The sequence below is a fragment of the Streptomyces sp. NPDC079141 genome (genome assembly GCF_040686775.1).
In the GTDB taxonomy this organism is placed as follows: domain Bacteria; phylum Actinomycetota; class Actinomycetes; order Streptomycetales; family Streptomycetaceae; genus Streptomyces.
Genome location: NZ_JBFBLP010000001.1, coordinates 1 through 454,070, shown reverse-complemented (window position 1 = coordinate 454,070; position 454,070 = coordinate 1). Strand labels below are relative to the sequence as shown.

General features: G+C 71.0%; 402 protein-coding genes and 21 pseudogenes (1 of these 423 running past the window's edge). 205 read left to right on the top strand and 218 right to left on the bottom strand.

Going from position 1 to position 454,070, the window contains the following annotated elements; all coding sequences use genetic code 11:
- Together AB0Q90_RS02115 and sigJ are read right to left on the bottom strand one after the other, a co-directional pair.
- Positions 1-41: the start of a cytochrome bc complex cytochrome b subunit gene (locus AB0Q90_RS02115; protein ID WP_363164741.1), read on the bottom strand. It extends 1,417 nt beyond the left edge of the window; 41 of the gene's 1,458 nt are visible here — the first part of the coding sequence; the start codon lies at positions 39-41; its stop codon lies beyond the left edge, outside the window.
- A gap of 5 nt (positions 42-46) precedes the next feature.
- On the bottom strand, positions 47-985 hold the full coding sequence (gene sigJ / locus AB0Q90_RS02110) for an RNA polymerase sigma factor SigJ (protein WP_363164725.1): 939 nt from the start codon (positions 983-985) through the stop codon (positions 47-49).
- Between the two features lie 189 nt (positions 986-1,174).
- Between sigJ and AB0Q90_RS02105 the strand changes: the two genes are divergently transcribed.
- The 3 genes from AB0Q90_RS02105 (at position 1,175) to AB0Q90_RS02095 (ending at position 3,929) form a co-directional block, all read left to right on the top strand.
- Positions 1,175-1,420, top strand: coding sequence for a hypothetical protein (locus tag AB0Q90_RS02105; protein WP_186282340.1), 246 nt, complete (start codon positions 1,175-1,177; stop codon positions 1,418-1,420).
- 3 nt (positions 1,421-1,423) lie between these two features.
- Positions 1,424-1,801, top strand: coding sequence for a toxin Doc (locus AB0Q90_RS02100; protein ID WP_363164724.1), 378 nt, complete (start codon positions 1,424-1,426; stop codon positions 1,799-1,801).
- Between the two features lie 556 nt (positions 1,802-2,357).
- Positions 2,358-3,929: an RICIN domain-containing protein gene (locus AB0Q90_RS02095; protein WP_363164723.1), complete on the top strand. Its 1,572-nt coding sequence runs from the start codon at positions 2,358-2,360 to the stop codon at positions 3,927-3,929.
- Here AB0Q90_RS02095 and AB0Q90_RS02090 read toward each other — a convergent pair.
- From AB0Q90_RS02090 to AB0Q90_RS02070, 5 genes and pseudogenes are all read right to left on the bottom strand, one after another.
- A pseudogene (locus AB0Q90_RS02090) lies at positions 3,926-4,731 on the bottom strand (NAD(P)-dependent oxidoreductase). The gene AB0Q90_RS02095 and the pseudogene AB0Q90_RS02090 overlap by 4 nt on opposite strands.
- 149 nt (positions 4,732-4,880) lie before the next feature.
- Complete coding sequence (locus AB0Q90_RS02085) at positions 4,881-6,050, bottom strand: lactate 2-monooxygenase (protein ID WP_363164722.1); 1,170 nt, start codon at positions 6,048-6,050, stop codon at positions 4,881-4,883.
- Positions 6,051-6,123: 73 nt separating this feature from the next.
- On the bottom strand, positions 6,124-6,819 hold the full coding sequence (locus AB0Q90_RS02080; RefSeq protein WP_363164721.1) for an alpha/beta hydrolase: 696 nt from the start codon (positions 6,817-6,819) through the stop codon (positions 6,124-6,126).
- The gene (locus tag AB0Q90_RS02075; RefSeq protein ID WP_363164720.1) at positions 6,816-8,372 is read right to left on the bottom strand and encodes a cytosine permease; all 1,557 of its coding nucleotides are present in this window, start codon (positions 8,370-8,372) and stop codon (positions 6,816-6,818) included. The genes AB0Q90_RS02080 and AB0Q90_RS02075 overlap by 4 nt, the downstream gene beginning before the upstream one ends.
- 155 nt (positions 8,373-8,527) lie before the next feature.
- A complete protein-coding gene (locus tag AB0Q90_RS02070; protein ID WP_363164719.1) occupies positions 8,528-9,091 on the bottom strand; it encodes a hypothetical protein in 564 nt (187 codons plus the stop codon).
- 325 nt (positions 9,092-9,416) lie between these two features.
- Here AB0Q90_RS02070 and AB0Q90_RS02065 point away from each other — a divergent pair, with 325 nt between their 5' ends.
- Positions 9,417-9,839 carry a subtilase-type protease inhibitor gene (locus tag AB0Q90_RS02065; protein ID WP_363164718.1) on the top strand — a complete coding sequence of 141 codons (423 nt, stop codon included), beginning with the start codon at positions 9,417-9,419 and terminating at the stop codon, positions 9,837-9,839.
- Positions 9,840-10,032: 193 nt separating this feature from the next.
- Here the strand turns inward: AB0Q90_RS02065 and AB0Q90_RS02060 are convergent, their stop codons facing one another.
- Positions 10,033-10,980, bottom strand: a complete 948-nt coding sequence (locus tag AB0Q90_RS02060) for a methionyl-tRNA formyltransferase (protein ID WP_363164717.1) — start codon at positions 10,978-10,980, stop codon at positions 10,033-10,035.
- Positions 10,981-11,230: 250 nt separating this feature from the next.
- On the opposite strand from AB0Q90_RS02060, the gene AB0Q90_RS02055 reads away from it, so the two are divergent.
- From AB0Q90_RS02055 to AB0Q90_RS02020, 8 genes are all read left to right on the top strand, one after another.
- On the top strand, positions 11,231-12,586 hold the full coding sequence (locus tag AB0Q90_RS02055) for a lysine N(6)-hydroxylase/L-ornithine N(5)-oxygenase family protein (RefSeq protein WP_363164716.1): 1,356 nt from the start codon (positions 11,231-11,233) through the stop codon (positions 12,584-12,586).
- 31 nt (positions 12,587-12,617) lie between these two features.
- Positions 12,618-13,676: an iron ABC transporter permease gene (locus AB0Q90_RS02050; RefSeq protein ID WP_363164715.1), complete on the top strand. Its 1,059-nt coding sequence runs from the start codon at positions 12,618-12,620 to the stop codon at positions 13,674-13,676.
- Complete coding sequence (locus tag AB0Q90_RS02045; RefSeq protein WP_363164714.1) at positions 13,673-14,734, top strand: iron ABC transporter permease; 1,062 nt, start codon at positions 13,673-13,675, stop codon at positions 14,732-14,734. The genes AB0Q90_RS02050 and AB0Q90_RS02045 overlap by 4 nt, the downstream gene beginning before the upstream one ends.
- Before the next feature lie 41 nt (positions 14,735-14,775).
- Positions 14,776-15,648, top strand: a complete 873-nt coding sequence (locus tag AB0Q90_RS02040; RefSeq protein WP_363164713.1) for an ABC transporter ATP-binding protein — start codon at positions 14,776-14,778, stop codon at positions 15,646-15,648.
- Positions 15,649-15,733: 85 nt separating this feature from the next.
- Complete coding sequence (locus AB0Q90_RS02035) at positions 15,734-16,792, top strand: iron-siderophore ABC transporter substrate-binding protein (RefSeq protein ID WP_363164712.1); 1,059 nt, start codon at positions 15,734-15,736, stop codon at positions 16,790-16,792.
- Between the two features lie 2 nt (positions 16,793-16,794).
- Complete coding sequence (locus AB0Q90_RS02030) at positions 16,795-18,582, top strand: ABC transporter ATP-binding protein (RefSeq protein WP_363164711.1); 1,788 nt, start codon at positions 16,795-16,797, stop codon at positions 18,580-18,582.
- A 77-nt stretch (positions 18,583-18,659) separates the two neighbouring features.
- Entirely contained in the window at positions 18,660-29,540 is a 10,881-nt protein-coding gene (locus AB0Q90_RS02025; protein WP_363164710.1) for an amino acid adenylation domain-containing protein, read from the top strand.
- A complete protein-coding gene (locus AB0Q90_RS02020) occupies positions 29,527-31,230 on the top strand; it encodes an ABC transporter ATP-binding protein (RefSeq protein ID WP_363164709.1) in 1,704 nt (567 codons plus the stop codon). The genes AB0Q90_RS02025 and AB0Q90_RS02020 overlap by 14 nt, the downstream gene beginning before the upstream one ends.
- 1 nt (position 31,231) lies before the next feature.
- Here AB0Q90_RS02020 and AB0Q90_RS02015 read toward each other — a convergent pair whose 3' ends face one another.
- On the bottom strand, positions 31,232-32,332 hold the full coding sequence (locus AB0Q90_RS02015; RefSeq protein WP_363164708.1) for an alpha/beta fold hydrolase: 1,101 nt from the start codon (positions 32,330-32,332) through the stop codon (positions 31,232-31,234).
- Between the two features lie 94 nt (positions 32,333-32,426).
- Between AB0Q90_RS02015 and AB0Q90_RS02010 the strand changes: the two genes are divergently transcribed.
- The gene (locus AB0Q90_RS02010; RefSeq protein WP_363164707.1) at positions 32,427-32,639 is read left to right on the top strand and encodes an MbtH family protein; all 213 of its coding nucleotides are present in this window, start codon (positions 32,427-32,429) and stop codon (positions 32,637-32,639) included.
- Between the two features lie 76 nt (positions 32,640-32,715).
- Here the strand turns inward: AB0Q90_RS02010 and AB0Q90_RS02005 are convergent, their stop codons facing one another.
- Together AB0Q90_RS02005 and AB0Q90_RS02000 are read right to left on the bottom strand one after the other, a co-directional pair.
- Positions 32,716-33,714 (bottom strand): Ppx/GppA family phosphatase, encoded by a 999-nt coding sequence (locus AB0Q90_RS02005; RefSeq protein WP_363164706.1) that lies wholly within the window; start codon positions 33,712-33,714, stop codon positions 32,716-32,718.
- A gap of 91 nt (positions 33,715-33,805) precedes the next feature.
- Positions 33,806-35,308 (bottom strand): MFS transporter, encoded by a 1,503-nt coding sequence (locus AB0Q90_RS02000; protein ID WP_363164705.1) that lies wholly within the window; start codon positions 35,306-35,308, stop codon positions 33,806-33,808.
- A 191-nt stretch (positions 35,309-35,499) separates the two neighbouring features.
- On the opposite strand from AB0Q90_RS02000, the gene AB0Q90_RS01995 reads away from it, so the two are divergent.
- The 3 genes and pseudogenes from AB0Q90_RS01995 to AB0Q90_RS01985 form a co-directional block, all read left to right on the top strand.
- Positions 35,500-35,832 (top strand): hypothetical protein, encoded by a 333-nt coding sequence (locus AB0Q90_RS01995; RefSeq protein WP_363164704.1) that lies wholly within the window; start codon positions 35,500-35,502, stop codon positions 35,830-35,832.
- A 7-nt stretch (positions 35,833-35,839) separates the two neighbouring features.
- A pseudogene (locus AB0Q90_RS01990) lies at positions 35,840-36,418 on the top strand (caspase family protein); the annotation flags it as partial.
- Between the two features lie 903 nt (positions 36,419-37,321).
- Positions 37,322-38,014: pseudogene (locus AB0Q90_RS01985) on the top strand (protein phosphatase 2C domain-containing protein); the annotation flags it as partial.
- Positions 38,015-38,031: 17 nt separating this feature from the next.
- On the opposite strand, the gene AB0Q90_RS01980 reads toward AB0Q90_RS01985, so the two are convergent.
- The 5 genes from AB0Q90_RS01980 to AB0Q90_RS01960 all read right to left on the bottom strand — a co-directional run bounded on the left by AB0Q90_RS01980 (position 38,032) and on the right by AB0Q90_RS01960 (position 45,073).
- The gene (locus tag AB0Q90_RS01980; protein WP_363164703.1) at positions 38,032-40,845 is read right to left on the bottom strand and encodes an NHLP bacteriocin export ABC transporter permease/ATPase subunit; all 2,814 of its coding nucleotides are present in this window, start codon (positions 40,843-40,845) and stop codon (positions 38,032-38,034) included.
- Position 40,846: 1 nt separating this feature from the next.
- Positions 40,847-43,069, bottom strand: coding sequence for an NHLP family bacteriocin export ABC transporter peptidase/permease/ATPase subunit (locus AB0Q90_RS01975; RefSeq protein ID WP_363164702.1), 2,223 nt, complete (start codon positions 43,067-43,069; stop codon positions 40,847-40,849).
- Complete coding sequence (locus AB0Q90_RS01970; RefSeq protein WP_363164701.1) at positions 43,066-43,872, bottom strand: HlyD family efflux transporter periplasmic adaptor subunit; 807 nt, start codon at positions 43,870-43,872, stop codon at positions 43,066-43,068. The genes AB0Q90_RS01975 and AB0Q90_RS01970 overlap by 4 nt, the downstream gene beginning before the upstream one ends.
- 105 nt (positions 43,873-43,977) lie before the next feature.
- Positions 43,978-44,193, bottom strand: coding sequence for a type A2 lantipeptide (locus AB0Q90_RS01965; RefSeq protein WP_363164700.1), 216 nt, complete (start codon positions 44,191-44,193; stop codon positions 43,978-43,980).
- Positions 44,194-44,659: 466 nt separating this feature from the next.
- Positions 44,660-45,073 (bottom strand): PaaI family thioesterase, encoded by a 414-nt coding sequence (locus tag AB0Q90_RS01960; RefSeq protein ID WP_363164699.1) that lies wholly within the window; start codon positions 45,071-45,073, stop codon positions 44,660-44,662.
- Between the two features lie 186 nt (positions 45,074-45,259).
- Here AB0Q90_RS01960 and AB0Q90_RS01955 point away from each other — a divergent pair, with 186 nt between their 5' ends.
- Positions 45,260-46,543: a S1 family peptidase gene (locus AB0Q90_RS01955; RefSeq protein ID WP_363164698.1), complete on the top strand. Its 1,284-nt coding sequence runs from the start codon at positions 45,260-45,262 to the stop codon at positions 46,541-46,543.
- 300 nt (positions 46,544-46,843) lie between these two features.
- Here AB0Q90_RS01955 and AB0Q90_RS01950 read toward each other — a convergent pair whose 3' ends face one another.
- Together AB0Q90_RS01950 and AB0Q90_RS01945 are read right to left on the bottom strand one after the other, a co-directional pair.
- Entirely contained in the window at positions 46,844-47,254 is a 411-nt protein-coding gene (locus AB0Q90_RS01950; protein WP_363164697.1) for a VOC family protein, read from the bottom strand.
- Positions 47,255-47,424: 170 nt separating this feature from the next.
- Positions 47,425-49,644 (bottom strand): SpoIIE family protein phosphatase, encoded by a 2,220-nt coding sequence (locus AB0Q90_RS01945; RefSeq protein WP_363164696.1) that lies wholly within the window; start codon positions 49,642-49,644, stop codon positions 47,425-47,427.
- Between the two features lie 145 nt (positions 49,645-49,789).
- Between AB0Q90_RS01945 and AB0Q90_RS01940 the strand changes: the two genes are divergently transcribed.
- From AB0Q90_RS01940 to AB0Q90_RS01920, 5 genes are all read left to right on the top strand, one after another.
- A complete protein-coding gene (locus tag AB0Q90_RS01940; protein WP_363164695.1) occupies positions 49,790-52,216 on the top strand; it encodes a SpoIIE family protein phosphatase in 2,427 nt (808 codons plus the stop codon).
- A gap of 94 nt (positions 52,217-52,310) precedes the next feature.
- The gene (locus AB0Q90_RS01935) at positions 52,311-53,378 is read left to right on the top strand and encodes a glucose-1-phosphate thymidylyltransferase (protein WP_363164740.1); all 1,068 of its coding nucleotides are present in this window, start codon (positions 52,311-52,313) and stop codon (positions 53,376-53,378) included.
- Positions 53,375-54,355 (top strand): dTDP-glucose 4,6-dehydratase, encoded by a 981-nt coding sequence (gene rfbB / locus AB0Q90_RS01930; RefSeq protein ID WP_363164694.1) that lies wholly within the window; start codon positions 53,375-53,377, stop codon positions 54,353-54,355. The genes AB0Q90_RS01935 and rfbB overlap by 4 nt, the downstream gene beginning before the upstream one ends.
- Positions 54,352-55,230, top strand: a complete 879-nt coding sequence (gene rfbD / locus AB0Q90_RS01925; RefSeq protein WP_363164693.1) for a dTDP-4-dehydrorhamnose reductase — start codon at positions 54,352-54,354, stop codon at positions 55,228-55,230. Before rfbB ends, rfbD begins: the two co-directional genes overlap by 4 nt.
- Before the next feature lie 19 nt (positions 55,231-55,249).
- Entirely contained in the window at positions 55,250-56,065 is an 816-nt protein-coding gene (locus tag AB0Q90_RS01920; protein WP_363164692.1) for a class I SAM-dependent methyltransferase, read from the top strand.
- On the opposite strand, the gene rfbC is transcribed toward AB0Q90_RS01920, so the two are convergent.
- Together rfbC and AB0Q90_RS01910 are read right to left on the bottom strand one after the other, a co-directional pair.
- Positions 56,050-56,658 carry a dTDP-4-dehydrorhamnose 3,5-epimerase gene (gene rfbC / locus AB0Q90_RS01915; protein WP_363164691.1) on the bottom strand — a complete coding sequence of 203 codons (609 nt, stop codon included), beginning with the start codon at positions 56,656-56,658 and terminating at the stop codon, positions 56,050-56,052. The genes AB0Q90_RS01920 and rfbC overlap by 16 nt on opposite strands.
- Before the next feature lie 13 nt (positions 56,659-56,671).
- Positions 56,672-58,621: a glycosyltransferase gene (locus AB0Q90_RS01910; RefSeq protein ID WP_363164690.1), complete on the bottom strand. Its 1,950-nt coding sequence runs from the start codon at positions 58,619-58,621 to the stop codon at positions 56,672-56,674.
- A 126-nt stretch (positions 58,622-58,747) separates the two neighbouring features.
- Here AB0Q90_RS01910 and AB0Q90_RS01905 point away from each other — a divergent pair, with 126 nt between their 5' ends.
- The gene (locus tag AB0Q90_RS01905) at positions 58,748-59,254 is read left to right on the top strand and encodes a metallophosphoesterase (RefSeq protein ID WP_363164689.1); all 507 of its coding nucleotides are present in this window, start codon (positions 58,748-58,750) and stop codon (positions 59,252-59,254) included.
- Position 59,255: 1 nt separating this feature from the next.
- Here AB0Q90_RS01905 and AB0Q90_RS01900 read toward each other — a convergent pair whose 3' ends face one another.
- The 7 genes and pseudogenes from AB0Q90_RS01900 to AB0Q90_RS01870 form a co-directional block, all read right to left on the bottom strand.
- Positions 59,256-59,849, bottom strand: coding sequence for an SRPBCC family protein (locus tag AB0Q90_RS01900; RefSeq protein ID WP_363164688.1), 594 nt, complete (start codon positions 59,847-59,849; stop codon positions 59,256-59,258).
- Between the two features lie 11 nt (positions 59,850-59,860).
- Positions 59,861-60,964 (bottom strand): XdhC/CoxI family protein, encoded by a 1,104-nt coding sequence (locus AB0Q90_RS01895; protein WP_363164687.1) that lies wholly within the window; start codon positions 60,962-60,964, stop codon positions 59,861-59,863.
- Positions 60,957-62,069 carry a VWA domain-containing protein gene (locus tag AB0Q90_RS01890; RefSeq protein ID WP_363164686.1) on the bottom strand — a complete coding sequence of 371 codons (1,113 nt, stop codon included), beginning with the start codon at positions 62,067-62,069 and terminating at the stop codon, positions 60,957-60,959. Before AB0Q90_RS01890 ends, AB0Q90_RS01895 begins: the two co-directional genes overlap by 8 nt.
- Positions 62,066-62,923 carry a MoxR family ATPase gene (locus AB0Q90_RS01885; protein ID WP_363164685.1) on the bottom strand — a complete coding sequence of 286 codons (858 nt, stop codon included), beginning with the start codon at positions 62,921-62,923 and terminating at the stop codon, positions 62,066-62,068. Before AB0Q90_RS01885 ends, AB0Q90_RS01890 begins: the two co-directional genes overlap by 4 nt.
- Before the next feature lie 33 nt (positions 62,924-62,956).
- Positions 62,957-63,807 (bottom strand): annotated as a pseudogene (locus AB0Q90_RS01880) (xanthine dehydrogenase family protein subunit M).
- On the bottom strand, positions 63,804-66,155 hold the full coding sequence (locus tag AB0Q90_RS01875) for a xanthine dehydrogenase family protein molybdopterin-binding subunit (protein ID WP_363164684.1): 2,352 nt from the start codon (positions 66,153-66,155) through the stop codon (positions 63,804-63,806). Before AB0Q90_RS01875 ends, AB0Q90_RS01880 begins: the two are co-directional and overlap by 4 nt.
- On the bottom strand, positions 66,152-66,622 hold the full coding sequence (locus AB0Q90_RS01870; protein ID WP_363164683.1) for a (2Fe-2S)-binding protein: 471 nt from the start codon (positions 66,620-66,622) through the stop codon (positions 66,152-66,154). Before AB0Q90_RS01870 ends, AB0Q90_RS01875 begins: the two co-directional genes overlap by 4 nt.
- Before the next feature lie 229 nt (positions 66,623-66,851).
- Between AB0Q90_RS01870 and AB0Q90_RS01865 the strand changes: the two genes are divergently transcribed.
- The 4 genes from AB0Q90_RS01865 to AB0Q90_RS01850 all read left to right on the top strand — a co-directional run bounded on the left by AB0Q90_RS01865 (position 66,852) and on the right by AB0Q90_RS01850 (position 72,766).
- Entirely contained in the window at positions 66,852-68,822 is a 1,971-nt protein-coding gene (locus AB0Q90_RS01865; RefSeq protein WP_363164682.1) for a translation factor GTPase family protein, read from the top strand.
- A gap of 73 nt (positions 68,823-68,895) precedes the next feature.
- Positions 68,896-70,737, top strand: a complete 1,842-nt coding sequence (locus AB0Q90_RS01860) for a cellulase family glycosylhydrolase (protein WP_363164681.1) — start codon at positions 68,896-68,898, stop codon at positions 70,735-70,737.
- 59 nt (positions 70,738-70,796) lie between these two features.
- Complete coding sequence (locus tag AB0Q90_RS01855) at positions 70,797-71,576, top strand: MerR family transcriptional regulator (protein ID WP_363164680.1); 780 nt, start codon at positions 70,797-70,799, stop codon at positions 71,574-71,576.
- Entirely contained in the window at positions 71,573-72,766 is a 1,194-nt protein-coding gene (locus AB0Q90_RS01850; RefSeq protein ID WP_363164679.1) for a nucleotide disphospho-sugar-binding domain-containing protein, read from the top strand. The genes AB0Q90_RS01855 and AB0Q90_RS01850 overlap by 4 nt, the downstream gene beginning before the upstream one ends.
- On the opposite strand, the gene AB0Q90_RS01845 is transcribed toward AB0Q90_RS01850, so the two are convergent.
- The gene (locus AB0Q90_RS01845; protein WP_363164678.1) at positions 72,767-74,023 is read right to left on the bottom strand and encodes a YncE family protein; all 1,257 of its coding nucleotides are present in this window, start codon (positions 74,021-74,023) and stop codon (positions 72,767-72,769) included. It abuts the gene before it with no gap.
- A gap of 166 nt (positions 74,024-74,189) precedes the next feature.
- On the opposite strand from AB0Q90_RS01845, the gene AB0Q90_RS01840 reads away from it, so the two are divergent.
- From AB0Q90_RS01840 to AB0Q90_RS01830, 3 genes are all read left to right on the top strand, one after another.
- Positions 74,190-74,846 (top strand): TetR/AcrR family transcriptional regulator, encoded by a 657-nt coding sequence (locus AB0Q90_RS01840; RefSeq protein ID WP_363164677.1) that lies wholly within the window; start codon positions 74,190-74,192, stop codon positions 74,844-74,846.
- 92 nt (positions 74,847-74,938) lie between these two features.
- Positions 74,939-75,667: a hypothetical protein gene (locus AB0Q90_RS01835; RefSeq protein ID WP_363164676.1), complete on the top strand. Its 729-nt coding sequence runs from the start codon at positions 74,939-74,941 to the stop codon at positions 75,665-75,667.
- 47 nt (positions 75,668-75,714) lie between these two features.
- Positions 75,715-76,542 carry a tetratricopeptide repeat protein gene (locus AB0Q90_RS01830; protein ID WP_363164675.1) on the top strand — a complete coding sequence of 276 codons (828 nt, stop codon included), beginning with the start codon at positions 75,715-75,717 and terminating at the stop codon, positions 76,540-76,542.
- 4 nt (positions 76,543-76,546) lie between these two features.
- Here AB0Q90_RS01830 and lpdA read toward each other — a convergent pair whose 3' ends face one another.
- From lpdA to AB0Q90_RS01815, 3 genes are all read right to left on the bottom strand, one after another.
- Positions 76,547-77,959: a dihydrolipoyl dehydrogenase gene (gene lpdA / locus AB0Q90_RS01825; protein WP_363164674.1), complete on the bottom strand. Its 1,413-nt coding sequence runs from the start codon at positions 77,957-77,959 to the stop codon at positions 76,547-76,549.
- A gap of 151 nt (positions 77,960-78,110) precedes the next feature.
- Positions 78,111-79,316: a glycosyltransferase gene (locus AB0Q90_RS01820; RefSeq protein WP_363164739.1), complete on the bottom strand. Its 1,206-nt coding sequence runs from the start codon at positions 79,314-79,316 to the stop codon at positions 78,111-78,113.
- A gap of 98 nt (positions 79,317-79,414) precedes the next feature.
- The gene (locus AB0Q90_RS01815) at positions 79,415-80,263 is read right to left on the bottom strand and encodes a hypothetical protein (protein ID WP_363164673.1); all 849 of its coding nucleotides are present in this window, start codon (positions 80,261-80,263) and stop codon (positions 79,415-79,417) included.
- Between the two features lie 61 nt (positions 80,264-80,324).
- Between AB0Q90_RS01815 and AB0Q90_RS01810 the strand changes: the two genes are divergently transcribed.
- Entirely contained in the window at positions 80,325-80,864 is a 540-nt protein-coding gene (locus tag AB0Q90_RS01810) for a MarR family transcriptional regulator (RefSeq protein ID WP_363164672.1), read from the top strand.
- A 5-nt stretch (positions 80,865-80,869) separates the two neighbouring features.
- Here AB0Q90_RS01810 and AB0Q90_RS01805 read toward each other — a convergent pair whose 3' ends face one another.
- Positions 80,870-81,235, bottom strand: coding sequence for a nuclear transport factor 2 family protein (locus AB0Q90_RS01805; RefSeq protein WP_363164671.1), 366 nt, complete (start codon positions 81,233-81,235; stop codon positions 80,870-80,872).
- A gap of 170 nt (positions 81,236-81,405) precedes the next feature.
- Here AB0Q90_RS01805 and AB0Q90_RS01800 point away from each other — a divergent pair, with 170 nt between their 5' ends.
- On the top strand, positions 81,406-81,702 hold the full coding sequence (locus AB0Q90_RS01800; RefSeq protein ID WP_363164670.1) for a hypothetical protein: 297 nt from the start codon (positions 81,406-81,408) through the stop codon (positions 81,700-81,702).
- A 50-nt stretch (positions 81,703-81,752) separates the two neighbouring features.
- On the opposite strand, the gene AB0Q90_RS01795 is transcribed toward AB0Q90_RS01800, so the two are convergent.
- Entirely contained in the window at positions 81,753-83,513 is a 1,761-nt protein-coding gene (locus tag AB0Q90_RS01795; protein WP_363164669.1) for an ABC transporter ATP-binding protein, read from the bottom strand.
- Between the two features lie 82 nt (positions 83,514-83,595).
- Positions 83,596-84,024 (bottom strand): GNAT family N-acetyltransferase, encoded by a 429-nt coding sequence (locus tag AB0Q90_RS01790; protein ID WP_363164668.1) that lies wholly within the window; start codon positions 84,022-84,024, stop codon positions 83,596-83,598.
- A 180-nt stretch (positions 84,025-84,204) separates the two neighbouring features.
- Between AB0Q90_RS01790 and AB0Q90_RS01785 the strand changes: the two genes are divergently transcribed.
- From AB0Q90_RS01785 to AB0Q90_RS01775, 3 genes are all read left to right on the top strand, one after another.
- Complete coding sequence (locus AB0Q90_RS01785) at positions 84,205-85,290, top strand: S-(hydroxymethyl)mycothiol dehydrogenase (RefSeq protein WP_363164667.1); 1,086 nt, start codon at positions 84,205-84,207, stop codon at positions 85,288-85,290.
- Positions 85,290-85,919 carry an MBL fold metallo-hydrolase gene (locus AB0Q90_RS01780; protein WP_363164666.1) on the top strand — a complete coding sequence of 210 codons (630 nt, stop codon included), beginning with the start codon at positions 85,290-85,292 and terminating at the stop codon, positions 85,917-85,919. Before AB0Q90_RS01785 ends, AB0Q90_RS01780 begins: the two co-directional genes overlap by 1 nt.
- A gap of 95 nt (positions 85,920-86,014) precedes the next feature.
- Positions 86,015-86,929: an SDR family oxidoreductase gene (locus AB0Q90_RS01775; RefSeq protein ID WP_363164665.1), complete on the top strand. Its 915-nt coding sequence runs from the start codon at positions 86,015-86,017 to the stop codon at positions 86,927-86,929.
- Here the strand turns inward: AB0Q90_RS01775 and AB0Q90_RS01770 are convergent.
- The gene (locus AB0Q90_RS01770) at positions 86,920-87,468 is read right to left on the bottom strand and encodes a hypothetical protein (RefSeq protein WP_363164664.1); all 549 of its coding nucleotides are present in this window, start codon (positions 87,466-87,468) and stop codon (positions 86,920-86,922) included. The genes AB0Q90_RS01775 and AB0Q90_RS01770 overlap by 10 nt on opposite strands.
- A 50-nt stretch (positions 87,469-87,518) precedes the next feature.
- Between AB0Q90_RS01770 and AB0Q90_RS01765 the strand changes: the two genes are divergently transcribed.
- On the top strand, positions 87,519-88,316 hold the full coding sequence (locus tag AB0Q90_RS01765) for an SDR family NAD(P)-dependent oxidoreductase (protein WP_363164662.1): 798 nt from the start codon (positions 87,519-87,521) through the stop codon (positions 88,314-88,316).
- On the opposite strand, the gene AB0Q90_RS01760 is transcribed toward AB0Q90_RS01765, so the two are convergent.
- Positions 88,299-89,690, bottom strand: a complete 1,392-nt coding sequence (locus AB0Q90_RS01760) for a pyridoxal-dependent decarboxylase (RefSeq protein WP_363164661.1) — start codon at positions 89,688-89,690, stop codon at positions 88,299-88,301. The two genes, AB0Q90_RS01765 and AB0Q90_RS01760, sit on opposite strands and share 18 nt — an antisense overlap.
- Before the next feature lie 157 nt (positions 89,691-89,847).
- On the opposite strand from AB0Q90_RS01760, the gene AB0Q90_RS01755 reads away from it, so the two are divergent.
- The gene (locus tag AB0Q90_RS01755) at positions 89,848-90,546 is read left to right on the top strand and encodes a L,D-transpeptidase (RefSeq protein WP_363164660.1); all 699 of its coding nucleotides are present in this window, start codon (positions 89,848-89,850) and stop codon (positions 90,544-90,546) included.
- Positions 90,547-90,578: 32 nt separating this feature from the next.
- Here the strand turns inward: AB0Q90_RS01755 and AB0Q90_RS01750 are convergent, their stop codons facing one another.
- From AB0Q90_RS01750 to AB0Q90_RS01735, 4 genes are read right to left on the bottom strand one after another with little or no spacing between them, the layout of a single operon-like run.
- Positions 90,579-91,778 (bottom strand): Gfo/Idh/MocA family oxidoreductase, encoded by a 1,200-nt coding sequence (locus tag AB0Q90_RS01750; protein ID WP_363164659.1) that lies wholly within the window; start codon positions 91,776-91,778, stop codon positions 90,579-90,581.
- Positions 91,779-91,792: 14 nt separating this feature from the next.
- Entirely contained in the window at positions 91,793-93,136 is a 1,344-nt protein-coding gene (locus AB0Q90_RS01745; RefSeq protein WP_363164658.1) for a sugar ABC transporter substrate-binding protein, read from the bottom strand.
- Between the two features lie 10 nt (positions 93,137-93,146).
- Positions 93,147-94,067, bottom strand: a complete 921-nt coding sequence (locus AB0Q90_RS01740; protein ID WP_363164657.1) for a carbohydrate ABC transporter permease — start codon at positions 94,065-94,067, stop codon at positions 93,147-93,149.
- A gap of 18 nt (positions 94,068-94,085) precedes the next feature.
- Positions 94,086-95,051: a sugar ABC transporter permease gene (locus tag AB0Q90_RS01735; RefSeq protein ID WP_363164656.1), complete on the bottom strand. Its 966-nt coding sequence runs from the start codon at positions 95,049-95,051 to the stop codon at positions 94,086-94,088.
- A gap of 161 nt (positions 95,052-95,212) precedes the next feature.
- Between AB0Q90_RS01735 and AB0Q90_RS01730 the strand changes: the two genes are divergently transcribed.
- Together AB0Q90_RS01730 and AB0Q90_RS01725 are read left to right on the top strand one after the other, a co-directional pair.
- Positions 95,213-96,373: an ROK family transcriptional regulator gene (locus AB0Q90_RS01730; RefSeq protein ID WP_363164655.1), complete on the top strand. Its 1,161-nt coding sequence runs from the start codon at positions 95,213-95,215 to the stop codon at positions 96,371-96,373.
- A 111-nt stretch (positions 96,374-96,484) separates the two neighbouring features.
- The gene (locus AB0Q90_RS01725) at positions 96,485-96,670 is read left to right on the top strand and encodes a hypothetical protein (protein ID WP_363164654.1); all 186 of its coding nucleotides are present in this window, start codon (positions 96,485-96,487) and stop codon (positions 96,668-96,670) included.
- Between the two features lie 123 nt (positions 96,671-96,793).
- Here AB0Q90_RS01725 and AB0Q90_RS01720 read toward each other — a convergent pair whose 3' ends face one another.
- The 4 genes from AB0Q90_RS01720 to AB0Q90_RS01705 form a co-directional block, all read right to left on the bottom strand.
- On the bottom strand, positions 96,794-98,176 hold the full coding sequence (locus AB0Q90_RS01720; protein WP_363164653.1) for a S1 family peptidase: 1,383 nt from the start codon (positions 98,174-98,176) through the stop codon (positions 96,794-96,796).
- A gap of 108 nt (positions 98,177-98,284) precedes the next feature.
- The gene (locus tag AB0Q90_RS01715; protein ID WP_363164652.1) at positions 98,285-99,043 is read right to left on the bottom strand and encodes a DUF899 family protein; all 759 of its coding nucleotides are present in this window, start codon (positions 99,041-99,043) and stop codon (positions 98,285-98,287) included.
- A gap of 52 nt (positions 99,044-99,095) precedes the next feature.
- Positions 99,096-99,926 carry an SAM-dependent methyltransferase gene (locus AB0Q90_RS01710; protein ID WP_363164651.1) on the bottom strand — a complete coding sequence of 277 codons (831 nt, stop codon included), beginning with the start codon at positions 99,924-99,926 and terminating at the stop codon, positions 99,096-99,098.
- Positions 99,927-99,971: 45 nt separating this feature from the next.
- On the bottom strand, positions 99,972-100,973 hold the full coding sequence (locus AB0Q90_RS01705; protein WP_363164650.1) for a DUF3800 domain-containing protein: 1,002 nt from the start codon (positions 100,971-100,973) through the stop codon (positions 99,972-99,974).
- Positions 100,974-101,052: 79 nt separating this feature from the next.
- Between AB0Q90_RS01705 and AB0Q90_RS01700 the strand changes: the two genes are divergently transcribed.
- Positions 101,053-101,436, top strand: coding sequence for a PPOX class F420-dependent oxidoreductase (locus AB0Q90_RS01700; RefSeq protein WP_363164649.1), 384 nt, complete (start codon positions 101,053-101,055; stop codon positions 101,434-101,436).
- Between the two features lie 30 nt (positions 101,437-101,466).
- Here the strand turns inward: AB0Q90_RS01700 and AB0Q90_RS01695 are convergent, their stop codons facing one another.
- Together AB0Q90_RS01695 and AB0Q90_RS01690 are read right to left on the bottom strand one after the other, a co-directional pair.
- Entirely contained in the window at positions 101,467-101,898 is a 432-nt protein-coding gene (locus AB0Q90_RS01695; protein ID WP_363164738.1) for a zinc ribbon domain-containing protein, read from the bottom strand.
- Between the two features lie 136 nt (positions 101,899-102,034).
- The gene (locus AB0Q90_RS01690) at positions 102,035-102,778 is read right to left on the bottom strand and encodes a TetR family transcriptional regulator (protein WP_363164648.1); all 744 of its coding nucleotides are present in this window, start codon (positions 102,776-102,778) and stop codon (positions 102,035-102,037) included.
- Positions 102,779-102,888: 110 nt separating this feature from the next.
- Here AB0Q90_RS01690 and AB0Q90_RS01685 point away from each other — a divergent pair, with 110 nt between their 5' ends.
- Positions 102,889-103,515, top strand: a complete 627-nt coding sequence (locus AB0Q90_RS01685) for a DUF6629 family protein (RefSeq protein WP_363164647.1) — start codon at positions 102,889-102,891, stop codon at positions 103,513-103,515.
- Positions 103,516-103,572: 57 nt separating this feature from the next.
- On the opposite strand, the gene AB0Q90_RS01680 is transcribed toward AB0Q90_RS01685, so the two are convergent.
- A complete protein-coding gene (locus AB0Q90_RS01680) occupies positions 103,573-103,740 on the bottom strand; it encodes a hypothetical protein (RefSeq protein WP_363164742.1) in 168 nt (55 codons plus the stop codon).
- Between the two features lie 194 nt (positions 103,741-103,934).
- Here AB0Q90_RS01680 and AB0Q90_RS01675 point away from each other — a divergent pair, with 194 nt between their 5' ends.
- From AB0Q90_RS01675 to AB0Q90_RS01635, 9 genes are all read left to right on the top strand, one after another.
- Positions 103,935-104,540 carry a hemerythrin domain-containing protein gene (locus AB0Q90_RS01675; protein ID WP_363164646.1) on the top strand — a complete coding sequence of 202 codons (606 nt, stop codon included), beginning with the start codon at positions 103,935-103,937 and terminating at the stop codon, positions 104,538-104,540.
- A gap of 61 nt (positions 104,541-104,601) precedes the next feature.
- A complete protein-coding gene (locus AB0Q90_RS01670; protein ID WP_363164645.1) occupies positions 104,602-105,015 on the top strand; it encodes an SseB family protein in 414 nt (137 codons plus the stop codon).
- 103 nt (positions 105,016-105,118) lie between these two features.
- Positions 105,119-106,210: a substrate-binding domain-containing protein gene (locus AB0Q90_RS01665; RefSeq protein ID WP_363164644.1), complete on the top strand. Its 1,092-nt coding sequence runs from the start codon at positions 105,119-105,121 to the stop codon at positions 106,208-106,210.
- 124 nt (positions 106,211-106,334) lie between these two features.
- The gene (locus AB0Q90_RS01660) at positions 106,335-107,645 is read left to right on the top strand and encodes a sugar ABC transporter substrate-binding protein (RefSeq protein ID WP_363164643.1); all 1,311 of its coding nucleotides are present in this window, start codon (positions 106,335-106,337) and stop codon (positions 107,643-107,645) included.
- A gap of 225 nt (positions 107,646-107,870) precedes the next feature.
- On the top strand, positions 107,871-108,842 hold the full coding sequence (locus AB0Q90_RS01655) for a sugar ABC transporter permease (protein ID WP_363163038.1): 972 nt from the start codon (positions 107,871-107,873) through the stop codon (positions 108,840-108,842).
- Entirely contained in the window at positions 108,839-109,777 is a 939-nt protein-coding gene (locus tag AB0Q90_RS01650) for a carbohydrate ABC transporter permease (protein ID WP_363163037.1), read from the top strand. Before AB0Q90_RS01655 ends, AB0Q90_RS01650 begins: the two co-directional genes overlap by 4 nt.
- Before the next feature lie 175 nt (positions 109,778-109,952).
- On the top strand, positions 109,953-110,930 hold the full coding sequence (locus AB0Q90_RS01645; RefSeq protein ID WP_363163043.1) for a hydroxyacid dehydrogenase: 978 nt from the start codon (positions 109,953-109,955) through the stop codon (positions 110,928-110,930).
- A gap of 17 nt (positions 110,931-110,947) precedes the next feature.
- Positions 110,948-112,414 (top strand): HAD-IA family hydrolase, encoded by a 1,467-nt coding sequence (locus AB0Q90_RS01640; RefSeq protein WP_363163036.1) that lies wholly within the window; start codon positions 110,948-110,950, stop codon positions 112,412-112,414.
- Positions 112,415-112,491: 77 nt separating this feature from the next.
- The gene (locus tag AB0Q90_RS01635; RefSeq protein ID WP_363163035.1) at positions 112,492-113,319 is read left to right on the top strand and encodes a hypothetical protein; all 828 of its coding nucleotides are present in this window, start codon (positions 112,492-112,494) and stop codon (positions 113,317-113,319) included.
- Here AB0Q90_RS01635 and AB0Q90_RS01630 read toward each other — a convergent pair.
- Positions 113,306-115,747 (bottom strand): polysaccharide lyase 8 family protein, encoded by a 2,442-nt coding sequence (locus AB0Q90_RS01630; RefSeq protein ID WP_363163034.1) that lies wholly within the window; start codon positions 115,745-115,747, stop codon positions 113,306-113,308. The two genes, AB0Q90_RS01635 and AB0Q90_RS01630, sit on opposite strands and share 14 nt — an antisense overlap.
- A 178-nt stretch (positions 115,748-115,925) precedes the next feature.
- On the opposite strand from AB0Q90_RS01630, the gene AB0Q90_RS01625 reads away from it, so the two are divergent.
- Entirely contained in the window at positions 115,926-116,540 is a 615-nt protein-coding gene (locus AB0Q90_RS01625) for a peptidoglycan-binding domain-containing protein (RefSeq protein WP_363163042.1), read from the top strand.
- Positions 116,541-116,608: 68 nt separating this feature from the next.
- Positions 116,609-116,764 (top strand): hypothetical protein, encoded by a 156-nt coding sequence (locus AB0Q90_RS01620; RefSeq protein WP_363163033.1) that lies wholly within the window; start codon positions 116,609-116,611, stop codon positions 116,762-116,764.
- 170 nt (positions 116,765-116,934) lie between these two features.
- On the opposite strand, the gene AB0Q90_RS01615 is transcribed toward AB0Q90_RS01620, so the two are convergent.
- The 5 genes from AB0Q90_RS01615 to AB0Q90_RS01595 all read right to left on the bottom strand — a co-directional run bounded on the left by AB0Q90_RS01615 (position 116,935) and on the right by AB0Q90_RS01595 (position 123,620).
- A complete protein-coding gene (locus AB0Q90_RS01615; RefSeq protein ID WP_363163032.1) occupies positions 116,935-117,300 on the bottom strand; it encodes a hypothetical protein in 366 nt (121 codons plus the stop codon).
- 355 nt (positions 117,301-117,655) lie between these two features.
- Positions 117,656-118,576: a MurR/RpiR family transcriptional regulator gene (locus AB0Q90_RS01610; RefSeq protein WP_363163031.1), complete on the bottom strand. Its 921-nt coding sequence runs from the start codon at positions 118,574-118,576 to the stop codon at positions 117,656-117,658.
- A gap of 142 nt (positions 118,577-118,718) precedes the next feature.
- Complete coding sequence (locus tag AB0Q90_RS01605) at positions 118,719-120,398, bottom strand: phospholipid carrier-dependent glycosyltransferase (protein WP_363163030.1); 1,680 nt, start codon at positions 120,396-120,398, stop codon at positions 118,719-118,721.
- A 92-nt stretch (positions 120,399-120,490) separates the two neighbouring features.
- On the bottom strand, positions 120,491-122,440 hold the full coding sequence (locus tag AB0Q90_RS01600; RefSeq protein ID WP_363163029.1) for a phosphatase PAP2 family protein: 1,950 nt from the start codon (positions 122,438-122,440) through the stop codon (positions 120,491-120,493).
- Between the two features lie 271 nt (positions 122,441-122,711).
- The gene (locus AB0Q90_RS01595; protein WP_363163028.1) at positions 122,712-123,620 is read right to left on the bottom strand and encodes a BadF/BadG/BcrA/BcrD ATPase family protein; all 909 of its coding nucleotides are present in this window, start codon (positions 123,618-123,620) and stop codon (positions 122,712-122,714) included.
- A 376-nt stretch (positions 123,621-123,996) separates the two neighbouring features.
- On the opposite strand from AB0Q90_RS01595, the gene AB0Q90_RS01590 reads away from it, so the two are divergent.
- The 6 genes from AB0Q90_RS01590 (at position 123,997) to AB0Q90_RS01565 (ending at position 131,464) form a co-directional block, all read left to right on the top strand.
- Positions 123,997-125,118, top strand: coding sequence for an ROK family protein (locus AB0Q90_RS01590; RefSeq protein ID WP_363163027.1), 1,122 nt, complete (start codon positions 123,997-123,999; stop codon positions 125,116-125,118).
- Positions 125,119-125,385: 267 nt separating this feature from the next.
- Positions 125,386-126,717 carry an extracellular solute-binding protein gene (locus AB0Q90_RS01585; protein ID WP_363163026.1) on the top strand — a complete coding sequence of 444 codons (1,332 nt, stop codon included), beginning with the start codon at positions 125,386-125,388 and terminating at the stop codon, positions 126,715-126,717.
- Positions 126,718-126,767: 50 nt separating this feature from the next.
- On the top strand, positions 126,768-127,745 hold the full coding sequence (locus AB0Q90_RS01580) for a sugar ABC transporter permease (RefSeq protein WP_363163025.1): 978 nt from the start codon (positions 126,768-126,770) through the stop codon (positions 127,743-127,745).
- 26 nt (positions 127,746-127,771) lie between these two features.
- Positions 127,772-128,644, top strand: a complete 873-nt coding sequence (locus AB0Q90_RS01575; RefSeq protein WP_363163024.1) for a carbohydrate ABC transporter permease — start codon at positions 127,772-127,774, stop codon at positions 128,642-128,644.
- A gap of 5 nt (positions 128,645-128,649) precedes the next feature.
- Positions 128,650-130,476 (top strand): hypothetical protein, encoded by a 1,827-nt coding sequence (locus AB0Q90_RS01570; protein ID WP_363163023.1) that lies wholly within the window; start codon positions 128,650-128,652, stop codon positions 130,474-130,476.
- 22 nt (positions 130,477-130,498) lie between these two features.
- Positions 130,499-131,464, top strand: coding sequence for a nitronate monooxygenase (locus AB0Q90_RS01565; protein ID WP_363163022.1), 966 nt, complete (start codon positions 130,499-130,501; stop codon positions 131,462-131,464).
- Positions 131,465-131,647: 183 nt separating this feature from the next.
- Here AB0Q90_RS01565 and AB0Q90_RS01560 read toward each other — a convergent pair whose 3' ends face one another.
- Positions 131,648-132,295, bottom strand: coding sequence for a nucleoside/nucleotide kinase family protein (locus AB0Q90_RS01560; protein WP_363163021.1), 648 nt, complete (start codon positions 132,293-132,295; stop codon positions 131,648-131,650).
- Between the two features lie 78 nt (positions 132,296-132,373).
- On the opposite strand from AB0Q90_RS01560, the gene AB0Q90_RS01555 reads away from it, so the two are divergent.
- From AB0Q90_RS01555 to prcB, 4 genes are all read left to right on the top strand, one after another.
- A complete protein-coding gene (locus AB0Q90_RS01555; protein WP_363163020.1) occupies positions 132,374-132,769 on the top strand; it encodes an SgcJ/EcaC family oxidoreductase in 396 nt (131 codons plus the stop codon).
- A gap of 166 nt (positions 132,770-132,935) precedes the next feature.
- Positions 132,936-134,600, top strand: a complete 1,665-nt coding sequence (locus AB0Q90_RS01550; protein WP_363163019.1) for a hypothetical protein — start codon at positions 132,936-132,938, stop codon at positions 134,598-134,600.
- Positions 134,597-135,547, top strand: a complete 951-nt coding sequence (locus tag AB0Q90_RS01545; protein ID WP_363163018.1) for a lysylphosphatidylglycerol synthase domain-containing protein — start codon at positions 134,597-134,599, stop codon at positions 135,545-135,547. The genes AB0Q90_RS01550 and AB0Q90_RS01545 overlap by 4 nt, the downstream gene beginning before the upstream one ends.
- An 80-nt stretch (positions 135,548-135,627) precedes the next feature.
- A complete protein-coding gene (prcB, locus tag AB0Q90_RS01540; protein ID WP_363163017.1) occupies positions 135,628-136,482 on the top strand; it encodes a proteasome subunit beta in 855 nt (284 codons plus the stop codon).
- Between the two features lie 51 nt (positions 136,483-136,533).
- On the opposite strand, the gene AB0Q90_RS01535 is transcribed toward prcB, so the two are convergent.
- Positions 136,534-137,160: a hypothetical protein gene (locus AB0Q90_RS01535; protein ID WP_363163016.1), complete on the bottom strand. Its 627-nt coding sequence runs from the start codon at positions 137,158-137,160 to the stop codon at positions 136,534-136,536.
- 209 nt (positions 137,161-137,369) lie between these two features.
- Between AB0Q90_RS01535 and AB0Q90_RS01530 the strand changes: the two genes are divergently transcribed.
- Positions 137,370-138,107 carry a helix-turn-helix transcriptional regulator gene (locus AB0Q90_RS01530; protein WP_363163015.1) on the top strand — a complete coding sequence of 246 codons (738 nt, stop codon included), beginning with the start codon at positions 137,370-137,372 and terminating at the stop codon, positions 138,105-138,107.
- A 14-nt stretch (positions 138,108-138,121) separates the two neighbouring features.
- On the opposite strand, the gene AB0Q90_RS01525 is transcribed toward AB0Q90_RS01530, so the two are convergent.
- The 3 genes from AB0Q90_RS01525 to sthA all read right to left on the bottom strand — a co-directional run bounded on the left by AB0Q90_RS01525 (position 138,122) and on the right by sthA (position 142,283).
- A complete protein-coding gene (locus AB0Q90_RS01525) occupies positions 138,122-139,081 on the bottom strand; it encodes a hypothetical protein (RefSeq protein WP_363163014.1) in 960 nt (319 codons plus the stop codon).
- Between the two features lie 11 nt (positions 139,082-139,092).
- Positions 139,093-140,565 carry an APC family permease gene (locus tag AB0Q90_RS01520; protein ID WP_363163013.1) on the bottom strand — a complete coding sequence of 491 codons (1,473 nt, stop codon included), beginning with the start codon at positions 140,563-140,565 and terminating at the stop codon, positions 139,093-139,095.
- A gap of 314 nt (positions 140,566-140,879) precedes the next feature.
- Positions 140,880-142,283 carry a Si-specific NAD(P)(+) transhydrogenase gene (gene sthA, locus AB0Q90_RS01515; RefSeq protein WP_363163012.1) on the bottom strand — a complete coding sequence of 468 codons (1,404 nt, stop codon included), beginning with the start codon at positions 142,281-142,283 and terminating at the stop codon, positions 140,880-140,882.
- Positions 142,284-142,450: 167 nt separating this feature from the next.
- On the opposite strand from sthA, the gene AB0Q90_RS01510 reads away from it, so the two are divergent.
- The gene (locus AB0Q90_RS01510; protein ID WP_363163011.1) at positions 142,451-143,575 is read left to right on the top strand and encodes a sulfite oxidase; all 1,125 of its coding nucleotides are present in this window, start codon (positions 142,451-142,453) and stop codon (positions 143,573-143,575) included.
- Between the two features lie 92 nt (positions 143,576-143,667).
- Here AB0Q90_RS01510 and AB0Q90_RS01505 read toward each other — a convergent pair whose 3' ends face one another.
- Both AB0Q90_RS01505 and AB0Q90_RS01500 read right to left on the bottom strand, forming a co-directional pair.
- Positions 143,668-143,871 (bottom strand): hypothetical protein, encoded by a 204-nt coding sequence (locus AB0Q90_RS01505; RefSeq protein ID WP_363163010.1) that lies wholly within the window; start codon positions 143,869-143,871, stop codon positions 143,668-143,670.
- A gap of 148 nt (positions 143,872-144,019) precedes the next feature.
- On the bottom strand, positions 144,020-145,321 hold the full coding sequence (locus AB0Q90_RS01500; RefSeq protein WP_363163009.1) for an MFS transporter: 1,302 nt from the start codon (positions 145,319-145,321) through the stop codon (positions 144,020-144,022).
- A gap of 140 nt (positions 145,322-145,461) precedes the next feature.
- Between AB0Q90_RS01500 and AB0Q90_RS01495 the strand changes: the two genes are divergently transcribed.
- Positions 145,462-145,821, top strand: coding sequence for a metalloregulator ArsR/SmtB family transcription factor (locus AB0Q90_RS01495; RefSeq protein WP_363163008.1), 360 nt, complete (start codon positions 145,462-145,464; stop codon positions 145,819-145,821).
- 36 nt (positions 145,822-145,857) lie between these two features.
- Here AB0Q90_RS01495 and AB0Q90_RS01490 read toward each other — a convergent pair whose 3' ends face one another.
- From AB0Q90_RS01490 to AB0Q90_RS01480, 3 genes are all read right to left on the bottom strand, one after another.
- Positions 145,858-146,607 (bottom strand): DUF1775 domain-containing protein, encoded by a 750-nt coding sequence (locus AB0Q90_RS01490; protein WP_363163007.1) that lies wholly within the window; start codon positions 146,605-146,607, stop codon positions 145,858-145,860.
- Between the two features lie 55 nt (positions 146,608-146,662).
- Positions 146,663-147,343, bottom strand: a complete 681-nt coding sequence (locus tag AB0Q90_RS01485) for a hypothetical protein (protein WP_363163006.1) — start codon at positions 147,341-147,343, stop codon at positions 146,663-146,665.
- A gap of 97 nt (positions 147,344-147,440) precedes the next feature.
- Positions 147,441-148,646 (bottom strand): glycoside hydrolase family 64 protein, encoded by a 1,206-nt coding sequence (locus tag AB0Q90_RS01480; protein ID WP_363163005.1) that lies wholly within the window; start codon positions 148,644-148,646, stop codon positions 147,441-147,443.
- A 206-nt stretch (positions 148,647-148,852) separates the two neighbouring features.
- On the opposite strand from AB0Q90_RS01480, the gene AB0Q90_RS01475 reads away from it, so the two are divergent.
- Positions 148,853-149,617 (top strand): hypothetical protein, encoded by a 765-nt coding sequence (locus AB0Q90_RS01475; protein WP_363163004.1) that lies wholly within the window; start codon positions 148,853-148,855, stop codon positions 149,615-149,617.
- A 119-nt stretch (positions 149,618-149,736) separates the two neighbouring features.
- On the opposite strand, the gene AB0Q90_RS01470 is transcribed toward AB0Q90_RS01475, so the two are convergent.
- The gene (locus AB0Q90_RS01470; RefSeq protein ID WP_363163003.1) at positions 149,737-150,663 is read right to left on the bottom strand and encodes a GNAT family N-acetyltransferase; all 927 of its coding nucleotides are present in this window, start codon (positions 150,661-150,663) and stop codon (positions 149,737-149,739) included.
- A gap of 57 nt (positions 150,664-150,720) precedes the next feature.
- A complete protein-coding gene (locus AB0Q90_RS01465; protein WP_363163002.1) occupies positions 150,721-151,149 on the bottom strand; it encodes an OsmC family protein in 429 nt (142 codons plus the stop codon).
- Positions 151,150-151,366: 217 nt separating this feature from the next.
- Between AB0Q90_RS01465 and AB0Q90_RS01460 the strand changes: the two genes are divergently transcribed.
- Positions 151,367-152,266: a GNAT family N-acetyltransferase gene (locus AB0Q90_RS01460; protein WP_363163001.1), complete on the top strand. Its 900-nt coding sequence runs from the start codon at positions 151,367-151,369 to the stop codon at positions 152,264-152,266.
- Positions 152,267-152,333: 67 nt separating this feature from the next.
- On the opposite strand, the gene AB0Q90_RS01455 is transcribed toward AB0Q90_RS01460, so the two are convergent.
- Positions 152,334-152,813 carry a carboxymuconolactone decarboxylase family protein gene (locus AB0Q90_RS01455; RefSeq protein WP_363163000.1) on the bottom strand — a complete coding sequence of 160 codons (480 nt, stop codon included), beginning with the start codon at positions 152,811-152,813 and terminating at the stop codon, positions 152,334-152,336.
- Positions 152,814-153,003: 190 nt separating this feature from the next.
- Between AB0Q90_RS01455 and AB0Q90_RS01450 the strand changes: the two genes are divergently transcribed.
- Positions 153,004-153,945 carry an RNA polymerase sigma-70 factor gene (locus AB0Q90_RS01450; protein ID WP_363162999.1) on the top strand — a complete coding sequence of 314 codons (942 nt, stop codon included), beginning with the start codon at positions 153,004-153,006 and terminating at the stop codon, positions 153,943-153,945.
- A 12-nt stretch (positions 153,946-153,957) separates the two neighbouring features.
- Here AB0Q90_RS01450 and AB0Q90_RS01445 read toward each other — a convergent pair whose 3' ends face one another.
- A complete protein-coding gene (locus AB0Q90_RS01445; RefSeq protein WP_363162998.1) occupies positions 153,958-154,845 on the bottom strand; it encodes a Gfo/Idh/MocA family oxidoreductase in 888 nt (295 codons plus the stop codon).
- 298 nt (positions 154,846-155,143) lie between these two features.
- On the opposite strand from AB0Q90_RS01445, the gene AB0Q90_RS01440 reads away from it, so the two are divergent.
- The 3 genes and pseudogenes from AB0Q90_RS01440 to AB0Q90_RS01430 all read left to right on the top strand — a co-directional run bounded on the left by AB0Q90_RS01440 (position 155,144) and on the right by AB0Q90_RS01430 (position 159,862).
- Positions 155,144-156,058, top strand: coding sequence for an alpha/beta hydrolase (locus AB0Q90_RS01440; RefSeq protein ID WP_363162997.1), 915 nt, complete (start codon positions 155,144-155,146; stop codon positions 156,056-156,058).
- A gap of 251 nt (positions 156,059-156,309) precedes the next feature.
- Positions 156,310-158,373: pseudogene (locus tag AB0Q90_RS01435) on the top strand (LuxR C-terminal-related transcriptional regulator); the annotation flags it as partial.
- Positions 158,374-158,572: 199 nt separating this feature from the next.
- Positions 158,573-159,862 carry a helix-turn-helix domain-containing protein gene (locus AB0Q90_RS01430; RefSeq protein WP_363162995.1) on the top strand — a complete coding sequence of 430 codons (1,290 nt, stop codon included), beginning with the start codon at positions 158,573-158,575 and terminating at the stop codon, positions 159,860-159,862.
- Positions 159,863-159,889: 27 nt separating this feature from the next.
- Here the strand turns inward: AB0Q90_RS01430 and AB0Q90_RS01425 are convergent, their stop codons facing one another.
- The gene (locus AB0Q90_RS01425; RefSeq protein WP_363162994.1) at positions 159,890-160,687 is read right to left on the bottom strand and encodes a hypothetical protein; all 798 of its coding nucleotides are present in this window, start codon (positions 160,685-160,687) and stop codon (positions 159,890-159,892) included.
- A gap of 252 nt (positions 160,688-160,939) precedes the next feature.
- On the opposite strand from AB0Q90_RS01425, the gene AB0Q90_RS01420 reads away from it, so the two are divergent.
- The 7 genes from AB0Q90_RS01420 to AB0Q90_RS01390 all read left to right on the top strand — a co-directional run bounded on the left by AB0Q90_RS01420 (position 160,940) and on the right by AB0Q90_RS01390 (position 167,882).
- Positions 160,940-161,722 (top strand): ABC transporter ATP-binding protein, encoded by a 783-nt coding sequence (locus AB0Q90_RS01420; RefSeq protein ID WP_363162993.1) that lies wholly within the window; start codon positions 160,940-160,942, stop codon positions 161,720-161,722.
- Positions 161,719-162,519, top strand: coding sequence for an ABC transporter ATP-binding protein (locus tag AB0Q90_RS01415; protein WP_363162992.1), 801 nt, complete (start codon positions 161,719-161,721; stop codon positions 162,517-162,519). The genes AB0Q90_RS01420 and AB0Q90_RS01415 overlap by 4 nt, the downstream gene beginning before the upstream one ends.
- The gene (locus AB0Q90_RS01410) at positions 162,516-163,412 is read left to right on the top strand and encodes a branched-chain amino acid ABC transporter permease (RefSeq protein ID WP_363162991.1); all 897 of its coding nucleotides are present in this window, start codon (positions 162,516-162,518) and stop codon (positions 163,410-163,412) included. The genes AB0Q90_RS01415 and AB0Q90_RS01410 overlap by 4 nt, the downstream gene beginning before the upstream one ends.
- Complete coding sequence (locus AB0Q90_RS01405) at positions 163,405-164,535, top strand: branched-chain amino acid ABC transporter permease (RefSeq protein ID WP_363162990.1); 1,131 nt, start codon at positions 163,405-163,407, stop codon at positions 164,533-164,535. Before AB0Q90_RS01410 ends, AB0Q90_RS01405 begins: the two co-directional genes overlap by 8 nt.
- The gene (locus AB0Q90_RS01400; protein WP_363162989.1) at positions 164,532-165,803 is read left to right on the top strand and encodes an ABC transporter substrate-binding protein; all 1,272 of its coding nucleotides are present in this window, start codon (positions 164,532-164,534) and stop codon (positions 165,801-165,803) included. The genes AB0Q90_RS01405 and AB0Q90_RS01400 overlap by 4 nt, the downstream gene beginning before the upstream one ends.
- 183 nt (positions 165,804-165,986) lie before the next feature.
- Positions 165,987-166,847 (top strand): thermonuclease family protein, encoded by an 861-nt coding sequence (locus AB0Q90_RS01395; protein ID WP_363162988.1) that lies wholly within the window; start codon positions 165,987-165,989, stop codon positions 166,845-166,847.
- Between the two features lie 15 nt (positions 166,848-166,862).
- Positions 166,863-167,882, top strand: coding sequence for a hypothetical protein (locus AB0Q90_RS01390; protein WP_363162987.1), 1,020 nt, complete (start codon positions 166,863-166,865; stop codon positions 167,880-167,882).
- A gap of 3 nt (positions 167,883-167,885) precedes the next feature.
- On the opposite strand, the gene AB0Q90_RS01385 is transcribed toward AB0Q90_RS01390, so the two are convergent.
- The 3 genes from AB0Q90_RS01385 to AB0Q90_RS01375 are packed head-to-tail and all read right to left on the bottom strand — an operon-like array spanning position 167,886 to position 170,004.
- Positions 167,886-168,566: a hypothetical protein gene (locus AB0Q90_RS01385; RefSeq protein ID WP_363162986.1), complete on the bottom strand. Its 681-nt coding sequence runs from the start codon at positions 168,564-168,566 to the stop codon at positions 167,886-167,888.
- 22 nt (positions 168,567-168,588) lie between these two features.
- Entirely contained in the window at positions 168,589-169,278 is a 690-nt protein-coding gene (locus AB0Q90_RS01380) for a peptidoglycan DD-metalloendopeptidase family protein (protein ID WP_363162985.1), read from the bottom strand.
- A gap of 9 nt (positions 169,279-169,287) precedes the next feature.
- Entirely contained in the window at positions 169,288-170,004 is a 717-nt protein-coding gene (locus tag AB0Q90_RS01375; RefSeq protein ID WP_363162984.1) for a peptidoglycan-binding protein, read from the bottom strand.
- 306 nt (positions 170,005-170,310) lie between these two features.
- On the opposite strand from AB0Q90_RS01375, the gene AB0Q90_RS01370 reads away from it, so the two are divergent.
- Together AB0Q90_RS01370 and AB0Q90_RS01365 are read left to right on the top strand one after the other, a co-directional pair.
- Positions 170,311-171,075 (top strand): BTAD domain-containing putative transcriptional regulator, encoded by a 765-nt coding sequence (locus tag AB0Q90_RS01370; protein WP_363162983.1) that lies wholly within the window; start codon positions 170,311-170,313, stop codon positions 171,073-171,075.
- A 55-nt stretch (positions 171,076-171,130) separates the two neighbouring features.
- Positions 171,131-171,895: a peptidoglycan-binding protein gene (locus AB0Q90_RS01365; RefSeq protein WP_363162982.1), complete on the top strand. Its 765-nt coding sequence runs from the start codon at positions 171,131-171,133 to the stop codon at positions 171,893-171,895.
- 10 nt (positions 171,896-171,905) lie between these two features.
- On the opposite strand, the gene AB0Q90_RS01360 is transcribed toward AB0Q90_RS01365, so the two are convergent.
- Complete coding sequence (locus AB0Q90_RS01360) at positions 171,906-173,852, bottom strand: phospholipase D-like domain-containing protein (RefSeq protein WP_363162981.1); 1,947 nt, start codon at positions 173,850-173,852, stop codon at positions 171,906-171,908.
- Between the two features lie 61 nt (positions 173,853-173,913).
- Positions 173,914-175,122, bottom strand: coding sequence for a DUF2235 domain-containing protein (locus AB0Q90_RS01355; protein ID WP_363162980.1), 1,209 nt, complete (start codon positions 175,120-175,122; stop codon positions 173,914-173,916).
- A gap of 200 nt (positions 175,123-175,322) precedes the next feature.
- Here AB0Q90_RS01355 and AB0Q90_RS01350 point away from each other — a divergent pair, with 200 nt between their 5' ends.
- From AB0Q90_RS01350 to AB0Q90_RS01325, 6 genes are read left to right on the top strand one after another with little or no spacing between them, the layout of a single operon-like run.
- Positions 175,323-176,546 (top strand): hemopexin repeat-containing protein, encoded by a 1,224-nt coding sequence (locus AB0Q90_RS01350; RefSeq protein WP_363162979.1) that lies wholly within the window; start codon positions 175,323-175,325, stop codon positions 176,544-176,546.
- On the top strand, positions 176,546-176,899 hold the full coding sequence (locus AB0Q90_RS01345; protein ID WP_363162978.1) for a hypothetical protein: 354 nt from the start codon (positions 176,546-176,548) through the stop codon (positions 176,897-176,899). The genes AB0Q90_RS01350 and AB0Q90_RS01345 overlap by 1 nt, the downstream gene beginning before the upstream one ends.
- Positions 176,900-176,935: 36 nt before the next feature.
- Complete coding sequence (locus AB0Q90_RS01340) at positions 176,936-178,009, top strand: PQQ-binding-like beta-propeller repeat protein (RefSeq protein ID WP_363162977.1); 1,074 nt, start codon at positions 176,936-176,938, stop codon at positions 178,007-178,009.
- 6 nt (positions 178,010-178,015) lie between these two features.
- Positions 178,016-180,910: a DUF6603 domain-containing protein gene (locus tag AB0Q90_RS01335; protein ID WP_363162976.1), complete on the top strand. Its 2,895-nt coding sequence runs from the start codon at positions 178,016-178,018 to the stop codon at positions 180,908-180,910.
- A 49-nt stretch (positions 180,911-180,959) separates the two neighbouring features.
- Positions 180,960-183,503, top strand: coding sequence for a hypothetical protein (locus AB0Q90_RS01330; protein WP_363162975.1), 2,544 nt, complete (start codon positions 180,960-180,962; stop codon positions 183,501-183,503).
- Positions 183,504-183,534: 31 nt separating this feature from the next.
- Positions 183,535-189,516: a hypothetical protein gene (locus AB0Q90_RS01325; RefSeq protein WP_363162974.1), complete on the top strand. Its 5,982-nt coding sequence runs from the start codon at positions 183,535-183,537 to the stop codon at positions 189,514-189,516.
- A gap of 19 nt (positions 189,517-189,535) precedes the next feature.
- Here the strand turns inward: AB0Q90_RS01325 and AB0Q90_RS01320 are convergent, their stop codons facing one another.
- Positions 189,536-190,036 carry a hypothetical protein gene (locus AB0Q90_RS01320; protein ID WP_363162973.1) on the bottom strand — a complete coding sequence of 167 codons (501 nt, stop codon included), beginning with the start codon at positions 190,034-190,036 and terminating at the stop codon, positions 189,536-189,538.
- Positions 190,037-190,351: 315 nt separating this feature from the next.
- Here AB0Q90_RS01320 and AB0Q90_RS01315 point away from each other — a divergent pair, with 315 nt between their 5' ends.
- Positions 190,352-192,121 carry an ABC transporter ATP-binding protein gene (locus AB0Q90_RS01315; protein WP_363162972.1) on the top strand — a complete coding sequence of 590 codons (1,770 nt, stop codon included), beginning with the start codon at positions 190,352-190,354 and terminating at the stop codon, positions 192,119-192,121.
- Positions 192,122-192,142: 21 nt separating this feature from the next.
- On the opposite strand, the gene AB0Q90_RS01310 is transcribed toward AB0Q90_RS01315, so the two are convergent.
- Positions 192,143-192,505: a hypothetical protein gene (locus AB0Q90_RS01310; protein ID WP_363162971.1), complete on the bottom strand. Its 363-nt coding sequence runs from the start codon at positions 192,503-192,505 to the stop codon at positions 192,143-192,145.
- A gap of 73 nt (positions 192,506-192,578) precedes the next feature.
- Entirely contained in the window at positions 192,579-193,544 is a 966-nt protein-coding gene (locus AB0Q90_RS01305; RefSeq protein ID WP_363162970.1) for a helix-turn-helix domain-containing protein, read from the bottom strand.
- A gap of 198 nt (positions 193,545-193,742) precedes the next feature.
- Here AB0Q90_RS01305 and AB0Q90_RS01300 point away from each other — a divergent pair, with 198 nt between their 5' ends.
- Entirely contained in the window at positions 193,743-194,201 is a 459-nt protein-coding gene (locus AB0Q90_RS01300) for a DUF2269 family protein (RefSeq protein ID WP_363162969.1), read from the top strand.
- A 128-nt stretch (positions 194,202-194,329) separates the two neighbouring features.
- Positions 194,330-194,542, top strand: a complete 213-nt coding sequence (locus tag AB0Q90_RS01295; RefSeq protein ID WP_363162968.1) for a hypothetical protein — start codon at positions 194,330-194,332, stop codon at positions 194,540-194,542.
- Positions 194,543-194,562: 20 nt separating this feature from the next.
- On the opposite strand, the gene tgmB is transcribed toward AB0Q90_RS01295, so the two are convergent.
- From tgmB to AB0Q90_RS01280, 3 genes are all read right to left on the bottom strand, one after another.
- A complete protein-coding gene (gene tgmB, locus AB0Q90_RS01290) occupies positions 194,563-195,534 on the bottom strand; it encodes an ATP-grasp ribosomal peptide maturase (RefSeq protein ID WP_363162967.1) in 972 nt (323 codons plus the stop codon).
- Between the two features lie 16 nt (positions 195,535-195,550).
- Positions 195,551-195,742, bottom strand: a complete 192-nt coding sequence (tgmA, locus tag AB0Q90_RS01285; RefSeq protein WP_363162966.1) for a putative ATP-grasp-modified RiPP — start codon at positions 195,740-195,742, stop codon at positions 195,551-195,553.
- 191 nt (positions 195,743-195,933) lie between these two features.
- On the bottom strand, positions 195,934-196,257 hold the full coding sequence (locus tag AB0Q90_RS01280) for a YkvA family protein (RefSeq protein ID WP_363162965.1): 324 nt from the start codon (positions 196,255-196,257) through the stop codon (positions 195,934-195,936).
- A gap of 306 nt (positions 196,258-196,563) precedes the next feature.
- Between AB0Q90_RS01280 and AB0Q90_RS01275 the strand changes: the two genes are divergently transcribed.
- The gene (locus AB0Q90_RS01275) at positions 196,564-197,562 is read left to right on the top strand and encodes a hypothetical protein (RefSeq protein ID WP_363162964.1); all 999 of its coding nucleotides are present in this window, start codon (positions 196,564-196,566) and stop codon (positions 197,560-197,562) included.
- A 5-nt stretch (positions 197,563-197,567) separates the two neighbouring features.
- Here the strand turns inward: AB0Q90_RS01275 and AB0Q90_RS01270 are convergent, their stop codons facing one another.
- The 3 genes from AB0Q90_RS01270 to AB0Q90_RS01260 form a co-directional block, all read right to left on the bottom strand.
- On the bottom strand, positions 197,568-198,737 hold the full coding sequence (locus AB0Q90_RS01270; RefSeq protein ID WP_363162963.1) for a hypothetical protein: 1,170 nt from the start codon (positions 198,735-198,737) through the stop codon (positions 197,568-197,570).
- A gap of 221 nt (positions 198,738-198,958) precedes the next feature.
- Entirely contained in the window at positions 198,959-199,453 is a 495-nt protein-coding gene (locus tag AB0Q90_RS01265; protein ID WP_363162962.1) for a lamin tail domain-containing protein, read from the bottom strand.
- Between the two features lie 189 nt (positions 199,454-199,642).
- The gene (locus tag AB0Q90_RS01260) at positions 199,643-201,007 is read right to left on the bottom strand and encodes an FAD-dependent oxidoreductase (protein WP_363162961.1); all 1,365 of its coding nucleotides are present in this window, start codon (positions 201,005-201,007) and stop codon (positions 199,643-199,645) included.
- A gap of 207 nt (positions 201,008-201,214) precedes the next feature.
- Here AB0Q90_RS01260 and AB0Q90_RS01255 point away from each other — a divergent pair, with 207 nt between their 5' ends.
- Positions 201,215-201,799: a GNAT family N-acetyltransferase gene (locus AB0Q90_RS01255; protein ID WP_363162960.1), complete on the top strand. Its 585-nt coding sequence runs from the start codon at positions 201,215-201,217 to the stop codon at positions 201,797-201,799.
- A 3-nt stretch (positions 201,800-201,802) separates the two neighbouring features.
- Here AB0Q90_RS01255 and AB0Q90_RS01250 read toward each other — a convergent pair whose 3' ends face one another.
- Positions 201,803-204,589 carry a SpoIIE family protein phosphatase gene (locus AB0Q90_RS01250; RefSeq protein ID WP_363162959.1) on the bottom strand — a complete coding sequence of 929 codons (2,787 nt, stop codon included), beginning with the start codon at positions 204,587-204,589 and terminating at the stop codon, positions 201,803-201,805.
- 72 nt (positions 204,590-204,661) lie between these two features.
- Positions 204,662-207,193, bottom strand: coding sequence for a SpoIIE family protein phosphatase (locus AB0Q90_RS01245; RefSeq protein ID WP_363162958.1), 2,532 nt, complete (start codon positions 207,191-207,193; stop codon positions 204,662-204,664).
- Between the two features lie 171 nt (positions 207,194-207,364).
- Between AB0Q90_RS01245 and AB0Q90_RS01240 the strand changes: the two genes are divergently transcribed.
- The gene (locus tag AB0Q90_RS01240) at positions 207,365-208,300 is read left to right on the top strand and encodes a phosphotransferase (protein ID WP_363162957.1); all 936 of its coding nucleotides are present in this window, start codon (positions 207,365-207,367) and stop codon (positions 208,298-208,300) included.
- Between the two features lie 25 nt (positions 208,301-208,325).
- Here AB0Q90_RS01240 and AB0Q90_RS01235 read toward each other — a convergent pair whose 3' ends face one another.
- A complete protein-coding gene (locus AB0Q90_RS01235) occupies positions 208,326-211,559 on the bottom strand; it encodes an NACHT domain-containing protein (RefSeq protein ID WP_363162956.1) in 3,234 nt (1,077 codons plus the stop codon).
- Positions 211,560-211,561: 2 nt separating this feature from the next.
- Positions 211,562-211,897 (bottom strand): trypco2 family protein, encoded by a 336-nt coding sequence (locus AB0Q90_RS01230; protein WP_363162955.1) that lies wholly within the window; start codon positions 211,895-211,897, stop codon positions 211,562-211,564.
- Between the two features lie 263 nt (positions 211,898-212,160).
- Between AB0Q90_RS01230 and AB0Q90_RS01225 the strand changes: the two genes are divergently transcribed.
- The 3 genes from AB0Q90_RS01225 (at position 212,161) to AB0Q90_RS01215 (ending at position 218,227) form a co-directional block, all read left to right on the top strand.
- A complete protein-coding gene (locus AB0Q90_RS01225; RefSeq protein ID WP_363162954.1) occupies positions 212,161-214,137 on the top strand; it encodes a DUF1996 domain-containing protein in 1,977 nt (658 codons plus the stop codon).
- Positions 214,138-214,219: 82 nt separating this feature from the next.
- Positions 214,220-214,759 (top strand): DUF2269 domain-containing protein, encoded by a 540-nt coding sequence (locus AB0Q90_RS01220; RefSeq protein ID WP_363162953.1) that lies wholly within the window; start codon positions 214,220-214,222, stop codon positions 214,757-214,759.
- A 93-nt stretch (positions 214,760-214,852) separates the two neighbouring features.
- Positions 214,853-218,227, top strand: a complete 3,375-nt coding sequence (locus tag AB0Q90_RS01215; protein ID WP_363162952.1) for a pyruvate carboxylase — start codon at positions 214,853-214,855, stop codon at positions 218,225-218,227.
- Between the two features lie 50 nt (positions 218,228-218,277).
- Here AB0Q90_RS01215 and AB0Q90_RS01210 read toward each other — a convergent pair whose 3' ends face one another.
- Complete coding sequence (locus AB0Q90_RS01210; protein WP_365732562.1) at positions 218,278-218,574, bottom strand: antibiotic biosynthesis monooxygenase; 297 nt, start codon at positions 218,572-218,574, stop codon at positions 218,278-218,280.
- 13 nt (positions 218,575-218,587) lie between these two features.
- A complete protein-coding gene (locus AB0Q90_RS01205; RefSeq protein ID WP_363162950.1) occupies positions 218,588-219,223 on the bottom strand; it encodes a class I SAM-dependent methyltransferase in 636 nt (211 codons plus the stop codon).
- A 208-nt stretch (positions 219,224-219,431) separates the two neighbouring features.
- Between AB0Q90_RS01205 and AB0Q90_RS01200 the strand changes: the two genes are divergently transcribed.
- Positions 219,432-221,111 (top strand): hypothetical protein, encoded by a 1,680-nt coding sequence (locus tag AB0Q90_RS01200; protein ID WP_363162949.1) that lies wholly within the window; start codon positions 219,432-219,434, stop codon positions 221,109-221,111.
- Positions 221,112-221,189: 78 nt separating this feature from the next.
- On the opposite strand, the gene AB0Q90_RS01195 is transcribed toward AB0Q90_RS01200, so the two are convergent.
- From AB0Q90_RS01195 to AB0Q90_RS01145, 11 genes and pseudogenes are all read right to left on the bottom strand, one after another.
- Entirely contained in the window at positions 221,190-221,645 is a 456-nt protein-coding gene (locus AB0Q90_RS01195; RefSeq protein ID WP_363162948.1) for a hypothetical protein, read from the bottom strand.
- A gap of 57 nt (positions 221,646-221,702) precedes the next feature.
- Complete coding sequence (locus AB0Q90_RS01190) at positions 221,703-222,257, bottom strand: hypothetical protein (protein ID WP_363162947.1); 555 nt, start codon at positions 222,255-222,257, stop codon at positions 221,703-221,705.
- 34 nt (positions 222,258-222,291) lie between these two features.
- Entirely contained in the window at positions 222,292-222,723 is a 432-nt protein-coding gene (locus AB0Q90_RS01185; protein WP_363162946.1) for a hypothetical protein, read from the bottom strand.
- A 213-nt stretch (positions 222,724-222,936) separates the two neighbouring features.
- Positions 222,937-223,380, bottom strand: coding sequence for a hypothetical protein (locus AB0Q90_RS01180; protein ID WP_363162945.1), 444 nt, complete (start codon positions 223,378-223,380; stop codon positions 222,937-222,939).
- A gap of 80 nt (positions 223,381-223,460) precedes the next feature.
- Entirely contained in the window at positions 223,461-224,081 is a 621-nt protein-coding gene (locus AB0Q90_RS01175; RefSeq protein ID WP_363162944.1) for a DUF6461 domain-containing protein, read from the bottom strand.
- A gap of 89 nt (positions 224,082-224,170) precedes the next feature.
- Positions 224,171-224,944 (bottom strand): hypothetical protein, encoded by a 774-nt coding sequence (locus AB0Q90_RS01170; protein WP_363162943.1) that lies wholly within the window; start codon positions 224,942-224,944, stop codon positions 224,171-224,173.
- A 330-nt stretch (positions 224,945-225,274) separates the two neighbouring features.
- Positions 225,275-225,367 (bottom strand): annotated as a pseudogene (locus tag AB0Q90_RS01165) (SDR family NAD(P)-dependent oxidoreductase); the annotation flags it as partial.
- Positions 225,368-225,478: 111 nt separating this feature from the next.
- Positions 225,479-226,048 carry a TetR/AcrR family transcriptional regulator gene (locus AB0Q90_RS01160; RefSeq protein ID WP_363162942.1) on the bottom strand — a complete coding sequence of 190 codons (570 nt, stop codon included), beginning with the start codon at positions 226,046-226,048 and terminating at the stop codon, positions 225,479-225,481.
- A gap of 276 nt (positions 226,049-226,324) precedes the next feature.
- A complete protein-coding gene (locus tag AB0Q90_RS01155; protein WP_363162941.1) occupies positions 226,325-227,449 on the bottom strand; it encodes a 4Fe-4S binding protein in 1,125 nt (374 codons plus the stop codon).
- A 309-nt stretch (positions 227,450-227,758) separates the two neighbouring features.
- Positions 227,759-228,328 carry a TetR/AcrR family transcriptional regulator gene (locus tag AB0Q90_RS01150; RefSeq protein WP_363162940.1) on the bottom strand — a complete coding sequence of 190 codons (570 nt, stop codon included), beginning with the start codon at positions 228,326-228,328 and terminating at the stop codon, positions 227,759-227,761.
- 225 nt (positions 228,329-228,553) lie between these two features.
- Positions 228,554-230,053: an MFS transporter gene (locus AB0Q90_RS01145; RefSeq protein ID WP_363162939.1), complete on the bottom strand. Its 1,500-nt coding sequence runs from the start codon at positions 230,051-230,053 to the stop codon at positions 228,554-228,556.
- Between the two features lie 956 nt (positions 230,054-231,009).
- Between AB0Q90_RS01145 and AB0Q90_RS01140 the strand changes: the two genes are divergently transcribed.
- Positions 231,010-231,888 (top strand): alpha/beta hydrolase, encoded by an 879-nt coding sequence (locus AB0Q90_RS01140; RefSeq protein WP_363162938.1) that lies wholly within the window; start codon positions 231,010-231,012, stop codon positions 231,886-231,888.
- A gap of 103 nt (positions 231,889-231,991) precedes the next feature.
- Here the strand turns inward: AB0Q90_RS01140 and AB0Q90_RS01135 are convergent, their stop codons facing one another.
- The 6 genes from AB0Q90_RS01135 to AB0Q90_RS01110 all read right to left on the bottom strand — a co-directional run bounded on the left by AB0Q90_RS01135 (position 231,992) and on the right by AB0Q90_RS01110 (position 235,633).
- On the bottom strand, positions 231,992-232,168 hold the full coding sequence (locus AB0Q90_RS01135) for a hypothetical protein (protein WP_363162937.1): 177 nt from the start codon (positions 232,166-232,168) through the stop codon (positions 231,992-231,994).
- The gene (locus tag AB0Q90_RS01130) at positions 232,165-232,557 is read right to left on the bottom strand and encodes a hypothetical protein (RefSeq protein ID WP_363162936.1); all 393 of its coding nucleotides are present in this window, start codon (positions 232,555-232,557) and stop codon (positions 232,165-232,167) included. The genes AB0Q90_RS01135 and AB0Q90_RS01130 overlap by 4 nt, the downstream gene beginning before the upstream one ends.
- A 105-nt stretch (positions 232,558-232,662) precedes the next feature.
- Entirely contained in the window at positions 232,663-232,989 is a 327-nt protein-coding gene (locus AB0Q90_RS01125) for a GYD domain-containing protein (protein ID WP_363163041.1), read from the bottom strand.
- Positions 232,990-233,381: 392 nt separating this feature from the next.
- Entirely contained in the window at positions 233,382-234,620 is a 1,239-nt protein-coding gene (locus AB0Q90_RS01120; protein ID WP_363162935.1) for an IS110 family transposase, read from the bottom strand.
- 282 nt (positions 234,621-234,902) lie between these two features.
- Positions 234,903-235,187 carry a hypothetical protein gene (locus AB0Q90_RS01115; protein ID WP_363162934.1) on the bottom strand — a complete coding sequence of 95 codons (285 nt, stop codon included), beginning with the start codon at positions 235,185-235,187 and terminating at the stop codon, positions 234,903-234,905.
- Positions 235,188-235,360: 173 nt separating this feature from the next.
- Entirely contained in the window at positions 235,361-235,633 is a 273-nt protein-coding gene (locus tag AB0Q90_RS01110) for a cold shock domain-containing protein (RefSeq protein ID WP_363162933.1), read from the bottom strand.
- A gap of 192 nt (positions 235,634-235,825) precedes the next feature.
- Here AB0Q90_RS01110 and AB0Q90_RS01105 point away from each other — a divergent pair.
- Together AB0Q90_RS01105 and AB0Q90_RS01100 are read left to right on the top strand one after the other, a co-directional pair.
- Positions 235,826-236,207, top strand: a pseudogene (locus AB0Q90_RS01105) (sugar nucleotide-binding protein); the annotation flags it as partial.
- 661 nt (positions 236,208-236,868) lie between these two features.
- Positions 236,869-237,582, top strand: coding sequence for a hypothetical protein (locus tag AB0Q90_RS01100; protein ID WP_363162932.1), 714 nt, complete (start codon positions 236,869-236,871; stop codon positions 237,580-237,582).
- A gap of 11 nt (positions 237,583-237,593) precedes the next feature.
- Here the strand turns inward: AB0Q90_RS01100 and AB0Q90_RS01095 are convergent.
- The 5 genes from AB0Q90_RS01095 to AB0Q90_RS01075 form a co-directional block, all read right to left on the bottom strand.
- Positions 237,594-238,393 (bottom strand): IS5 family transposase gene (locus AB0Q90_RS01095; RefSeq protein ID WP_363163040.1). Its coding sequence is split into 2 segments (ribosomal slippage): positions 237,594-238,048 and positions 238,048-238,393, totalling 801 coding nucleotides; the frame shifts between segments, so codons are not numbered across the junction.
- A gap of 65 nt (positions 238,394-238,458) precedes the next feature.
- Positions 238,459-239,364: an alpha/beta fold hydrolase gene (locus AB0Q90_RS01090; protein ID WP_363162931.1), complete on the bottom strand. Its 906-nt coding sequence runs from the start codon at positions 239,362-239,364 to the stop codon at positions 238,459-238,461.
- A 183-nt stretch (positions 239,365-239,547) separates the two neighbouring features.
- Entirely contained in the window at positions 239,548-240,435 is an 888-nt protein-coding gene (locus AB0Q90_RS01085) for an AraC family transcriptional regulator (protein WP_363162930.1), read from the bottom strand.
- 237 nt (positions 240,436-240,672) lie between these two features.
- Positions 240,673-241,401 (bottom strand): maleylpyruvate isomerase family mycothiol-dependent enzyme, encoded by a 729-nt coding sequence (locus AB0Q90_RS01080; protein WP_363162929.1) that lies wholly within the window; start codon positions 241,399-241,401, stop codon positions 240,673-240,675.
- A gap of 39 nt (positions 241,402-241,440) precedes the next feature.
- The gene (locus AB0Q90_RS01075; RefSeq protein ID WP_363162928.1) at positions 241,441-242,847 is read right to left on the bottom strand and encodes a PLP-dependent aminotransferase family protein; all 1,407 of its coding nucleotides are present in this window, start codon (positions 242,845-242,847) and stop codon (positions 241,441-241,443) included.
- A gap of 55 nt (positions 242,848-242,902) precedes the next feature.
- Between AB0Q90_RS01075 and AB0Q90_RS01070 the strand changes: the two genes are divergently transcribed.
- From AB0Q90_RS01070 to AB0Q90_RS01055, 4 genes and pseudogenes are all read left to right on the top strand, one after another.
- Positions 242,903-244,081 carry an MFS transporter gene (locus AB0Q90_RS01070; RefSeq protein WP_363163039.1) on the top strand — a complete coding sequence of 393 codons (1,179 nt, stop codon included), beginning with the start codon at positions 242,903-242,905 and terminating at the stop codon, positions 244,079-244,081.
- Positions 244,078-244,965 (top strand): annotated as a pseudogene (locus AB0Q90_RS01065) (2-dehydropantoate 2-reductase). The gene AB0Q90_RS01070 and the pseudogene AB0Q90_RS01065 overlap by 4 nt, the downstream one beginning before the upstream one ends.
- A 593-nt stretch (positions 244,966-245,558) precedes the next feature.
- Positions 245,559-245,876, top strand: a complete 318-nt coding sequence (locus AB0Q90_RS01060; protein WP_363162927.1) for a hypothetical protein — start codon at positions 245,559-245,561, stop codon at positions 245,874-245,876.
- 122 nt (positions 245,877-245,998) lie between these two features.
- Positions 245,999-246,838, top strand: a complete 840-nt coding sequence (locus AB0Q90_RS01055) for a DUF2182 domain-containing protein (protein ID WP_363162926.1) — start codon at positions 245,999-246,001, stop codon at positions 246,836-246,838.
- Positions 246,839-246,872: 34 nt separating this feature from the next.
- Here AB0Q90_RS01055 and nrtS read toward each other — a convergent pair whose 3' ends face one another.
- Both nrtS and AB0Q90_RS01045 read right to left on the bottom strand, forming a co-directional pair.
- Positions 246,873-247,058: a nitrate/nitrite transporter NrtS gene (gene nrtS, locus AB0Q90_RS01050; RefSeq protein ID WP_363162925.1), complete on the bottom strand. Its 186-nt coding sequence runs from the start codon at positions 247,056-247,058 to the stop codon at positions 246,873-246,875.
- 77 nt (positions 247,059-247,135) lie between these two features.
- Positions 247,136-247,759: a DUF1326 domain-containing protein gene (locus tag AB0Q90_RS01045; RefSeq protein ID WP_363162924.1), complete on the bottom strand. Its 624-nt coding sequence runs from the start codon at positions 247,757-247,759 to the stop codon at positions 247,136-247,138.
- A gap of 158 nt (positions 247,760-247,917) precedes the next feature.
- Here AB0Q90_RS01045 and AB0Q90_RS01040 point away from each other — a divergent pair.
- Positions 247,918-248,569, top strand: a pseudogene (locus AB0Q90_RS01040) (IS256 family transposase); the annotation flags it as partial.
- Positions 248,570-248,819: 250 nt separating this feature from the next.
- Here AB0Q90_RS01040 and AB0Q90_RS01035 read toward each other — a convergent pair.
- Both AB0Q90_RS01035 and AB0Q90_RS01030 read right to left on the bottom strand, forming a co-directional pair.
- Positions 248,820-250,079, bottom strand: a complete 1,260-nt coding sequence (locus tag AB0Q90_RS01035) for an MFS transporter (protein ID WP_363162923.1) — start codon at positions 250,077-250,079, stop codon at positions 248,820-248,822.
- Positions 250,076-251,470 (bottom strand): MBL fold metallo-hydrolase, encoded by a 1,395-nt coding sequence (locus tag AB0Q90_RS01030; RefSeq protein ID WP_363162922.1) that lies wholly within the window; start codon positions 251,468-251,470, stop codon positions 250,076-250,078. Before AB0Q90_RS01030 ends, AB0Q90_RS01035 begins: the two co-directional genes overlap by 4 nt.
- 47 nt (positions 251,471-251,517) lie before the next feature.
- On the opposite strand from AB0Q90_RS01030, the gene AB0Q90_RS01025 reads away from it, so the two are divergent.
- Genes AB0Q90_RS01025 through AB0Q90_RS01015 form a run of 3 tightly spaced genes read left to right on the top strand, consistent with a single transcriptional unit; the run spans position 251,518 to position 254,631 of the window.
- Complete coding sequence (locus tag AB0Q90_RS01025; protein WP_363162921.1) at positions 251,518-252,195, top strand: metalloregulator ArsR/SmtB family transcription factor; 678 nt, start codon at positions 251,518-251,520, stop codon at positions 252,193-252,195.
- Entirely contained in the window at positions 252,192-253,340 is a 1,149-nt protein-coding gene (locus AB0Q90_RS01020) for a cysteine desulfurase family protein (RefSeq protein WP_363162920.1), read from the top strand. The genes AB0Q90_RS01025 and AB0Q90_RS01020 overlap by 4 nt, the downstream gene beginning before the upstream one ends.
- Positions 253,341-253,380: 40 nt before the next feature.
- On the top strand, positions 253,381-254,631 hold the full coding sequence (locus AB0Q90_RS01015; RefSeq protein WP_363162919.1) for an MFS transporter: 1,251 nt from the start codon (positions 253,381-253,383) through the stop codon (positions 254,629-254,631).
- On the opposite strand, the gene AB0Q90_RS01010 is transcribed toward AB0Q90_RS01015, so the two are convergent.
- Positions 254,632-255,075 (bottom strand): MarR family transcriptional regulator, encoded by a 444-nt coding sequence (locus AB0Q90_RS01010; protein WP_363162918.1) that lies wholly within the window; start codon positions 255,073-255,075, stop codon positions 254,632-254,634.
- A gap of 80 nt (positions 255,076-255,155) precedes the next feature.
- Between AB0Q90_RS01010 and AB0Q90_RS01005 the strand changes: the two genes are divergently transcribed.
- From AB0Q90_RS01005 to AB0Q90_RS00990, 4 genes are all read left to right on the top strand, one after another.
- Positions 255,156-255,818 carry a class I SAM-dependent methyltransferase gene (locus AB0Q90_RS01005; protein ID WP_363162917.1) on the top strand — a complete coding sequence of 221 codons (663 nt, stop codon included), beginning with the start codon at positions 255,156-255,158 and terminating at the stop codon, positions 255,816-255,818.
- Positions 255,815-256,228, top strand: coding sequence for a spore germination protein GerW family protein (locus tag AB0Q90_RS01000; protein WP_363162916.1), 414 nt, complete (start codon positions 255,815-255,817; stop codon positions 256,226-256,228). Before AB0Q90_RS01005 ends, AB0Q90_RS01000 begins: the two co-directional genes overlap by 4 nt.
- A 96-nt stretch (positions 256,229-256,324) precedes the next feature.
- Entirely contained in the window at positions 256,325-257,965 is a 1,641-nt protein-coding gene (gene pgm, locus AB0Q90_RS00995; protein ID WP_363162915.1) for a phosphoglucomutase (alpha-D-glucose-1,6-bisphosphate-dependent), read from the top strand.
- A gap of 99 nt (positions 257,966-258,064) precedes the next feature.
- Entirely contained in the window at positions 258,065-258,505 is a 441-nt protein-coding gene (locus AB0Q90_RS00990; protein ID WP_365732561.1) for a hypothetical protein, read from the top strand.
- A 67-nt stretch (positions 258,506-258,572) separates the two neighbouring features.
- Here the strand turns inward: AB0Q90_RS00990 and AB0Q90_RS00985 are convergent, their stop codons facing one another.
- Positions 258,573-258,887 carry a hypothetical protein gene (locus tag AB0Q90_RS00985; RefSeq protein ID WP_363162913.1) on the bottom strand — a complete coding sequence of 105 codons (315 nt, stop codon included), beginning with the start codon at positions 258,885-258,887 and terminating at the stop codon, positions 258,573-258,575.
- A gap of 106 nt (positions 258,888-258,993) precedes the next feature.
- Between AB0Q90_RS00985 and AB0Q90_RS00980 the strand changes: the two genes are divergently transcribed.
- The 3 genes and pseudogenes from AB0Q90_RS00980 to AB0Q90_RS00970 all read left to right on the top strand — a co-directional run.
- Positions 258,994-260,040 (top strand): helix-turn-helix transcriptional regulator, encoded by a 1,047-nt coding sequence (locus AB0Q90_RS00980; protein WP_363162912.1) that lies wholly within the window; start codon positions 258,994-258,996, stop codon positions 260,038-260,040.
- Positions 260,041-260,148: 108 nt separating this feature from the next.
- Positions 260,149-260,577, top strand: coding sequence for a hypothetical protein (locus AB0Q90_RS00975; protein WP_363162911.1), 429 nt, complete (start codon positions 260,149-260,151; stop codon positions 260,575-260,577).
- Between the two features lie 10 nt (positions 260,578-260,587).
- Positions 260,588-263,128 (top strand): annotated as a pseudogene (locus AB0Q90_RS00970) (protein kinase); the annotation flags it as partial.
- A gap of 128 nt (positions 263,129-263,256) precedes the next feature.
- Here AB0Q90_RS00970 and AB0Q90_RS00965 read toward each other — a convergent pair.
- Positions 263,257-264,036, bottom strand: coding sequence for an SDR family oxidoreductase (locus AB0Q90_RS00965; RefSeq protein WP_363162910.1), 780 nt, complete (start codon positions 264,034-264,036; stop codon positions 263,257-263,259).
- 151 nt (positions 264,037-264,187) lie between these two features.
- Between AB0Q90_RS00965 and AB0Q90_RS00960 the strand changes: the two genes are divergently transcribed.
- Positions 264,188-265,027 (top strand): alpha/beta hydrolase, encoded by an 840-nt coding sequence (locus tag AB0Q90_RS00960; protein WP_363162909.1) that lies wholly within the window; start codon positions 264,188-264,190, stop codon positions 265,025-265,027.
- 28 nt (positions 265,028-265,055) lie between these two features.
- Here the strand turns inward: AB0Q90_RS00960 and AB0Q90_RS00955 are convergent, their stop codons facing one another.
- The 3 genes from AB0Q90_RS00955 to AB0Q90_RS00945 all read right to left on the bottom strand — a co-directional run bounded on the left by AB0Q90_RS00955 (position 265,056) and on the right by AB0Q90_RS00945 (position 267,553).
- Positions 265,056-266,120 (bottom strand): cobalamin-independent methionine synthase II family protein, encoded by a 1,065-nt coding sequence (locus AB0Q90_RS00955; protein WP_363162908.1) that lies wholly within the window; start codon positions 266,118-266,120, stop codon positions 265,056-265,058.
- A gap of 242 nt (positions 266,121-266,362) precedes the next feature.
- Positions 266,363-267,058 carry a hypothetical protein gene (locus AB0Q90_RS00950; protein WP_363162907.1) on the bottom strand — a complete coding sequence of 232 codons (696 nt, stop codon included), beginning with the start codon at positions 267,056-267,058 and terminating at the stop codon, positions 266,363-266,365.
- Between the two features lie 120 nt (positions 267,059-267,178).
- On the bottom strand, positions 267,179-267,553 hold the full coding sequence (locus AB0Q90_RS00945) for a hypothetical protein (protein WP_363162906.1): 375 nt from the start codon (positions 267,551-267,553) through the stop codon (positions 267,179-267,181).
- A gap of 140 nt (positions 267,554-267,693) precedes the next feature.
- Here AB0Q90_RS00945 and AB0Q90_RS00940 point away from each other — a divergent pair, with 140 nt between their 5' ends.
- Both AB0Q90_RS00940 and AB0Q90_RS00935 read left to right on the top strand, forming a co-directional pair.
- Positions 267,694-268,131: a hypothetical protein gene (locus AB0Q90_RS00940; protein ID WP_363162905.1), complete on the top strand. Its 438-nt coding sequence runs from the start codon at positions 267,694-267,696 to the stop codon at positions 268,129-268,131.
- 309 nt (positions 268,132-268,440) lie between these two features.
- Entirely contained in the window at positions 268,441-268,896 is a 456-nt protein-coding gene (locus tag AB0Q90_RS00935) for a hypothetical protein (RefSeq protein ID WP_363162904.1), read from the top strand.
- A 23-nt stretch (positions 268,897-268,919) separates the two neighbouring features.
- Here AB0Q90_RS00935 and AB0Q90_RS00930 read toward each other — a convergent pair whose 3' ends face one another.
- Positions 268,920-269,549, bottom strand: a complete 630-nt coding sequence (locus AB0Q90_RS00930) for a hypothetical protein (RefSeq protein WP_363162903.1) — start codon at positions 269,547-269,549, stop codon at positions 268,920-268,922.
- Positions 269,550-269,805: 256 nt separating this feature from the next.
- Between AB0Q90_RS00930 and AB0Q90_RS00925 the strand changes: the two genes are divergently transcribed.
- Positions 269,806-270,693: a GNAT family N-acetyltransferase gene (locus AB0Q90_RS00925; RefSeq protein ID WP_363162902.1), complete on the top strand. Its 888-nt coding sequence runs from the start codon at positions 269,806-269,808 to the stop codon at positions 270,691-270,693.
- A 57-nt stretch (positions 270,694-270,750) separates the two neighbouring features.
- Here AB0Q90_RS00925 and AB0Q90_RS00920 read toward each other — a convergent pair whose 3' ends face one another.
- Both AB0Q90_RS00920 and AB0Q90_RS00915 read right to left on the bottom strand, forming a co-directional pair.
- The gene (locus AB0Q90_RS00920; protein ID WP_363162901.1) at positions 270,751-271,386 is read right to left on the bottom strand and encodes an NAD(P)-binding domain-containing protein; all 636 of its coding nucleotides are present in this window, start codon (positions 271,384-271,386) and stop codon (positions 270,751-270,753) included.
- A 152-nt stretch (positions 271,387-271,538) separates the two neighbouring features.
- Positions 271,539-271,823, bottom strand: a pseudogene (locus AB0Q90_RS00915) (nitrate reductase); the annotation flags it as partial.
- On the opposite strand from AB0Q90_RS00915, the pseudogene AB0Q90_RS00910 reads away from it, so the two are divergent.
- The 3 genes and pseudogenes from AB0Q90_RS00910 to AB0Q90_RS00900 all read left to right on the top strand — a co-directional run.
- Positions 271,822-271,989, top strand: a pseudogene (locus AB0Q90_RS00910) (amidohydrolase family protein); the annotation flags it as partial. The pseudogenes AB0Q90_RS00915 and AB0Q90_RS00910 sit on opposite strands and share 2 nt — an antisense overlap.
- A 436-nt stretch (positions 271,990-272,425) precedes the next feature.
- Positions 272,426-273,217 carry a hypothetical protein gene (locus AB0Q90_RS00905; RefSeq protein WP_363162900.1) on the top strand — a complete coding sequence of 264 codons (792 nt, stop codon included), beginning with the start codon at positions 272,426-272,428 and terminating at the stop codon, positions 273,215-273,217.
- Positions 273,218-273,358: 141 nt separating this feature from the next.
- Complete coding sequence (locus AB0Q90_RS00900; RefSeq protein ID WP_363162899.1) at positions 273,359-274,852, top strand: FG-GAP repeat protein; 1,494 nt, start codon at positions 273,359-273,361, stop codon at positions 274,850-274,852.
- Positions 274,853-274,954: 102 nt separating this feature from the next.
- Here AB0Q90_RS00900 and AB0Q90_RS00895 read toward each other — a convergent pair whose 3' ends face one another.
- Positions 274,955-275,461, bottom strand: a complete 507-nt coding sequence (locus AB0Q90_RS00895; RefSeq protein ID WP_363162898.1) for a hypothetical protein — start codon at positions 275,459-275,461, stop codon at positions 274,955-274,957.
- A gap of 136 nt (positions 275,462-275,597) precedes the next feature.
- Between AB0Q90_RS00895 and AB0Q90_RS00890 the strand changes: the two genes are divergently transcribed.
- A complete protein-coding gene (locus AB0Q90_RS00890; protein ID WP_363162897.1) occupies positions 275,598-276,350 on the top strand; it encodes a hypothetical protein in 753 nt (250 codons plus the stop codon).
- Between the two features lie 50 nt (positions 276,351-276,400).
- On the opposite strand, the gene AB0Q90_RS00885 is transcribed toward AB0Q90_RS00890, so the two are convergent.
- Positions 276,401-277,183, bottom strand: coding sequence for a sulfite exporter TauE/SafE family protein (locus AB0Q90_RS00885; protein ID WP_363162896.1), 783 nt, complete (start codon positions 277,181-277,183; stop codon positions 276,401-276,403).
- 125 nt (positions 277,184-277,308) lie between these two features.
- Between AB0Q90_RS00885 and AB0Q90_RS00880 the strand changes: the two genes are divergently transcribed.
- Together AB0Q90_RS00880 and AB0Q90_RS00875 are read left to right on the top strand one after the other, a co-directional pair.
- Positions 277,309-277,758 (top strand): MarR family transcriptional regulator, encoded by a 450-nt coding sequence (locus AB0Q90_RS00880; protein ID WP_363162895.1) that lies wholly within the window; start codon positions 277,309-277,311, stop codon positions 277,756-277,758.
- Complete coding sequence (locus AB0Q90_RS00875) at positions 277,745-278,275, top strand: aspartate carbamoyltransferase (protein ID WP_363162894.1); 531 nt, start codon at positions 277,745-277,747, stop codon at positions 278,273-278,275. The genes AB0Q90_RS00880 and AB0Q90_RS00875 overlap by 14 nt, the downstream gene beginning before the upstream one ends.
- A 41-nt stretch (positions 278,276-278,316) precedes the next feature.
- Here AB0Q90_RS00875 and AB0Q90_RS00870 read toward each other — a convergent pair whose 3' ends face one another.
- From AB0Q90_RS00870 to AB0Q90_RS00860, 3 genes are read right to left on the bottom strand one after another with little or no spacing between them, the layout of a single operon-like run.
- Positions 278,317-279,045, bottom strand: coding sequence for a DUF664 domain-containing protein (locus tag AB0Q90_RS00870; protein ID WP_363162893.1), 729 nt, complete (start codon positions 279,043-279,045; stop codon positions 278,317-278,319).
- A gap of 9 nt (positions 279,046-279,054) precedes the next feature.
- Complete coding sequence (locus tag AB0Q90_RS00865; protein WP_363162892.1) at positions 279,055-279,471, bottom strand: hypothetical protein; 417 nt, start codon at positions 279,469-279,471, stop codon at positions 279,055-279,057.
- The gene (locus tag AB0Q90_RS00860) at positions 279,464-280,177 is read right to left on the bottom strand and encodes a GIY-YIG nuclease family protein (RefSeq protein WP_363162891.1); all 714 of its coding nucleotides are present in this window, start codon (positions 280,175-280,177) and stop codon (positions 279,464-279,466) included. The genes AB0Q90_RS00865 and AB0Q90_RS00860 overlap by 8 nt, the downstream gene beginning before the upstream one ends.
- A 117-nt stretch (positions 280,178-280,294) precedes the next feature.
- Here AB0Q90_RS00860 and AB0Q90_RS00855 point away from each other — a divergent pair, with 117 nt between their 5' ends.
- Both AB0Q90_RS00855 and AB0Q90_RS00850 read left to right on the top strand, forming a co-directional pair.
- A complete protein-coding gene (locus AB0Q90_RS00855) occupies positions 280,295-281,665 on the top strand; it encodes a hypothetical protein (protein WP_363162890.1) in 1,371 nt (456 codons plus the stop codon).
- Positions 281,662-282,144, top strand: coding sequence for an HNH endonuclease (locus AB0Q90_RS00850; RefSeq protein WP_363162889.1), 483 nt, complete (start codon positions 281,662-281,664; stop codon positions 282,142-282,144). Before AB0Q90_RS00855 ends, AB0Q90_RS00850 begins: the two co-directional genes overlap by 4 nt.
- A gap of 3 nt (positions 282,145-282,147) precedes the next feature.
- Here the strand turns inward: AB0Q90_RS00850 and AB0Q90_RS00845 are convergent, their stop codons facing one another.
- Positions 282,148-282,891 (bottom strand): carbonic anhydrase, encoded by a 744-nt coding sequence (locus AB0Q90_RS00845; protein ID WP_363162888.1) that lies wholly within the window; start codon positions 282,889-282,891, stop codon positions 282,148-282,150.
- Positions 282,892-282,962: 71 nt separating this feature from the next.
- Positions 282,963-283,553, bottom strand: a complete 591-nt coding sequence (locus AB0Q90_RS00840) for a barstar family protein (RefSeq protein WP_363162887.1) — start codon at positions 283,551-283,553, stop codon at positions 282,963-282,965.
- Positions 283,554-283,601: 48 nt separating this feature from the next.
- Here AB0Q90_RS00840 and AB0Q90_RS00835 point away from each other — a divergent pair, with 48 nt between their 5' ends.
- Positions 283,602-284,249, top strand: coding sequence for a class I SAM-dependent methyltransferase (locus AB0Q90_RS00835; protein WP_363162886.1), 648 nt, complete (start codon positions 283,602-283,604; stop codon positions 284,247-284,249).
- 23 nt (positions 284,250-284,272) lie between these two features.
- Here the strand turns inward: AB0Q90_RS00835 and AB0Q90_RS00830 are convergent, their stop codons facing one another.
- Positions 284,273-284,692 (bottom strand): helix-turn-helix domain-containing protein, encoded by a 420-nt coding sequence (locus AB0Q90_RS00830; RefSeq protein WP_363162885.1) that lies wholly within the window; start codon positions 284,690-284,692, stop codon positions 284,273-284,275.
- Positions 284,693-284,773: 81 nt separating this feature from the next.
- Here AB0Q90_RS00830 and AB0Q90_RS00825 point away from each other — a divergent pair, with 81 nt between their 5' ends.
- From AB0Q90_RS00825 to AB0Q90_RS00805, 5 genes are all read left to right on the top strand, one after another.
- Positions 284,774-285,598, top strand: coding sequence for an NmrA family NAD(P)-binding protein (locus AB0Q90_RS00825; protein WP_363162884.1), 825 nt, complete (start codon positions 284,774-284,776; stop codon positions 285,596-285,598).
- A 19-nt stretch (positions 285,599-285,617) separates the two neighbouring features.
- On the top strand, positions 285,618-286,682 hold the full coding sequence (locus AB0Q90_RS00820; RefSeq protein ID WP_363162883.1) for a protein kinase family protein: 1,065 nt from the start codon (positions 285,618-285,620) through the stop codon (positions 286,680-286,682).
- 234 nt (positions 286,683-286,916) lie between these two features.
- Positions 286,917-287,237 (top strand): hypothetical protein, encoded by a 321-nt coding sequence (locus AB0Q90_RS00815; protein WP_363162882.1) that lies wholly within the window; start codon positions 286,917-286,919, stop codon positions 287,235-287,237.
- Between the two features lie 49 nt (positions 287,238-287,286).
- Complete coding sequence (locus tag AB0Q90_RS00810) at positions 287,287-287,652, top strand: MerR family transcriptional regulator (protein ID WP_363162881.1); 366 nt, start codon at positions 287,287-287,289, stop codon at positions 287,650-287,652.
- A gap of 47 nt (positions 287,653-287,699) precedes the next feature.
- Positions 287,700-288,716 carry an NADPH:quinone oxidoreductase family protein gene (locus AB0Q90_RS00805; protein WP_363162880.1) on the top strand — a complete coding sequence of 339 codons (1,017 nt, stop codon included), beginning with the start codon at positions 287,700-287,702 and terminating at the stop codon, positions 288,714-288,716.
- A 6-nt stretch (positions 288,717-288,722) separates the two neighbouring features.
- Here the strand turns inward: AB0Q90_RS00805 and AB0Q90_RS00800 are convergent, their stop codons facing one another.
- From AB0Q90_RS00800 to AB0Q90_RS00780, 5 genes are all read right to left on the bottom strand, one after another.
- Positions 288,723-289,286: a class I SAM-dependent methyltransferase gene (locus tag AB0Q90_RS00800; protein ID WP_363162879.1), complete on the bottom strand. Its 564-nt coding sequence runs from the start codon at positions 289,284-289,286 to the stop codon at positions 288,723-288,725.
- Positions 289,287-289,402: 116 nt separating this feature from the next.
- Positions 289,403-289,987, bottom strand: a complete 585-nt coding sequence (locus tag AB0Q90_RS00795; protein ID WP_363162878.1) for a S1 RNA-binding domain-containing protein — start codon at positions 289,985-289,987, stop codon at positions 289,403-289,405.
- Positions 289,988-290,158: 171 nt separating this feature from the next.
- Positions 290,159-291,523 (bottom strand): cytochrome P450, encoded by a 1,365-nt coding sequence (locus AB0Q90_RS00790; protein ID WP_363162877.1) that lies wholly within the window; start codon positions 291,521-291,523, stop codon positions 290,159-290,161.
- Positions 291,524-291,548: 25 nt separating this feature from the next.
- Positions 291,549-292,880, bottom strand: coding sequence for a cytochrome P450 (locus AB0Q90_RS00785; protein ID WP_363162876.1), 1,332 nt, complete (start codon positions 292,878-292,880; stop codon positions 291,549-291,551).
- Positions 292,877-293,911, bottom strand: coding sequence for a terpene synthase family protein (locus AB0Q90_RS00780; protein WP_363162875.1), 1,035 nt, complete (start codon positions 293,909-293,911; stop codon positions 292,877-292,879). The genes AB0Q90_RS00785 and AB0Q90_RS00780 overlap by 4 nt, the downstream gene beginning before the upstream one ends.
- Positions 293,912-294,214: 303 nt before the next feature.
- Between AB0Q90_RS00780 and AB0Q90_RS00775 the strand changes: the two genes are divergently transcribed.
- Both AB0Q90_RS00775 and AB0Q90_RS00770 read left to right on the top strand, forming a co-directional pair.
- The gene (locus AB0Q90_RS00775; protein ID WP_363162874.1) at positions 294,215-294,730 is read left to right on the top strand and encodes a hypothetical protein; all 516 of its coding nucleotides are present in this window, start codon (positions 294,215-294,217) and stop codon (positions 294,728-294,730) included.
- 290 nt (positions 294,731-295,020) lie between these two features.
- Positions 295,021-295,488 (top strand): MarR family transcriptional regulator, encoded by a 468-nt coding sequence (locus AB0Q90_RS00770; RefSeq protein ID WP_363162873.1) that lies wholly within the window; start codon positions 295,021-295,023, stop codon positions 295,486-295,488.
- Positions 295,489-295,558: 70 nt separating this feature from the next.
- Here AB0Q90_RS00770 and AB0Q90_RS00765 read toward each other — a convergent pair whose 3' ends face one another.
- Positions 295,559-296,065: a carboxymuconolactone decarboxylase family protein gene (locus AB0Q90_RS00765; protein ID WP_363162872.1), complete on the bottom strand. Its 507-nt coding sequence runs from the start codon at positions 296,063-296,065 to the stop codon at positions 295,559-295,561.
- 199 nt (positions 296,066-296,264) lie between these two features.
- Between AB0Q90_RS00765 and AB0Q90_RS00760 the strand changes: the two genes are divergently transcribed.
- Entirely contained in the window at positions 296,265-297,380 is a 1,116-nt protein-coding gene (locus AB0Q90_RS00760; protein ID WP_363162871.1) for an LLM class flavin-dependent oxidoreductase, read from the top strand.
- 41 nt (positions 297,381-297,421) lie between these two features.
- On the top strand, positions 297,422-297,853 hold the full coding sequence (locus AB0Q90_RS00755; RefSeq protein ID WP_363162870.1) for a tetratricopeptide repeat protein: 432 nt from the start codon (positions 297,422-297,424) through the stop codon (positions 297,851-297,853).
- A gap of 40 nt (positions 297,854-297,893) precedes the next feature.
- Here AB0Q90_RS00755 and AB0Q90_RS00750 read toward each other — a convergent pair whose 3' ends face one another.
- Positions 297,894-298,835: an HAD-IIB family hydrolase gene (locus tag AB0Q90_RS00750; RefSeq protein WP_363162869.1), complete on the bottom strand. Its 942-nt coding sequence runs from the start codon at positions 298,833-298,835 to the stop codon at positions 297,894-297,896.
- A 240-nt stretch (positions 298,836-299,075) separates the two neighbouring features.
- A complete protein-coding gene (locus AB0Q90_RS00745; RefSeq protein ID WP_363162868.1) occupies positions 299,076-299,582 on the bottom strand; it encodes an RICIN domain-containing protein in 507 nt (168 codons plus the stop codon).
- 266 nt (positions 299,583-299,848) lie between these two features.
- On the opposite strand from AB0Q90_RS00745, the gene AB0Q90_RS00740 reads away from it, so the two are divergent.
- Positions 299,849-300,298 carry an acyl-CoA thioesterase gene (locus AB0Q90_RS00740; RefSeq protein WP_363162867.1) on the top strand — a complete coding sequence of 150 codons (450 nt, stop codon included), beginning with the start codon at positions 299,849-299,851 and terminating at the stop codon, positions 300,296-300,298.
- Positions 300,299-300,388: 90 nt separating this feature from the next.
- Here AB0Q90_RS00740 and AB0Q90_RS00735 read toward each other — a convergent pair whose 3' ends face one another.
- The gene (locus tag AB0Q90_RS00735; protein WP_363162866.1) at positions 300,389-300,859 is read right to left on the bottom strand and encodes an SsgA family sporulation/cell division regulator; all 471 of its coding nucleotides are present in this window, start codon (positions 300,857-300,859) and stop codon (positions 300,389-300,391) included.
- A 302-nt stretch (positions 300,860-301,161) separates the two neighbouring features.
- On the opposite strand from AB0Q90_RS00735, the gene AB0Q90_RS00730 reads away from it, so the two are divergent.
- Positions 301,162-301,968, top strand: a complete 807-nt coding sequence (locus tag AB0Q90_RS00730) for an alpha/beta hydrolase (protein ID WP_363162865.1) — start codon at positions 301,162-301,164, stop codon at positions 301,966-301,968.
- Between the two features lie 5 nt (positions 301,969-301,973).
- Here AB0Q90_RS00730 and AB0Q90_RS00725 read toward each other — a convergent pair whose 3' ends face one another.
- Positions 301,974-304,739, bottom strand: a complete 2,766-nt coding sequence (locus AB0Q90_RS00725) for a LuxR family transcriptional regulator (protein WP_365732560.1) — start codon at positions 304,737-304,739, stop codon at positions 301,974-301,976.
- Between the two features lie 274 nt (positions 304,740-305,013).
- Here AB0Q90_RS00725 and AB0Q90_RS00720 point away from each other — a divergent pair, with 274 nt between their 5' ends.
- Positions 305,014-305,664 (top strand): HAD-IA family hydrolase, encoded by a 651-nt coding sequence (locus AB0Q90_RS00720; RefSeq protein ID WP_363163903.1) that lies wholly within the window; start codon positions 305,014-305,016, stop codon positions 305,662-305,664.
- 8 nt (positions 305,665-305,672) lie between these two features.
- Positions 305,673-306,590: a TIGR03619 family F420-dependent LLM class oxidoreductase gene (locus AB0Q90_RS00715; RefSeq protein WP_363163898.1), complete on the top strand. Its 918-nt coding sequence runs from the start codon at positions 305,673-305,675 to the stop codon at positions 306,588-306,590.
- 43 nt (positions 306,591-306,633) lie between these two features.
- Here AB0Q90_RS00715 and AB0Q90_RS00710 read toward each other — a convergent pair whose 3' ends face one another.
- Complete coding sequence (locus AB0Q90_RS00710) at positions 306,634-307,122, bottom strand: TetR/AcrR family transcriptional regulator (RefSeq protein ID WP_363163902.1); 489 nt, start codon at positions 307,120-307,122, stop codon at positions 306,634-306,636.
- 238 nt (positions 307,123-307,360) lie between these two features.
- Here AB0Q90_RS00710 and AB0Q90_RS00705 point away from each other — a divergent pair, with 238 nt between their 5' ends.
- From AB0Q90_RS00705 to AB0Q90_RS00690, 4 genes are all read left to right on the top strand, one after another.
- Positions 307,361-308,917 (top strand): MDR family MFS transporter, encoded by a 1,557-nt coding sequence (locus tag AB0Q90_RS00705; protein WP_363163897.1) that lies wholly within the window; start codon positions 307,361-307,363, stop codon positions 308,915-308,917.
- A 130-nt stretch (positions 308,918-309,047) separates the two neighbouring features.
- On the top strand, positions 309,048-310,439 hold the full coding sequence (locus tag AB0Q90_RS00700) for an FAD-binding oxidoreductase (RefSeq protein ID WP_363163896.1): 1,392 nt from the start codon (positions 309,048-309,050) through the stop codon (positions 310,437-310,439).
- Positions 310,440-310,758: 319 nt separating this feature from the next.
- A complete protein-coding gene (locus tag AB0Q90_RS00695) occupies positions 310,759-311,559 on the top strand; it encodes a GNAT family N-acetyltransferase (protein WP_363163895.1) in 801 nt (266 codons plus the stop codon).
- An 81-nt stretch (positions 311,560-311,640) separates the two neighbouring features.
- Positions 311,641-312,531: a Bax inhibitor-1/YccA family protein gene (locus AB0Q90_RS00690; protein ID WP_363163894.1), complete on the top strand. Its 891-nt coding sequence runs from the start codon at positions 311,641-311,643 to the stop codon at positions 312,529-312,531.
- Here AB0Q90_RS00690 and AB0Q90_RS00685 read toward each other — a convergent pair.
- From AB0Q90_RS00685 to AB0Q90_RS00675, 3 genes are all read right to left on the bottom strand, one after another.
- Positions 312,525-313,103 carry a helix-turn-helix domain-containing protein gene (locus AB0Q90_RS00685; RefSeq protein WP_363163893.1) on the bottom strand — a complete coding sequence of 193 codons (579 nt, stop codon included), beginning with the start codon at positions 313,101-313,103 and terminating at the stop codon, positions 312,525-312,527. The two genes, AB0Q90_RS00690 and AB0Q90_RS00685, sit on opposite strands and share 7 nt — an antisense overlap.
- Positions 313,104-313,308: 205 nt before the next feature.
- On the bottom strand, positions 313,309-314,115 hold the full coding sequence (locus AB0Q90_RS00680) for an alpha/beta fold hydrolase (RefSeq protein ID WP_363163892.1): 807 nt from the start codon (positions 314,113-314,115) through the stop codon (positions 313,309-313,311).
- Between the two features lie 95 nt (positions 314,116-314,210).
- Positions 314,211-315,071, bottom strand: a complete 861-nt coding sequence (locus AB0Q90_RS00675) for an alpha/beta hydrolase (RefSeq protein WP_363163891.1) — start codon at positions 315,069-315,071, stop codon at positions 314,211-314,213.
- Between the two features lie 185 nt (positions 315,072-315,256).
- On the opposite strand from AB0Q90_RS00675, the gene msrA reads away from it, so the two are divergent.
- Positions 315,257-315,772 carry a peptide-methionine (S)-S-oxide reductase MsrA gene (gene msrA / locus AB0Q90_RS00670; protein WP_363163890.1) on the top strand — a complete coding sequence of 172 codons (516 nt, stop codon included), beginning with the start codon at positions 315,257-315,259 and terminating at the stop codon, positions 315,770-315,772.
- A gap of 110 nt (positions 315,773-315,882) precedes the next feature.
- On the opposite strand, the gene AB0Q90_RS00665 is transcribed toward msrA, so the two are convergent.
- Entirely contained in the window at positions 315,883-316,950 is a 1,068-nt protein-coding gene (locus AB0Q90_RS00665; RefSeq protein WP_363163889.1) for an alpha/beta hydrolase, read from the bottom strand.
- 251 nt (positions 316,951-317,201) lie between these two features.
- Here AB0Q90_RS00665 and AB0Q90_RS00660 point away from each other — a divergent pair.
- Positions 317,202-317,609: pseudogene (locus AB0Q90_RS00660) on the top strand (aldehyde dehydrogenase family protein); the annotation flags it as partial.
- A 129-nt stretch (positions 317,610-317,738) separates the two neighbouring features.
- On the opposite strand, the gene AB0Q90_RS00655 reads toward AB0Q90_RS00660, so the two are convergent.
- From AB0Q90_RS00655 to AB0Q90_RS00640, 4 genes are all read right to left on the bottom strand, one after another.
- Entirely contained in the window at positions 317,739-318,557 is an 819-nt protein-coding gene (locus tag AB0Q90_RS00655; protein WP_363163888.1) for an SDR family NAD(P)-dependent oxidoreductase, read from the bottom strand.
- Between the two features lie 77 nt (positions 318,558-318,634).
- Entirely contained in the window at positions 318,635-319,492 is an 858-nt protein-coding gene (locus AB0Q90_RS00650) for an oxidoreductase (protein ID WP_363163887.1), read from the bottom strand.
- A gap of 86 nt (positions 319,493-319,578) precedes the next feature.
- Positions 319,579-320,412, bottom strand: a complete 834-nt coding sequence (locus AB0Q90_RS00645; RefSeq protein ID WP_363163886.1) for an oxidoreductase — start codon at positions 320,410-320,412, stop codon at positions 319,579-319,581.
- Positions 320,413-320,756: 344 nt separating this feature from the next.
- Positions 320,757-321,116, bottom strand: a complete 360-nt coding sequence (locus AB0Q90_RS00640) for a hypothetical protein (protein ID WP_363163885.1) — start codon at positions 321,114-321,116, stop codon at positions 320,757-320,759.
- A gap of 247 nt (positions 321,117-321,363) precedes the next feature.
- On the opposite strand from AB0Q90_RS00640, the gene AB0Q90_RS00635 reads away from it, so the two are divergent.
- From AB0Q90_RS00635 to AB0Q90_RS00605, 7 genes are all read left to right on the top strand, one after another.
- Positions 321,364-322,404, top strand: coding sequence for an alpha/beta hydrolase (locus tag AB0Q90_RS00635; protein ID WP_363163884.1), 1,041 nt, complete (start codon positions 321,364-321,366; stop codon positions 322,402-322,404).
- A 143-nt stretch (positions 322,405-322,547) separates the two neighbouring features.
- Entirely contained in the window at positions 322,548-322,742 is a 195-nt protein-coding gene (locus tag AB0Q90_RS00630) for a hypothetical protein (protein WP_363163883.1), read from the top strand.
- Positions 322,743-322,974: 232 nt separating this feature from the next.
- Entirely contained in the window at positions 322,975-323,403 is a 429-nt protein-coding gene (locus AB0Q90_RS00625; protein WP_363163882.1) for an organic hydroperoxide resistance protein, read from the top strand.
- A 110-nt stretch (positions 323,404-323,513) separates the two neighbouring features.
- On the top strand, positions 323,514-323,723 hold the full coding sequence (locus AB0Q90_RS00620) for a hypothetical protein (protein WP_363163881.1): 210 nt from the start codon (positions 323,514-323,516) through the stop codon (positions 323,721-323,723).
- Between the two features lie 59 nt (positions 323,724-323,782).
- Positions 323,783-324,229, top strand: a complete 447-nt coding sequence (locus tag AB0Q90_RS00615) for a VOC family protein (protein ID WP_363163880.1) — start codon at positions 323,783-323,785, stop codon at positions 324,227-324,229.
- A 5-nt stretch (positions 324,230-324,234) separates the two neighbouring features.
- Positions 324,235-325,674, top strand: a complete 1,440-nt coding sequence (locus AB0Q90_RS00610) for an NAD(P)/FAD-dependent oxidoreductase (protein WP_363163879.1) — start codon at positions 324,235-324,237, stop codon at positions 325,672-325,674.
- Entirely contained in the window at positions 325,671-326,276 is a 606-nt protein-coding gene (locus tag AB0Q90_RS00605) for a GPP34 family phosphoprotein (protein ID WP_363163878.1), read from the top strand. Before AB0Q90_RS00610 ends, AB0Q90_RS00605 begins: the two co-directional genes overlap by 4 nt.
- Positions 326,277-326,329: 53 nt before the next feature.
- Here the strand turns inward: AB0Q90_RS00605 and AB0Q90_RS00600 are convergent, their stop codons facing one another.
- The 3 genes from AB0Q90_RS00600 to AB0Q90_RS00590 form a co-directional block, all read right to left on the bottom strand.
- The gene (locus AB0Q90_RS00600) at positions 326,330-326,857 is read right to left on the bottom strand and encodes a hypothetical protein (RefSeq protein WP_363163877.1); all 528 of its coding nucleotides are present in this window, start codon (positions 326,855-326,857) and stop codon (positions 326,330-326,332) included.
- A 264-nt stretch (positions 326,858-327,121) separates the two neighbouring features.
- Positions 327,122-327,886 carry an MBL fold metallo-hydrolase gene (locus AB0Q90_RS00595; protein WP_363163876.1) on the bottom strand — a complete coding sequence of 255 codons (765 nt, stop codon included), beginning with the start codon at positions 327,884-327,886 and terminating at the stop codon, positions 327,122-327,124.
- Between the two features lie 218 nt (positions 327,887-328,104).
- Complete coding sequence (locus AB0Q90_RS00590; RefSeq protein ID WP_363163875.1) at positions 328,105-332,193, bottom strand: discoidin domain-containing protein; 4,089 nt, start codon at positions 332,191-332,193, stop codon at positions 328,105-328,107.
- A 331-nt stretch (positions 332,194-332,524) separates the two neighbouring features.
- On the opposite strand from AB0Q90_RS00590, the gene AB0Q90_RS00585 reads away from it, so the two are divergent.
- Together AB0Q90_RS00585 and AB0Q90_RS00580 are read left to right on the top strand one after the other, a co-directional pair.
- Positions 332,525-333,058 (top strand): sigma-70 family RNA polymerase sigma factor, encoded by a 534-nt coding sequence (locus AB0Q90_RS00585; RefSeq protein ID WP_363163874.1) that lies wholly within the window; start codon positions 332,525-332,527, stop codon positions 333,056-333,058.
- A 192-nt stretch (positions 333,059-333,250) separates the two neighbouring features.
- A complete protein-coding gene (locus tag AB0Q90_RS00580; RefSeq protein WP_363163873.1) occupies positions 333,251-333,844 on the top strand; it encodes a hypothetical protein in 594 nt (197 codons plus the stop codon).
- Between the two features lie 233 nt (positions 333,845-334,077).
- On the opposite strand, the gene AB0Q90_RS00575 is transcribed toward AB0Q90_RS00580, so the two are convergent.
- Positions 334,078-334,767, bottom strand: a complete 690-nt coding sequence (locus tag AB0Q90_RS00575) for an alpha/beta hydrolase (RefSeq protein ID WP_363163872.1) — start codon at positions 334,765-334,767, stop codon at positions 334,078-334,080.
- Between the two features lie 208 nt (positions 334,768-334,975).
- Between AB0Q90_RS00575 and AB0Q90_RS00570 the strand changes: the two genes are divergently transcribed.
- Positions 334,976-335,899 carry an AraC family transcriptional regulator gene (locus AB0Q90_RS00570; RefSeq protein ID WP_363163871.1) on the top strand — a complete coding sequence of 308 codons (924 nt, stop codon included), beginning with the start codon at positions 334,976-334,978 and terminating at the stop codon, positions 335,897-335,899.
- 4 nt (positions 335,900-335,903) lie between these two features.
- Here the strand turns inward: AB0Q90_RS00570 and AB0Q90_RS00565 are convergent, their stop codons facing one another.
- The 3 genes from AB0Q90_RS00565 to abc-f form a co-directional block, all read right to left on the bottom strand.
- The gene (locus AB0Q90_RS00565) at positions 335,904-336,461 is read right to left on the bottom strand and encodes a CGNR zinc finger domain-containing protein (protein WP_363163870.1); all 558 of its coding nucleotides are present in this window, start codon (positions 336,459-336,461) and stop codon (positions 335,904-335,906) included.
- 129 nt (positions 336,462-336,590) lie between these two features.
- Positions 336,591-338,249 (bottom strand): ABC-F family ATP-binding cassette domain-containing protein, encoded by a 1,659-nt coding sequence (locus AB0Q90_RS00560; protein ID WP_363163901.1) that lies wholly within the window; start codon positions 338,247-338,249, stop codon positions 336,591-336,593.
- 79 nt (positions 338,250-338,328) lie between these two features.
- Positions 338,329-339,963: a ribosomal protection-like ABC-F family protein gene (abc-f, locus tag AB0Q90_RS00555; RefSeq protein WP_363163869.1), complete on the bottom strand. Its 1,635-nt coding sequence runs from the start codon at positions 339,961-339,963 to the stop codon at positions 338,329-338,331.
- Between the two features lie 436 nt (positions 339,964-340,399).
- Between abc-f and AB0Q90_RS00550 the strand changes: the two genes are divergently transcribed.
- The 4 genes from AB0Q90_RS00550 to AB0Q90_RS00535 all read left to right on the top strand — a co-directional run bounded on the left by AB0Q90_RS00550 (position 340,400) and on the right by AB0Q90_RS00535 (position 344,381).
- Positions 340,400-341,122 (top strand): molybdopterin-dependent oxidoreductase, encoded by a 723-nt coding sequence (locus tag AB0Q90_RS00550; RefSeq protein WP_363163868.1) that lies wholly within the window; start codon positions 340,400-340,402, stop codon positions 341,120-341,122.
- Positions 341,070-341,750, top strand: coding sequence for a cytochrome b/b6 domain-containing protein (locus AB0Q90_RS00545; protein ID WP_363163867.1), 681 nt, complete (start codon positions 341,070-341,072; stop codon positions 341,748-341,750). The genes AB0Q90_RS00550 and AB0Q90_RS00545 overlap by 53 nt, the downstream gene beginning before the upstream one ends.
- A gap of 377 nt (positions 341,751-342,127) precedes the next feature.
- Positions 342,128-343,744, top strand: coding sequence for a DUF6351 family protein (locus AB0Q90_RS00540; RefSeq protein ID WP_363163866.1), 1,617 nt, complete (start codon positions 342,128-342,130; stop codon positions 343,742-343,744).
- Between the two features lie 46 nt (positions 343,745-343,790).
- The gene (locus AB0Q90_RS00535) at positions 343,791-344,381 is read left to right on the top strand and encodes a DUF308 domain-containing protein (RefSeq protein WP_363163865.1); all 591 of its coding nucleotides are present in this window, start codon (positions 343,791-343,793) and stop codon (positions 344,379-344,381) included.
- A 64-nt stretch (positions 344,382-344,445) separates the two neighbouring features.
- Here the strand turns inward: AB0Q90_RS00535 and AB0Q90_RS00530 are convergent, their stop codons facing one another.
- The 6 genes from AB0Q90_RS00530 to AB0Q90_RS00505 form a co-directional block, all read right to left on the bottom strand.
- The gene (locus AB0Q90_RS00530) at positions 344,446-345,678 is read right to left on the bottom strand and encodes a cytochrome P450 (RefSeq protein ID WP_363163864.1); all 1,233 of its coding nucleotides are present in this window, start codon (positions 345,676-345,678) and stop codon (positions 344,446-344,448) included.
- Positions 345,679-345,841: 163 nt separating this feature from the next.
- Entirely contained in the window at positions 345,842-346,696 is an 855-nt protein-coding gene (locus tag AB0Q90_RS00525) for a Bax inhibitor-1/YccA family protein (RefSeq protein WP_363163863.1), read from the bottom strand.
- A gap of 178 nt (positions 346,697-346,874) precedes the next feature.
- Positions 346,875-347,342: an SsgA family sporulation/cell division regulator gene (locus AB0Q90_RS00520; RefSeq protein WP_363163862.1), complete on the bottom strand. Its 468-nt coding sequence runs from the start codon at positions 347,340-347,342 to the stop codon at positions 346,875-346,877.
- Between the two features lie 255 nt (positions 347,343-347,597).
- On the bottom strand, positions 347,598-348,026 hold the full coding sequence (locus AB0Q90_RS00515) for a hypothetical protein (RefSeq protein ID WP_363163861.1): 429 nt from the start codon (positions 348,024-348,026) through the stop codon (positions 347,598-347,600).
- A gap of 77 nt (positions 348,027-348,103) precedes the next feature.
- On the bottom strand, positions 348,104-348,568 hold the full coding sequence (locus AB0Q90_RS00510; RefSeq protein WP_363163860.1) for an acyl-CoA thioesterase: 465 nt from the start codon (positions 348,566-348,568) through the stop codon (positions 348,104-348,106).
- Between the two features lie 47 nt (positions 348,569-348,615).
- Positions 348,616-349,770 (bottom strand): acyl-CoA dehydrogenase family protein, encoded by a 1,155-nt coding sequence (locus tag AB0Q90_RS00505; protein WP_363163859.1) that lies wholly within the window; start codon positions 349,768-349,770, stop codon positions 348,616-348,618.
- A 173-nt stretch (positions 349,771-349,943) separates the two neighbouring features.
- On the opposite strand from AB0Q90_RS00505, the gene AB0Q90_RS00500 reads away from it, so the two are divergent.
- Positions 349,944-351,668 carry a phospholipid carrier-dependent glycosyltransferase gene (locus AB0Q90_RS00500; protein ID WP_363163858.1) on the top strand — a complete coding sequence of 575 codons (1,725 nt, stop codon included), beginning with the start codon at positions 349,944-349,946 and terminating at the stop codon, positions 351,666-351,668.
- Positions 351,669-351,687: 19 nt separating this feature from the next.
- Here AB0Q90_RS00500 and AB0Q90_RS00495 read toward each other — a convergent pair whose 3' ends face one another.
- Together AB0Q90_RS00495 and AB0Q90_RS00490 are read right to left on the bottom strand one after the other, a co-directional pair.
- Entirely contained in the window at positions 351,688-354,480 is a 2,793-nt protein-coding gene (locus AB0Q90_RS00495; RefSeq protein ID WP_363163857.1) for an AAA family ATPase, read from the bottom strand.
- A 189-nt stretch (positions 354,481-354,669) separates the two neighbouring features.
- On the bottom strand, positions 354,670-355,668 hold the full coding sequence (locus tag AB0Q90_RS00490; protein ID WP_363163856.1) for an RICIN domain-containing protein: 999 nt from the start codon (positions 355,666-355,668) through the stop codon (positions 354,670-354,672).
- A 563-nt stretch (positions 355,669-356,231) separates the two neighbouring features.
- On the opposite strand from AB0Q90_RS00490, the gene AB0Q90_RS00485 reads away from it, so the two are divergent.
- Together AB0Q90_RS00485 and AB0Q90_RS00480 are read left to right on the top strand one after the other, a co-directional pair.
- Positions 356,232-356,693 (top strand): cupin domain-containing protein, encoded by a 462-nt coding sequence (locus AB0Q90_RS00485; protein ID WP_363163855.1) that lies wholly within the window; start codon positions 356,232-356,234, stop codon positions 356,691-356,693.
- Positions 356,694-356,875: 182 nt separating this feature from the next.
- Positions 356,876-357,241, top strand: a complete 366-nt coding sequence (locus AB0Q90_RS00480; RefSeq protein ID WP_363163854.1) for a response regulator — start codon at positions 356,876-356,878, stop codon at positions 357,239-357,241.
- A gap of 14 nt (positions 357,242-357,255) precedes the next feature.
- Here AB0Q90_RS00480 and AB0Q90_RS00475 read toward each other — a convergent pair whose 3' ends face one another.
- On the bottom strand, positions 357,256-357,915 hold the full coding sequence (locus AB0Q90_RS00475) for a response regulator transcription factor (protein WP_363163853.1): 660 nt from the start codon (positions 357,913-357,915) through the stop codon (positions 357,256-357,258).
- Between the two features lie 314 nt (positions 357,916-358,229).
- Between AB0Q90_RS00475 and AB0Q90_RS00470 the strand changes: the two genes are divergently transcribed.
- Positions 358,230-358,637, top strand: a complete 408-nt coding sequence (locus tag AB0Q90_RS00470; protein ID WP_363163852.1) for an SsgA family sporulation/cell division regulator — start codon at positions 358,230-358,232, stop codon at positions 358,635-358,637.
- 100 nt (positions 358,638-358,737) lie between these two features.
- Positions 358,738-359,040 (top strand): WhiB family transcriptional regulator, encoded by a 303-nt coding sequence (locus tag AB0Q90_RS00465; RefSeq protein ID WP_363163851.1) that lies wholly within the window; start codon positions 358,738-358,740, stop codon positions 359,038-359,040.
- A gap of 37 nt (positions 359,041-359,077) precedes the next feature.
- On the opposite strand, the gene AB0Q90_RS00460 is transcribed toward AB0Q90_RS00465, so the two are convergent.
- The 5 genes from AB0Q90_RS00460 to AB0Q90_RS00440 form a co-directional block, all read right to left on the bottom strand.
- Positions 359,078-360,475: a CHASE3 domain-containing protein gene (locus AB0Q90_RS00460; protein WP_363163850.1), complete on the bottom strand. Its 1,398-nt coding sequence runs from the start codon at positions 360,473-360,475 to the stop codon at positions 359,078-359,080.
- A 163-nt stretch (positions 360,476-360,638) separates the two neighbouring features.
- The gene (locus AB0Q90_RS00455; protein ID WP_363163849.1) at positions 360,639-361,835 is read right to left on the bottom strand and encodes an SGNH/GDSL hydrolase family protein; all 1,197 of its coding nucleotides are present in this window, start codon (positions 361,833-361,835) and stop codon (positions 360,639-360,641) included.
- Positions 361,832-364,189 (bottom strand): glycoside hydrolase N-terminal domain-containing protein, encoded by a 2,358-nt coding sequence (locus tag AB0Q90_RS00450; protein ID WP_363163848.1) that lies wholly within the window; start codon positions 364,187-364,189, stop codon positions 361,832-361,834. Before AB0Q90_RS00450 ends, AB0Q90_RS00455 begins: the two co-directional genes overlap by 4 nt.
- A gap of 56 nt (positions 364,190-364,245) precedes the next feature.
- Complete coding sequence (locus AB0Q90_RS00445; RefSeq protein ID WP_363163847.1) at positions 364,246-366,066, bottom strand: CBM35 domain-containing protein; 1,821 nt, start codon at positions 366,064-366,066, stop codon at positions 364,246-364,248.
- Between the two features lie 207 nt (positions 366,067-366,273).
- Positions 366,274-367,449, bottom strand: coding sequence for an ROK family transcriptional regulator (locus AB0Q90_RS00440; protein ID WP_363163846.1), 1,176 nt, complete (start codon positions 367,447-367,449; stop codon positions 366,274-366,276).
- Between the two features lie 192 nt (positions 367,450-367,641).
- Between AB0Q90_RS00440 and AB0Q90_RS00435 the strand changes: the two genes are divergently transcribed.
- Complete coding sequence (locus tag AB0Q90_RS00435; RefSeq protein WP_363163845.1) at positions 367,642-368,559, top strand: phosphotransferase; 918 nt, start codon at positions 367,642-367,644, stop codon at positions 368,557-368,559.
- Positions 368,560-368,580: 21 nt separating this feature from the next.
- Here the strand turns inward: AB0Q90_RS00435 and AB0Q90_RS00430 are convergent, their stop codons facing one another.
- A complete protein-coding gene (locus AB0Q90_RS00430) occupies positions 368,581-370,491 on the bottom strand; it encodes an SMI1/KNR4 family protein (RefSeq protein ID WP_363163844.1) in 1,911 nt (636 codons plus the stop codon).
- A 143-nt stretch (positions 370,492-370,634) separates the two neighbouring features.
- Here AB0Q90_RS00430 and AB0Q90_RS00425 point away from each other — a divergent pair, with 143 nt between their 5' ends.
- Complete coding sequence (locus tag AB0Q90_RS00425) at positions 370,635-371,306, top strand: HEAT repeat domain-containing protein (protein WP_363163843.1); 672 nt, start codon at positions 370,635-370,637, stop codon at positions 371,304-371,306.
- Positions 371,307-371,309: 3 nt separating this feature from the next.
- Entirely contained in the window at positions 371,310-372,314 is a 1,005-nt protein-coding gene (locus tag AB0Q90_RS00420; RefSeq protein WP_363163842.1) for a MerR family transcriptional regulator, read from the top strand.
- A 291-nt stretch (positions 372,315-372,605) separates the two neighbouring features.
- Here AB0Q90_RS00420 and AB0Q90_RS00415 read toward each other — a convergent pair whose 3' ends face one another.
- Complete coding sequence (locus tag AB0Q90_RS00415) at positions 372,606-373,268, bottom strand: response regulator transcription factor (protein ID WP_363163841.1); 663 nt, start codon at positions 373,266-373,268, stop codon at positions 372,606-372,608.
- A complete protein-coding gene (locus AB0Q90_RS00410) occupies positions 373,265-374,605 on the bottom strand; it encodes a histidine kinase (protein WP_363163840.1) in 1,341 nt (446 codons plus the stop codon). The genes AB0Q90_RS00415 and AB0Q90_RS00410 overlap by 4 nt, the downstream gene beginning before the upstream one ends.
- A 115-nt stretch (positions 374,606-374,720) precedes the next feature.
- Between AB0Q90_RS00410 and AB0Q90_RS00405 the strand changes: the two genes are divergently transcribed.
- The 3 genes and pseudogenes from AB0Q90_RS00405 (at position 374,721) to AB0Q90_RS00395 (ending at position 377,118) form a co-directional block, all read left to right on the top strand.
- On the top strand, positions 374,721-375,890 hold the full coding sequence (locus AB0Q90_RS00405) for a pectin acetylesterase-family hydrolase (protein ID WP_363163839.1): 1,170 nt from the start codon (positions 374,721-374,723) through the stop codon (positions 375,888-375,890).
- A gap of 144 nt (positions 375,891-376,034) precedes the next feature.
- A pseudogene (locus AB0Q90_RS00400) lies at positions 376,035-376,358 on the top strand (dihydrofolate reductase family protein); the annotation flags it as partial.
- 142 nt (positions 376,359-376,500) lie between these two features.
- Positions 376,501-377,118: a hypothetical protein gene (locus tag AB0Q90_RS00395; RefSeq protein ID WP_363163838.1), complete on the top strand. Its 618-nt coding sequence runs from the start codon at positions 376,501-376,503 to the stop codon at positions 377,116-377,118.
- A gap of 50 nt (positions 377,119-377,168) precedes the next feature.
- Here AB0Q90_RS00395 and AB0Q90_RS00390 read toward each other — a convergent pair whose 3' ends face one another.
- The 7 genes from AB0Q90_RS00390 to AB0Q90_RS00360 all read right to left on the bottom strand — a co-directional run bounded on the left by AB0Q90_RS00390 (position 377,169) and on the right by AB0Q90_RS00360 (position 382,824).
- Positions 377,169-378,026, bottom strand: a complete 858-nt coding sequence (locus AB0Q90_RS00390) for a calcium-binding protein (protein ID WP_363163837.1) — start codon at positions 378,024-378,026, stop codon at positions 377,169-377,171.
- 179 nt (positions 378,027-378,205) lie between these two features.
- Entirely contained in the window at positions 378,206-379,132 is a 927-nt protein-coding gene (locus tag AB0Q90_RS00385; protein ID WP_363163836.1) for a S1 family peptidase, read from the bottom strand.
- A gap of 250 nt (positions 379,133-379,382) precedes the next feature.
- Entirely contained in the window at positions 379,383-379,712 is a 330-nt protein-coding gene (locus tag AB0Q90_RS00380; RefSeq protein WP_363163835.1) for an antibiotic biosynthesis monooxygenase, read from the bottom strand.
- Between the two features lie 27 nt (positions 379,713-379,739).
- Complete coding sequence (locus AB0Q90_RS00375) at positions 379,740-380,042, bottom strand: hypothetical protein (RefSeq protein WP_363163834.1); 303 nt, start codon at positions 380,040-380,042, stop codon at positions 379,740-379,742.
- Positions 380,043-380,162: 120 nt separating this feature from the next.
- Positions 380,163-380,846: a hypothetical protein gene (locus tag AB0Q90_RS00370; RefSeq protein ID WP_363163833.1), complete on the bottom strand. Its 684-nt coding sequence runs from the start codon at positions 380,844-380,846 to the stop codon at positions 380,163-380,165.
- Between the two features lie 139 nt (positions 380,847-380,985).
- Positions 380,986-381,771, bottom strand: a complete 786-nt coding sequence (locus tag AB0Q90_RS00365; protein WP_363163832.1) for a hypothetical protein — start codon at positions 381,769-381,771, stop codon at positions 380,986-380,988.
- A gap of 66 nt (positions 381,772-381,837) precedes the next feature.
- A complete protein-coding gene (locus AB0Q90_RS00360) occupies positions 381,838-382,824 on the bottom strand; it encodes a helix-turn-helix domain-containing protein (RefSeq protein ID WP_363163831.1) in 987 nt (328 codons plus the stop codon).
- A 331-nt stretch (positions 382,825-383,155) separates the two neighbouring features.
- Between AB0Q90_RS00360 and AB0Q90_RS00355 the strand changes: the two genes are divergently transcribed.
- The 4 genes from AB0Q90_RS00355 (at position 383,156) to AB0Q90_RS00340 (ending at position 386,484) form a co-directional block, all read left to right on the top strand.
- Entirely contained in the window at positions 383,156-383,980 is an 825-nt protein-coding gene (locus AB0Q90_RS00355; protein WP_363163830.1) for an alpha/beta hydrolase, read from the top strand.
- 19 nt (positions 383,981-383,999) lie between these two features.
- Positions 384,000-384,812, top strand: coding sequence for an alpha/beta hydrolase (locus tag AB0Q90_RS00350; RefSeq protein WP_363163829.1), 813 nt, complete (start codon positions 384,000-384,002; stop codon positions 384,810-384,812).
- A 21-nt stretch (positions 384,813-384,833) separates the two neighbouring features.
- Positions 384,834-385,631, top strand: coding sequence for an alpha/beta hydrolase (locus AB0Q90_RS00345; protein WP_363163828.1), 798 nt, complete (start codon positions 384,834-384,836; stop codon positions 385,629-385,631).
- Between the two features lie 61 nt (positions 385,632-385,692).
- Positions 385,693-386,484, top strand: a complete 792-nt coding sequence (locus tag AB0Q90_RS00340; RefSeq protein WP_363163827.1) for an MBL fold metallo-hydrolase — start codon at positions 385,693-385,695, stop codon at positions 386,482-386,484.
- Between the two features lie 9 nt (positions 386,485-386,493).
- Here the strand turns inward: AB0Q90_RS00340 and AB0Q90_RS00335 are convergent, their stop codons facing one another.
- The 3 genes from AB0Q90_RS00335 to AB0Q90_RS00325 all read right to left on the bottom strand — a co-directional run bounded on the left by AB0Q90_RS00335 (position 386,494) and on the right by AB0Q90_RS00325 (position 388,848).
- Positions 386,494-386,922 carry a hypothetical protein gene (locus AB0Q90_RS00335; RefSeq protein ID WP_363163826.1) on the bottom strand — a complete coding sequence of 143 codons (429 nt, stop codon included), beginning with the start codon at positions 386,920-386,922 and terminating at the stop codon, positions 386,494-386,496.
- Between the two features lie 63 nt (positions 386,923-386,985).
- On the bottom strand, positions 386,986-387,771 hold the full coding sequence (locus tag AB0Q90_RS00330; protein WP_363163825.1) for a maleylpyruvate isomerase family mycothiol-dependent enzyme: 786 nt from the start codon (positions 387,769-387,771) through the stop codon (positions 386,986-386,988).
- 105 nt (positions 387,772-387,876) lie between these two features.
- On the bottom strand, positions 387,877-388,848 hold the full coding sequence (locus tag AB0Q90_RS00325) for a WYL domain-containing protein (protein ID WP_363163824.1): 972 nt from the start codon (positions 388,846-388,848) through the stop codon (positions 387,877-387,879).
- A gap of 137 nt (positions 388,849-388,985) precedes the next feature.
- Here AB0Q90_RS00325 and AB0Q90_RS00320 point away from each other — a divergent pair, with 137 nt between their 5' ends.
- Positions 388,986-389,381 (top strand): RidA family protein, encoded by a 396-nt coding sequence (locus AB0Q90_RS00320; protein ID WP_363163823.1) that lies wholly within the window; start codon positions 388,986-388,988, stop codon positions 389,379-389,381.
- 124 nt (positions 389,382-389,505) lie between these two features.
- The gene (locus AB0Q90_RS00315) at positions 389,506-390,060 is read left to right on the top strand and encodes a pyridoxamine 5'-phosphate oxidase family protein (RefSeq protein WP_363163822.1); all 555 of its coding nucleotides are present in this window, start codon (positions 389,506-389,508) and stop codon (positions 390,058-390,060) included.
- Positions 390,061-390,169: 109 nt separating this feature from the next.
- Here the strand turns inward: AB0Q90_RS00315 and AB0Q90_RS00310 are convergent, their stop codons facing one another.
- The gene (locus AB0Q90_RS00310; RefSeq protein WP_363163821.1) at positions 390,170-390,841 is read right to left on the bottom strand and encodes a DUF4232 domain-containing protein; all 672 of its coding nucleotides are present in this window, start codon (positions 390,839-390,841) and stop codon (positions 390,170-390,172) included.
- 176 nt (positions 390,842-391,017) lie between these two features.
- Here AB0Q90_RS00310 and AB0Q90_RS00305 point away from each other — a divergent pair, with 176 nt between their 5' ends.
- The 3 genes and pseudogenes from AB0Q90_RS00305 to AB0Q90_RS00295 form a co-directional block, all read left to right on the top strand.
- On the top strand, positions 391,018-391,680 hold the full coding sequence (locus AB0Q90_RS00305; protein WP_363163820.1) for a methyltransferase domain-containing protein: 663 nt from the start codon (positions 391,018-391,020) through the stop codon (positions 391,678-391,680).
- 108 nt (positions 391,681-391,788) lie between these two features.
- Positions 391,789-392,730 carry a tetratricopeptide repeat protein gene (locus tag AB0Q90_RS00300; protein WP_363163819.1) on the top strand — a complete coding sequence of 314 codons (942 nt, stop codon included), beginning with the start codon at positions 391,789-391,791 and terminating at the stop codon, positions 392,728-392,730.
- A gap of 43 nt (positions 392,731-392,773) precedes the next feature.
- A pseudogene (locus AB0Q90_RS00295) lies at positions 392,774-392,911 on the top strand (transposase); the annotation flags it as partial.
- 140 nt (positions 392,912-393,051) lie between these two features.
- Here the strand turns inward: AB0Q90_RS00295 and AB0Q90_RS00290 are convergent.
- On the bottom strand, positions 393,052-393,903 hold the full coding sequence (locus AB0Q90_RS00290; protein WP_363163818.1) for a LysR family transcriptional regulator: 852 nt from the start codon (positions 393,901-393,903) through the stop codon (positions 393,052-393,054).
- A gap of 95 nt (positions 393,904-393,998) precedes the next feature.
- Here AB0Q90_RS00290 and AB0Q90_RS00285 point away from each other — a divergent pair, with 95 nt between their 5' ends.
- On the top strand, positions 393,999-394,730 hold the full coding sequence (locus tag AB0Q90_RS00285; RefSeq protein WP_363163817.1) for an SDR family oxidoreductase: 732 nt from the start codon (positions 393,999-394,001) through the stop codon (positions 394,728-394,730).
- 392 nt (positions 394,731-395,122) lie between these two features.
- On the opposite strand, the gene AB0Q90_RS00280 is transcribed toward AB0Q90_RS00285, so the two are convergent.
- From AB0Q90_RS00280 to AB0Q90_RS00270, 3 genes are all read right to left on the bottom strand, one after another.
- The gene (locus AB0Q90_RS00280; RefSeq protein WP_363163816.1) at positions 395,123-395,605 is read right to left on the bottom strand and encodes a GNAT family N-acetyltransferase; all 483 of its coding nucleotides are present in this window, start codon (positions 395,603-395,605) and stop codon (positions 395,123-395,125) included.
- 79 nt (positions 395,606-395,684) lie between these two features.
- Positions 395,685-396,527 (bottom strand): NAD(P)H-binding protein, encoded by an 843-nt coding sequence (locus tag AB0Q90_RS00275; RefSeq protein WP_363163815.1) that lies wholly within the window; start codon positions 396,525-396,527, stop codon positions 395,685-395,687.
- Between the two features lie 69 nt (positions 396,528-396,596).
- A complete protein-coding gene (locus AB0Q90_RS00270) occupies positions 396,597-397,781 on the bottom strand; it encodes an epoxide hydrolase family protein (RefSeq protein WP_363163814.1) in 1,185 nt (394 codons plus the stop codon).
- Positions 397,782-397,844: 63 nt separating this feature from the next.
- On the opposite strand from AB0Q90_RS00270, the gene AB0Q90_RS00265 reads away from it, so the two are divergent.
- The 5 genes from AB0Q90_RS00265 (at position 397,845) to AB0Q90_RS00245 (ending at position 401,860) form a co-directional block, all read left to right on the top strand.
- On the top strand, positions 397,845-398,822 hold the full coding sequence (locus tag AB0Q90_RS00265; protein WP_363163813.1) for a YafY family protein: 978 nt from the start codon (positions 397,845-397,847) through the stop codon (positions 398,820-398,822).
- A 587-nt stretch (positions 398,823-399,409) separates the two neighbouring features.
- Positions 399,410-399,958 (top strand): DUF4262 domain-containing protein, encoded by a 549-nt coding sequence (locus tag AB0Q90_RS00260; RefSeq protein WP_363163812.1) that lies wholly within the window; start codon positions 399,410-399,412, stop codon positions 399,956-399,958.
- Positions 399,959-400,099: 141 nt separating this feature from the next.
- Entirely contained in the window at positions 400,100-400,516 is a 417-nt protein-coding gene (locus AB0Q90_RS00255; RefSeq protein WP_363163900.1) for a DUF6368 family protein, read from the top strand.
- A 146-nt stretch (positions 400,517-400,662) separates the two neighbouring features.
- Positions 400,663-400,827, top strand: a complete 165-nt coding sequence (locus tag AB0Q90_RS00250; protein WP_363163811.1) for a hypothetical protein — start codon at positions 400,663-400,665, stop codon at positions 400,825-400,827.
- A gap of 154 nt (positions 400,828-400,981) precedes the next feature.
- On the top strand, positions 400,982-401,860 hold the full coding sequence (locus AB0Q90_RS00245) for an NAD(P)H-binding protein (RefSeq protein WP_363163810.1): 879 nt from the start codon (positions 400,982-400,984) through the stop codon (positions 401,858-401,860).
- 300 nt (positions 401,861-402,160) lie between these two features.
- Here AB0Q90_RS00245 and AB0Q90_RS00240 read toward each other — a convergent pair whose 3' ends face one another.
- Positions 402,161-402,796: a DUF6461 domain-containing protein gene (locus AB0Q90_RS00240; protein WP_363163809.1), complete on the bottom strand. Its 636-nt coding sequence runs from the start codon at positions 402,794-402,796 to the stop codon at positions 402,161-402,163.
- Between the two features lie 155 nt (positions 402,797-402,951).
- On the opposite strand from AB0Q90_RS00240, the gene AB0Q90_RS00235 reads away from it, so the two are divergent.
- The gene (locus AB0Q90_RS00235; protein WP_363163808.1) at positions 402,952-403,956 is read left to right on the top strand and encodes an RNA-binding protein; all 1,005 of its coding nucleotides are present in this window, start codon (positions 402,952-402,954) and stop codon (positions 403,954-403,956) included.
- Positions 403,957-404,058: 102 nt separating this feature from the next.
- On the opposite strand, the gene AB0Q90_RS00230 is transcribed toward AB0Q90_RS00235, so the two are convergent.
- Positions 404,059-405,282 carry a glycosyltransferase gene (locus AB0Q90_RS00230; RefSeq protein ID WP_363163807.1) on the bottom strand — a complete coding sequence of 408 codons (1,224 nt, stop codon included), beginning with the start codon at positions 405,280-405,282 and terminating at the stop codon, positions 404,059-404,061.
- 247 nt (positions 405,283-405,529) lie between these two features.
- On the opposite strand from AB0Q90_RS00230, the gene AB0Q90_RS00225 reads away from it, so the two are divergent.
- From AB0Q90_RS00225 to AB0Q90_RS00215, 3 genes are all read left to right on the top strand, one after another.
- Entirely contained in the window at positions 405,530-406,729 is a 1,200-nt protein-coding gene (locus tag AB0Q90_RS00225; RefSeq protein ID WP_363163806.1) for an FAD-dependent oxidoreductase, read from the top strand.
- A gap of 18 nt (positions 406,730-406,747) precedes the next feature.
- Positions 406,748-407,701: a sigma-70 family RNA polymerase sigma factor gene (locus tag AB0Q90_RS00220; RefSeq protein WP_363163805.1), complete on the top strand. Its 954-nt coding sequence runs from the start codon at positions 406,748-406,750 to the stop codon at positions 407,699-407,701.
- Positions 407,702-407,816: 115 nt separating this feature from the next.
- Positions 407,817-408,722, top strand: coding sequence for an alpha/beta hydrolase (locus tag AB0Q90_RS00215; protein WP_363163804.1), 906 nt, complete (start codon positions 407,817-407,819; stop codon positions 408,720-408,722).
- 5 nt (positions 408,723-408,727) lie between these two features.
- On the opposite strand, the gene AB0Q90_RS00210 is transcribed toward AB0Q90_RS00215, so the two are convergent.
- The 7 genes and pseudogenes from AB0Q90_RS00210 to AB0Q90_RS00180 all read right to left on the bottom strand — a co-directional run bounded on the left by AB0Q90_RS00210 (position 408,728) and on the right by AB0Q90_RS00180 (position 413,857).
- Positions 408,728-409,180 carry a hypothetical protein gene (locus AB0Q90_RS00210; protein WP_363163803.1) on the bottom strand — a complete coding sequence of 151 codons (453 nt, stop codon included), beginning with the start codon at positions 409,178-409,180 and terminating at the stop codon, positions 408,728-408,730.
- Positions 409,177-409,722: a sigma-70 family RNA polymerase sigma factor gene (locus tag AB0Q90_RS00205; RefSeq protein ID WP_363163802.1), complete on the bottom strand. Its 546-nt coding sequence runs from the start codon at positions 409,720-409,722 to the stop codon at positions 409,177-409,179. The genes AB0Q90_RS00210 and AB0Q90_RS00205 overlap by 4 nt, the downstream gene beginning before the upstream one ends.
- A 71-nt stretch (positions 409,723-409,793) precedes the next feature.
- Positions 409,794-410,306, bottom strand: a pseudogene (locus AB0Q90_RS00200) (3-oxoacid CoA-transferase subunit B); the annotation flags it as partial.
- Positions 410,306-410,620: pseudogene (locus AB0Q90_RS00195) on the bottom strand (CoA-transferase); the annotation flags it as partial. The pseudogenes AB0Q90_RS00200 and AB0Q90_RS00195, both read right to left, overlap by 1 nt.
- Entirely contained in the window at positions 410,620-411,813 is a 1,194-nt protein-coding gene (gene fahA, locus AB0Q90_RS00190; protein ID WP_363163801.1) for a fumarylacetoacetase, read from the bottom strand. The gene fahA and the pseudogene AB0Q90_RS00195, both read right to left, overlap by 1 nt.
- A complete protein-coding gene (locus AB0Q90_RS00185) occupies positions 411,810-412,679 on the bottom strand; it encodes a hypothetical protein (RefSeq protein WP_363163800.1) in 870 nt (289 codons plus the stop codon). Before AB0Q90_RS00185 ends, fahA begins: the two co-directional genes overlap by 4 nt.
- Positions 412,676-413,857: a homogentisate 1,2-dioxygenase gene (locus tag AB0Q90_RS00180; RefSeq protein WP_363163799.1), complete on the bottom strand. Its 1,182-nt coding sequence runs from the start codon at positions 413,855-413,857 to the stop codon at positions 412,676-412,678. Before AB0Q90_RS00180 ends, AB0Q90_RS00185 begins: the two co-directional genes overlap by 4 nt.
- A 176-nt stretch (positions 413,858-414,033) precedes the next feature.
- Here AB0Q90_RS00180 and AB0Q90_RS00175 point away from each other — a divergent pair, with 176 nt between their 5' ends.
- Both AB0Q90_RS00175 and hppD read left to right on the top strand, forming a co-directional pair.
- A complete protein-coding gene (locus tag AB0Q90_RS00175) occupies positions 414,034-414,705 on the top strand; it encodes a helix-turn-helix domain-containing protein (protein ID WP_363163798.1) in 672 nt (223 codons plus the stop codon).
- A 188-nt stretch (positions 414,706-414,893) separates the two neighbouring features.
- Complete coding sequence (gene hppD / locus AB0Q90_RS00170; RefSeq protein WP_363163797.1) at positions 414,894-416,099, top strand: 4-hydroxyphenylpyruvate dioxygenase; 1,206 nt, start codon at positions 414,894-414,896, stop codon at positions 416,097-416,099.
- Positions 416,100-416,255: 156 nt separating this feature from the next.
- On the opposite strand, the gene AB0Q90_RS00165 is transcribed toward hppD, so the two are convergent.
- The 6 genes and pseudogenes from AB0Q90_RS00165 to AB0Q90_RS00140 form a co-directional block, all read right to left on the bottom strand.
- On the bottom strand, positions 416,256-419,021 hold the full coding sequence (locus AB0Q90_RS00165; protein WP_363163796.1) for a LuxR family transcriptional regulator: 2,766 nt from the start codon (positions 419,019-419,021) through the stop codon (positions 416,256-416,258).
- A 307-nt stretch (positions 419,022-419,328) separates the two neighbouring features.
- Positions 419,329-419,800, bottom strand: a pseudogene (locus tag AB0Q90_RS00160) (class I SAM-dependent methyltransferase).
- 505 nt (positions 419,801-420,305) lie between these two features.
- Positions 420,306-421,142, bottom strand: coding sequence for an alpha/beta hydrolase (locus AB0Q90_RS00155; RefSeq protein ID WP_363163795.1), 837 nt, complete (start codon positions 421,140-421,142; stop codon positions 420,306-420,308).
- Between the two features lie 169 nt (positions 421,143-421,311).
- Positions 421,312-421,482 (bottom strand): annotated as a pseudogene (locus tag AB0Q90_RS00150) (transposase); the annotation flags it as partial.
- Between the two features lie 350 nt (positions 421,483-421,832).
- Positions 421,833-422,816, bottom strand: a complete 984-nt coding sequence (locus AB0Q90_RS00145; protein ID WP_363163794.1) for a tyrosinase family protein — start codon at positions 422,814-422,816, stop codon at positions 421,833-421,835.
- Positions 422,817-423,302: 486 nt separating this feature from the next.
- The gene (locus AB0Q90_RS00140) at positions 423,303-424,523 is read right to left on the bottom strand and encodes a cytochrome P450 (RefSeq protein WP_363163793.1); all 1,221 of its coding nucleotides are present in this window, start codon (positions 424,521-424,523) and stop codon (positions 423,303-423,305) included.
- Positions 424,524-425,334: 811 nt separating this feature from the next.
- Between AB0Q90_RS00140 and AB0Q90_RS00135 the strand changes: the two genes are divergently transcribed.
- From AB0Q90_RS00135 to AB0Q90_RS00125, 3 genes and pseudogenes are all read left to right on the top strand, one after another.
- Positions 425,335-425,859 carry a hypothetical protein gene (locus AB0Q90_RS00135; protein WP_363163792.1) on the top strand — a complete coding sequence of 175 codons (525 nt, stop codon included), beginning with the start codon at positions 425,335-425,337 and terminating at the stop codon, positions 425,857-425,859.
- A 39-nt stretch (positions 425,860-425,898) separates the two neighbouring features.
- Positions 425,899-426,269 (top strand): annotated as a pseudogene (locus AB0Q90_RS00130) (transposase family protein); the annotation flags it as partial.
- A gap of 84 nt (positions 426,270-426,353) precedes the next feature.
- On the top strand, positions 426,354-426,584 hold the full coding sequence (locus tag AB0Q90_RS00125) for a hypothetical protein (protein ID WP_363163791.1): 231 nt from the start codon (positions 426,354-426,356) through the stop codon (positions 426,582-426,584).
- A 21-nt stretch (positions 426,585-426,605) separates the two neighbouring features.
- Here the strand turns inward: AB0Q90_RS00125 and AB0Q90_RS00120 are convergent.
- From AB0Q90_RS00120 to AB0Q90_RS00110, 3 genes and pseudogenes are all read right to left on the bottom strand, one after another.
- A pseudogene (locus AB0Q90_RS00120) lies at positions 426,606-427,846 on the bottom strand (IS110 family transposase).
- Between the two features lie 10 nt (positions 427,847-427,856).
- Positions 427,857-428,525 (bottom strand): PhzF family phenazine biosynthesis protein, encoded by a 669-nt coding sequence (locus AB0Q90_RS00115; RefSeq protein WP_363163790.1) that lies wholly within the window; start codon positions 428,523-428,525, stop codon positions 427,857-427,859.
- Between the two features lie 139 nt (positions 428,526-428,664).
- Positions 428,665-428,976: an EthD family reductase gene (locus tag AB0Q90_RS00110; RefSeq protein ID WP_363163789.1), complete on the bottom strand. Its 312-nt coding sequence runs from the start codon at positions 428,974-428,976 to the stop codon at positions 428,665-428,667.
- Between the two features lie 167 nt (positions 428,977-429,143).
- Between AB0Q90_RS00110 and AB0Q90_RS00105 the strand changes: the two genes are divergently transcribed.
- The 4 genes from AB0Q90_RS00105 (at position 429,144) to AB0Q90_RS00090 (ending at position 432,580) form a co-directional block, all read left to right on the top strand.
- Positions 429,144-430,046: a LysR family transcriptional regulator gene (locus AB0Q90_RS00105; RefSeq protein ID WP_363163788.1), complete on the top strand. Its 903-nt coding sequence runs from the start codon at positions 429,144-429,146 to the stop codon at positions 430,044-430,046.
- 986 nt (positions 430,047-431,032) lie between these two features.
- Entirely contained in the window at positions 431,033-431,395 is a 363-nt protein-coding gene (locus tag AB0Q90_RS00100) for a metalloregulator ArsR/SmtB family transcription factor (protein WP_363163787.1), read from the top strand.
- The gene (locus AB0Q90_RS00095) at positions 431,379-431,915 is read left to right on the top strand and encodes an SRPBCC family protein (protein ID WP_363163786.1); all 537 of its coding nucleotides are present in this window, start codon (positions 431,379-431,381) and stop codon (positions 431,913-431,915) included. The genes AB0Q90_RS00100 and AB0Q90_RS00095 overlap by 17 nt, the downstream gene beginning before the upstream one ends.
- On the top strand, positions 431,915-432,580 hold the full coding sequence (locus AB0Q90_RS00090; protein WP_363163785.1) for a dihydrofolate reductase family protein: 666 nt from the start codon (positions 431,915-431,917) through the stop codon (positions 432,578-432,580). Before AB0Q90_RS00095 ends, AB0Q90_RS00090 begins: the two co-directional genes overlap by 1 nt.
- A 347-nt stretch (positions 432,581-432,927) precedes the next feature.
- Here the strand turns inward: AB0Q90_RS00090 and AB0Q90_RS00085 are convergent, their stop codons facing one another.
- Positions 432,928-433,386: a carboxymuconolactone decarboxylase family protein gene (locus AB0Q90_RS00085; RefSeq protein ID WP_363163784.1), complete on the bottom strand. Its 459-nt coding sequence runs from the start codon at positions 433,384-433,386 to the stop codon at positions 432,928-432,930.
- An 86-nt stretch (positions 433,387-433,472) separates the two neighbouring features.
- Here AB0Q90_RS00085 and AB0Q90_RS00080 point away from each other — a divergent pair, with 86 nt between their 5' ends.
- Positions 433,473-434,348 carry a sigma-70 family RNA polymerase sigma factor gene (locus AB0Q90_RS00080; RefSeq protein ID WP_363163783.1) on the top strand — a complete coding sequence of 292 codons (876 nt, stop codon included), beginning with the start codon at positions 433,473-433,475 and terminating at the stop codon, positions 434,346-434,348.
- 492 nt (positions 434,349-434,840) lie between these two features.
- Here the strand turns inward: AB0Q90_RS00080 and AB0Q90_RS00075 are convergent, their stop codons facing one another.
- Entirely contained in the window at positions 434,841-435,842 is a 1,002-nt protein-coding gene (locus tag AB0Q90_RS00075; RefSeq protein WP_363163782.1) for a pyridoxal-phosphate dependent enzyme, read from the bottom strand.
- A gap of 152 nt (positions 435,843-435,994) precedes the next feature.
- Between AB0Q90_RS00075 and AB0Q90_RS00070 the strand changes: the two genes are divergently transcribed.
- Positions 435,995-436,618, top strand: coding sequence for a histidine phosphatase family protein (locus AB0Q90_RS00070; RefSeq protein ID WP_363163781.1), 624 nt, complete (start codon positions 435,995-435,997; stop codon positions 436,616-436,618).
- 327 nt (positions 436,619-436,945) lie between these two features.
- Positions 436,946-437,236: a hypothetical protein gene (locus AB0Q90_RS00065; RefSeq protein WP_363163780.1), complete on the top strand. Its 291-nt coding sequence runs from the start codon at positions 436,946-436,948 to the stop codon at positions 437,234-437,236.
- 214 nt (positions 437,237-437,450) lie between these two features.
- Here the strand turns inward: AB0Q90_RS00065 and AB0Q90_RS00060 are convergent, their stop codons facing one another.
- Both AB0Q90_RS00060 and AB0Q90_RS00055 read right to left on the bottom strand, forming a co-directional pair.
- Entirely contained in the window at positions 437,451-438,119 is a 669-nt protein-coding gene (locus tag AB0Q90_RS00060; RefSeq protein WP_363163779.1) for a response regulator transcription factor, read from the bottom strand.
- The gene (locus tag AB0Q90_RS00055) at positions 438,116-439,279 is read right to left on the bottom strand and encodes a histidine kinase (protein WP_363163778.1); all 1,164 of its coding nucleotides are present in this window, start codon (positions 439,277-439,279) and stop codon (positions 438,116-438,118) included. Before AB0Q90_RS00055 ends, AB0Q90_RS00060 begins: the two co-directional genes overlap by 4 nt.
- Before the next feature lie 229 nt (positions 439,280-439,508).
- Between AB0Q90_RS00055 and AB0Q90_RS00050 the strand changes: the two genes are divergently transcribed.
- On the top strand, positions 439,509-439,775 hold the full coding sequence (locus AB0Q90_RS00050) for a hypothetical protein (RefSeq protein ID WP_363163777.1): 267 nt from the start codon (positions 439,509-439,511) through the stop codon (positions 439,773-439,775).
- A gap of 2 nt (positions 439,776-439,777) precedes the next feature.
- Positions 439,778-440,542, top strand: a complete 765-nt coding sequence (locus AB0Q90_RS00045) for a polysaccharide deacetylase family protein (protein ID WP_363163776.1) — start codon at positions 439,778-439,780, stop codon at positions 440,540-440,542.
- A gap of 776 nt (positions 440,543-441,318) precedes the next feature.
- Here AB0Q90_RS00045 and AB0Q90_RS00040 read toward each other — a convergent pair.
- The 3 genes from AB0Q90_RS00040 to AB0Q90_RS00030 are packed head-to-tail and all read right to left on the bottom strand — an operon-like array spanning position 441,319 to position 446,685.
- Positions 441,319-444,051, bottom strand: coding sequence for a TerD family protein (locus AB0Q90_RS00040; protein WP_363163775.1), 2,733 nt, complete (start codon positions 444,049-444,051; stop codon positions 441,319-441,321).
- Entirely contained in the window at positions 444,041-446,113 is a 2,073-nt protein-coding gene (locus tag AB0Q90_RS00035; protein ID WP_363163774.1) for a DEAD/DEAH box helicase family protein, read from the bottom strand. Before AB0Q90_RS00035 ends, AB0Q90_RS00040 begins: the two co-directional genes overlap by 11 nt.
- Positions 446,110-446,685 carry a hypothetical protein gene (locus tag AB0Q90_RS00030; RefSeq protein WP_363163773.1) on the bottom strand — a complete coding sequence of 192 codons (576 nt, stop codon included), beginning with the start codon at positions 446,683-446,685 and terminating at the stop codon, positions 446,110-446,112. The genes AB0Q90_RS00035 and AB0Q90_RS00030 overlap by 4 nt, the downstream gene beginning before the upstream one ends.
- A 598-nt stretch (positions 446,686-447,283) precedes the next feature.
- Here AB0Q90_RS00030 and AB0Q90_RS00025 point away from each other — a divergent pair.
- Positions 447,284-448,396 carry a hypothetical protein gene (locus AB0Q90_RS00025; RefSeq protein WP_363163772.1) on the top strand — a complete coding sequence of 371 codons (1,113 nt, stop codon included), beginning with the start codon at positions 447,284-447,286 and terminating at the stop codon, positions 448,394-448,396.
- A 240-nt stretch (positions 448,397-448,636) separates the two neighbouring features.
- Here AB0Q90_RS00025 and AB0Q90_RS00020 read toward each other — a convergent pair whose 3' ends face one another.
- The 4 genes from AB0Q90_RS00020 to AB0Q90_RS00005 form a co-directional block, all read right to left on the bottom strand.
- On the bottom strand, positions 448,637-449,632 hold the full coding sequence (locus tag AB0Q90_RS00020) for an abortive infection family protein (RefSeq protein WP_363163771.1): 996 nt from the start codon (positions 449,630-449,632) through the stop codon (positions 448,637-448,639).
- Positions 449,633-449,752: 120 nt separating this feature from the next.
- Entirely contained in the window at positions 449,753-452,128 is a 2,376-nt protein-coding gene (locus AB0Q90_RS00015) for a hypothetical protein (RefSeq protein ID WP_363163770.1), read from the bottom strand.
- A gap of 180 nt (positions 452,129-452,308) precedes the next feature.
- Positions 452,309-453,436 carry an ATP-binding protein gene (locus AB0Q90_RS00010; RefSeq protein ID WP_363163769.1) on the bottom strand — a complete coding sequence of 376 codons (1,128 nt, stop codon included), beginning with the start codon at positions 453,434-453,436 and terminating at the stop codon, positions 452,309-452,311.
- A gap of 71 nt (positions 453,437-453,507) precedes the next feature.
- Entirely contained in the window at positions 453,508-454,035 is a 528-nt protein-coding gene (locus AB0Q90_RS00005) for a hypothetical protein (RefSeq protein ID WP_363163768.1), read from the bottom strand.
- Positions 454,036-454,070 lie beyond the last annotated feature (35 nt).

Below are 454,070 nucleotides of genomic sequence, written 5' to 3'. Positions count from 1 at the left end.
AACCAGTCGGCGAGGCGTTCGCCCTTTCCGGGCGGTGCCACGGTGGTCACTGCTCCTCCTTGGGGACGTGCGTGAGCTTGTCGGGATTGGTGACGATGTAGACGTCCTGGACGCGGTCGCCGTCCGGCGTGAGGTCCATGACCATCACCGCGTACGGCGAGTCGCCCTCGAACAGCACCGCCGCGTCGTCGCCGTTGACCCGGCGGTAGCCCAGCTGGAGGTCCTGCGGGCCGCGGCGGCCCGCGTACCCGGTGAGCAGCCGGACGGCCTTGTCCCGGCCGTGCACCGGACGCAGCCCGGCCGGCTTGCGGTTGCCGCCGCCGTCCGTCCACACCGTGACGTCCGGCGCGAGGATCTCCATCAGTTCCGCGATGTCGCCGCCGAGCGCCGCCTGCACGAACCGCTCCGTCGCCGCCCGTCGCACCCGCGGATGTGCCCGGTACCGGGGCCGGCGCGCGTGCACATGGGACCGCGCGCGCCGCGCCAACTGCCGTACGGCGGCCGGGGTGCGGTCGATGATGTCAGCGATCTCGGTGTGCGGGTAGCCGAACACCTCGTTGAGGACGAACACCGCCCGCTCCAGAGGGGTCAGCGACTCCAGGACCACCAGCATCGCCAGCGACACGGACTCGGCGCGCAGGGCCGGGTCGTCGGCGCCGTCCTCGTCGCCGGCGGCGACCAGTGGCTCGGGCAGCCACGGGCCCACGTAGGTCTCCCGGCGGCGGGTGATCGCGGCGCGCCGGTGCAGGGCGTGGTTGACCGCGATCCGTACGAGGTACGCCCGCGGGTTGGCGATCCCGTGGTCGGGGGCGCCGCCGGCCCGGGCGGTCCACGACAACCAGGTCTCCTGCAGGACGTCCTCGGTGTCGGCGACGCTGCCGAGCACGTTGTAGACGACGCCGAACAGCAGCTCGCGATGGCCGACGAAGTGATCGGTCGCCTCGTCGAGCAGGCCGTCGGATTCGGGAAGGGGTATTTCGGACATACAGGGGCCTCCGCAGCGGTGCGCTCACACCTGCGACGGCCTTCGGGGGTCCGTGTGTGACATCGGAGGAGTGGAATGTGACCCACGTCTCATGGCCGGGTTGCCCGGGGTCCCGGTCTCGGTACCGTCTCGTGCCCCGTTTGACCTGGTGATATTTACGGTCAAGTACCCGCGCGGTACCGTGAGGGCATGCCAGCTCTCAACGTGGAGTTCAGCGACCGCGAGCTAGAGGACCTGCGGCAGATCGCCAAGGAACGCGGTACGTCCATGAAGGCCCTCGTCCGCGAGGCGGCGGCGGCCGACATCGCCCGGCACCGGGCGCTCCAGGAGGGCGCCGACGCCTTCCGCCGGTTCTTCGCCTCCCACGCCGACGAATTCGCGGCCGCCTTCCCCGACGACGAACCACCCGCCAAGGGCGAGGGGCGGGCTGCCTGACCGATGGCACCCGTCATCCATATCGACGTGCCCTGGCTGCTCCAGCGACACGAAGAGGTCCTGCCGGACCAGCCCACGATCAACGACTTCTCCGCGCTGGTCGCGGCCGTCGCCCGGCACCGCGTGGACCCGCCGCGCCTCGGCGTGGACTCCGACCCCGCCTGGCGGGCCGCCGCGCTGCTGCACACCCTCGCCCTGCTCAAGCCGCTGCCCTCGGCCAACGCGCGCTTCGCCTGCGCCACGGCCGTGTCCTACATGTTCGTCAGCGGCGTCGGCATCGACCCGCCCTACGGCGCCCTCGTCGACCTCGCCCGCGATCTGATCGACGGCAAGACCGACGTCTTCGGCGCGGCGGACCGGCTGCGTTCCTGGCAGATATGAGCGGGCCGGGAGTCGGGTCCCGGCAGATGTGAGGGGTGCCGGCAGGCAGTTCCCGGCAGATTTGAGGGCCGTCGCCCCGGCCGCCTCCCTCGGGGCCGCCGACCGAGGGCGGGAGGATCGGGGTCGGCGGCCCGTTCGCGCAGGAGAGCCGCCGTCCTGCGCGGGGCCTTCCGAGGGGCCGCTTCCAGTGGACTACGCGGCGGTGTGCGCCGGGAGCGTGCGCGCCGCTCCGGCGTGGGTGCGCGATTCACACGGGGCGCAGGGAATGACGAAAGCCAGTGCGAGTGGGCCGAGTTGCCGTCGAATCTGACTTTCTTTCAAAGGTGCTGATGTTGCTCAAGTGCCTTGTTGGGCAAGAGTGTTTTGTGCGAGGGTGAAGTGCCCGTGCGGGGGGTAAAAGCCGGGTCGCATTCGTCCGTGGGGGAACCGGGCCGAATGGGGGTTGGCGAATTCACGCTCCCCGCGTCCGGCGCCCAAAAGGTACGCACCAGGCAGAACTCCTTTTCGGCGGCCGGGACTTCTGTGTGTCACCTTTGCGTGGGAAGGAATCCGCTCAGTGCCCACCCCCCACCCCCCTCGCCCTCCTTACCCGCCGCCCGGCGGGCTTCCCGGGGATTCCGACGAAGGCCTCGCCGTCCTGCTGCGCGGCCGGCCGGACGGCGAGGCCGCCCAGTCCGTCGCCCTGCTGATGGCGCGGCACTGGCAGCCCGCCCAGGAGTACGCGGCGATCTGCCTCGCCTCCCGGGCGGACATCGCCACCATGGTCACCGCCGCCGCCTTCCACCAGGTCCTCAGCCGGCTGACCCTCGGCGAACCGGCCGTCGCGCTGCGCCCCCGCCTCCTGATGGCCGTACGGGACACCGTCCGGGACTGGGCGGCCGAGGAACGAATATCCGCGGTTCTGCCGGATCTCGGGAAACCGGCAGGGGGTCGCGGTATGCGGGCCGCGAAGTCCATGACGGCGGAAAACCGCAAGCTGGCCGGGCGTTCATTCCATGCCCTTCCCGGACTCTCCCGGTGCCTGCTGTGGCACACCGAGGTCGAGGCGGAGCCGATTTCCGTCCCCGCCGGGCTGCTGGGCATGGACACCGACACCGCGTCGGCCGCACTCGAACAGGCGCGTGAAAAATTCCGCGAGGGGTGTGTACATGCCCATCGGGAACTCGCGCCGACCAAGGATTGCCGGTTCTACAACCGCCTTCTCGACGTCCCCATTCGGCGGGGCGGAGCACTCCTGCCGGACGTCGAACAGCATCTGGCCCAGTGCCGCTACTGCCGCGCCGCCGCCGAACAACTGAGCCATTTCGAGGGCGGGTTGGGAAGTCTGCTCGCCGAGTCCGTGCTCGGCTGGGGCGCCCGCCGCTACTACGAGTCCCGTCCGGGCCGCACCCAGCAGGGCACCCGCACCCGAACCCGCGGCTCCGCCCGGCACGGCCGCGGCCGCCGACGGCTCCTGCCGCCGCACCTCGGCAGGGTGCCGGGCGGGCCCCGGGCCCTGCTCACCGGCGTGGGCCTGACCTCCGCCGGGCTGCTCGCCACGTTGCTGGCCGCCGGCGTGTGGTCGGACGACGACGGCACCGCCCCGGCCGCCTCCGGCACCGCCGTCCAGCACCCGCCCACGGTCTCCACCGCACCGCCCGGCACCGCCCAACTCCCCGTCCCGCCCCGGCGGACCGGACTGCGCAACGCCGGCGCCGACCTGTGCCTGGCCGTCCGGGGCGAGCCGCGCCGGGGCGCCGGGACCGAGCTCGCGGCCTGCTCGGCGGCGGCCGCGCAGCAGTGGTCGTACGAGAAGGACGGGTTGCTGCGCAGTGCGGCGGAACCGGAGTTGTGCCTGGACTCGCATGTGGACGCCGGCGTCGTCGTCCTCGGCCGGTGCGCCGACGAGGACGACGAGCGCGCCGACGACGTCCGCTACGACCTCACCGTGCAGGGCGAGTTGCTGCCCCGCTGGGACGAGCAGCTCGCGCTGACGTCGACCAACGGCGAGCCGGGCGCTGACATCGTAGTCAAGGTCCGCGACGACTCCGACGCACAGCGCTGGCTGGCCGAACCGGGGAGCTCGGCGGGCCCGGGCTCGCCGACGGCCACGGGCGGCGCGGCCCGGGTCGCCGACGGCCGGCTCTAGGCGACCACGTCCCGCGGCGGCCGGCCCGACAGATAGCCCGTCACGTTCTCCACGGCGGCCAGCGCGATACGGACGAGGGTCTCGCGGGTGACACCGCCGGCGTGCGGGGACAGCACGACGTTCGGGGCCCGGAGCAGGCGCAGGGCCGGGGTGGGCGGTTCGGGGTCGAAGACGTCGAGGCCCGCCCGGCCAGGGCGCCCTTCTCCAGCGCGTCCGCGAGGGCGTCCTGGTCGATCAGGGCGCCCCGCGCGGTGTTGACCACGAATGCCGTCGGTTTGAGCAGCGCGAGCCGGCCGGCGTCCAGCAGGTGCCGGGTCTCGTCGGTGAGGGGCGCGTGCAGGGAGACGTAGTCGGCGGTGCGCAGCAGTTCGTCCAGGGGGACCTGCCGGGCGCCACCGAACTCCTGCGGCCGCCGGCCCGCATGGACGACGGTCATGTCGAACGCGGCGGCCCGGCGGGCGACCTGCTGTCCGATGCGGCCCAGGCCCACGATGCCGAGCGTCTTGCCGGACAGCTCGGTGAGCGAGCCCCGGAGCCGGGGGAGCGCCCAGTCCGCCTCCACCAGCGCGGTGTGGGCGGGGATCAGCTGCTTGGCGAGCGCCAGCATGAGGGCGAAGGTCTGCTCGGCCACGTTCTGTGCCTCGGCACCGCTGGAGCCGATGGTGCACACCGGCACACCGCGGGCCCGGGCGGCGCCCAGATCGACGTAGTCGAAGCCGTGGCTCGCGCACTGCACCAGTTCCAACTCCGGTGCGGCGGCGAGGTGTTCGCCGGTCACCGGGGCCAGTGCGGTGATGATCACATGCGCGGTGCGCAGCGCGGCCGGGTCCTCGTCCGCCGTCTCGACGACGGTGACGTGCGCCTTGTCGGGGAAGAGCGCGGCGAGTCCGGATCCGATGCCGCGGCCGCCCACATGGGGTGCGATGACGGCGAGGACGTTCTTCACGGCGGTCATACGGTGTCCTCGACGAGGTCGGCGGGACCGACGGTGGCGGGACGGGCGTGCCCGGTCAGGGCGAGAGTGAGGTCCAGCTCGGCGAGCAGACAGCGGATCACATGCTCGACGCCCGCCTGCCCGTCGAGCCCCAGCCCGTACACGTAGGGCCGCCCGACGAGCACGGCCCGGGCGCCGAGCGCGAGCGCCTTGAAGATGTCGTCGCCCGTGCGCACGCCGCTGTCGAACAGCACCGTCAGCCGGTCGCCGACCGCCTCCACGACGCGGGGCAGCGCGTCGGCCGCCGCGACCGAACCGGCCACCTGCCGGCCGCCGTGGTTGGAGACGACGACCCCGTCCATCCCGGCGTCGGCCGCCGCCCGCGCGTCGTCCGGGTGCAGAATGCCCTTCAGCACGATCGGCCCGTCCCAGTTCTCGCGCAGGAACCCCAGGTCCGGCCAGGTCTTGGCGGGGTCGGCGAACATGCCCACGAAGTGCATCACCGCGGCGTTGGGGTCCTCGTGCACCGGCTTGGCCAGACCGGCCCGGAAGGCCGGGTCGGAGAAGTAGTTGGCGGTGCCCACCCCGTGCAGGAACGGCAGATAGGCCTGGTCCAGGTCGCGCGGGCGCCAGGCCAGCAGCGGGGTGTCCAGGGTGACGACGAGCGCGGTGAACCCGGCCGCCTTCGCCCGGTTCAGGAAGCTGCGGGCCACCTCCAAGTCCTTGGGCCAGTACAGCTGGAACCAGCGCTCGGCGTCCCCCATGGCCCCCGCGACCTGCTCCATGGAGGTGCTGGACGCGGAGGACAGGACGAACGGCACGCCCTGCGCGGCGGCGGCCCGGGCGGCGGCCGACTCGGCGTCCGGATGCATGATCGACAGCACCCCGACCGGCGCCAGCGCCAGCGGCGCGGGCAGCGCCCGGCCCAACACCTCGACGGACAGGTCCCGTTCGTGCACGTCCCGCAGCATGCGCGGCACGATCCGGCGCCGCTTCAGGGCGTCCCGGTTGGCGAGGGCGGTGCTGCCGTCCCCCGCGCTGCCCGTCACGTACCCGACCGGGCCGGGGCCGAGCCGCTGCTCGGTGAGCGCCTCCAGCCGGGTCAGATCGGTGGGCAGCCGGGGGACGGCTCCCGTCATGCCGTTGAGATAGATCTCGTACTGGAAGTCCGCCCAGTGCTTCGCCATCGGTACGTCCGCCTCTCGTCGCTGAGAACGCGCTGCAGACAGACCATACCGACCAGTAGGGAGGGGATGTGGATCAGGCCCGGGTCACGGACTCGTGCAGGATCCGGGCCAGTTCGCGCGGCTGCGAGAACATCGGCCAGTGGCCGGTGTCCATGTTCACCAGCTCCCAGCGCTCGCTCTTGAGGAGTTCGGCCGCGGCGCCCCATGGCTCGTCGCCGTCCAGGAGGCACTTGATGTAGGTGCCGGGCAGTTCATCGAGCGGGCGGGCCATGACCGCCGGTTCGGTGAGGGTGGCGCCGGGGTGCGGGGTGGCGCCCTTCACCAGCCGGGCCACCTGGTCGTCCGTCAGCCCCTGGCCGGCGAACTCGGCCGGGTCCGGGCACGGCCAGAAGCCGTCGTGCGCGGCGATGGCCTCCCGCACCGGGTCGCTCGGCCAGCCCGACAGGAAGGACTGCCCGTCGACCGCCACGTTGGCGTCGACGAGGACCACCCGGCCGACCCGGTCACCGAGCCGCACGGAGGCCTGGCCGACCGGGACACCGGCGTAGCTGTGCCCGACGAGGACGACCTCCCGCAGACCGAGCCGCTCGACCTCGTCGACGACGTCCTGGACGTGCGTCTGCTGTCCGGCGGGTGTGCCCTTCCTCTCGGCGAGCCCCGACAGCGTCAGCGGATGCGCGTCGTGTCCGGCGGCGTGCAGCTCCGCCGCCACCTCGTCCCACGCCCACGCGCCGAGCCAGGACCCTGCCACCAGTACGAAATGAGTCATGCCCGCAAACTAGCCGAGGGGTCTGACAACGGCGCCCCGGCGCCCGGGCCGGTGATCGGCGCCACCGGCACGTCGATCGTGCGGGCCAGTCGGGCGCCCTCGGGGCCGTGGACCGCCCGCGGTTCGGGGAACAGCCGCAGCAGTGCCAGGAACAGCACGGCGGCCGTGGCCATGGACAGCGGCAGGCTGATGTCGACGCCGCTGGCCAGGTCGCCGAACGGACCGACGAACTGGCCCGGGATGTTGGTGAAGAGGACGCCGAGCAGCGCGGACACCCACCAGGCGGTCATGCCCCGCCAGTTCCAGCCGTGCGCGAACCAGTAACGGCCACCGCGCTGACGGCGGTTGAAGACCTGGAGCGCCTCCGGGTCGTACCAGCCGCGACGGGTCCAGAAGCCCAGCATCATCACGACCATCCAGGGCGTGGTGCAGGTGATGATCATCGTGGCGAAGGTGGAGATCGACTGCACCAGGTCCAGGCCGAACCGCCCGACGAAGATGAACGCGATCGACAACGTGCCGACGAGCACCGTCGCCTGTACCCGGGACAGCCGCGGGAAGACCGAGGAGAAGTCGAGCCCGGTGCCGTACAGCGCGGTGGTCCCCGTCGACATGCCGCCGATCAGCGCGATCAGGCACACCGGCAGGAAGAACCAGCCCGGCGAGATCGCCAGCAGCCCGCCCACGAAGTCAGGGGCGGCCGGATCGACGTACTCCGGCGCCTTGTTCGCGATGATGCTCGCGGTGGCCAGGCCGAAGACGAACGGCAGCAGCGTCGCGATCTGCGACAGGAACGCGGCCCCGACCACCTTGCGGCGCGGCGTGCTCGCCGGGATGTAGCGCGACCAGTCGCCGAGGAACGCGCCGAACGACACCGGGTTGGACAGCACGATCAGCGCCGCGCCGATGAAGGACGGCCAGAACAGGGACTGTGTCGCCGCGTCCGCGGAGTCCGTGAACACCCCCGCGTACGACGGGTCGAAGTCGCCGGCGAAGGCCACCGCGCCCAGCACGAACAGCACGCTCGCCGAGATCACGGCGACCTTGTTGACGAACAGCATGAAGCGGAAGCCGTACACGCACACCGCGAGGACCAGCACCGCGAACAACGCGTACGCCACCGAGTAGGACAGGTTGCCGCGCTGGAGCCCGAAGAGCCGGTGTGCGCCGCCGACCAGGGCGTCGCCGGAGCTCCACACCGAGATGGAGAAGAACGCGACGGCCGTCAGCAGGGAGAGGAAGGAGCCGACCACGCGGCCGTGCACGCCGAGGTGGGCGGAGGAGGAGACGGCGTTGTTGGTGCCGTTGACCGGTCCGAACACGGCCATCGGGCACAGGATCAGGGCGCCCGCCACGACCCCGAGGAGGGTGGCGGCGAGCCCCTGCCGGAAGGAGAGGCCGAACAGGATGGGGAAGGCGCCGAGGACGTAGGTGGAGAAGGTGTTGGCGCCGCCGAAGGCGAGCCGGAACAGGTCCAGTGGGGTGGCGGTGCGGTCGGCGTCGGGGATGCGGTCGACGCCGTGGGTCTCGACCTCGGTGAGGGAGGGGGACAAAGGGGGCTCCAGCGGGGGCGATGCGGTGGAGCGCGTGGTGGCGCCGTGGGGACGAACGGCCGGCGGTGCCGCAGGGGTGCGCGGCGGGGCGGGGAACCGTCCTTCAGGGGTGAGCCGACGCTACGGCGCGGGCAACACCCCTGCCAGAGGACGTTTCATCCATCTTCCGCTTCGTCGGTGGGCGAATCGGCCACCTCCTCCAGGTCCGGGCCCTGGGAGCGCACTCGTTGGACGTTCTCCAGGGACTCGCGCAGTTCGGTGAGCCAGTCGTCGGTGTGCCGCTGGACCAGGCGCACGCACCAGGCGAGGGCATCGCTGCGGCTGCGGGCGACGCCGCCGGCGATGAGGGTGTCGAGGACCTGCCGTTCGGGCTGGCGCAGCCGGGTCATCACGGGCGCGGCGACATGGGTGAACAGGGCGCGCTCGGCGCCGCACTCCACCCCCCAGGAGACCTTCCGGCGGAACCGGTGCTCGGCCTCGCGCGCGACGGCGATCCGGGTCTCCCGGGTGCGCTCCCGGAACTCCTGGATCCGCCCCTGCACGGCCGCGTCCCGCTCGGCGTCCGAGACGTCCTCGGCGAGCCGCGGGCCGGGGATGCGGCCGATCACGGTGATCTCCTCGCGGTCGACCGTCACCTCGGTCAGCTGCTCGAAGAGGTCGTCGGGCAGGCGGCCGGCGAACCAGCCGCGCAGTTTCTCTCGCTGCTCGTTCGTAATCATGTAATGACGATTACTCGGCACGACCATGAACACAAGGGGGTGGGGAGGAATCGGCCGAGGGCGGAATCGGAATGTTTCAGGCCGATTAAAGAGCGCGTGGAAACCGGCCACTTGGCTGCTCCGGGCGATCAAGATCCGCCCAGTTGAGGGGTTGGAACGTTCGAATTCCGTTACTTCGCGCCACTGATTCAACACGCAAGGTTACTGAAACCTGTGGGTCGGATGTGTGTTCCGGCGACGGAGTCGGCAGACTCGCGCTCGCTGGTTCCGGCCCGACCGGGCGTGGTTCCGGCACACCCCCGATCTGAGCGGAAGGATGCACACAATGCGGAACACCGCGCGCTGGGCAGCGACTCTCGGTCTGACGGCCACCGCCGTCTGCGGACCCCTTGCCGGGGCCGCCCCCGCCGCCCCCGCCTCGCTCTACGCCCCCTCGGCGCTCGTGCTCACCGTGGGGCACGGTGAGAGCGCGGCCCTCGCCCTCCCGGAGCGGGCCGTCACCCTCTCCTGCGCCCCGACGCCGACCGGCACGCACCCGGCGGCCGTCGAGGCCTGCGCCGAACTCCGCGGCACCGGAGGGGACTTCGACGCCCTGGAGGCCACCGAGGGCGTGCTGTGCACCCGGGAGTACGACCCCGTGGTCGTCACCGCCGAGGGCGTCTGGCAGGGCCAACGCCTCTCCTACGAGCGGACGTTCTCCAACGAGTGCATGCGGAACTCCCTCGGAGCGAGCGTCTTCGCGTTCTGAGGGGCCGGGATCGCACGGTTCCCGTGAGGACGTGCAGCGGCCCGTAGCTGGGGAGTGCGAGCCCTGACACGGGACCTGCGATCTCGCACCGAGGGCCGGCCGGGCGGAGTGGGGCCGCCCGGCCGGCACCTCGGATCACTGTCATGCGCGGCCGGTTTGTGCCGTCGATCGGCTGCGGCGCTGCCGCGACGTGTCAGGGTCGGCCGGTCAGGTAGCCGCCCATCGAGGTGAAGTACTCGGTCGCGGGCAGCTCCCGGCCGTCCTCGGTGCGGACGCGCGTGATGGCCAGGCCGTGGTTGCGGCCCGTGCGGGCGTCGGCTCCGGCGACGATCACCACGCCGTCGCCCTCGCGGTAGAAGATGCGGCCGGGCGTGCCGCCGTACCGTCCCTCGGAGACGAACGCGGCCAGCACCTCCAGCCGCCGGCCCTTGTGGAAGGTGAAAGTGCTGGGGTACGGCTCGGACTGGGCGCGGACCAGGCGTTCGAGGTCCTCGGCCGGCCAGGTCCAGTCGATGCGGCTGTCCTCGATGGCCCGCTTGTGGAAGAAGCTCGCCTGCGAGCGGTCCTGCCGGGTGAACTCCGTCTGCCCGGAGGCGATGAGGCCGAGCGCGCCGATGGTGACGGGGGCGATGAGGTCGACGGTCTTGTGGAAGAGGTCGGTGGCCGTGTCCGTCGGGCCGACCGGTACCGCCTCCTGCCGCACGATGTCGCCGGCGTCGAGTTCGTCGTTCATCATGTGCGCGGTGACACCGACTTCGGTCTCGCCGTTGATCAGCGCCCAGATCAGCGGGGAGAAGCCCGCGTACTTCGGCAGCAGCGAATCGTGCACGTTGAGCGTGCCGTGGCGCGGGAGGCCGAAGATGCGCGGCGGGATCCACGTCCGCCAGTTGTTGGCGACGATGATGTCCGGGTCGGCCTCCTTGAGGCGCTCGAACAGCTCCTCGTCGTCGGGGCGGTTGCGGATCAGCACCGGGACGCCGTGTGCCTCGGCGAGGTCGGCGACCGAGTCGCTCCAGATCTTCTCGTAGGCGTGCTCGCTCTTGGGGTGCGTCACCACCAGCACCACGTCGTGCTCGGAATCCAGGAGGGCTTGAAGGGTGCGGTGCCCCCAGGTCTGGTAGCCGAACATGACGACCCGCATGCGGTTCCTCCTCAGCGCAGGGACTGACCAGCGCCAGTCAGTAAAGCAAGGCTTACCTAAGTGCGCAACGGCGCTCACTGGGGCGCGTGTTGGGAGGCGGCGCGCCCCCTCGTGCCCGTTTTGCCTATCGACAGTCCCGCGGGATCAGCTTAGCCTTACCTAAGTTTTGGGCCGCTGCACTTTGGTGCGCCCTCCCGCGCTCGACAAGCGGCCGCCGCGCACGCCGGCCGCCCCGCACGATGGGAGTGACATGGCACAGGCTCTTCCCGGCGATGCACCACTGATCCACGATCTTCTGGGCGTCGGCTTCGGGCCGTCGAACGTGGCCATGGCGGTCGCGATCGGCGAGCACAACGCACGCGTCGGCGGGCAGGAATCGGTCGCCGCCCACTTCTTCGAACAGCAGCCCCGCTTCGGTTGGCACCGCGGCATGCTGATCGACGACGCGACCATGCAGGTCTCCTTCCTCAAGGACCTGGTGACGCTCCGGAACCCGGCCAGCGAGTACAGCTTCCTGTGCTACCTGCAGAGCAAGGGACGGCTGATCGACTTCATCAACCACAAGAACCTCTTCCCGCTGCGGGTGGAGTTCCACGACTACTTCGAGTGGGTCGCGGCCAAGGTCGACGACATGGTCTCCTACGGCCATGAGGTCGTCGGGGTCGCACCCGTGCTCCGCGACGGACGTGTGGACCACCTGGACGTGACGGTCCGTTCGGGGGAGGGGCTCGCCCTGCACCGCGCCCGCAACCTCGTCATCGGCACCGGTCTGCGACCCCTCATGCCGCAGGGCGTGGAGCGCGGCGACCGCGTCTGGCACAACTCCGAACTGTTAGCGAAGGTCGAGGGGTTGACCGGCACCTCGCCCTCCCGGTTCGTCGTCGTGGGCGCCGGGCAGAGCGCCGCCGAGAACGTCGCCTATCTGCACCGACGCTTCCCGCAGGCCGAGATCTGCGCCGTCTTCTCCCGCTACGGCTACAGCCCGGCCGACGACAGCAGCTTCGCCAACCGCATCTTCGACCCCGCTGCGGTCGACGAGTTCTTCACCGCGCCCGAGGACGTCAAGCGCAGACTGATGGACTACCACGGCAACACCAACTACTCCGTGGTGGACATCGACCTGATCGACGACCTGTACCGGCAGATGTACCAGGAGAAGGTCCTCGGTACCCAGCGGCTGCGCTTCCTCAACGTCTCCCGCGTCACCGGTGTCGAGCAGACGCCGGACAAGGTCCGTGCCACGGTGCACTCCCTCGTCACCGGCGAGGAGACCCAACTGGACGCCGACGTCGTGGTGTTCGCCACCGGCTACAGCCCGGCCGACCCCCTCGGGCTCCTCGGCGAGGTCGCCGACCGCTGTCTGCGCGACGACGAGGGCCGCGTCCGCGTCGAACGCGACTACCGCATCGCCACCGACCCCGAACTGCGCTGCGGTATCTATGTGCAGGGCGGCACCGAGCACACGCACGGCATCACCTCGTCGCTGCTGTCCAACACCGCGATCCGGGTCGGCGAGATCCTGGACTCGATCCTCGACCGGGACCGGAAGTCCGCCTACGACACGGCCCGCCCGGTCGCCGACGGCATCGGAAGCACTGCCCGCTAGCAGGTCTGGACGAGGGATAACGTACGTCGACATGGGCACGACCGCACTTGAACGCCCCGCGTCCAGGGGCACAACTGAGGCCCGTCGGCCGCGGGTTGTGGGTTTGGGCACGCTGGTGGTGATCCTGCTGACCGTGGGAGCCGTGTCGTTGGCCGTCGGTGCGCGCGCGTTGAGTCCCGCCGAGGTGTGGCACGGGCTGTTCGCGGCGCCGGAGTCCGACCAACGGCTCACCGAGATCAGGCTCATCGTGCAGACCGTACGAGTGCCCCGGACGGTGCTCGCGATCGTGGCGGGCATCGCCCTGGGCGTCGGCGGCGCGCTGATCCAGGGGTACACACGCAACCCGATCGCCGACACGGGCCTGCTGGGCGTGAACGCCGGCGCGTCGTTCGCCGTGGTGTCGGTGATCGCCGTGTTCGGGTTCTCCAACCCCTTCCAGTACGTCTGGTTCGCCTTCCTGGGCGCGGCGGTCGCCGGCGTCGTCGTGTTCGGCCTTTCGAGCATCGGGCGGGGCGCCGGCAATCCGCTGACGCTCGCCCTGGCCGGGCAGGGGATCACGGTGTTCCTCGCCGCGATGACCACGGCGGTCTCCCTGTCGGACCAGGCCGCGCTGAACGCACTGAGGTTCTGGAACGCGGGCTCCGTGGCCGGTGTCGGGTTCGACGTCATCTGGCCGGTGACCGCGTTCATCGCGGTCGGGCTGGTGCCGGCCCTGGCCACGCTGCCCGCCCTCAACCTGCTCAACCTGGGCGACGACGTGGCACGCGGACTGGGCGTGAACATCGCGCTGAGCCGGACCGTCGGCATCGTCGCCATCACCCTGCTGGCGGGCGCGGCGACCGCGGCCTGCGGCCCCATCGCGTTCCTCGGGCTCATGGTGGCCCACGTGGCCCGTTACCTGACCGGGCCGGACTACCGCTGGCTGGTGCCGTACGCGGGTCTGCTCGGAGCGGTCGTCCTCCTGGTCTGCGACATCGTGGGGCGTGTGGTGGTGCGGCCGAGCGAGCTGGACGCGGGTGTCGTCGTCGCCCTGCTCGGCGCCCCGTTCTTCGCGGGCCTGGTGTGGCGCGGAAAGTTCAGGAGCGCATGAACGGGACAGAGGTGAAGCCGTCGGTGGCGCCGGGCGTGCGGCTCGGCCAGATGTCGTTCGTGTGGCGGCCCTGGATGGTCCTGGTCGCGCTGGTGCTGGCGGCGGCGGCCTTCCTGGTGTTCTGCGTGTCGATCGCCGTCGGGGACTTCCCCATCGGCCTGCCCCAGGTGATCGCCACGATCCTCGGCCGGGGCGAGCAGGTCGACGAGTTCGTCATCATGGACCTGCGGATGCCACGGGCCCTGGCCGGGCTCGTCGTGGGCGTGGCGCTCGGGGTGTCCGGGGCGATCACGCAGTCCATCGCGCGAAATCCCCTGGCCAGTCCGGACGTTCTGGGCATCACCGGCGGTGCCAGTGCGGTCGCGGTGTTCCTGGTGACGGTGTCGGGCGGAGCCTCCGCGGCGATCACGGACTCCGTGGGCCTGTCCGCGGCGGCGCTCATGGGCGGCCTCGGTACGGGCCTGCTGGTGTACTTCCTGGCCTGGCGGCGCGGGATCGACGGACTGCGGCTCATCCTCATCGGCATCTCGGTGAGCGCGGTGATGGAGGCCATCACGACCTGGCTGCTGGTCACCGCCGACATCAGGGATGTGGCGCTGGCCCAGGCCTGGTTGGTGGGCTCCCTGGACGACCGGTCGTGGGGCGAGGTCCGGATCGCGCTGTGGGGCACGCTCGTTCTGCTCATCGTGGTGTCGTGCGCGGCGTTCCAGTTCAAGCCGATGCACTTCGGCGACGAGGTCGCCGCGGGCCTGGGCGTCCGCTACGCGGCGGTGCGGGCGGTGCTGCTCCTCTGCGCGGTCCTGCTGGCCGGCGTGGCGGTGAGCGCGGCGGGCCCGGTGCCCTTCGTGGCGCTGGTCGCGCCGCAGGTGGCGATGCGACTGGCGAGATGCCCGACGCCGCCGATGGTCGCCTCCGGCCTGGCGGGAGCGGTGCTGTTGATCGGCTCGGACCTGGTCGCGCGCACCGCACTGCCGATCACGCTTCCCGTCGGTGTGGTCACCGCCGCGATCGGCGGCCCCTTCCTCGTTTATCTGCTGGTGCGGGCGAACCTCAGATAGATGATGCAAAACTTAGGCAAGCCTAAACAAAGGGGGGCCGCGTGGTCGCTCAGAACATCACCGAGGCCGAGTCCGGGGTCGACTCCGCGGCCGGTGACGTCTCACGGCTGGCGGCCAGGGGCGTCACGGTCGGGTACGGCGGCCGGATGGTCATCGACGATCTCGACGTGGCGATACCGCCCGGGGTGATCACCACGATCATCGGCCCCAACGGCTGTGGGAAGTCGACCCTGTTGAGGACCCTGTCGCGGCTGCTGAAGCCGGCCAGGGGGACGGTCGTGCTGGACGGCGAGGACATCGGCAGACTCAGGACCCGGGACGTGGCGAAGAAGCTCGGCCTGCTGCCGCAGGCGCCGGTCGCTCCGGAGGGGCTGACGGTGGCCGACCTGGTCGCCAGGGGCCGCCATCCGCACCAGAGTTGGCTGCGCCAGTGGTCCTCGGACGACGCCGCCGTCGTAGAGCGCGCGCTGGCCATGACCGGGGTGTCCGAACTGGCCGACCGTGCCGTCGACTCGCTGTCCGGCGGGCAGCGCCAGCGCGTCTGGATCTCGATGACCCTGGCCCAGGGCACCGACCTGTTGCTGCTGGACGAGCCGACCACCTACCTGGACCTGGCGCACGCGATCGATGTGCTCGACCTGGTGGACGACCTGCACGAGTCGGGCTGCACCGTGGTGATGGTGCTGCACGACCTCAACCTGGCCACGCGCTACAGCGACAACCTCATTGTGATGAGGGAGGGTTCGATCCTGGCGCAGGGGCACCCGCGGGACGTCGTCACTGCCGAGCTGCTGCACGAGGCGTTCGGCCTGCGGGCCCATGTGATGGACGACCCGGTGGGGGACCGGCCGCTCGTCGTGCCGGTCGGTCGCACACACGTCCAGTCCAACTCCCAAGGAAACAAAGGGAGTTAGGCTAGGCTAACCTCATTTTTGTCGGTAAGGTTTGCCTGCCCTTAGAACGAGGCGCAATGGACAGTGCGAAAGCAAGGGATTGCGGATGCTCCTCCATAGAACGGCTCTTCTGAAGCCCTGGCGGCGGGTGGCGGCGGTCGTGTCCGCCGCGGCCCTCGGCGTCGGCCTCCTCGCGGGATGCGGTTCCGACTCGGACTCCGACTCCTCGGAACCGGCAAGCGACAACAAACCGGCCGCCGCCGGCGCGTTCCCGGTCACCGTGGAGCACGCGTTCGGATCCACGAAGATCGACGAGGCGCCCGAGCGGGTCGTCTCCGTCGGCTACACCGACGACCAGACCATCCTGGCGTTCGGCATCAAGCCGGTCGGCATGGTCGACCAGTACCCGAACCCGGCGGGCCAGAGTCCCGACATCAACACCCAGTGGCCCTGGGTGAAGGACAAGTGGGGCGACACCAAGCCCGAGGTCATCATGAAGAACGGTGACTCCGGCCCCAACTACGAGAAGATCGCCGCCCTGCGGCCGGACCTGATCATCGCGGTCTACTCCGAGATCGACCAGGCCGCCTACGACAAACTCTCCAGGATCGCCCCGACGGTGGGCCGCACCAAGACGGAGAAGGAGCCGTTCAGCGCGCCCTGGCAGGACAACGCACTGCACATCGCCACGGCACTCGGCAAGGCCGAGGAGGGCGAGAAGATGGTGGCCGACATCCAGGCCCAGCTCGACACGGCCAAGAAGGACCACCCCGAGTTCGCCGACCAGACCGCCGTCGCCCTGTCCTGGTACGAGGACTCGGTCGCGCCGTTCACCTCCACCGACGTACGCGGACGACTCGTGTCCGGCATCGGCTTCCAATACCAGACCGAGATCGACAAGGTCGCGGACGGCAGCTTCTACACCAAGCTGTCCCCCGAGCGCATCGACCTGGTCGACGTCGACCGCATCTTCGTGATCAACGACAAGGCGGACACGGAAGCGCTGAAGAAGTTCAAGCTGTTCGCCAACCTGGACGCCGTGAAGAACGGCAAGGTCTCCTACCTGCTGGACAGCGAGGGCCCGGCGGTCGGCGCCGCCATCTCCCAGGGCACGCTGCTGTCCATGCCGTACGCGGTCGACGAGCTCGTCAAGTCGGCCGGGTAGGTGTGAGCACGACCGACACGCACGTCGCCCCGGCGGCCCTGCGTACGGCAACCGGACGCGAGGCCACGCGATGGGTCGCGGCCCACTGCCGCGATGTGCCCTGGCTGACCTGGGCCACCGTGCTCACCACGGTGGCCGGGGCGGCGCTCCAGGTGCTCCCCGTGCTGCTGCTCGGCCGGGTGGTGGACGGGGTCGTCGAAAGCGAACCGCGCTCGATCCTCGTCACCATCGGGGTGCTGATGGTGGCCGCCGCTCTGCTCGGCGCGGCGGCCACCGCGGTCTCCACCTACCTGATCGGCCGGCTGGGCGCGGATCTGCTCGCCCGGCTGCGGGAGGGCGCCGTCCGGGCCGTCCTGGGCATGCCCAGCGCACGGATCGAACAGGTCGGCCGGGGAGACGTGCTCTCCCGGGTCGGTGACGACGTGGCCGTCATCTCCAAGGGCATCCGTACGGCCGTCCCCACCATCTTCGCCGCGGGCGTCCTGGTCGCCATCGCCACGGTCGGCATGTTCGGCCTCGACTGGCGGCTGGGCCTCGCGGGCGCCGGCGCACTGCCCGCGTACGCGCTGGCCCTGCGCTGGTACCTGCCGCGCTCCGCCCCGCTCTACCGCAAGCAGCGCGTGGCCCAGGCCGACCGCGCGCAGGCGCTGATCAGCGGTCTGAACGGGATCGACACGGTCCGGGCCTACCGCCTGGAGGGCGCCTTCCGCGAGAAGGTCACCGAGGAGTCGTGGCGGGTGCGCGACCTCGGGATCGAGGTGTTCCGGTTCTTCGGCCGGTTCGTGGGCCGGGAGAACCGCGCCGAGTTCATCGGGCTGGTCCTGATCATCGTGGTGGGCTACGCCCTGCTGGAGGCCGACGCCGCAAGCCTCGGCGAGGTGTCGGCGGCCCCGCTGCTGTTCCACCGGCTGTTCACCCCGCTCGGCCTGATCATGTTCACCTTCGACGAGGCGCAGAAGTCGGGCGCGAGCCTGACCCGGCTGGTCGGCGTGCTGGGGGAGCCCGCCGAGGAGCGGCTGGTGGGCGACGCGGCCGTCACACCGGTGGACGCCGCACCGCTGCCGGTGACGGTGCAGGGGCTGACCTTCACCTATCCCGGCACCGAGGAGCCGGTCCTGCGCGACGTCGACCTGAAGATTCCGGCAGGCGGTTCGCTTGCGCTGGTGGGGGCCACGGGCGCGGGCAAGACGACCCTGGCCGCACTGATCGCCGGCATCGGGACCCCCGACACCGGGTCGGTGCGCATCGGGCCGACCGACCTCGCCGGACTGGACGAGGCCGGGGCGCGGGCCCTGGTGAGCATCCTGACGCAGGAGACACACGTCTTCTCCGGTCCGCTCGCCGACGACCTGCGGCTCGCCGCGCCGGAGGCGACCGACGCCGAACTGAGGGACGCGCTTCGCACGGTCGGCGCCGACGGATGGGTGGACGCACTGCCCGAGGGCCTGAACACCCTGGTCGGCGAGGGTGGGGAGCGCCTCGATGTCACCAAGGTGGCCCAGATCGCCCTGGCCCGGCTGGTACTGGGCCGGGCACCGGTGGTGGTGCTCGACGAGTCGACCGCGGAGGCGGGCAGCGAGGGCGCCGCCGAGCTGGAGCGGGCCGTGCTCGCCGCGTGCGCGGGCCGGACCACGCTGTTCGTGGCGCACCGGCTGACCCAGGCGATGACGGCGGACCGGATCGCCGTACTGGACGCGGGGCGCGTCGTGGAACAGGGCACGCACGACGAGTTGGTGGCCCTGGGCGGCCGGTACGCACGACTGTGGCGGGCCTGGCGCGAGGGAAGTTAGGCAAGTTCCGAGTCGGTGAGGGTTGGTTGAGGCCAACCCTCGCTTCTGGAAGGGGCATTGGGTCTTCGATGACGGAGATGACGGAATCGCGCGCTCGTCTCGTACTCCTTTCTCCCGAGCGCCTGGCCGACGTGCGTCGGCGCACCGGGGACTACTCCGACAGGACCATCACCGAAGCCTGCGCCATCGGGCTGTCGTACTGGGCGACCGGCGGGAGCCCCGACGGCATCGGCCTCACCCCCGCCACACTCTTCGCCGACGTCCTCGGCTGGGTCGACAGCGGCGGGGCCGGGCCGGCCGGTTGGGAGGTCGGCGCGGACGGCCGCGGCATCACCGTCCCCGAAGACGTCGTACCCGCCGACGCGCAGCTCGCCCTCGACGACCTGGCCGACTTCCCGGACCGGCCCCTGGGCACCATCGGCCCCTCCGACACGGCGGCCAGGCTGCGGACGCTGGCCGAATGGAACGACACCGACGCCGACCGGATCCGCCCGACCGTGGTGGAGATGTTCCGCGAGCAGGCGCGCACCCGGCCGGACGCCATCGCCGTGGTCGACGCACACCGCTCGCTGACCTACCGTCAAGTCGCCGAATTCTCCAGCCAGTTGGCCCACCATCTGATCGAACGCGGACTCACCGCCGAGCAGGTCGTCGGCATCTCGCTCGGCCGCTCCGCCGACATGGTGATCGCACTGCTCGGCGTGCTCCAGGCGGGCTGCGCGTTCGTGCCCCTCGACCCGCAGTGGCCCGCCGCGCGCCGGGCCGTCGTCATCGAGGACGCCGGCGTCGTGGTGCAGCTCAACGACTCGGGCGAGCACGACCCGGGCGAACCCGAGGCGGTGGCCGTCGACCTCGGCGACTGGCGCCACGGCGCCCAGCCCACCGAGGGCACGGGGGTCACCGCCCCCGGAGCCGCCCTGGCCTACGTCATCTTCACCTCCGGCTCGACCGGCCGGCCCAAGGGCGCGATGATCCGGCACGAAGCGATCAGCGAACGCCTGCTGTGGCAGGTGAACGAGATCCTGGGCTTCGGCCACGACGACGCCTCCCTGTTCAAGGCGCCACTGTCCTTCGACATCTCCATCAACGAGATCTTCCTGCCGCTGGTCTCCGGCGCCCGGCTGGTGGTCCTGCGGCCCGGCGGCGAACGCGACCCGCACCACCTGCTGAGCGTCATCGCCGAACAGCGCGTCACCTTCACCTACCTGGTGTCGTCCATGCTGGACGTGCTCCTGGAGATCGCGGGCGACTCCGGGCGGCTGGACAGCCTGCGGCACGTGTGGTGCGGCGGCGAGGTGCTCACCCCGGAGCTGTACGAACGCTTCCGCCGCACGCTCGACATCCCCATGTACCACGGCTACGGCCCCGCCGAGACGACGATCGGTGTCTCCCACGTCATCTACCGGGGCGCGGCGGAACGCCTGTCGACGTCCATCGGCAGGGCCAACCCCAACACCCAGCTGTACGTACTGGACGACGAGCTGCGCCCGGTCCCGGTCGGCGTCGGCGGTGAACTGTACGTCGGCGGCTTCCTGTTGGGGCGCGGCTATGTCAACGCGCCCGGTCTGACGGCGTCCCGGTTCGTCGCCAACCCCTTCGCCGCGGACGGCTCCCGGCTGTACCGGACCGGTGACCTCGCACGGTTCACCCCGGACGGCACGCTGGACTTCCTCGGCCGGGCCGACAACCAGATCAAGATCCGCGGTATGCGGCTGGAGATCGAGGACGTCGAGGCCGGTCTCGCCGAACACCCCGGGGTACGGCACACCTGCGTCGTCGCGAAGAAGAACGCGGCGGGCGGCACCTACCTGGTGGGCTATGCGATCCCGGCCGCCGGGAGCGAGGACCTGCGGGCGGACGAGGTCAGGGCGTGGGCCACCCGGCACATGGTGGAGTACATGGTGCCCGCCCACATCGTGCTGCTGACGGAGTTCCCGCTCACCGCGAACGGCAAGGTCGACCGGCGCGCCCTGCCGGAACCCCGGGTCGCTACGGGCTCGCTCGTCCCGCCCACCACCGACAACGAGCGCGCGGTGTGCGCGGCCGTCGCGGCGCTGCTGCGGCTCGACGAGGTCGGCGTCGACCAGGACTTCTTCCAGCTCGGCGGGGACAGCATTCTGGCCATCTCGCTGCTCAGCGCCCTGCGCGAGGCAGGTCTGCACGTCACGGCACGGCAGATCTTCACGCACAGCACCGTGGGGGCGCTCGCGGCGGTGGCGGCCCGCGAGGAGACCGCCGCCGTCGACCACCGTGATGTGCCGACCGGATCCGTCGTGGGATCGCCCATCGTGCAGTGGCTCGGCGAGACCACGGACGCGATCGACGGCTTCGTGCAGTCGGTGGTGCTGAACACCCCGGCGGACCTGACCGCCGCCGCTCTCGATGCGATCCTCGCCGCCGTCCTCCGGCGGCACGACATGCTCCGCGCCAGGCTCGTACGAGGGGAGCACTGGAGCTTCGACATCCCGGAGGCGGACGGGGCCATCGCGAACTGGCAGGAGAGCGACCGGCCGCTCGACGAGTGCATCACGCTCGCCACCGAAGGGCTGGACCCGGAGGGCGGCGTGATGCTGCGCGCCGTCTGGCGACGCGCGGCACGGCAGTTGGTCCTGGTCGCCCACCACGTGGTGATCGACGGCGTGTCCTGGCGGATCCTGATGGACGACCTGGCCACGGCCTGGCGGCAGTACACCCCGGACGCGCCGATCGAACTGCCCCCGGCAGGCACGTCGTTCCGGCGCTGGACGCAGCTGCTGGAACGCGCCGCCTTCGACGCCGACAGCGCCTACTACTGGCGTCCGCTGCCGGGCACGGACCAACTCATCGGCAGGCGCCCGCTGTCCGACGCCGACACCGTCGCGGCGGAACGGATCCGGGCCGTCACGGTCGGCCCCGAGGTCACGGCCGCGCTGCTGGGCGAGATCCCCGCCAGGTTCCACGCGGGCGTCAACGACGTACTGCTGACCGCGCTCGCCGTCGCCCTCGCCCGCTGGCGCCGCCGGCTCGGCCAGGACCAGACGTTCGCCCACATCGAACTGGAGGGACACGGCCGCGAAGGACGGTTCGTGGCCGACTCCGCCGGCTTCGAGCCCGAACTGTCCCGCACCGTCGGCTGGTTCACCACCCTGTTCCCGGTGACCGTCGACCCCGGGGCGGCCCCCGATCCCACCGCAGCCGAGTACCTGACCGCCGCCCTCAAGGCGGTCAAGGAAGACCTCGCGCAGGTTCCGGACAACGGCGTCGCCTACGGCGCCCTGCGGTACCTGACCCACACCGAGTTCGACACCCCCGCACCACAGGTGCTCTTCAACTACCTCGGCCGCTTCGAGGCCGGAGCCTCGGGCGACTGGCAACTCGCTGGCACCACCGGGCAGTTGGGTGAGAAGCGCGACCCGGCCATGCGTCTGCCGCGCGCCCTGGAGTTCAACGCGATCGCCGAACCCGCCCCGGCCGGCGGGTACGAGCTGGTCACCCACATCTCCTGGCCCGAGGGGATGTTCACCGAAGCGGACATCACCACGCTCGGCGACTACTTCCGTACGGCCCTGGCCGGACTGGCCGCGCTCGACGGCGGCGGCCACTCACCCAGCGACTTCCCCCTGGTGCCGCTCACCCAGGCCGATGTCGACGCCCTGGACGGCCCGGCGCTCAAGGACATCCTGCCGCTCACCCCGCTCCAGGAGGGCCTGTACTTCCACTCCGTCTTCGACGACGACTCGGCCGGAGCCTACGTCGAGCAGCAACTGCTGACCCTGGACGGCGAGGTGGACGCCGACCGGCTCGCGACGGCGGCCACCCGCCTGCTCACCCTGTTCCCCAACCTGGCCGCGCGGTTCGTGGCCCTCGCCGACGGCCGGGTGGTCTCCGTACTGGACAGCGGCGTCCAGGCCCCCTTCACCACGCTGGACCGCCCCGGCATCACGGACGTCGAGCTCCGCGACCACGCCGAGCGGGACCGCCGCTCCGGCTTCGACCTGGCCACCGGCCCGCTCATGCGGTTCACCCTCATCCGCGCCGGCGCCGGCCGCAACGTCCTGGTGCAGACCGTGCACCACATCATCGCCGACGGCTGGTCCGTACCGCCGATGCTGCGCGCCCTGCTGGCCGAGTACCACGCGCCGGGAACCGTCTTCCCGCTCGGCGGCTTTTCCGACTACGTCCGTCGGCTCGCCGAGCACGACGACGGCGAGAGCGACCGGGTGTGGCGCGAACAGCTCGCCGAGCTGCCCGGCCCCTCCATGGTCGCCGAGGGACACACCCCGTCCGACCGGTTCGCCGACACCGCCCTGGACCCGGGCGACGACCTCGACGCGGCCGCCCGGTCGGCCGGCGTGCCGCTGAGCGTGGCCGTGCACAGCGCCTGGGCGGTGACGCTGGGCGGCATCCTGCACGGCAGGGACGTCGTGTTCGGCTCCACCGTGTCCGGACGCGACGCGGACGTCCCCGGCATCGAGAACATGGTGGGCCTTTTCATCAACACGATCCCCGTGCGCGCCCGCTGGACCGGCACCACCACGGCGCACGACCTGCTCGCCTCGGTGCGGGAACACCAGAGCGCGGTACTGCCGCACCAGCACGTCTCGCTGGCCGGGATCGGCCGCCTGGCCGGGGCCGGCTCCCTCTTCGACACCCTGGTGGTGTTCGACGTGGCCACCGACGTGGCCGCACTGCGCGGACCCGACGACACACTGGTCGTCACCGACATCGTGAATGAGGGCGCACCGCACTACCCGCTGACCCTGGTGGTCGAGCGCGCCCTCGACGGCCGCCCCCGCTTCAACCTGATCTACGACGGTGAGCTGCTGCGGGAGGCCGGCGCCCGCGAACTCCTGCACACCTTCACCCGCACCCTCACCGGGCTGCTCACCCGGCCGGACGCCCTCGTCGACGACCTGGCGGCCACGGGAGCCGGGCGACCCGAGCGGATCACCCCGACGACCCTGGGCGCCCTGTTCGACGCCGCGGCACACCGCGACCCGGCCGCCACCGCCGTCACACAGTGCGCCCTCGACGGCAGCACCCGCTCCCTGACCTACGGCGAACTCGCGGACGCCAAGAACACGTTGGCCTCGGCCCTGTGCACGGCCGGAGTCGGCCCCGGCCGCCGGGTCGCCGTGGCCGTCCCGCGCTCCCTGGAGCAGATCGTCGCCCTGGTCGCGATCGTCGGCGCGGGCGGCGCCTACGTACCGCTGGACCTGGCGTACCCGGACGAACGGCTGGAGTACATCCTCGCCGACGCCGCCCCGCACGTCGTCCTCGTGGACCGCGAGCAGCGGGACCGCTTCACGGACCTGCTGGCCCGTGCGGGCGTACCCGCCCGTGTGCTCGTCCAAGGGGACGAGCTGCCGACGGACACCAACAGGGCCGTGAGCCCGGCGAGTTGGCACGACCCCGCGTACGTGATCTACACCTCCGGATCGACCGGCAGGCCCAAGGGCGTCGTCGTCCCGCACTCCAGTGTCGTCACCCTGCTCGCCCACACGCAGCCCGCCATGAACTTCGGACCGCAGGACGTGTGGGTCCAGTTCCACTCCTACTCCTTCGACTTCGCCGTCTGGGAACTGTGGGGCGCGCTGGCGTACGGCGGTGAGCTACTCGTCCCGGAGTACGGGCTGACCCGCTCCCCGGTCGACTTCCACCGCCTGGTCCGCGAGCACGGAGTGACCGTGCTCAACCAGACGCCGTCGGCGTTCTACCAGTTCATCCAAGCCGACCGGCATGCGGACCAACCGGTGACCGCACTGCGCCGGATCATCTTCGGCGGCGAGGCGCTGGACCCCGGGCGGCTGCGCGGCTGGGTGGAGCGGCACGGCACCGGCACACCCGAGCTGGTCAACATGTACGGCATCACCGAGACGACCGTCCATGTCACCCACCGGGTGCTGACCGACGAGGACTTCGGCCCCGGCACCGACGTCAGCCCGATCGGCGGCCCGATCCCGGGCCTGGTCACCCATCTCCTCGACGAACGGCTCCGGCCGGTGCCGCCGGGCCGGGTGGGCGCCATCTACGTGGCCGGCGACCAGGTCTCGCTCGGCTACCTGGGCAGGCCCGGGCTCACCGCGTCCCGGTTCGTGGCGGACCCGTTCGCGGGTGACGGCTCCCGCATGTACCACACGGGCGATCTCGCCCGCCGTACGCTCGCGGGCGAGCTTGAGTTCGTCGGCCGCGCCGACGACCAGGTCCAACTCAAGGGATTCCGCATCGAGTTGGGCGAGGTGGAGGCCGCGATCAGGGAAGTCGACGGGGTGGTCGACGCGGCCGTCACCGTGGCGGACAGCGGCGACCATCTGATCGCCCACGTCGTGGGCCAGGTGCCCGCCGACCTCCCAGGGCTGCTGTCCGTGAAACTGCCCGCCCACATGGTGCCGGGCCGGGTGCTGCCGGTCGACGCGCTGCCGCTGACCGTCAACGGCAAGCTGGACCGCAGGGCCCTGACAGCGCGGGCCGAACAGGCCGACACCCCGGTGGCCGCGAGCGACTCCGTGCTCGCCGCCCTCGTCGACGTCTTCACCGACACCCTGCCCGGCTCCGCCGTGGACGCCGACACCGACTTCTTCCGCGCAGGAGGCGACAGCATCGTCGCCATCACCCTGGTCAACCGGGCCAGGGCGCACGGCCTGACCGTCGCGCCCAAGGACGTGTTCCTGTTCAGGACGCCGCGCGCCCTCGCCGAGCACCTGGGGACACGCGCACCACAGACCGCGTCACCCGCGCCCGCCCACCGCGAGGACGGCCCGCTGACGCCCACCCCGATCATCCTGCGCCAACGCGAACTGGGCGGCTCCCTCGCCCGGTTCGCCCAGGCAAGGACACTGGCGGTCCCCGAGGGCGCCTCCTTCACCGACGTCGAGCGCGCCGCGAACGCCGTCGTGGCCGCGCACCCGGTCCTGCGGCTGCGACTGCGCGTCGAGCACGGAGTGTGGGCCCTGCGCACCGACCCCGCCCGCGACATCACCGTCGTACGCACGCCCGGCACGGACGCGACCGCCGCCGCGAACGAGGCCGCCGGGCGGCTCGATCCCGAGGCCGGCGACGTCATCGCGTTCGCGTGGCTGGAGGCGAGCCGGACCCTGATGGTCACCGTCCACCACCTCGCCGTCGACTCCGTGTCCTGGCTGGTCCTCCTGGACGATCTGGCCGCCGCCCTGCGCGAGGTACCCCTGGCACCGCCGACCACGTCCTACGCCGAGTACGCCGAGGCGCTGGCGTCCCGCGCCACACACGTCGTCGACGACCTCGGGCACTGGATCACCACCCTCCAGGCGCCCGCCCTGCTGCCCGCGGTCGAGGGACTGCGCGAGACCACCGTCGTCCTCCCGGCCGACGTGAGCGACCGCCTGACGCGGACCGCCCCCGCCGTACTCGGCGTCGGCCTCACCGAGCTGCTGTGCGGCGCACTGCGCACCGCGCTCACCCATGTCCAGCCGTCGCCCACCGACCTCGCGATCGACCTGGAGCGGCACGGCCGGGTCCCGGCCCTCGAACACCACGACTACACCCGGACCGTCGGCTGGTTCACCTCCATCGCACCCGTACGGCTCACGGCACACACCGACCCCGTCGCCGCGGCGCGCGAGGTCGCCGAACGCCAGCCGGACGAGCGCGGGCACGTCTCCTACGGCCAACTGCGCCACCTCAACCCGCAGACCGCCCCGCTCCTCAAGGCCCGCCCGCAGGTGCTGTTCAACTACCTCGGCCGGGGCAGCGAGTCGCAGGCGCTGTACCTCACCGGCGGCGACCAGGGCAGCCCCTACGCCGTCGAGGTGAACGCCTGGCTCGAAGAGGGGAGCCTGCACGCGGCCTTCACCCTCGCCGAGGGAGTCCCGGACGAGATCACCACGCACTGGATGAGCGCCCTGGAACGGATCGCGGAAGCCGCCGCGACCGCCGAGCGCACGGCGCCGGTCACACCGCTCCAGCGAGGACTGTTCTTCCAGGCCCAGATGGCCGGCCCGGCCGGTCACTATGTCGCCCAGAGCTGGTTCACCTTCGATCGGCGCCTGGACACCGAAGCGCTGGCCGAGGCGATGGCGCAGGTGATCGCGCGGCACCCCGTCGTGGGCGCCGGCTTCACCACCGACGACGACGGCAACCCGGTCCAGGTTCTCAAGGCGGGCCGCCGCGTCCATGTCCGTACCGTCGAGCTGTCCACGGACGCCGAGGTGGACGCCCTGCGCGCCCGGGACCGCGACACCGGATTCGATCCCGGTGAGCCGCCGCTGATCCGGCTGACCGTGGTGCGGCTGCCCGACGACCGCGACGGCCTGCTGCTCAGCTACCACCTGCTGCTGTGGGACGGCTGGTCCCGCGAGATCGTGCTGCGGGACCTGTTCGAGGCCTACCGGGCCGCTCTGGCGGGCGAGTTGACCGACCCCGCTCCGGCCACGCCGAGCTTCGAGGACTACGCCCGGGCGCTCGCCGCCAAGGACCCCGCCGTGGCGGAGCGCTTCTGGGCGGAGCACCTGGCCGGGCTGCCGGGCCCGACGCTGCTCGCCGGACCGGCACCGGCGCTCTCGGACGCCCTGCCGAGCACGCTCGTCCACACGCTCACCCTCGACCAGTCGGAGCGGCTGCGCGACGCCGCCAAGGCGCACGGCGTCACCCTGAACTCGGTGCTGACCGGCGCGTTCGGCCTGCTGCTCGGCGCCCACACCGGGCGCAGCGACGCCGTGTTCGGGGTGACCGTCTCCGGCCGGGAGGGCGAAGGCCTCGACCAGGTCGTCGGCGTGCTGCTCAACACCGTTCCCCTGTGGACGCGGGCACGGCCGCACGACACCGTCCGCGCCTACCTGTCGGCCGTACAGGCGGCCCGGGTCGAGGCGATGGAACACGAGCACCTGGGGCTCGGCGAGATCCAGCGGGCCGGCGGGCACGAAACGCTCTTCGACAACCTGTTCGTGCTCCAGAACTTCCTGGACATGGACGCGTTCGCCGAGATGAACGCCCGGCACGGCATCACCTCGGTGCAGGCCGACGACTCCACCCACTACCCGTTCACCTGGGTCGTCACCCCCGGCGACCGGCTCACGGTCAAGCTGGAGTACCGCGACGACGACACCGAGCGCGCCCGTCGTCTCCTCGACGACTACCTGCGCGTCCTGGAGGACCTGGCCCGGTCGACCGGGCCGGTCGGCGCGCTGCCGGGACCGGGGACCCTGCCCGCGCGGGAGGTGCGGACGGATGTCGGCACCGACACGGTCGTCGACCGGTTCGACCGGGCGGCGGACCGGGACCCGGAGCGGGTCGCGCTCGTCGCCCACGGCTCGACCATGACCTTCGCCCAGCTGCGGGACCGCAGCCGTGCGGTGGCGGGTGTGCTCGCCGGGCGTGGCATCGGCCCCGAGCGGACCGTGGGTCTGGCGATCCCGCGCTCCCTCGACTCGATCGTGGCGCTGTTCGCCGTACTGCGCGTGGGCGCCGCGTATGTGCCGCTGGAGCTGGACCACCCGGACGAGCGGATCGCCGCGATCGTCGCGGACGCCGGCCCGGACGTGATCCTCACCGTGAGCGCGGTGTCGCCCCGGCTCACCGGCGAGCTGATCGAGCTGGACCGTCCGCTGCCCGCGGCCGAACCGTATCGGACGTTCGCGCCGGACGACCCGAACCGTCTGCGGCACCCCGCGTACACGATCTACACCTCCGGCTCGACCGGGAAGCCCAAGGGCGTGGTGACCGAGTACGCCGGGCTCACCAACATGCTGATCAACCATCAGCGCCGTATCTTCGAACCGGTGCTGGCCGAGCACGGGCACCGCGTCTTCCGGATCGCGCACACCGTGTCGTTCGCCTTCGACATGTCGTGGGAGGAACTGCTGTGGCTCGCCGACGGCCACGAAGTGCACATCTGCGACGAGGAGTTGCGGCGTGACGCGCCCCGGCTGGTCGAGTACTGCCTGGAGCACGGGATCGACGTCATCAACGTGACCCCGACCTATGCCCAACAGCTGGTCTCCGAAGGTCTGTTGGACAACCCTGCGCGGCGGCCGGCGCTCGTACTGCTGGGAGGTGAGGCCGTCACCCCGACGCTGTGGCAGCGGCTGGCGGAGACCGAGGGGACGGTCGGCTACAACCTGTACGGGCCGACCGAGTACACCATCAACACCCTCGGCGTCGGCACCTTCGAGTGCCAGGACCCGGTGGTGGGCGTGGCGATCGACAACACCGACGTGTACGTCCTCGACCCCTGGCTGCGGCCCCTGCCGGACGGGGTCCCGGGCGAGCTGTACGTGGCGGGCATCGGCATCGCGCGCGGCTACCTCGGGCAGCCCGGCCAGACCGCCCACCGCTTCGTCGCCTGCCCGTTCGGCGCACCCGGCGAGCGCATGTACCGCACCGGCGACCTGGTGGTCCGGCGGCCCGACGGGAACCTGATGTACCTGGGCCGCACCGACCAGCAGGTCAAGATCCGCGGACACCGGGTCGAACTCGGCGAGGTCGAGGCCGTGTTCGCGGCCCACCCCGCGGTGCGCTTCGTCGCCGCCGTCGCCCAGGCCGACCCGCAGGTCGACGGGGCGTACCGGCTGGCCGCCTACCTCGTGCTGGACGGCGCCGAACTGGCGGCGGTCGCCGCCGAAGTGGGCGCCGGGCTGCCGGACTTCCTGCGGCCGACGCACTACGCCCAGGTCGACAGCATCCCGCTGACGGTGAACGGGAAGGCTGACACGAAGGCGCTGCCCGAGGCCAAACCGCTCGGCGCGCTGACCACGGCGGGGGAGCGGGGCCCGGAGACCGCGACCGAGACCGTGGTGTGCGAGTTCTTCGCCGAGGCACTGGACCTGGACGACGACGAGGTGAGCGCGGTGAGCGACTTCGTGTCCCTGGGCGGACACTCCATGCTGGCCGTACGGCTGATCGGGCTGCTCCGCCGCGAGTACGGCCCGGTCGTCACGATCCGAGACCTGTTCACCCTGCGCACCCCGGAAGCGATTGCCCGCCACCTCGATGACAACTCCTGACTCGCAACAGCCCCGCACCGGGGCCGACATCCTCCGGACCGCACTGCGCCGCAACGTCGGCGCGATGATCTGGGGCACCGTCCTGATGGGCCTCTACCAGGCGGGGGAGACCGCGTTCCCCATCGCGCTCGGCCTGATCGTCGAGCACACGATGCAGGGCGAGCGCAGTCTCGGCGCGCTCGCCGCGTCGATCGCCGCGCTGGCCGTGATCATCACGACGGTGTCGCTGTCGTGGCGGTTCGGGATGCGCATCCTGCAGAAGGCCAACACGACCGAGGCACACCGCTGGCGGGTACGGGTCGCGGCCTGTGGGCTCCAGCCGGTGGCACGGGACGTCGACCTGAAGTCCGGCGAGGTGCTGACCATCGCCACCGAGGACGCCGACCAGACCGCCGACATCATCGAGGTGGTGCCGCTGCTGATCAGTTCGCTGGTCGCGGTGCTCGTCGCGGCGGTCGCGCTGGGCCTGGCGGACATCCGGCTGGGCCTGCTGGTGATCGTGGGAACCGTCGCGATCCTGTCGATCCTCAGCGTGCTGTCCAAGCGGATCGGCGCAAGCACCCGGGAGCAGCAGGCGAGAGTGGCGCGGGCGGGCGCGAAGGTCGCCGACCTGATCACCGGCCTGCGCCCGCTGCACGGCTTCGGCGGCAACCACCAGGCGTTCCTGTCCTACCGGAAGGTCAGCACGGAGGCGAAGCACCAGGCCGTCACCGTCGCCCGGGCGAACGGCGCCTACGCGGGCACCGCGCTCGCCCTCAACGCGACCCTGGCCGCCGCCGTGACCCTCATGGCGGGGTGGCTGGCGTTCGGCGGCGGGATCACCATCGGCGAGCTCGTCATGGCCGTGGGGCTGGCGCAGTTCATCATCGAACCGCTCAAGCTGTTCTCGGAGATGCCGAAGTACGTGATGATCGCCCGCGCGTCGGCCGAGCGGATGGCGCTGGTACTGGCCGCCCCGCCGCTGATGGTCCCGGGTGAGGAACGCCCGGCCCCCGGCCGGGACTTGGAGGTCGACTGCGTCCGCCACGGAACCCTGCGCAAACTGAAGTTCCAGGTCTTTGCGGGCGAGTTCGTGGCGATCGCCGCCTACCAGCCCCGCGCCGCTGCCGATCTGGCAGCGGTCCTGGCCGTCCACGTCCCGCCCGACGCCTACGAGGGCGCAGTGCGGGTCGGCGGGCAGGAGCTCGCGGAGCTGTCGGTCGAGGCGGTCCGTGAGCACCTGCTGGTGAACCCCTACGACGGGGAGATCTTCGCGGGCACCCTGCGCACGAACATCGACCCGTCGGGCACCAGCCGCACGGTTCCCGAGGCCGTCGAGGCGTCCATGCTGACCGATGTCGTCGCCCTCCACCGCGAAGGGCTCGACTACGGCGTCCGCGACCGCGGCGCGAACCTCTCCGGCGGGCAGCGCCAACGGCTCTCCCTGGCCCGCGCCCTGGCCGCCGACTCCGACGTCCTCGTCCTGCACGACCCGACCACGGCCGTCGACGCGGTCACCGAGCAGCTCATCGCCCGCAACATCGCACGGCTGCGCCGGGGCCGCACGACCGTCGTGATCACCAGCAGCCCGGCCCTCCTCGACGCCGCCGACCGGGTCCTCGTCCTGGACGAGGGGGTCGTCACGGCCGAGGACACCCACCGGAACCTGCTGGCCACGGACGAGGAGTACTACTCGGCGGTCGCGCGGTGACCTACTCGGCGAGCACCCAGGCGACATCGCGGAGCAGGGCGTGCCGCCAGCCCGCCCGGTCGTGACCGGAGGCCGACCGCGAGACCCGCACGGCCGCGCCGGCCTCCCGCGTCAGCGTCTCGGTCAGCTCACAGTGAGGCAGCATCCGCGTCTCGTGTTCCCCCACGTCGAACGCGACCCGCAGCCCCGACAGATCGGGCCGCTTGCGCAGCCGTTCCGCGAGCGCGCCGCCGACCGGCCCGCCCAGGGGATCCGGCGCGTCGAGGGCCTCGGGCGTCCACCAGAACGACCCCGACTGGCAGGCGACGCGGGACACCGACTCCGGGAACTCCAGCGCCGCGTACAGCGCGCTCAGCCCGCCGAGGCTCTGTCCGGCGACCACCAGCCGGCCCGGGTCGGCGGGGACGCCCGACTCCGCCACCAGCGGCAGCAGCTCGTCCCGGACCGCCTCCCACAGCTCGGGCCGGCAGGCGAACTCGGCCTCCCTGTCCCTGGTCGGAAGGAAGACAAGGGTGACGGGCGGCAGCTCACCAGCGGCGACGGCCGAGTCGAACGCGGTCATGGCCGGGTGCAGATACAGCCAGTCGTCCCCGTCGAGCAGCAGAACCACCGGCCCGCCGCCGCCCACCGGATGGACCCGCACGGTACGCCGCCCGCCGAGCCGGTCACCGGCCCAGCGGATCCGGGTGCGCGGGAGGGGGAGGACCTCGTCGGCGCCGACCGCGGGCCAGTGCGGTTGGGGCGGGGCGTCGGGCGTCGCGGCGACGGACCGGTCACCGCCCGCACCGGCCGGGTTGAACGGGTCGGCGTACGCCGCGTCGCCCACGAGGAACTGGTACGTCACCCGCAACCGCGCCGGCATGCGCACCTCGGCGTACCAGCAGTCCGTGTCGCCGCACCGGTGCAGGGGCACCGGCTCCGACCAGCTCTCGAAGCCGATGCGCGCCTCGGACCCGCGCCACAGGAACAGGGTCGTCCAACCGCCGTCCTCGGACGGTATCGACGCGGGTGTCCCCGCCGCCGCCCAGAACTCCTCGGTGCCGGGCCTGCCGGGCAGTCCGAACCCGACGAAGGCGTTCTCCGTACCGGCCGCGCGACGCATGAACGTCTCCTTGTGAGAGGCGAGGGGCGAAGGCTAAGCTCACCGTAATTAGGCGAGCCTAACCTAATGAAAGTCCTCCGGGGAGGTATTGACCATGAGCACCAACCCGTTCGACGACACCGAAGGCCGTTTCCTGGTCCTGGTGAACGACGAGGGCCAGCACTCGCTCTGGCCGTCCTTCGCCGAAGTGCCCGGCGGATGGACCATCGCCCTCGCCGAGAACTCCCGGGAGGCGTGCCTGGACTTCATCGAGTCCCACTGGACGGATCTGCGCCCCCGGTCCCTTGCGCAGTCCGCGGAGGCCTGACGCACGGGGTGATCCGCGCGCCGGGCCGATCCTCCGGAAGACCTGCGGCAGGGGGCCTCTTGGACAGCCCCTCTGCTCAACTCGTCGCGATGCGCAGCGGCACCGGATCGGGCGGCACGGGCTCCTCGTACCGATTGACCTCCGCCCACCAGGACGGGCCGTCCTCGATGAGCCGCAGCAGGACACCCTCACGGATCGCCCACGGGCAGACGGTGAGCGTCCGCAGACCGGTCAGCTTCATCGACGTGTGCCCGACCAACGCGCCGGCCAGACTCTGCGCGGCACGCGGCGCGGAAATGCCGGGCAGCCCTGAGCGCTCCGCGGCGGGCAGCGCGGCCAGCCGCGTGATCGCCTCGCGCAGATCGCGGCGGTGCAACTGCCGCTCCACGAAGGGGCCGTGCCGCCCGGGCGCCGTACCGCACAGCCGGCCCAGCTGCTGGAACGTCCGAGACGTGGCCACGGCCGTGCGCGGCCCCTCCCAGCGGATCCGCGCCGCGACATCCCGCAGCTGATGACGGACCTTGCGGCGCAACGCGCGCACCCGCTCCGGCGGCGGCGGATCGTCGCCGTCGAAGAACTCGTGGGTCAGCCGACCCGCGCCGAGCGGCAACGAGGCCGCGAAGTCCGGCAGTCGGCCACGGCCGAAGGCCACCTCCAGCGAGCCGCCGCCGATGTCCAGCAGCGCAAGCGGCCCCGACCGCCAGCCCATCCACCGCCGCGCCCCGAGGAACGTCAGCTCGGCCTCCACCTCGCCCGGCAGCGTGCACAGGTCCACCCCGGTCCGCGTCCGGACCGCACGCAGCACCTCCCGTCGGTTCGGGGCCGCGCGCACCACGGCCGTCGCGAAGGCCAGGGGCGCGGACGCACCCCAGCGGGCCGCGGTCCTGCTCGCCTCGGTGACCGCCCCGACCAGCCGGTCCACGGCCTCCTCCGGAATCGCGTCCCCCGGCCTGACCTGCTCGGACAGCCTCAGCCGCCACTTGGCGGTGTGCACGGGTAACGGCACCCCGTCCTGGGCGTCCGCCACCACGAGCCTGACCGTGTTCGAGCCCACATCCACCACGCTGATTCGCATGGGCTCGTGAGTACCCGTTCTCGGGCCACGACGACAAGAGGGCCGCCGTCCTCCCCGGACGGCGGCCCCTCGGACCTCGGGCGGTCCTACGTCACATGTGGACGACCGGCGCGGCGGAGTCGTCCTGTTCGGGCACCCCGCGACGGAACAGCGCGAAGGTGATCACGGCACCCGCGGCGAACAGACCCGCCGACCACCAGAACGCGGTGGTGTAGCTCTCGATCGTGGCCTGTGCCTGGACCAGCTTGTTGGTGGCGTCCTTTCCGGCGAGGTAGTCCGTCGCGGCGCTCGCCGCGAGCGTGCTGAGCAGCGCCGTACCGATCGAACCGCCCACCTGCTGCATGGCGTTGACGGTCGCGGAGGCCACACCGGCGTCCTCGGCCGCCACGCCGCCGGTGGCCAGCTGCATCGCGGGCGGCATGACCAGGCCGAGGCCCACACCGATGACGACCAGCTGCGGCAGCACCGAGGACACGTAGTCCGAGCCGATGCCGATCCCGGTCAGCCAGGCCATGCCCGCCGTGGAGACCGCGAAGCCCAGCGGGATCACGGCCTTCGGGCCGATCCGCGGCACCAGGACCGTCGTGCCCAGCTGAGCCGTCACCATCAGCGCACCGACCATCGGCAGGAACGCGACACCCGTCTTGGTCGGGCTGAAGCCGAGGACGAGCTGGAGGTAGTAGGTGAGGAACAGGAACACACCGAACATGCCCGCGCCGCTGATCAGCACGGCGAGGAAGGAGGCCGAGCGGTTGCGGTCCAGCAGGATCCGCAGCGGCAGCAGCGGGTGCGCGGCCCGGGTCTGCCACCAGGCGAACGCCGTCAGCAGTACACCGCCGGCGAGCAGGAAGCCCCAGGTCCGCGGGGAGCTCCAGTCGTGCGTCTCGGCGTTGGAGAACCCGTAGACCACGGCGAACAGACCGGCGGCGACCAGGATCGTGCCCGGCACGTCGAGCCTGGAGTTCGCGGCGTCGCGGTGGTTGCTCAGCAGCATCCAGCCGCCGATCAGGGCGAGCACGGCGATCGGCACGTTGACGAACAGCGTCCAGCGCCAGTCCAGGGCATCGGTCAGCACGCCGCCGAGCAGCAGGCCCACGGCACCGCCGGCGCCCGCGATGGCGCCGTACACGCTGAACGCCCTGGCCCGCTCCCGGGCGTCGGTGAACGTGGTGTTGAGCAGCGAGAGCGCGGCGGGCGCGAGGAGCGCGCCGAAGACGCCCTGCAGGGCGCGCGCGGTGACCAGCATCTCGAAGCTGGTGGCGGCGCCGCCGAGCGCGGAGGCGGCGGCGAAGCCGAGGACGCCTATGAGGAAGGCGGGCTTGCGGCCGAACAGGTCGGCCAGCCGTCCGCCGAGCAGCAGCAGGGACGCGAACGCCAGCGCGTAGGCGGTGACGATCCACTGCCGGTTGCCGTCGGAGAACCCGAGGTCGGCCTGGGCGGAGGGAAGGGCGATGTTCACGATGGTGGCGTCCAGCACCACCATCAGCTGTGCGACGGCGACGACCGCCAGGATCCACCACCGCCTCGGCGAGGCGGCAGGCGGCTCCTGGACGGCCCGCCCGGGCGCGCTGTCGATCAGGGTCTTCTCGGGCATGAGGAGCCACTCCAGGGGACGTCGTCCACGCCGGGCGTGAACGAAACGGTTTCGTACACATCGAGAGTAGAGGACGTTTAGCGAAACGGCAACGTTTCGCTGGCGGGGTGTGTGCCCCGGAACGGCTGCGCGGCCCGCGACGCTGTGCCACTGTGTGGGACAACGGGGTGCTCGAACGGGGGACGGGGGCCATGAACATCGCCATCACCAGCGCGGCCGACGAGGCAGAACTGCGATCGCTGTATCTGTGGCTGCGGGACGACTCCTACGTGCGGCGCAACGCCCACGTCGAGGTCCGGTCCGAACCGACCGCCCCCGACCGCATGGGCACCGCCCTCGACTGCGTCCAGCTCGTCCTCGACAGCGGTTTCCAGCTCGGGAACCTCGCCCTGGCCTGGGCCGCCTGGCGCGCCACCCGGCCCGCCCCGCCCGAGATCACCTTCGAGCGCGACGGTGTCAGGATCACCCTCTCCGGACAGGATCCCGAGACCGCCGCCCGACTGCTGGCGGAACTCGAACGGTAGCGGGGTCATGGACACCACGGCCGCGCCCGACAGATCCGCCGCCGTCCTGATCGGCGTGAGCGCGTACGACCACCTGGCACCCCTGCCGGGCGTCCGGGGCAACGTCATGGACCTCGCCGCCCAGCTGCGGGACCCGACCGTGTGGGGGCTGCCCGAGGAGCGCTGCCGCGTGGTCCTGGAGCCGGGCAACGCCACCGCCGCCTTCGCGCCCCTGCGGGAGACGGCCGACCGCAGCCTCGACACCCTGGTCGTCTACTACGCGGGCCACGGCCTGATCGACCCCAACCGGGGCGACCTCTGGCTCGGCCTGCCCGGATCCGTCGTCGGCCGGCCCGACACCTCCCTCCCGTACTACTGGCTGAGCCAGGAGCTGCTGGGGCTGCGCGTCGAACGCCGGATCGTCATCCTCGACTGCTGCTACAGCGGACGGGCCCTCGGCATGATGGGAGACGCCCAGTCCGCGGTCGCCAACGGCGCTGTGATCGAGGGTACTTACCTCATCGCGTCCGCCGAGGAGTCGGCCCAGGCGGTGGCCCCGCCGGGGGAGCGGCATACCGCCTTCACCGGGGAGTTGATCAGCCTGCTGGCCCGTGGCGTGTCGGACGGGCCCGAACTACTGCCCCTGGACACGGTGTTCCAGCATCTGGCCGACGCCTGCCGATCACGGTCCTTCCCACTGCCGCAGAAACGGGTGCGCAACTCCGCGGGCCAGCTGCCGATCTTCCGGAACAGGGCGTACACCCCGATGCCCACGGGGCGGCTGCTGGCGGGGCGGTACGAGCTGGGCCCGGTGATCGAGGCCGACGCCGCAACCGAGACGCACGAGGCCCGGGACCTGGAGCTCGACCGGCCGGTGCTGATCAAGATGATGCGCCCCGAGGCCGCGGCCGACGCGGGCCTCGCGGCCGGGTTCCGCCGACGGGCCAAGGCGCGAGCGGGGCTGCGGCACCCCTTCGTGGCCGGGCTCCACGACATCGGCACCGCACGCCGCAACCAGGTTCCGTGCCCCTACCTGGTCACCGAGTCCGTCGCGGGAGAGACGCTGGGCAGCTATGTGCGGCGGGGGCAGAACCATCCCGAGTGGGTCGTGGCCGTCGTCGCCGAACTGCTCGGCGTCCTCGAACACGCGCATGGCCGGGGCGTCTTCGGGTGGCGGCTCGATCCGGAGAGCGTCGTGTTCACCCCGGAGAACCACGTCAAGGTCGCCGACCTGGGAGACGCACCCGACGGCCACGACGACCTGCTGGAGGTGGGCAGGCTGTTGCGCACTCTCCTCGCGGGAGCCGTGCCGCCGACGTCGTACGAGGCCGATGCCGTGGTCGGCAAGGCGCTGGCCGCTGATCCCGCCGACCGGTACCGCAGCGCCGTTGACCTGTGGCGGGCGCTGTACGACCTGCGGGGACGGGCGACGCGGCCCGAACCGGCACCGGCACCGGCACCGCCACTCGTACCTCCCGCATATCCCGGGACGGCGTCGGGGAGCCTGTGGATGCGCTTCGCGGCCGGATCGCACACGGGCATGGTCCACGAGAAGAACGAGGACTCCGGCTACGCGGGGCCTCGGCTGCTGGCCGTGGCGGACGGTCTCGGGGCGGCACCGGCGGGCGAGGTCGCCAGCTCGGAGGTGATCTCGTGGATCGTCCGACTCGACGACGACACCGGCGATCCCTCCAACCTGCTCACTCCGCTGCATGGAGCCGTGCAGCAGGCCCAACGCGGGATAGCGGCGATCGCGGAGGAGGACCCGCAGCTGCGCGCCATGGCGACCACGCTCACGGCGCTGTTGTGGACGGGGCAGAAGCTCGGGCTCGTTCACATCGGTGACTCACGTGCCTACCTCCTCCGGTACGGAACGCTCACACAGATCACCCATGACCAGAGCAGGGTCCTGAACACGTTCAGGGAAGCCGATCCGGATCTGTCCGTGCGCGAAGCCCGGGCAGGTGACCGGTATCTGCTGTGCACGGACGGATTGACCGACGTGGTGTCGGACGAGTCGATCGCCGAGTGTCTGGCCAGTCACTTGCTTCCTCAGACGACGGTGCAGGAGCTGGTCAAGCTCGCTCTGCGCGGCGGCGGCCCGGGGAACATCTCGTGCATCGTCGCCGACCTCCTCTCATCGAGCGGGGACGACGGAGACCTCTCGGACACCCCCGTGATCGTCGGCGCCGTAGCCGAGCACGCTCACCAAACCGGCTTTCACGCCAACTGACGCCGCACCAACTCATGCAACCGCCCACCCACATCCGCCAACAACTGCCCCGGCGCCCCCTCCTGAGCCACCTTCCCGTCCTCCATCACGATCACCCGGTCCGCGTCCAGCACCGTCGACAACCGGTGCGCGATCACGATCCGCGTGGCGTTGAGCGCCTTCGTGCTCTCGATCACCGTCCGCTGTGTCTCGTTGTCCAGCGCACTCGTCGCCTCGTCGAAGAACAGGATCCGCGGCCGACGGATCAACGCCTGGGCGATCATCAGGCGTTGGCGCTGGCCGCCGGAGATCGCTCCGCTGCCCGAGACGATCGTGTGCAGGCCCATCGGCATCCGCTTGATGTCCTCGGCGAGCCCCGCCAGCTCGGCCGCCGCCATCGCCTCCTCCGGCGTGTACGGCTCGGTGCCGCAGATGACGTCCAGGATGGAGCCGGTGAACGGCTGCGCGTGCTGGAGCACCACACCGCACTGACGGCGTACGGCCGACTGGTCGAGGGCGGCCAGGTCCTGGCCGTCGTACAACACACTGCCCGACACCGGCTTGTCGAAGCCGATCAGCAGTCGCAGCAGCGTCGACTTGCCGCAGCCGCTCGGGCCCACGATCGCGACGAACTCGCCCGGGCGGACGGAGAAGGAGACGTCGTCCAGGACGAGGGGGCCGTCGTCGGCGTACCGGAAGGACAGGCGGCGGGCCTCGATCGCGCCGGTCAGCGGGCCCGGCCGGGTGCTCGCCGTGCGTACCTCAGGCGTCGCGTCCAGCACCGGCTTGATCTCCTCGAAGAGCGGCAGCGCGGCCACCATCGAGACGAACGCGCCGGTGATCTGGGTGACGGAGGTCAGCAGCATCGTCACCGAGGTGTTGAAGGTGAGGAACGCCGCCGCCGACATCGACCCGCGCGCCGGACCCGCCAGCAGCATGAACATCAGCAGGGTGCACAGCGGCAGGTACACCGCGCCCAGTACCGTGGTGAGGTTCTTGATACGGCCCACCCGCTGCTGGAGCTCACGGCTGCGGGCGAACCGCTCCGCCCAGGCCGCGTACGCGTAGTTCTCGGCCGCCGCCACCCGCAGCTTCGGCAGCCCGCGCAGGGTCTGGAACGCCTGGTTGTTCAGCTTGTTGCCGAGCACCACAAGGCGCCGCTGCCAGCGCACCTGCCACAGCCCGAGCCCCAGGAACACCGCGGCGATGACGACGAGCATGCCGATCGCCGCCAGCGCCATCGGGACGCTGTACCAGAGCAGTAGCCCCAGGTTCATCGCGCCGACCGTGACCGACTGGGCGAGGGTCGGGCCGACTCCGGCCAGCAGCCGGCGGATCGCGCTGATGCCCATCGCCGCGCTCGCCAGCTCGCCGGTGGAGCGTTCGGTGAAGAACTTCGTCGGCAGGCGCAACAGCCGGTCCCAGACGGCCGGTTGGAGGGTGGACTCGATCCGGCCCTCCAGGCGCAGGATGGTCAGGTTCTGCAGCAGCATGAAGGCCGCCGCCACGACGCTGCTGACCATCACCGCCAGACAGACCTGGACGATCAGCCCGGTCTGGGCCTTGGGCACGAACTGGCCGAGCACCTTGCCCGTGGCGATCGGCACCAGCGCGCCGATGGCGACCGTCACCAGACCGCTGAGCAGCAGGTTCGTCAGGTCGCCCGCGGTGCCGCGCATGCTGAACCGCAGCAGCCGGAGCGGGCTGAGCCGGCGTTCGGGCAGCGGCGGGTAGAACATCACCGCGCGCGGCTCGAACTCCTCCGCGTTGGCCTTCTCGACCGGCGTCTCCCGGCCGGTCGCCGGATGGACGGCGACATAGCCGCCGCGCCGCCACAACAGGGCCACCGGAGCCCCGGACAGGGCGCGGTGGCCCACCAGCGGGCCGACGTTCTCCCGCCACCAGCGGCCGTCGAGGCGGACGGCGCGGGTGCGGACGCGGGAGGCGAGGGCGATCCGCTCGACCGGATCCAGGCGGTCGCTCTCGGTGCCTGACTGCGCGGGCTCGGCCAGTGTGATCCCGGCCGCCCGGGCGACCAGCCGGCAGGCCGCGTAACTCGCGTCCGCGTCGGCCGCCGTGGTCCGCTGCGCCGACCGCTTGCCGATCGACGCCAGCAGTGTGCGGTCGGCCTCGGCGCGTACCGCCTCACCGGCCCTGATGCCCTCCGCCGTACGCGACTCGTGGGTGCGCTCCAGCTGCTCGATCCAGCGGTCCAGGGTGGTCAGCAGGCGGTACTGCTGGTCGACCATGCTCTGCCAGACCGCCGGGTCCATCAGCAGGTCGGCGGCGGCCTCCTGGCCGTAGAGCGAGCCGTACTGCACGCTGCCGGGCGGGACCTGCATCCAGAAGACGTCGTCGTCGGTGATCTCGGCCGCCGCGCCCGCCATCGGGGCCTGGAAGAGGATGGACAGGCTGCGGCCGACGCCGAGGGCGAGGGCGTACTCCAGCGGGCTCGTCGTCGGCGGCACGTACTGGGGGTTGCCGTACTCGTCGTAGGACCAGGTCTGGGTCTGCGCGGGCTGGTACAGCTCCCGCAGCCCGATGCGGTGCACCACGCAGTCCCGCAACGGGCGGGCCACCAGCGTGTGGTGCGGACCGGCCACCGGGCCGAGCAGCAGCGAGCCCGCCTCCAGACGGCCCAAGTGGTGCCAGTGGCCCTGCTGTTCGGCGTCCACCGCGAACAGGTCCACCGCGCCGGACGCGACCAGCCACAGCACCTGCGGCCCTTCGAGGTCGAGCCGGTTGAACCCGGCGCAGTCGATGCGCCCGCCCAGCTGACCGAGGGCGTCGAGGACCAGGTCCCCCTCGTGTACGGCAGTCATCTCACCGCTCCCTGACCAGCGTCGCGTACGCGCCGCCGCGCGCCACCAGCTCCTCGTGCCGGCCGCGCTCCACGATCGTGCCGTGCTCCAGTACGACGATCTCGTCGCTGTCGCGCACGGTGCTCAGCCGGTGTGCGATCACCACGCAGGCGCAGCCGCGTCTGCGCAGGTTGTCCATCACGACCTGCTCGGTCTCGGCGTCCAGCGCGCTCGTCACCTCGTCGAGGACGAGGATGCTGGGCCGGCGCACCAACGCCCGCGCGATCTCCAGACGTTGGCGCTGCCCGCCGGAGAAGTTCCGGCCGTCCTGCTCGACCCGGCTCTGGATGCCCCCGGGCCGGCGCACGACCACGTCGTACAGCGCCGCGTCCCGCAGCGCCTCCACCACCGCCTCGTCCGGGATCGACGGGTCCCACAGCGCCACGTTGTCGCGGACCGTGCCCTCGAAGAGGAACACCTCCTGGTCGACGAAGGAGACGGAGGCCGCCAGCGCGCCGCGCGGGATGTCCTCCAGGCGCCGGCCGTCGATCCGGATCACGCCCTCCCAGGGCGCGTACAGGCCGGAGATCATCCGGGACACGGTGGACTTGCCGCTGCCCGAGCCGCCGACGAGCGCGACCTGCTGTCCCGGGCCGACGGTGAGGTCGAAGCCGGTCAGCAGCGGCTTGTCCAGCGGGTTGTAGCCGAAGGAGATGTTCTGCAGCTCGACGTGCCCGTGCAGGCGGCGGGTGGAGTCGCCGCCGCCGGGACGGTCGTAGAGCGGGTCGGCCCGGAAGTTCTCCACGTCCTTCAGACGGGCCACGTCGGCCGCGAAGTCCTGGATGCGCCCGGCGACGCCGTTGAGGCGGGTCAGCGGGGCGGTGAAGCGGGCGACCAGCGCCTGGAAGGCGACCAGCAGGCCGACGGATATGTGGCCCTCGACCGCCCGCATGCCGCCGATCCACAGGATCAGGGCGCTGTTCAGCGTGGCCAGCGTCGGCGCGACCACGCCCAGCCAGGCGCTCGGCACACCCAGGCGCTGCTGCTCCTCCAGCGTGGTGGCGTGCTGCCCGGCCCACTTGCGGAAGTAGCCGTCCTCGCCGCCGGTCGCCTTCATCGTCTCGATCAACTGAAGGCCCGTGTAGGCGGTGTTGGTCAGCCGGGCGCTGTCCGCGCGCAGCTTCGCCGTCCGGGTGGCGCGCAGCCGGATCACGACCCGCATCGCCACGATGTTCAGCAGGGCGACCCCGATGCCGACGAAGGTCAGCTGCGGGTCGTAGGTGTACAGCAGCAGGGCGTAGAGGATGACGACCACCGCGTCCACGCCCGCCGCCGCCAGATCACGGGCCAGGGTCTCGGCCACGGCGTCGTTGGACTGCAGGCGCTGCACCAGGTCGGCCGGGCTGCGCTGGGAGAAGAACGTCACCGGCAGCCGCAGCAGATGGCGCAGGAAGCGGGCGCTGGACAGGGTCGAGGAGATGATCCGGCCGTGCAGCAGATTCGCCTGTTGCAGCCAGGTCAGGACGACCGTGAGCAGCACGGACGCTCCCATCGACGCGAACAGCACGCCGAGCAGCGAGGTCTGACCGCCGATCAGGAACATGTCGATGTAGGTCCGGCTGAGCGCGGGCACCGCCGCGCCGACCACCACCAGCAGCAGGCTCGCCAGCACCGCCGCCGGCATCGTGCCCGCGGTGCCGCGCAGCCGCGCCGGCATGGCGCCCAGGACGCCCGGCTTGCGGCCGCCCCTGCTGAAGCCGTCACCCGGCTCCATGACCAGCACGACGCCGGTGAAGCTGCCGTCGAAGTCCTCCATCGGCACGAAACGGCGGCCCTTGCCGGGGTCGTTGATGTACACCCCGCGGCGGCCGAAGCGGCGCCCCATGCCGTCGTAGACGACGTAGTGGTTGAACTCCCAGAACAGCACGGCCGGGGTCTTGACCTCGGCGAGGGCGGCCGTGTCCATCTGCATGCCCTTGGCCGTCAGGCCGTAACTGCGGGCGGCTTTGAGGAGGTTGCTGGCGCGGGAGCCGTCCCGGGAGACACCGCAGGCGATGCGCAGCTCCTCCAGCGGGACGTGCCTGCCGTAGTGGCCGAGGACCATCGCGAGGGAGGCGGCGCCGCACTCGACGGCCTCCATCTGGAGCACGGTGGGCGTGCGGACGGTCCTTGCCCTCCCCTTGGGCACGGGGCGCTTGGGCGGGGCGGCGCGGCGCCGGCCCCGGGTGTCCTGGGCGGCATTCACGGCAGCAGCCAATCGACGGGACGCTGATCGGCCAGCCGCACCGACGCGTCGGCCAGGGTCATGGAGGTGAGGGAGAAGGGCGGCCCGTCCGCGGACGACCAGGCGTAACCGCTCCTGGTACCGGACGACTTGTCCAGCTGCACGAGCACGGCCACCGGCCTGCCGTCCTTGGTGAACTGCTCGCCCAGCTGGCTGTCCCCGAGGAACGCGGAGATGGACTGCGCGGACTGGGCGCTGCGGTCCACCGACTTCACATGGCCGCGCAGCACGCCGTACTCCTGGGTGGGCACCGACTGGACGGTGAGGTCCACGGCGGCGTCGTCCGGGATGGCGGCCGCGTTCTCGGCGGGCACGTACACCGTCGCGTACAGCGGGTCCTTCGCGTGCGCGACCTTCTCCACGGCGGCGACGTTCGCACCGGTGGAGATGATCTGGCCGATGGTGGCGGCGAGCGCGGTGACACGGCCCGCGGCGACCGTGCGCACGACCGTGTCGCCCTCGGCCGTACGGACCTTCAGGACGGGGGAGCCCGCGGGCAGCCGCTCGCCCTGCTCGGCGAGGACGGCGGTGACCTGGCCGGCGACGGGGCTCTGGAGGACGTAACTGCCCTGCCCGTGCGTCAGGATGGCGGGCGCGCCGACCGTGGACGTCACCGAGCCGGTGACCGCCCACACGGAGGCCGCCGCCATGACGACGACGGTCACGGAGAGCGTGAGCCAGCCCTGGGGCCGGGCGAAGCGCACCGGAAGATCGAGCTCCTCGGGCGACTGGAGCTTGGCGAGGGCCTGTTGGCGGAACTGCAAGGAACTTCCCTCACCTGTGCGGGAGAGCTTTGAGGGCGTTTGTGGCATCCGAAGAGTCCCGGAGCCGGGATACGGCTCCGGGACTCGACGTCACAAGAGGTGCGATCAGAGACCGGCGACCAGGCCCGTGACCGGGGCGGTGTTGAGGCCGGTGGTGCCCTCGACGGTGCCGACGACCGTGTCGACCAGGCCGGAAACCGGGGCGATGCCGTCCACCAGGCCGGTGACGGTGCCGAGGGCGTTCACGGAAAGGCCGCCGGAGACGTTGTCGAGCTCGGCGTCGGAGATCTCGACGGTCTCAACCTGGGGGGTGGAGTTCATGATGGAACTTCCCTTCGTATGGATATTTCACAAGGGGGAGAGCGGCCCCCTCGTCGGTCCCCGCGGGGACTGATGGACGGCCGCGACCGCGGGCGCCCGGCGCCCGTCTCCGGGTGCCGTTGGCGGCTCCCGCGGTGCGATGGATCAAAGCACGCGGCGGGCGCGCGCTTCCAATCAACCAACCCCCTCACCAGGGAACTTGAGGCTCGAAGGCAGCCATCCGTGCAGGCGCGCGCACCGCTTGTCGGCGACTTCTTCACATGCGTCACCGCATCCGCTCGCGGCCGCGCTTGCCGACGTGAAGGCGAATCCGACACTCCGGCGCCAATGGTGTAACCGGGGGTAGCGGGTTGTGGGGAAGTGTGGTCGCCGGTGCCTTCGTTGAGCATTCAATGTGCAGATTCGCTGAAGCCCGGATTCCGTTCCGGGTGCACAACAGACCGTTGCCGACCGAATGCGGACCGTGTCAGCCCAGCAGCGCGTACACCGTGCTCGCGCGGGCGGCGAGCTCCCCGGACTCCTCGACGGTCATCGTGATGTCGGCGAACGCCATCCGGCGCCCCAGCTTGGTGACGACCGCGTCGATCAGGACATCCGAACCGACCACCGCACGCTGGAAGGACGTGGACTGCTGAACCGTCGTCATGGGCCCGTACGCCCCGCGCGCGACCGACACGGCGATCACCGTCGCCGTGTCCGCGGCGGCCATCAGGGCCTGGCCCGACAGCGCGCCGCCCTCCCGGGCCAGCCGGTCCGACCAGGGCAGACGCAGGACGGCACGGTGGTCGTCCAGCCGCTGGACCGCCAGGCCCAGTTCGAGGACCCAGGGGGCGAAGTTGTCGGCGAGGATCTTGTCGGCTTCTGCGGTGGTCATCGTCATACGGGGGATTGTTCCCGCAGCCGACGCCGGGACGCGGTGCTTGGCCGATTCGGCGTTTCGGCCGGGGCGCGCGCAACCGGAATTGAACGCCCCGCGCGACCCGTGCGTACCTCCTGCCATCCAGGCGCCCCAACCGCCGCCGGAGACACGGCGGCACGGACCCCGTCCCCCAGGAGGTCGAGAAGTTTGAGTCACAAGCGAATGCCGAAGCGCAAGGCCGCGATAGCGGTGGGCGGCGTCGCGGCGCTCGGAGCGGCCGCGATCCTGCTGCCGGGCGCCTACGCGTCCCAGGACGGCGCCTCGGACGACAGCGCGGCGCCCAAGACCCTGAAGGCGGCGGACGCCTCGGACCTGGCCTCGCAGCTCTCCGGACTGCTCGGCGACGCCTTCGCGGGCTCCTACTACGACGCCGACAGCCAGCAGCTCGTCGTCAACGTCGTGCCCGGCGACAACAACAACATCATCGTCCAGGCCAAGAAGGCGGGCGCGACCGTCCGCGAGGTCGACAACAGCCTCGCCGAACTCGACGCCGGCGCACAGACCCTGAAGTCCGAGGCGACCATCCCCGGCACCGCCTGGGCTGTCGACCCCCGGACGAACAAGATCCTGGTCACCGCGGACAGCTCCGTCACCGGCGCCAAGTGGGACCAGCTGGAGTCGACCGTCGAGAGCCTCGGTTCGAGCATGGCGACCATCAAGAAGTCCGAGGGCACCTTCAAGACCTTCCTCTCCGGCGGCGACGCCATCTTCGCGGGCGGCGCCCGCTGCTCGGCCGGGTTCAACGTCGTCGCGGGCGACGGCACGCCCGCCTTCCTGACGGCGGGTCACTGCGGGGTCGCGGCGGCCGCGTGGTCGGACGCCCAGGACGGTGCCCCCATCGCCACCGTGGACCAGGCCACCTTCCCCGGCGAGGGCGACTTCGCGCTCGTCAAGTACGACGACCCGGCCACCGAGGCGCCGAGCGAGGTCAACCTCGGCGACGGCCAGACCGTGCAGATCAGCCAGGCCGCCGAGGCCGAGGTAGGCCTCCAGGTCTTCCGGATGGGCAGCACCACCGGGTTGAGCGACGGTCAGGTCCTCGGCCTCGACGCCACCGTGAACTACCCCGAGGGCACCGTCACCGGCCTGATCCAGACCGACGTCTGCGCCGAGCCCGGCGACAGCGGCGGCTCACTGTTCACCCAGGACGGCCTCGCGATCGGCCTCACCTCCGGCGGCAGCGGCGACTGCACGGTGGGCGGCGAGACGTTCTTCCAGCCGGTCACCACGGCACTGGAGGCGGTCGGCGCGACCCTGGGCGCGGGCGACGCGGCGGGCGGCGACGCCGGCGAGGAGGCCGGAGCGGGCGAGGAAGCCGGTGCCGGTGAGGAAGCCGGCGGGGAAGAAGCCGGTGCGGGCGAGGAAGAGGCCGGCGGTGAGAACCCCGGCGCCGGTGTCGGCAACGGCTTCGGTCTGAACAAGAACGGCTGACGACCACCGACCCGGCCACCACCCTCGGCCGGGTCGGCGACCGACCCGGCTCCCCACGGCCGGGTCGGCCATGAAACCGGTCCGGGCGGCCGGCCCTCCGGCGGGAGGACCGACCACCCGGACCGCCGCATGCGGCCTGCGGATGGGGCTGGACCACCCCACGGACAGGGCTGGATCGGCCCCCGGGTCGGCCTGGTTCGGCCTGCGGACGGGGCTGGACCGCCCCACGGACGGGCCTGGATCAGCCTGGATCAACCCCCGGACCGACCTGGACCGGCCTCCGGCCTGCCCCGGCCCGCCCTACGGACGGACGTACGGCCGCGTCATGATCTCCATGTTGTGGCCGTCCGGATCGTCGAAGTACGCGCCGCGACCGCCGAACAAGTCGTTGATCCGCCCGGGTTCGGTGTGGCGGGGATCGGCGTAGTAGGTGACCCCGACCGCCTCCAGACGGGCGATCATGCCGTCGAACTGCTCGTCGGGCACGAGGAACGCGTAGTGCTGCGGCTGGATCGGCTCGTCACGCTGCTCGTAGTAGTCGAGCGTGACGCCGTTGCCGAGGTCGACGGGGAGGAACGGGCCGAAGGGGGCGCCGACCTTCAGCCCCAGGATCGCGGTGAGGAACTCGGCCGACAGCTGTCGGTCATGGGCGTGGACGACGGTGTGGTTCAACTGGACGGTCGTCACTGGGTACTGCTCTTCGTTGGGCATGGTGAGGTGTCTTCCCGTTCTGGGATCCGCTGGGACGGGCGCCGCACCGGGCGCCGGGCAGAAGGACGCGCAGGACGGGGCGGGGCTCTGGCCCGCCGCGCGCTCACGTCGAGGCCGGGAACCCGCTTCGTGCATGGCTCTTGGCCGACCCGGCAGTCACCTGACCGACCCTAACGACCGCCAGGGGGCCGGACAACTCCGTCTCCCCACTCCGGCAGCGCCCGCAACAGCAGCAACGCCACGTCGTCCGAGCGTCCCTGCGGCATCGCGCAGTGCTGCACCAGATGGTCGGCCAGCTCGTCCAGCGGCCGGTCCCCGGCCCGCGCGAGCTCGGCACCGAGGTCGGCGAGCGCGTCCTCGATGTCGACGTCCGGCGACTCGATCAGCCCGTCGGTGTACAGCACGAGCACGGAGCCGGGGGAGAGGTCGACCTGCGTCGTCGGATAGGGGGCAGTGTCGTCGATGCCGAGCAGCGGCCCGCCCGCCAGGTCGAGCACGCGCACCCGCCCGTCCGGCCGCCGCAGCAGCGGCGGCGGGTGGCCCGCCCGGGCCATCACGGCCCGCCCGCGCACGGGGTCGAGCCGCAGATACAGACAGCTGGCGAACAGGTCGGAACCCAGGTCGATGAGCAGCCGGTTGGTGCTGCGCATGACCTCCTCGGGGGCCTGCCCGACCGTGGTGTACGCACGAACGGCGGTACGGATCTGTCCCATCAGCCCGGCCGCGGTCACATTGTGGCCCTGGACGTCACCGATCACCGCCGCGGCCAGTCCCCGGGCGGGCACCAGGTCGTAGAAGTCCCCGCCGATCTCCATGCCCTGCGTGGCCGGCAGATACCTGGCGGCCGCCTCGATGCCGGGCAGCGTCGGCAGCGAGTGCGGCAGCAGCGCCTCCTGGAGGCCGTGCGCCAGATGGTGCTTGGCGTCGTAGAGCAGGGCGCGCTCCAGGGCCTGCGCGATCAGCCCGCCCAGGCTCGTCAGCACGGCCCGTTCGTCCGCCGGGAAGACATGCGGCTCGGCGTAGGCGAGCACCAGGGTGCCCACCGGGCGGCCGGAGGCGATCAGCGGCAGATAGGCCCAGGCGGCGAAGCCGTCCGGCGTGGCGTGCCGGGCCGGATAGAGGCGCTCCAGATCCAGCCGGTCCTCGAAGAACGCCGGGACACCCGTGCTCAGGGCATGCATACCGGGCGTCCGTTCCGTGAGCGGCAGCCCGTCGAACTGCTCCACGACGTGCGGATCCGGATAGCCGCGATGCCCCAGCACATGCAGCCGGCCGGCCCGGGAGCCGAGCACCACCAGGGCCTGGCCGCCCACGGCCGGCACGATCTCGTCCGCCACCAGCTGCACCACGTCCTGCACCCCGACCGCCTCGGTCAGCGCCCCCGCCAGGCCCAGCACCTGGGAGATGGTGACCAGCCGCGACGGGGTGTCGTCGGCCGGCCGGGGCGCCCGGTTCATCTCCGCCACGGCCCGCGCCCGGGTGATGCGGACGCTGAGCCCGGTGGTGCTCGGGTACAGGCGGAACGACAGCCAGTCGCCCGGCGGGCGCAAGGCCACGAACGACGTGCTCTGCTGGCTGAGCAGCGCCGCCCGGTAGCGGTCCTCGTAGACCGGGTCGTTCAGCCACGGCACCGATGCCCACAGCTGGGTGCCGAGCAGCCCGCTCACCGGGACGCCGATCAGCTCGGCCGCCGCCGCGTTGGCGAAGCTGATCCGCCCGTGCAGATCGAGCGAGCACAGCCCGTACGGCAGCCGGCCCACCATCCGCGCCGACTCCACCGTGCCGAGCGTTCCGGCCACCCCGACCGCCGAGGGAGCGGCGAGCAGATCGGGCTCGGGCAGCAGCGGGACGCTGTTCTCCAGGGCGCGCGCCAGCCGCACCGCGAGCCGGTCGCAGGCCGCGGTCAGATGCGTGCGCTCCCGGTCGGACAGCTCCGGCGGATGCGAGCCGGGCCAGGTCACGAAGACCGCGCCGTACGAGGTGTCCTCGTGCGCCACCGGCAGCGCCGCCAGCGCGAACGGATACGGGAGCACGACGGAGATCCGCGGGTACAGGCGGGCCATCTCCTCCTCGCCGCCGACCCACACAAGACGCCGTTCGCGCACCGCGTCGGACACCGGGATCGGGGCGCTGAGCCCCACCCGCTCCCACGGCGCGGCGAATGCCCGGGGCAGTCCGGCCATCACCGCCATCTCCAGCACCGGCTCCTGGGGTGCCAGCAGATAGACCGCGCCGGAGTGCGCATGGACCTCGTCCATCATCGAGGCCAGCGCCAGCGACAGCAGAGGGCGGCCGACCCGCGTCCGGGCGGTTGCCGGTGCCTGTGGGGACGGTCGGTCGTCGGACACGCCGACCACCTCCTCGCACGGCCGGGCGACGGGCCCAGGCATCAAATCTCCCCCCAGACGGCTCCTCGCGCACGGCGAGGCGGGTACGCCGGTCCGCGCGCCCCGGCCGCCGGCCCGCCCGAACGGCTGCTTTCCGGTCCGCACGGAATGGTCACAGGGGCTGCGCGGGTGTCTCATAAGCGCTGTAATGGCCAACGTGGTCAGTGAGGGCGCTGCGGGACGCAGATCGAGGAAGCTGCGTGCCGAAGACGCCCTCAAGGCGGTCCTGGCCGGACCCGATTCACCCGATCGGCTGCGCCGGGTCCTGGAACAGGTGCTCGTCTACGCGCACGCCACCCTCGCCGCCGTGTACACGCTCACCGAGGACGGCGAGCTGCTGTGCCTGGTCGAGTGGGCCGGAGCGCCCCCCACCCAGTACGCCGTGCACGACAACTACGCCGCCTCGGACGCCTCCCCGGTGGCCGAGGCGCACCGCACGGGGCGACCGGTGTGGCGCGGACCGGAGGAACTCGCCGAGCACGCCCATCTGGCCGTACTGCCCGCCAGGGGGCAGGACGGCGGCGGCTGTCTGCTGGCCGTGAGCGACCGCGTCGACGGCTTCGACACCGACGACCGTGCCTGCCTGGAACTGATCGCCGAGACCCTCGCCTGCCCCGCCCCGACGCACACCTTCGCCGGCGGCGAACTGCCGTCCAATGCCTTCAGCCTCGCCATGGACTCCGGCCGGATCGAGGTCGGCCCCGACATCCTGGACCTGTTCGGGCTCGCCCCGGCCCAGTTCGACGGCAGGGTCGAGACTCTGCTGGGCCTGACCGTGCCCGAGGACCTGCCCTCGCTGATGTCCGCCGTCGAGGCCGACGCCCTGGCCGTCGGCGACCGCGAGCTGGAGTTCCGGGTCCTGCAGGCCACCGGCCCGCCCAGGTGGCTGCGGCTGCGCGGACGCCTGCTGCCCGCCGGTGAGGGCCGCTCGGCGCGGCTGGTGGGGACCGTCGCCGACGCCTCCAAGCTGCGCTCGGACGTCACCGACGTGGCCCGTGTCCAGCGTCTGGCCGCCGCCCTCGCCACCGCCGGCACGGTCCGTGACGTCAGCCAGGCCGTGGTCACCGCCCTGCGCGCCCCGCTGCACGCCGACCGGATCGCCCTCGCCGAGCTGGAGAACGACCGGCTCGTCGTCACCGTCCTCGACCCGCCCGAACCGGAGTCCTGGCCCGAACTGTGGCGCCTTGAGTGGCGCAGCGAATGGCCCGACGCGCCGGTCCGCGCGATGCCCACCCTCGCCGCCGCCCTGCGCGAGGGCCGTTCCCGCATCTGGCCCGCAGGCACCCCGCTGGAACCCGCCCTCGCCGAGGTGGGCCCCGGCGGCCTGGCCGTCCTGCCGCTGCCCGCGGCGGGCCGCATGGCGGGCGCCTGCCTGATCGGCTGGGACGCCCCCCACCACTTCGGCCCCGACGAACGCGCCCTGCTCACCGCCTCCGCCGGTCTCGCCGGCCAGGCCCTGATGCGCGCCCGCGCCTTCGACGCCGAGCACGAACTCGTCGGCATGCTCCAGCGCCAGCTGCTGCCCCGCCGCCTGCCCCGGCTGCCCGGCGGGGAAGCCGTCGCCCGCTATCTGCCCAGCACCGCCGGCCTGGAGCTCGGCGGCGACTGGTACGACGTGATCCCGCTGCCCGACAACCACGTCGCCCTCGTCATCGGCGACGTCCAGGGCCACAGCGCGGCCGCCGCCACCCTGATGGGCCAGATGCGCACCGCCCTGCGCGCCTACGCCGCCGAGGGCCACCCGCCCGACGTCGTCGTCTCCCACGCCAACCGGCTGCTGGTGGAGATGGAGACCGACCTCTTCGCGACCTGCGCCTACGTCGACGTCGACCTGGAGGAGGGCACCGCCTGGTGCGTACGCGCCGGACACCTGCCGCCGGTGCTGCGCCACCCCGACGGCGGTACGGAGATCGCAGAGGCCGAGGGCGGACCGCCGCTCGGTGTCATGACCCAGGCCGACTTCCCGATGAGTCCGCTGCGCCTGGTGCCCGGCACGGTCGTCGCCCTGACCACGGACGGCCTGGTGGAGTCCACCGAGGCCGACATCGACGAAGGGATGGACGGCTTCGCCCGCGGACTGGCCGCCTCCGACCCCGCCCACCTCGGCCTCGTCGCCGACGCCCTGCTCGGCAACGCCCGCCGCAGCGACGACGTCGCCCTGCTGCTCATGCGCTACGACGGCATGGAGCTGCGCCCGCTGCGCGAGAGCTGGACGGTGTGGCGCGTCCCCGAGGCGGTCGGCCACGCCCGCCGCTTCACCCGGCGCACCCTGCGCTCCTGGGGCCTGAGCGGCGTGGCGACGGACGCCGTCCTGCTCGTGGTGTCCGAGCTGGTCACCAACGCCCTCGTGCACACCGACGGCCAGGTCCGCCTGGACCTCACCCTGGTCAACAGCCGGCTGCGGGTCTCCGTCGCCGACACCTCGCCCCGCAGCCCCGTCAAGCCGACCAGCATCGGCTGGGAGGCCACCGGAGGCCGCGGCATCCTCCTGGTCGAGGCGATGTCGGCGGTCTGGGGGACGGTCCCGGTGAGCGGCGGCAAGCAGGTGTGGAGCGAGATCCAGCTGGACCGCTGAACGGCGGGGCATGACACGGTCGCGGGGTCATTCGTAACGAACCGGTCATGCGGCCAACAGTCGGTAACGCACGATCGACGCTATGGTGAACCAGATGAAGGCTCTCGTGCTGTCCGGCGGAGCCGGAACACGGCTGCGGCCGATCACTCACACATCGGCCAAACAGCTGGTCCCGGTTGCCAATAAACCTGTGCTGTTCTACGGGCTGGAGTCCATCGCCGAAGCCGGCATCACCGATGTCGGCATGATCGTCGGCGACACCGCCGCCGAGATCCAGGAAGCGGTGGGCGACGGCTCGAAGTTCGGCCTCCAGATCACCTACATCCCCCAGGAACGCCCGCTGGGGCTGGCCCACGCGGTGCTGATCGCGCGGGACTACCTCGGCGACGACGACTTCGTGATGTACCTGGGCGACAACTTCATCGTCGGCGGCATCAGCGCCCTCGTCGAGGAGTTCCGCGGCAATCGCCCCGACGCCCAGATCCTCCTCACCCGCGTCCCCGACCCCCGCGCCTTCGGCGTCGCCGAACTCGACGGCGCGGGACAGGTCGTCGGCCTGGAGGAGAAACCCGAGCACCCCAAGAGCGACCTCGCCCTGGTCGGCGTCTACCTCTTCACCCCCGCCATCCACGCCGCGGTCCGGGCCATCGGACCGTCCTGGCGCGGCGAGTTGGAGATCACCCACGCCATCCAGCACCTCCTCGACGCCCGCGCCGACGTCCGGTGCACCGTCATCAAGGGCTACTGGAAGGACACCGGGAACGTCGACGACATGCTGGAGGTCAACCGCACGGTCCTGGAAGGGCTTCCGCGGCGCATCGACGGCGAGGTCGACGAGCTGTCCGAGACGGTCGGCCGGGTGGTGGTCGAGGAGGGCGCCCGGATCGTCAACTCACGCATCGTCGGCCCCGCCGTGATCGGCGCCGGATCGGTCGTCGACAACTCCTACGTCGGCCCGTTCACCTCCATCGCCGAGAACTGCCGTATCACCGACAGCGAGCTGGAGTTCTCCATCGTGCTGCGGGACTCCTCGATCGACGGCGTGGGCCGGATCGAGTCCTCCCTGATCGGCCGGCACGCCGAGGTGACCCCGGCCTCGCACGTCCCCAGCGCCCATCGACTCGTCCTCGGAGACCACAGCAAGGTGCAGATCCATACATGAACCTCCTCGTCACCGGCGCCGCCGGGTTCATCGGCTCGCGTTACGTCCGCATGCTGCTCGCGTCCGACACGCCCGACGCCGGACACATCACGGTGCTGGACAAGCTCACCTACGCCGGCACCCTCGACAACCTCCAACTCGACCATCCCCGGCTGGAGTTCGTGCAGGGCGACATCCGTGACGCCGAACTGGTCGGCAAGTTGATGGCGCAGACCGACCAAGTGGTGCACTTCGCCGCCGAGTCCCATGTGGACCGCTCGATCACCGGCGCCGCCGACTTCGTCCTCACCAACGTGGTGGGCACCCAGACCCTGCTGGAGGCGGCGCTGCGGGCCGACGTGGCGAGCTTCGTCCACATCTCCACCGACGAGGTCTACGGCTCCGTCGAGTCCGGCTCCTCCGCGGAGGCGGACCTGCTGCGCCCCAGCTCGCCGTACTCCGCCTCCAAGGCCTCCTCCGACCTGCTCGCCCTCGCCTACCACCACACCCACGGCCTGGACGTGCGCGTCAGCCGCTGCTCCAACAACTACGGCCCGCACCAGTTCCCCGAGAAGGTCATCCCGCTCTTCGTCACCAACCTCCTCGACGGCAAGCAGGTACCGCTCTACGGCGAGGGGCTCAACGTCCGCGACTGGCTGCACGTCGACGACCACTGCCGGGGCGTCGAACTCGTGCGCACAAAGGGCCGGCCCGGCGAGGTCTACAACATCGGCGGCGGCACCGAACTGAGCAACAAGGAACTCACCGGCCTGCTCCTCGATGCCTGCGGGGCGGACTGGGACCGGGTGACGCAGGTCGAGGACCGCAAGGGCCACGACCTGCGCTACTCCGTCGACTGGACCAAGGCCCGCACCGAACTGGGCTACGAGCCGCGCCATGACTTCCGCACCGGCCTCGCCGAGACCGTCGCCTGGTACCGCGACAACCGGGCCTGGTGGGAGCCGCTGAAGCGGCGCGTGGCCGAGGAGCACCCATGAGGTGGCTGGTCACCGGGGCGGGCGGCATGCTGGGCCACGACGTGCTCGCGGAACTGCGCGCACGCGGCGCCGAGGTGACCGGCCTGGACCACGCCCGCCTTGACATCACCGAACCCGGCTCCGTCGACCGGGCGTTCACCGCGCACCGGCCCGACCTCGTCGTCAACTGCGCCGCCTACACGGCCGTCGACGACGCCGAGACCGACGAGGCCACGGCCCTGCGCATCAACGGCGACGGACCCCGCCTGCTGGCCCGCGCCTGCGCCGCCCACGGCGCCCGCCTGATCCACGTCTCCACCGACTACGTCTTCTCCGGCGAGGCCCGCGCCACCCCTTACCCGGAGGATCATCCCCCCGCCCCGCGCACCGCCTACGGCCGCACCAAGCTCGCCGGGGAGCGGGCCGTGCGCGAGGAACTGCCCGACGCGAGCGCCGTACTGCGCACCGCCTGGCTCTACGGCGCCCACGGCGCGAACTTCGTCCGCACGATGATCGGCCTGGAGGCGAGCCGCCCCACCCTCGACGTCGTGGACGATCAGCGCGGGCAGCCGACCTGGAGCGCCGACGTCGCCGCCCGCGTCGCCGACCTCGGCCCCCGTCTCGGCCCCGGCGTGAACGGCGTCTTCCACGCCACCAGTTCCGGCGAGGCCACCTGGTTCGAGCTGGCCCGGGAGGTGTTCCGGCTGCTCGGCGCCGACGCCGACCGGGTGCGCCCCACCGACAGCACGGCCTTCACCCGGCCCGCGCCCCGCCCCGCCTACAGCGTCCTCGGCCATGACAGATGGCGTCAGGTCGGCCTGGAGCCGCTGCGGGACTGGCGGTCCGCCCTGCACGAAGCCCTGCCCCGGGTCCGCAAGGAGATGTCCCCCACCTAGGAGAGGAACCGTCCCCGCGATGTCGATCAGAGCAAAGGTGAAGTCCGCACTGGGAGAGAAGAACGTGCGGGCGCTGCGCCGGCTGAAGAAGCGTGTGTCCGGCCTGCGCGCCAAGCCGGCTCCCCAGCCGACCGGACTCGCAGCGATCTCGAACGACCTGAACAAGCTGGCGGTGCATTTCAAGACGGACAAGTGGGGAACGCACCGCTACACCCAGCACTACCAGCGCCATCTCCAGCACCTGAAGAACGAGCAGTTCAACCTGCTGGAGATCGGGATCGGCGGTTACCGCCGAACCGGCCAGGGCGGAGCGTCGCTGCGCATGTGGAAGCAGTTCTTCCCGAAGGCGCAGATCTTCGGCATGGACCTCCACGACAAGTCGTTCGTCGACGAGGACCGCATCACGACCTTCGTCGGCGACCAGTCCGACCCCTCGTCGCTGAACGCCGTCGCCGACAAGATCGGCGACCTCGACGTCATCATCGACGACGGCAGCCACCGCAGCCCGCACGTGCTCACGACGTTCGCCACGCTCTTCCCCCGGCTCAAGGAGGGCGGCATCTACGCCGTCGAGGACACCCAGTCCTCGTACTGGCCCGAGTGGATGGGCAGTGAGGACCTCGATGCCCGCGACACCACCATGGGCATGCTGAAGCGGCTGGCGGACGGGCTGAACTACGAGGAGTTCGTGGACGAGGACTACGAGCCGAGCTACACGGACCTCAATGTCGTCGGCGTGCACTTCTACCACAATCTCGTGATCATCGAGAAGGGCCGGAACGCCGAAGGCACCAACAAGCGGCGGGTGTTGAAGCAGCGTTACGCCGAGTCCTGACGACCGCGCAGCCGCAGGTAGTGGGCGGAGCAGTCCGCGTACGCGGGAAGCAGCCCGGACTGCTCCGCCTCGGCCAGGGTCGGCGCCGCGGCGTCCTTGTCGGACAGCACCGGGGTGATGCCGCCGGGCCAGGTGATGCCGAGCGCGGGGTCGAGCGGATCCACCCCGTGCTCGCGCCCCGGCGCATAGCCGGTGGAGCACAGGTACACCACGGTGGCGTCGTCCGTCAGCGCCATGAAGGCGTGCCCCAGGCCCTCCGCGAGGAACACCGCGTGCCGGGTGTCGTCGTCGAGCCGCACCGCCTCCCACTGCCCGAAGGCCGGCGACCCGGTCCGCAGATCCACCACCACGTCCAGAATGGCCCCGCGCACACAGGTGACGTACTTGGCCTGGCCGGGCGGCACGTCGCTGAAGTGCACCCCGCGCAGCACGCCCCGCCGGGAGACGGAGCAGTTGGCCTGCGCCAGCGCCAGGTCGTAGCCGGTGGCCTCGCGGAACTCCTCGCCCCGGTACCACTCGTGGAAACTGCCCCGGTCGTCCGGGAACACCTTGGGCTCCAGTACCCAGGCACCCTCGATCCCCAGTGATCGCACCCTGTTGCCTCCCTCAGGCCTTCCGCCGGGCCTTCGCCCCGCGCGCCACCGCGGCGAGCCTGCGCCGCACCGCGCGCACCGCCCGCCGCAGGGCGCTCGGCCCGGGCGTGCGCCGCACCTGCACGCCGTGCGCCCCGGCGCGCAGGGCGAACGGCAGTGCCAGCAGCCGTGGTTCGGCGGCCTCCGGGTCCGGGCCCAGTGCCGCCCGCCAGGTCGCTGAGCGCATCGCGGCCACCGGCAGGGCGGCCTCCAGCAGCGCCCCGGATCCGCCCGGCGCGGGGGACAGCGTGCCGCGCACGTCGAGGACCTTGCCGGGCGCGGTCAGCCGCACCAGCACCGGCTCCTCGCCGGGCACGTACAGCGGCAGGGGAGCGCTCAGCCGGTCCTGCGCGACGGTGACCTCGGCGGGCGTGAGACGGGCGAGGCCCAGGCTCCGGCTCGCACGGTCGACGTCCAGGGCGAGCGTGGTGTGCCGGGCCGTCCAGTACGGCAGCACGACCTGCCCGCCGACCGCACCGGCGTACGGGGCGGGGCGTTCGGTGCGCGGGGCCGGGCTCAGCCGGCAGTCCTTGGTCCAGCCGCCCAGCTTGACACGGATATGGACGTCCCACAGGCCGTCGGCGAGCGGCACGCTGCCCGCCGCGGAGGCCGGCTCGACCGTGGCCGTGGCCCGCAGCACCAGCCGGAACCGCCGGCCGTCCTCGGTCGGCACGGTCTCCCGGGTGAACTGCACCGGCTGGAAGTACTGGGCGGCGCTGGTGCGTTCGCGCAGCAGCAGGTCGGCGGTGGCCGAGCCGAACCGGGCGACGGTGTCGGCGCCCACCCAGGCGATCGCCTCGGCGACGTCCTTCGGCGGGGCCTCCAGCGGATTGCCGCCACCGCCCGCGGCGAACGTCAGCGGCGCCCCGCCCGAGTGGTACTCGGCGGCGAAGTCGATCCGCAGCGCGCCGTCCTGCCACGCCACGCCCTCGGGGACGGCCTTGAGGGCGATGCCCGCCTCCCACTCGGCGAAGGCCTCCACGTCGTCGTACCGGTCGGCGGCGATCAGTGCGGCGATCACCTGCTGGGTCGGCTGGAGCCCGGCCGCCACACCCGGGCCGAACCGCTCCACGACGACCTCGTGGATCTCCCGGAACAGCTCCCTGCGGTAGTCGGCCGGCGCGCCGAGCAGCCGCCGCCCGCGCATCCGCTCGACCATCTCCACCCGCAGCCAGCGCCGGTGCAGCTTGTCGCGCAGCGGGCCCGGCTCGGTGTACCGGTCCACGACGTCCAGCGCCTCGCGCAGGTTCTTGAAGTACCCGACCGGATCGAAGCGCTGGAAACCCGCGTTCGAGGCGTCGTCCCGCCGTACGTGGTAGTAGCAGACGTAGTCGCTGAGCACGGAGACGTTGTCCGCGCGCAGATACGCCTCGGTGACGAAGACATGGTCCTCCAGGCGCCGCCTGCCCTCGGGGAACCTGAGGCCGATGCGGTCCAGGAAGGCGCGCCGGAACATCTTGTGCGGGGTGAGGCTGTCGATGAGCGGCGCGCTGTCCACCGTCGCGCGCGGATGGTTGCGGCGGAACAGCTCCACCGGCACCCCGCGGCCCTGGCCGGCCATCTTGCCGACGACGACGTCCGCGCCGTTCGCCACGGCGTAGTCGTACATCCGCTCCAGGGCCTCGTCGCCCAGATGGTCGTCGTTGTCCACGAACATCACGTACTCGCCGCGGGAGGCGGCGACGCCGACGTTGCGGGGCTTGCCGGACCAGCCGGAGTTCTCCTGGTGCACGACCGTCACGCGCGCGTCCTCGGCGGCGAGCTCGTCGAGCCGGGCGGGGGTGTCGTCGGTGGAGCCGTCGTCGACGAAGATCACTTCGTACTCGTCCGGCGGCAGGGACTGCCGCAGCAGCGAGGAGACGCACTCCTCGATGTACGGCCCCGGGTTGTAGACGGGAACGATGACGCTGACCTTGACCGGCATCGGGCTCGAAGTCCCCTCGGGTCGTCGCTTGCCTGGCGCGTTGCGGCACGGTGCGTTGGGCCGATGCTAACCCGGCGACGGGCGCTTGCCACCTCCGCCCCGGCGACATGCCCGTAGCCTGATCGGGTGCGTCTGCTGCTGATGTCCGACACCCACCTCCCCAAGCGCGCCCGGGCCCTGCCCGAACCGCTCCTCGCCGAGATTCCGCGCGCGGACGTGGTGATCCACGCCGGGGACTGGGTCGATGCGGCCACCCTCGACCTGCTGGAGCGGCGCAGCCGCCGCCTGCTCGCGGTGTACGGCAACAACGACGGCCCCGACCTGCGCGCCCGCCTCCCCGAGGTGGCGTACGCCGAACTCGGCGGCCTGCGCTTCGGCGTCGTCCACGAGACCGGCGCCGCCCAGGGCCGGGAAGCCCGGTGCGCCGCCCGCTTCCCCGACCTCGACGTCCTGGTCTTCGGCCACAGCCACATCCCCTGGGACACGACCGCGCCCACCGGCCTGCGCCTGCTCAACCCGGGCTCGCCGACCGACCGCCGCCGCCAACCCCACTGCACCTACCTCACCGCCGCCGTCCACGAGGGCCGGCTGACGGAGGTGGAACTGCACCGGCTGCCGCCGCTGAACGGGTGACTCACGCCCGGCGCCACCACCGCCGTATGCGCACCAGCACCAGCGCCAGGACCACGGCGGCCGCCACCGGGACCGCGGCGCGGCGGGCGAGGGGGAGAGCGGCCGTGCGGACCAGGTCGACGGGGGCCGCCTCGGGCTCGACGGCGGGAGGCTGCTCGGCGAGCTGCTCCGCGAGGCACTCGGCGAACCGGCCGATCAGCCGGTCGCCCACCTCCGACAGCAGGCCGCGCCCGAACTGGGCCGGGCGGCCGGTCACCGACAGCTCGGTGCGCACCGACACCGCCGTACCCTCCTCGCGCCCGGTCAGCGTGCCCGTCACCGTGGCCCGGGCCGTGCCCTGGCCACGGGTCTCCCGGCCGCTCGCGATCAGCACCATGCGGTGCGCGGCCTCGTCGCGCTCCTCGAAGACGGCCGTCCCCCGGTACGTCACGGTGACCGGACCCACCTTCACCTTCACCGACCCGGACACCGTCTTGCCGTCGTAGTCCTCCACGCTCGCCCCGGGCAGGCACGGCGCGACCCGCTCGACGTCCAGGAGCACCCGCCAGGCGTCGTCGACCGGCACCGGCACGGTGAACTCGTGGTGCAGTTCCATGACTTCCTCCCTCAGGCTCCCTGCGGATGGATGGCGCCGGCGGTCGCGGTCAGCGGGGCACCGCTGCCGCCCCAGCGCAGCGCGACGATCTCGGCGGCGACGGACACGGCGACCTCCTCGGGCGTACGGGCGCCGAGGTCGAGCCCCACCGGGGAGCGCAGCCGGGACAGCTCCGCCGCGGACAGCCCCGACTCGGTCAGCCTGCGCATCCGGTCGTCGTGGGTACGGCGGCTGCCCATCGCCCCGATGTAGGCGGCCCGCCGGTGCAGCGCCTCCTGAAGGAGCGGCACGTCGAACTTCGGGTCGTGGGTGAGGACGCAGATCACCGTGCGCTCGTCGGTGACGGTGCCGCGCAGATAGCGGTGCGGCCAGTCCACGACCACCTCCACGCCCTCGGGGAAGCGTTTCGGTGTGGCGAAGACCGGGCGGGCGTCGCACACCGTGACGCGGTAGCCGAGAAAGTCCCCGATGCGGGCGACGGCGGCCGCGTAGTCGATCGCGCCGAAGACCAGCATGCGCGGCGGCGGGGCGAAGGAGTGCAGGAAGACGGCGACGGAGTCCTCGCGCCGCTCGCCGTGCGGGCCGTAGTGGCGCAGGCCGGTGGCGCCGAGGGCGAGTTCGCCGCGCGCATCGGCCGTGACGGCCACGTCCAGGCCCTCCGTGCCAAGGGTTCCGGTGACCCGGTCCGGCCACACGGCGAGTGTGGCCCCGCGCGGCGCCGGGCCGTCGGTCACCGTCGCCACGGTCACCGGGCGGCCCGCGGCCACCGAGGCGGCGACCTCGCCGAAGGACGGGTCGACGGCGGCCGTGACGGGACGCACCAGCAGGGTGATCTCGCCGCCGCAGGTCAGGCCCACCGCGAAGGCGTCCTCGTCGCTGTACCCGAAGGTCTCAAGACGGGCCTCGCCGCTCGCCACCACCTCCTGGGCCAGCTCGAACACCGCCCCCTCGACACAGCCGCCGGACACACTGCCCACGACCTCCTCGCCCGGGCCCACCGCCATGGCGGCACCGGGGTCGCGCGGCGCGCTGCGGCTCACCGCGACGACCGTGGCCAGTCCGAACGGCGATCCGGCCGCGTACCAGTCGCCGAGCACCGGGAGAATGTCACGCATCGTCGGCTCCTCTCACCACGGCCGCCAGCCTCTCCAGCGCCGCCAGGCTGTGCCCCTCGACGAACGCGTCCACGCTCGGCAGCGCCGCCGCCATCCCGGCCGCCAGGGGCTCGTAACCGGGGCGCGCCTTGAGCGGATTGGCCCAGATCACCCGGTGCGCCAGCCGGTGCAAGCGTCGCATCCGGTCCGCGAGCAGCTCCGGATCGCCACGCTCCCAGCCGTCCGACAGCAGCACCACCACCGCGCCGCGCGCCATGCCGCGCTGCCCGAAGCGGTCCAGGAACTCGCCCAGCAGCTCTCCCAGCCGGGTACCCCCGCGCCAGTCCGGCACCGCCGCCGCGACCGCCGCCATCGCCAGGTCCGGATCGCGGTGCGTCAGCTCCCGGGTCACCCGGGTCAGCCGGGTGCCGACGGTGAACGCCTCCGTCCGGGTGCCGCGCACCGCCGCGTGCGCGAACCGCAGCAGCGCGTCCGCGTACGGGGCCATGGAGCCGCTGACGTCCACCAGCAGCACCACCCGGCGTGGCCGCTCGGCCCGGGTGTGCCGCAGCAGCCGGGCCGGTTCCCCGCCGCGCCGCAGCAGCTCCCGCACTGTGCGGTGCGGGTCCACGGGACCCCGCCGGGCGGGTCGCCGACGCGCACTGCGCCGCAGCGGGCCGTGCGGCGTGAACGCGGCCAGCAGCTGATGCAGTGCGGCGCGTTCGGCGGGCGTGAGGCGGGCGATGTCACGGTGGCGCAGCACCTCGGCGGGGCTCGCGAGGGCGGCGACGGGCGGGCCCCGGTGGCCCTCGCCGGCGCTGCCGGGCGTCGTGCCCGTCCCGCGCGCGACGAGCCGGGGCCGGGGTGACGGGGCGAGGCGCGGCGCCTGTACCGACGCGTCGCCGAAGTACGCGGCGAACACCCGCTCGTACCGCTCCAGGTCGTCCCGCCCGCCGCACAGCGTCAGCCGCCCCGCCCAGTACACGTCGGCCCGCACCCCGGGGCGCAGCACGTCCACCGCCCGCAGAAAGGCGTGCAGCCGCTCGGCGCTCACCTCGACCCCGGACGCGCGCACCGCACGGGCGAAGCCGAGGAGCGCGGCGTCCGCGGCGAGCACCGCGCTCACGCCCCGCGCGCCGCGAGCAGCGCAGCGAAGTCCAGGCCCCGGGCCCGCTCGGTGTCCTCCCGGTACTTCAGCACCGATCCCAGCGTCGCCACCGCCAGCTCCGCGTCCACCTCGCTCGCCCCGAGCGCGTCCAGCGCCCGCGCCCAGTCGAGGGTCTCCGCAACGCCCGGCGGCTTGACCAGGTCCTGCCCCCGCAGCTCCTGCACCAGCGCGGTCACCTGCTCGGCCAGGCGCGCCGACACCCCGGGCAGCCTCCGGCGCACGATGGCCAGTTCGCGGGCGAAGCCGGGATGGTCGAACCAGTGGTAGAGGCAGCGCCGTTTCAGCGCGTCGTGCACCTCGCGGGTGCGGTTGGAGGTCAGCACGACCACCGGCGGCTCCTCGGCGCGCAGGGTGCCGAGTTCGGGGATCGTCACCGAGAACTCCGACAGCAGCTCCAGCAAGAACGCCTCGAACTCGTCGTCGGCACGGTCGATCTCGTCCACCAGCAGCACCGACGGCTGCGTCTGCAGCGCCTTCAGCAGCGGGCGGGCGATCAGGAACCTGCGGTCGTACAGCTCGGCCTCCAGCCGTTCCGCGTCCCGGATCCCGGCCGCCTCGGCGGCCCGCAGATGCAGCAGCTGGCGCGGGAAGTCCCAGTCGTACAGGGCCTGCGCGGCGTCGATGCCCTCGTGGCACTGGAGCCGGATCAGCGGGGCGTCGAGCGCCTCTGCGAGGGCGGAGGCGAGCGCGGTCTTGCCGACGCCCGCGTCGCCCTCGCAGAAGACCGGCCGGTGCAGCCTGAGGGCCAGGAAGCAGGCGACGGCCAGCCCTTCGTCGACGAGGTACCCCGTCTCCTCCAGGCGGGCCCGCACCGCTTCCGGGCCGTCGATGTGCCTGATCTGCGCTCACCCCGTTCCGGCGGCGGCCAGCACCGCCCGCCTGGTCAGTACGCGCGCGAGATGCGCCCGGTACTCGGGTGAGGCGGAGGTGTCCCGGGTGGGCCGGGTGTCCTGGGCCGCCTCGTGACAGGCCAGGGCCACGGCCTGCGGGTCCCCGGCACCGGCGAGGGCCCGCTCGGTGGCCGTGGCCCGCAGCGGGGTCGCGCCCATGTTGGTCAGGCCGATCCGCGCCTCGGCGACATGGCCGTCCGCGCGCCGCACCAGCGCGGCCACGCCGACGATCGCCCAGGCCTGGGCGACCCGGTGGAACTTCTCGTAGTGGAAGCCCCAGCCGTCCGCCTTCGGGATCCGCACCTCGACCAGCAACTCGTCCGGTTCCAGCGCCGATTGGAGGTAGTCGACGAAGAAGGCGCGGGCCGGGATCGCCCGCCGCCCCCGAGGGCCCACGGCGATCAGTTCGGCGTCCATCGCGAGGACCACCGCGGGCAGGTCCCCGGCCGGGTCGGCGTGTGCCAGTGAGCCGCCGAGGGTGCCGCGGTGGCGTACTGCGGGGTCGGCGACCCGGTGGCCGCGGCGAGCAGGCCCGCGTGGCGCCGGACCAGCGGATCGCGGATCACGTCGTGATGGGTGGTCAGCGCGCCGATGACGAGCGTGTCGCCGTCCTCGCGGACCCCGCGCAGGCCGGGCACGCGGCCGACGTCCACGACGAGTTCGGGGAAGGCAAGACGCAGCCGGAGCAGCGGCAGCAGGCTCTGGCCGCCGGCCAGCACCTTCGCCTCCTCGCCCGCCTCGGCGAGCATGCGCACCGCCTCCTCGACGCTGGCGGGCCGCGCGTAGTCGAATGCCGGGGGAATCATCGCTGCGCCTCCTCGATCGCCTCCCACACCCGCTGCGGGGTGCAGGGCATTCGCACGTCGTGCACGCCCAGCGGGCGCAGCGCGTCCACGATCGCGTTGACCACGGCCGGCGTCGAGGCGATCGTCCCCGCCTCGCCGACTCCCTTGACCCCCAACGGGTTCGAGGCCGCGGGCGTCTCCGTGCGGTCGGTCACGAAGTCGGGCAGGTCCGCCGCCGACGGCACCAGATAGTCGGCCATGGTGCCCGAGAGCAGGTTGCCGTCGTCGTCGTACACGGCCTCCTCGTACAGCGCCTGTGCGATGCCCTGGGCGAGTCCGCCGTGCACCTGCCCCTCGACGATCATGGGGTTGACGACCCGGCCGACGTCGTCGACGCAGACGTAGGAGCGGATGCGGGTGTGTCCGGTCTCGGTGTCCACCTCGACCGCGCACAGGTGGGTGCCGTGCGGGTAGGAGAAGTTGTCCGGGTCGACGAGGTGCTCGGCGTTGATGGTGGGTTCCATGCCCTCGGGCAGGTCGTGCGAGGAGAACGCCTCGAAGGCGATCTCCTGGATCGTCCTGCGAGCCTCCGGGGAGCCCTTGACGGAGAACACTCCGTCGGTGAACTGCAGGTCCTGTTCGGCCGCTTCCAGCAGGTGCGCGGCCACCTTCCGGGCCTTGTCGACCACCTTGACCGCCGCGTGGTGCACGGCGGCGCCGCCCACGACCAGCGAGCGCGAACCGTAGGTGTCCATGCCCTGCGGAGCCGTCCGGGTGTCGCCGTGCACGACCTCCACGTCCTCGAACGGCACGCCCAGCACGTCGGCGGCGATCTGGCTCCAGCACGTCACATGGCCCTGCCCGTGCGGGCTGGTGCCGGTGACCACCTCGACCTTGCCGGTGGGCAGCATACGGATGCTCGCCGCCTCCCAGCCGCCCGCCGCGTACCTGAGGTCCCGCAGCACCCGGCTGGGCGCGAGCCCGCACATCTCGGTGTACGTCGACACGCCGATCCCGAGCCGTACGGTGTCCCCGCGCTCGGTGCGCTTCTGCTGCTCGGCGCGCAGGTCGTCGTACCCGAAGAGGGCGAGCGCCTTGTCGGTCGCGGCCTCGTAGTTGCCGCTGTCGTACGTCAGACCCGCGATCGTCGGATACGGGAACTCCTCGTGCCGGATCCAGTTGCGGCGCCGCAACTCCACGGGATCCAGGCCGAGTTCGGCGGCCAGCTCGTCCATGATCCGCTCGATGGCGTACGTCGCCTCCGGGCGTCCGGCGCCCCGGTAGGCGTCGGTGGGCGTGCGGGTGGTGAACACGCCGGTGCAGTGGAACTCGTAGGAGTCCATCTTGTAGATCGCCGGGTACATGAAGGCGCCGAGGATGGGGACGCCGGGGGTGACCAGCATCAGGTAGGCGCCCATGTCGGCGAGCAGGTCGACTTTGAGGCCGAGGAGTTTTCCGTCGCGGTCCGCGGCGATCTCGACGTCCTGGATCATGCCGCGGCCGTGGTGCGTGGCGAGGTAGCCCTCGGAGCGGGACTCGGTCCACTTCACCGGGCGGCCCAGCCTGCGGGCGAGCGTGAGCGCGATCGCCTCCTCGCCGTAGACCTGGAGCTTGGAGCCGAAGCCGCCGCCGACGTCGGGGGCGATCACCCGGAGTTTGTGCTCCGGGACGCCGGTGACCATCGCGAGCATGATGCGCAGGATGTGCGGGATCTGGGTCGCGGAGTAGAGCGTGTACTCGCCGGAGGCGGCGAGCGGGGTGACGACGACCGCGCGGGGTTCCATGGCGTTGGGGATCAGCCGCTGCTGGTGGTAGCGGCGCTTGAGCGTCACGTCGGCGCGCTGCCGTACCGCCGCGAAGTCCTCGCCGGTCCGCAGCGGCCAGTCGTAGCAGCGGTTGGTGCCCTTGTCCGCGTGCACCAGCGGGGCGTTTTCCGCGAGCGCGGCCTCCAGGTCCAGCACCGGCGGCAGGGGCGTGTAGTCGACCTCGATCGCCTCCAGCGCGTCCGCCGCCGCGTACCGGTCCCGGGCCGCCACGACCGCCACCGGGTCACCGGCGTGGCGCACCTCGTCGACGGCGAGCGGCGGATGGTCGGGCAGCACGATGTCCTCGGTGACCGGCCAGGCACAGGGCAGCGATCCCATCCCCTCCGCGAGGTCGCCGCCGCTGAACGCCGCTACCACGCCCGGCCGTTGCAGGGCGGGCGCGACGTCGATCCGGTCGATGCGGGCGTGCGCCATCGGACTGCGCAGGATCGCCAGATGGAGCAGTCCCGGCGCGTCGATGTTGTCGGTCCAGGTGGTCTGGCCGGTGATCAGCCGGGCGTCCTCCTTGCGGGGCCGGGAGCGGCCGACCTCCGGTGCGGTCATGACCCGACCTCCTGTTGGGAGGCGGCCAGGACGGCCCGCACGATGTTCTGGTAGCCCGTGCAACGGCACAGGTTGCCCTCCAGGGCCTGGCGCACCTCGTCCGAGGTGGGGCGCGGATTCTCGCGCAGCAGATCGCGCGCCGCCATCAGCATCCCCGGGGTGCAGTAGCCGCACTGCAGCGCGTGCCGTTCGTGGAAGGCCCGTTGCAGCCCGGTCCACTCCCCGTCGTGAGCCAGCCCCTGGACGGTGGTGACCTCGCCCCCGTCCGCCTGGACGGCGAGGACCGAGCAGCTCTTGACGCTCTCGCCGTCCAGGTCGACCGTGCAGGCCCCGCAGTTGGAGGTGTCGCAGCCCACGGGGGTACCGGTCAGGCCCAGCCGGTCGCGCAGATAGTGGACCAGCAGCAGGCGGGGTTCCACCTCGTCCTGGTAAGTCGTGCCGTCCACCTTCACCGAGATACGGGTCATGTGCCCTCCCAGGGAACACCGGACGTGATGTGCGTCACTCTAGGACCGCTCCGGGGAGGCGGCGAGGGCCGGGACAGGCATTTGTTGAGCGTTAATCCGTTGCTCCCGCGACGGGACGTCTGCTGCACTGCACGGGACCGGTCACCAAAGACCCAGGAGAAAGCAATGCGCACTGCGTTCGTGTCCGCCCAGGAAGGAATCGCCCCCTCTTCAAAGGACATGACGCTTCGTGCACCTGCTCAACCTCGGGATCCTCGCCCATGTCGACGCCGGTAAGACCAGCCTGACCGAGCGGCTGCTGCACTCGGTCGGCGTGATCGACGAGATCGGCAGCGTCGACGACGGGAACACACAGACCGACACCCTCGCGCTGGAGCGGCAGCGCGGCATCACCATCAAGTCCGCCGTCGTCTCCTTCGCGCTCGACGACGTGACGGTCAACCTCATCGACACCCCCGGCCACCCGGACTTCATCGCCGAGGTCGAGCGGGTCCTCGGCGTGCTCGACGGTGCCGTCCTGGTCGTCTCCGCCGTCGAGGGCGTACAGGCGCAGACCCGGGTCCTGATGCGGACCCTGCAACGGCTGCGGATCCCCACCCTCGTCTTCGTCAACAAGATCGACCGCCGCGGAGCGCGCTACGACGCCGTTCTGCGCGCCCTTTCGCGGCGGCTGACGGCGGCCGTCGTACCCATGGGGACTACCCTCGAACTCGGTACGCCCGACGCGCGGTTCATCCCCCGGATCGACCCCGCCGCCATCGACGTCCTCGCCGACCACGACGATGCGCTACTGGCCGCCTATGTCGAGGACACGGTCCCGTCCGACCGTCTCCACGCGGCCCTGGCCGACCAGACCCGGCAGGCCCTCGTCCACCCGGTGTACTTCGGCTCGGCCGTCACCGGCGCCGGCATCGACGCGCTGACCGCCGGCATCAGGGAACTGCTGCCCACTGCTGACGGCGACCCCGACGGACCCGTCTCCGGCACCGTCTTCAAGGTCGAACGGGGAGCGGCGGGGGAGAAGGTGGCGTACGCGCGGATGTTCTCCGGGACGCTGCACACCCGCGACCGGATCCGCTTCGGCGACGCCCGCACCGAGGGCAGGATCACCGGCATCAGCGTCTTCGGCGACGGCACGCACGCGCGTGCGGACGCGGTCGGCGCCGGCCGGATCGCCAAGCTGTGGGGCCTGACCGACATCAGGATCTCCGACGCCCTCGGCGAACCCCGCAAGGCCCACGGCCACTTCTTCGCCCCGCCCAGCCTGGAGACGGTCGTCGTCCCCGGCGACGACACGGACCGGCGCGCCCTCCACCTCGCCCTCACCCAGCTCGCCGAGCAGGACCCGCTGATCGGCCTGCGCCACGACGAGGTGCGCCGGGAGATCTCGGTGTCCCTCTACGGCGAGGTGCAGAAGGAGGTCGTCCAGGCCACTCTCGCCGACGAGTACGGCCTCTTCGTCACCTTCCGGGAGACGACACCGCTGTGCATCGAGCGGCTGGTGGGCAGCGGAGCGGCGGTCGAGTTCAACAAGAGGGACCCGAACCCCTTCCTCGCGACGGTCGGGCTGCGCGTCGACCCCGCGCCCGTCGGCGCGGGCGTGGAGTTCCGGCTGGAGGTGGAGCTGGGCTCCATGCCGTACGCCTTCTTCAAGGCCGTCGAGGACACCGTGCGCGAAACGCTCGGCCAGGGCCTGCACGGCTGGGAGATCCCCGACTGCACCGTCACCATGACCCACTGCGGTTACTCGCCCCGCCAGAGCCACGCCCACCAGGGCTTCGACAAGAGCATGTCGAGCACCGGTGCCGACTTCCGCGGCCTGACCCCGCTGGTCCTGATCGAGGCGCTGCGGCGGGCGGGCACCCAGGTGTGCGAGCCGATGCACCGTTTCCGTGTCGAGGCCCCGGCGGACACCCTGGGTGCGCTGCTGCCGGTGCTGTCCGGGCTGCGCGCGGTGCCGCAGACGACCGGGACGCGCGGTGCCTCCTGTGTGCTGGAGGGTGCGATTCCCGCGGCTCACGTCCACGTGCTGGAGCAGCAACTGCCGGGGCTGACGCGCGGCGAGGGCGAGCTGGAGAGCGCCTTCGACCATTACGCGCCCGCCGCGCGCGGCGTGCTCCCCGAGCGGGAGCGCACCGACCTCAACCCGCTGAACCGCCGGGAGTACCTGTTGAACCTGACGCGGAGAGTGAGTGGTTGAGGTGGCCGAGATTGAACTTACTTGAGAGTCAGTAGTGTTGACGGTGTCCTGAAATCACCGGACTGTAGTGGACATGCCGAATATTCGGGCGCGTCTGCTCGCTGTTCTGGTTGTCCTCCTCGGATCCCTGACGGTGGCGGGAACCCCGCCCGCCACCGCCGCCACCCTGCCCTTCGACGGCACGGCGCTCACCGTGTCCGACGGCCGCTTCGTCGACGGCCACGGCCGTGAGGTCGTCCTGCGCGGCTACAACGTCTCCGGCGAGACCAAGCTGGCCGAGAACGGCGGCCTGCCCTTCGCCTCGGTCGCCGACGCGACCAAGTCCGCGACCGCGCTGCGCGCCCTCGGCGGCGGCAACGCGGTGCGCTTCCTGCTGTCCTGGGCCTACGCCGAACCCGTGCGCGGCCAGGTCGACACCGCCTACCTGGCAGCCGCCACCGCCCAGATCCGCGCCTTCCTCGACGCCGGCATCCGCGTCTACCCCGACTTCCACCAGGACCTCTACTCCCGCCACCTGTTCGACGCGGACAGCTGGTACACCGGCGACGGCGCCCCCAGGTGGGCCGTGGACGCCGGGAACTACCCCGACGAGTCCTGCGGCATCTGCCTGTTCTGGGGCCAGAACATCACCCAGAACGAGGCCGTGAAACGGGCGTCCTACGACTTCTGGCACAACGCCCACGGCCTCCAGGACGCCTTCCTCGCCACCGCACAGACGACGATGACGTACATCCGGCAGAACGTCACCGCCGCGCAGTTCACCGGCATCGTCGGCTTCGACCCGTACAACGAACCGCACGCGGGCGTGTACGACTCCGGGCAGACCAGCCGCACTTGGGAGCGGGACGTGCTGTGGCCGTTCTACGAGCGGTTCCGGGCGCGCATGGACGCGGCCCGCTGGCAGGACAAGCCCGCCTTCGTGGAACCGAACCTCTTCTGGAACGCCAACCTCGACTTCCAGAAGCAGGAGGGCGGCCTGCTGGACGCCGGACAGCTCGGCCCGCGCTACGTGTTCAACACCCATTTCTACGACCAGAAGGCCATCTCCGGGATCTTCATGTGGGGCAAGGCGCAGGACGGGCAGTACGCCGGTGACTTCGGCACCGTCCGCGACCGTGCCGCGGCCACCCGGACGCCCGCGATCGTCAGCGAGTTCGGCCACCCGCTCTCCGGCTCGGTCTCCGACAAGGCCCCGACCGTCCTGAAGGCGATGTACCAGGCGCTCGACTCCCGTCTGCCCGGCGCGAGTTGGTGGTCGAACCCAACCGCCTCCGGTCCCGTCCTGTCCGGCAGTCAATGGCAGTGGGACATCTACCACGGCCGACACCACGAGCTGATGAACGGCAACCCCGACAAGGTGCTCACCGCGGGCGACGCCTGGAACGACGAGGACCTCTCCGCCGTCCGCCTCGACGACTCGGGCACCCCCGTCCTGCGCCAGGACCCCCGCCTCCTGGACCGCGTCTACCCGAGCGCCACCTCGGGCACCACCGTCGCCTTCACCTACGAGGACCGCTCCCGCGACGGCTCCACCACCCTGACCTGGAACCCGGTCCCCAGCACCCTGCCGAACGTCTCGCGCCTGGTCGGCACGGGACAGTACGCCCTGCTGATGTGGCGCTCGAACAGCGGCTCGGCGCCCACCGAGCTCCACCTCCCGGCCTCCTTCCCGACCGCCAACACCACGGTCGTCTCCGACCTGGGCACGGCGTACGCCCCGCCGCCGTACACCTCGACGGCCCCCGTCGCCGTGGCCGAGGAACCGGGCGGCACCGGCAGCCGCCGACTGCTGCTCAGCGACACGGACTCCGGCGTCCTGCACTACGCGCTGGTGACCAACGGCGCTTCGGCCCCCTCCACGGAGCTGCTGGCCGCGGCCCGGTCCGAGCTGACGGCGTGGGCCGCCGGACGGTGACCGGTTGACCCTCCCCTTACGTCAGGCTGCACGCTGGTACCCGACGAAAGGGCAGGTGAATGAGTTACTCCGTGGGGCAGGTCGCATCCTTCGCCGGGGTGACCGTGCGCACGCTGCACCACTACGACCGGGCGGGACTGCTCTCGCCCAGTGGCCGCAGCGGCGCCGGTTACCGGCTGTACGGCGACAGCGACCTGGCCCGGCTCCAGCAGATCCTCTTCTACCGCGAACTCGGCTTCTCCCTCGACGAGATCGCCGAGATCCTCAAGGACCCCCAGGCCAACGCCCTGGAGTATCTGCGGTCCCGGGTAGGGCAGTTGAGCGAGGAGATCGGCCGCCTGAAGCGCCTGGCGGAGGTGGCCGAGCAGGCGATCGAGGTCCAGCAGACGGGTGTGTCCCTGACCCCCGAGGAACGCTTCGAGGTGTTCGGCGAGATCGGCTTCGACCTCAGCTACGCCACCGAGGCCCAGCTCAAGTGGCAGGACTCCGACGGGCAACGCGAATCGATGGCGCGTGCCGCCGCGCACAGCAAGGAGGACTGGCGGCAGCTCATGGGGGAGGCCGCGGCCTGGCGCGCGGAACTTCTCGGCGCCTTCGACGAGGGGGAGCCCGCGGACGGCGAGCGCGCGATGGACCTCGCCGAGGAGCACCGGCTGCACATCGCCCGCTGGTTCACCAGCTGCCCGCCGGACATGCACTGCCGCATCGCCGACGACTTCGCCGCCGATCCGCGCGCCTTCGCCCTCGTGGTGCCGCCGTCCCAGCAGCGGCCGGGGCTCGCGGCCTATCTGTGCAAGGCCGTTCACGCGAACGCGGCCCGCCGGACGGTGACCGGATGAGGATCCTCATCGCCGCCGCCGGATCGCGCGGGGACGTCGCGCCGTACACCGGCGTCGGTGCCGCACTCCGGGCGGCCGGGCACGAGGTCGCCCTTGCCACGACCGACGCCTTCGCCCCCCTCGTCCGGGAAGCGGGACTGGAATTCCGTGTGCTGCCCAGCCGCCCCGAACCCCACGGCGACGTCTCGGACAAGCGGCAACTGATGCGCGCCGCGGCCGCCTTCGTCACCGACCTCGGGCAGGGCTTCGCCGAGGCGCTCGCGCCGGACACGGACCTGCTCCTGCTGTCGGCCACCACGGCCCCGCTCGGCCTGCATCTGGCGGAGGCCACGGGGGTCCGGACCATGGGCGCCCATGTCGTACCGGCCCACCCGACCGGCGACTTCCCGCCCGTCGTCATGGGCACGCGGTCACTGGGCCGCCTCGGCAACCGCACGGCGGGCCGCTTCGCCCTGCGCATGGCGGACCGCGTCTATCGGCAGGCCGTCGCCGACCTCCGAGGCCGCCTCGGCCTGCCGCCGCTCACTCCGGCCGCGATGCGCCGACGGCAGGAGTCGGCGAACTGGCCCGTCCTGTACGGCTTCAGCACCGCACTGGTGCCACGCCCGGCCGACTGGCGGCCCGGCCTGGACGTCGTGGGCACATGGTCGCCGTACGTCGCTCCCGGCGCGTCGCTCGCGCCGGAGCTGGAGGACTTCCTGGCCGCCGGACCGCGGCCGGTCTTCATCGGGTTCGGGAGCATGGCGGGCGGGCACGGGGAGCGGCTGGGCGAGATCGCGGTGCGGGCGCTCAGGCGCGCCGGACTGCGCGGGGTGCTGCAGTTGGGCCGTACCGACGTCGTGGGCGACGACATCCTGACCGTCGGCGACGTACCGCACACGCTGTTGTTCCCGCGCATGGCCGCCGTCGTGCACCACGCGGGCGCGGGCACCACGGCCGCCGCGCTGCGCGCCGGAGTGCCCGCCGTCCCGGTCCCGGTGGCGGCGGACCAGCCCTTCTGGGCCGCCCGGCTCACCGCGCTCGGCGCCGCCACCGCGCCGGTGCCCTACGCCGAACTCACCGAGGAACGGCTGGCGGACGCGTTGCGCGAAGTCGTGCGCCGGCAGACCTACGCCCGCGCCGCCGCCGTCGCCGCACAGCACATGGCGACGCAGGACGGCACGGGCGCGGTCCTCAAGGCGATCGGCTGATCAACGGGCCGTCGGGGAGGTCCAGTCGGACTGCACCTGGCCGAGCCGGACGCGCTGGGGGTGGTCGCCGACCGGGACGGACACCTGCTTCCGGCCGGTGGCGAAGTCGATGGCGGTGACCTGGTCGGTGCCGCTCTCGGAGACCACGCAGGACTTGCCGTCACCGCTGACCGTCGCCCAGTACGGCTTGGAGGCGGTGATCAGCGGGCCCTCCTGGAGCGTGGCGCGGTCGACGACCGTCGCGTAGTCGTCCATTGTGCCCGCCACGCACAGCTTGCTGCCGTCCGGGCTCATCGAAAGGCCGTGGTGGCGCGAGTCGTTGACGAACGTGGTGCGGTCGTCGCTGGTCGCCGGGTTCTTCGGCAGGGTCTTGGTGCGGGTGATCCTGTCGGTGGCCAGGTCGTACTCGAAGAAGCCGTTGAAGAACGACACCTGGAAGTACAGCTTGGACTCGTCCGGCGAGAACACGGCGGGCCGCACCGCGTCGGAGTAGTCGGTCAGCCCGATCGCGTCGAGGCGCTGCCGCATGTCGATGACCTTGACCCGCTGGAACGTCGTCGCGTCGACGACCGTGACGTACCGGTTGCCCTTCGTCCAGTCCAGCCAGGGGGCGTCGGTCTGCGTGTTCACGTCGCCGATCGCCATGGTGTAGATGTACTTGCCGTCCTGCGTGAAGATGTTCTCGTGCGGCTTGTCGCCGGTGCCGAACTTGCCGAGTTCCTTGCCGGTCACGATGTCCAGCACGTGCACGGTGTTGGAGGTCGAGGCGGACACCGCGACGCGCTTGCCGTCGGGGGAGACAGCCATGTGGTCGGAGCGGTAACCCGACACGGGGAAGCGCCAGTTGACGGCGCCGGTGGCTAGGTCGAGGGAGACCACGTCGGCGAAGCTCGGCCGGGAGACGACCACCGACTGTCCGTCCGGCGTGGAGTACATGTCGTCCACGAACTGGTCGTGGCCCTCGCCGACGCTGTTGCGGATCGCCATGAAGTAGATCCACTTGATCGGATCGGCGTTGATCTCCGCCATCCGCTGGTCCTTGTCGGGGATGACGTTGATCCGCCCGATCTTCGCGAAGTCACCGCCGGAGCGGATGACGTCCGCGGTCCCGTCCCAGTTGTTGCCGACGAACAGCACCTCGCGCAGCGCGGCGGCCTCGGAGGACGCCGAGGCGGCGGTGGCGGTCGCGGGGGCGGTGACGGTCAGGACGAGGGCGGCGGCCATGGCGCAGAGGTGCCGGGTTCTGATGGCAGGCATGTGTGCTCTCTCCTCTGGGGGCAGCGGGTGGCGTGCGCATGCCAAGGGTGAATCTGAAAACAAGGTCGTTCAGAGTTCTACTTACTGGAAAGTAAGGAGCGGGGGCCCTTCTCCACAAGACTGCGTACACGACAAAATGGCGAACATCCGAGGGGGAGGAGTGAGGGTGGCGGGCAGGCTCAGGGCGCCGACCGGCCGGTACGGCGGCAGGTCCGCCGAGGAGCGGAAGGCCGAGCGCCGCCGCCGCTTCCTGGACGCCGCGCTCCAGCTCTTCGGCGACACCCCCGGCTACCGCGGCACCACCGTCGCGGCCCTCAGTGAGACGGCCGGACTGTCGACACGCCAGTTCTACGAGGAGTTCCGCGCCCTGGAGGACGTCCTGGCCGCCCTCCACCTCCAGGTCAACGACTCGGCCGAACAGGCCGTCCTGGCCGGCGCCGCGGACGTGGGCAACGCCCCGATCGCCGAACGAGCCGCCGCGATCTTCCGCGCCTACGCGGCCCATGTCACCTCCGACCCGCGCCGGATCCGCATCACCTTCGTCGAGATCATCGGCGTAAGCCCCCGCCTGGAGAAGCAACGCCTGGCCCGCCGCTCCCGCTGGGTGGACCTGATCTGCGCCGAGGCGGAAGCCGCCGCAGCCCGAGGAGAAGCGGCCCCCCGCGACTACCGCATCGCCGCGACAGCCTTCATCGGCAGCGTCAACGGCCTCCTCCACGACTGGACCGCAGGCTGGGTGGCCGCGACCCTGGACGAGGTCGTCGAGGAATTGGTCCGCCAACTGCTGGCCATTTTGCGGCCGGTGGGGTGGGAAGGCGCGTAGCCGACCGGCCGAGGGGGAGGCCCATGCAGGGCGGAGACAGACAGCGACCGACGAGACTCCGCCTGGCCAGGCGGCGGCCGGCGCCGGACCGGGTGCGAGCACGCGTATCGGATCACCCCCGTCCCGGCGCATGGTGGCTCCGGATCGACTGGACGCGATGGGGAGCGGTCGTCGGCGTCGTCGCCGGCATCGGCACCCTGCTGTTCACCGGTGTGGCGACGTACTACGGCGCCCGCGTGTCGGCGGATCAGCTCGCGCAGTCGCGGGAGTCCGCGGAGCGGCAGTCCCGCGACCAGGCGACGCGCATCTCGTTCTGGATCGACCGGACGCCGACCGGTGAGGCGCGCGTCCACCTCATGAACCGGTCGCCGGACCCGGTGACCGGAGTGGTTCTCGACTTCTCCGTGGAAGTGGCGAGGCCGAACAGCCAGATCGTCGTCCGGGACCGGGTGAGCTTCTCCGTGGAACTTCTGAGCGCCCCGCCCTGTTCCGAAATGGTCTTCGACGAGCGTGAGATGAAGTACAAAGACGACGGCATGGAGGACTGGACAGAACTCCCCGACCCCATCCTGGCGATCAACGTCGAGTTCGTGTTCTTCACCGACCGCGATGGCGTGCTGTGGGCGCGAGGATCTCGGACGCTCACTTCCTCCGGAGTACAGGCCCTCCTCGACGGCGACCGGCGTGACGAGGAACCACACGAGGAGGCAAGTCCCTGGTCGCCGCCTCGGATCGGCGGCTCCGGCCGGGAGATTCAGGGCTGGTTCGAGGGCGAGCCCGCGATCAAGCGGGCGGCGTCGTGTGCGGCCGACGCGAGTTGATGGGGGCGCCCCGACCGGGAGTTACGCAAGATCCGTATGCTCCGGGCATGAGATTCTTCCGGTCGCGCGGCCGTGACGACGCCGGTCAGTCGGAATCCCCGTTGAGCCAGGCCGCCGCCCTGCTCCAGGCCGGGCGTTATGCCGAGGCGGAGGCCGAGGCCCGTGCCGTGGCCGCGGCCCGGTCCCGGCCGCGTGACGACATCTACGCACCGCTGGCGCTGAGCCTCGCCGCGCTCGCGACGGGCGCTCAGGGACGCCATGAGGACGCCCTCGTCACGTACGACGCACTGCTGCCGGTGTTCGGCAGGGTCTTCGGCGCCGAACACCCGCAGACCCTGAAACTGCGCTCGGACCGCGCCCAGGCGCTCACCGCGCTGGCCCGGCACGCCGAATGCGAGGCGGAGTGCGCAGCCGTCCTGCGGGCGGCGCAGCGCGGCACGGGCCCGGAGACGGCGCGCCTGACGGCGGCCGCCCGCAACGGACTGATCTTCGCCCTGAACGGGCAGGGGCGGCACCCGGAGGCCGAGACGCTGGCCCGGGACACCCTCGCCGTCCACCGCGCCTCGGACCGGTTCGGCCTCGTCCTGCGGCTCGGCCTGGCCCGCAGCCTCAACGGCCAGTCCCGCCACGAGGAGGCGCTCGCCGAGGCGGAGCGCGCACACGAGGTGCGCCACAGCCTGCCCGTGGAGCAGCGGCGCCCGGAGACCGGTGCCGTCGAGCTGGCGGTGGCCACCGCCCTGCTCGGGCTCGGCCGGGCTGCCGAGGCCCGCTCCCGGGCGGCGGCCGCGTACGAGGCCTGTCTGGACACGTTCGGCCCGGACCACAGCCGTACCGTCGAGGGCCGGGAACTGCTCGACCGCATCGGCACTTCCTGACCGCTCACATGTTGATCATGTGGCCGGCCAGGCCGTGCACCGCTTCCTTGACGGCCTCGCCGAGGGTCGGGTGGGCGTGGACGTTGCGGGCGACCTCATGGACCGTCAGATCCCACTGCTGGGCCAGGGTGAGCTCCGGCAGCAGCTCGGTGACGTCCGGCCCGATCAGATGGCCGCCGATGAGCTCGCCGTACTTCGCGTCGCTGATCAGCTTCACGAAGCCGGTGGTGTCGCCGAGACCGTGGGACTTGCCGTTGGCCGTGAAGGGGAACTTGGCGACCTTGACGTCGTAGCCGAGCTCGCGGGCCTGGGCCTCGGTGTAGCCGAAACTGGCGATCTGGGGCTGGCAGTAGGTGGCGCGCGGGATCATCGCGTAGTCCAGTTCCATGGTCTCCGCGTCGGCGATCGTCTCGGCGGCGATCACACCCATGGCCTCGGCCGTGTGCGCGAGCATCAGCTTCGCGGTCACATCGCCGATGGCGTAGATGTGCGGGACGGTGGTACAGCAGCGGCCGTCGACGTCGATGGCGCCACGCTCGGTCACCGTCACGCCGGTGCTCTCCAGGCCGTATCCGGTGACGTTCGGGGCGAAGCCGATGGCCTGGAGGACCTTGTCGGCCTCCAGGATCTGCTGGGCGCCGTCCTTGCCCGTGACCGTGACACGGACCTGGGGACCGGACTCGTCGATGGCGTCGACCCGCGTGGAGGTCAGCACGTCGATGCCCAGCTTGCGGTACTGGCGCGCGAGTTCCGCGGAGACCTCGGCGTCTTCGAGGGGCGCCATGCGGTCCAGGAACTCGACGACGGTCACCTTCACGCCGTAGTGGTGCAGGACGTAGGCGAACTCGATGCCGATGGCGCCGGCACCCGCGATGACGATCGACTGCGGCAGGTCCTCCGCGAGGATCTGCTCCTCGTAGGTCACCACGCGTGCGCTGCGCTTGGTGCCGGGCAGCAGCTTGGGAGTGGCGCCGGTGGCGATGATGCAGTGCTCGAAACCGATGGTCCGGATGTTTCCGTCGTAGTCGGTGACCTGGAGAGTGTGCGGGTCCAGGAAGGTGCCGCGGCCGTCCAGCTCGGTGATCTTGTTCTTCTTCATCAGGTAGTGGACGCCCTTGACCCGGCCGTCGGCGACCCTGCGACTGCGGCGGAACGCCTCGCCGTAGTCGAAGGAGACCTGCCCGTCGACCTTGATGCCGAAGGTCTTCGCCTCGCGCGTGAAAATGTGCGCCAGTTCGGCGTTGCGCAGCAGCGCCTTGGTGGGGATGCAGCCCACGTTCAGGCACACGCCGCCCCAGTACCTCTCCTCGACGACCGCGACACGTTTGCCCAGCTGGGCGGCGCGGACGGCGGCGACGTAGCCGCCGGGCCCGGCGCCGAGTACGACAACGTCGAATCGCTCGTCCTGCTCGACCATGCGAGGCACCTCTTCCACCGGATCGGTTTCCGTTCCGTGGTGGATTGTTCCTCGCTGCCGCGCGGGGCGCCACAGAGATCAACGGCGTGTGGCGGAGATCGCGTGCCCGGCACGGCAGGTCTGTACCGCGCGGCCGCCGGGGCGTCCCGCCCTACCCCGCGAGTCGCTCCAACGCCGCCAGGACCGGCGCCGTGCCGTCCTCCCCGCGGATCCGCACGCCCAACGCCCTTGCCCGCTCCCGGTACGCGCCGTGGCGTACGGCCCGGTCGAGAGCCGGGGCCAGGGCGTCCGCCGTCAGGCCGCGCAGGGGGACCGGCCGCGGAGCCACGCCGAGGGTGACCAGACGGTGGGCCCAGAAGCCCTCGTCGAACTGGATCGGCACCGGCACGGCCGGGACCCCCGCCCGCAGCCCCGCGGCCGTCGTGCCCGCGCCCGCGTGGTGGACCACGGCGGCCGTGCGGGGGAACAGCGCGGAGTGCGCCACCTCGCCGATCGTCAGCATGTCGTCGCCGTCGGCCTCCAGCCCGCCCCAGCCCCGCTGGATCACACCGCGCAGTCCGGCCCGCCGCAGGGCGCGGACGATCTCGGCGCTCAGGCGTCGGGGATCGGGCACGGTGGCACTGCCCAGGCCCACGAAGACCGGGGGCTCGCCCGCGTCGAGGAAGTCCAGCAGATCCGCCGGGAGTTGGGCATCGCCGTCGTACGGCCACCAGTACCCGGTCACGTCGAGACCGGACGGCCAGTCCCGGGGGCGAGGCACCACCAGCGGGCTGAAGCCGTGGAGCACCGCCAGTTCGCGGACGGAGCGGCTGCTCGGCAGGCCCAGGCGGGCCCGCACCGACGGCAGCGTGGACGCGAAGATCCGGTCCATCAGCAGATTCACCCCGTGTCCGGCGATCCGGTTTCCCGCGGCGCCCCAGGAGCCGGCGCCGAGCACAGGAGGCGCGAACTCGCGGGTGGGGGCGAGCGGTTGGAGATAGGCGCCGATGCAGGGCAGCCGCAGGCCCTCGGCAATGGTCCGGCCGAGCGGGGCCAGGGAACTGGACAGGAGCAGTACGTCACTGGCCCGAGCGGCGGCAACCAGGTCGTCCGTCATCCTTCCCACCAGCGCCCGCGCCATCGCGGACACCCGCATCAACTTGCCCACACCCGTCGTACTGCGGTGCAGACCCCGCCCGCGCGTGGAGTGCAACTCCGCCCGCGGATCGACGGGGAGGGGATGGAAGTTCAGACCGGACCCCGCCACCAACGGCTCGAAACAACCATGGGTGGCGAGGGTGACCTGGTGTCCCGCCCGGGCCAGCGCATGGCCGAGTCCGGTGTAGGGGGCCACATCGCCCCGGGAGCCCGCTGTCATGATCGCTACGCGCACGTCGGCCAGTATGGCCCCCGGTAGCCGGCTGCTCACGGCAACGCGACGAAGCGACCGCCCAGTTGGAGGGACCGATCTGCCGGTCAGGTCTGATCCGTTGCGGGCGGCGCCGTCGGGTCGGCTCCGGCCAGGAAGCCCGCCGCCTGCGCGTGCAGATGCCTCGCGCCGATCGCCTCCGCCCAGCGGGCGACCTCCGCCGCCAGGGCCGCGGCCCCCGCCGTGTCGCCCGCGTCCCGGGCCAGCACCGCCAGCAGCAGCTGCTGGGAGAGCGTGCCGGGGACCGCGCCCGCCCGGGCGCCGAGCGCGCTGGCCCGGCGCCAGTTGAGCAGGGCTGCGTCGTGGTTCCCGTGGTCGTGGTCGTGGTCGCCGAGGTGCCGCAGCGCCTCGCGGGCGAGCAGGTCGTCGCCGCCCGACTCGCCCGCGCGCAGGGCCGCCGCGTAGTGGGCCGGGGCCGAGGCGCGCTCGGCGAAGAGGTTGTCCGTGATCAGCCCCAGGTACATCGCGGCCCAGCCGCGGGCCACCTCGTCCGGGGCGCTGTCCAGGAGCCGGTGCGCACGGCGGCGCACGTCCGCGAGCGCGCCGGGGTCCTTCCCCTGCGGTCCGAACCGCAGCCCGTCGTCGCCGGTGAGCAGGTGAAGGTAGTCCAGGCGCAGCCGTGCGAAGCGCACCGCCCAGGCGCCGTCGCCGTCCTCCTTCTCCGCGGCCTCGACACGCTCCGCCGCGAGACGCGTCCCGGCGAACCAGTCGCTGTCCAGGGCGACTTCGGCCGCCGCCAGAGCCAGTCGCGCACGGAGGACCGGATCGCCGGAGTCGGCCGCGTCCAGCAGGCGCAGCGCCCGCTCCCAGCGCCCCGCACGGGACAACTCGCGGGCGGCGGCGAGGAGTTCGCCGGAGTCAACGGATATGGGCCAGGTGTTCGTGGTGTTCGCCATGACGGGGGAAGGTAGCCAGGTGTGAAACCATCCACAAGAAAACTATTGCGGGAGGACGTCAATGGGGGACTCCGTCGACCGGCACGTCGAGGAGTGGCAGCGGGAACTCGACTGGATGGACCCGGTGAAGGAGGCGATCTTCGCCCGGCTGGCCGTCCTGGCACGGCACGCGGCACACCACCGGCGCGACACCCTCGACTCCGACGGCCTGCCGCACTGGCAGTTCAAGGTGCTGCTGACCCTGCGCCGGCTCGGCCCGCCGTACACCACGAGCCCCTCGCTGCTGGCCGACCGGCTCGGCCTGACCCGGGGTGCGCTCTCGGCGCGGCTCGCCCCGCTGGAGGACGCCGGGTTCATCAGCCGGACGCACGAGAACGCGGACCGGCGCAGAGTGCGGGTCCGGCTCACCGCCGCCGGGTACACGGCGTTCGAGCAACACGCGGCGGCCGAGGAGGAGGGCGAGACCGCACTGCTCTCCGCGCTGACCGCGACCGAGCAGCAGACCCTCGCCGACCTGCTGCGCAAGCTCGTCCTGGCCGTCGAGACCGGGCCGGACACCGCCGCCCCGGTCCCGCAGCCGCCGGCCGCCACCTCGGCGTGACGGAGCTACTCGTCCCAGGCCTGGATCATCGTCTGTTCGACGATCTTGCCGTTCCGCAGGGACGCCATCGACTCGGCGAGGACCCGTACCCCGTCGGGGTACACGCAGGACTCGCTGAAGGCGATGTTGTCGCCCTCGACGACGCAGCGGTCCAGCTTGTGGGTCATTTCGCGGCCGTAGACGTCCTCCAGCAACTCGCTGATCTCGTCACGGCCGTGCAGGATCCGGGGACTGCTCGGCTGGGTGTTGCGGTCCACGACGCGCAATTCGGCGTCGTCCGCGTACAGCGACAGCAGCGTCGCCGCCGTGTGTTCCTCGATGCCCCGGCGCAGGGCTTCGGTGTCGAAGCCGGGACGTGCAGCGGTGCCCATGGTGACCTCCTCAAAGGCCCGCGGTCCTCGGGGAGCGGGCCGCGCAGGCCTCTCCTACGAGGCTCCTCCGCCCCGACGGCCTCGGCAAGCGCAGCGGAGCCGCTCCGCCTGACGGGTGAGCGGCGCCGCCCGGCCGTGTCCGGCACGGGCCCGCCGGCGTTGCTGAAAGCATGATCTCAACACGACGTATCGCCGCCGCCGTGGGTCTGGCCGTCTCGGTCACCGGCCTGGCCGCCCCGCTGGCGAGCGCGGCCGAGGCGGACGGCCAGAACGCCGGGACGCTCAGCCCGATGAGCATGCTCGACTCGCTCACCGTCAGCGACATCCCCGCGGAGCACAAGGCCGAGATCCCGCGGCCGTCCGCGCAGCTGAACCAGCTGAACAGGGTCCACGAACTGAACCAGCTGCACCAGGTCACCGACCTGGCCGCCCCGGTCACCCAACTGCTCCCCGGCATCCAGTACTGACCCACCGCACCGAGGGCCGCCCGGACGTCCGGGCGGCCCTCGGCGCGTTCTCAGCCCGCCGTCGCCAGGAACTGAGTCGCCGCCAGCTCCGCGTACAGCGGGTCGGCGGCCACCAGCTCACGATGGGTGCCGACCGCCCGCACCCGGCCCGCGTCCATGACGACGATCCGCTCCGCCATCGTCACCGTCGACAGCCGGTGCGCGACGACCAGCACGGTGGTCGACCGGGCGACGTCCGCGACGGTGTCGCGCAGCGCCGCCTCGTTGACCGCGTCGAGCTGCGAGGTGGCCTCGTCGAGCAGCAGCAGCCGAGGACGGCGCAGCAGGGCGCGGGCGATGGCGACGCGCTGGCGTTCACCGCCCGACAGCTTGGTGCCGCGGTGTCCCACCAGGGTCTCCAGGCCGTTCGGCAGACCGGCGACCAGCCCGTCGAGCCGGGTCGTCTTCAGCACCCGCGCGATGTCGTCGTCGCCGGCCTCCGGATTGCCCAGCAGCAGGTTGTCCCGCAACGAGCCCGACAGCACCGGGGCGTCCTGCTCGACGTAGCCGATCGCGGACCGCAGCCGGGGCAGCTCCCAGTCGGTCAGCGCGCGGCCGTCGAGGGTGATGACGCCGGACTCGGGGTCGTAGAACCGCTCGATGAGGGAGAAGACCGTGGTCTTGCCGGCGCCGGACGGGCCGACGAAGGCCGTCATCCCGCGGGCCGGGACGGCGAACGTCACCCCGTGGTGGACGTAGGGCAGATCCTCGGCGTAGCGGAAGCGGACGTCCTCGAAGGCGAGGGCGGCCGGTTCTGCGCCCGCCGCGGGCAACGGCGCGGGCCGCACGGGCGGTTCGGCGGGCAGCCGCAGCGCCTCCTGGATCCGGGCGAGCGCCGCCGAACCCGTCTGGTACTGGGTGATCGCGCCGACGACCTGCTGGATCGGCGCCATCAGATAGAAGACGTACAGCAGGAACGCCACCAGTGTGCCGATGTCGATCGACCCGGTCGCCACTCGCGCCCCGCCGACGGCGAGCACCGTGATGAACGCCATCTGCATCGCAAGGCCGGCCGTATTGCCCGCCGCTGCCGACCACTTGGCCGCCCGCACGCTCTGTCGCCACGACTCCTCGGCCGCCTTGTGCAGCGTGCGTTCCTCGCGCGGCTCGGCGCCGGACGCCTTCACCGTGCGCAGCGCGCCCAGGATCCGCTCCAGGGAGGCCCCCATCACTCCGACCGCGTCCTGTGCCTGGCGGCTCGCCCGGTTGATGCGGGGCACGATCACGCCGAGGACCGTGCCCGCGCCCAGCACCACGGCGAGCGTGACCGCCAGCAGCACCGGATCCACCAGCCCCATCATGACCAGCGTCGCGACCAGGGTGAGCCCGCCGGTGCCCAGGCCGACCAGTGAATCGGTGGTCACCTCGCGCAGCAGGGTGGTGTCCGACGTGATGCGGGCCATGAGATCGCCCGGTTCGGTGCGGTCCACCGCGGTGATGCGCAGCCGCAGCAGATACGACGACAGGGCGCGCCGCGCGCCCAGCACCACCGACTCGGCGGTGCGGCGCAGCACGTACGAACCGAGCGCGCCCAGCGCCGCGTTGGCCACCACCAGCGCCGACATCAGCAGCAACGCCCCGGTGATGGCCCGCTCGTGCGCCAGGTCGTCGATCAACTCCCGTGCCACCAGCGGCAGCAGCAGCCCGGTGGCACCGGTGACCAGCGACAGTACGGCGCCCGCCAGCAGAGCCCACCGGTGCGGACGCACATAGTCGAGGAGCAGCCGCCAGGCGGGCACAGGCGGCGGTGCCGTCGTCTCTTCGATGCTCACGACGCTCCTCGGGAGTCGGGCGGAGCACTCAGGCTACGTCGGGCACCCGCGGGCTCATCGACCGGCGTCGGAGCGGTTCCCCTCAGCCCGACGACCGCTGCCGCGGTACCCGCGCCAGCATGCGCCGGAACCGGCCCACCAGATGCGGGCACAGCGGGCCGCCCGGCGCCAGCGTCAGCCCGGTCTCCAGGGACATCGCCGTGAAGAAGGCCTGCCCCTGCCGGGTCTGCGAGGTCGTGGTCCACGCATGGCCCGGACGACGCGCGAACAGACCGCGCAGCAGCTCCCGGCCCAGCCCCTCGCGCTGCCAGGACTCGTCGATCCAGATGTCCAGGATCCGGCCCGTACGGCACTCCCGGCAGGCGCGGAAGGACAGCCGGCCGATGACGCGGTCGGCGCCGTCGAGCAGAACGATCTCGGTCGGCATGCCGGAGGCGGCCTCGGCCGTGCCGTTCAGCCGTACCGGCCGGCCGTACCCGGCACCGGCGGATCCGATCCTCGTACCCGACACACGCGGACCGCCTCTCCGGACGCTTCGTCGCCTCGCCGTCGAGGTGCACGAAGGAGAGGACATCATGGCGTGCCCGTGGGGGAGCGGTGAAGAGGTGGTGCGTGGATGTGTGCCGTCGCCGATAGATCACGCGTAGGGTCGAGGACAGGGACAGCGGTCGACGAAAGAGGGGTCAGCACCATGGCGCAGCAGGTACGCGGCGTGATCGCACCGGGCAAGGGCGAGCCCGTACGGGTGGAGACGATCGTCGTGCCCGACCCGGGTCCGGGCGAGGCCGTGGTGCGCATCCAGGCCTGCGGTGTCTGCCACACCGACCTGCACTACAAGCAGGGCGGCATCTCCGACGAGTTCCCCTTCCTGCTGGGCCACGAGGCCGCGGGCGTGGTCGAGGCGGTCGGCGACGACGTCACCGACGTCGCGCCAGGCGACTTCGTGATCCTCAACTGGCGTGCGGTGTGCGGACGGTGCCGGGCCTGTCTGCGCGGCCGCCCCTGGTACTGCTTCGACACCCACAACGCCAAGCAGCGCATGACCCTCACCGACGGCACCGAACTCTCCCCGGCCCTCGGCATCGGTGCGTTCGCCGAGAAGACGCTGGTCGCCGCCGGCCAGTGCACCAAGGTCGACCCGGCCGTCTCCCCGCAGGTCGCCGGCCTGCTGGGCTGCGGGGTGATGGCCGGCCTCGGCGCCGCCATCAACACCGGCAACGTCGGCCGGGGCGACACCGTCGCCGTCATCGGCTGCGGCGGCGTCGGCGACGCGGCGATCGCCGGGGCCGACCTGGCCGGCGCCGCGAAGATCATCGCCGTCGACATCGACGACCGCAAGCTCGACAAGGCCCGCACCATGGGCGCCACCCACACCGTCAACTCGCGCGAGACCGACGCCGTCGAGGCCATCCGCGAACTCACCGGCGGCTTCGGCGCCGACGTCGTCATTGAGGCCGTCGGCCGCCCGGAGACCTACAAGCAGGCCTTCTACGCCCGCGACCTGGCCGGCACCGTCGTCCTCGTCGGTGTCCCCACCCCCGAGATGAAGCTCGAACTCCCGCTCCTGGACGTGTTCGGCCGCGGCGGAGCCCTGAAGTCCTCCTGGTACGGCGACTGCCTGCCCTCCCGTGACTTCCCGATGCTGATCGACCTGCATCTCCAGGGCCGCCTGGACCTGGAGGCGTTCGTGACGGAGACCATCGAACTCACCGACGTGGAGAAGGCCTTCGAGCGGATGCACCAGGGCGACGTGCTGCGTTCGGTGGTGGTGCTGTGATGGCCGTCCGCATCGAACACCTCGTCACCTCCGGGCAGTTCAGCCTCGACGGCGGCACCTGGGACGTCGAGAACAACGTCTGGCTCGTCGGCGACGACCACGAGGTCGTCGTCATCGACGCGGCGCACGACGCCGACGCCATCGCCGAGGCCGTCGGCGAGCGCCGGCTGACCGCCATCGTGTGCACCCACGCCCACAACGACCACATCGACGCCGCGCCCGCCCTCGCCGAACGCACCGGCGCCACCATCTGGCTGCACCCCGACGACCTGCCGCTGTGGAAGCAGACCCACCCCCACCGCGACCCCGACGCCCACCTCCTGGACGGACAGGTCATCGAGGCCGCGGGCGCCGACCTCAGGGTCCTGCACACGCCCGGACACGCCCCCGGCGCGGTCTGCCTGTACGACCCCGGCCTCGGCACCGTCTTCACCGGCGACACCCTCTTCCAGGGCGGCCCCGGCGCCACCGGCCGCTCCTTCTCCCACTTCCCGACGATCATCGACTCGATCCGCGACCGCCTGCTCACCCTGCCGCCCGAGACGAAGGTCCTCACCGGCCACGGCGACGCCACCACCATCGGCGCCGAGGCCCCGCACCTCCAGGAGTGGATCGACCGCGGCCACTGAAACACCGGCTCGCCGGAAAAGGTGACAGAAGATGTCCGGTTTACCGGGGACGGTGGAACCACCAAGCCGACACACGGAAACCCGGAAGGCCGGACATGTCACAGCCACTCAAGGACAAGGTCGCACTCGTCGCCGGAGCGACCCGGGGAGCGGGACGCGGCATCGCCGTGGAACTCGGCGCGGCCGGCGCCACCGTCTACGTCACCGGCCGCTCCACCCGCGCCCGGCGCTCCGAGTACGACCGCCCCGAGACCGTCGAGGACACCGCCGACCTCGTCACCGGGGCCGGCGGCCACGGCATCGCCGTACCCACCGACCATCTCGACCCCGACCGGGTCCGCGCCCTCGTCGACCGCATCGCCGACGAACACGGCCGCCTCGACGTCCTCGTCAACGACGTCTGGGGCGGCGAGAAGCTCTTCGCCTTTGACGCCCCGATCTGGGAGCACGACCTCGACGACGGCCTCAGACTGCTCCGGCTCGCCGTCGAGACGCACGCCATCACCAGCCACCACGCGCTGCCCCTGCTCCTGCGCCGGCCCGGCGGCCTGCTGGTCGAGATGACCGACGGCACCGCCGACTACAACCGCGACCGCTACCGCAACTCCTTCTTCTACGACCTCGCCAAGGCGTCCGTCCTGCGCATGGCCTTCTCCCTCGGCCATGAACTCGGCCCGCGCGGCGCGACTGCCGTCGCGCTCACCCCGGGCTGGATGCGCTCGGAGATGATGCTCGACGCGTTCGGCGTACGCGAGGACAACTGGCGCGACGCCCTCACCGACGTCCCCCACTTCGCCATCTCGGAGACCCCGCGCTACGTCGGCCGGGCCGTCGCCGCCCTGGCCGCCGACCCCGACGTGGCCCGCTTCAACGGCGGGTCCCTCTCCAGCGGCGGCCTGGCCCAGGAGTACGGGTTCACCGACCTCGACGGCAGCCGGCCGGACGCCTGGCGCTACCTCGTCGAGGTCGCGGACGCGGGGAAGCCGGCCGACGCCAGCGGCTACCGCTGAGGCGACGCCGGGTCCGTCACCGGCAGCCGCCAGCGTGCCGAGTGTCCCGGCGGCAGACCCAGGTCCTCCCGCACCGCCGTGTAGTAGCCCTCGCGCCCGGCGCGCTGCCGTGCCAGCAGCGCCTGCCAGCCCTCCGGGTCGCACCTGCCCTCGCGCACGAACCGCTCCATCTCCATCACCGTCACGACCCAGGCCCGCGCCTGGTCCACCACCGCGACGCTGCCCAGCATGAGCAGCGCCTCACCCGAGGGGTCCCGTCCGTTGTTGGCCTCGGCCAGCAACGGCTTGGCCTCGTCGAGCGCGAGCGGGTCCGGGTGCGTGCCGCTGCCCAGTTCGGCAGCGATCCGGTACGTCACCGTGACGGTCTTCTTCACCGACCGCGCATAGTCGGCGTACACCGCGAGCCGCCGCTCCTCCCAACGCGCCTCCTGTTCCCGGTGGAACCGCGCCCGGTCACTGCGCACCAGCGCCAGGTAGGAGCCGAGCGCGCCGATCACGACGCCCATCAGGGCGGGCAGTTGCTGGAGGAACACAGACATGGGTGCACGGTATCTGCCGCGTTGATCTCCGCGGCACTACCGTGCTGCTCATGACGGACACAACGCGCTTCGAGGGGTACGGAGTTCTCGTCACCGGCGCGGCCCGGGGCATCGGCGCGGCCACCGCCCGAAGGCTCGCCGAGGAGGGCGCCCGGGTGCTGGTGACGGACGTGGACGAGGCCGAGGCGCAGAAGACCGCGGGCACACTGCGCGAACAGGGCCTCACCGCCCAGGCGTTCGGCTGCGACGTGGGCGACCGGGCGTCCGTCGAGGCGGCCGTCGCCCACGCCGTCACCGTCTTCGGCTCCCTGGACGTGCTCGTCAACAACGCCTACGGCTGCACCCCCGACGTCCCGCTCTTCGAGGACGAGCCCGACGAGGTGTGGGCGCGCGACCTCGACCTCACCCTGACCAGCGCCTACCGCTGCTGCCGCGCCGCCCTCCCGCACCTGGTCGCCTCCGGCCGCGGTGCCGTCGTCACCATCGGCTCGGTCAACGGCCTCCAGGGCTTCGGCAACCACGCCTACAGCGCCGCCAAGGCCGGCCTCGGCTCCCTCACCCGCACCCTCGCCGGGCACGCCGCGGCCCGGGGAGTCCGCGTCAACCTCGTGGCACCGGGCACCGTGCGCACCACCGCCTGGGAGGGCCGCGAAGAGCAACTCGCCACGCTCGGCCCGGTCTACCCGCTGGGCCGGGTCGGCGAACCCGAGGACATCGCCGCCGCCGTCGCCTTCCTCGCCTCCCGCGACGCGTCCTGGATCACCGGCACCACCCTGGTCGTCGACGGCGGCATCACCTCGGTCAACACGGCCTTCACACTGGCCGCCGCCTCACCGGACCAGAGCTGACGCGAGCGCATCGGCCACCCGCCGCACATCGGCCTCGGTCGTACGCCAGTTGCTGAACGCCGCCCGCAGCGCCGGCACACCGGCGTACACGGTCGGCGTCAGGTATGCCTCGCCGGACGCGGCGACGGCCCGCGCCAGCGCTTCGACCCGCTCCCGCGTCGGCTCCTCGGCCAGGGTGAAGCAGACGACGTTCAGGCGGACCGGCGCCAGCAGCCGCAGCCCGTCCAGTGCGGCGATGCGGTCACCGAGGTCGCGGGCGAGTGCGACGTTCCGCTCGACGATCTCCCGGTGCCCGGCCCGGCCGTACGCCACGAGGGAGAACCACGCCGGCAGGGCCCGCAGCCGGCGGGAGCTCTCCGGTGTGAGGTGCAGGAAGTCGGGGTTGCCGGTGGGGAGCCCGATGTACGGCGAGGCGTTGTGGAAGACGTTCACCTGAAGGTCCTGACGGCGGGTGAACTGGACGGCCGCGTCGTAGGGCACGTTGAGCCACTTGTGCAGGTCGACGCAGACCGAGTCGGCCGCGTCCAGTCCGTCGACGAGATGCGCGTACGTGGGGGAGAGGGCGGCGAAGGCACCGAAGGCGGCATCGACGTGGAGCCAGAAGTCGTAAGTCTCCTTCAGCGCTGCGACGGCCCGCAGGTCGTCGTAGTCCACGGTGTTCACGGTGCCGGCGTTGGCGACGACGATCGCCGGACGGCCCTTGAGTGCGGCGAGGGCGTCGGCGAGCCGGTCGACGTCGACGGCCTCGCGGTTGCCGGGCAGCAGCGGCACGGCGCGCAGCCGTTCCCGGCCGATGCCGAGCACGGCCAGTGCCTTGCGGACGGTGGAGTGGGCGCTGCCGGAGAGCACGTCGACGGGGCCGAGGGCCGCGACCCCGTCCCGGGCCACCGAGACACCGGCACGCTCGCCGAGCCATTCCCGGGCAACGGCGAGCCCCACGGTGTTCGACGCGGTCGCACCGGTCACGAACGCCCCGCTGTGCGCCTCGCTCAGCCCGAACAGCTCCCGCAGCCAGGCCACCGTCTGCCGCTCCAGCGCCGTCGCCCAGGAGTCGGTGGCGTTGATCACGTTCTGGTCGTAGGCGGCCGTCATCCAGTCCCCGGCAAGCGCGGCCGGGGTCGTGCCGCCCGTGACGAAGCCCAGATAGCGCGGACCGGCCGAGCCGGAGAAGCCCGGCGCCCACCGCTCGGCGAACCGTTCCAGCGCCCCCTGCGCACCGGCACCCTCGCCCGGCAGGCCCTCGTCCCCGGGCGCCGGGTCGAGACGGACGACCGGGCGGTCGTCCAGCCCGGCCAGCTCGCCCACGGCGAAGTCGTACGCGGATCGGAGCAGTTCGGGCAGCCGGGACAGGTCGTCGGCGAGCGTGCGGTCCATGAGCGGCAGCGTAAGCGGCCACGACGGCCCCACGCGCGGTCCGGCAGGGGGAAATTTCACCGTTTCGTCACAGACCGCACCGCCCTACAACCCCCACCCCCGCACACCGGTCTAGCTCGCAGAAGACCACCCCACCACGCAACGGAAGGGCCCGGCCATGGGGGACATACGCAGACGGCGCGCCGTCGCACTCGGCATCACCGCAGGACTGGTCGCACCGCTCGGTCTCGCGCTCGGCGCCGCGCCGGCGCAGGCCGCGACCTGTACGACGCAGACCGGGCCGTACCAGAAGAAAGTGGAGAAGTTCCTGGGCCTGCCGGTGGACGGCAGGCAGTCGCCCAGCGACTGCAAGGCCATCCAGGCCTTCCAGACCAAGCACGGCATCTCCCCGAACATCGGCTACGCCGGCCCCGTCACCTGGGGCGTGATGGACCTGATGCTGAAGCAGCGGGCCGTTGGGAACAACCCCAACAAGGACGGCAAGTGCCCGGTGAACAAGGGCCGCATCGCCTGCGTCAACCTCACCCTCCAGCTCAGCTGGATCCAGGACGGCGAACGGCTCGTCTACGGCCCGGTCCCGGTCCGCACCGGCCGCGACGGCTACGAGACCCGCACCGGCCTGAAGAAGATCTACTGGCGGAACATCGACCACGTCTCGTCCATCTACGACGTGCCCATGCCCTACGCCCAGTTCTTCGACGGCGGCCAGGCCTTCCACTCCGTCGGCCTCAGCATGTGGAACCCGCCGGGCTCCCACGGCTGCGTCAACATGACGAAGACGACCGCCAAGAAGTACTGGTCGCTGCTGAAGAAGGGCGACGACGTCTTCGTGTACGGCCGCAAGCCGGGCACCTGATCGGACACGGGCACCCGGCCTACGGCGAAACGTCACGCCGGAGCGTCACCGAAGTCCGGGATCTCCAGCCTCGCCCCGCCCTGCCGCGCCGACTCGTGCGCGATGATGCCCGGCAGGGTGTAACGGGCGGCGACCCAGGCGTTCACGGACGGCAGGGTGCGGGTGTTGACCGCGGTCACGAAGTCGTCCACCAGGAAGTGGTGGCTGCCCTCGTGCCCGTTGTGCAGGTGGTCGAACTCCCGTGGCAGGCGGGCGCGGTCGTGCACCGGGGCCGAGCCGGAGGTGAACGCGGCCCGCAGGTCCGGCGCGATGTGCTGGAGCGAGGGGTCGTCGGGGGACATGGTGGGCTTGGGTTCCAGCAGCTCGCTGATGTCCTTCACGCCGTTCTTGTCCTGCCACAGGGCCACCGTGGCGAGCTGCTCCATGCTCGCCTCCGTGCCGAAGAAGCGGAAGCGGGATTCGCGGATGTGGGAGGGGTAGCCCACCCGCCGGAACTCGTTCGTGCGGAACGACCCGCCGCCCGCCACCTCGAAGAGTGCGGTGGCATTGGAGACGTCGTTGTCGAACTGGCTGACCGACCGGTCGAAGACACCGTCGCCCCGCTCGTCCACCACGCCGAGCGCCGACACGCTCACCGCGTGCGTCTGCCAGGCGCCCAGCACCCCGCCCACCGAGTGCGTCGGGTAGAGCAGCGGGGGATAGCTGGCGGTGGCCTTCCAGTTCTCGCCGCCGCTGTACTGATACGCCTCGTAGAACCCCAGATCCATGTCGTGGACGTAGTCGCCCTCCGCGTAGAAGATCCGCCCGAAGGCGCCCTCGGCGATCTGGTTGCGGGCGTGGACGGTGGCCGGGTTGTACTGGCTGGTCTCGCCCATCATGTATGTCAGTCCGGTCGCCTTGACCGCGTCGATGATGGCCGCGATCTCCTCGGTGGCGATGGCCATGGGGACCGCGGAGTAGACATGCTTGCCGGCGCTCAGGCCCTTCAGGACCAGCGGGCCGTGGGTCCAGCGCTGGGTGAAGATCGCGACCGCGTCGACGGCCGGTGACTCCAGCATGGCTTCGTAGGAGGGGAAGGTGCCCGACAGGCCTTCGGCGGCGGCGAGTTGCTCGGCTCGCTCCGGCAGGAGGTCGGTGACGTAGACGTCGCGGACACCGGGGTGCGCCAGGAACAGCCGGGCGAACTGGCCGGAGAACTGGCCGGCTCCGACGATGCCGAGGGAGAACGTCATGAAGTAAGTGCCTTTCACTGGCCGAGGATGAAGTTGATCTGGTCGTTGGTCCTGGTCAGGTCGCTCACCGGGGCGCCGTTGGCGAAGACGTCCTGCATCGCCGGGCGCATCAGGGCGTACACGTCCGCCGCGTAGTCGGTGACGGGGAAGGAGAAGGTGGTGAAGTCCTTCTTGTCGGCGACCGGTTCGGTGAACGCGGACACGTCGATACCCTTCTTCTCGTACGCGGCGACGGCGGCCCGGGTGCCCTCCGGGGTCGCGGGGAAGACGATGCCGTAGCCGCCGACGGTCCTCTGGCACTCGTCCGAGGCCAGGTACCGCACCCATTTCTTCGCGCCCTCCTTGTTGCGGGCGTTCTTGGTGACGGAGTCGGCGAGGCCGTTCATCATGGTGGCGCGCTTGCCCGTCGGGCCGGCCGGGGTGACGGCGGTGCCGACCTTCAGGCCCTTGGTGCCGTAGTAGGTGGAGATCATCCAGGCGCCGTCGAGGGAGGTCGCCGCCTTGCCGGAGGCGAGTTGGGCGTTGGCCGGGTTGGCGCCGTCGGTGTAGTCGGTGAAGGGGACGAGGTAGCCCTTGTCCGCCAGGCCGAAGTACCAGTCGATGACGGACTGGAAGGTCTTGCTGCCGTACTGGTACTCGGAGCCCCAGCGGGCCTTGTCCGTGTAGTGCCAGCCGGCCGAGGCGGTGAACGGGCTCCAGGTGGTCTGTCCGTCGCTGTCGCCCGCGCCGCCGGTGGCCAGCCCGTACACCTTGACGTTGTTCTTGTCGAAGCCTTCCTCGTCGCCGCGCTTGCCGTTCTTGTCGATCGTGAGGTGCGCGATGGCCTTCTCGAAGGTGCCGCCGTCCTTCGGGTTCCAGGACAGGCCGTTGAGTTCGGCGGCGGTCAGCCCGGCCTCCTTGACCATCTTGTCGTTGTAGAAGAGGGCGACGGTGTCCCAGTCCTTCGGGGCGCCGTAGCGATGGCCGTCCTGGCCGCTCCAGTTGGCGGCCAGGCCCGGCTGGTAGGCGGAGTCGTCGATGCCCAGGTCGTCCAGCGGCTCCAGCACCTTCAGATCGGCGAACTGGCCGAACTTCTGGATGTGGTCGGTGAAGACGTCCGGCTCGGTGCCCGCGATGAAGCTCGCGGTGAGCTTGGTCCAGTAGTCCGCCCAGCCCATCTGAGTGATCTTCACCTTCAGGCCCGGGTTCTGCTGCTCGAAGTCCTTGGCGCAGGCCTGGTAGGCGGGCAGCTGGTTGGCGTCCCACAGCCAGTACGTCACCGTGTTCGCCCCCGATCCCGCCGCGCTGCCCTGCGCGCATCCGGACACCAGGGACAGGGCGAGCGCCCCGGCCAGCGCCGTGACGGTACGAATTCGCATGCCAGTCCCCTTACTTGATGCCCGTGAAGCTGATGGTGCTGACGATGCGGCGCGCGAAGAATCCGAAGAGCACGAGCATCGGGAGAGCGGCGATGAGCGTGGCCGCCATCAGGCCGGACCAGTCGTAGCCGCTCTGCGGGGTCTGCGCCCGGAAGATGGCCAGCGCCACGGTGAGCACGCGCGAGCTGTCGCTGTAGGACACCATCAGCGGCCAGAAGTAGTCGTTCCAGGAGGTGATGTACGTCAGCACGCCCAGCGTGAGGACGGGGGTGGACGCCATCGGCAGCATGACCCGGAAGAAGATCCGGACCTTCCCGGCCCCGTCGAGCAGGGCCGCCTCCTCGACCTCGCGGGGCACGTTCATGAAGAACTGCCGCAGGAAGAACACCGCGAATGGCGTCATGAACATCGTCGGCAGGGCCACGCCCAACAGGGAGTCGACCAGGCCGAGTTCCTTGATGAGCACGAAGTTCGGCAGCAGGGTGAAGATGGTCGGCACCATCAGCCCGGCCAGGAACAGCGCGAACAGCTGGTCCCGGCCGCGCCAGCGCAGCCGGGCGAAGGCGTACGCCGCCATGGCGGAGAAGAAGATCTGGCAGACGGTGATCAGAGTGGACACGATGACCGAATTGATCAGATAGCGCCAGAACTTCAGCCCGCCGCCCGCTCCGCCCTGGGCGATCGCCTCCTCGGTGGACTGCAGGCCCAGGGCCCGTTCGAATCCGCCGGTCGTCAGGTCCACGGGCAGCGGGTCGCCGGGATGGGCGGCGAGCGCGGCGTTGGAGGACAGCGCGGTGCGCAGGATCCAGTAGAAGGGCAGCAGGGTCACGATCACGATCGCGGCCATCACCGCCCAGGCCAGCACCCGGCCGGGGGAGAGTCTCCGGCGCTGGGCGGGCCGTATCTTCGTGGTCGCCGTCACGGTGGCCATGTCGGTCGCTCCCTTCCGTCAGCCGAGGTCGGTCCGGCCGGCCCGGGTGAGCCGGTACTGGAGGAATGTGATCGCGCTGAGCACCACGAGCAGGGCCACGGACATCGCGGAGGCGTAGCCGAACTGGAAGCGGCCGAAGGCGGCGCCGTAGATGTAGTACTGGAGCACGTTGGTGGCGTTGGCCGGTCCGCCGGCGGTCGTCACCGCGACCGTGTCGAACACCTGGAACGAACCGATCACCGTCATGATCAGAACGACCGCGAGGACCGGCCGCAGCAGCGGCAGCGTGATCCGCCAGAACATCCGCCACTCGCTCGCGCCGTCCACCTTCGCGGCCTCGTACATGTCGTTCGGGATCGCCTGGAGCCCCGCGAACAACAGCAGGGCGGTGTAGCCGACATGACGCCACACATTGATCAGCGCGATCGTCGGGATCGCCCAGGTCTCGTCCGCGAGGAACGGGATGCGGTCGAAGCCGAGCCCGGCCACGATCTCGTTGCCGATGCCGAGCTGGGTGTCCAGGATCCAGAGCCAGACGATGCCCGCGACGACGTTCGACATCAGATACGGGGTGAGCACGACGCCGCGCAGCACCGCCGACTGCGTCAGCCGCTGGAGCAGTACGGCGATGGCGAGCGCCGAGACGGTCTGGACGCCGATGTTGATGAGGACGTACTCGACGGTGACCGTCAACGAGTCCCAGAAGATGGGGTCGTGGACCATCCGTACGTAGTTGTCCAGGCCCACCCACTCGGCCGGCGTGAGCAGGTTGAAGCGGGTGAAGCTCAGGTACACGCCCCGCAGTGTCGGCCAGAGCAGGAAGACCGCGAAGCCCAGCACGGCCGGCGCGAGGAACACGGCCGCCAGCCGTCCGTCCCCGCGCATCTCCCCGTGTTTCGCCCGGCCCGTGTCCGGCGTGATCCGTGCCCCCTCGGCGCCGCCGAGCGGCAGACGCGACGGAGGGCTGCTGGAGGCGATGGTCATCGGGAGACTCCCTCGTCTGCGGCGGCTCGTTCTCGGCACTTACTTTTGAGGCGAAAGAATCAGGGCGTCAAGAGGCGTGCGCAGATCTTTTCTCGGGCAGGTTCGACCGCATACAGTGACCATGTTGTTTTTGCTACAAAAAAATTCCGGGGGTTGGAACGATGACCGCAGCAGTCGCCAGCTGGCTTCCGCTGAGCGCCGGTGAGCGCTCGGTGGCGATCGAGGTGCTCGTCGGCGGCCCCCTGTCGCGCACCGAGCTCGCCCGGCGCCTGAACCTGTCGGCCGGCAGCCTCACCCGGCTGACCAAACCGCTCATCGAATCGGGCCTGCTCGTCGAGGTCCCCGAGGCGGGCGGCCCGACCGAGGTGCGCCAGGGCCGCCCCTCCCAGCCCCTCGACGTCGTCGCCGAATCCCGCTCCTTCATCGGCTTCAAGGTCACCGACGACATGGTCTACGGCGTCGTCACCACCCTGCGCAGCGAGATCGTCGCCCGTCTCGACCACCCGCTCACCACGCACGACCCCGCCGAGGTCGCCGACCTGCTGGCCACGATGACGCGCCGGCTCGCGGACGACTTCCCCCGGCTCGCCGGTATCGGCATCGGCGTCGGCGGCCGGGTCCAGGACCGTTCGGTCGTGGCGGAGTCGCCGTTCCTGCACTGGCGCGACATCCCGCTGGCCGCGCTGGTGGAGGAGCGCACCGGCCTGCCCGTGGTCGTCGAGAACGACGTCGCGGCCTTCACCGAGGCCGAGACCTGGTTCGGCTCCGGACACGGCCTTGACCGCTTCGTGGTCCTCACCATCGGCGCCGGCCTCGGCTACAGCCTGGTCCTGGGCGGCAAGCGGGTGCCCTGCGACGAGGAGGACCGCGGCTTCGGCCGGCACTGGATCATCGACCCGCACGGCCCGCTCACCCCGGACGGCGAACGCGGCAGCGCCGTGTCCCTGCTCACCATCCCCAACATCCGCTACCAGGTGCAGGCCGCCACCGGCCGCGAGCGGACGTACGAGGAGATCCTCCGGCTCGCCGCCGCGGGTGAGCCCGTGCCCGCCCGCGTCGTGCGGGAGGCGGCGCGCGCCCTCGGCGTCCTGGTCGCGCAGATCGCCAACTTCGCCATGCCGCAGCGGATCCTGCTCGCCGGTGAGGGGGTCGGGCTGATGGACGTCGCCGGCGAGACCGTGGCCGGGACGATCCGCGGGCACCGCCATCCGCTGGCCGCCCCGATCGACCTGGAGACCCGGGTGTCCGACTTTCACGACTGGGCGCGCGGTGCCGCCGTCCTGGCGATCCAGGTCCTGGTGCTGGGGGCGGCCGAAGCCTGAGGCGGGCGGCGGATCTTGAGCGGCCCACCATGATCGGAAGTGATCAGCAACACGGTCCGAAATGTCCGCATTGCTCGTGATTACTCACGCGGCCTTCACCTCCGGCGCCGTATGCTTCACAGCATGTCCACCAGTGTTGAACCCGTTTCCGATCGATCGGCTGACGAGGTCAACGAGGAGATCCGGGCCCTGTGGCGCCGGGCAGGCGGGACACTGAGCGTCGAGGAGCGCGAGGAGTACCAACGACTCGTCCTGGAGTGGGCCGCAGCGGCCCCGCAGCCGGTGAACGCGGCCTGACGCTCCCTGGGAGCCGCCGACCTCGAAGACCGCGACCCACGGGCACCCTTCTTTGAACGGGTGCCCTTTTTCATGCGCCGGTGCGTGCCGTTATCCCCGGGCGGCCTCACCCCCGGCGCCGCCTCACCCCCACGTCGCCGAGTAGTACCGCTGATAGGCCTTGCGGTCCTGCTCCGCGCGGATGAACCGGGTCGCCACCAGCGCGACCAGACTGCCCGCGATCACCAGCAGACCCGGGCCGATGTTCCTGGGGTCGGCGAGCCGGGACAGCAGCTGCGACCCGTCCGCCACCCCCGTGACCGGAGCCGACGACCCGGGCGAGGCCGCACCCGGCGCGATCGCGCTCTGCGTGGCCGACGCGGAAGGTGTCGGCGCAGGCGCCGCGCTCTGCTGCCCCGCACCCTGCTGCGCGGCCCCGATCAACTGCACCCCCAGGTCGGCCAGCGCCTTCGTCACCGGCTGGAAGAACGTCGTACCGCCCGAGGCGCAGTCCCCGCTGCCGCCCGACGTCACCCCGAGTGCGATCCCCTCGGAGAACAACGGGCCGCCGCTGTCCCCGGGTTCGGCGCACACGTTCGTCTCGATCAGGCCGGTCACCGTGCCCTCGGGGTAGTTCACCGTCGCGTTCAGCGCCGTCACCGTGCCGTCGCGCAGCCCGGTCGTGCTGCCGCTGCGGAACACCCGCTGGCCGACCGACGGATCGCCCGCACCGGTGATCCGCACCCCCTGGCCGTTGCCGATCGCCACCACGTCGGCACCGTCACCGGCGTCGCCGCTCGCGTACTGCACCAGGGAGAAGTCCCCGCCGGGGAAGCTCTGCTCGACGGTCTGGCCCACCTGCTGCCTGCCCCGGGCGTCGGCGAACCAGACCGAACCGGTCGGCCCGCAGTGCCCGGCGGTCAGGATGAACTCGCGCTGTCCGTCGGTCACGTTGAAGCCCGCCGAACAGCGTCCGGCGGTCGACAGGATCGACTGGGCGCCGTTCAACCGGGTGGTGAACGTCCCCTCGGTGCGCTCCATCCGTACGAAGCCGCCGATGCCGTCCGCGACCTGCGTCAGCCGCGACCAGTCGGCGGACGAGACGGTGCTGTCGCCGCGCACCACCACCTCGTTGGACCGGTAGTCCAGCGCCCAGGCCGTGCCGGGCACCCGGGGCGCGGAAGCGAGCGTCGAGGTGGCCGACCTGAGGTCGTCCATGCTGTGCGGCACCGTCTTCGGCTCGCCGCCCGCGCGCCGTACGCGCTCGGCCGCCCCCTCGTCGGTGACCGCGACGACCGGCCGGCCGTCGGCGCCGATCCAGCTGCCCGCCGTACGGGAGGTGCCGAGCCGGGCCACGAGACCGGCGCCCGTGTTCCCGGCCGACCGCACCGAAGCGCCGGGCACGGCGGAGCCGTCGCCCGGTTCGCTCGCCACGGCGTGCGTGACCATCACCCCGCCGAGCAGCAGTCCGCCGACGGCCGCCAGTCGTGTCACTCGCCGGACGACCCGTCGTCGTGCGTGCCTCATGCATGGCTCCCGAACCCGAACAGCACGGTGACAACACCGCGGGGCCCTCCCGGAGTTGAGCGCCCGACCTTCATACGTGGCCGGGCGCGCACCCGTTCACCGCAGGTTTCAGGAACAGCAGCCGGAGCCGGTCGTGCCGGGTTGTCCGCCGTGCAGGTCGTCGTCGTGCCCGGCGGCGATCCGTGCCCACTGCGCGGTTGGCCGGCCGTCCTTGCGGAACTGCCGGCCGTTCGGCTCGTAGGGCTGCGGCCGGCCGGGCGGGGAGTCCTCCCAGGTCTCCTGCCGCCCGTGGACGGTCATGTCGAGGATGCCGTAGGACGGCGCCATGGGTTCCACACCGCGGCCGGTGGTCCAGTACGTCTCGAAGACGCGGTCCCCGTCGCGGAGATAGCAGGCCTTCATCCCGAAGTGGCGCCCGGCGACGAGCCGTTCGTGCGACTCGGCGGGTACCGAGTACCAGGGCAGGTCCCAGCCCATGAAACGGCGGTAGCGGTCGGACTCCTCGTAGGGGCCCTGGCAGAGGACGGCGAAGGTGACGTCACGCTGGTGCAGATAGGACAGTTCGCGGACCTGGCCGGTGAAGAAGGTGCAGCCCTCGCACTGGTCGGCGGCGGTGCGGCCGTCGTGCCACATGTGGTACGACGCGAACAGCTGGGTGCGGCCCTCGAAGACGTCGATCAGGGGGACGTGCCCCTTGCCCGAGACGAGCGGGGCCTGCGGGTCGACCTCGGTCATGGGCAGTCGGCGCCGGGCGGCGGCGATCGCGTCGCCCTCACGGGTGTGCGCCTTCTCCCGGACGCGCAAGGTGTCTATGGAGGCCAGCCACTCCCGGCGGGAGACGACCGGCGGCCTGTTGAGATCAGTCATGGCCGTACTGACCGGTCCGCTTGCCGAAAATCATCGGTGCAGCCGTCGCGGGTCAGTTCTTGCGGCCCACCCCGCCGTACAGCGCCACCTCCGCCGGCTCGCCCCCGTCCGTCCCCTCGGGGCGCCAGCGCGAGCACGAGACCACGCCCGGCTCCAGCAGTTCGAGCCCGTCGAAGAAGCGGGCCACGGCCTCGGGGGTGCGCTGGTGCAGGTGCGGTGTGCCGTGCGCGTTCCAGAACCGTACGGCCTCGTCGACGTCCGGCATCGCCGGGCTGGTCACCGTGTGGGACAGGGCGAGATGACTGCCGGACGGCAGCCGGTCCATGAGCCGGCGCACGATCCCGTACGGGTCCTCGTCGTCGCCGATGAAGATGACCACCCCGAGCAGCAGCAGCCCCACCGGGCGGGTCAGGTCGAGGGTGTCGGCGGCGCGTTCGAGGATGGCCTCGACATTGCGCAGGTCCTCGTCGAGATGGTCGGTGCGACCCTCGGGGGAGCTGGTGAGCAGAGCCCGGGCGTGGGCCAGGACGAGCGGGTCGTTGTCGACGTAGACGATCCGGCACTCGGGGACCAGCCGCTGTGCGACCTCGTGCGTGTTGTCCGCGGTGGGCAGCCCGGTCCCTATGTCCAGGAACTGCCGGATGCCGGTCTCCTCGACGAGGTGCCGCACCGCCCGGCCGAGGAAGAGCCGGTCGGCTCGGGCGTATGCGTCGATGGCCGGATGCAGTTCACGGATCCGGTCGCCGGCGACCCGGTCCACCTCGTAGTAGTCCCCGCCGCCCAGCCAGTAGTTCCAGATCCGGGCGGTGTGCGGCCGCAGGGTGTCGATACGGGTGCTCAGCGCCGCGGCGCCGTTCTGTGCGGCCGGGGGGTTCTCCCTCACGGGACGGCTCCTGCGGGGGTGCTGGGGCAGTTGTCAACGCGCAATCTAGACGGAGATGTTGATGATTGCCGAGGGGTCGGCGCAATCCGGTTCGCCCGGCCCGATCAGCGCCCAGCTCGTCTCGTCGCCCCACACCGACGCGGGATCCACGTACGGGCGCAGGAGTGCGGTCAGGGCCGGGTCGCCGTGTCCGTTCAGCTCGTCGGAGGCGATCTTGCGGGCGATCCCGGCGAGGAAGTCGGCGAGCTGGATGCGGGGGTCGAGCACCGAGTGGACCAGCCGTACACCGTCGAGGCGGATCCCGGCCAGGCGGGCCTGCTCCTCGATCCAGGCGATCCGGTCCTCCGTCAGCATGTTCTGCCGGTCGTGGACGAGCCGGACCCGCGCCCCGCCCGCGCTCCAGTGCGCCGCGGTGCTGACGATGGCGGGCAGCAGCGGGTTGAGGACCGGGATCAGGGGCGGGCCGTTAAGGAGCCGGGTCCGGTAGGCATCCGCGCGGGAGCGGGCCGCCGCGAGCCGCTGAAGGACCTCGCCCGCCTCACCCGGCACCTCCGCGGCGCCCAGGGCCCTGACGGTACGGAAGAACGTGTCGACGGGCGCGCCGCCGTTGCGCACCCGCAGCAGCTGGTTGGCCGCCGTCAGGAACTCCCGCCAGCGCTCCTGCCCGAACAGCTCCCGCCCCCGCCGGTACAGCTCCAGCGCGCCTGTCCGCTCGTCGAGCAGCAGCTCCACCGCCCGGTCCAGGACGAAGTACGCCTTCTCCGTCAGGTGCACCTGGGCGGTGCCGTGGATCGGCCCGGCCGGCGCCAGCAGCCACTCCAGGACGGCCCGGTGCTTCTCGCGCAGCAGATGGTTCGCCTTGTACTCCGTGGCCGGGGACCGGATCCGGTCGCGGATCTCCTGCACGTAGGCGGCCGCCACCGGCACCGGCAGCCGCACACTGGCGTGCGCGAACACGTCCGTGTTCCCACCGGTGAGGTTCTCGCCGTCGGAGCCCGACTCGTCGCAGGCGACCTCGACCAGCCTGCCCGTCGCCGCTTCGCTCACCGCACAGCCCCCTGTCGTGTGCCCCAGCTCCAGCATCCCCCACCGGGCCCCCGACGGTCGCCTGCTTAAACTGCGGCCCATGAACGACATGCCGCTGGAGCGGCTCGGCACCGGCCAGTACCTGCTGATCACCAGCTACCGCAGGAACGGCACCGCGGTGGCCACACCGGTGTGGGTCGTGCGCGACGGGGACGCCCTGGGTGTGTGGACCGTCGCCGACTCCTGGAAGGTCAAGCGCATCAGGGCGCGCGCCGACGTCCTCGTCGGCCCCTGCGACCTGCGCGGCAGGCCCACCGGCGACCAGATCCCCGCCACCGCGGAGATCTGCGACCGGGACACCAGCGCCCGCTACCGGCGGCTCATCGCCCGCAAGTACGGCATCGTCGGCCGCCTCTCGCTCCTCGGCAGCCGACTGCGCCGGGGCGTGAACGGCACGGTCGGCATCCGCGTGACCCTCACCTGAGCACGGGGCGGGCCGGCCACGCGGGCCGGCTCAGGTCCAGGCGCGGTAGGGCTCGTCGACCAGCTGGAACACCGGCTCGCCGCGGATCGCGTCCTTGGCCTGGGACAGCCGCACCCGGTCCCCGCTGTGGATGCCGATCGGCGGGCCCATGACCCGGCCGCGCACCACGAACCCCTCGGCCATCTCGACCAGCGACACATTGCGCGCGGCAGGGGTGTTGCGGTGCACCACCGTGGAGTGGCGGACCGTACCGGTGCCCTCGCTGCGCTCCGTGCGCAGGTCGCTGCCCTGGCAGACCGGACACAGCAGACGGTGGTACATGGCCGTGCCGCACCAGGTGCAGCGCTGGAAGAGCATGGCCTCCGGTCCGGAGGCCACACCGACGGCCGGAGCCGTGCCGTCGAGGACGCCGAGCGCGGAGCCGGCTGTCTGGCGAGCAACGCTTCCTGAGTGGTGGTACACGCTGGTCAACTCCCTGCGCTCGGCCGGAATCCCACGTACGCGGGTCGCCCGCGCACGCACGTGCCCGGTCGCCGTGCCACCGTGCACACCGCCAGCGTATGGCACTGAGTGCCACTCGTAAAGGCACTCCGTACCCTCAATCTCGATCGCGGCCGAGGGTGGTCTCGATCTCCTGGACGACCCGCCACAGGGGCGCACCCCGGCGCGACACCACGACCACCACATCGTCGGGCTGCTCGTCGACGCGCGGCGGGGCAGCGGCACCGAAGGCGGACTGCACATACCCCAGGGCATGGTCCACGGTCGCCGTCGCGTCGCCCCGGCCGTCCGAACGCAGCCAGGAGCGCAACGCGTTGTTGTGCGCCGCCACCACGGCGGCCGCGATCACGTCCGCGTGCAGCGTCCCGTCGCGCCGGCCGGCGAACCGGGCGCGCAGATACTCGGCCAGCGCCCGCTCGTAGCGCCACACCACCGACAGCTCGTACGCGCGCAGGCCCGGCACCCGCTTGGTGAGGCGGTAGCGCTGCACGGAGAAGGCCGGGTTCTCCGCGTACATGCGCAGCACCAGCCGGGCGGCGTCGCACACCCGGCGCACCGGCTCGTCGCTCTCGTCGTCGCCGGAGGCGAGGAAGGCCGTCATGTCGGCCAGGCACCGCTCGTGGTCGGGGAAGACCACGTCCTCCTTCGACGGGAAGTACCGGAAGAACGAACGCCGGCCCACCCCGGCCAGCGCCACGATGTCGTCCACCGTGGTCTCCTCGTACCCCCGCTCCACGAACAGCTGGAAGGCCGCCGCGACCAGCGCCTCCCGCATGGGCGGCCGCGCGGCCGCCGCCTGCGCCTTCTCGCCGCGGCGGGGCGCCGCACTGCTGGAGCTCATGGACCGGAACGTAGCACCAGACCGGCCCCCGATGGCACTCAGTGCAGCGGTTCAGGGGAACTGAGTGCAATGGGGTGGAGGCAGCCTCGGCCGTCTGATGAGGTGGAGCCATGTGCTGGAGCGCGGAGGCCGATCTCGTGGCGGGCGTCGGCATCACAGCCGTCGGTGTGGCCTGCGTGGCGCGGGCATCGCGCGTCCGCGACCTTCCCCTGGCCGCCCTGCCGTTGCTGCTGGGCGGCCATCAGCTGGTGGAGGCGGCGGTCTGGGCCTCCGACGGCGGCACGGGCCCCGCCACTCTCCTCTGGGCGGTCATCGCGCTCCCGCTGCTGCCGCTGTATGTGCCGGCCGCCGTGCTGTGCGCCGCGCCGCCGCCCGCCCGGCGCCGGCTCGCCCTACCGCTCGCCGTCGGGGCCGGCACCGCCGCCGTGCTCGCCCACGCCCTCGCCACGCATCCGGTGCGCGCCGAGATCCGCGGCCACACGGTCGGATACGTCGTCGACCTGCCGCACGCCGACCTGGTGATCACCGGCTATCTCGTCGCCACGATCGGCTCGCTGCTCCTCTCCGGCGACCGCCGACTGTCGACACTGGGCCTCCTCACGGCCGTGGGCGCGGTGATCTGCGTGGCGCTGTGGCGCACGGAGTTCGTCTCGACGTGGTGCGCGTTCGCGGCCGTGTGCTCGGTGGTCCTGTACGGCTGGGCGCGGACTGGGCCGCGTCGGTTCGTCGGCGTGTAGGCGTGCAGCGGGCGGGTGTGCGGGGTGGTGGTTCGGTACGGCCGGGGGCCGGCCGCGTCAGGATTCGCTGTCGGGCTCCTCGGCTTCGGATGTGTCGTCGTCGCGTTCGCCCTCGGCCTGGGAGGGCGTCGTGTACTCCACGGGCGGCTGATCGGTGGTGCCGGGCTCGTCGTCCCGCTCGCCCTCCGCCTGCGACGGGGTGTGGTGGCTCATCATGCGCGTCATGGCCGTCCCTCCTTCTCGGACGAGCGCAGGACCGGGTACCCGCCGCGCGGCTGGGCGACACGCATGCGGGAGGCCGCTGTGGGCGGCTGCCGTGTGGTCCGACGCGAACCGCGGGCGGGATTGGACTACGGTGAAGAGGTCCGGTCAGCAACGCTCCATGCCCTCCTCCGACGCAGGAAAGCGGGGACGACGCCATGGCGGACGAGACCGACGCCCTGACGGAACTCGCCGAGGACCAACGGCAACTTGAGGACATATTCCGGCAGATCGAGCTCGCCACTGCATGGGACGAGGCGCTCAGGCGCCACACGGACCAGGCCACGATCGAGCTGGTACGGCACTACGTCTCGCAGGAGGAGTTCCTGTATCCGTCCCTCGTCGAACATCCGGGCCCGGCCTGTTACCTCGTGGATCACGGCACAGACCGCCTCATGGACGGATCCGACCTCGTGAAATCGGCGACCGAGGACCACGCGCGGGCCGAGGACCTGATGAGGGAGCTCGCGAGCGCCGACGTGGAGTCCGCCGAGTTCGCCGACCTGGCCGAGCGGCTCCTGCACACGTTCCGGACACAGACCCGGGACGAACGGACTCTGCTCTTCCCCTACGTGCGCGAGGTTGTTCCGGAGCCCCTCCTCGTCGAACTCGGATTCCGGATGCGCCGGGTGAAATCCATCGTGCCGACGCGCCCGTACCCCACCGCGCCCGGTGTTCCCCCGACGAGCAGACTGCTGTTTCCCGGGCCCGGACTGGTCGACCGCGTGCGGGCCGTGCTGTCGGGCTGGAGCCACACCTTCTGACACATGAGTGCCCGGCATACGGGTACTCGCCGGGGGCACCGACACGGCGACGGGACTGACCATGACCGACCCCCACTTCGACAGCGACGCCTTCGCGGTCCAGCAGGCCCTGCGCACGGTCGTCGAGAACGGCGCCGACGAAGCGGCGCTGAGCACGCTGGCCGAGAGCGAGGTGCTCGTCCTCGCGGCGACCGACGGCGAGGGGCCGGGGCCCATGGCCCTCACCCTCCCCGTGTTCGAGCAGGAGGACGGCACCGAACTGGTGCCGGTCTTCACCACCCGCGAACGCCTCGAACACGCACTGCCCCTGATGCACCGCGTCCGCCACCGCAGCGTGCTCCTCGGCGAGCTCGCCCACGGCTGGCCCTCCGAGAACCTGTCCCTGGTCATCGATGCCGGCACCCCGGAGCAACTGGCCCTGACGGCGCACGGCGTGAAGGCGCTGCTGGACCGGCGGCACACGGGCGAGGAGTGAGGCACCCGAAAGCCCTCACGATCGTATTGATCGCAAACGATCGATACGATGGAAGGCGTAGAGTGACAGCACTTCGGGATCACGCCACGCCCCAGGGGGAACCATGCGACTGCACGTCGACCAGCGCCACGAGCGGGTGCTCGAACTCGTCCGTGAACGGCGCAGCATCCGGGTCGCCGAACTCGCCGCGGAACTCGGGGTGTCCGCCGTGACCCTGCGGCGCGATGTGGAGGCCCTCGCCGCACAGGGACGCGTGCAGCGGCTGCACGGCGCCGTGGTCTGGCCGGGCGACACCGCCCCGCAGCCGCGCGAGCGGCCGGAGAGCGGCGACGGCGCGGTGATCGGAATGATCGTGCCGACCACCAACTACATCTTCGCCGACATCGTCCGTGGCGCCCGGGAGACCGTCGCGGCCCAGGGCGGCCGCCTCGTCCTCGGGGTGTCCGGATACGTCGATGCCGAGGACTCCGTGCAGGCCGAACACCTCATCGCCGGCGGCGCCGAGGGACTGATCGTCGCGCCCAGCTGGTTCGGCGGCGTCCCCGAGGACGGGCAGGAGAAGTGGCTCCTGGAGCACGACGTGCCCGCCGTCCTGGTCGAACGCTCCGCCCCGCCCGGCAACCCCGCCGCGGCCCTGGACCGGGTCCGCACCGACCGCGCCCACGGCGCCGCCGTCGCCGTCGGCCACTTCGCCTCCCTCGGCCACCGCAAGGTCACCGCCGTGCTCCAGGAAGGCCCGCACGCCACGCAGATCTCCGCCGGATTCCGCTCCGCCGTCCAGGCCCTCGGGCTCGACGCCGACGTGGACGCGCCGGCCGTGCGCGAACACGGCGACTACGAGGCGAGCGTCGACCACCTGGTCGAGGCCGTGCACAAACGCGGGGTCACCGCCGCGCTCGTGCACAGCGACGAGGACGCGATCGTGCTCGTGCCGCGCCTGCAGGCCGCCGGTGTCCGGGTGCCCGACGACCTGGCCCTCATCGCCTACGACGACGAGGTCGCCGGCCTCTCCGACGTGCCGCTCACCGCCGTCGCCCCGCCCAAGCGATCGGTCGGCGAACTCGCCGCCAAGCTGCTGCTCCAGCGGCTCGCCGAGCGGCGCGACGGGCAGCAGCCCGGCCCCCGTCAACACATCGACCTGCTCCCGGTGTTGAGGATCCGCTCGTCCTGCGGCGGCGAAGCGATCGCTGAATGATCGTTGCGTTCGTTGTGCGATCGTTTTGATTGTCTTGGTCGAACGCTCTTGACGTCGATCGTGTGTGCGCAAAAGATGTCCTCCGACCGCCTCTTCCCGTACGAGGTCTCGTAGGAGACGTGCAATGACGCGCACTTCACGTTCGTTCCGCAGCGCCACCACCATCGCCGCCGTCGCCGCTCTCGGCCTGATCGCCACCGCCTGCGGCGGCGACGGCGACTCGACCGGCACCGCCGCCGACGGCAAGCCGGTCAAGCTCAGCTACTGGACCTGGACCCTCGGGGCCAAGTCGACCGTGGAGGCGTTCAACAAGACGCACCAGGACATCAAGGTCGAGCTCACCGAGATACCCAGCGGCACCGAGGGCTACAGCAAGCTCGCCAACGCCGTGAAGGCGGGCAACGCGCCCGACGTGGCCACGATCGAGTACCAGATGGTCCCCGAGTTCGCCAGCCAGGGCAATCTGATCGACTTGACCGAGTACGCCGGTGAAACGGTCAAGACGAAGTTCCCGCAGCCCATCCAGGACCTCGTGACCTTCGGCGGCAAGACCTGGACCGTCCCGTACGACGCGGCGCCGCAGCTGTACTACTACCGCACCGACCTGTTCAAGAAGTACGGCATCGAAGTCCCCACCACCTGGGACGAGTTCAAGGCCGCCGCTGAGAAGGTCAAGAAGCAGGACGGCAGCGTCCGGCTCGCCTCCATGCCGAAGAACGACCCCGCGCTGCTGGCCGCCCTGTCCTGGCAGGCCGGCGCCAAGTGGTTCAGCACCGAGGGCGACGCCTGGAAGCCCGCCGTGAACGACGCCGCCACCCAGAAGGTCACCACCTACTGGGACGGCCTGATCGAGGACGACCTCGTGCAGTCCTACACCGGCTACAGCCCCGAGGAGACCAAGGCCCGCACCTCCGGCAAGACCCTCTCCTTCCTCGGCGCCACCTGGTCCGCGGGCGGCATGAAGACCGCCATGCCCGACCTCGCCGGCAAGTGGGCCGCCGCCCCCGTGCCGCACTGGGGCTCCGCCGCCAGCGGCAACTACGGCGGCACCTCCTACGGCGTCCTCAAGGGCAGCGAACACGCCGAGGCCGCCGCCGAGTTCATCACCTGGCTCACCACGGACAAGGCCGGCGTCGAGGCCCGCCTCGCCGACCTTGAGTCGCCCAGCAGCGCCCTGCCCGCCAGCCCCGCGATGCGCGAAGTGGCCGCCGCGAAGTTCGACACCGCCTACCTGAACGACCAGGACCTCTACGCGCTCGCCTCCGAGCAGGTCGACACCATCGTGCCCGGCTGGACCTGGGGCCCGAACCAGTTGGACGTCTACACCGCCGTCCAGGACGAGACCGCCAAGTCCGACTTCACCCAGGGCGTCGAGGCCGGCCAGCACAAGGCCGAGTCGGGCATCACCGAGCGGGGACTGAAGCTCGCGCAGTAACCCTGCACTGAGCGCAGTCCGAGGCCCGCGCAGTGCCCCTGCACCGAGCGCGGACCGCAGCCCGTGACTCACCTCTGTGCCGACCGCACACCAGCCGCGCGCCCCGCACTCCACGGCCGGCCCGCCGGGACGACCCGCTCGCCCCGGCGGCCCCGCGCCCCCCACCCGCCGGCCCCGCGCCCACCCACCCGCCGGCCTCCCGCCCGCACTTGCCAAGGAGCCCCCGTGGCAGCACCGTCCGCCCCCGCCGTGCGCCCCCGGGCCGCACGCGCAGCAGCGCCCCGGCCCCCGGGAGCCTCCCGCATCCGGCGCAGCCAGCGCCGCGCCGCAGCCCTGCTCATCGTCCCGTTCTTCGTGCTGTTCGCCGCGGTCATGGCGGCCCCCATCGGCTACGCCGTGTGGATGAGCCTGTTCCAGGAACGCTCCTCCGGCCTCGGATTCGGCGGCACCGAACGGGTGTTCGCGGGCCTCGGCAACTACACCAAGGCCCTCACCGACGCCGGATTCCGCGCCTCCTTCGCCCACATCACCCTCTACTGCGCCCTGTACATCCCCGTCATGATCGGCGGCTCGCTCGCCCTCGCCCTCCTGGTCGACTCCGCGCTCGCCCGCGCCAAGCGGTTCTTCCAGCTCGCGCTGTTCCTGCCGCACGCCATCCCCGGACTGATCGCTTCGATCATCTGGATCTACCTGTACACGCCCGGACTGAGCCCCGTACTCGACTGGATCGGCGCGCTCGGCGGCTCCTGGGACTTCTACCGCAACGATCACGTGCTCACGTCCCTGGTCAACCTGACCGCCTGGCAGTGGACCGGCTACAACATGGTCATCTTCTACGCCGCCCTCCAGGCCGTTCCGCGCGAAGTGATCGAAGCGGCCGTCGTGGACGGCGCCGGCGCCCTGCGCACCGCCCTGCAGATCAAGGTGCCGATGATCGCGTCCGCGGTCGTCATGACCGTTCTGTTCACCTGCGTCGGCGCGATCCAGCTCTTCACCGAACCCAAGCTCCTCAACCAGCGCGGCGCCCCCTCCATCGACACCGAGTGGTCCCCGACCCTGTACATCTGGAAGGCCGGCTTCGTCCAGCACGACTACGGCCTGGCCGCCGCGGCGTCCCTGCTGCTCGCCGCCCTCGGCGTCGCCCTGTCCTACCTCGTCACCCGGCTCGGCAACCGGTGGAAGGCGGCCACGTCATGAGCATCCTCACCCAACGCACCCACAAGGGCACCGCACCCGCCACGCACCCCGACACGGCCCCCGACCCCGCCGCGACGACCGGCCGCCGGCGCAGCACCGGCAGCGCCCTGCTCTCCAAGGGCATCGTCAACGGACTGCTGATCGTCGCCGCGTTCTACACCCTGATGCCCGTCAGCTGGCTGCTGTTCGCCGCCACCAAGAACCACCGCGACCTGTTCGCCACCTCCGGCTTCGCCTTCGGCGACTTCAATCTGCTGACCAACCTCGAACGCGTCTTCACCTTCAACGACGGCATCTACCTGCGCTGGTTCGGCAACAGCATCCTCTACTCCGTCGTCGGCTCCGCCGCCTCCACCTTCCTGTGCATCGCCACCGGCTACGCCTTCGACAAGTACGACTTCCGCGGCAAGGAGAAGCTGTTCGGCCTGGTCCTCGCCGGCGTCCTCGTCCCCACCACCGTCATCCAGCTCCCCATGTACCTGCTGGCCACCGAGGCCGGCATCGTCAACACCTACTGGGCGCTGCTGCTGCCCGCCCTGGTCAACCCCTTCGGCGTCTACCTCGCCCGGGTCTTCTCCGAGGGATACGTCCCCGGCGAGGTCCTGGAGGCCGCCCGCGTCGACGGCGCCGGCGAACTGCGCATGTTCGCCCGGATCGGCCTGCCCATGCTGGCCCCCGGCTTCATGACCATCTTCCTGTTCTCGTTCACCGCCAGCTGGAACAACTTCTTCGGCGCCCTCGTCATGCTCAACGACGAACACCTCTACCCGGTCAACCTGGGCCTGTTCATGTGGAACAGCGTCACCCAGCAGCAGCCCGAGTTCTACTCCCTCGTCATCACCGGCTCCCTCGTCGCCGTCGTCCCGCTGATCCTCGCGTTCGTCTGCCTCCAGCGCTTCTGGCGCTCCGGGCTGACCGCCGGCGCGGTGAAGTGACGTGCCGACCCCCGCAGACAAGGCGACCCCCGCAGACGAGACGACGCCCACAGATGAGGCGACCCCCGCAGACGTGACGACGCCCACAGATGAGGCGACCCCCGCAGACGTGACGACGCCCGCACCGGAAGGCACCCCCCTGTACAGCACGCCCCGCCCGCACACCGTCCTGGCCATGGGCGCCGGGATCCACCACCAACTCCTCGCCGAGAACGCCCTGCACCGCCTCCCCTCCGTCGCCCGGGTCGACACCACCACCGCGGTCACCGACCTCTCCGCCGCCGACCCCCGCCAACTGGCCGACACCGAAGTGCTGTTCACTCACTGGGGCGCCCCCCTGCTCACCGACGAGGCGCTGGACCTGATGCCCCGGCTGCGCGCCGTCGTCCACGCGGCGGGCTCCGTCAAGCACCACGTCACCGAAGCCGTCTGGCGCCGCGGCATCACCGTCTCCTCGGCCGCCGCCGCCAACGCCCTGCCCGTCGCCGAATTCACCCTCGCCGCCATCCTCTTCGCCGGCAAACGCGTCCTCGACGCCGCCCGCACCTACACCACCACCCGCACCCACCCCGACCTGCTGCCGTACTACAGCGGCTACGGCAACTACCACCGCACCGTCGGCATCGTCGGCGCCTCCCGCATCGGCCGCCGGGTCATCGACCTGCTGCGCCCGCTCGACCTCGACGTCCTCCTCTACGACCCCTACGTCGACGCCCACCAGGCCCACGACCTCGGAGTCGAGCAGGCTGACCTGGACGAACTCGCCCGGCGCAGCGACGTGGTGTCCATCCACGCACCCCAACTCCCTGAGACCCACCACATGTTCGACGCCCGCCGCATCGCCCTCCTCAAGGACGGCGCCACCCTCATCAACACCGCACGCGGCCGGCTCGTCGACACCGACGCCCTCACCGCGCACCTGGTCACCGGCCGCATCCACGCCGTCCTCGACGTCACCGAACCGGACGTGCCCCCGGCCGACTCACCCCTGTACACGCTGCCCAACGTGCTGCTCACCCCGCACATCGCCGGCTCCCTCGGCAACGAACTGGGCCGGATGACCGACTGGGCCGTCGACGAGGTCGCCCGCTACGCCCAGGGCCTGCCGCTGGCCCACCAGGTAGCCCCCGACGAACTCATCCGCTCGGCGTGAACCCGGAGAGGACCTCCATGACCGACGCCCGCCACGTTCTCGTCGTCGGCATCGACGGCGTACGCCTCGACACCCTGCACCGGCTGCCCACCCCGCACCTCGACGCCGTGGCCGGCGCGGGATTCCTCGCCCCCGTCGAGGTGGACGAGGACACGCCCACCATGTCCGGCCCCTGCTGGGCGACCGCCGTCACCGGCGTCACGGCTGCCCGGCACGGGGTGTGGAGCAACGACTTCACCGGCCACCGCCTCGACGTCTTCCCCGACTTCACCACCCGCCTGACCCTCCAGGACGACCGCCGCACCTTCGTCGCCGCCGCCTGGCACCCCCTGCTCCAGGCCCGCGACGGCGGCCCCCTCTTCCGCGCCCCCGCCCGGTCGGCGTACGTCGCGCCCACCGCGGACACGCCCGAGGCCTGGGAGCGGTGCGACGAGCAGGTCACCGACGCGGCCGTGCACGCCCTCACCGACACCACCGACGACCTCGCCGCCTCCTTCGTCTACCTCGGCGCACCCGACGAGACCGCCCACATCCTGGGCTGCGGGGAGGCGTACGAGGCGTCGATCCGCCGGGCCGACGCGCGCCTGGGCCGGCTGCTGGCCGCCCTTCGCTCCCGGCCGTCGTACGCCGACGAGCACTGGACCGTTCTCGTCGTCACCGACCACGGCCATGTCGACGCCGGCGGCCACGGCGGCCGCACGAGCGAGGAACGCACGGCGTGGCTCGCCGCGGCGGGCCCGGGCATCGGCGCGCCCGCCCGGGCCGTACGGCATGTCGATGTCGCCGCCCAGGTGTTCGCCTCCCTCGGCCGTCATCCCGACCGGCACTGGACGCTCGACGGCCGCCCCTTCGCGGCCGCCCCGCACGCCGTGCTGCTGGACATGGACGGCACTCTCGTCGACACCGAGTCGCTGTGGCTGCGCACGGTTCGCGAGGCGGTCCCGGACATCGAAGCGGACGACCTGTTCCACGTCCTGGGCCGCTCGGCCGCCGACACCGCCGCCCACCTGCACACCCGGACCGGCAAGGACCCGCAGCGCCTGGCCACCGACCTGGAGGCCCGTTTCCTGGCGGCCGTCCAGCACGAGGCCGCACCCCTGCCCGGCGCCCCCGAACTCCTCGACCTGCTCCAGGAACTGGACCTGCCCGCGGCCCTCGTCTCCGCCTCCTCGCGTCCGGTCGTGAACGCCGTACTGAAGACCCTCGGCGCGGACCGGTTCCGGGTCACGGTCGCCGAGGGCGAGACCCCGCGGACCAAGCCCGCAGCCGACCCCTACCTCGCCGCCGCCCGCGCCCTCGGCGTCGATCCGGCGGCCTGCCTCGCCGTGGAGGACTCACCCACGGGCGTCACCGCCGCCGAGGCGGCCGGCTGCCGCGTCCTCGCCGTCCCCTCGTACCGCCCGATCGAACCCGGCCCCCGACGCACGGTGCGCCGCGGCCTGGCGGGAATCACCAGGCAGGAGCTGTGGGCGGCGGGACTGTGAGGCCGTAGACCGACATTTGTTCGGGGTGCGGGCGTCTGCGTACGATCACCTCCCGCCGCCCCGAGGAGCCGCCCCGCATGCCCGCACGACCCCGCCTCCTGTATGTCAGCGACCTCGCCTACCCGGCCCGCGGACGCCGATACTGCGACGAGGACATCCAGCTCACCGCGCGGCTGCGCGAGGACTTCGATCTCGCCCTGTGCCATCCGCGGGACACCACCGGGCTCATGGACGGCTTCGACGCCGTCGTGGTCCGCAACAGCGGCCCCGTCCTGGCCCATCAGGACGCCTACGACGCCTTCCGCGCGCGGGCGGCCGACACGGGTGCGCTCGTGTACAACGCGCTCTCCGGGAAGGCCGACATGGCGGGCAAGCAGTATCTGCTCGACCTGAGCGCGGCGGGCTACCCGGTGATCCCCACCGTCGACCGCGCCGAGGACTTCCACCGGCTGCCCGCGGCCGACCGGTACGTCGTCAAGCCCAAGCTGGGCGCGGACTCGATAGGCCTGCAGATCGTCTCCGGCGACTGGGCGCGCGACCTGGCCGACGGCGACGTCCTCGTCCAGCCGTGCGTCGACTTCGCCTACGAGGTCTCCTTCTACTTCGTCGACGACGACTTCCAGTACGCCCTGTACGCGCCGCACCCCGACCGCCGCTGGCAGCTGGAGCCCTACGAGCCCACCGCCGGCGACCTGGAGTTCGCCCGGCGCTTCATCGACTGGAACGGCCTCGACCACGGCATCCAGCGCGTCGACGCCTGCCGCGCCCCCGACGGGGAACTGCTGCTGGTGGAGCTGGAGGACCTCAACCCCTATCTGTCCCTGGACGCGCTGAGCGAGGAGCGGCAGGACGCCTTCGTCCGGGCGATGAAGGCGTCCTTGCACCGGATGTTCACCCGAGCCTGACGGTGATCCGCTGCGTGACGCCCGCCGTCGCGGTCAGGTCGCCGAAGGTCAGCGTCAGCGCGGAGCCGGTCGTCGCGGAGGTCACGGTGGCCGGCTTGGACGTCACCGAGGCGACCGCCCGGTTCCAGGTGAGGGTCAGACCGGTCCGCATGCGCATCGGATCGCTGACGCAGATCACGGCCGTACCGTCGCTCTTCTCGTTGATCATCACGCAGCACGGGTTGTCGGCGACGAGGTCCCCGACGGCGCCGCCGAACCAGAAGTTGACCCCGGTGAAGCCGAGCGAGGGAACGGCCACGCCCTGCTGGTCGTTGGTGTTGGCGAGCACCGTCAGCCAGCCTGTGGCCGCCGAGCGGGCCTGCGTCTGCGCCGCCGTCGCACCCGGCATCAGGAGGTAGGCGTAGGCGCCGGCGGTCGGGTCGGTGCCGTGGTCGACGTACATCGTCAGGTACTTGCGGTTCACCACCGTGGTGGAACCGCCCTTGTTGATGTCGCTCCACCGGCCGTCCCGCGCCTCCCGGAGCGCCTTGACGGTCGCCCCGCCGGGAAAGACATAGCCGCCGTGGCCGCCGATGTGCGCCCACTTCGCGCCGGTGAGGGTCTCCGACCAGGGGTAGGTGAGCGGCTTGGTGGTGCCGTCGACCACGAAGGACGTGTTGCCGGTGGGGCCCAGGTTGCGGTTCTCGACCGTGCTCTCCACGGCTGTGCCGTCGGTACATCGGATGCCTGCGCCGAGGCAGACGACGGTGTCGTCGAGGAAGAACCACGACTTCTTCGCCAGCAGCGTGGACTGAAGCCCCTTGAGGTACTGCCCGATCGCCGCGCGCTGTCCGTCGGTGGCGCCGCCCACCCAGTTCACGTCCGGCAGCGAGGCGCCCCAGTCGCCGCCGGCCGCGTCCGCGAGGACCTTGCGCGAGGCGGTGGTGCCGGGCAGCCGGTAGGGGGCGACGGTGGGCCAGAAGGCGTCGCTGTACTGTCCGTTGCCGAAGGTGTCGCCCCACCAGTAGAGCATCCCGGAACCGGTGTGCCAGCCGCGCAGGTTCTCGCCGTTGCCGGTCTCGTAGTAGGTGATGCGCCGGTCGGCCATGCTCAGCGAGGCCGCCCAGCCGGGCCTGCGGTGCGTGGCCCGGGCCATGTTGGTGAACAGACGGTGGCCGGTCGGCTCGGCGATCGCGGTGACCGCGGTGTCGTCCAGGACCGACTTCAGCCGGGCCAGGTTCGGCAGGCCGATCGACGGATTGCTCATCGGCGGGCTGTAGTAGTCGCGTTGCAGCCACCCCTTCACCAGGCCCCGCCAGCGCGCGTTCTCCGTGGCGCTCGCGCCCTGACCGAGCAGGACGATCGACGCGAGGATCGGATGACCGCGCAGGTGATCGTTCTGCTGGATCTGCTTCGTGTCGGTCGCCGACACACCCCGGCTGATCGCCCGGCCCGACACGCCGTCCATCACCAGCCCGTTGTAGAGGAACGGCGCCCACGCGTGCTCCACCGCGTCGAACACGATCTGCCGCTTGGCGTCGGTGACCTGCCAGGTCGACCCCGAGAGCAGCGCGAACAGCATCCCGAGCCCACCGAGCAGCACCGAGCCGTACGAGCCGGTGTAGGGCACCGTGGTGTGCTGGATGAACGATCCGTCGGTGTACAGCCCGTCCCCGCTCGTGACGTAGGGGAAGACGGGGGAGAGGGCGTCGCGGGCCAGCGCCACCTTGGCGGAGCTGCCGCCGACGATGCCGCGCAGCGCGAGCACCCGGCACAGGTCGACCCGGTTGGCGCCGGTGCTGGTGCCCGTGTAGGCGGCCACCGCCGAGTCGGGCACGAAGTGGTCCACCGCCGCACAGGTGCGGGCGAGCTGCGTCGCCGACAGCGCGTCGTACATCAGGACGCACACGTCGAGGAGCGCCTGCGGGGCTCCGATCTGCCAGCTGTACCAGTTGCCGTAGCGGGTGCGGTTCTCGTTGTAGACGTCCGAGTAGAGGTGATCGAGCCCGGTCAGAATGGTGTTCTTGAGCGTCGTGTCGCCGGTCAGTCCGGTGCCGGGCTGGCAGTACGCCTGCGCGAGCGTGCTGAGCCGGTTGTAACTGGCGTTCATGTTGGCCGAGTAGCCGTACGACTCCTGGTCCGTGTCCGGCTCCGGGTCGGCGTACACCAGGTCCGGCCAGAGCGATCCGGCGGCCGGGGCCATGGCGGACTGCAACTGGCCGGCCGTGGTGCCCAGTTCCGCGAGCCGGCTCCTGAACGGTTCGGCGGTGGGGCTGAACCCCTCGCCGAGGACGAGCGTGCGCCACTTGGCGCGCAGCGTGGCGAATTCGTCCGCGGTGTCCGCGGTGCCTGCGGCCGCGGCAGGGACGGCCGGGGCGGCGAGGCCCAGCGCGACAGCGGTACCGGTGCTGGCGGCGAGGAAGCCGCGACGTGACCAACGAGTCGTCATGACGGCGCTTTCTAGCACGCCATCGATCAAATGCTCAATAACAATGGACGAATTGAACGTATCGATCGTTTAGTGCGGCTGGTTCGGGTGAACCCGGGGAAGGGCGTCCACGTATCACTCCTCGGGGTGAAGTCGGCCCCCTGCGCCACGGGACGGAAGGGAGCACCGCGTGGAGAACGTGGAGAACAACGGCCCACCCCTCGAACCGGCGCGTGTCCTGCGCCCCCGCCGCACGGACGCGCTCGCGGAACTCTTCCGCGAGCCGGGCCGGGACGCCGCCGGCTACGAGTGGGTGCCCACGGCCGCACCGCCGCGCGGCTCCGAGGACGAGACACAGGAACTGCCGCCCGTCACCGCCGGCCGCTTCCCGGGTCCGGGCCGCCTGCTGCCCCGTGCCGCCGTCGCGGTGGCCGTGGCCGCGGCGGCCCTGACCGGCTTCGGCCTCGCCCTGGTACTGCCCGGCGGCCGCGACGGCCGGGCCGCAACGCCGCCCACGGCGACCGCACCCGCCCCGACCGCCACCGCCCCGGCAGGGACAGGCACCGACCCCGACGGCCCCGGCACGCTGCGCGAGGGGGACAGCGGCCCCGAGGTGACCGAACTCCAGGAACGCCTCCTGCGCGTCCCCGACGTCTACACCGGCGGCCCCACCCGCGGCCGCTACGACGCCGTCCTCACGGCCGCGGTGGCCCGCTTCCAGCTCTGGTACGGCATCAGTGGCGACGAGACCGGCGTCTACGGCGACGACACCCGCCTCGCGCTGGAGTCCCGCACGACGACGGGCGACGGCTGAACGGGCCGGTTCGAACGCCGGGCAACAGGAGCGGAAAACGCGGACGACCGCGCGCGACAGGGCAGAAGATGACGCGTGTCGGCGCACTCGGCGTCCGGCGACCCGAACCGAAGGCCGGCTCCATGAACGGCTCGCGCATCCCGGGGCTGCTGCTGCCCGGGATCCTCCTCCTCGCCCTCGTCGTGGGCCTGCTCTGGTACTGGCGCCACAAGGACGACGACTGACGCGACCGCGGTCCGCCGGGGCGGGACACAACGCGGGACGACGAGCGGGCGGGACGACTACGACACGTTGCGACGGCGACGGGACGCGACAGCGAGCAGGCAGGACGACGGCCGTGCGAGAACCCGCCTGAGCGGACGCCGGCCCTCACCGAACCCCGGGCACCCCCGGATCAGCGGCCGTTGACCAGCGCCTGCGACACCGCCCGCACGCTGCGCGCGATGTGCTGCAGCTGCATGACCTCCGCCGCGTACAGCTTGATCGTGTGCTCGATGACCGACTCGGGCATGCCCAGCGCGGGCAGGTCGGCCCGTGCGGTCTGGAGGGCGGTGCGGGCGACCCGGATCTCCTGCTGGACCTGGATCTGGGCATGGCGGGCGAGCAGCACGGGGTGGCGGATCAGGGCCGGGTAGCTGGCGTAGCGGGCCGGTACCAGCTCGCGCAGCCACTTGGCCGCCGAGCGCTCCCAGTCGTAGCTGCCGGGGGTCTTGACCTGGCACGGCCAGTCCGAGCTGATGCGCGTGGTCGTCACAGACATGGTGATCGCTTCCGGGTGTGCGGCGTCGTGAGGGGTGGTCCGACGAAGTCGGGGCGGCCCCGGCCTAGGGGATGACCGGGGCCGCCCCGGCGAGCACCCGGGGCACCGACGCGGGTAGGAGACGGCGGCTGCGGGTGCTCGTCATGACGCCCGGAAGGCAGACGGAAGGCGCACGGCGGATGGGGAGTCGTGCGCATGAGCGGACCGTCGGCTTTCTGCGGGCGATGCGGCGTGGAGCAGTATTTATATATGCCGTCCGCTTTGCAAGACGTATGAAAACATTCATGCTCGAAAAGGGGTGGATGATGCCCCTGTGGACCGGTTTGGCGACGGTGCCGGCGGCGTCTGTTGAGGCTCAGTCCCGCAGGAAGAACTGGTGCCGGTCGGAGATCTGCTCGTACTCCTCCAGCCGGGCCTGGGTGCGCTCGGGGTCGGCGTCGGTCATGGCCTGGAGCAGCGCGGCGGCCATCACGCCCGGTGCGGCGTAGGAGTCGAAGACCAGCCGGGAGCCGGTGCCGGTGGCGAAGACGACGTCGGCCTCGTCGGCGACCGGCCCGAGCGCCAGGTCGGTGACCAGAGCGACCTTCAGACCGGCGCTGCGCGCCACTCGGACCGCCGTGAGCGTCTCCTGGGCGTGCCGGGGCATCGAGAACGCCAGTACCCAGGTGCCGCCCGCCTCGCGGGACTGGAGCAGCGCGTCGTAGGCGACGCTGCCGCCCCGCGTCACCAGCCGCACATCGGGGTGGATGCGGCGCGCCGCGTAGGCGAAGTACTCCGCGAGCGACGCCGAGATGCGCAGCCCGAGGATGGTCAGCGGGGTCGACTGCGACAGCTTGCGGCCCACGTCGATCACCTGGTCCGGGTCGACGAAGTCACGCCGCAGGTTCTCCAGGTTCTCGATCTCGGCGTCGACCGCCGCCTGGAGTTCGTTGCTGCTGTTCTCCTCGGCGGTGGGACCGCCGGCGAGCGTGCCGAGCGCGATCGACTGGAGCTTCTCCCGCAGTGCCGGGTATCCGCTGAAGCCGACCGCCGCGGCGAACCGGGTGACCGAGGGCTGGCTCACCCCCACCCGCTCGGCGAGATCGGTGATGGAGAGGAACGCCGCCTCGGTGATGTGCTCGATCAGGTACTGGGCGATTCGCCGCTGCCCCGGGGAGAGATGAGGCCCGTCGAAGAGCGCTCTGAGCTGGGAAGTGGGGGACGCCTCCGCTTCCGGAGCGGACTTGCCCGAGGTGATCGCGGATGCCTGTGCGCGTGCCTGCTGCGGCGATGGCACCGGGGCTCCTCCTTTGTCTTCCACAGTGCCTCAACATAGCTCACGCACCGTCCTGACCAGGGGGTGAAAGCGGGCAGGACGAGGCAGGAGGGCACACCGGGTGCGAGGGGTCGCACGTGGCGTCGGGGGCCGATCGTGATGATCACCGGCGATAGATGGTGATCGAATGACCGACAGTATCGATCGGACGACTGCTATTGATCAACTCGGCCAGTCGGCCGGTCGCCTTGGCCACGGACGAGTCCGACACGACCAGCAGCCCCCGAACGTCCCGCGCGGGCACCTCACGGGGGTCGGCGGCGTCGATGCCGTAGAAGGCGGGCACGCCGCTGCCCTTGTACACGAGCCAGATCCGTTCGCCCGGGTACCGCTCGCGCAGCCGGTCCGCCAGCCGGCCCAGGTCCTGGCCCCAGTCGACGGCCGCGTCGTGCAGCCGCAGATGGGTTCTGGCAGGTCCGCCGAACGCCTCGTTGGAGTACGGCAGATAGTAGGGGAACGTCCGCAGCGAGCTGACGGCCACGAACACCACCAGCGCCCCCGTCGCCACCGGCGCCCAGCGCACCCGTAGCGCCAGGACACAGCCCGCGGCCACCGCCAGGAACATCGGCACGAACACGGCGTAGCGCGTGCCGAAGTCCCGCGAGCCCTGCATCGCCGCCGCGAGCAGTACCGCCGTCGGAACGAGCAGATACGGCGCCGCGGGCCGCAGCCGCGGTACCGCCACGACCGCGACGGCACCCGCGGCCCACAGGGCCAGCATGCCGAGCGGGGTCTTCACCAGCAGCGCGGCGGGGAGGTAGTACCAGAGCGAGCCGGTGTAGAGCCGCCCGAACAAGAACCCCTGCCACGGCTGGTTCTCGAAGCCGAACTGGATCCGCATCCCGTCCCGGTACGCCTCCGGGAACGGCAGCATCTCGACGGCCAGCGCGCGCAGCCCGTGCACCTCGGGCACCTGCTGCTGCGGCGCCCAGCGCAGCCGCGGATCGACGACCAGATACGTCGCCCACACGACCGCCACCGCGGCCAGCGCCACGACAGCCGCACCCGCGACGGCCCGTACGACCGCCCGGCGCCGGTCCGCCGCGGCCTCGCCGCGCCACACCGACACGGCGGCCAGGAGCACCAGCACCGGCACCGCGGCCAGCGCGCTCATCTTCGTGGCCAGGGCCGCGCCGAGCGCCGCCCCGGCCAGCGGCAGGAACAGCCGGGGCCTTTGCCGCGCCCGCCACAGCAGCCACACCGACGTCAGGAGGAAACCCGCCGCCGGCACATCCAGCGTCGCCAGCGAGCCGTGCGCGATCACATCGGGGGAGAAGCAGTACAGCGCCAGCGCCGCCAACCCGCCCACCGAGCCCGCCAGTTCGCGCGCGAAGGCGAACACCACCAGCCCGAACAGCAGCGTCAGCACGATCACCGGAAGGCGCGCGAACAGCATCAGGCGCCACGGGTCGTTGCCCGACGCGTACAGCAGATGCCGCCCCACCTGCCCCTGGTCGCCCTCGAAAGAGGCGTCGACGCGCGGATCGGCGAGCGCCACCCCGGCCGCCACGACCAGCTTCCCCAGCGGGGGATGCTCGGGGTTGAGGCGCAGGCTGTGCTCGTGGAGGTAGACGGCGGCGGTACCCACGTACACGGGCTCGTCGATGGTCGGCGTCTGCTGCACGGCGGTCGTCACCATCGCCACGGCCATCTGGGCGAGCAGGACGACCACCAGCAGGGGCACCAGCCACGGCCTGCGGGGCGGCGGTGGCGACGGCGGGGCGGCCGGCGCGGCGGGGCGCGTGCCGGCGTCCAGGAGCGAGTCCGGTTCGCGTGCCATCATCCGCCCCGCGGTGGCACCGGCCGCGAGGTGGCGGGAGTGGTCCGGCGGCGCGTCATGCGCCTACTGTGCACCAGCTCCCGCCACCAGAAGCGTCACCGCTTCAGGAGTCGTACCGACAGACCTTCCGCCGTGTACACGGGTACGGCCCGCAGAGTGTCGGAGTTCAGCTCGATCCGGTCGAATTGACCGCGAAGCGCCGAAGCGCTCAGGACGCGCACCGTGTCCCCCGCGGCCGGCGGCTTCTCGGTGTCGAGCCGCAGCGACAGCACGCTGCCCCGGCCCAGCACCGCACGCCGCGTCACCTCCAGGGCGGGCCCGCGGCCCGAACGCAGCGTCACCTCCAGCGCGGACGACTCCTGCGCGTACATACCGTGGAGCTGCACCGTCGACCTGGTCGCGACCCGCAGTGACCCGCCCGACACCCGGACGTCGCCGTGGCCGAGGGCGTGGGCCGAGCCGGCGACGAGGGCGCCGTCCTGCAGCACGGTCCCGCCCGTGTACCGGTTGTGGCCGGTCAGGGCGAGCGTGCCGGTGCCGCGCTTGGTCAGCCCGCCCGCGCCGTCGATGTCGTTGCGCCAGCTGTCGGCCGCGCCGAAGCCGCCGGCCGCCGCCTCCAGCGCAACGGTGACGTCGGAGTCGAAGGCGCCGTAACCGTCCGCCGCCGCGAACAGGTTGAGCCGACCCCACTGCTCGGAGCCGTCCAGCAGGACGTACCCGGAGGGCAGCGCGGTCGTCCGCAGCACCTCGCGCCGCTGCGCCGCGTCGAGGTAGGGAAGCCGCGTCTCCAGCAGCACCTCCGCGCCCTTCGGCACGGTCAGGGGCTCGCCGCCGCCCTGCCGGGTGAGGACGTACGTCAACTTCGGCTTGACCGTGCGGGCGTTGGCGGCGCGGTCGGCGTACGGGTCCGTGCCGGTCCCGGCCGAGTGCGCGTAGGCGTAGAGCGTGTCGGCCGTCGTGCCGGTCTTCTCCTGGAAGTACGCAAGGGCCTGGGCGCGTGCCGCCTGCTTCAGCTCCGCGTTGGCCGGGTCGGCGAGCGCGGCGGCGGCAAGTGCGGTGGCCATGACGCGGCCGCCGATGACGTCGACGGTGGAGTGCATGCCCGACACGATGCGGGTGTGGCTGAGCTCGAAGGCCCGGGTCACCAGCTCCTGGAAGCGCTCGGGTACGGCGTAGGCGTACGCGAGGGCCGCCAGGTGGATGGCGTTGGTGTGCCCGCTGGGGAAGCCGCCGTCGTCGGCCGGGCTCTCGCCGCGCTGCCGCAGCAGCTGCGGGGCGACGATCACGTCCGAGTCGTAGACGGGGAAGCCGAACGCGTCCGTCCGCCCGGTGTCGACGACCTCGCTGTCCTCGTTGAGCCGCCATGGGCGCGGGTACTGGAAGGTGAGCTTGGCCGGGTTGCTGGAGGCGTACGGGCCGCGCACGGTGTCGACGAGCCGGGCCACGCGGCCGAGTTCGGAGTCGTACGAGCCCGCCCCGAGCGCCGAGCCGGCCGGGGCGTCGGCGGGTACGGCGTCGCTGATCTTCGTGGCCGGGGTGCCGTCCGGGGCGCTCGTGATCGAGGTGACCGCCTTGGCACCCGACTTGTACAGCTCGGCCAGCGGGCCGAGGCCGCCGATCACCGAGTAGCTCTGGTGCTGGCGGTCGTAGACGAACGCCTCCTTCGCCTGGGCGTCCGTGCGCAGGGCCGTGACCCGGGCGCAGTAGCGCATGTTGGCGCGCAGGATCTCCGGCTTCAGCGGCGTGCCGGTGTTCCACGCGCCGCCGGTCTTCCACACCTCGGCGAAGCCGCCGAGGATGCGGACCACCGCGTTGGTCTCGGCCGAGAGGTTCGTGATGACGTTCGTCCGGTAGTCGTCGACGAAGTCGACGAACGCGGCGGCCGGCGTGGCGGCCTTCGCGTCGGCGGCGGCCAGCCACGTCACGAAGGTGGGGGCGGCCAGCACACCGGCCGAGGCGCCCAGGGACGTCCTGAGGAAGCCCCTTCTGTTCACGGCGGGTTCACGGACCGGCGCGGGGGAGCGGTGCCCGGCGGATGACGGCATGCGGCTGCCTCTCTGGAGTCCTTGGCCCGGTGCGGCCGTCGTGGCCGTACCGAGCGACGGGAGATCGATGTGATCGACTCGACCGACGGATGCGCGTCCTGAGCCGCACGGTCGGCGGTTGTGCGTCATGAGCCACACATTCGGTGGATGCGCGTCATGAGCGGCACAGCCGACGGATGCGTGGGACGAGCCGCGCGGCGATCGAGTCGTACGAGCGAAGATCTACGGGCGAGTTGTGTCGGTCGCGGGATCGCCCGACGACCGGCAGGTGTCAGAGCAGTGAACTAGAAAGCGCTATCGCCCCGTCGACCGGCGCCGCCCGCAGCGGTGTCGGCCGAGCGCCGGGCACCCGCTCGGCGAGCGCGGCCACGAAGGCGTCGTACAGCGCGGACTGGGCCAGGATCGTGCCGCCCGCGACCACCACGTCGTCCACCGCGACCCCGCGCGCGGCGAGCCGCGCCACGAGCCCGGCCAGCGAACGGCCGGCGTCGGCGATCACGCCCCGGGCGAGGGTGGAGCCCGCCTCGGCCGCCGCGAACACCGCCGGAGCATGCCGGCCCCACTCGGCGGACACGTCCGTGACACCCTCCAACGCCGCCCCCAGCGCGGGCACTTCGGCGACGCCGAACCCGGCGACGAGACCTTCGGCCAGTGCGTCGGGAGCCTGCCCGCGGTCGTGCGCCGCCCACACGGCCCGCGCGGCCTCGCGGACCAGACCGGCCGCGCCGCCCTCGTCGCCGAGCACGGCACCCCAACCGCCGACCTGCACCAACGTGCCGTCGGCCGTGCGGCCGACCGCGACCGAACCGGTCCCGGCGACCAGGCCGACGCCCTTGTCCAGTCCGGAGGCGGGTACGAGCAGTTCGGCATCGCCCACGACCAGCGCGGGCGCGTCGAAGTGGAGTTGGAGGGCGGTGCGGATCTGGGCGCACTGCCGCGGTGTCTCACAGGCGTGTCCGCCCACCGCCACGGCGGCAGGGCGCACCCCGGCCGGCAGGGCGTCGGCGACCAGTGCGGCCAGCCAGCCGGCGGCGGCCACCGGGTCGTGCGGCCGCCAGCCGTTGCTGGGGCGCACCCGGTCGGCGACGCGGTGGTCGCCGACGACCGCGCGCAGCTGTGTCTTGGTGCCACCCACGTCGATGCCGACCACGAGGGGAGCCACGGGGGAAGGGTCCTGCACGGATCCTCTTTCGTCGTTGCGCGAAGCTGCGACGGCGGGCGAACCGTGCCGGACGGGAGGCACCCGGAGGTGCCGCGGGGCGGCACCCGGGAAAGGCGCCGCGGGACGGCACCCAAGAACGGCGCCGCGGGACGGCACCCGGAAACAGGCGCCGAGCGGCGGGCCGTCCGCGCGGCAGCGGCCGCGCGGAGCCCGCGAGAAGGACGGTCGGGAAGCCTCGGGACAGGCCTCTGAAGGAGTGCGGCAGGCGAGTACCGCTTGAGTTCGTTAGGAAGTTAACTAACGAAGTAGGGTGCGTCAAGAGGCGCGAAACTTCCGATGCCGAAGGATCCTTGCGGACCGTCAACCGGCCGCAGCAGCACGATCTGGGGAGACCATGGACCTGAGCGAGAGCGCGCGTGCGGTGTTCGCCGTGCTGGCCGGGGCGGGCACGGCCACCCGCCCCCAGCTGGCGGCCGGTGCGGGCCTGTCCAAGCCGACCGTCTCCGCCGCCGTGGCCGAGCTGGAGGCCGCGGGACTCGCGGCCCACTCCGGCACCGCCTCCGGCGCCACCGGCCGCAGCGCGGCCGTCTACCGGCTCGGGCCCGCCTCCGGGGCCGTGCTCGCCGTGGATCTCGGCCCGGACCGGACCCAGGTGCGCGGCTGCGCCCTGGACGGCACCCTGCTCGCCGAGGGCACCGGCACCCGCGCCCAGGCCGCCGAGACCGTGCGCGCCGCCCTCGACGAACTGCCCGCGAGCACTCCGCTGCGGACCGTCGTCGTCGCGGTCGGCGACGTCACCACCGAGGACCACGACGGCTCGGGCATGCGCCCCGCGACCGCCAAGGCGGGCCCGGTCTACGACGCCATGGCCGTCGCGCTGCCGCCCGGCGTCCCCGTCCACCTGGAGAACAACGTCAACTGCGCCGCCCTCGCCGAGCTGCACCAGGGCGCGGCCTGCGGCCGCGACACCTTCGGCTATCTGCGGATCGGCGTCGGCATCGGCCTCGGCATCGTCATCGGCGGGCAGGTGCTGCGCGGCGCGAACGGCGCGGCCGGCGAGGTCGCCCGCCTGCCCTACCCGTGGGACGAGGGCCGCGAGGCGCGCCGCGAAGCGCTGGAGGAACACATCGGCGTGCGGTCCCTGCTGCGCCGCACCGCCGAGGCCTGGCAGGACACCGACGGGCGGTGCCCCGCCAGTGCCGAGCGGCTCTTCTCCCTCGCCGACCAGGGCCACGCCACGGCCGCCGCCGTCGTCGCCCGGCACGCCGCCGACGTGGGCCGCCTCGCCGCCGCCGTGGCCGCCGTGCTCGACCCCGGCCTGATCGTGCTCGGCGGCGCCGTCGGCGCGCACCCGCAGCTGCTGCCCGGCGTACGGGCCGAACTCGCCCGGCTGAGCTGGCCCACCGATGTCGTCAGCAGCGCCCTCGGCGACAGCGGCACCGTGGTGGGCGCGACCCGTCTCGCGGTGGCCCGTGGAATCCAAACCGTGACCGCCGCGGCCCCGGTCAAGCATTGACGGACTCCCCGCGCTTCTGCCAATGTCCGGACAAGCGCTTTCTGAACCGGCGGGACCCGGTTCTGGGTGAGGTGCACGCCGTACGGCAGAGTACGGCGGGACGTGCGAGGGCGTGCTCGCACGGTCACGGTCCGAACGACGGCCGTGGACCGCCACCCGCAGGGCCGCGCGACCGGGCGAGGTCGCATGCCGGAAAGCGCCATCCACAAGGATCCGAGCCGCATCGACCGGCCGGGCGATCCGTCACGCACATCCAGGGAGGACCCGGTGGGTCACCAGATCTCGCGCAGAACCCTCTTCCGCACCGCGAGCGGACTCGCCGTCGCCGGCGCGCTCGGCGGCTCGCTCAGCGCCTGCGGCGGGGGCACCGGCGCCGGCAGCACCAGCAGCGACCTGACCATGACCTGGTGGGGCAGCGACGACCGCCACAACGCCTACAAGAAGGCGCTGGCCACCTTCCAGAAGGACAACCCGAAGATCAAGATCCGGGAGACCTACTCCGGGTACGACGGGTACTTCGACAAGTTCAACACCAACATCGCCGGCGGCAGCGCCCCCGACCTGCTCCAGATGGACACCGCGCTGGTCGCGCAGTACGCCCGCAAGGGCGTCCTCGCCCCGCTCGACTCCTACGTCGGCAAGAGCCTGGACCTCTCCGGCTTCTCCAAGACCCTCCTCGCGGCCGGCACCGTCGACGGCAAGCTCTACGGCGTTCCCTCCGGCATCGGCGTCAACCAGCTCACCGTCAACCGCACCGGCCTGGAGGACCTCGGGCTGGAACTGCCGGACCGCGAGTGGACCTGGGCCGACCTGAAGAAGGTCGCCCAGGACGTCTACAAGAAGAGCGGCGGCAAGACCTACGGCGTCGACGACGGCGGCGGCTCCACCCTCCAGTGCTTCGAGATCTTCGCCCGGGAGAAGGGCCAGACCTTCTTCTCCGACGACGGCAAGAAGCTCGGCTTCACCTCCGACACTCTCCAGGAGTGGTGGGAGTACTGGGCGGAGATGCGCAAGACGAACGCCTCGCCGCCGCCGGCGATCACCTCCGCCGCGCACAACGACCTCACCAAGAACGCGGTCGTCATCGGCAAGGCCCTGTTCACCTTCGACTCCGGCGTCTACGGCGCGGGCGGCTCCATCACCGACGCGCAGCTGGACTTCCTGCCCACCCCGCAGGGCGACTTCTCCGGCGCCCGCGAGGGCAACTTCGTCAACGGCGGCGTGCTGCTGAGCGCCACCAAGGCGAGCAAGAAGGTCGCCGACTCGGTGAAGATCATCGCCTTCTTTGCGCAGAACGAGACCGCGATCAAGGACATGCAGCTGCTGCGCGGCATCCCGCCGACCGAGAAGGCACGGGGCCTGATCGCCGCGGACCTGACCGAGACCGACAAGCTGAACATGGAGAACGCGGACTACATCGCCCAGCGCGTCTCGAAGGCGTCCAACGCGCTGCCCGCGCCGGTGCCGCCGCCGCAGGGCGCCGACCAGATCTGGGACCTGCTGTTCCAGTCGAACCTCGCCGTCGCCTTCGGCAAGAAGTCGATCAAGGCGCAGCTGGGTGAGTTCTTCGACCAGGCGGCCGGGATTCTTGGCGGCTGACGCCGCAGCGGACGTCTGAAAGACCGGGAGAGGGCCAGGGAGAGATGAGTATGACCACCGCGAAGATCGACGAGGTCGTGACGGAGCCGTCGGCTCCGGCGACCCCGTCCGACCAGCGGGAGCGCGACCGGATGCGCCGCCGCCTCGCCAGACGGCGCGGCGGGGGATGGTGGCCGTACCTCTTCCTGGCCCCCTGGTTCGTCGGTCTGTTCGGGCTGACGATCTACCCGATGCTCGACTCGCTGTACCTGTCCTTCACCAACTTCGACCTGCTCACCCCCGCGCAGTGGGTCGGCGCGGACAACTACAGCCGGATGTTCACCGAGGACCCGGTCTTCTGGGACTCGGTGCACGCCACCCTCCTGTACGTCCTGGTCTCCGTGCCGCTCAAGCTCACCCTGGCCCTCGCCGTGGCGATGCTGCTCAACCGCGACCTGAGGGGCATCGGCCTGTACCGGGCGGCCTTCTATCTGCCGTCGCTGCTCGGCGGCGCGGTGGCCATCGCCATCGTGTGGCGGCAGGTCTTCGGCGGCGACGGTCTGTTCAACGACTTCCTCGCCTGGTTCGGCATCGAGGGCCAGGACTGGATCTCCAGCCCGGACACCGCGCTCTACACACTGATCCTGCTGGCCGTCTGGCAGTTCGGCACCCCGATGGTGATCTTCCTGGCGGGTCTGAAGCAGCTGCCGAAGGACGTGTACGAGGCGGCCGCGATCGACGGCGCCGGCAACATCACTCGCTTCTTCCGGATCACGCTGCCGCTGCTCACTCCGATCGTCTTCTTCAATGTGGTCCTGCAGATCATCGACGCGTTCAAGACGTTCACCCCGGCCTTCGTGATCAGCAACGGCTCGGGCGGACCGCTCAACTCGACCATGCTGTACTCCCTCTACCTGTACAAGAAGGGCTTCACCGACCTCCAGATGGGATACGCCTCGGCGCTCGCCTGGGTGCTGTTCCTGGTCATCGCAGGCTTCACGGCGGTCAACTTCATCGCCAGCCGCTACTGGGTCCACTACGACGACTGATGTCCGAGCGAGGAGTCCTTCCCACCATGTCCGCCCTGAACGCCTCACCGCTGCACAAGCTCCGCTCGGCCACCGGCACCCGCCGCATCTTCATCCACACCGTGCTCATCGGTGTCGCGGTCGTCATGCTCTACCCGCTGCTGTGGATGCTGAGCAGCTCCTTCAAGCCCGACACCGAGATCTTCACCCACCCCGGGCTCATCCCGAACGCGATCCGCCCGGAGAACTACTCCGAGGGCTGGAGCGGCTCCGGCAACTCCTTCTCGCTCTACATCACCAACTCGCTGATCGTCACGATCGGCGCGGTGATCGGCAACGTCATCTCCTGCTCACTGGCCGCCTATGCCTTCGCGCGCTTCGAGTTCCGCGGCAAGAAGATCTGGTTCGGCCTGATGCTCGGCACGCTGATGCTGCCCACGCAGGCCGTGCTGATCCCGCAGTACACGATCTTCTACAACCTGACCTGGATCAACACGTTCCTGCCGCTGATCGTGCCGAAGTTCCTCGCGGTGGACGCCTTCTTCATCTTCCTGATGGTCCAGTTCATCCGCTCCATCCCGCGCGAGCTGGACCAGGCCGCCATGGTCGACGGCGCCAACCCCTGGAAGATCTACTGGAAGATCATCCTGCCGTTGATGAAGCCGGCCCTGATCACCACCACGATCTTCACCTTCATCTGGACCTACGACGACTTCCTGCACCAGCTCGTCTACCTCCAGCAGAACGACAAGTTCACCGTCCCCCTCGGCCTGACCCTCTTCCTCGACCAGACCAGCGGCTCCTCGTACGGCGCGATGTTCGCCATGTCGACACTCGCCCTCCTGCCCACGCTCATCTGCTTCCTCGTCTTCCAGAAGAGGCTGGTCGAAGGCATGGCGACCTCCGGCATGAAGGGCTGACACCGGTGCATCTCCCTCGCCAGCTCGGCTCCCTGCACGACCTGCCCGACACCCCCGAGGCCTACGACGCCGTCCTCGCCGGTGTCGTGGCGGAGGCCCTGGCCCGCATCACGGCCGAGGGCAACCTCGAACACCCCGACTGCCTCGACGACATCGGCGACACCTCCCTCGGCATCACCTCGCTCCTCGCCCTCGCCTGGCAGCGCGGCAAGGACCCGCGCCTGCCGGAGGCGGTGCGCCGCAGCCTCGCCTTCCACCTGCGCGAGCGGGTGTACACCGAGGACAACCCCGGCTATCCGAACCTCAAGGCCCGCAACACGGGCCTGCCGTACGCCCGTTACGTCCTTGAGGCGGGCGCACACCCCATCGGCGACTGGCCGAGCACGGTGTGGGCGCTGCTCCAGGCGGTCGACGTGCTGGACCTGGCGGAGGGCCTCGTCGAGGACGACCAGCGCACCCAACTGCTCCAGGTGGCGCACGGCTACTGGCGCTGGCTGACCGAGGCGACCTTCTTCAACCCGCAGGAAGCCGGCAACCAGGCCATCGGCTGCATCGTCGGCGGCCTGATGCTGGCCCGCCAACTCCCGCCGGAACAGGGCGAGTCGGTGCGCTCCCGCGCGATCGCCCTGTACACCGACCACATCCGCGCCCACCGCGTCGCCGACCGCGGCGCCCTGCTGCCTCCCGAGCACGGCGGCGCCTACGACAACAACTACGGCCCGATCTCCCTGTCCTTCCTCGCCCAGGCCCACCGGGTCAGCGGCGAGGTCATGTTCGCCGAGGACGGCGACGCGCTCGCACGCTACATCGACGCCCGCCTGACCGGCGGCGGCTTCGACAACGGCGGCCCGCGCTACAGCGAACAGCACTCCGGCTTCGAATCGGTCCTGGGCCTGCGCTACTTCGGCGCCCGGATCGGCTCCGACCTGGGCCGCTACCGGGGCGACACCCGGTGGGGCCGGTACGCGGTCAAGCCGGACGGCAAGGTCGACGGTCACTTCGCCTGGATGCTGATCTGGCAGATCCAGGACACCACCCGCTGGCACCGCACCCCGTCACCGGCCCCGGCCCGCCACCAACTCCGCGCGGGCACGGTCTCGGTGGCCTTCGACGACCGCATGACACCGTCGCTGATCGAGGCGGCCGGCACGTACTACCTGCCGGCGGCCGTGAACCGCCAGCACGGCTTCGGCCCGGTCGTCGACGGCTTCCTGCTGTGCCGCCCGATGGGCGAGACCCGGGTACGCGACGTGCGCGCCGACGGCCTCGCAGCCAAGCTGGTCACCAAACCGGTCGTCGGCCGCGACCACGTCCTGCGCCACGTCCGGTCCCTGTACGTCACCGACGGCACGAGCCTGTGGACCACGGTGGCCGTCGAACGGCTCCCCGGCACGCCGTACCTCCTCGCCGGACTGCCGTACGCCGCCGACGACGGCGACCGCGTCCGCAGGGTCGCCAGCGGCGAGGTGACGGCGGCGGGCGAACTCCGCCTGACCCACCCGGAGTCGGACCGCCCGGACCACTTCGACGCCCGTACGGACACCACCCAGGAGCAGGCCGCCTTCGCCCTCGCCGCCGACCCCCGCGGCTACGGCAACCCCGACGAGGGCTGGCGCCACCTGATCGCCTCCACGGCACTGGAGGCGGCCCCCGCTCCGGGCGCCCCGGAGGACCTGCACGTCTTCGCCGTGCGCTACGGCGGCGAGGGCCCGTTCGCACCGGTCCTCGCGCACGGGCCGGACGGCCTGACCGTACACACCGAGGCCTTCACCGCGGTCGTCGGAGCACCCGCGGGTGACGCCGATGGAGAACCGGAGCTCACGCTGCACTGAGCTGTGCGCGAGGATGGCGGCCATGGGACTGTCGACAGCGTTCACGGAACGGCTCGGCGTCGAGCATCCGATCGCCCTGGCCCCGATGGGAGGTTCGGCCGGCGGCGCCCTCGCGGGCGCCGTCTCGCGCGGCGGCGGTCTCGGACTGCTGGGCAGCGGGAACGGCGAGCCGGACTGGCTCGCCCGCGAACTGCCCGTCCTGCACGCGGCGCGCGCCGGTCAGCCCTGGGGCATCGGCTTCCTGACCTGGCAGCTCGAACCCGACGCGGTGGAACGGGCGTTGGAGCACCGGCCCACGGCGGTGATGTTGTCCTTCGGCGACCCCACCCCGTACGCGGAGCGCGTCCGCGGCGCGGGCGCGGCGCTGATCCTCCAGGTCACCGACCTGGAGGAGGCCCGCAGAGCGGTGGACCTGGGCGCCGATGCGATCGTGGCGCAGGGCACCGAAGCGGGCGGGCACGGAGCCCGGCACGGCCGCTCCACACTGCCGTTCGTGCCCGTCGTGGTCGACCTCGCGGCGCCGGTGCCGGTCCTGGCGGCGGGTGGGATCGCCGACGGCCGCGGCGTGGCCGCCGCGCTGGCGCTGGGCGCGGCGGGCGCCCTGCTCGGCACCCGCTTCCAGGCCACGACCGAGAGCCTGGTCGCCCCTGAGACCGCCCAGGCCATCCTGGAGGGACGCAGCGAGGACACCGAACGCAGCCGCGTCCTGGACCTCGCCCGCGGCTCCAAGTGGCCCGTGAGATACACCGCACGCACTCTCGCCCACCCCTTCCTCGACGACTGGCGCGGCCGGGAGGACGAACTGGCGGCCGACCCGCTCGCCCGGCAGGCCTACGACGACGCCGTCGCCCGCGGCGAGATCCCGGCCCTGCCGCAGTGGGCCGGGGAGGCCGTCGACCTCATCGCCGACCTGCCGTCCGCGGCCGACCTGGTCGGCACCCTGGCAGCCCAGGCGGAGGAGGCACTGGTTCGAGCGGGCAGAGGCTGAGCGGCCGAGGGGTCGGCGCCCTCGGGTTGTTCACGCCCCTGGCGTGATCCGGCCGCCGGATCCCGGCCTGATCCGGCCTCCCGGCGCGATCACGCCCCGGCACGATCCGGCCTTCCCGCTGGCTCGCGCCCCACAGCGTGATCCGGCCCCCCCGGACTTTCACGCCCTCAGAGGCAAGACGCCTCACGCCCCCAGAGCGACCTCCGCCACCACCAGATCCGCCCGCTCCCGCGTCCCCGCCACCAGCTCCGCATTGCGCTGGTCCGAGCGCAGCACCCAGGCCACCGCCTCCTCGTGGCTCTTGCCGAACTCCTCGTGTCGGGCGACGAGTCGGCGGAGGCGTTCGTGCTCGTCGAGTTCGCAGAACCACACCTCGTCCAGCTGGGGCCGGACCCTGGCCCAGGCGCCGGTGTCCAGCAGAAGGTAGTTGCCCTCGGTCACCACCAGGCGGGCCTGCGGCGGTACCGGGATCGCGCCCGCGATCGGCTGCTCCAGGTTCCGCTCGAAGCCGGGCGCGTACACCACGTCGCCGTCCGCCTCCTCGCGCAGCCGCCGCAGCAGTGCCGCGTACCCGGCCGCGTCGAAGGTGTCCGGCGCGCCCTTGCGGGCGCGCAGGCCGAGGCGGTCCAGTTCGGCGTCGGCGAGGTGGAAGCCGTCCATGGGGACGTGCGCGACCCAGGGGGCCTCGGATCCGTTCAGCTCGCGGACCAGGTGCTCGGCGAGCGTGGTCTTGCCCGCGCCCGGGCTGCCCGTGATACCGAGGAGCGCGCGCCGCCCGTCGCCCTTGAGGGACCGGGCACGGGCGAGGAGGTCGTCGAATGTCTGCGGCACACAGCAGAGTGTGTCATCCGTGCCCGTGATGACTTCCGGCGTCGTGGGGAGTCGTGAGGGTGAGGAAGGAGGCCCGCCGTGTCCGACGACGAAGCGCGGATCCGCGCACTCATCACGAACTGGGCCGACGCCGTCCACCGGGGCGACCTCGACGGCGTACTCGCCGACCATGCCGAGGACCTCGTCATGTTCGACGTGCCGCCGCCGCACGAGGGCATCCGGGGCCTGGCCGCCTACCGGGCGACCTGGCCGCCGTTCTTCGCCTGGCAGGCCCAGGGCGCCCGCTTCGACGTCGAGTCCCTCGACATCACCGCGGGCACCGACGTCGCCTACGCATACGCCCTGCTGCGCTGCGGAACCCCGGAGGAACTCACCGAACGCCCCACCCTGCGGCTACGACTGACACTCGGCCTGCGCAAGGAAGAGGGCCGCTGGATCGTGGCCCACGAACACCACTCGTTCCCGCACGACTGACCGCACACCCGTCAGGCACCTGGCCGAACCGAACACTGCGCCCATGCCCGGACCGAGTTAGTTTGTCCCTGTTTTCGAGTTGTCTGCGCTTCCTGGCTCTCGCCTTCAGCCCGCCAGGCTGTGGGGTCTTAGAAGCCCTACGCCTGATGGGGACAAGGGGTCGACGATGACCAACGGCACGAACGCCATGCTCGTGGGTATGGGGCGACGCGAAGCGGCGGCCGTGTCCGGCAGGTCCCGACGGTTGCGCGGGAGCGGCCTGCTCGCCGCGGTGGCCGGCGCCTTCACGGCCGCCCAACTCCTCCTCGTGCCCCCGGCGACGGGCCTCGGCTGGGACGAGACGGTCTACGTCAGCCAGGTCGGCGACCAGGCACCGGCCGCGTTCTTCAGCGCCCCACGCGCGCGGGGCGTCACCCTGCTCGTGGCCCCGATCGCGTCCTGGTCGTCGTCCACCTCGCTGCTGCGCGTCTACCTCGCCGTCCTCTCCGGCCTCGCCCTCTACCTCGCCCTGCGCGCCTGGCGCGGCCTGTTCCCGCCCCACGTCCTGGCCGCGGCCGGCGCCCTGTTCGCCTCCTTGTGGGTGACCCTCTTCTACGCCCCCCAGGCCATGCCCAACCTCTGGGTCGCCCTCGGCGCCCTGCTCTGCGTCGGCTGCTTCCTGCGGGCCCGAGCCGACCGCCTCGACCGTCGGGCCCTGTGGGGCGTGGCGACCGGCGCCGCCCTCATGGCCCTGATGCGCCCCACCGACGCGGTCTGGGTGACCCTGCCCCTGCTCGTGGCCGTCGTGGCCCTACGACAGTGGCGTTCCGGTCTCGCCCTCGTGACGGGCCTCCTGGTGGCCGCCGCCCCCTGGGTGATCGAGGCGTACGTCAGCTACGGCGGCCTGCGCGAGCGGCTGGCCGAGGCCTCCCGAGTCCAGGGCGGACTCGGCTGGAACCTCGCGGTCGACGACCAGATGCGCAGTCTCGTCGGACGCACCCTGTGCCGACCGTGCACCGGGTCCATGCCCAACCCGGCCGTCACCCTCTGGTGGGTACTGCTCCCGCTCCTCGCCCTCCTGGGCCTCGCCGTCGCGATCCGCGCCGGACGCACCGCACGCACCCTGATCCCACTGGCCTGCGCCGCCACCGCAGCCGTCCCGTACCTGTTCCTGATCGGCTATGCGGCACCGCGCTTCCTGCTGCCCGCCTACGCACTGCTGGCGATTCCGGTCGCTGACGGCCTGCTGCACCTGGTCACCGCCCCCAACGGACGCCTGCGGCCGGTGGCCGCGACCCTCGTCGCCTGCGGACTCCTCGGCCATCTCGCCGTGCAGTACGCCGTTCTGGACCACACGGTCGACCGCACCGGAGCCGACCGCCGCGCCTGGGCCCACGCCGCCGACCGCCTGCACGACCTCGGCGTCCGCCCGCCCTGTCTGCTCACCGGCCACCAGGCCATCCCGCTCGCCTACTACGCGGGCTGCTCCTCCGGCGCGATCGCCGGCAACAACGCCAACACCACCCCGGCACAGATCCTGCGCACCGCGCGCAGCACCCCGGTCGCAGCCCTCACCGTCCCCGGCACCCGGCCGCCCGCCTTCGCCCGAGACTGGGAACTGCACCGGTTCGACAGGCTGGACGTCCGCATCGCGCCGTCGGCGCGTGAGGGGGGCGGGCTGGACGGCCGTGGTGCGTCGCTCGCGCGTGAGGGGGGCGGCTTGGACGGCCGTAGTGCGTCGCCCGTGCGCGAGGGAAGCGGGCTGGGCCGCCCTAATGCGGCGCCCGCGCGCGAGTGGGCCGCCCCGGATCTCCGTCACGCGCTCTCCGCCCGCGACGGCGGCTCCGTATGACGCCCGAGCCGCTTGTCGCCTCGCCCACCCGTAGACGCGCCTACTGGCAGACCGCGTTCAGCCTTGTCGTGCTGCTGGCCGCCGTCTGGCTGGCCCGGCGGCACTGGCCCGTGCTGGAGACGGGCGCCGTGCGGCTGGCCGTCGCCGACCAGGGGTGGCTGCTGGTGGCCGGCACCGCCGCGGTCGGCACCTGGTTGTGCTCGGCGCTCGCGCAGCAGGGTGCCGTGTCACGGCGGTTGCCCCCGGGTCGGCTGGTCGCCGCGCAGTTCGCCGCCTCCGCCGCCAACCATGTCCTGCCCGCCGGACTCGGCGCGGGTGCGGTGAACCTGCGCTTCCTCATGCGCTGCGGGCTGCCGGCCGCCCGCTCCGCCACCGCCGTCGCGGTCAAGGGAACGGCGGGCGTGATCGTGCGCGGCGTGCTGATCGCCGTACTGACCGTCGCCTGCCCGGGCGTCCTGCGCGTCCCGGAGGCCTCGCCGGGGCTGCCGGTGGTGCTGCTCGCCGCGGCCGTCGTCGCGGGCGTGAGCGCCCTGCTCGCCGGCCCGCTACGGCAGCGGTGCCGCGGTGCGCTCGGTGCGGCCGTCGCGGACGTCAAGGCGGTGCACGCCCGACCGCACCGGGCGGCGGCGTTGTGGGGCGGCTCGCTCGCCTTCGCCGTACTGCACTGCTCGGTCCTGATCGCCGTCACCCAGGCCGTCGCCCTGCCGCTGCCGCCCGCGCGCGTGGCGCTGCTCTACCTCGCCGCCAGCAGCGCGGCCGCCCTGCTGCCCACCCCCGGCGGCCTCGGTTCACTCGACGCCGCCCTCGCGTTCGCCCTCACCGCGGCCGGCGCGCCGGGCGCCGCGGCGGCCTCCGCCGTCCTCGGCTACCGGCTGCTGACCGTGTGGCTGCCGCTGCTGCCGGGCCTGCTGGTGCTGGGGGTGCTGGTCCGGCGACGGGCTCTGTGACCCGGGCGGCGTTTTGCGCCCGCGTGCTTCAGGTAGGACTCCCGTTGTCGGCCCGGAGACGAGGACGTGGGGGGAACGCCATGACGCACGGCGAGTACGGCGGAGCACTGGGCGAGGAGTTCTTCACTCCCGGGTCCTCCTCCTTCACCGAGTTCCTCGCGGCCCACCGCCCCGAACTGCTCAGCACCCGAAGCGTGTTACCGGACGGCGTACGGGCCGCCCCCGACCAGGTCCCGCACGGCACCACCGTCCTCGCCCTCACCTACCGCGACGGCGTCCTGATCGCCGGGGACCGCAGGGCCACCATGGGCAACCTCATCGCCCAGCGCGACCTGGAGAAGGTCCACCCGGCGGACGACCACACCGCGGTCGCCTTCGCCGGCACGGTCGGTCTCGCCCTCGACATGGTCAAGCTCTACCAGGTCGAGCTGACCCACTTCGAGAAGATCGAGGGCACACCGATGACCCTCAACGCGAAGGCACGCCGCCTGGCCGGCATGATCCGCGAGAACCTCGGCCAGGCCATGCAGGGTCTCGCCGTCGTCCCCCTCCTCACCGGCTACGACCCGGCGGCCCCCGAGGGCAATCGGGGCCGCATCTTCAGCTTCGACGTCGCCGGCGGCCTGTACGAGAAGAAGGACTTCCACGCCGAGGGCTCCGGATCCCCGTACGCCCGGGGCGCGTTGAAGAAGCTCTTCCACTCCGGCATGTCCCGCCGCGAGGCCGCCCTGGCCGCACTCCAGGCCCTGTACGACGCGGCCGACGACGACTCCGCGACGGGCGGCCCCGACATCAACCGCCGTATCTTCCCGATCGTCTCGGTCATCACGGAGGAAGGCTTCGAACGACTGCCGGAACCGGAGACGGAGGCGCTGAGCCGGGAGATGGTGGAACAGCGCCGCAGCCGGCCGGACGGACCCCCGGCCCAGCCCTGAGGGCCGGGCCGGACGGCAGGGTCGACCGGGCGTCCGCACCCCCGTGGCGGGCTACCCCGTCGGCCCCGAACCGAGTCGACGAATGTCGACGGTCTCGCAACCGGACCTGCGTTCACCCGGGTCGGTCACGCAGTGGTCCCGGCCGCGATGGCCGCGCGCCAGGTCACGTTCACCGTCACGCGCGTACAGCTCGTCGTCACCGGCGCTGCCCCGCAGGAGATCCCTGCCCGGGCCGCCGAGGAGCGCGTCGTCGCCCCAGTTCCTGCCGAAGTCGCGGCCGTTCCCGCCGTCCAGGACATCGTGTCCTGAGCCACCCGCAAGGAAGTCGGCGCCCGCGAAGCCACGCAGGACGTCGTTGCCGGCGTCGCCCCAGATGACGTCGGAGCCGCTGCTGCCCGCGACGACATCGTTCCCGGGGCCGCCCGTGAGCCGGTCGTCGCCCGGGCCGCCCGACAGCAGGTCGTTGCCGCCGCCTCCGCAGACGATGTCGGCTCCCCCGCCTCCGTCGATCGTGTCGTTGCCGCCCAGACCGACGATGACGTCCTTGCCGGGCCCGGCGTTGATGGTGTCGTCGCCGGGACCTCCCCATACGGTGGCGTACGCGCCGTAGCAGCGGGGCGGTGCCGGGGTGGTGGCATCCGCCCGGGTGACGGCCGCTGATGTGAGGAGGAGCGTCAACGCGCCCACCCTCACCAGGAGTCTCGTGCAACTCGCCCGCACCGCGGTTCGCGCGTCCATGGGTTTCCCCCCAACACAGGTTCGGATGTTCTGCGATCCACGGTGTCCTTGCCCGACCGCGGGCACCATTCGTCATTCCGCGAATCCTTTCGGCCCTCCCGGCAGGGGCGTACTGTCGCAGCACGGCGGCTGCGGAAGGGGGCGCGGTCATGAGCCGTCACTCGATCACCGACCGGCATCTACGGGCGATGCTCGACGTTCTCGACGAGGCCCGGCACCCGGACACGGACGAGGCACCGCCCCGGTCGCTGCTCACGGGGCTGGGTCGGCTGATCCCGTGCGACCTGGCGGAGTTCGTCGAGATAGACCTGCCGACCCGGTGCGTCCTGGGGGAGCAGGCGGTGGAGTACGGGGGGCACTACCCCGAACCGGACGGCGAGGTCTGGTGGCACTACCGGCATCGGCATCCCCACTGCGTTGCGGTCGAGCGCAGCCACGGTGACCTGGAGGTCGCCCAGTTGTCGGACTTCCTGGCCACTCGGGACTTCCGGAACCTGGCCCTGTTCGCCGACTACGTACGCCCTTTCACCACCATGATCGTGGTCCCCCTGCCCACCGCTCCCGGCCGCATCCGCATGTACACCTTCAGCCGCGAGCGCACCCGCCCGTTCACCGAACGGGACCGGCTCACCCTGGAGTTGATGCGCCCCCATCTGTACGGCATCTACCGTGAGGCCGCCCGGCGGCGGCAGACGCCCGTACGGCTGACGCTCCGCGAACTCGACGTCATGCGGGCCGTGGCCCTGGGCCTGGGCAACGACGCCGTCGCCCGGCAGCTTGCCGTCGAGCCGAGCACCGTCCGCAAGCACCTGGAGAACGTCTACCGCAAGCTCGGCGTGACGAGCCGCACGGCGGCCGTCGCGAGGCTGTTCCCCGAGGCGCCGTGAGCGGGATGCGCCGGTCACGGACGCACTCGTAGCTCCTTGTGCCACTTCACCAGTTGCTTGCCCGGATCCCCGGTGTACGACCACGGCGTGCGCGTCGCCCGGCGGCCCGTCATCCGCAGCAGTGCCGTCGCGACGTCCGTGGCGCCGGCCAGGCAGGCGGCGTGGGCGAGGTAGTGGACGTCGCGGAGTTCGCCGGGGGCGACGGTGCTCTCCGCGCGGCCCGTGATCCAGCGTTGCCAGGTCCGCCGTACGTCACCGACCGCGCCGTCGTGGTCCCAGTGCCGGCCGAGGCCCATGGCGGACGTCTGGCCGCGCGCCGCGTCCAGGGCGTAGCGGAACTCCTCGACGCGGGCGTACTGGACGAGGACCGGCAGGGGGCAGCCCAGGGGTGCCACCCCGGCCGCGTCGCGGGCGAAGTCGTACATCAGGCCGTGGGTTCCGTGCCAGCGGGCCGAGTAGTAGTGCAGCACCTGGAGGTGGCCCTCCACGCTGTAGGGGTCGCGCCGGTGCAACTCGTCCCACCAGTGCGCCAGTTCCTGTCGGCGCACCCCGGACGGGTACAGGCGGGCCACGGAGATCAGCGAGATCCACGGCGTCGGGTCGTCCGCGTACGCCTCGGTGGCCGTCAGGCAGGCCAGCACCGCCGCGTCGATACGACCGCGTTCGATCGGCACGCCCCGGCCCGCGGAGATCGCCAGGTTGAACGCCCGCGCCGTCTCCGTCGCCGCCCGCAGCACCAGCGCGTCCGCGCTGTGCGGCTCGGCGGCCAGCCACGACTCCACGGTGGAACTGCTCGTACAGGCCTGGGCGAGCAGCCGGACGCGGTGGCCGCGGGAGAGCCAGTCGGGGCCGGTGACCCGCAGCAGGTCGCGCAGCCCCTGCCAGCGTCCGATGACGATGTCCTGGCGGGCGGAGGTCAGGAGCGCGTCCCCGCAGTCGAGGTCGAAGTCGGGGGTGAAACGGTCTCGCGCCATCGCGGGCTCCCTCAGAAGTCGGTGGGGAGACCCTCGTGGGTACGGGCGTGGTCGGCGGCGCGGCGGTCGGGGACGTAGTCCGTCTCGATCGTGCGCGTGGCGTCCAGCTTCGCCGGCCGGTAGTAGTCGCTGCCCTGCTGCCAGTACCAGAGCATCGGGATCAGCCCGACGGCCAGCCCGCCGATGCCGATGACGATCGCGGCGGGGCTCAACTCGCCCAGCGACTCCACGAAGACCCAGAACATGAACAGGGCGCCGAGCAGCGGCCACAGCCCGCCGAGGAAGAAGTGGGCGGGGGACTTCAGCAGCATCTTGCGGTAGGCGACCACCACGGCCAGGCCCGTCAGCCCGTAGTAGACGGCGATCTGCAGGCCGATCGCGGAGATGGCGTCGGAGAGGATGTCGCCCACCGTGCCCAGCGCGTTGGAGGCGACGAACATCGTCAGCGCCACCACACCCACCACCGCGACGGCCACCCACGGCGTGTTCCAGGTGCGGTGCACACGCCCCAGCGCGGACGGCATCGTACGGTCGCGGCCCATCGCGAACAGCGAGCGGGTGACCTGGATGAGGGTGGTCTCCAGGGTGGCGATGGTGGACAGCATCACCGCCACGATCAGCAGCTTGCCGCCCCAGCCCGGCCAGATCTCCTCGCCGAGAGCGGCCAGCACATTGGCGCCGCCGGCCCGGATCTGATCCGCGGAGAGGATGACGTTCACCGCGATGGTGAACACCTCGAACAGCAGGAAGACGACACCGACCCCGATCAGTCCGGCAAGTCCCGTCGTCCGGCGGCTGTTACGGGTCTCCTCGCTGAGGTTGCTGGTCACGTCCCAGCCCCAGTAGTAGAACGCGGCGATGAGCGCGCCCGAGGCGAAGCCCGACACGCCGTCGAACTGGCCGAAACCGAGCCAGGACCAGTCGAACGCACGGGCGTTGTCCGAGTGGAAGACGGCGAGCACCGCGAAGAGCGCGAGCACGGCGAGCTCCACACCGGACATGACGAGCTGCGCGCGGACCGTGAGCCGGGCCCCGCCCAGCACCACCCCCAGCATGACGACGAACCAGGCCGCGCCCACCACCGTGGACAGCGCGGTGTTCTCGGCGAGTTGCTCGTCGAACAGCGCCAGCGTCATCGACCCGGCGGGCAGCGAACCGGCCACCATGAAGATGGTCGCCGAGACGACCAGGGCCCAGCCGCTGAGAAATCCCAGAAACGGGTGGAGAGTTCGGCCCACCCAGGAGTAACTGGCCCCCGCGTTGACGTCGATCCGGCCGAGATAGCTGAACGCCAGCGCGATGCCGAGCATCGGTATCGCGCAGTACAGCAGCGCCGCCGGACTGGCGCTCCCCACCGCGCCGACCAGGACGGCCGTGGTCGCGGCCAGCGAGTACGCGGGAGCGCTGCCCGCGACCGCCATCACGACCGTGTCGAACGTTCCGAGGGCACCCGCCTGGAGACCTCTGGCCCTGCTGTTGCTCATGCCCTGCGCTGCTTTCCGTCGTGCACGCTCTCAGGACACGGACGGACCTGACGGCGTCGGGGGTGGGGGGTGGCACCCGCCCCCGACGGAAGAGGGGTGGCCTCGGGTCAAGGGCGGCGAAAAGGAGGACCGATGGATGCCGCGCAGCCGCAGAGTCGGCAGTCGGTCACACCGTGTGTGCGAGTGATGATAGCCCCACGTGACGATCCTTCAAGCTGGGCACCGGAGTTGGCGGGTGCGCACGCCCGCGCCCCGAAAGGGGCGCGGGGAACTGCGCGACAAGCCCCCACCGACCCGCAGCCAAAAGGCCGCCCTCAGTCCCCGATGTGGTCCACCTGCCGGAGGCGATTCGTGGCGTCGAGGGCCGCGACCTTGTACGACTCCGCCAGCGTCGGGTAGTTGAACACCGCGTCGACCAGATAGTCGACCGTGCCGCCGCAGCCCATCACGGCCTGCCCGATGTGAATGAGCTCGGTCGCCCCGCTGCCGAAGCAGTGCACGCCCAGCAGCGTGCGGTCCTCGGGCGATACCAGCAGCTTCAGCATGCCGTGCGAGTCACCGATGATCTGCCCGCGGGCCAGCTCCCGGTACCGGGAGATCCCGACCTCGAACGGCACCGAGGCATCGGTGAGTTGGTCCTCGGTGCGCCCGACGAAGCTGATCTCCGGGATGGTGTAGATGCCGATGGGCTGGAGCCGGTGCATACGGCCCACCGGTTCTCCGAAGGCGTGGTACGCGGCCGTGCGGCCCTGCTCCATCGAAGTGGCGGCCAGCGCCGGGTAGCCGATGACATCGCCGACGGCGTAGATGTGCGGCACCTCGGTGCGGTAGTGCTCGTCGACCGAGATCCGCCCCCGCGGGTCCGCGGACAGCCCGGCCTTGTCGAGGTCGAGTCCGTCGGTGAGGCCCTGCCGGCCCGCCGAGTACATCACCGCGTCGGCGGGGATCTTCTTTCCGCTCTCCAGCACGGTGAGCGTGCCCCGGGGATGGCGCTCCACCGCGGCGACGGTCTCCCCGAAGCGGAACGTCACCGCGAGGTCCCGCAGGTGGTACTTGAGCGACTCCACGACCTCGATGTCGCACATGTCGAGCATCCCGGCACGCTTCTCCACCACCGTGATCTTGCTGCCGAGCGCCGCGAACATGGAGGCGTACTCCATGCCGATGACGCCCGCGCCGACGATGACCATGGAACGGGGAACCTGCTCCAGGGAGAGGACGTTGTCGGAATCCATGATCGTCCGCCCGTCGAACTCGACGCTGGCGGGCCTCGCCGGCCGGGTGCCGGTGGCGATCACGATGTGCTCGGCGCTGAGCTGCCGCTCATTGCCGGTGACCTCCTGGAGGGCGACCGTGTGGTCGTCGACGAACCGGCCCGTGCCGGCGTACAGCGCGACATGGTTGCGGGCCAGCTGGCTGCGGATGACGTCCACCTCGCGGCCCACCACATGCTGGGTGCGGGAGATCAGATCGGAGACAGTGATGTCCTCCTTGAGGCGGTAGCTCTGGCCGTACAGGTCGCGCTGGCTGAGACCGGTGAGATACAGCACCGCCTCGCGCAGGGTCTTGGAGGGGATGGTGCCGGTGTGGATGGAGACCCCGCCGACCATGTCGGGGCGGTCGACGACGGCCACCCGGCGGCCCAGCTTGGCCGCGGCGATGGCGGCCTTCTGGCCGCCCGGACCGGATCCGAGGACGAGCATGTCGAAGTCGGGCACCCTCGCAAGTCTGGCAGCCGGAAGACCGCTTCCGGAAGGGCGGGCCGGAAACAGATGATCCCTGACCGGTTATGAACCACCGCCGGGGGAGGGGAAGTTGCGCGCCCCCCGCCGTACGCACCGGCCACCACATGACGCCACCGGTGCCACGGCGGGACAATGCCGGTATGGGTACTCGACTCGATGACGCGAGCGCCCCCGCCCGGCTGGCCGCCCCCGACGAGGCGATCGGCCGTGACGAACTGGCACTCGCGACCAGAAACCACGGTCTGCCGCTCGAAGCCCTGCGCTACGACCTCACCCCGCCGGGCCTGCACTATGTCCTGACGCACTACGACATCCCGCACGTCCCCGACGACACCCCCTGGCACCTCACCCTCGACGGCCGCGTCCACCGGCCGCTGCGCCTGGACCTCACCGACCTGCGGGCGTTTCCCCAGGTCACCACGCGGGTCACGCTGGAGTGCGCGGGCAACGGCCGGGCCCTGCTCACCCCCCGCCCGGTCAGCCAGCCCTGGCTCGTCGAGGCCGTCGGCACCGCGGAGTGGACCGGCGTGCCGCTACGGCTGCTGCTCGCCGAGGCCGGCGTCGGGCCCGGCGCCGTCGATGTGGTCTTCACCGGCGCCGACCACGGCGTGGAACGCGGTGTCGAACAGGACTACCAGCGCTCCCTGCCCCTGGACGTGGCCACGGGGACGGACCCCGAGGTCCTGGTCGCGCACACGATGAACGGAGCCCCGCTGCCCCCGCAGCACGGCCGCCCCCTGCGGCTGGTCGTCCCCGGCTGGTACGGCATGGCACACGTGAAGTGGCTGCGGGAGATCCGGGTCGTCGACGAGCCGTTCACGGGCTTCCAGCAGACCGTCGCCTACCGGCTCCGGCACGACCCCGACGAAGAGGGCGAGCCGGTCACCCGTATCGCCCCGCGCGCCCTGCTGGTCCCGCCGGGCTTCCCGGACTTCATGTCCCGCACCCGGATCGTCCCGGCCGGTCCGGTGACCCTGGAGGGCCGCGCCTGGTCCGGCCGGGCCCCGGTGACACGGGCCGAGGTCAGCACGGACGGGGGCCGCAGCTGGCACGAGGCCGTACTGGAGCCCGAAGCCGGACACCGCTGGGCCTGGCGCCGCTGGCACCTCGGATGGACCGCGACGCCGGGCGAACACGTTCTGAGCGCACGGGCCACCGACGCCGAAGGCCACACCCAGCCGCTGGAGCAGCCCTGGAACCGCGGCGGCTTCGCCAACAACCTGGTCCAGCGGGTCCGGGTCCTGTGCCCGGACCCGCCGAGGTGAGTGACTGATCGGGGTGAGCGGTTGGTGAGTGGCTGCTCAGGGCGAGCAGCCGGTGAGTGGCCGTTCGGGGTGAACGGCTGGTGAGTGGTTGCTCAAGGGAGCATCTTGTCGAGCGCCGCCGGACCCTCCGCTTCCAGCTTGCGCCTGGCCCATTCGAGATTGCGCGGGGTGATGTCCTTGCCCGAGGCAAGGACCAGGTCCTCCGGCGACACTTCGGTGCCGGTACGGGCGTGGAGCAGGTCGTCCGGAGTCGCGCGGTCCTCGGACGGCCCGGACGTGGGCTGTGACGTCGGCATGATCTCTGCTCCTCGGGTCCGGATCGCTTCTTCGGTCCCCGGTGAAGTCATCGGGTCCCCTATCACCATTCATCGCGGAAGCGCCGCGTGCATCCCGAGACGCCCCGGCACTGCCGCGACTCCGGCTGTCCAGCGGCTCCCATGGCCGTCAGTGGCGTCCGACCGGCGCTGCCCGGGCGCTCCGTACGGCATCGGCGGGACGAGGCTGGTCGTCCTGGAGGTCGCGGTGCTCGTGGTTCGTTTGGCTCGGCGGCCACAGCCGTACGGCGAGCAGTGCGGCCGTGAGGGCGAGGGCGCCGAGAGCCACCACTGCCGACTGCAGACCCGCTGTCGCGCCGAGCCAGCCGGCCAGGGGATAGGTCAGCAGCCAGCAGCTGTGAGAGAGGGAGAACTGGGCCGCGAAGAGGGCGGTGCGTTCCTCGGGCGGGGCCGAGCGGCGGATCAGCCGCCCGGCCGGGGTGAGGACCATCGAGGAGGCGGCGCCGAAAGCGGCCCAGGCGAGGAGCAGTGCGGGCCAGCGCCAACTCCCGCCGCCGGCTGCCGTGATCCCGCCGAGCGCGGCGAAGACGAGCGGGAGCAGCAGGGCACCGCGCAGCATCACCGTGCGGTCGGAGAGACGGTCGAGTACGCGGGGCAGCAGCAGGGCGGCGGCCATCGAACCCGCGCCGTAGGCGCCTAGCGCGATCGACAGGTCGGCCGCGCCGCGGTCCAGCTGGTCGCGGACGTACACCACGCTGTTGACGGTGACCGTCGCACCGGCCGCGGCCACCGCGAGGTCGAGGGCGAGCAGGGCGCGCAGTCGGGGGACGGTGAGGAAGCGGCGGGTGCCTGCGGTGGCCTTGGTGTACAGGCCGCCGGTGCGCGGCTCGGCAGTGCCGACCTGCTTCGGCAGGATCGCGGAGACGACGAGGGCGCCCGATGCCGCGAAGCCGGCCACCGTTCCCAGGAACAGCCAGTTGTAGGTCACGAGCGACAGCAGCGCGGCGGCGAGCGCCGGGCTGAACAGGCTCTCCAGGTCGTAGGCGAGACGGGACAGTGACAGGGCCTGCGTGTAGTCGCGCTCGGCGGGCAGGACGTCGGGAATGACCGCCTGGAAGGTGGGCGTGAACGCGGCGGACGCCGACTGGAGCAGGAAGATCAGGACGTACACCTGCCAGACCTGGTCCACGAACGGCAGCGTCAGCGCGACGGCCGCCCGGATCAGGTCCGAGCCGACCATCAGGGTCCGGCGCGGCAGCCGGCCGGCGACCGCGCCGACGGCCGGGGCGATGGCCACGTACGCCGTCATCTTGATCGCGAGCGCGGTGCCGAGCACCGAACCGGCATCGGCGCCCGCGATGTCGTACGCGAGCAGCCCGAGCGCCACCGTCGCCAGTCCCGTGCCGATCAGGGCGATGACCTGGGCGGCGAAGAGGTGCCGGTAGGTGCGGTCGCGCAGGACGGAGAGCATGCGGCGGTCCTCTCGGCGGATGGGAGGCGGGCACGTCCTTTCCTCACTGTATCCACATGTGCGCAGATGCGCACCTATAGATTCAGGTCGAGGGCGAAGGGATGGCCGACACGGCTCGGTCCGGCCTCTACGCTGGGTGCATGCCTGCTCGCGAGTCCTTGCCAACTGCATCCGGTACGCATCTGCGCCCTCCGGACAGCGCCCGTCTCGCGGAGGCGACCGAGGTGTTCGCGATGCTGTCCGACGTCACCCGGCTGCACCTGCTGTGGCTGCTCGCACAGGAGGAGTCGGACGTCGGCTCGCTGACCGAGCGGTGCGGGGCGTCCCGCACGGCGGTGAGCCAGCACCTCGCCAAGCTCCGGCTCGCGGGGCTGGTGGAGACGCGGCGCGAGGGGCGGCACATCCACTACAGCCTGCGCGACGGGCATCTGCGGCGGCTGGTGATGGAGGCCCTCAGCCATGCCGACCACCGGGTGAGCGGCGAGGCGCCGCACGCCTGAGGGCGGTCGGGGCGGACCGAGGGCCTCCGTGGACGGTTACGCCCGGGCGCCGGACCGGCGGCGGACGAAGTAGACGGCGCCGCCCACCACGACGGCCGCGGCCGCCACGATGCCGACCCAGGCGCCGGCCGAGAGCCCGCCGTCGTCCTCCTCGCTCGCGTCGGCGGCGGGGGCGGAGGACGGCTCGCTCTCCGTGGCGGTGGGCGTGGGTGACGGCGACTCGGGCGTCGTGTCGGCTTCGCTCGGCGACGGGCTCACCGGCTTCGCGCCGGGCGCCGCGGCCTTGAGCTTGAGGACGGGCGCCTCGTTGCCGTGTCCGTGCCCGTGGTCGTCGCCGCCGGCCTCGCCCAGCTCGATCCAGCGGTCGATCTTGCCGTCGCTGTAGGTCTGGAGCGTCTTGAAAACCAGTTCCTTCGCGTCGGGCAACTGGCGTACGACGACGGAGTACGCGGCATCCTCGCCGACCGCGACGGCCGGCCCCTTGACGGTGTAGCCGTCGTCGCCGGCGGTGAACTCCCAACCCGTGGGGCCCTCGCCGTAGGTGACGTCCTCGGGTGCGATGCCCTCGGGCAGGACCACGCGCAGTTCGGAGATGCCGGCGGTGGCCGACTCCGACTCGGCCGTGAACTCGATCTCGACGTTCTCGGCGAGTGCCTGGGCGTTGTCGGACTCGACCTCCACGTGGGCGGCGGCCGGGCCCGCGGTCAGGAGGAGGGCGGTGGCGGTTGCCGCGGTGACGAGGGTCAGGCGGCGGGCAGTGCTGTGCTTGCTCTGGGCTCGGAACATGGGTGTCTCCAGGCGTGGGGGAGCGCCGGGCGGCAGAACGTCCGTCCCGGCACGGTCAGTTGGCGTGAGTGAGCCCCGCCCGGGGAGGCCCCCTGCGCAGCACCACGTCCGCGAGCACCGCGCCCTTGAGAGGCGGCCGCTCCAGCCAGGCGTGACCGGACGGCAGAAGTCCGGCCTCCGGCGGTGCCGTACGCCGGGTGAGCAACCTCCATGCCGTGACGATGCGCGCGCGTGCCGCCTCGACGGCGGACGTCAGGCCGCGCGCCAGGGACCAGCACGCACTGTCCGCCCGGTGCAGAAGCAGAGCGACGAGTACGGCGGCCACGGCGTGGACGGCGGTCATGGCGGGCGAGTCGTGCGTCCGGCCGTGCCATGCCGCGTCGGCGTCCATACCGTGATGCAGGTGCGCGGGCACGGCCGCGGCCATCGCCGACGCCGAGCCCTCCGGATGGTCCGTCATCAGCCACAGATGCAGACCGGCCTGCGCGGCGCCGCAGGTGGCCACCACGGTGGCGAGCGGGCGCGGGCGTCGCGTACCGACCAGACCCACCGCGAAGAGCACCACGACCGCGGGCACGGACTGCCGCCAAGGCACCGGACCCTCGGCGACCAGATGATGCGCGCTGATCCCGAGCACCGTCCCGACGAGCGCGAACACCGCCGCCCGCAGAACGGGCAGCGGCGCAGGGCACGTCGTCGTACGGGTCTTGGCCATGACCCGCCCATCATCGGGCATCGACGGATCCGTCCGGGGGCGGGATCCCGAATGAGGCGGCTCGTCCGGAATCCCGGCAGCGGGCGGCCGTCCGGCAGCCGAGGCGACTGCTGACGGCTCAGCCCCCGAAGGGCGTAAGGGTCAGCCGTACCCCCGTGGGGGCCGTGTCCTGGATGTACGAGGCGAAGTCGGCGACGTCGTCGAAGGCGAAGCCGTACGCCTTGCCGTCGGCCGTCGCCGCGTGGGCCGCCGCCGAGTAGTGGTTGGTGAGGGCGCCGCGGTAGAAGGTGGCCGGGTCGGTGGTGGGCTGGGACGGGTGGGAGAGCAGGGTCGAGCGGTTGAAGGCGGCGCCGAGAATGGCCGCGACGGGACCGGTGGTGCCGTCGTTGGGGGCGGCGAGGGCGCCGTCGCAGAAGAGGACGTCGCGGGTCGAGGGACGGGCGAAGGAGACCTCGGCGGGGCCGGTGAAGGTGAAGCGGTCGCCGCGCACCCGGCCCGTGAAGGTGCCGGCGTTGGTGGTGACCGTGAGGTCGCGTCCGGTGTACGTGCTCCAGACCTCGTCGATGTACGGGGCGAAGTAGTCCTTCGGGAACAGGCCGGCGTCCAGGCCGTGGCCGGGGGCGAGGACCCGCGTGTCGTCCACCACCAGCCGGGCGAACTCCTCCGCCTGCCGTACCGCCGTGAAGAAGGAGGCCCGTCCGCCCGCGCGCAGCGTGCCCGTCGTCTGGTCCTTCGTGCCGGTCAGCCGGATGCTGAGGGGCACGCTGAACATGTCGACCATGGTGGTGTTGCAGAACATGCCCGAGGCGTTGTGCGTGAACTCGGCGCAGTCGTGCAGCACCGCGTAGTTGGGGTCGGAGGTGACCCAGCCGGCCGGGTACTGGAGGGCCGCGTTGCCGTTGCCGTCCGTGACGGCCTTGAACTTCAGCTTCTGCCCGAGCGCCACGTAGATGCGGCCGGACATGTACGGCAGGGACAGGCGGGTCTCGCCGCCGGCCGCCAGGGGGATCGCGTAGTCGGTGAAGCCGTCCGGGCCGTTGTCCGACAGGGAGATCGGAGCGAGCGTGCCGTCGGGGGTGACGCGGACCTGCCGTCCGTCCTGGTTGCCGACGATGTAGATGTGGACCCCGGCGTTGTCGAAGGCACCGCTGTCGTTGACGATCGTCAGCGGCAGGGCGCCGGCGGCGGTGGGGGAGTCGGCGCCGGTGGGGCCCGCCAGGGCGTGCGGGGCGATCGCGGCGAGGGCCGGCGCCGCCACCGCCGTACCGCCGAGCGCGACGAGAAGCTTGCGACGGCCGAGACTGCGCTGATGACGGGGTGTCATGTGGGGGTCTCCCGGAGCGTTGTGGGGGCCGCCGTGGGGGCGGCATTCTGAGAGCGCTCTCAGGATGCGCGTGGTGGCCGCCGAGTTCGAGGGGCCGTCAGGAAACCGGCGGTCTTTTAACCGTGCGCTAAGGCTTGGTTAAGGCTGGTACAGTCGCAATCTTCGGCCGGCGGAAGCCGTCCGGAGTCCCCCTGAGGCTGCCGACGATGACACTCGACGACGCTCCCGCACGGCTCCGGCTCGACCGTGCCCTGGACGGCCTGGCCGTCACCTTCCGCGGGATGACCGCCCGCAGCGACGAGGCCCAGTGCACGTGTCACTGGGGCAGCGAGGAAGAGCTCGCGCTGCTGAAGGTCGCGGACGTGGAACTCGACCCGGACCTGTTGCGACGCACATGGGAGGCCGGCGACTGGCGTGACCACGGGGCAGTGCTCCGGCGCATCCTTCCGCAGTTCGGCAGGGAGTTGGCCGGCGGCCGCGTGAAGCCCATGTTCGGGATGGACGAGGTCGGGCGGTCGTTCGCTCGCGGGCACTGGCGGGAGTGGCCCGCGGAGCAGAGCGCGGCGGTGTGGGAGTTCCTGCGCGCCTGGTGGGACCTCAGCCTCACGGACCCGGATCCCGCCGTGGCCGTGCACGAACTCCTCGTCCTGTGCACCGAGGCGTCCGGCACGCTCACTCCGTGGCTCGGCGCGTGGGAGGCACTCGATCATCCGGTCGCCGACCGGCACCTGGCCGTGGCGGTCGGGGAGTGGGACTACGACCTGCTGGTCGACGTTCTTCCCTGGGACGCGTGGGAGGACGGGGAGGGCCTGCGCGTCGAGCTCGCGGCCTGGCTGGTCCGTCACGCGCCCGCGCGGCTCAAGGCCACCCAGGACGTTCCCGAGGAACTTCTGCACCACATACGGCTGATAGGGCTCACCGGCCCGGCACGCTGGGACGACCCGCACTGGCCCGAGCAGTACCGGTACTGAGCGGGCGTGCACGGCATGCTTGTGCAGCGGATGTGCCCTCGGCATGGGCCCGTCCGGCCTGTCACCAGGCGATGCAGCCGCCGCGGCAACACCACGCGCCCGCCCGCCCGTTGGGCCCGTCACCGCAGCACGGTCTCCCACGTGTCGACGGCGTAGTGGACCGTCATCCCGTGACGGGCGTACAGACCGGGCGCCCCCGTGGTGTTGCCGGTGTCCACGCCGAGGCCGACCGTGTCCCGTCCGCGGGCGGCGAAGGCGGCGAACGCGTGTCGCAGCAGCAGGCCGCCGAGTCCCCGCGCGCGGGCTTCGGCCAGTACGCCGATGCTGCGGATCCACCCCATGGCCTCGCGGTCGTCGCGGGCGATCAGGAAACCGGCGTCCCCGAGCTCCTCGGTGCTCGCGAGCCAGACCAGGGACCAGTCGAGCGTGTCGGCGTCGACGTCGTGCAGCCACTGCTCGTAGGCGCGCGGCTGGAAGTCGAAGTGCTGGGCGAAGCTTGCCTGGTACAGCGCGTGCACGCGCCGCCGGTCCGGCTCCGTGGTGCATGCCCGCAGACGCACACCGGCCGACTGCTGTGGCGGCAGGTCTACGGCGGTGTCCAGCGGGCGGTGCAGGACGTGGTAGCGCCGTACGGCCGACCAGCCCCGCGCCCGGATCAGCGCGGTGTCGAGCGTCGGTGCGGTGTTGAGATGCAGATGGACCACGGCCCGCGCGGCACCGTTCTCGCGGGCCTTGGCCAGGGCCCTGGCCTCCATCGCCGTCAGAAGGCGCTGCCCGACCTGCTGGTGGCCGGGCAGCACGTAGTGGTCGATGTCGATGCGCTCGCCGCCCGACTCGTCCCACAGCAGCCCGTAGGCCACCAGCCGGTCCCCGTCGAAGGCCAGCCAGGAGTCCTGCTCCAGATCCGTCTCGGGATGCTTCAGATCGGCTTCGACGGTGTGCAGATCGGTCTCGGGCCGGCCGATCTCGATGAGGTCGACCTCGTTCAGCAGCTCGGTGATGGCGGGCGCGTCGGCGAGGCCGGCGGGGCGAACGGCGTAGGACATGCGGCCAGGGTCCGAGGGCGGAGCCGTGACCGCAACGGAATTTCGATGCCGCGCTGTTCAGGCGTCCTCGACCGTCGCCGTGACCGGGGTGCCGGCCTCGATCGTGCGGCTGACCGTGCAGAGCCGGTCGTGCGAGGTCTTGACGGCCCGGGGCAGGATCGCGCGGGCGCGGTCACTGCCTTCGCCCTCCGGGAAGGCCACGGAGAAGGTGACCTGCAGATTGGTCATCCGGTTGCCGAGCTCGTCGTCGATCTTGTCGCCGGTCACCGTGACGGTGAACCGGGTCGGCTCGGCATGGCGGGTGGTGGCGACGTCGACGTCGGCCGCGGTGCAGCCGCCGATCGCGGCGAGCAGCAGCTCGACCGGGGTGAACTCGGTGCCGCCGCTGGTGCCGAAGTCGATGCTGCCGCCGCGGGCGTTGACCGCGGTGAAGTGGCCGGACTCGGTCCGCTCGACGGTGACGGAGCGCAGGGTGTTGTCGGTCATGGCGCCGAGACTAATCTCGCGCGGCCGTCTTTCTCGATAAATGCGTGGACGCCACCGCGGAAGATCCCATACGGTCTGATGGTCACGCCTTGAGACGAACGGAAGGAGGCGAGTGCCGTGCAGTTCACAACTTTCCGCGCTCCCTTCGCCGCTGTCCCGGCGTGCCGCGTGTGATCTGACCGGGAGCGCGTTCGCAGCATTCATCCCGGAGGAATCCGTGACCGATCTGGTCATCCGTACGCTCGACAAGAGCGACGCCCACCTGTTCGACGCCATGCCCGACCCGCTCGGCGCTCGCGAAGGACACCGCAAGACCGTTCACCGCCCCGAGTGGAAGCGCGTGGCCCTGCGCGACGGCGAGGTCGTCGCCCGCGGCGCCTGGTGGGGCGGCCCCGACGACACCGAGCCCGTCAACATCAACTGGTTCGACGTGGCCGAAGGCGAGGAGGAGGCCGGGGCAGAACTCCTGCGCTCCGCCCCGTGGCAGGTCGAACTGGAGATCAACATCCCCGGCGGAGGCCGCGAGGACGCGACCGTGCGCGCCGCAGCGGAAGCCCGCTTCGCGGCAGCCCGGGCGGCCGGTTACGAGCTCCTCGTCGAGCGTTACCTGTACCGGTGGACCCCGTCGAGCGGACTCCCCGAACGACCCGGACGACTCGTCTTCCGAGCCGAGCCCGACGACGCCGTCTTCTTCGACGCGCTGCGCCGCATCCACTCCGCCACCCTGGACGCCCACTCGCTCAAGGCCATCGAGGAAGGCGGACTGGACCAGGCCGCCCAGGAGGAACTCGACTTCTTCCACTGGTGCCCCTCTCCCCGCGAGTGGTGGCAGACAGCGCACACCCCGGACGGCGAACCGGTCGGCATCCACATCCCCGCGCACAACCCCTCGGGCCCGACCATCGGCTTCATCGGCGTCCTGCCGGAACACCGCGGCCACGGCTACGCCTACGACCTCCTCGCCGAGTGCACCCACTTCCTGGCCGAACACGGCGCCGAGTTCGTCACCGGCGCAACCGACCACGGCAACTTTCCGATGGCCGCGAACTTCGCCAAGGCGGGTTTCCCGATCGTCAGCGAGCGGATCAACTTCCATGTTCCGGGCGTGAAGCAGTAAGCCACTGACGGCTGATCACCCCGGTCGGGTCCTTTCCCCGGCTGGGGTGATCAGCGGCGCCGGCCTGTCAGTTCGACAGGCCGGCGAACATGCCGGGCTCGTACGAGCCGCCCGGGTTGTGGACGATTACGTTCATTCGGGTGGCGGCGTTGATCAGGGAGACCAGGCAGACCAGGGCGCCGACCTGGTCGTCGTCGTAGTGCTTGCGTACCTCGGCCCAGGTGGTGTCGGACACGCCGTGGTCGCCGAGCCGGGTGCCCTCCTCGGCGAGGGCCAGTGCGGCGCGTTCGGCGTCGGTGAACACGGTGCTGTGGCGCCAGGCGGCGACCAGGTTGATGCGCAGGGTGGATTCGCCTGCGGCCGCTGCCTCCTTGGTGTGGATGTCGACGCAGAAACCGCAGCCGTTGAGCTGGCCGACGCGCAGTTCCACCAGCTCTCGGAGGGTCTTCGGCAGCGTCGACTGCTCCAGGGCCGAGGAGACGTTGTAGAAGCGCTTGGCGACCTTCGCGGCGGTCGGGCTGTCGAACAGGTTGAAACGAGGTTCCATGACTGTGTCCTCACTGGTGAGTTGCGCGGATCGGCCGCGCGGCGTCGTGACGGTCATGGAGAAGCCGCCGCCCCGGTCGCTGTGACAGGCACGCGGTGTGACGTAGGCCACCGGTCGCGGGTGTCACACGGCGGTTGGGTGCGGCGTCTTGTGTGCGTCACGATCGACGGCCGACAGGTAGGAGCCAGCCATGGGGGAGCGCAGCGAGCGAACGCAGGGCGCGGCGGACGGTGTCCGCGTGGACTCCGCCACCGCGGCGTTCGTCGAGCATCGGAACCTGCTGTTCACCGTTGCCTACGAGATGCTCGGTTCGGCCGCGGACGCGGAGGACGTCCTCCAGGAGACCTGGCTGCGCTGGGCGGGCGTCGCGCTCGACACCGTGCACGACCGGCGCGCCTACCTGGTCCGGATCACCACCCGCGAGGCGCTGAGCCGACTGCGCACCCTCCGTCGGCGCAAGGAGTCCTACGTCGGCCCCTGGCTGCCCGAGCCGCTGCTCACCACGCCGGACGTGGCCGAGGACGTCGAGCTCGCCGACAGCGTCTCGATGGCGATGCTGCTGGTGCTGGAGACCCTCGCGCCCACCGAGCGCGCGGTGTTCGTGCTGCGCGAGGTCTTCGACCTGCCCTACGACGAGATCGCCGACGCCGTGGAGAAGAGCCCCGCCGCGGTCCGCCAGATCGCACACCGGGCGCGGGCGCACGTCGCGGCGCGCCGACCGCGCGAGGCCATCTCCCCGGCCGAGACCCGAGAAGCGCTGGAGGCGTTCCAGCGGGCGATCGAGACGGGCGACCTGCAGGCCCTGGTCGACATCCTCGCGCCGGACGTCGTCCTCCTGGGCGACGGCGGCGGGGTCGTGCAGGCGGTGCCGGATCCCGTCGTGGGCGCCGGCCGAGTGGCCGAACTGGCCCTCGGGCTGGGCAGGTTCGGCGCCGCGGCAGCACTGGAGACGGCACACGTCAACGGCCACCCGGCACTGGTCCTCCGGCTCGACAGCGAGATCGACACCGTCCTGGCCGTACGCCTCGACGACGGCCTCATCACCGGGCTGTACGCCGTGCGCAACCCCATGAAACTGTCACGCGTCGAGCGCGAAACCCCGCTGCGCCGCCGGCCGGCGAACGTCTCCTGAACGCTTTGGCGCTCAGCTCGTCCCGTCGCCCAGCAGGGCGTCGGCCGCCGCAAGTATCTCCGTGACGCGCAGCCCGAACGCCGCGTCGCACGGGTGCGAGGTGCCCGTGCGGGCGGCGGTCAGCAGGGCGTCGGCCGCCCGCATCAGCGCCGGCACCGCGCCTTCCGTACTCGCCGGAAGGAGCGTCACGCCCGCCTCGCCGCGCAGCTCGACGGCCGCCCCGGCCGCCGCGGGCGGCGCCGTGAGGCTCAGCGTCAGGGTGCTCGTCGCGCCGCCGGCGTGGTCGAGAACCAAGAGCGCGGTGTCGCCGGGACCGTGCGCGGCCGCCGTCACCCGCCGCACGTCGCCGAGGATCGGCAGCAGGACGGACAGAGCGTGCGGCCCTACGTCCCACAGGGCGCCCTTCTCCCGCCGCCAGGGCGAGTTCGCGAACGGGCTGTCGGTCCTGAACACGGCTCCCAGCCACTGCGCCTGCGCGGTGAACCAGCCCTGCACGGCCGACTGCTCGGCGATCCACGCCTCCGGCTCCGGCTGGAAGCGGGTGGTGAAGAAGACCACCGAGGCGACCCGTGCCTCCGCCGCCGCCTCGACCACGGCCCGCGCCTCGTCGACCGTGGGCGCCAGCGGCTTGTCCAGCAGCAGATGGCACCCCGCCCGCGCGGCCCGCACCGCCAGCCCGGCCTGGATGTCCGGCGGCAGCGCCACGGCGACGGCGTCCACGTCGGCGAGCAGCGCGTCGACGTCGTCGTAGGCACGTATGCCGTGGCGGTCCGCGAGTTCCTTCGCGGCGTCCGCTCGGCGGCCCCAGACGCCGACGAAGTCCAGTGCCCGGTGTTGACTCAGGGCCGGGGCGTGGGCCAGCTGTGCCCACGGGCCGGTGCCGAGCAGTCCGATGCGCATACCGTCGCCTCTCCACGCTGCCGTAACCGAAGACGACCAGGCCCCGATCGGCCGGTCCTGGAGGAGCGTTTCACAGAGGGCCGGGCCGGGAGCAAGCCCGGGTCGTGAACAGCACGCGCCGGCGTCTCGTACGGCCGCCCGTCGAAACGACGTACAAGACCGGTGACTTTGCCGGTCCCCGGCGCCGGACCGGTCCCCGACAGTGACACGGCCAGCCCAACGGCGGTGCCCGGCCGCGCGGTTCGCGCGGATTCCCCATGCGCCGGGCCGCCCGCCACGACAGAGAGGACGACTCGTCGTGCCACACCACCCCCACAACAACGCCGGCCCCACCCGGCGCAGGACCGGCCGGCTCGCCGGTGCCGCGGCGGCGCTCGCCGCGGTCGTCGGGCTCACCACCCTCACCGGCCCCGGCGCCCAGGCCGCCGACAACCCCTACGAACGCGGGCCCGCGCCCACCACGGCCAGTATCGAGGCGCAGCGCGGACCGTACGACGTCTCGCAGACGTCCGTCTCCTCGCTCGCCGTCACCGGCTTCGGCGGGGGCACGATCTACTACCCGACCAGCACCGGCGACGGCACCTTCGGCGCCGTGGCCATCGCACCCGGATACACCGCCTACGAGTCCTCGATCTCCTGGCTGGGCCCGCGCCTGGCCTCGCAGGGCTTCGTGGTGTTCACCATCGACACGCTCACCACGCTCGACCAGCCCGACTCACGGGGCCGCCAGCTCCTGGCCGCGCTCGACCACCTGACCGAGCGCAGTTCGGTGCGCGGGCGGGTCGACAGCAGCAGGCTCGGCGTCATGGGCCACTCCATGGGCGGCGGCGGCAGCCTGGAGGCCGCCAAGTCGCGTCCCTCCCTGCAGGCGGCGATCCCGCTCACGCCGTGGAACCTCGACAAGACCTGGCCCGAACTCACCACCCCGACACTGATCTTCGGCGCCGACGGCGACACCATCGCCCCGGTCTCCAGCCACGCCGAGCCGTTCTACGCGAGCCTGCCGTCCGCCCTGGACCGCGCCTACCTGGAGCTGAACGGCGCCACCCACTTCACCCCGAACACGTCGAACACGACGATCGCGAAGTACAGCGTTTCCTGGCTCAAGCGGTTCATCGACAACGACACCCGCTACGAGCAGTTCCTGTGCCCGCTGCCCCAGCCGAGCCTGACCATCGAGGAGTACCGGGGCAACTGCCCGCACACCTCCTGACGCATGCGCCGCACTGACGTTGTGCCTCCGCACGGCCGCCGCCCGGAAAGTCTGGGTGGCGGCACAGTCCGTTTCCCCCGCGTCATGTGCTCAACCGCAGGTGACAGGCCGGATCGGCGCCCGCGGAGGCGCGGGGTTCCGACTTCCGTCCCGCGTTACGCGTAAGTAACCTCCCGGGAATGATCGGAGACAGGAGCGTGCGAACGGCTCCGCGGATCCAGGTCCGGGGTGCGGGAGGGCGTACGGCCGTGGAGCGCGGACGGGGCGAACTGGCCCGGGGCAGAGCCCAGTTGGCGGACGGCCCCGTCGACGACGCCCGTGAGTCGCTGCTGCTGGCCGCGTCCCTGCTGGCCGCAGGCGCACCGGAGGAGGCCGAGTCCGCCCGCCTCGCCGCGGCGGACGCGGCCTGGGCGGCAGGCGACCTGACAGCCTGTCTGACGGCGCTCGGCGAGGACGAGAACGAGGGCGAGAACGAGGGCGAGCACGAGGGCGGGGGCGAGAACGAGGGCGGGGGCGAGGGCGGGGGCGAGGGCGAGGACGAGAACGAGAACGGACGGGACACCGCACGAGCCGGAACCCGTCCGACCGGTCCCACGGAGCGAGTGCCGGACCGGCGGGGCGCATCGCAGGCGTCGGGGGCGGCCGGGGGTGAGGGTGCGGTGGGCTGTTGTGTGGCGGGTGTCGTGGAGCAGGGTCCGTGCCGGGTGATGCAGGGCGTGTCCGAGAAGGCTGGGGTGGGCCGGGGCGTGGTGGCGGTGGGCTGTTGTGTGGCGGGTGCCGTGGAGCAGGGTCCGTGCGGCGTGATGCAGGGCTTGTCCGAGGTGCCCAGGGCGGCCGGGGGTGAGGGTGCGGCGGACTGTCGTGTGGCGGGTCCAGTGAAGCAAGGCCCGTGCGCCGCAACACAGGGAGCGCCCCAGGCGCCCGTACCGGCCGCTGAGCCGGGGTCGGCCTCTGTGCCCGTACCGGCCGCCGAGCCGGGGTCGGCCTCTGTGCCCGCACCGGCCGCCGAGCCGGGGTCGGCCTTTGCGCCCGCACCGGCCGCCGAGCCGGGGTCGGCCTTTGCGCCCGCACCGTCCGCCGGTCCCGGGCCCACCCCCGCCGCAGTCACCGCGGACTACCGCGTAGGCCTGCGCGCCCTGCTGCAGCGGCGTCTCGACCGTGCCGTCCAGCCGCTGCGGCGCGTGGTGGACCTGGCTCAGGCGGACGAGCGGCCCGAGCACCTGCTGCGGTCGGCGACCGCGGCCCTGTTGCTGGGGGACGTCGTCGTGGCCCGTCGGGCCGGCGCCCGCGCCCTGGCCGCGGCCCGCAACCGGGACTCCGCGGCATTGGAGTCACGTGCCCTGGAGTACCTTGCCTACGCCGAACTGCGCGCCGGACGGCACGCGCAGGCGCGCACCCACGCCGAGGAGGGCGTACGGGCCGCGCACCGCGCCGGGCGGCGCAACACGGCCGCGCACCACCAGGCCATGCTGGCCCTCGCCGCCTCCATCGTGGGCGAGACGGCCGCGGTCGCGGACCATGCGGCGGCGGCGCTGACGACGGCCCGCCGGCACGGTCTGGCCCAGGCGGCGACGCTGGCGGAATGGGCGGTGGCCCGGGCCGACCTGGGCTGCGGCCGTCCGCTCGACGCCGCCGACCGTCTCGGCCCCCTGGTGCTGCCCGGCCCGCGACGCGGTCACTTCGCGGTGTGGATGCTCGCCGTGCCCTGCTTCGTGGAGGCCGCGGTGCTCGCCGGGCGGCCCGACGACGCGCGGGCGGTCGTGGACGACTTCGCCCGATGGGCGGGCTTCGGCGCCGATCCGCACGCCCCCGCCCAACTCGCCCGCTGCCACGCCCTGCTCGCCCCCGCGGACCGCGCCGACCACGTCGACGGTCTCTACCTGCGGGCGCTGGCCCTGCACGACGAGACGGGCGGCGACTTCGAACGCGCCCGCACCGAGCTGCTCCACGGCAAGTGGCTGCGCCGTCGGCGCCGGCTGCGCGAGGCGCGCGCCAGGCTCGGGGCCGCCCTGGTGGGCTTCGAGCGCTGCGGCGCCCGGGTGTGGGCGGAGCAGACCCACGGCGAGCTGCGGGCCAACGGCGCCGCGGCACGCCAGGACGCGGACGCGGACACGGCCGGCGCGCTGGCGCGGCTCACCCCGCAGCAGCTGAGGATCGCACGGCACGTCGCCGAGGGCGCCACGAACCGGGAGGTCGCGCTGCGTCTCGCCGTCAGCACCCGCACGGTCGACTACCACCTGCGCAACGTCTTCGCCGTGCTCGGCGTGCGGTCCCGGATCGAGCTGGCCCGCATGGTCGATCAAGAGGGCGGGTGACGGCCGAGGTGCGCATCTGTGGGGACCGGGAGGAAAAAGAGCGGTGCACAACCCTAGGGACCGACCGGACGGTATGCCATCCTTCGGGGCAGGACGAGCCGGGCGGCCGCCGCCGTACAGGCGACGCGGCCGACCGGACACCGCTGAGCCTCCCGGCACGGCCACACCGCCGGGGGTCCGAGGTTGAGGGAGGACTGCGATGCATCCTGCCGTAGGGACACGAGCGATGATCCGCACCGGACCGATGCCCGTTCCGCAACCGCGGACGACCCGCCGCGGCCGGTCGCTGATCGACGCGGACGCGCTGCGTGTCCTGCACCGGGCCGCCCGCATCCTGCTCGACGACCTGCCGGATCTGACCGACCGGCTGCTGGCCGTGCTCCAGGAGCAGGAGTGCGCCTACCGGACAGCGCTGGACAACGACCACACGGGCACCTGGCAGGAAGTGAACCGTTCGCTGCGGCACAGCGTGATGTCGCTGCTGGACCCGCGCGGTAACCGGGACGCGGCCCGCCGCTGCTCATGGAAGATCGGCGTCCGGCGCGCCGAGCAGGGTGTGCCGCTGGATGCCCTGCTGCACGCGTTCCGGCTGGGCGGGTCGCTGGTGTGGCAGCGGCTGGTGGAGGAGACCTCCCGCAAGGCCCCCGAGGACGTACGCCTGCTCGTCCATGTGGCGACCGACATGTGGAACTTCGTCGACGAGCACTGCACCCTCGTCGCGGACGCCTACCGGCAGGCCGAGCGGCAGCTGGCCTGGCGGCGCGAGAACCGGGTGCGGCTGCTGGCCGCGGCCCTCCTGGACGGCACCAGCCGCATCGCCGACCTGCCCGAGACCGCACAGGGACTGGACCTGCCGGAGCACGGGCGGTACGTCGTCGTCGCGGTCGCCGGCGGACGCCCCTCGGGCCTCGCGGGCGTCCGCTCCACCGCCGTACCGCCCGGCTTGCGCGTGCACTGGCACACAGGAGTGGAAGTGGACTACGGCATCGTGCTGGTCGGTGACGACGACTCGGACGGCGACGAGGACCCGGTGGAGGTGCTGGAACTGCCCGGCGACGGAGCCCCGGGCACCAGGACGGGCATCGGCAGCGTCGTCTCGGGACTGGCCGCGGTCGGGGACGCCCGGCGGCTGGCCGACCTCGCGCTGAGCATCTGTCCCCCGGAAGGGGGCACCGTGCGCCTCGGCGAGCACCTCCCCGAGGCGCTGGTGATCTCCTGCCCCGAACTCGGCGCGACCCTCGCCGAGCAGGTCCTCGGCCCGCTGCTGCGACTGGAACCGGCCGACCGGGACGTCCTCCTGGACACCCTGTCCGCCTGGCTGGTGTGCGACGGCTCCGCCCAACGGGCCGGCGAACGGCTCTACTGCCACCGCAACACCGTCCTCAACCGCCTCCGCCGCTGCGAACAACTGACGGGCCGCTCCCTGGCCCGTCCCCTGGACGTGGTGGAGATCAGCCTGGCCCTGACGGCGCGGCGGCTGCTGCGCTGAGCCGTCGGCGGGACTGCCGCAGGGCGGTCAGGTGGTCTCCCGGTAGGTCATGAACCAGTGGGTGTCGAAATGGCGGGCCAACGAGTAGGGGTGGTGCGGGTCGACCAGGAGCCGGCAGACGAACTCCGCGGCCCGGCCGCCGAAGTGGAGTTCCTCGCCGTCGAACGACTGGACCACCACCGGCCACTGGTCGGGGTCGTCGCCCTCGATCCGCCAGCAGTACCCCTCCTCGTGCTCCGAGCCCGCCCAGACGAGCAGCCCGTCCTCCCTGAAATGCGTCCACGGCTCCTGGTGCAGCTGCAGCCAACCGTCGACGGCGCCCTCGCCGAACGTCTCGACCATGCGCTTGTAGTCGCTCGGCAGCGCGGTGCCCAGGCGTGACTCCATCTCCGCCCAGTCCACGTCCGGCCGCTGCGCGGGGTATGTCCAGCCGGTGAGCTGCATCAGCCGCTCCACCCAGTCGACGTCCTCGCCCGGAGCGACCGTCAAGGGCTCCGGCACCTCCCGGTGCGCGACCGCCAGCACCGGCCGTTCGATCCCCTCGGCGTCCCTCGCCCTGCCCGTGCCGATCCACTGATCCCCGTACGCCCACGCCTGTATCGTCACCGCCCGGTCCTCGAAGGGGACGAGGAGAGCCGCGCCCCTGGACTCGTCGACCGTCGGATCGGTGAGCCCGTCGAGGACGAGGGTGCGCGGCGCGCCGAAGATGCCCCCGACCAGGTCGATCAGCTCCTGCGGGTCCAGGTCGGCGGGCAGGTACATGTAACCGTTGCCCGGGCCGAGTCGGGCCAGCAGGTCGTTGACGGTCGTGTGCGTGAGCTCCATGTCGGACAGTGAAGCGCACGCCACTGACAACGCCCTTGCGGGCGGCACCGTGCCCACCCCCTTCCCCCGCGCACCGCCCCGGAACCCTCCGCCGCCCCCTCCCTGGGCACCCGCACAAACCCCGGCGCCCCTGGTTGGGACCGCGCAGCGACCCGGCCCCGAGACCTGTTCCGCGCGCCCGCGCCCGTGCTGTCGTGAGCTCCCCTTCCCCAAGAGCGCCGTGCCGGTTCGGTACGGACCCGAGGAGCCGTGATGCCCGAAGCACCACCGGACGAGGAGCCGGCCCTGCACGTCGAGGGACTCGACGTGACCTACGGCCGGGCTCTGTCCGCCCTTCGTTCCGTGTCGCTGACGGTCCCGCACGGCGGCGTGGTCGCCCTGCTCGGGGCCAACGGCGCCGGCAAGACGACGCTGTTGCGGGCGGTGTCGGGCACCCTGCGCCTGCACCGCGGCGCGGTCACCGCCGGCCGCATCCGCTACGGCACGACGGAACTCGACGGCCGTGACCCGGTCGCCGCGGTGCGCGCGGGCGTCGTCCAGGTCCCGGAGGGCAGACGCGTGTTCGCCGGGCTCACCGTCGATGAGAACCTGCGCACCGGCGGCCTCGGCCTCGGCCGCCGCAGCCCCGCCCTGGTGCGCGAGGCCCGGGACCGGGTGTTCACGCTGTTCCCGCGGCTCGCCGAACGCACCCACCAGGCCGCCGGTCTGCTGTCCGGCGGAGAGCAGCAGATGCTCGCCATCGGCCGCGCCCTCATGGCGGCCCCGCGTCTGCTGCTGCTCGACGAGCCCTCCCTCGGCCTCGCCCCGCAGATGGTGGCCCGGATCGCCGACGTCGTGAAGGAGATCAACACCCAGGGCACCGCCGTGCTCCTGGTCGAACAGAACGCCGGCATGGCGCTCTCCCTCGCGGACAGCGCCTACGTCCTGGAGGTCGGCGAGGTCCGGCTGTCCGGTGCGGCCGACGAACTCGCCCGCACGGACGCCGTGCGCCGCCTGTACCTGGGCGAGACCGCCGACGGTCAGGGGGCCGCGTGAACGACCGCACCACCACGCCCGACGTGCTCGACGTCCGGGACGTCACCGTCCGGTTCGCCGGGCTCACCGCCCTGGACTCCGTGTCCTTCACGGTCGTCCCGGGCTCCGTCCATGCACTCATCGGCCCCAACGGCGCGGGCAAGTCCACCTGCTTCAACGTGCTGTCGGGCCTGTACCGCCCGGCGGCCGGAACGGTCCGCCTCGGCGCCACCGAGCTGACCCGCCTCGCCCCGCACCGCATCGCCACCCTGGGAGTCGCCCGCACCTTCCAGAACATCGTCACCACCGAGGGCACGGTCGCCGACAACCTGATGCTCGGCCGGCACGCCCTGTCCCGCGCGGGCTTCACCGCCAGCGCCCTGCGCCTGCCCCGGGCCGTACGGGAACAGCGCACCCACCTCGACCGGGCCCGTGAGATCGCCGAACTCGTCGGCCTCGGCCCGCACTTCGACTCCCCGGTCGCGCTGCTGTCCTACGGCGACCGCAAACGCGTGGAGTTCGCCCGCGCCCTGTGTCTGGAGCCCAGCGTGCTGCTGCTCGACGAGCCCGTGGCGGGCATGAACGCCACCGAACGCGTCCGTACCGCCGAGGTGGTCCGCACCGTCCGCGCCGAACTCGGCCTGTCCGTCGTGCTGGTGGAGCACGACATGGGGCTCGTGATGCGGCTGGCCGACGAGGTCACCGTCCTCGACTTCGGCCGGGTCATCGCCCACGGCACCCCCGACGAGGTCCGCCGCGACCCCGAGGTGCTGCGCGCCTACCTCGGCACCGAGGCCACGGGGGAGGACGCGGCATGACCGGATTCCTCGACAACGTCCTCAACGGCCTGGCCCTCGGCTCGGTCTACGCCCTGGTCGCCCTCGGCTTCGTCATCATCTTCAAGGCCTCGGGCGTGATCAACTTCGCCCACGGCTCGCTGCTCCTGCTCGGCGGCTACCTCACCGCCGTCCTCCACGACGACCTCGGCTTCGCCGCCGCCCTCGCGGTGTCCGTCCTGGTCACGGCGGCCGCGGCCGGGCTCATGGACCGGTTCCTGCTCCAGGTCGGCGGCCAGGACGCGCACTCCGCCCATGTGCAGACGATCGTGACCATCGGCGTCGACATCGTCCTGCTGACCGACCTGTCCCGGCGCATCGGCGGCGACCTGCTGACCCTCGGCGACCCGTGGGGCGACTCGGTGACGGGCCTCGGCCCCATCACGGTCGCCGACAGCCGGCTCGCCGCGATCGTGGTGTCCGCCGTGGTCATCGGCGGCGTCTTCGCCCTCTTCCGCTACACCTCCTGGGGCCTGTCGCTGCGCGCCTCGGCCGAGGACGTGGAGGCCGCCGCCCTGATGGGCGTACGCCTGGTGCGGGTGCGCACCCTCGCCTGGTGCCTGGCCGGTGGCCTTGCCGCGCTGGCCGCCGTCTTCCTCGCCGCGTTCCCGGCCCCCGGCCTGGAGCGCACCACCGGGCAGATCGCTCTGAAGGCGTTCCCGGCCGCCATCCTCGGCGGCATGGCCTCGCCGCCCGGCGCCCTCGCCGGCAGCATGCTGATCGGCCTGACCGAGGCCCTCGTCGCCGGCTACCAGTCCGACCTGCACGTCCTCGGCGAGGGATTCGGCGACGTCGCCCCCTACGCCGTGATGGTCCTCGTCCTCCTGGTACGGCCCACCGGGCTGTTCGGCGCGAAGGGAGCGGCTCGTGTCTGACCTCCTGCGCCGCACCCGCCTGTGGACCGTCCTGCTGGTCGTCCTGCTCTGCGCCCTGCCCTTCTACCTGGACGCCTTCTGGCTGCGCATCGGCCTGTTCTCCATGGCGGCCGCCGTCGGCGCGGTGGGCCTCGGCCTGCTGTCCGGCACCGCCGGCCAACTCTCCCTCGGCCACGCCTTCTTCCTCGCCGTCGGCGCCTACGGCTACGTCTGGCTGGCCGGCGAACCCGGCCCCGGACTGCCGCCCGCCGTCGCCGTCGTGCTCGCGGTACTCCTCGCCGGAGCGGCGGGCGGCCTGTTCAGCCCCGTCGCCGGCCGGGTGCGCGGCATCTACCTGGGCATCGCCACCCTCGCCCTGGTCTTCCTCGGCCACCACGTCCTGCTCACCGCGGACTCCGTCACCGGCGGCTTCAACGGCCGCTCGGTGCCGCCGCTGGAGCTGGGCGGCTTCACCTTCACCGCCGCCGACCCCGAACTGACGCTGCTGGGTGTGCCGTTCGGCGCGGAGGAACGCCTGTGGTACCTGGGCCTGGCCCTGTTCGCGCTCACCTGGTACACCGCCCGCGGCCTGCTGCGCGGACGCCCGGGCCGCGCCCTGGTGGCGCTGCGCGACAGCGAGACCGCGGCCGCGGTGATGGGCGTGAACATCGCCCGCTACCGCTCGGCGGCCTTCGTGGTCTCCTCCATGTACGCGGGCCTGGCCGGGGTGATGCTCGCCCTCGCCTTCCGCCGCGTGGTACCGGACTACTTCGCCCTCGCCCTCTCGGTCGACTACCTCGCCATGATCGTCATCGGCGGGCTCGGCTCGGTGGCCGGAGCCACCGCGGGCGCCGTCTTCGTCACCGCGCTGCCCCTGCTGATGACCCGTTACGCCGACCAGCTGCCCCTGGTGGCGGCCCCCGGCACCACCGACGGAGTGGTCGGCCCGACCGAGGCGGCCCGCTACCTCTACGGAGCGGCGATCGTCGTGATCCTCCTCTTCGCCCCCGACGGCCTGCACGGCCTGGTCCGGCGCACCCGCGCACGCCTGCGCCGCCGACGGGCCGCCCCGAACGACGCGGACACCGCCACCCCGAACCCCTCACCCGCCACAGCAGTACGAGCCAAGGAGCCGACACCGTGAAACACCCCACGCACCGCACCAGGACGGTCCTGGCCGCCGCCCTGTCAGCCCTGCTGCTCGCGGGCACCGGCTGCAGCTCCAAGGCGGACAGCGACAGCGCCGGCGACGGCGCCGACGGCGTCAAGGCAGGCCCCGGAGTCACCGACAAGGCCATCAAGCTGGGCGCCCTCACCGACCTCACGGGCCCCTACGCCACCCTCGGCAAGAGCATCGTGCAGGCCCAGCAGATGTGGGCCGACGAGACCAACGCGGCGGGCGGCATCTGCGGCCGCAAGGTCGAGATCGTCGTCAAGGACCACGGCTACGACGTGCAGAAGGCGGTCACCGCCTACGCCGACATCTCCGCGGACGTGGTGGCACTGCCCCAGGTCATCGGCTCGCCGGTGGTCGCGGCCCTGCTCGACGACATCGAACGCGACCAGGTCCTCACCTTCCCGCAGGCCTGGGCGGCCTCCCTGCTCGGCAAGGACTCCGTGCAGGTGCTGGGCACCACCTACGACGTCGACATGATCGCCGCGGTCGACTTCCTCACCCGCACCAAGGGCCTGGCCAAGGGCGACACCATCGGCCATGTCTACTTCGAGGGCGACTACGGCGCCAACGCCCTCGAAGGATCCGAGTGGGCCGCTGAGAAGGCCGGGATCAAGGTGGTGGGCCAGAAGATCAAGGCCACCGACACCGATCTGTCCGCGCAGGTCTCGGCGCTGCGCAAGGCCGGCGTGAAGGCGATCCTGATCAGCGCCGGACCGGCCCAGACCGCCTCGCTGGTCGGCGTCGCGGCCTCCCGCGGACTGAAGGTCCCCGTCGTCAGCAGCGCCCCCGGCTACGCCCCGCAACTGATGAAGACGCCCGCCGCGGCCGCCCTTGAGGCCATGCTGCACGTGGTGAGCGCGGCCCCGGCCGTCAGCGCGGACGTACCCGGCGTGCAGAAGATGGTCGCCGCCTATCAGAAGAAGTACCCGGACTCGCTCGTCGACTCCGGCGTGCTCTCCGGCTACAACGCCGCCCAACTGATGGGCGCCGACCTGAAGAAGGCCTGCAAGGACGGCAGCCTCGCCCGCGAGGACGTCGTCGCGGCACACCGTTCGCAGAAGAACGCCGACGCCGGTCTCGGCACCCCGCAGGACTTCTCCGACGTGGCCAAGCCCGCGAGCATGTCCACCTATGTGCTCAAGCCCGACGCCAAGGCCGTCGGCGCCATGGTGAACGTCGAGGAGGCGCACGAGGCGCCCGGAGTGACCGAGTACCTGGCCTCGAAGGGTTCCTGACCACTCGCCACCCGCCTTCGGCCCGCGGTGCCACGTCGGCACCGCGGGCCGAAGGTGCGCAACGGCCGATTCCGGTGCACCATCGGAAGTGGGGGCACCTGCGTGGACAGGGAACGCGGTCCCGGCGCATCCGCGAACATCCGCCGGACATCGAGCACCGTTTCACCGTTTTGAGGAGTCGCCATGCCCATGCTTCTGATCAAGGGCTTCTACGACATCAAGGGCTCGCAGCCGGACGGGGACACGGTGCATTTCACGGCCGACGACCCGGCGCAGTGGAGTCTCGTCGGCGGCGGACTCGGGCGTGCCGTCGAACACAGCGCCGTGGGCCGCGCGAAGCTGCGGCTGGACGCGGTCGACGCACCCGAGACGCACTACGGCCCGAACCGTGTGCACCAGCCGCTCCCGTCCGCCCACGCCGCACGCGACGAACTGCTGCGCCGGCTGGGCTTCACCGATGTCCAGCGCCGCCCGGACGAGACGGTGACCGCCACCACCCCGGACACGGTCCCCGGCTTCGTGCTCACCCGCGGTGCCGATGTCCACGGCCGCTGCATCGCCCTGGCAGGGCGCGGAACGCCGCCCGGGACCAGCGGTCTGGAGATCGACGTCGACGTCGCCGTGCTGCGGACGACGATCAACCACCAGCTGCTCGCGCAGGGTTTGGCGTACCCGACCTTCTACCGCAGCCTGTTCACCACTCTGCGGACCGAGATGGCCACCGTCGCCAAGGAGGCCCGGGACGCGGGACGGGGACTGTGGCCCAGTGACACCACCCTGACCGGCGCGAAGATCACCGGCCTTGACTCGCTGACGGACGACGTCCTGGTCCTGCCCAAGCTGTTCCGCCGGCTGGTCGACTACCTCCGGCTCGGCATGCCGCTCGCGTGCAGTCCGGCCTTCCTGGCCGGTGTCGGGGACCGCTTCTCCATCCTCTCCACCGGCGAGCGGTGCGTGGGCCTGCACCGTGTCGTGGAGGTCACGAACGGTCAGACCCTGCGGATGACACATCCGCCCGAGGACCTGCTCTTCGAGGACTCCTGACACGAAGGACACGCCATGCCCTGGGGACTGCGCGAAGCCGTCGGCCTGACCAACGAGGGCACCCAGTGCCCCAACCACGCCTCCGACCAGCAGCAGATCGCCGAACTCCTCGACGCGGTCGGAATGCCGGCCGGCGGCACCCCACTGGACTCCCTGCCGCCGATCGAGGACGGGCTCGCCTCGCACGAGCTCTGTGAGGCCGTCCGGGACTTCCAGACCGTCCAGGAGGGCCTGGTCGCGGACGCCCGGGTGGATGTCGGCGCGGGGACCTGGAACCGCCTGATGGAGCTCGTCGATCCGGCCGGCGCCCCCGCCGAGGCAGCCGTCCCCCTGCTGCTCGCCGTCTCGAACTTCGAGGTCTTCGAGCTGCCGGAGAACGCCGCGCCCCTGCCGTCCCTGAGCTACACCCTGCGCGGTCAGGTCGCGGAATGGGACGGCCCCGGCATCCACATGGAGCTCTGGGTCAACGGGCCGCTGAAGGTCTCCTGGAGCCACGAGGCCTACACCCTGGGCTGCGAGGTGTCCCCCGACTTCAAGGCCCTGGACGAGGCCGTGGCCTCCGGCAGCGCCCGCGCCATCGGGGGAGTCGCCCTGGACCAGCTCTGCTCCCGGCTGCGCGCGGAGTCCAAGGACACGATCGGTTCACTGTTCGCGGCCGTCAGCCTCAGCACGGGCCTCGACGGCACACCCCGGCTCGGCGGCACCATCGGCGACGAGACCGCCTTCCTGCGCGTCGAGTTCGACCCGGTGGAACGCACGGTGATCTACACCGGCAGCGTGCACGTCCTCAAGTCGCATCCCGTGACGGCCGGCGAGGCGCAGGTGTCCGGCGACCTCCAGGTGCAGTTGCGCATCACGACCGGTGCTGAGGACCAGGCCGCCAGCGTGGCGACCGCTCTGGCCGTCCTGGCGATCGGCGCCATTGTCCTCGCCCCCACGGCCGCATGGGTGGGCGGCGCGATCGCCTCGGGAATCGGCGCAGGCGTCAAGGAGATCCTGGTCCGGGTCCCGTTCAGGGGGCTGGCCTTTCCGTAACGGTCAGCGCCTCCTGGCCAGTTGACCGTCCAGAGGCAGCAGGTCGAAGAAGTGGTGTTCGGCCGCGGGTGTGTACCGCACGACGGCACCGAAGTGGGGCACGCGGGTCTGCACCTCCGGCAGCGCCTGCGGGACGGCATCGGTCATCGACTCGCACACGGAACCGTGCCAGAAGCCTGCGTCCGTCAGCGCATCGCCGGTGGGTTCGGCGGGGGGCGTGGAAGAACGCGTGAGGACGGGCAGGTACAACCGCTCGACTCCCTTGTCGGCGCAGGCTCGCGCCAGCGTACGGCCGGTGAGTCCGTCCCCGGCCTCGTCGCCCGGGGCGAACTGCGCCAGCATCACCCGCAGGGGCCGCTCGCCCACGCACGGCCAGCTCCGCGCGAAGCCCTGCTCGGCTTCACCGCTCGCCTGCGGCCCGTAGGCTCCCGCGTCCCCGGGCTGCGGCAGGGCGCCGCCGTCGAAGTACGCCCACCGCCAGCCCTCGCTGCGCCCGTCGGCGTTGCCCGCCACGGCGCCCTCGGTCCAGGCGAGCATGAAGCCGGGGTGCCGCACGCTCGGCGTCGTGGGTACGTCGGGCGGTGAACTGATGCCCGCTTCATAGCCCTTCTGCCAGCCCCTGACCTCGACAGACACGATCACGCCGGGCTCCTGCGGAACCGGGTGGGGATTGTGCTGGGTCATGACCCGAACTCCTTCGCTGTTCTCACCAACTGGGCTTGGCGACGCTGCCGTAGGACCAGCTGGAGCCCTTCGACATCTCGAAGTGCAGATGCGGACCGGTGGAGTTGCCCGTGTTGCCGACCTTGCCCAGCTGTTGCCCGGCGGCGACTCGCTGACCGGCCCTCACCTGGCGCTCCGAGAGGTGGCAGTAGGTGTAGACATGGCCGTTGTCCGCAGCCAGCCCGATCCACTGGCCGTACGCGCCGCCCTGGCCGTTCGACCAGGCGATCTTTCCGCCGCGTACGGCGACCACGGGGACACCGGACTTGGCGGCGAAGTCCTGACCGGTGTGCCGGCCGACACCGTCGGGCTTCCAGGCGTAGTTTCCGCGCTGGAAGAATCCGAAGGTGACCTTGTGCCCGGGCACGGGCGAGGGCACATGTCCGTTGCCGGGGCGCGGAGCGGTGGCGCGTGCCCGTGCGGGCTTGCAGTCGACCTTGAAGCCGGTGAGCCGGCCGAGCGCGGTCAGGGAGGTGCAGCCGGGGATGCCGTCGGCGTCGGATCCCTTGAAGCCCTGGGCGAGTTGTTCGGCGCGGTAGGCGGCCTTGGTCTGCGGACCGAAGTGGCCGGTCGGGCCGTCGGGGATCTTGCGGCCCCGCTTGATCAGGGCCTTCTGAACGGTGCGTACGTCCTCGTTCCGCTTCCCGAACTGCACGTTGGACAGAGCGACCATGGGGGACTCCTAGTACCCGTGGGGAGCCCGGTTCGGATCCGCCTGCTGGACGCGGGCGGCGAAGTTCGAGCCGGACTGGTTCACGTGATAGCGGTGGCGCACGTAGTTGACCGTCGCGCACATGCACGCGACGACGTCGTAGGGAGTGGTGGCCGTGCCCGCCTGGTGGTGGGTGGCGAACGTGGGCGGGATGCACTGCGTGGCGCCCCGGGAGCAGTTGAGCGGGTGGCCGTCGGCGGCGATCCGGCCGCGCGCGTTGACGTCCGTCGTGTTCACCCGGAACCTCGGGTGGTTGAAGGCGGACTCGCGTTTGGCGATGGTGCACAGCGCGGGGACGCCGAACTTCGGGTCCATGCCGGTCAGTTCGCACGCCTTGCGGGCGTAGCGCCGCATGGCCTCCTCGCCGGAGTCGTCGCCGGGATCACGGAAGGTGACCTGGGCGAGGGTGAGCCTTCCCCCGCCGTCGGCCGTCGCGCGTGCGCAGTCCACCTTGAAGCCGGTGAGGCGGCCGAGGGCTGTCAGGGAGGTGCAGCCGGGGATGCCGTCGGCGTCGTCTCCCTGGAAGCCCTGGGCGATCTGCTCGGCGCGGTAGGCGGCCCGGGTCTGTTCCCCGAAGAGGCCGGTGGCTCCGTCGGGGATCTTGCGGCCCCGTTTGATCAGGGCCTTCTGAACGGTGCGTACGTCCTCGTTCCGCTTTCCGAACCGGACGTTGGACAAGGCGACCATGGCGCCCTCCGCGGTGTCCCGGGCTGTTTCCTGGCTGCTCGAATCGACGGGGCCGACTCGGTCCTCCCGTGTTCGAAGGTACGGAATCGGTGTCAGCGCGGCGTCACCGCGTCGTCATCGGCTGAGTTGCAGGGGGTGAGCGAGGGGCAGAAAATGGTGACGGTACGTCTCGTCGGAGAACTGGAGAACTGCGGCACCCACCGGAGCCGCACCAGAAGTCGCGAGCGTGGTTCACGCGCCGTCGTCGGGGCGGGAAGAGCCCGCGCAGGCGCGCCCGCGCGGCACACGGCTGTTGAGGCGATCAAGTTGGCGTCTGCCCCTCCCCGACTGCGATTGCTCGGCCAGTTCCGGCTGGAACTGGGCACCGAGACCGTGGAGCTGTGCCGCAACGGCCAGCGGCTGCTGGCCTTCATGGGGCTGCGGGGGAGAGCGTCCCGCACGGTCCTCGCCGGCACTCTGTGGCCCGAGGTCACCGAGGAGCACGCCCGGGGCAGCCTGCGCACCACGCTGTGGAAGCTGCCGCGAGGCGAGCCGTCCCTCATCGGCTGCCGCGGGGACGTACTGCTGGTCACCCCGGCCTTGCGGGTGGATGTCCACGCCCTCACCCGGACGGCACTCGGCGTCGTGGAGGGATGCGGCCCGCCGCTCCACGCACGGCCGCCGCTGGGACTGCTGACCGGGGACGACCTGCTGCCGGGCTGGGACGAGGACTGGGTGCTGATGGAGCGTGAGCGTCTGCGGCAACTGCGGCTGCACGCCCTCGACGCGCTCGCCGCGGCCCTCATCCGGCAGGGCAGGCCGGCGCTGGCCATGGAGGCGGCGTGGGCGAGTGTGCGCGCGGAGCCACTGCGGGAGAGCGCGCACCGGGCCGTCGTGGCGGCGCACCTCGCGGAGGGCAACGTCGGTGAGGCGGTGCGCCACTACGAGGCGTTCCGCCGTCTGCTGGACGAGGAGCTCGGCGTCGAGCCCTCGTCCCGGTTCACCCGCATGCTGCCCGTCCGCCCGGACGCAGTCAGGAGGGCCACACCGTGCACCAGAGCGTTCGTGACTCCTGGACCACCTTCAACGTGAGCACCGGCGCAGGCAACGATCCGACCCCGAACGACCAGGCACAAGGAAGGGCGTCATGGCCGCATTCACCATCGACATCGCCGGCCCGTTCCAGCCCGGCAGCGGCGCCACCGACCTCGGCGGCCCCAACACCGGCGGTCACCAGCCACCGAACTGGTACGAGCAGTACGGCATGGACTTCGGAGCCCCCGAGGGCACTCCCGTACGCGCGGCGTTCGACGCGCACATCACTCGTCACAACCCGCATGTCCCGGCCGAGGACACACCCAAGGTGTACGGCGCCCAGCTGTTCATGCGGGCTCACAACGACATGATGGGCGGCTACTACACCCACATCAGGGATGTGCCGGCCGGCCTGACCGTCGGCGCCTCGGTCAGCAGAGGCGACCCGCTGGGCACCGTCTGCCGAAGCGGCGGTACCGCCACCCATCTGCACTGGGCGCTCGTCGAGATCATCGGGGGCGCGCCCAACGGCCGGTACCAGGGGGTCGATCTCCATCAGTTCCTGCTGGGCGTCACCGGCACGGACACCGTCACCCCCGTGACGTTCATGCAGGACGGCACACCGCCGGTTCCCGGGGCGAACGTCGGTCCCAGGGTGTTCCACCTGGGCTCCCTGCGGGGTGTCCAGGAGGCCCTCGCCGTACTCGGCTACGACCCCGGCGTCATCGACGGGCTCGACGGCCCGCGCACGCAGGGCGCGGTCAGCGAATTTCAGGGCGACCAGGGTCTGGCACAGGACGGACAGGCCGCCGGTGACACCCTCGTCGCGCTGGCGGCGGCCTTGCAGGCGAAGGGCTTTGAGGTGAGCGGACTGTAGTGGGCACGCCTCAGCACACGGTGTGCGGGTTGAGGAGCCGGCGCAGGAAGGACTCGGGGTCGGGGACGAGATCCGCGAGGGTGCCGAGGTCCATGTCCGGCAGGAACTCGACGGGCAGGGACAGCGGGCCGAGCACGATCGGCGCCAGGAGCTGCCAGTTCTCCATGTGCTGGATCGTGCGCAGCAGTTCCCGAAGCGTCTCGCGCCAGTCCACGGCGGGAACCTGCGCGGGAACGGGGAAGCTGACCAGATGGCCGGTCTTGCCGCCCGCGGTGGGCATGCGCGCGAGGCCCGCCAGCGGATCCTCGTGCAGCGCCGGGTCCTCGTTGAGATGCTCCCCCCAGATCTGGGTGCGCAGGTCACGGACGGACACTCCGACCCGGTGCGGCGCGCCCCCCACCGTGCCGTCGGCCAGGTCCGTGTCGAAGACGCCGAGTTGCAGTTCCGAATCCGTGGTGTGGGAGCGGAAGTTCAGATTGGCGCTGCCCGCGGCGACGTACTGGTCGTCGACGATCATCAGCTTGGCGTGGACGTAGACCTGCTCCGCCGTCGCGGCCTGCTCCAGATGGAAGCAGTGGACGTTCGCGGGAGCGACGGAGGCGATGCGCTGGAGGGTCTCGGCCCGCAGCGCCTTGTGGACGTCCGTCAGACCCGGCACGTCGAAGTCACGCGCGGTGACCAGGATGACCTGGACGCCCCGGGCGGCGGCGTCGCGCAGGTCGTCGACGACGGGCGAGGGCCACAGGTACTGGTCCTCGACGTAGATGAAGTGCCGCGCCCGGCGTATGGCCTTGCGGTAGGCGGCCGTGACGGTGAACTCGCCGCCGGGCAGGAAGGAGTAGACGCCCTTGCAGGTGAGGGTGCGCAGTACCTGCACGGCCTGGGTGCCCGGGGTCGTCGGTGGTCCGGGTGCTTCCGACTGGGGGATCGGGGCGGGCGTGGCGTCGATACGGCTGGGCCGGGTGGGGTCGTTCCAGCGTTGGACCAGGCCCTGCCAGATCTGGCCGACGGCGGGCCCGAACACCGCGCACTGCACGTCGTGCCAGCCGGGCAGGGTGGCCTTGATGCCCAGGAAGTCGGGCTCCCGTTGCCGTATGGGCGGATTGACGTGGGCGCCGTTGTCCCAGCGGTCGAGGCAGATGTCGATCCCGCCGACGAACGCGCACGGACCTTCGGCGGCACCCTGCACCACCGCGCATTTCTGGTGGTGGGAGCCGAAGTCGCCCACCCGGGAGTCGAGGACGGCCTCGGCCCCCGCGCCGACCAGCGCGGTCCGGAAGTCGAAGTTGTCCTTGGACGGCAGGGTCGGGATCCTGGGCCGGCGCACGGGAAGCGTGGAGAAGCTCGAACCGAACAGCAGCGCGCGGACGACGACGCCGTCGGCGCGGAGCTTGAGCAGCCGGTCGAGGATGCCCGGCGAGCCCGCGATCTCCGGGCGCAGCATCTGCTCGGGCGAGAACCGCCAGCCGGCGAACAGCACCCGGTCTCCGGCGGCCAGGCCGTCCAGCCGCGAGGCCAGGGTGTTGTAGTAGCCCTGGGCGTCGACGAAAAAGAGGACCAGATTGCCCAGGGTGAAGGCGGGAGAGCGGAAGGCGCCCAGGTCGGCGTCGGTCAGCAGCCAGTCCTCGGGCGCGATTCCCGGGGCGGGCGGGCGTTCGGCGGCCGCGCGCATCTCGTCCAGCTTCAGGACCGTCAACGGGCCGACGTCGTCGATCACTTCGGGCGGCGGAACCCCGAGCACCTCGACCTTGAACCGGGCCACCGCGCCGGCGGTCTCGTCGCCGTAGTCGCTGTCCGCCCCGAAGCGTGGCAGGCATTCGGGGTCCCAGCCGAGCAGCGCGATCTGCACCTTCTGCACGGCCGGATCGGTTCGGTGCTGCGTCCGCGAGATACGGTCCTGGTCCTGCGCGACGGCTTCCAGCAGCGGATCGCCGGCGAAGAGCGCGGAGGTGAGCATCCCGGATCTCCTTCACCGAGAGTCGAGCCTGAGGCAATGGTTCCGCGTGGTGCCGCACCCGTCATGTGGTGCGGCCGAGCCCCTCCGACGTGCCGGCCGACGTCCCCGGGGCGGGCGCCGCGGGAGGCATGGGCGGCAGGCCCGCGGCGAGGCCCGGCAGCAGGACGGGCTCCAGCCGGACCCGCTCCTGGCCGCCCAGATACCGCTCCAGCGCGGGCGGTCGGTAGGTGCTGTCCCGGTCGTAGCGCTCCTTGGCCTGCACCGCCAGGAACTCGTTGCCGTCGGGCTCTCCCTTGTCGTTCACGGCCGCGCCGAGTGGCCGGTGATGCGCCTTGGCCAGTCGGTACATCCCCGTGCGCGACGTGTGCAGGTCGCCCGAGCCGTCCGGCCGTACGCGGAAGTCGATGCTCTCGTCCGGCCTCATCACCTTGGGCCCGCTCTCGTTGAGCGCCCGCGCATCGAACCGGAGCCCGTACCGCCGTGCCTGGTCGACCATCCACAGCAGGGTGATGTCGGACAGACCCGTCTCCTTGTAGCTGCCGCCGACATCGCAGTGCACCCCGGAGAACCAGACCTGCTTCAACTCCTGGCCCTGCTGGTCGGCGCCGGGCTGCTGGTGCCACAGCGCCGGGCGGAACGCCGAGCGCTGTTCGTCGATGGCCAGCGCGTGGAAGGCCGCCTTGACCCAGCCGCTCAGCTCGGTGTTGTGGAAGGTCCAGCGGCGGTTGAACCGGTTGGCCGTCGGCTGGAGCCACGTGGCGCTCGGGGCGGGGATGCCCAGTGAACCGACCGTGTCCCAGACTCCGATGAAGCGGATCTCCGTCTCGCGGGCGTACGAGCGGCGGAACAGCGTGGCGGCCGCGCCGTTGGGATGCTCGATGCGGTCGCGGTACAGGGCCCAGGCCTCGGGGATCCGGTCGAGGTGGTCCCGGCGCAGGATGCCGCAGTTGCGCACCAGGCCCACCAGGCTGCGGGCGGTGAACGCGCCCCGGCTGAAGCCGAAGAGGAACAGCTCGTCGTCCGGCTCGTAGGTCTCGACGAGGAAGCGGTAGGCGTCGACGACGTTCCGGGACAGGCCCACGCCGAACGCGCCGCCCCGCAGGCGCTCACGGCGGTGGGTGCCGACGCCGCTGTGGTAGTAGACGCGCTGCTCCTTGCCGGCGGCGGACCCCGGATGCACGGACAGGGCGACCTTGGCGACGTTGGTCTTGCTCGGCTGGTCGGCGAAGTTCCATGTGCCGTCGCAACAGACGACGAGACGCTTGGCCATGACCATCCCCTCTCGCGAGAGAGCGCGGAGTGGCGCCCAGCACCACTTCCATGCTTGCACCCCTGTCAGTGGCCCGCCATGCGACCGCCACGGGGCGGCAGATGCTCGGCGTCGCGCCACCCTTCCTCTACGCTCGTGACGGTGCGTTACGTGACGGCTTCCCACCGTCACGCGTGCGTGTGCTCGGGAAAGGAGCAACCATGGCGCAGCTACGGACGGCGTTCTTCTTCCGTGGCACCAAGTACGTCCGCTACGAGATCGATCCGCGGACCGGCGCGGAGACGGTCAACCACGACGTCTACCCACGCGATGTCGCCGAGGCGTGGACCGCGATGCCCGCCTCCTTCACCCACGGCATCGACGCCGTGGTGAACTGGCCCGACGGATTCGTGTACTTCTTCAAGGGCTCGCAGTACGTCCGCTGGGACGCGACCAACGACACGGTGGACACGAGCTTCTATCCGCACGACACCGCCTCCCAGTGGCCCGCGCTGCCCGCGTCGTTCGCCGCCGGAATGGACGCGGCGATCAACTGGGGAGACGGCCGGGCGTTCTTCTTCAAGGGCTCGAAATACGTCCGCTACGACATCGGCACCGACTTCGTCGACCACAACATCTACCCCCGGGACATCTCCGACGGCTGGCCGGACTTCCCGGCCGCCTTCAGGGCCGGCGTGGACGCGGCCGTCAACTGGGGCAACGGGACGGCGTACTTCTTCAAGGGCGGCCAATACCTGAACTACGACATCAAGGAGGAGAAGGTACGCCCGGGTTACCCCCTGCCGATCACCGAGCCCGGAAAATGGCCGGAGCTGGTACGGGCGGGATTCACCGGACCGATCGGCGAGGTGATCGAGTGGCCGCAGGCGGATGTGGCGAGTGTCGACATTCCGGCTAGGCTGGTGACGTGCAGCAAGCGCACCCAGCCGGATGTGCACTGCGGTGGCGAATTCGATATGCACGCGGTGTTCGTCGACGCCAATCCATCCCTTCCGGCGTGTGGCGAGTACCGGCAGTACATCCGCGGTGACCTCGAAGTGAACGGCGAGCCCGTGGACTACATCACCAAGGTGAACGGCGTACCCGCGCGGCGCCTGATGCGCTCCCGGCCGGGCCCGGGTTCCACCGACGACCATTTCGTCGAGGACGGACAGGCCGCGACCCACCAACTCAATCCGTTTCACGTCGACCTGAACTACGGTCACCGGGACGCCACCATCGGAAACGGGAACCGCAACGACATGTATCTGGTGAAGCGGCGCTCCGGTGCCGAATACGTCGGCAGGGACCTGCCGGGATTCACCGGGTCGGCCGGCAGTTTCGCCAAGGTCGATGTCGACTTCCGGGGACAGCTGATCGACGTGTGCAACGGCGGAACCGTACTGTTCACCCGCGAGTGGACCGTGAATTGCAGGGTGCCGTGATGAGTCCTGTCAACGTGAATGAGGAAACCCCGCAACTCGCCGGTGACTTCTGGGTCTATCCGCGCGTCCGAGACCTCTCCGACGGCTTGGTGCGCGTCAACGTGGCCATCGCCGTGGAGGAGTCCACCGACCTCCAGGACAGCGACGTCGCCGTCGAACTCGTCGCCGGCGGCCAGGCCCTGGGCGTCGCCGAAGCACCCGCCGCGGGCCCGCTGCCCATCGTCCGGATGACCGGGGCCAACGCGTACGCGCTGTACCGCTTCGACAACCCGGGCGGTCTCGTCCCGGAGAGCGTGACGGTCACCGTGCGCGGCGCGAGCGCCACGTTCGACGTATCGCTGCCCATTGTCTAGGCACCCGGGCCCGACCCGCAGAAGGAGGAACCGGTCATGAGCGAGCCCGGCACCGTGGCAGTGCGGCCCCAGAACGAGGGCTCGGTCCAGGCGATCGCCTTCAGCCCGGACAACAAGCGCATCGCCAGCGGCGGCAGCGACACGAAGCTGCGGGTGCGCTCGATCGGCATCGGGCCGCCCCCGCTGGAGGTGGCCACCGACGGATCCGTCGCCAGCATCGCCTTCAGCCCGGACGGCACCCGGATCGTCGTCGCCGACTTCGAGCAGGTGTTCCTGCGGGACAGCACCACCGGCACGGTCCTCTGGCAGGGACCGCTCGCCCCGGGCAACTCGGTGAACACGGTGCGGTTCGCCCCGGACGGGCGGATCGTCGCGGTCACCGACACCCTGGTCGCCGTACTCGACCAGGCCTCCGGGGAGATCAAGCAGCGCATCACCGTCGACCCGCCGCTGATCGCCGACGTGGACCTGAGCCGGGACGGCACCCGGATCGCGCTGGCCGTCGACGAACGCCACGGCGGGAACCACCAGCACGCCGGATCCGCGCGGGTGCACGACCTGGCCACCGGCAAGCAGATCAGCCGGCTCACCCCGAAGGACGCCGTCCTCGCTGTCGCGTTCAGCCCGGACGGGCTCACCGTGCTGTGCTGCGCCACGGACGACACCACCCGGATGTTCGAGGCACAGACCGGGAAACAGGTGTGGCCCACTCCGGAGGACATCGATGACCAGATCACCGCGCCGAACTGCCTGGCCTTCGACCCCAAGGGCAAGTGGACCGTGGTCGGCGGCTCCGACGGCTTCGCCCGGATCCTGGACGCCGATATCGGCCTTGAGAAGGGCCGGGCGCCCAAGCTGAACCCCGGTGACCCGGACGACGCGAGCTTCGGGGCCGTGACGCATGTCGCGTTCAGCCCCAACGGCAAGCACGCGGCCAGTGCCTCCATCGACAACGTCGTGCGGCTGTTCAACCTCGAAGGCAAGCAGCTGTACACGGTGTCCACCGACGAGGTGCTGGCGCTGCGGTTCAGCCCGAACGGCCGCTGGCTGGGCGTCGGCACCATGAACGGCGCGCTCGTGATCGACAACGGCGAAGCCAACCAGGGGTGAGCCACCATGGACCCGCACGAACTCCTCCAGCAGGTCGCCGGCCAGCTGCGCACGCTGACCAAGGACGCGGTGGACGGCCTGGTCCGTTCGCTGCCCGAGCCCGGCGAGGACCCCTCGGCCGCCGGCACGGTGCTCGCCGGACGACTGCTCGCCGTGCACGACCGGCTGCCCGCCGGGAACTCCCTGGTGGAGCTCGTACGGGAGACCCTCGGCGACCTGGATGGCGCCTCGCCCGTACGGCTGCACGGCTGGCGGCGGGCGCCCGGCGCGCCGCTCGGCGTCGCGCTCGTGCTGAACGACCCGGCCGGAGCGGCGGCCGGGCGCGCCGTGCTCGCAGTGACCCCGGACGGACCGGTGTTCGACGTGGTGGTCACCCCGGGGGCCGCCTTGGCGCTGCCCCAGACGGCCCGCGGGCCGTGGAGCGCGGAGGCGACCGTCACCGCCGGACAGGGCTGGGACGCCGCCTTCGGACCCGGCCTGCCGCCCGCACCGCCCGGCGGAAGCGCGGCGATCCGGCTGCGGCGCACCGGCCGCCTCGCCGCCGGAATGACCGACGGCCCGGGCATCAGCGTCGAGGGCATCGCGCTCGGCGTGACCTCGGAACCGGGCACCCCCGCGGCCGTCGAGCTGGAGTTGCAGGGATTCAATGCCGCCGTGCTGCCGGCCGCCCTGGCCAGGCTCCTCGGCGTCGGCGGGGCGAGCCCGATGTCGGGTCCGCCCGCGCCGATCGTCCTGCGCGCCGACCGGGCCGCGGGCCTGCGCTTTGCCGGCACCGGCGGCCTGCACGCCCCCCTGCCGCTGCGGCTGAACGGTCCGGTCGTGTCGAGCCGGGGCGCCGTCCTGGAGCTGACCTCCGACGGGAGCGGGCCACGGCTGGCCCTGACGGTGTCGGCCAGCGCCCAACTGCCGGGCCTGCCGCTGCGCGTCCACCTGGACCGCGCCGGGATCGATCTCCCCGTCACGTTCTCCCCGCAGAGCCGCCCCGGCCTGGACCCGAGCAAACTGAACGAGCTGGTCCCGGAGGGCATCGGGACCGAGCTCAAAGTGCCGCCCATCTCCGGCGGCGGCCTGGTCCGGCGCAACGACCAGGGCTATGCCGGCCTGATCTCCGTCGACCTGGGCGTGCTGCGCGTCCAGGCGGTCGCCCTGTTCCGGCCGCCCGACGGCAAGGCACCCACCAGCTTCCTGGTGCTGCTCGCCGCCCAGTTCCCGCCCCCCGGCATCCAACTCGGCCTGGGATTCGCGCTGGACGCGGTGGGCGGACTGGTCGGAGTGAACCGGCGCGCGGACGTCACCGCGCTCCAGCAGCTCGTCTGCGACGGCAACGCCGACCATGTGCTGTTCCCCGACCGCGCGGTGGAACGCGCCCAGGAGATCATCGGGTCCCTCGGCTCGGCGTTCCCGGTGGCCCCCGGACGCATCCTGGTCGGGCCGATGATCCGTATCACCTGGGGCGCCCGGATGGTGCAGCTGTCCGGGGCCGTGATCCTCGAACTGCCCGCCCCGGCGCGCGCCCTCCTGCTGGGACGGCTGCTGGTCGGGCTGCCCGACCCGGTCGTGCCGCTCATCCGCCTCCAGGCCAGTGTGCTCGGCCGCATCGAACCGGCCACCCCGCTGGTCGAACTGCTGGTGTCGCTGTCCGGCTCGTGGATCGTGGGACTGGCCGTGCGCGGCGAGATCTACCTGCTCGTACGCGGCGGCCCGCAGCCGGAGTTCGTCCTGTCCGCCGGTGGCTTCCACCCCCGCTACACCCGTCCCGCCCGGGTGCCCGCGCTGAACCGGCTCCAGGTCGATCTGGCCCCGGGCAACGGCTTCGGTCTGCGCATGGAGGGCTACTTCGCGGTCACCTCCAACGCGGTGATGTTCGGCGGACAGGTCCAGATGGACGCCACGATCGCCGGCTGCGGTGTGCAGGGCTGGCTGGCCCTTGATGCGCTGTTCGTCTTCGACCCCGTGTTCGCGTTCTCGGTGCATGTGCGGGCCGGAGTGGCGGTGCGCGCCTTCGGCCGCCGACTGGCCGGGATCGGCCTGGACTTCACGCTGGAGGGGCCCGCTCCCTGGCACGCGTTCGGCACCGGCAGCATCTCGGTGCTGTTCTGGGACGTCGAGCTGGACTTCGACATCCGCTGGGGCTCGCCGCCGGCCGTCGCGCAGAAGGGCGGACGCAATCCGATCGAGGCGCTCACCCCCGAACTGGCGCGGTCCAAGGCCTGGGCCGCGGAACGGCCGGCCGCCGAACGCACCGCGCTGGTGTTCACCACCGCCGCGAACGAGAAACTGAACCAGGGCATCCTCGTCCACCCCGACGCCACCCTGCGCGTCACCCAGCGCGTCGTCCCGCTGGGCGTGCCGATCTCCCGGTTCGAACGGCGCCCGGTACCGGCGCAGACCTGGACGATCAAGGACGTCACCCTCGGCACGCCCCGGCCCGCGGCGGGACTGCCCTCGCTGTCCGAGCGGTTCGTGCCGGGCGAGTTCTTCGACCTCACCGAGGAGGCGCAGCTCACCGAGCCCGCGTTCGTCAGCCGCGCGAGCGGAGTGCGGGTGGGCACCGACGGCGTGCGGGTCGGCCCCGGCCACCGCGTCGACGACGGCTACGAGACCGGCTACGAACCCCGGCTGCCCGAGCGGGAGTTCTCCGCCTGGTCGGGTCTCTTCGGGCTGGAGGCCGTCTACGCGGTCAGTGCCGCCGAACGGCTGGAACGGTGGCGCACCCCCGAAGCGGCCGTCGAGGTGCGCCCGGCCAGGCTGAGTGTGGCCGCCGCCGACACCCTCCAGCCGCTGCTCGACGACGTCAGCATGGTCGACGCCACCTCCGACGCCATGCAGGTGGTGAGCGTACAGCTGGCGCGACCTGAGGACGCGCTGCGGCTCGTGGAGAGCTGGGAGCTGGGCCGATGACCGCGCCGGGCGAGCGACCCCAGTCATCCGAGCCGATCGGGAGCGACGTATGAGCACGCGATGGTTCTTCTCCTCGGCGCGGATCGGCGCCGCCGCCGCGGCCGACGGCCAGACGCTGTCCACGAAGGTGCGGTTCAGCCGTGACATCGAGGGCCGCCGCGAGGAGCCCGAGGTGACGGGCCCGAACCTGTCCCTGGTGGGGCCGGGCGACGTGCTCGGCTTCGACCGTTCGATGGTGCTGCGGCAGGAGCCGCCGCCCGGCACGCCCGACGCCGCCGAGAACGTCATGGCCGGCGTCGAACTGGCCCATGCCGACCTGCCCTGGCTGCTGTCGCCCGGCATGGTGGCCACGCCCGGCGGTCCCACCCCGCAACCCTGGATCGTGCTGGTCGTGCTGGCCGAGGACGAGGCGGCCCCGCCGCGCCCCGGGCACCCGCTGCCCGTGCTCACCGCCCCGGTCGCCGCGCTGCCCCCACTGGCCGAACGGTGGGCCTGGGCGCATGTGGAGGCGCGACTGCCCGACACCGTCACCGATCTCGGCGGCGCGCAGCCCCTCGTCGAGCAGGGCGTGCGCAACCACTCGGCCGATGTCGTCGGACGGCTGCTGTGCCCGCGCCGACTGGCCCCGGACCGCGGCTGGATCGCCGCCGTGGTGCCGGCCACCGCCGCCGGGCGGGACGCGGGCCTGAACGTGTCCCCGGGGGCGGCGGCCACCGCGGACGCCTGGCCGGTCCCCGGCCGGGACACCGTCGACCTGCCCGTCTACCACTGGTGGACCTTCCGCACGGGACAGGCGGGCACCTTCGAGGGACTCGCCCGCCGACTGCGCTTCCGGCCCGCCGAGGCCGGACTCGGCACCCGGATCATCGACGTCAGCCGTCCCTGGCCCGCCGAGGAGTCCGCCGGGCCCGCCACCGTCGCCATGGACGGCGCGCTGCGGCCGCCCGGTACGACCACGCCCGAGGCCTGGTCCGACTCCGCCGCCCAGGACCGGTACCGCGCGCTGATCCGCGAACGGGTGGACGCACCGGCCCTGCGCCGGAACGAGATCGTGGCAGCGGGCGACGAGCCGGCCGAGGACGGGACTGTGGTCGCCGTCGGCCCGCCGCTCTACGGCGGCCACCACACCGGCGAGGACACCGTGCCCGCCGATCCCGACCAGTGGATGAGCACCCTCAACCTGGAGGTCCGCCGACGCGTGGCCGCCGCCCTGGGCGCCCGCTATGTACAGCTGGAGCAGGAGTTCCTGATGGCCCGGGCCTGGGAGCAGGTCGGCGCGATCAGGCAGGCCAACCGGCTGCTGGCGGCGGGCGAGTTGGCCGCCGTCACCGCCGAGCGCGCCCAGCACAAGCATCTCGACGCGCTCGGCGCGGCCGATCTGCTGACCGTCATGGCACCGGTGAGCGGGCGCGTGCCCGTGCCCGCAGCACAACCGGACGCGGAGCCGACCACCCTGGCCACCATGCTGGCTTCGGCCGAAGAACTGCCGACCGGAACGGCCAGCACCTCGTTCGTCCGGCTGACCCGCGCAGGCGGCGCGCTGGCCCGCCGCGCCCGGCGCGGCACGAGCGGCGGAGCCGGCGGCGAGCAGGCGCCCGAGCCGTACATCGAGCAGAAGCTCAGACTGATGGGCCTGATGAACGACGGCGAGCCGCAGGGCGGCCTGCCGGGGGAGCTGCGCCGCGGGCTCGCTCCCATGCCGCTGCAAGTGCGCCGGATGACCGACCGCATCCCCACCGACCTGTGGACGCAGCGCGCCGAGAGCGAGCGTCCGTTGCGGCCGATCATGGCCCACCCGAAATTCACCGTCCCGATCGCCGAGGAACTGCTGGCCCGCTGGCCGGAGTGGGCGCTGCCGGGCATCGGCGCGCTGCCACCGGACACGGTGACCCTGCTGGAGACCAACCCCGAGTTCATCGCCGCCCTGCTGGTCGGGCTCAACCACGAGTTCAACCGTGAGCTGCTGTGGCGGGAGTTCCCCACCGACCAGCGCGGCACCCCGTTCGCCCGGTTCTGGCCGAGCGACAGCGAGAGCGTCGAGGAGATCGCCCTGTGGCCGCCCGACGCCCCGCTGGGCAGCCAGTTGCGCACCGGCGGCGACGGCGATCTGGCGATGCTCGTGCGCGGCGATCTGCTGCGCCGCTTCCCCGGCACCGCTCTGCTCGCCGTACGTGGAGTGGACGGCAAGCTGCCGCCCGCCTTCGACGGAGTACCGGCCACCCCGCTGGCCCTGGACGAGTCCACCGTCCTCTACCTGTTCGCCGACCTCGACGAGGAGCGGGCCCGCGCCGAGGACTGGTTCTTCGTGTTCCGCGAACCCATGCGCGGCACCCAGTTCGGGTTCGATGCCGACGAGGAGTTCGACGCCGACGAGCAGCCCGCCCCGATGAGGACCTGGGCCGACCTCACCTGGCGCGGCGTCGCCGTGGACGCCGCCCGATGCGTCCGGATCGGCCAGGCACCGGGCACGCCGACCGAGCTGCCCCAGCCCGACCCGCCGGTCTGGGCCCGCGACGCGGCCGACATGGCCCGCATCGCCTTCCAGCAGCCGTTCCAACTGGCCTTCCGCGCCGCCACCTTGCTGGGCGGCTGACCACCGTGCCTAGGACAGGAGCCAAGGGGACATGACCGACGCGTTCGCCGCCCGTGCGCAGTTGGACCGGGCACGCACCGAAGCGGACACCGCGCGGGCCCTCGCCGACGAGCAGGAGGCCGTGGTGCGGCGCCTTCAGGCGCACATCCAGGCCGGCCTGCCCGATCCCTTCTTCCCGCCGAGCAGCGCCGACGCGCTCGCCGCGGCCCAGGCGGCGTTGCCGGAGCTTCAGCGCAGGGCCGACGAGCTGGACGGCCTGGTCGCCGGGGCCCAGGAGGAGCTGACCCGGGCGCTGGCGGAGGGCACGGCGCTGTTCCCCGACGACAACACCGCGCCGATCGCACTGCTGCCGGTGCGGGTGGAGACCATCTGGTGGGAGCCGCGCACCCTGCGGGTCCGGATCTACCCGGACGACCTCCTGCTCTCCCGGTTCGAGCCCGAGCTGACGCCCGCCGAGGCGGCCGCAGGCACCGCGTACTGGCGGGATCCGGGCCCGGAAGCCTGGCAGAAGGTGCTCACCGAGCTGCGCCCGGCCCGCGCCTCCTGGGCGGTCCGCGCCTGCCGCCCCGGCGCTCCGCCGCCCGCGCCGCGGACCGACGACCCACGCGAGCACCGTCCGCGCACGGTGTCGATGCCGACGCGCTGGCGCTTTCTCGGGCTGTTCGAGGGTCAGGTGGTGGTCGACAAACTGGGCCGCCCGGTCCCCGACCCGCTGCCGATCGGTCTGCTGCGCGCCGAGGAGGAGGGCTGGGAGACCGACTGGTTCGAAGCGGTCAAGGCAGGCATGGGCATCGAACTGATCGTCCCGCCCGAGAACACCGAGAACCTGGACCAGTTGCTGGTCGTCGGCGTGCGCGAGGACGCACCGGCGGACGGCGCGGCCCGGCTCCGCGACCTGCTGCACGGCCACCGCTTCGGCGGCGGACTCGGCCTGCTGCCCTCGGGCACCGCCACCAACAACACCCCGCGCGCTCGCTCCGGTTGGTCCTCGGTCCCCGTCTACCCGGGCCCGGACCCCGACCCGCAGGCGGGGGAGCGGCCGGTCGCCGACGCCCTGGCGACCGCCCTCGGACTGCCGGACGCCGGGTTCCTGCGCGGCTGCTCCGGCGCCGCCGACAGCGACCCGTCGGGCGTCGCCGCGCTGACCCTGCTCACCTGGCCCACGCTCGGCAAGGGGTTCGCCGAGGCCGCGCTGAAGACGATCGACCTGGGCACCAGGGAGGTGAGCGGCGTAGCCCCTGCGGGGCCCTGGCGCGCGATCCGCGACCACCTCGCCGACCATGTCCGCGGCCGTGGGCCGCTGCCGATGCTGCGCGTCGGCAGCCAGCCCTACGGAGTCCTGCCCGTCACCGCGTTGGACGACTGGCGCGCCGAACGCGTCGAGGACGTGGACGGCGTGATCGCGCCCTGGCTGATGCGGCTGCGGGAGCGCTGGCGGGCGGCGCTGAACAACCCGGACGCCATCGACCCCATTCCCCGCGTCCAGCCGGGACAGCCGGTCGACCAGGTCGCGGTGGGGGCGTTGCAGCGGCTGCCCGTGGCCACCGGCCTGGCCATGGTCCGGATGAACGGGCCGAGGCGCGCCGTCTCGCACACGTCGCTCGACCAGCCCCCTTCGACACTCGGCCTGCCCGGTCTGCCGCCGGACGGCATGGTGCGCTGGACCACGGACAGCAACGGCTGGACCTCGCTCGGCTGGGGCCTGGACGAGGCGACCGGCGTCCCGGAGTTCGTCACCCGGCTGAGCCCGGACCCCGAGGCGTTCCCGGCCCGGGCGACGGCCACGGCCGACTACCTGGGCGCCGTACGGGCCTTCCTGGCGGGGGAGTTGGACGCCGAGGCGTTCGACCTGGAGTGGCCGGTGGAGCTGTCCACGGGAAGGGAGATCCCGCCTCGGCGCAGTACCTTCTTCGATCTCCCGATGCCGGCCGACGAGCCGGTGGGCGAGGGGGAGGTTCCGCCGGAGGGGGAGGGGCCGGTCGAGGGGGGCGACGAGGTCCCGCCCGAGGACGAAGAGACACCCCAGGAGGGGGCGGAGTCCGAACCGGACATGAGCGGGGTGCTCGACGCGCTGCTGTTCCTGCCCAACTGGTCCACGTTCCTGGACGACTTCGACACCACCGACGACCCCCTGCGTCAGGCACTGGCCGTCCTCGGCGATGTGGACCAACTGGTCGCCGACGTGCTGGAGGGCCTGGACGAGCGCGAGCGCGCGGAACGCGTCGCGGCCGCCGCCGAGGCCGCCCGGGAGCTGCCTCGGTTCGAACAGGCGCTGCGGACCCTGGCCGCCGTACCGGTGACCCGGCTGCCCGAACTGCTGCTGGAGGTCGTCGACGTCCACTCGCACCGGCTGGACGCCTGGATCACCTCACTGGCGTCCAAGCGTCTGGCCGAGCAGCGGGCGGCCGGGGCCACGGGTGTCCGGTTCGGCTGCTACGGCTGGGTCGAGGATCTGCGCCCGCCCGAGCCGCGAGAACAGCTCGACATCGAGCTGGACGACGAGACGACCACCGTCGAACTGTCCGCGAAGGACGGCTACATCCACGCGCCCTCACTGCACCACGCGGCAACGGCCGCCGTGCTGCGCTCGGGCTTCCTCGGCAACCCCGACGAACAGAGCTACGCGGTCAACCTCAGCTCCCGCCGCACCCGCATCGCCCGCTGGCTGCTCGGCGGCGTACGCCAGGGCCAGAACCTGGGCTCACTGCTGGGCTACCGGTTCGAACGTGCCCTGCACGACGCCGAGCTGGACCACCTCGTCGAGCGGTTCCGCCGCCAGTTCCCCCTCCCGGTCGTGCCCGAGACACAGGCCCCGGACCCCGACATGGACCTGTGGGCACGCAGCGCGGAGGCGATCTCCGCGCGCAACGTCGTCGACGGCATGGCCCTGGCCCGGGCCGGGGCGGCTGCGCCGGACCAGCCCAGTGTCATCGACCAGGCGCCGGTGGTCGGGTCGGAGACCGACCGGGCGGCCGTGAGACCGCTGCTGGACGACCTCGCCGACGCACTCGACGCGGTCGGCGACCTCGTACTGGCGGAGAGTGTCCACCAGTTGGTGGGAGGCAACCCCATCCGCGCGGGTCTGACCGCCGACACCCTCGGCCGCGGCGAGGACGTGCCGGACACCTTCCGGGTGGTGCGCACTCCGCACCGGGCCCGCGCCCTGACCCACCGGACGGCCGCGCTGCTCCCGGCCGAACCGGCCGGGCCGACCGGCTGGCCCGCCGATCCGCTCGCGGCGCTGCAACCCGCGCTGGAGGCCTGGGTCGCCCATCTCCTCGGCCCTGCCGCGGGCTGGACTCTCGGGGGCCGGCTCGGCGACGGGCAGGGCGAGGTCCGCCCGTTCGAACTCACCGCCGACCGGCTCGGCTCGGGCGCGCTGAGCACCGTACTGGACGCGGCCGCCGTCGAACCGGCCGGGCTGCGCAGGGCCGTTCAGAGCGCCATGGGCGTCACGCCCGACACCCCAGTCGCCTTCGACGGACCCGGCTGGAGCGCCCTGCACGGGCGGGCGGTCCGGATCCGGTCCCTGCTGTCCACCGCCCAGCCGCTGCTTCCCGCACACCTGCCCGACGGTCCGGCGCGTTCCGTCGACACGACAGCGCTGCGGACCCGGCTCATCGCCTTCGCCGCGAGCCCAACGCTCGCCGACCACCCGGCCGGGGCCGAGCTGCGCAAGCGCGCCGCGGAACAGGCCACGCCGGAAACCGCCGACGCCTGGCTGTCGAAAGCCCGGGCGGCCCTGGCGGACGTTCTCGGCGCGGACATCCCGCTCATGCCCGCGCTGGCCGCACCCGCCGCGCCGGCGGGCCGCGGCGACCTGCCCGGCGCCGACATCGAGGACTGGCTGCGGCGCAACGCGGCCGTGCGGCCGATGGTGCGCACCCTGCACGAGACGCTGCTGCTGGCCGGAGCCCGGGCCGAGCGGGCCGAGCGCCTGCGGGCCGCCCAGCATCCGACGAGCGACGGTGACGCCTGGATCGGCGGCGCGTTCCCCGCCGGTCAGCGGCCGTCCGCCACCACGCACCTGGTCTGGCACGCGCCGGCCGACATCCCGCCCGGCGCGGCCGTCACCGGCGTGGTGCTCGACGAATGGATCGAGCTCCTCCCCGGTTCGGACCAGCTCCCGCCCGGGCCCGACCCCGCCCGGCAGACCGAACTGACGGGGGTCGCCTTCCACTACGACCGTCCGGACGCCAAGGCCCCGCACAACCTCCTCATCGCGGTTCCCCCGGACCTGAGCCGCGGCTGGACCTCCGACGGCCTGGTGCAGGTGCTCAGGGACACCCTGGAACTGGCCAAGCTGCGCGCCGTCGACAGCGAGGACCTGCCCCAGCTGGGCTCGCTCCTCCCCGGCATCCGGATCTCCCATCAGGGCGCGACCGGCCGGGCACTGGGCCTGATCGAGAACAAGCGGGACGACACCGACCCGGAAGGCCCCTTCCAACTGGAGGCCCGGCACCGGACCTCCGACGTCGAGGCCGGCCTGGCCGCCCGGGTGCACGACCCGCTGTGGCTGCTCACCCGGCAGTGGCAGTTCGGGGAGTTCGCCGCCCAGGACGCCGGTTCCCCGGCGGTGGTCCGGATGACCGGCAGCAGCGCGCCCATCGACGCCTGGCGCCCCGGCGGAGCCACCAATTGGGTGCCCTACGAACTCGGCCACGGCCCGCTCGACACCCACATCGAGGACGAGCCCGTCCTGGACGACGAGCGGCTGCGCGCCGAGGGCGGCGCCGCGCTGCTGCGGATGTGCGACGACGCCGGACTGCTCGCCGCCGCCCGCACGGCCCTGGCCCCGCACGCACTTCAGGCCGGCGAGCCGGACGCGAGCCTCATCGCTCTGCTCGACGGCCGGATGCCCGACGCGGCATCCGTGGCGGCCGCGCTGGACGCGGGCACCTTCGACGCCGGACCCGACCCGCGCCTCGGCGAGGTGGCCGCCCGCTGGCGGAGCTGGTGGACCGCACAACTGGCGGAACACGGGCCGGACTGCTTCAACCCGAACCGGGGCGAGTACGCCGCCGAACTGTCCACGGGCGCAACGGTGCTGCGGGCCGAGGAGTACCTGGGCGACGGCCTGGACTGGTACTCCTTCGACGTCCACCCCGACCCCGAGACCGAGGCGGCCCCGCCGGGGCAGAGCCTCACGTTCACGGAGGAGGGCCTGCCGTCCCCGGTGCGCTACGGCGGGCTGCCGGCCGATCGCTTCTGGGAGATGGAGGACGCCCGGGTCGATCTGGGGGCCACGGACGTGTCCACCCTGGACACCGGCCGCCTGCTCCTGATCTCGTTCGCCATGGTCTTCGGCAACGACTGGTGCCTGGTTCCCGTCGAAGTGCCGACCAATTCCCTGACCGTCCTGGACCAGCTGCTGGTGCGCGACGTGTTCGGCCGGCACCACCTGGTCCAGCGCGCGGGCCGGGACGACCCGTCCTGGACGATGTTCACCCTGAGCAGCCCCGACCCGGACCACCCGGCGGCGTCCGGGCTGCTGATCCTGCCCACCGAGCGCGGCCAGACGGGACAGCCCCTCGAACGCGTCGTCATGGCCCGCGACGAACTGGCCAACCTGGCGTGGGCCGTTCAGCACCACTACACCGACGGCCGCGGTGAATCGGTCGACCGCCGGGACCGCTGGGCGCGCGGCGCGCCGTCCACCGCGGACGAGGCCGGCGAGCTGCCCGCGTACGCCGTGCAGAGCATCGTGCCGGACTACTGGTTCCCGCTGGTCCCGGAGTCGGTCCGGGCCGGTCGGATCCGGTTCCGGCTGGCCACGCTGACCGGTCCGGGCCTCGATTCGCGCCCCGAGGGCAGGCTGATCACCCCGGGACTGTGGCTGCACGAGGAGGAGGTGCCGCGCGAGGGAGCCATGGTCGCCCGCCGCCCGGTGCTGGCCCGGTGGTTCGACGGCTCCTGGCACAGCTGGGTGCGCAGGGAGAAGACGGCAGGCACCGGGGAGAGCTCCAGCGGCCTGGCCTTCGACACGGTGCGGCCCACGGACCCGTGGCCGTGACGACGAGGGCGTAGGGCACTCAGTCCATGAGGGTGAGGCGCCGGGCGTTCGCCCCTTCCGTCGGGGACCAGGTGATGTGACCGCCTTGGAATTTACTGAGGCGCTTGCCGTTCGAGTCGGCCTCGTCCTCGGTCGGGTAGCGCAGGAAGCTGCCCTCCCAGCCCAGGCTCGCCCACAGGTCGCGGATCGCGCCGTGCACCTCGTGGGCGCCGGTCTGCGGGGTCCAGTAGATCGAGCCGCCCTCGAAGTGGTTGAAGTGGCCCATGCCGTCGGGGCAGACCAGCTCGTCGGTGGTCGGATAACCGAACCCGCCGGATCCGCCGAGCGCGCTGTACTTGGTGCGGATGTCCCCGTGTACTTCGTGCGCGCCCGTCGCGGGGGACCAGTAGATGGAACCTCCGGAGAAGTCACGCGAGGTACCGCGGCCGTCGGGGTTCGGCCCCTCCTGGCTCCCGGCTCCGGCGTCGACGGGGGAGCCGATCCACTGGATCTGGTGCCACTTGTCGTCGATGGCAGTCATGTCAGCCTCCGGGTTGGCATGGGAGGAATGGGGGTGGGGTCCACGGCGAGGGGCCGCGGGCGCTGTGCGCACTCCGCGGGGTTCTCGTGGGCAGGCGGTGCTGATCTCGACTGCGCTCGGCGAGAATTCGATCGCTCTGTGGACGATTTCAGTCTAAATGTGCGTGACGGTGGCGGCCACTGAGGAGCGGGTTGCGCGCGGGAGTTTCGGGCCGTCGAAGAGGTCGGTTCCGGACACCGGTGTAGTCCCGGTGAGGATGGGGAGAAAGCGCTTGCCCAAATGCTCACCGCCGGACCCTGGGAAGGACCACCGCCCGTGGCCTCGCCGCTCGAAAGACCGCTCGACCACCGCTACCGGGGCGAACACCCCGTCCGCACCCTCGCCTACCTGTTCCACGCCGACCGCCGCCGACTGGCCGCGGCGGTCGGCGTGTTCACCGTCAAGCACAGCCCGATCTGGCTGCTGCCGCTGATCACCGCGTACATCATCGACACCGTTGTCGAACACGGGCCGATCGGCAGGCTGTGGCTCAGCACCGGCCTCATCATGTTCATCCTGCTGGTCAACTACCCCCTGCACGTGCTCTACGTACGCCTGCTCTACGGCAGCGTCCGCCGCATGGGCACGGCCCTGCGCTCCGCACTGTGCACCCGCATGCAGCAGCTCTCCATCGGCTACCACTCCCGGGTCAGCGCCGGCGTCCTGCAGGCCAAGGTCGTGCGCGACGTGGAGACGGTCGAGCAGATGGTGCAGCAGACCGCCGAGATGGGGCTCGGCGCGACCACCGTGCTCATCGGCGGCCTGGTCATCATCGGCATCCGCACACCGGAGTTCCTGCCCGTCTTCCTCGTCGTCGTGCCCGCCGCCGCGCTGCTCGTCGCCCGCCTCCGGGCCCGACTGCGCACCCACAACGAGCACTTCCGCCACGAGGTGGAGACGCTGTCCTCACGCGTGACCGAGATGACCCGCCTCATCCCCGTCACCCGCGCCCACGGCCTGGAGGGCAAGGCCCTGGTCCGCATGGACGGCACCCTGCGCCGACTGCTGCACTCCGGCATGCGCCTGGACCTCGTCAACGGCCGCTTCGGCTCGCTGGCCTGGGTGGTCCTCAACGTCATCGGCGTCCTGGTCCTCGCCGGCGCGGCCCTGATCTCGTACTACGGCGTCTGGGGCGTCACCCCCGGCGACGTCGTCATGCTCAGCGCCTTCCTGACCACCCTCACCAACTCCACCACCACCCTCGCGGGCCTCGCCCCGGTCATCACCAAGGGACTGGAGTCCGTCCGCTCCGTCGGCGAGGTCCTCCAGGCCCCCGAGCTGGAGGACAACGAGGGCAAGGCCCATCTCGCCGCCCTGCGCGGGGCCGTGACCTTCGAGAACGTCGGCCACGCCTACGACGACGGCGGCCGGGCGGCGGTGCGCGACTTCAGCCTCTCCGTCGCCCCCGGCGAGACCATCGCGCTGGTCGGCGCCTCCGGCGCGGGCAAGTCCACCGTGCTCAACCTCGTCATCGGCTTCATCCGCCCGACCACCGGCCGGGTGCTGCTGGACGGCACCGACATGAACACCCTCGACCTGCGCACCTACCGGCGCTTCGTCTCGGTCGTCCCCCAGGAGTCCATCCTGTTCGACGGCACCGTCCGGGAGAACGTCGCCTACGGCATGGACGACGCCGACGAGCAGACCGTGCGCGCCGCTCTGCGCGACGCCAACGCCCTGGAGTTCGTCGACCGGCTGCCGCAGGGCCTCGACACCCTTGTGGGGGAGCGGGGCGCACGTCTGTCCGGCGGTCAGCGCCAGCGCCTGGCCATCGCCCGCGCCCTGATCAGGGACCCGCGGGTGCTGATCCTGGACGAGGCCACCTCCGCGCTCGACACCCGGTCGGAGGCGCTGGTGCAGGAGGCGCTCGCCCGGCTGCTGCGCGGGCGCACCACGTTCGTGGTGGCCCACCGGCTGTCCACCGTGCGCGGCGCCGACCGGATCGTGGTGATGGCCGACGGGCGGATCCAGGAGACCGGCACGCACGAGGAACTCCTGCACCGGGGCGGCGCGTACACGGCGCTGCACAGCGGGCAGGTCGCCTGACGACCGGTGCCGACCTGCCCGTCAGGCCGCGCTGCTGCGCGGGATCCGGTGCGGGCAGGTCACGTCGTGGTCGCTGCCGAGGCTCGTCCACCAGCGTTCGCAGCAGGCGGCGTCGAGCTCGGCGCGCACGATGTCCTCGGCGTTTGCGTCCCCGGTCGCCGCCCGGCGCGCCCGCTCCACCCGGTCCTCCCACTCGGCCAGGGCCTGGCGCTGGTCTCCGATCACGCTCTCGCGCACCACACCGATCACCGGGACGATGCTGGCGGCGGCGAAGAGGCACGCGGCCCACATCGGGCCGTACTCGTATTCGAGGACCGCGGTCCAGGCGAGTCCGGCGCTGGTGGCGATGTAGAGGGCGCCGAGGAGGCGGCTGGAGCAGTTCATGGGCGTCACACCGTCCGTGCTGAAAGGTTTGCCTCCTGTCCAACGGCACACGGCGCCAAGGGACTCGGGTGATTTATCGGCCCGTTCCCGCGGCCTTGCCGCGGAACGCGGCGCGATAGGCGTACGGAGCGGTCCCGACGACCCGGCGGAAGCGCTCGCGGAACGCGGTGGGCGAGCCGAACCCGGCCTGCTGGGCGATCCGTTCGACGGAGTGGTCGCTGTTCTCCAGCAGGTACTGCGCCCGCCGCACCCGCGCCCGCAGCAGCCACTGCACCGGCGTGGTGCCGGTCTGTTCGCGGAAGCGGCGGCTGAACGTGCGTTCGCTCATCCCCGAGCGTGCCGCCATCGCCGCCAGGGTGATCTCGCCCGCCAGGTTGTCCTCGATCCAGTCCAGCAGCGGCTCCAGGGTCGAGCCCCGCGGCACCGGAGGGTGCTCGTGCACGATGAACTGCGCCTGGCCGCCCTCCCGTTCGAGCGGCATGACGGACATCCGGGCGGCGTCCGCGGCTACCGCGGAGCCGAAGTCCCGCCGGATCATGTGCAGGCACATGTCCAGCGCGGCCGCGGCCCCGGCCGAGGTGAGGATCTGCCCGTTGTCGACGTACAGCACGTCCGGCTGCACCTCGATGCGCGGAAAGCGGCGGGCCAGCGCATCGGCGGCCACCCAGTGCGTGGTGGCGCGCAGCCCGTCCAGCAGCCCCGCCTCGGCCAGCACGAACGCCCCCACGCACACGGACGCGATCCGGGTGCCCGCTCCGGCTGCCTCCCTGAGCGCCGCCACGACCCGCTCGGACGGCGGCGGGGCACCTTCGGCGCAGCCCGGCACGATGACGGTGTCGGCGTCCGCCAGCGCGTCCAGCCTCCGGTCCACCCGCAGCCCGAACCCGCAGTCGGCGCGCACCTCCGGCGTCTCGGCGCACATCCGGACCCGGTAGGGGCGGCGACCGTCCGGCAGCCGCGTCCAGTCGAACACCTGCATGGGCGCCGCCATGTCGAACGGCACGACGTCGTCGAGAACCAGGATCGCCACGGTGTGCATGACGGCCACGATAGGCGGGTTCCCGCCGACGGCATGACCCCAGGTCCGGCCCCTGCCGGGCGCGGATCCCCAGGACACCGGTGTTGGCGGGAATCCGTCGGAAGCTGTCACTTCCGCCTCTGGGCGATCACCCGGGCGCCTCCTAGCGTGGGCCGGACGCACCCCAGCACTCCCGTGGAACAGAGGCGGACGCCCCCGATGACCAAGATCCTGTTGACCCTGCACGTCCTGGCCGCCATCGTCGCCGTCGGTCCCGTCACCGTCGCGGCCAGCATGTTCCCGCCGGCCGCGCGCCGGGCCGGGGAGAGCGGCGGGTCGGGCGTGCACACCGTCCGGCTGCTGCACCGCATCTGCCGCGTCTACTCCGGGGTGGGTCTGGCGGTGCCCCTGCTCGGCTTCGCCACCGCCGCCGCGATGGGCGTCCTGGGCAGCGCCTGGCTCATCGCGTCCATCACCCTGACCGCTGTGGCCGCCGGCGTCCTGATCGCCTTCGTCCTGCCGCGCCAGGACGAGCTCCTTGAGCAGGTCGTCGAGGAGCGGGCCGTCGAACGCGCCGGGACGGTCCGGCTCGCCATGTTCACCGGCATCTTCAACCTGCTGTGGGCGACCGTCACCGTCCTCATGATCGTCCGCCCGGGCTCGACCACCGGGGCCTGACGGCCCTGCGCAGCCGACCCTCCGCCGTCAAGCCCGATCCCGGAATTAGCACCCCCGTGTGCCCGGGCGCCTACACTCGGCGGTTGGGCCCATGGTGTTGGGCCGGACATGAAAGGCGCGTTGACAGGGTGTTCCAGGATTCCCCCATTTACGACCGACTCATCACGGAACGCGGCGACGTTCCCGCCCAGGTGCGCAGGGAGGCCGAACGCGTCAGCAGGGAACTGGAGTTCGTCATGCGGCCGCTGCAGTCCTTCGGCGCCCCGCCCGCGGAGCGCCCACCGGCACCCGGCGCCGGATGGCAGCGCTCCGCCCTGCCCCCCGGCCTGCCGCCGCACTGACCTGCCGCCGCACTGACCTGTCACGGTACGGCCCGGTCGGCGCCGTTGGCCCGCCTCGGCCGCGGGAGGGTGGGCCGGGACAGCCACTCGGCGATGGTCCGCGCGATCGGCTGCCCGGTGTCCACCTCCACGAAGCCGAACTGGCCCGACTGGTTGCACTCCAGGAACCACCAGGTCCCGTCGGCGTCCTCCGCGAAGTCGAAGGCGCCGTAGGCCAGTCCGGCGCCCCGGAGGTAGGCGCGCACGCCCTCGGCGATGCGCGGCGGCACCTCGACGGGGCGCCAGGCGGCGGCCGTCGAGGAGAACCGGACGTCCACCTCGTCGGGGTCGGCGGTCCTGCGCGCGGCCAGCATGCGCTCACCCACGACGGTGAGCCGGATGTCGGCCCGCTTGGCCACGTGCCGCTGCAGCAGGGTGGGACCGAAGGCCACGGCGGAGAAGTCGGCGTCCGGGGAGACCCTGCTGGTCGGCACGGCCCGCGGCGGGTCCTGCGGATGGGCGCCGGAGACCGGCTTGACCACCAGCTCCGGGTAGCGCTCGGCGAACTCGCGCGCGGCCTGCGGGAACGTCGTGATGAGCGTCGCCGGCACGGGCAGGGAACAGCTCTGGGCCAGCCGCAGCTGCCAGGGCTTGTGGCGGGCGCGGTGGGCGGCGTCGGGGTCGTTCATCCAGCGTGCGCCGGAGCCGCGCAGCATGCCGTAGAGCGCCTGGGAGGACTCCTCGGCCAGCCAGGCGGAGGGCGCGGCCGCCCGCGCCGCGGGGGCGCCCGGCCGGCGCAGCCAGACCGACCGCAGCCCCCCGATGCTCACCAGCCGGCCTCCCGCCGACAGATGCCCCCGAAACGCGCCGTGCGCGAACTCGCCGGACAGCGACACCCCGTTGGTCAGGTCGGCGGGGTCGAACCGGACCACCGGCACCGAACAGGCGTTGAGGTGTACGACCACCATGTCCGCCGTGACATCCTCTTCGCTGGTCAGAATCAGCACCGTCATCCTGGCCGGTCCGCGTTCAGTCGTCGAAGTGCGTCTTCGAGCCCGCCGTGGACGTCGTCGTCCCGAGCTCTCTCAGCAGGGCGTGGTCGCAGGCGGCGATCCGCCCGTCGAGGAGCACGTTCAACTGCCGTCCGGCGTCGTACGCGTAGGCAGCCGCAACCTCCGGCTGCACCGCCGGACGTGCGTAGTTGAGCGCGAACGGTTGCATCGTCTCTCCCTCGCCGGTGCTGCTTCGAACAAGCGAGGCCCCCTTGCGCCGTCGCTCGGTCCGCCGACTTCCTTCGGCTTCCATCCACTTATACGAATCGAACGGGTGAATGGTTTCCTTACGCTGAGTAGTCATCAGGGGATCGGGGCCCCGCCGGACGCTCCCGGCCGGCCCGGAGGCAGGCGCCGGAATCAGCCGGCATCACCGCGTCGGCCGAGGTGCGGGGGCCCGGGCGCGGCCGCGGAGGTACGCACGTCGGCCGACCGGCGCAGGGTGCGCAGAGCGAGCAGAAGCACGCCGATGTCGTCCAGATACACCGGATCGGGGACCAGGTCGGCCGGCAGTACGAAATACAGCAGGGCGCCCCAGAACACCCAGCGCGGCCCGGTCGGCAGGCCGGCGCGCCGCAGTCCGCGCCGGGTCCGCACCAGCCGTACCAGCACCAGGACGGCCACGGCCAGCACGGCGGCCGCGAGGACCGCGGCGAGGGCGATCACACCTGTGGTGGAGTCCACCGACCCTCCTCACTCCGAAGGTGCGCGCGGCGTGCGCGGGGGTGTCGTGCGGCACGCCTCTTGGGACGGATTCCCTGCTCCGGGACTTGTATGGCCCGCGTGCGCCAACCGGCGTATTCGAACGGTCGTCAGAACAGCATGTGGGCCTGCTGTGAAGGGTGTGTTCCGCATCGACGGCGGGCCTCATACCGTTGGCCCGCTCGGGTGGCGGAGTGCGGTGGCAACGCCTAGTAATGGTCACCGTACAGTCGCGTGTCGCGCTTCGGGGGCGCAGGAGCGGCCGCGCACCCTTCCCTGGAGCCGAGGATGACCACCCGCTCTTCATCACCCAGTTCAAACGAAGCCGCCATACCCCCCGCCGAGCCACCCGCCCTCCCCGACAAGGCCGCAGCCGAGTACGGCGACCCCGTCGGCGCCCTCGTGCACGCCGCCGTGTCCGACCGGCCCGTGGAGGAAGTCGCCCAGCTCATCACGCTGTTGGAGCGTTCGCCCGAGCATGCGCGGGCCACCCTCGAAGCGCTCCGCGCGGTCGGTGTCGACCGGTCCGTGGAGGACGTGACGCGGCTGGTCGACCTGCTGACCCGGCCGCCCCGCACCGCCGACAGCGCGGACGAGACGATCCGCGCCGCCGCCGAGCACCGCTCCCTGGAGGACGTGACGCGGCTGATGGACCTGCTGCACCGCACCCCCCTGGAACCCCACTGCGGGCAGGAAGCGGCGCGTGTGGCCGCCACCGGCCGACCGGTCGAGGAACTCGTCGAGCTGATCCGCCGCCTGAACGCGGAACGCGAGCGTCCGCCCGAGCCGAAGGAACTGCCCCCGGCTCTGGACAACGAGGGGCGGGCGCCCAGAAGCCTCGACCGCGGCCCCGCGCAGACCCAGGCCCCCTCCTGGCCGGGCCGGATCACCGTCGCCGCCCTCGTCGTCTGCGCGGTCGCCCACTTCCCGCTGGACCGGGACGGGGCCACCCTGCGCGTCTACGGGCTCGCGCTCGCCATGGCGGTGGCCTGTCTGGCCGTGGCCCTGCTGCTGACGCTGCGGATCACCGTGCCGGTGCTCGCGACCGCGGTCGTGGTACCGGCGGCCCTGGCCGCGGCCCAGCTGTTCGAGGGTCGCGTGCCCTCGGCCGAGCTGTCCCGGGCGCTGGACCTCGCCCTCGCCCCGGCCTGGGCGGCGGGCCTCACGGCGGTGTGCGCGTGCCTGGCGGCGCTGGCCGCGCTCCTCGTCCTGCTGGCGGTGCCGCCGCAGGACAGGGCGCCGGTGGCGGCCCGGGAGACGGCCGCGGTCGGCCCTAGGGCGGACTGACCGGCTCAGCCGACCTCGGTGCGACGCTCGGGCGACTCGGCGGAGTCGTCCGAGCTGTCCCGCTCGGTCGAATCGGGCCGGGGCCGCAGGCCGAGAGCCGAGCCCTTGAGCCGTCCGAACGTCCGGGTCAGCTGCTGGAGCGGTGAGCCCGTCGACGGTTCGCCGGACGGCTGCGGCAGTTCGGGCCGGCCTGCGGACTCGCGGTACGCGGCCAGGGCCTCGTGGGCCTGCTCGGCGGCCTTCCGGTACAGATCGCGGGACTTCGTCATCGCGTCCAGGGCCTCGGCGTACATGGCCACCAGGGCGCGCTCGCGGGCGAGTTCCTCCTCCAGCGTCAGCAGGCGCCACTGCTCCCGCAGCGCGGTGACGGCGTCCTCGCCGCCCACCGGCAGCGGCCGCTCCAGTGCCGCGAAACGGGTGACGGCGTGGATGAGCTCGGTCGGCTCCGAGCCGTCCAGGAAGACGCTGCGCACGGAGAAGTCGGCCTCGTCGTAGCCCGCCGGGGCCGGAGTTCCGGGAAGCACCACGGCACCGCCCCGAGGCACCTGTACGCCGGCATCGCGCAGCGCCCAGTTCACGACGCGCAACTGCTGCGGGGCGGCACGGTGCTCCACCACCCGGTGCCGCAGACCGGCGGGCAGCATCCCGGCGAGCGGCACCCGCCCGCGCTGGTCGGTGGTCATGGCCTCGTGGACGACGACATGGATGCTCCAGGCGTCCCGCGCGGCCTCCCTCAGAACCCGCCGCACGTCCTTGTCGTCGGCGGGAAGGGGATTGAGGTCGCGCAGCCGCAGCCCGGTCGCCGCATCGTGGTCCCAGGCGGCGTCCGGCTCCTGCGGCCAGAACATCGCGGCGGGCGAGGGCCAGCGCGGATCCCACGGGCGTTCCGCCTCCGCCGCCAGTACCCAGTCCTGCCCGGTGTCGTCCGGGCCCTGCGCGAGCGTCAGCCGCGCCCGCACGGTGACGTCCTCGTCGACCTTCCAACGGGCCTCGAAGACCCGCTCGCCGGCACTTTCGTCCTCCGACGGTTCGAGGAAGTCGTCGATGTCCGCGCTGTCCTTGAGTCGTTGCAGACGCCACCGCACCACCTCCCCGGTGGTCGGTCCGGTGTGGCGGCCTCGGGCCAGCCACACCGTGGGCGGAGTCGTGGAGCTAACGGTCGGCGAGCTTGACATGAGTCCATCTGGGAACGGGGGCACCTGGCTCGTCCCAGTATCGATGCTGCAGGTCGCCACGTGTCACCCGGGGTCCGCACACGGGGTGTGACCGGCCCGCACCCGCCGGGTGCCGTTCACCCGTGGTCCAGCCCGCCCCAGGTCAGGACAATGGCCGGTGCGCGAGGCCCGCCCGCCATCCGCATTGGGGCGGGCCCCGCGCACACCGTCAGCGGCCGGGCTCAGCCGTGGAAGTTGATGTACCCGTTGCCGTCCGCGTCGGAGCCGCTCTTGCTGTAGGAGTGGGTGTCCGCGCCCGCGCCCGAGGGCTTCTTGAGGTAGACGGTGTCCTTGTCGTTGTTCCACATGAAGTTGCAGTTGTCGCGGTAGACGACGTTGTTCGCGTCGGAGTCCGTGCCGTTGCCGCCGCGCAGCTTCACGTAGTCGCCGGGCTGGAGGTAGTGGTTCACGGTGAACGTGAACCTGTTCCCGGCGGCGTCCTTGACGACGTAACCCTTGAGGTTGACGGTCTTGGTGGACGAGTAGTTCTTGATCGTCACGTACTCCTCGTCCGTGTTGCCGGTCGAGCAGTTGTTGGAGTCGCTGCCGGGGGCGTCGTACTGGATGCCCTTCAGCTTCAGCGCGGACGTGTACTCCGCGGCCTGCGCCGGCACGGCGGCGAGCGCGAGCAGCGTGCCCGCGGCGGCGGCAGAGATGGTGACCAGGCGTATGCGCATGGCGAGTTCCCCCCTCATGTGAAGGTCTGGTGAAGAAGTGGAGCGTATACAACGCATGCGGAGGTGAACCAGCCGGGGGTGCCGTCGGCGCATCCGGTGACTGCCGAGGGCCGAACTCCCCGGCGCCGCACGGGAAAGGGCCCGGAGCGATCGCTCCGGGCCCTTCCGTGTCGTTGCCTTGAGGCAGGGTCAGGCCTCGCTGGCCCGCAGCATGTCCTCGCGCTCGACGATCTTCACGCGCTCACGGCCCTGCGGCTCGCCCAGTGCCTTCTCCGCGGCGTCCAGCTTGTACCAGCCCTCCCAGGTGGTGAACCGGATCTCGCGCTCGGCGAGGAACGCCTCGACGGCCTCGGGCTCGGGGGAGGCGGGCGTCTGCAGACGCCCGCCCGCGAAGTCGTCCAGCAGGTTCGCGACCGTCTCGTTGGCGTCGCCCTTGGTGTGGCCGATCAGGCCCACCGGGCCGCGCCGGATCCAGCCGGTGACATAGGTCGACTGGAGGTGCTCGCCGGACTCCTGGACGACCCGGCCGCCCTCGTCCGGGACGGTGCCGGAGTCGATGTCCCAGGGCAGCTTGGGAAGCTTGTCGGACAGGTAACCGACCGCGCGGTAGACCGCGTTGACATCCCAGTCGGTGAACTGGCCGGTGCCCGTGACGTTGCCGGTGCCGTCCAGCTCCGTGCGCTCGGTGCGCAGGCCGACGACCTTGCCGTCCTCGCCGAGGATCTCCGAGGGCGACTCGAAGAAGTGCAGGTAGAGCTTGTGCGGGCGGTCGCCGATGTCACGGATCGCCCAGTTCTCCAGGGTCTTGGCGACCATGTCGGTCTGCTTGTTGCCCCGGCGGTCGGCGATCGAGCCCTCGTCGTAGTCGATGTCCTCGGGGTTGACGATGACCTCGATGTTGGGGGAGTGGTCCAGCTCGCGCAGCTCCATGGGGCTGAACTTCGCCTGCGCCGGGCCGCGGCGGCCGAAGACGTGGATCTCGACGGCCTTGTTCGCCTTCAGGCCCTCGTAGACGTTCGGCGGGATCTCGGTCGGCAGCAGCTCGTCCGCCGTCTTGGCGAGGATGCGGGAGATGTCGAGGGCCACGTTGCCCACGCCGAGCACGGCGACCTTCTCCGCCTCCAGCGGCCAGGTGCGCGGCACGTCCGGGTGGCCGTCGTACCAGGACGCGAAGTCGGCGGCGCCGTAGGAACCGTCGAGCTCGACGCCGGGGATCCGCAGCTCGCGGTCGGCCATGGCGCCGGTCGAGAAGATCACCGCGTCGTAGAAGGCGCGCAGGTCGTCCAGGTGGACGTCGGTGCCGTAGTCGACGTTGCCGAAGAGGCGGACCTGCGGCTTGTCCAGCACCTGGTGCAGGGCCGTGATGATGCCCTTGATCCTGGGGTGGTCGGGGGCGACGCCGTAACGGATCAGGCCGAACGGGGCCGGCATGCGCTCGAAGAGGTCGATGGAGACACCGGGCTCGGCGGCCACATCGGACTTGAGCAGCGCGTCGGCGGCGTAGATCCCGGCGGGGCCGGCTCCGACGATGGCTACCCGCAGGGGGCGGGGCATGTTCAGTTCCCTTCGAGCGATGACAAGCAACTCGACGGGAAGCCTAAGCTAAGGCAACCCTTACCCGGTACGCGGGTCCGGTCTATGAGCTCATAAGCTCGTTTTATGGGTGATCGAGGGTTGCCTTATGGGTGGCCGCGCGGGGCGCAGTCGGCTTGCGGCGCAAGCCCGTTGCCGACGGCCGCCACCGCATATGATCATCCTGCAATGGCACCTGAACCGGAACTCCCCCAGCCCGTCATCACGCTGGGCGACCTGACCCTGCGCCGCTTCGAGGGCGAGGCGGACCTTCCGGAGCTCTTCCGGGTCATCGACGAGTCGCTGGAGCACCTGCGCCCGTGGATCGCCTGGACCGCCGAGCACAGCCTCACCTGGACGCAGAACTATCTGGCCACCCGCGCCGAACGCTGGGCGTCCGGAACCGACTACGCCTACGCGATCGTGCTGGACGGGAAGATCATCGGCGCCTGCGGGCTGTTCCGGCGCGACGAAACCCCGGCCGGGGCCCGCGAGATCGGCTACTGGCTGCACCCCGCCGCCACCGGCCTCGGCGTGGCCACCCGGGCCGCCCGCGCCCTCACCGAACAGGCCTTCCGTCTCCCCGACGTCGACTTCGTCGAGATCGTCCACGACCCCGCCAACGAGGCCAGCGCTGCCGTCCCGGCCCGCCTCGGCTACACCGACCACGACCGGCGCCCGGCCGAACGGCTCGCCCCGGCCGAGACCGGCGAGATCAGAATCTGGCGGATGACCCGCCGGCAGGCGCAGGCCCTGGCCGCCGAGGCGGGCTGAGCGTCACTCCCTGGGCAGCGCCTGTTCCGCCCAGATGACCTTGCCCGCGGCCGTGTAGCGGGTGCCCCAGCGTTCGGCGAGCTGCGCGACCAGGAACAGGCCGCGCCCGCCCTCGTCGGTCATCGCCGCGTAGCGCAGGTGTGGTGAGGTGCTGGAGCTGTCGTAGACCTCGCAGATCAGCGTGCGGTCGCGCAGGACGCGTACGCGGATCGGGTCGCCGCCGTAGCGGATGGCGTTGGTGACCAGCTCGCTCAGGATGAGTTCCGTGGTGAAGGCCGGCTCCTCCAGGCCCCACTCGGTCAGTTGGCGGCTGACCGACGCGCGTACCTTGGCCACGGCGGCCGGATCGGAGGGCACCTCCCACTCGGCCACGTGGTCGGCGGGCAGCGCCCGCGTCCGGGCGACCAGGAGGGCGATGTCGTCGCTCGGACGGTCCGGAAGACGTGCGTCCAGGACCGTCCGGCAGGTCTCCTCCGGGGACGGGCCCGCCTGCGCGAGCGCGGCCCGCAGCAGTTCGAGCCCCTCGTCGATGTCCCGCTCCCGGTCCTCGACGAGACCGTCCGTGTAGAGGACCAGCCGGCTGCCCTCCTCCAGTTCCAGCTCGGCCGTCTCGAACGGCAGCCCGCCCAGCCCCAGCGGCAGCCCGGCGGGCACGTCGGGAAAGTCCACGGAGCCGTCCGGCCGGATCACGGCCGGTGGCGGATGGCCGGCACGGGCGACCGTGCAGTGCCGGGCCACCGGGTCGTAGATCGCGTACAGACAGGTCGCGCCGGCCACCGGTGCCAGGCCGCCCTCGGCGGCCTCGTCCTGGTCGATCCGGGCGACCAACTCGTCGAGCAGGGTGAGCAGTTCCTCCGGCGGCAGGTCCAGCGCGGAGAAGTTGTGCACCGCCGTCCGCAGCCGCCCCATCGTGGCCGCCGCGTGCAGCCCGTGCCCGACGACGTCGCCCACCACGAGGGCGACCCGCGCGCCGGACAGCGGCAGTACGTCGAACCAGTCGCCGCCCACCCCGGCCTGCGCGGGCAGATACCGGTAGGCGATCTCCAGCGCGTTCTGCTCGGGCAGGCTGCGCGGCAGCAGACTGCGCTGCAGGGTCACCGCCATGCTGTGCTCACGCGTGTAACGGCGCGCGTTGTCTATGGACACCGCGGCCCGCGCGACCAGCTCCTCCGCCAGCTCCAACTCCTCGGCGTCGAACGGCTCCGGCTTCTGCGACCGCCAGAAACTGACCACACCCAGCACCAGGGACCCGGTGCGCAGCGGCACCGCGATCAGCGAGTGGATCCCGAACTCCACGACCTGCGCCGACCGCTCCTGATCCTGCGCCTGCCACCCCGGCGCGTCGGCGAGCCGCGGCTCCAGCACCGCCTGCCCGGTGTCCAGACACCGGCCCTGCGGCGAGGACGCCACGAACCCGATCTGCTCGCCCAGCGGATACAGCGGCGCGTCCTTGCGGATCCCGTTGAACGCCGTACGCCGCAGCGGCGTCACCGTCTCCGGCTGCCCACCCCGCAGCACGGCCTCGAACAGGTCTACGGTGGCGAAGTCCGCGAACCTCGGCACGGCCAGCTCGGCCAGCTCCTCGGCGGTGCGCGTCACGTCCAGGCTCGTGCCGATGCCGACCCCGGCCTCGTAGAGCATGTTCAGCCGCTCCCGCGCGGCCTCGGCCCGCCCGGACAGGGCCCGCAGCTCGGTGGAGTCACGCAGGGTGGCCACACTGCCGGACGGGCCGCCGCGCAGGTTCGTCGGCCGCTGGTTCACCGCCAGCAGGCGGTCCTTGACCCGGTGCACCTCGTCCGTGGCGACCCGGCCCGAGGCCAGCAGCTCCGCGGTGTCGTGGGCGAGCCCCAGCTCCTGCACCGCGAGGCCCTCGGCCTCCTCGGGCAGATCCAGCAGCCGGTGCGCCTCGTCGTTGGCGAGCAGCAGCCGACCCTCGTCGCCGACGATGATCACGCCCTCGCGCACGGCGTGCAGCACGGCGTCATGGTGTTCGTACATCCGGGTCATCTCGTGCGGGCCCAGACCGTGCGTCTGGCGCAGCAGCCGTCTGCTGACGAGCGCCGTGCCCGCGGTGGCCAGCGCGAGCGCCGCCGCGGCCGTGATGAGGACCAGCGGCAGCTGCCGGGCGGCGTTGCCGCCGACGGTCGCCGTGGTCAGCCCGGCCGACACCAGGCCCACCACCGTGCCGTTCGCATCCTTGATGGGGACCACGGCCTGCACCAGCGGGCCGATCGTGCCGGTGATCTCCTCGGTGACCACCTCGCCGTTCAGCGCGGGTTCGATGGTGCCGACGAACTTCTTGCCGATGCGGTCCGGTTTGGGGTGGCTGTAGCGGATCCCGTCGGTGTTCATGACGACGATGAAGTCCACGTCCGTCGCCTCGCGGGCGGCCTCCGCCTTCGGCTGGAAGATGGCGGCCGGATGGGGCGCGCGGAGCGCCGCGACGGTACCGGGCGCGTTGGCGAAGGACTGGGCGACCGCGACCGAGCGGTTGCGGGCCTCCTTCGTGCTGTCGTACCGGCCCTGCAGCACCAGCGCCACCACCGCGGCCACGACCAGCAGCAGCACGATCACCACTTGCAGGACGAACACCTGTCCGGCCACGCTGCGCCCGCTCAGCGCCGCATGCCGCCGGGTCTGTCCCCGGCCCGCGCCGTCCTGTCCCTGCGTGCGTGCGGCATCCGGCCCGCGCCCCGCACGCATTCCACGGGCGCGGTCGGCCGCACGCTGTGCGGGACCACCGGGACGACGGTGCGACCGGGTCCCGGATCGACCCGAGAGACGGACCATGAGCCCATGTCTACACTGCCCGACCCCGTGAGGCGAGAGGCGTCACTCCCGGGCACACGACGTAAGGGCCTCTCAGGGCCGTGATCCGGGCCGCGGAGAGGAGCGGCGGGTGGCGAGCAGCAGAGCGATGTCGTCCGGCCGGTCGGCCGTGTGCCGGGCCGAGGCGGTGAGCCGGTCCACGACCCCGGACAGCGCGTGACCGCTGGGCCACCCGAGCGGGGCACCGGCCCGGGCCAGCGCCACCCGCAGCGCACCGATGCCCTCGTCGATGTCGGCGCCCGGCCGCTCGACCAGACCGTCCGTGTACAGCGCCAGCACGGCCCCGGGCTCCAGACTCAGCTCCGTGACCGGGTACTGCTCCTGCGGGTCCACGCCGAGCACGACACCGCCGGGCAGGTCCAGGGTGTGCGTACGGCCGTCCGGGCGGCGCAGCAGCGGCGGCGGATGCCCGGCCCGGGCCGCCCGGGCCACCCCGGTGACGGGATCCAGCCGGATGTAGCAGCAGCTCGCGAACTGCCCGGAGTCCAGGTCGATGAGCAGGCGGTTCGTGCCGCTCAGCACCTCGTCGGGCGGCCGGTCACCGAGCGCGAAGGCCCGCACCGCACTGCGCACCTGGCCCATCGTGGCCGCCGCCTGCACCCCGTGCCCCTGGACATCGCCGATGACCAGAGCCAGACCGTCGCCGGACGCGACGACGTCGTACCAGTCGCCGCCGACCTCCATGCCCTGGGTGGCCGGCAGATAGCGCCCGGCCGTCTCCATCAGCGGGTGCGCCGACAGCCGCCGGGGGAGCAGGGCCTGCTGCAGTCCGCGGGCGAGCGCCGTCTCGCTCTCGTAGCGCTGCGCCTTCTCCATCGCGTGCGCGATGAGCCCGGCCAGCGCGGTGAGCACGGTCCGTTCCTGGGTGCTGAAGCTGCGGGGCCGGTCGAAGCCCAGGATGCAGGAGCCGACCGGGCGCCCGGAGGCGATCAGCGGCAGGAAGGCGCGGGCGCCCTCCGTGGCGTCCAGCGCGATCCCGGGATAGGCGTCCATGAGCTGCTGCATCGAGTCGAAGAACAGCGGCCGTCCGGTGGTCAGCGTCTCCACCCCGGGCAGCCGGGCGTCGAGCCCCACCCCCTCGAAGGGCGCGAGGAACCCCTGCGGGAACCCGGTCTCCCAGGCCAGCCACAGATGCCGCTCCTGCAACAGGTAGATCGCCAGCCGGCGCCCGCCGAACGCGGGCAGCAGCTCCCGCATGACCACCGCGGACACCTGGCGGGCGGTGACCGCCTCGGTCAGGGCGATGGCCAGCACGATCGGCCGGTACAGCGGGGCCATCGACGGCGCCGCATCCGTGCCCGCGGCCGCGCCCGGATCCGCCGGCGGGGCGTCGGCCGGTGCCTGGGACGCCTGGTGCGCGGGACGTACCGTGCAGGTCAGCAGGTCCGGGCCCGGGTGCAGCGACAGGGCCAGCCAGTCCCCGTCGTACGCCTGCGTCCCCGGCGCGGTGGGCCGTCCGACGTGGAAGTGCATGGGATCCGGCGACAGCAGCGCCCCGCGCAGATGGTCCTCGCAGGCGGCCTGGTTCAGCCACGGCACCGCCTCCCACAGGGGCCGGCCGAGGAGCTCGGACCGCGGCCGCTCCAGCAGCTGTGCGGCGCGCGGATTGGCGTAGACGACGAGCCCCAACCGGTCCAGTGCGAACACCCCGTCCGGCAGCAGGTCCGCCGCGGAACCGGCCGCCGCGGCCGGGCCCGGATCGAGCACCACCCCGCGCACCGTCCGCCCGCTCACGTCGTCGGGCACGCCGTGGTACGGCGTCCACAGGTCGACGAAGCGCAGCATGTCGTCCGCGCCGCGCAGGCACAGCGGCAGGGTCGGCGGTCTGCCCACGGCCGTCTCCCGCAGCGCGGCCAGCAGCAGCCGCGCGTCCGCGGGCGCCAGCGCCTCGGCGAACTCCTGCACGCTCCCGCCGCCGTCCCGGGCCTGCGTCCCCACCACCGCCCGCACCCGCTCGTCGAAGGTCACCGCCCCCGTCACCGGGTCCCAGGAGAAGCAGCCCGCCCGCCCCGCCGACGGCCGCAGGGTGGGTGGCCGGACGCACAGCGGCTCCTCGTCCCACCACACCGGCGACGGCCCCTCGCCGTCCTCCAGGCCCTGCAGGCGCGCCCCCAGCTCCTCGGCGAGCAGTGCCAGACGCTCCCGCTCGGGGAGCAGCTCGGTGGCGTCGGCGGTGGACGGCCGCAGCACGGTCAGCACTCCGTAGGCGGTGGACTCGCCCACGACCGGCACGTACAGCGACCCGAACTGGAACGGCAGACCCGCCGCGAACTGCGGATAGCGGCGCATCGTCTCCGTCGCGTTCGCCAGCACCACCTCCACGCCCAGCCGGTGGGCGTCGGCGACCGGGAACGGCCGGTCCACATGCAGCCGCCACCAGGGCCGGAACAACTGCCCGGGCAGCCCCGCGAGCACGGACAGCCGCAGCAGTCCGGGCGTGCGGGAGCGCAGATAGACCCCCGCCGCGTGACCGCCGGCCACCCTGATCGCCTCGTGCGAGGCGTCGATCAGTGCCTCCGTCGGCCGCCCGGGCGTCCGCCGTGCGTTCTCGGCGCTCCCAGTCATCGGCCCTACCTCGTCCGTGCGCCGTCGCTGCGCCGTCCCGCGGGCAACACAGCAAGAATGCGCCACAAGGGGCGGGGACCGCACCCGGGAGCAACGGATCCCTGGGCCCTGCCGCCTGCGCAGGCGTTATTCGATGTCGGCGGCGCGTTGGCCCGTGCGAGCATCCCGCCCATGGAGGACCCCGCACCGAGCCGCGCCACACTGGCCGCGATCGCCGCCCGGCACGGCGTGGCGGCCGATTGCGTCCGCCCCGCCCCGGCGGGCGGCGCCAACCATGTCCTCCTCCTCGGGGACGAGCTGGTCCTGCGCATACCCCGCAGCCACCGCCACCTGCCCGACCTGGTCAAGGAGGCCGCGGTCATCCCCGTCGCCCGGCGCGCCGGAGTACGTACCCCCGAGGTCGTCGCCTTCGACGGCACCGGCGAGACGGCCGGGGTGCCCTACATGGTGCTCGCCCGCGCGCCCGGAACCGACCTGGCGCGCCTTCGCCCGTCCGCCGACGCGGCGAACCGTGTCTACCACCGGACCGGGCGCGAGCTGGCCAGACTGCACCGGCTCACCCCGGCCACCGGGACCGGCCTGTCCTCCCTCCCCACGGACGACGACGGCCCGGACCCGCGAGCGCTGGTGACCGTCCTGCTGCGGGAGGGCTGGCTCGACGCCGAAGCCGCACGCTGGCTCACCGACTGGTTCGACCGTCTGCGCGCACACCTGCCCACCGACCCGGCCCGGGTCCTGGTGCACGGCGACATCGCCCCGCAGAACCTGATCGTCTCCCCGCACCCCACCGCCCTCACCGGCATCGTGGACTGGGGCGACGCCCAATGGGCCGACCCCGCCACCGAGTTCGCCAAACTCCCCTTGCAGGGCGTCCCCGCGCTGCTCGCCGGCTACCGCGAGGAATCCGGCCGGGCCACCCCGCCCGACGGCGGCTCCTGGGAGGCCCGCGTGCTGTGGCACCACCTGGTGTGGGCCCTCGGCCGCCTGCCGGATCCGCTACCGAGACCCGGCGAACGCCACTGGACCGCTCCGCCGGCCGGCCGACTGCTGGGACTGCTGCGCTTCTTCGCCGCGTCGCCGCCGGCACCGTGGGCGGACCTGGTCTGACGGCAGGTCGCGGCCCGCGCCGGGGTCACTCCCAGCTCAGCCGGGACGTCGGAACCCCCTCGGCGCCCAGCACTCTGCCCTCGTTGCGCCCGAAGCCGGGCAACCGGACCCGCAGCCAAGGCGTCTCCGACAGACCTCTCACGTCCACCGTCGTCCTGCTGCCCGGCCGGGAGCAGAACACCAGGCTGGTCAGCGCGGGGAAGGCCGAGACCAGGTCGGAGACGGCGGCCCGGCGCAGTCCGTCGAACAGCACGAGATGGCTGACCTTCGGGTGCACGAGTTTCCGGGGGATCTCGCAAGGAGACTGCGTGGCCACGACCAGATGAGTCAGGGAGGGCAGTACGCCGAGGGCGTCCAGCGCCTCCTCGACGTGGCCGAACAGGCCGAGCCGGGTGAGACCGCCCCAGCCGGTCGTGGGCGACGTCCAGTCGGCGGGGAGCGCGGTCAGGCACAGCTCAGAGAGGCCGGGAAGCGCCGGCAGCCGGTACTGCGCGTCCCCGCCGACCCGATCCCACGGCAGATCGAGGAACGAGTACGGAATCTCGAAGAGGTCCTCGACGGTCGTCAGCGGGCTGTCCAGGGAAAGCGTCGACAGACAGTCCACACGGTCCAGCGGGGCGAGAGAGACGTCGTCCCGCAAAAGGGGTGCGCTGAGCCGCAGTTGATGTACCCGATGCTCACGCGCGAACTTGGCGATCGTCTCGATCGCGACGGGCGTTTCCACCAGGAGATGGCGGACCTCGCCGACATCGCGCGCCTGTTCGAGCTGCTCCGGCCGGTTGACGAGCAGCTCATCCAGATCCAGGCCGCTCAGGACCTTCTCCGCGTACTCGGCACCCGGGAAGCTGCGCCACATCAACGAAAGTGGATATGACAGGGCCGTGCGGTGCTCCTGCGGGATCTCGGCGAGGAAGCGCAGTGCCTCCGGTCCTCCGACGCGGCCCGCCAGAGCGATGCCTTCGTAGGACAGGAACGTATTGCCCCAGTTGAACCCCTTCTGCAGCGAGGCCAGCAGGTCGGGGCCGACGGACGCGAACTGGTCGACGTCGAACATCGAGCGCCCATAGCCGGGCGGACTGCTCCGGAAGGAGCGGGCGACCCCCGACACCAGCGTCCGCCGGTCCGCCTCCGACATCTGCACCGCGTACGGGATGCAGCAGGCCGCCGCCATCCGCATCCGCGCCTTCTGCTTGCGGTTGGCCACCAGCCGGATCTTCTTGCGGAACTGCGAGACGAACTCGTGCGTGTCGGCCAGACTGCACCGGCTCATCGCGAAGCGCAGGATGTCGTCCCAGGACTCGTCCCCGGCGTGACCCGCCAGCTGCCCGAAGGCGCGCTGGGCGACCATGTCCGTGGCCGCGAGATAGTCCTGGAAGGTGCGATGGCTGAAGCGCAGCGTGTCCTCGCTCGGGGCGACGAGCAGCCCGCTGCGCTCCTGCAGGGCCCTGCGGATCTCCTCCGGGGTGTGCGTGCCGGCCTCGCGGCCCAGGCTGCGCAGCCGCTCCGCGACCTTCTCGTCGAAGCGGTCCAGGGAGATCTCCCGCTCGCCCTCCGTCGTGAGGTATCCGGCCACCCAGGACAGCACGGCGCGACGCTGGTCCACATCCAGCCGGGGCAGCGGATCGGGCACCTCACGGTCGGCGTCCCGCAGACCGAGCATCATGTCGACCGTCTTCTCGTACAGCTCCTGGCGAAAGCGCGGGAGCCGGGTTCCATGGACCTCGTGGAGCTTGCACAACACGGCGCACAGGAGCGGTGTCGCGGCGAGCGCCGACAGGTCCTGCGACTCGTCGATGCGTTTGGTCAGCTCGGCTTCGAGATCGGTCAGCCGGGCGATCCGGCGTTCGCGCTCCTCCTCGTCGAACCGGGAGGAGGAGACGCCGAGGATGGCCGCCCGATGCCACTTGTGGATGAGCAGCGCACGCTGCTCCTTGTTCAGCTCCAGCAGCTTGAGCTCGGCGAAGCCCAGCCCCTTCGGCGGTCTCCAGCGCTGCAACGCCTCCGGCCGGCCGGTGACGATCAGGGGCAGCGCGCGAAACTCCCGCAGCAGCTCGTTGATCCAGGCCAGCACGCCGTCGCGATGGGACTCCAGGACCTCGTCCAGACCGTCCACGAGCAGCAGCGCCCGGCCCTGTTCGAGCATGCGGCGCACCCAGCCGTCCGGCGGCGTGGTGCCCGTGGCGGTCCGGCTGAAGCGGAGGAACTCCTCCGGCTCGGGTGCCACGCCCTCGCGCCCCTCGGTCTGCTTCCATCGCGGCGCGTACATGTCGCGCAGCCGGATCAGGAACGGGACGCGGTCGTTGAACGACTCCAAGGGCCCGGTGCAGGAACCCCGCGCCATGGAGACGGTCAGCCACTCCAGCAGCGTGGACTTGCCCGCACCCGGATCGCCCCGCAGCAGCAGCCGGGGGTTCTTCGGGATCAGCTGCTCCACGGGCCGGAACTGGTCGATCGACTGCAGTCCCAGGGCCGGCAGGCCCGCGTGCAGGCTGACATAGGCGTGCTCGACGCCGATCTCGTGCTCCAGATGTCCGTGCCGGCCCAGCCCGAACAGCTCTATGTGTCCGTAACGACGGACCACGTCCCGCCGGTAGACGTCCAGGAACGCGGCGTCGGGCGCGTCCGTCTCCGTGAGCGGGCGCTGGACCCAGAGGTCGGCGTCCGCCAGCGTGGAGTCCTCGAAGAACGCGTCGATCGGGGCTGCCTCCAGCCGGGAGTGCTGCCAGCCGGCCGAGTCACGCAGGACGACACCGATCAGCCAGCGGCCCGCATGGAAGACGGGCGCCCCCGACATACCGCTCCAGGGCGCTTCGCCCTCCGGAGGATGGCTGTCCACCTCCAGGGAGAGATAGCCGTGCCGCTCGGCGCTGTTGGACGCGACGCGGAACGCGGCCTCCAGGGGAGCGACGCCGTGGGACGGCCTCGTCATCACCGCCGGCAGGCCGAGCGCCGAGCAGTCCGCGAACCGGGTGTCGGGCGCGAGGTCGGCCAGCTTCACCGGCGACAGCTCGCCGGGGTCGGCCAGTTTCTCGGCGGTCAGCAGGAAGGCGACGTCGTTCTTGACGCTCACGATCTCCGCCGGCCTGCTCACCAGCGTCGACATACGGCACACGCGCAGATCGTCGGCGGCCACGCCGGACACGACGTGGCCCGCCGTCAGCACCACACGGTCGTTGAGGAGATAGCCGCTGCCGCGCACCTTCCCGTCCGCCGTGGTGACGGCGACCAGGTGCGCCCGGCTCGGATGACGGACCGCCACGGCTACAGACGGTGAGCGGGATCGGTGTTGCTGATCTCGGGGCTCTGCCCGGTGGTGGCCGAGACCGGGGTGAGATTGAGGGTCACCTTGTGCGTCTCGGCGTTCGACCACGCCGCCTCGGCGCCGGCCGTGACGACCCACGCCTTCACCCCGCCCTGGACCTTGCGGTCGCGGGTCAGCGCCACGGTGAACTCCAGCTGGATGGGGCCGACCTGGAAGCGGATGTCGGACGCGGGATCCGTCGCGGCCGCCTCCGTGATCTGGGCGCGCAGGGCGCGGACGGCGCTGACCAGATCGACCGGCAGCTTCTCGGTGTCGTTCTCGGGCGGATTGGCCACAGCTTCTCAACTCCCTGGACAAGCGGTCGACTTGGGTGGGATGTCGCCCGTCATCATGCTGGAACCGGGCAGCGCCGAGGGGCCGGTTGTGCCAATTCGTGACCGTCAGCCATGGATCGGACGCGCAAACGGGTGCGCGCCCCGGTGACGGGGTGTTCGCTGAGAGATTCGTATGAATTCCTGGGGCGGTTGAACACGGCACGCCCGCGGTCCGTATGGGGGCGAGGGATTTCCATGCCCGCCCAGACCGTAGGAGTACTGCCTTGAGACGCAACACGCGCAGGCGCCCCACCGGGCCACGACGCGCGACCTTCGCAGCGGTCGCCCTGATTCTGGGCGGCGGAGGCCTGGTGGCCGCGAACGTGTACGCCTCGGCGACCGAGGGCGACGCGGAGCCGGTCCAGCAGACGCCGCTGAGTGACGGCACGACGATCGACTGCCCCGATGTCGGTACCGAGCTGACCGAGGTGCCCGACGCGGCGAAGGCCGAGGTCGACTCGGAACTCGCGCTGCTCGACCAGCAGATCGCGGAGGCCTACCAGCGGCTGCGGGCGGCGACGCCGGAGGAGCAGCAGGACGAGGGCTTCGCCGACGGCGCCGTGATGCAGCCGCTGGAGGAGAAGCGGGCCGCGACCATCGAGCGAATAGCCGTCGCCATCGGGCGCGCGGGCGAGCGTCCCGAGGGACTCGAAGCCCTCGCCGGCTGCGAACTGGCCGTTCCCGAGGGGGAGAACGAGCAGGACGGGCAGGACGGGCAGGACGGTGGCGGTCAGCAGCAGGGCAACGGCCCCGTCGCCGAGGACTTCGCCGACATCACCGCCGTCCAGCCCAACGCCCAGCGCCCGCCCCTCCAGGACGACGCCTCCCGCGGCACCTTCGCCACCAGCTGCGGCGTGAACGAAGGAGGCCTGTTCAACTCCGACAACGTCATCGTCGCCCCGGGTGTCAGCAACGGCGCCCACCACTTCCACGACTACATCGGCAACCAGGCCAACGACGCCTTCGCCAGCGACGAGGACCTGGCCGCGGCCGGCACCAGTTGCGAGAACGAGGGCGACAAGTCCTCGTACTACTGGCCCGTGCTGCGGCTGCAGAACGGCACCCAGGAGCAGGACGCCAACGCCCCCGGCGGCGGGATCGAGGGCAACGCCGGCGAGATCGTCACGCCCGCGCAGGTCACGCTGACCTTCGAGGGCAGCCCGCAGGGCGAGGTCACGGCCATGCCCCGGCTGCTGCGCATCATCACCGGTGACGCCAAGGCGTTCGTCAACGGCACGGCCAACGCCAACGCCTCGTGGAGCTGCACCGGCTTCGAGGACCGGCAGCTGAAGGACAAGTACCCGCTGTGCCCCGACGGCAGCGACGTGGTGCGCACGTTCCGGTTCCAGAGCTGCTGGGACGGCCGGAACATCGACAGCGCCAACCACCGCACCCACGTGGCGTTCGCCGCCGCCGACGGCTCCTGCCCGGCCGGCTTCCAGGCCATCCCGCAGCTGGTGCAGCGGATCGTCTACGACGTCGACACGCCGAGCGTGGCCGACGGTGGCCGAACGACCCCGCTCTTCGCCGTCGACTCCTTCCCCGAGCAGCTGCACAAGCCGGTCACGGACCACGGTGACTTCATCAACGTCTTCGACGAGGACCTGATGCAGGAGATGGTCGACTGCATCAACGACGGTCTGCAGTGCGGTGCGGGAGCGGCGCCGGGCGACGGCTCGGGAGGGGACAACGGCGGGGACGACGGCGGTGACACCGGCGACGGCTCCGGCGAGGAGCCCCAGGACCCGACACCCACCGACGACGGCCAGCAGACCGACGAGCCCGAGGACCCCGCGCCCACGGACGACGGCCAGCAGACCGAGGAGCCCCAGGACCCGGCGCCGACGGACGACGGTCAGCAGACCGAGCAGCCCGAGGACCCGGCGCCGACAGACGACTACGCCGCACAGCCCACCGAGTCCGAGGCCGCCGCCGACCAGCCCAAGATCTACGCCACACCCACCCCGACCCGCACCGACACACCCGAAACAGCCCCCGCCGAGGACGCCGAGGAGGCAGCCGCCACCGCGACGCCCTCCGACGCGGGCACCAGCGCCGCTCCCGCCGACGGCACCGAACCCCAGACCGTCGGCGGCGGCCTCGCCGACACCGGCGCCACCCTGTGGCCGGCCGCGGCCGGAGCCGTCCTCCTCCTCTGCGGCGTCGTGCTGCTGCGCCGCGTCAGGAAGCACGCCGGATAGCGCGCCGTACGCCCTGTCGCGTACACGCGGTTACTCCCGCCGTCAGACGCCGTAGAAGGCGCCGTCCTGGAGCGTGGGTCGGGTGAATCTCAGCCGACCCGCGCGCCGGGTTCTCGTCGTTGTCCATGTCGTCGCCGCCGCGAGCTGGCTCGGGCTCAGCCTCGGGCTGCTCGCGCTGGGGACCACCGCGGCCACCACCGCGTCCCACGCGGTCACCGAGGCCTCCGTCCGGGCCATGAAACTGTTCGCCGACTGGCTGCTGCTCCCGATCGCGCTGCTGACACTGCTCAGCGGACTGCTGCTGGCCCTGGGCACGGCATGGGGGCTGGCCCGGCACCGGTGGGTGTACACGAAGTTCTGGCTGACCCTGGCCACGACCGCCGCCACCGCCTTCGCCCTGCGCCCCGGCGTGAACGACGCGGTCGCCGCGACCGCCGCGGGCGGGCCACTGCCCGACGCCGGAGAGGTGCTGTTCGGGCCGATCGTGTCCCTGACCGCCTACGTCTTCATGACGGCCGTCTCGCTCCTCAAGCCCTGGGGCCTGACCCGCCGCGGCCGACGGCTGCGCACCGCATCCGCCCGCGGCCCGGCTCGCGCGGGGAAGACGTCCGTCGACGCGTAGCCGGCTTCACCCTGTCAGTGGCCAGGTTCACATGGCGCCGCCCGGGTACCCCCGACACCATGGTGGCCTCACCGGCAGGCGAAGGGATCAAGGATGTTCCGCAAGGTGCTGGTCGCCAACCGCGGCGAGATCGCGATTCGGGCGTTCCGCGCGAGCTACGAGCTGGGCGCGCGAACCGTCGCCGTCTTCCCGCACGAGGACCGCAACTCCCTGCACCGGCTGAAGGCCGACGAGGCCTACGAGATCGGCACTCCCGGACACCCGGTGCGGGCCTACCTCTCCGTCGACGAGGTCGTCGGCGCGGCGCGCCGCGCGGGAGCGGACGCCGTCTACCCCGGCTACGGCTTCCTCTCCGAGAACCCCGAGCTGGCCCGGGCCTGCGAGGCGGCCGGCATCACCTTCGTCGGACCGAGCGCGGACATCCTGGAGCTGACCGGGAACAAGGCCCGCGCGGTCGCCGCCGCGCGCGAGGCCGGCGTACCGGTGCTGGGCTCCTCGGCGCCCTCCACCGACGTCGACGAACTCGTCAGCGCCGCCGAGGAGATCGGCTTCCCGGTCTTCGTCAAGGCGGTCGCGGGCGGCGGCGGCCGCGGTATGCGCCGCGTCGAGGACCGCGCCCAGCTCCGGGAGTCCATCGAGGCGGCCTCCCGCGAGGCGGCCTCCGCGTTCGGCGACCCCACGGTCTTCCTGGAGAAGGCCGTCGTCGAACCCCGCCACATCGAGGTGCAGATCCTCGCCGACGGCCAAGGCAACGTCATCCACCTGTTCGAGCGGGACTGCTCGGTGCAGCGCCGCCACCAGAAGGTGATCGAGCTCGCGCCCGCCCCCAACCTCGACCCCGCCCTGCGCGAACGGATCTGCGCCGACGCCGTCCGCTTCGCCCGCCAGATCGGCTACCGCAACGCGGGCACCGTCGAGTTCCTCCTCGACCCCGACGGCAACCACGTCTTCATCGAGATGAACCCGCGCATCCAGGTCGAGCACACGGTCACCGAGGAGGTCACCGACGTCGACCTCGTGCAGGCGCAACTGCGCATCGCCTCCGGCGCCACCCTCACCGACCTCGGGCTCGCCCAGGAGACGGTGACCCTGCGCGGGGCCGCACTCCAGTGCCGTATCACCACCGAGGACCCCGCCAACGGCTTCCGTCCCGACACCGGCCGCATCAGCGCCTACCGCTCGCCGGGCGGCTCCGGCATCCGCCTGGACGGCGGCACCACCCACGCCGGTACGGAGATCAGCGCGCACTTCGACTCGATGCTGGTCAAACTGACCTGCCGGGGCCGGGACTTCACCACCGCCGTCCACCGTGCCCGGCGTGCCGTGGCCGAGTTCCGCATCCGCGGCGTGGCCACCAACATCCCGTTCCTGCAAGCGGTCCTGGACGACCCCGACTTCCAGTCCGGCAACGTCACCACATCGTTCATCGAGCAGCGCCCGCGGCTGCTCACCTCACGCCAGTCGGCCGACCGCGGCACGAAGCTGCTGACCTACCTCGCCGACGTCACCGTGAACCGGCCGCACGGCGAACGGCCCGAGCTGGCCGACCCGTTGGCCAAGCTGCCCGCGCTGCCGGAGCGACAGCCGCCGGCCGGCTCCCGGCAGCGGCTCGTCGAACTCGGCCCGGAGGGATTCGCCCGCGCGCTGCGCGAGGCCCCGACCATCGGCGTCACCGACACCACCTTCCGCGACGCCCACCAGTCGCTGCTCGCCACCCGCGTCCGCACCAAGGACATGCTCGCCGTGGCCCCCGTGGTCGCCCGCACCCTGCCCCAGCTGCTGTCGCTGGAGTGCTGGGGCGGCGCCACCTACGACGTCGCCCTGCGCTTCCTCGCCGAGGACCCCTGGGAACGCCTGGCCGCCCTGCGCGAAGCGGTGCCCAACATCTGCCTCCAGATGCTGCTGCGCGGGCGCAACACCGTCGGCTACACCCCGTACCCCACCGAGGTCACCGACGCGTTCGTGCAGGAGGCCGCGGCCACCGGCATCGACATCTTCCGCATCTTCGACGCCCTCAACGACGTCGACCAGATGCGCCCCGCCATCGACGCCGTACGCCAGACCGGAACGGCCATCGCGGAAGTGGCCCTGTGCTACACCTCCGACCTGTCCGACCCCAACGAGCGGCTCTACACCCTCGACTACTACCTGCGCCTGGCCGAGAAGATCGTGGCCGCGGGCGCCCACGTCCTGGCTGTCAAGGACATGGCGGGACTGCTGCGGGCGCCGGCCGCGGCGACCCTCGTATCCGCTCTGCGGCGGGAGTTCGACCTGCCGGTGCACCTGCACACCCACGACACGGCCGGCGGCCAGCTCGCCACCTACCTGGCGGCGATCCAGGCCGGCGCCGACGCCGTCGACGGGGCGGTGTCCTCCCTGGCGGGCACCACCTCGCAGCCGTCGCTATCGGCGATCGTCGCCGCGACCGACCACTCCGCGCGGCCCACCGGCCTCGACATCCAGGCCGTCGGCGACCTGGAGCCGTACTGGGAGAGCGTCCGCAAGGTCTACGCCCCCTTCGAGGCGGGCCTGCCCGCGCCGACCGGACGCGTCTACCACCACGAGATCCCCGGCGGACAGCTGTCCAACCTGCGCACCCAGGCCATCGCCCTCGGCCTCGGCGACCGCTTCGAGGAGATCGAGGCCATGTACGCCGCCGCCGACCGGATGCTCGGCCGCCTGGTGAAGGTCACGCCGTCGTCGAAGGTGGTCGGCGACCTGGCACTGCACCTGGTGGGAGCGGGAGTTGAGCCCCAGGACTTCGAGGAGACCCCCGACCGGTTCGACATCCCCGACTCCGTCGTCGGCTTCCTGCGCGGCGAACTGGGCACCCCGCCCGGCGGCTGGCCCGAACCGTTCCGCAGCAAGGCCCTGCGCGGCCGCGCCGAGGCCAAGCCCATGGCGGAGCTGACCGCCGACGATCGCGCGGGACTGGTGAAGGAGCGCCGGGGGACGCTCAACCGGCTGCTGTTCCCCGCCCCCACACGCGAGTTCGAGGCGCACCGGCAGTCGTTCGGCGACACCAGCGTCCTGGACAGCAAGGACTTCTTCTACGGGCTGCGTCCGGGCAAGGAGTACGCCATCGACCTCGAACCCGGCGTGCGGCTGCTGATCGAGCTCCAGGCCGTCGGTGAGGCCGACGAGCGCGGCATGCGTACGGTGATGTCCTCCCTCAACGGCCAGTTGCGGCCGATCCAGGTCCGCGACCGGGCGGCGGCCTCGGACGTCCCGGTGACCGAAAAGGCGGACCGCACCAACCCCGGCCATGTCGCCGCGCCGTTCGCGGGCGTGGTGACCCTCGCGGTCGCCGAGGGCGACCAGGTGTCCGCCGGGGCGACGGTGGCGACCATCGAAGCGATGAAGATGGAGGCCGCGATCACGGCCGCCAAGGACGGCACGGTCGCCCGGCTCGCCATCAACCGCGTGCAGCAGGTGGAGGGCGGCGACCTGCTGGTGGAACTCGGCTGAACGACAGCGGGCCCCGGCCGCACGTGGTGTGCGGCCGGGGCCCGGTCGGCTCAGGCCAGTGACGCGGTGGTGAAGTGCCGTACCTGAAGGGGCGCGAGCAGGTAGTCGTCCTCACCCGGCAGGACCACGGGCTGGTCACGCCAGTTCTCACCGGCGTAATGGACGAGATCCTCCTCGCTGCGCCAACGGCTGACGTAGATCAGGGAGTTGGGCGGCGCGACCAGCACCTCGTGGTCCAGCAGCCCCGGGTAGCGGTCCGGGAACGTGCGCACGGCTTCGACGATCATGTCGTGGAACGCTTCGAAGCGATCGGGCAGTACCCGCGCCTCACTCATTCTGACGATCATGTCCCGCAGCCTGTCACACCCGCCGACAGTGCAGGAAGAGTTGAGGTTCGGGCCCGGCGCCGGGATGGTCGGGCGTGAACAGGATGCTGTGCCGCTCCTCCACGGCCAGCCCCGCCGCCTCGACCAGGCCGACCAAGTCCGCCTCGGAGAAACTGGTCGCACGGACCGGCCGCCCCATGAAGACGACCTCGACGTCCTCCACATCCGCGGGCACCGTGGCAAGCACCAGGTGCCCGCCGGGCTTCAGCGCCCCGGCCAGCCGTCCCATCAGCGCCGACTGCTCCTCACGCGACATCTGCAGCAGCGAGAAGAACACACAGACCCCGTCGAACGAGGCCGCCTCCAGCGGGAGTTCACGGATGTCGGCGAGGCGGAAGGAGGCCTCGGGCACCTGCCGGGCGGCGAGTTCGACCATGACGGGGGAGACGTCGACGCCCAGCACCGTGTGTCCCGCCGCGGCGAGCGTGGCCGCGGTGGGCCGACCGGTACCACTGCCCACGTCCAGCACCCGGGCGGCCGGCGGCAGCCGGTCGAGCAGCCACCGCAGCGCCGACAGATGCGCGGGGGCGTGGGCGAACGCCTTCTCGTAGTCGGCACCCAGCGCGTCGAACAGGACGGCGGCGGGCGGCTGTTGGCTCTGCTTCGTCAAGTCGGTTCCCCTCACACCTGCGACGGATTCGCATCGTATTCCGCCATGCGGTGCCTCCGTGCGGTTCCTCAATCCGGGTGGCGGGCCCGCTTCCGGCTCCCCGGCCGCGCCCCGGGCCCGCCATGATGGGACGTCGGACGGGGATTGAGCCGGTACGTCCGGCGATGCCCCGAAGGTGGCCGGCAAAGGACGAAGGACGGACGGACACGTGGACGACTACGACTACGACCTCGGCTCCCACAGCCGCCCGGTGACGACCGGATCCCCCGAGGCGCAACGGTGGTTCGACCGCGGCCTGGTGTGGACGTACGCCTTCCACCACGAGGAGGCCGTCGCCTGCTTCGAGGCCGCGGCCGCCGCGGACCCCGACTGCGCCATGGCCCACTGGGGCATCGCCTACGCCCTCGGCCCCAACTACAACAAGCCGTGGGAGTTCTTCGACGACGAGGACCTGGCCCGCACCGTGCAGCGCACCCACGCCGCCGTGGAACTCGCCCACGAGAAGGCGAAGGCCGGGGCCACCCCGGTGGAGCAGGCGCTCATCTCGGCACTGCGCGACCGCTACCCGCAGGCCGAGGCGGTCGAGGACTGCTCCGTATGGAACGAGCCGTACGCCGAGGCCATGCGCGCCGTCCACGAACTGGCCCCCCACGACCCGGACATCGCCGCCCTGTACGCCGACGCCCTGATGAACCTCACCCCCTGGCAGCTGTGGGACCTGCGCACCGGGCAGCCGGCCGAAGGCGCCCGCACGACGGAGGCCAAGACCGTCCTGGACGCCGCGCTCGCCACCGACGCGGGCACCCGGCACCCCGGCGTCCTGCACTTCTACATCCACCTGATGGAGATGTCCCCGACCCCCGAGGCCGCCCTGCCCGTCGGGGACCGGCTGCGCGGACTGGTGCCCGACGCCGGTCACCTCCAGCACATGCCGTCACACCTGGAGGTCCTCTGCGGGGACTACCGGCGGGTGGTGTCGGACAACACCGCCGCGATCACCGCGGACGAGAAGTTCCGCGCGCGCAAGGGGCCGTTGAACTTCTACACCCTCTACCGGGCCCACAACCACCACTTCAAGATCTACGGCGCGATGTTCCTCGGCCAGTACCGCACCGCCCTGGAAACCGCCGCCCAACTCGAAGCCGCCGTACCCGAGGAACTGCTGCGGGTGCCGAGCCCGCCCATGGCCGACTGGCTGGAGGGCTTCCTCGCCATGCGGGTGCACGTCCTCATCCGCTTCGGCCGCTGGACGGACATCCTGGACCTGCCGATGCCCCCGGACCCCCAGCTGTACTGCGTGACGACGGCGATGCTGCACTACGCCCGCGGCGTCGCCTACGCCGCGACCGGCCACATCCCGCAAGCGGAGGAGGAACGACGGCTCTTCCGTACGGCATGCTCCCAAGTCCCCGACACCCGCATGCTGTTCAACAACACCTGCGCCGACATCCTCACCATCGCCTCGGCCATGCTCGACGGCGAACTCGACTACCGCAAAGGCAACCACGACGCCGCCTTCACCGCCCTGGAACGGTCGATCGACCTCGACGACAACCTCCCCTACGACGAGCCCTGGGGCTGGATGCAGCCCACGCGCCACGCCTACGGAGCGCTCCTTCTGGAACAGGGCCGTGTGACAGAGGCGGAAGCGGTCTACCGCGCGGACCTCGGACTTGACGACACCCTCCCGCGGGCGTTGCAGCACCCCGGCAATGTGTGGTCCCTGCACGGCCTGCACGAGTGCCTGGTACGGCTGGGCAGGACGGGGGAGGCGCAGATCGTGGCGCAGCAGCTGAAGCTGGCGGTGGCGCTGGCGGACGTGCCGGTGGAGGCGTCGTGCTTCTGCCGCCTTGAGACGAGCGGCGAGGGCGGGGGAGGGTGCTGCTGACGGCTCCCGTAGTGGTGTCGAGGGAGCCCTCGGCAAAGCAGTGGTGCTGACCGCGGGGCTCCTCACCGTGAGCCCCGTTCAGAAGGGCCGGTAGATCCCCTCGGGATCGTCGTGAGCCCAGGCCGCGTACTCCTCGAAGCCCAGGTTGCCGATGCTCAGGTTGGCGTGGACGTCGTGAACGCCTGCGGGGACGGTGCGGAACTCGCGGCCGAACTCGGTCAGTTGCGCGTAGTCCTCTTCGTCCACGCACTCCTCCCGCGTCAGCGTGGTGACCGCCAGGAGGGCGTGGCTTTCGGCCCGCATGGTGGTCCGGTCGGCGAGGAAGACAACGGCCAGGTCCTCGTCGGAGCGGACGGCATCCAGCGTCTCGTCGACGGTCGCCCCGGCCCAGACCGGGTCGTTCACGAACTGGACATGCTCGGCGGCGGCGAGCGCCGCCATCACATCCCGCCACGCCCGGTCGTCGTCGTAGTCGGTCCTGACGGCCAGCGCGTCGAACTGGTCATGGCGGGTGACGGCGGGCAACGCTCTCACGGGTCCTTCTCCTCGGTGAGGATCGGTGAGCGGTACGGCCGCGGCACCGGCGGCTACTCAGTGGCTGTCGAGCCAGCGGCGTGCCGCCAGGCTCACCGGTGGCTCGTCCGGCTCGTCCATCGTTCCCTCCGCCACCGCCTCGGCCCATCGCCGCAGGACCTGCGAACGATGTGGCGCTGTCAGGACGGAGGTGCTGATGTCGTGCTCCCACGTCGTCGCGAAGCACAGGACGTTCCCGTCGAGTGAGAGCATGCGGAACTCGGGGCGGCAGGATGCGCTGCCGAGCAGGCCGGCCGCACCCTTGCCCATGATGTCCCAGTCGTTCAGCAGTTCGACGCAGAACCACCGGGAGGCGCGGTTTTCCTCGGGCTGGAGCGCCAGCAGGAACCTGCGGTCGGGCTCGGAGAAGAGCCCGCCCTCGACCGACAGCCGGTACCAGTCGGCGTTGGCCTTCTCCAGCAGCTGCGGCTCGACGACGTCGAGCATGGCCTCGACGCGCCCTTCCTCGGGCGGGCAGCTCGGCGCCTGGCCGGTCACGATGGGCGGAATGAGCCCTTCGGGCTCGGTCCACCCCTCCACGATTCGCAGGCCCGCCGCGGCGAGAGACTTCATGATCTCCATTCCCTCATCATGCCGTCTGCGCAGATCAGTGACCGTAGGGGGGCTCGAAGCAGCCCGTCTCCGGGTAAGGGCCGTTGGCCTGCACGCCGTAGTTGGACTTCTGTACGAACGCCGTGACGCAGGCGTCGGCATGGACGCGCAGGGCGACCAGCGCGCCCTCGTGGGTCATGTACCCACCGCCCTCATAGCGCGGGAACATCCCCCGGACGGTGAGCGACCCGCCCAGCCGCTTGCCGTCCTTCGTGACGCGTTCCTCTTCGTAGCCGAGCCGGAGCAGAGCGGCGCGCACTGCCGAGGGGTCCCAACTTCCCTGCCTCCACAGCCGTTTGAGCACCGGCTCGATGCGCTCGGCCTCCCGCTCGGCGTCCTTCGCATGGGCGGGAGACATCTCGCCGGACTGCCGGTACGCGTTGTTCTCGTTGTAGTGCGGAGCGCCGTCCCCGGCCCCCGGTTCCACGAATGGGGAGGCTCCCACAGCACTCGGCGACGTGACTCCGGCTGCCGAGTCCGGAGCGCGTGCCTGACCGCAGGCAGTGAGGGCCATGGCGGCAGCCAGCACAAGCCCGGCGCCCACAACAGGTATGCGGTGGGCGGGTGTTGAGGGGATCATGGGCTGAGTCTGCCAGTCGGGGACACGGCACGGCGTGCTTCCGCAGGCCCGGCTCGCGTCTCAGTCGCCCGAGTGGCCCCAGAAGTGGATCTCCTGGGGATGGCCCTCATCGTCGTGCAGGACCGCGCATCGGCCGATCCATCGTGATCGAGGGAAGACGCCGAAGTCCTTGACGTGCGCACGGGTCAGTTTGTCGGTGCCGAGCAACTCGCGCGCTTCCTCTGCCGTTACGGGTTCCACGGTGTTGTAGTCCGGAGTGTCGTCAGGTCCCACGACGTGGAAGATGTCCAGGATCGAGTGGGTGCCGGACTCCCAGACCGTCTCGTCCGCCCACAGCTCCTCCAATGACTGCGGCCGGGGTTGCCGTTCCTCCTCCGGACGCCAGTCGCCGCCATTGACCCAGTAGTAGTCCCCGGCTGCGAACACTTCGCGCCGCAGCTGCTGAAGCGCGGCGTCCAGGTCCTCCTGGTACGGCACGTAGTAGTCCCAATCTGAAGCCCCCACCGACCTCAACCCTCCCTCTTGCCCTTGGACGGCGGAAGCTAGCACCTGGCTCTGACATCCAAGTCCTCAGGCCGGGGACCTCAGGCCGGGGACCGAGTCTGCCAGGCGGCCTCGGAGTCGCCGAAGAGCGCCGAGGGTGCCGGCAGCAGGACGGTACGGAGCGGGATCTCAAACCACGCGCGCTCGAATGTGACACCCATCGTGCGGTCCATCAGCGCGAAGGACTCGGCCTCGATAGACCCGAGGTGAAAGGTCGCCCCTTGGGCCCAACCGGGTAGCTGAGGTTGCGGATCCATCCACTCCGCGTCCTCCATCTCGAACGGGTCGAAGGCACCATCGACGTGTCCGTCCACTGCGTGCATCACCTGGTAGTGGCCGTTGATGCTGCTGTACACGCTGAAGAACTCGCCGCCGACCGAGGCGCGTCGGGCAATCTCCGGGATGCTTCCGTAATAGCTGCATTCGACGGTGACGACGTGCTGCCCGACCTCGACGGTCTGAAGGAGGTTGTGGTCCTTGTAGAGATGCTCGGCCTGCTCGGCGGTGACCTCATCGAACGTCATGAGCCTGGACCTCAGCGGATCACCGCCGAAGGCTCTGATCACGTCATCTTCGGTCTTGCCGGTGACTACGGAGGCAGTGTAGGAGTCGCACTCGTCCGTGTCGGCCCATGCATACCGCGCAACGAGCTCGTCCCACACGGAAGCCTCCTCCGACTCGGCCAACTGAACGTCGGCTGCGGCAGGTTACCGCGTGGCGGAGCATGACTGCCCAGCCGTCACCGATCACTTCAGCTTGGGAAGCCGGGATCGCGTCCGTCCGGCAGCAAGAGCCACACCTCGGAGAAGGCGAGGCCGTGCTCGCGGTTCGCCACCCCGCACGCGCAGCCCAGCGTCATCAGACGCCAGTCGCACGTCACCGTCCAGGGTCCGTCCGTACCCCCGCATCCCGGGCAGGCGACGGTTTCGGCCGTCCACACGCCGGGGCCGGGCCTGCCGTGCCGGCGGAACCGGCCTGCGTACCGGACCTGCCAGGGTTCGACCCCGGGAGTGAGCGGACCGATGTCGGGTGGGCAGGGCGTGGCCAGGGTGGCGAACAATGCGGTCAGACCGGGGAGCAGGGCCTCGCCCGCTTCGGTCGGCGCCACCGGCACGCTGTCCGACGGCTTCGCCGCGGCCCCGTATCTCGGGGCTGCCGCCGCGGCCGGTGGGTTCGGATGGGAGTGCCAGGGCAGAAGCGCGCGAGCGACGGCGGCGAGGAGGGCAGTGGCAGGTGGACTGACGGCGCCCGCGTCGAGGTGGTGCAGGGTGGTACGCAGGATGCGTTGGAGCCGCCGGTCCCGGTCCGTGGCCGCTGACGTCCGTGCCGTCGCGGGCCGCCGGGTCGGGAGCGGCGCGGTGAGGCGGGCCAGGACGGCTGCCGCCGCCTCGGCGTCCACGGCGGCGGGCCGCCACTGCCCGGCGTTCAGGAGCTGCCGGGCCCGCTCGGCTTCCCGGGCCAGGGCGCGGGTCATCAGGGGATGGGCGCTGGAGCCTGCCAAGTGAGTGTCGTACCCACTCGTCATGACGTCCTCCCCGTACCGTCCCTGTCGCGCTGCGCCCGTGCAGATTCCACCACACGAGCCGATCGGCCCTCGGAGGGACCGCCCCTGGCAGCGTCATTTGTGGAGGTCAGCGGGAGCTACCGCTTCTTCCGTATCTTGCGCTTCTTCTTCTTGGCTTCCTTGTGCCGACTTGTGGGAGCCTTCGGTCCGCGATCCTGCTGAGCTCGGCTCTTTTTCGTTCGGGGAGGGCCCGCCCTACGGAATGCTGTACGTGGCGGTCCATGAGGAGGCGGACGTCTCCGCGATACCCGCGATGCTGCGCCCCCTTGTCGTCGCCTGTCTGCGCAACCAGAGCACGGACGAGATGTTGATGATGCGCCCGCTTCGCGGAGCGCGCATGTGCGGCAGGACCTCGTTCGCCATGCGCATGACGCCGAAGGCGTTGCCGAGGAGGCCGCAAGCTTCTTCGCCTGCGGCATGCTCGGCAACACGCTCACTGCCGTCGGGCTTCCCGTGAACGCCGGGAGGTCAGGGGGCGTTCCGAACCGGGGTGTGTCAGTGCATGCCTGCCGCGTCGAGCAGGGTGGTCACGGTGGGTGCGACGAGCCCGGTCAGGTTGTCGGCCTGAATTCCCGCGCGGGCGCTCGCGCCGTCGAAGACCAGGCTGAGCTGCCGGGCCAGCAGATCGGGATCGCTCGCCCCGCCCTGCTCGGCCTCGGCGCGGAAGAAGGCCGTGAGGTTCGCCTTGACTTGGTGAGCCACGCGGCTCGCCGGGTGACTCTGGTCCTTGAGCTCGACCTGCACCGCCAGATACCGACAGCCCCGGAACTCGGGCGCCCCTGCCTGCGATTCCACCTGCTCGAAAACGTGCAGGATCCGCTCGCGGGGCGACCGGCCGTCGTCCGCCACGGGCAGGAGAGTTGCCACGTAGGCGGAGGCGCGCTCCTTCAGGCTCGCTGCCAGGAGCTCGTCCTTGCTCTCGAACAGCTGATACATGGAGCGCTTCGACACCCCCGCCGCCTTGCACAGTGCCTCGACGCCGATGCTGACGCCGTCTCGGTAGGTGAGCGTGGCCGCGGCCTCCAGCAGACGCTCCCTGGGGCTCAGTTTCACTTCGGTGCTCATGCTGTGAGGTTAACCCGGAGCGGACGAAATGAAAACCGATCGGTTTCCGGGGGTTTCCGGCGGAGGCTCGGCGACGGCCTGGGGGGAAGGGCCGTCGCCGAGCCATGATGGTGTGCGCGCCTGCCGTCCCCGTCAGGGCGACGCACACCGGGGCCACTCCGAGTAATGGCCCGTCTTGAGTGACCTGCCGTCATGCCCGTGCGGCGGTCTTCTCCGGCTTCGTCTTCGCCGGGATGCGGTGCAGTCCCTTGCGGTCGTGGGAGGGGTGACTGCCGCTCATGGCGTACGTGTCTCTCGGTCGGTGGACGCGGAACGCCTCGCGGGAGGCTGCCAGCCGCCGGTGACTTCCTTGGCGGGCTTGTGGGGGAAGCGGCGCCGGGCGTACTCCTGCGCGTGGGAGCCCGGCAGGACGTACAGGGTTTCCTTCTTGTCCTGAAGCGGCCGCAACACGGTGTCCATGAACGTCTTGCGGTCGTCCAGGTACGGGCCCAGAACGTCCTCGCCGGCGGGGCAGACAGCGAGGCAGTAGCCGGACTTGTAGCCGGGCGGAGAGCTCAGGCTCTGCCACATGGAGGCGCTCTCGGAATCGCTGACCCGGGAGCGGTAGTCGGCGGCGTCCTCGCTGTCGGCCACAGTCTGTGCCCAGTCGGTGAACCCGCTCATGAACTCGCGGTAGTTGTGCGTGGTGCAGGCCAGTGCGTCGAAGGCGCCGTCCTTGGAGATGGCGCCGACCGGGCAGGCGGCGACGCACAACTTGCAGTCGATGCACGGGTTGTAGTCCAGTGCCTGCCCGTACTCGCTCACCTCGGCGTCCACCAGGACGGTGACCAGCAGGACGAAGCTGCCGAACTTCGGGTGGATGACGTTGCGATGCAGGCCCATCACACCGAGTCCGGCGGCCACCGCGACCGTCTTGTGTGCCACCACCCAGATCCGCTCGCGGGGGAAGCGGTCCATCTCCTGGGGGAAGCCGACGGAGGGATTGAGGGCGCGGTGGCCGGCGTCCTGGAGCGCCTGGGTGACGCTGCGGGCGGCGTGGTTGGCCTGTTCGTCGGTCTGGTGGAACTCCTGGTTGGCCACACTGCGGGCGGGGGAGCGGCAGTTGTCGCGGTTCATCCGGACCGCCATCGCGATCAGGCTGCGGGTGCCGGGCAGCGCGGACTGCGCGTACTCGCGCTCGCCGGCCAGGTCGGGGTGGTCCAGGCTCACCGCGGCCACGTCGTCCGCCCCGGCCGCCAGGCACAGCTCCCGCAGCCAGGTCGCGTCGATCACCGCGGGCGGGCGACCCGAGGCTCCGGTCCTGCGCCGGGCGAGTACGGCCTGTACAGACGGGTGGGCGGCCAGCTTCGCCGGAAGCCGGGGACTCGCCGGTTGTCCCTCGGCGTCGCGCGCGGCAGTCATCCGAGCTCCTAGGGATGCGGGTACGAGACTCGCCACGACAGGCGAGAAACCGATCAGTTTCACCACCGTAAACCGATCGGTTTTCGCGCGCAAGCCCAAGCGGCGAGCCTCTCCTTCGGGCTGTCGATCAGGTTCCTCGCGGGCGTCGGCGATCGATCGTCAGGCGATTAGGGCTCAGCATGCGAGTCAGGCCGAGGTGCCGGCCCTCGGCTGGCAACGGGCGTGGGGGCCCACGGAAGTTGCTCGGTGGCGGGGTGGCTGCGACTTGTCGAGCGCATCGCTTGCCGCGGCTGCTCGTCGCGCGATGTGTCAGCGCATGTCCGCCGCATCGAGCAGGGCGGTCACGGTGGGTGTGGTGAGCCCGGCCTGCGTGTCGGCCTTGATTCCCGCACGGGCGCTGGCGCCGTCGAAGACCAGGATCAGCTGACGGGCCAGCAGGTCCGGGTCGCTCGCCCCACCCTGTTCGGCCTCGGCGCGGAAGAAGGCCTTCAGGTTCTCCTTGACCCGATGGGCCACCCGGCTCGCGGGGTGGTCCGGGTCCTTGAGCTCGATCTGCACGACGAGGTACCGGCAGCCCTGGAAGTCGGGTGTACCCGCCTGTGCCTCCGCCTGTTCGAAGACGTGCAGGATCCGCTCGCGGGCTGGACGGTTGTCGTCCGCTGCGGGAAGGAGTGCCGTCACGTAGGCGGAGGCGCGTTCCTCCAGGCTTGCCGCCAGCAGGTCGCCTTTGCTCTCGAACAGCTTGTACATGGAGCGCTTGGACACCCCTGCCGCCTTGCACAGTGCGTCGACGCCGATGTGGACGCCGTCTCGGTAGGTGAGTGTGGCTGCTGCCTCCAGCAGTCGCTCTCGGGAGCTTGGCATTGCTTCGGTGGTCATATTCCGAGGTTAACTCGCTTCCGGCTCGTGGGAAACCGGTCGGTTTACGGGTGGGAGCTGCTATGAATCGGTAGAAGCCTGGCGGCGCCTTGCTGGGGGTGGCGCCTGGAAGTACCTCCGAGGCCGGCGTGTCCACCGGCCTCGGAGATTTAGCCCGCATCGTGCGTGCCCTCTACCGGCGATGATCGGAGCGCAGGGCCATTTCTCGCCGCGGTGGATTCAGGCTCAGTGGGCGATCACAGGTTCGCCCTCTGACGGCGCCAGAGCTGAATTCGGCATCAGGAACGCCGTGAGCGCCGCGCCGACCACGAAGATTCCGGCGCCCCACGCCAGGGTGGCCGTGTAGCCCTCGACCCCGGCCTGGGCCATCGTCAAAGCGCTGGGCTTGTGCGAGGACAGGTAGTCGGTCGCGGCAGATGAGGCGACGGTGGTCAGCAGTGCCGTGCTGATCGAGCCGCCCACCTGCTGGCTGGTGTTGATCAGCGCCGAGGCGACGCCCGCGTCCTCGTGGTGCAAGCCTGCGGTCGCACCCTGGAACGCGGTGGTCATCACGCCACCGATACCGAGACCCAACAGGATCATGCCCGGCATGATGTCGGCGACGTAGGCGCTGTTCAGCGTGAGCTGTGTCAGCAGGGCCATACCGGATGCGGAGACCAGGAAGCTGACGCTGACCACGACCTTCGGGCCGACCTTGGGCAGCAGTAGTGAGGGCACCGTGGTCGACGAGGCGACGATGCCCGCGACCATCGGCAGGAAGGACAGACCGGCCTCGATCGGCGAGTAGCCGATGCTGGCCTCCAGGTAGTAGGTCAGGAACAGGAAGATCGAGAACATCCCCATGCCGAGGACGAACACGGCCAGGAACGAACCACCTCGGGTCCGGTCCAGCACGACTCGCAGTGGCAGCAGCGGATGCGCGACCCTGAGCTCCAGCCAGACGAACACCGCGAGCAGCACCACACCGCTGATCATGGAGCCGAGGGCGACCGGGTCGGTCCAGCTGGTGGATTCCACGTGGGCGAAGCCGTAGACGATGCCGAACAACGCGGCGCTCACCACAACGGTGCCAGGAATGTCGATCTTGGGTCGCTCGGTGACCGCCGGCTTGGCCAGCAACAGCAGCGCACCGGCCAACGCGACGCCCGCGAAAACGACGTTCACGTACATCACCCAGCGCCACGACGCCCATTCGGTGAGCATGCCGCCGAGCAGGAGTCCGACCGCGGCGCCCGCACCGGACAACGCACTGAAGATGCCGAACGCCTTCGGCCTCTCGGCCGGGTCGGTGAAGGTGACGCTGAGCAGTGAGAGCGCCGCAGGCGCGAGCAGCGCGGCGAAGAGGCCCTGGGCCACGCGTGCCGCGACTAGTATTTCGAAGCTGGTGGCCGCGCCACCGACGACGGATGCGGCCGCGAAACCGATCAGGCCGGCCACGAAGGTCGTACGTCGGCCGAACAGGTCACCGAGGCGGCCCCCGAGCAGCAGCAGGCTGCCGAACGCCAGGGCGTACCCAGTGATGACCCACTGTCGGCTGCCGTCACTGAAACCGAGGTCATGTTGCGCCTCGGGCAGAGCGATGTTCACGACGGTCGCGTCGAGCGTGACCATGAGCTGTGCCACGCCCAGCACGACGAGCACCCACCAGCGCACGGCATGTGAGCCACGGCGGCCCGAGTCTGTTTTCCCGGAGGCGGGCGCTCCGCGGTCGAAGGTGGTACTCACTTTTCCCCTTAGTTGCTGGTCATGGGCCGACCACCGGTCGGAAACCGATCTGTTTCCACTTAGGTAAACAGATCGGTTTCCTAGGTGCAAGTGAACGGGTCGCTTCTGGCCCGGGACTGCCCCGACCGGGTCGAAGTCCGCGCAGGTCGACGGCTCCGCCTTTGCGGGCGACTTGTCGCTCGGCGTCGCGGCGCGGCTGTCCGCTCGGCGGAGCGTCCCTGTCGGCGCCGACGGCTTGTGCCGTACTGCCAACACCGCAGGGGGCCCGGGCGTGCTTGGCCAGTAGGTCGGCGATCTATGGCGACGCCCTGAACGCGCTCGGTTCGGTGCTGCTGTGCGTGCCACTGGCTGTGGTCGGGATGGTCGATGTGCTGACCATGAGGGTCTTCGGTGTCGGCGCGGCGTTCGCGGTCCTGGTGGACGTGCTGTTGGTGCGCATCCTGCCGGGAGCGGCCATCATGAGATTGCCGGGAGAGGCGGGCTCCGGGCCCGCACGTCCGCTGCTACGGCTGGCTCGGCATCAAGGAATCCGACGTGCCGGCCGACGGCCCCGCCGGCAAGCCGGTTCCCGTCGCCGCGGGCTGAGCCCTGCGAGCGGGGTGCCGAGCCTGACGGGCACCCTCTCCGACGTCGAAGGCGTCCCCTGTCTCCAGTCCTCCGCCTCCACCTCGCGCCTGACACCGTCCCGGGGTGGCTCTACGACACGGTCGGGAAACTCGACTTCGAGCTCCAGCTGGGCTTGGGCGGCGCCGACACCGACCAGGCCGGGGCAGGTGGGTGGGGAGCTCGTCGCCCCAGGTGTCCACGGGTGCGGAACGCCCCGGTGAAGCCCGGGGCCTGCCGGGCTTGCGCCTTGAAACCGATCGGTTTACCTTGATGGAAACCGATCGGTTTCACATTCTCCGGAGAGAGTCATGACCGTTTTGGTAACCCCTCACACACAAGGAGTCGGCGAGATGCCCAGCCAAGAGTCACGTCCCACGATTCACATTCCGGGGACCACCAGCCATACCCTCGCCCCGCGCGCGGGATCTGACGGCCGCGAGGGAACGCTGCGCTACCTCAAGGCGGGGACCGGTGCCCCCCTGGTTCTGCTGCACACCGTGCGCACCCAGGCCGAGCACTTCCGCCACCTCATCCCGCTGGTCGCGGACCGGTACACCGTGTACGCCCTCGACCTGCCGGGGATGGGCTACTCCGAGATCGTTCCCGGGGCGTCGTACGACGAGCCCGCGATGCGTGCGGGCGTCGAGCGGCTGCTGACCGAACTCGACCTGAATGACGTGACGTTGGTCGGGGAGTCCATGGGTGCGGTGCTCGCCCTGACCGCCGCGGCCGATCTCCCGGAGCGGGTACGACGCGTCGTCGCGGTCAACACCTACGACTTCCGCGGCGGCATCGCCCGGTCCAGCCTCCTCGCCCGTGTGGTGGTCAGCGGTGTGCTCGCCCCGGTGGTGGGCCCGGTGATCGCCGGGGTGGAGCCCAAGCCCGCTCTCAGCAAGATCCTGCAGGGCGGCCTCGGCGACAAGAGTGCGCTGCGGGAGGACTACGTGGACGAGCTCCTCCAGGTGGGCGGGCGCCCCGGCTACCCGACCGTCGCGCGAGGCGTGTACCAGGCCCTGCCCAGCCTCATCGCGGCCCGCTCGCGCTACCCCGAGATCAAGGCGCCCATCCACCTCGTCTACGGGGAAAAGGACTGGTCCCGCCCCTCGGACCGGGAAGCCAACAAGCAACTGCTTCCGACCGCCGACTTCACACAGGTCCCCAAGGCGGGCCACTTCATCGCCCTTGAGCGCCCCGACGTGCTGGCCGACCTGCTGAACGCGGTGGCCTGACGCCTGCGACCACTGACCTGAGGAGCAGTGCATGGCAGAGATCCAGATCGAGGTCGAGCGTTCCCGCACGGATGCGTGAGCGCACGGTGCCGCGCGCGGATGTCTACCGCCCCGGCGGCGCGGGGCCGTGGCCGAGGGTGCGGAGGTGGGCGAAGGCCAGGAATCCGATGTCCGCGCGTGCTCGTACGAGATCCCACTCGTCGCCGACTCGCAGCAGGCGCAGTCCGGGGATGTCGCCGATCACGGGGGCGCGGCGCAGCGCCTCTTGTAGGGACATCATGTGCCTCCCTGTTGCTGGAGGCGGAAGGAGGGCTCGGCTCCTGTAGCCGGCCTTGTGGAACGGACTGCGATCAGGCGGGTGCCCATTGCCCTTATCCGACGCTTGCGCTCGGCGGCGACGGGCCTGGGGCCGAGGTGACCGAGTGCCGGGATAACGGCGCCGTAGGTGTCGGGGAGGCCGACGAAGGCGGGAGAGTGGAGCGCGATGGCCGGTTCGGGGTCGGTGCAGACGCCGCACAGGGTCAGTTCGTGGCGGCGGCAGTACTCGGTGAGGCAGTCGGTGAGCGCCGTGTGCTGGGCCGTGCCGCCGGTAGCCGAAAACGTGTGGGCCCGCGACCGAGCGGGGTTGGGTGATGGGTTCGTCTTCCGTACGTGACGGAGGGAGGTCATCTGCGGTCAGCGTGCAGCACGGGAAAGGCCGGGAGGCAAGCGCACTGCGTGCCGCGCTGCGCATGAGCACCCGCTGACCCCGGTTGCTGCACGCGTTCTGGACGGCTACGCGCCAGGAGCCCGGTACTGGACTCGTTCGGCTTGACGTAGGGCAGCGATCGTTTCATCGACGGTCAGGAGAACAGTCGTCTCAAAGGAGCTGAGTGCGCCGCCTCCACTGATTGCCAGGGCGACTGAAGCCATGGACACGTTGTCCGGGGCTTCCCACAGGTTGTAGCCGTCGTGCGTGCCGAAGGCATACCAGAAGCCATGGAGCTTCCCGCCGACGGACTCGATGTACGACTGAGCGGCCTTTGCACGGTCTTCGGGGTGGCCGATCAGCCTCGCCCAGGTCTCTGGCGTGTAGCTGAACCTCGATAGATAGAGCGGCATCATGTCTCCCTTCCAATGCGTCAAGGGATGCCCCAGTGGGGGCGGGCACGTGCCCGAGAGGGCCCGCATATCCCTCGAACAGCCGAGGACGATGACCAGCACGGCCAAGAGAGAGCACCACGAAGGGCCCCGACAGGGGAATTGGATCAACCGTGCGGCCGCTCTGGTAGGCGGCGGCTGCGGCGATACGAGGCTCGTTGGGATTGCCCCGACACGCTCGCCAACTGTGGTGGTGCCGCGCGGGGGTGCGTACAGGGCCGTTCACCTGCGTTCATGCTCGGCCGGTCGCGGGAGCGGCCAACGCCTCGGTCTCGTCTGAACGACCGTGAACGGAGCCCAATGAGACGGAAACTGATTCGAAAATCCACCGTCCGGGCGTCCGTGGCCGCTGGTCAGATGACTCCTTCTGCCTGAAGGGTCACGTGGTATCCGAGTTGGTTGAGCTGGCTGACCAGGCGTCGTGTCTGCCGGGCCCGGCCGGTGCGTTCGATGAAGTAGCGGCCGCCGAGGTCGGCGTAGTCCGCGTCGCGGGTGAACATGTGCCAGACGGAGATGAGGATCGAGTGCTGGAGGGCGACCAGTGCTCTCTTCTTGCCGCGGCGGGAGGCGATGCGACGGTAGCGGGCGGCGAGGTAGGTGTCCCTGGTGCGTGAGGCGGATACGGCGGCCTGGCCGAGGGCTGCCTTGAGCCACGGGTCACCGTGACGGGTTGGGCCGGGGCCCTTTCTGCCCCCGGACTCGTTGTTGCCGGGGCAGACGCCGGCCCACGAGGCCAGGTCGGCGGGCGTCGGGAAGCGGGCGATGTCGTCTCCGATCTCCGCGAGGATCACCTCGGTGACGCGGGTGCTGACGCCGGGAATCGTCACGAGCAGGTCGATGCGGCGGCGAAAGGGCGCGATCTGTGCGGCGACCCGCTTGTCGAGCCGCTTCTCCATGGCGGTGCAGGCGTCGATGCGGTCCAGCATCGCGCGCGTCAGGAACGCGTGGTGGTCGGTGAAGTGGCCGGTCAGGGCCTCGATGAGGGTGTCGGTCTTGCGTCGCATGGAGCCCTTGGCCAGGTCGGCCAGCACGTGCGGGTCGCGGGTGCCGACGATGAGGGCGCTCAGCATGGCCCGGCCGGAGACGCCGAGGAGGTCGGAGACCACCGCGGACAGTTTGATCCCGGCGTCCTCCAGCAGCTTCTCCAGGCGCTGTGCCTCGCGGGTGCGTTCGCGGATGACCTCGGTGCGGTAGCGGGTCAGGTCCCGCAGCTGCCGGATCGGCTGAGGGGGCACGAACGAGGGTCGCACCAGGCCGTGTTCGACCAGCCGGGCGATCCACTCGGAGTCCTTCACATCGGTCTTGGGGCCGGGCACCGCCTTCATGTGCCGGGCGTTGAGCAGCCAGCACTCCATGTCGTGTTCGAGCAGGTAGAACACGGGTTTCCAGTAGGCGCCGGTGGCCTCCATGCCGACTACGGTGACGCCTTCGGCGAGCAGCCAGTCCCGCATCGCCAGCAGCCCGGGCGTCATGGACGAGAAGGTCCGGGTCTCCTTGCGGCGCCGCTTGCCCGCACCGGGCACGCGGATCGTCACCTTCACGTCCACCTTGCTGATGTCGATCCCCGCACAGCGTTTGTGGATCACATCCATCCCCGGCACCCCCCTTTGCATTCACGGCTGCGGGCGCGTGACCGGCCGGCGGGGGTCCGGCAGGCTGAAGAAGCTGATTCACGTGCTCGGGGCAACACATCCGGGTGCCTGGCGGTGGACCCCCAGCGTCCTACTGAGACACGGGCTCCGGATCGCACCAAGTTTCCTCGACGTCCGCCGGACGGCCACCCACCGATTTTCACGCCCACCGGGTGGAGCCGTCAGGCCCCCGGAATACTGAGACGGGCCTCGCTGTGTTGACCTGGAGCGAGGCCAACGGGGCTACAGACCACGCAGCGCCTCGTACAGGTCGCCGTAAGCGCTCCAGCAGTCGACGCTGCCATCGTCGTTCAGACTGCCCATGTACCAGTCATCATCGCTGACGGGCTTCACCAGGCACAGCCCATGGAATCCCAAGATGATTTCCGGGTGGAGGCGTTCGTCTTCCCCCGGCCGGCCCACCCACGTCACGACGCGATCGGTGTCGAGAGCCACAGACTCCTGATCGCCGGAGACCTCGCGGATCTCCTCCAGAGTCCACCCCGCCGGTAGCTGCCCGTCTGCCATCCCATGATGATGACAGCCACCGCAGCAGCCGAGTCGAGGCCCGAATGCCTTTTCAGAGCACTGCTTTAGGAGTTCGATCACCGCGTCATGTGGGGTGCTGAAAGGGCGTGGCACGGCTTGTCGTTGGTCCGGCTGTGGTCGCTTCGGTGTGGCAGCATTCGCGGCCGTTGATGTCAGGTGTGGATGTCGGATGGGCGGGGAACGATGCGAACCGCCCGGTAGTCGTACCCGTCCTGCTTGAAGCCGGGTGCTTCCCAGGTGAGATCGACCTGTTGCCCTGCTGACAGCGTTCGAAAGCCGGGCGCCTGAATGTCGGCGTAGTGGCCGAAGCACCCTCCGGGAGTCTCGGGCGAGTCGAGCACACCCCAACCCTCCTCGTCGCTCCACTCACGCACAGTCGCAGTCACGACTGCGGCGACCTTACGGGTCCCTCTGCGGCGACTCATCTGCCTCTCCCATCGATCCCACAAGATCATAAAAGATCTGACCGTTCAGGCCAGCACGGTCCTTCATGGGAAGCGCTGTGACGCTGGCAGTCAGGCCGCCCGAAGATGTACCCACCGTGGTACAGACTTCCGCGTCGAGCACGAGCAGGCTCGTGCTCAGGTCGTCGGCGCCGCAAGATCCAGCGATTTACCCTCCTGCGCACCTCGCTGATCCTCGGCCATGGCCAGTCCGGGCACGAGCGCACGGTGCATGCCCTGGTGGCCGGCACCCGCGACGGGGTTCTGTTCACCGACGACATCCGTTGCCCGGTCCATGCCGAAGACCTGGCCGCCGCCTTTGTGGGAGCTCGCGTTGTCGGAGGCGGCCGGGGTGTTCCACCTCGCTGGGCCGGATGCCCTGAGCCGTTATGACCTCGGTGTGCTCATCGCCCGGCATCAAGGGCTTGACGGTGCGTAAGTGCCAGCCGGGCGACGAGCCGATACCAACCTGCCCGGGGCCCTCGACGTACGCCTCGACAGCCGCGCCACGCAGGAGCGGTTGCGGACCAGGCTCCGCGGCGCCCACGAGTTCCTCCGCGAGGACGGCCGCATCATTCAGGAGCGGCTCCAGCTGCCCCTGCAGCAGCAGTCACCCACGGACCTCATCGTCCCGAAGCAACGACACTCACGGCTGCTGTGCAGCTCGTTTCGCTGCCGCGTTCTGGGCATGAGCTTCGCGCCGTAGTCGGCGTTCGTAGTCAGCGACTTGACGGGCTACGGGAAGGCAGGTGGCAGTTCGGATCAACCGCTCGTTCTCGCGATCCACCAGGAAAGGGCCGTTGCCTCCCAGTCGAGGACGCCGGCCGCTCTGGTCATCGCAGACTGCTCCCCAGTAGAGGATCCACCCAAATGACAAGGCTTCTACGTGCAAGATCTGGAGGTCGTACCCGACGTTGCCTCGTAAGTCGTTGATCGCGGCTAGCACCAGTCGGCGCGCTTCCTCCTCAGTCAGCATCGCCCGATGATGACACGGCGTCTCCACACGCCCGGGACGCCTTGCACGCTCGCGTACGCCCTCTTTAGACGCTGTTTCTGTTGGTGGCCGGGCCTTCAGCCGTTAGCCAATTGAGCCGAACAGGGGTGGTCCAAGCTGAGCGGCGAAACAGATCGCAATTTTCCCTCGCCCACCCTCCACTTGGGGCAATGGTGGGCGCGGATGCCTTCGTATGCGGACCCGCCTCCAGCAGCATGAACAGGTGAAGCAGACGGATGGCGGGTACGAACCCGCTCAAAAGCTCGACGAGATCCAGGCCAGCGTCGGGAAGCGCCTGGACGACGTAGCCAAAATCCTCGCCGGTGCCCTGGTCACGGTGGCCGGAATCATGACCGCGCTCGGGCTGACGAGCGATCTCGTCTTCGTGGCACTCAACAACGAGTCCTGGCCCATCTACGTGGCCTCACTCTGCGCCATCCTGGCGATCGTCTGCAGCATCGTGGCACTGCTCATCCACCCGACCAAGAGGGGCAACCTGTGGGAGACCGTCGTGCTGGTGGTCGGAGTGGTTCTCTACATGGTCGCCCTGAGCGTGGCGGTCGTCGGCGCGGCCAAGGCGGCCGGCGGGAACGGCCGACCGACGATTAGCAACGTCGAACTCGACGGACCGAGGTCGAGCCTCAGGCTTAAATTCGACGTACGGGCAGACGGCGTTGATGCGTGGGCGAGTATCGGCGTCTATGTCGTCGCCGTGGACGCTGACGGGGAATCCCTCAATGCCGAAGACCAAGAGCCCTACTCCAGCAGCCTGAGGCCCGACGACAAGGGCAGGATCGAACAGCACGTAAGCATCCCGATCTCCGCAGAACGAGACGCCTGGGGCCTCGAAATCAACGCGATCAACGCCAGCGGTGCCGACGAATGTGAGGCCCGGGCGGTGCATGGATCCGCGTGTACGACAATCCAGCTTCCTTGATCACGTTCTTCTTAGACGTCGGCCAGTCGGCGGTATCCGATGAGGGCCGCAGCTATGGCGACGAAGGCGAGGAAGTGTTCGGCCTTGCGTTCGTAGCAGCGGTGCAGGCGTCGGCATCCGGCTAGCCGGGAGACTGTCCGTTCGACGACCCAGCGGTGTCGGCCCAGACGCTGCGAAGAATCGATGCCCCTGCGGGCGATGCGGTGCCGGATCCCTCGTTTGCGGAGCCATCGCCGCAGGTGGTCGTAGTCGTAGCCTTTGTCCGCGTGGAGCTTGGCCGGGCGTCGGCGTCGCGGCCCGCAGCGGGAGCGAACGGGCGGGATACCACGCACGAGCGGCTGCAGGCCGAGGCTGTCGTGCATGTTGGCACCGGAGATGCCCAGTGACAGCGGCAGTCCGTTCCGGTCCGTGATCAGGTGAATCTTTGATCCACTCTTGCCGCGGTCGGTCGGGTTCGGTCCGGTCAGCGGCCCCCTTTTGCCGCCCGGACACTGGCCGAATCGATCGCGCATCGCGACCAATCCAGCTCACCACGAGCGCCGAGTTCGTCGAGGATGACGCGGTGAAGACGGGCCCAGACCCGCTGCCGGCTCCACTGGGCGAACCGCCGGTAGACCGTCTGCCAGCAAGGCCCGAAGACCGGGGGAAGCTGCCGCCAGGTGCAGCCCGACGTGGCCACAAAGATGATCGCCGCCAGCACCTCGCGATCGCCCGCCCGCCGACGACCCCCGCCCTGCGGGCGTATGACCTCGACCGGAGGCACCACCCGCCGGAACAGTCCCCACAAGTTCGTCCGGCACCAGCCGCTCAACCAGATCCGCCATGAACCGTTCAACGACCGCAAACACCAAAAGAGACGATGTCTTAGGAGTTCGATCAGGGGCCAGTAAGCGCCCAGCGAGGCTCGCTATCAGGCTCCTGCTCGCCGACCACGGCAGGGCAGGGGTCAGCGCTGGTCGAGGTCTCCGGGGTTGGGGGAGAGGGCCCAGTCGAGGGCGAGGTCGGCGACGGCTTCCCAGCCGGGCTCGCCGCAGGTGTAGTGGCTGCGGCCGTCGAAGAGCTTGTAGGCGGTGATCGCCTTCGAGCGCTTGGCGTTCTTCTCGTAGTTCTCGCGCTGCACGGAGGGCGGCAGGATGTTGTCGTTGCCGCCGGAGATGAACAGCAGCGGGGCGCGGTCGTCGTTGGCGAAGTCGTAGGTCGTCGTCGCGCTCGGGTGAAGTTCGCGAAGCCGCCCTGGAAGAGGATGCGGCCCGAGACGGGGACGGAATAGCGGTTGTAGACGGCCTTCGATTCTTCGTCGGTGAGGTTGTTGGTGAAGGCGTAGTGGAATTCCTTCTCGGTGATCGGCACCGCGCGGCTCTTGTTGGCCGGGTTCTTCAGGACGGGGAAGGTCGCCTTGATCTCGCTGAACGGGAGGGACTTGATTCCCTTCACGGCCGCGCCGTCGATGGACACGCCGGCCGAGCCGTACCCGGCGTCGAGGAGGAGCTGGACGAAGGCACCGCCGAACGAGTGCCCCATGATGATCGGCTTCGTGTCGAGCCCGGCGATGACGTGCTTCAGGTGGTCGAAGACCTCGGTCACGCCCAGGCCGGCCAGCGGAGAGGGGTCGTCGCGCAGGGCCTGGACTCCGGCGGTGCCGGGCTGGATGCCGGGGTAGCCGGGGGTGATCACCTTGAGCCCGCGCTGTTCGTAGCGGGTGACCCAGTGCTCCCACGACAGGGGGGTCATCCAGAGGCCGTGGATGAGGACGACGGTGTCCGTGGCCGCTTCTCGTTCCATGAGTCTCACCCTGATCTCTCCGGCCGAGGGGCTGGACCCGCTGCCTGCCGGCTCGTCTTCCCGCCGCGCGATCCGGCGTCGCGGCTCGCCGGCCTTTCGCCGACACGGAAAACCGTATTTTGGCGGTCAGCGGAGCGGAATGATCGTCTCGCTTCCTTTCTTTGCCCAAACGCCAGGCCGGACCTATTCCGGCGCTCTTCGGGTGGCGCGCCAGTCGCGGGGGGCGGTGCCGTACTCGCGGGTGAAGGCCCGGGAGAACGCCGCCTCGGACTCGTATCCCAGGGCCTTGCCGATCGCTCCCACGGGCTCCGTGGTGGTGGCGATCCGGTCGGCCGCACGTGCCAGGCGCAGCCGGGCCAGGTAGCGGGCGGGCGGATCTCCGGCCAGCCGGGTGAAGCGCGCCGCGAACGCGGCCCGGGACAGCGAGGCGAGGCCGGCCAGCTCCTCCACCGTCCAGGGCTGCTCGGGATGGCGGTGGATGGCCCAAAGGGCGGGCCCGAGGGACCGGTCGAGCGCCGCGGTCAGCCAACCCGGGCTGCCGCCGGCCCCGTCGGCGTCGGACCAGGCCCGCAGTGCCTTGATGAACAGCAGGTCAAGGAGCCTGGACGCCATGGCCCGCGACTCGGCGCTCGGGTCGGCGATCTCGGCCGCCAGCAGCCCGGCGCTGAGCGGCAGCCGCTCCAGACCGGGTTCGGAGCCGCGCAGCACGATGACCTCGGGCAGCGACGCGAGGAGCGGGGAGGCCGCGCTCTCCTCGACGAGGAAGCGGCCGCTCATCCAGGAGGCGTCCCCCTCCACCGCCCTCAGCCAGTGCGGGGCGCCGGTCGCCAGCAACGCCATGTCCCCCCGCCCGAGCCGCAGTTGCGTCCCCTCGTCGACGACGAGCTCGACCGGCCCCTCCTCGACGAGGTGCAGCGCCCGCTCTCCCGGCGCGTGCCGGACCTCGGTCCCGCCGCCCGCCCGGACCGAGGTCAGTGCCTCGCCGCGCAGGTGGATCATGTCGAGTACGTCGGACAGCGCGTCGACGGACGCGTCGAGCGGGGCGGCCTGCGGCCCGACCGGATCACTCATGCTCTCGTGGCCTCACCTGTCGTGTTGTGCTCCGGTCCCCTCTATCAGCGACTCCTGCGCCACGGGCTGAACGAAAGCAGAGCGGCGCCACCCGAAAGGAGGGCACGCTAGCCCCTGAGAAGTCTGGAGAACAGCAAAGCCCCGGGTATCTGACCTGCGCGAACGTCGGGAGCGGGCCCCGTTCCGGCTGCTCCGTCCGCCCCTTGTCGAGCGCTGTTCGCCGCCTCTGCCGGCACGTTATGGCACGGCCGGCCAGGTGCCTGGGGCAGGTGGCAGAGGCCAGTTGGGCGGGACCGGCAGGGGGCGGTCGGACGTGAGCGGGGAGGCGGGCGCGCGGCCGCTGAGCCAGCCGAGGAGGGCGTGGCCGGAGCCGGCGATGTCGGGGCCGCTCGGGGACAGGGTCCAGGACCGGCCGAGGTCCAGGGCGTCGACCCGGGCGACCGGGAAGCCGCGTGCGGCGAGCGCCGTGAGGGTGTCGTCGAGGGCCCAGGTCACGTACGTGCCGGGCCAGTCGGCCGTGCGGTAGCCGACGTTCAGGTCGACGTGGTGCGTTTCGAGCTCGCGCCAGCAGCGGTGGAGGGTGTACCAGGCCGGGTGCTGCCAGCCCGCGAGTGCCGTGACCAGGGAGCCCCAGCGTTCCACGGGCATCGATGTGGCGTCTTCGGTCAGGCGGGCAAGGCGGCTGCGCAGGTCCGTGGCGAGCTCGGCCGCGGGACGGTCGGCGCCTTCCTGGACGGCCCGGGCGAACGTCTTGGCATCCGTCCTCGGGGTGGGTTCGATGCCGGTGCGGGCCGTGGCGAGCAGCCGCCGGTAGGCGCCGACGCCGTGAGCGACGTGGCTGATGACGTGGCCGCGGCTCCAGCCTGCCAAGGCCGAGGGCGCACGCGTCCCCTCGTCGGTCAGTGTGTCGAGGGCTGCGGTGAACCGGGCAGCGGAGCGGGTGACTTCCTTGAGTACGTCGAGCATCCACGTACCGTAAGGCGGGGAACCGACACGTGACGCGGGCTATCGGCCCCTGAGCAGGCCGCCGACCGCCGTGATGCCTGCCGTGACGGCACGTTCGCCGACGTTGCCGAACCCGAGGATCAGCTGCACCGGTTCCGTTGCACGAGAGGAGCGGCAGGTGCTCATTCCGTAGAGGCCGACGGAGCGGGCGCGGGCGGCGGAGACGAGTTCCGTCTCGCCTGCCGGTCCGTCGAGGTGTGCAACCGCGTGGAACCCTGCCGCAAGACCGGTCACCGCGACGGCAGGGGCGTGTTCGGCGAGCGCTGCCATAAGGGCGGTACGACGTGCCGCGTAGGTCGTCCGCATCCGGCGCAGGTGCCGGTCGAAGCGTCCTGACTCGATCAGTCGCGCGAGGGCGAGCTGATCGAGCGTGGGGGACCCGCGGTCGTTCAACTGCTTGTGCTCGACGATCAGTTCGGTGAGCGCGGGCGGGCAGAGCATCCACCCGATGCGCAGCGCGGGCGCGAGGGACTTGCTGACGGTGCCGATGGAGATCACGCGGTCCGCGGCCAGTCCCTGCAGCGCGCCCACCGGCTCCCGGTCGTACCGGAACTCGGCGTCGTAGTCGTCCTCGATGACGACGGCGTCCCGCCTCCTGGCCCACTCGATCAGTGCGAGCCGCCTCTCGGGCGCCAGGGCGACGCCGGTGGGCCACTGGTGTGCGGGGGTCAGGACGACGGCGCGGGCGTCGGTCCTGGCGAGTGCCCGTACGTCGATCCCGCGCTCGTCGACCGGTACGGGGGTGGCCGACATGCCCGCCGAGGCCGCGGCGGAGGAGATCGTGGCCGGTGAGCCGGGGTCCTCGTACGCCACCGTACGGATGCCCGTCCTGGCCAGGGCGGACAGGGCGAGAGCGAGGCCCTGCGCGTAGCCGGAGCAGATCACGATCCGTTCCGGATCTGCCGCGGCGGCGCGCACCCGCCGCAGATATCCGGCCATGACCTCGCGCAGTGCCGCACTTCCGCGCGGGGCGCCGTAGTCGAGCGCCGCCGTCGGCATGGTGCGTGCCGCTTCGCGCGTGGCCCACAGCCAGTCGGCGAGCGGGAAGCTGCTCAGGTCGGGGACGCCGTATCTGAAGTCGGCGACCAGGGGTGACGGCGGCGGGAGCGGTGACGTGGGCGCCGACGGTACGCCCGCTCCGGCGGCGACCCGCGTGGCCGAGCCGACGCGTGTCACGAGGTACCCCTCGGCCTGGAGCTGGGCGTAGCACTCCTGCACGAGGCCGCGCGAAACCCCGAGCATCCGGGCGAGTTCACGGGAGGACGGCAGCCGCTCGCCGATCTGCAGCCGCCCGGTCCGGATCGCGTCCCGCAGCCGCAGTTCCAGCTGGGATCGCAGCGGCTCGCCGCTGTCCCGGTCGATGACCAGCAACAGTTCGGGTGACAGACCGGACCACTCCAGAGGCATGGAATTGGATCTTACTGGCGATCCGCCCGGCCCCTAGCTTCGTCGTGTGACCAGGATGATCAACTCTCAAGCCGAGGAAGCCGGTTCACGGCCGGCGCTGGTGACGCGGCCCCTGCTGCTGCGCTTCGTCTCGATTGTCGGTGCCTCGACGAGCTTCTACCTCCTGCTCTCCGTCGTTCCCCTCTACGCCGAGGCGTACGGAGGCGGTCACGCCGCGGGACTGGCCTCGGGCGCGCTGATGCTCGCGACGGTCGGAGGCGGGCTGGCCGCTCCCCGGTTCGTGGCCCGCTTCGGGTACCGCCCGCCGTTGGTGGTGGGGTTGGTCCTGCTCGGTGCGCCCGCGCTGGTACTGACCGTGTCCGGGAGCACGGTGTGGATCACGGCGGTCTGTGTCGTGCGCGGTCTGGGCTTCGGGGTCACGGTCGTCGCGGGTGGTGCTCTGACGGCGTCGTTGATCCCGCCCGAGCGCCGTGGTGAAGGGCTGGCGCTGGTCGGCATCGTGTCCGGGGTTCCGTCGCTGGCCGCCCTGCCGCTGGGGGTGTGGTGGGCAGCGCACGCCGGGTACGGACCGGTGTGCTTCGCCGGCGCGGTGGCCGCGCTGGCCGCCATCGTCTCGGTGCTGGGAGTGCCGGACCGTGAGTCGGCCTCCGAGCAGTCGATCGGGGTGCTGGCCGGGTTCCGGACGGCCGCTCTGCTGCGGCCCGTCGTCGTCTTCTCGGCCACCGCGCTCGCCGCCGGAATCATCGTCACCTTCCTGCCCCTCGCCGTCCCGTCGGCTTCCACCGGAGTTGTCGCCGTGGCCCTGTTCGTCCAGTCCGCGGCAGCGACCGTGGCCCGCTGGGTCGCGGGCCGGCACGGTGACCGGCACGGACCGGCCTCACTCGTCGTGCCCGGCCTCGTCGTCTCGGCCGCAGGGACACTGCTGACCGCTCTGACCCATAGCCCGGTCGCCGTCGTCGTGGGCGTCGCCCTGTTCGGGGTCGGATTCGGAGCCACCCAGAACGCGACGCTGTCGCTGATGTACGCGCGTGTCCCCGAGTCCGGCTACGGCACCGTCAGCGCTCTGTGGAACGTCGCCTACGACGCGGGCATGGCCGTCGGGGCCGTCGGCTTCGGCATCCTCGCCGCCCGGACCGGCTACCCCTGGGCCTTCACCCTCACCGCCGCGCTGATGCTCACCGCCCTGGTCCCGGCCTGGCGCGACCGCCTGGCCACGAACAGGAGCTTCACATGACCAGCACCTCCATGACGGTGGCCATCCTCGGACCCGGCGGAGTCGGCGACCTGATCGGCACGCTGTTGGCCGGCTAAGGACACCGCGTCATCGGCCTCGCCGGAGAGGAGACCGCCGCTGTGCTGCGCCGTGACGGTTCTGTGCGCCCGGAGTGCGCGGTACGGCGACTTCACCACTCCGGTCGAGGCCCGACACTTTGCTGCGCGAACCGGTCGACGTCACGCTCGTGACCGTCAAACAGACCGCCCTGCCCGCCGCCCTCGACCGTGTGCCGCGCAGCTCCTCGGCGACGGCGTCGTCGTACCGCTGCTCAACGGACTCGACCACGTTGCAGCAATGCGCCGACGATATCCGGCCTGCCAGGTTGTGACCGGAACCATCAGGGTCGAGGCCACCGCACGGCGCCCGGACGCATAGCGCACACCAGCCCTTTCGCCGCCCTCGAACTGGCCGCCCCGCTCGACGCCCTCGCAAACGGCCTACGTAACGCCGGCCTCGACGTGACCCTGCTCACCGACGAGAGCGCGATGTTCTGGGACAGACTCTCCTTCCTCGCCCCGCTCGCCCTGCTGACCACGCGCCACCAGGCCGCTGTGGGCGTCATCCGCGACGGGCGGCGGTCGGAACTGCTCGCCGTCCTCGACGAAATCACCGCCGTGGCTCGCGCAGCGGGCGCACCGGTGACCGCCGAGGACGTGCTCTCCTTCTTCGACCAGGCCCCCGAGACGATGAAGTCATCGATGCAGCGCGACGCGGAGCACGGCCACCCGATCGAACTCGACGCCATCGGCGGCGCCGTCCTGCGGGCCGCGGCCACTCACAGGATCGAGACACCGATGACCGCACGCCTCGTTGCAGAGCTGGCTCCCACAGCGAGCGAGTAGGCGCAGCCGCGGAAGATCCACGCGGCCTCATCGTTTGAGAGATCTAGACAACGACGAAGCCCCAGGTCTCTGAACTGGGGCTTCGTTCAAGAGCGGATGACGGGAATCGAACCCGCGCTAGAAGCTTGGGAAGCATGGGTCTTGTGGCGTCTGTTAGCACACTGACCTGTGGCGTAGTGCCGTTGGATCTTTGGAAGCATCCGTGGCCAGTCTCCGCTGTACCCCGTGGTTCCCCGCACGATCTGGCACGCGAATGGCACGGCCTCTTCGCCTCGGAGCCTGTTCCTCGCAGCGTCTCAGCCTCAGCCGACGACAGTCAGTCACACTCGGCGAGGCTCACCGCGAAGAGACCCAGCGCCGGCCGTCGACGCGTGCGACCTCGATGCATTTGGTTCGGTGACGTCATCACGTTGAACCGGAAGGTTCAAACCGACACCTCCCCGGGCTGGCAGGAAGTCAGCGGCGCATTCCATCAGCAAGGGAATGACACGCCATCAATCAGATGACATACATGGAATCTGGACAGATGGCCTCTATCTTGCGATCAAGCAGGGCAACGCAGGGCTGCCCGCATAGGGAGCAGGAGGAGACCCATGGGTCAAAAGTATCTTCAACGTTTCGTGTATCGCGACGGCGTCACCAAGCCTGCACTCGATGAAGCATGGGGCGACGGCTTCAAAGCGTTCGCCCAGACGGGAAACTGGGGCGGCGTCGACAGCGGCGTGACGCACCGCCAGACGTATGGCACTGGATGGGGCGGATACGTACTGATCGAAGTGGAGGATCCCGAGGCTTTTGGGCGCTACCAAGCGTTCCACAATCAGGCATACGGCCACGTAGCTCACGTCACGTGGGAACCCTTGTGGGACATGGATCGGCAATTCGAGCCCACCATCCGCGACTTGAAATGAATGGGTGCGGTTCCGCCCGCCCCCAACGAAGTTGATCCACTCGCCGATGAGGACTGCCGGGATGCGGTCGCACCGCAGGCGGAGGCGTGGTCTCCTGGAAGTGTCCACAGGAGGACACGTCGATGCGTCACATCCGGACCTCCGTCGTCTTCGCACCCGCCCGGTCACCTGCGCCGACCGGAGTCGGCGGTGGGTTGCTGCCGAAGAAGGATCTTGCGGTCGCCTGGTTCCTCGTCGTCCTGATCGCCGTACCCGCGTGGGTGCTGGCGATCGGCCAGGCCCGGGACATGGGGGTCGAGCCCGGCACGATGGGGATGGCGCTGCCCCTGTTCCTGCTGCTCTGGATGACGATGATGGCGGCAATGATGCTGCCGTCGATGGCACCGGTGGCCATCACATGGGTTCGGGGGATCGGCCGGCAGTCCTCCGGCTGGACCCGGGTCGGGCGTACGGCCGAGTTCGTGGGCGGGTATCTGGCGGTATGGACCGCCTTCGGGGCGCTCGCCTACGCGGCCCTGGCCTTCACCGGTGACCTGGTGGCTGACCACCCGACCGCGGGGCGCTGGATCGGCTTCTCCGCGTTCCTGCTCGCGGGCCTGTATCAGCTGGGACCGCTGAAGTACGTATGCCTGCGACACTGCCGCGACCCCATGAGTCACCTGATGCATTACGCCGGCTACCGGCCACCGGCCCGTGACCTGCGGGTGGGCGTCCACCATGGCGCCTACTGCGTCGGCTGCTGCGCAGGGCTGATGGTCGTCCTGGTCCCGCTCGGCGTGATGAACGTTGCGGCGATGGCCGGACTGGCCGTGGTGATCTTCGTAGAGAAGCTGTGGTCCCGGGGTCCGCTGCTCGCCCTGGTCGTGGGCGTCATGTTCCTGGTCCTGGCCGTGCTCGCGCCGTTCCAGGACTGGTTGTTGCCGGGGTTGCAGGACTCGATGCCGTCCATGGACGGCATGTGACTTACGCCGTCCAGCTCAACGCACCTGATCCGACTCATCTGCTCCGCGTGCGCCATGCCGCCCGGCGGCAGCTGAAGAAGCCCGCACTCGACACGCAGAACGGCACCACGTAGTTGAACAGCACGGGCCACCACACCGCGGCGGTGGCCTCCCCGGCCGCGATGACGGCGCCCTGGTTGACCAGCGAAAGTAGGGTGCCGACCAGGATGGCGATCGGCACACATCTCGACAACGAGGGTGCGGAGAACACCGTCGTCAGCAGTCGCGGCGGCTCACCGGCGTCATGCACAGTCTCGCTCAGGCACGTCCTCGGCTGGCTCCCTCGGGCGCCTCACTGCTGAAGACGTAGTCGGCCGTCTCGCCGTACGACGCCTCGTAGCTCAGCCCGAAAGCATCGGAGTGCCCGGAGGTCGTACCGACCTCGAACTCGGGCGCGAATCCGAACAGAGCGTTCTTGACCTTCGTGGCACTGCCGTCGGGGCCGATGAGTGGTGCGTACGACAGCTCCGTCCTGCCCTCGACCGTGCAGCCGGGCTTCTCCCCGTCCGTGACGGAGACCTTGGCACGCTCCATGCCCAGGTACTCACCGTAGAACTGCGAGAGGTCGCCGAACGGACCGCCTTCGCGGCCGGCCAGGATGCGTTCCAAGGCGTTCGCCTGCTCGACACTCGCCGCGGTGTCCACCACGAGCCCGACCTTCCAGTTGCCGGAGGTCAGGTTGGAGGGGAAGTGGTTGTAGAACGCAAAGTCCACGCCGGACAGGTCCACGTCGTCCAGGTTCCCGTTGGCCACATGGAAGACGGCGGTTCCCAGGCATTCGGTCGCGCCTTTGGCGTCCCGCGGCTGGCCGTCGAACGCGCAACTGCACAGCACGGCGCACGAGCAACCCGCGACATAGTTGCCGGATATCGTCCACGACATGGCTGCTCCCTTCCTGAAGGAGGAGGTGGCGGCTAAGCCACCTTTACTTTCACGCTAGACCTGGCAAATCGGCATGTAAAATGGCGCCTGCTAGTAAACCGGGTATCCCGAAGATGCGCCTTCGCCCGGCGGAGCGGTAGCTTGTGCTGTTCCGCCACGACGCGACCTACTGCAAGGCACGGGTGAACCACCAGATCGTCTCGCAGGCCGTGGTGGTCGCCACCGGCATCACCGAGGACGGCAGCCGCGAGGCCCTGGGCCATGGGGTCCCCCGGTCGAGCGAAGTCGAGACTGGGGGAGGTCGGCGACAACGAGAGCGAGGCGTTCTGGAAAGAATTCCTGCGCTCGCTGCGTGAACGCGGCCTGTCCGGGGTCCGCCTGGTCATCACCGACCAGCACTCCGGCCTGGTCGCCGCGGTCCACAAGGTCATGCTCGGCGCCGCCTGGCAGCGTGTCGTGTCCATTTCCTGCGCAACGTCTTCAGCGTGATCGACAAGGAGTCCGGCGAGATGGTCGCCGCGGCCATCCGCACCATCTTTGCCCAGCCCACCGCCGGCCTCGTGCGCACCCTGCTGGACACCGTCGCCGACATGCTCGGCAGCCAGTTCCCCCAAGGTCAGGTCCATGCTCCTGGAGGCGAAGGAGGACCTGACCGCGTTCGCGGACTTCCCGCCCCGGCACTGGAAGAAGATCCAGTCCACGAACCCGCTGGAGCGAATCAACCGGGAGATCAAGCGCCGGACCGACGTCGTCCAGGTCTTCCCCAACGATGACGCTCTGCTGCGGCTGGTCACCGCCGTGCTCTTCGAGGTCGTCGGCTAACGGCAGCCGAGCACAAGGATCTTTCCAGGGTTGTTCTCTTCTACGCGCTTGCCCTGAGTGTGGTGCTTGCCGGGATCGCTGCACTGCTCTTCGGGATCGCGTGGTCGGACATCGCCGACAAGGCCGGTCCGTCCTTCTGACGGCGGCGGTCACTGTGTTGTCGGCACCGGCACGGCATCGCCCACCGCCCCGCCGCAGTCACCCCGGCCTCGACGCACGCCCCCCGCCCGCCAACGCTTCAGGAGCGCGGCGCCCGCGCCTCCGTGATCCACCAAGCCGCAAGAACCCCGGACCCGGCCGTGAGTACAGCCGCCGCGACAACGGTCGCATTCAGTCCCACCGTATCCGCAAGCACACCCGCCACCAGCGCCCCCACCGCATACCCGATGTCACGCCAGAACCGGTACGTCCCCAGGGCGTTCGCCCGCCACCCGGGGTGGGCGTGGTCGGAGACCGAGGCGATCAGTGCCGGGTACACCATCGCCGTGCCGATGCCTAGCGCGACCGCGGAGGTGACGCCGGCGAGCAGCGGTCGGTCGAGGAGCGCGAGGGCGAGGAAGAAGCCGGTGGCCTGGACGAGCATGCCGGTGACGATGAGGGGCTTGCGGCCGAGGCGGTCGGCGAGGTGGCCGGTGGGGATCTGGCCGATGCCCCAGAGGATGGGGTAGAGGCCCTTGATGAGGCCGACCGCGGCGAGGCCGAGGCCGTGGTGAGTGAAGAGGAGCGGGAAGACGCCCCAAGTCAGGCCGTCGTTGAGGTTGTTGACCAGGCCTGCCTGGCTGGCTCCGCGCAGGGAGCGGTTGCGCCAGGACGTTCTCGCGAAGGTGGCGGCAAGTCCGGTGTCCGAGGCGGTCGTTGATGGAGGGCCTGCGTGCTGGGACAGTTCCAGCGCCACATGGGCTGCCGTGTCGCGGACGACGAGGGAGAGCGCGAGGCCTGCCGCGACGAAGACGACACCGATGAGTTCGGGGGCCGGGCGCAGGCCGTAGGCCGTGGCGAGGTAGCCGGTGAGGAGCGCCGTGGCGCCTACGGCGGTGTAACCCGCCGCCTCGTTCAGCCCCGTTGCCAGTCCCCGGCGCGCCGGACCCACCAGGTCGATCTTCATGTTGACCGTCATCGACCAGGTCAGGCCCTGGTTGAGGCCGAGCAGCACGTTCGCGGCGACGATCCAGCCCCAGGACGGCGCCCACGCGAGGGCGAACGGTACGGGGATGCCGATGAGCCAGCCGGTCACGAGGAGTTGCTTGCGGCGGAAGCGGGCCGTGAGTGCCCCGGCGGCCAGGTTGGTGAGGGCCTTGGTGAGGCCGAAGGCGATGATGAACGAGAAGACGGCCAGGTCGCTGGTCAGGCCGAACACGTCCGTGCCGATGAGTGGCACGGTGGTGCGTTCCAGGCCGACCAGGCCGCCGACGCATATGTTGACGACGACGAGCAGCGTGAACTGCGGCCAGTTCTCCCGCAGTCCGAGCCGGACGCCGGTGTCGAGGGTGCTGCTCACCGGGCCTCGCCCTCGGTGAGACCGAGGCCGTGTGCGGCGGCGTATCCGCGGGGGCTGCCGTTGAGGACGGTCAGGCCCGTGCGGCCCGCGCGTTCCAGGATGCTGGCGGCGGTCATGGCGCGTTCGCCGTGTGCGCAGGCGACGACCGCTCCGTCGGGTGCGTCGGCGGCCCGTTCGGCGAGGGCGCCCAGTTCGAGGTGGAGGGCGCCGGGGACGTGTCCGTCGGCGTACTCGGCCGCCTGGCGGACGTCGATGTACGTGGTTTTCGGTGCCCGGTCCGCGGTGACGAACGGGGTCTTCGTCTGCGGTAGTCCGGCCTCCTGCCAGGCGGCCATGCCTCCGCCGAGGCGCCCGGCCAGACGCTCGTAGCCGATCTTGTACGCCTGCCAGACGATCTCGCTCAGGTCCTGGTTCGCGCCGGTGACGAAGGCGAGGGGGGTCTGGTCGGGCAGGAGCCAGCCCAGCCAGGTGGCGAACTTGTCGCGCAGCGGGATGGAGAGCGATCCGGGAATGTGGCCGGCGGCGTAGTCGGCCGCCGGTCGGACGTCGACGACGTAACCGCCGTCGGCGAGCAGGGCGCGGACCTGTCCGGTGTCGAGTGCGGGCAGCGTCGGCTCCGCCGTGAGGGCGGCGGGGCCGCGCCGGTTGGCCTCGGCGAGGCGGGCGAAGTAGGCGGGGTAGGTGCCGAGGCTTGCGAGCAGGTGGCGTACGAAGGTGTCCTCGTCGGGGGCGGCGAGCAGCGGGTTGGACCGCTTTTCCGCCCCGATGGTGGTGGTGCGCTCGCTGCCGGGCGGGGCCGAGCAGAACGAGCCCGCGCCGTGCGTCGGCCACACCGCCGTCTCGTCCGGCAGTCGGGTCAGGCGCCTGAGGGAGTGGTACTGGGCGCGGGCGAGTTCGTCGGTTCGGTCGGATCCGAGGAGGTCGGTGCGGGCGGCCGAGTTCACGATCAGCGAGCCGCCCGTGAACACCCCGAGCTCGCGCCCGCCGTCGAGAAGCAGGAAGGACAGGTGCTCGTCGGTGTGGCCGGGGGTGGCCAGCGCGCGCAGTGTCAGCCCGCCGAGGTCCACCTCGTCGCCCTCCTTCAGGCCCTGGTGCGCGAACTCGCGCCGGCCGGCGGCGGAGGCCAGCACCGTGGCCCCGTGCTCGTGACCGAGCTGGACGGCGCCGGAGAGGAAGTCGGCGTGCAGATGGGTGTCGGCGGCGTACGCGACTCTCAGCCCCCGCCGCTGGGCGGCCGCGTGCAGAGAGCGCAGGTCGCGGCTCGCGTCGACGGCCAGGGCGCGCCCGTCGCCCAGGTCGACGAGATAGGCGCTGTTGCCCAGCCCTTCGTCGATCAGTGGAATCAGATGGTCGAAGCCCACGGCAACCTCCAGGGCACGGCGAGTGGTCACAGCTCTTGCCTTCATCTACAATATTCCATGGATTTATGGAGGATGTCATGCCGGAGACTTCGACCCCCCGCTCGAAGGCGCAGCTCTACGACGCTTTCGCCGCCAGCGGCAAGGCGCTGGCCAGCGGAAAGCGCCTGGAGCTGCTGGATCTGCTGGCGCAGGGCGAGCGGACCGTCGACGCCCTCGCGAAGGCGGCGGGGCTGAACCTGACCACCGCCTCGGCACATCTGCAGACGCTCAAGCAGGCCGGGTTCGTCGCGACCCGCCGGGAGGGGGTGCGTATCCACTACCGGCTCGCCGGTGACGACGTGGCCCAGCTGTTCGCCCTGCTGCGCAAGGTCGCCGAGCACCACCAGGCCGCCGTGCCCGCCGCCCGCGACGCCTACCTCGGTGACGACGACGCCGTCGAGGTCACCCGCGAGGAGCTGCACGACCGGGTCGCGGCCGGGGGAGTGGTCGTACTGGACGTGCGCCCGGTGGAGGAGTACCTGGCCGGACACATTCCCGGCGCCGTCTCCATCCCGGTCGACGAACTGACCGAGCGCATCGACGAACTCCCCGAGGAATCCGAGGTCGTCGTCTACTGCCGCGGCGAATACTGCGTCCTCGCCTACGACGCCGTACGCCTCCTGACCGGCCGGGGCCGACGCGCGGTCCGCCTCAACGACGGCATGCTCGAATGGCGCCTGGCCGACATGCCCGTCGACGCCGGGGAGCGAGCGTGACCGCCCCCGTGCCTCCGGGGCTGGCCGACGGGCCGGTCTACCTCGACCACAACGCCACCACCCCCGTCGACCCGCGCGTCGTGGAAGCGCTGCTGCCGTGCCTCACCACCTTCTTCGGCAACCCCTCCAGCAGTCATCCCTACGCCGACGTCCCCCGCGCGGCGCTCGCCACGGCCCGTACCCAGGTGGCCGACCTGATCGGGGCCCGCCCGGCGGAAGTGGTGTTCACGGCCTCGGGCTCCGAGGCGAACCTGCTCGCCCTGCGCGGCGCGGTGCTCGCCTCCGGGCACCCGCGCCCGCATCTGATCACCCAGGCCACCGAGCATCCGGCCGTGCTGGAGACCTGCCGCGCCCTGGAGCGCCTGCACGGCGCGCAGTTGACGGTGCTGCCGGTCGACGCCGAGGGCCTGGTCGACCCCGCCGCACTGGCGGAGGCCCGCACCGACGACACCGTGCTCGTGTCGGTCATGGCCGCCAACAACGAGACCGGCGCCCTACAGCCGATCGCCGAACTCGCGGCCCTGGCACGGGAATGCGGCGCACTCTTCCACTGCGACGCCGCCCAGGCCGCCGGGAAGATCCCCCTCGACGTCACCGAGTGGGGCGTGGACCTGCTCACCGTCGTCGGGCACAAGATGTACGCCCCCAAGGGCATCGCCGCTCTGTTCGTGCGCGAGGGCGTGGAGTTGGAGCCGGTCGTCCACGGCGGCGGCCAGGAACGCGGCCTGCGCGCCGGCACCGAGAACGTCGCCCTGGCCGTCGCCCTCGGCGCCGCCGCCCACCTGGCCGCTGAGGAACTCGCCGACGGCAGCCCCGAGCGGATCGCGAACCTGCGCGACGCCCTCCACCGCCGCCTGGCCCACGCCCTGCCCGACCGCGTCCGTCTCAACGGCCCCGCCGGCCACCGCCCCGCCTGCCGAACACGCTCAACATCAGCATCGACGGCACCATCGGCCACCAACTCCTCGCCGCCGCCCCCTCGGTCGCCGCCTCCACCGGATCGGCCTGCCACAGCGGCACCCACACCCCGTCACCCGTACTGTCCGCCATGGGCCTGGACGCCGACCGCGCCCTGGCGGCCGTACGGCTGTCCCTGGGGCGCTGGACCACCGAGGCCGACATCGAAAGGGCAGCAACGGCACTGACCGGATCCGTGAACTCCACCACCACCGAAGGGCACATCACGTGACACGCGCCGTACCGGACGCCGGCACCGGCATATCACCGCACCCCGAGGCGCAGCGCCGCACCCTGGCGGTGCTGGTCACCGGCCAGGTCCTCAGCGGCGCCGGCCTCGCGGCCGGTATCACCGTCGGAGCGCTGCTCGCGCAGGACATGCTCGGCTCCACCGACCTCGCGGGCCTGCCCAGCGCCCTGTTCACCGCCGGTTCCGCCCTCGCCGCCGTCGCCGTCGGCCGGATCTCCCAGGCCCGCGGGCGCCGCCCCGGCCTGGCCGCCGGTTACCTCACCGGCGCCGTCGGCAGCGCCGGTGTCATCGCGGCCGCGGTCGCCGACAGCCCCGTCCTGCTGTTCCTCGCCCTGTTCGTCTACGGCGCCGGAACCGCCACCAACCTCCAGGCCCGGTACGCCGGAGCCGACCTCGCCGCGCCCGCCCACCGCGCCCGTGCCGTGTCCACCGTCCTGGTCGCCACCACCCTCGGCGGCGTCGTCGGGCCCAACCTCGCCGCGCCCACCGGCAGCGTCGCCGAGGCGCTCGGGATTCCGGCCCTGGCCGGGCCGTTCCTGCTCGCCGGAGCCGCCTACGCGCTGGCCGCCCTCGTCCTGGCCATCTGGCTGCGCCCCGACCCCCTGCTGCTCGCCCGCAGTCTCGACCGCGCGAGCAGAGCGACGGGCGACGTCGCCGATCCGGCCTCGGCGCAGAAGCGAGGCCCGGGGCTGATGACGGGTGCCCTGACCATGATCCTCACCCAGCTCGTCATGGTCGCGATCATGACGATGACGCCCGTCCACATGCACGACCACGGTCACGGCGTGGCCGCCTCCGGCCTCGTCATCGCCATCCACGTCGGTGCGATGTACCTGCCCTCGCCCCTGACCGGCTGGCTCGTCGACCGCTACGGCCGCCTCCCCGTCGCCGCCGCCTCCGGCATCACCCTGCTTGCCGCCGGAATCCTCGCCGCCGCCGCGCCCGGCGACTCCGTCGGCCTGCTGGCCCTCGCGCTCGCCCTCCTGGGCCTCGGCTGGAACCTCGGCCTCGTCTCCGGCACCGCGATGATCACCGACGCCGTGCCGCTGGCGACCCGCGCCAAGACCCAGGGCCTGGTCGACGTCTCCATCGCCATCGCCGGTGCCACCGGGGGCCTGGCCTCCGGACTGGTCGTGTCCGCGGCCGGTTACCCGGTCCTGGCCCTCACCGGCGGCATCCTTTCCCTGGCCGTACTGCCCGCCATCGCGGCCAGCGCCAGCAGCCGGTGACTACTCCTCGGCGCCCCTGAGCCGCTCTGTCACCTGCGCCAGGGTGGCGGTGAAGGCGTCTAGCCGGTCGGCGGGCAGGTCCGCGAACAGTGCGGCGGCCAACTCGTCCCGCCCGCCGCGCAGTTCGACGGTGACCCCGCGTCCTTCGTCCGTGAGGGAGACCAACGTGGCGCGCCGGTCGGTGGGGTGGGCCCCACGCACCACCAAGCCGGCCTCCTGGAGTGCGTCCAGGAGGCCGGTGACATTGCGCGGGGTGACTCCCAGCCGGGCGGCCAGTGTCCGCTGCGTCATCGGGCCGTCGTGCAGCAGGGCCCACAACACGCCCGCGCGGGCCGTGGTCAGACCGCGCTCGGCCAGCCCGCGCTGCATCATCGCGCCCAGTACCTCGGCCAGTTCGAAGAGCCGGTCCACTGCGTGCCTGGTCGGAACGTATTGCTCCGGCATATTGTGAAGTGACTTCACTATGTAGTACCTCCACGTACTAGGGTAGCTCTCAGGACGCTGCCGCAGAGGAGACGGTCGCCATGGCGCAGCCGACCCAGCCGCACCCGCTCTTCGCCCGCTACTACACGAAAGTCGCCGGCCCGGCCCTGGAGAAGGCGGGCATCGCCGACCACCGCAGACGCCTGCTGACCGGGCTGACCGGTGACGTCGTCGAGATCGGCGCGGGCAACGGCCTGAACTTCCCGCACTACCCACCCGAGGTGAAGCGCCTCGTCGCCGTCGAACCCGAGCCCAACCTGCGGGACCTGGCCCGGCGGCAGGCTCGCACCGCCCCCGTACCCGTGGAGGTGGACGAGGGCCGGGCCGAGCACCTTGCCCACCCCGACGCCTCCTTCGACGCGGCCGTGGTGTGCATGACCCTGTGCTCCGTGGCCGACCCGCAGGCGGCGCTCGCCGAACTCCACCGGGTGCTGCGGCCGGGCGGGCAACTGCGGTTCTTCGAACACGTCCGGGCGGACTCGCCCCGGATGCGGCGGGTACAGCGCGTGCTCGACGCCACCGTCTGGCCCCGGCTCATGGGTGGCTGCCACACCGGTCGGGACACCCAGGCCCTGATCGCCGCGGCCGGCTTCGCCATCACCGCCGTGGACCGATTCGACTTCCCCCCGACCCGTATCCCCCTGCCCGCCGCCACCCACATCCTCGGCACCGCCGTGCACACCGACCCGGGAGGCACCCCATGACCAGTCCCGACACCACGACCCGGTCCGCCCTGCCGGCCGAAGCGACCGCCGCCCAGGCCTCCACCACCCTGCTGGAGCGCCTCGCCGACAAGCTCGGCGCACGGGCCTCGGTGACAGCCGTCTTCGGCGAACCCGTGACCAGCGGCGGCGTCACCGTCATCCCCGTCGCCGACATCGGCTTCGGATTCGGCGGCGGCGCGGGCCGCGAGATCGGCGCGGCCAAGTCCGGCGAGGGCGGGGGAGGCGGCGGCGGAGCCGGGGCACGGGCCCGCGGCTTCATCGAGATCAAGGACGGCACGGCCACGTACAAGCCGCTGCGGGATCCCTGGGCGGACGTCGTTCTGCCGCTCGCCGCACTCCTGGCAGGAGCCGTCCTGCTGCCCCGGCTCCTTCGGCGCCGCGCCTGCTGAACGATCCGCTTCCCGGACACAGTTCGCAGGCCGCTGCCGAAGACGGGAAGAATGGCAGCCACCACAGACGGTCAACCCATGCGGAGGAGCGGGCAGATGCAGCACGAGCGAGCGGGCAAGGCCGCCGGACCCGAGGACCTCATCGACGTGGCCCGCCTGGTCACGGCGTACTACGCACTCCACCCGGACCCGTCCGAACCCGGGCAGCGGGTGGCGTTCGGCACCTCCGGACACCGCGGCTCCTCCCTCGCCACCGCGTTCAACGAGGACCACATCGCCGCCACCAGCCAGGCCATCTGCGAGTACCGCGCCGCACAGGGCACCGACGGCCCCCTCTTCCTCGGCGCCGACACCCACGCCCTGTCCGAGCCCGCCCGGGTCACGGCGCTGGAGGTGTTCGCGGCCAACGACGTCACCGTGCTCATCGACAACACCGACGGCTACACCCCCACCCCGGCGGTCTCGCACGCCATCCTCACCCACAACCGCTCCCGCACCTCCGGCCTCGCCGACGGCGTCGTGGTCACCCCCTCGCACAACCCGCCCGCCGACGGCGGCTTCAAGTACAACCCGCCGAGCGGCGGCCCGGCCGGTTCCGAGGCGACCTCCTGGATCCAGGACCGGGCCAACGAGATCATCGCCGGCGGCCTGAAGGACGTACGGCGCATCCCGTACACCCGCGCGCTGACCGCACCCGGCACCGGCCGCTACGACTTCCTCGGCAGCTACGTCGCCGACCTGCCGAACGTCGTCGACCTGGACGCGATCCGGGCGGCCGGCGTACGCATCGGCGCCGACCCGCTCGGCGGCGCCTCGGTCGCCTACTGGGGCCGTATCGCCGAGCAGCACGGCATCGACCTGACGGTGGTCAACCCGCTCGCCGACCCCACCTGGCGGTTCATGACGCTCGACTGGGACGGCAAGATCCGGATGGACTGCTCGTCGCCGTACGCGATGGCCTCGCTCATCGAGCAGCGCGACCGCTTCCGCATCGCCACCGGCAACGACGCCGACGCCGACCGCCACGGCATCGTCACCCCGGACGCCGGCCTCATGAACCCCAACCACTACCTCGCCGTCGCCATCAACTACCTCTTCTCCCACCGGGAGCAGTGGCCCGCGCGGGCCGGCATCGGCAAGACCCTCGTGTCGTCGGGGATGATCGACCGGGTCGCCGCGGACCTCGGCCGCCCCCTCGTCGAAGTCCCCGTCGGATTCAAGTGGTTCGTCGACGGACTGGTCGGCGGCACGCTCGGCTTCGGCGGCGAGGAGTCGGCGGGCGCGTCCTTCCTGCGCCGGGACGGCTCGGTGTGGACCACCGACAAGGACGGCATCATCCTCGCCCTGCTCGCCTCCGAGATCACCGCCGTCACCGACAGGACGCCGTCGGAGCACTACGCGGCCCTCACCGCCCGCTTCGGCGACCCCGCCTACGCCCGCATCGACGCCCCGGCCTCCCGCGAGGAGAAGGCTCTGCTGGCCAAGTTGTCCCCCGAGCAGGTCACCGCCGACACCCTCGCCGGGGAACCGGTCACCACGGTCCTGACCGAGGCCCCCGGCAACGGCGCCGCCATCGGCGGCATCAAGGTCGCCACCGCCAACGCCTGGTTCGCGGCCCGCCCTTCGGGCACGGAGGACGTCTACAAGGTCTACGCCGAATCCTTCAACGGCCCGGACCATCTGCGCCAGGTACAGGAGGAGGCCAAGGAGGTCGTCCTGGCGGCGCTGGGCGGGTAGGCGCCGCACGGATGTGTGCTGATGCGGTCGGTGCGGGCCTCGAAGCCGCCCGCGCCGATCGGATCGCCGGACGGCCGCCCGTGATAGGGAGTGGCAAGTATGAGCTCTGTTGTGGTGGGTGTCGTCGGCACCCTGATGGGTGTCGTGATCGGCAGTGTCCTCCAGCAGATGCAGGCGTCGCGCAGTCGCGGATGGCAACGGCAGGACGCACTGAGCGACGCGAAACGGCGGGTCTACGCCGAGTTCCTGAGAGCGATCAGCGCGAGTTTCGGCCAGGCGGTGTCCGGTCAGCGAACCCGTTCGGAGGACGCCAATCTCCATGCGGCGGTGGCCGAAATCGAGGTTCTCGCCGGTCAGGAGGTGTCCGCACCGGCCCGGGACCTGGCGAAGGCCGTCATCGACGTACACACGAGGATCGCTGCCGGTACGGACGGGACGGACGCGCTGGTCGCCGCTGTCGACCGCCGCCGCCACGAAGTGATCGACCTGTTCAGGTCCGATCTCGGGCTTGCGGCCTCGTCGGACCGCCGCACACCATGACGTCCCTCCTCTGCTGAACCCGGGCTTCCTCCTGGACGCCTTCGGTGAACGCTGACGGGTGCCACGGCTACACCCGCTCTGCCTGTTCGGTGACGTCCGCCTCCTCCACCGTCTCCAGGATCCTCGTCCGGGGCGCCCCCGCCAGGGCCGGTGCATGGGCCGGCGTGGACCACACCGTGTTCCGGAGGAAGGCGAGGAACGCCTCGGCCTGCCCCACGGTGGCGAAGTCGAGCTCTACGTTGACGTACGCGGCGTCGTCCACCGGCCGCCGCACCCGGTGGCGCAGGACTCCCGCCTTCCGCCGCGCCGGCGCGAACCGGTCGAAGGCGGTCTTCCAGGTGTCGTAGTCGGTGATCGGGTGCTCGATGTGCAGCGTGATCATGATCTCTCCTCGTCTCCGCAGGTGGCCGTCCGCCCTCATCGTGGGCGTGGGCCGGGCGTCGGGGACATCCCAGGAATCTGGGGAGTTTCGTGCGTACGCTGGATCAATGACCGGCCTTGCCGCGTACGCGCGGTCGCACGAGCGCGTGGTCCGGCTGTGCGGCGGGCCCCGCACCGACTCCCGGGAACTGCGGCTGCGGCTGCTGGCGGAGCTGCGCGCGACGGTGGGGTTCGACGCGTACGCCTTCGTCCTCACCGATCCCGAGACGGCGGTGGGCAGCGCGCCGATCGCGGACGTGCCCTGCCTGCCCGAACTGCCCCGGGTGATCCGCCTCAAATACCTCACCGCGGCCAACCGGTGGACGCAGCTGACGGACGTGGCCCTGCTCAGCGGCCCCGGCGGGCCCGAGCGGAGCGTGCTGTGGTGCGAGATGCTGCGGGACCTCGGGGTACGGGACGTCGCCTCGACCGTGTTCCGGGACCGCTACGGCTGCTGGGGCTTTCTCGATCTGTGGCGCCTCGGGCGGAACTTCACCGCCGCGGAGGCCGCCTATCTGGCCGACCTCACCAGGCCGGTGACCACCGCTCTGCGCCGCAGCCAGGCGGAGACCTTCGTCGTCCGGCCCACCGACACACCCCGGCCCGGCCCGCTGGTGCTCCTGCTCTCGCCCGACCTGCACGTCCACGGGCAGACCCCGCAAACGCACGCCTTTCTGAGCCGTCTGCTGCCGCCCGAGCACGGCCGGGCCCCGGTCCCCGCGGCCGCGTACAACGTCGCAGCCCAGCTCCTCGCCGTCGAGACGGGCGTCGACACTCATCCGCCGCACAGCCGGGTCCATCTCGCGGACGGGCTGTGGCTGACCCTGCGCGCCGACCGGATGGGCGAGGCGGAACCGCCGGACCGGCGCGACATCGCCGTCACGATCGAGGAGGCGTCGCCGCAGGAGAGGCTCGCCGTGTTCACCAGGGCGTTCGGACTCAGCTCCCGGGAGGGCGAATTGGTGCGGCTGCTGGCGAAAGGCGCCGACAGCCGTACCGTGGCGCGGGAGATGATCGTGTCGGAGCACACCGTGCAGGACCACCTCAAATCGGTGTTCGCCAAGACGGGGACCCACAACCGCCGCATGCTGCTCGGCCGCGTGCTCGGGGCCTGAGGAGCCCCCGACGACCTTGCGCGATGACTCCCCGTCCACCGCCCGTCCGCAATAGGCTGAACTCAGCACCAGCACCAGCTGTGAACGGGGGCAACGTTGGGCAATCGGATGAGCATCGTGCTGGAAGGCGCACCGGACAGCGACGAGGAAGAACTGGACACCCTCACCTCCCAGTTGCGCCGACAACTCCTCGAACTGGACGTAGATCGCGTCGAGTTGACTCGCTCGGACGCCGCGCCGCCCCAAGGCGCCAAGCCCGGCGAGGCCATTGCCCTCGGCGCACTCGCGGTGACCATGGCACCGTTCATGCTGAGAGGCGTCCTGCGCCTGCTGGAGACCTGGATCGCCAACCGGCCCGTCCGTACGGTCACCGTCGAGCTCGGCGGCGACCGGCTCGAACTCCAGGCGGTCGCCACCGCGGACCAGCGCCGGCTGATCGACGCCTTCCTCGCCGCCCACGAGCCGACGTCACAGCCCCCGGCACCACTTCCGGACTCCGCACCTTCGCCGGGTTCAGGTGCCGACGCGGGAGCCTGAGGCAGCAGCAGTGTCCGGAGGCCGCTTCGCCCTGCTGGTCGCCACAGGCCGCTACGACGTCCCCGGCATGCAGCAACTGCGCTCACCCGGGCGGGACGCGGAAGGACTCGCCGAGGTCCTCAAGGACCGGCACATCGGCAACTTCGACGTCCGCACCGTCATCGACGCGCAGCACCACGAGGTCAACCGCGCCATCGAGGCCTTCTTCCTCGACCGCGGCCGGGACGACCTCCTGCTGCTGCACCTGTCGTGCCACGGCATCAAGAACGACAGCGGCGAACTCTACTTCGCGGCCCGCGACACCGACCGCAAACTGCTCGCCTCCACCGCCGTCTCGGCCGCGTTCCTGCACACCCAGATGCGCCGCTGCCGCGCCCGCTCGATCGTGCTGCTGCTCGACTGCTGCTACAGCGGCGCCTTTCTCCCCGGACGGAAGGGCGACACCGATGTGCACGTCAACGAGGAACTCGCCGGACACGGCCGCGCGGTCATCACGGCGACCAACCGCGCCGAGTACGCCTGGGAGGGCGACCACCTCAGCGAACTGCAACCCGAACCCTCCCGCTTCACGGGCACGGTGATCGCAGGCCTGCGCTCCGGCGAGGCGGACGGCAACCGCGACGGCCAGGTGAGCGTGCTCGACCTGTACGACTACGTCTACGAGCAACTGCGCGCCGCCGGCGTCAGACAACGCCCGCAGTTGTGGACCGAGTTGGAGTACCGGGTCGTCATCGCCCGCGCCGCCCGGACAAGACCCGAAGCCGGAAGCGAAGTCAGGCCCGAAGCCAGACCCGAAGAGAGACAAGAGCCGCCGCCGACCCCGATTCCCCCCACCCCGAGTGAGACCGGCAGGGTTCGACGTCCGGCAGTCGAACCCGCGCAGCCGCCTCGCCTCGGCGGCCGTTACGAGCTGGGACAGGGCGTCGGGCGTGGTGGCATGACGGAGGTCCACCTCGCGCACGACATCCGCCTCGGTCGCAGGGTGGCGGTGAAGACGCTGCGCACGGACCTGGCGGGCGACGCGTCCTTCCAGGCCCGGTTCCGCAGAGAGGCCCAGGAGGTTGCCTCGCTCAACCATCCGGCGATCGTGGCGGTCTACGACACGGGCGCGGACACCATCGGCGGGGTCTCGAACCCGTACGTCGTGATGGAGTACGTCGAAGGCTCCACCCTCCGCAACAAGCTGGACTCCGGCCGCAAGCTGCTGCCGGAGCGCTGGCTGAGGCTGACGATCGGCATCCTCCAGGCCCTGGAGTACGCCCACGGCAACGGCATCGTCCACCGCGACATCAAGCCCGCGAACGTCATGCTCTCCCACACCGGCCAAGTGAAGGTGATGAACTTCGGCATCATGCCCGCGCTGGGCGCAGCGGGCATGCCGACGCAGACGTCGGCGACGCTGTACCTGTCGCCGGAACTGGCGAAGGGCGAGCAGGCCAGCCCCCGTTCCGACCTCTACTCCACGGGCTGTCTGCTGTACGAACTGCTGGCGTCGAGGCCGCCGTTCGTGGGCGACTCCCCGGTGGCGGTGGCGTATCAACATGTCCGGGAGGAGGCGCAGCCGCCGTCGGCCTTCGCCTCGGGGATCACGCCCGCCATGGACGCCGTCGTCCTGAAGGCACTGGCCAAGGACCCGAGCCACCGCTACCAGTCGGCCGCCGAGATGCGCGCGGCCATCGAGGCCTGTCTCCGGGTCGAGCCGGCCGCGTCGCCCCCATCACGGTCGCCCGCCCCGCCGGCGTCACGTCTCGTCGGCGGCCGTTACGAGCTGGGAAAGGTCCTCGGCCGTGGCCGCACGACGGAGGTCCACCTCGCCCAGGACATCCGCCTCGGTCGCAGCGTGGCGGTGAAGACGCTGCGCGCGGACCGGGTGGGCGACGCGTCCGCCCTGGCCCGGTTCCGCCGGGCGGCCCAGGCGGCTGTGTCGCTCAACCATCCCGCGATCGTGGCGGTCTACGACACGGGCGAGGCCCCCATGGGCAGGGTCTCGGTCCCGTACGCAGTGATGGAGTACGTCAACGGCTCCACACTTCGCGAGCTGCTGCGCAGCGGCCGCAAGCTGCTGCCGGAGCGCGCCCTGGAAGTGACTGACGGCATCCTCCAGGGTCTGGAGCACGCGCACCGCAGCGGCATCGTGCACCGCGACATCAGGCCCGAGAACGTCATGCTCTCTCGCGTCGGTCAGGTGAAGGTGGCGGACTTCGGCGTCGCCCCGTCGCCGGCCGATGGCGATATGACGATGACACAGACCGCAGCCGTCATCGGTACGGCCGAGTATTTGTCGCCGGAACAGGCGAAGGGTGAGCAGGTGGACGCCCGTTCCGACCTCTACTCCACGGGCTGTCTGCTGTACGAACTGCTGGCGTTGAGACCGCCGTTCGTGGGCGACTCCCCGGTGGCCGTCGCCTACCAGCACGTAAGGGAGGAGGCGCAGCCCCCGTCCGCCTTCGCCCCCGGGATCCCGTCCGCAATGGACGCCGTCGTCCTCAAGGCCCTGGCCAAGGACCCGAACGACCGCTACCAGTCGGTCGCCGAGATGCGCGCCGCCATCAGAGCCTGCCGCACCGGCCGCCGACCCGCACTCCCGAACGACGAGTTCTTCAACGCCGACAGCCCGGACGGTTCACCGACTCGACACGCACGCCGGTCGAGCTGGTGGCCGCCGCGACTGCGCTGACCTCAGTGAACCGAGAACCCACCGTCCACGAAGATCGCCTGCCCGGTGACATACGCGGAAGCCCGGCCGGCCAGAAAGACGGCCGCCCCCGCGAAGTCCTCCGCCAGACCGTTGCGCCCGACCATCGTGCGCGCCGCGAGCGCCGCCACCTTCTCCGGGTCGGACGACAGACGGGCGTTCAGGGGCGTCATCACGAAGCCCGGGACGAGCGTGTTGGCGGTGACCCCGTACGGCGACCATGCCTCGGCCTGGGAACGGGCCAGCGACTCCAGCGCTCCCTTGGAGACGCCATAGGCGCCGCTCTGCACGAACGCGCGGTGGGCCTGCTGCGAGGTGATGTGGATGATCCGCCCGAAGCCCCGCTCGGCCATGCCGGGCCCGAAGCGCTGTCCCAGCAGATAGGGCGCCTCCAGGTTCACCGTCATCGTGGTGTCCCACACCTCGTCGTCGATGTCGCCCATCGGCGGCCGCAGATTGATCCCGGCGGAGTTGACGAGGATGTCGGGTTCCCCGAACGCCTTGGCCGCCTCCTCGGCCGCGGCGCGCACGCCTTCGCGGGTACTGAGGTCGGCGCTCACCCAGGCCGCCCGGCAGCCGTCGTCGGTGAGTTCGCCGACGGTCTCGGCCAGTTCGGCCTCCCGGCGCGCCACGACCACCACACTGGCTCCCGCACGGGCGAGGGCTCCGGCGATGGCCCGGCCGATGCCCGAACTGCCTCCGGTCACCACGGCGACCCGGCCGTCCAGCGAGAACAGTTCGGAGAGGTACGTCTGAGAGATCATGACCGCACTCTAAGCGGGGGCGGCCGCACCCGTCGCTGGGTGTCCAGGGCTGTTCCCACACTGCACACCTCGCCCGGTGGCGGCCCGTCCGGCCTGCCCGGCTGCGAAGGTGAGCCGCGTCGCGCCGCCGCCGTATCGAGAGGTATGCACCATGTCTGCTGCAACTGACGCCGAGCGCATCGAGCGGGCCAACGCCTCGGGCCGCCCTCCCGTCGTCTTCGTCCACGGACTGTGGCTGCTGCCCAGCAGCTGGGACCGCTGGGCGGCCCTGTTCGAAGAGGCCGGCTACGCAGCCGTCACGCCCGGCTGGCCGGAGGACCCCGAGACCGTGGAGGAGGCGAAGGCCCACCCCGAGGTCCTCGCGGGCAAGGGAGTCGGCGAGGTCGCCGACCACTTCGCGGCGCTCATCGGCAAACTGGAGCGCAAGCCGGCCGTGGTCGGCCACTCCTTCGGCGGCCTGATCACCCAGATCCTCGCCGGACGCGGCCTGTCGGCGGTGTCGGTCGCCATCGACCCGGCCCCCTTCCAGGGCGTGCTGCCGCTGCCCGTCTCCTCGCTGCGCGCCGCGCGACCCGTACTCGGCAACCCGGCCAACTACCACCGCGCCGTACCGCTCACCTTCGACCAGTTCCGCTACGCCTTCGCCAACGCGGTCAGCGAGGAGGAGGCGCACGAGCTCTACGACAGCTATTGCGTCCCCGCCCCGGGCGAACCGCTGTTCCAGGCCGCCGTCGCGAACTTCAACCCGTGGAGCGAGACGAAGGTCGACAGCACCGGCGCGCAGCGCGGACCGCTGCTCCTGCTCTCCGGTGAGAAGGACAACACCGTGCCGTGGGCGATCACCAACGCCTCGTACAAGAAGCAGGCACGCAACGAGCATGCCGTCACCGAGATCGCCGAAATGGCGGGACGCGGCCACTCCTTGACCATCGACAGCGGCTGGCGCGAGATCGCCGACACGGCGCTGGCCTTCGTGCAGCGGTTTCACTGAGGAGGCGTTCCGACCTCAGCGCGCCCGTTCACAGACCGAGTGCCTGGGAAGCGAGTGCCGTGCCCTCCGTCCGGGCCGCGATCTTCGCGAAGGCGACATCCCGCGAGGTGGAGGTGTCGTCGCAGTAGGGCGCGAAGCCGGCGTCGTCGCAGGTGCCCAGCTGATCGACCGGGATGTACCGGGCGGCCTGCAGCACGCGGTCACGCACCTCCTCCGGTGTCTCCACGGCACTGTTGATGGGGTCGGTCACCCCGACGTACACCCGCACCCCCGTGCGCAGTTGGTCGGCGACGGTCCGGAGCACGCGCTCGGGGTTCTCCTCACTGGCCAGCTGGAGGTAGAAGTTGCCGGCCTTCAGCTGGAGCAGCTTGGGCAGCAGGTCGGCGTAGTCGACGTCCGCGCTGTGCGTGGAGTCTTTGTCGGCGCCCGGGCAGGTGTGCACGCCCAGCCGGGCCCGCTCGTCCTCGTTGAACCGGCCGAGTACCTCGTTGTTGAGGGCGATGAAGTCGTCGAGCAGACTGCCGGACGGGTCCAGCTTGAGAGACAGGCGGCCCTCGGTGAAGTCCAGCTGGACGCGGTGTGCGCCCGAATCCAGGCAGGCACGGATCTCGGCCTCGGACTCGTCGGCGAGGTCGCGCAGGAACGCCGCGCGGGAGTAGCCGTCGACGGGGCTGCTCGGGTAGAGCAGGCTGAGGGCGGACGGAGCGACGACCGCCTGCTTGATCGGCCGGTCGGTGTGATTCCGGGCGGCGCGCAGGTACGTGTCCGCCCTGACCCGGTAGCGGAAGGGGCCCGAGGTCAGGCGGGGCAACTGCCGCGTGTGGCCGTCGGCGTAGGGAATGACGGCGCCGTTGCCGTCCAGGGTCGGCAGCCCGGTGAGCGGGTAGGTGACGGTGCTGGGCTTGGCCTGGTCCCCGTCGACCAGGACGGGACAGCCCGCCGCCTCCAGCCGGGCGATGGTGTCGGCGGTGGCCTGCTCCTGGAGCGACGCCAGCTCCGCGTCGCTCAGTTTTCCGTCGGTGTGCTTGGCGAACGCCTCTTGCAGGGCGCGGGGGCGGGGGAGGCTGCCGATGGGCTCGGTGGGAAGGATCATGACGCGCACCTTAGGACCGCCTCTCGGGGGTCGATGACCGGCCGCGACGGGGGAGTTGCGGTGCCGAAACGCGGCCGGCGCACCGGGCGACCTGGGCGTTTGTGGAGTTCCCGTCGGCCGGCAGGCGTCCGCCTGCCCGGCAGGAAAGTGCCGAAGTTTCACCGCATCGGGGGTGGTCGACCGACACTCCTACAGGGGAGAGAGGGCGGCTTCTCGCCGCAGCGCACCTGCTGACCGGAGCGTCACGCGTACAGTTCGGCGGCCGAAGGCGTCGGCGTCGGGCGGGCCGTACAGGTGGTGTAGGCGAAGTTGAGCACCGTACGGCGCACCCCGGGACGGGTGAGCGGGGTGACGCGATGCGCGGTGGTGTCACTGCGCAGCAGGTACGCGTCGCCCGCCCGGTGGTGCGCCGTGCGCGCGTGTTCGCCCTCCAGGTCCCGCAGCGAGGCGGCGCGTGCCGCGTACTCGACCAGGCCGCCGTCGTCGGGGCTCTGCGGTGCTTCGAGGAAGAGGACGAGGGCGTACGGGTAGTCGTCGGTGTGCGCCCCATGGGTGTCGCCCTGTCGATGCAGGATGTTGAGCACATGCCGCTCCAGCGGATCGGCCACCGTGACGGCTGCCTCGGCGGCGACCCGGTCCACGAGCCCCAGCAGCCCCCGGTCCTCGTACAGCCGCGGAATCAGCGTCGATTCCTCGGCGATGACCCGGCCGCCCAGCGTCGTCATATGGCGGGGCGAGCTGTCCATGCAAGCCATCGCGAAGTCCCGCCGCCGCGCGATCCCTTCCAGCCTCCGCGCCTCCCGGCGGAGCACGGCGAGTCCATGGGAGGTGAGCAGACCGGGAAGGGGCAGATAGCCGTCGGCGTGGAACCGGTGGCGTGCGGCGGCGGGAGCGTCGGCACGGGCGAGCAGGTCGGCGTCGAACAGGAACGGGGGCACGGTCGGGCTCCTTCACGGTCGAGGGGCATGCGTCGCATGACCATCCCCCGTGCCTCCGCCCGGCACGCCCGGTATGGGTCCGATCGGCCAAAACCGGCGGGTGACGCGAATGCAGCAGTTTCACCGAGGAGGCGTTCTGCCGGGCCCGGCCGCCGCAATGCGTGCCGCCAGGCCGTCGAGGAGAACGCCGAGGCCGAACTCGTACAGCGACTGCGACGACAGGTCGGCCTCGGCGGCTGCTGCAGTGAAGTGGGGCAGCTGGCCCTGGGCCAGCAGGGCGGTCAGCCGGTCATGTTCGCCGACGACCCCGAGGGCCCGGCCCGTGCCGCCCTGCACTTCGCCGCCGGACCGCTGGACCACGACTGCCGAGACACCGCGGCGCATCGTCGCCGAGCGCTTTGCCGACGAGGGCTGGGAGATTCCGCGGCTGCTGACCGAGATGGAGGCGGCCGAGGACTTCTGGTTCGACACCAACGCGCAGGTGGTGATGGACACTTGGAGGAGCGGCCGGGTGGTCCTGCTGGGCGGCGGTCAGCAGGGCCGCGAAGCGCCGGTTGTAGTACGAGGCGTCGAGCACGCGAGATGCCCGAGACTCTCCAGCTCCTCCTGTCAGAGGCGCGTGATACACCCTTCGCATGGCTGAGTTTCGCGACTTCAACTTCAAGCTGGTCGTCATCAACGCGCTCATGTACCAAGGGCGGTCGCTGGCCCCCGCCTTCGACATCGACGAACACATGCTGACGCGGGGAATAGACGACATCCCGGCGGTCTACGTTCTTGAGAACGAGCTCGACGAGGACGTCCTCGACGAGTCACGCAGCTACTTCGAAAGCCTGGAGATAAGCGACGAACTCCTGGCCGGAGTCGAGAGCCTGTGCTTCGACGGCGGCCTGGCCATCTACTATCACTGCGCGCCGGCGTGGGGCGGAGAGGACGACCTCTTCGACGTCGGCACACTGGACGACCTCGCGCTGCTCCCCAACCTCAGACAGGTCACAGCCGTGGACGGCGGCACCCTGGCCGCACCGGACAAGCGGGAGATCTTCGCTGCCCGCGGCATCGCAGCAAGCTGAGGAGCGGCCGTGGACGGGCGAGAGAGAACCGTGCGGTGTCCTTCGTGCGAGCGGGACCAACCGGCACTTCAGTGCGTCCACTGTGGGCGGGACGTGGTGTGCGGCCCGCCGGCCATGGGCGGCCCCTCGTGTGTCACGTGGGTACACGACCACAGCAAGGCATCCGCCTGTTTCCCAGAAGAGTGGGAGACGAGCCCCCATGCCGGCATCCGCCCGGACGACAGGGCTCCGCGCCCGCTCCCACCACGAAACCTTCAGCAGCGGACGGATGGGACTGGCACCCCGCCTCCGCCGAGGAGATAGGCCATCTTGGACAGCGGGACCGGACGGGCCCTGACAGGGGCGGCCTCGGAGAACTCCGTCCTCGTCGAGCGTGCCTGCATCTCACCCGCGCAGCACAAGATCCTGCCTGCCCCGTTCACAACCAGAGGGATCGACATGTCTTTTCCTGCCCCGGACGAGCCGTCCACCGCAGCGGCAGGCGGGCCACACGCGCCACAGATCGACACGGAGCGCCTGGCCGACGTCGGCACAGCCTTTCTCGTCGTGCACACGCCCGGTCCGATGACGACCGTCGTCGAGCTGGAAGACGGCGCAGGCGTATGCGTCGTGCAATCCGGCCGTGGCGGCGCCAAGGTCTACGTCGCCCCTGACGAGACGGTCCTCTTCGTCCCCTCAGCCATGGACTTCGACACCGGGCTCACGGCCTTCCTCAACGGCCGACGCACGCACGCCCGCCCGACTGACGAGCACGGCAGGAAGTAGCCGACCGCCGGCCACTGGGGTGTTCAGCATTCGGTGTTGTCCGGTCCGCGGGTCACCGGAAGATCCGCGATCGGGGTCCAACCAGTGTGCAGCTGCGGGAACTTCACGCCTTTGCCGGTCCACTCCCGCGGGCGGCTCTCGGCGATCGGCACCATCACGACGTAGATGACGAACTGCCGGCCGACGAAGGCCGGCGACCGGTCGCCCACCCACATGACGGCCTCCCACCTGCGCCGGTCCATGGGGTCGAAGCGGAGCCGCTCCTGAGTGAAGTAGACCTCGTGCCGCTTGTCCCTGACGAAGATCCAGTACGCGTGGTCGTCCGGGGGCGGTGCGTCGAACTCGCCGTACACGTGCTGGCACATCACCGCGTGCCCACCCTCCGGCACCCCCTCGACGGTGGTGCGCGGCCGCGCGGGCGCCTCGTCGGAGACGACGGCGCTCACCAGCCCCTCGACCGCCGGAGAGAGTACGGGGTAGATGGAGGCGAGCGAGGCCGCCACGGCGAGACCGGCCACGCTTCTCCGCCCCCACAGGGAGACCCGGGCCCGGGGTGTCTCCCCTTCGGGCGTACGTGGTTCAGGCACCGCCGCGGGGGAGTCGCCGGTGTCGGAGGTGTCGGGCGCGGTGTCCGGTTCCGGCGCTGGGTTCACGGGCAACGAGGTGCTCCTGGACAGGCGACTGCGGGTTCTGGACCCGCCACGCTAGGCCGCGAGGAGCCACGTCGAGGGCCGGCGGCTCAGGCCTCACCCGTTCAGGCGGAGTGGGAGCACGAGGTACGGAACGGGGCATGCGGCAAGCGCGCACACCCTTCCGCGCGCCCGTGGCCCCGTCGCAGGGGAGCTCGCTGCCGCGACGAACGCGGAATCCGGTTGGCGCCGAGGGAGCCACCGGGCCGACAATCGCCCGATGCATCGAGTGAACCTGTCCGACGGGACCATCACCCTGACCCCGCTGCGCCCGGACGACACGGACGCACACCTCGCGGGCGAGGACGAGCAGCTGGTCCGCTGGCTGAGCGGCGGCCCCGGTACGCGCGCGGGCGTCGAGGCGTACATGCGGCACTGTCAGGAACAGTGGGAGACCGGTGGCCCGCTGCGCGCGTTCGGGATCCGGGTGGGCGCCGAGCAGGAGCTCGCGGGGACGATCGACCTGCGGTTCGTGGCGAAGGGGCTGGCTCCCGGTCAGGTGAATGTCGCCTACGGCCTCTATCCGTCCTGGAGGGGGCAGGGCCTTGCCACCCGCGCGGTCCTTCTGGCCTGCCGGTACGCGGCCGGTGAGGGCGCGGAGCAGGCCGTGATCAAGGTGGAGCCGGAGAACTCCGCATCCGCCGCGGTGGCGCACCGGGCCGGGTTCACTCCCGCGGAGGGGGTGCACGACGAGAGCGGCACGTGGATGGAGCGGTACTTCCGGGACCTGCGGGCCGGGGCCGACGGCGCCGAAGCCAGGACCGAGGCCGCGTGGGAAAAGCTGTTCAACGGGCGGTACGTGGACCACGAACTGGTGCGAGCCGCCTATGCCGAGCCCCGGCTCCGGCAGCTCTTCCCCTGGGTGGGGCACTGGGAACTGCACTTCAGCCGCTGCGTCGAGAGTCCCTGGACGTGGGACGTGCCGTACATCCGGCCGCAGTCCGGCGGGCGCTTCCGGGTGGAAGGACCGTCCAGGTCCGAGTTCGTGGGCTGGGCCGAGAGCGTCGAGGAGGCCTTGGCGATGGTCGTCGAGCGGCTGCCGCCGGGCTGCGGCCCCGCCGTCGTCAGCAACCGCGACGTTCCCGCCCGCACGGAGAGCGGTGGATGAAGCGGCGTCGCGCCGTGGCTGCCTCCCCGATGCGAGGGCAGCCACGGCGCGGACGTGTCACTCCGTCTCGGCGGAAGGCAGCGTCACCACCTTGATATTGAACGTGTGAGCCCCCAGCCCACCCGCGATCCCCATGAACAGCAGCGCAAAGTGCTCCTGCCCCCGCGCCGTCGTGATGCCGCCGATGTCCAGCTGCGACTCCGGCGGCCAGCCCAGGTCGGTGAGGAGTCGGCCGGTGGTCCGCTTGGCCTCGGCGTCGTCGCCGGAGAGGAAGACGGTGCTCGGGCCGGCCAGGGCGTTCGGCGCGACCATCGCGGTCGAGTCCATGGTGCACAGCGTCTTGACGACAGGGGTGAGCGGGAACGCTTCCTGGATCTGTTCACTCAGGCTGCTGTTGGGGTGGGAGAGCTCGGCGTAGTCGTCGGTGAGGCCGACGCCGACGTCGATCAGTAAGGTGCCGGCCAGCGCAGGCGCCCCGATGGAGCGCAGCAGTTCCACGGAGACGTTCCCCGGGGTGGCGTTGACCAGTACCTCCGCATGAGCGGCCGTCTCGCTCAGACTCGCCACGGGGAGATCGAGGTCCGTCCGTTCCTCGGGACTGCGGGAACCGAGGAGTACCTCGTGTCCTGCCGTCCGCCAGCCGTGGGCCAGCGCGCGGGCGACGTTGCCGGTGCCAAGTAGTCCTATACGCATGGGTACGACGCTAGGGGTGATCAAGGGCGTGGCGGATCGGACCGCGGACCCGGGCGCGGCGGCACCAAAGTCGTAGTTCTGCCGGACCACTTCGCCTACTGCGCGAACCGTCCCGCCCGGCGCGCGAGGAGCGCGTAGCCCGCGGAGGCGATGACCACGTTGCTGACGGTGTCGAGGAAGTCGGAGACGAGCAGCTCGTACAGGGTGAGGGCGACCGCGGCGGTGCCGTCGGTGATCACGCTGAGGGAGCGGCGGATGCGGATGCCGACGGCCTGGAGGGCGAGCCCGGCGCTGTAGGCGGTGAGCGCGTTGATGGCGATGGTGCCCAGGACCAGGGCGAGCAGGAAGACCGGGTCGAACCAGCCGGGCAGGATGCTCTGGAGCCCGGACTGAGGGTCCGTCATGTCGACCGCGGTCGCGGCGAAAGCGCCCAGGGCCGCCGGCGAGGACCACGACGCCGGCCGCCTCACACTCGGCCACCGCGCCGACCTCACGGTCCTGGCCGAGGACCCGCTCAACATCGCGGCCACCGAGCTGCCGGATCTGCCGGTGCTGCTCACGGTTGTGGGCGGCGGGGTTACGTATCGCGATCCGGGGGTGTGAGGCGTCGGCGGGCGAGGGGCATGGGGTCGGCTGGATCGGGCTCGGCCGCCGCGCCGACAATCCGCTCTTCATCGCGGTCACCGACCTTCCGGACCTCCCGGTGCGGCTCATGGTCGCCGACGGTGAGATGACGCACCGCGATCCGCGGGTACGAGGCGTCGGCGGGCGAGGGGCATGGGGTCGGTCGGGTTGTGCCCGGCCGCCGCGCCGATCTCGTGGTGCTTGCCGGTAAGCCGCCCGGTGTCGTCTGCCGGTGCCGTTCACGGTCGTGGGCGGCGAACCGTCGTCGAGAAGTCGGCCGTATCGCGATCGGCCACCGCGTCGACCTCACGGCGAAATGACGCACCGCGACCGGCCGGCGTGAGCCGTCGGCGGGCGCGGTACGGCCCTGGTCTGCGACGATCGGTACGAGGCCCTGCACGGAAGGGGGGCGCTCGTGGATCTCGACAGTGTTGCCGAGGAGCTGTACGGACTGCGGCCGGAGGACTTCACCGCTGCCCGGGACGTCCGTGTGGCCCGCGCGCGCACGGCGGGCGACCGGGTCCTCGCGGGGAAGATCGGCAAGCTGCGCCGCCCCAGCCTGTCGGCCTGGGTGAGCAACCTCCTGGTCCGTGAGCGCCCCGACGAGGTTCAGGCCGTGCTCCGCCTCGGCGAGGGCCTGCGGCAGGCGCACCGAGACCTGGACGGTACGCAGCTGCGCGAGCTCGTCCGGCAGCAGCGCAGCCTGATCGGCGCCCTGTCCCGAGAGGCCCGGGAGCTTGCGGCACAGGCCGGTCACCCGGTCGGCGAGAGCGTGCAGCGCGAGGTCGAGACGACACTGCACGCGGTTCTGGCCGACGCCGTGGCGGCCCGGGAGTGGGCGACGGGACGGCTGGCCAAGCCGCTCAGCGCCGCCGTGGGCTTCCCCGCCGCGGCCCCGGACGCGGTACCGCGACGAGCGGCCGCCCCCGCGCCCCCTCCCGGCAAGCCGAAGCAGGACTTGGCGAAGGCCCGGCAGGAGGCCGACAGCGCCGTACGTGAGCTGCGCGCCCTGGAGAAGCAGGCCACCGCCGCCGGCCGGGACGCCGACGGGACGAAACAACGCCTCGACGACCTCACCGACGAACTGCACCGCGCTCAGGAGGACCACCGCCAGGCGCAGGAGCGCCTGCGGACGGCCGAACGTCAGGTTCGCGAGGCCCGCCGACGGGCGGAGAAGGCTGCGGCCCGGGTCGAACGCCTGAAGTGACGCACCGCGTGTGCAACTCCCTTGCCCGGCGCAACCCTTGGGCCCGCTTCCGGGTCCAACAGGCGACGGCGCAGGAGACGGGCCCCTCGTCGGTCCCCGCCACTCCGCGCCCGGCCACGCCGCGATCCCGGGAGCCACACCGTGCGCAGCAAGCGACCCACCAGCAGACGCCGGACGAGCCGGACGGCGGCCGCGACCGTACTGCTGACGATCGGCGCCACGATCACCGCGACGACCTCTCCGGCCACCGCCGCCCCCGCTCCCATCACCCACGACGACTTCAACAGCGACGGCTACCGCGATCTCGTCGTCTCCGCCCCCGGCGGCACCGTCAGCGGCGAGAAGGGCGCCGGATACGTCGCCGTTCAGTACGGCTCGGCGACCGGCATCTCCACCGCCCGGCGGGCGACCTTCAGCATGAGCACCCCCGGCGTCGAAGGTCTCGCCCGGGCCGGCGACCGGTTCGGCCAGTCCACCGCCACGGCCGACGTGGACCGCGACGGCTACGACGACCTCGTCGTCGGCGCACCCGGCAAGGACATCGGCTCGGTCGTCGACGCGGGCTCGGCCACCGTGCTGTTCGGCTCCGCGACCGGGCTGCACGCCACCGAAAGCCGATGGCTGAGGGAGAGCAATCCGGTGGCGGACAACCGCTTCGGGACGGGACTTGCGGCCGGCTGGTTCAAGGTCGACGACTCGTCGGTCGCCATCATCTCCAAGAGCACCTTGTGGGCCTTCAGCTTCGAAGTCACGTCCTACGGCCGGATCATGAGCTCGGAGCACGGCCCACTGTCCCTGTACGTGCCCGCGGACTTCCGTCCCGCCGCGCTCACCATGGGCGACTACAACAACGACCGCGCGGACGACCTGGTCATCCTCGGGACCGGACGCTACGGCGAGGGGGGCCTGTACGGCAGGGCCGTCCACGTGTCCGGCGGGCGCGGCGGGTGGTCGGACCACTATGAGATTTCCGGCGGCGGCCCGGTCGGCGCCTCGGGCGACGTCAACAAGGACGGATACACCGACCTCGTCGTGGGTTCCCCCACCGAGCGCGACTCCGCAGGCAACCCCTCCGGCGCCGGTGTCGTCTACGTCCACTTCGGCGGACCCGGCGGCCCGGGCAGCGCGACCGGCGGATCCCACCGCCAGTTCTGGACCCAGAACTCACCCGGCGTCCCCGGCGTCAACCGGGTCGGCGACCGCTTCGGCGCCGCCGTCAGCGTCGGCGACATCAACGGTGACGGCTACGGCGACGTCGCGATCGGCGCCCCCGGCAATGACATGGGCACCGTCCTCGACGCGGGCACCGTCTGGGTGATGCGCGGCTCCGCCACCGGCCTGACCAACGACGGCATCCGCACACTCAGCCAGAGTCCCCGTGCCGTCCCCGGCACCCCCGAGCAGGCCGACCAGTTCGGCGGCGCGCTGCGGCTCATCGACGCCGACCGCGACCTCCGGACCAGCCTGATCGCCTCCGCCCCCGGCGAGGACAGCCACGACGGCCGGCTGTGGGTCTTCCCCGCCACCAGCGGCGGCCTCTCCACCAACCGCTCATGGTCCTTCAACGGCGGCACGCTCCACGCCCCCACCGCCGACGCCCGCTTCGGGGAGACGCTCGCCCCGCATGGCCGTTGAGGCCGTACGCGCCGACGACCGGGTGGAGCGGTCGCGCTCACCGACGTGAAGGAGCCCCCGCCAGACTTCACCAGGCAGGGGCAGGGGCAGGGGCAGGGTCAGTCAGTCGAGGTCGATCGTGAAGCGCCTCGTGCCCGGAGCGATCGTGTCGGCGTGGACCGAGCCGCGAGCCCGGTCGTATTTCCCGGTGCCGCCGGTGATTCCGTTGTCGAACGAAGGGGGCGGGCCCGGGTTGAGAATGCCGAAGACCATCCCCTGCACGGAGAGTTGGCCGCCCGGGAGGGTGTAGGTCACGACGCACACCTCCGCTCCGCCGTTGTCGACCCGGGTGGTGTCGCAGGTGCCGCCCGTTTCGCCGACCTCCTTGCCGTCCTCGTCGAAGAGGACCGAGCGGAAGACGGTCCGATCGCCCTGGGCGGGGCTGCCGCCGGGGTTGATGGGGAAGCGCGTCTGCTGCGCGAGCCGGCCGATGAGTGTGATGACCTTGGCCTTGCCCTTGGCGTGGGCCGAATCGGCGTCGGCCGCGGCGGCACTCGCGACAGGCGCGCAGGCGAGAAGGCTGACCAGCACAGTGGCCGTGCCGAGACAGGTTGCTCTGATGGGGCGCATCCAGTGGCTCCTGAGGTTGATGCTGATGGATGGTCCGGTGACGCATTCATAACCTCGGCTCCGCCACGCCCAGCGAGACCATCGGAAGATCCGACCGATCGGACGAGCCCGGGACGCTGCTGTTCATACTGTCCGGATGGACACGCATGCCAGGGACGACGCCCGGCGTTGGCTGGGGGAGGAAGGCGTCACGCAGGTCGGCGAGGACGCATGGGTCGACCGCGATGCCCCGGAGCGACGCCTCACCGCCAACGATGTCGCCCACGCGTGGGCGGGGCCGGCGCTCACCGACGAACGACTGGACGCCGACGGCCAGGTGCGGCTGGCGTTCGGACTGCTGGACCTGCTCGACGAATACTGGGTGGCCGCCGAAATCAACCTCGCCGACCGGAGCCCCGACGGACCGCTCCCGCCGACGGCACTGTGGGACGGCTACCGACGGCGCCTGGAAGCACCGCGGGTTGCCGAGTCGGTGACGTACTCGCTCTGGGTCGACTGGTTCGAGGACCGGGACACCGCCGAGACCGCCTTCGCCGAAGTACTCGGCCGCGACATCTCCCACCTGCTGACCGGCACTTCGGAAACCCTCCTCCGCCGAGCCGCCCGGGTCCTGGAATGCTCCGGCCCGGTGCCCTGGCCGACGAAGGAGCCCGCCTACGCCGTCGCGGCCCGCGTCCCCGGACTGCACCCGGCCCTCTTCAAGGGCTTGCTGAGCAGCTACCACGACGTCTACGGCGACCTCGAACCGCCCGCCGCGCTGGCCCTCCTCACCCAGCTGGATCTCCCGCCCGACACCCTGCACCTGCCGGAGCTGCGCACCGTACTCGCCGCCGGACACAGCAACCACTACCGCAGCCGCCACGCCTGGGACGAGGCGAAGCAGGCCTAGGGCGGCAGCAGTTCACGCCGCGCTCACCCGTCCCTTGCCCCAGAGCGGGATCAGCTGACGGTCTGCGCCGCGTACAGCGCGCCGACCGCGGCAGCCAGGGCGCCCAGCAGCAGGCGCAGGAGGCGTTCGGGCAGCCGGGATTGGAGGTGGGCACCCAGGTAGCCGCCGGTCAGCCCGCCCAGTCCGCAGGTCAGGCCGAGAAGCCAGACGGGGGCGATGTCGTCGCCTCCGGTGAGGGACAGCAGCGCGTAGGTTCCGGCGCCGACCACCGAGGTCAGGAACGTGGAGGCGAGGGCTGCCGGGGCGACCTGGGCGACGGGGACACCGCGGCCGACCAGGACGGGCCCGAGGAGGGAGCCGCCGCCGATGCCGTAGATTCCGCCGACCGTGCCGACGGCCACCGCAAGTGTCGTGACCGTACGCGGTGACGGCTCGCCCGGTGCGGCCGTGGCGGTGGGGCGCAGGGTGCGCGCGACGAGCCACAGGCCGAGGGGGAGCAGCAGGGCGGCGACCAGGAGCCGGAAGACCGTCTGCCCCGGAAGGGCGAAGACGCGGACGATCGCACCGAGGACGACTCCGGGCAGGGTGCCGGCGATCAGGCGGCGGGTCAGCGGGCCGTTGAGGAGACCGTCACGGCCGTAGCGCAGCAGGGCGCCGGGTCCGGCGACGACGTTGTAGAGCAGGTTCGTCGGGGTGACGGCCGGGCTGGGCACGCCGAGGACGCTGAGCTGGACGGGCAGCAGGAATACGGCGCCGGAGACTCCCACCGGTGCGGTGACGAGCGCGATCAGCACACCGGCGGCGAACCCGAGAACTCCTGTTGACCAGTCCACCGTCATTCCCCCGTCCGAGCCGTCCGCCCAGTATCGGTGCCGGTCCGGGCCGCGGATCGGCGACCCTGACCTGCCCCCCCCGAAACTGGTTGTGCCATCGAACCTTCTGGTTGTACGGTCGAACCATGTCCAGGGATCAAAGGGCTGATGACCCCGTTGTCCTCCAGGAAGCGCTGGGGAGCTTCGTTCGCGCCTTCGGGCTGCACCAGCCGGAAACCACCCCCTGTGGTCAGCCGATCCCGGTCTCCGAGGCGCACGCCTTGAGCGAGTTGGCGCAGGAGGGCGAGCTGCGGCAGGTCGAACTCACCCGTCGGCTACGGCTCCAGAAGAGCACCGTGAGCCGGCTGGTCGGCCAGCTGTCCACTCGCGGCTGGGTGGAACGCGCCCCGGCCCCCGACGACGGACGCGGTGTCGTGCTGCGCCTCACCGACGCGGGACAGCGAGCGGCACAGAACCTGGCCGAAGCGCGGCGGGAGCGTTTCTCCCGGCTGCTCGGTTCGATCCCGGCCCACGAAAGAGCGGGCGTCCTGCACGCCCTCGATGTGATGGTGGAGGCACTCGATGATCAACGGTAGGCGCCGGGCCCTGGTGGCGAGCGTGGGCGTGACGATCGCGGGCGCGGCGGCGGCCGTCGCCGTGATGGTCGGCGGCTCGCAGGGGGACGCGGACGAAGACCGGACCGAGCGGCAGGATCTGGTGGCCGAGCGCGGCAGCACCGTCATGCCCTTCGACCTGGAACAGACCACCCACCACTTCACGCCCACGGGGAGCGGAGGCATCCAGGACGTCGTCGCCGACCGGCCCGACGACGCCGGACAGATCGACCTGATACGCACTCACCTGCGCAAGGAGGCCGCGGCGTTCACCCGCGGGGACTTCGCCGACCCTGCCCGTATCCATGGCGACGACATGCCCGGCCTCGCCGAACTCCGAAGCGGCCACGACCGTATCGAGGTGCGCTACGAGGAACGGGCCGACGGCGCCACCCTGACGTACACCACACGGGACTCCACCCTGGTCGGCGCTCTCCACGACTGGTTCGAGGCCCAGCTCGGCGACCACGGCTCGCACGCGGAGGCCGGGCATTCCTGAGGACGGCGATCGGCGTCCGCTGCTCCTGGACGACGCCGGCCTCAGGCCCACGTATAGCCGTCCCCGAAGTTGAGGGTGTGCTCCAGCACGTCCTCCAGGGGGTCGTTGATGTGGACGTTGTTGACCAGGGAGACCACGGGCGCGTTGTTCGAGACGTGCACATGCGGGGCCGCGTCGGCGGCCGCCTCGCCGGCGCAGCCGAGGACCGTCGCGGCCAGAGCGGCCGGGGCGAGTGCGATGCGTGCGCGCATGAGGGGTCTCCTTCGAGGTCGGTCGCCGCTGTAAGGGGCCTGACCTGGGACTACCTCGTGCTCGGTAGGCGGATTCGGCGTGCCTGCACAATTCACCTGGAAGGGGCGGACGTGCCCGCTGGGCGGGCGGAGCAGATGGAGCACGTGCGCGCGTGAGCAGTCCGACGAGGGTCCCGTGCAGTACGGACCTCGTTTCCGCTCGCCGCGATCCGGACGACCGGCCAGCGCCGTGTCCAACGCGGCCTGCTCGCGCGCCAGATCGGCGTACGCGGCGTCCACCACGGCCTGCTCGGCGACAGCGCCGTCGAAGTCCGCGTCACGCTCGCCGTACAGCCTCGGCAGGGGGTCGCCGGCGCTGATCCAGTTGCGTTCTGTCTCGGCGAGATGCCGCACCAGGCCGAGTAGTGACATCGTCGACGGCGGAACCGACCGGCGGGCCAGTTGCTCCGGGTCGAGGCCCTCGCACTTCATCAGCAGGGTCATGCGGTAGTTCGTCAGGACGTCCTGGAGTGTCGGCAACTCGCCGTGCTACGGGCGTCCCAGCAGGATGTCGCACAGCACCCCCGGGGAACCGGACCTGATGCACAACTTCGTCCGGCCGTCGGCCCGGACGACGCCGAGGCTCGGCTGGTCGCCGGTGTCCGCCGACCGCCCGTCCGGCACGAGCTGCACCGACCCTCCGTGCTCGCTGAGCGACCAGCGCCCTGTGCCGGTGAACTGCTCATCCGTCTCGATCCACAGCCCCACGGCCGAGAACCGCCCGTGGGCGGCCAACTCGATCCGTCCGGGACCGCCGTCCTCCGCCGTCCAGGTCCCCAGGAGCGCGGATGGAGCGGAGACGACAGCGAGCTGCGGTCTTGCGTTGTGCACGGAGACCAGGCGCCAGGCGACAACACCGGCGACAAGCACGGCAGTCAACGCGACGAGCGCTGTGCGCCTACGCATCGCAGGCCGTCGTCGCCCGGAGGCTTCCCACATAGGTGTCGATGATCTCCGCCGCCTCCCGGTACTCCATCAGGAAGAACTCCCGGTCCTTGCGGACGCGGAACTCCGCCAGCCGGGCGTGCAGTTCGGCCTTCGCATGCCGGGCGTGCGGAACCAGCCACGCTCCGCGCGCGCCGTAGGGCACGACCACGCCCGTGGACGCGTTGATCTCCCTGGCGCGGGTGGCGATGTCCCGGTCGGTGTAGCCGATCTTGAGGAGGGTGGGTGCCTCGCGCGTCGACAGGACGTAGACGAAGCCGTGGTCCGCCGGGCGGTACGGCGTGCCCGTGACGTAGCGTTCGAGGGTCGCCGGCACGTCGCACTTGCGCAACGCGTCGGACGCCTGCGCGGTGCCGACCGCGTCGACATCGCGTATGCACCGGAACAGATGCAGCAGCGCACCGGAGGCCTGGCGGGCAACTGTGTGGCTGGGAAAGCCCAGTTGGCCCCACACGGTGAACCAGTCCCACTGGTCCTTCTTGTACGAGCGCGTGAACAGCCCCTTCACGGTGGACAGGTCGTCCAGCCGGCCCAGGGCCGCATGCCGCCCCTGCGCGAGCGTGGCCAGCACGGTACGGGCGGCCTCGATCCGCTGCTGCTGCACGGCCGGCTTGACCGGGGCCATGCCGAAGCCCCACTTCTGCTCGATCCGCCGGGGTTCCTGCATGTCGCTCCACCTGCTCGTTGTCGGTCACCCGACACCTTCACGGAGCACTCACACTCCTGCCGAGCGCAGCGCAATCTACACTTGATCCACTCTGGCGGAGAACGGGGGGACGGCCAGGTGGCTGCAACGACCCATCACGTGCGCGGACTGCCGCCGTACGCCGCGCTGACCGAGGCCGTACGCTTGCTGGCCGAGGACCGGAACTCCCTTCCTGCCGGCGCCGGTTCAACGGTTGCGCGGCTCCGTGAGGCGCTCGCCGAGTCCCTCGCCCGGGTCGATGCCGCCTTCCGGTTGAACCTCCGCGTGGCCCCGGTCCGACAGGGTCCGGCAGGGGTCCTCGCCTATCTGCTGCACGAGTCGGAACGCCTCGGCCGCCTGGCGCGGGCCATGCCGCGGACGCCCGGCGTGAGCCCCGCGCAGGAAGCCGCCCTGCTGTCCCTGGCGTTCCTGCGCCACACGGCCCAGGAGGTCTCCCGGATCAGTCGCCGCAGCGCACCCGCACCCCATGCAGGCGGCCGTACGACCGTGTTCGACCGGCTGCCGTTCGAGTCGACCAGGGGTCTCGTGCCGGTCGCCCTGTCGATGTCCCGCGTGCAGACCCCCAAGGCGCGGTGGGAGCGGTTGCGCAGGGCCGAGGAGTCCGGGCTGCTCACGGTCGCCGAGGAGGAGATCACCGGACCTGCCGAGCACGATCACGACGTCGAGTCCTTCGTCCGGCACACCCAGGACCGACAGGGGTGGGCCGCACCACTGTGGCCCGACGCCGCCGTACCGCCGGTGCCGTCCGCGTCGCAGGAGAAGGACGTCATCGACGCGTTGGAGGCGGAAGCGGCGCGGGCGGCCGGCGTGGACGTCGCCCAACTGGCCGCGGTCCGCGCCCGGTTCGAGACAGGGGACCCCTCGCTCACCTCCGAGGACCTCCGCCTCCTGCGGCGTGCGGCTGCCGCACTGGAACGCCACGCGGCGGCCACCGTGCGCGGCAGGCCGGACAGTCGCGCCGCCCACCTCGTGGACGTACACGTGACCCGGGCACGCGAGGAGGCGCCCCGCCTCACCACGCGGGTGGCCGCGGACGCCCTCAAGGCCTGCAACACCGCACGCGCGTCGCTGGATCTGCGGGAGGCCTCCCGTGCTGCCGCGCGGGAGGTCCGGGCGGCGCTTCCCGGCGGCAGGCCGCAGCCCATGTGCGAGGTGGACTACCTCCAGCACGTGCGGGAGCAGGTCGGCCAGGCCCTCCACGGCATCGCGCACAGCGTGCAGAGCAAGCGGATGGTGCTGCTCGCCCCGCCCGTCGCCGACTCCACCGCCCGGACCGCGCTCCAGCGGCTCGACGAGGCCTTCGGCGCGACCTGTGTGCTCCTGGGCGGCACCGACGACGCGGCCGTCAGGATCCCGCCGCCGAGCCAGTTCGGCATCCGCATGCGGCGGGCCCGCAGCTGCGACTGCGGACGCCACCCGGCAGGCCCGGACGCCGGGGGAGACGAGTGACCGTCCCCTTCCTGCGGCGTCTGCACCAGCACCTGGCCGACTCTGCGCACACGGCCTGGTTCGACCGCCGCTGCCGGGGCTGCGACGCGGCACTCGACCCCGCGTCCCAGGACGACTACTGCGCGGACGCCTGCCGCCCCGCCGCGGACGCCGTGATCCCCGCCTTCCTCACCAGGACGCCGGCGGCCCGCATCCAGAGCTTCCGGGTGACCTCGGCCGCCCGCGCGCTGCCCGGCACCCACTTCGAGGACGTGGACCCGCTCACGGTCATCGAGGCCGCCGACTGGCGCTGCGAACTGTGCGGAGGCGACATACCCAAGGAGGTCGACCGCTACGACCCCCGGGCCGCGACCGTGGACCATCACATGCCGCTCGCGCTCGGCGGCCACCACGTACGCGGCAACATGCGGGCGGCGCACCGCCGTTGCAACCTCAGCAAGAACGCCACGCACCCGGGCGACCTCGACGCCGGGCAGTGAGCGTCAGGGGACGCGGTGCACCAGCTGGTTGGTCAGCTCGTACCGCGCCCCGACGACGGCGAGCCGGCCGGTGGCCACCCTGGCCGCGAGGTCCGGCTCCGTGGCGAGACGGTCGCGGACGAGCCGTATGTTGGCGTCGACGGTCGCGTCGATCCGGGCGTCGCCCTCCTGGCTGTGGTCGATGGCCGGGCTGATCTGGTCGGCGAGGTACTGGATGTGGGCGGGCAACCGATCACCCGTCTCCTCGGCCTCCACCGCGGCGCGCACCGCACCGCACGACTGGTGACCGAGCACCAGGACCAGGGGAATGTCCAGTTCGAGGACGCCGTAGGCGACACTGCCGAGCACCGCCTCGTCCAGCACCTCACCGGCGCTGCGTACGGTCAGCAGGTCGCCGAGCCCCTGGTCGAAGACGAGCTCCGGCGGGACGCGGGAGTCGACGCAGCTCAGGATCACGGCGAACGGATGCTGGCCGGAGATCAGCGCCTTGCGGACGGCGGCCGTCTCGTCCGGGTGCTTCTCCCGGTAGGTGCGCCAGCGCGCGTTGCCCGCAGCCAGCTCGCGCAGGGCCTCGTCAGGGGTGGTCGGCCGTGGACGGGCGCTTACCGCGGCGGAGGCGGGCGAGGCCCCGGCGGAGAGGCCGACGCCGAGGGCGGCGGCTGCGGTCAGTGCGCCTCGCAGGAGCGAGCGGCGGGCGGGCTTCGGCTCGGTGAGGCCCGGCGCGCCCGCAGGAGTATCAGCATTCACGGGCTGAACGTACGTCCGCGACTCGGGCGCGTTGTCCCTGCCAACCGAATCGTGGCCTGGACCTGGACGGTTCATGGTGAAGTGTTGATCGTTCCTTGATGAGCGGCAGCGGCGGTCTCCGGCCAGTCGTCCGCGGTGAGGGTCGCGGTGAGACGCTCGCCGTCGAGCGTCGCGCTCACGTCCTGGCCGCCCGCGACGGCGTCCGCGAAAGCGGCGGGAGAGACGGTGTGCACAAGGAGGACGAAGTGCAGTGCGAAGGGCCGCGCGTCCTGGTGCGGCACTCCGTCGGCGTCGAGTTGAAGGTTGGCGTGCCAGGCCGCCTGGCACAGAACCGAGACCAGCAGCCCGAGGAACTCGGTGTGGCGCAGGCCGTCGGCGTGATCGATGAAGACCGCGAGGTCCTTCGAGTCGCCGCCGTGGCCGTGCCAGTCGCGGAGACAGTCCACGAGAGCGTCCCAGTTGCGGCCGAAGTAGCCGGGAAACGCCAGCTGTTGGGCGAACGCGTCGAATACGGCGTCCGGGTTCCGCATCCGCCGGCCGTCCAGGCGGACCACACGGCCGCCCCGACGCGTGAGCTCGGCGCTCTCGGTCCGGAGCCATGCATCGTCGCGGCGGGTGCAGACGACCCACGGCGACCGCCGCTGGGTGAGCGAGATATGCATGAGGGAGTTCTCCTGTTCGTGGCCGCGTTCGACGCTAGGGTCAGGGACATGGCGATCGACGAGGACGCCCTCCTGTCGGAACAAGTTGCTTACTACCGCGCCCGCGCCCCCGAGTACGACCGGGTCTATGCCGAACGCGAGGACCTGCGCGAACTGCTGGCCGTGACCGACGACCTCCCGATCACCGGGGACGTCCTGGAACTGGCCTGCGGAACAGGACAGTGGACCGGCGCGCTGGCCGCACGGGCCCGCTCGGTGACCGCGGTCGACGCGTCGCCGGAGGTGCTGGCGATCGCACGGGAGCGGACAGCATCCCCCGACATCCGCTTCGACCGGGCCGACCTGTTCCACTGGCGGCCGCCGCGCCGCTTCGACACGGTGTTCTTCGCGTTCTGGCTCTCCCACGTTCCGCCCGCCCGGCTGGGCGACTTCTGGGACACCGTCGCCGCCGCACTCGCGCCGCACGGCACGGTGGTCTTCGTCGACGAAGGCCCCGCCGGGTCCATACGAGATGAAGTGGCCGCGGAGGTGCGCCGGCTCGAAGACGGCAGCCAGTACCGCATCGTGAAGGTCTTCCACGACCCGGCCGAACTCACCGCCCAACTGGCCACGTTGGGCTGGACCGCGGACATCCGCGCCCAGGGGGAGTTCATCATCGGCACGGCACAACCCCGAACCGTGCCCAACGCACCGTAGAGCTTCCTACCTCTGACACTTTGTCAGCGGATGTCGTGGCCCGGATGATCCCGGTCGTACGCCTCCCGCGCCTCGGCGATGACCGCGCGGTGGGCCACGGACCAGTCGCTGAGTGCCTTGACCAAGTGGGTCAGGCCAGCCCCCGTCCCGGTCAGGCGGTAGTCCACCTGGGCCGGGACGGTCGGGTACACGGTGCGCAGCACGAGCCCGTCGCGTTCGAGCCTGCGCACGGTGAGGGTGAGCATGCGCTGGGAGATGCCGTGGATGGCGCGCTGGAGTTCACGGAACCGGCGCGGGCCGCCCGCGAGTTCGACGATCACGAGCACCGACCACTTGTCCCCGATGCGGTCCAGCACGTCGCGTATGCCGCAGTCGGGATGGTCCTCGTGGCCGCACGGATCGAGGTCGGCGGGGGTGGTTACCCCGGTGTGCGTGAGTGACATGGAACTGCCTTCTTGTGGCCGGTGGGCATACGGTCAATGATCAAGCGTAGTTAGCGATGAGAACGAACGAGGGGGAAGACCGTGTCCGACACGATCCTGGTCACCGGCGCCAACGGCAATCTCGGCGCCGCGACACTTGCCGCGCTGCGCGCTCGCGACATCGCCGCGACCGGCGGCAGCCGCACCCCCGGCGAAGGCATGCGACGCCTCGACTTCGACGACCCCGCGAGCCTTGACCTCACCGGTGTGGCGACGCTGGTGCTGATCTCCGCCGGTTACGCCGAGGACGACCAGGTCGTGGGCCGGCACGAGGCGATACTCGACTCCGCCGCCCGCGACGGCGTCCAGCACGTCATCTACACCAGCCTGGCCGCCGCCGGCGACCATCTCGGCTTCGCGCTCGCGCACCGGGCGACCGAACGCCTGGTGCGGGCCCGCGGACTGCCGTGGACGATCCTGCGCAACGGTCTCTACGCCGAACTCTTCGGCGCCCTGTTGACCTGGACCGAGGACGGTCTGGAGTCCGCGTTCGGGGACGGCGCCCTGGCCGCGGTCGCGCGCGAGGACCTCGCCGACGTCACGGCGCTCGTCGCGGCAGATCCGGCCCAGCACAGCGGACGCGTCTACGACCTCGTCGGTACGCCGATCACGGCGCAGCAGGTGGCCGACCGGCTCGGGGTCGCGCACCGCACCATCAGCCTGGGCGAGTACCGGCGCAGGCTCCTGGAGGACACCCCCGGCCTGCTGCCGTTCCAGCCGCCGATGCTCGCCTCGATCGCCACCGCCGTCCGGCACGGCTTCCTGGACGGCACCGCCCCCGACCTCGTGGACCTCCTGGGCCGCCCGCTGCGCGATCCGCTGGCCACGGCCGTTGCCGCCGCGGCCGCCACGCGACCGAGCGCCTGACGACGTCGGGGAGCCGCCGATGCCCACGCCCGAGTCACGGCACGCCGCGCGGGTGTCCGCCTACGCGGCCGTAGGAACACACCTGTCCCTGCTCAGTGACCGGCGGCTGGAGGGCGTGCTGGCCGCCGCGCCCGCTCTGGGTTCCGGGATCGGCGGCAGGTCGGCGCAGACGGAGATCGACGGGACACGTGTCTTCGTCAAGCGGGTCCCGCTGACGGACATCGAGCTGCAGCCGCGGCACCTGCACTCGACCGCCAACCTCTTCGAACTCCCGCTCTTCTACCAGTACGGCGTGGGCTCGGCGGGATTCGGAGCCTGGCGCGAACTGGCCGCGCACATCATGACCACCGGCTGGGTCCTGCAGAACGAGTACGCGGGTTTCCCGCTGCTCTACCACTGGCGTGTGCTGCCCGACAGCGCCCCGGCCGGCTTCGTCGACGCGTTCGGCGGCATCGAGGGGGCCGTGGCGCACTGGGACGGCTCACCGGCCGTGCGCCGCCGGCTGGAGGCCGTCGCAACGGCCTCGCACAGTCTGGTCCTCTTCCTGGAACACGTGCCCCACACACTCGCCGAGTGGCTCGGCGCCGCTCAGCTGAACGCCGAGCCGCCCTATCAGTGGGCCGAGGAGGCGCTGGAACAGGGAACGCGGTTCATGAGCGAGCGCGGATTCGTCCACTTCGACGCGCACTTCGCCAACGTACTCACCGACGGCCGCCACCTGTACTTCGCCGACTTCGGACTCGCCCTGAGCCGCGCCTTCGAACTCTCCGCGCAGGAGCGCACCTTCCTCACCGACCACCTCGTCTACGACCGCTCCTACGCACCGAACCATCTGCTGCGCCACCACCTGCCCGCCGACCTGCGCCAGGGCGCCGACCACGGGGCCTTCCTGCGCGCATGGGTCGAGGGACGCCGACCCGGCGGCATCTCGCCCGAACTCGGCTCGATCATCGACCGCCACGCCCCGCACGCCGTCGTCCTGGCCGACTTCCACCGCAGGCTGCTCACCGAGAGCAAGCGCACGCCGTTCCCCGCGGCGGAGGTCCGGCGCGCGCTGGCAGGCGCGTCAACCCGTTCCCTGTGAAGGGCCGTTGACCGTTGTGGCGTGACACACGTGCGGCGCGCGGACGCGTTGTCAGTGGCGTGCACCAGAATGCGCGGAACGAGATCAACACCGGGCCCGAAGCGGGTGAGCGGTGTCCTCCGCTCCGGAAAGGCCGTGCTCATGCCGCTCGCTCACGATCGGGCCCAGTCCCGCGTCCCGCATGTCCTCGGCCCGGTACGCGCTCTGAGGAACGACAGGTCCGCACCGCGACACGTGCGGTCCGCGACCCCGCTCAGCGAGTCCGCCGCCGATGTGCTGCGTGTCGTGTCCGACTCCCGCACGCCGGTGTTCGTCACCGCGCACGAGGGCGGACGCGTGCGGTACAGCTACTGGAGACCGGTGGACTCCGCCACGGGCAGAGGCGGTTGCTACGTCGCGCTGCCGACGGACGTGTGCGAGGAGCTGCGCTGTGCCGGGCGCATCGCACTCGGCGAGCCCGTCACCGATCCCTCGAAGACCACCTACCGGGTCAGGCCCACGCGCACGCCGTCCGGCTCGGCCGGGGCGGGACGCGAACGGGGGCGTGCGGCATGACCGAGGTCCCCGCCGGAAGAGCGGAGAGCTCTTGGACGTTGCCGCAGATATGAAGATCGGCGAAGCCTCCAGGGCCAGCGGTGTGAGTGCCAGGTCATTGCGCCACTACGAGGACGAAGGGCTGATCGTCCCTGGCCGGTGCAGCAACGGATACCGCGACTACTGCCGGTCCACCATCGACCGGGTCCTCGTCGTCCGCTCCCTGCTGGAGTCCGGACTCCCGGTGCGGTTGATCAAGGAGGTTCTGCCGCATCTCACGGGCAGAGCCGACGCCGACACCGAGGTGATGTGCGCGGAGTTCCTTCACGAGGTGGAGCGCTACAGGGACCGGCTGGCCGCACGGATCGCCCTGCTCAGCGAACAGCAGTCGGCACTGGACGCCTACCTCCACCAGGCCCGCCGGACCGCTCCATGACCACCGCTTGACCTTGACGCACATGTGAGGCTTCTACGTTGCGGTGCATGGAGATCAACGAACGGCAGCACCACGCCGAGCAGCCGATGCGCGCGCTGGTCCAACGGTCGCATCGAGGCCCGAAGGACCTGACCCTCACGACCGACCACCGCCGCCCGACCCCCGGCCCGGGCGAGTACCTGATACGAGTAGGCGCCGCCGGGCTCAACTTCGCGGACGTCATGCAGGCGCAGGGAACCTACGGAGGCGGCCCGCAACCGCCCTACGTGGCGGGCTTCGAGGCCGCGGGAGAGATCGTGGGCGTCGGACCGGAGATCGAGAACCCGCTCAAGGTGGGCACGCACGTCATCGGCACCGGCCCGGGCGCCTTCGCGCACTACATGACGATGCCGGCAGCAGGCGTACTGCCCGTCCCCTCCGGCTGGACCGACGCCGAAGCCCTCGGCCTGGTCCTGAACTGGGCGACCGCCCTGGCCGCCCTGAAGCCGCTGGGCCAACTCAAGGCCGGCGAAGCGGTACTCGTCCACGCCGCGGCGGGAGGCGTGGGCCAGGCCGCCGTCCGCCTCGCCCGCCACTACGGCGCGCGCGTGATCGCCACGGCGTCTCCGGCCAAGCACGACACCCTCACAGCGCTCGGCGCCGACGAGGTCCTCGACAGCGCACGCCCTGATCTGGCCGCGGAGATCACACGCCTGACCGGCGGTGTCGACCTGGTCCTGGAATCCGTAGGACAAGCCACGTTCCGCACGAGCCTGTCGGTCACCAAACCCTTCACCGGACGAATCGTCGTCTTCGGCGCCGCCTCCGGCGACGCCGTCCTGACCACCCACGACCTGGTCTTCACCCATCAAGTCCAGGTCAAGGGCCTCCACATAGGGGCACTCGCCACCGCGGCCCCACCCGTCTACCGCTCACTTCTCACCGAGATCGAGACACTCATCGCCCAGGGCGTGTACCCGCCGGGCACCCCCCAGCTCCACCCCTTGGCCGACGGCCCGACCGTGCTCCAGCAACTCGAAGCGGGCCTGACGCGCGGCAAGCACGCCCTGGATCCATGGGGGTAGCGCCGGTCACGGACTCAGGACGTAGCAGGCCAGCCGGTCGAGGTCCACGGCCTTCACGGTGGACCAGTTGGAGGTGAGGAGCTCGACGTCGGGCGCGGTGATGCCCAAGTCCCGGAGGGGGTCGTCCTGGCCTCGCCGGTCGGCGAGTTCGGTGACCACCCAGAAGGTCCCGCCGGGGGAGAGCACTTGACGCACGCGGTCCAGGAACGCCCCCTTGTCCTTGATGAACCGGTACACAAGGCGGCACGTGACCACCGCGTAGGCCGGATCAGGCAGCTCGCCCAGGTCGTCGGCGGCGAAGTCCATGACCTCAAAGCGCAGGTGCCGGTACGCGCCCGCGGACAGGGCGACCGCGCTGGGCGCGCAGTCGACACCGGTGGCCCGGTAGCCGAGGCGGTCGCTCAGATGGCTGACCAGGGCGCCGTCACCGCACCCCACATCGAGCGCCGGCCGCCCGCGGCCCGGTCCCAGGTGCTCGGCGAGGAGTTGGGCCTCCGTGTCGGTGATCCCGCGGTAGCGGCGCCCGGAAGCCCACAGGGGTTCCCAGTAGGCCCGTGGAGAGTGGATCACGTGTCTCCTCCTCGGATGACGGACGGACCGGTCTCCCGTCGGCAAGCGCCCAGGAAGTCCCGCGGCGAGGTCACCCCACCCCCCCGCTGCTCGTCAACACCCCAGGCCCGGAGCAGTCACAAGTGCGGCCCCACGCCCGCATGCCGGGCATCGTCCGCAAGGGACAGGAACACCCGCCGATGCGGCCGCTCGATGTCCGTCACGATGACCGTGATCTCCTCGCCTGCCGCGAAGTCGGTCGGCGGACCGGCCGCGGGTCGACCGTGGACCTCCCGGAAGGGGACCAGCCCGACGACTCCATCCGCAACGTGGACGAAGACGCCGACGGGAAGCACCGTGTCGACCGTCCCGCGCAGTTCCTGACCCGCCACCGTACGGTCGGCGAAGGCCTGGAAGGGGTCGGGCTGCAGGGCCCTCAAGGACAGTCTGGCCTCGGCGTTGTACGTGTCGAACTGAAGGAACTCGCACGACACACGCTGTCCGATCTCGACGACATCGGTGGGAGCGTCGATGTGCCGCCAGGACAGTTCGGGAAGGGTGATGAACCCGACGCCCGGCAGTGTCGGATGCCCGGGGCCGTCATCCAGGGCCACGAAGACCCCGAAGCGCTCGATCGCCGCGACGGTGCCGGCCAGGATCTCGCCGTGGTGCAACGACCCCAGGAACGCCCAGAGTTCCGGGCTCTCGGTCTGCCAATCCATGGTGGCCACCCTGACACAGGGTGATGTGCGCCGGCGATGCCGGGATCGTCGGCGAGGTTCGCCAGCACAGGCCGAAGGCTTCCTCGCGCGTGTCTCCTTGGACGAGCTGTGGAACGTCGCCGGTGCCGAGCTCGTCCGGCCCGGCCCGGACGAGGCGCAGCGGCGGCTCCCTCATGTCCGGCGGCGTTCCACCATCACCGGCGCCCGATCAGGATGGACGTCGATACGGGCCACCGCCCGGGCCCGGATCCCGGAGGGGACGCGCAGGTTCCACTGGCCGCAGATGACGGCGATGGCCGTCGTCATCTCCAGTTGGGCGAAGGTGTTGCCCATGCACTGGTGGGGCCCGGCGGCGTAGGGGACGAAGGCGCCGGGGCAGGCGGGGGTGTCGGCGGCCCAGCGGTCGGGGTCGAAGCGGTCGGGGTCGGGGAACCAGCGGGGGTCGTGGTGGAGGAGGTACGGGCTGTAGACGACCTCCGTGCCCGGCGGGAGCTCGATGTCGCCCAGCTGGACGGGACGGATGGTGCGGCGCATGAACAGCCAGGCCGCGGAGAGCCGCAGCGCTTCGTTCACGATGCGCAGGGTGTAGCCGAGCCGGGGGAGGTCGGTGTACTGCGGAGGTTTGGCGGAGAGGACCTGGTCGAGTTCGGTGTGCAGGCGCCGTTGGACCGGCTCGTTCGCGGCGATCTCGAAGAACGCCCAGGCCAAAGCGGCGCCCACGGTTTCCACGGCCGCGGAGATGAGGGTCACCACCTGGTCGTAGATCTCGCTGTCGGTCAGTCCGGAACCGTCCTCGTCCCGGCCGGCGAGGAGCATCGACATCACATCGCCGTGGTCGACGCCGCTGCTCCGGTACGCCGCGATGGAGTCGCCGACCGCCTCGCGCAGCTCGGTGACCGCGCGCTCGAAGCGGCGGTTGCCCGGGGTCGGCAGTGAGGCGCACCAGTCGGGCAGCGAGGTGCGTCGGATCACGCCGTCGGTGAGGACCGGCAGCACCCGGCGCAGCACCTCGCCGACGCGGGCGCCCAGGACGGGCGAGAACAGGGCGTGGGTGGCCACGGACATGGACATCCGGTCCATCGCCGGGCCCATGTCCACCGTCTCGCCGCTCTGCCAGCGGGCGCTGAGGGCCTCGGCCTGGTCGCGCATCACCGCGGCGTAGGCGGGCAGCCGGTCGCGGTGGAACGACGGCTGGACCAGGCGCCGTTGACGGCGGTGGTCCGCTCCGGAGGCCGTGCCCAGGCCGGAGCCCAGGAAGCGGGCCGCCTTGTCGAAGAGCCAGCCGCGTTCGAAGGAGCGGGCTTCGGTGACGAGCACCCGGTGAGTGAGTTCGGGGCTCGTGACGACGTACGCGGGACGCGGCCCGAGCTTGATGCGGACGAGGTCGCCGTGGGCGGGCAGTGCGGAGATGAACTCCAGTGGGCGGCGGGCGATCATCAGGCCGTGGCCCAGTACGGGCAGGGCGCCGGGTGCCTGTGGGGTCTGCGCGAGCGATGGGGTGGGGCGTTGCCGGGCGGGGCTGTCGGGTGCGGTCATGTCACTCGGGCCTCTCAGGGTGCGGTCAGCGGGCGGTGACGATCATCGGGAGATGGCAGGGCCTGCTCGTACCGGCCATGACCTCCCGGACCCGGTGACCGGGGGCCGGGACGAAGCGGAAGCGGCCGAGCAGCGTGGCCAGCGTGATGGTCATGCTCGTCCAGGCGAAACTCTCCCCGAGGCAGCCGTGGCGGCCCGCCCCGAAGGGGAGGTAGGCGTCCTGCTCGACCGGCTCGCCCTGTTCGGGGTCCCAGCGGTCGGGGTCGAAGCTCTCCGGGGCGGGGTAGTAGCGCAGGTCGCGATGCAGGGCGTGCGGGCTGATGAAGAACTGCGTGCCCTGCGGGTACGCACGTCCGCCCACCTCGACCTCCCGCAGGGCGCGGCGGGGCACCAGCGCCAGGGGGTGCAGCCGCAGCACCTCCTGAAGGACCCGGCGGACATAGGGGAGCCGGCCCACGTCGTCGTGGCGGGCGGCGCGGCCGGCGAGCCGGGACTGCACCTCGTGACAGGCCCGCTCCTCGGCCTGCGGATGGTGGGCCAGGTGGTGGAAGGCCCACGACAGGGCGGTGGCGGTGCTCTCGGAGGCGGCGACCATGAAGGTGACGGCCTCGTCGTAGACCTGCTCGCGCGGCATGGCCTGCCCGCTGTCCGCGTCCCGGGCGGCCAGTAGGACGGACAGCAGGTCACCCTGGTCGCCGCCGGCGGCGCGGTAGCCGTCGATGGCTTGCAGGACGGCCGCGCGCATCCTCAGCCGGGCGCGGGCGAAGCGGCGGTTCGCTGGTGTGGGCAGCCTTTCCAGCAGGGGCAGGGGAGACAGGGCGCGGGCGGTGATGGTCCGCAGGAAGTCGGGGAGGGAGCGCTGGATCTCGGCGACGGCGTGGTCCGCGAGGCGGGACGCGAACAGGGTGCGCGCCGCGGTCGTGATGGTCAGCCGGTGCATCTCGGCGTCCATGGCCAGCCGCTCACCCGGTTGCCAGGTCTGTGCGCGTTCCTCGGCGAGGGCCGTCATCACCTCCGCGTACAACGGGGTACGGGTGCTGTGGAAGGCCGGGCGGATCAGGCGTCGCTGCCGGCGGTGGAAGTCGCCGCTGGAGGTGACGACGCCGTTGCCGAGGACCGCGGCGGCCTTCTCGAACAGCGAGCCCTTGTCGTAGTGGGCGGCGTCGGAGACCAGGATCTGCCGTATGAGACCGGGGGAGTTGACCACGTAGACGGGGCGCGGGCCGATGCCGATCTCCACCACGTCGCCGCAGGCGCGGGCACGCAGCAGCAGACCGAAGGCGTCACGCCGCAGGGACAGCGCGTGCCCCAGGCCCGGCACCCCGCCGGGCAGTCGGGGAATGACCGTGTCGCTCACCGGGTTTCCGCCCGGCCGGAGCGAATGACGGTGCGGTCCGGGCTCAGCTCCACGAATCCGGATTTGAGGCCGTTCCATATGTAGCCCTCCCCGTGATAGCGCGGAGTCACGTAGTTCCAGTGCTGGTTTCCGCTGATGATGTGGCCGAGGCGGTCCAGGTACTGCGCCGCGTCGGGGAAACGTGTGCTCACACGTTCGCGTTCGGCGAGGAATGCGCGTTCCTTCTCGTCGATCAGGGTGCACGCCTCGTCCACCGCCTGCTGAAGTCCGGTGCCGTGGTGCAGCGCCCAGGCCACCACGCCGTTGACGCAGTCGCCGCTGCACAGTTCCTTGCGGACCGAGAAGACGTCGTTCGTCAACGTGACATGGTCGTTGACCAGGTTCGCGGCGGTCCGGGAGGCCATGAACGCCGCCTCCGTGACATCGGTGCCGCGGCCCACCTGTGCGAGCGCCATGAAGACGGGCATGCCGATGGTCTCGCGGCGCATCCGCAGATACGCCGGCCAGCCCTGCCAGCCCAGTGCACCCACCCGGGTGCGCAGCGGGAGTTCTTTCAGGCAGCCGCGGAAGAACTCCCGCAGCGCCGCCTCCAGCCGCCGCGCCGCCGACGCAGAGGCGGTACGGGTCGAACGCCGCCACAGATCGTCGACGGCCCGCGCCAGCCAGCCTTCGGCAGCCACGAACCGCCCCGGCGGCGCCGGTTCGACGAAGGCCCGCGCCAACTCCGAACGCCGGGACAGGTCGTCGTACAGAAACAGCGTGCACGTCCATTCGACGGCGAGGAGAGCCGAGTCGAACTCCCAGTCCGGGGTGATGAATTCACTCCACTCCATGGTGGAGTGCAGATACCGCTCGCCCGCCTGCTCGTCGTCGAATCGCAGCGAATCCCGCGACCACTGCCAGGCCATGACCTCCAACCGCGGCTTTTCGGGATGGATCCGCACGGGTATGCGCATCGGCAGCGGCGGCAGATAGAACGAGCCCATCCTTTCCAGTAGCTGTGGCACATCGAGCGGAGCCGATTTCGTCACGCCGGTCACTTCCTCACGCCCCTTTCCGGGCTGCGGACCCCTCATGCTCACGGGGCGCCGATGAGGCGGCAATGCTTTCTCCGGGCCCTCCGGATTCACGGGGAGCGCATATACGCGCACACCGCCGGAGTCAGCGCGCAGACAGATGCGTGGAGGACACGGCGGGCAGAAGACACGGGTGTTTCGCGTGGGGCGAGTCGGAGCAGGACCCGGCGGCAGTGTCCCGCGCCGGAGGGTGTGGGACGTCGGAGAGCGTGGGTACGCAGGAGGCGGTGGGGGAGTCCGGCGTCCGGGGGTGCGTTGATGGAGATCGCAGCGCTGACCGTGTCGCTGCTGGCGTTCTGTGTGTCCGGCGCGATGTCACTGCGGCAGCTGCGGCTGTCCCAGCACGCCAACACGCTGCCGGTGGTGGTCGATCTGTTCCGGGAACACCGCAGCGTCCGTCTCGCGCGGGCGCGGACGTTCGTCCACGAGGAACTGCCCTCCTGCGACCTCACTCTCGGACTGGCCGGCCTGCCCGAGGACGGCCAGGAGCTGGTGCGTGAACTGGCTTGGTACTACGACAACTTGGGCGCGCTCGTCGCCCACGGCGTGGTCGACGTCGAACCCGTTTCCGGCTACCTAGGCGGGTCGGTGATCTCGGTCTGGGAGCACATGGAGCCGCTGGTGGCGGTGGAGCGAGCCCGGCGTGCGGAGAGCGACCTGCCGGATCCGAACCGCTGGCAGGCGTATTTCGAGAATCTGTACCACCTCGTCCGTGAGACCCCCGCCAAACAGGCGCGAGCGCGGTCACGGCTGTGGCGGCTGCCCAGTGGCTGAAGGTCCCGAGAGCGCCGCAGCACAGGCGATTATGCGGGCCACCGAGATGACGGTCTGCGGCACGTGGTGCGGTCGACGCTGGAGGGCACCCGCGAACTGCTGCCGCTGGACGCCGACCGCGTGCCGGCTCCCAGTGCGCGGAGAAGCTGTGGTCCTTACTCGGCGAGCCCTTGGGCTTCCACTCGATGCCTTACGACGTCTTCCGCGCCCCGGATGTGGGCGTATGCGGTGCCTCGGCTCCGGCCCCCGCAGCCGTTTGGTGAACTGTCAACCAGGTCTACACTTTCCCCATGGAAGACACGGTGCGATGGTTGACGCCGGACGAGCAGCGCGCGTGGCGTGGGTTTGTCCGGTTGCATGAGCGGCTCGGGGGACGTCTGGGGCGCTTGTTGCAGTCGCAGTCGAACGTGTCGGCGGCGGACTTCGCGGTGCTGGTTCACCTGACGGACACGCCGGAGGGGCGGCAGCGGTATCAGGATCTGGCCCGGGCGCTGGAGTGGGAGAAGAGCCGGATGTCCCACCACATCGCGCGGATGGCCGGACGGGGCCTGGTCGTGCGGGAGGAGTGTCCCGAGGACGGGCGGGGCGCGTTCGTGGTGATCACCGACGCCGGTCGGGAGGCGATCGAGGCCGCCGCCCCGCGTCACGTCGAGGCGGTGCGCGAACTGTTCATCGACCACGTCACGCCGTCCGAGCTCCGGGTGCTGGCCGAGATCTCCGAGCGCATCATCGCCAAGATGGACGAGGACGGGGCCTGACCCGGGGTGACGTCCGGGTGGGGGAGCGGTGGCACCCGGTTCGGGTGACCGCCCCGCCCTCAGTGATCCGTCACCTACCGGCCACGGCCTGAGCCTGCTCGGGCGCGTGCACCGGGTGCTTGCTCATGATCGATACGCGGTTGAACGCGTTGATCGTGATCGCCACCCAGATCACGGCGGAGATCTGGTCCTCGGTGAGGACCTGCCGGGCACCCGCGTAGGCGGACTCCTGTGCGTCGGCGTCGGTCGGGTCGGTCGTCGCCTCGGCCAGCGCGAGCGCCGCCCGCTCCGCGGGGGTGAATACTTCGGTGTCCCGCCAGGCCGCCAGCACTCCCAGGCGCTGAGCCGACTCACCGGCGCGCACTGCCTTCCTGGTGTGCAGGTCGAGGCAGTAGGCACAGCCGTTCAGCTGGGAGACGCGCAGGTTGATCAACTCCACTGTCGCGCGGTCGAGCCCCGCCTCGGCGGCCGTCGCGCGCACCGCCTCCGAGGTCTGCACCAGGGCGTGGAAGGCCTTGGGGCTCTGCTTGTCGATGAAGATCCTCCGGGACGGGGATCCGTTGACGCGGTTGCTCACTGCGCTCCTCCTTCGGGGCTGACCAAGGGTTGCATGCCGGGCGCGCGCCGTGGCCGTCGGGCTGCCCGGCGCGACGAGGGCATCCCCGATCCGGTGGCGATGGGCGTCCGGACGTGGTGTCGCGTGCGGAATAGCGGCGTGCGCGGGCGTGTTCCGAGGGTATAGTTGATGTATCAACCGCATGGAAAGGGTGAGGGCGATGCAGTTCGGTATTTTCACCGTCGGTGATGTGGCCACCGACCCGAACACGGGTCGTACGCCGACCGAGCACGAGCGGATCAAGGCGATGACCGCCCTCGCCCAGCGGGCCGAGGAGGTCGGCCTGGACGTGTTCGCGACCGGCGAGCACCACAACCGGCCGTTCGTGCCCTCGTCGCCGACGACCCTGCTCGGCTACGTCGCCGCGCGCACCGAGCGGATCATTCTGTCGACGTCCACCACGCTGATCACCACCAATGACCCGGTGAAGATCGCCGAGGACTACGCGATGCTCCAGCACCTGGCCGACGGGCGGGTCGACCTGATGATGGGCCGCGGCAACACCGGGCCGGTCTATCCGTGGTTCGGCAAGGACATCCGCGACGGCATCAGCCTCGCCGTCGAGAACTACGCGCTGCTGCACCGGCTGTGGCGCGAGGACGTCGTCGACTGGGAGGGGAAGTTCCGTACACCGCTGCAGGGGTTCACGTCCACGCCCCGGCCGCTGGACGGCATCGCGCCGTTCGTCTGGCACGGCTCCATCCGCTCCCCGGAGATCGCCGAGCAGGCCGCCTACTACGGCGACGGCTTCTTCCACAACAACATCTTCTGGCCCAAGGAGCACACCCGGAAGCTGATCGAGCTGTACCGCGAGCGGTACGCGCACTACGGCCACGGCACCCCGGAGCAGGCCGTCGTCGGCCTCGGCGGTCAGGTCTACATGCGCCACAACTCCCAGGACGCCGTCCGTGAGTTCCGCCCGGTCTTCGACCACTCACCGGTGATGGGAGGCGGCGTCTCGATGGAGGAGTACATGAAGCAGACCCCGCTGACCGTCGGCACCCCCGAGCAGGTCATCGAGAAGACGCTCACCTTCCGCGAGTACGCAGGCGACTACCAGCGCCAGCTGTTCATCGTGGACGGCGGCGGCATCCCGCTGAAGACCGCGCTGGAGCAGATCGACATGCTCGGCGAGGAGGTCGTACCCGTCCTGCGCGAGGAGTTCGCCAAGGACCGGCCGGCCGATGTGCCCGACGCCCCCACCCACGCCTCCCTGCTCGCCGCCCGCGACGCGGAGAGCGCCCCGACGACCGAAGCCGCGGCCCGGACTGCCTGAAGACCCGTCCGACGCTCGCAGCAGCCGGAAATGGAGCAACGATGACCGAGAACCTCAACACCTACCAGGCGACCGGCGGCGTGGCGCCCGACCGCTGGGCCAGCGCCCTGCACCTGTTCGACAACGGCGCCGGAGTGCCGCACGAGGAGACCACCGCCGAACGCTGGGAGCGGGCCGGTGCCCTGTTCGAGGCGAAGGACTACATCGGTGCCGCGAAGCTGCTCGCCCAGGTCGTAGAGGAGGCCCCGGAGCAGACCGGCCCCCGGCTGCTGCTGGCCCGCGCCTACTACCACTCCGCACAACTGCGGCGTGCGGAGGAGCAGTTGCGCGTGATCGTCGACCGTGACCCGGTGGAGCACTACGCCCACCTGATGCTGGGCCGCACCCTGCAACGTCAGGGACGCCAGGACGAGGCGGAGCCCTGGCTGCGGATGGCCGGCGCGTTCGCGGGTGAGTTCCCGGGCGACGAGTGAGCGGCGCGGGCGGTGTGTCCGCGGGCGGGCGTCCCGGGCGTCAGCGACTCCCGTCGCCGGGGCCCTCGCCCGCCCGCAGCACCGGTGCCCACCACGGCGTTCGGCGGGCGAGCGTGTCCACGAACCCCTCCAGCACCTGGGCGACACCGTCCTCGTCGTTGGCGGGCGCACGATGGCGTGCGGCCGCCAGGACGTCCGGGTGGGCGTTGGCCATGGCGTAGGAGCTGCCCACCGCGTTGAGCATGGGCAGGTCGTTGGGCATGTCCCCGAAGGCGGCGATCTCGTAGCTGCCGATGCCGAGCCGGCTGCTCCAGGCGATCAACGTCGTCGCCTTCGTGACGCGAGGCGCGCTGAACTCCACCAGCGACAACCCGGTGGAATGGGTGGTCTCGGCGCTCGTACCCGCAACGCGCCGTGCCTGCTCGTAGAAGTCGTCGAGCGGGAGCGTCGGATGGTGGGCCAGGATCTTCAGCAACGGACGCCCCGGGCTCCCGGCAAGTATGTCCTCGGCCGCGCCCACCAGTTCGACGCTCCCGTCGTTGAACGACCAGCTCGGGTACGCCGTTTCATGACCGAAGGCCGCGTCGTACTCGACGGCGAACGTCACGCCGGGGATCGCCGCACGGAGGTTCTCGACAAGCCGCGCGGCCGCGCGCGGCGGGATGGGACTGGCCTGCGTCACGGCGCCGTCGGGAGCGTGAACCGTGGCACCGTTGGCGGCGATGACGACATGCGGCCCGGCGCTCTCCAGCAGCGCCGGCACGCTCCGCGGCGGTCGGCCCGTGACGAGCACCACGCGGATCCCGGCCCCCTCGGCCGCCGCCAGAGCGGCCCGCGTGCGGGAGGACAGCGTCCCGTCGCTGCGCAGCAGCGTGCCGTCCAGGTCGGTGGCGACCAGCTTCGGCGGTACGACGGGTGGGGGGACCGGCATGGTGGCCATGGTCGGGGGCACCTCCTGGATGGTGGGGTGGCGAGCACGCACGCACTGGTGTGTGTGCGTGGCGCGCATGGTGCCTCAAGCAGGAGGAGAAGGACTCGACACCCCCCGGCAGCACCGTCTGGCATATTACGGGCCGCTCGGTGCTGCCGGGGGTGTCGAGTTGCCGGGGTCACGCGTCAAGAAGCCGGCCGTCCTGATGCACCCGACGTCGGTGTGACGGCATGACAGTGCCCCTGGTGCCTGCGGGCCCCAGGGGCTTGGGTGTTGCCCGACGCCTGTCGGCTAAAGGATCGGGTCCCACTTCTGGTCGGTGTTGGTGGTGCAGGTCCACTGGATGACCTTGGCGCCGCTGTCCCAGCTTCCGTTGGGGACCGCGAGGCATCTGTCGCTCGCCACGTTCCGCAGGCGGTGGATGCTGTCCCAGATCCACAGCTGCTCGCTGCCGCCGTTACAGGTCCACTGGATGGCCTGGACCCCGTTGGTGGTGGTGCCGCTCGGAATGGCAAGGCATTTGCCGCTCCAGAGGTTCTTGATCGTGATTTGTCCGGTGTTGCCGTTGTCGTGGTTCTCTATGATCCACTGCTGGTCGTGGTTGGAGTTGCAGGTCCACTGGATCGCACCGGTGCCATTGGTCATGCTGGAGTTGGGAATGGCGAGGCAGTGCCTGGTGTAGTCGTTCTCGAACTGGAAGGAGGACGCCGCTTCGGCCGGGCTGGAAAGCGCCAGGGCGCATGCGGCGGCCGTGGCCATCACGGAAGCGCGTGTGATCGTCTTCTTGAAGGTGGGCATGGCGAGGACCGGCTCCTTCGCAGGGAGGTACACGTACCGGGATCCGCCCTTCCGGCGGCTTCGTGATCCTCGCACTGCCAAATGTTCTTGAGCAATAGATCAGTTGGGCTTTCGGATAGTGGGCCGGTCCTTGAATGAATGACCGGTGAATTGACCCCGCCTGCGCGGTGAACGAATTCGTCTGAACCCCCGCCCCTCTCCGGCTCGTGTACGGGGAGGTTGCACATCGGTCGATGACCATGGCAGGGAAAGGCTGGTCTTCTGGCATGTCCGAGGAACTGACGAAGTCGTTCGAAGTCCGTTGGGACGACGTGGACCTGAACGGCCATCTCCGCAACACGCGGTACCTGGAGTACGCCGCCACAGCCAGGCTCGACTTTCTGGTCGGGGCCGGGTGGACGCCGCGGCAGCTGCTGAAGGCCGGGGTCGGAGCCGTGTCCCTCCGCGAGGAGGTGCGCTATCTGCGCGAGGTGCTCCCGCTCGAAGTGGTCACCGTGACCTCCCGCATCGTCGGCCTGAGCGCGGACGGGGCGCGATGGCACTTCGAGCACACACTCTCGCGGGAGGACGGAGCGGAAGCCGCCACCGTGCGCACCCTCGGTGCGTGGATCGACCTCCGGGCCCGCAAGATCGTCGCACCGTCGACGGGTCTCCTGGCTGCTCTGGAGGCGGCCAGGGCAGCCGACTGCGAGGTCCTCCTTCCGGCGCGGCCCTGATCGATCCTGGGTGTGAGCGGGGCGGCCGCCGGCGCACCGGGGCAGGGCGCACAGTCCGGCTGGGGCCGCCGCGCGCTGCGTCGCCCGCGGTCAGTCGGCCTGTGCGCCCTGCGCGGGCAGCAGCGCCGCGGTGGCGTCGTCCCAGTCGACCCCGGCGAGCTCAGCCCCCGCGGGGACGAGCTCATAGGTGTGCTTCAGCCACTCCTCCAGCGGAGACACGGGCAGCTCGAACAGCGCCGCCATGTCACCCGAGGCCAGCTGAAGCCGCGCCGTCGCACCCTCCCTTTGGTCCAACGGCCACATCCGGACGTCACCGAGGCCGCTCATCGAGTACAGCCCCTGGTTGAGGAGATCACGCCCGATACGCCACAGCACCCGCGGGCCGCCCTCGATGTGGAGCTCCACGGACACGATCAAGGGGGACTCCGGGGTGAAGCGGAACTCCGCCCTGATCGCCTGCCGGGCAATGACGCCGAGCACACGCTCGATGTCCAGGGTCAGCGCGAGACGGCGGTACGGCGCCGTGCGGCGGGCCTTGACACCTGGTTGGTTACCGCTCATGTCGGGTCGGTCCTTCTCTGCGGCGGACGGTGGCCCGATCCACTCTCGCCGCCGCGGGAGCGACGTACATAGGTAACTTGACCGTCGGACATCACTTGCGTCGCCGGCGGTCCTCACGACAAGCGCCCGATGTGTTGGCATTCATCCGCTTTCGTGCGGGGCGGGGCCGCCGTATGTGCCCCCGCAGCAAGCCCTTCCACATTCAGTCATTCGACTGTCGCCTGTGGCTCACGCCGCAGCGATGCTGAATCAGTCGCCCGCGTGCCGGTGCCGGGTGGTTGTCATGCTCGGAGGAGCCAGCTGTGAACCGTACTCCCGTCGTCTTCATCCATGGGGCGTGGCTGCACGCGCTCTCCTGGGAGTCATGGGCGGAGCGGTTCACAAGCCGGGGATTCCTCGCCTTCGCCCCCGGGTGGCCTAGTGAGGCCGCCGCCGCCCGGGACGTGCGCAAGGCTCCCGAGCCGCTCGCCGGCCTCGATCTGGACGCGCTGACGGACCACTACGCCGGCATCGTGCGCTCGTTCGACGTCTCGCCGGTGATCGTCGGCCACTCCGTCGGCGGGCTCATCGCGCAGCACCTCATCGGCGCCAACGTCGGCCGGGCCGCCGTTGCCATCGCACCCGCCCCGATCAGCAACGTCGCACTGCCCGCGGCGCCGGTCCCGCTGTGGACGCCCGGCCGGGCCGACGACGCCGACCACCTCGTGTCCCTGTCACCGGAGCAGTTCCACCAGGTCATCGCGAACACCCTCACGACGGACGAGTCCGACCGGCTCTTCGAGCGCTACGCGGTGCCGGCACCGCGCAGCCTGCTCACCGAGCTCGGATGCGCGGGCGCGGTACGCAGCCCCCTGAGCGTGGCGGACACCGGCAACGCGGGTCGCGGACCGCTCCTGTTGATCTCGGGGCAGGAGGACCGGCTCGTGCCCGACGCCGTCACCCGCGCCGTCTACAAGCAGTACGGCGACTCCACGGCAGTGACCGACCTGAAGCAGTTCGCGGACCGCGCCCACTCACTCGTCATCGACAACGGCTGGAGATTCGTCGCCGACTACGTGCTCGGCTGGCTCGACGAGCGCGGCGTCCGCGCCCTGCCCAAGGGGAGCTGAGGCACTCACACGTTCTGCTCGCCGGGGATCTTGCTGAGGGCGTCGCGCAGGGCGGCGCGGGTGGTGATGCCGAGTTTGGGGAAGACCCGGTACAGGTGGGAGCTGACGGTGCGGGGGGAGAGGTGCATGCGGTCGCCGATCTCCTTGTTGGTCAGGCCGCTTGCGGCGAGGTCGGCGATGCGGCGTTCTTGCCAGGTGAGGGCAGTGAGGGGCGCCGTGGGGGACTGGGCGGTGGCACCGGCGGCGTGCAGTTCGGTCCGCGCCCGTTCGGCCCAGGTGGTTGCGCCGAGGCGTTCGAATGTTTCTGCGGCGAGGGTGAGTGAGTGGTGTGCTGCTTTCCTGCCGTGGGTGTGGCGTTGGCGGATGCCGTGGGCGAGGTGGATGCGGGCGAGTTCGTAGGGGAAGCGGGCGGCGGCGGGGTGGGTTTGGGCGCGGTGGTACATGGTGTCGGCTTCGGTGGTGTCGGTGGCGGTCATGGCGAGGGCGCCGTAGGTGATGAGGGCGAGGCGGGGGGAGATGTCGGGCAGGCGGGCGTGGTGTGCGGCTTGGGCGTGGTTGCGGGCTTGTTCGGTGCGGCCGGTGTGGAGGGCTGCTTCGACGAGGTCGAGGAGGGTGCGGGGGGCTTGGTGGGCGTAGGGGGTGAAGGTGCCGGGGGGTGTGATGCCGATGGCGTGGAGGTAGGCGGCTTCGTAGTCGCCTTCGGCGAGGGCTGCGGTGGTGCCGACCGCGTCGGCGATCTGGGTGAGAAAGCCAACGCCGCGGGGGCGGGCCCAGGCATCGACGGTGGCTTGGAGTGCACGGGCGTGTTCGACCTGGCCCCGCAACGCCGCCAACCACCCCAAATACGCATGCGTGTGGTGGACGAACAGCGCATGCTTGTGTGTCGTCGTCAATTCCAGGGCCTGTTGCCCGGTCCGCTCGGCCTCGTCCCACTCACCCACCGCGATCTGGTCCAGCATGATCTGGTGCAGCATGGTCATGGCGTCGGCCACGGCGCCCGTCTCGATCTCGCGGTCCACCGCGCGCTGCAGATACGGCCTGTACTGGCTGAGCGTGTCCACGTGATAGGCGGCGGCCGCCAGCCGGATGACATCCCACGGCTCCAGAGAGCGCACGTCAGCGAAGGCGCGCTCCACCCGTTCGTGCACCCCTGTACCGCGCAGGACCACGTCACCCCACGCGTCCTCGTAGATACGTGACTTTGACGGCACCGCGTCGCCCAGGCTCTCCAGCAGTTCGTGGACCCGCCGCCACCACATCCCGTCGCTGCCGTACTGGGCGATGGCCAGCAGCAGATCGATGAGTCGCGTGAGTACCTCGTCCGGCTCCCTCACACCACGGTCGCGCATGCTCTCGATCGCCGCGAAGACCTGGCGCTGCGAGGACCGGATGTCCCCGTCCTCGAAGAACGCGACATAGCCCGAGGCGACCACCGAGTCCGGGGAGCCGTCGGTGTCCGTGCCGGCACCCTCGCGGACCAGCTGCCGTGCCTGGTCCAGCCGGCCCGAGTGTCCGGCGATGTACGCAGCGCTGCCCAGTCGGCGGGACCGCCCGTGCGGTGTTTCGCTGAGTTCGGCGGCGCGGGTCAGCCAGGCCACGGCGGCGACCGACCCGCCGCGGCGGGTCGCGGACTCGGCGGCCGCCTCCAGGGCGGCGGCGACTTCTTCGTCCGGGTCGACCGTGGCGGCCGCCAGATGTGTGGCCCGCCGTTCCATGTCGTCGCGGTGCACCTGGGCGAGGGCCGCGTGCGCCGCCCGCCGCTCGTTGGGGGTTGCCTTGTGGACGACCGTCGAGCGCACCAGGGGATGACGGAAGACGAACTCGCCGCTGACCGGGTCGATGTCCAACAGGCCGCAGGCCGCGGCGGCGTCGGCGTCCACCATGCGATAGCGCGTGCCCCGGGTGCGGTCGGCCGCCGTGCCCGAACCTACGCCGTCCAGGGCGCCCCGCAGCAGCTCCGCGCGGACGGCCTGGCCGAGGGACTCGATGCGCCTGCCGTACACATGCTGAAGCCGCAGGGGCAGCGGGGTGCCGGCGTACCCGAAGAGCTGCTCGGACGTGCGGGCCGTCCGGTTGCCGCGTACGTGGGGCGGCAGTTCCAGCAGGGCCAGCGGATTGCCCTGGGCCTCTTCCAGCACCAGGCGGCGGATCCTGGGGTCGAGCCCGGGGTGGTGGATGTCCAGGAGTTGCTCGGAGGCCCTCTCCGACAGTGTGGTCACCGGCAGTTCGGGCAGCGCGGCCGTGTCGAAGCCCGAGGGCACCTCGGAGCGCAGTCCGACGAGGAGTTTGACCGAGGTGCCGGTCAGCCGCCGCCCCACGAAGCCGCACACCTCGGTGCTGGAGGTGTCCAGCCACTGGCCGTCGTCGAGGATGAGCAGGAGGGGTTGCTGGGACGCCGCGAGGGAGAGCAGGTCGAGGACGGCGATGCCGAGCGTCATGACCGAGGGGGGTGTGCCCTGGCTCCTGCCGAAGACGCCGTCGAACACACCTCGGTGCACGTCGTCCAGCTCGTCGATGGAGGACTGCAGCGGATACAGGAACTGGTGCAGACCGGCGTACGGCAGCTCCGACTCGGCCTCGACGCCGGCCGCCCGGATCACCTTGTGCAGGCCACCGGTCGCGAGGTCGGCGACGTGGTCCAGCAGGGCGCTCTTGCCCACGCCCGCGTCGCCTCGTAGGACAAGTGCCCGGCCTCCCGGGGCTGTTACGAAGTCGGACAGCACCTCCTGCTCGCGCTCGCGGCCGACCATAGCCCCGTTGATCGTTTCCATCGTCCCCCCACTCCCTTCACCGCTGAACCAGCGCCTGGCCCGCACGTTGTCGCACTCGTGCACGCGGGCCCGAGGCGCAATGGCGAGATTACGTCGTTCTTCACCGGCCGTCGCGGCAACCGGTTCTCAGCTCGTCGCCGAGACTCCCGGAGACATGCCTTCCGGATACGTATGTAATGCCGCCGCGCCCGGCGAGCGGATCGACACATGTGAAGTGTTCTCGTACATGTATGCTCGCCAGGTGTTTACGGACGCAGCAGGCCGTGACGTGCGTATGACCCCATACTGCAGGGGCCTCGTTCTCGACTTCGGTGGTGTGCTGACGACCCCTCTGCTGCCCGCCGCGCTCGCCTTCGAGAAGCGCGAGGGGCTGGCTGAGGGAACTCTGCTCACCGGTCTCCACCTGACCCCCGAGGGGATCCGGCTCACCGAGGAGCTGGAGCGCGGCACGCTCACTCAGACCCAGTGGAACGCGGCGGCGGGCCGGCTTCTCGGCGTCCGGCCCGACAACCTGATGGGCCGCATCTTCGCCGACCTGCGCCCCGAGACCTCGGTCATCGCCGCGGCGGCCGCCGCGCGCCGGGCCGGAGTGAAGGTCGCGATCCTCTCGAACTCCGTCGGCCTGAACCCGTGGAACCTGTACCGGGGATACGACCTGGAGCGGCTCTACGACGCCGTGGTGTTCTCGGAATCGCACGGGACACGCAAGCCCGAGCCGCGGATGTACCGCCTCGTCCTTGACGCACTCGGCCTGAGTGCCGAGGAGTGCGTGTTCGTCGACGACACCGAGCAGTACCTGCCGCCCGCGGCGGAGCTGGGTTTCTCCACCGTCCACGCCGTGGCACCCGCCCGTACGGTCGCCGCTCTGGAAGCCCTGCTCGGTATCCCACTGACCTGCAAGGACCCGGACGGGTCCACCACTTGAGGAGAGACATGAGACTGGGCCTGGCCCTTCCGACCTTCGGTCCCGACGCCCAGCCGGAAGGAGTCCTCCGTGTCTGCCGTACCGCGGAGGAGATGGGATACGACTCCCTGTGGACGGGCGACCGCGTCCTGGCCCCCCTCGTGCCCGGAACCCCCTACCCGAGTCCGGACGGCAAGATGCCGCGCGAGTACGAGAACCACCTGGACCCGCTGGCGGCCCTGACGTTCGCCGCGGCTCACACGACCCGCGTCCGGCTGGGAACGAGCACGCTGAACGGCCTGTGGCAGTCGCCGATCATGCTGGCCCGCTCGCTGACCACCCTCGACCTCCTCAGCAGGGGACGCCTGCTGGTGGGGCTGGGCCTGGGCTGGATGCCCGAGGAGTACACCGCGGTCTCCGTGCCCTGGAAGGGCCGGGGCGCGCGGCTCGACGAGACGCTGGACATCCTGGAGAAGTACTGGGCCGCCGACATCTTCGCCCATGAGGGACCCCTGTTCACCGTCCCGGAGACCGTGGTGGGGCTCAAGCCGTGCCAGCGGCCCGGACCGCCGGTGCTGCTCGCGGCGTTCGCCCCGAACGGCCTGCGGCGGATCGGCCGACGGCTCGGCGGCTGGCTGCCGGTGGCGATGCCGCTTCCGCACCTCCTCGGCATGTGGGACGTCATCCTCAAGGAGGCGGTCGAGGCGGAACGCGACCCGTCCGGCCTGCGTATGGCGCTGCGCGTCAACCCGCAGTTGACCGATACGAAGACCGGCCCGGAACAGCTGCCCCGGGCCGGCACGCTGGGCCAGTTCATCGACTATGCGCGGGCCGCCGGCGAGGCGGGAGTCCACGAACTCTTCATGGACTTCGGGCAGACACCCGCCACCCTGGAGGAGCGCGTCGATCTGGCCGGCCGCTTCCTCGAAGGGGTCCGTCGGGGCTGACGCCACGGCGGACGGCCTCGCCGGGACCGGCGTCGCGCGCGTCTCAGGACGCGCCGACGCCGTGCAGGAAGGTGTCGACGACGACGTCCGCCGCCCGGCCGGGGCTCAGCTCGGGCTGCTGCCGGGACACGAGGTGCATGAGCTGGGGCAGGAGCGCGCCGGTCCACCCCTGGGGCAGTCCGGAGCGCAGGAGGCCTTCGTCGGTGGCGCGTTCGAGGAAGGTCTCCACTTCCTGGACCGATGCGTCGCGGCGCCGGCGGACGGTGTCGTCGGTGAGCATGCGGCCGAGGTCGACGGGCCAGGTGCGATTGACGGCGATGATGTTCTCGACGTAGCGGTGCAGGGCGACGGCGACGGGAGCCTCGCGCAGCCGGGCGTCCTGGATGGCCTCTTCGATGGCCGTCAGGCGGGACTCGTAGATGGCGGCGAGGAGCTCCTCGCGAGAGGCGAAGCGTCGGTAGACGGTACGCCGGTCCACGCCTGCCTCGGCGGCGATGCTCGCGATGCTCGCGCCGGGGTCGGCGGCGAGCATCCGTGCTCCGGTGGTCAGGACGGCTTCGAGGTTGCGTGCGGCGTCGGCTCTCACGGCGCCGAGTCTAGCCGGAGAATGTGACCTCTGACTCATTAACTGCCTCTGAGGGATGAAGACGAAGGCCTTAACTGCTACATCCGAGTGACAGATATCTTGAGTGGTGTCAGTCGGATGTGGCGTCCAGTCGTGTGCCGCGGCAAGCCGCCGATCCGGCCGCCCCTTGGAGGAAGGCAAGTCGATGTCGAAGCAACAGTCCGCATTGCCCCGGCCGGGCAACGCCACCGCCGCGATGAGCGCCCTGATCCTCGCGGTCCTGCTCGCGGCCCTGGACCAGACGATCGTCTCGACGGCACTGCCCCGGATCGCGGAGGACCTGAACGGGTTCGACGACATCGCCTGGGTCAGCGCCGCGTACCTGCTCGCGTCGACGGCGGTGACGCCGCTGTGGGGCAAGCTCGGCGACATGTTCGGCCGCAAGCGGCTCTACCTGGCCTCGACCACGATCTTCCTGGTCGCCTCGGTGGCCTGCGGCCTGGCCGGGAGCCTCCCCGAGCTGATCGGTGCCCGAGCGCTCCAGGGCGTGGGCGGCGGCGGCATGATCGTGCTGACCTTCGCCCTGGTCGGCGACATCGTCGCCCCGCGCGAACGTGGCCGCTACCAGGGCATGTTCGGCTCGGTCTACGGCGTCGCCAGCATCGTCGGCCCCCTGCTGGGCGGCGTGTTCACCGACCAGCTGTCCTGGCGGTGGGCCTTCCTGGTCAACCTGCCCGTCGGCATCGTCGCCCTGGCCGTCGCAGCCCGGGCGCTGCCCGCGGCCACCCGGGGCGCCAAGGCACGTATCGACTACCTCGGCGCCACCCTCCTGGCCGCCATCGCCACCGGCCTGGTCCTGATCACCTCGTTCGGCGAGCGCTGGGGCTGGGGCTCACCGGCCATCGTCGGCCTGGTCGTCGCCACCGTCGCGCCGGCCGTGCTGCTGGTGCCGGTCGAGCGCCGTGCCGCCGCCCCGGTCCTGCCACCGGCCATGCTCGCCTCCCGCACCGTGGTCTTCTCCTCGCTGATCGGATTCTTCGCCAACGCCGCGATGTTCGCCGTCCTGGTCTACCTGCCGACCTACCTCCAGATCGTCCACGGCATCTCGGCCACCCTCTCCGGCATCCATATGCTGCCCCTGGTCGCCGGTCTGGTCGTCAGCCAGTCCCTGGCCGGACGCTGGGCCGCCCACGCCGACCGACTACGGGCGATCCTGCTCGTGGGCCTGGCCGCCAACCTCGCCGGACTGCTCCTGCTGGGGACGATCGGTGCCGCCACCAACACCCTCGTGCTGAGCGTCTACTTCCTGATCACAGGTGTCGGGATCGGCATGGTGCCCATGGTCGTGCTGACCACCGTCCAGAACAGCGTCCCGGCGGCCGACCTCGGAGCCGCGAGTGCCGTGGTCACCTTCGCCCGCTCCATCGGAGCCGCCTTCGGTGTCGCCGTCTTCGGAACCCTCCTCAACAGCGGCTTCGCCGCAGGTACTCACACCCTGCCGACCGGCGGTGGCTTCGACGCCGCCCGCCCCGACACCATCGGCCTGCTCCCGGCCGCCCTGCGCGAGACCGCACTGGACGCCTTCGCCCACGCCACGGCCTCCGGATACCTCTGGATCGCCCCGACACTCGCCGTCGGCATCGTCCTCGCCCTCAACCTGCGCGGCAGCGCGGACAACACACGTATGCCGTCCCCCGCACGTCCGTCACGGCGACGGAACGCCTGGTCCCGCCGACATGTGGGTACCGGCACCCCGAGGTGAACGAAAGAGCTCGTCCGGCTCGTGTCAGTGGCGTCAAGGGTTCGCCGGCCGTCGCCCGCCCTGTGCGGGCACGGCGGCGCACCACATGCGCGATTGAGGTTGTGACCAAGTGAGTGCGGACAAGTCTGGTGTGAGTGTGAACCTCCGGCCGGAGCAGGTGGCGGCTCTGCGGCGATCAGTGGAGGGACCGGTCCTGGAGCCGGACACGGCCGGGTACGAGGCGGAGTGCGCCACGTACAACCTGACCTGCCACCTCCGGCCGGCCGTGGTGGTCGGCGCGACCGGCGAGTCGGACGTCCGCGCGGCGGTCCGGTTCGCCGTGACGCACGGACTGCCCGTCGCGGTGAAGTCCGCCGCCCATCAGGTGGTCTCGTCGGCCCGTGACGGGCTGCTCATCACGACACAGCGGATGCGGCGCGTCGTGGTCGACGAGCGGCAGCGCACCGTGCGGGCCGAGCCGGGGGTGCTGTGGCGCGATGTCCTGCCGCTGACCGCGGAGTTCGGTCTGGCCCCCCTCGCGGGCTCGGCGCCGGACGTGGGTGTCGTCGGATACACGCTGGGCGGCGGGCAGAGCCCGCTGCTGGGGCGCAGCCTGGGCTATGCCGCCGACCATGTGCGCCGGCTGAACATGGTCACGGCGGACGGAGAACTGCGCACGGTCACCCCACGGAGCGAACCCGAGCTGTTCTGGGCGGCGTTGGGCGGCAAGGGCAACTTCGGCGTGGTGACCGAGATCGAGTTCGACGTGTTCCCGGTCGCGCGCTTCTACGGTGGCGGCATCTACTTCCCGGGCGAGCATCTGCCGCAGGTGCTGGAGGCCTGGCGGGCCTGGCTGCCGACGGTGGGCGAGGACATGACCTCCTCCATCGGCGTCCAGCGGCTGCCCGACGTGCCGGCGCTGCCCGCGCCGCTGCGCGGCGCCTTCGTGATCCATCTGCGCATCGGCTACCTGGGGTCGGCGGCCGACGGAGCCGAACTGATCGCGCCCCTGCGCGCGTCCGCGCCGGTGCTGGTCGACCTGGTCGGGGAGAAGCCCTTCACCGCGATCGGGGACATCCACATGGACCCGGTGGACCCGATGCCGTACTTCGACCGCAGCGTCTGCCTGGAGGAGTTCGGCGAGAAGACGCTGGAGGCGTTCGTGGACCTGACGGGCCCGCAGTCGGGATGCACCCTCGCGAACGTGGAGATCCGCGCACTCGGCGGCGCGCTCGACCGTGAACCGGCGATCCCCAACGCCGTGCCGAGCCGCGGTCTGCCGTACGTCGTCTTCGGGTTCGCGCTGGGAACTCCGGACCGGGCGGAGCCGCTGCGCGCCGAGCTGGCACGGGTCGTCGACGGACTGGCGCCCTGGGCAGCGCGGCGCAACATGGTGAACTTCCTCTCGCCGGACGAGGCGACCGACGCCGAGGGAGTGCGCCAGGTGTACGGGGCGGAGCGGTTCGACCGGCTCGCCGCGGTGAAGATGCGCTACGACCCGGCCAACGTGTTCCGGTTCAACCACAACATCGCACCCGCCTGATCCCCGAGGGACACCGGCGTCCGACGGTCGCGCAGCCGGGGTGTGCCGGTGTGAACCCCGGCGCGCCCCGCCTACGTGTCAAGGGCAGCAGAGTCCCTGCCGCCGGCCGGCCGCGGTGGGGTCACGGCGGCCGTCCCGTGCGCTGATCGCAAGGGGAGGCGCCTCCCGGGCTCCCGATCGACCTCGCTGTGGGGGCGGGTGTCGAGCAGGAGCCCGGGACTGCCCGAAATGACACGGTGTCCCGTCCCACCCGGCATCCCCGCTCGTTGTGCCGGGCACGAGGTGTTCCGGACACCACACGACGAGGTCAGGAGTGGCGATGACGAAACTTGCGGCGGCGGTCGAATCGGTGGAACAGCTCTCCACGGTCTGGCGCGCCATGGTGCTCGACCGGGACAGCAACGCGGACGTACGGGAGCTGCCGGGTGTCGTCGTCCGCTGGGCCGACTGCCGCTTCGCCTTCTGGAACGCGATCACCCTGACCGACGTCGGGGCGGAGGCGGACCTGCTGGAGCAGCGGCTGGGCCAGGCGGCGGACATCATGCGGTCCAAGAAGCAGCCGGGCTTCCTGTGGCTCTTCGAGGACCTGCTCGCGGACGACGCCCGCGCCGAGCTGGCGGAGGCGGCGCGGCGCGCGGGCCTGGCCCACGCCTTCCCCGGCACGGGCATGGCCGGTGACCTGCTGCCCATCCCCGAGCCCCGCCATCCGGACCTCACGTTCGAGCGGGTGACGACCGACGAACAGCTGCGGGCCTACGCGGACCTCAACTCGCGCGCCTACGGCTTCGGTCTGGAGGACGGCCGTGACGGTCTGGACGGCTCCACGCTGTGGAAGCGGGAGGTGTACGCCTATCTCGCCGTGCGGGACGGCGTCCCCGTCGCCTGTGCCGCCACCGTCGAGGCCCAGGGCCGCCTGTTCGTCGTGCTCGTCGCCACCGACCCGGACCACCAACGCCGGGGCTACGGCGAGGCGGTGACGCGCAAGGCGCTGTACGAGGGCGCCCGCGCCACCGGCCTGACCCGCGCCACCCTGCACGCGACGGTCGCCGGAGCACCGGTGTATCCGCGGATCGGTTTCGAGCCGAACTCCCCGATGCACTTCTACGGGTTGGCGAACTGACCCGCCGACGGCCCCGGCCCCGCCGCTCCGGGCGGCGGCGATCGGATGGCCGTATGACCGACACGGAGAAGGTGACCTGGCGTGACAGCGGTCGAGCACCGTTCGTTGAAGAGCAGCAACCCGATACTCGGCCGGCCGCAGTTCGGACGGCGCGGCGGACAGAAGACGGCGGCCAGGGACCCGGAGGCCGGGATCGCCGTCGGGCGGGACGGGACCAGGGCGGGCAAGGGCCTGGAGCAGGTCCGCGAGGACGGCTCCGCTCCGCTGCCGTTCTCGGTCGGCGACCTGATGACGATGGACACCGTCCTGCCCCGTGCGGCTGCGGCGCTCGGGGTCACGGCGCTCGCGGCCGTGCTGTCATGGACGGTACTGCCGCTTGCCCGGCCCGGTACGGCCGCGTCGTACGGCATCGTCGTCGCCGCCGGACTCCTCGCCGCCGCACTGGTGGTGAGGCAATACCGCAGGAACCTGCCGTCCCCGTCCCGGACGCTGGCGTTCGCGGCGCTTCAAGGCGTGTTCCTGGGCGTGCTCTCGGCGACGGCCTCCGGCCACCTGTCACCCGGCATCCTCGTCCAGACCGTGCTCGGCACGTTCGCGGCCTCCGCCGGAGCCCTCCTCGCCCACGGACTGCACTGGATGCGGGTGAACCGCCGGCTCTACGCCTTCGTCGGCGCCGCGCTGCTCGGCCTGGGCGTCCTCGCCCTGGCCGACTGGATGCTGTACCCCGTCATGGGCGCGGACCGCTTGGGCCTGCATCCCTTCGGTCTCGGCGTCTTCATGGGCGTGCTCGGCATCGTCCTCTGCGCCTCCTTCCTTCCCCTGCACTACCGGCAGATCGAGGACGGCATCACCTACGGCGCGTCCCGCGACCAGTCCTGGCCGGCCGCGTTCGGGCTCGCCCTGAGCCCGGCGTGGCTGTACGTGGAGACCGTGCGGCTGCTCACCCTCTACCCGGGCGAGGAGCTCTACTGACCGCGCACCGGACGTGAAGAGGACTCGGGCCCGGACGGACACAGCCCTCGCATGAGCAGGTCGAACAGACGCAGCCGCCGGGCGCGGTCCTCGTCCTGAGCGCAGATGTGCCACAAGGGGACGAGCAGCAGCAGTACGTCGTCGGCCGTCGTCCCTTCCACGATGGTCCCGGCCGCCTCGTTGGCCTTCACCAGCGCCGACAGCGCGTCGAGCAGCAGCAGGTACGCCGGGCTGCACTGCTCCGACGGCACACCGGTGGCCAGGCTCATGGCGTCCGCGAACTCAGGTGTGCTCCGGCCGAGATACAGCAGACGCTCCAGCCAGGCGCGCAGCGCGAGTTGCGGGGCGAGCACGTCCAGAAGGGCGGGAACGGCGCCCACCATCGCGTCCACCTCGTTCCCGTACACCTGGAGCACCAGGGACTCCCGGGTGGGGAAGTGGCGGTAGAGCGTGCCCTGGCCCACACCCGCCCTGCGTGCGATGGACTTGAAGGAGGTGTCTCCGGAAGCGGCGAGCACCTCGGCCGCCGCTTCGAGAATGCGCAGCCGGTTGGAGCGCGCGTCCGATCTCATGGATGCTTCGGTCTCTCTGCGGTGGTGATGCCGCCGGGTGGGCGCACAGCGCGCCGTCTGCCGGGGCAAGAAGTGGTCACGGGGAACGAGCCGACCTGCTGCGGTTCCGGACTGCGCGGGCACGGGGCCCCGAGCGCCTCGCCGAGCAACTGCGCTCCGAGACAGCCACCGATGACGGCCCTGTCCGCGGCCGCGCGGGAGGCGATCAGTGACATCTCCGCCACCGCGTGGAAGTGGGGCCACTCGGCTGCCGGACGGCGCCGGTGCGCGGGACCACGGGGTCGGACCGGCGTATCTCACCCAGGAAATCGGTGAGGAGCCGCAGAGTTCGGCCGGGTTGCTCCAGGGCGGCCAAGTGCCCTGCGTCGACCGCGGCCAGACGGGCTCCGGGCAGGCCCACGGCGAGCTCCACCGAGTGCTCAGGGGCCACGAAGCGGTCTGCGACGGCCGCGACGACCAGGGCCGGGACGGGGATTGCGGGCAGATCACCGCGGACGTCGATGCCCAGAGCGAGGCCGATCTGCGCGGACGTCCCCGCGGCGGACGCCGTCGACCGGGCGGGCAGATGCTCCTCGGAGAAGGACCGCGCGGTCAGAAAGGCGCGGGCATCCCCGTCGTGGCGGGCGCGCAACGACGCCCACATCTCCAGATGGAGCCACAACGTGGTGCGGGGCCGGGCGAAGCCGGCCAGAGTGACCAGGCCGCGCACCCGGTCGGGACGGAGTGCGGCGATCCTGACGGCGACGGCCGCGCCGAGTGAGGCCCCGGCGACGACGAAGTCGTCCAGCCCGGCCTCCTGGGCGGTGGCCACGACCTGGTCGGCGACGGCGCTCACCTCCAGCGGGCCGCCGGGCAGCGGACTGCTTCCCGACCCGGGAAGGTCGGGAAGCAGGACGGTGTGCTCGGCCGCGAGACCGTCGACCACGGTTCCCCAGGTCCCCGCCGCGGTGCTCCCGATGCCGGGCAGGAGCACCAGACCGGGCCCCTCGCCCCGGATGTCGTACGCGAGCATGTGTCTCCCCTTCTGATGCTTGCGCTACCAGCACGAGAGAGGACGGCGTACGGGTTCAGTTTCCGGACACACGACCGGTGGGTTCCTCAGCGGCGTCAGCGGACGGTGGCGCGGGCCGCTCGCTCGATGACGTCGGCGACGAGGTGGGGGTGGGAGACGGCCACCGAGTGGGAGGCGGCGACCTCGGTGGTGTGTGCGTGGGCGCGCTCGGCCATGAAGCGCTGGACGGCGGCGGGGATGTTGAGGTCCTCGGTGGTGACGATGTCCCAGGTGGGCTTGGTCTTCCAGGCGGCCGTGGTGGCCTTCTCCTCAAGGGCGGCCTGGGCGATGGGCCGCTGCCCGGCGGCCATGAGGGCGGCCAGCTTGGCGGGGACGTCGGCGGCGAACTGCTGGCGGAACTTGTCCTGTTGGATGTACAGGTCGGTGGCGGTGGAGCCGTCGGCCTGCTGGTAGGTGACCGGGTCGAGGGCGCCGGGGAGGGTGGAGCCCGGGAACTTGTTGGTGAGCTCCAGGGCGCTCTCCCCGGGGGCGGGGAGGAAGGCGGCGACGTAGACGAGGGCCTTGACCTCGGGGTCGTCGGCGGCGGCCTGGCTGATGACGTTGCCGCCGTAGGAGTGCCCGACGAGGATCTTGGGGCCCTTGACGTGGTCGAGGACGGTGCGCAGGGCGGCCGCGTCGGAGGAGGGCCCGCGCAGCGGGTTGGCGGCGGCGACGACGGGGTAGCCGTCGGCACGCAGGTCGGCGATGACGCCGTTCCAGCTGGAGGCGTCGGCGAAGGCGCCGTGCTCCAGCACGATGGTCGGCTTGGTGTGTCTGTCGGCTCCCGCGGCTCCCGCGGCCTCGGTCGCGCCGTTGGCGCTGCCGCTGAGGGCGAACGCGCCGAGCGCGAGCCCCGCCGTGACCGTCGAGACCACACCCGTCACCAGCCGCTTGCGTCCACCCTTGGTGTTCGGCACGACAAACCTCTTCTCATTGTTTCGACAAGGGGCGGGCCGGCCTTGCCGGACATCGTCACCGCCCTAACTGGTGACGAATTTGTCATGCGGAAACGTCACCTGTCAAGGTGGTGACGAGGTCGGGATTCGAGGCCGGTGTGCGAGGCTGATCCCGCGCGGAAACACGGACGGAAAGGTGATGCGCCATGAGTGACGTCGAGGAGAGGGCGCTGCTGGCGGGCGGCTGCTTCTGGGGCATGCAGGAGCTGATCCGGTCGCTGCCCGGGGTGGTGCGCACCCGCGTGGGCTACAGCGGCGACCACGACAAGCCCCGGCCCACCTACCGCGACCACGGAAAGCACGCGGAGTCGATCGAGATCGTCTTCGATCCCACGGTCACCGACTACCGCGCGATCCTGGAGTACTTCTTCCAGATCCACGACCCGACCACCAGGAACCGGCAGGGCAACGACGTGGGCCTCAGCTACCGTTCCGCCATCTTCTACGTCGACGACGAACAGCGCCGCGTAGCGCAGGACACCATCGCCGACGTCGAGGCCTCGGGGCTGTGGCCGGGGCCGGTGGTGACCGAGGTCGTTGCGGCCGGTCCGTTCTGGGACGCCGAGCCGGAGCACCAGGACTACCTCCAGCACTACCCGAACGGCTACACCTGCCACTTCCCGCGCCCGAACTGGCGACTGCCCAAGCGCGAGGAATCCTGACGACATGTGCGGCCGGGAAGGGCCACCGCCCTTCCCGGCCGCACATGTGTCACCCGGCCCACCGGTAGCGTGATCCGCGACTGTGGCATGCCGTCTGCCGGACGCCGGATTCAGAGGTGGTCGGCGTCGACGACGGCCTGGGCGAACGCGGTGGGCGCCTCCTGCGGGAGGTTGTGGCCGATGTCCGCGACGGTGCGGTGCTGGTAGGGACCGGTGAAGTGGTCGCGGTAGGAGGTGCCGTTGCCGGGTGCGGTGAAGGGGTCGAGGGCGGGGTCGAGGGTGATGGTGGGTACCTGGATGGGGGGTTGCGCGGCGAGCAGCTTCTCGTAGCGGTCGTAGCGTCGTTCGCCCTCGATGAGGCTGATCCGCCAGCGGTAGTTGTAGAGGACGACGGCGGCGTAGTCCGGGTTCTTGAAGGCCTCGGCGGTGCGCTGGAAGGTGGCTTCGTCGAAGTTCCAGTTGGGGGAGACGAGGGTCCACACGTAGCGGCACAGCGCGAGGCGGTCGTCGACCTTCTCCATGGCCTTCTTGCCACGGTCGGTGGCGAAGTACCACTGGTACCACCAGATGCGCTCGACGGCCGGTGCGGCGGGCTCCAACTGCGCCTTGCGGTTGGTGATGAGATAACCGCTGGTGGAGACGAGGGCCTTGACGCGCTCGGGCCACAGGGCGGCGATGATGTCGGCGGTCCGCGAGCCCCAGTCGAAGCCGGCGAGGACCGCCTTCTCGATCTTGAGGGCGTCCATGAAGGCGATGATGTCGAGCGCGATGGCGGACTGTTCGGCGGTGCGGGGGGTGCGGCGGGACAGGAACCGGGTGCTGCCGTGGCCGCGCAGATAGGGAACGAGGACGCGGTAGCCCAGGTCGGCCAGGAGCGGGGCTACGTCGACGTAGCTGTGGATGTCGTAGGGCCAGCCGTGCAGGCAGATGACGACGGGGCCGTGCGCGGGGCCGAGCTCGGCGTAACCGATGTCGAGAACCCCCGCCTTGACCTGCTTGAGCGTGGTGAAACCGGTGTGTGTGCCCGGGGTGACGCTCAGCACGGTGGAGCTCGGCGTGCCGGCCGGCGTCTGCGCGGCCGTCGCGGCGACCGCGTTGTTCTGCAGGCTGGACAGTGAAACCGCGGCCGCGCCGGTGCCCAGGCCGACGGCCTTGGTGAATGTACGCCTGTTGAGCATGTGAATACCTCCGCTGTGCGTTTCCGGTGACCAGCTCGCGCCCGGGACTCATCACCTGTCCAACAGGTGATGCGGCTGCAGGGGCGGGCCGGGGTGATGTCACACACTCTCGTCGGCGGCGAGGGATCGCACATCAGTCATTTGACGGCGCAGTGCGGATACGTGGGTCGGCGTGTGTGAGTCAGTCACCGGGCGCACGATTATGTGTAGCTAATTATCGGAAGTGCTACATTGATGAGGCAGTTAAATGAATCGAGGAGGGCGCCCGCCTGGTCACCGGCGGCCCGCAGATCCCCGCGGGCCTGGAAGGGGGCAACTACGTCACCCCGACCGTCTTCGCCGACGTCGTCAACTCCATGCGCATCGCCCAGGAAGAGATCTTCGGCCCGGTCCTGGTCGTCATCGCCTACGACGACGAGGACGACGCCGTCCGCATCGCCAACGACTCCGAATACGGCCTCTCCGGCGGCGTCTGGTCCTGCGACGAGGAGCACGCGCTGGCGGTCGCCCGCCGCGTCCGCACCGGCACCGTCACGGTCAACGGCGCCTCGATCGCCTTCGACGGACCCTTCGGCGGCTTCAAGGCCAGCGGTGTCGGCCGCGAGTACGGCGCGGTCGGCCTCGGCACCTACACCGAGTACCAGACCATCACCGTCTGACCCGGCCGGGCGACACGGACCGGAGACACATCGGACCGCCTTCAACGGCAAGAGGCGCACACGCGGTCCGGCAGACCCATACGTGTGCGCCCCTCGCCGGCGCCGTGCGTTCGGAACCGGGGGTCGAGGTCAGACGGACTCACTGACGTGGCGCCATGCGGCGTCCTGGGCGGCAAGTCGGTCGGCCATGGCCTCGGCGACGGTGACGGCGTCCTTCCCGAGCAGCAGGCGCAGCGGCGGGTTGTCGCTCTCGGCGATGTCCATCAGGACCCGGGAGATGCGCCCCGGGTCTCCGGGCTGCCGGCCGTCCGCCCCACGGATCTGCGCGATGGCAGCCCCGACGACGGGCTCGTACGGCGCACTGACCGGCCAAGTGGCCATGGAGGAGCCTGCCCAGTCGGTGCGCATGCCGCCCGGCTCGGCCACGGTGACCTTGATGCCGAGGGGAGCGACTTCCTGCGCCAGGACCTCGGAGAAGCCGCCGACCGCCCACTTGGCCGTCTGATAGGCACCCAGGCCCGGAACGCCCACGCGCCCGCCCACGGACGAGATCTGGATGATGTGCCCCGAGCCCTGCTCGCGCAGGACGGGCAGAGCGGCCCGGGTGACGTTGACGACACCGAAGAGGTTGGCGTCGATGTGGTCCCGGAAGGCCTGCTCGGACATGTCCTCGATGGCGGCCATGTCGGCGTAACCGGCGTTGTTGACGACCACGTCCAGCCGTCCGAACGCCTCCACGGCCGCCCGCACCGCGGCACGGGCCGCGCCGGCGTCTCGCACGTCCAGCGTGACCAGGCGGACCCGGTCGCCGTAGGTGTGGGCGAGGTCGTTCAGCACCTCGGTGCGCCGGGCCGTGGCGACCAGCCGGTGGCCGGCCTCCAGGACCGACTCGGCCAGGGTTCGGCCCAGGCCACGGGACGTACCCGTGATCAGCCATGTCTTGCTCATGATGGTGCCTCGAATTCTGTGTCGTTTGGGGAGTCGCGGCTCAGCGCGACCGCGGGGGATCAGCTCGTGCGGTCCGCTCACAGCACCGCGTTGTCGGCGGCGCCGGGGAAGTCCGTGCTGTACGCCAGCTCCTTGCCGGCCTCGAACTCGGCCCGGAGCTGGTCGAGTTTGACGCCGATGCGCCGCTGGGCGTCGCTGCCGAGGACGACCCAGTGGGGCGGCTCCGGGGCGCTGACGGCGCGGCGGATCGCCTCGGCTGCCCGCTCCGGGTCGCCGGGGAACATCTCCGGAGTGAGGCTGCCCATCATGGCGCGGAAGGCGCCGGCCGTGGCCCGGTAGTCGCCGATGGGCTCTCCGGAGGCCCGCGTGCGGTTCTCGATACCGGTGCGGAAGGAACCGGGCTGGATGATCATCGCGTGCAGGCCGATGGGCTCGATCTCCTGCCACAGCGCCTCGGTGAAGCCCTCCAGCGCGAACTTGCCGGCCGAGTAGTAGCCGTTCGCGGGGAGGGCGGCCAGGCCGTCCATGGAGGAGACGTTGACGATGATGCCGCGGCGCCGCGCGCGCATGCCGGGCAGCACCGCACGGGTGAGGGCGACCGCGCCGAAGAAGTTCACCTCGAACAGCCGGCGGTAGTCGCTCTCCCGCTGCTCCTCCAGGGCGCCGATGAAATCGATCGCGGCGTTGTTGACCAGGACGTCGATGCCGCCGAAGCGTTCCTCGACGGCGCGGACCGCGGACTCGCGGTCCGCGGGCTCGGTGACGTCGAGCTTGAGCGCCAGCGCGGTCTGCGGGTAGCGCGCGGCCAGTTCGGCGGTGACCTGCGTCGAACTGGCCGTCGCCGCCACGTGGTGACCCTGGGCCAGGAGGTGCTCGGCGAGGGCCTTGCCCAGTCCGCTGGACGCGCCGGTGATGAGCCAGGTCTTGTGAGACATGCGGTGGTCTCCTTCGGTTCGAGTGAGAGGGGGTTCCGCGAGAAGGAAGGCGGGGGAGTCGACGCCGGAGCGCCCGGGCGGTGTGCCTAGGCCGGGAAGTCCGCAGCGCTGCTGGCCTCGGCCCACTTCCTCGTCTCCGCGGCGCGGGCCTCGCCCGCTTCCAGGGCCATGGCCACGGCCTGCGCACCGAGCAGGAGCCGGCGCGGCGGGTCGTCGTGTCCGACGACGTCGAGGAGGACCTTGGCGGCGCGGACCGGGTCACCGGGCTGCGTGCCGTTGTGCTCCGCCCGGTACTTGTTCATGACGCCGACGGTCTCCTCGTAGTCGGGTCCCACGGCGTGCAGCTCCATCGACGAGCCCTGCCAGTCCGTGCGGAAGGCACCCGGCTCGACGATGACGACCTTGATGCCGAAGGGGGCGACCTCGTTCGCCAGGACCTCGGAGAAGCCCTCCACGGCGAACTTCGCGCTCTGGTAGGCGCCCATGCCCGGAGTGCCGCCCACCCGGCCGCCGAGGGAGGAGAACTGCAGGAACGTCCCTGAGCGCTGCGCGCGCAGAACCGGCAGGGCGGCCCGGGTGACATGGACGACCCCGAAGAAGTTCGCCTCGAACTGGGCGCGGAAGTCGTCCTCGGCCATCTCCTCGATCGGAGCGCTGTTGGCGTACCCGGCGTTGTTCACCACCACGTCGAGTCGGCCGAAGGCGTCGACGGCGGCCCGCACCGCGTGGTGAGCGGCGTCGGCGTCGGTGACGTCCAGGGCCACCGCCCGCACCCGGTCCCCGTAGCCGGACACCAGCTCCGCAAGCTGCTCCGGACGACGCGCCGTCGCCACCAGCCGGTCGCCGTTCGCCAGAACCGCCTCCGCCAGGGCACGCCCGAAACCACGGGAAGCGCCGGTTATCAACCATGTACGAGCCATGCTGTGTCCTTCGTCGATATTGACTGGCGATGCTCCGCACACGTGTGAGCGGAACCCTCCTGTGCAGCCGGCGACGGGCCACGAACCGCGACACGGGCGTGGCCTCCGACCGCTGGGTCAGCAGGTGGATTCCCAATGTCGCCGCAAACCCCCGCGAGGGGCGTCCGTCGTTTGACTGCCGACACTTCGCGCACGACGCGCGGACGGCGCCGGCATGTCAGTCATGGGACGGATACGTCATCAACCGGACCAGCGGACCAGCGGCTCAAGTTGGACACGTCCTGACGACAAGCGGCCACCGGCTCGCCCGTGGAGCCGGTGGCCGCTCTGCCGAGGGCGATCGATCACCCCTTGACGACTCGATAGCTCAGCATCGCCCAGGGAAGGTCTGTCTGGGTCAGCGTGCCGGTACGCCACGGGGTGGCGCTGGTGCAGTCGGCCCCGGAATACAGCTCCAGTGCCGCCGAGCCGGAAACGATCTGCACCGAGAGCGCCGACTGCGCCAAGGTGTGGCACGTACCGAAGTCGTCGAGGTCGACCTTCGTCACGGTTCCTGTTCCCGTGGTGCCCGAGTAGAGATAAGCGCCCTCCTGCAGCGGCGGCCAGCCGGTGGCGCTCGCCGACCCGGTGCCGAACCCGATGAGGGCCGCGGACATGGCCACGGCGGCGGCTGCGGTACGGAGTTTCACACTGGGGATGATCATGCAACCCACACTTTCCGGTGTTACGACGCCGGGGAGACGTCGAGGTCACTCGCTCGGCCGAAATGCGGTCGCAGTAGACCCTCGCACACTCAAACATGTGTCGGGGAGCTCAAAACAGGACACACGCATGTGCGGGTGGCTTCTTGGCAGAGACATCCGCCACCAGAATCCTCGTCACCTGTCAGACGGGTGATGTCACGTGGATATGTGTGCAACGCCCGCTCCGGATCGAACGCGAGGAAGCAGCATGATCAGCAGGCGGAGACTGAACCAGGCGCTGACGGCGGCAACGGCGACGGGGGTGGCCGGTCTCGCCGGCGCCGGGCAGGCGTCGGCGCTCTCGGGGAGATCGACCCCCCAGGCCCCGAACGGCCGGACTGCGCGCGACCTCGGACCGGTGCACCAGGTCCGCACCGACGTCCTGGACATCGCCTACCACGACGTGGGGCCGGCCCGGGGCAAGCCGGTGATCCTCCTGCACGGCTGGCCCTTCAGTCCGGTCGGCTCCTACGCCGAGGTGGCGCCTGCGCTCGCCCGGCGCGGATACCGCTGCTACATCCCCTATCTGCGCGGACACGGAGGGACTCGCTTCCTGCGTGAGGACGCCTTCCGCTCCGGTCAGCAGGCGGCGCTCGGTGCGGACGTGGTCTCCTTCATGGATGCACTGCGCGTTCCCCGGGCCCTGTTCGCCGGATACGACTGGGGCGGGCGGGCCGGCGACGTTGCCGCGGCACTGTGGCCGGAGCGCTGTGCAGGCCTGGTCTCCGTGAACGGCTACCTCGTCCAAAACCTCGCGGTTGCCCAGGAACCACTGGCGCCCGCACTTGAGTTGGGCTACTGGTACTTCTTCTACTTCGCCACCGAGCGCGGGCGGAGGGGGCTCCAGCGCAACCGGGAGGATCTGGCACGGGTCGTCTGGCGCCGCAACTCGCCCGAATGGCAGTTCACGGAAGCCGAGTTCGCGCAGGCGGCGGAGCTGTGGACCAACCCGGACTACGTCGACGTGGTGATCCACAGCTACCGCCACCGCCTGGCCGTAGCTCCCGGCGACCCCCGATACGCCGGCCTGGAGCGGAGGCTGCTGGATCAGCCGAAGATCACCGTGCCCACGGTCACTCTGGACGGACAGGCCGACGGCGTCGTCCCGCCGACCGACGGAAGCTCCTACGCGGCACACTTCTCCGGCCCCTGGACACACCACGTCGTCCCCGGAGCCGGCCACAACCTCCCGCAGGAGCAGCCCGAGGCGTTCACCGCCGCGATCTTCGAGGTCGACGCCATGGGGTGACCGCCGGCGCGGCATCGGCGCCGAGCTATGGAGGGGTGAAACATTTGCGCAAGTCACCGCTTTGACAGGTGACGCGCGATGCTGCATCCTGATAGTCGTCCAAGGCGACATGCATTAGGCGATCCGCGAAGTGGGGAATGGTCATGGACAAGGAACTCACGACGGATGCCGCCGCGGCGGCACGGCACATACGGTTCGGCAAGCTCCCCGAGCGGATCCGCTTCGAGGACATGACCGAAGGGGCGGAACTCCCGCCGGGTAGCGGGACGAACGCCGCCTACAACCCCGAAGGTTCGTGGAACCAGTACTCGTGCCTGGCCTTTGACCTGGGATTGTAGGCCTGTAGCAGCACCGCTCTTCAGTGACGGCCGGAGGTATGGCCTCCGGCCGTCGTTTGGTGTCGGCGCCGCACACGTGTGTCGTCGCACCGGATGCGCGTCACTGGCTTGACGGGTGACGAGAGGTGGTGTCATGATTCCATCACCACCTCAACCGGTGACGCGAAGAGCGTCCCAGATCGGGAGGTGGCCACAAATCCTTCGCCCCGGACCCAGATGGGGAGCACCAGCCATGGCAGTCAGCTACACCGCCGTTGTCGACGTCGACGGAGAGGGCCGGAACGGCGGCCACGTCCGCTCCTCCGACGGTCTGCTGGAGACCGGCCTCGCCCTCCCCAAGGAGCTCGGCGGCGCAGGCACCGCGACCAACCCCGAGCAGCTCCTGGCCGCCGGCTGGGCCGCCTGCTTCCTCGGCGCCCTCCGCCGCGCCGCCACCCTCCGCAAGATACGGCTGACCAGCACCAACATCACCGCTGAGATCACGCTCACGCACGGCGACGACGGCGAGTTCTCGCTCTCCGCAGTCCTCAGCCCCGTCCTCGGCGGCGTCGACCAGGCCACCGCGGAGGAACTCGCGCACGCCGCCCACCAGATCTGCCCCTACTCCAAGGCCACGCGCGACAACATCCCGGTCACCATCAACGCCAGCGCCGCCGCCTGAACCCCCCACCCCCCGACCGCGGGTCCCGTGCCCCCTCCATGCCCCCGGCGCACGGGACCCGCCACCCCTCAGCCACACCCGCACCGCCGACCGAACAGCGAGGGCAGGACATGGTCTCCATCACGCACACACATGTGCGGACCGACAAGCGCCGTTGTTCCACCCCCGAGGCCGTCTCCGTCGGCTCCGCCGATCAGTTGGCGCCCCAGGACGCGGGAAGCCCCGAGAACCGGGACTGGCCCACCGACACACAAGTGTGGAACTGGGCGGCCGGCGCGGTGCTGTCGGGATACGGCCCGCCGGGTTCCAGCCTCTTGTGAATCGCGCCCGGACCGGCAACAACGCCCACACTCGAACCGTCGAAAGTGAGATCACAGCCATGGACATGAAGCTCGAAGTCGTCATCCTTCCCGTTTCCGACGTGGACCGTGCCAAGGGCTTCTACGTGGAGCGGCTCGGCTGGCGCCTCGACGCCGACTTTCCCATCAACGACGGCTACCGGATCGTGCAGGTGACCCCGCCCGGCTCCGAATGCTCGATCATCTTCGGGACCGGCCTCACCGAGCAGCAGGCGGGCACGCTGCACGGCCTGCAGCTGACCGTCACCGACATCGTCAAGGCCCAGGAGGAGCTGACCTCCCGCGGTGTGCAGGTCTCCGGCCCGTTCCGCGACGAGACCGGCGCCTTCCACCACGCCGGCGACTCCCACCGAGTCCCCGGCACGCACCCCGAGCGGGCCAGCTACGGCACCTTCGCCGCCTTCAAGGACCCGGACGGCAACGAGTGGTTCCTGCAGGAGGTCACCGAGCGAGCCCCGGGCCGTTGAGACACATGGCGACCGAAACCATGGACACATACGACGTCATCGTCATCGGCGCGGGGCCGGTCGGCGAGAACGTGGCGGACCGCACCACCGCGGCGGGCCTGAGGACGGTCATCGTGGAGAGCGAACTGGCCGGCGGCGAATGCTCGTACTGGGCCTGTGAACCCAGCAAGGCGCTACTGCGCCCCGTACTGCTGCAGGCCGACGCCCTGCACGTGCCGGGTTTCGGCCCCGCCGTCAAGGGCCCGCTGGACACCGAGGCCGTCCTCGCCCACCGCAACCGCATGTCCGCCGACTGGAAGGACGACGGACAGGCCGAATGGATCCGGTCGGCCGGCATCGACCTGGTGCGCGGACACGGACGCCTGGCGGGGGAGCGGCAGGTGTCCGTGGACACCGCCGACGGCGGCACCGTCCGCCTGCGCGCCCGGCACGCCGTCGTGGTGTGCACCGGCAGTCGCGCCGCCCTGCCCGACCTGCCGGGCATCGACACCCTGCGCCCCTGGACCAGCCGGGAGGCGACCAGCGCCCAGCAGCCGCCGGCGCGTCTGGTGATCGTCGGTGCCGGAGTGGTGGGCGTCGAGATGGCCACCGCCTGGCAGGCCCTGGGCAGCCGGGTGACGCTACTCGCCCGGGAGGCGGGGCTGTTGCCGCGCATGGAGCCCTTCGCCGGCGAACTGGTCACCGAGCGCCTTCGGGAAGCCGGTGCGGACGTCCGCTTCAACACCTCGGTCCTCGCAGCCGAGCGGCGCCCTGACGGCTCGGTCCGCATCACCCTGGCGGACGGCGGCGAACTCACCGCCGACGAGATCCTCTTCGCCACCGGCCGCGCCCCGCGCTCGGAGGACATCGGCCTCGACACCGTGCGGCTGACCCCGGGCGACTGGCTCACCACCGACGACAGCCTGACCGTCACGGACGTACCCGGGAACTGGCTGTACGCCGTCGGCGACGTCAATCGCCGGGCGCTCTACACACACCAGGGCAAGTACCAGGCCCGTATCGCCGGCGCCGTGATCGGCGCCCGTGCCCGGGGCGAGGCACTCGACACCGGCCGCTGGGCCCCGCACAGCAGCACGGCCGACATCGTGGCCGTCCCCGGCGTCGTCTTCACCGACCCCGAGATCGCGTCCGTGGGACTGACCGTCAGCGAGGCCGCGCGGCGCGGCCGTGCCGTCGAGGTCATCGACTACGAGATGGGCCAACTGGCCGGTGCCCACCAGTACCGCCCCGACTACAAGGGCAGGGCACGTCTCCTCATCGACCGCGACCGGCAGACCGTGGTCGGCGCCACGTTCGCCGGTCCTGGCGTCGCCGAACTCCTGCACTCGGCCACCGTCGCGATCGCCGGCGAGGTGCCCGTCGAGCGCCTCTGGCACGCCGTACCCGCATTCCCCACCCTCAGCGAGGTGTGGCTGCGCCTGCTGGAGACCAGGAGGGACTCATGAGCACCGCACGCGACCTCGCGCTCGTCGCCCTGGGCCTGCCGCCCGACCGGACCGTCGAGCAGGGCGACCTCTCCCTCGCGCTGGCCGGGGCCGAGGCTCTCGACCTGCTGGAGAGCGGAGCGCTGACCCTGGACGGCGAGGACCGTATGGTCCCCGGCCCGCACATGGCGACGGGCGACCGCCTGCTGGACCGCGCACTCGCCTCCGTCGTCCGGCGCGAGCCGTACGAGACGGTCGAGGACTGGCTGTGGCGACACGGCAGCGAACTGGCCGCTGCCTACGTCGAGGACCTGCAACGGGCTGGACTCATCGACCCGCCACCGGGACACCGGCTTCGGTTGCGCTCCACGCGAAGTGTGCCGACCGACTCCCCGGAGCGCCGCCGCGCCGAGGAGCGCCGGGCATCGGGCGAACCCGTCCTCGCCGCGCTGACGGGCGTCCTGCGGACCGGGGACACTCCGCCGGACAGCCGCGAAAGCCTCGACGGTGACGCGGTGACCAGGGTGCTGGCCGCCGTCGGAAACGCGGTGACGGAACTGGAGGCCGTACGGCTGCGCCGGGGTGTCGAGGAGGACGCGTTCGACAACATATGGCGGGTCTGAGGCGCCTGCGGCCGGCAGCGGGAACCACCGTGCAAAGGACCAGCGGACGGGTCCTACTTCACGAGGGTGTACATGACCGAACGCTTCTGCTTGTGACGGCGGATGCGCCCCTTGGCGACCAGGGATTCGAGGGTGTTCCGCACCACCTGCGGTGTCGGGTTGCGATCCGGGTGCTTCTTGAGGAGTTCGTCCCGCAACTCCTTGGCCAGACGCGGCTCGTCGTATGCGCCGAGCAGGTCCGCCAGGAGGTCGCCGAGCAGAGGCTGGCGTGACTTGTCCTTCGCCTCCGGCTTCGGCTTTGCCGAGGCTGCCGTGGAACGCTTCGCGGCGGCTCCGGACGGCGTCCGCTTCGCCTTCGCGACGACGGGCTCGTCCTGCGCCTGCTCGGGCAGACGGGACGCGTCGGCGAAACCCTCGTACCGCTCCGCGAGGTTGAGGATCTCCGCCAGGAGCGCTTCCTCGCGCTTCAACTGCGTGATCCGCTCCGTCAGCTCCTGCTGCTCGCGACGGTTCTGCTCCAGGTCCGACGCGGCTTGATCCAGGTACCGCGACCGGAGCGTGGCGGTGGATTGGCTGGTCACAACCGTTACTCCCTCATATGGATGACGTTGCGCATGGTACCCACGCCGACGGCCCCGTGTAGATAAGTGTCAACGTCGGATGGTGCGCGTGGCAAGTTCACTCGCACGATAATCCCCGTTGTACCTGCGCAGGCAAGAGGTGTGTGCGCTTCCTCGGCCGTCCGAGCGCCACCCGTACGGGGTTCCCTCCAAAGAGACTTGCCGGTAAGTGTGTCGGCGCTCCGTGGGGGTGGTGTTCCGCCGTTCACGTGCACGGCGGGTCTGTCAAACCGCGGCGCGTTCGTGGGCCGTCAGGGCGGCCTCCTTCGCCGACCCGTGGTGCACGGGGCCGTGGCCGGGCAGCAGGACACCTGCATCGACGCGCTCGATCACCGCCAGGGAGTCCAGGGCGCGGGCGCGTTCGGTGTGGAACATGTCGGGCAGCAGCTGTGGCCCGCTGACGCGCGAGGTGGGATGCGCCGTGACCAGGGCGTCACCGGTGATCAGGATGCCGCACTCCGGCAGGTGGTAGGCGCAGTGGCCCTTGGTGTGTCCCGGTGTGTGCACGGGGACCGGTGTGCCGGGCAGGTCCAGCGCGCCCGGCGCAGGGAAGGCCAGCGGCTCACCGACCGGAACATGCGCGGTTCCCCCGGCGCGCAGGGCGTGCACGGCCCACGGGAGCACACCGGGCCGCCATGCCTGGGCGAGTACCTGTCCGACGGACACCTGGTCGAGGAAGTCGCGGCGGGCGTGCGGCACCTCCTCCTGGTGCATCAGGACGGGTACGTCGTATGCGGCGCGCAGGTGTTCCGCCGCCCCGATGTGATCATTGTGTGCGTGCGTGACCAGCACGGCGGCCACGGAGCGCGCGTTCAGCCCGACAGCCTCCAGCGAGGCCAGAACGGCAGCGCGGTCGCCCGGATAGCCGGTGTCGACGAGGGTGCAGCTGTCGCCACTCCTGACGATCACCCAGTTGGTGTTGGAGCCGGTCACCGAATAGACGTTGCTCTCGACGCGGACGATGTCGCTGTCCTGCAGAACCTTCGGCATGGTTGCTTCGATCCTCTCGTGGCGGTGAGGGCCTGTCGTTCCCCGGGGCGGCAGCGGCCGGCCCATGCATTCCGGGGTGGCGGGGAAGAGGATCACAAACCTACCCGAACATGTGGGACGGTCGGACACCGTCACCATCACACATGTCTCGGATGCCCACGCACAGGTGCCTGCACCGCCGTATCGGCAGTGCAGGCACCGGGCCCGTCGGGCGCGACTCAGCCGCGTGCCGTGACCGGGGGAGTGTTGTATCCCTCCGCCCGCAGCCTCGGGCGGTCCGAGGCCGGCGCGGTGGCCGGCCAGGACAGTGCGACGGTGCGTGTCTCGCCGGGCAGCAGCCACAGGTAGTTGTCGTCGTAGAGCGTCGGCAGGACCCGGCCGCCGTCCTCGTCCAGCAGGGAGAGCCGGACCATCGCGGCGACCATCGACCCGCGGTTGCGCACCGTGGCAGTGGCCTCGCGCCGGTCACCGTTGCGCGACACCGGCGCGAGGGAGACCGAGAGCCTCGTCCGCTCGACCCGGTTGAGGACGCGCAGCGCTTCGGGGGTGCGGCAGCGCCAGTAGGTGTTGCGCGACAGCACCTGTCCCCGGTCGTCCGTGAGGATCAGCCGCAGCAGGTTGAGGTCCGGCAGGCCGTCCGCGGGCGCCGCGGTGAACGCCTCCGTCGAGGACGCGGGGTCCACGTCGACGCGGGTGTGCCGGGTGTCGGCGATCCGGCGGCCGGACAGGTCGTACGTCTCGGCGGTGACCGTCGCGCCCTTCAGCGGCCTGCGTGTGTGATTGACCGCGATGACCCGCCACTTCACCGGGTCGGCCTGCACGTGCAGGGGCTCGCAGGCGCTCCGGCAGCCGAAGTAGGCGCCGTTGACGTCGAAGTCGTAGTCGTAGGTCTGCCAGACCGTGCTGTGCCAGGCCGGATGGGACATCCACAGCATCAGCCCGCTGGCGTTGTCCCAGAGGTTGGCGTTCCAGGCCTCGAACATGGCCCGGAAGTTCTCGTAGTTGACGAACTGGGCCTTGCGCGTGAAGTCCTCCAGATCGCGGGCGCCGCCGAGGCGCCGCTCGATCGCGGCCCGGTAGGTGTGCGGCGCCTGGTTGCCGCGCTCGCTCCAGTCGTGGTGGTACCAGGCAGCGCCGATCGGCCACGCGGGGCCGTCCTCGCCCACCATGGCGCGGGTGCTGGCCGCGGTGGAGACGACGGGCATGCCGATCTCGGTGTGGAAGCCGAAGTCCTTGCTGCCGTACGTCGAAGGGTCGAAGTAGCGCTCCGGCTCGACCCAGCCGTAGGGGCCGCCGCCGGTGACGATGCCACCGGCGGAGTTGTTCTGGTAGAGGATGCCCGGCGCCTGGCTCTCGACCGCCTGACGCATGCCCTGGTCGATCGCGGCGGGCGGGTTGCCCTCGTTGGCGCCGCACCACACGGCCACACTCGGGTGGATCCGATAGCGCAGCATGGTGTCGCGGGCGGCGGACACGAACGCCGCGTGGTCGGGCGGGTCCATGCTCCAGGCGTTGGGGAAGTCGTTCCACACCAGGATGCCGTGCGCGTCGCAGGCGGCGTAGAACTCCTCGCGGTTGCTGCTGCCCACCCAGTTGCGGATCATCGTGAAGTGCATGGCCCGGTGCATCCGCACCGCTGCGTCCATGCGCTCGGCGGGCATCCGGCGCAGCAGTTCGTCCCAGCCCCAGTTGCCGCCGCGGACCATGACCCGCACCCCGTTGACACTGATCTTCAGCGGGTCGGGGGTGTTGGTGACGGTCGTGACGTCGGTCCAGGCGGCGCCGTCGTCGGAGACCTGGATGGTGTACGTCTTCGGGTACGCCTGCTCCCACAGGACGGCGACGCGGTCGAAGCGCCGGGCGGCGCCGAGGTCGACCTGGATCCACTGGTGGTCCTCGTAGGCGGAGGACCAGCGGGTGCTGGGGTCGCCGTCGGTGGCGTGCGCGGCCGGGTGGCCGTCCTCCGCGCTGGAGGCCGTCGCCTCCTGGCGCAGGGCGAGGTCGGTGCCCGGCGCGCCGCTGTCCACGACGGCCAGCGACCACAGGGAGTTGCCCCAGCTGGTGTTGCGGATGCCGCAGGACAGGCGGACGTAACGGGCGGTGCGGGCCTCGAAGTCGGTCACCCGCAGGCTGGCGTCACCGGTGTTGAAGGGCAGCGGGACGGCCGTGTTGTCCACCGCGGCGGCGTCCGTCCACTGCTCGCCGTCCTCGGAGACCTGCACCACGAAGGTCCGCGCGTAGGCCTGCTCCCAGACCAGGTCGACCCGGTCGAAGGACTGCACCGAGCCGAGGTCGACGCGGATCCACTGGTCGTCGGCGTAGCCGGAGGACCAACGGCTGCCGGGGTCGCCGTCCGTGGCATTGGCCGGCCCGTGGCCGTCCTCGTCGACGCTGGAGGCCTCGGCCGGGGCGTGCAGGGCCAGGTCGGTGGCCGGACGGGCGCTGTCGAACACCGACAGCGTCCACAGCGAACTGCCCCATGCCGTGGCCCGGGTCAGACAGCGGACGCGGACGTGCCGGGCGCGCTGTGCACCCAGCCCGACGGTCTGGGTGCAGGCGTCGGAGGAGGGCGTGAACTTCAGCGGTGTGTCGTACTCGTAGCCGAACTGCCGTATGCCGAAGCGGGCGGTGCGCCGGTCGCTCTCGGCGCCGCCGGTGCGCACGACCAGGGTGAGGTCGTGGAGGGTGGGCTCGCCCAGGCCGTTGGGCCACCACAGTTCGGGGTTGGTCACCCGCAGCGCGCCGAACGCGTCGGGAGTGAAGCTGACATCGATGTCACCCCCGGCCGGGACGGTGACCGTGCGCGCAACGCGCACGTCGCCGAACGAGGCGGAGACGGTGGCCTCGTGGTCGGCGGAGTCGGCATTGTGCACCGGGACGGTGACGGTCAGCTCGGCGACCGACAGGTCGGGCAGTGCCGGCAGCACGGTGTCCACGCGGGGGTCGCCGATCACGACGTGGCCGGTGGATCTGAGCCGTACGTGGTTCCAGATCCCGGCTGCCCGGTCGCGGACGGCCGGCATCCAGTCCCAGCCCGAGGAGGCCAGGTACGTCGGCGAGTTGAGGTTCATCGTGTTGGCGCCGGCGTCCACCCAGGCCTCGCCCGCGGGGCCCTTGTCGCCGGGGCTGCCGGGCACCGGCATGGGGGAGATCCGTACGGCGAGGGCGTTGCCCCCGTCGGCCAGCAGGTCGGTGACGTCGTGGGCGCGGCGGGCGAAGGGGGACGTCACCTCGCCCACCGCACGGCCGTTGAGCCAGCTCTCCGCCGTGTGGTTGACGCCGTCGAACTCCAGCCAGATGTGCCGGTCCTCGCCGGTGCTGAGGCCCCGGGGCAGGTCGAAGGCGCGCCGGTACCACCAGGAGTGCCGGGACAGCGCCTCGGGGACGCGCAGGTTGTTCAGGCCCGCGACCGGGTCGGGCAGCTTGCCCTGGTCGACGAGCGTGCCCAGCACGGTGCCGGGCACGGACGCGGGCAGCCAGCGGCTGGTGTCCACCCCGGCCCGCGACAGGGCTGCGCCGTCACGTTCCGCCCAGTCGTCCAGGGTGAGCGTCCAGCCGGACTCCAGCGGCACCGTGCCGTCGGCGGCGACGGTGAGCCGGGGAGCGTCGGCGTGGTGCGTGCCCCAGTCGGTCCAGCCGGTGGCCTTCGGGCGGCGGTCCGGGGCGGTGCCGTACACCTCGAAGCCGTTGAGGCCGAGCGGGTTGGGGCTGGAGCGCCGACGGGCCGTCAGCCGCACCCAACGTGCCGTGGCGGGCCTTGGCAGCGGGATGTCCACGACGCCGCCGGTGCCGGCGGTGGTGCGGTACGCGCTGGTCCAGGCGTTGTGGTCGCGCGAGGTCTCGACGACGAACTCGGTCGCGTAGCTGGAGAGGATCTCCTTGCCGGTGGTGCCCTGACGCGGGTTGCCGCTGGACGGCGGCGTGAACACCGGGTCGCTCGCGTCGGCTTCGAAGGTCAGCCGGATCCGGTCGACGCGGCAGTCCGCCTCCAGGTCGACCTCGATCCACTGCGGGTCGCCCGCCTCGGCACGCCAGCCGGTGCCGCGCACGCCCTGCGAGCGGATCGCGTCGACCGCGAAGCCGGCGGGAGTGGGTGCGTAGGCCTGCGAGGAGGCGCGGACCGGGCGGTAGGCGGCGAGCTCGCCCGGCGACGAGGAGGTGTCGGACGCCGCGGTGGCGGTGCGTACGCCGGCGGCCGCGGCCGAGGGGAACACCGTGCTGAGGCTGAACCCCGCCAGCAGGGTCGAGCTGGTGGCGACGACGGAACGCCGGGACGGGCGTTGCGATGGGCTCGACTGATCGGCCATGAGGTGAGTCGTCCAATCACGGGCGGCGGGCTGGGTGTTGTGCGCGTTGCCAAGTCGGGCGGCCCACTCTGACAACGTTGCCATAGGCTGTTGTGGCGGGTGGTGCCCTGTCAAGGCCCTGGACGAAGACGGACGGTGAATCCGAGCGGTGTGGCGTGACACAGGAGCGCGCGGCGCCGTCATGGCGCACACGTTTCTTCCGATCGCCTCGCCAACTCACATGTATCATTGACCGGTGCGCACACTTCGGGCGAGAGCCGAGGCGGCTCGGCACACATATGTCGCCCGGAGAGGGCCGCGGCCTCCGGTCACCGCACGACAGAGAACCAGGATGTCTCAGAACACTATGGCTACGTCCCGTACGGCTGAGTCCCGGTCCGATCTGCTCGGCACCATCATGAGGGAGCACCGGGACGCTCTCGTCTCCTACGCCGAGAAGATGCTGGGCGACCACTCGCTCGCCGAGGACATCGTGCAGGAGACCATCATCCGGGCCTGGCGGAACAGCGACCGCCTGCTCGGGACCGAGGGTTCCGTCCGAGGCTGGCTCTTCACCGTGACCCGGCATCTCGTCATCGACTGGGTGCGCAAGCCCCACGCCCGCAGAGAGATCGTCGGAGTCACGTACAACGATCCCGTGTCGAGCACCGACAGCACCGATGAGGTGCACGACGCGCTGGTGGCCAGGCCGCTGCTGCGCCGGCTGTCTCCCGAACACCGCGCCGTGCTGGTCCACATCTACCTCTGCGACCGCAGCATCAAGGAAACCGCGTACATCCTCGGAGTCCCGGCCGGCACGGTGAAGAGCCGTCACCACAACGCCCTGCGCAAGCTGCGCGCGGTGGCGCCTCCCGAGGCCGCCTGAGAGCCGGTGCCGTCCGGGTACCACGCGACGCCTGAGGGGCCGCGCGACATATGTCTCTCGTTCCTTTGACAGAAGACACGTGTGTCGCGATCCTGAGACCTGCAGAACGGCAGGTGGACCTCGCGGGTGGCGGCTCCGTTCACCCGAGGGCTCTTCCTGACGGATCGTCATGCTGGTGGGAGGAGGAGCCCCTTGTACGTTCTGATCCCCGACGATCCCGTGTTCTTCGCGAAGTTCCAGAGTCTTGAGGAACCCCTGCTCCGCCGCCTCTACCAACTCCACAGCGGGGGCCTGGACTCCGACGACGAGCGGATCGTCGCCGATGCCTACGACAGCTGGGTGCAGGTGCTGCTGAAACTGCCGCTGTGGTACCAGTGGCACACCGTGGGCCGGCCCACCGATCCCGCCCCGGACGAGCGGGCCGGATACGTTCTGTACGGGCCGCGGGGCGACCGGTTGACGAGCCTGTACCCCGTCGAGGTGACCGCCGCCGACCTCGGGCATCTCGCCGCCTGCCTCGCCCTGTTCGTCGGGCACGACCAGGCCCGGCGTGCGGCGGGGGGTCCCACCGACGTCTTCCGGCGGGTCGTGGAGGTGCTGCTGTTTCCACCGCCGCAGCCCCTCCTGTCCGTGCTGAGGCATGTGGTGCTGCGCGGAGCCGCCGCCTCCGTGACCCTGCGGGCCGAGCAGGAGAAGGAGTACCGGCGCTTCTGCGAGGACATCGTGACCATCCTCAGCTCGGGCGACACCTTCGCCTACCGCAGCCACCGCGCCCTGTACTTCTGAGCCAAGTCGAGCGGCTGTGCGCGGCGCGGTGAACCTTTCGGGCCTGTCCCTACGTTCTCAGGTTGGAGGTCCCGCCGGCGGACACGCGGGCGGCGGGACCGGGACGGGTCTTCCGGAGTCCAGCCACATTCCGTGGTCGGAGCCCTCCCCGCACTGGCGGTCCGAGTCCCCCTCAGGACCGCCAGTGCGCTCCCGTCACGCGTCGGCACCGGTGTCCGACGGATCCACCGCGATCAGCGGGCCGCGTCCTCGGTGATCACCCGGGCCAGTTCCGCGGGCAGGGACAGGAACGCGGAGTGACCGGCCGCGATGCGGTACGACTGCCGCGAGCGGGCCGCCATCTGCTCCTGGAGACCGGGGTCGATCGCCCGGTCCTGCTCGCAGACGATGTAGGTCGAGGGCAGGCCCTCCCAGGCCGCTGTGGTCAGCGGCTCGCTGAAGGACTTCACGGTCTGGAGCACGAGCCGGTCGACCGCCTTGTGCGCGATGTCGTCGGGGACGTCCGCGTACAGGTGGTTCCTGGCGTCCTCGTGGGCGGGCAAGGTGCCGGTCTCCCCGACGGGCAGCGCACCGCCCGCCAGACCGGACAGACTTTCGCCCTTGTCCAGTTGGAACGCGGAGAGGTAGACCAGGCGGGACACGTTGGGGGCGGTCCCGGCCTCGGTCGCGGGGATCCCGCCGTAGGAGTGGGCGAGGACCGTGACCGGTGCGTCGATCCCGGCCAGCTTCTCGCGGATGACGCGGGCGTCGTCGTACATTCCGGCGGTGTTGCGGGGGTCGGCCGACGCGCTGGGCAGGTCGACGGTCTCCACCCGCCAGCCGAGTCCGGTGAGTTGGGGAGCCAGCAGCTCCCAGCACCAGGCGCCGTGCCAGGCACCGTGGACGAGTAGGATGACGGGCTCGCTGTGTACTGCGCTGGTCATGCCGTGGACTTTCTGACGAGGGCCTGCGGGCGTGCGGTGTGCACGGCACGGCACGGGGGCCGGTGGTGGGACGGATGTCCCGGCATGTGTCCCCATGCCGTGGAAGGAACGTATGTTCCGCTCGTCAGCGTAGTGTCGCGGCCGATGGCGGCCATGCTCGAACGTCCGGCTTGCTTGCGCGTGAGTCCCGGCACGGGAAGGAGGCGGTATGGACCCGTTGGAGGACGTTCTCGCGCTGCTGGACACATGTGTGCAGCTCTCCGCCGACCTGGTGGCGGGCGGGGACTGGGCCGTGGACTTCGCACCGCCTCCCGGGGTGAAGTTCGTCGCCGTACGCCGTGGGAGCTGTCTGCTGGAGGTCGACGGTGTGCCGGAGCGGGCCGAGCTGACGAAGGGCGACAGTTTCCTGCTGACCCGAGGATGTGCCTTCACGCTGCGCAGCGGCGCGGACGTGCCGGCCGTGGCGGCGGGCCCGCTGTTCGCGCGGGCCGAGGAGGGAGTGGCCCGCGCGGGCGACGGCGACGAGGTCCGCGTCCTGGGCGGTCGCTTCTCCTTCGGAGCCCGGGCGCAGGAACTGCTGCTCGACGGGCTGCCGCCGGTTGTCCATCTGCCGGCCGGTACGGGCGGGGCGCGGAGTGTGGGCTGGGCGCTGGACGCGATCGACGAGGAACTGCGGCACCGGCGGATGGGAGCCGTGCGGGTCGCGGAGCATCTCGCGATGGTCATGCTCGTCCATGCCCTGCGGTCCCACCTGGCGAGCGGGGACAACAGCGGGCCCGGCTTGCTCACGGGCCTGGCCGACCCGGCCGTTGCCGCGGCGCTGGCCTGCGTGCACCGGGACCCGGCACACCAGTGGACCGTCGCGGAACTCGCCCGGGCCGGATCGGTGTCGCGCACCGTGCTTGCCGAGCGGTTCAAGCAGGCGGTCGGAAGGGGGCCGCACGAGTACCTCACGGCCTGGCGGATCGAACTGGCGGCGAAGCGGCTGCGCGAGAGCGAGGCGACCCTCGCCGCCATCGCCCATGCGGTCGGTTACGGCTCGGACAGCGCCCTGAGCACGGCGTTCAAACGCGTCATGGGGACATCCCCGCGGGAATACCGGGGACGCCGGGAGTCCGGGGCGACCGTGTGAGAGGTCAGTGCGCGGCCGCGGCGGTCTTCTTGCGTGCGCGGTAGGCGGCGGCCTTGTACTTGTTGCCGCAGGACTCCATGCCGCACCACTGGCGCCGCATGCCACGGGACCGGTCGATGTACACGCGGGTGCACTCGGGGTTGCCGCACTCCTTCAGCAGGGGGACGTCCGGGCCGCTGAGCAGTTCGACGGCCTGGCGGGCGACGGTGGCCAGGGCCTGTTCGGGGGTCGCGTCGGTGTGCCGGCCCATGACGGTGAGCTGCGGTGTCACGGGAACCTTGCGGGCGGCGCCGTTGAGCACGGCGAGCGCCTCGCGGTCGAACTCCTCGCCGAGACGACGGTCGGTGACCAGCCGGTACACGGCCTCGCGCACCTTGATCGCCTCGCGGACGTCGTCCTCCGTGCCGGGCGTGATCGTGTCGACGAGTCCGGCCTCCAGGTACCAGGCGTTTAGCCGCTCCGGGGTCACGAACATCTCGAACCGGGTCGAGCGCCGGGCGCGGAGGGTGGCCGCGAAGTCGAGCGCCGGGTGGCCACAGACGAAGGCATGGTTAAGGTTCACGTCACCATCTTGACAGGTGACTGTGGTCGCGCGCAAGGATCGTCACGGACGGTGTTCCCCGGGCGGCGCCTCCAGCGCGGCCCAGGTGCGCGAGCGTGACCGTACGGTATCTCGCGCGTCGCACGTGTGTCAGGACCGAGTCGTGGCCACCCTCCGCTGTCGGTCGTGGCGCGGCTCCAGTCGAATCTCACGGCCCTGCCACCGCCGGCGCAGCCAGCGGTCGTGGCTGGCGACCACGATCGCGCCCGGACCCGTACCCAGTGCTTCCTCCAGTTCGTCGCACAGGCGCGGAGACAGGTGGTTGGTGGGCTCGTCGAGCAGCAGCAGCTGGGGTGGGCGGGCCACCAGCAACGCCAGTGCCAGGCGCCGGCGTTGTCCCACGGACAGCTGTCCGACCGGCTTGTCCAGATCCGCCTCGTGCAGGAGACCGAGCGAGCCGAGCGGCACCTTCTCGGCCCGCTCCGTGCCGAGTGACAGCTCGTAGGTGTCCTGGACGGTACGGTCGGGCCGCTCGAACACGGTGTCCTGGGTGAGCAGCCCCACCGTCAGCCTGCGCCGCCGGTGCACCTCGCCCTCGGCCGGGAGACGTTCGGCGAGTACTGCGAGGAGCGTCGACTTGCCCGCTCCGTTGCCGCCGGTGACCAGCAGCCGGTCGGACGCCGACACCTCCAGGCCGTCCAGCACGAGCCGCCCCGGTACCCGCACACCCTGCAGGGACACCAAGGGGCGAGAGCCTTCCTGCGCACGCGCGGCCAGGTCCCCGGCCGCGAACCGCAGCGGGCGCGGCGGCTCGGCGACCTGGGTGCGCTCCAGCTCCTCCAGCCTTCGGGTGGCGTTGCGCACCCGGCGGGAGATCTGGCTCTGCACCCGCCCGGCCCGGTGCCCGTAGCCCATCTTCTCGTTGTCGGTGCGGCCCCGGTCCGGCGCGACCCGGTGCGCGGTCACGCCCGACGACTGCCGCAACTCCTCCAGTTCCTGCTGCTCTTCGGCGTACCGGCGCGCCCAGCGTTCCCGATCGGCGCGCTTCTCCGACAGATAGGCGCTGTAGTTGCCGCCGTAGCGGACCGGGCCGTCCACCGCCGGGTCGAGGTCGATCAGATCGGTGCAGACGGCGTCGAGGAACGCCCGGTCGTGGCTGGCCACCACCACCATCCCGGGCAGGCCGCGGACCTGCTCCTCCAGGAAGGCGGCGGCATGGTCGTCGAGGTGGTTGGTCGGCTCGTCCAGCAGCAGCGCCGACGGCCGCCGCACGAGCAACGCGGCCAGGGCGAGCCGGCCGCGCTGCCCGCCGGAGAGCGAGCCGAGCGTACGGTCGTGCCCGACCGCGCCGAGGCCCAGGCCGTCCAGCACCAGGGCGGCGCGGCGGTCGGCGTCCCAGGACTCCCGGTCCTGGGCCTGCTCCAGCCGCCTGCCGTAGGTGTCGAGGAGTTCCTGGTGGCCGGGGTCGTCCTCCGGGACGCGGGCGAGTTCCTCGCCGAGCCGGTCCAGTTCCGCGAGGTCCTCACGGGCCTCGCGCAGCGCCTCGTCCAGCACGGTGGCGATGGTCGAACCGGCGTCGAACCGCATCTCCTGGTGGAGGTAGCCGAGTTGGGCGGGTCGGGTGACGTTCCCCGCGTCGGGTTCGTCCAGTCCGGCGAGGACGCGCAGCAGGGTGGACTTGCCGACGCCGTTCTCCCCGATCAGACCGATGCGGTGGCCGGGGGAGGCGGTCAGGGAGATGCCGTCGAGGACACGTCGGCCGCCCAGGGAGCGGACGAGGTCATGGGCGAGCAGAGCGGGCTGGGGCACGGGTGTCCGTCCGGTGTGGTCGGTGGTGGGCCCGCCGGGCGCTTGGCCTCGGGCGCGGGCCATGGCACACTCCGGCGGCTCACACCGCGGGCGCCCCCGTCTCCTTGAGCCCTCCGTCGGCCAGCCGCAGCCAGCGGCTGATCCCGATCTCGGCGAGGAACCGCTCGTCGTGGCTGACCACCATGAAGGCGCCCTGGTAGGAGTTGAGCGCGCTCTCCAACTGTCCCGCGCTGACCAGGTCGAGGTTGTTGGTCGGCTCGTCGAGCAGCAGCAGATGGGGGGCCGGCTCGGCGCACAGTACGCAGGCCAGGGTGGCGCGCAGCCGTTCGCCGCCGGAGAGCACCCCGACGGGCAGGTGTGCCCGCGGGCCCCGGAAGAGGAAGCGGGCGAGCAGGTTCATCCGCTCCGCCTCGGGCCGGTCGGGGGCGAACGCGGCGAAGTTCTCTGCCACGGTGCGGTCCGGATCCAGCAGGTCCAGGCGCTGCGACAGGTAGGCGATGCGGCCGTCGTTGCGCTTGGTCTCCCCGCTGTCCGGGGCGAGATCACCGGTGATCAGGCGCATCAGCGTGGTTTTGCCTGCGCCGTTGGGGCCGGTCAGCGCGATGCGTTCCGGTCCCCGGACGGTCAGGTCGACGCCGCCGGCGGCGAACACGTCCTCGTCTCCGAGGCGTACCTGCATCCCTTCGCCGAGGAACAGGTTGCGTCCGGCGGGCACGTGGGTGCCGGGCAGTTCCAGGGTGAGGCGCTGCTCGTCGCGCAGCGAGCGGCCGGCCTCGTCGAGACGGGCCTTGGCCTCGCTGACCCGGGAGGCGTGCATCTGCCCGGCCCGGCCCGCGGACTCCTGCGCGCCGCGCTTCATGTTGCCGGCGAAGATGCGGGGCAGTCCGGCGTTCTTGAGGTTCTTGGCGGCGTTGCTCGCGCGGCGGTCGGCGCGTTCGCGGGCCTGCTGCATCTCCCGCTTCTCCCGCTTCAGCTCCTGCTCGGCGTTGCGCACCTTCTGCTCGGCGACCTCCTGCTCGGCGCGTACGGCCTCCTCGTACTCGGTGAAGTTGCCGCCGTACAGGCGCAGTTCGTCGTTGCCGAGTTCGGCGATGCGTTCCATGCGGTCGAGCAGCGCGCGGTCGTGGCTGACCAGGAGCAGACAGCCGTTGAAGTCCGACAGCACGTCGTACAGCTTGTGCCGGGCTTCCAGGTCGAGGTTGTTGGTCGGCTCGTCGAGCAGGAGTACGTCGGGCCGCTTGAGCAACTGGGCGGCGAGGCCGAGCGAGACGACCTGCCCGCCGCTGAGCGTGGCAAGGGTGCGGTCCAGGGTGAGGTCGGCGAGGCCGAGGCGGTCGAGCTGGGCGCGGGTGCGCTCCTCGATGTCCCAGTCGTCGCCGATGGTGGTGAAGTGCTCCTCGCTGACGTCTCCCGACTCGACGGCGTCCAGGGCGCGGATCACCTCGGCGACGCCGATGACCTCGGCGACCGTGAGGTTCCCGGTCAGGGGCAGGCTCTGCGGAAGGTAGCCGAGCGTGCCGCTGACGGACAACGAGCCGGTGGCGGGCTTGAGTTCACCGGCGATCAGCTTGAGCAGGGTGCTCTTGCCGGAGCCGTTGGGGGCGACCAGGCCCGTACGGCCGGGGGTGACGGAGAAGGACAGGTCCTGGAAGACGGGGGTGTCGTCGGGCCAGGCGAAGGAAAGGTTCGAGCAGACGACGGCGGCGTCGGACATGGAGCGACCTCGAAGGTACTGAGGGCAGAACTCGGATCTCTGCCCTGGGCAGACATGGTGAAAAGGGGTACGACAGAACGGACCACGTCAGCAGCGCCTTGAGCGCCGGACAGTGGCCGTCACATCCGGATCTCACCCGGAGATGTCGTCGTCACCCGCCACGTCTGTGACTCCTCGTCGATAAACGGTCTACGTCGTCCCGCAGCCTAGCAGCTCGCGTCCCCGTTTGTCGGCCCGGTGCGGCGAAACCAGGTTCATACGTGTGTGCTGACCCGGGGCGTTGACTGCCCGAGGAGGACATGCCACTATCGTCACCTGTTCAATAGGTGACGGATTGGCGTCGCTCACATGTGTGGACTCGCACCGGCCGGCACCGCCTCCCCGTGCGGGACGTTCGCCGGCGGGACCGTCACCCTTCCGAAGGAGCACACTGACCATGGCAGGACAGCCGAAACCAGGGGCCGAGGGCGCGCCGGTGGCACGGCGGGCGATGCTGGGCATGCTCGGCGCGGGCGCCGCGGGGCTCGCTGCCGCGCCCTACCTCCAGCGTGGCTGGGAGGGGTTCCTGGCCTCCGCCTCGCAGGCCGACCCGACCGGACTGACCGGCCTGCTGCCCAATCCGGGCGGCTTCCGCTACTACAGCGTCGTCGGCTCGGTGCCCCACAAGGACGAGACGAACTACACCCTGCGGGTCGAGGGGCTGGTGGACCGTCCGAAGACCTACACGCTCGGCGATCTGCGCGCGTTGCCGCAGACCCGGATCGTCCACGACGTGCTGTGCACGGACGGCTGGCGGGTGAACCAGACGCCCTTCGAGGGAGTGAAACTGGCGGACATCCTCGATGCCGCCGGAGTGCGCTCCCCGGGCGCGGCGGTCCGCTTCACCTGCTTCGACGGGGCCTACACCGAGAGCCTCACTCTGGAGCAGGCCCGCCGCTCGGACGTCCTGGTGGCGCTGAACATGCAGGACAAACCCATCACCCACGCACACGGGGGACCGGTCCGTCTCTATGTGGCCCCCATGTACTTCTACAAGTCGGCCAAGTGGCTGTCCGGCATATCGGTCACCGACAAGGTGATTCCCGGCTACTGGGAGGAGCGCGGTTATGCGATCGACGGCTGGCTCGACGACGCCGACCGGCACGGCGACGGGGCCTGACTCCGCCGACCGTGTCCGCCGCTTCAGCACGGCCGAACGCATGGTTCACCGTGCCACCGGCTACCTGATGCTGGTGTGCCTGGTCTCCGCCGCCTGCCTGTACATCGGTCCGCTCGCCCTGCTCGTCGGGCGGCGGCATCTGATGATCACCGTCCACGAGTGGTCGGGCATCCTGCTGCCGCTCCCCTTCCTTCTCGGGCTGTTCTCCGCCGAGTTCCGCGCGGACCTGCGCAGGCTGAACCGCTTCGCGCCGTACGACCGGCAGTGGCTGCGAGCCGTCCGCAAGCGCCGAAGGGCGCCCGAGGCGCGGCCGGCCGGCAAGTTCAACGCCGGGCAGAAGATCTATGCCGGCTCGATCGCCGGAGCCGTCCTGGTGATGATGTTCACCGGTCTGCTGATGTGGTTCATGGGGCTGCTGCCCTTCATCTCCCGCACCAGTGCGATCTTCGTCCATGACGTGCTGGCCTGGGCGATCACCTTCGCCGTACTCGGGCACATGTACAAGGCCTCCGAGGACCCGGAGACGCGGCTGGGGATGCGTACCGGACATGTCAGCCGCTCCTGGGCGCAGCGGTACCACTCCCGGTGGCTGGGGGAGGAACGAGACCGGGACCGGGGTGAGCGGTGACGTGTCCCGCCCCCGGTCCCGCCAAATGACCTAACGCATCCGCCGCGAGCCTCGTCGGCGCCCGTGAAGCAGGACCGTCAAGTGACTGTTGTCGGACGCCCGGCGTGCATCCAGAGTGGGAGTCGGTCGGAGGCAACCGGCCACTGGTTTCATCCGAATCCGAGCATCACCCCGACTATCGTCACCGGCTTAACCGGTGATAAAGTTCGATCAGACTTCGGCGGACCCGGGATTTCCTCGGCTCCGCACACCCGGGGCATGGAGGCATGTGCGCGGAGACCGTCCGCGCCGAGCCCGCCCCCGCCCCCGGCCACTGCCTTCCCGACCTGTCGTACATGTGTGCCGGCGTACGCACACCTACTTCTTGGATGGAAAACATGAGACGACTTCTGACTGCTGTCGCCGCCGGTGTGCCGCTGGCCGCGGCGGTGTACCTGCCGACCGCGTCTGCGAATTCCCAGGACACCGCCACGTCCACCCCGTTCAACTGCACCACCGTTCCGGTGAAGGCCCCGGCCGGCACCGTGGTGGAGTCCGTGACCGCGGTCCGCCAGCCGGGCGGCACCATCACGGGCACCGGACTCCTGCAGGGCACGGTCACCGACGTCCCGGCCTTCTGCGAAGTGATCGTCACCCTCACCCACCCCGGCGACGACGACCACGCCAAGGTGCGGACCTGGCTGCCCGAACAGGGCTGGAACGGCCGCTTCCAGGGGCTCGGCGGCGCCGCCTACCGCGCCGGGGACAACGGCGTCGATCTGGCCACCGCGGTCAAGAAGGGCTACGCCGCGACCACCACCGACGCGGGCGTCGGTGACGTCCTCGACACCGCCTGGGCGCTCAACAGCGACGGACAGGTCAACACCGCGCTGCTGCAGAACTTCGCCTCCCGCTCCCAGCACGAGGCGGCCGTCGTCGGCAAGGAGGTCGTCGACGCGGTCTACGGCAAACGCGCCGCCTACTCCTACTTCACCGGCTGCTCCACCGGCGGACGCCAGGGCTACATGGAGGCCCAGCGCTACCCCCACGACTACGACGGCATCCTCGCCGACGCGCCGGCCATCAGCTGGGACGAGTACCAGCTCGCCACCCTGTGGCCGCAGGTGGTCATGAACAACGAGAAGACCTACCCCACCGATTGCGAGCTGGACGCCTTCACCAACGCCGCCGTCAAGGCCTGCGACAAGCTCGACGGCGTCACGGACGGCCTGGTCAACGACGCCTCGCGCTGCGACTTCGACCCGCGCCGGCTGATCGGCACCAAGGTCGTGTGCGAGGGCCAGGAGCAGACCATCACCGCGGCCGACGCCGCCGTGGTCCGTAAGATCTGGGACGGCCCGCGCACCCTCTCCGGCGAGAAGCTGTGGCCCGGCGTCCCGGTCGGGGCCGACCTGAAGGGCCTGGCGGGGACCGAGGCCGGTACCGACGGCACCCTCAAGGGCAAGCCCTTCCCGGTACCCGCCCTCTGGGCCCAGCTCTGGCTGAAGAAGGACCCGTCCTTCGACCTCTCGACGATCACCTACAGCCAGTTCACGCAGCTGTTCCAGCAGTCCCAGGCCGAGTACGACCGGATCATCGGCACGGACGACCCCGACCTGTCCGGCTTCCGCGCATCCGGCGGCAAGCTCCTGACCTGGCACGGCCAGGCCGACGAGTTCATCCCCACCCAGGGCACCGTCAAGTACCGCACGCAGGTCGAGCGGGCGGCGGGCGGCACCGAGAAGACCAATGACTTCTACCGCCTCTTCCTGGCCCCGGGTACCAACCACTGCGGCCTCAACGGCACGGACGGTTCGGCCGACGGCCTCGCCGCGCTGACCGCCTGGGTCGAGCAGGGCAAGGCGCCCACGACGCTGCCGGCCACGCTGGTCAACTCCGAGGGCGAGCAGGTCGCCCGCGATCTGTGCAGCTACCCGCTGGTGTCCCGGTACAAGGGCGACGGTGACCCGGACGCCGCCTCCAGCTTCCGCTGCGTCTCCCCCTACCGGTACTGACCGGCCCGCCGACGCCACCCACACCCTCGAAAGGTCCAAAACCATCATGAGTACGCAGACAGCGATGCTGGCCCCTCCGGCGGCGACGGGCGCACGTTCGTCCCTGCTGAGGCTGTACCTGGGCCGTGGCGTCCTCGCCGTGGCATGGGCCCTGGCGTTCGCCGGTGCCCATGAGGAAGTCGACGCCGTGGCGATCACGCTGCTGGTCGCCTACCCGCTGATCGACGCGGTGTCCTCGCTGATCGACTACCGCGCCCTGACCGACGGGACGGAGCGCCAAGTCACGGCGTTCAACGGGGTGCTGAGCACCCTCGCCGCCGTCGCGGTCGGCGTCGCCGGGGCCGGGGGAGTGGCGCCGGTGCTGCACGTGTTCGGCGCCTGGGCCGTCGTCTCCGGGGCGGCCCAGGTGGCCGTCGGGCTGCGGCGGCGCGGCCCCGAATTGGGCAAGCAGTGGCCGATGCTGATCGCGGGCGGGCTGTCCTTCGTCGTCGGCGTCTTCTACAACATCCAGGCCGCGGGCGACGATCCCTCGCTCGACGTCCTGTCGGTCTACGCCACCGGCGGCGGCGTCTTCTTCATCGCCCAGGCCGCACTGCTGGGCTGGAAGACCCGGCAGCAGCGCACCGGCGCCGTCTGAGCGCCGGACCCCTTCCGGAGCCGTCCCGGCCCGCGCCCCGTGGCGCGGGCCGGGACTTTTGTCGTCAGGCGCGGCGACAGCGCACCGGAAGGGAGAGCACGCCGCGGATGATCCCGGAGCCGATCCAGCCCAACGAGTCCACCGGCGCGGCGAGTTCCAGTTCAGGGACGCGCGCCAGCAAGGTGCGCAGCGCGATGGTGGCCTCCAGCCGGGCCAGCGGCGCGCCCAGGCAGTGGTGGATGCCGTGCCCGAAGGCAAGATGCCGGGCGCCCGGCCGGGTCACGTCCAGGACGGCGCCGTCGGCGTCCTCGGCCTGCGGTGCGTCGTGCCCGGCCGATCCGAGCGCTACGACGACCATGCCGCCCCGCGGGATGCGCACCCCGCCCAGTTCAAGGTCCTGCGCCGCGTAGCGGCTGGTGGAGCGCTCGACGGAGGTGTCGTAGCGCAGGAACTCCTCCACCGCGCCGGGCATCAGCTCCGGCCGCTCGCGCAACCGCCCCAGCTGCTCGGGGTGTTGCAGCAGCGCCAGCACGGCGTTGCCCAGCAGGTTCACGGTGCTCTCGTGACCCGCGACGATCAGCATCATGCCGGTTCCCGCCAACTCCTCCTCGGACAGCCGGCCGTCACGCTCGTCGCGGACGCCGACGAGGGCGGACAGCAGGTCGTCCTGCGGATCGCGTCGCTTGTCCGCGATCAGACCGGCCAGCAGTGAGTGCAGAGCGGCCAGCGCCGGGCGGTGCTCGGGCGAGGTCACCTGGAGGGCGTGACTCGACCAGCGGCGGAAGTCCGCGTGGTGCTCCTCGGGGATGCCGAGGAGTTCGGCGATCACCGTGGCGGGCAGCGGCCGGTTGAACGCCGCGACGAGGTCGATCTCGCCGGCGGGCGGCATGACGTCGATCAGGTCGTGGGCGATCCGCTCGATGCGCGGCGCCAGTTCCGCCGTGCGGCGCGCCGTGAAAGCGGCCGAGGCCAGGCCCCGTAGGCGGCCGTGCTCGGGCGGATCGGCCTCCAGCATCTGCGCGCCGAGCCCCACCGACGGCTTGTTGAGGATGTACCCGGCGGCGGCAAGGGCCTCGGCGGCGGGAGTGGAGTCCTTGAGCAGGGCGGGATGGGTCAGCGCCTCCCGGGCCAGGTCGTAGCCGACGACCACCCAGCCCTCAAGGCCGAGGTGGAAGCGGGCCGGGTGGATGGGGCCGAGTTCCCGCAACCGGGCGTACTGCGCGGGGGCGTCGGCCTTGAAGGCCGGACCGAGGTCCACTCTGCCGTTCTCGTACGGGCACTGCTCGTGGGGGCTCATGGGGCGTGTCTCCCGTTCTGGAGGGGCTCGTGAACTCGGCGCCTGCGGGCTGTCGACAGGAGAACGAGACCGACCCGGCTCGGGTTCAGACCCGACCGGTGCACAGTCCCGAACACGCCACAGGGGCATGCGCGATGCGCATGCCCCTGTGGCGGCGGAGAACTCAGTTGTCGCTGTTGAAGATTGTCAGCACGCGGAGCACCTCCAGGTAGATCCACACCAGCGTCATGGTGAGACCGAAGGCGGCCAGCCAGGCTTCCTCGCGCGGGGCGCCGTAGGCGATGGCGTCCTCGACCTGCTTGAAGTCCAGGGCCAGGAAGGCCGCGCCGAGCAGGATGCCGATGACGCCGAAGGCGATGCCGAGGCCGCCGCTGTGGAAGCCGAGACCGTTGCCCGCGCCGAAGGCGGAGAACAGCAGGTCGGCGAAGAGCAGCAACAGGAAACCGGTCGCGGCGGCGACGACGAATCCGGCGAACCTCTGGTTGACCCGGATCCAGCGCATCCGGTACGCGAGGAGCGTGCCCGCGGACACGGCGAAGGTGCCGAGCACGGCCTGGACGACGACACCCGGCGCAAGGTAGGCCGAGACCGTGCTGGAGAGCACGCCGAGGAAGACGCCCTCCAGCGCCGCGTACCCGAGGATCAGCCCCGGGGACGGCGCCCGCCGGAACGCCTGGATCACCGACAGCAGGGCGGCGGCAAGGCCGGCGCCCAGCGCGATGCCGTAGGACCGGCCGAGGTTTGCCTCGTCGACGGGCAGCAGGAGCCAGGACAGCACGGCCGTCAGGGCCACGGTGCCGAGGGTCGTCGCGGTGCGGACGACGACGTCGTCCATGGTCACCGCGGTCGGGCCGGCCCACTGTTCGCTGTCGGCGGCGGAGACGTAGGGGTTGGTCCCGTAGTCGCCCGCCGGCCGCCCGCCCACCGTGGCACCCACCGGCTTGCGCGGATACGTGCCTGCCGGGGCCGCGTCACGGTTGGCGACCCAGCGGGAGAAGATCGGGTTGCTGGTCCTCACGTCATTCCTCCTGTCCGCCGCACACGCGGCCTGCCGCACAGCCTGGTCACCGGGTCCCCGTGGCGGCACACGTGTGCCCGTGAAACATTCGTCGGGCGATGATGACAACCCGTGCGTCACCACTTTGACAGGTGACGCGACGGGAGGCAAGTCCTGCCCGTGCGGACCGGACGGGCGGTCACTCGGACGGGGCTGCCGGTTCGTCGAGCAGTTCCCTGAGGAAGCCGTCCCAGTTCAGGCCGTCCATCTCCGTCTCGGCCGAGACGGTCCGGTAGGTGGCGTCGAGCCACTCCGCCAGTGCAGCGGTGGGCAGCTCGAACAGGCCCTCCGCCTCCTCGGACTCCAGAAGCAGCCACGAGGAGGGCCGCGCCCCGGGAAGTGTCGGCCACATCCGCACGTCGCCGGACCCGCTCATCGACGTCAGCCCGAGATGGAGGAGTTCGCGGCCGATGTGCCAGACGAGACTGGGTCCCCGCTCCGCCAGGAACTCGACCGTGATCACCGCGGGCATGTCCTGGTCGAAACGGAACATCGCCTGCATCGGGAGCCGGGTGAATTCGTCGAGCATCTGGTCGACGTCCAGCAACAGCGACGGCACGGGCTCGGGCAGTGAACGTGCCGGCAGTGGCGAGTGGTCACGGTGCATGACGGGAGTTCCCCTCCGTGGGACGAGGTCTACGCCTTCCACTCTTCGCCCGGAGCGGCCCCCGCACATCGGTCAGTTGACGGTCAAGGGGCAGTGCAGTGCTCGGCCCGTGGCGGGCCGCACGGGTCGTCGAGAACGTGCCGTAAGTCAATTGGCTGCGTGGGCGTAGCAGCGGCCACGGTCATGGTGGGGAAGTCGATCCCCGCGTGAGCCCCGCCGTAGCGGTGCTCACGCGGGCCGGGGCCTGGGAACGGGTCACTTGGCGCGCAACGGGCCCGCGAAGGACTTGCGCAGGGACGCAGGGGCGGCGACGGGGAGCAGCGCGGCGAGCATCTTGCCCTTGAGCGTGCTCGGCTGCCGTGTCAGCTCGACGTCGACCCGGGTGCCGTCGGTCTCGGGGGTCATCCGGAACACCCAACCGCCGCCCGCTCCGAAGAGCTTGGAGTCGAGGGTGGTGATGGTGACCGTGTCACCGTCCGGCTCCCACTCGTAGCGTGCGCGCTCCCAGGCGGCGGCGGTGCCCTCGGTGACCTCGGCCCAGGTGTCGCCGAGGTCGTGGACCTCGAAGTGTTCGGCGTCGATCGTGGGCCAGGCTTCGGCGCGGGCCGGGCCGAAGTCGGTCAGCACCTCCAGCACGTCCTTCGGGCTGAGTGCGGAGACGAGATGGAACTGTACGACTGTCACGAGACTTCCTCACCGAAAAGTAACTGCTCTGACTGGTGACGAGAGAGTTCCATGACTCTCGTCACCAGTCAAGCCGGTTACTTCTCCTCTGGTAGTCCGATGGTCCGGGCGATCTCCCGGACCCGCTCGGACCACGGCGTCGGTGTCAGCGTCGTGCTGTCCAGCCGGACGACGGTGCGGGTGCCGTGCGCGTACGTCGTCCTGCCGTCCGCCGAGCACACGCGGTAGCCCGCGGTGGCGGAGGTGCTGCCCAGGCGCTTCATCCACAGGTGCACGGCGTACTCGCCGATCTCCGAGACGGGGAGTTCGTAGGTGATGTCGAACGTCTTGGCGACGTTGAAGCCGTCCCCTTCGAGGCCGCTCCTGCCGCCGATACCCTTGCCTCGCCAGAACCACCCCCACGCTCGCTCGACCAGGACCTGGTAGTGGCCGTTGTGCAGCAGGCCCATCGGATCCAGGTCGTCGAAGTGGACGACCACGGGCATCAGGACGCCGACGTCGGTGTTGGGTGTGCCGGCGGCGGGGACAGTGGTGGTGGGCATTGTTCTGCTCCTTGAGTCATGTGTGTGTCGCTGGTTTCGGCCCGCGCTCAGAACAGGGGGACGCCCGGCTCGAATCCGAAGCGCACCCGCCCGGCTGCCTCCATGAACGGCGCGGAGTGGTTGGCGTGCTGGAGTGTCACCATGCCGTCGCGGAAGAGGCGCTCGACGGGGTTGTCGCGGTAGATCGAGGAGGAGCCGCCGAGTTCGTGCATGGCGACGAGCACCTCACGGCTGACCTCCGCGGCATGGCACATCGCGGCGTGCAGGTCGGCCCGCTGTTCGAGGGTGGCGGGCTCGCCCTTCTCCCCGGCGGTGTCCACGGCGGCCGCGGCGGACAGCAGGAGCAGCCGTGCCGCCTTCAGGGACGCCTCCGACCGGGCCACCACCGCCTGGGTGCGAGCGGACTCCGCGAGCGTGCCGCCGGTGAACGTGCCCTTGGACGCGGCGAGGGCGACGATCTCCTCGACGGCGCCCTGCGCGACACCGAGCACTACCGCCGAGCAGCCGGGGAAGACGAGCGCGGGCATGAATCCCTGGTAGAGGGGCCGCTGGATGCGGGCCGGCACGTCGAAGCGGGCGACCAACTCGTCGGGGACCAGCACGTCCTCGACGACCACCGTGTGGCTGCCGGTGCCCCGCATGCCGTTGACGTCCCAGGTGTCCTGGACCGACAGCTGGTCCCGGCTCAGGGCGAACAGCCGTATGTCCGGCGCGCCCGCCTCCGTCAGGCGGGGGCCCGCGCCCTCCACGACCACACCGACCGCGACGAGCCAGTCCGCCCGGTTCACTCCGCTGACGAGGTTCCAGGTGCCGGAGAACCGGTAGCCGCCCTCGGTCACCACCGCGGTGCCCGCCTGACCGGCGTTCGCGAAGACCGGCTCGGCGCCGTCGCCCCAGATCCGGGCGGTACCCGTCTCACCGAGCAGCGCGGCCAGGAAGCCCCAGTTGGCGTTCCACACCGTCCAGGCCACCGACGCGTCGAGACGGCCGAAGCCCTCGTACACCTTCAGCACGGTTTCCAGGGGAGCCTCGAAACCGCCCAGTTCCCTGGGGGTGAGCAGACGAAAGGCACCGCTGTCGCGCAGCTCGCGCACCAGCTTCTCGGGCAGATCCCGGTCGGCATCCATCTCCGCGGCGGCGGCCTTCACGGAGTCCTTCAGCAGCTCGGGCAGGCGCAGGGGGGTGGGGTCGTACGTGCTCATGGGTCTTCTCCATCGTGTGGCGATCGGCATCGAGTGCCGGTACTCATGGAAGATACGTGTTTGCTCGACCTATTGCACACGTATGTCAACGTGTGGCTGCTGAAGGGGCGTGGACTTCAGCCTTCAGCGGGCATCGTCGGCTCGCCGGCCGAGCCGGCGTCTAAGGTCATCCAGTGACCAGTAGCAATGCGACGCGTGCCCCTGCCCCCGAGAGCACCCGTGCGGCCACGGTGCCCAGTAACTGGCCGGAACGGCTGGGCGGATTCGGATACTTGGCGCGACCGGCGGCCGACGTCCGCGAGCGCCTCGTTCCCCCTTTCCCGAAACCGCCGGCACGTCTGTGGGAGCTCACACGTCTCGATCCGGCACGGGTGCATCGTGTCGCGAGGGCGATGGAGTGGCTGGGACCGGTGCTCGTCGCCGTACTGGCCGGGGCCATCCGCTTCTGGCACCTCGGCCGGCCGCGGAGCCTGGTCTTCGACGAGACCTACTACGCCAAGGACGCCTGGTCGCTGCTGCAGTTCGGCTACGAGGGCACCTGGCCGGACCGCAAGATCGCCGACCCGCAGATCCTGGCGGACCCTCAGGTCGTCCCGCTCTCCGACACCGGGGCCTTCGTCGCCCACCCGCCGACCGGCAAGTGGGTGATCGCCCTCGGCGAGTGGATGTTCGGCCTCGACCCGTTCGGCTGGCGCTTCATGACGGCGGCCCTGGGCACCCTGTCGGTGCTCATGCTGTGCCGAATAGGTCGCCGCCTGTTCCGTTCGACGCTGCTGGGCTGCCTGGCCGGCGTGCTGATGGCGGTGGACGGGCTGCACACGGTGATGAGCCGTACCGCGCTGCTGGACCTCGTCGTCATGTTCTTCGTCCTGGCGGCGTTCGGCTGCCTGCTGATCGACCGGGACCACGCACGGGCCCGGCTCGCGGCGGCCTTACCGGTCGGCGGGGACGGCCGGGCGCTGCCGGACGCGTACGCCGGTGACCGTGCCGGAACGGGACTGCGCCCGTGGCGGCTTGCCGCAGGCGTGTTCCTGGGACTGGCGGCGTCCACCAAATGGAACGGCCTGTACGTGCTGGCCTTCTTCGTCGTCCTGACGGTGCTGTGGGACGTCGGCGCCCGCCGCGTCGCCGGGGCTCGCCGCCCCTACCGGGCGGTGCTGCGCCGGGACTTCGGCTGGTCGGTCCTCGCCCTGGTGCCGGTCGCCGGGTTGACCTACCTGGCGACATGGACCGGCTGGTTCGCGTCCGACGACGGATACGGACGGCACTGGGCCGACGGCCGCGGCGGCGCCTGGTCCTGGATTCCCGCGCCGCTGCGCAGCCTGTGGCACTACGAGTACGGGGTCTACCAGTTCAACGTGGGGCTGCACACCCCTCACAAGTACGAGTCCAACCCGTGGAGTTGGCTGGTCCTGGGCCGCCCCGTGCTGTTCCACTACCAGTCGCCGAAACCCGGACAGGACGGCTGCCGCACGGCGGCCGACTGCTCGCAGACGGTCCTCGCCCTCGGCACCCCGCTCCTGTGGTGGGCGGCCTGCTGCGCCCTCGTGTACCTGCTCTACCGCTGGGCGCTGCGCCGCGACTGGCGCGCCGGCGCCATCCTGTGTGCGGTGGCTGCCGGTTACCTGCCCTGGTTTCTCTACCAGGACCGCACGATCTTCTCCTTCTACGCGGTCGTCTTCGTGCCGTACCTGTGCCTGGCCGTGACGATGATGCTGGGAGCACTGACAGGGCCGCCGGGCACGATCGGCAGACGCCGTACAGGTGGCGCGGTGGCCGCGGGCGTACTCGTTCTGCTCATCGCCTGGAACTTCATCTACTTCTTTCCGCTCTACACCGGGCAGACGATCCCGTACGCCGACTGGCACACCAGAATGTGGCTCGACACCTGGATCTGACACCGGCGCCGCGCAGCCGTCAGTCCGGGTTCTGCCGGTGCAGCGCGTCCCGCAGTGCCACCCGGGACGCGATGCCGAGCTTCGGATAGATCTGGTACAGGTGAGCGCCGACGGTGCGGTGCGAGATGAACAGCCGTTCGGCGATCTGCTTGTTGGTCAGGCCGGTCGCGGCGAGCTCCGCGATCTCGCGTTCCTGCGCGGTCAGGGGCGTCCCGGTGCCGGCCTCGCTCTGGGGGGCGCCTCGCCGGGCCGCCCGCAGCTCCTTGCGTGCGCGCTCCGCCCAAGCGGTGGAGTGCAACTGCTCGAAGGTCTTCAGCGCGGCCGTCAGCGGAGCCTGGGAATCGGACAGCGCCCGGGACCGGCGCAGCCGTTCTCCCTGCGCCAGCCGCACCCTGGCCAGGGTGAACGGCCACCGCTCCGCGTCCGCAGCGGCCACTGCTGCGGCGAACAGGCGTGCGGCGTCGGCGTCGTCCTGCGTGACGAGCGCCTCGGCGGCGTCGGCCAGCAGGGCGAGCCGCGGTGAGAGCCCGGCGATGTTCGTCTCCTCGCGCAGGGCCCGCATGTGCGCCACCGCCTCCGCCCGCCGGTCGGTGCGTACCGCGGCCTCCACCAGCTCGAAGAAGACCCACGAGGCGTGCGCGACGTACGGCGGGAAACTGCCGGCCGGGCTGATGGTCATCACCCGGCCGAACGCCGCGTCGAAGTCGCCGTCGGCGATGTCCGCGAGCGCGTGCACGTGCAGGGCACAGTGAACGGCCTCCCGGATGCCGCGGGGTGCCGCCCAGCCGATCATCGCGTCGGCGAGCGCGTGCGCCGTCCCGGTGTCACCCCGGGAGGCGGTCACCAGGCCCTTGGTGTACTGGAAGAACCAGGTGCACACGGTGTACCCGGACTCCGCGCACTGCGTCAGCCCCTCCTCGGACAGCTCCAGGACCGTGGCCCACTCGCCCCGGTGGTAGTCCTCCAGGCACAGGTGCAGCAGGGCACCGATGTGACGGCGCACCGCGCCGCCGTCGCGCCCCTGCCGCACCAGCCGCCAGGCCACCTCGCGGACCCCCGCCAGCCGGTCCGGGTACACCGCGGCGGTTCCCACCCGGACGATCCGGGCCGGATCGGTCTCCTGGCCCGTGCCGTTGATGATCTCGTCCAGCTCACGGAGCGTCGCCGCGTCGGCGTGCGCGGGATCGCCCCAGGTGCGGGCGGCCACCAGCAGCAGCGGCGGGGGAGCGGGACGCAGCCGGGCGACGGCCGCGTAGTACGGCGCCCACAGCTCCTCGCGGGCCCCGTAGTTGCACAGCAGCAGCAGGAAGTGCAGCGCGTCGACGAGTGCCGGGTCCTCGGCGTCGAAGCCGTGGTCGCCGCCCTCGATGGCGCCGACCAGCAGACGGTGGGCCGTGGCCAGGTCGCCGTCGCTGTTCAGCACGAGCTGCACCGCGGCGGTCGCGGAACGCAGCGACGCGCCGTGCTGGGGATCCGCCCGCCAGGCGTCCTCCAGCAGCGCCGACGCACTGCTCAGCGCGCCGATCGCCTCGGCGCCCACGTAGGCGGCCTCCGACAGCCGGCGCGCGCGGTCGGTGTCCAGCGGGCTGAGGTCCGCGGCCCGGGTGAGCGCGGCGATGGCGGCCACGGCGTCTCCGCGGTCCTGGATGTGCCGCGCCGTCCGCTCCAGCAGGAGGGCCACGTCCTCGTCCGGCTGGAGTGTCGCCTCGCCCAGGTGCCAGGCCCGGCGCTCCGGCTTGTCGGCCACCACCTGCGCCAGGACACGGTGCGCCGCACGTCTGGCGCTGCTGGTCGCTTCCTCGACGACGGCCGACTTGATCAGCGGGTGCCGGAACACCAGGCGGCGCGGAGACTCTTCCACCCGCACCAGCGCGTCCCGTTCGGCGGGGTCCAGGTCGTGCAGGTCCGCGTCCACGTCCGTGGCCCGCGCGGCCGCGGACAGCACGCCGAGGTCGCCAGTGTCGTCCAGTACCGCGAGCAGCAGCAGGGTGCGGGTCGCGGCGGGCAGGGACCGGACCCGGGTGACGAACAGGGACTGCAGGCGCTCGCCCAGCGGCAGGACGGCCGGCAGCACCTCGCGCGCCCGGCGCTGGTCGGCGCGCAGCGCGTCGGGCAGTTCGAGCAGGGCCAGCGGGTTTCCCTGCGCCGCCTCCAGCAGGCGCCGGCGCACCGGATGCGCCAGATCGGGGAAGCGCAGGTCGACGAGGCGGGCGGCGGACTCGGTGTCCAGGGCGGGCAGTTCGTACGACGGCAGCCCACTGCCGTCGAAGAAACTGTCGACACCCGTGCGGGAGGCGGCCAGGAACCGGACGCGCTCGCCGGACAGCCGTCGGGCGACGAAACCGAAGACGGCCGCGCTCGCCCGGTCCACCCAGGGAAGGTCGTCCACGACGAGCAGCACGGGGCCGTCCACGGCCGCCGACCGCAGCAGCGCCAGCACGGCGTTGCAGACGACCAGACGCTCGGGCGCCGGTCCGGCGCCGAAGCCCAGGGCGACGCTCAGGGCGTCCCTGCTGGGGGCGGCCAGCCGGTCGAGAACGCCGTGCAGCGGGAGCAGGACCTGGTTCAGTGCCGAATAGCCGACGTCCGCCTCGAACTCGGCACCGGCCGCCCGCAGCACGCGCGTGCCGTCCTGAGCGGCCGCCTTGGCCAGCGCCTCCAGCACCGCGGACTTGCCGACGCCGGGCTCCCCGGACAGCAGGAGGGTGCCGCCCGTGCCCCGCTGCAGCAGCTCGCAGATGTGGTCGAGGTCGCGCCCGCGTCCCACCAGGGGGGTGGTGGAGTCCAGGCGCGGCAAGTCAACGAAGGACACCGCACACCCCCCGTTCCCGGCCGCGCTGCGCCTGACCCGTCGTCCGCGGCCCCGCGAAGCGTGCCATCTGCGTCCTTCCGTCGATGCCCGGCCATTGTAGAAGTGGGCGGGATCGTGGTGGGCGCAGGCTGATCGGCGTGACGGCGCTGTCGTGTGTGCCGGGGTGTGGCCCGGATCAGGGCCCGGAGCTCAGGACGTCGACCACTTCTGGTTGTCACCGCCGGAGCAGGACCACAGCTGGAGCCGAGTGCCGTTCGCCGTACCGTTGTCCCGCACGTCCGTGCACTTGTCGGCGTGCGTACTGACCAGGTCGTGGCTGGAGTTGAGCACGAACCGCTGTGCCGGACTCCCGTTGCAGGAGGCGAGTTCGAGCTCGGTCCCGTCGGCGGTCGAGCCGTCCGCCAACTGCACGCACATGTCGAGGGCGCGCATGGTGCCATCCGTGAACGTCCACTGCTGCGCGGCGGACGGCGAGCAGTCCCAGATCATCAGTCGCGCGCCCGGAACGGCCTCGCCGCCCACGATGTCGATGCAGCGCTGCGAGGCATGGCTGAACACGTTCACGCCCGGTGCCGCGGCCGGAGCGGTCGTCGGGGGGACGGTGGTGTCCTGCGCGGGCGCGGTGGTTCGGTCGTCGCGGGGCGCGGTGTCCTTGCCCGGCGCACTGCTCGCGGGTGTGGCGGAGGCGGGCTCTGCGGAACCATCGGGTTTCCTGCCGGCGTGGGCATCGGAGGTGCTCACCGAAGGCGCCGGGACCACGCCGAGCCCGCCGACGACGTCCGTGCCGTGGTCGGCGGAGTCCACGGCCACCGACGCGCCGTCGCGCTCGTCGCCGCCAGAGTTGACCAGGCCCAGGGTCAGCAGCACGCCACCCACCGACAGCAGCCCCACGATGCCCACGACAGCCAGAGCACCGCGCGACCCCTCGCGGCGGGACCCGGTCTTCCGGCCCGCCGGTCCGCGCGCCACGACCGGGCCCGGATCCGTGCCGCCGTCCACACGCCCGCGCTGTGCGAAGCCGTCGCCCGGCTTGTCCCCCGCGCAGTCGCCCCGCGACCCGAGCGAGGAGATCTGGGTGAGCCGGGGCAGAGACGTGCCTCTCCCGGCCGCCGCTCCGGGCCTACGGTCATCGAGGCCGGGCGCGGCCGGTTCCGCGTCGCCCGCCGGGTCGCCGTCCCGAGCGGGCACGGAACCGGACCCGACCGATCTGGCGCTTCCCGGAACTCTCTTCGGGAGGTCCCGTTCCGGCCGGGGTGGGTGTGAAGGGTTCATGGGTACCTGATTCGTTCGTAGCCTTCGGGACCTGCCACACATGGAGGAGCCGGTCCGCCGTCGTTTCGGTTCGCCCCTGCGACGTGTGACATGTGAGCCCGTCACGGTCACGGCCAGGCCTGCTGGTCGCGCACCTTACCATCCATCAGGTGTGAAGGCGGAAAGCTGCTCGCTCGCCACACACGTATGCCCGATGTGGGGCGTGAGTGTGCCTAAACTGCCTCTTGTGGAGGGTGCCGCCGATGAAGTTCGCAGGCCGTAAGGCGGCCGAGTGGCAGACTGCCTGCGCCTGGTCCGCCGCGGCCGACGCAGGGTCCGAGACATTGCGTCACCGTCTTGACCAGTGACGCATTTGGGTTCAAGCTGAGACCGCCGAAGGGAGCCCCATGGGCACACACGAGTACCCCCTCCTCCCGGGCCGCCCGGTCAAGGAGCAACAGGGGCGTTCACACGTATCCATCCCACCGAAAGGACCCGCCATGATCGACAGGCGCTCACTCTTACGTACCAGCGGTGTCGCGGCGGCCGGTGTACTCGGCGCCGCCGCACTGCCGCCGCCCGCAGCCGTCGCGGACCCGGTGCGGGACTCCCGCACTGCCGCCCCGCTGCACTCCGACCCGACCGAGGGTGTCACCCGCACCCTGCTCCAGGAGCACCCTTCGCCCGCCGAGGGCTGGGAGGCCGTGCAGACGCTCGTGGAGATTCCGCGGCACAGGGAATCGGGCCGGCACAGCCACCCCGGTGTGGAGGTCGGGTACATCATCCAGGGCGACGTTCTGATGGTGTTCGACGACAGGCCGCCCCTGCGGCTGCGTACGGGGGACCCGTTCTTCATCCCGAACGGCGCGATCCACAACGCCCGCAACATCGGCACGGTGACGACGATGATGCTCTCCACGTACGTCGTCGACGAGACCAAGCCGCTCGTGACCCGCTACTAGCCGGACCCGGCCCTGTCGGGACGGCCATCCCGTACCGGGCGCACCCCGGGCGTCGGCGACCGGGGTGCGCCCTCTTCCTGCCTGTCCGGTGGGAGGGGCAGGAGGTCCACATGTGCGTGGCGACGCCAACTGTAGGGCTCCCCCTATGGTCCGCCGACCAGAGCGTTCGGCATGCTGAGAGCATGTGCATCAACATCGTCGTCGTCGACGACGACCCCGGGTTCCGCCGCATCGCCACGACGTTGCTGGCGGCACGGGGCCTGCGAGTGGTGGCGGAGTCCCGCGACGGCGCCTCGGCCCTGGCCGCGGTGCGGGCGCACCGTCCCGACGGACTCCTGCTCGATCTGCACCTGCCGGACCTGAACGGACTGAGCCTCGCCCGCCGGCTGACCGAGGAGGGCAACCGGCCCCGGATCGTGCTGACTTCCACCGACAGGCTGTTCTTCTCGCAGGAGGAACTTGAGGCCGCGGGAATCGAGTCCTTCATCGCCAAGGACAAGTTGTTCGACGCCGATCTGCCGGGCCTGTTCGCCCCCTCCGCGCGCTGACGTCCGCCCCGCTCCTACTGCCCGAGGTAGCGCAGCACCGCCAGCACCCGCCGATGCTGCCCGGACGCCGCCTGGCTGAGGCCCAACTTCATGAAGATGCCGGTCACATGCCGCTCCACGGCCGCGACGCTCACGAAGAGCTGCTCGGAGATCCCCGTGTTGGAGTGGCCCTCGGCCATGAGCGCCAGCACCTGTCGTTCCCTCGGCGTCAGCGCGGCCAGCGGGTCCTGCGGACGCTTGCGCCCCAGCAGCGCCGATATGACGTCCGGGTCAAGGGCTGAGTCGCGGGCCATGACCCGTTCCACGGCGTCGGTGAGGACCTGAGGGCTCGCCACCTTTTCCTTCAAGAGGTAGCCCACCCCGCTGGGGTCGTCCCCGACCAGGTCGAGCGCGTAGGAGGCGTCGAGGAACTGGGACAGCACGATCACGGCGATGTCCGGCTGGGCGGCGCGGATTTCGCGCACGGCGCCGAGGCCGTCCGCGTCCAGGTCCGGCGGCATCCGGATGTCGGTGATCACCACGTCCGGGCGGTGTTCCTCGGCGGCGCGGACGAGGTCCACCGCGTTGTCCACGGACGCGACCACGTCGATGCCCGCCCGGCCCAGGATGGTCGCGATTCCCTCACGCACGATCGGCTGGTCTTCTCCGAGCACCGCCCGCAGTGGTTCGCTCATGGCGGCATCCTAGCCTGAGGTGTGTCACGCACACCTGACAAGATCACGATGCGGTGTGCGGGCCACATGTGAGCCGGCGCGACGGCTTCGCCGCATGTGCCGGACGGTCGACGCCCCCTGTGGTGTGGGGTGAGCCCTACATCGGCGTGGGGGGCGCCCCGAGGAAGCGCGAGGGAGCACACGACAGACCCCGCGCCGGACTCGGCCGAGACTTGGTCCTGGATCCGGGGGTTCCCGGCCGGCCGAGTCGGCGGCTCCGCACGACAGCCCACGTTTCCACGCCGGTTGACCGGCCGAGTCCCTAGGAGGCGACCATGAAGAAGTGCCACCTCTCGCTGGAGATCACGCACTGGGTGACGTCCGAACTCTCCCTGATGCTGAACTGCGAGTTCTCCTACGACGCCCAAGACCCCCTCGCCGTCACGCTGGTCCTCGACTCCGACGGAGGGCGGCCGGTGCGGTGGATCTTCTGCCGGCAACTGCTGACCGAGGGCATGACCGCGCGGGCGGGGGAGGGGGACGTGGTGCTCTGGCCGTTGCTCGACAGCGACGGCGAGGCGTCCTCCTTCTGCGTACGCGTGGGAGGAGGAGAGCGAACAGCGCTCTTCGAGATCCCGGCCGAGCCGGTCCGGGAATGGCTCGCCGGGACCTTTGCCATGGTTCCCCGCGGGACCGAACTGGACGGCGTCGACTGGGACCAGCTGGTGCAACTGGCGGAGTGACAGGGCCAACTGACCGCAGAGGACCGCACGGTGCCTCGAAACCGAACCACAGATCCGTCTCCGAGCCGGTCCGCCGCCGGGGAGACAGGAAGGGAAGACCATGGGAAACGGACTGCGCCCCCTGCTGAGTGACTGGCAGTGGCAGCAGCGTGCCGCCTGCCGTGGAATGAGCAGCTCCAACTTCTTCTCGCCGCCGGGAGAACGAGGCCGCGCACGCCGTGACCGCGAGGAGCGGGCACGCCGTGTCTGCGGCCGGTGCGAGGTCCGCGACATGTGCGCGGCCATGGCGCTGAGACACGGGGAGACCTACGGCGTCTGGGGCGGGCTGTCCGACACCGACCGCAGGCGACTCGGCACGAGTAGCGCGGGAGCGGCCGAGAAGCACGAGGCGCCCGCACGGTGACCGGCATGTGCATCGCCCCCGTCGGACACACGCAGGGTCAGGCCGGAATCGGGATCTGGATGAGAATGGTGGTGCCGCCACCCGGCGGCGAGTCGATGGTCAGCTTGCCGTCGAAGGCCGCGACGCGGTCCGCCAGTCCGGACATCCCGCTGCCGGCGCTGGCCTTGCCCACGCCGCCGATCCCGTCGTCGGCCACCTTGATCCGCAGCACGTCCCCGAATTCGAGGGTGACGTCGATCCGGGACGCCTGGGCGTGCTTGACCGCGTTCGTCACGGCCTCGGCCACGACGAAGTACGCGTTCGACTCGACGGTGGAGGAGATCCTCCGTTCGTCCCTGCTCTCGACGACGGTGGGTACCGGGCACCGGAACGCCAGGTCCTTCACCGCTGCCACCAGCCCCTTCACCGTCAGCACCAGCGGATAGATACCGGAGGCCAGTTCGCGCAGCTCGTTGATCGCCGTCTGCGCGTTCTCGATCGACTGATCCAGCAGATCGGTCGTGGCCGACTCGGTGTCGGGGACCAGCTCCCGAGCGAGTCGAAGCCCGATCATCAGGCTCACGAGACGCTGCTGCGCCCCGTCGTGCAGGTCCCGCGCCGTACGCCGGTGTACGGCCTCGGTGCTCTCCATGATGCGCCTGCGGCTGTCCTGAAGAGAGGCCGCCATGGTGTTGAACGACGTTCCCAGTGCCGCGATCTCCGCCACCTTGCTGGGCGGCACCCGCACACTCAGGTCACCGCCCGCGAGTTCCTCCGCCGCGGCCGCCGCCCCGCGCACCGGGCGGACCACGGCTCGATGCTGGAGCACGGTGTAGACGGCCACGAGTGCGGTCGACGCCGCGAGCCCCACGGTGGCGGCCAGCACCGCCTGCTTGCTGTTGGTCCCCGCGGCGTCCGTGCGCTCCCGCAACTGAGCACGTTCGTTCGCCATGTACTCGTTGAACTGGGCCCGCAGGGTGTCGACGAGTTGCTTTCCCTCGGCCGCCACCTCCAGGTCGCCAGCGGTGGGATCACCTTGCCGGACCTTCTGCACCAGCGGGATCGAGTAGTCGTTCAGGAAGGACTTGACGCCGCGTGTGATCTGTTCGGCGGTGCGCTGCTGTTCCGGGGACGTGGCGCTCTCGGTGAATCGCCGTGCCTCCGCGGGCAGCGCCTTGCGCGCCGACTGCCACGGTTCGAGATACTCCTCCCGCCGCGTGATCACATAGCCGCGCTGTCCTGTCTCCAGTTCGAGGAGCAGCCGCTCCATGCTGCCGACTTCGAGGAGGGCCGTCCGGGAGGCGCGTCTGGCCGAGATGGAGCTGTTCGCGTCGGCGATCGCCCACAACAGGACGGTGAACGCGAGACCGATCAGCAAGGCAAGCAGCGTGCTCGCCGCGACCGTCTGGCTCGTCAGCCCGAGTCGCCAACGTATGTACGCCTGCCGTGCGCTCATGCTCCGCCTGCCCATGGAAAGGATTGAGACACCTGGAGTGTGCAATGTATCTGTAGGTGAGCTGAAGAGGTGTCCACAAACGGGTGGGCCGTAACACACCTGCTTGGAGTGCCAAGCCACGTGTCACATCGGGTCGGTGATGTGACACGCCGTCTCGACCCCCTCAGCCCGGTCCGGCAGCACAGTCGACGCCCGCCAGGTCCACCGCGTCGGCCATGGCCTGCATGCCCTTGTCGTTGGGGTGCAGATGGTCGCCGTTGTCGAAGAACGGCAGGATGCGCTCGTGGTCGTACGGACTGCGCAGGATGCGGTCGAAGTCGGTGACCGCGTCGAACTCACCGCTGTTCCGCACGAACGCGTTGACGTCCTGGCGCACGGCCTCCGCCTGCGCGTCCCACTCCGACCAGCCCTTGAACGGGCCGACCGTGGCGCCCACCACGCACTTCCCGGCCGCGTGGGCACGTTCGATGATCTTCCGGTATCCGTCGATCATGGCCTGGGCGGTCACGCCGGTGTGCGCCTTGATGTCGTTGACTCCCTCGAAGAGGAACACCGTGCGCACGCCGGGATGGGACAGCACGTCCCGGTCGAGCCGGTTCAACGCGCTCTGCCCGGCGCCGTCAGCGAGCACCTTGTTGCCGGAAATCCCCTCGTTGGCCACGCCCTTGACGGTCGTGGCGGTGGACTGCTGGAGGCGGCGGGAGAGGTAGTCGGGCCAGCGGCGGTTGAGGTCCGTGCTGGACTGCCAGCCGTCGGTGATGGAGTCGCCGAGGGCCACCACCGCTCCCGTTCCCGGGGATGCCCGGACCGTCACCGCGTCCAGGTAGAACCAGGAGCCGGTGGTGCTGCCCCAGTTCCCCGCGCCCTCTTCGGCGGTGTGGTCGCCCTGGGAGACGTACGAGGTCTGCATGGCCATGCCGTGTCCGGTGGCCGGGCCTGCCGCGTCCGGGCTGTGCACGCTGATCACCAGTTGGGTACGGGCGGCCACCCGGCCCGGCAGCGGGTCGCTGTGGACGCTCGCGCCGGCCGGCACGGTGACGGACCGTGCGCCGCCGAAGGTCAGCCGTCGGTTGCTGCCGGGTACCAGCCCGGCCCCGGAGGCCTGGACGCCCGCGTAGACGCTGTCGAAGGTGACGGGCCGGTCCCCGAAGGCATTGGAGAGCCGTATCCGCAGATTGTCACCGCCGACGCTGGTGTGCACGACGAGCCGGTACCCGCGGTCCGGTACGCCCTCGCCCAGGCGGTCGGCACTGGCGCCCCAGGTGACGACCTCGTTCCCGGTCGGCGTGGCCCGGGCCGTGGCGGGGACAGCCGGTACGGCCAGGGCGGCGACCGCCAGCGCGGCCAGAGCCCGCCTCATCGAGTGAAGCCCTTCAACGTGACCGACTCGCCCGGCGCGAGCGTCACCGTCCGGGACACACCACCGAACGCCACCGTGGTGGTTCGGCCGCCGACACTGCGGATCCGGGCCTCGCTCGGTGTGGCCTGCCGCCAGCGCAGGTCCACCACGAACCCGCCGCGGACGGGAACGCCGTCGACGGAGCCGGACGCGGCCCAGGCGCCGGGCAGCGCCGGGAGCAACTCGATGTGTCCGGGGCGGGAGTACAGCAGCATCTCCATCATCGCCGCGGGCGTACCGAAGTTGGCGTCGATCTGGAAGATGCCGCGGCCCCGCTCGACCTCGTAGATGTCGAAGAGGTTGAAGGCCGTGCCGTTGCCGCCGCCGGTGGAGGGGCGCAGGTTGTTGACGATGAGCTGGTAGGCGTTGTCCGCGTGCTTCAGACGGGCCCAGCACAGGGCCCGCCAGGCATTCGCCCAGCCGAAGCTCTCCATGCCGCGCGCGGTGAGCAGCGCGGTTGCTGCGTCGACGAGGTCCTTGGGCGTGGAGCCGTCGGGGCGGATGCGGTCGCCGGGGAACAGACCGACGAGCGGGGACAGATGGCGGTGGGTGGTCTCGCCGAGGTTGTCGGGCGACATCCACTCCTCCAGCCACCCCGTCGTCGGGCTCACCCGCGGCAGGTACAGCCGGTCGCGCAGGGCGGTGACGGTCCGCGCGTAGTCGGCGTCCTTGCCCAGTACGGCAGCGGCTTCGGCGTAGTTGCCGAAGAGCGTCCACACCAGCTCCTGGGCGTAGGTGATGCCCTTGGCGTCCAGCGGGCCGTGCTCGGGCGACCAGTCGCTGTCCGCGACGAGAACCTCGTGCGAGCTGCCCGGCAGGGTGAGAGTGAGCAGCCGGGCCTCCCAGAACTCGCAGGCCCCCTTGAGCAGTGGGTAGATCCTCGCCAGGTACTCACGCGACCGGGTGTACTCGTAGTGCTCGTACAGGCCGGCGCACAGCCAGGCGTTGCCCGCGGGGTGCCACCACCAGCCGCCTCCGCCATAGGGGTTGGTCGAGATCGCGACCGTCCAGCCCGCGACCTTCCCGGTGGAGTTGCGGTAGCGGTTGCGCGGGTCGTTGAACAGACGGCGGGTCAGGTCCGTCCACGACGGAAGCTGGGCCAGGCAGTAGTCGGTGAAGGCGTCGAAGCACGCGGACAGACCCGTCCGGTCGGCCATCCAGTAGTTCATCTGGATGTTGATGTCGGTGTGGTAATCGCCCATCCAGTCCGGGTCGTTGCCGTCCAGCCACAGCCCCTGAAGCCCGAGCGGGAGGCTCCCGCGCGAGCCGGAGATCATCAGGTAGCGGCCGTACTGGAGGTAGGCGGCCTCCAGTTCGGGGTCGGGGATGCCGTCGCGGGCCCGCGCCCTGAGCCGCTCCCAGGTGTCCAGCGAGCGCTGCGCTTCGGTCGACGTACCCAGCGAGAGGCTCATCCGCTCGTACAGGGTTCGGTAGTCGGCGACATGGGTGCGCAGCAGTGTGTCGGCCGGGTGCCGTGCGGCGGCGGCGACCTTGTCGCGGGCCAGCGCCTCGGGGTCGAGGGAGGGGTTGCGGTACCCGTTGTCGGCGTCGGGCGCGTAGTTCGTGCCGCCGCTGAGGACGACCGTCAGCTCCGTGCAGCCGGTGAACTCGATGTGCGGGCCGTCGACGCGGACGCGGCCGCCGTTGCCGTAGGCCTGCACCGCCGCCGCGTAGCGCAGGCCGTTGGGGAGTGCGGCTCCGAACGACTCGGCGCGGGTGGGCCGTTCGCCGTGTGTGCCCTCCAGGGTGAGGGTGCCGGTGTAGCGGCCGCCGCCGCTCTGGGTGAAGTGCAGGACGATCGCGTCGTCGGGCCGGCTGGCGAAGAGCTGCCGCCGGTAGGTGACGCCGGAGCGGACGTAGCTGCTGGTGACCAGGCCCTGAGCGAGGTCGAGGGTGCGGCGGTAGCCGTTCACGCCGGACAGGTCGTGGTCGGGGATGTCCACCGAGAGCCGGGCGAGCAGGGTGAGGGAACCGAAGTCGCCGCGGCCGTAGGGGAATTGGCCGTCGCCGTCGAGGGTGTCGTTGAGGCCGCCGGTCCACATCGTGGCGTCGGTGACGAGGAGCAGTTCGCGGCCCGGGTCGTTGGACGCGAGGGCGCCCAGGCGGCCGTTGCCGACGGGCAGACCCTGCTCGATCAGGGAGCGCTCGTCGCCGGGTGCCCGCCACCAGAGCCGGTCGCGTGAACTGCCGGGCGGGGGTGCGGTGGTGGGGCGCTCGGGTACGGCGGAGGCGGTGAACGCGGGCAGGCCGCCCAGTGCCGCGGTGAGGCCGGCCGTGGTGGCGAGCGAGAGGACGGTTCGTCGGCTGGGGTGCATGGCGGCTCCAGAAGTCTGAACGGGGGTCCGGCCGCGGGGCCGGACCCCCGGGGGTGTCAGGAGGACTTCGGTACGTCGATCCGGTCGATGTCCGGCGCATAGCCGGAACCGCTGTCGAAGGTGATCGTGTTGGCGCCGGCCTTGAGGGTCACCGGGATGTGGACGGTGCCGACGGTGCCCCAGTCGCCGGTGGCGGGGAACTTGTGGCCGGTGGCGCCGCCGCCGTTGGCCGAGACCGCGGCCGAACGGGCGTCACCACTGATGTAGCCGACCTTGATCTGGTAGGTGCCGGCCTTTTCGACGACGACGTCGTGGAAGGTCAGCTTGCCGCCCTGGTAGAGGTTGCCGACCTTCTTGCTGCCTGAGCAGGCGGAGCAGTCGGCGACGGAGGCCGGGCCGGCAAGGGTGTTGGCGGGGTTCTCGGCCTCGATGCCGGACCAGGTGAGGGTTTGGCCGGCCGGGGTGACGCGGAAGAGGCGGGAGCCGTGGGCGGGCAGGGCCTGGGTGATGCGGTCCCGGTAGGTGCCGAGGTTCTCGTGGTTCCACAGGTCGCGCACCTTGGCCCGGCCGGTGAAGCCGAGCGTGGACCAGTCGGCGGTCACCGCGGCGGGTGCGTCGGCGAGGTTGAACAGGGCGACGGTGTAGGTGCCGTCGGGGTTCTTCGCGGCCCACACCTGCTGCGGATCGGAGGGGGTGACCGGCGCGGCGGGCGGGCCGTCGCCCTGGTCGACGGCGATGACCTCGGTGTTGGTGAGCAGGGAAAGGCCGTAGGAGTCGAGCCTGGTCAGGTCGTCGCCGGTGTAGAGCGGGGACTTGGCGATGGCCCACAAAGTGGCGTAGGTCTGCCGTTCGGCCTTGGTCAGGCCGTCCATCTCGCCGTTGCCGACGTCGAGGGAGTCGAGGTCGTTCCAGCCGCCGGGACCGGCGTGCCGGGTCCAGGCCGGGGCGTCGTCGAAGCGGTCGTCGACGGAGTTCTCCCAGCTGACGAGGGTGTTGCAGTAGCACTCGACGTCGGTGTCGATGCGCCAGCCGTTGGAGTACTTCTTCCAGTCGGCGACATGCCCGTAGTCCAGGGACCAGGAGATCTCCAGGTGGATCGGGCGGCCGGTGGCGGCGATGGCCCGCTGCCAGGCGGCAACGTCGGCAACGTTGTCGTACTGGTCGCCGTACTTGCCGGAGCCCGGCCCCACGCCGTCGAGTTTGAGGAAGTCATAGCCCCAGTCGGCGAACATCCGGGCCTGGGAGTCGACGTACTTCTGGGCGCAGGGTCGGGCGAAGTCGAGCTTGTAGGAGCTGTCCCAGCCGTTGGTGGTGCGCAGGTCGTCGTGGACGATGTCGGCCGTGGTGCAGCCCGGCGCGTTCCAGATCGGCGTCCGGCCGTCGTTGTAGGCCTCCTTCTCCAGGCCGACGGGGAGATAGATGCCGGCCTTGAGGCCCTTGGCGTGGATGTCGTCGGCGACGGCCCGCATGCCGCGGGGGAAGCGGACCGGGTCCGCCGTCTGCCGCCCGTACTGGTCGAACCCGGGCTTCCAGGCGTTGTCGCGCCACCAGCCGGCGTCGATGTTGACGTACTCGTAGCCGTACCTCTTCAGCTTGGCGGCGAGCGCGCCGGCCTGCTTGAGGACGTTGGCCTCGGTGAGGTAGCTGTAGTCGCCGTCCGGGTTGAGACCGGGGTACTTCGAGGACTGCATGCTCCAGCTCGACCAGCCCATGTACGGCTTGGCGGCCAGTGCGGCGGCGGTGTCGGCCGCGGAGTCGGGGGTGGCGGGCACGGCCTGCGCCGGGGCGGCGACGGTGACCGTGCCCGCGGTGAGGGCCAGGACGACCACGGCTCTCAGGGCGCGTGCGGGCAGGGCGAAGTACGAGGGTGACCGCATGGGTCGTACCTCCTGGGGGTGGGTTACGGAGGGGTCGTGCGGGGCGGCTCAGCCCCTGCCGGAGCCGGTGGGCTGGCGCTGGAGCGCCGGCAGGAGCTCGGGCGTGTGAGCGGACCCGGCACCGGTATCGAGGGTTCTGCGGCGGCCGGGACCGCGCGCTGCCAGGGGAGCGCGGCTCTGCTGCGTCATCGTTGCTCCTCTCGCGTGTCAGTGGGGGTCTGCGGTGATGAAGGACTGGATGGCGGTGGCGGCGGCGCCGCGCGCCCACTCCTCGAACGGCAGCGGGCGGGTGTGGACCTCGCACTGGGCGGCGGAGCCGAAGGCGGCCGCGGTGAAGGCGTCGCGGATCTGCCCGGCGAACAGGTCGTGGGCGGCCAGCCCTTCACCGGAGATGATCACGCGCTGGGGGCCGAGGAGGTTGGCCACCGTGGCGATGCCCCGGCCGATCGCCTCGCCCGCCTTCGCGTAGACGGCGCGGGCACCCGCATTGCCCCGGTGGGCCAGCTCGATGGCCTCGGCGGTGTCCGCGACCTCGATGCCGGTCGCCTCGCGGATCCGGGCGACGATCGCCTGGTCCGCCGCGATCGCCTCCACGCAGCCGCGGTTGCCGCAGCGGCAGGGCGGGCCGGACGGGTCCACCGTGACATGGCCGATCTCGCCCGCGACGCCGTGCGCGCCGGAGACGACCCGGCCGTGCACCACCAGGCCGCAGCCGATGCCGGCACCGACGGTGACGACGGCGAAGTCGGACAGCCCCACGCCGTCGCCGAACCACTGCTCGGCGACCGTGAGGGCGCGTACGTCGTTGTCCACGGTGGTCGGCAACCCACAGGCCATGGCGGCAAGTTCGGCCAGCCGCACGTCCCGCCACTGCAGGAACGGCGAGTAGCGCACGGTCCCCTCGGTCCGGTCGACGTCGCCGGAGACGGCGATGCCGAGTCCCAGGACCTGTACGCCGAAGCCGTCGGCCTCGGTGAGCAGTTCCTGCACCACCTCCGCGGCCACGGCCAGGACCTGCCCCGGCTCCCGGCCCCCCAACGGGACGTGCCGGGCGACGCGGATGCGGCAGCACAGGTCGGTGAGCACCCCGATGATCTCGTCGCCGGTCACCTTCAGACCGATGAACAGGGCTCGCCCGCCGTCGACCCGGACCGGATTCGCCGGCCGCCCGAGCGCGGGGCGCGCCTCGCCGTTGGTGTCCTCCAGCAGGTAGCCGGCCTCAAGCAGCGGCCGGACGGCCTTGGTGACAGCGGCCGGGGACAGACCGGCCCGCCGCGCCACCTCCAGCCTGGTGAGGGGGCCGTGGGAGAGGACCGTGGTGAAGATCAGGGAGGCGGCCGGCGTGTTGGCCGGGAACGCCTCGATCCGGGAGATCGGCGACATGGCCGGGAACCTAGGGCCGATAATTTCCGCTGTCAATAAAAGAATCAGAACTCGTTCAACAGCTGGCTCTTTGCCGCATACACCTTCAAACTCATGGTGTGGTAAGAGAGTTGACGATTGATCAAAGGGGGAGCCCGGACTTATCATCACTCGAAGCCCGGACGGCTCGCTGCCCAACTACCGTTGCTCCACATGACAGCCACCGAGATGGACATCACCGAGGACCTGATCCGGGACCTGCTGCGCGAGCAGTACCCGGACCTGGCGGATCTCCCCTTGAAGCTCGGCGCGCGGGGCTGGGACAACCAGGTCTGGCGGCTCGGCGACGACCTCGCCGTCCGGTTGCCCTGGGCGACGCAGTCCGCGGACGCGCTGCTGCGCAAGGAACACGCCTGGCTGCCCCTGCTCGCCCCGCACCTCCCGCTGGAGATCCCCGTCCCGCAGCGCCTTGCTGAGCCCTCAGCACGATTTCCCCGGCCCTGGATCGTCACCACCTGGGTACCGGGCGAGCCCGCCGACCGCGCCCCCGCGACCCGCGCCACGGAGGCGGCAATCGCCCTGGCCGGCTTCCTGACCGCCCTGCACCGTCCCGCCCCCGACGGGGCGCCCGCAGGACGGGACCGCGGCGGCCCGCTCGCCGACACCGCCCAGCCCTTCGCCCAAGGGCTCGCCTCGGCCACCGAACGGGGGCTGATCCGCAACCCGGACGCCGTCCGGGCGGTCTGGGAGGAAGCCGCCGCCGCGCCCGAGTGGGCAGGCCCGGCGCTGTGGCTCCACGGCGACCTGCATCCCGCCAACATCCTGACCACGAACGGCACTTTCTCCGGCGTGATCGACTTCGGCGACCTCTTCGCCGGCGACCCCGCCATCGACCTCGCCGCCGCCTGGACCCTGCTGCCGGACGGCGCCATCGGCCTCTTCCACGAGACCTACCGGCCGACCGCGGACGCGGCGACCCTGCGCCGCGCCCGGGGCTGGGCGGTGTTGAAGGCTCTCGCCTGCATCTTCATCGGAGACGCCGGCGACCACGGGCGCCCCGGAGGCAAGCCCACCTGGGGCCCACCCGCGCACGCCGCACTGCGACGGCTCACCGCAACGGCCCACCAGTGACCGAGCACCGTGGCGGAAGGGTCAGGAGCGGTGCCGCACGAAGCTGAGGTAGGCGTACCCCTCGCCTGTACGAGGCGCCCGCGTCCACGACCGTGTGGTGAAGGCGCGAAGCCTGCCCTGGGTCACCGCGAAGCGGGGGAGCGAGAGCCCGAGTTCGGTGTGCAGGGCCTCCAGTAGCTGTTGTTCGCGGGCCAGTTCGGAGTCCTCGGGACGGAACAGCCGTGCGGGGTCCAGCGTCTCGGGTATCGCGCCGGAGCGCTCGATCTCCGTACCCCGCACGGTGAACGCGTAGATTTCCTCGCCCTGTTCGGCCACCGACAGGTGGAACGCGGCCTGATAGTCACCTGGGGTGGAGCGCCTCGGGTCGCGCCACACCACCACCGCGCGGCCGCCCGCGGATGCGGCCGCAGCGGGGGAGTGGAACAGCTTGCCCAAGTAGTGGTGGCAGTGGCCGTCGAAGGCGAAGGACCACGCTCCGGCAGTGCGGCCGACGGCGACCACGGGCCGGTCCTCCCAGGGTTCGACACCCTCCCGCTCGTGGGACTTGGGTGCCCGCCAGGCCGCCATGCGCGGATCCAAGGGAGCGCTCAGTTCGGCGCCCTCCTCGCCGATCAGGGCGGGCAGGGCGTCCGGATCCACCCCCTCGACCCACACACAGCGATATCCGTCCAGCGGCTGCCCGTTCGCCACGGGCTCCGTCAGCCACGTGAGGCCCGGCGGGTCCAGATCGGGCACCGGCTCGGGGGCGGGGCCCGTCTCCCCGGCCCGCGGTGTCGCGAGGATCTCCCGCCCACGCTCCGGGGTGATCAAGGGGCCCAGGACCGGATCGGCGAGCAGACCGATCGGGGCGATCAGTTCGGGCCCGGGCGCCTCCCACAGCGGGAGTGCGTCCCGCAGCATCCGCCACGCGGCATCGGTCATCCCCCACAGGGCCGACTCCTGGGCCTCGGCGACAGCCCGGCCCCAAGCACCGGACGGCGCGTAGCGATGGCTGCCCTCCCGCATCGCGCTCAGTACGGCCTCGGCGTCCTCCCGGTCGACTCCGCGGGCGGTCATCATCCTGAGCCAGTGGTCGTCCCCGTCGAGCCGCCCTTCGCCCCGTGCCGGTGTGATCGCCTCCACGGGCAGGACATCCGGCAGATAGCGCGGGTCTGCCGCAAGGTTGCCGTAACCCCGGGAGCCTTGCGGAGCCAGCAGATGCCGGAGCTGGTTCAACAGCACGGCACTCCGCGGCCGGCCGAAGGACAGCGCCTCCTCCAGCAGGGGCAGCGCCTCCTCGTTCTGTCCGCGCAGGGCCAGGAGGCGGGCCTCGTCCACGCGGGCGTCCTGGGCGCGCGTGGTCGCGTTGACGAAGTCGGGGCTCTCGGCCCGGTCGGAGTGGAAGCGGCGGTACATCGCCTCCATGTAGGCGCGGAACGACGGGTAGCGGTCCGGCAGTTCACCGCTCCAGCCCTTGTAGACGTAGAGCGCCCACTCACCGTCCTCGGCACAGTCGCCCGGGTCGAGCAGGGCGTGCGACATGTCGGAGTCCGTCTCCAGCCGCAGCGCCCGCCGCCACATCCCGGCCAGCAGGACGTCCTCCCTGCGCGGGTCGGCGCCCAGATTCTCCTCGTACAGCGGCGTCATGTCGTACGGGTCCTCGAACCAGCCGATGTCCGCGGCGCCGCCGAGCTGATAGACCCCGGCCGTCTGGTCGACATGCCATCCGTTGCTCACGGCCAGGAACTCCCGGTACGAGGGCGGCAGCCGCCGCCCCAGCCGCTCCTCGGCCGCGGCGATCAACGCCTCGTCGGCCCCGGGCCCGCCCAACGGCGCGAAGGCCCCTCCGTCGCCTTCGTTCTCGTAGTCCTCCTCGTCCTCGTCCGTGCGAGGAACCCACTCCTCCCGCCAACGCTCCAGGAAACCCTGCCAGTTGAAAGACTCGCCACTCATGGCCGGATGGTGTCACGCGGCACTGACAACGGCGCCGCGACCCTGCTCCGGTCGGCACCGGGCGCTTCCCCCGCCCTCCGGAGGGCCCTGTTTGACCTTGACACGGTGACAAGGCCTTCACTGCTGGCCGAGGAGGTGGTCCGATGACGATCACAAGACAGGACACGGATGCGGTGCGGGCGCTGCAGGGGTTGGAGGACGCCAGCGCGTCGGTGCGACTGCGGGCTGCTCTCGCGGTCGGCACGACGCCTGACCCGCGCTTCGTCGGCAAGCTCGTCGAGCGATGCGCGATCGAGCCCGAGTTCTTCGTCCGCGACATGCTGACCTGGGCGCTCACCCGTCATCCGGTGTCCATGACGCTGCCCGAGCTGCTCCGCGCGGTCCGCTCCGAGCGTGCTCAGGCGCGGAGCCAGGCGCTGCACACGCTGTCCAAGATCGGGGACCGGAAGGCGTGGCCCGCGATCACCCGCACTCTCCTGTCCGACGCCGACGACGAGGTGGCGCGGAGCGCCTGGCGGGCCGCGGTCGTGCTCGTGCCGGAAGGCGAGCAGGCCGCGTTGGCCACGGTGCTGGCGACGCAGCTCGGGCGCGGCGGGCGGGAGACGCAGCTGAGTCTCAGCCGGGCGCTGGTAGCGCTGGGGGAAGCGACCGAACCGGCTCTGCTCGCCGCGACGACGGCCCCCGACCCGCGCCTGCGCACACACGCGCTGGCCACCCAACGGCTGCTGCGCGAACCGGACACCGGCTTCGAGTTCGCGATCGAGGAGGCGAAGCGCGTCGTGGCCCTCGGCGGGTCCGGCCACGAGGGACCATAGAGCGTGTTGATCGGTGAGGTGGCGCGACGGTCCGGGGTCAGTGCCCGCATGCTCCGGCATTACGAATCGCTGGGTCTGGTGCGTCCTTCGGGCCGTACCGGCTCCGGCTATCGGGAGTATTCGGGCGACGACATCCGGCGGATCTTCCATATCGAGAGCCTGCGCTCGCTGGGGCTGACGCTGCGCGAGATCGGACGCGCGCTCGACGATCCCGGCTTCACGCCCTCGGCGCTCGTCGGCGACCTCATCCGTCAGACGCGCGAGCGCATCGCGGCGGAGACCGAGCTGCTCACACGGCTGAGCCGGATCGATGCCGCAGATCCCGCCGCCTGGGAGGACGTCATCCAGGTCGTAGCGCTCCTCCAGGCACTGGAGTCCAAGAGCCCCGACGCACGCCAGCGCGCGGCCCTGTCCTCCGCCGACGAGGTTCCGGTGCCGGTGGAGGCCCTGGTCGAGGCGGCCCTGAACGAGACGGAGCCGAACGTCGCCGGGGCCCTTCGCTGGGCACTGGCACGATTGGGCGACCGCGGCCCGGCACTGCTCGCGGAGGGCCTCGGCTCACCGGTGGCCGCGGTGCGCGAACGCGCCGTCCAGGCCCTCGTCAAGATGCCGGACGGGGAGGCCACCGCACAGCTGCGCGATGCCCTCGCCAACCCCGACGTCGTCGTCCGCGGCTATGCGGCGGTGGCTCTCGGGACACGGGGTGTGGCCGATGCGGTCCCGACGCTCGTCGACATGATCGTGGAGGGCAGGAACGACACCGATGCGGCCGATGCACTGAGCGTGCTGGCGAGCGACACCGCGACAGGGGACCGGATCGCGAGCAGGCTCGTCGACCGTCTCGCCCACGACACCACAAAGCCGCCCGCACGCGGACGGCTGACCCAGGCCCTGGCGGGCATCCCGGGGACGCGCGCGTCCCGGGCCCTTGAGGAACTGTCGGCCGACACGGACCCTGCCGTAGCGCTGACCGCGACATACCTGCTCCGGCTGCGCGACACACCCTGACGTATCTGTCCTGGCCACCGCATCCACGGAGGACTACATGACTGCCACCCACACCTTCGACGCCATGTGGCCGACCGACCACGCACGCCCTGACGGAGCTGAGCGAGGCCGAGGACGCTTCGGCGAGCCTATAAAGACAGCGGCGAAGTGAGGCCGGTACCGGCCAAGCCGCCCGGTCCGAGTGGGCCGTCGGTGCGAGCCCTTAGGAGGCCAAAGGGCGTGTGGCTCCTCGGGCACGACCAGCACACCCTCCGGTGCCGGGCGAATCTGCCGGCACCGTTGGTGTTCGGGTCACGCGCCGGCGCGGACCAGGCCGCACTCGTAGGAGAAGATCACGGCCTGCACCCGGTCCCGGAGGGCGAGCTTTGACAGGATGCGGCTGACGTGGCCCTTCACGGTCCCCTCGGTGAGGAAAAGGCGGTCGGCGATCTCGGCGTTCGAGAGGCCCCGGGCGATCAGTTCGAGCACCTCGCGTTCCCGGTCGGTGAGGACGCGCAGCTCGGCCTCGGTGCGGGGCAGCGGGTCGCCGGACGTGCCGATGTGGCGTTCGATCAGCCGCCGTGTGACCGGCGGAGCGACGATCGCGTCGCCCTTCGCCACCACGCGGATCGCGGACAGCAGGTCGGCAGCGAGGGTGTCCTTGAGCAGGAAGCCGCTGGCGCCCGCCCGCAGCGCGGAGTACACGTACTCGTCGAGATCGAAGGTGGTGAGGATCAGGATGCGCGGTCCGTCCGGGAGCGCCGCGCGGATGCGGCGGGTGGCCTCAAGACCGTCCACCTCGGGCATCCGGATGTCCATCAGCACGACGTCCGGCGTTGTTTGAACCGCCAGGTCGGTGGCCATGGCACCGTCGTCCGCCTCTGCGACGACGTCCATGTCCCCGGCGTTCTCAAGGATCATCCGCAGGCCGGCACGGAGCAGGACCTGATCGTCGACGAGCAGAACCCGGATCATGCGCTCGCTCCTCCCGGATCGAGGGGGATGCGGGCCCGAATCGCATAACCGCCGCCCGGCCCGGGGCCGGCGGCCACCTCGCCGCCCAGCAGCGCCACGCGTTCCCGCATGCCCCGCAGTCCGTTGCCGGCCTTGTCGGCTGCCGGCTCGCCGGTGCCGTTGTCGCTGACCTTGAGCCTCAGCTCGTCGTTTCCGTAGGACACCACTACCTGGACGCAGGCGCCCGGCCCGGCATGTTTCATGGTGTTGGTCAGCGCCTCTTGGACGATCCGGTACGACGAGACGTCTACACCGGTGGGCAGCGGTCGCGGCGATCCGTCGATGTGGAACTGGACCGGGGTGCCTGCCTGCCGGACCTGCTCGATGAGGCGGGGCAGCTGCGCAAGGCCCGGCACCGGCCGCGCGGAGCCGTCGATCTGCCCGGACGAGGACAGCACGTGCCGCATGTCGGCGAGCGAGGCGCGGCCGGTCGCCACGATGGTGTCCAGCGCGGCGAGAGTGTCGGCGGGCCGGTTGGCGAATGCCGCGGCGCCGCCCTGCGCCTGCATCACGATGACGGCCAGGCCGTGCGCCACCACGTCGTGCAACTCGCGGGTGATCCTGGCCCGCTCGGCGGCCACGGCCAGCGCGGCTTGCTGGTCGCGTTCGCGCTCCTGGTCGCGCGCCCTCGCCTTGAGCTCGCCGAGGTAGGCGCGGCGGCTCTGCAGGCCCCATCCGATCGCCCAGGCGACGAGCAGCAGGGAGCCGAGGACAGGGGTCCCGCCCCAGTCCGTCGGGCCGAACGCCGTGGGTTCGTCGTCGCGCGGCAGTGCGGCGTCGCCCGTTCCCGACTGCGGTGGTGGCACGGCGACTCCCGGCGGGTGTTCCTGTCCGCCGGTGCGGGGGCCTCCGTAGAGCCAGCCGTCGGCCTTGCCATCGAGGGTCACGTATGCCGACCATGCCGTCGCCACGGCCAGCGCGGCGCCGAGCAGCGCGAGTGACACCTGGCGCCGGCGCTGAGCGGCGATCGTGTACAGGGCGACCGGAACGGCCAAGTCGGCGGGCACCGGTCCTGCCGCCAGCGACATCTGTACGACGGTGGCGAGCGACGCCGCCGCGAGTGCCGGAATCGGCCACTTGCGGCGCACCGCCACGGCGGCGACGCAGACCCCGATCAAGGCCCACTTGGCCAACGGCTCCTGTAGCCACAGCACGTTGGTGAACCAACCGCTGCTCACCTCGGTCGCGGCGGTACCAGTCCACGCCCACGTGCCCGCCAGCAGCAGAGCGGCGAGGACGGCATCCTGGACGCTCGATCTGCGTAAGGCGTGCCCCAGTGCCGCCACGTAAATTTTCATGCCAGGCAGCACACTAAGCCTCGGTGCCGCCGTCCAGTATCCGTCGAAGGTCAGGGTTGAGAACATGACCACAGGCAGGTGCGCGGTCAATCCGGCACCGCGCAGCCTCTGACGCATGACGAACACCTCTCGTGGCGCGGGCGGCCGCCCGCGCCGCCACCGTGTGCTGAGAACACCACTTCTTCTGCTGGCCGTTCTGGCCATCGTGCTGGTCGGCGGGGGTGTTGCACTCTGGCTCAACGTCGGACGTGACACGCCCTACGCTGACGCCGCGTGGGAAGAGGTCGTGCCTGGAGGCGACTGCCACTGTGCCGACGGGAGCGAGTTCACCTTCTGGGACCGGCGGACCGATCCGACCAAGGTCGTGCTGTTTCTGAACGGCGGCGGCGTCTGCTGGGACGCGGCCAGCTGTGCCTTCACCAGCGACGGCCCTCCCGGCGAGAGCGACCTCTACGGCTGGAACCTGCAGTCCGACGGTCCGGGAAACAACTTCGATGAGGACGGGATCTTCGACTTCTCCAATGACGACAACCCGTTCGCCGACTACTCGTTCCTCTACGTGGCCTCCTGCACGGGCGACGCGCAGCTCGGCAACGTTTCCCAGAAGTACTCGGACACGTTGACCGTCGAACACAACGGCTACGTCAACGGCACCGCCGCCCTGGACCACCTCGCCAAGACCTACCCGGACGCCACCCAGGTCGTCGTCATCGGCAAAACCGCCGGGTCGATTGCCGCCCCCATCTACGGCGGACTGGTCGCCGACCGGCTCCCGGACGCCCAGGTCACAGTGTTCGGCGGCCAGTCCGGCGCCTGGCCCGACAACCCCGACTTCAACACCGCCGTCCTCGACGCAGCATGGGGCGCCTACGACACCATGCCCGACTGGGCCGTCCAAGGACTCACCGACCGCCAATGGGGCGTCCCCAGGTTCTGGACCCAAGCCGGCCTGCACAACCCCGACCTCGTGTTGTCCCGATTCGACTACGCCTACGACCCGCACGCCGCCGTCGAGATCACCGGATGGGAACACGGCGACTCACCGAGCATCGACCCCGTGCCGGGCTTCGACGAGCTGGCCGTCATCGACACCAACGAAAAGGCCATCGAAGCCGCCGGAGCGAACCTGCACAGCTACACCGCACCCGGTGAAGGCCACGGACTCTTCGAGCACGATGACTTCTACCAGATCAAGGTCAACGGCACCCGGCTGGTCGACTGGCTCGACATGCTGGTCACCGACGACCCACCCGACGACGTCCATTGCACCAAGTGCGATCCGTAGAACCGGTCCTCGACAAACGACTATCGATCGCGGCGCAACGGGCGGTGTGTGAGCACGCGTTCGCGCACTTGAAGAACTGGCGCGTGCCGACCAAACTGCGCCTCGACGTGAAGTGGGCCACCCGGCGGTCAGGATGAACACAACTCAGTGGTGTCGACGACGCTGGAAGGCCCCCTCGACCGGCCGGACGCGACCATTGTGAGCGGCGACGCCGTCGAGGTCGTCGCCCGGCTCAAGGAGGAGTCCGAGGTGCCGTTGCGCTCGCACGGCAGCCTGTTGATGAACCGGGCGCTGATGGCCGCCGGCCTCGTCGACCGCGTGCAGGTGACGCTCTTTCCCGTCATCACCGGTCGGACCGGGCTGGATCCGATCTTCCGGGGCGCGGCCGACTTCGACCTGGAGCTGGTCGAGAGCCGGACGCTCGACGGCCGCATCCAAGAGCTGATCTACCGGCCGACGCTGCACTGATCGGTAGGCATGACCGCTCGACCGGGCGGAGTGCCGGGCCTGCACGCGCGTGGGGGATGTGAACCGAGGGCCGGTTGCGGCCGTGTTCCTGAACACCCGACAGGCCGGTACCGAAGAGACCGACGAAAGGAGCGGTGCTCCCGTGCCCACTGATCACGCTTGCCGCGCAGCCGCTGAGCAGGCCGCGCGCTGCCTCGCCCCCGTGCGCTCGGTGCTGGTGCCCGACGACCGCATGGAGTCGTCCCCCGCCGAGGTCATGCCCGTCGTCCTGCGCAACTACCTGGGCGCGAACGCCCGGCCGCCCGCTGAGCGGACACCGGGCGCCGCGAGTCCGGCGCGGGTGGGCGTCGCGACGGGCGCGGCCGCCCTGCAGAGCTGCCTGGACGGCCTGTGCGCGGAGATGACCGGCGCCCTGACCGCCTGGCACGCGGAGCTCGGCCGCCACCTGCACACGTTGCTGACCGACCCGCGCGCGACCGGGCGGCGCGGCGATGCCTGGCAGCCCCTCGCGGATCTGCAGCTGCGTGCCCAGGAGGCCCTGACCACCGTGGCCGACCGCGGCAGGCATGGTGCGGCAGGACCGCGCCTGCTCGTCGCCCGGTTCGCCTTGCTGGAGGACGCCGTCTGCGGCGCGCTGCGGCGCATCACCGTACCGGCCGACACGGCCGCCGCCTGCGCGATCGGGCTGACCACCGCGGCCGGCTCACTGTTCGGACTCGCCCCGGCCCAGGAGACCGGCGCGGCCGACCGACAGCTGTGACCACGAGGGCAGCGCCGGAGCCGGGCGGAGGCCTCCCGGAGCCTGCCGGATCAGGGGCGTACGTCGACGTAGTCGCCGGCGGCCTTGGCCGGGCCAGTGGTGGCGGTGCCGGTGAAGTTCCAGCGCCAGTAGCCGTCCTGGACCGCCTTGACCGTGGCGCGCAGGGAACCGGTGCTGTTGGTGTTCACGGTGGCCACCGTGGTGTAGGAGCTGCTGTCCTTCGGACGGAACTGGAGTTTCACGGCCTGGCCCACGTATCCCGCGTACCGGTATGTGTCCCAGTTGGCCCGCACCAGCTTGCCGGTGACGGTGATGGGAGCGCCCTTGGCCACCGGCTCCGGTGCGGCGTTGACCGTCAGCCGCGCGGCCCGCTTGAGGCCGAACGACCCCGCGCCGGGGGCAAATACAGAACCGCCGTCACTGGCGTCGACCAAGGCGTCGACCGACCACGTTCCCGCGTTGGCATTGGCCAGATCCACCGGATCGTCGCTGCCCGGGGCCGGATGGGCGTTGACGGTGAACACCGTCGTGCAGGCCGTCGGGGTCTCGCAGAACGCGTCGGTGGTGTAGAAGCCGCCGTGCGGCCCCTTCAGATCCACATCGACGAACGACAGGCCGGAGTCGTCCGAGCCGGTGACCGTGACCGGGAACACCACGTTGCGCGTGATGCCCACGATGACGTCATGTCCGGAGTTGACGGTGGCCCCGCTGACCACCGGATCACTGGGCGTGGCACCGGCCGGGGAGCCGACCCCTGCCAGCAGGACGGCGACGGCCCCCACCATGACACCGCGGCTCGCCGCGCGCCCGACGGGCTTGCGCTGCAGGGCAGTTGCGCTCGCGGCGGGCGGGGCGGTGTCGCGCCCACCGCTCGGTCTCTCGTCGGGTGATGCGGCGAAGCGGCTCATGATTCCTCCCAGGGATGACCCGCCCCACTGCCAACCACCGCACACACGACGGAAGTTGGTGGCGAACGCGGGAGACCGATGCGGCTCACTCCCTACGACCGCCGAGCTTGCCCGATCGTTGCCCCACCCGGCACAGGAAAATCGACCGCCGCCCCGCCTGCCCCGCGAGCTCGTCCGCCTCAGTAGACGGACAAGCCATGGACGGCGAGGACCTCCTGGATGGGCTGGTAGTAAGTCGTTCCGCCGGTGGTGCAGTTGCCGGATCCGCCGGAGAGGATGCCGATGACCTTGTCGCCCGCGTAGAGCGGGCCGCCGCTGTCGCCGGGTTCGGCGCAGATGTTGGTCTGGATGAGCCCGTAGACGATCTCTCCGCCGCCGTAGTTGACGGTTGCGTTCAGCGCGGTGACCCTGCCGCAGCGGACACCCGTGGTCGCGCCCCGGCGGCAGACGCTCTGGCCGACGTAGGCGGTCGCGGTGCCGGTGACGTCGACGCCTCCGATGGTGCCGGGGCGCGGCACGGCCGTATTGGCGTAGCGGACGACACCGAAGTCGTCGCCCGGGAAACTGCTGCTGGTGGTGGGGCCGATCGCGGTGGTCTGGGCGGAACTGGTGTACCAGGTGGACCCGGCGTCCGTGCAGTGGCCGGCAGTGATGAAGTAGTACGTGGTTCCGCTGTGCACGTTGACCCCCGCCGAGCAGCGCAGGCCGGCGGCGTAGACCGCGTCGCCGCCGGAGAGGAGCGTGCGGAGCCGGCCGTCCTGCCGTTCGACGGTCATACCGCCGGCGGAACGCGCGGCGACCCGCCGGAGCCGGGCGAGATCGGTGTCCGTGACCGTGGAGTCGGCGTGGACCCGCAGGGTGCCCGTGTGCCGGTCCATGGCCCACGCCGTCCCGGCGATCCCGAGAGCCTCGACGGCCGAGGCGGCACGTGACGGAGCGAATGGTGCGGCCTCAGTCGCCCCTGTCGTCCCTGCCGACACGTCGTCGGCCGCGGGTGCGGCGGCCGCGCCCGTTCCGGACGCGGCGAGGACGGCCACGACGAACAGGCTCAGCAGGCAGCGGGTCGGCCGGAAACGTCCTCCCACGGTGGTACGGCGTGCTCTCATCGCCCACAACTCCCCGAAGACCGTCGATGGTTGGCCAGGTGCCGGGCTCTGGTGCGGTGGTACCGGTGTGATGCGACGTTTCATGCGGCACGTGCGTGCCGACTGCTGGAAACGGGCGGCGCCCATTGTGCCGGGTCGCCGCGGGTGGGGGTAGGTCGGCTTCAGGCCGCGCGCTGCGGAGCGCGCCGGACGCCCCCTCACCGTCGTACGCCCCTGTGGGCCTACGACGGTGAGGGGTACACGCTGGTCGCTAGTCGACCTTGGGCGCTGCCTGCTGCACTACGTCGAAGGACCACAGGGTGGACCCGCTGGCCGCCGGCCGCGGGCGCTCGCCGCCCTCCGCGCCACCGCCCTGGTGGGCCGACTTCATCGGACCCTCCATCCACGCCTGGAAGGACTCCTCGTCGCGCCAGCGCGTGTAGACGAGGTAGTCGTCAGTGCCCTCGACGGGCCGGAGGAGTTCGAACCACTCGAATCCGTCGGAGCTCTCCACGGCGTGCGCGCGGGAGGCGAAGCGCTTCTCCAGCGTCTCGCGCTGTTCGGCGGGGACGGTCAGTACGTTGATCTTCACGATGCTCATGCTGCAATCCTGCCGCACGGGCTGGGGCTACGAGGCGGCGCCGCTCGCAGCGGGCCCGATCAAGCGCCTGTGAAGGGGGGAGAAGTGGAAGTCCGGCTCGTCGGTGAACCCGAGGTCCTTGAACGCTGGGACGAGCCGCTCGGCCAGGAAGCGTTCCCACTGTTCCTCGGTTTCCCAGACATCGGTCACATGCAGCCCGTCACCCTCGAACCACGCGGCATGCAGGACGAGACCCTCGGGCGTCTGCTCCTCCCAGCGCACCCGGTCCCGTACGGCGTTGTACTGCTCGGGTGTGCGACCGTTCCAGCGCAGGGACATCACAACAGCCATGGGATCCTCGCAGGCATCTCGGGGGCCTCTCTTGAGGCGACGCTAAGCGGGCCACGGCGACGCAGCATCATGGGAGGGCCATCCGTGACGGAGGGCCTCGCTGCGGCAGGCCACGGATGCTCACACCTCTTCGGCGAGCAGCTCGCCCAGCTGCTCGCCGGCTCCCCAGCGCCGGAGCGCGGTCCCGTCGAGCAGACTGGTCCTGCCGTCCCGGCGCGCCCACCGGACGTCGCGGGCGGCGAAGGTGCCCCGGTGCACCACCAGGTGGAGGACCTCTTCGTCCGGCTTCCCGCGGCGCGCGTGCGGATGGGGATGCGGCGGGTCCTCGTCGGGCAGGGGCTCGGCCACCGGCCGGAAGGACACGTCCAGAAGGCGGCCGTCGGTGTTGCGCGCGCACACCCGTGGCCGGTCGGGCGCGGGTATCAGCCGTACCCGCCACCCGTCCCGGCGCAGCATCCGGGCGACGGCCAGCGCGAGGCCCTGGGTGTCGAGTTCGAGAAGGTCCTCCGGCGTGTAGTACCCGGTGCGCCGACGAGCGCCCGGGCGCCGACGGCGCGCCCAGAGTGTGACGGTGCAGGCGGTGACCAGGACGCCGGCGAGCGGCACCGCGATCCCCGCGGCACGGTATCCCCAGGCGAGCAGCGCGACGACCGAGCACACCCCCGCCACCGCCACGGCGAGCGCCGGCAGCACGTCGCGGAACCTGGGCCCGTAGAGCCCGCGGGCGCGCAGCAGGCGCACGGCCCGGCGCCGCTGCGCGCGTCGCGACTCGAAGGGGCCGGACGTCCACGACAGGCGCGCCACAGTGTCAGCCCCCCAACGCCGCCCCGATGCCACCCGTGAGGTACATACCCGCTGCGCGGTCAACTACCGTGCAAATGGCGGGAATTCGGCCCCGCGCCACGGCGTGCGGAAGTGCGCGGGGGCGTGCGCCAGCGTCGGCTCAGCGGAGCTTGGTGGGGTCGAGGACCTGGTCGGGCGGGGGCGGGGTGGTGTCGACGGGCTTGCCGTGGTCGGTGATGGTGACGTCGATGGGCTCGTTGCCGCCCGTGACCGAGATCCTCAGGGCGTAGGGCTTGCCCTTCTTGGCGACGTAGACGGTTGTCGTCTCGGTGGGGGTTCTTTCCGCCAGCACGGCGACCGGGCGGCCGTTCACGGTGGTGTCGGCTTCACGTGTGGGGTTGCTGTCGGACACGAGGCTCAGTGTCTCGATCTGGGCGTCGAATCCCTCGCACATGCGGCCCAATACCTGCGACATCATCTTGGGGGGCTTGACCCAGCGGCCCGTGAAGAGCGTCACCATCTCCTCGGTCTGTTCGGCCGTCATCCCACGGCTGAAGGAAGCCCGCCAGAAGTCCTCCTCGGCTTTGACGTGGACGAGGGGTCCCTTCCTGATGATGTGCATGGTGCCCATGGAGTCGGCGTCGATCGTGCCGTTGCAGGAGCCGTGGATGTCCATGGCCAGGTCGACGTCCATCTGCCGACCGTCGCTGTTGAACCTGCCGGTCCAACGCATGCTCGTGGCGTCCTTCAAGGCCTGCCGCGCCTGGTTGTCGATCTGCTGCGGCGTCATGGTGTCGAAGGGATGCTTCGGCTCCGTCGTGCTCTCGGTGGCCGGCGCGGTGTCCTTCGCGCCGGTGCCGGCACCGCCCGGGCCGCAGCCGGTGATGATGGCCGTAGTGGCGCACAGCAGCGCGGTGGTGGCGCGGATGCCGATGTGGTGCTTCACGTGCGGGTGTCCTCCCCTGTTTGAACCCGCTGACTGTATGCGGTCAAGACAGGGGCGGGGGCCCAATTACGTACCGTCCGGGCGGAGGGACAGGCCCTGTTGGGAGTCTCGCCGCCATTGGCCGGGGGTGGTGCCGAAGGCTTCGCGGAAGCGGCGGGAGAAGTGGGCGGGATGGGTGAAGCCCCAGGAGCGGGCCACGGCTTCGATGGTGCGGTGGGCCTGCTCGGGTGCGGCCAGGTCGTTGCGGGCGCCTTCGAGCCGGCGGCGGATGATCCACTTTTCGAGGCTCAGTCCGCCTTCCTCGCACAGCCGGTAGAGGGTGCGCACGGAGATGCCGTGCACCCGGGCCACACGCTGGGGCGTGAGGTCCGGTTCGGTGAGATGTGCGTGGAGGTAGGCCAGGATGCGGGCGAGGAGCGTCTCCTGGGCCACCTCCCGGCGCGTGTGGTCGTCACCCGCGACGGACACGATCAGAGCGCGGGTGAGCTGCACCGTGGCGGAGGCAAGGGCTTCCGCCTCGGGTCTGCCGCTGAACCGGTCCACATGCCGGCGCAGGCCGCGGATGTGCTGCAGCAACAGGGATTCGATGGGGGCGTACTGCAGCAGCGGGATCGCGGCGCGCACCGTGTCGACGGGCAGCGCGAGGTGGGCGAGGTCGACCGAGAAGGCCAAGGAGCGGCCGATGCCCGACCATGCGTACTCGTGTGAGGTGACCATGTGGGGCGTGAGCCCGATGCCCTGCGCTCCCAGATGCCGCTGGTACCCGTCGCAGCCGAAGGCGCCCGTGCCGTACCCGTCGGCCTGAGCCATGATCGAGACGCTGTCCACGAGGTTGCGGTGCGTCTTCCGGGAGGAGCGCGCGAAGCGGACGCTCGTACCGCGTGTGTCGAACAGAGTGAGGGGGCCGATGTGCCAGACCTCCAGCCTCTTCCACATGCCGGCCGCGGGCTCGATCTCCTGGACGGTGTCGATTCCGCCTTCCCGGACGACGGCGTTGCGAAGGGCCTCGTAGCGGTCGGCGACGGGAAGGTCGTTGGTGTCGAGAACCAGCACGGCGCCTCCCGGACTGTGGCGGCGGACCGGTCGCCGCTGCTGCCCTGAGGAGCAGTTTCCGCCACGTCGACCATGGCCGACAAATGTGTGTGTACCGGTCATCTGACTCGGTGACTCCGGTACACCTCTGCCGCGCGGGCTGCCCGCGCACCTCATGGCACGCAGAGTCCAGGTCCTGGCACGCACGGTAAAGCCGGTGGTCGGCGCCCGTGCCATGCTCGCCTTCACCGGTGCTTCACAACACCTGGTCAGGGCGAGGGGTGTTGCGTGTGTGCCCGGCAGAACGCGTCCCACGGATCTCCGAACATCCTCAGCAACCGGGGGTACTCCCATGCCATTTGTCACCGCAGCCGACGGAACGCAGATCTACTACAAGGACTGGGGCCACGGCCGCCCGGTCGTGCTGAGCCACGGCTGGCCCCTGAACGCCGACAGCTGGGAAGCGCAGCAACTGTTCCTGGCCTCGAACGGATTCCGGGCGATCGCGCACGACCGCCGCGGACACGGCCGCTCCGAGCAGACGTGGAACGGCAACGAGATGGACACCTACGCCGACGATCTGGCCGCTCTCCTCGACACCCTCGACCTGCGTGAGGTCACGCTGGTCGGGTTCTCGACGGGCGGCGGCGAGGTCGCCCGCTACATCGGCCGGCACGGCACCGCCCGCATCGCTCAGGTCGTCCTGGTCTCCGCCGTACCGCCCCTCATGCTGCGGACCGACGACAACCCGGGCGGGGTGCCGATCGAGGTGTTCGACGGGATCCGGGCCGGCTCGCTGGCCGACCGGTCGCAGCTGTACCGCGACCTGGCCGACGGGCCGTTCTTCGGCCACAACCGGCCCGGTGTCGACATCTCCCAGGGCATCCGCGACGCGTTCTGGCGCCAGAGTCTGCAGGCCGGACACCGCAACGCCTACGAAAGCATCGCAGCCTTCTCGGCCACCGACTTCCGCCCGGACCTGGACGCCATTGACGTGCCCGCGCTCGTCATCCACGGCGACGACGACCAGGTCGTGCCGTTCGAGGTGGGCGGCAAGGCATCCGCGGCCCGCATCAAGAACGCCACGCTCAAGGTCTACCCGGGCGCCCCGCACGGCATCACGGACACGCACAAGGAGCAACTCGGCGCGGACCTGCTCGACTTCCTCAACTCCTGACCCCGAAAGGAACCATACGATGACTCCCGAAGGCCACCCCCGCCGCAGAGTGCTCGGCGGGCTGCTCGCGGCGGGCGGCGCACTCACGCTCGGCGCCACCGCGACGACGCCCGCCTCGGCCACCGGCGCCAAGCCCACTGTCGTACTCGTCCACGGGGTCTTCGCCGACGCCTCGGGCTGGAACGCCGTCACCGCCCGGCTGCTGAAGGCCGGCTACCCGGTCATCGCCCCGGCCAACCCGCTGCGCGACCTGGCGGGCGACTCGACATACGTCTCCAGCATCCTCGACACCATCACCGGCCCGGTCATCCTCGTCGGCCACTCCTACGGCGGCGAGGTCATCACCAACGCCGCGCGCGGACATGCGGCCGTCAAGGCCCTCGTCTACGTCGCGGCCTTCGCGCCCGACGAGGGGGAGAACGCGCTGCAGCTGGCCGGGAAGTTCCCCGGCAGCATGCTGGAGCCGGCGCTCGTGCTGCGTCCGCTGCCCGGCGGAACCGATGCCGACGGCTACATCGACCCGGCGAAGTTCCACGACGTCTTCGCCCAGGACCTGCCCCACGCCACCACGCAGGTGATGGCGGTCTCCCAGCGCCCCGGCAGCATCGGCGGGCTGTCCGGCTCCAGTGGCGTACCGGCGTGGAAGAGTGTGCCGTCCTGGTACGTCGTCGCCGGCGCCGACCATGTCATCCCGCCCGCCCTGCAGCGGTTCATGGCCCAACGCGCCCAAAGCCGGACCGTCGAGGCCAAGGGCGCCTCACACGTCGTGATGATGTCCCGGCCGGACACCGTGGTGCAGCAGATCGAGGCCGCGTACCGCGCCACCCGCTGACGTCCTTGTGAGGGAGCAGTCATGAGTACTCCGGACACCGTCGTCCTCATCCACGGCTTCTGGGTGACACCCCGCAGCTGGGAACACTGGATCGAGCACTACAAGAAGCGCGGCTACCGCGTCATCGCTCCGGCCTACCCCGGCTTCGAGGTGGAGGTCGAGGCCCTCAACGCCGACACCACCCCCATCGAGAAGGTCACCGTCGACCAGATCGTCGAAAGCCTGGAGACCCTGGTCCGCAGCCTGGACAAGCCACCCGTCCTGATCGGCCACTCCGCCGGCGGCGTGTTCGTCCAGCTGCTGCTCGACCGCGGCCACGGAGCCGCCGGCGTGGCCATCAACTCCGCACCCACCGAAGGCGTCGCGGTCGTACCCCTGACACAGATCAGGTCGGCCTTCCCCGTACTGAAGAACCCGGCCAACCGGCATCGAGCGGTCGCGCTCACCGCCGAGCAGTGGCACTACGCCTTCACCAACACCTTCTCCGAGGAGGAGTCGAAGGAACTGTACGAGCGGTACGCCGTCCCCGCCTCCGGCAGCATCTTCTGGGACAGCGCCCTGGCCACCCTGCGCCCCGGCCACCAGAGCACCTACGTCGACTACCGCAACGACGCCCGTGCGCCGCTGCTGTTCATCTCCGGCGAGAAGGACCACCTGATGCCGCCGAGGGTGCAACAGTCCAACGCCCGGCACTACAAGTCGAACACGGTGACCGAGATCAGGGAGTTCCCGGGAATGCCGCATCTGCTGCCCGCCGCGCCCGGCTGGGAGGAGGTCGCCGACCACGCCCTCGACTGGGCCGTCGCGCACGCCCGATAGCCGGCACGTACGCCCGGGGCGCCACCACCGGCCGCCCCGGGCAGGGGAGAGGAACCCGCGCATGACCGAGGCCCGCATCACCCACATCGGCGGACCGACCACCCTGATCGAGGTGGCCGGATGGCGCCTGCTGACGGACCCGACCTTCGACCCGCCCGGTCGCCGCTACTCCTTCGGCTGGGGCACCTCCTCGCGCAAGACCTCGGGCCCGGCCACCAAGCCCACCGAACTCCCGCCCCTGGACGCGGTGCTGCTGACCCACGACCACCACGCCGACAACCTGGACACCGCCGGACGCGCCCTGCTCCCCGCGGCTCGGACCGTTCTGACCACACCGTCCGGGGCACGCCGCCTGCGCGGCAACTCCCACGGCCTCGCACCCTGGCAGACCTGGCGCCTGGAATCCCCCGGCCGGCCCACGATCGAGGTCACCGCCACCCCCGCGCGCCACGGCCCGCCGCTGTCCCGTTTCTTGGTCGGCGACGTGACCGGCTTCGCCCTGCGCTGGGAGGGCCAGCAGCACGGCGCACTGTGGATCTCCGGGGACACGGTCCTCCACGGCGGTGTACGCGAGGTCGCCCACCGCCTCGACGTGGGTACCGCGCTGCTGCACCTGGGCGGTGTCCGCTTCCCCGTGACCGGCCCGGTCCGCTACACGATGACGGCAGCCAGGGCAGTGGAACTGTGCCGGCTCCTGCGCCCGCACACCGTACTGCCCACCCACTACGAGGGATGGTCACACTTCCACGAAGGCCGGCGCGCCATCGAGGCGGAGCTGGCGAAAGCGCCCGACCACATCCGGGCGCTGTTCCACTGGTTGCCCGTCGACTCCGCGCTGGAACTCACCGTCTGATCCACCGCGTCAGTCCGGCAGGCCGACGAGCCGGGCGCTGTCGCTCCACAGCGCCTGGGCCAGATCGTCTCTGCGCGCCAGTTGCGAGGGCTGCACCCAACGGAGCCGCCCTCGCCGCAGGGCGGCGTAGGTGTGTCCTTTCGGGGGCGTCACGCGGCCGAGAGCCAGGTCGGCCAAGGCGGTGCCGGCGGCGGTGCGGGTGTTGAGGGTGGGACGGACGATGCCGGCGTTGAGCACGAGCGCGTCGACGGCAGTCACGCCCGGGCCTTCGCCGATGCGCGCCGCAAAGGCACGCACCGAGTCGAGTTCCCCCAGATCGAGCTGGAGCGACTCACCGGCAGAGATCGGCCGACGTGCACCACTGATCAGCCGGACACTGCCCGACCGCATCAGCCGCTCCGCGGCAATCGCTCCGAATCCCGACGTGCCGCCGGTCATCACGATCGTGGAATGGTGTCCCCCGATTCATCGACGACGAGTCGAGCGCTTGGTGGAGCGGTCCTATTCTTCCGGTTCCCAGGCGCGCAGCAGGTCAAGCAGCCCTGCGTCCCCGTCGACCTGCATGGAGTCCGCCGGGATGCGGTCGTAGAGGTACAGGACCAGCTCACTGGCCGTGCCCCGGACAGAGACGCCCGCCGTGTCCGGGCCCTCGCCGGTGACGGGCAGCGGGGTGGAACGTGCTCCGGCACCGTCGACCGTGAGGCGCCAGGAGTGGCCCTCGGTGGCGTGGAAGTCGAAGGCCGTGGGCTTGTGCGGCCAAGCGGCAGTTGTTGCGCAGCAGGTGGTCAGGAACTCGTCGACACCGTCGAGGGCCACCTCGTCCGGCAGCGGCTGCGGGGCGCCCAGGGCGACTTGAACATCGTAGGTGTGCACCGCGGGTTCCTGGACCCGGTGCCGGGCAACGCCACCGGAGTTCTGCGGCGACTGCGACGCACCCCACCACGTCCAGCAACCGCGATCCGGGCCCGCCGCCCGCAGCGCGCTGAGCAGCGATTGCGTCGATGCGTCCAACCAGGCCACCAGAGCCTGGCGTTCCCGCGGCGGGGCCAGGGCGGCGCGCTCCGCAGCGGCCTCGGCCGGGGGAGCGTCGGCGGGGCCCGCGCCGACGATGGCGGCCCAGAAGCGGTCCCCTCCGCCCAGGTGTCGTGCCAGATCGAACAGCGTCCACTCGGGGCAGGTCGGCACCTGCACGTCGAGGCTGGGCGCGGAGGCGACCGTGGCGCGGAAGGCGGTCGATCGTTCGTCGATCAGCCGCAATAGTTCGGGGAACTTCGGAGTCTCTCGCACTTCGGCTGTCTATCACTGAGTTCCTGCGGCTGGACAGCGAATTTTCGCAGCGGCGGAAAGCGGGTATCCGCCCCCGGAGTTGATGCGCGTCGCCCTGACCATCTGTCAGGACGAGTCTGTGTAGCGGGCGGCGAACGCTGCGGCGCGGTTGCGCAGGGAGGTGCGCAGCGACTGCGGGGTCAGGGCTTCCGCGTCGGTGCTGAGCTGCCACAGCGCCCACTCGGCGTGTCGCAGGTCTTGGAACGTCGCTTCCAGCCGCAGCCAGCCGTCTGCGTCGGGCTCCGCGGCGCGGACGGCCACCGCGGTGCCGAGCAGGTAGTCCCGCCGCTCGGGGTTCACCCGCATCTGCACGGCGATGTGGTCGCTGGACAGGAACTGCGCGCAGCGTTCGCGCCAGACCCGCTCCAGGTCAACGCTGTTGGGTCGCTGGGCCGGTTCGGGGAGTTCCTCGGCGGCCAGCACCCGCGACAGCCGGTAGGTGCGGTCCGCGCCGGATCTCGTGGCCAGGAGGTAGCTCCGGTCGCGTACGGTGACCAGGCCGATGGGGTCAACCGTGCGCCACTTCGGTGTCTGGTCCGTGGCCGCGTAGTGGATGCGCAGTTTGTGTCCGACGAGCACGGCGCGCCGGATCTCGGCCATGGTCGTGTCGGGTACGTCCTCGGTGACCGGCCGGCGTGAGAGCAGGTCGGTCTCCGGCTCGACGAGAAAGCGCCGGGCCGCGTCGCTCGCGGTGCTCCGATGGCCTTCGGGCAGCGCGTCAACCACCTTGCGCATGGCCGAAGCGAGCGCCGAGCCGAGGCCGAACACCTGCTCGCCGCGCCCCGATCCGGCGGTCAGCAGGGCAAGGGCCTCGTCGTGATTCAGTCCGGTGAGTTCGGTCCGGAAACCCGGCAGCAGCCCGAACCCGCCGTGTCGGCCGCGTTCGGCATAGACCGGGACGCCGGCTGCGGACAGCGCCTCGATGTCGCGCAGCACGGTACGGGTGGAGACCTCCAGCTCGCGGGCGATGGCGTCCGCGGTCAGCCGACCGCGCTGACGGAGCAGCAGCACCAGTGAGACCAGGCGATCGGCACGCATCCGGGAACCGTACCGAAATACATGACCGAGGATGTCGTGATTTGTTGGAAGGGTCATCAGCACCGAGATCGACGGCGGCGGCTGTTGTACCGCCGGACGTCCGAACTCCCCATGAATCGAATGGAGCTGATGTGGCAGTGGAACGAACGGCAGTCAACCCGGTGACGTGGTCGGTGGAGTTGGGCTTCAACCAGGGGGAGATCGTATCGGGGCACACCCGGACCCTGTACTGCTCCGGCCAGACCGCGACGGACGGCGACGGCAAGCCCCGGCACGACGGTGACATGGCCGCACAGCTGGCGCTGAGCCTCGACAACCTGGAGGCCGTACTCGCCGAGGCAGGCATGTCCCTGGCGAACCTCGTCCGGCTCAACGTCTACACCACCGACGTCGACCTGCTCTTCCCGCACTACGGCTTGCTGGCATCGCGGCTGGGTGCCGCCGGGGTGGCACCGGCCACCACGATGCTCGGCGTGACACGGCTGGCGATCGACGGCCAGATGGTCGAGCTTGAGGGCACCGCCGTCGCGTGAGGCGACATCACCGCCGGTTGCTCGTGCCGGTCGCACCGGCAAGGCGGCGTCGGCCGCCTCTGAAAACTGCCTCGCGGGACAGTCGTTAAGGAGAGGACAAGAGACGACGAGAAAGGAAACCCGCATGCCCGCGCACTCCGCACAGGAGCCGGTGGGTGAGCTCGACGCCCGCTACAGTTCCGCGACCAACCCGCGCCCCGGGGCCGAGGCCGTCACCGCCGTTGAATGGGCCGAGGCCCGGCGGCTGCTGGAGGCCGCCGAGATCTTCTGGCTGTCCACGGTGCGGCCCGGCGGCCGGCTGCACGTCACGCCGTTGATCGGCGCCTGGCACGACGGCCGGCTCTACTTCTCCACCGGCCCCGAGGAACAGAAGGCCAAGAACCTCGCCCACGACCCGCACTGCGCCCTCACCACCGGGCGGAACGTGCTCACGGAAGGACTCGACGTCATCGTGGAGGGCGTGGCGGACCGGATTACGGATCCGGCGGCGCTGGAGGAAATCATCGCCGTCCACGAAACGAAGTACAGGGAGCACATGACGTCGCCCGAGGGCACCTTCTTCGGCATGGGGGACGGCATCCGGAAGGGGGAGGTGGCGGTCTTCGGCGTGGCCCCGCACACCGCCTACGGCTTCGGCCGGGACGGCGGGGTGTTCAGCCACACCCGCTGGACGTTCTGAGCGTCCGTCGAGTGTGAGGAGAAGCCCCCGGCCCGCCAGGGGATGGCGGGCCGGGGGCTTTGTGCAGGTTGCCGTGCGGCGGTCGGCTGTCCTGCCGAGGACGGTGGGGTCAGTAGGTGAGTGCGTCCTCGGCGCTGCCGAAGAAGCTGGTGACCTGGCCGTCGTTGACCGTGACGGGGCCGTCGTTGATCGACACTGTGGTCGGGCTCTCGGAGGGGGTGAGCGCGATCTCCACCTTGTCGGCGCTCTTGCCGCCCGCGGTGTCGGCACGCGCGAACATGATCCCGGCGTAGGCGCTCTGGCCGGCCTTGAGGATCCAGTCCTCACCTTCGGGTCCCATGTGCTCGGCGGCGCCGTCGAGGCCGGGGATCGTGATCACCAGCTCGTTCGCCGGCAGCAGACAGGGGTCACTGCCCGTGTTCACGGCGGTCAGCAACGCGTGGTTGACGGGCCGCGACGCGACAGTGACGTTGTAGCTCAAGTCGGACGTCTCGCACATGCCCACGCCGCCGTCCAGGCCGTCGTCGGCCGCGGGCTCCGGCGACGAAGAGGTGCTGCCGCCGCCGGAGGAGCCCCCGCTGGAGCTGCCGCCGTCGCTCGGGCCGGCCGTCGAGGGCGTGTCGGAGCCCTCGTCCGTGCCCGCATCGGACGGGGTCGCCGCGGCGCTCGGAGCGGAGGTGTCCTTGTCGGTTTCGCCGTTGCACGCGGTCAGAGCCAGGATGCCGAGCGAAAGAGCGGCCAGTGCGGCTGTGGCACGGCGTGAGCGAGCTGCGTGAGCCATGAGTAGTCCCCCGGGGAGTCGGAATGTCCCGGTGATCGTGCCTCACGAGAGCGATGATTCCGCCTGCTCACACCGAGTGAGAGCCGTTTCCGAACACGTTTGTGACACTGCGACAGCGACCGGGACATCGTGGTTCGCTGCGGCCCGCCTCGGCATCAGGAACTACTGTCGCGAGCATGGTCGAACACGATGCCTTCAGTGCCACCCGCGAGGCCTACGACGCTGCTGCCTCCACGTATGCGCAGTTGTTTCGCGACGCGCTGCGCGACAGGCCCCTGGACCGTGCGTTCCTGAGCGCGTTCGCCGAGGTCGTACGGGCGAGTGGGGACGGGCGGGTCGCGGACCTGGGGTGTGGACCCGGCGATGTCACGGCCTATCTGGACGAGCTGGGGCTGGCGGCGTTCGGGGTGGATGCCTCTCCCGCAATGATCAAGTTGGCTGGGCAGGCCTATCCGGCCCTGCGATTCGAGGTGGGCTCGATGGCCGCACTGGACATCGCTGACGGCGCGCTGAGCGGCGTTCTCTCACGTTGGTCGATCATCCACACTCCGCCGCAGGAACTCCCCGTCGTCCTGGCCGAGTTCCACCGTGTGCTGGCACCTGGCGGCCACCTCCTGGTCGGCTTCTCGGCAAGCGAGGATCCGTCTCACCCGACGCAGGTCTTCGATCACGCAGTCGCGCCGGCCTACAGGTGGTGGCCCGATCACCTCGCCGCGATGCTGCGCGCGGTCGGACTGGTCGAGGTGGCTCGGCTGGTTCGCGAGCCTCAGCCCACCGACCGACGGCAGTTCCAGGAGGTCCACCTCCTCGCTCGCAAAGCCGTGGGCGTTGCCCAGTAAGTGATCTCTCCGTGCGGACTTGGGGGACCGGTCGGCAGGCCTCCAGCCCAGGGATATCCTCGGGCAATGTCGAATCGGGCCGTAACAGCCGGAGTAGGTCTCGCGCGCGTGCTGGCGCACTGCGGAGACAGCCCGGCGGCAGCCGTGCACTACCTGGCGGGCGCCATCGCCGCCGCACCTGAGAACCCCGAGCCCTACCTGGCTCTGGCCGAGTTGTGGAGGGACAGGCCGTCGGAGTTGGCCGAGGCCGTTCAGGATGCCCGCTCCTTGCGGGCAGTGCTCGCGAAGTCGTACATCAGCTTCCTTGAGGACGACATGGACGCCGCGGCGCTGGCGATGGGATCGGTCACGGGTGCACAGCCCACCGTCGCATGGGCGAAAGCCCCCTGGTTCGGCGATGAACGATTCCTCGGCGCGGTGAGCGCCGACGCGCTGGCCGAGGCCGCCATGCGGACGATGGACTACGGCCATGACCTGGACACCGAAAGCATGCGGGAACGCTTCCAGCCCTGGTTCGAGGCCATCGACCTGGTCGCTGCCCGTGAACCGCTGCCGGATGCATTGGCCAAGATGGCGATCCTGCTGCGGGCATGCGGTCTCACCGATCGGTCGTTCGCCCTCTGCGACCGGGCGGACTCCGTCGAGCGGATCATGATGACGGAAGTCGTGCGAGCGGGTACGTGGCGCCGGCTGGGCGATCCCGAACAGACTGTGGCGGCTTTCGAGCGCGCCCTCGTCCTGGATCCGGCCAACTGGTCGCTCTACCTCGACCTGGCCGACGTGCACGCCGAACAGGGCGACTTCGCCGCAGCGGTTCGGCTGATCGACCGGGGAATGAAGCACGAGCCGACCGAACTCACCCTCCGCGCGGCCGGTGCCGCCTACCGAGCCCGCCTCACCGGCTCGCCCGCCGACCTGAGCGAACTCATCGAACTGGCGCCGAACCTGCCGAACGACTCCTACCGCGACCTGCTGATCGATTACGCATGCGCCGGCCCCGCCCTGCCTGCCGAACTCGTGGACACGGCCCGTCGTATCCGGAACGGCTGAGGCCCCGCTCCAACCCGGCTTCCAGCTCATTCATGGTGCGTCGCTGCAGTTCGCCGAGAACCTCACTGACCGGGCCGTGGTGCATCGGGTGCGGTACAGCATGGACTTCACATACGCGCTCAGCGTGGAGCTCGACGATCCCGGATTCGACGCTTCGGTGTTGTCCGAGTTCCGTGCGCGCCCGGAGGAATGAAGCGAAGGTGTGAGAGGTCGAGATGGATGTCACCCGGTCGCGCAGACCGACACCAGCCGCGTGCACCCACCGCGATCTGCCGCCTGAGCCGGGCCACGCTGGATGGAGCCTGGCCGGGCGGGTGGGAGCTACAGGAGACGTGTCGCAGTCCGGATGAGGTCGGCGACGGCTCTGGACCGGCTGTGCGGTGGCCAGGCGATCACGGTGGTGACTGTCGGCGCGTCCAGCACGGGCACGGCGGCGAGGTCATCGTGCAGTTGGGCTCGGCACGACTCCGGTGAGACCGCACAGGCACGGCCGAGCGCGACGAGCTGCAACAACTGCGCGTGGTCGCGGACCTGCGGGCCGGGGCCGGGCGGGTAGGTGCCGTCGGGGTCGGGCCAGCGTGGGAGGGGCAGGCCCGGCAGCCCGGTGATGTCGGCCATGTGCACATGGGCCCGGGCGGTGAGCGGATGCCCGGCCGGCAGGACCACAACCTGACTCTCCGTGCTGAGCTCCTCGGTGTGGAATCCGGCCGTCGAGTCGAACGGACGGTGCAGCAGCGCCACGTCGGCCCGGCCCTCGCGCAGGAGTCGTTCCTGCTCGGCCGGACCGCACAGGATGACGTCGACGGGGACCGCGCCGGGTTCGGCGGCGTACGCGTCGAGCAGTCGCGCCAGCAGTGCCCTCGACGCGCTGGCCTTCGCGACCAGGACCAGGCCGGGGCGACCGGTCACGGAAAGGGCGGCGCGGCGGGTACGACGCTCGGCGGCCTCGACCGCGTCGAGAGCCGCCCGGCCCTCGACCAACAGCACCGAGCCGGCCTCGGTCAGCGTGACAGTGCGACTGGTCCGATCCAACAGCACTGCCCCGAGCCGGCGTTCGAGCCGCTGAATCGCCCGTGACAACGGTGGCTGCGCGATCCCGAGCCGCTGCGCGGCACGCCCGAAGTGCAGCTCTTCAGCGACAGCGACGAAATACCGCAGTTCCCGGGTCTCCATCCGGCCACGCTATCCCGGATCAATACCCTGACGGTATCGTTGCGCACCCGATCGGTCTTGGACCCCCGCCGAGACCCGAAGGCAGCATCGTCCCTATGACTGAACGGACGATCGCGCTGGTCACCGGCGCGAACAAGGGAATCGGCTTCGAGATCGCCGCAGGCCTGGGCACCCTCGGCTGGAGCGTCGGCGTCGGCGCCCGCGACGACCGGCGCCGAAGCACCGCGGTGGAGAAACTGCGCGCCGCCGGCATCGACGCGTTCCCCGTACCGCTGGACGTGACCGACGACGCGAGCGCGACCGCCGCCGCACGGCTGATCGACGAACAGGCCGGACGCCTCGACGTGCTCGTCAACAACGCCGCCATCGCAGGCGACATGCCACAGGAGCCCACCCGGATCGACCCCGCCACCATCCACACGGTCGTGGACACCAACGTGATCGGCGTCATCCGCGTCACCAACGCGATGCTGCCGCTGCTGCGCCGCTCCGCCGCACCACGGATCGTGAACATGTCCAGCAGCGTCGGCTCCCTCACCCGGCAGTCAGGACCCGCCGCCGAGCAGACGGCAGGTCCGGTGGCCGCGGCGTACGCGCCGTCGAAGACGTTCCTGAACGCCGTCACCGTCCAGTACGCCCGGGAGCTGAGCGGCACGAACATCCTGATCAACACCGGCTGCCCCGGCTACGTCGCCACCGACCTCAACGGCTTCCGCGGCGTGCGCACCCCCGAACAGGGCGCGGCGATCGCCATCAAACTCGCGACCCTGCCCGACGACGGCCCCACCGGACAGTTCTTCGACGACGCCGGCGTAGTGCCCTGGTGAGCCAGATATGTCAAGGGGCCACCGTGACGGGCGGTGGCCCCTGATGGCCGATCAGGACGTCGCGCTACCGGATTCATTCGCTGTGCATCGGCCGTCAGGCCGGTGGTGAAGCGAACCGGATGGTGGCGACGCGGAGCGTCGCCGTATCGGGGCCGACGGAGCCGGCCATCGCGTGTCCTCCACCAGCGGCGCGGAGCCGCTCTCACTACCTGCGGCGTTGTCGCACGATCGAGGGGCGGTCTCCGTGAGACCGCCCCTGCACGCCCGGAGTCCCGCTACACTCCCGCCACCCGGCGAAAGACCAGGTCAGACAGCGAACTCCTGCTGGAGTACTAGACGGCTCCGGACACCTCGCCGCGCACGAGGATCTCCCTGCGCATGCAGATCCGGGGTCAGGCCGACAGGCCGTGGGCGGCCTCCGCGCGGCTGATCGCGCGCAGGCCGTCCGTCAGCGCCGGATCGGAGTCGGCGAGCGCGCGGAAGCCGAGCCGCGTGTAGTACGGGGCGTTCAACGGGACCTCGGTGAAGGTCGTCAGGGTCAGGGCCGCGAGGCCCTGCTCCCCGGCAACCGCCTCCAGGTGCTCGATCAGCGCCCGGCCCACGCCCCGCCGGGCGGCGTCGGGGTGCACCGACACCTGCTCGATGTGGGCGGATCCGTCGACGGTGTCCGAGGGCAGATAGGCGACGGGCCGGTCGTCCGCGTCCACCGCGACCCAGGCCCGCCCCTCGCGGCGGTACGTCTCCAGGACCTCCAGGGGCAGCGGGTCGTCATCCGCGACAGCCCCCATCCCGAGAGAACGGAAGGGCTCGCCCTCCGCCCGTTCGATGTCCTGGAGCAGCGGAAGTTCGGCCGGAGCGGCCGTTCTGATGCACATACGACAGTACGGCCCGACCCCGGCGGCCCCCGGAATCCGGTGGGCGCCGGGGCCGGCTCACAGCTGCCGGGGTCGGCTGTCAGCCGCCGAAGTCGGCCCGGTGATCCGCGGCCCACCGGGCGTAGCTCCGCGCGGGGTGGCCGGTGATCTGCTCGACGACGTTGGTGACCGGCGCGGGCTTGCCGACCGCCTGCGCCATGAGGGCGAACAGCGCGGCCAGGAACTCGGGATCCATGAACTGGCTCATCTGCTTGAGGACGGGCTCCGGGTCGAGGTCCTCGACCGTGAGCGGGCGTCCCAGCGTCTCGCCGAGGACGCGGACCTGCTGCGCCTGGGTCAGCGACTCGGGCCCGGTCAGGTCGTAGGCCCGCCCCGCGTGCCCGCCGCCGACCAGGATCCGTGCCGCCGCCTCGGCGACGTCCCGCTCGTGCACGGCGCTGAAGGCCGCTTCGGTGTACGGCGCGCGTATGACGTCACCGCCCTGGAGCTGCATCGCGAACGTCAACGAGTTGACGGCGGGGAACAGCAGCCGCAGGAACGTCCACTCGATGCCGGACTCCTCGACGGCCCGTTCGACATCGCGGTGGTACTGGGCGATCACGTCGGGCTGCCGTTCGGCGCCCGGGACGACCGCTCCCGAGGACAGGAACACCACACGCTTCACTCCGGCCCGGCCCGCGGCCGCCAGCAGTGGACCGACATCCATCCCGTACTGCAGCACCAGGAAGGCTGCCTCGACGCCAGCCAGCGCCGCCGGCAGCGTCTCGGGCTCGGTCAGGTCGGCCCGGACGACATCGACTCCCTCTAGGAGTCCGGCCCGCTCCGGGGTACGGGTCAGCGCCCGCACCGGGGCACCCGCGGCGACCAACTCCTCCACCGCCTGACGTCCGAAGTGAGCCGTGGCACCGATGACGAGGTACATGGGAATTCCTTCCGTGTGCATACATGGGTACAAGGGGTCCGAGCGGGTCCGCCGACAACCGGCGGTGGATCAGCGAACCTTGCCGAAGAACTGCCGGACGTCGTCGACGAGCAGGTCGGGGGCGTCGTGCGCGGCGAAGTGGCCGCCCCGGTTGTAGACGTTCCAGGAGACGATGTTCGTGTGGTCGCGCTCGGCGAACGTCCGGACGGACGGGAAGTCCCAGGCGAAGTTGGCCAGGCCGAGGGGCACGGTGGTCGGCTCGGGCACGGTGGTGCCCCGGCCGTTCGACTTCTGCTGGACGGGGGCCGCCGCCGCGTCCTCGTAGTAGAACCGGGCCGCCGAGGCGGCCGTGTTGGTCAGCCAGTAGACCATCACGTTCGTGAGCACGTAGTCCGGGTCGAGCGAAGGCCCGAGCAGCTGCGCGTGCCAGCCCAGCAGGCCGGCCGGGGAGTCGGCCAGGGCGTGCGCCAGGTTCTGCGGCTCGGTGGACTGGAGCTTGTCGTACGCGCCCCGATTCTGGACGAACCACTCGGCGAACGCGAGCTTGTCGCGCTCCTCCTCGGAGAGACCGGACAGCTCGGCGGGGTCACCCGACGGGAACGAGAAGACCTGCGTCACGTGCACGCCGCAGACGTGCTCGGGGTCGACCCGACCCACCTCGGGCGAGATCAGCGCCCCGCCGTCGTTGCCGACCGCGCCGTACCGGTCGTACCCCAGCCGGCGCATCAGCTCGGCCCAGGCCCGGGCCACCCGGTACCGGTCCCAGCCACGCTCCCGGGTCGGCCCGGAGAAGCCGAAGCCCGGCACCGAGGGAATGACGAGGTGGAAGGCGTCCGCCGGGTCGCCGCCGTGGGTCCGCGGGTCGCTGAGCGGGCCGATCACGTCCAGCCACTCGACCACCGAGGTCGGCCAGCCGTGGGTCAGGATCAGCGGCGTCGCGTCCGGCTCCGGCGAGCGCACGTGCAGGAAGTGGACGTTCTGGCCGTCGATCTCCGTGGTGAACTGCGGGTACGCGTTGAGCTTCGCCTCCCAGGCCCGCCAGTCGTAGCCGGTGCGCCACCGCTCGACCAGCTTCCTGACGTAGCCCACCGGGACGCCGTACTCCCAACCGGGCGGCACCGGGCCCGCCGACGCCGACTCGCCCGCGGGCAGTTCCTCCGCCCACCGGGTCCGCGCCAGCCGCTGCTGGAGGTCGTCGAGGTCTGCCTGGGGGATATCGATCCGGAACGGGGCGATCGTGGTGTCGTTCGTCATGGGCATCAACGTAGGATCCATTGAGGAAAGATGCGTTCCTAATAGACCGGCAGACTCCGAAGAATGTTGGAAACCTCGGCGCGACTGCTGCGCCTGCTCTCACTCCTCCAGACGCCCCGCGACTGGACCGGCGCCGAACTGGCCGAACGGCTGGCGGTCACCACCCGCACCGTCCGCAACGACGTGGAACGCCTGCGCAACCTCGGCTACCCGGTGCACGGCACCCGAGGCGCGGTGGGCGGCTACCGACTCGGCGCCGGCGCCGCGCTGCCGCCCCTGCTCCTCGACGACGAAGAGGCGGTCGCGGTGGCGATCGGGCTCCGCACGGCCGCCGGGGGCACCATCACCGGCGTCGAGGAGACCTCGCTGCGCGCACTGGCCAAGCTGGAACAGGTGCTGCCGACCCGCCTCCGGCGTCGCGTCGACGCCCTCAAGCAGTATGCCGAGGCGGTGCCGCGCGACGACCCGGGCCCGCGGGTGGACGCCGACACGCTGAGCGCCCTCGCCGCCGCCTGCCGGGACCACGAGCGCCTGCGCTTCGACTACCGGAGCCACGAGGGCTCCGAGAGCCGGCGCGAGGTCGAACCGTACCGGCTGGTCACCTGGGGACGCCGGTGGTACCTCGTCGGGTTCGACGTCGAACGGAACGACTGGCGGACGTTCCGGGTGGACCGCCTCCACCCACGCACCCCGACGGGTCCCAGGTTCACCCCCCGCGACCTCCCCGAGGAAGCCGTCGACCAGGTACGCCGGGGCGTGTCGTCGGCCGCTTGGCGGTACCGGGCCCAAGTCGTCGTCCACGCACCGGCCGAACAGCTCGCCGAGCGGATCAATCCGGCCATCGGCACCATCACGGCGGTCGACGACACCCACTGTCTGCTGGACACCGGCGCGGACAGCGTCGAGGCGCTCGCCGTCCACCTCGGCCTGCTCGGCGTCGACTTCACGGTGACCGAGCCCGCGGAACTCGTCGACCTCGTACGTGTCCTCGGCGACCGCTACCAGCGCGCGCCCGGGCCACGGCCGCAAGACACCTCTTAGTACTCCAGCAGGAGTTCGCTGTCTGACCTGGTCTTTCGCCGGGTGGCGGGAGTGTAGCGGGACTCCGGACGTGCAGGGGCGGTCTCACCAACCGGTGTATACGCCATTGGCGTCCGGGATGTCCGCATGAGCCATGCCACCCAGCACACTGACCGTGAGACCCAGATTCACGGCTCCCATCACGGCAATCCCTTGGCAGAGTCTCAACTCTTCTTCCTTTCCTCCTGTCGTAGGCAGGTAAGCGCCCACGGTGCCTCACAGGATCCGCCTCAGGCCAGCATCGGGATCTGGACTCACGGCACCAAACCCGGCAGGTTCCCCAGATCGCAGTAGTGCACCGTGGCTTCGTTCATGACGAAGGACGGCGCAGCGCGAAGCGCTCCTGCGGGAAGACGCGTCGGCACCCATCGAGGAAGGGCAGGAGGTCGCGTCTGGTGGTGGCGCGGTCGGTCCGGCGTTCTACGGGACGCCGTTGACCGTCTCGCACTGCACTGCGACGTCGCGGAGGGAAACGATGTCGTTCGATTGCGGGGGCCGCCGCGAAACCCGACTGCCTGACTCGAACGCTCACCGCGTAGCCTCCGTGCATGACCGTTGATCCGTTCCGGTGCCGCTGCGTCCTCTGCCATGACTACGGTGACCGAGACGAAGCGGACCGCGTGGATCTGACGATCACCGAGAACGTGCAGCAGCACGGATGGCACGTCGTGATGGTTCCCGAGGACGAGGTCGGTCCTGGATTCGCCTATACGATCGGCCTCGCCCACACTCACGGCGCACCTGAACTAGCCATGTTCGGACTCGATGTCCACGCCATGCACCGCATGCTCAACAGGCTCGGAGCGAAGGCCGCCGCGGGTGCTGTTGTGGCTGACGGTCAGAGGCATCCTGATGTTGTCGATGGTCACCAAGTTGCGCTCAGGAGTGTGGATCTCCGCTGGTACCGGACCTTCTTTGGACGGGCGATCGGGTTCTACCGGCGGCCGCCTTTTCCCGTGTTGCAAGTTGCGTGGCCCGACGCGGATGACCGCTTCCACTGGGAAGAACAGGCTCAGGAGAGGCATCGCGAGTCACAGCCTCAGCTGTGGTTGCCGCCGAGTGAGCACCCAGTTGGAATTTGGACGACCGAACTTTGACCTCGGACGTGCCGCCCGGCGCTAGACCCGCGCCTGCGCGGGGAGCTGCTGAAGCAAGATCATCCTGTTGGGGGTGACAGTCCCGGCTGGTTAGGCTCTGGGCCATGAGCGGACCCGGAGAAGCGGGTCGGCGAGTACGACCTGAATATTCACGCGGAGAGCCTTGGGATCACGGACGCCGGGGACGTAGACGGACGTCGGCCCGTCCTGGTCTCTTTTATGGGGCCTGGGATCGGTGACGAGGTCATCTTCGAGGCCGAGCACGCCGACGAAGTCGACCAGGGACCCCTCATCGGCTTCACCCCCACCCACGCCGTCGACGTCATCGCGTTCTGCAGCCGTCCTGTCGACCACCTCGTCACGGCGCTGCTGACCGCCGCCGTCATGGATGTGATCGGTGGTGTCGCCAACGCCGAACTGCGAGAAGACCAGGTTTCAATCGTGGCCGGCCTTCCGGGCATCGTCGCAACGATGACCGATCCGTGGCCCGCCGCGTACGGCTCGGCGGAGTTCCTCCGAGCGTGGGCCCAACAGCCCGGTTTCCGGCTCCTGAAGTAGCCGGAACTCAGCCAGCCGGCTCACGCGGGTAGTACCCGCTTCAGTCGAACGGGCTGGAGGAAAGGGCGCTCGACCTGCTCCTGACCGCCCTCAAGGACCGAGGTCTGGTGAAGGCCGGTGGCAAGCAGCGTAGGGACTCCACCCGCGTGCTGGGGGCGGTACGCAATCCGAACCGGTTGGAGCTGGCCGGGGAGACACTGTGGGTCGCGCTGGAGGCGCTGGCCTGCGCGGCACCGGACTGGCTGGCCGAGGTGGTGCCCGTGTGGGAATGGGCCGAACGCTACGCCGTTCATGATCAGTGTCACCGATAACCGCTGTACCGATGTGCCCAAGGCCGGGCTCTGCCGCAGTAGATCCGGCATTTACTGCGGCAGGACCGACAAGGGCAAGGTTGGTGATCGGATTGCGGACAGAATCTGACCCAGATACCGCCTACTGTCGTCCGCGGCCGAGCAACCGGAAGGTTTGACCACCACTCAGAGCGGTGCCCACCTGAACAAGGAGCAGGCAAGGAGCGACATGACAATTCTCGTTACCGGTGCGAAGGGGACCATGGGGCGCCACGTGGTCGAGCGACTTCGGCAAACCGGACAGACCGTTCGCGCGCTCACGCGTAACCCGGCCGAGGCGACTGGTCTGCCCGACGACATCGAAGTGGTGGGTGGCGACCTCACGAAGCCACAGACGCTGGCGGCGGCTCTCGACGGAGTCTCCGCCGTGCACCTGCTCGGGGCCACCGGGCACGACCACGCCCCGTTGCGTACAGGGCCGCAGATCATGGCGATGGCCGCCGAGGCGGGTGTACGGCGGCTGACGGTCCTGTCGGTCGGCGAAGACGGAGAGCTGGAACAAGCCGTGCGTGACAGCGATCTGGAGTGGACGTTCATCTGGCCGATCGACTTCATGTCCAACGCGTTGGGGTGGGCTGAGGCCATACGCACTACGGCGGAGGTCCGCGAGCCGTACGCGAATCGCAGGACCGCTTCGGCGGACGAGACAGATGTCGCCGACGTTGTCGCTACTGTGCTCGCCGGGGGCGGCCACGCGGGAAGGAGTTTCATCGTGTCGGGGCCCGAAGCGCTCACGCCGGCCGACAAGGTGTCCGCCATCGCGGCGGCGACCGGCCGTGAGATCCGTTTCACCGAGCTGACCGATGATCAGGCACGTCGGCAATGGCGGGCCGAGGGCTGGCCCGAGGAGGGCATCGAGTTCATGCTGCACATGTGGGCGACCGTGCCCGAGACGGTGGCCAGGGTGACTTCAGCGGTCGAGGAGGTTGTCGGCCGTGCGCCGCGGACCTTCGCCCAATGGGCCGCCGCACACGCTGACGTCTTCCGCCCCTGATACGCGGGTAGGGGGGCGGCCGACGTCCAGCATCGCCCCGGTGGACGCGGTGCGGATTCTGATCGCGGTCTCCACCACCGCTGCGGCTCTTCCTGGCGCTGCCCCGTCCACGCACCTGGTTGGGCCGTGCTCGCCGCCGTGTCAGTCTCAGCCGTGCCTGCCGCTGCCCGCCCCGTGGCCACCCCACGTGCCGTACTTCGTATGACACAACGGCGAGTTCGTCCGTCTCCCGAGTTTCCCGCCGGCTGATCTGCCTGGCGGCAGTGGCCGCGGACCGGACGTTCCTCACCGACGCCGATGTCAGGCGAAAGCCGCCGCCGGCAGCTCTGACTCCGTTTCCTCCCAGGAGAGGCGGATACGGAGTTCGTCCTCAAGGAACCTCAGGAAAGCGACGTCACCCACCTCGTCGCCGCCGTGCGCGAAGCCGAGCGACAACTCGGCCGGGGTGCCGTCCGTCAGGTGCGGCAGGCCGGGCTCGAAGGACGTCACCAGCTCGCCGTGCAGGGCGTAGTCGACGCGGCTGAAGCCTTTCGCGTTGCGATGGACGCAGAACGCCCGCCCTCGCTCGGACAGTGCCGCGAGGTAGGTCCCCGTGTGGCAGCTGGATGTCTCCAGCGCGTACGCCCAGCCGGGCACCGAGCCCGCTCTGACGATCGTGGCCGGCGGGGTGGGCAGAAAGCCCGCGTCCGTCAGTCGGGCAACCGCCGCTTCGTCTTCCCAGTCCAGGAAGTCGAGGTCACTGATGTGGTCGTCCGTCTGTCTGAGCAACAGCATGTCCGCCGCGGACCGGGTCAGCGAGACGATGCGGTGTTCCTCGGCGCCGACGCCGCGCAGCAGCTCGTACGGCGAGAGCCTCTCGCTGAGGGTGAGCGTGAAGCTGATGCTGTAGGCCTCGGCTATCCAGCGCAGCCCGTTCTCCGCAGGTGCCCGGTCCATCCAGTCCCCTCCATACGGCGGTCTGTCCGCGCGCGCGGCTCTCGCGGACAGACCCTAGCCCTCAGCACTGACACCCATCCGGTGGTGGACTCCGCCGCCGACGCCCCGTCTCAAATCCGTGGCACTGCCGCAGCGCAGCGCTGGAAGATGGCGATGTGCAGCTCCCCTACATCTACCGCGTCACCAAGTACGACCCCGCCGACCGCGACGACCACGGGCACTACATCGGCGTCGAGGACACCACGAGCGATCACGGCGAGACGGAGGCGGCCTATCTTCAGGCGGTCAAGGCATTCGCAGCGGACACCGGCATCGACCGCCTGTCCGTCCGCGAGCCGCAGGTCTCGTCGTTCGTCCATTTCGGCGTCGAGGCGCCTCTGGACGGCTTTGGGCTCGACGGCGTCCTTGCGGGCGGACTTGCCGGCTTCCACGACGGGGCAGAGGTGTCGCTGCACATCGCGTCGGAGCTGGTGCGGCTCATGCTGCGGGACAGCGGTGCTTGCTGCCGGCTGGAGGCGGAGGGGGCCTTCACCGTGCACGTCGGATGGGACCAGTACCTCTACGTCGGTAGCTGCCGGCCCTGCCACCGGGCGCTTGCCCGCACCCGCAAGCTGGGCCTGTTCCCGGAACGCATCGACGTTTCCCCGCACGCCTTCGAGCCGGAGGAGGACGGCGTCCTACGGCCGGGCGACGACGAATTCTGGGCCGGTGTGCGCAGGACAGTTGCCGACGGTCGCGCTGGACTCCTGGAGGAGATGTACGTCCAGAACGCCTCGCGATGGCATCGCCTCACCCCTGACACCGTCGACGCGGTGCGCGCCGCTCTCGCTCCGCGCGCTCGCCTGGCCGTGTGGCCGGACCTGTCCTCCGACGTCGCTGCCGTCCTCGGCGCCCTCCCCGCCGAAGGCCTCGTGGAGGGTGTCTGGCAGGACAAGGACGGCCGGATGCACAGTGCTGTCGCCGACGAGGACACGTACCCGGAGCTGGCTGCCCGGATGGCCGATGCCGACGCCGCATCACTTCTGTCCATGTACGCCGATGATCGTGTCCCACTGCTCTCCGCTGTCATGCCGGACAGCGACGGAGTGCTGCGGGCCCGCTGGCAGGCCGACCTGTCTGTTGGCGACTTGGCCCGGGGGTCCCTGGATTCGAACGGCTGACCCGCGGCCGTCGCGTAATCCTCCATCCCGGCGTACTGGGCGCGGGACAGACCAAGGGGCCCGCCACCGTTGGGTGGCGGGCCCCTTGGTCGAGAAGCCTGCTCAGCCGACCTTGTCGAGCAGCAGCTTCGCGGCCACCGCCGCGCCGTCGGTGCGGATCGTGTCCGCCACGGCGGCTGCCCGGGCTCGGGTCTCGGGAGTCAGGGCGACGCCGAGCGCGGCCGACAGCGACTCGAAGGTCGGGTGCGGGCCGTCGTGTGCCGCGCCGATGCCGAGGTCGGCCACGCGGCCGGCCCAGTACGGCTGGTCGGCCATCTGGGGGACGACCACCTGGGGCGCACCGGCCCGGGCGGCCGTGGTCGTGGTGCCCGCGCCGCCGTGGTGGACGACGGCGGCGACCCGGGGGAACAGGGCGTGGTGGTTGACCTCGCCGACGGCGAAGCAGTCGTCCTGGTCGTCGGCCACGGCCAGGTCGGCCCAGCCGCGGGAGAGGAGCACTCGGCGGCCCTGCGCCCGGACCGCCTCGACGGCCGCCCGGGCCACGTCGTCCGCGTCGCGCATGGGAATGCTGCCGAACCCCACGTACACCGGCGGCTCGCCGGCACGGAGGAACGCCTCCACGTCGGCCGGCAGCGGGCGGTCGTCCGTACGGAACCATGCGCCGGTCTGCACCACGTCGAGGTCCGCCGGCTCCTGCCACGGGGCGAGCACGGGGTCGGCGGCCAGCCAGGGGCGGTCGGTGAGCACGTAGTCGCGGAAGTGGTCCACCGGCGGCAGGCCGATGGACTCCCGGTGGGCGTTGAGACCGGTCCCGAACAGGACGTTCATGGTCTCGATGTCCAGGTCCCACAGCTTTCGGTTGTCGGTCACGCCGGGCGGGAACGGCCGGCCCGGCCGCTCGAACGGCGGGTGGTGGGGCGAGGGCAGGTAGGCGGGGAAGTAGGCAACGAACAGGTAGGGGATGCCCAGGTGCTCGGCTGCCGTCCTCGCGCCGGCCGCGGCCGGGAGCAGGCCGGTCCCCAGGATCACGTCGCATCCCTCGGCAGCGGCGACGGCTGCCTCGTACGTCGTGGCGGTCATCGCGGCGGCGCGTGCGGGCAGCCCCTCCGCGGGAACCTTCGTCTTCCCGGTGAGCACGTCCTTGACGAACGGGCGCACCGGCTCGCCGATCGGCACCAGGGGGAGGCCGACGGAGTCGAACAGCTCCGCGAAGTCCGGAGGCGTGCACATCCGCACGTCGACTCCGAGGTCCCGCAGTTGGAGCGCGACCGCCACCAGCGGTTCGACGTCTCCGCGCGACCCGTAGGCCATTAACAGCACGCGCATGCGGTGCCTCTCATTCCGTGGGATTGGGGGCTCGGCCCGGCAAGGGCCCGCCGGGTCTCGCTGTCGGCGGCAGTGATCAACATAGGTCAGCTGTGAGGGGGTTGCTCGTGGTTTTGAAAAGGCGTCGCGCGCATTGTTGTGCGGCACTCCTGGTGTGCTGTGATCCACATCACATGCGATTCCTGTCAGGAATCGGGGCGCTGTCCCGCTCAACCCACGGAGCCAAGCGAACCGACAGGAGCCAGACATGAAGCACCGCATCGTCATCCTCGGCGCCGGATACGCCGGGGCCTACGTGGCCGGGAACCTGGCCCGCCGGCTGTCCCCGGCGGACGCCGAGATCACCGTGGTCAACGCCGAGCCGGACTTCGTCCAGCGGCTGCGGCTGCACCAGCTCGCGGCCGGCCACGACGTCGAGGCTCCGCAGCTGGCCGACGTCTTCGCGGGCACGGGGATACGGCTGCGACTGGCCCATGTCACCGCCGTTCACCCCGAGCGTCAGGTCGTCACCGTGGCCGACGCCCACGGCGGCGGCGAACTCGCCTACGACACGCTTCTCTACACGCTCGGCAGCCGCGTCGCCGACCAGGGCGTCCCCGGCGTCGCCGAGCACGCCTTCGACGTCGCCGGCCGGCCCTCGGCGCTGCGCCTGCGCGACCGTCTGGACAGCCTGGTCAAGCGGGGCGAAGGCGGGCGGGTTTTGGTCGTCGGCGACGGGCTGACCGGCATCGAGACCGCCACCGAGCTCGCCGAAGCCCGGCCCGGCCTGTGGGTAACGCTGATCGCCCGCCGCGAACTGGGCGCTCGGCTCTCCGCCGGAGCCCGCGGTCACCTGCGCCGGGCTTGCGACCGGCTGGGCATCACCGTCGTGGAGCACACCAGCGTCGAAGCCGTCGAAGCGACGCGGGTGCTGTGCGCCGACGGCACCGCCCTGGCATCCGACGCGACCGTGTGGACGGCCGGGTTCGCGGTCAACCCCATCGCCGCCGCCAGCGGCCTTGAGGTCGTCGAGAACGGTCAGATCGTCGTCGACCGCACCATGCGGTCGGTCTCGCACCCGAACGTCTACGCCGCCGGCGACGCCGTCCATGCCATCGGCGACAACGGTCGGCCGATGCCGATGTCCTGCGGCTCGGCCGGCTACACCGGCCGGCAGGCGATCGGAGCGATCGTGGGCCGCCTGACCGGCGGCAAGGTCCCCCACACCAAGCTGGTCTACGTGTTCAACCACATCAGCCTCGGGCGGCGGGACGGAATGCTGCAGATGGTCGACGACGAAGGGCAGGCGAAGCCGAGGTATGTGGGCGGCCGGAAGGCCGCGCGGATCAAGCGTGCCATCGTCAAGGGGTCGCTGTTGGGCACCGCGCACCCCACCTTCGGCCTGCCCAAGCGCAAGCACCGCCTGGCCGCCGCGCCTGACGGGGCTGCCGAGAAGGCGGCGGCGTAGCCGCCTAGGGTGGTCCGCGTGGACAGCATCGCCACTGATCGCTTCGACACCAGTCGGTTCGAGGCCAGCCGCACCCGGCTGGCCTCCCTGGCCTACCGTCTCCTCGGCTCGGCCGCCGACGCCGAGGACGCCGTACAGGATGCGTTCCTGCACTGGCAGGCCGCCGACCGGCAGCTGATCAGGGCGCCGGAGGCATGGCTGACCAAGGTCGTCACCAACCTGTGCCTGGACCGGCTCCGCGCGGCACAGGCCCGCCGCGAACGCACCGTCGGCGGCTGGCTGCCCGAACCGCTCCTCGACGGCGACCCGATGCTCGGCCCCGCTGACACGTTCGAGCAGCGCGAGTCGGTCTCGCTGGCCGTGCTGACGCTCATGGAGCGCCTGTCACCCCTTGAGCGGGCCGTCTACGTCCTGCGCGAAGCATTCTCCTACGGCCACGCCGAGATCGCCGAGATCCTCGACATCACCGAGTCCGCAAGCCAGCAGCACCTCCACCGGGCCCGGCACCGCATCACCGCCGCACGCCGCCGCGGCGGGGAGATCGACCCGGCATCCGCGCGCCGGATCGTCGAGGAGTTCCTCACCGCCGCCGCCTCGGGCCGCACCGAACGGCTGGTGGCACTGCTCACCGACGACGCGACCGCGATCTCCGACGGCGCCGGCCTGACCGAGAAGCTGCTGCGGTTCGACACCCCGCAGCGCATCGCCGCCATCGCACGGGCCGGCTTCAAACCCACCACTGCGAAACGGCGCTTCGCCGGCGGCACTATGACCGCCTACTACGCGCTCGTCAACGGCGCCCCCGCCATCCTCTTCGTGGTCGGCGACCAGATCGTCGGCTCCGTCACCTTCGACATCGAAGGCGGCAGGATCGCAACCGTCCGCGGCATCGCCGCCCCCGACCGCCTCACCCGCCTAACCGAAGCCTGGCGGCGGCACGAACCGGACACGCCGCTCATCGCCCAGTGGTGATGCGCTTCATATAAATGGACGCGTTGGAGCCGGAGGGAACCTTTCGGCTCCGCCTCTCCTCCTGACCTGCCGATGCGGTTCCGCAAGAGACCCGCCGAAGGCGAGAGGCGTTTCCATGGCATCGAGTACGACCTCGGGCACGGCTGCTGCCCCCAGACCGCTACCGGCCGCCGAGGGGGCGGAGCACCGCTGGCTGGAGGTGCGCGGCGCCAGGCTGCACGTGGCCGAGTACGGAACGGGCACCCCGGTCCTGCTGCTGCACGGTTTCCCACAGCACTGGTTCGCCTGGCACCCGGTCGCGCGCCTGGCGGCATCCGGGCACCGGCTGATCTGCCCGGACCTGCGGGGCTTCGGCTGGTCGGAGCAGACCGGGCGCGGCTACGACATCGAGGGCCTGTCCGAGGACATGCTCGCGCTGTTGGACGCTCTCGGCCTTGACCGGGTGGGCCTGGTCGGGCACGACTGGGGTGCCCATGTCGGCTTCCGGCTGTGCTTGCGGGCACCGGAGCGGTTCAGCGGCTACCTGGCGCTCAACATGGCCCACCCGTGGGCCCGGCACCGGGCAATCCTGCCGAACCTGTGGCGGCAGTGGTACACCGCCTTCATCGAGTATCCGGTGATCGGCAGAGCCGTACTGCGCCGCTGGCCGGCGTTCACCCGCTTCCTGCTGCGTCACCAGGTCGCCGAGTCCTCCGTCTGGCAAGCCGACGAGCTCATGGAGTTCAGCGCCGCGGCCAAGGCCAGTGCGCACGCCGGGCAGGCCATGTTCTGGCAGTACATCGTCCGGGAGATCCCGGCGCTGCTGCGCGGCACGTGGCGCGAGCACCGGCTCACGGTGCCGACCGTGCTGCTGGGCGGCGAACGGGACAACGTGATCCGCCCGTCCATGCTGGCCGGAGGCGAGAGCCACGCGGACGATCTCACCGTGCGGATCGTGCCCGGCGCCGGCCACTTCCTGCCCCGGGAGGCCCCACACGCGGTGGCCGAGGCGATGAGGGAGTTGTTCGTGACAGGCCGCTGAAGCCGCTAACGTACGGCCGCCCGGAGCCCGACTCTGCGGACGAACGCCTGCCCGCGGCGGGCCCCGAGCAGCCGGCCGTACACCGACTGGACCGGCCGCAGGGCGGCGGGACGCACCGCACCGAGCACCGCGAAGCGCGTGCCGTCGCCCTCCGGGGCGGCGGCCATGCCACCCACGACAAGGCGCGACTGCATCAGGCACCAGCCGGGAGCCAGCCGCACCTCGAAAGCGGCGCGGACACCGAGCGGTCCCACCGCCCGGGCCTGCTTGCGATCGGCGTCGCCCGGCGGGACGCGGAACTCGCGCAGGAAGGGCACGAGGTGCGGCAGTTCACCCGCCAGATCCTCGGCGACCGCCCACACCTCGTCGTACGGCAGGTCCAACCGCTCCTCCGCGTACATCGCGGCATGCAGTCCCGCGGCCATCAACCGCAACCGCGCCACAGAGTCAACGCTCATCGCTGCCACGCCTTCCGGAACGCCGAACGGGCACGGTGCAGACGGGACTTGACCGTGCCCGGCGCAATGTCCAGCACCTTTGCGGCACTTCGTTCATCCAGCCCCTCCAGCTCGCGCAGTACGAGCACCGCGCGATGCTGCACCGGCATCCGCGCGAGGACGTCCCGCACCTCTACGGACAGCTCGCCGTCACCACGAGGCAAGAGGTCGTGCAGGCGGGCCAGTTCATCCGCGTCGACGGCACGCTCGACGGCAGTGCGCCGCGCCACCCGCACCGCCTCCCGCACGGTGATCGTGCGCGCCCAACCGTAGAACGCCTGCGGATCACGCAGCCCCCGCACCCCCAGGAAGATCGCCATCAGCGCCTCCTGGACGGCGTCCTCACTGTCCGACACCGCAATCGGCCGGCACAACCGGGTCACGTACGGCGTCACCGACGTCAGCAGTTCGTCCATCGCCAGCACGTCCCCGGTCCGCGCGGCCCGCACCAGCGCGGCCGCGGCGTCCCACGGCTGCTGGTCTTCTCCCCCCGAAGCGTCCATCGCCCTGGAGACTACCGTCCCTGCCTCACCGGCCGATCACCCGCAAGCCGCAACCCAGCAGTACTCATGACTCACGCCACAGGAGTACCGGTCTTCTCGCGCAGCTCGTCGAGGGTGACCCCGGGTGCCAGTTCGACGAGTCGGCACCCCTCGGACGTGAGGTCGAGCACGGCCAGGTCTGTGATGATCCGCTGCACCACCCCCTGCCCGGTGAGCGGCAGGCTGCACTCCGCGACGATCTTGTGGGAGCCGTCCTTGGCGACGTGCTCCATGAGGACGATCACGCGCTTGGCACCGTGGACCAAGTCCATGGCGCCGCCCATGCCCTTGACCATTTTCCCGGGCACCATCCAGTTGGCCAGGTCGCCCGAGGCGGAGACCTGCATGCCCCCGAGTACGGCGGTGTCGATGTGGCCGCCGCGGATCACGCCGAAGCTCTGGGCGGAGTCGAAGAACGACGCCCCGGGGCTGACCGTGACGGTCTCCTTGCCGGCGTTGATCAGGTCGGCGTCGACGTCGTCGTCGGTCGGGTACGGGCCCGTTCCGAGGATGCCGTTCTCGCTGTGCAGGGTGACCCGGACCCCTCGGCCAGGGTGCCCTGAGGGGTGAGCTCCACCTCCAGCTCGCCGGAGAGGTACTGGCGGGCGAACTCCTTGTTCTCCCCGACGTAGGAGGCTGTGACCCGGCGGATCCGGCCGAGGTCGAGGAGGATGCCGAGTCCGATGCCGTCGACGCCGCAGTTGTTGGAGAAGACCTCCAGGTCGTCTGCTCCCTGCTCGGCCAGTGCCTGGATCAGACGGTCCGGGATTCCGGACAGCCCGAACCCGCCGACGGCGAGGGAGCTGCCCGAGGCGATGTCGGCGACCGCTTCCGCGGCCGAGGCCACCGTCTTGCTCATCACGCCTCCTGACGCTTGCCGCTGGTGATCCGGCCGCGGGCCTCGCCGAAGCCGATCCGGGTTCCGCCGGCGCCCGGGGCCGTGGCGGCCAGGACGATCTCGTCCCCGTCCTCCAGGAACGTGCGCTGCTGACCGTTGACCGTGACGGGTTCCTTGCCGCCCCAGGTCAGTTCGATGAAGGCACCGCGCTGCTCCTTCTGCGGACCGGAGACGGTGCCGGACGCGAACAGGTCACCGGTGCGCGAAGGTGCGCCGTTGACGGTCTGGTGGGCCAGCATCTGGGCGGGGGACCAGTACATCGCGGCGTACGGCGGCCGGGAGACGACCTGACCGTTCCAGGCGACCGTGAGATCGACGTCGAGGCCCCACGGCCGCTCCATCCGCAGGTACGGCAGCACGGCCGGCTCCTGCGTCGGGACCGGGACCCGGGCGGAGTCCAGGGCGAGCAGTGGCACCACCCATGGCGAGATCGTCGAGGCGAAGGACTTGCCCAGGTTGGGGCCGAGCGGGACGTACTCCCAGGCCTGGATGTCGCGCGCGGACCAGTCGTTGAAGAGCACCACCCCGAAGATGTGCCGCTCCGCGTCCTCGGTGCCGATGGACTCGCCCATGGCGTTGCCGGTCCCGAGGACGAAGCCGAGCTCGGCCTCGATGTCGAGGCGGGTCGAGGGCCCGAAGACCGGCGCCGGGTCCTGGGGGCCCTTGCGCTGCCCGGAGGGCCGGATGATGTCGGTGCCCGAGACGACGACCGAGGCCGCCCGTCCGTGGTAACCGACCGGAAGGTGCTTCCAGTTCGGCATCAGCGGGTCCGGGTTGTCGGGCCGGAAGAGCCTGCCCAGATTCGAGGCGTGGTGCTCGGAGGCGTAGAAGTCGACGTAGTCGGCGACCTCGAACGGCAGGTGCAGTGTCACCGCGCCCAGGTCGTGGATCGCCTCCGCGGGGACCTGGCCCCGGAGCCGCTCGGTGATCTCGGCCCGGACCTCGACCCAGCGGGCGTGGCCCTGTGCCATGAAGGCGTTCAGGCTCGGGCGGGCAAAGACGTCGTCGTCCAGCAGGACGGCCAGGTCGATGACGTGCTCGCCGTAGCGGGTCGCCACGCGCGGCTCCCGGCCGGCTGTCGAGTAGACGCCGTAGGGCAGGTTGGTCAGGCCGAACAGGGAGTCGGCCGGGACGGTCAACTGGGTGGTGGTCATGCGGACACCTCGGTCAGGTCGGCGATCGTCGCGGCGGGCAGCAGGCCCAGGCCGGCCAACTCGGCGGCGGGTTCGGCGACGGAGCAGGTGCCGAAGGAGCGGAACAGGTCACGGGCGCCGGGTGACACGGCACGCACCCGCTCGGCGACCCGGTCGCCGTCGCGGTCGGCCAGCAGTCGGACCACTTCCTCCTCCTCGGCACCGTGGAGGGCCGCGTCGGTGGCCACCAGCAGGTTGAGGAACCCGTGCTGCTCGAATCCGGTCTCCGGGTCGGTGTTGCGCAGCGCGTGGTGCAGCCCCGCGGTCGCCTTGAAGGCCACTTTGGCCCGCACCGTGGCCAGGACGGCCGCCGCGAGTTCGCGCTCGTCGGGGTAGAGCTCGGCGCGTACGCCTCCGGTCCGGAACTTGGCCGGATACGGGGTCCCGGCGAGTTCGGCGAGCAGCGTCCCGCGCCGGGCGTCGCGCGGCACCTCGACATAGACGGTCAGGTCGGTGTCGTCGTCGATCGCCTCGGCCAGGGCAGGTACGACCGTGTCGGCGGCGACTGCGTCCGGGACGGCGACTTCCAGCCCGACCAGCCGCACGGCCGGGATCCGGTGCGCCGCCGCGAGAGCGTCGCAGACACCCGGCAGCGGAACGGTCACAGACAGGTCGAACGAGCCCTCGGGGAGGCCGGCGGTCAACTCGGCCAGCCGGTCGATGTCCTTGGCCGCGAGAACGAACGCACCGACCAGCCCGGCGTGGGTGCCGCGAGTGTGCTCCATGTGGGCCGCGACCGCGTCTTCGATCGGCAGGCTGCCGGGCGGGAAGACTGCCGCGTCGTCGAACAGCCCGGCAAACACCTGTGGCACCAGCTGCTCGCTCATCGGTTCTGCTCCCAGGAGTAGGCATACGTCCCGTCGTCCGTCGCGCGAGCGGCTTCACCGAGCTGAAGGGGACGGAAGGTGTCGACCATGACCGCGAGCTCGTCGAAGAACTCCGCCCCGATCGACCGCTCAATGGCACCCGGCTGGGGACCGTGGGGATGGCCGCCCGGGTGCAGGGAGATCGACCCCTGTCCGATCCCGGAGCCCTTGCGTGCCTCGTAGTCTCCGCCGCAGTAGAACATCACCTCGTCGGAGTCGACGTTGGAGTGGTAGTACGGCACCGGGACGGCCAGCGGGTGGTAGTCCACCTTGCGCGGAACGAAGTTGCAGATCACGAAGTTGTGGCCCTCGAAGACCTGGTGAGCCGGCGGCGGCTGGTGCACCCGGCCCGTGATGGGCTCGAAGTCGCGGATGTTGAAAACGTAGGGGTAGAGGCAGCCGTCCCAGCCGACGACGTCGAAGGGGTGGTTCGGCAGGGTGTGGACGGTCCCTGCGACGCCGCCCGGCCCGCGGTGCTTGATGTACACCTCGACGTTCTCACCGTCGACGAGCTTCGGCCCGTCCGGGAGGCGGAAGTCGCGCTCGCAGAACGGCGCGTGCTCCAGCAGCTGGCCGTGCTTGGAGAGGTAGCGCCGGGCGGGCCCGACGTGCGAGTTGGCCTCGACCGCGTAGATGCGTACGGTGCCTTCCGGGACGATCCGGTACGTGGTCGCCCGCGGGACGATCACATAGTCTCCGTCGCCGACGGCGAGGTCCCCGAAGACCGTCTCCACGCGTGCCCGCCCGTCCTCGACGTAGAGGCACTCGTCGCCGATCGCGTTGCGGTAGTAGGGGCTGACCGTGTCGGCCACGACATACGCCAGCCGTACGTCCTCGTTGCCCAGCAGCAGCCTGCGGCCGGTCACCGCGTCGATGCCGGACTCGCCTTCCGTGAACAGCTTGTGCGTGGAGAGGTGACGGGGCACGAGGGGGTGGTTGGGCACCAGGGACTGGTCCCCGAGGTCCCACACCCGGTACTCCCGCACCGCGGACGGGATGTGCCGGTGGTAGAGCAGCGAGGAGTCCGAGGAGAACCCCTCCTCGCCCATCAGTTCCTCGTAGTAGAGGTTCCCGTCCGGGTCCCGGTGCTGGGTATGGCGTTTCGGCGGAACCGCGCCCGCCCGGTGGTAGTACGGCAAGGCTCTCTCCCTGTGCGCTCAGCGCACATCTTTGTGCGATAGAAGCAGCAAGTTGACGTTAGGTCTCGGGGGACGGCTCAGTCAAGGTCGCGCTCGGGCTCCCGGCGCCGCTTGTGCGTTTGACGTGCCCTAACGTGGCGTCCGAAGAAGCTCTGTCGGTTTTCTCGGAGGCGTTGATGGCCACCCTGCAAGGTCTGGATCGTGGGCTTCGGGCTCTGGACCTGATCTCTCTGACGCCCGACGGCCTGACGGTGGCGGACCTGGCGGCGCAGCTTGGGATCGACCGGGCCATCGCGTACCGGATCGTGCAGACGCTGGAGGAGCACGCGCTGGTCTCCCGGCACGGCAAGCGGCTGCGGCTCGGTGCCGGTGCCGCCACGCTGGCGGGACGGTTCCAGCATCAGCTGGTTCTGGTGGCCCAGCCGGTTCTCCAGGAGCTCGCCGACGGAACCGGTGCCTCCGCCTTCCTGACGGTGGCGCACGGTGCGCGGGAGTGCGTTCCCGTCGCGGGAGCGCAGCCGACCGTCCAGCACGGTCCTGTCCAGGTGGGCTACCGCATCGGCGTGCGGCATCCGCTGGAGCGGGGGGCGAACGGCGTCGCCATCCTCGCGCTGCAGCCGCCGTTGCCGGATGAGTCCGAGGAGATCGTGCGGGCTCGGGAGGTGGGCTACAGCGTCACCTCGGGCCAACTCCAGCAGGGAGCCACCGGGATCGCGGTGGGGTTCGAGGTGCCCGGCGCGGTCGGCGCTTCGGTCGGCGTGGTGGCCATGCACGACTTCGACGTCGAGTCGGTCGCCGTTCAGGTGGGGGAGGCGGCCTCGCGGCTGGCGTCGCTCAGCAAGGCCTGACGGCGCGCCCTGGGTGATCTTGCGTCCGCGACCCGCTTTCAACTGGGCAGATTGTATATATGAAGCGGCCTGGAGGGAGGCAAGCTGAGCAGCTTGAACAGCTCAGAAGGTGACTCTTGTGCAGGTGAGGGGGGTCGGTGTGTTCTACCGCCACGCGCTGGAAGCAGGCACACCGAAAGGGATGACGTATGAGCATCGAGCAGACCCTCACCAGCCAGGAACGGCTTGCGGAGCTCGACCTGCAGCAGCTCAAGCAGCTGGTCGGACTCGTGGAGTACGACGCCGAGGGCGACCCCTTCCCGGTGACCGGGTGGGACGCGGTGGTCTGGTCGGTGGGCAACGCGACTCAGGCGTCGCTGTACTTCCAGACGGTCTTCGGGATGGAGCTCGTCGCCTACTCCGGTCCGGAGACCGGCAACCGTGACCACCACGCGTTCGTGCTGCGCTCCGGGGCGATCCGGTTCGTGCTCAAGGGCGGCGTCGACCCGGACAGCCCGCTGCTGGACCACCACCGCCGCCACGGTGACGGCGTCATCGACATCGCCCTTGAGGTGCCCGACGTCGACAAGTGCATCGAGCACGCCCGCGCGCAGGGCGCGACCGTGCTGGAGGAGCCGCAGGACGTCACCGACGAGCACGGCACCGTCCGGATCGCGGCCATCGCCACCTACGGCGAGACCCGCCACACCCTGGTGGACCGCTCCCGCTACACCGGCCCCTACCTGCCCGGTTACGTCGCCCGGACCTCGGGCTATGTGAAGCCCGAGGACGAGCCCAAGCGCATCTTCCAGGCGCTCGACCACGTCGTGGGCAACGTGGAGCTCGGCAACATGGACGAGTGGGTCGAGTTCTACAACCGCGTCATGGGCTTCACCAACATGGCCGAGTTCATCGGCGACGACATCGCCACCGAGTACTCGGCGCTGATGAGCAAGGTCGTCGCCAGCGGGAACCACCGGGTGAAGTTTCCGCTCAACGAGCCGGCGGTCGCGAAGAAGCGCTCCCAGATCGACGAGTACCTCGACTTCTACCGTGGCCCCGGCGCCCAGCACCTCGCCCTCGCCACCAACGACATCATCAGGACCGTCGACATCCTGCGGTCCAAGGGCATCGAGTTCCTCGCCACGCCGGAGAGCTACTACACCGACCCCGCACTGCGTGCCCGGATCGGCAACGTCCGCGTGCCGATCGAGGAGTTGGCCTCGCGCGGCATCCTCGTCGACCGCGACGAGGACGGTTACCTGCTGCAGATCTTCACCAAGCCGATCGGTGACCGGCCCACGGTGTTCTTCGAGTTCATCGAACGCCATGGCTCCCTGGGCTTCGGCAAGGGCAACTTCCAGGCCCTGTTCGAGGCCATCGAGCGCGAGCAGGAGAAGCGCGGCAACTTCTAGGACCCGTACGGGCCGTGATCGCATGGGTGCGATCACGGCCCCTGCGGACTTGGCACGGACTTCCCGGCAGCGGCATCCGACCGCTGTCGGGCGAGCGCCGTTCCGGGCGAGGACCACGATCAGCAGCAGCGCGTGGGCGCCTGACCCACCCGGTACTCACACGTTCTGCTCGCCGGGGATCTTGCTCAGGGCGTCGCGCAGGGCGGCGCGGGTGGTGATGCCCAGCTTGGGGAAGACCCGGTACAGGTGGGAGCTGACCGTGCGGGGTGAGAGGTGCATGCGGTCGCCGATCTCCTTGTTGGTCAGGCCACTTGCGGCGAGGTCGGCGATCCGGCGTTCTTGCCAGGTCAGCGCCGTCAGGGGAGCCGAGGGGGACTGGACGGTCGCACCGGCGGCGTGCAGCTCGGTCCGTGCGCGTTCGGCCCAGGTGGTTGCACCGAGCCGCTCGAATGTTTCCGCGGCCAGGGTGAGTGAGTGGCGTGCCGCCTTCCTGCCGTGGGTGTGGCGTTGGCGGATGCCGTGGGCGAGGTGGATGCGGGCGAGTTCGAAGGGGAAGCGGGCGGCGGCGGGGTGGGTTTGGGCGCGGTGGTACATGGTGTCGGCTTCGGTGGTGTCGGTGGCGGTCATGGCGAGGGCGCCGTAGGTGATGAGGGCGAGGCGGGGGGAGACGTCGGGCAGGCCGGCGTGGTGTGCGGCGAGGGCGTGGTTGCGGGCTTGTTCGGTGCGGCCGGTGTGGAGGGCTGCTTCGACGAGGTCGAGGAGGGTGCGGGGGGCTTGGTGGGCGTAGGGGGTGAAGGTGCCGGGGGGTGTGATGCCGATGGCGTGGAGGTAGGCGGCTTCGTAGTCGCCTTCGGCGAGGGCTGCGGTGGTGCCGACCGCGTCGGTGATCTGGGTGAGGAACCCGGCGCCGCGGGGGCGGGCCCAGGCATCGACCGTGGCCTGCAACTCCCGCGCCCGGTCCACCTGACCCCGAAGCCCGGCCAGCAGACCCAGCTGTGCCTGCGCGTGAACAACGAACAGAGTGTGCCGGTTTGCTGTCGCCAGCTCCAGACAACGCTGCCCGGTGCGCTCGGCCTCGCCCCACTCGCCGACCGCGATCTGATCCATCATGATCATGAGCAGTATGCTCACGGCGTTGGTCAGGGCCCCCGTGTCCGCCTCGCGGTCCACGGTGCGCTGCAGATGCGGCCGGTACTGGCTGAGCGTGTCCACGTGGTGGGCGGCGAGCGCCAGGCGGGCGACGTCCCACGGCTCAAGGTCGCGGAAACCGGAGAAGGCGCGCTCCACCCCTTCCCCTACGTCGGCGCCGCGACGCACCACGTCGCCCCAGGCGTCCTGGTAGATACGGGAGAGCGGGGACACCAGGTCGCCCAGCGAGTCCAGGAGCTCATGAGTCCGCTCCCACGCGTCCTGGTCACCCGCGTACAGATTGATGGCCAGCAGCAGGTCGACCAAGTGCGTGAGAACCTCGTCCGGCTCCCACACCCCGTCGGTGCGCATGCTCTCGATCGTCGCGACGACCTGGCGCTGTGAGGACCGCAGGGCTCCGTCCTCCAGGGCCGCGACGAAGGCCGACGCGAACACCGTGGCCGGGGAGTCGTTGCCGGCGGGCCCCGCGTCCGAGTCGACCAGTTGCCGGACCTGGTCCAGCCGGCCGGAGTGCGCGGCGGTGTGCGCCGCGCTGCCCAGGCGTCTGGACCGTTCCTCGCGGGTTTCGCTGAGTTCGGCGGCGCGGGTCAGCCAAGCCACGGCGGCGACCGACCCGCCGCGGCGGGTGGCGGAGTCCGCGGCCGCCTCCAGTGCGGCCGCGACCTCCTCGTCCGGGTCGACCGTGGCGGCCGCCAGATGTGTGGCCCGCCGTTCCATGTCGTCGCGGTGCACCTGGGCGAGGGCCGCGTGCGCCGCGCGCCGTTCGTTGGGCGTGGCCATCTGGACGACCGTCGAGCGCACCAGGGGATGACGGAAGACGAACTCGCCGCTGAGCGGATCGATGTCCAGCAGACCGCAGGCCGCGGCTTCGTCGGCATTGCGCATGCGGTAACGCGTGCTCCGGGTGCGGTCGGCCGCCGTGCCCGCTCCTACGCCGTCCAGGGCACCGCGCAGCAGCTCGGTGCGCACCGCCTCGTCGAGGGACTGAAGGCGCGCGCCGTACACGTGCTGCAGGCGCAGGGGCAGCGGGGTGCCGGCGTACCCGAAGAGCTGCTCGGACGTGCGGGCCGTCCGGTTGCCGCGTACGTGGGGCGGCAGTTCCAGCAGGGCCAGCGGATTGCCCTGGGCCTCTTCCAGGACCAGACGGCGGATCTGCGGATCGAGCCCGGGATGGTGCAGGTCCAGGAGCGCTTCGGAGACCTTCTCCGACAGCGTGGCCACCGGCAGTTCGGGCAGCGCGGCCGTGTCGAAGCCCGAGGGCACCTCGGAGCGCAGCCCGACGACGAGCTTCACCGAACTGCCGGTCAGCCGCCGCCCCACGAAGCCGCACACCGCGATGCTGGAGGTGTCCAGCCACTGGCCGTCGTCGAGCACCAGCAGGAGGGGTTGCTGGGACGCCGCGAGGGAGAACAGGTCGAGGACCGCGATACCGAGCGTCATGACCGAGGGAGGCGTGCCCCCGCTCCGGCCGAAGACGACGTCGAAGACCCCGCGGTGCGTGTCGTCCAGCCGGTCGATGTAGGACAGCAGCGGATACAGGATCTGATGCAGACCGGCGAACGGCAGCTCGGACTCGGCCTCGACGCCGGCCGCCCGGATCACCCGTTGCTGCTCGGCCGTCGCGAGTTCGACGACGTGGTCCAGCAGCGCGCTCTTGCCCACGCCCGCGTCACCACGCAGGACAAGTGCCCGGCCCCCCGGGGCCGTTACGAAGTCGGACAGCACCTCCTGCTCGTGCTCGCGGCCGACCACAGCCCCGTTGATCGACTCCACAGTCCCCCACTCCCTTCACCGCTGAACACGTCCGCGTCCATGCGCACGGATCGCGCCAGGCACAATGCAATGGTGAGGGTACGTCGTCACTCCTCTTCGCGTGGTGCGTCCCCGGAGCGACATATCGTGCGGCAACGCGTGTGACGTGCCCGTAGTCCCGCCACGACCACCTCACGCCGGAGCCTGGATGTCCCGAGGAATCTCGCCATCCGGTATGGCCGAAAGGCTCTTGTCGTACGGCCATACCCGCACACGTGCGAGGGGAACTTCAGGCGGCTACGGCACAATCCCGCGGCAGCCTGCCCCGTCAGGGCCTCTCGGGCTTGCGGGCCAGCAGGCAGGCGTGCGGTCTGTTCACCCGTCCGCCAGGCTCCTGCTCCAGCCTCGCGATGACGACGAGTCCGGCCTGCTCCAGCAGGCCGACCATGCGGTCCAGCGGCAGAAGGTACGACTCGTAGGACACCGGACGGCCATAGCCCTGGATGGGCTGCAGCCGTTCATCGCCGACATAGTCTCCCCAGAGCAGGTAGCCGCCGGGCGCGAGCGTGCGGTGGAACTCGGCGAAGACCGCAGGCAGCCACTGCGGGGGCGTGTGGTGGGCCGCGTCCCAGGTCCGCGACCGGCTCCAGCCCGGCCGTCCGCACGAGTTCGGCGAACCCCGCCGGCATCGCGCGTGACAGCGGGTCCGTCTCGGCTGGACGCGGGACGCGTTCGACGTAATCGGCGGCGACCGCGTCGTACGACTCGCGCACGGCGGTCAGAAAGGAGGGCTTAGCCATGCGGGCGACGTCAGACCAGGCAACTGACAGGCCGTGTCACGACCTTGCCGTCCGTTTCGTCGCCGGCATACCGGCGCCCGGCGCCGAACGCATCCTGGGCCCGGTGCTGCCGCATATGCGCAACCTCGAAGTGCCAGGCGTTCCGCTGCGAGACGGTCCTCGTGGCTGGCCCGAACGGCCGGACTGCGCCGGCCGGGCAGGTGTACGGGCGGCCGAACTGCCCGCGCTGCCGTCCACGGTGGACGCGGTGGTGCACGGCTCGCCGCTCACAGACCGGACCCGCGGCATGTTCGGCGCGGACGCGTTGGCACTGTTGAAGGACGCGGCAACGGCATTGCTACGCGAGACAGTTGAAAAGGGTGCTGCACGGCCACACCCCTCACCCTCGGCGGCCGATCACAACGAGGCACGGCCCTCTGGGGGCAGGCACATGTCTCGCGGCCGCCCGGCTCTGCCCGCCTGCTGGAGCAGCGGGCGCTGCCGGACGGCCCCGGGGCCGGTTCTTCTACTTGCCCAGGAACGTGAGCAGCGCCTTGTTCACGTCGTCGGCGTGAGTCCACAGCAGCCCGTGGGGTGCGCCCTCGATCTCCACGTATGTGGCGGAGGGAAGGGCCTTGTGGAAGAGGCGCGCGGTGGAGTCGACCGGCAGGATCCGGTCGCCCGTGCCGTGCAGGATGAGAGCCGGCACGTCGATCTTGGGGATGTCCTGGCGGAAGTCGGTGCCCCAGGTGAGCGGCGCGGCTGCGGCGGCGTAGGCGCCACCGCCTGCCGCGACATTCCAGCTGTTGCGGACGGCCTCTTCGCTGATACGTGTGCCCAGGTTCTCGTCCAGGTTGTAGAAGTCCTGGTAGAAGGAGGTGTAGTAGGCAAACCGGTCGGTCTTCACCGCGTCGGACACGCCCTGGAAGAACTCTGCGGGCGCCGCACCGCCCGGATTGTCGTCGCTCTTGAGCAGGCACGGCTCCAGGGAGCCGAGGAAGGCCACCTTGGCGATGCGTGAGGAGCCGTAGGTGCCCAGGTAGCGTGCGACCTCACCGGTTCCCATGGAAAACCCGACGAGGACGGCGTCCCGCAGGTCCAGCTTCTCCAGCACGGTGTTGAGGTCGGCGGCGAAAGTGTCGTAGTCGTACCCGACCGTGGGCTGGCTGGACTGGCCGAAGCCACGCCGGTCGTAGGTGATCACGCGGTAGCCGGCGTCCAGCAGCGCCGCCGATTGCTTCTCCCACGAGTGTCCGTCGAGCGGAAAGCCGTGGATCAGGACGACCGGCTGCCCGGTGCCGTGATCCTCGTAGTACAGCTCGATGTCGGTGGTGTTCTCCGTGCCTACGGTGATGAACGGCATGGTGGCCCCTCTCGGCGGTGGCGGAACTGGGTCGTACGGGAGTGCCGGCCTCATCGTCAGCGCCGCTACTCGGCGTGACAGGTCGCAGGTACAGAATCGTCGCGGCATACCTGCGTTGACTACCGTCGAATGACTGAAAAGTCGGGCGCCCTTGTCCGAGCCCCTATGGATGTCCCTGGGTAACGCGTCGTTCCACGTAGGAACGGGTGCGGGCGTCCCACCGCAGGCGGGCTATGACCATGGTGTAGAGCGCTGAATTGGCCTGGCGGTCGCCGCGGTTGAGTCTGCGGCGCTGGGTCTTTCCGGACGATGCCTCCACGGGGCTGGCACCGCACAGAGCGCAAACGATGCCTCGCTGGCCAGGCGGGTGCGCAAGGCGGCGGCCAAGCGGTCGACGGCCTCCGGCGGTACGGCAGCGTCGCCGAGACCGGCAGCAGGAGCAACAGGCGGGTGTGGGGGTCTGCGACGGTGCCGCCGGGCAGGACGTTGTCCGCAGCAACCATGTCCCCGGCGCGACACGATCAAGGTGGGAGGCAGGGCGTTGTGGACGGTCACGGACAGTGTGCCGCGGGAGGGGCTGGCCAGCTCTGACTCGGGTCAAGAGGCCGTGGCCTCGCGTGCTGGGCACAACGAAGTACCGCAGCGCGCATTCGTGTGCTCCAACTCACCTGATGACGAGGCGTCGTCGCCTTATCCGTGATCTGGGTCCTCCGGGGAGGACGGCGCCTCGCGGATGGGGCGATTCGTGTCGTAGCGGGGCGGGGTGACGACCGTGATGTGCCGGCAGTTCTTCTGGTTCTCCGGGAGCAGATTTTCGTTGTCCGGCTCGGTCCACGGCCGAATCTTCGTGACGTCCGGGTTGGCGGTCGGGTTACCGGCCCAGGGGTCGAGCATGGTGAGGATTCCCGGGTCGTAGACGGGGATGGTGGGGTCGATGTCGCTGTCGCCCTCGTCCCCGTACACCTTTTCCGGGTCGAGCCGTTCGGGTCGGGATGTCTGCCAGAGGGCGAAGAGCCGGTCGACATTGGAGTGCAGCAGGAAGACGAACGGGTCGTGGAACGGGAAGTGAGGATTCCCGCCGACGGTGCCGCCGAACCATCCGTGCATCTGGTTGTGCGCCTGCTCCAGACGCTTCCGGAATTCGGAGTACTGCTTCCCTACGGGCGTTTCACGGTCGGTGGCGATGATGGAGCGATCGGTGGGGGCCGGCGGCGATCCCTTGGGGACGTCACGCCAGATCTTCGGTTGCGCGGGATTGGCCGGGTCCGGGTCCGCCGGCCCCGTGGTTTCGAAGTTCTGGAACGGCCACCCTGCTTCGCCCCTCGGGCTTCCCATGAAGTCCGGCGTGAGCAGATTGACTCCGCTTGAATTGCGAGGGTTGGTGGTCCAGTCCCAGTAGTGCAGCGACAGCCGGTAGTCCACTGTGCGCAACAGTGCTTCCAGCCGGTTGCAGAGTTCGCGGTGCCACGGCAGGAACGCTATCCCGCGTGCCGGGGGGAACGCGTGGACGTGTGTGGCCTGGTGAATCTCGTTCTGCTTGTCCCAGTACGAGACTCCGTCTGGATACCGGAATGCAGGGTCGTCACTGAGTGCGACGAACGCGTCGCGGAGTAGCGTGCGCTCCGCAGGTGAGACTTCCGCGACGTCGCGTCGAATTCCATCGCCGAGTGTCATTGTCGACCACCTGACTTTTCGAGGTGCCCACAGTCCCGGCGTGTGATCTCGCACCTGCCCGCACTTCTGGCGGACTAGCGAGCGCCCGCTTATGTCAGGGGCGCTCCAGCGAGCTGACGGCGCTTACGGTGGTGGGCACGGACCACGAGCGCGATCGTCAGATCTGCGTAGCCGGTCCCGTCGGCCCAAGGAGAACGACGTTCTTCTTGCCGCCGGTAATTCCAGTGTGCCCACGTGAACGCGCTGTTGTCGCGGCAGATCGCACGACTCGGCCAGCCGAGGAGACTCGCGCAGGTCAGGCGGCCCCGGACTGCCTTTGCACTACTAGTTCGCCCATGCCATGCCTGACGCCTTGGCATGTCGTTCGGCGTACTGAGCGGTGTAGCCAACGGCCTGTGTGGCGATGGCCGGCGGCATCTCGGAGACGAGGGATCGGAACGCGGCGATGCGGTTTCCGACGAGGGGGGATGCGCCAGCCTCTGGGGTTCACTCCTCGTTCGGGACCGGTGTGAAAGCGACGTCCAGGCGGGTGAGCCCGCGGAAGTTGAGGCTGCGCTGCCACTGGGGCTCGGTGCCGTCGAGGCGCAGGCCGGGGAGCCGGGTGAGGAGTGCTTCCAGCGCGATCGCGCCTTCCAGCCGGGCCAGCGCCGCGCCGAGGCAGAAGTGCGGTCCGTGCCCGAACGACATGTGCCGTCCGCCGGTCCGCTCGAAGTCCAGTGCATGGGGGTCGGCGAACACGGCCGGATCGCGGTTGGCGGCACCGCATACGAGGAGCACGGTCTGTCCTTCGGCGATGGTGCGGCCCGCCAGGTCCAGGTCCTGCCGGGCCCGGCGCAGCATCAGCTGTACCGGGGCGTCGTAGCGCAGGAGTTCCTCGACCGCGCCGGGCATCAGGTCGGGCCGCCGGCGCAGTCGGTCGGCCGCGTGCGGGTGGCGCAGCAGGGCGAGGGTGGCGTTGCCGATGAAGTGGGTGGTGGTCTCGTGGCCCGCGATCAGCAGCAGGGCGCAGTTGGCGAGGAGTTCGTCGAAATCCTGGTCGGTGTGGTGTGCCTGAGTGGTGAGCAGCGCCCGCAGGGTGTGGGGCGCTGCGGGGGTGTCGTGGCGGGTGAGGAGTGCGCGGAGGTAGGCGAGCAGGTCCGCCATGCTCTGCGAGGCCGCACGGTTGCGGTCGGCGTCGAGCCGGGAGTTGCCGATGGCTTCGGCGATGGGTTCGGACCAGGCGGCGAGGGTGGGGCGGTCCTGGTGCGGTACGTCGAGGAGGTCGCAGATGATGGTCAGGGGCAGGGGGCGGGCGAGATCCGCGACGACGTCCATCCGGCCGGTCGGCGCGGCCTCGGCGATGATCCGGTCGACGGCCTCGACGATCCGGGCGCGGAGCGTCGCCACCGCCCTGGGCGTGAAGGCTTTGCTGATCAGGGCCCGCAGCCGGGAGTGGTCGGGGGCGTCGCTGTAGAGCATCTGGCGGCTCAGCACCCGGGCCAGCGGCCGCAGTTCCTCGGACACGGCCGCGATGTCGGGATAGCGCACCGAGGACAGCCTCGGATCGCCCGCGGCTCCGCTGACCACCGCATGTCCGGTGGCGATCCAGGCGTCCAGGTGGCGGTCCCAGAAGAGGTCGTCCGCGCTCCGCAACTCGTCGTAGAAGTCGTACAGACGGGCCTGGACCTGGGGACGAAAAGCCCGCAGCAGCGATGAGGACGCGTTCATTGGCACATGTTAGTGGCCGCACCGGAGTGCAAGGTGTCCTGGTACATGTGTCCGACAGGCGAGCAACATGTCGACCTGAGGGGAAGAAGCCAGTCCCGGCCGCCTTCTGACGTGTGGGTATGCCCCGGCACCGCAAGGGCCTTGTGCTCGACTTCGGTGGTGTGCTGACAACCCCTTTGCTGCCCGCTGCGCCCGCCTTTGAGCGGCGCGAGGAGCTGGCCGAGGGGACTCTGCACACCGCCGCGTCGACGTTCTGTGCGCCCTCCTCCGTGACAACCGCCCCTTCATAACCACCCCTCCGGCACAAGCGGTTGCAGCCGTAGCAGCCTGGCCGGATCATTCGAACCCGGCCAACCGCGTGGCCCAGTGATGACCAGGGGAGGGGAATGAACGAGCAGAGGCTGTCCGAAGCGAGCGCATCGGGGTACCTGATCTCGACTCTCACGACGCTCGCCGTAGATGCCGGGGATCAGATCGCGTGGCTCGACAGGTATCGACTCGAAACCGACGACCTGAGGGCTGTCCCGCAATGGCTCGGGAGCTCGTGGCCCTGTCATCCTGCAGGTTGGCAGCGAGGCTGTGGGAACAGTTGAATGCCGTCGTGACGGACTGGACGCAGGTGGTCGATGCTCACGGGGCGGTTGGGCGAGTGCCACTGCTCCTGGATCAGGTGGAGCGAGAGGAAGTTCCGGAGGCGTGGGACGAGCTGTGGGACCGTCTCTGCCTCCACGGTGAGACGGTCTCCGCGGCGAGCTTCGCCGCTCTCCCTCGCTTGGCAGCTCTAGCTCCCGCGTGTGCCCAGGCACTCGAATTGGCCAGTGCCATCGCGCGTGGCACGTTGCGGCACCCCGACGGTGAAGCTCTGCTCGCGGGCTGTCCGAGCGAGGTCGCCCGGTTGCGGGAACTCGTGGACCAGAGGCTGCGGACGCGTCCGGCCGACTACAACCGGCTCTTCGGTGACCTGCTTGCCCTTGCAGGGCAGTACCACTGGAGCGCCTCCTTGGGGGACTTCGCCGACGACTTCTATGCCGTGTCCTGCCCCGGCTGCGAAGCGGAGGTGACCATCGCCGTCGGTGACTACGGCTGCTACGCGGCCATTCGAGACTGGGATCAGGGCGACATCGAGCGGCGGTCGCTGCGGCCCGCCCCGGCCGAGGAGCTTCGCGACCCGGGCCGATGGATGCACGCCACAGCCGGCCGGGACGGGCAGCAGCGGCTCGCCGAGGGAATCAGATACGTCTTTGGCCGGGCAGAGTGTCCGGCGTGCGCCAGTGTGTTCAACATTGCGGAAGCGCACACGACCGCGAACCTTCCTCCAGCCCTTGAAACGTACTGAACAGGGAGAGGCGCCCCGGCCACTTGCGATGATCTTGAAATGGCTGGCGTCATCACGGCTTCGGATCCCGCGTGGATACCCCGTTCAGCGGGCTGAGCCCAAGGCAATTCGGCAAGCTGATCACCGCGCTCCGGCGCGAGGGCGCCGACCCGGTTCGCAGGGGCCGGCCGTGGGGCCTGCCGCTGGAGGACCGGGTGCTGCTGGTCGCTGCCTACTGGCGCACCAACCTCACCCTGCGCCAACTGGCACCGCTGTTCGGGGTGTCCAAGTCCGCGGCCGACCGCATCATCGACCACCTCGGACCAGCGCTCGCACCCCAGCAGCGCAAGCGGTTCCGCACGGACACCGTCCTGATCGTGGACGGCACCCTGGTCCCCACCCGCGACCACAGCATCGCCGAGCAGTCCAAGACACCTCACGTTGCTAGACCGTCAAGTCGCGGCCCCCTGGCCCGTGTAGCGTGACCTGCCTATTCGAACGGGTGGGGTGGAACGATGGTCGACGTTGTGCGCGTGATGGAGGCGCTGGCCGAGCAGGGCGTCACAGTGCTCTTCAAGGCAGACGCGGAGCGCATGCGTGATGGAGTCAAGCCATGGACTTTCGTCGCGAACGGTGCACCCTTCCATGAAGACCTGCTCGTGCGCACTGATGCGGCCTCGGTGGAGGCCTGCTTGAAGTTCTGTCTGCCTCAGCTGCGTGACCGCGGGCTGGTCATCCCTGAGTGAGGTGCGGCTCAGCCGGCCGATCTATGCAGCAGCGGCTTCTGTCGCTTCGGGTGAAGTCGGAAAGACCAGGCTCTCGTCGAAGCGTCGACGGTGCTGGAGGCAGTGGTACAGCTGTCCGATCATGCGGTTGAAGAGGTTGCGCTGGGCGGCCGCGTGCCAGTCGCCGTGTTCGCGTCGGCGTCGGTAGTGGGCGTTGGCCCCGGTGGAAACCCGTAGGGAGGCGAAGGCCCAGAGGTAGCCGGCGTGGTTGAGCCGGTCGTTCTTCACCCAGCGTCTGGTGATGGCAGACTTCCTGCCGGAGGCGCGGGTGATGGGTGAGGAGCCGGCGTAGGCCTTGAGGCCGCGGGCGTCGGCGAAGCGGGTGCGGTCGTCGCCGATCTCGGCCAGGACGCGGGCGGCGAGCTGGATGCCGAGTCCGGGGAAGCGCAGCAGGATCTCGGCGTCCGGGTGCTGGGGGGGAAGGCTTCATCGACCGCTTCGGCGAGCTGGTCGGCAGCGGTGCAGGCCGCGTCCAGCTGGATCAGGAGCGCGAGCATCTGCTTGCCGAGCGCGTCCTCGACCAGCGGCGGCTGGTGGGCCCACTCGCCCCGGAAGACCTCGCGAAGGCGTTCGGCCTCGGCTTCGATGCCACGCTGGCGGCCAGCGCGCTTGAGCGCGGCCTGGATCTGGGTGCGTGTCAGCCGTGCGGCCCGGGTCGGGGTCGGGGCGGTCTTGAGGAGCTCGCGGGCCTCGGGGCGGCACAGGCCGTTGGTCCAAGCGGCAAAGGCGGCCAAGGTGGCGGGGTAGTACTCGCGCAACAAGGAACGAAGCTGGTTGGCGAGCTGCTGACGGTTCCACAACGAGTCCTGCTGGGCTCGGGCCAGGACGGTGATCGCGCGGCCGAGGTCGCTGTCGTCGGGCAGGGGCCGGTGGGCATGCATGTCCGTGCGGAGGATGTTGGCCAGGACCAAGGCGTCGCCGGGGTCGGACTTCTTGCGGGAGACGCTGTGCCGGTCGCGGTAGCGGGCGGCGGCCATCGGGTTGATTGCGAACACCTTTCGCTTGCCCGTCCGCAGGACCGCGACCAACAGGCCGCGGGAGGTCTCGATCGCCACCGGGATCGGGTTCTCGGCGGTGTCGCCGTACTCGGCGAGCAGTTGCAGCAGGATCTTGTAGCCGGCCGCGTCGTCGGTGATGTGGCGCTTGGCGAGCAGCTGGCCGGTGTCGTCGACCAGGGCGACATCGTGGGTTCGTTCCGCCCAGTCGATTCCGCAACAGATCAAGGTTCCCGCTTCATCTCGTACACCGTGAAGATGACCCGGCAGTGCGGACCGTGGGCCTTGATCTGGCGGGCCAGCGCGCGCGGCCTCGAACTGCGGGCGGACCCGGACGCGGGCGCTGATCTTCTCGGAGAACACCGTGTCGCGCTAGATGCTGTGCTTGGCCAAGGCGTCGAGCTGCGACTGGAGTTCCTGGGTGAGCGTCGAGCAGCGGGCGGCGGATGGCGGCGGTCGGGGTGTCCGGCGCGAGGGCGAGTGGGACCGGGGTGCCGGGGAGCCACGGCTGGCCGGGCCCGCGCTCGTCCGGTGCCGGGTGACGCAGCGCGACGAGGCCCCGGTCGAACCACACCTCGATGCCGGCGGGGCGGCGGATCACGACGGTGTCGAACGTGGGCCCGCCGGGGTGTTGACGGTCGTTCAGCTCGCCCAGCGCGGTGCGGGTCAACCGGACGGCCTGCGCGGCAACGGCGCCGTGGCCGCAGCCGGACAGTTCGGCGGTGGCGGTGAAGAACCGGACCAGCCAGCCACCGTCCGGCGCTCGCCCCGGGCCGAGGAACGCCCCGTGCGAGGTGCCGGCCGCAGCAGCGACCACACGCCGGTCCGCGTCCGGCGCCGCCGGGTCGTCGTCGGTGACGGACGTGGGGCTGCCGCCCAGGCCGTCGCACCGCACGAACGCACGCATCAACCACCGTGACATCCGGGCCAGGACATCGGCCCACCTTTGACGCCCAACGAACCGGCAACCGCGAACGGCGTTCCGCCGATAGCCGGACCTGGCCGCAACGGCCGACCGAACGCGTCCCGGAGCGTACCGTCCTGCCTCAGCCGGTGCCGTCCTGCACCGGATAGTGGATGACGACCGCACCGCCGGTGGCGTAGTTGGCGACATCGGCGGCCACTCGCTGGCCTTGCGGCGACGCCCGCGCCGCGGCCATGGCGGCGGCGTCAGCGAAGTCGCCTTCGAAGACTGCGAAATACGGCGCTTCTCCCTTGGTCGCTGCCACGTCGAAGCTGTAGCGCCATGCAAGCAGGCCGGGCCAATTCATGACCAGTGGAAGGTGGTTGGTCACGTAGTAGTCGCGGAAGTGGTCAGGGTCGGCGGGCTTGGAATACAGGACCACCAACTTATGCATGACGACCTCCGTCCAGATCAGGGTCAGCGGGCTGCGTGAGTGCGATGGCCAGGACCGCGGTCAGTTGAATCGTCATATGCGCAGGTTAGGGCTTGACGTGGGGTCCGGGGAAAGATCAATACGGGATAGACTCAGAACGGATCGTTATCAATCGGCAGGGAGGGCACATGGCACCGGATACGGTCAGCCTGCGGTACTTCCTGGTGCTGGCGCAGGAGTTGAACTTCACCCGCGCGGCCGCCCGAATCGGTATCGCGCAGCCTGCGCTCAGCGCCCGAATTCGCCGATTGGAAACGGAACTCGGTAACGCCCTGCTGGTTCGAGACACGCGGAGCGTCGTATTGACCACGGCCGGTGCGGCTTTGGCGGAGTCCGCGCCGCCTGCGCTGGCGGCGCTGGACCGGGCATGGGACACCGCCCGGCGAGCGGGGGCCGGTGAGCTCGGCACGCTCCGCATCGGATACAGCCTCAGCGCCGGGGCCGAGACGGCTCCGGCCCTGGTGGACAAGCTGATTCGCAGCAGTCCCGGACTCGAGGTCGGCGCGGTCCCGATGGCGACACCGGAGATCTCCCCCGCAGTCGCCGACGGCCGCATCGATGCCGGGATCACCCGCGGTGAACAGCCGGGCCGTGGCGTGCGCCGGTACCTGCTGCGGCGTGAGCGGATCGGCGTCCAATTGGCGCAGCACCATCCGCTGGCCGAACACCCGGAGATCGAGATCGCCGCCGCGGCCGCGTATCCGCTGCGACTCCCCGACCGTGCGGCCAACCCCGTGATCCACGACCAGCTGGCCGCCTTGTTCCGCGATACCCGGCCACATCCCCGATTCCACACGCCCACAGTCTCTTTCGACATGTCACAGCGCGACCTGCGCGACGGGCTCACCCTCGCCCCGGCCGGCGAGGCCGCCGCCACGGCACCACCGCCCGGCATCACCTGGCGACCGCTGCACGGCGCACCCAGCCTGACGATCCACCTGGTCCTTCCGCGCGAACAGTCGCCACTACACCGCCGCGTCCGTGCCGTCGCCAAAACCCTGGCGCACGAGCTGCACTGGCTGTCGGACTGACGGGCAGCAGGCCGTGCCGGGCGAACTTCCGCGGTGGCGAGGCCGAAGACCTTGCGGCCGGCCGACTTCGCGGGAAGGACTCACAGCACCCCACGCCCCGCACTCTCCGCAGGTCGTGATCACCTTCCCAGCTTCACCCCCTGGGCGGGACTGCGGGGTGGTGACACACGCGAGCGCACCGGAAGGCGCAGTCAGTCCAGGGCGTCAGCGTCCTCGTCCAGCTCGGGGGCGTCCGGGTCACGCAGTGGGCGCAGGCTCTGGCGCGGGGTGGAGGGGGTGAAGCTGTAGCGGCCCAGGACGTTGAGGTTCTTGGACTTCAGCGGGGACAGGCCTTGCGGCCGATGATGACAGATGACAACGGGGTACTCGACGGGGTCGTTTCAGACCGCCGAAGCCGAGGTCGGCGTGAACTCCCGTAGTTCTGCATGAAGTTGCTCGTCGTACAGGCGAGCGCCGACGTTCCGGCCGGCTTCCAGGTCCGGGAGAGCGCGTTGAACGCTCGTCCACCAAGTCCTGGCCGCGACGCGAGCCGTCGCGATGATCTCCAACGCCGGCCGACGCCGCGCAGCCTCCTCGGTTGCCACGGCGGCGGCCGCGTCGTCCCTGCGTTTCACGCGCTGAGCCCTCATTGTTCCCCCGGCGGCCAGGGCCGTCCCCCCGGGCTCCGCTCATCACCGCGAACGCTGCCTCAGCTATCGCCGTGTTGGGATCATCAAGGTTCCAGGCCTGCCTATCAAGGGATGCGCAAGCCAGCCCCACCACGGCCAGCGCCGGGGCCCGACTCCGCCGCCGCTCTGACCAGCGCGATCAACTGTCGGTGACACAACTTCGCGTCCACCGTGCCTGTCGGTGTCGAGTCGCCGGCGAACCGAAGCAAGGCGGTGGCGGCTGCGTCCACGTCCCTGTCCTTGAACTGCTCTGTTGTGTCTGTGTGCCGTACCGTTCGCAGCCGTTGACGCATTCCGATATAGGCATATGATGAGGTCATGGCGCGAGCGGCAACGACCTCGGACGCGTTCAACGCGATAGCCGAGCCGCAGCGGCGGGAAATCCTGCTGCTGCTCCGGGGCGGCGAGCGGCCCGTGACCGAGCTGGCGCGGGACCTGGGGATGAGCCAGCCGCAGGCGTCCAAGCACCTGCGGGTCCTGCGGGAGGTCGGGCTGGTGCGGGTCCGTGGGGCGGGCAAGCAGCGGCTGTACGGCCTGGACGCCCGCGGGCTGCGGCCGGTCCACGAGTGGCTGGGCGGCTTCGAGCGGTTCTGGAGCGGGAGTTTCGACCGGCTGGACGAGTACGTGCGAGATCTCAATCAGGCAAGGCAGGAGGAACCACCGGATGGCGACGACCAGTAGCGGCGGCGAGGCTGCACACGCGACCGCGGACCGCGAAATCGTGGTCTCCCAGGCCATCGGCGCCCCACGGAAGCTCGTGTTCGAGGCGTTCACACAGGTCCGGCACCTGTCGCGGTGGTGGGGACCGGAAGGGTTCACCACCGCGACCCGGTCCTTCGAGTTCCGCGTCGGCGGGGTCTGGGACTTCGTGATGCACGGGCCGGACGGGACTGACTACCAGGAGTGGATCACCTGGACCGAGATCGTCCCGCCGGAGCGGATCGCGCTGCTGCACGGCGAGTCCCGCGACGACCCGAACGCCTTCGAGACGGTCCTGACCTTCGAGGCGGCCGGCGACGAGACCCGGATCGTGATGCGCACGGTGTTCCCCACCAAGGAACTCCGCGACGAGGCGGTGGAGAAGTACCACGCGATCGAGGGCGGCAAGCAGACTCTGCGCAACCTCGCGGCCTACGCAGCCGAACTCACGTGGGACGAGAGCGCCCGGAACGAGACCCCGCCGAAAGGAGGGGAGGGCTGATGGCCGGGAAGGTGTTCTTCAGCGTGACGATGTCACTCGACGGCTTCATGGCGCCCGAGGCAGCGCCGGCCGAGGACGCCTTCTCGCCCGAGAAGCAGGACGACCCGGGTGTCAAGCGCTGGATGACGAAGTGGGCGGAACTGCAGGCGTGGGCGTTCCCGCAGCGATGGTTCCGGGAGAACCTCAAGCTCGGCGAGGGTGGCGAGGAAGGACTCGACAACGACATCGCTCGGGCGACGTACGAGCGCACCGGCGCGAGCGTCATGGGCAAGCGGATGTTCGACCTCGGCGAGCAGGCATGGCCGGAGGAGGCGCCGTTCCACACCCCCGTGTTCGTTGTCACCCACACCAAACGTGACCCGTGGGAGCGGCCGGGCGGCACGACCTTCCACTTCGTCAACGACGGCACCTCCAGCGCACTGGACCAGGCCCGCGAGGCCGCCGGCGACCGCGACGTCCGCATCTCCGGCGGCGCCGAGACGATCCAGGAGTACCTGGACAGCGGCCTGGTCGACGAGTTCTCGATCACCCTCGCGCCCGTGCTCTTCGGCACCGGAATCCGCCTGTTCGACCGCGTGGACCCGGCCCGCCTCGCCCTCGACCAGGCCCGCGCGGACGCCTCGTCCCGGGTGACTCACTTGACCTACACCGTCGGGAAGCGGTAGCTGGCGTTCCTGCAGGGTTGGATGCCGACGGTGCCGCTCGCTGTCTCGTGGGTGCAGCCACGCTGCCCGGTGGAACTCAGCGCAGCACCAGTACTGCCTGGCGGAACGGCCCACGGCCCGAGAACCCTTCGGCGTGCCGACCTGCGCAGGTGGGCGGCCAGCGGCTCCACGATGCCGCGTGGGACGTCGAGCGCGGCAGCATTGGTGACCAACGTGAAGCCTCTGGTTCGAGCTGACATGGTCTTGGCGGACCAGCCCTGCCAGGGGCTGCACACCTGCCTGACCTCGCGGGCCACCCGAGGATCATTTCGCTGGGGAACCCTCAGTGGACAAGAGCCACGCCGGGCTCAGCCCCAGGTCTGGCCGGCCGGTTCCTTGATGGTGCGGTTGATCCGGTTGAAGAAGTTGGTCAGCGCGATCTCCAGGTTGATCGCGCCGATCTGCTCCTCGGTGAAATGGGCGTTGGCCTCTTCCCAGATCTCGTCGGTGACACCCTGCGCACCATCCTGCAACCGGGTGGCGGCCTCGGCCAGCGCCAGTGCCGCGCGCTCCGCATCGGTGTAGAACGGCGCCTCACGCCACGCCGCTACGTTGTGCAGCCGCTCGTCGGTGTCACCGGCCTTCTTCCCCCCAGCGACACTGGCGTAGACGCACGCCGAGCAGCTGTTGATCTGGCTGGCCCGCAGGTGGACCAGCGCGAGCAGTTTCGGGTCGACACCCCCAGCGGCGATCGCCTTCTGAAGGTGCTGGATAGCGGTCCATACATCGGGGTTGTTCGTGTTCTTGTTCTTGAGCCGGTTTTCCATGGGGGAGCGGTCTCCTTCATCGGGTTACGTTGCGGCGCCTGTGCGCGTCATCCCTATGACGGAGCAGCTTCCAGGGAGGTAACAACATGTCCGGCACCCATCCCGCGGGCCCGATCGTCGATGCCTTCGAGTCCCACCGCGACCGGCTCCGCGCCGTCGCCTACCGCGTGCTCGGATCACATGCCGACGCGGAAGACGTGGTCCAAGAGGCGTGGCTGCGTCTCTCCCGCCAGGACACCGACACCATCGACAACCTCGGCGGCTGGCTGACCACCGTGGTCGGCCGCATCAGCCTGGATGTCCTGCGGTCGGGCCGGACGCGCCCAGAAGTCTCCTTCGACGACCAACTACCCGAATTTACCGTGACGCTCGACGATGCTCCTGCTCCAGAAGACCTTGTGGCACTCGGGGACTCCGTCGGCCTCGCGCTTCTCACGGTCCTCGACTCGCTGCGCCCTGACGAACGACTGGCGTTCGTGCTGCACGACGTGTTCGCCGTGCCCTTCGGCGAGATCGGCACCATTCTCGGTAAATCCGCCGACGCGACCAAAATGCTTGCCAGCCGCGCCCGCAGGAAAGTACAAGCCGCCCAGCAGCCGGCAAGTGCTGGACGACAACAACGCGAGGTGGTCCATGCCTTCCTGGCCGCGGCCCGCGACGGTCAGTTCGAGCAGCTGCTGCAGGTTCTCCACCCCGAAGTGAAGTTCACCGTCCGCACCCCGAACGGCACGTTCGTCACACTCGGGGCCACCGAAGTCGCCACCCGCGCACGAGTGGGTGCCGGCGCGGCACGAGGACACGCGGCGACCGTCAACGGGCGCCCCGGCGTGATCTCCTGGAGCGAGGACGGCACCCCGCTTTCCCTCCTGGTCTTCACTGTCGCCGACGGCTGCATCACCGAGATCACCGCCGTGGTCGACCCGGCTGAACTCGCGCTCATGCACCTGCCGGACCCGGTGTGACTCCCTACCGGCGAAGCTCGCGCATCCTCGAAGTGGTCCACGCCTGATCCCACAGAGGCGTTGAACTCAGCCGCTGAGAAAGCCTCAGTTGGTGACGCGCAGACCCACGCCGTTCCATGCCTCCAGAACGGCACGATGTTCAGTTCCTGGACTTTGCTCGGCTCACGGCAGCCGCTTCGCTCAGGCGGTACGGCGACGGTGACGACCAAGGCGCCGGCGATGCGAACGTCCAGCGGGAGCGCAGCGTCGTTGAGGCCCTGGCGCAGTTCGTCCTGGTGGCGGCGTTCGTCCTGGAAGTGCCCGGGGAGCTGGTTGGGGGAGGGATGGCCAATTCGCAGATTGTCGACCAGACGCACCGGCAGCCGGTGAGCGTGGCTGGCGCCGAAGCCGTCCTGACCCCAAGCCCTCATCAACAACGACGACTTCCCTCAGTACTGGGCTTCCACACCCACAGAGCACGCGAACGCCTCTACCCCGCCCCAGCCAGCACTACTACGAACTCCTGGCCTGAGCATCAAGACTTGTGGACGGGACCGCACCGACCCAGCGGTGGTAGGCGTCCACGTCGACGTTGCTGCCGCACACGATGGTGACCACGTGTCGGCCGGCGAAGCGGTCACGGTTTTCGAGGAGCGCCGCGATGCCGAGCGCGGCCGACGGTTCGACGACGAGGCCGGCGTGGTTCAGGAGCATCCGCATGCCGGCGATGATCGACGCCTCCTGGACCAGGACGGCGTCGTCAGCGACCAGGAGGAGGTCGTCCAGTACGGCCGGGATGGGGTACCGGCCGGCGACGCCGTCAGCAATGGTGTTGGTCGAGTCGGTGGTGACGACACGTCGCTGCTGCCAGGAGTGGGTCAGCGCAGGTGCGCCCACCGGCTGGACGCAGATGACTTCGACGTCGGGGGCCAGGGCTTTGACCACATGGCCTACGCCGGTAGCCAGCGCCCCGCCGCCGAGAGCAATCAGGACGGTGTCGAACGATGGTGTGGTGTCCACCAGTTCCAGACCGATGGTCGCGGCACCCTCGCAGGTCTCGATGTCCAGGCTGTCTTCGAGCAGCCGGATGCCGTTGTGCCGCGCGATGGCCGCCGCCCGTTCGCGAGCCAGCTCGTGGTCGCCGTCCACCAGCTCCAGCCTGGCATCCAACGCACGGATGCGGTCAAGCTTGGCGACCGTCGCATGACGGGATGCCACGACGGTCACGTCGAGCCCCCGGCCGCGACCGGACCAGGCAAGGGCTTGGCCAAGATTGCCCGCGCTGGCACACACCACAGCCCGCGGGCCATGGCCGGCGAGCAGGCTCGCGACCACCTCAGTGCCGCGAGCCTTGAAGCTGCGCACCGGGTTCGCCGTTTCGAGCTTGATGCTCACCGCGCACCCGAGGCCCGGTTCCAGCGCCTCGCACCGGTACAGCGGGGTGTCGAGAAAGACCGGGTCGATCACCCGGCGAGCCGCCCGGATCCGAGCAGTGTCGAGCCGCGTCTCCCGCATGACGCAGCAGCGTAGCGCCGCCGACGCGGCGCCGCTCTGACCGGCGAGCTCCCTTCAGAAGATCCGCACCACAACGGCGGGTGCGGCTCTTGTGAAGGGAAGGTGAGCAGCGGGCGGGAACCGAGGGCTTGTGCGGATGCGTCCGCCTCGTCATGCAAGATCGATACCTCTATCTCGCTCGGCATGGTGAGGCCACACCCGACGAGAGCGAGCTCACAGGGACGGGTCGGCGGCAGGCGGAGCTGCTGGGCAAGCGGCTGCACGGCGTACCGTTGACGGCCGTCCACCATGGTCCGCTGCCCCGCGCAGCTCAGACTGCCCGGGTGGTGGGAGAGCAGCTGGGTGAGGTGTTGCTTCGCGAGTCCGAGGCGGCCGGTGACTATGTTCCGTACATCCCGGAGCGGGACGAGCTTCCTTCGGAGAGTGCCGACGCCATGTTGGCGCGCTTTGCCTCGGTGTCGGCCGAGCAACGTGCACATGGCGCGGAGCTGGCCCGCCAGGCGGTCATGGAATTCACCGGGCCGGTTCACCACGGGGACGCACCTCGTCATGACCTCGTTGTCACCCACGCGTTTCTCATCGCCTGGCTGGTGCGCGCCGCGATGGACGCCCCGGCCTGGCGCTGGATGGGACTCAACCACGGCAACACCGCGCTCACCGTCATCCGCTACGCCCCGGCCCGGCCGGCGTCCGTTCTGGTCTACAACGACATGAGCCACCTCCCGGACGACCTGCGCTGGACCGGGTTCCCCTCCCAACTGCGCACACCCTGCTGAAGCTGACGGCACTCATGCCGTAGACTTGATCATGAGCTGGTCACCGTAACTGCGGGTGGCTGGTGCTGCGTTGGTGGTCCAAGGAAAGACGCCCCGCTTCCTGTGGGGAGATGCAGGTGCAAGGCCTGCCCGGCGCTCGATGTGGGGCCCGTCCGCGTGCTGCGGGCGGGCCCCGAGTGTTGTCTGCGCCCGCCCACGGCGCTGTCTGGGCACCAGCACGGCACGTAGCCACGGCCTTCGACGTGGGCGGGCGGCGCCGGATACGGGGCGCAGTCCCTGCACGGCTCCTCGTCACGACCGGGGCGTATGGACCTTTCCACTGGAGTGGTGAGCCTTCACCGCCCAGGGGACCGCCCCGACGACGAACGCGCTGGACGGCTGACCGTCTCGGGCACTCTGTCCGGACGGCTGCCCCGGCTGGTTGAGACGCACGCGTATCTCCTGGTCGCGAAGGGCATGGAGCGGGCCGTGGACCACGGCGGGGGCGCCCGTGTCCAGGTGACCGCGGACCTCGGCCCCGGCCTCCTGCTGACGGTCGTCGACGACGGAGCACCCGCCCGTGACGGCGGCCGACCTGGCGGCCCTGAGCGCCCTGACCGAACGGGCCGCAAGCCTTGACGGCACCCTGACGGTGAGCTGCACACCCGGTACCGGCATCACGCTCACCGCGACCGTTTCCCTCCGGCCAACCGACGGCCCTGAGAGGGGCGACGCCGGTACGGTCCGGTAACGGGATCTGGATGCAGGAGGGTGGTCCGGCGTCCGGCGGGGAGTCGTCGGCCAGATTGCCGTCGAACGCCGCCACTCGGTCCGGGAGGCCCCTGCGGCAGGCTCAGGATGTCGTCCCGGTCATGCCTGCGCGGTAGACGAGCAGGGCGATCTGGACGCGGTTGTTGAGGTCGAGCTTGGCCAGGATGTGGGAGATGTGGCTCTTGACCGTGGCCACGCTCATGTGGAGGTGACGGGCGATCTCGGCGTTGGACTTGCCGTGGCTGACAGCGAGGGCGACCTCGCGTTCCCGGTCCCCGAGCAGGGCCAGCCGCCGTCGGGCGTCGGGGGCGGCCAGTTGTTCGGGGGCGGACGTGTCGGTCACGGCGCCGATGAGCTGGGTCAGGGCTTCGGGTGACATCACGGGTTCCCCGGCAGCGGCCTGCCGCACGGCTTCGATGATGCGCTCAGGACGTGTGTGTTTGAGCAGGAAGCCGGCCGCACCGGCCTGGAGGGCGCGCAGGACGTAACCGTCGGTGGTGAAGGTTGTCAGCATCACTACCTCGGGTGCGTCGGGGCGGGTGCGCAGCAGGCGAGTGGCCTCCAGGCCGTCGAGACCGGGCATGCGGATGTCCATCAGCACCAGGTCGGGCCGGTGGGCGTCGACGAGTGCCTCGACTTCGGTACCGTCAGCGGCCTCCGCAACCACGTTGAGGTCGGGGGCGGAGGCGAGCATGAGACGCAGGCCAGAACGGACGAGGGCGTCGTCGTCGACGAGGAGGATGTCGCTCATGCCGGCCACGGGAGGTGTGCCCGGACCCGGTGGGTCGCTCCATGGGAACCGTGGGTGAGGCGGCCGCCGATCAGGGCGGTGCGTTCGCTCAAGCCCTTCAGGCCCGAGCCGCTGCCCGGCAGCAGGGGACCGGTGCGCTCGGCGGCTGGGGGCAGCGGGTTGGTGATGTCCAGGGTCAGGCCCTCGCCGGGGGCGCCCTGGAGACGGATGCACACGCGCTGGCCGGGGGCGTGCTTGTGGGCGTTGGTCAGGGCTTCCTGGACGATGCGGTAGGCGGTGCGCTGGCTTGTACCGGGAACCGTCTGCAGATCGGCCGGGGTGTCGAGGGTGATGTGCATACCAGTCTTTCGGGACTGCTCTATCAGGAGCGGCAGCTCTGCCAGGGTGGGCTGGGGAGGCTCGGGTTTGGCTCCCCCGTCGGGTTGCAGCGGGGTACGCAGGACACCCAGGACCTGCTGGAGGTCCTCCATGGCCTGGTGGGCGCTGGATCGGATGACGCCCGCTGCTTCGGCAATCTGTGCGCGGGTGGCGTTCTGGTTCACCTCAAGGGCCCCGGCGTGCACGCTGAGCAGGGACAGCCGATGGGCCAGGACGTCGTGCATCTCGCGGGCCAGCGCTTCCCGTTCGCGTTGCCTCACCTGCTCGGTGCGCCACGCTGCCGTGATGTGTGCCTGTTCGGCGGCGTGGCGCATACCGCGTACGAAGAACCCCCATCCCACCGAGGCAGCGACCAGGACGGCACCGGTGACGGCGGTGGTCAGCGCATGCACGGTCAGGGACGGCTGGGCCACCAGGTAGAGCGGCAGGGGCGCCAGCCCGAGGCCCGCAAGTGTCCATGTAGTGCGCTCCGGGCGGGTCGCCGCCACGGTGAACAGGGAGATCAGCGCCGCGGGGATCAGTGGACCGACAGTGGCCGCGATCAGTAGGACCACCGCCACCGGCACGGGCGCGCGTCTGCGCCACAGGAGCAGGGCGCTGCCGGCCACCGGCACCAGCCCGTAGAAGACGGGGACCGCGACGGGGAGGGGAAGCAACTCGGTCGGCAAGGTGAGTGTGGGCAGGGAGGACAGGCGGGGGTATACCAGCAGACCGCGCGACGCGGCGATGTCCACCGTCACCGCCAGGGCCACGCTCGCACACATCACCAGGGCGTCCGTCACACGTCGACGGGCGACCTCACTTCTTCCGGCTTGCACAGCGCACAAGTGTACGGGGCACAGAATCGCCGGCTGGACCGTCGTGCGCAGAGATAGACCAAAGTATGAATGCGCGGCCCCACTCCTTCTTTGGAATGCGTCCGCAGAGCCTACCTTCCGCCGAAGATAAAGAAACTCCCGCGTTCCTAGCGTGATTCCTGTCGACGTCATCGACTCACGTAAGGAAACGCGAATGACGAACCGCAGCCGAATGCCCCTGCGCCCCGCCCTGACCGTACTGGCCGCTCTGGTCGCCGTCTTTGCCGTGGCAGGTGGTCTACCGCTGGCCCAGCGCGCGCCCCAGATCCTGTCCGGGGTGCTCTTCGGCGGCTCCTTCTACAGCCCGGCGATCACCCAGCTCGTCCTGCTCCTCGTCGGCTTCGCAGTCCTCGCCGTCATCGTGCACCTGATCCTGCACTCCCGGCGCGACGCCGGTCGGGACGAGACCGGTGAGCGGTGAACGTGACCCGCCGCATCCGACTGCCCAGGCCTGCCATCGCGCTGACGGCCGGGCTGGCCGTCACCGTCCTGGCCTCGTGCAGCACTCTCACCGGGGTCGTCTCCCCGGCGGACGCCCGTCGCGAAGCGGGCGCTGACAAATCCGTCTCCAGCCTCGTGGATTGCCGTAAGGACCGCTGCGTCGCGCTCACTTTCGACGGCGGCCCCAGCAAACCCACCCCGAAACTCCTCGACCTTCTGGAAAAGGAGAAGGTGAAGGCCACGTTCTTCCTTCAGGGAAAGGGGCATACGGACACCTACCCCGCCACCGTCACTCGCATGGCAAAGGAAGGGCACGAAATAGGAAATCACACCTGGTCGCACAAGGACCTGGCCGCGCTCACGCCCAAGCAGATAACCGCGGAAATAGAACCGGTCCAGCAGGACATAAAAAGGGCGACCGGAAAAGCGCCCACTTTGATGCGGCCGCCGCAGGGGAGGACCGACGACGACGTCTCCAAGGTCATGAAGGGCCTTCGGCTCGCCCAGATCCTGTGGAGTGTCACCGCGAAGGACTACCAGACCACCGACACCGAACTGATCAAGAAACGAGTCCTGGACCAGACGGAACGCGACGGCATCATCCTGCTCCACGAACGCTATGCGGGGACCATCCCCGCCGTCGTGGACATCATCCCCGAGCTTCGGAAACGCGGTTACACCTTCGTCACCGTCTCCGAACTCATGGCCCCCGCCACACCCCGGCCGGGCACGGTCTACCGACCGTGAACGGCGTCATGTCTGAATGTCTGAAGGGCTGATCGCGAATCGGCCCACCCGATAAACACATATGAACAGAGCCATGTGAACGGCGAAGGGGCTTCCGACTTGTGTGAGTCAAGTCAGGTATCGACACCCGCCGCCCGGCCCCGCGCCGCTCTGCACGGGCGCGCCACGGGATGTTCCGTGTGTGTGAGTGAGGTTGCGATCAAGATGAGTGCGGATGTGTCTGGTGCGGTGGGGCGTGCGGCTGAGCCCGCAGTGTGGGTTCTCGTTTCTTCTCAGGGGCGTGAGATTGGCTGCCGCTCTGTTGGCTCGGTTCCCTGTCCGTGCATGAGATTGATCTTGATCTCGGCATGTCTGGCTCATGACCTGCGCATGTGACTGCATGTCCATCTATGGCCTGAAGCTTGAAAGGGCTTGAGCTGCACTACCTGGATGTGTCTGAGATTCCCTGAGGTTGTTGAGAACCTTTATGTCATTGAGGGGGCTCCCGCGACGTTGCTCTCGCGGGCCAGGACGTCACGAACCTGCGGGGCCCGCTGCGCCAGGGAGGACCGTGTCGTCATCCGGCAGGTTCAGGCCGGCGCGCACATACCTGAGATCGGCCTTCGCGTTCCCGGCGGGCCTGCGTAAAAGCCCGACTGTGCAGGAGCGTTGGGAAGCCGAATCCGATGGTCCCGCTGCGGCGGGACCTGCACGCGCTGACCAGTGGGCCCCGTCGTGTAAGGGCCGCGCCCAGCCGTGATGATCCCCGGCCGGGCGTCTCGCCCCATTTGGCATCGTCATCCCTCGACGTTGATGCCGAAGTCCGTGGCCATGCCTGCCAGGCCGGTGTCGTAGCCCTGACCGACAGCACGCACCTTCCAGCCCGCTGCGTGCCGATAGATCTCCATGACGATGGAGACGGTCTCGCCCGAAGTGAAGGGTGCCGGCTCGAAGGACAAGCTGGTACCCGAGGGCTGGGTGGCCTCCGCGCGCCATGTGGAGTGCTGGTCGAAGACGGCCGTGGGCTGTGCTTCGAGGTCGATGCTGGCGATGACGGCCACGCTGTGGATCTCAGCAGGGAGATGAGGCAGTTCCGCGGTGATGGCGGCCGTACTGCTGTGGACTCCGTCTTGGTGGGGGTGGTTGTAGAAGACGAGATCGTGGTCACCGCGTACCTTGCCGTGGCTGGTGAGGAGTACGGCGGAGACATCGACGGGTGCACCGGTGGTGATGAGACGCACCGTGACTGATTCGGCCTCCAGATGGGCGTTGGCCCCCTTGCTCAGCGCCTTCCCTGCACTCTGCGGGGTACCAGGGCGGCTCTCGGCTGCTTCCGCGTCAGGTAGCTCCGAGGGTGGGCTGGTGATGGTTAGCGCGGCCAGGGTCTTCTGGAAGACGGGCCAGCCTTCGGCTTCTTCTCCAGACCAGGGCCAGGCAAGCCGTGCGGAGCCGAACTGTTTGGGTGTGGGGGCCTGTCCGAGGGCTTCCCAGAGCTGCACATAGCGCAGGCTCTCGACGGCTAGACGGCTGAGTTGCCATTGCCGTTGGGCTTCTTCGGGCTGGTTCATGCGCAGGTCGTTGTCGACGGTGGTGCCGCCGAGCGCGGCGAAGACGCGCCGGGCGAAGTCATAGCCGTCGCCCGGCAGGAGACGGGCCGAGCGCTCCTGCTGCGCGGGCGCGGGCTCTCCGATCGCGGTGTACAGGGCGCTGAGGTCGCCGCCGGTCCACTGGTTGGCCGCGACGGTGGCGAACTGGGCGAACTGGATCAGGGTGGGCGGACGGCCCTTCGCGGCCACGAACTGGTGGTGGGCGCGGGCGACGTCTTCCAGGGCGGTGCGCCAGCGCTGCTGCAGGTAGGTGTCGAGGTACTGCTCGGCCCAGGCACGGCGATGGCGGGTGACGATGTCTCGGACCCGCTCGAAGCCTTCGCGGCGGCTGCCGCTGCTGTGGCTCATGGTCAGGGTGAAGGAGTGGCCGGCGGTGTCCACCGGGAGCTCGGTGCACTCCGTGATGATCGCCTCTTCCGGGCCCAAGTGCTGCTCGGCGGTGCGCAGTTCCTCGAACAGCTCCGGGGGGATGGGGCAGTCGGCGGCACGCAGCGCGGTGAGGGGGCGGCTGTAGTAGTCGGCCACACCGGACAGGGGAGCGCGGGAGTAGGGGCCTTCGCACACGAACCAGGCGGTCAGCGCGACACCGTGCCAGAACTCCAGGGCGGGGCCGAGGGTTTCGGCCATCAGCTGGTGGGGGCGGGGGTTGCTGACGAGGCTCTTGGCGTGACGCTGCAGCGTCACCGACTGCCATAGCCGGTCCACCTGCTCGTTGACGGAAGCGGGCAGCACCTGCCGGTACAGCTGCTGGGTGAAGCCGTGTTCGTCCTGCCAGGAAAAGGCCATGATGTTGTCGTCGACGAGCCCCCACAGCGGCCGCATGCCGGGGCGTTGGACAGCGTGTGTCTGGTCGAAGGCCGTCCACCACTCGCGCAGGGCTGCCACGCGTTCTTCAACGGGGGAGAGGGAGGTCGGGCCGCCGAGGAAGGCCGCGAGCATCGCGTGGATCTCGTCCTCTGCAATGCCGGCCTCGGCTGCCATGTCGGCCGCCTGGGCGGACATTCCCACGTACAGGCGCGGCTCGGGCAGCGCGGTGATGACCTCCTCGGCCGGGTGCGGCGGCGCCTGCAGGTAGTCCAGCGCGGCCAGCCAGTCGCCAGCGAAGTAGCCGGAGACAACTGGCTGCAGCGCGCGCGTCACCACCCGGCGGGCGAGGGCGGTGCCGGTCTTGGATTTCTTGGCGAAGCCGGCCATCAGCGCCTGCAGTTGCTGGATGCGATGACGGGTGACGAGCTGCAGCGGATCAACGGCCGCCACAGCGTCCAGGAGGTGCAGGCGGGCGTGGTGCTGGCCGTGCCGGTCCAGCCGGTGCCATCCGCCGCCGAAGCGGAAGGCCTCCAGCGCATCGCTGGCGATGCCCAGTAGCCGGTAGCGTTCCTCGATGCCGGACCACAGCTGCCGCTGGTCGTCGATCGTTTTCGTCGGCCCGGCTGCCCTCACTCGGATCGGTTCGATCAGTGTCTCGAACAACGGGACCAGCACGGACCACAGCAGCACTGCGTCGGCCGCGCCGTCTACCAGGCTCACGCCGGCCGAGTCGTCCGCGGCCAACGTCAGGGCATGGGCAGGGCGTTCGCGCACCAGGTGGGGCAGGTTCACCGCCCCGGCTTTCAGCGACAGCTTCTGCGGCAGATACCAGGCACCGCGACGCTGCTGCTCCGGGACCCCGAAGGTCTCAGCACACCACGCCTTTTCCCGGGCGCTGAGCCCCAACACCTCGACGCTGTCCGCGGCCTGCGGCCCGGCGCCGCGGACCACCGAGACCGTGGGCTGGCCGTTGAGCGCTGCAGTCAGCAGCCGGGCGGCGAGCGTGTCGAGCTGGGCGAACCTTTGCTGCTGCCCGGCAGCTGCCTCCAGGCCAAGTGCCTCTTCGGGGGACGCATTGAGAGCAGGGTGCCACCAGCGCGGCTGGTCACTGGCCACCGGTCAGCCTCCGCATGTAGTCGACGAACTGCTCAAACGGCATCGGAGTCGCGGTGTTCTGCGCGTAGACGGCGTAGCGCTGCGCCATCAGCTGCATCTCCCGCTCCGACCGCCGGGCCTCCACCCGGTCCACGTCATGCACCACCCGCTGCTCGACACGCCCCTGCTCGTACAGCACGAACGCGTCAACTCCGCCCGGGAACGCACTATCGGAGTCCCCTTCCCCGAGGCCGTGACCGTCCGCGAAGTCCGCCTCCAGTGTGGAGGTGTCGATCAAGGGAACGTCGAGCAGCAGCGCGGGATCCATGTCGTTGTCCTCGCACATGGCCTCCAGATGGTCCTCGAGGCCGAGTTCGGCATGGCAGACCACATCCAGATACTGCTGATCGGCTGCCAGACCAGGGTGGCGCAACACCCGCACGCCACGACCGATGAACTGGTAGAACTCGCCGAAGCTGCCATAGGGGCGCACCGGCACGACGACGGTGATGGGCGGGAAGTCGTAGCCCTGGCCAAGCATCCGCAGCTGCACGATGCCCTGCAGATCACCCGAGTCCGACTCGAAGCGCCGCCGGGTGGTTTTGATCGACGACGCCGACATGCTGTGGTGCAGCGTGGCGCAGGGAATGCCGTACTCTTCGGCGATCCGGGCGATCTGCTGAGCGTGGGCCTCACCCATCGCCGCGAACAATGCCCGGGGTTTGACCGGGGCCAGCAGCTTGGCCTGGGCGTCCAGACAAGCCCGCGTCACCGTCATCACCTGCCGGATCGAGGCATCGGACTGCGCGGTGATGCGGGCCATCCTCCGCTCGTTGCCCAACGCGGCCAACAGCGCATCACGGCCGGTGATCTGCTCACGTCGCCCGTCCGGCCACACCGCCTCGTACACCGTCGTCGCCGCATCTGGGGCGAACCGGTGCACGCGCAGGTTCTTCGCCGAGCCGTCCGCGACGGAGTCCACCAGCCGGTAGCGGTAGACGACATCGGCGTCGATCGGCTTGCCGTCCAAACGCTGGAAGCACGCCGACATCAACAGCGTGCGCGCATCCCGGAAGTGAGCGAACAGCCGCTGGTAGGAAGCACTGGCCGCGATATGGGCCTCATCGACCACGATGAAGTCGACATCGCCTGGCTCCAACTTGGCCAGCAGGTCCCCGCCCTTGTCGCCAGTTCCCAGCGCATGGAAATTGGTGACCAGCACATCCGCAGCCAGCAACTGCTGCCGGCTCACCCCGCTGATCTGCCCGTCCTCCGCATCCAGCACCAGAGTGTCCGGCGGCCGGGCACCCGGCAGCAGGGGCCCGCTCGCCAGCCCGTACAAGACGTTGCCAGGCACCCCAGGGTCGAGTGCCTTGGCGAAGGTGCCGCGGATGACCGAGCCCGGCGTCACCACCAGCGCCCGCCGCCTGGTGAACGACAACGCGGCCGCCACCCCCAGCGCGGTCTTGCCGGCCCCGACCGCCATCACCGTGGCCGCATGCCGGCCGCCGGAAGCGTAGTAGTTGGCCAGCGCGGCCAGGGCCTCGTCCTGGCAGGTACGCAACGGCTCCCGGGCCACCTGAGCGCGCACACCGGCGAAGTAGGCCTCATCGCCTGGTGACCGGATGCCCCGGGGCGGATCGGCCGCCCGCAGCGGATCGCCCGCCATCTCCGGGACCTCGATGCGCGGGGCGGCGATGACCAGTGGAAGGAGCACCGGATCCTGGCGCAGCATCGCCTGCAACTGCGCGACGCAGCGGGCGGTGTCCAGACGCACGGCGTCATAGGAAAACCGCAGCACCGTCAGCCCCGTGGACGCCAGATCGTTCTGCCGCAGCCGGTCGTAGGTGAAGGCGGCACGGTCACTGTGGAAGGTGAACCCGTCCAACTCCACGGCCAGCTGCAGCGACGCCCCAGCGATCAGATAGTCCAGCCGGTAGGTGCGCTCGTTGACCGACACAGGATGCTGGCTGTGCACATGCGCCACGATGCCGCGCCGCACGGCCGGAGTGAGCACCCAGCGCAGGAAGGCCTCCTCCAGGTAGGAGGCCGAGGGGATCAGCTGCTCCAGCCCGGCACTCATGCTGCCCCGCCGACCGCCGCCTCGGCAGCCAGCGCACCGATCTTCTCCGAAAGGCGGGCTACTGCATCCTCGCCCTGGTCGAAACGGGTCAGCCGCCGCGCCAGGCCGAGGGCTTCACCGAAGGCGCCCTCGCGCTCCAGCAGCATCACCAGCCGGGGAACGGACGCCACATGCACGAACGACGCCGGGACGGAGTCGGTGTCGAAAGAGACCGCCTGCGGGGCAGCCTCCATCAACTCCAAGTCCAAGAGCGCAAACACCTCAAGCAACTCAAGCCCGTCAGGGTAGGAGCGTTTACCGCTCCACAAACGGTCCACCGCACCCTGCAGGACGAAGTGGTAGTCCATCGCTTCACCGGGAAGCTCCAGCGCCTCCCAGACCCGGCTGACCAAGTCCTCTCCGCTCGCCTCCACCGGCACGTGCCGGCTGGCTGGCGTTGCCGAGGTACTGCCCTCAGTCGTCGGCCACATCGGCGAGCCGTACGACACCTTGGGACGGACACGTGCCTCTGCCAGTGCTTCGCGGACGACACCAGGGCTCCCGGTGAACCGCACACCGGGAATCGCTGCCATACGCTCAAACCACGTTGCCATATCCCCCGCTCATCCCATTCCCACAGCGTCCACCGCCATCCAACCCAATCTCACAGACATGCCGTGGTTCCGCCGGTCCGGGAACCACGCGTCCCCGGTGGCCCACTGTGTACCGCCCATCGACCGAGTGCATCCTCTCGCGGAGCCCACGGTCGGGTGCAGGATTCTCTAGAACGGCACGCGACACAGAGCGACGGCCGTGGGTGAGTGCCGCCTGTCTGCCCTATACGGCTACATCCGGTGCGGTACGGACGCTCGCAACGCTGGAAACCAAGATCCGTCGACCGGGTGTTGTGTGCACGCGCTGTCGGAGAGCGCCTGCTGTTCGTCCATGACGCTCCGCGAACACGACGGCCACTCAGTGCGGCGCACTGTCGCATCTCTAACCGGGGACGGACGAGTTGATCCGACGGGCACCCGGTCGAAGTTGTACGGATGCGGCGAGGTCTGGATCGGCAAGTCCAAGGACCCTCCGTGCGGACGGAGTTCATGCGTACGCGTAAAGACAGCGGCGATCCGCCTCTGGCGGTCAGCGTCTCTTCCTACGCTGCTGGTGGCAGCACACAGGGAGGGTGCCATGGCGGATGGGACGGCCGACACGCAGGAGCTGTGGCCGCAGCTCCTGCAAGTCGTTGAAGAGCGTATGCGGTTCGCCTGGATCCTGCTGAGCCAGAACGCGAGCGTGCTCTTCTACGACGGCATCACGCTGACGCTCAACATGTTCAGCCCGGGCGCGTACGAAACCTTGATCAACTCGGATTGTCGCCGCGTGCTCGAGGAGGCGCTCGCAGAGCTTCGAAATCCTTCGCCCGCCGTAGAGCTGCTGGTGCAAGGCAGGATCCCGTCTCCCCCCGACCTCCCCAGCCCTAAAGGTCCCACGCAGGTGAATGTGCCCGGTGCGGTCCCGGCCACCGACACGTCGCCGGAGCCCGACGAGACCCTGACGGCCATCTTGCATCTCGTCCTGGCCCAGACAGCGTTACTGCTGCACGAGGACGGAAACAGCCAGGCCGCCGCCTTGCTGACGGACGTGGAAGACATCGAGCATCTCCCCGGCGACCGATCTGAGGAAGGCGATGACGTAGCCCTCATTGTGCCGCTCTACCTCGTTGCCCGCTTCACCCAGGAGGTCCTCGCCGCCATCCGGCCCCTGTTCGTCCACGTGGCGGCACGTCATGACCTGCTGGTCGACAACGTCAGCGCCATCCCGGCCCTCCCCGAGACCGGCGACGACTGGCGGCAGAGCCTCCAAGAGAAGCTGATCAACGAAACACCCCCTAGCCAATACTCCCGGTCTCGTGCCGAGGAGGCACCCGCGACCCCCAGCAGGGGCGGTTTCGCCTGCGGCTCCCGGGAGCAAATGCTCGTCTACGAGGCGTTGAAGCGGGCGCAGGCACAGATGCCGCAGGATTCCACCATCGCCATCTTCCCGCTGCCGAGAGCCCGCGTCGGCAGCGGCAGCACCTTGGCCCCGGACTTCCTCGTCACCGCCTCCGGCCGGGTGGGTGCCATCGTGGTCGACGAACCCCATCACCACGAGCACTTCGCCGCGGATGCCGCCCTTGACAGATCCTGGCGCAACAGCGGAATCGCCCACATCGAACGCATCCAGCTCAGGGGATTCAGCGCCGACTGCGAAGTCGACGCCGTCGTCCGACAGTTCCTCACCCGGCTGCACGAACACCACTGACCACAGCGCCAGCCCGGCCGATCACCGAACAGCCGAAGGCGACCGCAGTGCGTGCGGCGTCCACAAGCTGCACCGCGGTGAGGTTCGCCAATGCCTGCCTTAGGCCGACGCCTCTACTCATCCCCACGGCTCGACTCACACGCGGTGGTCCACCGCATGAACCTCGCGCGCAGGATGTAGCGTCTCCCTTTTGCGTGACCTGCCGGTTCCAAGCTGCTTTGGTTCATCACGGCGTGCCTGTCATCGGTTTCCGTCGGGGGTGCGGGCCTCGAGTTCCTCGATGATCGTGCTCCAGACCGGCCTTGCCGCCTCGGGCATCTTTCTCAGCATGTCCTTCATGGAGGTGATGATCTCGCTGTGGTCCTGCTGGAAACGCAGTGACCACGAGGCTGTTTCCAGCAGGATGCTGAGCCTGGTGAGCACCGCGGCAGGATCGGAGTGGTGCTGCAGCAGTTCTGCTGCGCAGTCCGCGCTGGCGGCAGCGTAGGCGTATGCCTGACCGTCTTCGTTGACGAACAGCCCCTGTACCACGCCCTCCCGATAGGCGTCCGGCCACCGCTGCGGGTCATCCGCGCAGGCCCGGATCCCTTCGAGGCGGACGTTGAAGGTTTTTCTGGCCGTGCGCTGGCCCACGGCAACACCCAGACGGTACTGCTCGGCCTCGACGAGGCGGGGGATATTGGCCGCCTCCAGCCGAGCGGCAAGGTCACCTTGGGAGAAGAGGCCGCTTTGAAGGTCATCCAGCAGTGGTCCCACGGCACCCAGGAGCACGGTCTTGAGCCGGGCCAGGGCCCAGCGCACCCACACCAGCGCGGCGTGGACGGAGGCCTCGACGACCTCGTCCGTGATGTCGTGGACGGTGGCACGGCCGTGCCCGGTCCCATAGTGATTGCGTAGCTCCCGCAGCTGAACAGCCATCTTCTTCGCGGATTCGGGAATCTGGCGCACAGGATGGTTGCCGGGCATATTCGACCCGATCACATGCTCGATGACCTGATGCGCCGACGCGAGCAACTTCGTGTACCCGTCGCCGTCGGGCACCACACGACCGTGGGCCACGAGCGTGACCCGGGCAACGCACTCGACGAGCTCTTTGGCCGAGCCGACGATCAGCGGACGGTCATCTGCGGCGACAGCAGCGGCAAGACGGCCGTAGGCGTCCTCGACCGCCCGCCACTGATCATGCTGGAGCCCTTCGGCCCGGGGGAGAGGCTGCTGCACCAGGTGTTGGATCACAGGTCACATTCTCCCCGCGTACGACGGTCCATGGCCCGCCGGGCACGGTTCCCGGCTCGTCAGTGTGGGGGTCCATCCGCCGCCTGCCACCCTCCCGGCCTGCCGTTGTCTTACCGCCGCTCAAGACGTCCCGCCGGCGGAACGTCCGGCTGCGCTGTCTGGCGTGTTGAACAGGTTCTGAAAGGTGCGAAGTTCTTCTTTGGTGAGTGCCGGGTCGCCGCTGACGGCCGTCACCGTGGTGTCCCACTCCCGGTAGCCGTCGCTGCGCGGAGTGAGCAGCACGCCCACGGACGTGAGGTCGGCAAGGTCCGCGTGTGCGCCGCGTTCGTGGTGGCGCAGTTGGAGCCACGCGGAGAAGGCGGCGCGGGTGTGCTCGGTCAGGGCGGAGCAGACGGCGAAGCCGAGCTGGTCCTGGTCGGGTCCGGCGAGGAAGGTGCGCATCCGCCACGCCGTGGTGCCGCTTTCGGCCTTGGTCACCGTGGAGAGCGCGTCGAGAAGGAAACGGCCCAGGTCTGTGCGATAGCCAACGAGCAGGCTGTCGAGAGAGGCCAGCACCTGCTGCCAGGCCTCCTTCTCGGCGGGTCCGGTCGGGCTGGTGGCCACGTCCTCAAGCATGATGCGGACCATCGTGTGGGCCTCGTCGTCATCGCTGCCAGCCGGCGCGGCGGGCAGCAGCGGGACACTGCTCAGCTGTCCGCCGCGCCGCATCCAGGACCGGGCCCCCTCTCCTGGTACCGCCTCGGCGTCCGCGGCTGCCAGCTCGTAATAGCGCTCGGGCTCCCCGCCCAGCACGGGCGCCGAGGCACCGACCCGGTGCAGGTATCCGACGACTGCGTGGGTCGAGCGCAGCTGGTTGAACAGGAACTCCCAGTCGCGCCGCAGCAGGGCGATCACCGGTGTGCTCCCCTCCTGGGCGGGAAGAGCCAGCTCCTGCGGGGGATCAGGGTGCTCGATGATGATGACGCCGACCCAGTCGATGGCCGGACTGTCGATACGGATGCTATGGCCCCGTCCATTGACCATCTGCACGCTCTGCGATTTCAGGCGGCGTACCGTGCCGTGGATCTGTTTGCCCGCCGCGGTCAGCTGTTTGAGGATCCAGGACGTCTCGCGTTCCACGGAGGCCGGCTCACCTTCGCGGGCCTTGATCTGCAAAACCACACCGCGCTCGCCGACCACCAGCAGACCGTCGCTGATCTCCCGCACACCGCGTCCTTTGCGCTCCACGCTGGGGGCCAGCACGAAATCGGGCAGGCCCCAGGTAGCGGCCGCGTCCTTGACAGCGGTCTCCGCAGCCGTGCCCCGCCGATCGTGGTGGCGCAGGGGGGTCGCGTGCGGGACGACCCGCTCATACACCCCATCAGGCGTGCTCACCATCAGCGTGAGCGTGTCGGCGTCCTGGACCCGCCCCAGGCCGATGTCCGAGGAGGCCACCGCGGCCAGTTCCTCGGCGGACCAGTGCTTCGACGAGCGCGCGGCCTCAATCCAGGCATCCGTAGCCCCGGAGTGGTTGGCAGGCAGCACACGTCGGCTGCCCGGCACCTGACTGGACAGCCACGCGAACGAGACGGCGAACCGGGTGACCGCCTCGATCACCAGCGACAGCCGCTGGTCGAAGGTGTCCTCACCGTCGGCCGGGACGAACCCCTCGGTGAAACACAGATCGACCCAGGTACCGGCCTGCGCATTCACGGCGCACCCGCTCTGGTAGGAGCGCAGCTGGTAACGGGCCAGGACACGCCCCTGTTCGTCGAGCGCACCGGGCTCCGCCACCTCCACGCTCTCGACCACCGAGGGCGCTGCGGCATGCACCTGCGGTTCGACGGGAGTCGCCCAGGCGCCCATCACCGCCCCCGTATCCAGTGCCGCCTCCCACTCCAGCAGATAGCCCAGCCCGCGGCGGATCCGGTCGATGACCTCGTCGCCGTCGCTGTCCTGGAAGGGCTGGCAATCCTCCACCATCGCCACGTGCGAGCGCAGGGTGCCGTCCATGCACGACTCGGCCAGGGATGCCCTGAACCCCTCGAGAGAATCAGCGACCGGGAAGAACCGGGGGCACTCCGGCCTGCGCAGCCGCTGCAGCGCGCTGAATGCCTCAACCGACTCCGTCACCAGTGCGTCCAGACACGCCCACAGCTCCCGCACACACCCGCGGAACAGCTCGGTCAGCTCCGCCTGCCTGCCCGATGGCCAGGCCAGCAAGGCTCCGATGACCCCCGACCCGTCCGGATGCGTCACCACGCTCTCCTCGACGAGGCCGCCCCTGAGAAGCGTGCTCCACAGCTGCGCCATCGCCGTCTTGGCCTGCTGCGCGTCGCGCAGATGCTGCCATGCCCGCGGGTAGTACTCCCTGATCACAGCATCGACCCTAACGGCGGGCACTGACACCGAGCCGTTCCCCTCGCGGCCGCCGCCACCCACGATGGCGGCCTGCCCGCGCAGTCGCACGGCCGCAGCCAGACCTGCGTCGCGGCAGCGGCCGGAGCCGTCGGGCAAGAAAATCGCGGGCGATGTCAGCGGGGAACCCGGACAGGAATCGTCGCAAGGGACGCGGGCCCGACCCAAGCACAGGGGCGCTGCTGGTCGCCGCCATCGACGACGATGCCGACACGGCCCGTCACTGTGCCGAGCAGCAGCACAGGGAGCAGCGGGCGAGCCCTCCTGCATGCCCGTTGGTCAGCCGCCAACGTCGATGTCTTTCAGCAGCTCCAATGTGATGTCTTCGATGCCGTCTTCTATGGCCGTGATGGCTGCCTGGCAGATTAGCTGGGACAGCAGTCTGAGGTAGCCGCCGGTGCGGCGGTGCAGGTACTTGGCCTCGCCGACCAGAGCATGCGGCGAGAGCTGGTGCAAGCAGAGAGCCTCTTCGAAGCCGCGCACGACGCTGGGCCAGGTCTCCTGATCGCCGTCGTACAGCGGAATGGGGTCGAGCCAGGTCACCGGCAGCCGGCTGGGATCGGCCTGGGGGAGTACCCGGTGCTGCTTGCCGTCTTCGCCGGTGATGACCGGTGCCCGCTGACTCAGGCCCTCGTGTGCCTCGCTGAGTCCGTCCGCCTTCACGCGGGCCGCCCGCACGATCTCGCGGGCACCGGTGCCGCAGAAGATGGTCGTGATGCCGAGCTCCTCGCGCAGGGAGTCGAAGTAGGGCAGCACCGCGACGAGTTGGTCCGGGTGTACCCGCTGCATGCCGTCCACGAGGAGCAGTTGGGTCCAGCGCCGCTCCAGGACGTGCCACACGGACTGGGAGAGGTCGGGGGTGCGCCGGGGCTGACGGATCTCCTCCTCGGTCAGCGGCGCCGGGGCCAGGCCGAGGAACTCGGCGATCACCCAGACCCAGTTCACGATGTTGTCCGCATCCTGCGGGGCCATGATGTGCACGACGGGGATCCGGTCGTCGTGCACTTCCTCGATTTTGGTCTGGAACTCCCGGCCGATGGCCCGCAGCAGGAAGGTCTTGCCGGTGCCGGGCGGCCCGTCGATCACCCGGTCCATCAATCCCTCGCGCCGGTTGCGGTTGGCCAGCAGCAGCCGGTGCGTCTTCAACAGCGCCGCATCGAATGGGGGATTGGGGACCAGCAGCAGGTGCCCGTGGTAGCGCAGGCGGGGGTCGTCGGAGGTGACCGGGGTGCCGAGCGGGGCCGAGTCCGCGAGCTCAGGACGCTTGATCATCTCGCGTACGTAGGTGTTCCAGCCCTGCAGGGTAAAGATCCAGCGCGGCGCCATCGGCGCGGCCCGTGCATGGCCCAGGATCTGTTGTTCCCGCTCGGCGCGTGCGGCGGTGGGTGCAGCGGCGGAGGTTGCCACGATGTCCTCCTCAGGGACGGGATGGGGGCCACGGCGCCCCCCCATGGGCGCCGGCGGTGGGCGGTTGTCCGTCACGGAGCGTCTGCGTCGTCCGGTGCCGACGGCCGGTCGATGTCCCGGCCGGCGATGGGCAGGGACGGATAGGCGGTGACCGTCTCGACGTCGATGGACACCCCCGCATACGGGTCCACCACCGGCTCGGGCTCTGCGGCCACCTCCAGCCCCTGGAAAGGAATCCTGGGGGCGCTCTTGTGCGCCTTGCCCGGGCCTTGGCGCAGTGAACGGCGCAGCGCCCGCATCGCTTTGACGATCGCCAGCTGATCGTCCTTGCGGCCGCCGTTGTCCACGACCGCCGCGGTGGCCCGCTCCCACAAGTCCTGCGTCCAGTCGTCCTCGAGTAGACCCCGGTAGATGAACTCCACCTCGAGCCATTCCTGCGTGTACAGGTGGTCGAAGAGGTAGGCCACTTCGGGGTGGTAGGGGTTATAGCGGGCTTTGAATCGGTCGTTGTGCTCGTTGATCCCGGACCGCTGCTCGATTGTTGGACGACTCTCTGTGTGAGCACGTAGCTGGGAGTTGGCGACGTTCGCGGTGGACATGAATGCTGATCTTGGTGGGCAGTCTGATCTCGCTT

Bases quoted from the DNA above. Each gene is read 5' to 3' on its own strand.
- AB0Q90_RS01045 (WP_363162924.1), bottom strand. From the start codon at position 247,759: ATGTCGTGGACGATATCCGGCAACTATGTCGCGGGTTGCTCGTGCGCC.
- AB0Q90_RS02025 (WP_363164710.1), top strand. From the start codon at position 18,660: ATGACGGAATCGCGCGCTCGTCTCGTACTCCTTTCTCCCGAGCGCCTG.
- AB0Q90_RS01360 (WP_363162981.1), bottom strand. From the start codon at position 173,852: ATGCTCACCTCCGCGCTCTTCGCCGGCGATCCGCTGCTGGAAGCCGTC.
- AB0Q90_RS01265 (WP_363162962.1), bottom strand. From the start codon at position 199,453: ATGCGCATACGCCTGGTCACCATCTCTGCCGCCGCCGCGGGCACGCTG.
- AB0Q90_RS00975 (WP_363162911.1), top strand. From the start codon at position 260,149: ATGAGCATCGTGCTGGAAGGCGCACCGGACAGCGACGAGGAAGAACTG.
- AB0Q90_RS00775 (WP_363162874.1), top strand. From the start codon at position 294,215: ATGGAGATCGCAGCGCTGACCGTGTCGCTGCTGGCGTTCTGTGTGTCC.
- AB0Q90_RS00380 (WP_363163835.1), bottom strand. From the start codon at position 379,712: ATGAGCATCGTGAAGATCAACGTACTGACCGTCCCCGCCGAACAGCGC.
- AB0Q90_RS00275 (WP_363163815.1), bottom strand. From the start codon at position 396,527: ATGTACCTCGTCATCGGTGCCACGGCTCACTTCGGACGTCAGGCGGTG.
- AB0Q90_RS01750 (WP_363164659.1), bottom strand. From the start codon at position 91,778: ATGACGTTCTCCCTCGGCATCGTCGGAGCCGGCCAGTTCTCCGGCCAG.
- AB0Q90_RS00050 (WP_363163777.1), top strand. From the start codon at position 439,509: ATGACGAACCGCAGCCGAATGCCCCTGCGCCCCGCCCTGACCGTACTG.
- AB0Q90_RS01390 (WP_363162987.1), top strand. From the start codon at position 166,863: ATGCCCTGGGGACTGCGCGAAGCCGTCGGCCTGACCAACGAGGGCACC.
- AB0Q90_RS01870 (WP_363164683.1), bottom strand. From the start codon at position 66,622: ATGACCCGTATCTCGGTGAAGGTGGACGGCACGACTTACCAGGACGAG.
- AB0Q90_RS00455 (WP_363163849.1), bottom strand. From the start codon at position 361,835: ATGAGGCGGGCTCTGGCCGCGCTGGCGGTCGCCGCCCTGGCCGTACCG.
- AB0Q90_RS02085 (WP_363164722.1), bottom strand. From the start codon at position 6,050: ATGGCGAAGCACTGGGCGGACTTCCAGTACGAGATCTATCTCAACGGC.
- AB0Q90_RS01055 (WP_363162926.1), top strand. From the start codon at position 245,999: ATGCGTCACATCCGGACCTCCGTCGTCTTCGCACCCGCCCGGTCACCT.
- AB0Q90_RS01565 (WP_363163022.1), top strand. From the start codon at position 130,499: ATGGGACTGTCGACAGCGTTCACGGAACGGCTCGGCGTCGAGCATCCG.
- AB0Q90_RS02105 (WP_186282340.1), top strand. From the start codon at position 1,175: ATGCCAGCTCTCAACGTGGAGTTCAGCGACCGCGAGCTAGAGGACCTG.
- tgmB (WP_363162967.1), bottom strand. From the start codon at position 195,534: ATGACGGTGCTGATTCTGACCAGCGAAGAGGATGTCACGGCGGACATG.
- AB0Q90_RS00830 (WP_363162885.1), bottom strand. From the start codon at position 284,692: ATGTCACTCACGCACACCGGGGTAACCACCCCCGCCGACCTCGATCCG.
- AB0Q90_RS00650 (WP_363163887.1), bottom strand. From the start codon at position 319,492: ATGTCTCACAAGACCTGGCTCATCACCGGCGCGTCCAGCGGACTGGGC.
- AB0Q90_RS00810 (WP_363162881.1), top strand. From the start codon at position 287,287: ATGAAGATCGGCGAAGCCTCCAGGGCCAGCGGTGTGAGTGCCAGGTCA.
- AB0Q90_RS00025 (WP_363163772.1), top strand. From the start codon at position 447,284: ATGGCGGATGGGACGGCCGACACGCAGGAGCTGTGGCCGCAGCTCCTG.
- AB0Q90_RS00140 (WP_363163793.1), bottom strand. From the start codon at position 424,523: ATGAACGCGTCCTCATCGCTGCTGCGGGCTTTTCGTCCCCAGGTCCAG.
- AB0Q90_RS00820 (WP_363162883.1), top strand. From the start codon at position 285,618: ATGCCCACGCCCGAGTCACGGCACGCCGCGCGGGTGTCCGCCTACGCG.
- AB0Q90_RS00875 (WP_363162894.1), top strand. From the start codon at position 277,745: ATGATCAACGGTAGGCGCCGGGCCCTGGTGGCGAGCGTGGGCGTGACG.
- AB0Q90_RS00390 (WP_363163837.1), bottom strand. From the start codon at position 378,026: ATGAGCCGCTTCGCCGCATCACCCGACGAGAGACCGAGCGGTGGGCGC.
- AB0Q90_RS01345 (WP_363162978.1), top strand. From the start codon at position 176,546: ATGAGTCCTGTCAACGTGAATGAGGAAACCCCGCAACTCGCCGGTGAC.
- AB0Q90_RS00430 (WP_363163844.1), bottom strand. From the start codon at position 370,491: ATGAGTGGCGAGTCTTTCAACTGGCAGGGTTTCCTGGAGCGTTGGCGG.
- AB0Q90_RS00205 (WP_363163802.1), bottom strand. From the start codon at position 409,722: ATGGACGCTTCGGGGGGAGAAGACCAGCAGCCGTGGGACGCCGCGGCC.
- AB0Q90_RS01000 (WP_363162916.1), top strand. From the start codon at position 255,815: ATGACCAGTCCCGACACCACGACCCGGTCCGCCCTGCCGGCCGAAGCG.
- AB0Q90_RS01605 (WP_363163030.1), bottom strand. From the start codon at position 120,398: ATGATGGCACGCGAACCGGACTCGCTCCTGGACGCCGGCACGCGCCCC.
- AB0Q90_RS00760 (WP_363162871.1), top strand. From the start codon at position 296,265: ATGCAGTTCGGTATTTTCACCGTCGGTGATGTGGCCACCGACCCGAAC.
- AB0Q90_RS00705 (WP_363163897.1), top strand. From the start codon at position 307,361: ATGTCGAAGCAACAGTCCGCATTGCCCCGGCCGGGCAACGCCACCGCC.
- AB0Q90_RS01730 (WP_363164655.1), top strand. From the start codon at position 95,213: ATGACCGCAGCAGTCGCCAGCTGGCTTCCGCTGAGCGCCGGTGAGCGC.
- AB0Q90_RS01575 (WP_363163024.1), top strand. From the start codon at position 127,772: ATGTCCGCCCTGAACGCCTCACCGCTGCACAAGCTCCGCTCGGCCACC.
- AB0Q90_RS02060 (WP_363164717.1), bottom strand. From the start codon at position 10,980: ATGCGGGTCGTCATGTTCGGCTACCAGACCTGGGGGCACCGCACCCTT.
- AB0Q90_RS00595 (WP_363163876.1), bottom strand. From the start codon at position 327,886: ATGCCGAAGGTTCTGCAGGACAGCGACATCGTCCGCGTCGAGAGCAAC.
- AB0Q90_RS01365 (WP_363162982.1), top strand. From the start codon at position 171,131: ATGGCCGCATTCACCATCGACATCGCCGGCCCGTTCCAGCCCGGCAGC.
- AB0Q90_RS00630 (WP_363163883.1), top strand. From the start codon at position 322,548: ATGGACAAGGAACTCACGACGGATGCCGCCGCGGCGGCACGGCACATA.
- AB0Q90_RS00225 (WP_363163806.1), top strand. From the start codon at position 405,530: ATGAAGCACCGCATCGTCATCCTCGGCGCCGGATACGCCGGGGCCTAC.
- AB0Q90_RS01720 (WP_363164653.1), bottom strand. From the start codon at position 98,176: ATGAGGCACGCACGACGACGGGTCGTCCGGCGAGTGACACGACTGGCG.
- AB0Q90_RS00035 (WP_363163774.1), bottom strand. From the start codon at position 446,113: ATGAGTGCCGGGCTGGAGCAGCTGATCCCCTCGGCCTCCTACCTGGAG.
- AB0Q90_RS01980 (WP_363164703.1), bottom strand. From the start codon at position 40,845: ATGACTGCCGTACACGAGGGGGACCTGGTCCTCGACGCCCTCGGTCAG.
- AB0Q90_RS00270 (WP_363163814.1), bottom strand. From the start codon at position 397,781: ATGACGAACGACACCACGATCGCCCCGTTCCGGATCGATATCCCCCAG.
- AB0Q90_RS00640 (WP_363163885.1), bottom strand. From the start codon at position 321,116: ATGATCATCCCCAGTGTGAAACTCCGTACCGCAGCCGCCGCCGTGGCC.
- AB0Q90_RS01940 (WP_363164695.1), top strand. From the start codon at position 49,790: ATGGCCAACGTGGTCAGTGAGGGCGCTGCGGGACGCAGATCGAGGAAG.
- AB0Q90_RS00550 (WP_363163868.1), top strand. From the start codon at position 340,400: ATGGCAGGACAGCCGAAACCAGGGGCCGAGGGCGCGCCGGTGGCACGG.
- AB0Q90_RS01660 (WP_363164643.1), top strand. From the start codon at position 106,335: ATGACGCGCACTTCACGTTCGTTCCGCAGCGCCACCACCATCGCCGCC.
- AB0Q90_RS00860 (WP_363162891.1), bottom strand. From the start codon at position 280,177: ATGCAGGAACCCCGGCGGATCGAGCAGAAGTGGGGCTTCGGCATGGCC.
- AB0Q90_RS00755 (WP_363162870.1), top strand. From the start codon at position 297,422: ATGACCGAGAACCTCAACACCTACCAGGCGACCGGCGGCGTGGCGCCC.
- AB0Q90_RS01685 (WP_363164647.1), top strand. From the start codon at position 102,889: ATGTGCTGGAGCGCGGAGGCCGATCTCGTGGCGGGCGTCGGCATCACA.
- AB0Q90_RS00540 (WP_363163866.1), top strand. From the start codon at position 342,128: ATGAGACGACTTCTGACTGCTGTCGCCGCCGGTGTGCCGCTGGCCGCG.
- AB0Q90_RS01670 (WP_363164645.1), top strand. From the start codon at position 104,602: ATGACCGACCCCCACTTCGACAGCGACGCCTTCGCGGTCCAGCAGGCC.
- AB0Q90_RS00695 (WP_363163895.1), top strand. From the start codon at position 310,759: ATGACGAAACTTGCGGCGGCGGTCGAATCGGTGGAACAGCTCTCCACG.
- AB0Q90_RS00080 (WP_363163783.1), top strand. From the start codon at position 433,473: ATGTCCGGCACCCATCCCGCGGGCCCGATCGTCGATGCCTTCGAGTCC.
- AB0Q90_RS00345 (WP_363163828.1), top strand. From the start codon at position 384,834: ATGAGTACTCCGGACACCGTCGTCCTCATCCACGGCTTCTGGGTGACA.
- AB0Q90_RS01830 (WP_363164675.1), top strand. From the start codon at position 75,715: ATGAGATTCTTCCGGTCGCGCGGCCGTGACGACGCCGGTCAGTCGGAA.
- AB0Q90_RS01080 (WP_363162929.1), bottom strand. From the start codon at position 241,401: ATGCTCGACGTACTCAAGGAAGTCACCCGCTCCGCTGCCCGGTTCACC.
- AB0Q90_RS01725 (WP_363164654.1), top strand. From the start codon at position 96,485: ATGCTTCACAGCATGTCCACCAGTGTTGAACCCGTTTCCGATCGATCG.
- AB0Q90_RS02065 (WP_363164718.1), top strand. From the start codon at position 9,417: ATGCGGAACACCGCGCGCTGGGCAGCGACTCTCGGTCTGACGGCCACC.
- AB0Q90_RS00175 (WP_363163798.1), top strand. From the start codon at position 414,034: ATGGCCACCCTGCAAGGTCTGGATCGTGGGCTTCGGGCTCTGGACCTG.
- AB0Q90_RS02005 (WP_363164706.1), bottom strand. From the start codon at position 33,714: ATGCGAATCAGCGTGGTGGATGTGGGCTCGAACACGGTCAGGCTCGTG.
- fahA (WP_363163801.1), bottom strand. From the start codon at position 411,813: ATGACCACCACCCAGTTGACCGTCCCGGCCGACTCCCTGTTCGGCCTG.
- AB0Q90_RS00510 (WP_363163860.1), bottom strand. From the start codon at position 348,568: ATGCCCACCACCACTGTCCCCGCCGCCGGCACACCCAACACCGACGTC.
- AB0Q90_RS00070 (WP_363163781.1), top strand. From the start codon at position 435,995: ATGCAAGATCGATACCTCTATCTCGCTCGGCATGGTGAGGCCACACCC.
- AB0Q90_RS01510 (WP_363163011.1), top strand. From the start codon at position 142,451: ATGGGTACTCGACTCGATGACGCGAGCGCCCCCGCCCGGCTGGCCGCC.
- AB0Q90_RS00505 (WP_363163859.1), bottom strand. From the start codon at position 349,770: ATGAGCACGTACGACCCCACCCCCCTGCGCCTGCCCGAGCTGCTGAAG.
- AB0Q90_RS00145 (WP_363163794.1), bottom strand. From the start codon at position 422,816: ATGACACTCGGCGATGGAATTCGACGCGACGTCGCGGAAGTCTCACCT.
- AB0Q90_RS01445 (WP_363162998.1), bottom strand. From the start codon at position 154,845: ATGCGCATCGGACTGCTCGGCACCGGCCCGTGGGCACAGCTGGCCCAC.
- AB0Q90_RS01500 (WP_363163009.1), bottom strand. From the start codon at position 145,321: ATGCTCTCCGTCCTGCGCGACCGCACCTACCGGCACCTCTTCGCCGCC.
- AB0Q90_RS00940 (WP_363162905.1), top strand. From the start codon at position 267,694: ATGGCTGAGTTTCGCGACTTCAACTTCAAGCTGGTCGTCATCAACGCG.
- AB0Q90_RS01275 (WP_363162964.1), top strand. From the start codon at position 196,564: ATGACCACCCGCTCTTCATCACCCAGTTCAAACGAAGCCGCCATACCC.
- AB0Q90_RS01465 (WP_363163002.1), bottom strand. From the start codon at position 151,149: ATGACCGACAACACCCTGCGCTCCGTCACCGTCGAGCGGACCGAGTCC.
- AB0Q90_RS00340 (WP_363163827.1), top strand. From the start codon at position 385,693: ATGACCGAGGCCCGCATCACCCACATCGGCGGACCGACCACCCTGATC.
- AB0Q90_RS01010 (WP_363162918.1), bottom strand. From the start codon at position 255,075: ATGCCGGAGCAATACGTTCCGACCAGGCACGCAGTGGACCGGCTCTTC.
- AB0Q90_RS00625 (WP_363163882.1), top strand. From the start codon at position 322,975: ATGGCAGTCAGCTACACCGCCGTTGTCGACGTCGACGGAGAGGGCCGG.
- AB0Q90_RS00840 (WP_363162887.1), bottom strand. From the start codon at position 283,553: ATGCATATCTCGCTCACCCAGCGGCGGTCGCCGTGGGTCGTCTGCACC.
- AB0Q90_RS01635 (WP_363163035.1), top strand. From the start codon at position 112,492: ATGCCCGCACGACCCCGCCTCCTGTATGTCAGCGACCTCGCCTACCCG.
- AB0Q90_RS00980 (WP_363162912.1), top strand. From the start codon at position 258,994: ATGACCGGCCTTGCCGCGTACGCGCGGTCGCACGAGCGCGTGGTCCGG.
- AB0Q90_RS01780 (WP_363164666.1), top strand. From the start codon at position 85,290: ATGGCCGTCCGCATCGAACACCTCGTCACCTCCGGGCAGTTCAGCCTC.
- AB0Q90_RS00520 (WP_363163862.1), bottom strand. From the start codon at position 347,342: ATGCACCGTGACCACTCGCCACTGCCGGCACGTTCACTGCCCGAGCCC.
- AB0Q90_RS01810 (WP_363164672.1), top strand. From the start codon at position 80,325: ATGGGGGACTCCGTCGACCGGCACGTCGAGGAGTGGCAGCGGGAACTC.
- AB0Q90_RS01770 (WP_363164664.1), bottom strand. From the start codon at position 87,468: ATGTCTGTGTTCCTCCAGCAACTGCCCGCCCTGATGGGCGTCGTGATC.
- AB0Q90_RS00925 (WP_363162902.1), top strand. From the start codon at position 269,806: ATGCATCGAGTGAACCTGTCCGACGGGACCATCACCCTGACCCCGCTG.
- AB0Q90_RS01920 (WP_363164692.1), top strand. From the start codon at position 55,250: ATGTCGATCAGAGCAAAGGTGAAGTCCGCACTGGGAGAGAAGAACGTG.
- AB0Q90_RS01470 (WP_363163003.1), bottom strand. From the start codon at position 150,663: ATGTCCTACGCCGTTCGCCCCGCCGGCCTCGCCGACGCGCCCGCCATC.
- AB0Q90_RS02020 (WP_363164709.1), top strand. From the start codon at position 29,527: ATGACAACTCCTGACTCGCAACAGCCCCGCACCGGGGCCGACATCCTC.
- AB0Q90_RS01785 (WP_363164667.1), top strand. From the start codon at position 84,205: ATGGCGCAGCAGGTACGCGGCGTGATCGCACCGGGCAAGGGCGAGCCC.
- AB0Q90_RS02100 (WP_363164724.1), top strand. From the start codon at position 1,424: ATGGCACCCGTCATCCATATCGACGTGCCCTGGCTGCTCCAGCGACAC.
- rfbD (WP_363164693.1), top strand. From the start codon at position 54,352: ATGAGGTGGCTGGTCACCGGGGCGGGCGGCATGCTGGGCCACGACGTG.
- AB0Q90_RS02000 (WP_363164705.1), bottom strand. From the start codon at position 35,308: ATGCCCGAGAAGACCCTGATCGACAGCGCGCCCGGGCGGGCCGTCCAG.
- AB0Q90_RS01520 (WP_363163013.1), bottom strand. From the start codon at position 140,565: ATGAGCAACAGCAGGGCCAGAGGTCTCCAGGCGGGTGCCCTCGGAACG.
- AB0Q90_RS00865 (WP_363162892.1), bottom strand. From the start codon at position 279,471: ATGCGTAGGCGCACAGCGCTCGTCGCGTTGACTGCCGTGCTTGTCGCC.
- AB0Q90_RS00215 (WP_363163804.1), top strand. From the start codon at position 407,817: ATGGCATCGAGTACGACCTCGGGCACGGCTGCTGCCCCCAGACCGCTA.
- AB0Q90_RS00125 (WP_363163791.1), top strand. From the start codon at position 426,354: ATGGTCGACGTTGTGCGCGTGATGGAGGCGCTGGCCGAGCAGGGCGTC.
- AB0Q90_RS01675 (WP_363164646.1), top strand. From the start codon at position 103,935: ATGGCGGACGAGACCGACGCCCTGACGGAACTCGCCGAGGACCAACGG.
- AB0Q90_RS00475 (WP_363163853.1), bottom strand. From the start codon at position 357,915: ATGAGCGAACCACTGCGGGCGGTGCTCGGAGAAGACCAGCCGATCGTG.
- AB0Q90_RS01490 (WP_363163007.1), bottom strand. From the start codon at position 146,607: ATGTTCCGAGCCCAGAGCAAGCACAGCACTGCCCGCCGCCTGACCCTC.
- AB0Q90_RS00060 (WP_363163779.1), bottom strand. From the start codon at position 438,119: ATGAGCGACATCCTCCTCGTCGACGACGACGCCCTCGTCCGTTCTGGC.
- sigJ (WP_363164725.1), bottom strand. From the start codon at position 985: ATGTCCGAAATACCCCTTCCCGAATCCGACGGCCTGCTCGACGAGGCG.
- AB0Q90_RS01945 (WP_363164696.1), bottom strand. From the start codon at position 49,644: ATGCCTGGGCCCGTCGCCCGGCCGTGCGAGGAGGTGGTCGGCGTGTCC.
- AB0Q90_RS01385 (WP_363162986.1), bottom strand. From the start codon at position 168,566: ATGACCCAGCACAATCCCCACCCGGTTCCGCAGGAGCCCGGCGTGATC.
- AB0Q90_RS00410 (WP_363163840.1), bottom strand. From the start codon at position 374,605: ATGAAAATTTACGTGGCGGCACTGGGGCACGCCTTACGCAGATCGAGC.
- AB0Q90_RS00210 (WP_363163803.1), bottom strand. From the start codon at position 409,180: ATGAGCGTTGACTCTGTGGCGCGGTTGCGGTTGATGGCCGCGGGACTG.
- AB0Q90_RS01325 (WP_363162974.1), top strand. From the start codon at position 183,535: ATGACCGACGCGTTCGCCGCCCGTGCGCAGTTGGACCGGGCACGCACC.
- AB0Q90_RS01755 (WP_363164660.1), top strand. From the start codon at position 89,848: ATGGGGGACATACGCAGACGGCGCGCCGTCGCACTCGGCATCACCGCA.
- AB0Q90_RS00030 (WP_363163773.1), bottom strand. From the start codon at position 446,685: ATGGCAGCGATTCCCGGTGTGCGGTTCACCGGGAGCCCTGGTGTCGTC.
- AB0Q90_RS00290 (WP_363163818.1), bottom strand. From the start codon at position 393,903: ATGGAGACCCGGGAACTGCGGTATTTCGTCGCTGTCGCTGAAGAGCTG.
- AB0Q90_RS01965 (WP_363164700.1), bottom strand. From the start codon at position 44,193: ATGAACTCCACCCCCCAGGTTGAGACCGTCGAGATCTCCGACGCCGAG.
- AB0Q90_RS00425 (WP_363163843.1), top strand. From the start codon at position 370,635: ATGACGATCACAAGACAGGACACGGATGCGGTGCGGGCGCTGCAGGGG.
- AB0Q90_RS01310 (WP_363162971.1), bottom strand. From the start codon at position 192,505: ATGAACTGCTCCAGCCGCCTCCTCGGCGCCCTCTACATCGCCACCAGC.
- AB0Q90_RS00725 (WP_365732560.1), bottom strand. From the start codon at position 304,739: ATGGAAACGATCAACGGGGCTATGGTCGGCCGCGAGCGCGAGCAGGAG.
- AB0Q90_RS01590 (WP_363163027.1), top strand. From the start codon at position 123,997: ATGGACCTGAGCGAGAGCGCGCGTGCGGTGTTCGCCGTGCTGGCCGGG.
- AB0Q90_RS00965 (WP_363162910.1), bottom strand. From the start codon at position 264,036: ATGATCTCTCAGACGTACCTCTCCGAACTGTTCTCGCTGGACGGCCGG.
- AB0Q90_RS01640 (WP_363163036.1), top strand. From the start codon at position 110,948: ATGACCGACGCCCGCCACGTTCTCGTCGTCGGCATCGACGGCGTACGC.
- AB0Q90_RS00530 (WP_363163864.1), bottom strand. From the start codon at position 345,678: ATGAGCCCCCACGAGCAGTGCCCGTACGAGAACGGCAGAGTGGACCTC.
- AB0Q90_RS01155 (WP_363162941.1), bottom strand. From the start codon at position 227,449: ATGACTGCCGCGCGCGACGCCGAGGGACAACCGGCGAGTCCCCGGCTT.
- AB0Q90_RS00450 (WP_363163848.1), bottom strand. From the start codon at position 364,189: ATGCACCCCAGCCGACGAACCGTCCTCTCGCTCGCCACCACGGCCGGC.
- AB0Q90_RS00735 (WP_363162866.1), bottom strand. From the start codon at position 300,859: ATGAGCGGTAACCAACCAGGTGTCAAGGCCCGCCGCACGGCGCCGTAC.
- AB0Q90_RS00385 (WP_363163836.1), bottom strand. From the start codon at position 379,132: ATGAGAGCACGCCGTACCACCGTGGGAGGACGTTTCCGGCCGACCCGC.
- AB0Q90_RS01300 (WP_363162969.1), top strand. From the start codon at position 193,743: ATGACCAAGATCCTGTTGACCCTGCACGTCCTGGCCGCCATCGTCGCC.
- AB0Q90_RS01910 (WP_363164690.1), bottom strand. From the start codon at position 58,621: ATGCCGGTCAAGGTCAGCGTCATCGTTCCCGTCTACAACCCGGGGCCG.
- AB0Q90_RS00710 (WP_363163902.1), bottom strand. From the start codon at position 307,122: ATGCTCGCCGCCGACCCCGGCGCGAGCATCGCGAGCATCGCCGCCGAG.
- AB0Q90_RS01525 (WP_363163014.1), bottom strand. From the start codon at position 139,081: ATGGCGCGAGACCGTTTCACCCCCGACTTCGACCTCGACTGCGGGGAC.
- AB0Q90_RS00415 (WP_363163841.1), bottom strand. From the start codon at position 373,268: ATGATCCGGGTTCTGCTCGTCGACGATCAGGTCCTGCTCCGTGCCGGC.
- AB0Q90_RS00955 (WP_363162908.1), bottom strand. From the start codon at position 266,120: ATGATCCTTCCCACCGAGCCCATCGGCAGCCTCCCCCGCCCCCGCGCC.
- AB0Q90_RS01745 (WP_363164658.1), bottom strand. From the start codon at position 93,136: ATGCGAATTCGTACCGTCACGGCGCTGGCCGGGGCGCTCGCCCTGTCC.
- AB0Q90_RS00280 (WP_363163816.1), bottom strand. From the start codon at position 395,605: ATGTGCATCAGAACGGCCGCTCCGGCCGAACTTCCGCTGCTCCAGGAC.
- AB0Q90_RS00460 (WP_363163850.1), bottom strand. From the start codon at position 360,475: ATGAGCGCACGGCAGGCGTACATACGTTGGCGACTCGGGCTGACGAGC.
- AB0Q90_RS01110 (WP_363162933.1), bottom strand. From the start codon at position 235,633: ATGAGTCGCCGCAGAGGGACCCGTAAGGTCGCCGCAGTCGTGACTGCG.
- AB0Q90_RS00985 (WP_363162913.1), bottom strand. From the start codon at position 258,887: ATGATCACGCTGCACATCGAGCACCCGATCACCGACTACGACACCTGG.
- AB0Q90_RS00645 (WP_363163886.1), bottom strand. From the start codon at position 320,412: ATGGCTCGTACATGGTTGATAACCGGCGCTTCCCGTGGTTTCGGGCGT.
- AB0Q90_RS00990 (WP_365732561.1), top strand. From the start codon at position 258,065: ATGAGCTCTGTTGTGGTGGGTGTCGTCGGCACCCTGATGGGTGTCGTG.
- AB0Q90_RS00880 (WP_363162895.1), top strand. From the start codon at position 277,309: ATGTCCAGGGATCAAAGGGCTGATGACCCCGTTGTCCTCCAGGAAGCG.
- AB0Q90_RS01740 (WP_363164657.1), bottom strand. From the start codon at position 94,067: ATGGCCACCGTGACGGCGACCACGAAGATACGGCCCGCCCAGCGCCGG.
- AB0Q90_RS01800 (WP_363164670.1), top strand. From the start codon at position 81,406: ATGATCTCAACACGACGTATCGCCGCCGCCGTGGGTCTGGCCGTCTCG.
- AB0Q90_RS00095 (WP_363163786.1), top strand. From the start codon at position 431,379: ATGGCGACGACCAGTAGCGGCGGCGAGGCTGCACACGCGACCGCGGAC.
- AB0Q90_RS01690 (WP_363164648.1), bottom strand. From the start codon at position 102,778: ATGAGCTCCAGCAGTGCGGCGCCCCGCCGCGGCGAGAAGGCGCAGGCG.
- AB0Q90_RS01700 (WP_363164649.1), top strand. From the start codon at position 101,053: ATGAACGACATGCCGCTGGAGCGGCTCGGCACCGGCCAGTACCTGCTG.
- AB0Q90_RS01430 (WP_363162995.1), top strand. From the start codon at position 158,573: ATGCATCCTGCCGTAGGGACACGAGCGATGATCCGCACCGGACCGATG.
- AB0Q90_RS00085 (WP_363163784.1), bottom strand. From the start codon at position 433,386: ATGGAAAACCGGCTCAAGAACAAGAACACGAACAACCCCGATGTATGG.
- AB0Q90_RS01135 (WP_363162937.1), bottom strand. From the start codon at position 232,168: ATGATGTCCCTACAAGAGGCGCTGCGCCGCGCCCCCGTGATCGGCGAC.
- AB0Q90_RS01355 (WP_363162980.1), bottom strand. From the start codon at position 175,122: ATGGCCAAGCGTCTCGTCGTCTGTTGCGACGGCACATGGAACTTCGCC.
- AB0Q90_RS01190 (WP_363162947.1), bottom strand. From the start codon at position 222,257: ATGAAGTCTCTCGCCGCGGCGGGCCTGCGAATCGTGGAGGGGTGGACC.
- AB0Q90_RS00485 (WP_363163855.1), top strand. From the start codon at position 356,232: ATGATCGACAGGCGCTCACTCTTACGTACCAGCGGTGTCGCGGCGGCC.
- AB0Q90_RS01805 (WP_363164671.1), bottom strand. From the start codon at position 81,235: ATGGGCACCGCTGCACGTCCCGGCTTCGACACCGAAGCCCTGCGCCGG.
- AB0Q90_RS01075 (WP_363162928.1), bottom strand. From the start codon at position 242,847: ATGCCTCTGGAGTGGTCCGGTCTGTCACCCGAACTGTTGCTGGTCATC.
- msrA (WP_363163890.1), top strand. From the start codon at position 315,257: ATGAGTGACGTCGAGGAGAGGGCGCTGCTGGCGGGCGGCTGCTTCTGG.
- AB0Q90_RS01760 (WP_363164661.1), bottom strand. From the start codon at position 89,690: ATGGACCGCACGCTCGCCGACGACCTGTCCCGGCTGCCCGAACTGCTC.
- AB0Q90_RS00545 (WP_363163867.1), top strand. From the start codon at position 341,070: ATGCGATCGACGGCTGGCTCGACGACGCCGACCGGCACGGCGACGGGG.
- AB0Q90_RS00310 (WP_363163821.1), bottom strand. From the start codon at position 390,841: ATGGCTCACGCAGCTCGCTCACGCCGTGCCACAGCCGCACTGGCCGCT.
- AB0Q90_RS01875 (WP_363164684.1), bottom strand. From the start codon at position 66,155: ATGACCGCACCGGAGGTCGGCCGCTCCCGGCCCCGCAAGGAGGACGCC.
- AB0Q90_RS00805 (WP_363162880.1), top strand. From the start codon at position 287,700: ATGGAGATCAACGAACGGCAGCACCACGCCGAGCAGCCGATGCGCGCG.
- AB0Q90_RS00745 (WP_363162868.1), bottom strand. From the start codon at position 299,582: ATGCCCACCTTCAAGAAGACGATCACACGCGCTTCCGTGATGGCCACG.
- AB0Q90_RS00665 (WP_363163889.1), bottom strand. From the start codon at position 316,950: ATGCTCAACAGGCGTACATTCACCAAGGCCGTCGGCCTGGGCACCGGC.
- AB0Q90_RS01775 (WP_363164665.1), top strand. From the start codon at position 86,015: ATGTCACAGCCACTCAAGGACAAGGTCGCACTCGTCGCCGGAGCGACC.
- AB0Q90_RS00465 (WP_363163851.1), top strand. From the start codon at position 358,738: ATGGGAAACGGACTGCGCCCCCTGCTGAGTGACTGGCAGTGGCAGCAG.
- AB0Q90_RS01150 (WP_363162940.1), bottom strand. From the start codon at position 228,328: ATGACCACCGAAGCAATGCCAAGCTCCCGAGAGCGACTGCTGGAGGCA.
- AB0Q90_RS02045 (WP_363164714.1), top strand. From the start codon at position 13,673: ATGAACGGGACAGAGGTGAAGCCGTCGGTGGCGCCGGGCGTGCGGCTC.
- AB0Q90_RS01645 (WP_363163043.1), top strand. From the start codon at position 109,953: ATGGGCGCCGGGATCCACCACCAACTCCTCGCCGAGAACGCCCTGCAC.
- AB0Q90_RS00920 (WP_363162901.1), bottom strand. From the start codon at position 271,386: ATGCGTATAGGACTACTTGGCACCGGCAACGTCGCCCGCGCGCTGGCC.
- AB0Q90_RS02050 (WP_363164715.1), top strand. From the start codon at position 12,618: ATGGGCACGACCGCACTTGAACGCCCCGCGTCCAGGGGCACAACTGAG.
- AB0Q90_RS00230 (WP_363163807.1), bottom strand. From the start codon at position 405,282: ATGCGCGTGCTGTTAATGGCCTACGGGTCGCGCGGAGACGTCGAACCG.
- AB0Q90_RS01665 (WP_363164644.1), top strand. From the start codon at position 105,119: ATGCGACTGCACGTCGACCAGCGCCACGAGCGGGTGCTCGAACTCGTC.
- AB0Q90_RS01260 (WP_363162961.1), bottom strand. From the start codon at position 201,007: ATGCCCCGCCCCCTGCGGGTAGCCATCGTCGGAGCCGGCCCCGCCGGG.
- AB0Q90_RS00260 (WP_363163812.1), top strand. From the start codon at position 399,410: ATGACCGTTGATCCGTTCCGGTGCCGCTGCGTCCTCTGCCATGACTAC.
- AB0Q90_RS00835 (WP_363162886.1), top strand. From the start codon at position 283,602: ATGGCGATCGACGAGGACGCCCTCCTGTCGGAACAAGTTGCTTACTAC.
- AB0Q90_RS01350 (WP_363162979.1), top strand. From the start codon at position 175,323: ATGGCGCAGCTACGGACGGCGTTCTTCTTCCGTGGCACCAAGTACGTC.
- AB0Q90_RS01480 (WP_363163005.1), bottom strand. From the start codon at position 148,646: ATGACACCCCGTCATCAGCGCAGTCTCGGCCGTCGCAAGCTTCTCGTC.
- AB0Q90_RS01620 (WP_363163033.1), top strand. From the start codon at position 116,609: ATGACGCGTGTCGGCGCACTCGGCGTCCGGCGACCCGAACCGAAGGCC.
- AB0Q90_RS01005 (WP_363162917.1), top strand. From the start codon at position 255,156: ATGGCGCAGCCGACCCAGCCGCACCCGCTCTTCGCCCGCTACTACACG.
- AB0Q90_RS01160 (WP_363162942.1), bottom strand. From the start codon at position 226,048: ATGAGCACCGAAGTGAAACTGAGCCCCAGGGAGCGTCTGCTGGAGGCC.
- AB0Q90_RS00480 (WP_363163854.1), top strand. From the start codon at position 356,876: ATGTGCATCAACATCGTCGTCGTCGACGACGACCCCGGGTTCCGCCGC.
- AB0Q90_RS01860 (WP_363164681.1), top strand. From the start codon at position 68,896: ATGCCGAATATTCGGGCGCGTCTGCTCGCTGTTCTGGTTGTCCTCCTC.
- AB0Q90_RS00355 (WP_363163830.1), top strand. From the start codon at position 383,156: ATGCCATTTGTCACCGCAGCCGACGGAACGCAGATCTACTACAAGGAC.
- AB0Q90_RS02055 (WP_363164716.1), top strand. From the start codon at position 11,231: ATGGCACAGGCTCTTCCCGGCGATGCACCACTGATCCACGATCTTCTG.
- AB0Q90_RS00375 (WP_363163834.1), bottom strand. From the start codon at position 380,042: ATGGCTGTTGTGATGTCCCTGCGCTGGAACGGTCGCACACCCGAGCAG.
- AB0Q90_RS00405 (WP_363163839.1), top strand. From the start codon at position 374,721: ATGACGAACACCTCTCGTGGCGCGGGCGGCCGCCCGCGCCGCCACCGT.
- AB0Q90_RS01650 (WP_363163037.1), top strand. From the start codon at position 108,839: ATGAGCATCCTCACCCAACGCACCCACAAGGGCACCGCACCCGCCACG.
- AB0Q90_RS00100 (WP_363163787.1), top strand. From the start codon at position 431,033: ATGGCGCGAGCGGCAACGACCTCGGACGCGTTCAACGCGATAGCCGAG.
- AB0Q90_RS01495 (WP_363163008.1), top strand. From the start codon at position 145,462: ATGCCTGCTCGCGAGTCCTTGCCAACTGCATCCGGTACGCATCTGCGC.
- AB0Q90_RS02080 (WP_363164721.1), bottom strand. From the start codon at position 6,819: ATGACTCATTTCGTACTGGTGGCAGGGTCCTGGCTCGGCGCGTGGGCG.
- AB0Q90_RS00090 (WP_363163785.1), top strand. From the start codon at position 431,915: ATGGCCGGGAAGGTGTTCTTCAGCGTGACGATGTCACTCGACGGCTTC.
- AB0Q90_RS01090 (WP_363162931.1), bottom strand. From the start codon at position 239,364: ATGGAACGAGAAGCGGCCACGGACACCGTCGTCCTCATCCACGGCCTC.
- AB0Q90_RS00715 (WP_363163898.1), top strand. From the start codon at position 305,673: ATGAGACTGGGCCTGGCCCTTCCGACCTTCGGTCCCGACGCCCAGCCG.
- AB0Q90_RS02070 (WP_363164719.1), bottom strand. From the start codon at position 9,091: ATGATTACGAACGAGCAGCGAGAGAAACTGCGCGGCTGGTTCGCCGGC.
- AB0Q90_RS01680 (WP_363164742.1), bottom strand. From the start codon at position 103,740: ATGACGCGCATGATGAGCCACCACACCCCGTCGCAGGCGGAGGGCGAG.
- AB0Q90_RS02035 (WP_363164712.1), top strand. From the start codon at position 15,734: ATGCTCCTCCATAGAACGGCTCTTCTGAAGCCCTGGCGGCGGGTGGCG.
- AB0Q90_RS00335 (WP_363163826.1), bottom strand. From the start codon at position 386,922: ATGACCGGCGGCACGTCGGGATTCGGAGCGATTGCCGCGGAGCGGCTG.
- AB0Q90_RS00605 (WP_363163878.1), top strand. From the start codon at position 325,671: ATGAGCACCGCACGCGACCTCGCGCTCGTCGCCCTGGGCCTGCCGCCC.
- AB0Q90_RS01855 (WP_363164680.1), top strand. From the start codon at position 70,797: ATGAGTTACTCCGTGGGGCAGGTCGCATCCTTCGCCGGGGTGACCGTG.
- AB0Q90_RS00720 (WP_363163903.1), top strand. From the start codon at position 305,014: ATGACCCCATACTGCAGGGGCCTCGTTCTCGACTTCGGTGGTGTGCTG.
- rfbB (WP_363164694.1), top strand. From the start codon at position 53,375: ATGAACCTCCTCGTCACCGGCGCCGCCGGGTTCATCGGCTCGCGTTAC.
- AB0Q90_RS01895 (WP_363164687.1), bottom strand. From the start codon at position 60,964: ATGCGTGACATTCTCCCGGTGCTCGGCGACTGGTACGCGGCCGGATCG.
- AB0Q90_RS01735 (WP_363164656.1), bottom strand. From the start codon at position 95,051: ATGACCATCGCCTCCAGCAGCCCTCCGTCGCGTCTGCCGCTCGGCGGC.
- AB0Q90_RS01935 (WP_363164740.1), top strand. From the start codon at position 52,311: ATGAAGGCTCTCGTGCTGTCCGGCGGAGCCGGAACACGGCTGCGGCCG.
- AB0Q90_RS01425 (WP_363162994.1), bottom strand. From the start codon at position 160,687: ATGGAGCTCACGCACACGACCGTCAACGACCTGCTGGCCCGACTCGGC.
- AB0Q90_RS01475 (WP_363163004.1), top strand. From the start codon at position 148,853: ATGACACTCGACGACGCTCCCGCACGGCTCCGGCTCGACCGTGCCCTG.
- AB0Q90_RS00740 (WP_363162867.1), top strand. From the start codon at position 299,849: ATGTCCGAGGAACTGACGAAGTCGTTCGAAGTCCGTTGGGACGACGTG.
- AB0Q90_RS01485 (WP_363163006.1), bottom strand. From the start codon at position 147,343: ATGCCCGATGATGGGCGGGTCATGGCCAAGACCCGTACGACGACGTGC.
- AB0Q90_RS00315 (WP_363163822.1), top strand. From the start codon at position 389,506: ATGCCCGCGCACTCCGCACAGGAGCCGGTGGGTGAGCTCGACGCCCGC.
- AB0Q90_RS00325 (WP_363163824.1), bottom strand. From the start codon at position 388,848: ATGCGTGCCGATCGCCTGGTCTCACTGGTGCTGCTGCTCCGTCAGCGC.
- AB0Q90_RS01250 (WP_363162959.1), bottom strand. From the start codon at position 204,589: ATGGTCCGTCTCTCGGGTCGATCCGGGACCCGGTCGCACCGTCGTCCC.
- AB0Q90_RS00895 (WP_363162898.1), bottom strand. From the start codon at position 275,461: ATGCGCCCCATCAGAGCAACCTGTCTCGGCACGGCCACTGTGCTGGTC.
- AB0Q90_RS00265 (WP_363163813.1), top strand. From the start codon at position 397,845: ATGTTGGAAACCTCGGCGCGACTGCTGCGCCTGCTCTCACTCCTCCAG.
- AB0Q90_RS01085 (WP_363162930.1), bottom strand. From the start codon at position 240,435: ATGAGTGATCCGGTCGGGCCGCAGGCCGCCCCGCTCGACGCGTCCGTC.
- AB0Q90_RS01580 (WP_363163025.1), top strand. From the start codon at position 126,768: ATGACCACCGCGAAGATCGACGAGGTCGTGACGGAGCCGTCGGCTCCG.
- AB0Q90_RS01615 (WP_363163032.1), bottom strand. From the start codon at position 117,300: ATGTCTGTGACGACCACGCGCATCAGCTCGGACTGGCCGTGCCAGGTC.
- AB0Q90_RS01455 (WP_363163000.1), bottom strand. From the start codon at position 152,813: ATGGAACCTCGTTTCAACCTGTTCGACAGCCCGACCGCCGCGAAGGTC.
- AB0Q90_RS01600 (WP_363163029.1), bottom strand. From the start codon at position 122,440: ATGCCGTCATCCGCCGGGCACCGCTCCCCCGCGCCGGTCCGTGAACCC.
- AB0Q90_RS01950 (WP_363164697.1), bottom strand. From the start codon at position 47,254: ATGCCCAACGAAGAGCAGTACCCAGTGACGACCGTCCAGTTGAACCAC.
- AB0Q90_RS00590 (WP_363163875.1), bottom strand. From the start codon at position 332,193: ATGGCCGATCAGTCGAGCCCATCGCAACGCCCGTCCCGGCGTTCCGTC.
- AB0Q90_RS01995 (WP_363164704.1), top strand. From the start codon at position 35,500: ATGAACATCGCCATCACCAGCGCGGCCGACGAGGCAGAACTGCGATCG.
- hppD (WP_363163797.1), top strand. From the start codon at position 414,894: ATGAGCATCGAGCAGACCCTCACCAGCCAGGAACGGCTTGCGGAGCTC.
- AB0Q90_RS00890 (WP_363162897.1), top strand. From the start codon at position 275,598: ATGGACACGCATGCCAGGGACGACGCCCGGCGTTGGCTGGGGGAGGAA.
- AB0Q90_RS00655 (WP_363163888.1), bottom strand. From the start codon at position 318,557: ATGAGCAAGACATGGCTGATCACGGGTACGTCCCGTGGCCTGGGCCGA.
- AB0Q90_RS01305 (WP_363162970.1), bottom strand. From the start codon at position 193,544: ATGCACACCGTGGCGATCCTGGTTCTCGACGACGTCGTGCCGTTCGAC.
- AB0Q90_RS02015 (WP_363164708.1), bottom strand. From the start codon at position 32,332: ATGCGTCGCGCGGCCGGTACGGAGAACGCCTTCGTCGGGTTCGGACTG.
- AB0Q90_RS00445 (WP_363163847.1), bottom strand. From the start codon at position 366,066: ATGCGGTCACCCTCGTACTTCGCCCTGCCCGCACGCGCCCTGAGAGCC.
- AB0Q90_RS00610 (WP_363163879.1), top strand. From the start codon at position 324,235: ATGGCGACCGAAACCATGGACACATACGACGTCATCGTCATCGGCGCG.
- AB0Q90_RS00770 (WP_363162873.1), top strand. From the start codon at position 295,021: ATGGAAGACACGGTGCGATGGTTGACGCCGGACGAGCAGCGCGCGTGG.
- AB0Q90_RS00115 (WP_363163790.1), bottom strand. From the start codon at position 428,525: ATGCGTGCGTTCGTGCGGTGCGACGGCCTGGGCGGCAGCCCCACGTCC.
- AB0Q90_RS01115 (WP_363162934.1), bottom strand. From the start codon at position 235,187: ATGGCAGACGGGCAGCTACCGGCGGGGTGGACTCTGGAGGAGATCCGC.
- AB0Q90_RS01900 (WP_363164688.1), bottom strand. From the start codon at position 59,849: ATGGAACTGCACCACGAGTTCACCGTGCCGGTGCCGGTCGACGACGCC.
- AB0Q90_RS00240 (WP_363163809.1), bottom strand. From the start codon at position 402,796: ATGGACCGGGCACCTGCGGAGAACGGGCTGCGCTGGATAGCCGAGGCC.
- AB0Q90_RS01215 (WP_363162952.1), top strand. From the start codon at position 214,853: ATGTTCCGCAAGGTGCTGGTCGCCAACCGCGGCGAGATCGCGATTCGG.
- AB0Q90_RS00350 (WP_363163829.1), top strand. From the start codon at position 384,000: ATGACTCCCGAAGGCCACCCCCGCCGCAGAGTGCTCGGCGGGCTGCTC.
- AB0Q90_RS00535 (WP_363163865.1), top strand. From the start codon at position 343,791: ATGAGTACGCAGACAGCGATGCTGGCCCCTCCGGCGGCGACGGGCGCA.
- AB0Q90_RS00110 (WP_363163789.1), bottom strand. From the start codon at position 428,976: ATGCATAAGTTGGTGGTCCTGTATTCCAAGCCCGCCGACCCTGACCAC.
- AB0Q90_RS00685 (WP_363163893.1), bottom strand. From the start codon at position 313,103: ATGAGATCGGACGCGCGCTCCAACCGGCTGCGCATTCTCGAAGCGGCG.
- AB0Q90_RS01140 (WP_363162938.1), top strand. From the start codon at position 231,010: ATGCCCAGCCAAGAGTCACGTCCCACGATTCACATTCCGGGGACCACC.
- AB0Q90_RS00470 (WP_363163852.1), top strand. From the start codon at position 358,230: ATGAAGAAGTGCCACCTCTCGCTGGAGATCACGCACTGGGTGACGTCC.
- AB0Q90_RS01060 (WP_363162927.1), top strand. From the start codon at position 245,559: ATGGGTCAAAAGTATCTTCAACGTTTCGTGTATCGCGACGGCGTCACC.
- AB0Q90_RS01025 (WP_363162921.1), top strand. From the start codon at position 251,518: ATGCCGGAGACTTCGACCCCCCGCTCGAAGGCGCAGCTCTACGACGCT.
- AB0Q90_RS01815 (WP_363164673.1), bottom strand. From the start codon at position 80,263: ATGGCGAACACCACGAACACCTGGCCCATATCCGTTGACTCCGGCGAA.
- AB0Q90_RS01630 (WP_363163034.1), bottom strand. From the start codon at position 115,747: ATGACGACTCGTTGGTCACGTCGCGGCTTCCTCGCCGCCAGCACCGGT.
- AB0Q90_RS01545 (WP_363163018.1), top strand. From the start codon at position 134,597: ATGACGCCCGAGCCGCTTGTCGCCTCGCCCACCCGTAGACGCGCCTAC.
- tgmA (WP_363162966.1), bottom strand. From the start codon at position 195,742: ATGCAACCGTTCGCGCTCAACTACGCACGTCCGGCGGTGCAGCCGGAG.
- AB0Q90_RS01070 (WP_363163039.1), top strand. From the start codon at position 242,903: ATGATCAACTCTCAAGCCGAGGAAGCCGGTTCACGGCCGGCGCTGGTG.
- prcB (WP_363163017.1), top strand. From the start codon at position 135,628: ATGACGCACGGCGAGTACGGCGGAGCACTGGGCGAGGAGTTCTTCACT.
- lpdA (WP_363164674.1), bottom strand. From the start codon at position 77,959: ATGGTCGAGCAGGACGAGCGATTCGACGTTGTCGTACTCGGCGCCGGG.
- AB0Q90_RS00790 (WP_363162877.1), bottom strand. From the start codon at position 291,523: ATGACCGCACCCGACAGCCCCGCCCGGCAACGCCCCACCCCATCGCTC.
- AB0Q90_RS00585 (WP_363163874.1), top strand. From the start codon at position 332,525: ATGTCTCAGAACACTATGGCTACGTCCCGTACGGCTGAGTCCCGGTCC.
- AB0Q90_RS01375 (WP_363162984.1), bottom strand. From the start codon at position 170,004: ATGGTCGCCTTGTCCAACGTCCGGTTCGGAAAGCGGAACGAGGACGTA.
- AB0Q90_RS01210 (WP_365732562.1), bottom strand. From the start codon at position 218,574: ATGATCGTCAGAATGAGTGAGGCGCGGGTACTGCCCGATCGCTTCGAA.
- AB0Q90_RS01270 (WP_363162963.1), bottom strand. From the start codon at position 198,737: ATGTCAAGCTCGCCGACCGTTAGCTCCACGACTCCGCCCACGGTGTGG.
- AB0Q90_RS01765 (WP_363164662.1), top strand. From the start codon at position 87,519: ATGACGGACACAACGCGCTTCGAGGGGTACGGAGTTCTCGTCACCGGC.
- AB0Q90_RS00435 (WP_363163845.1), top strand. From the start codon at position 367,642: ATGACAGCCACCGAGATGGACATCACCGAGGACCTGATCCGGGACCTG.
- AB0Q90_RS00795 (WP_363162878.1), bottom strand. From the start codon at position 289,987: ATGGATTGGCAGACCGAGAGCCCGGAACTCTGGGCGTTCCTGGGGTCG.
- AB0Q90_RS00615 (WP_363163880.1), top strand. From the start codon at position 323,783: ATGGACATGAAGCTCGAAGTCGTCATCCTTCCCGTTTCCGACGTGGAC.
- AB0Q90_RS01120 (WP_363162935.1), bottom strand. From the start codon at position 234,620: ATGGATGTGATCCACAAACGCTGTGCGGGGATCGACATCAGCAAGGTG.
- AB0Q90_RS01395 (WP_363162988.1), top strand. From the start codon at position 165,987: ATGCCCATGCTTCTGATCAAGGGCTTCTACGACATCAAGGGCTCGCAG.
- AB0Q90_RS01245 (WP_363162958.1), bottom strand. From the start codon at position 207,193: ATGACTGGGAGCGCCGAGAACGCACGGCGGACGCCCGGGCGGCCGACG.
- AB0Q90_RS00575 (WP_363163872.1), bottom strand. From the start codon at position 334,767: ATGACCAGCGCAGTACACAGCGAGCCCGTCATCCTACTCGTCCACGGT.
- AB0Q90_RS01255 (WP_363162960.1), top strand. From the start codon at position 201,215: ATGGCACCTGAACCGGAACTCCCCCAGCCCGTCATCACGCTGGGCGAC.
- AB0Q90_RS01845 (WP_363164678.1), bottom strand. From the start codon at position 74,023: ATGCCTGCCATCAGAACCCGGCACCTCTGCGCCATGGCCGCCGCCCTC.
- AB0Q90_RS01530 (WP_363163015.1), top strand. From the start codon at position 137,370: ATGAGCCGTCACTCGATCACCGACCGGCATCTACGGGCGATGCTCGAC.
- AB0Q90_RS01420 (WP_363162993.1), top strand. From the start codon at position 160,940: ATGCCCGAAGCACCACCGGACGAGGAGCCGGCCCTGCACGTCGAGGGA.
- AB0Q90_RS01340 (WP_363162977.1), top strand. From the start codon at position 176,936: ATGAGCGAGCCCGGCACCGTGGCAGTGCGGCCCCAGAACGAGGGCTCG.
- AB0Q90_RS01320 (WP_363162973.1), bottom strand. From the start codon at position 190,036: ATGACTGCCATCGACGACAAGTGGCACCAGATCCAGTGGATCGGCTCC.
- AB0Q90_RS01715 (WP_363164652.1), bottom strand. From the start codon at position 99,043: ATGACTGATCTCAACAGGCCGCCGGTCGTCTCCCGCCGGGAGTGGCTG.
- AB0Q90_RS01125 (WP_363163041.1), bottom strand. From the start codon at position 232,989: ATGCCGCTCTATCTATCGAGGTTCAGCTACACGCCAGAGACCTGGGCG.
- AB0Q90_RS00155 (WP_363163795.1), bottom strand. From the start codon at position 421,142: ATGCCGTTCATCACCGTAGGCACGGAGAACACCACCGACATCGAGCTG.
- AB0Q90_RS00620 (WP_363163881.1), top strand. From the start codon at position 323,514: ATGGTCTCCATCACGCACACACATGTGCGGACCGACAAGCGCCGTTGT.
- AB0Q90_RS00680 (WP_363163892.1), bottom strand. From the start codon at position 314,115: ATGCTCGCGTACGACATCCGGGGCGAGGGGCCCGGTCTGGTGCTCCTG.
- AB0Q90_RS00960 (WP_363162909.1), top strand. From the start codon at position 264,188: ATGTCTGCTGCAACTGACGCCGAGCGCATCGAGCGGGCCAACGCCTCG.
- AB0Q90_RS01550 (WP_363163019.1), top strand. From the start codon at position 132,936: ATGACCAACGGCACGAACGCCATGCTCGTGGGTATGGGGCGACGCGAA.
- AB0Q90_RS00105 (WP_363163788.1), top strand. From the start codon at position 429,144: ATGGCACCGGATACGGTCAGCCTGCGGTACTTCCTGGTGCTGGCGCAG.
- AB0Q90_RS00285 (WP_363163817.1), top strand. From the start codon at position 393,999: ATGACTGAACGGACGATCGCGCTGGTCACCGGCGCGAACAAGGGAATC.
- AB0Q90_RS02010 (WP_363164707.1), top strand. From the start codon at position 32,427: ATGAGCACCAACCCGTTCGACGACACCGAAGGCCGTTTCCTGGTCCTG.
- abc-f (WP_363163869.1), bottom strand. From the start codon at position 339,963: ATGTCCGACGCCGCCGTCGTCTGCTCGAACCTTTCCTTCGCCTGGCCC.
- AB0Q90_RS00635 (WP_363163884.1), top strand. From the start codon at position 321,364: ATGATCAGCAGGCGGAGACTGAACCAGGCGCTGACGGCGGCAACGGCG.
- AB0Q90_RS01960 (WP_363164699.1), bottom strand. From the start codon at position 45,073: ATGACGATGACCACCGCAGAAGCCGACAAGATCCTCGCCGACAACTTC.
- pgm (WP_363162915.1), top strand. From the start codon at position 256,325: ATGCAGCACGAGCGAGCGGGCAAGGCCGCCGGACCCGAGGACCTCATC.
- AB0Q90_RS01505 (WP_363163010.1), bottom strand. From the start codon at position 143,871: ATGCCGACGTCACAGCCCACGTCCGGGCCGTCCGAGGACCGCGCGACT.
- AB0Q90_RS00185 (WP_363163800.1), bottom strand. From the start codon at position 412,679: ATGAGCGAGCAGCTGGTGCCACAGGTGTTTGCCGGGCTGTTCGACGAC.
- AB0Q90_RS01820 (WP_363164739.1), bottom strand. From the start codon at position 79,316: ATGACAGCGGGCTCCCGGGGCGATGTGGCCCCCTACACCGGACTCGGC.
- AB0Q90_RS00570 (WP_363163871.1), top strand. From the start codon at position 334,976: ATGGACCCGTTGGAGGACGTTCTCGCGCTGCTGGACACATGTGTGCAG.
- AB0Q90_RS01410 (WP_363162991.1), top strand. From the start codon at position 162,516: ATGACCGGATTCCTCGACAACGTCCTCAACGGCCTGGCCCTCGGCTCG.
- AB0Q90_RS01335 (WP_363162976.1), top strand. From the start codon at position 178,016: ATGGACCCGCACGAACTCCTCCAGCAGGTCGCCGGCCAGCTGCGCACG.
- AB0Q90_RS01240 (WP_363162957.1), top strand. From the start codon at position 207,365: ATGGAGGACCCCGCACCGAGCCGCGCCACACTGGCCGCGATCGCCGCC.
- AB0Q90_RS01450 (WP_363162999.1), top strand. From the start codon at position 153,004: ATGGGGGAGCGCAGCGAGCGAACGCAGGGCGCGGCGGACGGTGTCCGC.
- AB0Q90_RS01170 (WP_363162943.1), bottom strand. From the start codon at position 224,944: ATGACGAGTGGGTACGACACTCACTTGGCAGGCTCCAGCGCCCATCCC.
- AB0Q90_RS01130 (WP_363162936.1), bottom strand. From the start codon at position 232,557: ATGACCTCCCTCCGTCACGTACGGAAGACGAACCCATCACCCAACCCC.
- AB0Q90_RS01380 (WP_363162985.1), bottom strand. From the start codon at position 169,278: ATGGTCGCTCTGTCCAACGTGCAGTTCGGGAAGCGGAACGAGGACGTA.
- AB0Q90_RS00005 (WP_363163768.1), bottom strand. From the start codon at position 454,035: ATGTCCACCGCGAACGTCGCCAACTCCCAGCTACGTGCTCACACAGAG.
- AB0Q90_RS00075 (WP_363163782.1), bottom strand. From the start codon at position 435,842: ATGCGGGAGACGCGGCTCGACACTGCTCGGATCCGGGCGGCTCGCCGG.
- AB0Q90_RS00440 (WP_363163846.1), bottom strand. From the start codon at position 367,449: ATGTCGCCGATCTCCCGGATCGAGGCGTTCCCGGCCAACACGCCGGCC.
- AB0Q90_RS01850 (WP_363164679.1), top strand. From the start codon at position 71,573: ATGAGGATCCTCATCGCCGCCGCCGGATCGCGCGGGGACGTCGCGCCG.
- AB0Q90_RS00305 (WP_363163820.1), top strand. From the start codon at position 391,018: ATGGTCGAACACGATGCCTTCAGTGCCACCCGCGAGGCCTACGACGCT.
- AB0Q90_RS01330 (WP_363162975.1), top strand. From the start codon at position 180,960: ATGAGCACGCGATGGTTCTTCTCCTCGGCGCGGATCGGCGCCGCCGCC.